The sequence below is a fragment of the Lysinibacillus canaveralius genome (assembly GCF_047301505.1).
In the GTDB taxonomy this organism is placed as follows: Bacteria; Bacillota; Bacilli; order Bacillales_A; family Planococcaceae; genus Lysinibacillus_B.
This window is the reverse complement of sequence record NZ_CP154840.1, coordinates 1362932-1824304: the sequence shown is the minus strand read 5'-3', so window position 1 is coordinate 1824304 and position 461373 is coordinate 1362932. Positions and strand designations below refer to the sequence as shown.

At 40.5% G+C, this 461373-nt stretch carries 470 protein-coding genes, 8 pseudogenes, 3 riboswitches and 1 other annotated feature (2 of these 482 only partly in view); of the genes and pseudogenes, 168 read left to right on the top strand and 310 right to left on the bottom strand.

All coding sequences use genetic code 11. From position 1 onward, the window contains the following. Positions 1-191, top strand: the 3' end of a protein-coding gene (locus AA0Y26_RS09130; RefSeq protein WP_413367137.1) for a Cof-type HAD-IIB family hydrolase. It extends 583 nt beyond the left edge of the window; 191 of the gene's 774 nt are visible here — the last part of the coding sequence; the start codon falls outside the window, past its left edge; its stop codon occupies positions 189-191. Between the two features lie 104 nt (positions 192-295). On the opposite strand, the gene AA0Y26_RS09125 is transcribed toward AA0Y26_RS09130, so the two are convergent. The 4 genes from AA0Y26_RS09125 to AA0Y26_RS09110 form a co-directional block, all read right to left on the bottom strand. Then, positions 296-721: a hypothetical protein gene (locus AA0Y26_RS09125; RefSeq protein ID WP_413367134.1), complete on the bottom strand. Its 426-nt coding sequence runs from the start codon at positions 719-721 to the stop codon at positions 296-298. 178 nt (positions 722-899) lie between these two features. Then, on the bottom strand, positions 900-1697 hold the full coding sequence (locus AA0Y26_RS09120; protein WP_413367131.1) for a CPBP family intramembrane glutamic endopeptidase: 798 nt from the start codon (positions 1695-1697) through the stop codon (positions 900-902). A 38-nt stretch (positions 1698-1735) separates the two neighbouring features. Continuing rightward, on the bottom strand, positions 1736-1963 hold the full coding sequence (locus AA0Y26_RS09115) for a hypothetical protein (protein WP_413367128.1): 228 nt from the start codon (positions 1961-1963) through the stop codon (positions 1736-1738). Between the two features lie 44 nt (positions 1964-2007). After that, on the bottom strand, positions 2008-2499 hold the full coding sequence (locus AA0Y26_RS09110; RefSeq protein WP_413367125.1) for a GNAT family N-acetyltransferase: 492 nt from the start codon (positions 2497-2499) through the stop codon (positions 2008-2010). A 98-nt stretch (positions 2500-2597) separates the two neighbouring features. Here AA0Y26_RS09110 and AA0Y26_RS09105 point away from each other — a divergent pair, with 98 nt between their 5' ends. The 6 genes from AA0Y26_RS09105 to AA0Y26_RS09080 all read left to right on the top strand — a co-directional run bounded on the left by AA0Y26_RS09105 (position 2598) and on the right by AA0Y26_RS09080 (position 6983). After that, positions 2598-3083, top strand: a complete 486-nt coding sequence (locus AA0Y26_RS09105; RefSeq protein WP_413367122.1) for a GNAT family N-acetyltransferase — start codon at positions 2598-2600, stop codon at positions 3081-3083. Between the two features lie 68 nt (positions 3084-3151). After that, complete coding sequence (locus AA0Y26_RS09100; RefSeq protein WP_413367119.1) at positions 3152-3907, top strand: DUF4386 domain-containing protein; 756 nt, start codon at positions 3152-3154, stop codon at positions 3905-3907. Positions 3908-4044: 137 nt separating this feature from the next. After that, a complete protein-coding gene (locus tag AA0Y26_RS09095) occupies positions 4045-4407 on the top strand; it encodes a VOC family protein (RefSeq protein ID WP_413367117.1) in 363 nt (120 codons plus the stop codon). Positions 4408-4460: 53 nt separating this feature from the next. Further along, positions 4461-5237: a class I SAM-dependent methyltransferase gene (locus tag AA0Y26_RS09090; protein ID WP_413367114.1), complete on the top strand. Its 777-nt coding sequence runs from the start codon at positions 4461-4463 to the stop codon at positions 5235-5237. 351 nt (positions 5238-5588) lie between these two features. Beyond that, entirely contained in the window at positions 5589-5849 is a 261-nt protein-coding gene (locus tag AA0Y26_RS09085; protein WP_413367111.1) for a hypothetical protein, read from the top strand. 159 nt (positions 5850-6008) lie between these two features. Further along, positions 6009-6983: a M23 family metallopeptidase gene (locus AA0Y26_RS09080; protein ID WP_413367108.1), complete on the top strand. Its 975-nt coding sequence runs from the start codon at positions 6009-6011 to the stop codon at positions 6981-6983. A gap of 307 nt (positions 6984-7290) precedes the next feature. Here AA0Y26_RS09080 and AA0Y26_RS09075 read toward each other — a convergent pair whose 3' ends face one another. From AA0Y26_RS09075 to AA0Y26_RS09060, 4 genes are all read right to left on the bottom strand, one after another. Beyond that, positions 7291-8454, bottom strand: coding sequence for a GTP-binding protein (locus AA0Y26_RS09075; protein ID WP_413367105.1), 1164 nt, complete (start codon positions 8452-8454; stop codon positions 7291-7293). A 48-nt stretch (positions 8455-8502) separates the two neighbouring features. Further along, a complete protein-coding gene (gene rpmG / locus AA0Y26_RS09070; protein ID WP_413367102.1) occupies positions 8503-8652 on the bottom strand; it encodes a 50S ribosomal protein L33 in 150 nt (49 codons plus the stop codon). Positions 8653-8973: 321 nt separating this feature from the next. Next, the gene (locus tag AA0Y26_RS09065) at positions 8974-9555 is read right to left on the bottom strand and encodes a hypothetical protein (protein WP_413367100.1); all 582 of its coding nucleotides are present in this window, start codon (positions 9553-9555) and stop codon (positions 8974-8976) included. Next, a complete protein-coding gene (locus AA0Y26_RS09060) occupies positions 9548-10330 on the bottom strand; it encodes a hypothetical protein (RefSeq protein WP_413367097.1) in 783 nt (260 codons plus the stop codon). The genes AA0Y26_RS09065 and AA0Y26_RS09060 overlap by 8 nt, the downstream gene beginning before the upstream one ends. A 188-nt stretch (positions 10331-10518) precedes the next feature. Here AA0Y26_RS09060 and AA0Y26_RS09055 point away from each other — a divergent pair, with 188 nt between their 5' ends. After that, the gene (locus tag AA0Y26_RS09055) at positions 10519-10953 is read left to right on the top strand and encodes a YugN family protein (protein ID WP_413367094.1); all 435 of its coding nucleotides are present in this window, start codon (positions 10519-10521) and stop codon (positions 10951-10953) included. A gap of 50 nt (positions 10954-11003) precedes the next feature. On the opposite strand, the gene brnQ is transcribed toward AA0Y26_RS09055, so the two are convergent. The 3 genes from brnQ to AA0Y26_RS09040 form a co-directional block, all read right to left on the bottom strand. After that, positions 11004-12350, bottom strand: coding sequence for a branched-chain amino acid transport system II carrier protein (brnQ, locus tag AA0Y26_RS09050; RefSeq protein WP_413367091.1), 1347 nt, complete (start codon positions 12348-12350; stop codon positions 11004-11006). Between the two features lie 151 nt (positions 12351-12501). Then, positions 12502-12741 (bottom strand) — a binding site (T-box leader). A gap of 217 nt (positions 12742-12958) precedes the next feature. Continuing rightward, positions 12959-13480 carry an N-acetyltransferase family protein gene (locus tag AA0Y26_RS09045; RefSeq protein ID WP_413367088.1) on the bottom strand — a complete coding sequence of 174 codons (522 nt, stop codon included), beginning with the start codon at positions 13478-13480 and terminating at the stop codon, positions 12959-12961. A 129-nt stretch (positions 13481-13609) separates the two neighbouring features. Next, positions 13610-14194 (bottom strand): TIGR00730 family Rossman fold protein, encoded by a 585-nt coding sequence (locus AA0Y26_RS09040; protein WP_413367085.1) that lies wholly within the window; start codon positions 14192-14194, stop codon positions 13610-13612. A gap of 86 nt (positions 14195-14280) precedes the next feature. On the opposite strand from AA0Y26_RS09040, the gene AA0Y26_RS09035 reads away from it, so the two are divergent. Continuing rightward, on the top strand, positions 14281-14607 hold the full coding sequence (locus AA0Y26_RS09035) for a hypothetical protein (RefSeq protein ID WP_413367082.1): 327 nt from the start codon (positions 14281-14283) through the stop codon (positions 14605-14607). Between the two features lie 99 nt (positions 14608-14706). Here the strand turns inward: AA0Y26_RS09035 and AA0Y26_RS09030 are convergent, their stop codons facing one another. After that, complete coding sequence (locus tag AA0Y26_RS09030; RefSeq protein WP_413367079.1) at positions 14707-15948, bottom strand: FtsW/RodA/SpoVE family cell cycle protein; 1242 nt, start codon at positions 15946-15948, stop codon at positions 14707-14709. 274 nt (positions 15949-16222) lie between these two features. On the opposite strand from AA0Y26_RS09030, the gene AA0Y26_RS09025 reads away from it, so the two are divergent. Further along, the gene (locus AA0Y26_RS09025; protein WP_413367076.1) at positions 16223-16399 is read left to right on the top strand and encodes a hypothetical protein; all 177 of its coding nucleotides are present in this window, start codon (positions 16223-16225) and stop codon (positions 16397-16399) included. A 275-nt stretch (positions 16400-16674) separates the two neighbouring features. On the opposite strand, the gene AA0Y26_RS09020 is transcribed toward AA0Y26_RS09025, so the two are convergent. Both AA0Y26_RS09020 and AA0Y26_RS09015 read right to left on the bottom strand, forming a co-directional pair. Continuing rightward, positions 16675-17253 carry a DUF6434 domain-containing protein gene (locus AA0Y26_RS09020; protein ID WP_413367073.1) on the bottom strand — a complete coding sequence of 193 codons (579 nt, stop codon included), beginning with the start codon at positions 17251-17253 and terminating at the stop codon, positions 16675-16677. Positions 17254-17502: 249 nt separating this feature from the next. Then, the gene (locus AA0Y26_RS09015; protein WP_413367070.1) at positions 17503-18078 is read right to left on the bottom strand and encodes a hypothetical protein; all 576 of its coding nucleotides are present in this window, start codon (positions 18076-18078) and stop codon (positions 17503-17505) included. A gap of 191 nt (positions 18079-18269) precedes the next feature. On the opposite strand from AA0Y26_RS09015, the gene AA0Y26_RS09010 reads away from it, so the two are divergent. Beyond that, complete coding sequence (locus AA0Y26_RS09010; protein WP_413367067.1) at positions 18270-18689, top strand: DUF4181 domain-containing protein; 420 nt, start codon at positions 18270-18272, stop codon at positions 18687-18689. A 46-nt stretch (positions 18690-18735) separates the two neighbouring features. On the opposite strand, the gene AA0Y26_RS09005 is transcribed toward AA0Y26_RS09010, so the two are convergent. Further along, positions 18736-19518 (bottom strand): SDR family oxidoreductase, encoded by a 783-nt coding sequence (locus tag AA0Y26_RS09005; protein ID WP_413367064.1) that lies wholly within the window; start codon positions 19516-19518, stop codon positions 18736-18738. A 153-nt stretch (positions 19519-19671) separates the two neighbouring features. Here AA0Y26_RS09005 and AA0Y26_RS09000 point away from each other — a divergent pair, with 153 nt between their 5' ends. Next, positions 19672-20274, top strand: a complete 603-nt coding sequence (locus AA0Y26_RS09000) for a TetR/AcrR family transcriptional regulator (protein WP_413367061.1) — start codon at positions 19672-19674, stop codon at positions 20272-20274. Positions 20275-20981: 707 nt separating this feature from the next. On the opposite strand, the gene AA0Y26_RS08995 is transcribed toward AA0Y26_RS09000, so the two are convergent. Genes AA0Y26_RS08995 through AA0Y26_RS08960 form a run of 8 tightly spaced genes read right to left on the bottom strand, consistent with a single transcriptional unit; the run spans position 20982 to position 32834 of the window. Next, complete coding sequence (locus AA0Y26_RS08995) at positions 20982-23570, bottom strand: VWA domain-containing protein (protein WP_413367058.1); 2589 nt, start codon at positions 23568-23570, stop codon at positions 20982-20984. Continuing rightward, positions 23554-25317: a vWA domain-containing protein gene (locus tag AA0Y26_RS08990; protein WP_413367055.1), complete on the bottom strand. Its 1764-nt coding sequence runs from the start codon at positions 25315-25317 to the stop codon at positions 23554-23556. Before AA0Y26_RS08990 ends, AA0Y26_RS08995 begins: the two co-directional genes overlap by 17 nt. Position 25318: 1 nt before the next feature. After that, a complete protein-coding gene (locus AA0Y26_RS08985) occupies positions 25319-26197 on the bottom strand; it encodes a DUF58 domain-containing protein (protein WP_413367053.1) in 879 nt (292 codons plus the stop codon). After that, positions 26194-27189 carry an AAA family ATPase gene (locus AA0Y26_RS08980; protein ID WP_413367050.1) on the bottom strand — a complete coding sequence of 332 codons (996 nt, stop codon included), beginning with the start codon at positions 27187-27189 and terminating at the stop codon, positions 26194-26196. Before AA0Y26_RS08980 ends, AA0Y26_RS08985 begins: the two co-directional genes overlap by 4 nt. Positions 27190-27199: 10 nt before the next feature. Beyond that, a complete protein-coding gene (locus AA0Y26_RS08975; protein ID WP_413367047.1) occupies positions 27200-28666 on the bottom strand; it encodes a hypothetical protein in 1467 nt (488 codons plus the stop codon). Between the two features lie 15 nt (positions 28667-28681). Continuing rightward, positions 28682-29524, bottom strand: a complete 843-nt coding sequence (locus AA0Y26_RS08970) for an ABC transporter permease (protein ID WP_413367044.1) — start codon at positions 29522-29524, stop codon at positions 28682-28684. Continuing rightward, complete coding sequence (locus tag AA0Y26_RS08965) at positions 29521-30456, bottom strand: ABC transporter ATP-binding protein (protein WP_413367041.1); 936 nt, start codon at positions 30454-30456, stop codon at positions 29521-29523. The genes AA0Y26_RS08970 and AA0Y26_RS08965 overlap by 4 nt, the downstream gene beginning before the upstream one ends. After that, positions 30456-32834, bottom strand: a complete 2379-nt coding sequence (locus AA0Y26_RS08960; RefSeq protein ID WP_413367039.1) for a hypothetical protein — start codon at positions 32832-32834, stop codon at positions 30456-30458. Before AA0Y26_RS08960 ends, AA0Y26_RS08965 begins: the two co-directional genes overlap by 1 nt. A 346-nt stretch (positions 32835-33180) precedes the next feature. Here AA0Y26_RS08960 and AA0Y26_RS08955 point away from each other — a divergent pair, with 346 nt between their 5' ends. Further along, a complete protein-coding gene (locus tag AA0Y26_RS08955) occupies positions 33181-33489 on the top strand; it encodes a DUF6980 family protein (RefSeq protein ID WP_413367037.1) in 309 nt (102 codons plus the stop codon). Between the two features lie 79 nt (positions 33490-33568). Here the strand turns inward: AA0Y26_RS08955 and AA0Y26_RS08950 are convergent. From AA0Y26_RS08950 to AA0Y26_RS08940, 3 genes and pseudogenes are all read right to left on the bottom strand, one after another. Then, a pseudogene (locus AA0Y26_RS08950) lies at positions 33569-34914 on the bottom strand (serine hydrolase domain-containing protein). Between the two features lie 128 nt (positions 34915-35042). Then, the gene (locus AA0Y26_RS08945) at positions 35043-35567 is read right to left on the bottom strand and encodes a hypothetical protein (protein ID WP_413367035.1); all 525 of its coding nucleotides are present in this window, start codon (positions 35565-35567) and stop codon (positions 35043-35045) included. A 5-nt stretch (positions 35568-35572) separates the two neighbouring features. Beyond that, positions 35573-35905 carry a PadR family transcriptional regulator gene (locus AA0Y26_RS08940; protein ID WP_413367033.1) on the bottom strand — a complete coding sequence of 111 codons (333 nt, stop codon included), beginning with the start codon at positions 35903-35905 and terminating at the stop codon, positions 35573-35575. A gap of 206 nt (positions 35906-36111) precedes the next feature. Here AA0Y26_RS08940 and AA0Y26_RS08935 point away from each other — a divergent pair, with 206 nt between their 5' ends. Beyond that, positions 36112-36663 (top strand): AAA family ATPase, encoded by a 552-nt coding sequence (locus AA0Y26_RS08935; protein WP_413367031.1) that lies wholly within the window; start codon positions 36112-36114, stop codon positions 36661-36663. A 233-nt stretch (positions 36664-36896) separates the two neighbouring features. Beyond that, a complete protein-coding gene (locus AA0Y26_RS08930; protein WP_413367029.1) occupies positions 36897-37073 on the top strand; it encodes a hypothetical protein in 177 nt (58 codons plus the stop codon). Between the two features lie 67 nt (positions 37074-37140). Here the strand turns inward: AA0Y26_RS08930 and AA0Y26_RS08925 are convergent, their stop codons facing one another. The 3 genes from AA0Y26_RS08925 to AA0Y26_RS08915 are packed head-to-tail and all read right to left on the bottom strand — an operon-like array spanning position 37141 to position 38214. Then, positions 37141-37455, bottom strand: coding sequence for a hypothetical protein (locus AA0Y26_RS08925; RefSeq protein WP_413367027.1), 315 nt, complete (start codon positions 37453-37455; stop codon positions 37141-37143). A gap of 7 nt (positions 37456-37462) precedes the next feature. Beyond that, a complete protein-coding gene (locus AA0Y26_RS08920) occupies positions 37463-37738 on the bottom strand; it encodes a hypothetical protein (protein WP_413367025.1) in 276 nt (91 codons plus the stop codon). 17 nt (positions 37739-37755) lie between these two features. After that, the gene (locus AA0Y26_RS08915) at positions 37756-38214 is read right to left on the bottom strand and encodes a helix-turn-helix transcriptional regulator (protein ID WP_413368125.1); all 459 of its coding nucleotides are present in this window, start codon (positions 38212-38214) and stop codon (positions 37756-37758) included. Between the two features lie 296 nt (positions 38215-38510). Here AA0Y26_RS08915 and AA0Y26_RS08910 point away from each other — a divergent pair, with 296 nt between their 5' ends. Beyond that, positions 38511-38828 (top strand): hypothetical protein, encoded by a 318-nt coding sequence (locus AA0Y26_RS08910; protein ID WP_413367023.1) that lies wholly within the window; start codon positions 38511-38513, stop codon positions 38826-38828. 242 nt (positions 38829-39070) lie between these two features. On the opposite strand, the gene AA0Y26_RS08905 is transcribed toward AA0Y26_RS08910, so the two are convergent. From AA0Y26_RS08905 to AA0Y26_RS08880, 6 genes are all read right to left on the bottom strand, one after another. Next, a complete protein-coding gene (locus tag AA0Y26_RS08905; RefSeq protein ID WP_413367021.1) occupies positions 39071-39814 on the bottom strand; it encodes an amidohydrolase family protein in 744 nt (247 codons plus the stop codon). 350 nt (positions 39815-40164) lie between these two features. Next, on the bottom strand, positions 40165-40983 hold the full coding sequence (locus AA0Y26_RS08900; RefSeq protein ID WP_413367019.1) for a sensor histidine kinase: 819 nt from the start codon (positions 40981-40983) through the stop codon (positions 40165-40167). Further along, positions 40955-41128, bottom strand: coding sequence for a hypothetical protein (locus tag AA0Y26_RS08895; protein WP_413367017.1), 174 nt, complete (start codon positions 41126-41128; stop codon positions 40955-40957). Before AA0Y26_RS08895 ends, AA0Y26_RS08900 begins: the two co-directional genes overlap by 29 nt. Continuing rightward, positions 41091-41837 (bottom strand): ABC transporter permease, encoded by a 747-nt coding sequence (locus AA0Y26_RS08890; protein WP_413367015.1) that lies wholly within the window; start codon positions 41835-41837, stop codon positions 41091-41093. Before AA0Y26_RS08890 ends, AA0Y26_RS08895 begins: the two co-directional genes overlap by 38 nt. Continuing rightward, positions 41830-42747, bottom strand: coding sequence for an ATP-binding cassette domain-containing protein (locus tag AA0Y26_RS08885; RefSeq protein WP_413367013.1), 918 nt, complete (start codon positions 42745-42747; stop codon positions 41830-41832). The genes AA0Y26_RS08890 and AA0Y26_RS08885 overlap by 8 nt, the downstream gene beginning before the upstream one ends. A gap of 97 nt (positions 42748-42844) precedes the next feature. After that, the gene (locus tag AA0Y26_RS08880; protein WP_413367011.1) at positions 42845-43537 is read right to left on the bottom strand and encodes a response regulator transcription factor; all 693 of its coding nucleotides are present in this window, start codon (positions 43535-43537) and stop codon (positions 42845-42847) included. A gap of 579 nt (positions 43538-44116) precedes the next feature. On the opposite strand from AA0Y26_RS08880, the gene AA0Y26_RS08875 reads away from it, so the two are divergent. The 3 genes and pseudogenes from AA0Y26_RS08875 to AA0Y26_RS08865 form a co-directional block, all read left to right on the top strand. Next, a complete protein-coding gene (locus tag AA0Y26_RS08875; RefSeq protein ID WP_413368123.1) occupies positions 44117-44488 on the top strand; it encodes a VOC family protein in 372 nt (123 codons plus the stop codon). Positions 44489-44808: 320 nt separating this feature from the next. Next, the gene (locus tag AA0Y26_RS08870) at positions 44809-45369 is read left to right on the top strand and encodes a transposase (RefSeq protein ID WP_413362014.1); all 561 of its coding nucleotides are present in this window, start codon (positions 44809-44811) and stop codon (positions 45367-45369) included. After that, a pseudogene (locus tag AA0Y26_RS08865) lies at positions 45330-46196 on the top strand (IS3 family transposase); the annotation flags it as partial. The gene AA0Y26_RS08870 and the pseudogene AA0Y26_RS08865, both read left to right, overlap by 40 nt. Positions 46197-46265: 69 nt before the next feature. On the opposite strand, the gene AA0Y26_RS08860 reads toward AA0Y26_RS08865, so the two are convergent. Together AA0Y26_RS08860 and AA0Y26_RS08855 are read right to left on the bottom strand one after the other, a co-directional pair. Continuing rightward, entirely contained in the window at positions 46266-46709 is a 444-nt protein-coding gene (locus AA0Y26_RS08860) for a GNAT family N-acetyltransferase (protein ID WP_413367009.1), read from the bottom strand. Positions 46710-46897: 188 nt separating this feature from the next. Next, a complete protein-coding gene (locus tag AA0Y26_RS08855) occupies positions 46898-47515 on the bottom strand; it encodes an FMN-binding negative transcriptional regulator (protein WP_413367007.1) in 618 nt (205 codons plus the stop codon). A 146-nt stretch (positions 47516-47661) separates the two neighbouring features. Here AA0Y26_RS08855 and AA0Y26_RS08850 point away from each other — a divergent pair, with 146 nt between their 5' ends. Next, complete coding sequence (locus AA0Y26_RS08850) at positions 47662-49044, top strand: PLP-dependent aminotransferase family protein (protein ID WP_413367005.1); 1383 nt, start codon at positions 47662-47664, stop codon at positions 49042-49044. A gap of 185 nt (positions 49045-49229) precedes the next feature. Here the strand turns inward: AA0Y26_RS08850 and AA0Y26_RS08845 are convergent, their stop codons facing one another. The 5 genes and pseudogenes from AA0Y26_RS08845 to AA0Y26_RS08825 form a co-directional block, all read right to left on the bottom strand. Then, the gene (locus AA0Y26_RS08845) at positions 49230-49955 is read right to left on the bottom strand and encodes a metallophosphoesterase family protein (RefSeq protein ID WP_413367003.1); all 726 of its coding nucleotides are present in this window, start codon (positions 49953-49955) and stop codon (positions 49230-49232) included. A gap of 334 nt (positions 49956-50289) precedes the next feature. Further along, positions 50290-50418: pseudogene (locus AA0Y26_RS08840) on the bottom strand (NUDIX domain-containing protein); the annotation flags it as partial. A gap of 173 nt (positions 50419-50591) precedes the next feature. Next, positions 50592-51038: an NUDIX hydrolase gene (locus AA0Y26_RS08835; RefSeq protein WP_413367001.1), complete on the bottom strand. Its 447-nt coding sequence runs from the start codon at positions 51036-51038 to the stop codon at positions 50592-50594. Positions 51039-51208: 170 nt separating this feature from the next. Further along, the gene (locus AA0Y26_RS08830; RefSeq protein WP_413366999.1) at positions 51209-51709 is read right to left on the bottom strand and encodes a hypothetical protein; all 501 of its coding nucleotides are present in this window, start codon (positions 51707-51709) and stop codon (positions 51209-51211) included. 85 nt (positions 51710-51794) lie between these two features. Then, positions 51795-52295: a hypothetical protein gene (locus AA0Y26_RS08825; protein ID WP_413366997.1), complete on the bottom strand. Its 501-nt coding sequence runs from the start codon at positions 52293-52295 to the stop codon at positions 51795-51797. 573 nt (positions 52296-52868) lie between these two features. On the opposite strand from AA0Y26_RS08825, the gene AA0Y26_RS08820 reads away from it, so the two are divergent. From AA0Y26_RS08820 to AA0Y26_RS08800, 5 genes are read left to right on the top strand one after another with little or no spacing between them, the layout of a single operon-like run. Beyond that, on the top strand, positions 52869-53573 hold the full coding sequence (locus AA0Y26_RS08820) for a lantibiotic protection ABC transporter ATP-binding protein (RefSeq protein WP_413366995.1): 705 nt from the start codon (positions 52869-52871) through the stop codon (positions 53571-53573). A 12-nt stretch (positions 53574-53585) separates the two neighbouring features. Next, the gene (locus tag AA0Y26_RS08815) at positions 53586-54344 is read left to right on the top strand and encodes a lantibiotic immunity ABC transporter MutE/EpiE family permease subunit (protein WP_413366993.1); all 759 of its coding nucleotides are present in this window, start codon (positions 53586-53588) and stop codon (positions 54342-54344) included. Next, complete coding sequence (locus tag AA0Y26_RS08810; RefSeq protein WP_413366991.1) at positions 54344-55096, top strand: lantibiotic immunity ABC transporter MutG family permease subunit; 753 nt, start codon at positions 54344-54346, stop codon at positions 55094-55096. The genes AA0Y26_RS08815 and AA0Y26_RS08810 overlap by 1 nt, the downstream gene beginning before the upstream one ends. Positions 55097-55118: 22 nt before the next feature. Continuing rightward, positions 55119-55787 carry a response regulator transcription factor gene (locus tag AA0Y26_RS08805; RefSeq protein ID WP_413366990.1) on the top strand — a complete coding sequence of 223 codons (669 nt, stop codon included), beginning with the start codon at positions 55119-55121 and terminating at the stop codon, positions 55785-55787. Beyond that, the gene (locus AA0Y26_RS08800) at positions 55778-57136 is read left to right on the top strand and encodes a sensor histidine kinase (RefSeq protein ID WP_413366988.1); all 1359 of its coding nucleotides are present in this window, start codon (positions 55778-55780) and stop codon (positions 57134-57136) included. The genes AA0Y26_RS08805 and AA0Y26_RS08800 overlap by 10 nt, the downstream gene beginning before the upstream one ends. A 139-nt stretch (positions 57137-57275) precedes the next feature. Here the strand turns inward: AA0Y26_RS08800 and AA0Y26_RS08795 are convergent, their stop codons facing one another. From AA0Y26_RS08795 to AA0Y26_RS08770, 6 genes are all read right to left on the bottom strand, one after another. Continuing rightward, a complete protein-coding gene (locus AA0Y26_RS08795; protein ID WP_413366986.1) occupies positions 57276-60260 on the bottom strand; it encodes a DEAD/DEAH box helicase family protein in 2985 nt (994 codons plus the stop codon). Between the two features lie 11 nt (positions 60261-60271). Then, complete coding sequence (locus tag AA0Y26_RS08790) at positions 60272-62206, bottom strand: site-specific DNA-methyltransferase (protein WP_413366984.1); 1935 nt, start codon at positions 62204-62206, stop codon at positions 60272-60274. Between the two features lie 388 nt (positions 62207-62594). Beyond that, complete coding sequence (locus tag AA0Y26_RS08785) at positions 62595-62819, bottom strand: hypothetical protein (protein ID WP_413366982.1); 225 nt, start codon at positions 62817-62819, stop codon at positions 62595-62597. Between the two features lie 242 nt (positions 62820-63061). After that, on the bottom strand, positions 63062-63559 hold the full coding sequence (locus AA0Y26_RS08780; protein ID WP_413366980.1) for an N-acetyltransferase family protein: 498 nt from the start codon (positions 63557-63559) through the stop codon (positions 63062-63064). Between the two features lie 54 nt (positions 63560-63613). Further along, positions 63614-63892 carry a DUF3784 domain-containing protein gene (locus tag AA0Y26_RS08775; RefSeq protein WP_413366978.1) on the bottom strand — a complete coding sequence of 93 codons (279 nt, stop codon included), beginning with the start codon at positions 63890-63892 and terminating at the stop codon, positions 63614-63616. 50 nt (positions 63893-63942) lie between these two features. After that, on the bottom strand, positions 63943-64359 hold the full coding sequence (locus AA0Y26_RS08770; protein ID WP_413366976.1) for an Lrp/AsnC family transcriptional regulator: 417 nt from the start codon (positions 64357-64359) through the stop codon (positions 63943-63945). A gap of 107 nt (positions 64360-64466) precedes the next feature. On the opposite strand from AA0Y26_RS08770, the gene AA0Y26_RS08765 reads away from it, so the two are divergent. Continuing rightward, a complete protein-coding gene (locus AA0Y26_RS08765) occupies positions 64467-64877 on the top strand; it encodes a carboxymuconolactone decarboxylase family protein (RefSeq protein ID WP_413366974.1) in 411 nt (136 codons plus the stop codon). A 61-nt stretch (positions 64878-64938) separates the two neighbouring features. Here AA0Y26_RS08765 and AA0Y26_RS08760 read toward each other — a convergent pair whose 3' ends face one another. Continuing rightward, positions 64939-65487 carry a TetR/AcrR family transcriptional regulator gene (locus AA0Y26_RS08760; protein ID WP_413366972.1) on the bottom strand — a complete coding sequence of 183 codons (549 nt, stop codon included), beginning with the start codon at positions 65485-65487 and terminating at the stop codon, positions 64939-64941. 164 nt (positions 65488-65651) lie between these two features. Between AA0Y26_RS08760 and AA0Y26_RS08755 the strand changes: the two genes are divergently transcribed. Continuing rightward, positions 65652-67094, top strand: coding sequence for an MDR family MFS transporter (locus tag AA0Y26_RS08755; RefSeq protein WP_413366970.1), 1443 nt, complete (start codon positions 65652-65654; stop codon positions 67092-67094). A gap of 94 nt (positions 67095-67188) precedes the next feature. Here AA0Y26_RS08755 and AA0Y26_RS08750 read toward each other — a convergent pair whose 3' ends face one another. Further along, positions 67189-67713 (bottom strand): SMI1/KNR4 family protein, encoded by a 525-nt coding sequence (locus tag AA0Y26_RS08750; RefSeq protein ID WP_413366968.1) that lies wholly within the window; start codon positions 67711-67713, stop codon positions 67189-67191. A gap of 589 nt (positions 67714-68302) precedes the next feature. Between AA0Y26_RS08750 and AA0Y26_RS08745 the strand changes: the two genes are divergently transcribed. Further along, positions 68303-68872 (top strand): protein kinase domain-containing protein, encoded by a 570-nt coding sequence (locus tag AA0Y26_RS08745; RefSeq protein ID WP_413366966.1) that lies wholly within the window; start codon positions 68303-68305, stop codon positions 68870-68872. Positions 68873-69125: 253 nt separating this feature from the next. Here the strand turns inward: AA0Y26_RS08745 and AA0Y26_RS08740 are convergent, their stop codons facing one another. From AA0Y26_RS08740 to AA0Y26_RS08715, 6 genes are all read right to left on the bottom strand, one after another. Beyond that, positions 69126-70148, bottom strand: coding sequence for a serine hydrolase domain-containing protein (locus tag AA0Y26_RS08740; protein ID WP_413368121.1), 1023 nt, complete (start codon positions 70146-70148; stop codon positions 69126-69128). Positions 70149-70186: 38 nt separating this feature from the next. Continuing rightward, a complete protein-coding gene (locus AA0Y26_RS08735) occupies positions 70187-70549 on the bottom strand; it encodes a hypothetical protein (protein ID WP_413366964.1) in 363 nt (120 codons plus the stop codon). 71 nt (positions 70550-70620) lie between these two features. Next, entirely contained in the window at positions 70621-71589 is a 969-nt protein-coding gene (locus AA0Y26_RS08730; protein WP_413366962.1) for a phosphotransferase enzyme family protein, read from the bottom strand. Between the two features lie 86 nt (positions 71590-71675). Next, on the bottom strand, positions 71676-72143 hold the full coding sequence (locus AA0Y26_RS08725; protein WP_413366960.1) for a hypothetical protein: 468 nt from the start codon (positions 72141-72143) through the stop codon (positions 71676-71678). 54 nt (positions 72144-72197) lie between these two features. After that, positions 72198-72545 (bottom strand): hypothetical protein, encoded by a 348-nt coding sequence (locus AA0Y26_RS08720; RefSeq protein WP_413366958.1) that lies wholly within the window; start codon positions 72543-72545, stop codon positions 72198-72200. Then, on the bottom strand, positions 72542-74368 hold the full coding sequence (locus tag AA0Y26_RS08715) for a hypothetical protein (RefSeq protein WP_413366956.1): 1827 nt from the start codon (positions 74366-74368) through the stop codon (positions 72542-72544). The genes AA0Y26_RS08720 and AA0Y26_RS08715 overlap by 4 nt, the downstream gene beginning before the upstream one ends. 408 nt (positions 74369-74776) lie before the next feature. Here AA0Y26_RS08715 and AA0Y26_RS08710 point away from each other — a divergent pair, with 408 nt between their 5' ends. Next, a complete protein-coding gene (locus tag AA0Y26_RS08710; RefSeq protein WP_413366953.1) occupies positions 74777-76186 on the top strand; it encodes a VanZ family protein in 1410 nt (469 codons plus the stop codon). 422 nt (positions 76187-76608) lie between these two features. Here AA0Y26_RS08710 and AA0Y26_RS08705 read toward each other — a convergent pair whose 3' ends face one another. Next, positions 76609-77391: a hypothetical protein gene (locus tag AA0Y26_RS08705; protein WP_413366951.1), complete on the bottom strand. Its 783-nt coding sequence runs from the start codon at positions 77389-77391 to the stop codon at positions 76609-76611. Between the two features lie 275 nt (positions 77392-77666). On the opposite strand from AA0Y26_RS08705, the gene AA0Y26_RS08700 reads away from it, so the two are divergent. Next, a complete protein-coding gene (locus AA0Y26_RS08700) occupies positions 77667-78107 on the top strand; it encodes a PH domain-containing protein (protein ID WP_413366949.1) in 441 nt (146 codons plus the stop codon). A 353-nt stretch (positions 78108-78460) separates the two neighbouring features. On the opposite strand, the gene abc-f (AA0Y26_RS08695) is transcribed toward AA0Y26_RS08700, so the two are convergent. The 4 genes from abc-f (AA0Y26_RS08695) to AA0Y26_RS08680 all read right to left on the bottom strand — a co-directional run bounded on the left by abc-f (AA0Y26_RS08695) (position 78461) and on the right by AA0Y26_RS08680 (position 81739). Beyond that, positions 78461-80077 (bottom strand): ribosomal protection-like ABC-F family protein, encoded by a 1617-nt coding sequence (gene abc-f, locus AA0Y26_RS08695; protein WP_413366947.1) that lies wholly within the window; start codon positions 80075-80077, stop codon positions 78461-78463. 99 nt (positions 80078-80176) lie between these two features. Further along, the gene (locus tag AA0Y26_RS08690; RefSeq protein WP_413366945.1) at positions 80177-80308 is read right to left on the bottom strand and encodes an RAxF-45 family protein; all 132 of its coding nucleotides are present in this window, start codon (positions 80306-80308) and stop codon (positions 80177-80179) included. Between the two features lie 169 nt (positions 80309-80477). Then, positions 80478-80900: an organic hydroperoxide resistance protein gene (locus AA0Y26_RS08685; RefSeq protein ID WP_413366943.1), complete on the bottom strand. Its 423-nt coding sequence runs from the start codon at positions 80898-80900 to the stop codon at positions 80478-80480. A 281-nt stretch (positions 80901-81181) separates the two neighbouring features. Further along, positions 81182-81739, bottom strand: a complete 558-nt coding sequence (locus AA0Y26_RS08680; protein ID WP_413366941.1) for a TetR/AcrR family transcriptional regulator — start codon at positions 81737-81739, stop codon at positions 81182-81184. Positions 81740-81884: 145 nt separating this feature from the next. On the opposite strand from AA0Y26_RS08680, the gene AA0Y26_RS08675 reads away from it, so the two are divergent. After that, positions 81885-82643, top strand: coding sequence for an SDR family oxidoreductase (locus AA0Y26_RS08675; protein ID WP_413366939.1), 759 nt, complete (start codon positions 81885-81887; stop codon positions 82641-82643). Positions 82644-82749: 106 nt separating this feature from the next. Here AA0Y26_RS08675 and AA0Y26_RS08670 read toward each other — a convergent pair whose 3' ends face one another. The 7 genes from AA0Y26_RS08670 to AA0Y26_RS08640 form a co-directional block, all read right to left on the bottom strand. Continuing rightward, positions 82750-83343, bottom strand: a complete 594-nt coding sequence (locus tag AA0Y26_RS08670; RefSeq protein WP_413366937.1) for a DUF2441 domain-containing protein — start codon at positions 83341-83343, stop codon at positions 82750-82752. Between the two features lie 109 nt (positions 83344-83452). Beyond that, positions 83453-84469, bottom strand: coding sequence for an anti sigma factor C-terminal domain-containing protein (locus tag AA0Y26_RS08665; RefSeq protein WP_413366935.1), 1017 nt, complete (start codon positions 84467-84469; stop codon positions 83453-83455). After that, complete coding sequence (locus tag AA0Y26_RS08660) at positions 84459-84962, bottom strand: RNA polymerase sigma factor (protein WP_413366933.1); 504 nt, start codon at positions 84960-84962, stop codon at positions 84459-84461. The genes AA0Y26_RS08665 and AA0Y26_RS08660 overlap by 11 nt, the downstream gene beginning before the upstream one ends. Before the next feature lie 177 nt (positions 84963-85139). Continuing rightward, positions 85140-86111 carry a sugar ABC transporter substrate-binding protein gene (locus AA0Y26_RS08655; protein ID WP_413366931.1) on the bottom strand — a complete coding sequence of 324 codons (972 nt, stop codon included), beginning with the start codon at positions 86109-86111 and terminating at the stop codon, positions 85140-85142. 13 nt (positions 86112-86124) lie between these two features. Continuing rightward, positions 86125-87018 carry an ABC transporter permease gene (locus AA0Y26_RS08650; RefSeq protein ID WP_413368119.1) on the bottom strand — a complete coding sequence of 298 codons (894 nt, stop codon included), beginning with the start codon at positions 87016-87018 and terminating at the stop codon, positions 86125-86127. 129 nt (positions 87019-87147) lie between these two features. Further along, a complete protein-coding gene (locus tag AA0Y26_RS08645; RefSeq protein ID WP_413366929.1) occupies positions 87148-88644 on the bottom strand; it encodes a sugar ABC transporter ATP-binding protein in 1497 nt (498 codons plus the stop codon). A 492-nt stretch (positions 88645-89136) separates the two neighbouring features. Next, positions 89137-89289, bottom strand: coding sequence for a hypothetical protein (locus AA0Y26_RS08640; protein ID WP_413366927.1), 153 nt, complete (start codon positions 89287-89289; stop codon positions 89137-89139). A 468-nt stretch (positions 89290-89757) separates the two neighbouring features. Here AA0Y26_RS08640 and ytaF point away from each other — a divergent pair, with 468 nt between their 5' ends. Together ytaF and AA0Y26_RS08630 are read left to right on the top strand one after the other, a co-directional pair. After that, positions 89758-90384, top strand: coding sequence for a sporulation membrane protein YtaF (gene ytaF, locus AA0Y26_RS08635; RefSeq protein ID WP_413366925.1), 627 nt, complete (start codon positions 89758-89760; stop codon positions 90382-90384). 262 nt (positions 90385-90646) lie between these two features. Next, on the top strand, positions 90647-93244 hold the full coding sequence (locus AA0Y26_RS08630; RefSeq protein ID WP_413366923.1) for a cation-translocating P-type ATPase: 2598 nt from the start codon (positions 90647-90649) through the stop codon (positions 93242-93244). Positions 93245-93706: 462 nt separating this feature from the next. On the opposite strand, the gene AA0Y26_RS08625 is transcribed toward AA0Y26_RS08630, so the two are convergent. From AA0Y26_RS08625 to AA0Y26_RS08560, 14 genes are all read right to left on the bottom strand, one after another. Next, positions 93707-94021, bottom strand: coding sequence for a hypothetical protein (locus AA0Y26_RS08625; protein WP_413366921.1), 315 nt, complete (start codon positions 94019-94021; stop codon positions 93707-93709). Positions 94022-94081: 60 nt separating this feature from the next. Continuing rightward, positions 94082-94723: an SMI1/KNR4 family protein gene (locus tag AA0Y26_RS08620; RefSeq protein ID WP_413366919.1), complete on the bottom strand. Its 642-nt coding sequence runs from the start codon at positions 94721-94723 to the stop codon at positions 94082-94084. A gap of 332 nt (positions 94724-95055) precedes the next feature. Continuing rightward, positions 95056-95496, bottom strand: a complete 441-nt coding sequence (locus tag AA0Y26_RS08615; RefSeq protein ID WP_413366918.1) for a hypothetical protein — start codon at positions 95494-95496, stop codon at positions 95056-95058. A gap of 168 nt (positions 95497-95664) precedes the next feature. Continuing rightward, positions 95665-95916 carry a hypothetical protein gene (locus tag AA0Y26_RS08610; RefSeq protein ID WP_413366916.1) on the bottom strand — a complete coding sequence of 84 codons (252 nt, stop codon included), beginning with the start codon at positions 95914-95916 and terminating at the stop codon, positions 95665-95667. A 144-nt stretch (positions 95917-96060) separates the two neighbouring features. Beyond that, a complete protein-coding gene (locus AA0Y26_RS08605) occupies positions 96061-96267 on the bottom strand; it encodes a hypothetical protein (RefSeq protein WP_413366914.1) in 207 nt (68 codons plus the stop codon). Positions 96268-96940: 673 nt separating this feature from the next. Continuing rightward, a complete protein-coding gene (locus AA0Y26_RS08600; protein WP_413366912.1) occupies positions 96941-97183 on the bottom strand; it encodes a hypothetical protein in 243 nt (80 codons plus the stop codon). 217 nt (positions 97184-97400) lie between these two features. Further along, on the bottom strand, positions 97401-97688 hold the full coding sequence (locus AA0Y26_RS08595; RefSeq protein ID WP_413366910.1) for a hypothetical protein: 288 nt from the start codon (positions 97686-97688) through the stop codon (positions 97401-97403). 7 nt (positions 97689-97695) lie between these two features. Next, positions 97696-98013 (bottom strand): hypothetical protein, encoded by a 318-nt coding sequence (locus tag AA0Y26_RS08590; RefSeq protein WP_413366908.1) that lies wholly within the window; start codon positions 98011-98013, stop codon positions 97696-97698. Positions 98014-98400: 387 nt separating this feature from the next. Then, a complete protein-coding gene (locus AA0Y26_RS08585; protein WP_413366906.1) occupies positions 98401-98571 on the bottom strand; it encodes a hypothetical protein in 171 nt (56 codons plus the stop codon). A 747-nt stretch (positions 98572-99318) separates the two neighbouring features. Continuing rightward, positions 99319-99702 (bottom strand): ribonuclease toxin immunity protein CdiI, encoded by a 384-nt coding sequence (cdiI, locus tag AA0Y26_RS08580; RefSeq protein WP_413366904.1) that lies wholly within the window; start codon positions 99700-99702, stop codon positions 99319-99321. 20 nt (positions 99703-99722) lie between these two features. Next, a complete protein-coding gene (locus AA0Y26_RS08575; protein WP_413366902.1) occupies positions 99723-100385 on the bottom strand; it encodes a CdiA family toxin C-terminal domain-containing protein in 663 nt (220 codons plus the stop codon). Between the two features lie 14 nt (positions 100386-100399). Continuing rightward, positions 100400-100579, bottom strand: a complete 180-nt coding sequence (locus AA0Y26_RS08570) for a hypothetical protein (protein ID WP_413366900.1) — start codon at positions 100577-100579, stop codon at positions 100400-100402. A gap of 207 nt (positions 100580-100786) precedes the next feature. Beyond that, positions 100787-101146, bottom strand: a complete 360-nt coding sequence (locus AA0Y26_RS08565; RefSeq protein ID WP_413366898.1) for a hypothetical protein — start codon at positions 101144-101146, stop codon at positions 100787-100789. Next, positions 101143-102849 (bottom strand): ribonuclease YeeF family protein, encoded by a 1707-nt coding sequence (locus AA0Y26_RS08560; protein WP_413366896.1) that lies wholly within the window; start codon positions 102847-102849, stop codon positions 101143-101145. The genes AA0Y26_RS08565 and AA0Y26_RS08560 overlap by 4 nt, the downstream gene beginning before the upstream one ends. A 416-nt stretch (positions 102850-103265) precedes the next feature. On the opposite strand from AA0Y26_RS08560, the gene AA0Y26_RS08555 reads away from it, so the two are divergent. Beyond that, positions 103266-104525, top strand: coding sequence for a cytochrome P450 (locus tag AA0Y26_RS08555; RefSeq protein WP_413366894.1), 1260 nt, complete (start codon positions 103266-103268; stop codon positions 104523-104525). Between the two features lie 126 nt (positions 104526-104651). Here the strand turns inward: AA0Y26_RS08555 and AA0Y26_RS08550 are convergent, their stop codons facing one another. From AA0Y26_RS08550 to AA0Y26_RS08535, 4 genes are read right to left on the bottom strand one after another with little or no spacing between them, the layout of a single operon-like run. Continuing rightward, entirely contained in the window at positions 104652-105659 is a 1008-nt protein-coding gene (locus tag AA0Y26_RS08550) for a FecCD family ABC transporter permease (RefSeq protein WP_413366891.1), read from the bottom strand. Continuing rightward, entirely contained in the window at positions 105652-106659 is a 1008-nt protein-coding gene (locus tag AA0Y26_RS08545) for a FecCD family ABC transporter permease (protein ID WP_413366889.1), read from the bottom strand. The genes AA0Y26_RS08550 and AA0Y26_RS08545 overlap by 8 nt, the downstream gene beginning before the upstream one ends. 15 nt (positions 106660-106674) lie before the next feature. Then, a complete protein-coding gene (locus AA0Y26_RS08540; RefSeq protein WP_413366887.1) occupies positions 106675-107610 on the bottom strand; it encodes an iron-hydroxamate ABC transporter substrate-binding protein in 936 nt (311 codons plus the stop codon). Then, positions 107549-108406, bottom strand: a complete 858-nt coding sequence (locus AA0Y26_RS08535; protein ID WP_413368117.1) for an ABC transporter ATP-binding protein — start codon at positions 108404-108406, stop codon at positions 107549-107551. Before AA0Y26_RS08535 ends, AA0Y26_RS08540 begins: the two co-directional genes overlap by 62 nt. 100 nt (positions 108407-108506) lie before the next feature. Here AA0Y26_RS08535 and AA0Y26_RS08530 point away from each other — a divergent pair, with 100 nt between their 5' ends. From AA0Y26_RS08530 to AA0Y26_RS08520, 3 genes are all read left to right on the top strand, one after another. Continuing rightward, positions 108507-109541 carry an NAD(P)/FAD-dependent oxidoreductase gene (locus AA0Y26_RS08530; protein WP_413366885.1) on the top strand — a complete coding sequence of 345 codons (1035 nt, stop codon included), beginning with the start codon at positions 108507-108509 and terminating at the stop codon, positions 109539-109541. Positions 109542-109645: 104 nt separating this feature from the next. Further along, a riboswitch (guanidine-I (ykkC/yxkD leader) is annotated at positions 109646-109744 on the top strand. 66 nt (positions 109745-109810) lie between these two features. Then, positions 109811-110152: a DMT family transporter gene (locus AA0Y26_RS08525; RefSeq protein ID WP_413366883.1), complete on the top strand. Its 342-nt coding sequence runs from the start codon at positions 109811-109813 to the stop codon at positions 110150-110152. After that, positions 110152-110466: a DMT family transporter gene (locus AA0Y26_RS08520; RefSeq protein WP_413366882.1), complete on the top strand. Its 315-nt coding sequence runs from the start codon at positions 110152-110154 to the stop codon at positions 110464-110466. The genes AA0Y26_RS08525 and AA0Y26_RS08520 overlap by 1 nt, the downstream gene beginning before the upstream one ends. Positions 110467-110831: 365 nt before the next feature. Here AA0Y26_RS08520 and AA0Y26_RS08515 read toward each other — a convergent pair whose 3' ends face one another. From AA0Y26_RS08515 to AA0Y26_RS08500, 4 genes are all read right to left on the bottom strand, one after another. Then, positions 110832-111335, bottom strand: coding sequence for an AraC family transcriptional regulator (locus AA0Y26_RS08515; RefSeq protein ID WP_413366880.1), 504 nt, complete (start codon positions 111333-111335; stop codon positions 110832-110834). Between the two features lie 175 nt (positions 111336-111510). Continuing rightward, positions 111511-112044 (bottom strand): PadR family transcriptional regulator, encoded by a 534-nt coding sequence (locus tag AA0Y26_RS08510; protein WP_413366879.1) that lies wholly within the window; start codon positions 112042-112044, stop codon positions 111511-111513. Positions 112045-112116: 72 nt separating this feature from the next. Continuing rightward, positions 112117-112872: an ABC transporter permease gene (locus AA0Y26_RS08505; protein ID WP_413366877.1), complete on the bottom strand. Its 756-nt coding sequence runs from the start codon at positions 112870-112872 to the stop codon at positions 112117-112119. Then, positions 112853-113572, bottom strand: a complete 720-nt coding sequence (locus AA0Y26_RS08500) for an ABC transporter ATP-binding protein (RefSeq protein WP_413366876.1) — start codon at positions 113570-113572, stop codon at positions 112853-112855. The genes AA0Y26_RS08505 and AA0Y26_RS08500 overlap by 20 nt, the downstream gene beginning before the upstream one ends. 223 nt (positions 113573-113795) lie before the next feature. Here AA0Y26_RS08500 and AA0Y26_RS08495 point away from each other — a divergent pair, with 223 nt between their 5' ends. Further along, complete coding sequence (locus AA0Y26_RS08495) at positions 113796-114263, top strand: GNAT family N-acetyltransferase (protein ID WP_413366874.1); 468 nt, start codon at positions 113796-113798, stop codon at positions 114261-114263. 82 nt (positions 114264-114345) lie between these two features. Here the strand turns inward: AA0Y26_RS08495 and pdxT are convergent, their stop codons facing one another. Both pdxT and pdxS read right to left on the bottom strand, forming a co-directional pair. Next, entirely contained in the window at positions 114346-114921 is a 576-nt protein-coding gene (gene pdxT / locus AA0Y26_RS08490) for a pyridoxal 5'-phosphate synthase glutaminase subunit PdxT (RefSeq protein WP_413366873.1), read from the bottom strand. Then, a complete protein-coding gene (pdxS, locus tag AA0Y26_RS08485) occupies positions 114921-115808 on the bottom strand; it encodes a pyridoxal 5'-phosphate synthase lyase subunit PdxS (protein WP_413366871.1) in 888 nt (295 codons plus the stop codon). The genes pdxT and pdxS overlap by 1 nt, the downstream gene beginning before the upstream one ends. Before the next feature lie 278 nt (positions 115809-116086). Between pdxS and AA0Y26_RS08480 the strand changes: the two genes are divergently transcribed. Continuing rightward, on the top strand, positions 116087-116503 hold the full coding sequence (locus AA0Y26_RS08480; protein WP_413366870.1) for a VOC family protein: 417 nt from the start codon (positions 116087-116089) through the stop codon (positions 116501-116503). Between the two features lie 42 nt (positions 116504-116545). Here AA0Y26_RS08480 and AA0Y26_RS08475 read toward each other — a convergent pair whose 3' ends face one another. The 3 genes from AA0Y26_RS08475 to AA0Y26_RS08465 form a co-directional block, all read right to left on the bottom strand. Beyond that, positions 116546-117433, bottom strand: a complete 888-nt coding sequence (locus tag AA0Y26_RS08475) for a PhzF family phenazine biosynthesis protein (protein WP_413366868.1) — start codon at positions 117431-117433, stop codon at positions 116546-116548. A gap of 92 nt (positions 117434-117525) precedes the next feature. Then, positions 117526-118038, bottom strand: coding sequence for a GNAT family N-acetyltransferase (locus AA0Y26_RS08470; protein ID WP_413366866.1), 513 nt, complete (start codon positions 118036-118038; stop codon positions 117526-117528). 393 nt (positions 118039-118431) lie between these two features. Continuing rightward, complete coding sequence (locus AA0Y26_RS08465; protein WP_413366864.1) at positions 118432-118659, bottom strand: DUF1540 domain-containing protein; 228 nt, start codon at positions 118657-118659, stop codon at positions 118432-118434. Between the two features lie 588 nt (positions 118660-119247). On the opposite strand from AA0Y26_RS08465, the gene AA0Y26_RS08460 reads away from it, so the two are divergent. Beyond that, on the top strand, positions 119248-120393 hold the full coding sequence (locus AA0Y26_RS08460) for a SpoIIE family protein phosphatase (RefSeq protein ID WP_413366862.1): 1146 nt from the start codon (positions 119248-119250) through the stop codon (positions 120391-120393). 170 nt (positions 120394-120563) lie between these two features. Here the strand turns inward: AA0Y26_RS08460 and AA0Y26_RS08455 are convergent, their stop codons facing one another. From AA0Y26_RS08455 to AA0Y26_RS08445, 3 genes are all read right to left on the bottom strand, one after another. Further along, complete coding sequence (locus AA0Y26_RS08455; protein WP_413366861.1) at positions 120564-121067, bottom strand: hypothetical protein; 504 nt, start codon at positions 121065-121067, stop codon at positions 120564-120566. Positions 121068-121204: 137 nt separating this feature from the next. Continuing rightward, positions 121205-122053, bottom strand: a complete 849-nt coding sequence (locus AA0Y26_RS08450) for a CheR family methyltransferase (protein WP_413366860.1) — start codon at positions 122051-122053, stop codon at positions 121205-121207. Then, positions 122053-124884: a CHASE3 domain-containing protein gene (locus AA0Y26_RS08445; protein ID WP_413366858.1), complete on the bottom strand. Its 2832-nt coding sequence runs from the start codon at positions 124882-124884 to the stop codon at positions 122053-122055. Before AA0Y26_RS08445 ends, AA0Y26_RS08450 begins: the two co-directional genes overlap by 1 nt. A 374-nt stretch (positions 124885-125258) precedes the next feature. On the opposite strand from AA0Y26_RS08445, the gene AA0Y26_RS08440 reads away from it, so the two are divergent. After that, positions 125259-125774: a DUF421 domain-containing protein gene (locus AA0Y26_RS08440; RefSeq protein ID WP_413366856.1), complete on the top strand. Its 516-nt coding sequence runs from the start codon at positions 125259-125261 to the stop codon at positions 125772-125774. 118 nt (positions 125775-125892) lie between these two features. On the opposite strand, the gene AA0Y26_RS08435 is transcribed toward AA0Y26_RS08440, so the two are convergent. The 7 genes from AA0Y26_RS08435 to AA0Y26_RS08405 form a co-directional block, all read right to left on the bottom strand. Beyond that, positions 125893-126321 carry an immunity protein YezG family protein gene (locus tag AA0Y26_RS08435; RefSeq protein ID WP_413366854.1) on the bottom strand — a complete coding sequence of 143 codons (429 nt, stop codon included), beginning with the start codon at positions 126319-126321 and terminating at the stop codon, positions 125893-125895. 65 nt (positions 126322-126386) lie between these two features. Beyond that, positions 126387-126809 carry a hypothetical protein gene (locus AA0Y26_RS08430; protein ID WP_413366853.1) on the bottom strand — a complete coding sequence of 141 codons (423 nt, stop codon included), beginning with the start codon at positions 126807-126809 and terminating at the stop codon, positions 126387-126389. 139 nt (positions 126810-126948) lie between these two features. After that, the gene (locus AA0Y26_RS08425) at positions 126949-127482 is read right to left on the bottom strand and encodes a VUT family protein (RefSeq protein WP_413366851.1); all 534 of its coding nucleotides are present in this window, start codon (positions 127480-127482) and stop codon (positions 126949-126951) included. A 51-nt stretch (positions 127483-127533) separates the two neighbouring features. Continuing rightward, positions 127534-128208: a 7-cyano-7-deazaguanine synthase QueC gene (gene queC / locus AA0Y26_RS08420; protein WP_413366849.1), complete on the bottom strand. Its 675-nt coding sequence runs from the start codon at positions 128206-128208 to the stop codon at positions 127534-127536. A gap of 114 nt (positions 128209-128322) precedes the next feature. Continuing rightward, positions 128323-128823, bottom strand: coding sequence for a preQ(1) synthase (gene queF, locus AA0Y26_RS08415; protein ID WP_413366847.1), 501 nt, complete (start codon positions 128821-128823; stop codon positions 128323-128325). Positions 128824-129097: 274 nt separating this feature from the next. Next, positions 129098-130222: a DUF418 domain-containing protein gene (locus AA0Y26_RS08410; RefSeq protein WP_413366845.1), complete on the bottom strand. Its 1125-nt coding sequence runs from the start codon at positions 130220-130222 to the stop codon at positions 129098-129100. 277 nt (positions 130223-130499) lie between these two features. Continuing rightward, complete coding sequence (locus AA0Y26_RS08405) at positions 130500-132041, bottom strand: diguanylate cyclase (protein ID WP_413366844.1); 1542 nt, start codon at positions 132039-132041, stop codon at positions 130500-130502. 204 nt (positions 132042-132245) lie between these two features. On the opposite strand from AA0Y26_RS08405, the gene AA0Y26_RS08400 reads away from it, so the two are divergent. Beyond that, the gene (locus tag AA0Y26_RS08400) at positions 132246-132500 is read left to right on the top strand and encodes a hypothetical protein (RefSeq protein WP_413368115.1); all 255 of its coding nucleotides are present in this window, start codon (positions 132246-132248) and stop codon (positions 132498-132500) included. A 107-nt stretch (positions 132501-132607) separates the two neighbouring features. Here AA0Y26_RS08400 and AA0Y26_RS08395 read toward each other — a convergent pair whose 3' ends face one another. Further along, positions 132608-133078 carry a hypothetical protein gene (locus AA0Y26_RS08395; protein WP_413366842.1) on the bottom strand — a complete coding sequence of 157 codons (471 nt, stop codon included), beginning with the start codon at positions 133076-133078 and terminating at the stop codon, positions 132608-132610. Positions 133079-133667: 589 nt separating this feature from the next. Between AA0Y26_RS08395 and AA0Y26_RS08390 the strand changes: the two are divergent. Next, a pseudogene (locus AA0Y26_RS08390) lies at positions 133668-134203 on the top strand (transposase); the annotation flags it as partial. A gap of 207 nt (positions 134204-134410) precedes the next feature. Here the strand turns inward: AA0Y26_RS08390 and AA0Y26_RS08385 are convergent. From AA0Y26_RS08385 to AA0Y26_RS08370, 4 genes are all read right to left on the bottom strand, one after another. Next, entirely contained in the window at positions 134411-135913 is a 1503-nt protein-coding gene (locus tag AA0Y26_RS08385) for a malate:quinone oxidoreductase (RefSeq protein WP_413366840.1), read from the bottom strand. Positions 135914-136490: 577 nt separating this feature from the next. Then, complete coding sequence (locus AA0Y26_RS08380; RefSeq protein ID WP_413366838.1) at positions 136491-136760, bottom strand: DUF2564 family protein; 270 nt, start codon at positions 136758-136760, stop codon at positions 136491-136493. A 174-nt stretch (positions 136761-136934) separates the two neighbouring features. Beyond that, a complete protein-coding gene (locus tag AA0Y26_RS08375; RefSeq protein WP_413366836.1) occupies positions 136935-137180 on the bottom strand; it encodes a hypothetical protein in 246 nt (81 codons plus the stop codon). 162 nt (positions 137181-137342) lie between these two features. Next, entirely contained in the window at positions 137343-137888 is a 546-nt protein-coding gene (locus tag AA0Y26_RS08370; protein WP_413366834.1) for a helix-turn-helix domain-containing protein, read from the bottom strand. A 121-nt stretch (positions 137889-138009) separates the two neighbouring features. On the opposite strand from AA0Y26_RS08370, the gene AA0Y26_RS08365 reads away from it, so the two are divergent. Beyond that, complete coding sequence (locus tag AA0Y26_RS08365) at positions 138010-138618, top strand: LysE family translocator (RefSeq protein ID WP_413366832.1); 609 nt, start codon at positions 138010-138012, stop codon at positions 138616-138618. 145 nt (positions 138619-138763) lie between these two features. Here AA0Y26_RS08365 and ahpF read toward each other — a convergent pair whose 3' ends face one another. The 3 genes from ahpF to AA0Y26_RS08350 all read right to left on the bottom strand — a co-directional run bounded on the left by ahpF (position 138764) and on the right by AA0Y26_RS08350 (position 143364). Continuing rightward, the gene (ahpF, locus tag AA0Y26_RS08360; protein WP_413366831.1) at positions 138764-140323 is read right to left on the bottom strand and encodes an alkyl hydroperoxide reductase subunit F; all 1560 of its coding nucleotides are present in this window, start codon (positions 140321-140323) and stop codon (positions 138764-138766) included. Between the two features lie 137 nt (positions 140324-140460). Continuing rightward, positions 140461-141024, bottom strand: a complete 564-nt coding sequence (gene ahpC / locus AA0Y26_RS08355; RefSeq protein WP_413366829.1) for an alkyl hydroperoxide reductase subunit C — start codon at positions 141022-141024, stop codon at positions 140461-140463. Positions 141025-141324: 300 nt separating this feature from the next. Continuing rightward, positions 141325-143364 carry a putative bifunctional diguanylate cyclase/phosphodiesterase gene (locus AA0Y26_RS08350; protein ID WP_413366827.1) on the bottom strand — a complete coding sequence of 680 codons (2040 nt, stop codon included), beginning with the start codon at positions 143362-143364 and terminating at the stop codon, positions 141325-141327. 421 nt (positions 143365-143785) lie between these two features. Here AA0Y26_RS08350 and AA0Y26_RS08345 point away from each other — a divergent pair, with 421 nt between their 5' ends. Next, positions 143786-144358, top strand: coding sequence for a dihydrofolate reductase family protein (locus tag AA0Y26_RS08345; protein ID WP_413366825.1), 573 nt, complete (start codon positions 143786-143788; stop codon positions 144356-144358). Between the two features lie 74 nt (positions 144359-144432). Here the strand turns inward: AA0Y26_RS08345 and AA0Y26_RS08340 are convergent, their stop codons facing one another. From AA0Y26_RS08340 to AA0Y26_RS08315, 6 genes are all read right to left on the bottom strand, one after another. Then, positions 144433-144996, bottom strand: coding sequence for a hypothetical protein (locus AA0Y26_RS08340; RefSeq protein ID WP_413366823.1), 564 nt, complete (start codon positions 144994-144996; stop codon positions 144433-144435). A gap of 140 nt (positions 144997-145136) precedes the next feature. Continuing rightward, positions 145137-145673 (bottom strand): GNAT family N-acetyltransferase, encoded by a 537-nt coding sequence (locus AA0Y26_RS08335; protein ID WP_413366821.1) that lies wholly within the window; start codon positions 145671-145673, stop codon positions 145137-145139. 211 nt (positions 145674-145884) lie between these two features. Further along, entirely contained in the window at positions 145885-148071 is a 2187-nt protein-coding gene (locus tag AA0Y26_RS08330) for an MMPL family transporter (RefSeq protein WP_413366819.1), read from the bottom strand. An 88-nt stretch (positions 148072-148159) separates the two neighbouring features. Then, positions 148160-148780, bottom strand: a complete 621-nt coding sequence (locus AA0Y26_RS08325) for a response regulator (protein WP_413366817.1) — start codon at positions 148778-148780, stop codon at positions 148160-148162. A gap of 10 nt (positions 148781-148790) precedes the next feature. After that, the gene (locus tag AA0Y26_RS08320; RefSeq protein WP_413366815.1) at positions 148791-149963 is read right to left on the bottom strand and encodes a sensor histidine kinase; all 1173 of its coding nucleotides are present in this window, start codon (positions 149961-149963) and stop codon (positions 148791-148793) included. Positions 149964-150070: 107 nt separating this feature from the next. Next, positions 150071-150658: a TetR/AcrR family transcriptional regulator gene (locus tag AA0Y26_RS08315; RefSeq protein ID WP_413366813.1), complete on the bottom strand. Its 588-nt coding sequence runs from the start codon at positions 150656-150658 to the stop codon at positions 150071-150073. A gap of 87 nt (positions 150659-150745) precedes the next feature. Between AA0Y26_RS08315 and AA0Y26_RS08310 the strand changes: the two genes are divergently transcribed. Genes AA0Y26_RS08310 through AA0Y26_RS08300 form a run of 3 tightly spaced genes read left to right on the top strand, consistent with a single transcriptional unit; the run spans position 150746 to position 153382 of the window. Next, positions 150746-151435 (top strand): CoA transferase subunit A, encoded by a 690-nt coding sequence (locus tag AA0Y26_RS08310; protein WP_413366811.1) that lies wholly within the window; start codon positions 150746-150748, stop codon positions 151433-151435. Further along, positions 151374-152066 (top strand): 3-oxoacid CoA-transferase subunit B, encoded by a 693-nt coding sequence (locus AA0Y26_RS08305; protein WP_413366810.1) that lies wholly within the window; start codon positions 151374-151376, stop codon positions 152064-152066. The genes AA0Y26_RS08310 and AA0Y26_RS08305 overlap by 62 nt, the downstream gene beginning before the upstream one ends. Further along, entirely contained in the window at positions 152063-153382 is a 1320-nt protein-coding gene (locus tag AA0Y26_RS08300; protein ID WP_413366809.1) for an MFS transporter, read from the top strand. Before AA0Y26_RS08305 ends, AA0Y26_RS08300 begins: the two co-directional genes overlap by 4 nt. A 77-nt stretch (positions 153383-153459) precedes the next feature. On the opposite strand, the gene AA0Y26_RS08295 is transcribed toward AA0Y26_RS08300, so the two are convergent. The 8 genes from AA0Y26_RS08295 to AA0Y26_RS08260 form a co-directional block, all read right to left on the bottom strand. Continuing rightward, positions 153460-154428: an alpha/beta fold hydrolase gene (locus AA0Y26_RS08295; protein WP_413366807.1), complete on the bottom strand. Its 969-nt coding sequence runs from the start codon at positions 154426-154428 to the stop codon at positions 153460-153462. 239 nt (positions 154429-154667) lie between these two features. After that, a complete protein-coding gene (locus tag AA0Y26_RS08290) occupies positions 154668-155657 on the bottom strand; it encodes a S66 peptidase family protein (RefSeq protein WP_413366806.1) in 990 nt (329 codons plus the stop codon). 523 nt (positions 155658-156180) lie between these two features. Then, positions 156181-156912, bottom strand: coding sequence for a hypothetical protein (locus AA0Y26_RS08285; protein WP_413366805.1), 732 nt, complete (start codon positions 156910-156912; stop codon positions 156181-156183). Positions 156913-157076: 164 nt separating this feature from the next. Beyond that, a complete protein-coding gene (locus AA0Y26_RS08280) occupies positions 157077-158210 on the bottom strand; it encodes a hypothetical protein (protein ID WP_413366803.1) in 1134 nt (377 codons plus the stop codon). Next, positions 158207-159445, bottom strand: a complete 1239-nt coding sequence (locus tag AA0Y26_RS08275; protein WP_413366801.1) for a hypothetical protein — start codon at positions 159443-159445, stop codon at positions 158207-158209. Before AA0Y26_RS08275 ends, AA0Y26_RS08280 begins: the two co-directional genes overlap by 4 nt. 4 nt (positions 159446-159449) lie before the next feature. Further along, the gene (locus tag AA0Y26_RS08270) at positions 159450-160319 is read right to left on the bottom strand and encodes an ABC transporter ATP-binding protein (protein WP_413366798.1); all 870 of its coding nucleotides are present in this window, start codon (positions 160317-160319) and stop codon (positions 159450-159452) included. Further along, entirely contained in the window at positions 160298-161068 is a 771-nt protein-coding gene (locus AA0Y26_RS08265) for a hypothetical protein (RefSeq protein ID WP_413366796.1), read from the bottom strand. The genes AA0Y26_RS08270 and AA0Y26_RS08265 overlap by 22 nt, the downstream gene beginning before the upstream one ends. Continuing rightward, positions 161052-161609, bottom strand: coding sequence for an RNA polymerase sigma factor (locus tag AA0Y26_RS08260; RefSeq protein WP_413366794.1), 558 nt, complete (start codon positions 161607-161609; stop codon positions 161052-161054). Before AA0Y26_RS08260 ends, AA0Y26_RS08265 begins: the two co-directional genes overlap by 17 nt. Positions 161610-162094: 485 nt before the next feature. On the opposite strand from AA0Y26_RS08260, the gene corA reads away from it, so the two are divergent. Further along, positions 162095-163051 (top strand): magnesium/cobalt transporter CorA, encoded by a 957-nt coding sequence (gene corA, locus AA0Y26_RS08255; protein WP_413366792.1) that lies wholly within the window; start codon positions 162095-162097, stop codon positions 163049-163051. A gap of 102 nt (positions 163052-163153) precedes the next feature. Here corA and AA0Y26_RS08250 read toward each other — a convergent pair whose 3' ends face one another. Beyond that, on the bottom strand, positions 163154-163774 hold the full coding sequence (locus AA0Y26_RS08250) for a TetR/AcrR family transcriptional regulator (RefSeq protein ID WP_413366789.1): 621 nt from the start codon (positions 163772-163774) through the stop codon (positions 163154-163156). Between the two features lie 104 nt (positions 163775-163878). Here AA0Y26_RS08250 and AA0Y26_RS08245 point away from each other — a divergent pair, with 104 nt between their 5' ends. The 4 genes from AA0Y26_RS08245 to AA0Y26_RS08230 all read left to right on the top strand — a co-directional run bounded on the left by AA0Y26_RS08245 (position 163879) and on the right by AA0Y26_RS08230 (position 168232). Further along, positions 163879-164418: a hypothetical protein gene (locus tag AA0Y26_RS08245; protein WP_413366788.1), complete on the top strand. Its 540-nt coding sequence runs from the start codon at positions 163879-163881 to the stop codon at positions 164416-164418. A gap of 310 nt (positions 164419-164728) precedes the next feature. After that, the gene (locus tag AA0Y26_RS08240) at positions 164729-165091 is read left to right on the top strand and encodes a hypothetical protein (RefSeq protein ID WP_413366786.1); all 363 of its coding nucleotides are present in this window, start codon (positions 164729-164731) and stop codon (positions 165089-165091) included. A 598-nt stretch (positions 165092-165689) separates the two neighbouring features. Then, positions 165690-167615 carry a threonine--tRNA ligase gene (thrS, locus tag AA0Y26_RS08235; protein WP_413366785.1) on the top strand — a complete coding sequence of 642 codons (1926 nt, stop codon included), beginning with the start codon at positions 165690-165692 and terminating at the stop codon, positions 167613-167615. Between the two features lie 146 nt (positions 167616-167761). Then, positions 167762-168232 (top strand): GNAT family N-acetyltransferase, encoded by a 471-nt coding sequence (locus AA0Y26_RS08230; RefSeq protein WP_413366783.1) that lies wholly within the window; start codon positions 167762-167764, stop codon positions 168230-168232. A 273-nt stretch (positions 168233-168505) separates the two neighbouring features. On the opposite strand, the gene AA0Y26_RS08225 is transcribed toward AA0Y26_RS08230, so the two are convergent. The 3 genes from AA0Y26_RS08225 to AA0Y26_RS08215 form a co-directional block, all read right to left on the bottom strand. Continuing rightward, complete coding sequence (locus AA0Y26_RS08225) at positions 168506-168640, bottom strand: hypothetical protein (RefSeq protein WP_413366781.1); 135 nt, start codon at positions 168638-168640, stop codon at positions 168506-168508. Between the two features lie 150 nt (positions 168641-168790). After that, positions 168791-169819, bottom strand: coding sequence for a spore photoproduct lyase (splB, locus tag AA0Y26_RS08220; protein WP_413366779.1), 1029 nt, complete (start codon positions 169817-169819; stop codon positions 168791-168793). A 473-nt stretch (positions 169820-170292) separates the two neighbouring features. After that, positions 170293-170916 (bottom strand): DUF3298 domain-containing protein, encoded by a 624-nt coding sequence (locus AA0Y26_RS08215; RefSeq protein WP_413366777.1) that lies wholly within the window; start codon positions 170914-170916, stop codon positions 170293-170295. A gap of 132 nt (positions 170917-171048) precedes the next feature. Between AA0Y26_RS08215 and AA0Y26_RS08210 the strand changes: the two genes are divergently transcribed. Continuing rightward, a complete protein-coding gene (locus AA0Y26_RS08210) occupies positions 171049-171531 on the top strand; it encodes a hypothetical protein (RefSeq protein WP_413366776.1) in 483 nt (160 codons plus the stop codon). 163 nt (positions 171532-171694) lie between these two features. After that, the gene (locus AA0Y26_RS08205; protein WP_413366774.1) at positions 171695-172156 is read left to right on the top strand and encodes a PH domain-containing protein; all 462 of its coding nucleotides are present in this window, start codon (positions 171695-171697) and stop codon (positions 172154-172156) included. A 36-nt stretch (positions 172157-172192) separates the two neighbouring features. On the opposite strand, the gene AA0Y26_RS08200 is transcribed toward AA0Y26_RS08205, so the two are convergent. Further along, entirely contained in the window at positions 172193-173125 is a 933-nt protein-coding gene (locus tag AA0Y26_RS08200; protein ID WP_413366772.1) for an aldo/keto reductase, read from the bottom strand. Positions 173126-173393: 268 nt separating this feature from the next. After that, on the bottom strand, positions 173394-173828 hold the full coding sequence (locus AA0Y26_RS08195) for a hypothetical protein (RefSeq protein WP_413366770.1): 435 nt from the start codon (positions 173826-173828) through the stop codon (positions 173394-173396). Positions 173829-174129: 301 nt separating this feature from the next. Between AA0Y26_RS08195 and AA0Y26_RS08190 the strand changes: the two genes are divergently transcribed. Continuing rightward, positions 174130-174828 (top strand): class I SAM-dependent methyltransferase, encoded by a 699-nt coding sequence (locus AA0Y26_RS08190; protein WP_413366768.1) that lies wholly within the window; start codon positions 174130-174132, stop codon positions 174826-174828. Between the two features lie 253 nt (positions 174829-175081). On the opposite strand, the gene AA0Y26_RS08185 is transcribed toward AA0Y26_RS08190, so the two are convergent. The 3 genes from AA0Y26_RS08185 to AA0Y26_RS08175 form a co-directional block, all read right to left on the bottom strand. After that, positions 175082-175270, bottom strand: a complete 189-nt coding sequence (locus AA0Y26_RS08185; protein WP_413366766.1) for a hypothetical protein — start codon at positions 175268-175270, stop codon at positions 175082-175084. Between the two features lie 11 nt (positions 175271-175281). Continuing rightward, positions 175282-176478: a class I SAM-dependent rRNA methyltransferase gene (locus AA0Y26_RS08180; RefSeq protein ID WP_413366764.1), complete on the bottom strand. Its 1197-nt coding sequence runs from the start codon at positions 176476-176478 to the stop codon at positions 175282-175284. A gap of 169 nt (positions 176479-176647) precedes the next feature. Next, positions 176648-177547, bottom strand: a complete 900-nt coding sequence (locus AA0Y26_RS08175; RefSeq protein WP_413366762.1) for a nitrilase-related carbon-nitrogen hydrolase — start codon at positions 177545-177547, stop codon at positions 176648-176650. Between the two features lie 158 nt (positions 177548-177705). Here AA0Y26_RS08175 and AA0Y26_RS08170 point away from each other — a divergent pair, with 158 nt between their 5' ends. Further along, the gene (locus tag AA0Y26_RS08170) at positions 177706-177876 is read left to right on the top strand and encodes a hypothetical protein (RefSeq protein WP_413366760.1); all 171 of its coding nucleotides are present in this window, start codon (positions 177706-177708) and stop codon (positions 177874-177876) included. 38 nt (positions 177877-177914) lie between these two features. Here the strand turns inward: AA0Y26_RS08170 and AA0Y26_RS08165 are convergent, their stop codons facing one another. From AA0Y26_RS08165 to AA0Y26_RS08150, 4 genes are read right to left on the bottom strand one after another with little or no spacing between them, the layout of a single operon-like run. Next, positions 177915-179141, bottom strand: a complete 1227-nt coding sequence (locus tag AA0Y26_RS08165) for a Zn-dependent hydrolase (protein WP_413366758.1) — start codon at positions 179139-179141, stop codon at positions 177915-177917. An 11-nt stretch (positions 179142-179152) separates the two neighbouring features. Beyond that, the gene (locus tag AA0Y26_RS08160) at positions 179153-180643 is read right to left on the bottom strand and encodes a sodium:solute symporter family protein (protein ID WP_413366756.1); all 1491 of its coding nucleotides are present in this window, start codon (positions 180641-180643) and stop codon (positions 179153-179155) included. Beyond that, positions 180640-180843, bottom strand: a complete 204-nt coding sequence (locus AA0Y26_RS08155; protein ID WP_413366754.1) for a DUF3311 domain-containing protein — start codon at positions 180841-180843, stop codon at positions 180640-180642. The genes AA0Y26_RS08160 and AA0Y26_RS08155 overlap by 4 nt, the downstream gene beginning before the upstream one ends. After that, entirely contained in the window at positions 180840-182462 is a 1623-nt protein-coding gene (locus AA0Y26_RS08150; RefSeq protein ID WP_413366752.1) for an amidohydrolase, read from the bottom strand. Before AA0Y26_RS08150 ends, AA0Y26_RS08155 begins: the two co-directional genes overlap by 4 nt. Before the next feature lie 247 nt (positions 182463-182709). Here AA0Y26_RS08150 and AA0Y26_RS08145 point away from each other — a divergent pair, with 247 nt between their 5' ends. From AA0Y26_RS08145 to AA0Y26_RS08125, 5 genes are all read left to right on the top strand, one after another. Beyond that, positions 182710-184290, top strand: coding sequence for a PucR family transcriptional regulator (locus AA0Y26_RS08145; protein ID WP_413366750.1), 1581 nt, complete (start codon positions 182710-182712; stop codon positions 184288-184290). A 295-nt stretch (positions 184291-184585) separates the two neighbouring features. Then, positions 184586-185935 (top strand): aspartate aminotransferase family protein, encoded by a 1350-nt coding sequence (locus AA0Y26_RS08140; protein WP_413366748.1) that lies wholly within the window; start codon positions 184586-184588, stop codon positions 185933-185935. Between the two features lie 12 nt (positions 185936-185947). Continuing rightward, positions 185948-187075 carry an alanine dehydrogenase gene (gene ald / locus AA0Y26_RS08135; protein WP_413366746.1) on the top strand — a complete coding sequence of 376 codons (1128 nt, stop codon included), beginning with the start codon at positions 185948-185950 and terminating at the stop codon, positions 187073-187075. Between the two features lie 21 nt (positions 187076-187096). Further along, a complete protein-coding gene (locus tag AA0Y26_RS08130) occupies positions 187097-188611 on the top strand; it encodes a CoA-acylating methylmalonate-semialdehyde dehydrogenase (RefSeq protein WP_413366744.1) in 1515 nt (504 codons plus the stop codon). 308 nt (positions 188612-188919) lie between these two features. Beyond that, complete coding sequence (locus tag AA0Y26_RS08125) at positions 188920-190260, top strand: VWA domain-containing protein (protein ID WP_413366742.1); 1341 nt, start codon at positions 188920-188922, stop codon at positions 190258-190260. A gap of 220 nt (positions 190261-190480) precedes the next feature. Here AA0Y26_RS08125 and AA0Y26_RS08120 read toward each other — a convergent pair whose 3' ends face one another. From AA0Y26_RS08120 to AA0Y26_RS08045, 16 genes are all read right to left on the bottom strand, one after another. Then, positions 190481-192562, bottom strand: coding sequence for a GAF domain-containing protein (locus tag AA0Y26_RS08120; protein WP_413366740.1), 2082 nt, complete (start codon positions 192560-192562; stop codon positions 190481-190483). Positions 192563-193217: 655 nt separating this feature from the next. Beyond that, positions 193218-193505 carry a YfzA family protein gene (locus AA0Y26_RS08115; RefSeq protein ID WP_413366738.1) on the bottom strand — a complete coding sequence of 96 codons (288 nt, stop codon included), beginning with the start codon at positions 193503-193505 and terminating at the stop codon, positions 193218-193220. Between the two features lie 151 nt (positions 193506-193656). Then, positions 193657-194982, bottom strand: a complete 1326-nt coding sequence (locus AA0Y26_RS08110; RefSeq protein WP_413366736.1) for an amidohydrolase family protein — start codon at positions 194980-194982, stop codon at positions 193657-193659. Positions 194983-195146: 164 nt separating this feature from the next. After that, complete coding sequence (locus tag AA0Y26_RS08105; protein ID WP_413366734.1) at positions 195147-195749, bottom strand: hypothetical protein; 603 nt, start codon at positions 195747-195749, stop codon at positions 195147-195149. Positions 195750-195990: 241 nt separating this feature from the next. Then, complete coding sequence (locus tag AA0Y26_RS08100) at positions 195991-196368, bottom strand: DUF2750 domain-containing protein (protein WP_413366732.1); 378 nt, start codon at positions 196366-196368, stop codon at positions 195991-195993. A 655-nt stretch (positions 196369-197023) separates the two neighbouring features. Then, entirely contained in the window at positions 197024-197233 is a 210-nt protein-coding gene (locus tag AA0Y26_RS08095) for a hypothetical protein (protein WP_413366731.1), read from the bottom strand. A gap of 464 nt (positions 197234-197697) precedes the next feature. Continuing rightward, positions 197698-198327: a YdeI/OmpD-associated family protein gene (locus AA0Y26_RS08090; RefSeq protein ID WP_413366729.1), complete on the bottom strand. Its 630-nt coding sequence runs from the start codon at positions 198325-198327 to the stop codon at positions 197698-197700. Positions 198328-198496: 169 nt separating this feature from the next. Then, on the bottom strand, positions 198497-200281 hold the full coding sequence (thiC, locus tag AA0Y26_RS08085; protein ID WP_413366727.1) for a phosphomethylpyrimidine synthase ThiC: 1785 nt from the start codon (positions 200279-200281) through the stop codon (positions 198497-198499). 234 nt (positions 200282-200515) lie between these two features. Beyond that, a riboswitch (TPP riboswitch) is annotated at positions 200516-200630 on the bottom strand. 104 nt (positions 200631-200734) lie between these two features. After that, on the bottom strand, positions 200735-201286 hold the full coding sequence (locus AA0Y26_RS08080) for a pentapeptide repeat-containing protein (protein ID WP_413366725.1): 552 nt from the start codon (positions 201284-201286) through the stop codon (positions 200735-200737). A gap of 162 nt (positions 201287-201448) precedes the next feature. Next, on the bottom strand, positions 201449-201784 hold the full coding sequence (locus AA0Y26_RS08075; protein ID WP_413366723.1) for a hypothetical protein: 336 nt from the start codon (positions 201782-201784) through the stop codon (positions 201449-201451). Between the two features lie 324 nt (positions 201785-202108). Continuing rightward, on the bottom strand, positions 202109-202537 hold the full coding sequence (locus AA0Y26_RS08070) for a MarR family winged helix-turn-helix transcriptional regulator (protein WP_413366721.1): 429 nt from the start codon (positions 202535-202537) through the stop codon (positions 202109-202111). Positions 202538-202675: 138 nt separating this feature from the next. Continuing rightward, complete coding sequence (locus AA0Y26_RS08065; protein WP_413366719.1) at positions 202676-203302, bottom strand: nitroreductase family protein; 627 nt, start codon at positions 203300-203302, stop codon at positions 202676-202678. A 382-nt stretch (positions 203303-203684) separates the two neighbouring features. Beyond that, on the bottom strand, positions 203685-204473 hold the full coding sequence (locus AA0Y26_RS08060; protein WP_413366717.1) for a YwqG family protein: 789 nt from the start codon (positions 204471-204473) through the stop codon (positions 203685-203687). A gap of 328 nt (positions 204474-204801) precedes the next feature. Then, positions 204802-205299 (bottom strand): DUF3278 domain-containing protein, encoded by a 498-nt coding sequence (locus AA0Y26_RS08055; RefSeq protein ID WP_413366715.1) that lies wholly within the window; start codon positions 205297-205299, stop codon positions 204802-204804. Then, positions 205280-205492, bottom strand: a complete 213-nt coding sequence (locus AA0Y26_RS08050; RefSeq protein WP_413366713.1) for a helix-turn-helix transcriptional regulator — start codon at positions 205490-205492, stop codon at positions 205280-205282. Before AA0Y26_RS08050 ends, AA0Y26_RS08055 begins: the two co-directional genes overlap by 20 nt. A gap of 936 nt (positions 205493-206428) precedes the next feature. After that, the gene (locus tag AA0Y26_RS08045; RefSeq protein ID WP_413366712.1) at positions 206429-206626 is read right to left on the bottom strand and encodes an acetyltransferase; all 198 of its coding nucleotides are present in this window, start codon (positions 206624-206626) and stop codon (positions 206429-206431) included. 635 nt (positions 206627-207261) lie between these two features. Here AA0Y26_RS08045 and proS point away from each other — a divergent pair. Continuing rightward, on the top strand, positions 207262-208698 hold the full coding sequence (gene proS / locus AA0Y26_RS08040) for a proline--tRNA ligase (protein WP_413366710.1): 1437 nt from the start codon (positions 207262-207264) through the stop codon (positions 208696-208698). Between the two features lie 190 nt (positions 208699-208888). Here the strand turns inward: proS and AA0Y26_RS08035 are convergent, their stop codons facing one another. Both AA0Y26_RS08035 and AA0Y26_RS08030 read right to left on the bottom strand, forming a co-directional pair. Further along, positions 208889-209803: a hypothetical protein gene (locus tag AA0Y26_RS08035; RefSeq protein ID WP_413366708.1), complete on the bottom strand. Its 915-nt coding sequence runs from the start codon at positions 209801-209803 to the stop codon at positions 208889-208891. Further along, positions 209796-210299: an RNA polymerase sigma factor gene (locus tag AA0Y26_RS08030; RefSeq protein WP_413366706.1), complete on the bottom strand. Its 504-nt coding sequence runs from the start codon at positions 210297-210299 to the stop codon at positions 209796-209798. Before AA0Y26_RS08030 ends, AA0Y26_RS08035 begins: the two co-directional genes overlap by 8 nt. Before the next feature lie 173 nt (positions 210300-210472). Here AA0Y26_RS08030 and AA0Y26_RS08025 point away from each other — a divergent pair, with 173 nt between their 5' ends. The 4 genes from AA0Y26_RS08025 to AA0Y26_RS08010 all read left to right on the top strand — a co-directional run bounded on the left by AA0Y26_RS08025 (position 210473) and on the right by AA0Y26_RS08010 (position 213514). Continuing rightward, on the top strand, positions 210473-211063 hold the full coding sequence (locus AA0Y26_RS08025) for a hypothetical protein (protein WP_413366704.1): 591 nt from the start codon (positions 210473-210475) through the stop codon (positions 211061-211063). A 242-nt stretch (positions 211064-211305) separates the two neighbouring features. After that, positions 211306-211962: a histidine phosphatase family protein gene (locus AA0Y26_RS08020; RefSeq protein WP_413366703.1), complete on the top strand. Its 657-nt coding sequence runs from the start codon at positions 211306-211308 to the stop codon at positions 211960-211962. Between the two features lie 242 nt (positions 211963-212204). Next, positions 212205-212912 carry an MBL fold metallo-hydrolase gene (locus tag AA0Y26_RS08015; protein ID WP_413366701.1) on the top strand — a complete coding sequence of 236 codons (708 nt, stop codon included), beginning with the start codon at positions 212205-212207 and terminating at the stop codon, positions 212910-212912. 14 nt (positions 212913-212926) lie between these two features. Continuing rightward, positions 212927-213514: a TetR/AcrR family transcriptional regulator gene (locus AA0Y26_RS08010; RefSeq protein WP_413366699.1), complete on the top strand. Its 588-nt coding sequence runs from the start codon at positions 212927-212929 to the stop codon at positions 213512-213514. Positions 213515-213742: 228 nt separating this feature from the next. Here the strand turns inward: AA0Y26_RS08010 and AA0Y26_RS08005 are convergent, their stop codons facing one another. Continuing rightward, a complete protein-coding gene (locus AA0Y26_RS08005) occupies positions 213743-214621 on the bottom strand; it encodes a LysR family transcriptional regulator (protein ID WP_413366697.1) in 879 nt (292 codons plus the stop codon). A gap of 119 nt (positions 214622-214740) precedes the next feature. On the opposite strand from AA0Y26_RS08005, the gene hutG reads away from it, so the two are divergent. Together hutG and gltS are read left to right on the top strand one after the other, a co-directional pair. After that, positions 214741-215664 carry a formimidoylglutamase gene (gene hutG, locus AA0Y26_RS08000; RefSeq protein ID WP_413366695.1) on the top strand — a complete coding sequence of 308 codons (924 nt, stop codon included), beginning with the start codon at positions 214741-214743 and terminating at the stop codon, positions 215662-215664. Positions 215665-215682: 18 nt separating this feature from the next. Beyond that, positions 215683-216867, top strand: coding sequence for a sodium/glutamate symporter (gltS, locus tag AA0Y26_RS07995; RefSeq protein ID WP_413368113.1), 1185 nt, complete (start codon positions 215683-215685; stop codon positions 216865-216867). A gap of 182 nt (positions 216868-217049) precedes the next feature. On the opposite strand, the gene AA0Y26_RS07990 is transcribed toward gltS, so the two are convergent. Beyond that, complete coding sequence (locus tag AA0Y26_RS07990) at positions 217050-217553, bottom strand: hypothetical protein (RefSeq protein WP_413366693.1); 504 nt, start codon at positions 217551-217553, stop codon at positions 217050-217052. A gap of 243 nt (positions 217554-217796) precedes the next feature. Here AA0Y26_RS07990 and AA0Y26_RS07985 point away from each other — a divergent pair, with 243 nt between their 5' ends. Next, positions 217797-218669 (top strand): SDR family oxidoreductase, encoded by an 873-nt coding sequence (locus AA0Y26_RS07985; protein WP_413366691.1) that lies wholly within the window; start codon positions 217797-217799, stop codon positions 218667-218669. 66 nt (positions 218670-218735) lie between these two features. Here AA0Y26_RS07985 and AA0Y26_RS07980 read toward each other — a convergent pair whose 3' ends face one another. After that, positions 218736-219584: an MBL fold metallo-hydrolase gene (locus AA0Y26_RS07980; protein WP_413366689.1), complete on the bottom strand. Its 849-nt coding sequence runs from the start codon at positions 219582-219584 to the stop codon at positions 218736-218738. 243 nt (positions 219585-219827) lie between these two features. On the opposite strand from AA0Y26_RS07980, the gene AA0Y26_RS07975 reads away from it, so the two are divergent. After that, positions 219828-221846, top strand: a complete 2019-nt coding sequence (locus AA0Y26_RS07975; protein WP_413366687.1) for a sigma-70 family RNA polymerase sigma factor — start codon at positions 219828-219830, stop codon at positions 221844-221846. A 78-nt stretch (positions 221847-221924) separates the two neighbouring features. Here the strand turns inward: AA0Y26_RS07975 and AA0Y26_RS07970 are convergent, their stop codons facing one another. The 3 genes from AA0Y26_RS07970 to AA0Y26_RS07960 form a co-directional block, all read right to left on the bottom strand. Continuing rightward, positions 221925-223115: an MFS transporter gene (locus AA0Y26_RS07970; RefSeq protein WP_413366685.1), complete on the bottom strand. Its 1191-nt coding sequence runs from the start codon at positions 223113-223115 to the stop codon at positions 221925-221927. A gap of 190 nt (positions 223116-223305) precedes the next feature. Continuing rightward, a complete protein-coding gene (locus AA0Y26_RS07965; protein WP_413366683.1) occupies positions 223306-223545 on the bottom strand; it encodes a hypothetical protein in 240 nt (79 codons plus the stop codon). A gap of 129 nt (positions 223546-223674) precedes the next feature. Then, positions 223675-223881 carry a hypothetical protein gene (locus AA0Y26_RS07960; protein ID WP_413366681.1) on the bottom strand — a complete coding sequence of 69 codons (207 nt, stop codon included), beginning with the start codon at positions 223879-223881 and terminating at the stop codon, positions 223675-223677. A 367-nt stretch (positions 223882-224248) separates the two neighbouring features. On the opposite strand from AA0Y26_RS07960, the gene AA0Y26_RS07955 reads away from it, so the two are divergent. Together AA0Y26_RS07955 and AA0Y26_RS07950 are read left to right on the top strand one after the other, a co-directional pair. Beyond that, the gene (locus tag AA0Y26_RS07955) at positions 224249-224770 is read left to right on the top strand and encodes a sigma-70 family RNA polymerase sigma factor (RefSeq protein ID WP_413366679.1); all 522 of its coding nucleotides are present in this window, start codon (positions 224249-224251) and stop codon (positions 224768-224770) included. After that, positions 224763-225368 (top strand): hypothetical protein, encoded by a 606-nt coding sequence (locus AA0Y26_RS07950; protein WP_413366677.1) that lies wholly within the window; start codon positions 224763-224765, stop codon positions 225366-225368. The genes AA0Y26_RS07955 and AA0Y26_RS07950 overlap by 8 nt, the downstream gene beginning before the upstream one ends. An 85-nt stretch (positions 225369-225453) precedes the next feature. Here the strand turns inward: AA0Y26_RS07950 and AA0Y26_RS07945 are convergent, their stop codons facing one another. Then, complete coding sequence (locus tag AA0Y26_RS07945) at positions 225454-226863, bottom strand: DHA2 family efflux MFS transporter permease subunit (protein WP_413366675.1); 1410 nt, start codon at positions 226861-226863, stop codon at positions 225454-225456. A gap of 483 nt (positions 226864-227346) precedes the next feature. Between AA0Y26_RS07945 and AA0Y26_RS07940 the strand changes: the two genes are divergently transcribed. Continuing rightward, the gene (locus AA0Y26_RS07940) at positions 227347-229470 is read left to right on the top strand and encodes a methyl-accepting chemotaxis protein (protein ID WP_413366673.1); all 2124 of its coding nucleotides are present in this window, start codon (positions 227347-227349) and stop codon (positions 229468-229470) included. A gap of 155 nt (positions 229471-229625) precedes the next feature. Here AA0Y26_RS07940 and AA0Y26_RS07935 read toward each other — a convergent pair whose 3' ends face one another. Continuing rightward, complete coding sequence (locus tag AA0Y26_RS07935) at positions 229626-229820, bottom strand: DUF6366 family protein (protein ID WP_413366671.1); 195 nt, start codon at positions 229818-229820, stop codon at positions 229626-229628. 615 nt (positions 229821-230435) lie between these two features. On the opposite strand from AA0Y26_RS07935, the gene AA0Y26_RS07930 reads away from it, so the two are divergent. From AA0Y26_RS07930 to AA0Y26_RS07890, 9 genes are all read left to right on the top strand, one after another. Then, on the top strand, positions 230436-230615 hold the full coding sequence (locus AA0Y26_RS07930) for a hypothetical protein (protein WP_413366669.1): 180 nt from the start codon (positions 230436-230438) through the stop codon (positions 230613-230615). Between the two features lie 46 nt (positions 230616-230661). Then, complete coding sequence (locus AA0Y26_RS07925; protein ID WP_413366667.1) at positions 230662-230886, top strand: hypothetical protein; 225 nt, start codon at positions 230662-230664, stop codon at positions 230884-230886. Between the two features lie 15 nt (positions 230887-230901). Continuing rightward, complete coding sequence (locus AA0Y26_RS07920) at positions 230902-231213, top strand: hypothetical protein (RefSeq protein WP_413366665.1); 312 nt, start codon at positions 230902-230904, stop codon at positions 231211-231213. Then, positions 231206-231913, top strand: a complete 708-nt coding sequence (locus tag AA0Y26_RS07915; protein WP_413366663.1) for an aspartate/glutamate racemase family protein — start codon at positions 231206-231208, stop codon at positions 231911-231913. The genes AA0Y26_RS07920 and AA0Y26_RS07915 overlap by 8 nt, the downstream gene beginning before the upstream one ends. Before the next feature lie 95 nt (positions 231914-232008). Continuing rightward, complete coding sequence (locus AA0Y26_RS07910) at positions 232009-234414, top strand: YheC/YheD family protein (protein ID WP_413366661.1); 2406 nt, start codon at positions 232009-232011, stop codon at positions 234412-234414. Between the two features lie 172 nt (positions 234415-234586). Beyond that, on the top strand, positions 234587-235123 hold the full coding sequence (locus AA0Y26_RS07905; RefSeq protein ID WP_413366660.1) for a hypothetical protein: 537 nt from the start codon (positions 234587-234589) through the stop codon (positions 235121-235123). Between the two features lie 299 nt (positions 235124-235422). Next, positions 235423-235908, top strand: a complete 486-nt coding sequence (locus AA0Y26_RS07900; RefSeq protein ID WP_413366658.1) for a PH domain-containing protein — start codon at positions 235423-235425, stop codon at positions 235906-235908. Further along, positions 235908-237350: a PH domain-containing protein gene (locus tag AA0Y26_RS07895; RefSeq protein ID WP_413366656.1), complete on the top strand. Its 1443-nt coding sequence runs from the start codon at positions 235908-235910 to the stop codon at positions 237348-237350. The genes AA0Y26_RS07900 and AA0Y26_RS07895 overlap by 1 nt, the downstream gene beginning before the upstream one ends. A 508-nt stretch (positions 237351-237858) precedes the next feature. After that, entirely contained in the window at positions 237859-238239 is a 381-nt protein-coding gene (locus AA0Y26_RS07890) for an SLAP domain-containing protein (RefSeq protein WP_413366654.1), read from the top strand. A 123-nt stretch (positions 238240-238362) separates the two neighbouring features. Here the strand turns inward: AA0Y26_RS07890 and AA0Y26_RS07885 are convergent, their stop codons facing one another. Further along, positions 238363-238860, bottom strand: coding sequence for an LURP-one-related/scramblase family protein (locus AA0Y26_RS07885; protein WP_413366653.1), 498 nt, complete (start codon positions 238858-238860; stop codon positions 238363-238365). A gap of 382 nt (positions 238861-239242) precedes the next feature. On the opposite strand from AA0Y26_RS07885, the gene AA0Y26_RS07880 reads away from it, so the two are divergent. The 3 genes from AA0Y26_RS07880 (at position 239243) to AA0Y26_RS07870 (ending at position 242381) form a co-directional block, all read left to right on the top strand. Then, positions 239243-239737, top strand: a complete 495-nt coding sequence (locus AA0Y26_RS07880; RefSeq protein WP_413366651.1) for a sigma-70 family RNA polymerase sigma factor — start codon at positions 239243-239245, stop codon at positions 239735-239737. Further along, a complete protein-coding gene (locus tag AA0Y26_RS07875) occupies positions 239721-240755 on the top strand; it encodes a hypothetical protein (RefSeq protein ID WP_413366650.1) in 1035 nt (344 codons plus the stop codon). Before AA0Y26_RS07880 ends, AA0Y26_RS07875 begins: the two co-directional genes overlap by 17 nt. A 327-nt stretch (positions 240756-241082) precedes the next feature. Beyond that, entirely contained in the window at positions 241083-242381 is a 1299-nt protein-coding gene (locus AA0Y26_RS07870; RefSeq protein ID WP_413366649.1) for a methyl-accepting chemotaxis protein, read from the top strand. A 64-nt stretch (positions 242382-242445) separates the two neighbouring features. On the opposite strand, the gene AA0Y26_RS07865 is transcribed toward AA0Y26_RS07870, so the two are convergent. Further along, the gene (locus tag AA0Y26_RS07865; protein WP_413366648.1) at positions 242446-243135 is read right to left on the bottom strand and encodes a peptidylprolyl isomerase; all 690 of its coding nucleotides are present in this window, start codon (positions 243133-243135) and stop codon (positions 242446-242448) included. Positions 243136-243298: 163 nt separating this feature from the next. Here AA0Y26_RS07865 and AA0Y26_RS07860 point away from each other — a divergent pair, with 163 nt between their 5' ends. The 3 genes from AA0Y26_RS07860 (at position 243299) to AA0Y26_RS07850 (ending at position 244871) form a co-directional block, all read left to right on the top strand. Beyond that, positions 243299-243745 carry a staygreen family protein gene (locus tag AA0Y26_RS07860; protein ID WP_413366647.1) on the top strand — a complete coding sequence of 149 codons (447 nt, stop codon included), beginning with the start codon at positions 243299-243301 and terminating at the stop codon, positions 243743-243745. A gap of 157 nt (positions 243746-243902) precedes the next feature. Beyond that, entirely contained in the window at positions 243903-244427 is a 525-nt protein-coding gene (locus AA0Y26_RS07855; protein WP_413366646.1) for an AAA family ATPase, read from the top strand. A gap of 6 nt (positions 244428-244433) precedes the next feature. Continuing rightward, positions 244434-244871, top strand: a complete 438-nt coding sequence (locus AA0Y26_RS07850) for a DUF4279 domain-containing protein (RefSeq protein ID WP_413366644.1) — start codon at positions 244434-244436, stop codon at positions 244869-244871. 112 nt (positions 244872-244983) lie between these two features. Here AA0Y26_RS07850 and AA0Y26_RS07845 read toward each other — a convergent pair whose 3' ends face one another. Both AA0Y26_RS07845 and AA0Y26_RS07840 read right to left on the bottom strand, forming a co-directional pair. Next, positions 244984-245970, bottom strand: coding sequence for a hypothetical protein (locus AA0Y26_RS07845; RefSeq protein WP_413366643.1), 987 nt, complete (start codon positions 245968-245970; stop codon positions 244984-244986). 385 nt (positions 245971-246355) lie between these two features. After that, positions 246356-247342, bottom strand: coding sequence for a YhdH/YhfP family quinone oxidoreductase (locus AA0Y26_RS07840; protein WP_413366641.1), 987 nt, complete (start codon positions 247340-247342; stop codon positions 246356-246358). Positions 247343-247445: 103 nt separating this feature from the next. Here AA0Y26_RS07840 and AA0Y26_RS07835 point away from each other — a divergent pair, with 103 nt between their 5' ends. Next, positions 247446-247868, top strand: a complete 423-nt coding sequence (locus tag AA0Y26_RS07835) for a MarR family winged helix-turn-helix transcriptional regulator (RefSeq protein ID WP_413366639.1) — start codon at positions 247446-247448, stop codon at positions 247866-247868. A 129-nt stretch (positions 247869-247997) separates the two neighbouring features. On the opposite strand, the gene AA0Y26_RS07830 is transcribed toward AA0Y26_RS07835, so the two are convergent. After that, the gene (locus tag AA0Y26_RS07830; protein ID WP_413366637.1) at positions 247998-248216 is read right to left on the bottom strand and encodes a hypothetical protein; all 219 of its coding nucleotides are present in this window, start codon (positions 248214-248216) and stop codon (positions 247998-248000) included. Positions 248217-248321: 105 nt separating this feature from the next. Further along, positions 248322-248474, bottom strand: a complete 153-nt coding sequence (locus AA0Y26_RS07825) for a hypothetical protein (RefSeq protein WP_413366635.1) — start codon at positions 248472-248474, stop codon at positions 248322-248324. Between the two features lie 402 nt (positions 248475-248876). Here AA0Y26_RS07825 and AA0Y26_RS07820 point away from each other — a divergent pair, with 402 nt between their 5' ends. Continuing rightward, positions 248877-249239, top strand: a complete 363-nt coding sequence (locus AA0Y26_RS07820) for a hypothetical protein (RefSeq protein WP_413366631.1) — start codon at positions 248877-248879, stop codon at positions 249237-249239. A gap of 221 nt (positions 249240-249460) precedes the next feature. Here AA0Y26_RS07820 and AA0Y26_RS07815 read toward each other — a convergent pair whose 3' ends face one another. Together AA0Y26_RS07815 and AA0Y26_RS07810 are read right to left on the bottom strand one after the other, a co-directional pair. Next, the gene (locus AA0Y26_RS07815; protein WP_413366628.1) at positions 249461-250858 is read right to left on the bottom strand and encodes an amidase; all 1398 of its coding nucleotides are present in this window, start codon (positions 250856-250858) and stop codon (positions 249461-249463) included. After that, entirely contained in the window at positions 250851-251042 is a 192-nt protein-coding gene (locus AA0Y26_RS07810; RefSeq protein WP_413366626.1) for a hypothetical protein, read from the bottom strand. Before AA0Y26_RS07810 ends, AA0Y26_RS07815 begins: the two co-directional genes overlap by 8 nt. A 678-nt stretch (positions 251043-251720) precedes the next feature. On the opposite strand from AA0Y26_RS07810, the gene AA0Y26_RS07805 reads away from it, so the two are divergent. Beyond that, positions 251721-253184 carry a hypothetical protein gene (locus AA0Y26_RS07805; RefSeq protein WP_413366625.1) on the top strand — a complete coding sequence of 488 codons (1464 nt, stop codon included), beginning with the start codon at positions 251721-251723 and terminating at the stop codon, positions 253182-253184. A 205-nt stretch (positions 253185-253389) separates the two neighbouring features. On the opposite strand, the gene AA0Y26_RS07800 is transcribed toward AA0Y26_RS07805, so the two are convergent. Both AA0Y26_RS07800 and AA0Y26_RS07795 read right to left on the bottom strand, forming a co-directional pair. Beyond that, positions 253390-254448, bottom strand: coding sequence for a hypothetical protein (locus AA0Y26_RS07800; protein WP_413366623.1), 1059 nt, complete (start codon positions 254446-254448; stop codon positions 253390-253392). Beyond that, positions 254441-254950, bottom strand: a complete 510-nt coding sequence (locus AA0Y26_RS07795) for an RNA polymerase sigma factor (RefSeq protein WP_413366621.1) — start codon at positions 254948-254950, stop codon at positions 254441-254443. The genes AA0Y26_RS07800 and AA0Y26_RS07795 overlap by 8 nt, the downstream gene beginning before the upstream one ends. Positions 254951-255145: 195 nt before the next feature. Between AA0Y26_RS07795 and AA0Y26_RS07790 the strand changes: the two genes are divergently transcribed. The 4 genes from AA0Y26_RS07790 to AA0Y26_RS07775 all read left to right on the top strand — a co-directional run bounded on the left by AA0Y26_RS07790 (position 255146) and on the right by AA0Y26_RS07775 (position 258845). Further along, on the top strand, positions 255146-255877 hold the full coding sequence (locus tag AA0Y26_RS07790; protein ID WP_413366619.1) for a TspO/MBR family protein: 732 nt from the start codon (positions 255146-255148) through the stop codon (positions 255875-255877). A gap of 227 nt (positions 255878-256104) precedes the next feature. After that, the gene (locus AA0Y26_RS07785; RefSeq protein WP_413366617.1) at positions 256105-256809 is read left to right on the top strand and encodes a response regulator transcription factor; all 705 of its coding nucleotides are present in this window, start codon (positions 256105-256107) and stop codon (positions 256807-256809) included. Beyond that, positions 256799-258148: a sensor histidine kinase gene (locus AA0Y26_RS07780; protein ID WP_413366615.1), complete on the top strand. Its 1350-nt coding sequence runs from the start codon at positions 256799-256801 to the stop codon at positions 258146-258148. The genes AA0Y26_RS07785 and AA0Y26_RS07780 overlap by 11 nt, the downstream gene beginning before the upstream one ends. Positions 258149-258251: 103 nt before the next feature. After that, a complete protein-coding gene (locus AA0Y26_RS07775) occupies positions 258252-258845 on the top strand; it encodes a DUF5666 domain-containing protein (protein ID WP_413366614.1) in 594 nt (197 codons plus the stop codon). Between the two features lie 119 nt (positions 258846-258964). On the opposite strand, the gene AA0Y26_RS07770 is transcribed toward AA0Y26_RS07775, so the two are convergent. From AA0Y26_RS07770 to AA0Y26_RS07750, 5 genes are all read right to left on the bottom strand, one after another. Beyond that, on the bottom strand, positions 258965-259540 hold the full coding sequence (locus tag AA0Y26_RS07770) for a hypothetical protein (protein ID WP_413366612.1): 576 nt from the start codon (positions 259538-259540) through the stop codon (positions 258965-258967). Between the two features lie 261 nt (positions 259541-259801). Then, a complete protein-coding gene (locus AA0Y26_RS07765; protein ID WP_413366610.1) occupies positions 259802-260377 on the bottom strand; it encodes a hypothetical protein in 576 nt (191 codons plus the stop codon). Further along, positions 260374-260736 carry an RNase A-like domain-containing protein gene (locus AA0Y26_RS07760; RefSeq protein ID WP_413366608.1) on the bottom strand — a complete coding sequence of 121 codons (363 nt, stop codon included), beginning with the start codon at positions 260734-260736 and terminating at the stop codon, positions 260374-260376. The genes AA0Y26_RS07765 and AA0Y26_RS07760 overlap by 4 nt, the downstream gene beginning before the upstream one ends. Positions 260737-261105: 369 nt before the next feature. Next, positions 261106-262272 carry a DUF418 domain-containing protein gene (locus AA0Y26_RS07755; protein WP_413366606.1) on the bottom strand — a complete coding sequence of 389 codons (1167 nt, stop codon included), beginning with the start codon at positions 262270-262272 and terminating at the stop codon, positions 261106-261108. 351 nt (positions 262273-262623) lie between these two features. Beyond that, positions 262624-262785: a hypothetical protein gene (locus AA0Y26_RS07750; RefSeq protein WP_413366604.1), complete on the bottom strand. Its 162-nt coding sequence runs from the start codon at positions 262783-262785 to the stop codon at positions 262624-262626. 350 nt (positions 262786-263135) lie between these two features. Between AA0Y26_RS07750 and AA0Y26_RS07745 the strand changes: the two genes are divergently transcribed. Together AA0Y26_RS07745 and AA0Y26_RS07740 are read left to right on the top strand one after the other, a co-directional pair. Then, positions 263136-263765, top strand: a complete 630-nt coding sequence (locus AA0Y26_RS07745) for a TetR/AcrR family transcriptional regulator (RefSeq protein ID WP_413366602.1) — start codon at positions 263136-263138, stop codon at positions 263763-263765. A 109-nt stretch (positions 263766-263874) separates the two neighbouring features. Further along, positions 263875-264609, top strand: coding sequence for a glucose 1-dehydrogenase (locus AA0Y26_RS07740; protein ID WP_413366600.1), 735 nt, complete (start codon positions 263875-263877; stop codon positions 264607-264609). A gap of 379 nt (positions 264610-264988) precedes the next feature. Here the strand turns inward: AA0Y26_RS07740 and AA0Y26_RS07735 are convergent, their stop codons facing one another. Beyond that, the gene (locus tag AA0Y26_RS07735) at positions 264989-265888 is read right to left on the bottom strand and encodes a LysR family transcriptional regulator (protein WP_413366598.1); all 900 of its coding nucleotides are present in this window, start codon (positions 265886-265888) and stop codon (positions 264989-264991) included. 137 nt (positions 265889-266025) lie between these two features. Here AA0Y26_RS07735 and AA0Y26_RS07730 point away from each other — a divergent pair, with 137 nt between their 5' ends. Next, positions 266026-267114, top strand: coding sequence for an NAD(P)-dependent alcohol dehydrogenase (locus AA0Y26_RS07730; RefSeq protein WP_413366596.1), 1089 nt, complete (start codon positions 266026-266028; stop codon positions 267112-267114). A gap of 248 nt (positions 267115-267362) precedes the next feature. Here the strand turns inward: AA0Y26_RS07730 and AA0Y26_RS07725 are convergent, their stop codons facing one another. From AA0Y26_RS07725 to AA0Y26_RS07710, 4 genes are all read right to left on the bottom strand, one after another. Then, positions 267363-267980 carry a nitrite reductase gene (locus AA0Y26_RS07725; RefSeq protein WP_413366594.1) on the bottom strand — a complete coding sequence of 206 codons (618 nt, stop codon included), beginning with the start codon at positions 267978-267980 and terminating at the stop codon, positions 267363-267365. 201 nt (positions 267981-268181) lie between these two features. Next, entirely contained in the window at positions 268182-270608 is a 2427-nt protein-coding gene (locus AA0Y26_RS07720) for a heavy metal translocating P-type ATPase (RefSeq protein ID WP_413366592.1), read from the bottom strand. A gap of 74 nt (positions 270609-270682) precedes the next feature. Then, on the bottom strand, positions 270683-270889 hold the full coding sequence (gene copZ, locus AA0Y26_RS07715; RefSeq protein WP_413366590.1) for a copper chaperone CopZ: 207 nt from the start codon (positions 270887-270889) through the stop codon (positions 270683-270685). Positions 270890-270948: 59 nt separating this feature from the next. Next, on the bottom strand, positions 270949-271281 hold the full coding sequence (locus AA0Y26_RS07710) for a metal-sensitive transcriptional regulator (protein ID WP_413366589.1): 333 nt from the start codon (positions 271279-271281) through the stop codon (positions 270949-270951). 236 nt (positions 271282-271517) lie between these two features. Here AA0Y26_RS07710 and AA0Y26_RS07705 point away from each other — a divergent pair, with 236 nt between their 5' ends. Both AA0Y26_RS07705 and AA0Y26_RS07700 read left to right on the top strand, forming a co-directional pair. Beyond that, entirely contained in the window at positions 271518-271931 is a 414-nt protein-coding gene (locus AA0Y26_RS07705) for a hypothetical protein (protein ID WP_413366587.1), read from the top strand. Continuing rightward, positions 271918-272580, top strand: a complete 663-nt coding sequence (locus tag AA0Y26_RS07700) for a TVP38/TMEM64 family protein (RefSeq protein WP_413366585.1) — start codon at positions 271918-271920, stop codon at positions 272578-272580. The genes AA0Y26_RS07705 and AA0Y26_RS07700 overlap by 14 nt, the downstream gene beginning before the upstream one ends. 197 nt (positions 272581-272777) lie before the next feature. Here the strand turns inward: AA0Y26_RS07700 and AA0Y26_RS07695 are convergent, their stop codons facing one another. The 4 genes from AA0Y26_RS07695 to AA0Y26_RS07680 all read right to left on the bottom strand — a co-directional run bounded on the left by AA0Y26_RS07695 (position 272778) and on the right by AA0Y26_RS07680 (position 277687). After that, positions 272778-273809: a C45 family autoproteolytic acyltransferase/hydolase gene (locus tag AA0Y26_RS07695; protein ID WP_413366584.1), complete on the bottom strand. Its 1032-nt coding sequence runs from the start codon at positions 273807-273809 to the stop codon at positions 272778-272780. 3 nt (positions 273810-273812) lie between these two features. Then, positions 273813-274589 (bottom strand): MerR family transcriptional regulator, encoded by a 777-nt coding sequence (locus AA0Y26_RS07690; protein WP_413366582.1) that lies wholly within the window; start codon positions 274587-274589, stop codon positions 273813-273815. Between the two features lie 362 nt (positions 274590-274951). Further along, complete coding sequence (locus tag AA0Y26_RS07685) at positions 274952-276145, bottom strand: M20 metallopeptidase family protein (protein ID WP_413366580.1); 1194 nt, start codon at positions 276143-276145, stop codon at positions 274952-274954. 12 nt (positions 276146-276157) lie between these two features. Then, positions 276158-277687 (bottom strand): AbgT family transporter, encoded by a 1530-nt coding sequence (locus AA0Y26_RS07680; RefSeq protein WP_413366578.1) that lies wholly within the window; start codon positions 277685-277687, stop codon positions 276158-276160. 150 nt (positions 277688-277837) lie between these two features. Here AA0Y26_RS07680 and AA0Y26_RS07675 point away from each other — a divergent pair, with 150 nt between their 5' ends. Further along, positions 277838-279127, top strand: coding sequence for a hypothetical protein (locus AA0Y26_RS07675; RefSeq protein WP_413366576.1), 1290 nt, complete (start codon positions 277838-277840; stop codon positions 279125-279127). Between the two features lie 616 nt (positions 279128-279743). Here the strand turns inward: AA0Y26_RS07675 and AA0Y26_RS07670 are convergent. The 14 genes and pseudogenes from AA0Y26_RS07670 to AA0Y26_RS07605 form a co-directional block, all read right to left on the bottom strand. Further along, a complete protein-coding gene (locus tag AA0Y26_RS07670) occupies positions 279744-280031 on the bottom strand; it encodes a hypothetical protein (protein ID WP_413368111.1) in 288 nt (95 codons plus the stop codon). 110 nt (positions 280032-280141) lie between these two features. Beyond that, the gene (locus AA0Y26_RS07665; RefSeq protein ID WP_413366574.1) at positions 280142-280360 is read right to left on the bottom strand and encodes a hypothetical protein; all 219 of its coding nucleotides are present in this window, start codon (positions 280358-280360) and stop codon (positions 280142-280144) included. A 41-nt stretch (positions 280361-280401) separates the two neighbouring features. Further along, entirely contained in the window at positions 280402-281307 is a 906-nt protein-coding gene (locus AA0Y26_RS07660) for an LCP family protein (RefSeq protein WP_413366572.1), read from the bottom strand. Positions 281308-281395: 88 nt separating this feature from the next. Next, complete coding sequence (locus AA0Y26_RS07655; RefSeq protein ID WP_413366570.1) at positions 281396-282031, bottom strand: DUF1232 domain-containing protein; 636 nt, start codon at positions 282029-282031, stop codon at positions 281396-281398. Between the two features lie 473 nt (positions 282032-282504). After that, positions 282505-283536 (bottom strand): sensor histidine kinase, encoded by a 1032-nt coding sequence (locus AA0Y26_RS07650; protein ID WP_413366568.1) that lies wholly within the window; start codon positions 283534-283536, stop codon positions 282505-282507. Further along, positions 283533-284210: a response regulator transcription factor gene (locus AA0Y26_RS07645; protein WP_413366566.1), complete on the bottom strand. Its 678-nt coding sequence runs from the start codon at positions 284208-284210 to the stop codon at positions 283533-283535. Before AA0Y26_RS07645 ends, AA0Y26_RS07650 begins: the two co-directional genes overlap by 4 nt. Before the next feature lie 10 nt (positions 284211-284220). After that, entirely contained in the window at positions 284221-286281 is a 2061-nt protein-coding gene (locus tag AA0Y26_RS07640; protein ID WP_413366565.1) for an FtsX-like permease family protein, read from the bottom strand. Beyond that, positions 286271-287053 (bottom strand): ABC transporter ATP-binding protein, encoded by a 783-nt coding sequence (locus AA0Y26_RS07635; protein ID WP_413366563.1) that lies wholly within the window; start codon positions 287051-287053, stop codon positions 286271-286273. The genes AA0Y26_RS07640 and AA0Y26_RS07635 overlap by 11 nt, the downstream gene beginning before the upstream one ends. A gap of 321 nt (positions 287054-287374) precedes the next feature. Beyond that, the gene (locus AA0Y26_RS07630; RefSeq protein ID WP_413366561.1) at positions 287375-287830 is read right to left on the bottom strand and encodes a GNAT family N-acetyltransferase; all 456 of its coding nucleotides are present in this window, start codon (positions 287828-287830) and stop codon (positions 287375-287377) included. Between the two features lie 208 nt (positions 287831-288038). After that, on the bottom strand, positions 288039-288527 hold the full coding sequence (locus AA0Y26_RS07625) for a methylated-DNA--[protein]-cysteine S-methyltransferase (RefSeq protein ID WP_413366559.1): 489 nt from the start codon (positions 288525-288527) through the stop codon (positions 288039-288041). After that, complete coding sequence (locus AA0Y26_RS07620) at positions 288511-289428, bottom strand: DNA-3-methyladenine glycosylase family protein (RefSeq protein ID WP_413366558.1); 918 nt, start codon at positions 289426-289428, stop codon at positions 288511-288513. Before AA0Y26_RS07620 ends, AA0Y26_RS07625 begins: the two co-directional genes overlap by 17 nt. Then, positions 289415-289954 carry a bifunctional transcriptional activator/DNA repair enzyme AdaA gene (locus AA0Y26_RS07615; RefSeq protein WP_413368109.1) on the bottom strand — a complete coding sequence of 180 codons (540 nt, stop codon included), beginning with the start codon at positions 289952-289954 and terminating at the stop codon, positions 289415-289417. Before AA0Y26_RS07615 ends, AA0Y26_RS07620 begins: the two co-directional genes overlap by 14 nt. A gap of 58 nt (positions 289955-290012) precedes the next feature. Next, positions 290013-290783 (bottom strand): annotated as a pseudogene (locus tag AA0Y26_RS07610) (isocitrate lyase/PEP mutase family protein). Positions 290784-291035: 252 nt separating this feature from the next. Next, positions 291036-291623, bottom strand: a complete 588-nt coding sequence (locus AA0Y26_RS07605; protein ID WP_413366556.1) for an NAD(P)H-dependent oxidoreductase — start codon at positions 291621-291623, stop codon at positions 291036-291038. A 117-nt stretch (positions 291624-291740) separates the two neighbouring features. On the opposite strand from AA0Y26_RS07605, the gene AA0Y26_RS07600 reads away from it, so the two are divergent. Next, a complete protein-coding gene (locus tag AA0Y26_RS07600; protein ID WP_413366554.1) occupies positions 291741-292169 on the top strand; it encodes a MarR family winged helix-turn-helix transcriptional regulator in 429 nt (142 codons plus the stop codon). 99 nt (positions 292170-292268) lie between these two features. Here AA0Y26_RS07600 and AA0Y26_RS07595 read toward each other — a convergent pair whose 3' ends face one another. Together AA0Y26_RS07595 and AA0Y26_RS07590 are read right to left on the bottom strand one after the other, a co-directional pair. Beyond that, a complete protein-coding gene (locus tag AA0Y26_RS07595) occupies positions 292269-293465 on the bottom strand; it encodes an amidohydrolase (protein WP_413368107.1) in 1197 nt (398 codons plus the stop codon). A 191-nt stretch (positions 293466-293656) separates the two neighbouring features. After that, the gene (locus AA0Y26_RS07590) at positions 293657-294028 is read right to left on the bottom strand and encodes a winged helix-turn-helix transcriptional regulator (RefSeq protein WP_413366552.1); all 372 of its coding nucleotides are present in this window, start codon (positions 294026-294028) and stop codon (positions 293657-293659) included. Positions 294029-294229: 201 nt separating this feature from the next. Between AA0Y26_RS07590 and AA0Y26_RS07585 the strand changes: the two genes are divergently transcribed. The 7 genes from AA0Y26_RS07585 (at position 294230) to AA0Y26_RS07555 (ending at position 303478) form a co-directional block, all read left to right on the top strand. After that, entirely contained in the window at positions 294230-295435 is a 1206-nt protein-coding gene (locus AA0Y26_RS07585) for an MFS transporter (protein ID WP_413366550.1), read from the top strand. A 68-nt stretch (positions 295436-295503) separates the two neighbouring features. After that, complete coding sequence (locus AA0Y26_RS07580; protein WP_413366548.1) at positions 295504-296346, top strand: aldo/keto reductase; 843 nt, start codon at positions 295504-295506, stop codon at positions 296344-296346. Positions 296347-296960: 614 nt separating this feature from the next. Beyond that, a complete protein-coding gene (gene abc-f, locus AA0Y26_RS07575) occupies positions 296961-298409 on the top strand; it encodes a ribosomal protection-like ABC-F family protein (RefSeq protein ID WP_413368105.1) in 1449 nt (482 codons plus the stop codon). 352 nt (positions 298410-298761) lie between these two features. Next, a complete protein-coding gene (locus tag AA0Y26_RS07570) occupies positions 298762-299754 on the top strand; it encodes a LacI family DNA-binding transcriptional regulator (protein ID WP_413366546.1) in 993 nt (330 codons plus the stop codon). A 170-nt stretch (positions 299755-299924) separates the two neighbouring features. Then, positions 299925-301211 (top strand): histidinol dehydrogenase, encoded by a 1287-nt coding sequence (gene hisD, locus AA0Y26_RS07565; protein ID WP_413366544.1) that lies wholly within the window; start codon positions 299925-299927, stop codon positions 301209-301211. Positions 301212-301241: 30 nt separating this feature from the next. Then, positions 301242-302561 carry a GntP family permease gene (locus AA0Y26_RS07560; RefSeq protein ID WP_413366542.1) on the top strand — a complete coding sequence of 440 codons (1320 nt, stop codon included), beginning with the start codon at positions 301242-301244 and terminating at the stop codon, positions 302559-302561. A 524-nt stretch (positions 302562-303085) separates the two neighbouring features. Beyond that, the gene (locus AA0Y26_RS07555) at positions 303086-303478 is read left to right on the top strand and encodes a TipAS antibiotic-recognition domain-containing protein (RefSeq protein ID WP_413366540.1); all 393 of its coding nucleotides are present in this window, start codon (positions 303086-303088) and stop codon (positions 303476-303478) included. Positions 303479-303668: 190 nt separating this feature from the next. Here AA0Y26_RS07555 and AA0Y26_RS07550 read toward each other — a convergent pair whose 3' ends face one another. The 5 genes from AA0Y26_RS07550 to AA0Y26_RS07530 all read right to left on the bottom strand — a co-directional run bounded on the left by AA0Y26_RS07550 (position 303669) and on the right by AA0Y26_RS07530 (position 309216). Beyond that, entirely contained in the window at positions 303669-304778 is a 1110-nt protein-coding gene (locus AA0Y26_RS07550; protein WP_413368103.1) for a sensor histidine kinase, read from the bottom strand. Continuing rightward, positions 304756-305448 (bottom strand): response regulator transcription factor, encoded by a 693-nt coding sequence (locus AA0Y26_RS07545; protein ID WP_413366538.1) that lies wholly within the window; start codon positions 305446-305448, stop codon positions 304756-304758. Before AA0Y26_RS07545 ends, AA0Y26_RS07550 begins: the two co-directional genes overlap by 23 nt. A 33-nt stretch (positions 305449-305481) precedes the next feature. Then, the gene (locus AA0Y26_RS07540) at positions 305482-306057 is read right to left on the bottom strand and encodes a VanZ family protein (RefSeq protein WP_413366536.1); all 576 of its coding nucleotides are present in this window, start codon (positions 306055-306057) and stop codon (positions 305482-305484) included. Between the two features lie 335 nt (positions 306058-306392). Continuing rightward, positions 306393-307409, bottom strand: coding sequence for a hypothetical protein (locus AA0Y26_RS07535; protein WP_413366534.1), 1017 nt, complete (start codon positions 307407-307409; stop codon positions 306393-306395). A 412-nt stretch (positions 307410-307821) separates the two neighbouring features. Beyond that, positions 307822-309216, bottom strand: coding sequence for a vWA domain-containing protein (locus tag AA0Y26_RS07530; protein ID WP_413366532.1), 1395 nt, complete (start codon positions 309214-309216; stop codon positions 307822-307824). A 362-nt stretch (positions 309217-309578) separates the two neighbouring features. Between AA0Y26_RS07530 and AA0Y26_RS07525 the strand changes: the two genes are divergently transcribed. The 3 genes from AA0Y26_RS07525 (at position 309579) to AA0Y26_RS07515 (ending at position 311053) form a co-directional block, all read left to right on the top strand. Further along, positions 309579-310001, top strand: a complete 423-nt coding sequence (locus tag AA0Y26_RS07525) for a DUF4279 domain-containing protein (RefSeq protein WP_413366530.1) — start codon at positions 309579-309581, stop codon at positions 309999-310001. 348 nt (positions 310002-310349) lie between these two features. Then, a complete protein-coding gene (locus tag AA0Y26_RS07520; protein ID WP_413366528.1) occupies positions 310350-310556 on the top strand; it encodes a helix-turn-helix transcriptional regulator in 207 nt (68 codons plus the stop codon). Then, complete coding sequence (locus tag AA0Y26_RS07515; RefSeq protein WP_413366526.1) at positions 310556-311053, top strand: hypothetical protein; 498 nt, start codon at positions 310556-310558, stop codon at positions 311051-311053. The genes AA0Y26_RS07520 and AA0Y26_RS07515 overlap by 1 nt, the downstream gene beginning before the upstream one ends. Positions 311054-311369: 316 nt before the next feature. Here the strand turns inward: AA0Y26_RS07515 and AA0Y26_RS07510 are convergent, their stop codons facing one another. Continuing rightward, positions 311370-311561 (bottom strand): hypothetical protein, encoded by a 192-nt coding sequence (locus AA0Y26_RS07510; RefSeq protein ID WP_413366525.1) that lies wholly within the window; start codon positions 311559-311561, stop codon positions 311370-311372. Between the two features lie 317 nt (positions 311562-311878). Then, the gene (locus AA0Y26_RS07505) at positions 311879-313099 is read right to left on the bottom strand and encodes a tetratricopeptide repeat protein (RefSeq protein ID WP_413366523.1); all 1221 of its coding nucleotides are present in this window, start codon (positions 313097-313099) and stop codon (positions 311879-311881) included. 134 nt (positions 313100-313233) lie between these two features. On the opposite strand from AA0Y26_RS07505, the gene AA0Y26_RS07500 reads away from it, so the two are divergent. Beyond that, a complete protein-coding gene (locus AA0Y26_RS07500) occupies positions 313234-314529 on the top strand; it encodes a S8 family peptidase (RefSeq protein WP_413366522.1) in 1296 nt (431 codons plus the stop codon). A 275-nt stretch (positions 314530-314804) separates the two neighbouring features. On the opposite strand, the gene AA0Y26_RS07495 is transcribed toward AA0Y26_RS07500, so the two are convergent. Together AA0Y26_RS07495 and AA0Y26_RS07490 are read right to left on the bottom strand one after the other, a co-directional pair. Continuing rightward, entirely contained in the window at positions 314805-315551 is a 747-nt protein-coding gene (locus AA0Y26_RS07495) for a YwqG family protein (RefSeq protein WP_413366520.1), read from the bottom strand. A gap of 54 nt (positions 315552-315605) precedes the next feature. After that, entirely contained in the window at positions 315606-316652 is a 1047-nt protein-coding gene (locus tag AA0Y26_RS07490; protein ID WP_413366519.1) for an ankyrin repeat domain-containing protein, read from the bottom strand. Between the two features lie 320 nt (positions 316653-316972). Between AA0Y26_RS07490 and AA0Y26_RS07485 the strand changes: the two genes are divergently transcribed. Further along, positions 316973-318301 carry an enhanced serine sensitivity protein SseB gene (locus AA0Y26_RS07485; RefSeq protein WP_413366517.1) on the top strand — a complete coding sequence of 443 codons (1329 nt, stop codon included), beginning with the start codon at positions 316973-316975 and terminating at the stop codon, positions 318299-318301. Between the two features lie 341 nt (positions 318302-318642). On the opposite strand, the gene AA0Y26_RS07480 is transcribed toward AA0Y26_RS07485, so the two are convergent. Then, the gene (locus AA0Y26_RS07480) at positions 318643-318777 is read right to left on the bottom strand and encodes a hypothetical protein (protein ID WP_413366515.1); all 135 of its coding nucleotides are present in this window, start codon (positions 318775-318777) and stop codon (positions 318643-318645) included. 261 nt (positions 318778-319038) lie between these two features. Here AA0Y26_RS07480 and AA0Y26_RS07475 point away from each other — a divergent pair, with 261 nt between their 5' ends. The 4 genes from AA0Y26_RS07475 to AA0Y26_RS07460 all read left to right on the top strand — a co-directional run bounded on the left by AA0Y26_RS07475 (position 319039) and on the right by AA0Y26_RS07460 (position 325406). Beyond that, positions 319039-322818: a S8 family serine peptidase gene (locus tag AA0Y26_RS07475; protein ID WP_413366513.1), complete on the top strand. Its 3780-nt coding sequence runs from the start codon at positions 319039-319041 to the stop codon at positions 322816-322818. A gap of 430 nt (positions 322819-323248) precedes the next feature. Beyond that, positions 323249-324067: a dimethylarginine dimethylaminohydrolase family protein gene (locus tag AA0Y26_RS07470; RefSeq protein WP_413366511.1), complete on the top strand. Its 819-nt coding sequence runs from the start codon at positions 323249-323251 to the stop codon at positions 324065-324067. A gap of 182 nt (positions 324068-324249) precedes the next feature. Beyond that, complete coding sequence (locus tag AA0Y26_RS07465; RefSeq protein ID WP_413366509.1) at positions 324250-324957, top strand: DNA alkylation repair protein; 708 nt, start codon at positions 324250-324252, stop codon at positions 324955-324957. A gap of 14 nt (positions 324958-324971) precedes the next feature. Continuing rightward, a complete protein-coding gene (locus AA0Y26_RS07460) occupies positions 324972-325406 on the top strand; it encodes a DUF1801 domain-containing protein (protein WP_413366507.1) in 435 nt (144 codons plus the stop codon). Positions 325407-325600: 194 nt separating this feature from the next. On the opposite strand, the gene AA0Y26_RS07455 is transcribed toward AA0Y26_RS07460, so the two are convergent. Then, positions 325601-326254, bottom strand: a complete 654-nt coding sequence (locus AA0Y26_RS07455; protein ID WP_413366505.1) for an SIMPL domain-containing protein — start codon at positions 326252-326254, stop codon at positions 325601-325603. A 517-nt stretch (positions 326255-326771) separates the two neighbouring features. On the opposite strand from AA0Y26_RS07455, the gene AA0Y26_RS07450 reads away from it, so the two are divergent. Continuing rightward, positions 326772-327953, top strand: a complete 1182-nt coding sequence (locus AA0Y26_RS07450) for a NupC/NupG family nucleoside CNT transporter (RefSeq protein ID WP_413366503.1) — start codon at positions 326772-326774, stop codon at positions 327951-327953. A gap of 272 nt (positions 327954-328225) precedes the next feature. On the opposite strand, the gene AA0Y26_RS07445 is transcribed toward AA0Y26_RS07450, so the two are convergent. The 10 genes from AA0Y26_RS07445 to AA0Y26_RS07400 form a co-directional block, all read right to left on the bottom strand. Then, on the bottom strand, positions 328226-329167 hold the full coding sequence (locus AA0Y26_RS07445; RefSeq protein WP_413366501.1) for an ATP-grasp domain-containing protein: 942 nt from the start codon (positions 329165-329167) through the stop codon (positions 328226-328228). Positions 329168-329515: 348 nt separating this feature from the next. After that, positions 329516-330268 (bottom strand): class I SAM-dependent methyltransferase, encoded by a 753-nt coding sequence (locus AA0Y26_RS07440; RefSeq protein WP_413366499.1) that lies wholly within the window; start codon positions 330266-330268, stop codon positions 329516-329518. A 318-nt stretch (positions 330269-330586) separates the two neighbouring features. Then, positions 330587-332962 carry a DEAD/DEAH box helicase family protein gene (locus AA0Y26_RS07435; protein WP_413366497.1) on the bottom strand — a complete coding sequence of 792 codons (2376 nt, stop codon included), beginning with the start codon at positions 332960-332962 and terminating at the stop codon, positions 330587-330589. Further along, a complete protein-coding gene (locus tag AA0Y26_RS07430) occupies positions 332963-333289 on the bottom strand; it encodes a phosphoribosyl-ATP pyrophosphohydrolase (protein WP_413366495.1) in 327 nt (108 codons plus the stop codon). Between the two features lie 356 nt (positions 333290-333645). Continuing rightward, positions 333646-334545 (bottom strand): hypothetical protein, encoded by a 900-nt coding sequence (locus AA0Y26_RS07425; protein WP_413366494.1) that lies wholly within the window; start codon positions 334543-334545, stop codon positions 333646-333648. Between the two features lie 339 nt (positions 334546-334884). Continuing rightward, the gene (locus AA0Y26_RS07420) at positions 334885-335589 is read right to left on the bottom strand and encodes a hypothetical protein (protein WP_413366492.1); all 705 of its coding nucleotides are present in this window, start codon (positions 335587-335589) and stop codon (positions 334885-334887) included. A 132-nt stretch (positions 335590-335721) separates the two neighbouring features. Continuing rightward, a complete protein-coding gene (locus AA0Y26_RS07415; RefSeq protein ID WP_413366490.1) occupies positions 335722-336249 on the bottom strand; it encodes an NUDIX domain-containing protein in 528 nt (175 codons plus the stop codon). 34 nt (positions 336250-336283) lie between these two features. After that, positions 336284-336892 carry a Type 1 glutamine amidotransferase-like domain-containing protein gene (locus AA0Y26_RS07410; RefSeq protein WP_413366488.1) on the bottom strand — a complete coding sequence of 203 codons (609 nt, stop codon included), beginning with the start codon at positions 336890-336892 and terminating at the stop codon, positions 336284-336286. A gap of 37 nt (positions 336893-336929) precedes the next feature. Continuing rightward, positions 336930-337796, bottom strand: a complete 867-nt coding sequence (locus AA0Y26_RS07405) for a GNAT family N-acetyltransferase (protein WP_413366486.1) — start codon at positions 337794-337796, stop codon at positions 336930-336932. Between the two features lie 15 nt (positions 337797-337811). Further along, the gene (locus tag AA0Y26_RS07400; protein WP_413366484.1) at positions 337812-338279 is read right to left on the bottom strand and encodes a GNAT family N-acetyltransferase; all 468 of its coding nucleotides are present in this window, start codon (positions 338277-338279) and stop codon (positions 337812-337814) included. A gap of 673 nt (positions 338280-338952) precedes the next feature. Between AA0Y26_RS07400 and AA0Y26_RS07395 the strand changes: the two genes are divergently transcribed. Beyond that, complete coding sequence (locus AA0Y26_RS07395) at positions 338953-339333, top strand: DUF4440 domain-containing protein (RefSeq protein ID WP_413366482.1); 381 nt, start codon at positions 338953-338955, stop codon at positions 339331-339333. A gap of 344 nt (positions 339334-339677) precedes the next feature. On the opposite strand, the gene AA0Y26_RS07390 is transcribed toward AA0Y26_RS07395, so the two are convergent. Both AA0Y26_RS07390 and AA0Y26_RS07385 read right to left on the bottom strand, forming a co-directional pair. After that, entirely contained in the window at positions 339678-340304 is a 627-nt protein-coding gene (locus AA0Y26_RS07390; protein WP_413366480.1) for a hypothetical protein, read from the bottom strand. 291 nt (positions 340305-340595) lie between these two features. Then, a complete protein-coding gene (locus AA0Y26_RS07385; protein ID WP_413366478.1) occupies positions 340596-341411 on the bottom strand; it encodes a lipid II flippase Amj family protein in 816 nt (271 codons plus the stop codon). 577 nt (positions 341412-341988) lie between these two features. Between AA0Y26_RS07385 and AA0Y26_RS07380 the strand changes: the two genes are divergently transcribed. Beyond that, on the top strand, positions 341989-343269 hold the full coding sequence (locus AA0Y26_RS07380) for a murein hydrolase activator EnvC family protein (protein WP_413366476.1): 1281 nt from the start codon (positions 341989-341991) through the stop codon (positions 343267-343269). A 139-nt stretch (positions 343270-343408) separates the two neighbouring features. On the opposite strand, the gene AA0Y26_RS07375 is transcribed toward AA0Y26_RS07380, so the two are convergent. Then, entirely contained in the window at positions 343409-344137 is a 729-nt protein-coding gene (locus AA0Y26_RS07375) for a hypothetical protein (RefSeq protein ID WP_413366474.1), read from the bottom strand. Between the two features lie 129 nt (positions 344138-344266). Then, on the bottom strand, positions 344267-344569 hold the full coding sequence (locus AA0Y26_RS07370; RefSeq protein WP_413366473.1) for a hypothetical protein: 303 nt from the start codon (positions 344567-344569) through the stop codon (positions 344267-344269). A gap of 179 nt (positions 344570-344748) precedes the next feature. Between AA0Y26_RS07370 and AA0Y26_RS07365 the strand changes: the two genes are divergently transcribed. Continuing rightward, positions 344749-346158 carry a LysM peptidoglycan-binding domain-containing protein gene (locus tag AA0Y26_RS07365; RefSeq protein WP_413366472.1) on the top strand — a complete coding sequence of 470 codons (1410 nt, stop codon included), beginning with the start codon at positions 344749-344751 and terminating at the stop codon, positions 346156-346158. Positions 346159-346389: 231 nt separating this feature from the next. On the opposite strand, the gene AA0Y26_RS07360 is transcribed toward AA0Y26_RS07365, so the two are convergent. From AA0Y26_RS07360 to AA0Y26_RS07335, 6 genes and pseudogenes are all read right to left on the bottom strand, one after another. Next, positions 346390-348861 (bottom strand): ABC transporter permease, encoded by a 2472-nt coding sequence (locus AA0Y26_RS07360; protein ID WP_413366470.1) that lies wholly within the window; start codon positions 348859-348861, stop codon positions 346390-346392. Continuing rightward, entirely contained in the window at positions 348854-349588 is a 735-nt protein-coding gene (locus AA0Y26_RS07355; RefSeq protein ID WP_413368101.1) for an ABC transporter ATP-binding protein, read from the bottom strand. Before AA0Y26_RS07355 ends, AA0Y26_RS07360 begins: the two co-directional genes overlap by 8 nt. 52 nt (positions 349589-349640) lie before the next feature. Then, positions 349641-350174, bottom strand: coding sequence for a sigma-70 family RNA polymerase sigma factor (locus AA0Y26_RS07350; protein WP_413366468.1), 534 nt, complete (start codon positions 350172-350174; stop codon positions 349641-349643). A gap of 322 nt (positions 350175-350496) precedes the next feature. Continuing rightward, the gene (locus AA0Y26_RS07345; protein ID WP_413366467.1) at positions 350497-350739 is read right to left on the bottom strand and encodes a hypothetical protein; all 243 of its coding nucleotides are present in this window, start codon (positions 350737-350739) and stop codon (positions 350497-350499) included. 254 nt (positions 350740-350993) lie between these two features. Then, positions 350994-351569 (bottom strand): hypothetical protein, encoded by a 576-nt coding sequence (locus AA0Y26_RS07340; protein WP_413366465.1) that lies wholly within the window; start codon positions 351567-351569, stop codon positions 350994-350996. Between the two features lie 130 nt (positions 351570-351699). Next, positions 351700-351804, bottom strand: a pseudogene (locus AA0Y26_RS07335) (excalibur calcium-binding domain-containing protein); the annotation flags it as partial. A 186-nt stretch (positions 351805-351990) separates the two neighbouring features. On the opposite strand from AA0Y26_RS07335, the gene AA0Y26_RS07330 reads away from it, so the two are divergent. Together AA0Y26_RS07330 and AA0Y26_RS07325 are read left to right on the top strand one after the other, a co-directional pair. Continuing rightward, positions 351991-352320, top strand: a complete 330-nt coding sequence (locus AA0Y26_RS07330) for a four-helix bundle copper-binding protein (RefSeq protein ID WP_413366463.1) — start codon at positions 351991-351993, stop codon at positions 352318-352320. Between the two features lie 185 nt (positions 352321-352505). After that, a complete protein-coding gene (locus AA0Y26_RS07325) occupies positions 352506-354584 on the top strand; it encodes a thioredoxin domain-containing protein (RefSeq protein WP_413366461.1) in 2079 nt (692 codons plus the stop codon). 113 nt (positions 354585-354697) lie between these two features. On the opposite strand, the gene bioB is transcribed toward AA0Y26_RS07325, so the two are convergent. From bioB to bioD, 4 genes are read right to left on the bottom strand one after another with little or no spacing between them, the layout of a single operon-like run. Next, entirely contained in the window at positions 354698-355696 is a 999-nt protein-coding gene (gene bioB, locus AA0Y26_RS07320; RefSeq protein WP_413366459.1) for a biotin synthase BioB, read from the bottom strand. Positions 355697-355703: 7 nt separating this feature from the next. Then, entirely contained in the window at positions 355704-356285 is a 582-nt protein-coding gene (locus tag AA0Y26_RS07315) for a biotin transporter BioY (protein WP_413366456.1), read from the bottom strand. Next, complete coding sequence (gene bioA, locus AA0Y26_RS07310; protein ID WP_413366455.1) at positions 356252-357655, bottom strand: adenosylmethionine--8-amino-7-oxononanoate transaminase; 1404 nt, start codon at positions 357653-357655, stop codon at positions 356252-356254. Before bioA ends, AA0Y26_RS07315 begins: the two co-directional genes overlap by 34 nt. Next, positions 357636-358340, bottom strand: coding sequence for a dethiobiotin synthase (bioD, locus tag AA0Y26_RS07305; protein ID WP_413366453.1), 705 nt, complete (start codon positions 358338-358340; stop codon positions 357636-357638). Before bioD ends, bioA begins: the two co-directional genes overlap by 20 nt. Positions 358341-358728: 388 nt before the next feature. Here bioD and AA0Y26_RS07300 point away from each other — a divergent pair, with 388 nt between their 5' ends. From AA0Y26_RS07300 to uvsE, 6 genes and pseudogenes are all read left to right on the top strand, one after another. Continuing rightward, entirely contained in the window at positions 358729-359580 is an 852-nt protein-coding gene (locus AA0Y26_RS07300; RefSeq protein WP_413366451.1) for an MBL fold metallo-hydrolase, read from the top strand. Positions 359581-359936: 356 nt separating this feature from the next. Then, complete coding sequence (locus AA0Y26_RS07295) at positions 359937-360323, top strand: hypothetical protein (protein WP_413366449.1); 387 nt, start codon at positions 359937-359939, stop codon at positions 360321-360323. A gap of 56 nt (positions 360324-360379) precedes the next feature. Beyond that, positions 360380-360798 (top strand): annotated as a pseudogene (locus tag AA0Y26_RS07290) (NUDIX domain-containing protein). Positions 360799-361090: 292 nt separating this feature from the next. Beyond that, entirely contained in the window at positions 361091-362701 is a 1611-nt protein-coding gene (locus AA0Y26_RS07285) for a glycosyltransferase family 2 protein (RefSeq protein ID WP_413366448.1), read from the top strand. Between the two features lie 42 nt (positions 362702-362743). After that, positions 362744-363871, top strand: coding sequence for a non-hydrolyzing UDP-N-acetylglucosamine 2-epimerase (gene wecB, locus AA0Y26_RS07280; RefSeq protein ID WP_413366446.1), 1128 nt, complete (start codon positions 362744-362746; stop codon positions 363869-363871). 510 nt (positions 363872-364381) lie between these two features. After that, a complete protein-coding gene (gene uvsE, locus AA0Y26_RS07275; protein ID WP_413366443.1) occupies positions 364382-365347 on the top strand; it encodes a UV DNA damage repair endonuclease UvsE in 966 nt (321 codons plus the stop codon). Between the two features lie 249 nt (positions 365348-365596). On the opposite strand, the pseudogene AA0Y26_RS07270 reads toward uvsE, so the two are convergent. The 16 genes and pseudogenes from AA0Y26_RS07270 to AA0Y26_RS07195 form a co-directional block, all read right to left on the bottom strand. Beyond that, positions 365597-365815: pseudogene (locus tag AA0Y26_RS07270) on the bottom strand (penicillin-binding protein); the annotation flags it as partial. Between the two features lie 463 nt (positions 365816-366278). Beyond that, on the bottom strand, positions 366279-367199 hold the full coding sequence (locus AA0Y26_RS07265) for a TIGR03943 family putative permease subunit (RefSeq protein WP_413366441.1): 921 nt from the start codon (positions 367197-367199) through the stop codon (positions 366279-366281). Positions 367200-367211: 12 nt separating this feature from the next. Further along, complete coding sequence (locus AA0Y26_RS07260) at positions 367212-368198, bottom strand: permease (RefSeq protein WP_413366440.1); 987 nt, start codon at positions 368196-368198, stop codon at positions 367212-367214. Between the two features lie 455 nt (positions 368199-368653). Then, a complete protein-coding gene (gene cntE / locus AA0Y26_RS07255; protein ID WP_413366438.1) occupies positions 368654-369844 on the bottom strand; it encodes a staphylopine family metallophore export MFS transporter CntE in 1191 nt (396 codons plus the stop codon). Continuing rightward, entirely contained in the window at positions 369841-370656 is an 816-nt protein-coding gene (locus tag AA0Y26_RS07250; RefSeq protein WP_413366437.1) for an ABC transporter ATP-binding protein, read from the bottom strand. The genes cntE and AA0Y26_RS07250 overlap by 4 nt, the downstream gene beginning before the upstream one ends. Continuing rightward, positions 370653-371513: an ABC transporter ATP-binding protein gene (locus AA0Y26_RS07245; RefSeq protein WP_413366435.1), complete on the bottom strand. Its 861-nt coding sequence runs from the start codon at positions 371511-371513 to the stop codon at positions 370653-370655. The genes AA0Y26_RS07250 and AA0Y26_RS07245 overlap by 4 nt, the downstream gene beginning before the upstream one ends. Before the next feature lie 16 nt (positions 371514-371529). Then, entirely contained in the window at positions 371530-372336 is an 807-nt protein-coding gene (locus AA0Y26_RS07240; RefSeq protein WP_413366433.1) for an ABC transporter permease, read from the bottom strand. Beyond that, a complete protein-coding gene (gene nikB, locus AA0Y26_RS07235) occupies positions 372333-373274 on the bottom strand; it encodes a nickel ABC transporter permease (RefSeq protein ID WP_413366431.1) in 942 nt (313 codons plus the stop codon). The genes AA0Y26_RS07240 and nikB overlap by 4 nt, the downstream gene beginning before the upstream one ends. A gap of 5 nt (positions 373275-373279) precedes the next feature. Continuing rightward, positions 373280-374881, bottom strand: coding sequence for a nickel ABC transporter substrate-binding protein (nikA, locus tag AA0Y26_RS07230; RefSeq protein ID WP_413366429.1), 1602 nt, complete (start codon positions 374879-374881; stop codon positions 373280-373282). A 1017-nt stretch (positions 374882-375898) separates the two neighbouring features. Continuing rightward, positions 375899-376387, bottom strand: coding sequence for a YndM family protein (locus tag AA0Y26_RS07225; protein ID WP_413366427.1), 489 nt, complete (start codon positions 376385-376387; stop codon positions 375899-375901). A 98-nt stretch (positions 376388-376485) separates the two neighbouring features. Continuing rightward, positions 376486-376662, bottom strand: a complete 177-nt coding sequence (locus tag AA0Y26_RS07220) for a hypothetical protein (protein WP_413366425.1) — start codon at positions 376660-376662, stop codon at positions 376486-376488. 69 nt (positions 376663-376731) lie between these two features. Further along, positions 376732-377376 carry an SDR family oxidoreductase gene (locus AA0Y26_RS07215; protein ID WP_413368099.1) on the bottom strand — a complete coding sequence of 215 codons (645 nt, stop codon included), beginning with the start codon at positions 377374-377376 and terminating at the stop codon, positions 376732-376734. Positions 377377-377612: 236 nt separating this feature from the next. Further along, complete coding sequence (locus AA0Y26_RS07210) at positions 377613-378170, bottom strand: cysteine hydrolase family protein (RefSeq protein WP_413366423.1); 558 nt, start codon at positions 378168-378170, stop codon at positions 377613-377615. A gap of 50 nt (positions 378171-378220) precedes the next feature. Then, positions 378221-378784 carry a hypothetical protein gene (locus tag AA0Y26_RS07205; RefSeq protein ID WP_413366422.1) on the bottom strand — a complete coding sequence of 188 codons (564 nt, stop codon included), beginning with the start codon at positions 378782-378784 and terminating at the stop codon, positions 378221-378223. Positions 378785-378802: 18 nt separating this feature from the next. Continuing rightward, the gene (locus tag AA0Y26_RS07200; protein WP_413366420.1) at positions 378803-379834 is read right to left on the bottom strand and encodes a DUF1835 domain-containing protein; all 1032 of its coding nucleotides are present in this window, start codon (positions 379832-379834) and stop codon (positions 378803-378805) included. A 10-nt stretch (positions 379835-379844) separates the two neighbouring features. Beyond that, positions 379845-380453, bottom strand: a complete 609-nt coding sequence (locus AA0Y26_RS07195) for a DJ-1/PfpI family protein (protein ID WP_413366418.1) — start codon at positions 380451-380453, stop codon at positions 379845-379847. Positions 380454-380590: 137 nt separating this feature from the next. On the opposite strand from AA0Y26_RS07195, the gene AA0Y26_RS07190 reads away from it, so the two are divergent. After that, on the top strand, positions 380591-381007 hold the full coding sequence (locus AA0Y26_RS07190; RefSeq protein WP_413366416.1) for an Lrp/AsnC family transcriptional regulator: 417 nt from the start codon (positions 380591-380593) through the stop codon (positions 381005-381007). A gap of 110 nt (positions 381008-381117) precedes the next feature. Here AA0Y26_RS07190 and AA0Y26_RS07185 read toward each other — a convergent pair whose 3' ends face one another. After that, complete coding sequence (locus AA0Y26_RS07185) at positions 381118-381756, bottom strand: NAD(P)-dependent oxidoreductase (RefSeq protein WP_413366415.1); 639 nt, start codon at positions 381754-381756, stop codon at positions 381118-381120. A 245-nt stretch (positions 381757-382001) separates the two neighbouring features. Between AA0Y26_RS07185 and AA0Y26_RS07180 the strand changes: the two genes are divergently transcribed. Next, complete coding sequence (locus AA0Y26_RS07180) at positions 382002-382523, top strand: sigma-70 family RNA polymerase sigma factor (protein ID WP_413366413.1); 522 nt, start codon at positions 382002-382004, stop codon at positions 382521-382523. After that, positions 382495-383610 carry a hypothetical protein gene (locus AA0Y26_RS07175; RefSeq protein ID WP_413366412.1) on the top strand — a complete coding sequence of 372 codons (1116 nt, stop codon included), beginning with the start codon at positions 382495-382497 and terminating at the stop codon, positions 383608-383610. The genes AA0Y26_RS07180 and AA0Y26_RS07175 overlap by 29 nt, the downstream gene beginning before the upstream one ends. Positions 383611-383692: 82 nt before the next feature. Here the strand turns inward: AA0Y26_RS07175 and trxA are convergent, their stop codons facing one another. Then, complete coding sequence (trxA, locus tag AA0Y26_RS07170; RefSeq protein ID WP_413368097.1) at positions 383693-384010, bottom strand: thioredoxin; 318 nt, start codon at positions 384008-384010, stop codon at positions 383693-383695. A gap of 514 nt (positions 384011-384524) precedes the next feature. Between trxA and AA0Y26_RS07165 the strand changes: the two genes are divergently transcribed. Continuing rightward, on the top strand, positions 384525-385160 hold the full coding sequence (locus AA0Y26_RS07165) for a DUF3885 domain-containing protein (RefSeq protein ID WP_413366410.1): 636 nt from the start codon (positions 384525-384527) through the stop codon (positions 385158-385160). 164 nt (positions 385161-385324) lie between these two features. Here AA0Y26_RS07165 and AA0Y26_RS07160 read toward each other — a convergent pair whose 3' ends face one another. From AA0Y26_RS07160 to AA0Y26_RS07145, 4 genes are read right to left on the bottom strand one after another with little or no spacing between them, the layout of a single operon-like run. Then, on the bottom strand, positions 385325-385807 hold the full coding sequence (locus tag AA0Y26_RS07160; protein ID WP_413366408.1) for a hypothetical protein: 483 nt from the start codon (positions 385805-385807) through the stop codon (positions 385325-385327). A gap of 42 nt (positions 385808-385849) precedes the next feature. Beyond that, positions 385850-386590, bottom strand: coding sequence for a hypothetical protein (locus AA0Y26_RS07155; RefSeq protein ID WP_413366406.1), 741 nt, complete (start codon positions 386588-386590; stop codon positions 385850-385852). Next, positions 386578-387096 carry a hypothetical protein gene (locus AA0Y26_RS07150; RefSeq protein WP_413366404.1) on the bottom strand — a complete coding sequence of 173 codons (519 nt, stop codon included), beginning with the start codon at positions 387094-387096 and terminating at the stop codon, positions 386578-386580. Before AA0Y26_RS07150 ends, AA0Y26_RS07155 begins: the two co-directional genes overlap by 13 nt. 16 nt (positions 387097-387112) lie before the next feature. After that, complete coding sequence (locus AA0Y26_RS07145) at positions 387113-387853, bottom strand: hypothetical protein (protein WP_413366402.1); 741 nt, start codon at positions 387851-387853, stop codon at positions 387113-387115. A 192-nt stretch (positions 387854-388045) separates the two neighbouring features. On the opposite strand from AA0Y26_RS07145, the gene AA0Y26_RS07140 reads away from it, so the two are divergent. Continuing rightward, positions 388046-390034: a sensor histidine kinase gene (locus AA0Y26_RS07140; RefSeq protein WP_413366400.1), complete on the top strand. Its 1989-nt coding sequence runs from the start codon at positions 388046-388048 to the stop codon at positions 390032-390034. Beyond that, complete coding sequence (locus AA0Y26_RS07135) at positions 390035-390658, top strand: response regulator (protein ID WP_413366398.1); 624 nt, start codon at positions 390035-390037, stop codon at positions 390656-390658. It begins immediately after the preceding gene. 101 nt (positions 390659-390759) lie between these two features. On the opposite strand, the gene AA0Y26_RS07130 is transcribed toward AA0Y26_RS07135, so the two are convergent. The 3 genes from AA0Y26_RS07130 to AA0Y26_RS07120 all read right to left on the bottom strand — a co-directional run bounded on the left by AA0Y26_RS07130 (position 390760) and on the right by AA0Y26_RS07120 (position 392437). Beyond that, a complete protein-coding gene (locus AA0Y26_RS07130) occupies positions 390760-391569 on the bottom strand; it encodes a helix-turn-helix domain-containing protein (RefSeq protein ID WP_413366397.1) in 810 nt (269 codons plus the stop codon). A 129-nt stretch (positions 391570-391698) separates the two neighbouring features. Then, entirely contained in the window at positions 391699-392217 is a 519-nt protein-coding gene (locus tag AA0Y26_RS07125) for a hypothetical protein (RefSeq protein ID WP_413366395.1), read from the bottom strand. A 67-nt stretch (positions 392218-392284) separates the two neighbouring features. Next, complete coding sequence (locus tag AA0Y26_RS07120) at positions 392285-392437, bottom strand: hypothetical protein (RefSeq protein WP_413366394.1); 153 nt, start codon at positions 392435-392437, stop codon at positions 392285-392287. 344 nt (positions 392438-392781) lie between these two features. On the opposite strand from AA0Y26_RS07120, the gene AA0Y26_RS07115 reads away from it, so the two are divergent. Together AA0Y26_RS07115 and AA0Y26_RS07110 are read left to right on the top strand one after the other, a co-directional pair. Further along, a complete protein-coding gene (locus tag AA0Y26_RS07115) occupies positions 392782-393321 on the top strand; it encodes a DUF402 domain-containing protein (RefSeq protein WP_413366392.1) in 540 nt (179 codons plus the stop codon). A gap of 151 nt (positions 393322-393472) precedes the next feature. Further along, positions 393473-394363 carry a DUF2268 domain-containing protein gene (locus tag AA0Y26_RS07110; protein ID WP_413366390.1) on the top strand — a complete coding sequence of 297 codons (891 nt, stop codon included), beginning with the start codon at positions 393473-393475 and terminating at the stop codon, positions 394361-394363. 45 nt (positions 394364-394408) lie between these two features. Here the strand turns inward: AA0Y26_RS07110 and AA0Y26_RS07105 are convergent, their stop codons facing one another. Continuing rightward, positions 394409-394738: a redox protein gene (locus tag AA0Y26_RS07105; protein WP_413366388.1), complete on the bottom strand. Its 330-nt coding sequence runs from the start codon at positions 394736-394738 to the stop codon at positions 394409-394411. A gap of 270 nt (positions 394739-395008) precedes the next feature. Here AA0Y26_RS07105 and AA0Y26_RS07100 point away from each other — a divergent pair, with 270 nt between their 5' ends. The 5 genes from AA0Y26_RS07100 (at position 395009) to AA0Y26_RS07080 (ending at position 398848) form a co-directional block, all read left to right on the top strand. Beyond that, positions 395009-395737, top strand: coding sequence for a ZIP family metal transporter (locus tag AA0Y26_RS07100; protein ID WP_413366386.1), 729 nt, complete (start codon positions 395009-395011; stop codon positions 395735-395737). Between the two features lie 187 nt (positions 395738-395924). Further along, entirely contained in the window at positions 395925-396245 is a 321-nt protein-coding gene (locus AA0Y26_RS07095; protein ID WP_413366384.1) for an ArsR/SmtB family transcription factor, read from the top strand. A 13-nt stretch (positions 396246-396258) separates the two neighbouring features. Then, positions 396259-397203: a cation diffusion facilitator family transporter gene (locus tag AA0Y26_RS07090; RefSeq protein WP_413366382.1), complete on the top strand. Its 945-nt coding sequence runs from the start codon at positions 396259-396261 to the stop codon at positions 397201-397203. A gap of 554 nt (positions 397204-397757) precedes the next feature. Then, a complete protein-coding gene (locus tag AA0Y26_RS07085) occupies positions 397758-398543 on the top strand; it encodes an SAM-dependent methyltransferase (protein WP_413366380.1) in 786 nt (261 codons plus the stop codon). Positions 398544-398608: 65 nt separating this feature from the next. Then, positions 398609-398848 carry a hypothetical protein gene (locus AA0Y26_RS07080; RefSeq protein ID WP_413366379.1) on the top strand — a complete coding sequence of 80 codons (240 nt, stop codon included), beginning with the start codon at positions 398609-398611 and terminating at the stop codon, positions 398846-398848. A 106-nt stretch (positions 398849-398954) separates the two neighbouring features. Here AA0Y26_RS07080 and hslO read toward each other — a convergent pair whose 3' ends face one another. Both hslO and AA0Y26_RS07070 read right to left on the bottom strand, forming a co-directional pair. Beyond that, entirely contained in the window at positions 398955-399863 is a 909-nt protein-coding gene (gene hslO / locus AA0Y26_RS07075) for an Hsp33 family molecular chaperone HslO (RefSeq protein WP_413366377.1), read from the bottom strand. A 40-nt stretch (positions 399864-399903) separates the two neighbouring features. Beyond that, positions 399904-400335, bottom strand: a complete 432-nt coding sequence (locus tag AA0Y26_RS07070; RefSeq protein WP_413366375.1) for a MarR family winged helix-turn-helix transcriptional regulator — start codon at positions 400333-400335, stop codon at positions 399904-399906. A gap of 395 nt (positions 400336-400730) precedes the next feature. Between AA0Y26_RS07070 and lepB the strand changes: the two genes are divergently transcribed. Beyond that, the gene (gene lepB, locus AA0Y26_RS07065) at positions 400731-401288 is read left to right on the top strand and encodes a signal peptidase I (protein ID WP_413366373.1); all 558 of its coding nucleotides are present in this window, start codon (positions 400731-400733) and stop codon (positions 401286-401288) included. A gap of 261 nt (positions 401289-401549) precedes the next feature. Here the strand turns inward: lepB and AA0Y26_RS07060 are convergent, their stop codons facing one another. The 5 genes from AA0Y26_RS07060 to AA0Y26_RS07040 all read right to left on the bottom strand — a co-directional run bounded on the left by AA0Y26_RS07060 (position 401550) and on the right by AA0Y26_RS07040 (position 406597). Next, entirely contained in the window at positions 401550-402791 is a 1242-nt protein-coding gene (locus tag AA0Y26_RS07060; RefSeq protein ID WP_413366371.1) for a hypothetical protein, read from the bottom strand. A 394-nt stretch (positions 402792-403185) separates the two neighbouring features. Continuing rightward, entirely contained in the window at positions 403186-404106 is a 921-nt protein-coding gene (locus tag AA0Y26_RS07055; protein WP_413366369.1) for a CPBP family intramembrane glutamic endopeptidase, read from the bottom strand. A 210-nt stretch (positions 404107-404316) separates the two neighbouring features. Continuing rightward, entirely contained in the window at positions 404317-405270 is a 954-nt protein-coding gene (locus AA0Y26_RS07050) for a polysaccharide biosynthesis protein (protein ID WP_413366367.1), read from the bottom strand. A 38-nt stretch (positions 405271-405308) separates the two neighbouring features. Beyond that, positions 405309-405935 (bottom strand): DUF1796 family putative cysteine peptidase, encoded by a 627-nt coding sequence (locus AA0Y26_RS07045; RefSeq protein WP_413366365.1) that lies wholly within the window; start codon positions 405933-405935, stop codon positions 405309-405311. 299 nt (positions 405936-406234) lie between these two features. Then, positions 406235-406597, bottom strand: a complete 363-nt coding sequence (locus AA0Y26_RS07040; RefSeq protein ID WP_413366363.1) for a DUF4183 domain-containing protein — start codon at positions 406595-406597, stop codon at positions 406235-406237. 168 nt (positions 406598-406765) lie between these two features. Here AA0Y26_RS07040 and AA0Y26_RS07035 point away from each other — a divergent pair, with 168 nt between their 5' ends. From AA0Y26_RS07035 to AA0Y26_RS07015, 5 genes are all read left to right on the top strand, one after another. Then, positions 406766-407116 (top strand): DUF4183 domain-containing protein, encoded by a 351-nt coding sequence (locus tag AA0Y26_RS07035; RefSeq protein WP_413366362.1) that lies wholly within the window; start codon positions 406766-406768, stop codon positions 407114-407116. 339 nt (positions 407117-407455) lie between these two features. Next, positions 407456-408694 carry a glycosyltransferase family 4 protein gene (locus AA0Y26_RS07030; RefSeq protein ID WP_413366360.1) on the top strand — a complete coding sequence of 413 codons (1239 nt, stop codon included), beginning with the start codon at positions 407456-407458 and terminating at the stop codon, positions 408692-408694. Continuing rightward, on the top strand, positions 408684-409250 hold the full coding sequence (locus AA0Y26_RS07025; protein WP_413366358.1) for a hypothetical protein: 567 nt from the start codon (positions 408684-408686) through the stop codon (positions 409248-409250). The genes AA0Y26_RS07030 and AA0Y26_RS07025 overlap by 11 nt, the downstream gene beginning before the upstream one ends. A gap of 35 nt (positions 409251-409285) precedes the next feature. After that, entirely contained in the window at positions 409286-410194 is a 909-nt protein-coding gene (locus AA0Y26_RS07020) for an NAD-dependent epimerase/dehydratase family protein (RefSeq protein ID WP_413366356.1), read from the top strand. Continuing rightward, the gene (locus tag AA0Y26_RS07015) at positions 410172-411092 is read left to right on the top strand and encodes an NAD-dependent epimerase/dehydratase family protein (RefSeq protein ID WP_413366354.1); all 921 of its coding nucleotides are present in this window, start codon (positions 410172-410174) and stop codon (positions 411090-411092) included. The genes AA0Y26_RS07020 and AA0Y26_RS07015 overlap by 23 nt, the downstream gene beginning before the upstream one ends. A 286-nt stretch (positions 411093-411378) precedes the next feature. Here AA0Y26_RS07015 and AA0Y26_RS07010 read toward each other — a convergent pair whose 3' ends face one another. The 5 genes from AA0Y26_RS07010 to AA0Y26_RS06990 form a co-directional block, all read right to left on the bottom strand. Beyond that, positions 411379-411582, bottom strand: a complete 204-nt coding sequence (locus AA0Y26_RS07010; RefSeq protein WP_413366352.1) for a hypothetical protein — start codon at positions 411580-411582, stop codon at positions 411379-411381. 473 nt (positions 411583-412055) lie between these two features. After that, positions 412056-412799, bottom strand: a complete 744-nt coding sequence (locus AA0Y26_RS07005; RefSeq protein WP_413366350.1) for an HAD-IIB family hydrolase — start codon at positions 412797-412799, stop codon at positions 412056-412058. Positions 412800-413017: 218 nt separating this feature from the next. Further along, a complete protein-coding gene (locus AA0Y26_RS07000) occupies positions 413018-414355 on the bottom strand; it encodes a TrkH family potassium uptake protein (RefSeq protein ID WP_413366348.1) in 1338 nt (445 codons plus the stop codon). Positions 414356-414499: 144 nt separating this feature from the next. Next, positions 414500-414638, bottom strand: a riboswitch (cyclic di-AMP (ydaO/yuaA leader). Positions 414639-414758: 120 nt separating this feature from the next. Next, positions 414759-415868 (bottom strand): DUF4179 domain-containing protein, encoded by a 1110-nt coding sequence (locus tag AA0Y26_RS06995; RefSeq protein ID WP_413366346.1) that lies wholly within the window; start codon positions 415866-415868, stop codon positions 414759-414761. Then, on the bottom strand, positions 415852-416418 hold the full coding sequence (locus tag AA0Y26_RS06990) for a sigma-70 family RNA polymerase sigma factor (RefSeq protein WP_413366344.1): 567 nt from the start codon (positions 416416-416418) through the stop codon (positions 415852-415854). The genes AA0Y26_RS06995 and AA0Y26_RS06990 overlap by 17 nt, the downstream gene beginning before the upstream one ends. Before the next feature lie 370 nt (positions 416419-416788). Between AA0Y26_RS06990 and tsaA the strand changes: the two genes are divergently transcribed. Then, complete coding sequence (gene tsaA / locus AA0Y26_RS06985) at positions 416789-417253, top strand: tRNA (N6-threonylcarbamoyladenosine(37)-N6)-methyltransferase TrmO (protein ID WP_413366343.1); 465 nt, start codon at positions 416789-416791, stop codon at positions 417251-417253. Positions 417254-417360: 107 nt separating this feature from the next. Here the strand turns inward: tsaA and AA0Y26_RS06980 are convergent, their stop codons facing one another. After that, complete coding sequence (locus AA0Y26_RS06980; protein ID WP_413366341.1) at positions 417361-418581, bottom strand: hypothetical protein; 1221 nt, start codon at positions 418579-418581, stop codon at positions 417361-417363. A 531-nt stretch (positions 418582-419112) separates the two neighbouring features. Then, entirely contained in the window at positions 419113-420519 is a 1407-nt protein-coding gene (locus tag AA0Y26_RS06975; protein ID WP_413366340.1) for a GGDEF domain-containing protein, read from the bottom strand. 150 nt (positions 420520-420669) lie between these two features. On the opposite strand from AA0Y26_RS06975, the gene AA0Y26_RS06970 reads away from it, so the two are divergent. Continuing rightward, on the top strand, positions 420670-420810 hold the full coding sequence (locus tag AA0Y26_RS06970; RefSeq protein WP_413366337.1) for a hypothetical protein: 141 nt from the start codon (positions 420670-420672) through the stop codon (positions 420808-420810). A gap of 112 nt (positions 420811-420922) precedes the next feature. Here the strand turns inward: AA0Y26_RS06970 and AA0Y26_RS06965 are convergent, their stop codons facing one another. Further along, complete coding sequence (locus tag AA0Y26_RS06965; protein WP_413366335.1) at positions 420923-421483, bottom strand: GNAT family N-acetyltransferase; 561 nt, start codon at positions 421481-421483, stop codon at positions 420923-420925. 160 nt (positions 421484-421643) lie between these two features. Between AA0Y26_RS06965 and AA0Y26_RS06960 the strand changes: the two genes are divergently transcribed. The 5 genes from AA0Y26_RS06960 to AA0Y26_RS06940 all read left to right on the top strand — a co-directional run bounded on the left by AA0Y26_RS06960 (position 421644) and on the right by AA0Y26_RS06940 (position 425975). Beyond that, the gene (locus AA0Y26_RS06960) at positions 421644-422456 is read left to right on the top strand and encodes an MBL fold metallo-hydrolase (protein ID WP_413366333.1); all 813 of its coding nucleotides are present in this window, start codon (positions 421644-421646) and stop codon (positions 422454-422456) included. A 224-nt stretch (positions 422457-422680) separates the two neighbouring features. Then, positions 422681-423448, top strand: coding sequence for an MBL fold metallo-hydrolase (locus AA0Y26_RS06955; RefSeq protein WP_413366331.1), 768 nt, complete (start codon positions 422681-422683; stop codon positions 423446-423448). A 131-nt stretch (positions 423449-423579) separates the two neighbouring features. Further along, the gene (locus AA0Y26_RS06950) at positions 423580-424545 is read left to right on the top strand and encodes a S66 peptidase family protein (protein WP_413366330.1); all 966 of its coding nucleotides are present in this window, start codon (positions 423580-423582) and stop codon (positions 424543-424545) included. A gap of 177 nt (positions 424546-424722) precedes the next feature. Continuing rightward, positions 424723-425109 (top strand): KGG domain-containing protein, encoded by a 387-nt coding sequence (locus AA0Y26_RS06945; protein ID WP_413366328.1) that lies wholly within the window; start codon positions 424723-424725, stop codon positions 425107-425109. A 296-nt stretch (positions 425110-425405) separates the two neighbouring features. Continuing rightward, on the top strand, positions 425406-425975 hold the full coding sequence (locus AA0Y26_RS06940; RefSeq protein WP_413366326.1) for an integrase: 570 nt from the start codon (positions 425406-425408) through the stop codon (positions 425973-425975). A gap of 704 nt (positions 425976-426679) precedes the next feature. Here the strand turns inward: AA0Y26_RS06940 and AA0Y26_RS06935 are convergent. Beyond that, the gene (locus tag AA0Y26_RS06935; RefSeq protein ID WP_413366324.1) at positions 426680-428074 is read right to left on the bottom strand and encodes a PLP-dependent aminotransferase family protein; all 1395 of its coding nucleotides are present in this window, start codon (positions 428072-428074) and stop codon (positions 426680-426682) included. A gap of 156 nt (positions 428075-428230) precedes the next feature. Between AA0Y26_RS06935 and AA0Y26_RS06930 the strand changes: the two genes are divergently transcribed. Beyond that, the gene (locus AA0Y26_RS06930) at positions 428231-429133 is read left to right on the top strand and encodes a DMT family transporter (protein WP_413366322.1); all 903 of its coding nucleotides are present in this window, start codon (positions 428231-428233) and stop codon (positions 429131-429133) included. Positions 429134-429438: 305 nt separating this feature from the next. On the opposite strand, the gene AA0Y26_RS06925 is transcribed toward AA0Y26_RS06930, so the two are convergent. The 4 genes from AA0Y26_RS06925 to AA0Y26_RS06910 form a co-directional block, all read right to left on the bottom strand. Continuing rightward, positions 429439-430056 carry an ABC-2 transporter permease gene (locus AA0Y26_RS06925; RefSeq protein ID WP_413366320.1) on the bottom strand — a complete coding sequence of 206 codons (618 nt, stop codon included), beginning with the start codon at positions 430054-430056 and terminating at the stop codon, positions 429439-429441. Beyond that, positions 430057-430917, bottom strand: coding sequence for an ABC transporter ATP-binding protein (locus tag AA0Y26_RS06920; RefSeq protein ID WP_413368095.1), 861 nt, complete (start codon positions 430915-430917; stop codon positions 430057-430059). Then, entirely contained in the window at positions 430917-431294 is a 378-nt protein-coding gene (locus AA0Y26_RS06915) for a GntR family transcriptional regulator (RefSeq protein ID WP_413366318.1), read from the bottom strand. The genes AA0Y26_RS06920 and AA0Y26_RS06915 overlap by 1 nt, the downstream gene beginning before the upstream one ends. Positions 431295-431759: 465 nt before the next feature. Further along, entirely contained in the window at positions 431760-432251 is a 492-nt protein-coding gene (locus AA0Y26_RS06910; RefSeq protein WP_413368093.1) for an HPP family protein, read from the bottom strand. A 313-nt stretch (positions 432252-432564) separates the two neighbouring features. Here AA0Y26_RS06910 and AA0Y26_RS06905 point away from each other — a divergent pair, with 313 nt between their 5' ends. Beyond that, positions 432565-433035, top strand: coding sequence for a DinB family protein (locus tag AA0Y26_RS06905; RefSeq protein WP_413366316.1), 471 nt, complete (start codon positions 432565-432567; stop codon positions 433033-433035). 113 nt (positions 433036-433148) lie between these two features. Here the strand turns inward: AA0Y26_RS06905 and AA0Y26_RS06900 are convergent, their stop codons facing one another. Beyond that, on the bottom strand, positions 433149-433406 hold the full coding sequence (locus AA0Y26_RS06900) for a hypothetical protein (RefSeq protein ID WP_413366314.1): 258 nt from the start codon (positions 433404-433406) through the stop codon (positions 433149-433151). Between the two features lie 250 nt (positions 433407-433656). Here AA0Y26_RS06900 and AA0Y26_RS06895 point away from each other — a divergent pair, with 250 nt between their 5' ends. Together AA0Y26_RS06895 and AA0Y26_RS06890 are read left to right on the top strand one after the other, a co-directional pair. Then, positions 433657-434073 (top strand): MarR family winged helix-turn-helix transcriptional regulator, encoded by a 417-nt coding sequence (locus AA0Y26_RS06895; RefSeq protein ID WP_413366312.1) that lies wholly within the window; start codon positions 433657-433659, stop codon positions 434071-434073. Beyond that, positions 434073-435266, top strand: a complete 1194-nt coding sequence (locus AA0Y26_RS06890; protein WP_413366310.1) for an MFS transporter — start codon at positions 434073-434075, stop codon at positions 435264-435266. The genes AA0Y26_RS06895 and AA0Y26_RS06890 overlap by 1 nt, the downstream gene beginning before the upstream one ends. 434 nt (positions 435267-435700) lie before the next feature. Here the strand turns inward: AA0Y26_RS06890 and cydS are convergent, their stop codons facing one another. The 3 genes from cydS to AA0Y26_RS06875 are packed head-to-tail and all read right to left on the bottom strand — an operon-like array spanning position 435701 to position 438188. Then, a complete protein-coding gene (gene cydS / locus AA0Y26_RS06885; RefSeq protein ID WP_413366308.1) occupies positions 435701-435820 on the bottom strand; it encodes a cytochrome bd oxidase small subunit CydS in 120 nt (39 codons plus the stop codon). A gap of 11 nt (positions 435821-435831) precedes the next feature. After that, positions 435832-436857, bottom strand: coding sequence for a cytochrome d ubiquinol oxidase subunit II (locus tag AA0Y26_RS06880; protein ID WP_413366306.1), 1026 nt, complete (start codon positions 436855-436857; stop codon positions 435832-435834). Beyond that, entirely contained in the window at positions 436848-438188 is a 1341-nt protein-coding gene (locus AA0Y26_RS06875) for a cytochrome ubiquinol oxidase subunit I (protein WP_413366304.1), read from the bottom strand. The genes AA0Y26_RS06880 and AA0Y26_RS06875 overlap by 10 nt, the downstream gene beginning before the upstream one ends. A gap of 149 nt (positions 438189-438337) precedes the next feature. Between AA0Y26_RS06875 and cydD the strand changes: the two genes are divergently transcribed. Then, positions 438338-440068: a thiol reductant ABC exporter subunit CydD gene (cydD, locus tag AA0Y26_RS06870; protein ID WP_413366303.1), complete on the top strand. Its 1731-nt coding sequence runs from the start codon at positions 438338-438340 to the stop codon at positions 440066-440068. Next, positions 440037-441701 (top strand): thiol reductant ABC exporter subunit CydC, encoded by a 1665-nt coding sequence (gene cydC / locus AA0Y26_RS06865; protein WP_413366301.1) that lies wholly within the window; start codon positions 440037-440039, stop codon positions 441699-441701. The genes cydD and cydC overlap by 32 nt, the downstream gene beginning before the upstream one ends. Before the next feature lie 287 nt (positions 441702-441988). Here the strand turns inward: cydC and AA0Y26_RS06860 are convergent, their stop codons facing one another. The 5 genes from AA0Y26_RS06860 to AA0Y26_RS06840 form a co-directional block, all read right to left on the bottom strand. After that, entirely contained in the window at positions 441989-442849 is an 861-nt protein-coding gene (locus AA0Y26_RS06860) for a hypothetical protein (RefSeq protein WP_413366299.1), read from the bottom strand. A gap of 69 nt (positions 442850-442918) precedes the next feature. Then, the gene (locus tag AA0Y26_RS06855) at positions 442919-446608 is read right to left on the bottom strand and encodes a multicopper oxidase domain-containing protein (protein WP_413366297.1); all 3690 of its coding nucleotides are present in this window, start codon (positions 446606-446608) and stop codon (positions 442919-442921) included. Next, positions 446601-446915 (bottom strand): hypothetical protein, encoded by a 315-nt coding sequence (locus AA0Y26_RS06850; RefSeq protein WP_413366295.1) that lies wholly within the window; start codon positions 446913-446915, stop codon positions 446601-446603. The genes AA0Y26_RS06855 and AA0Y26_RS06850 overlap by 8 nt, the downstream gene beginning before the upstream one ends. A gap of 25 nt (positions 446916-446940) precedes the next feature. Further along, positions 446941-447243: a hypothetical protein gene (locus tag AA0Y26_RS06845; protein ID WP_413366293.1), complete on the bottom strand. Its 303-nt coding sequence runs from the start codon at positions 447241-447243 to the stop codon at positions 446941-446943. A 271-nt stretch (positions 447244-447514) separates the two neighbouring features. Then, positions 447515-448225 (bottom strand): hypothetical protein, encoded by a 711-nt coding sequence (locus AA0Y26_RS06840; RefSeq protein WP_413366291.1) that lies wholly within the window; start codon positions 448223-448225, stop codon positions 447515-447517. Positions 448226-448298: 73 nt separating this feature from the next. On the opposite strand from AA0Y26_RS06840, the gene AA0Y26_RS06835 reads away from it, so the two are divergent. Further along, positions 448299-448706 carry a hypothetical protein gene (locus tag AA0Y26_RS06835; RefSeq protein ID WP_413366290.1) on the top strand — a complete coding sequence of 136 codons (408 nt, stop codon included), beginning with the start codon at positions 448299-448301 and terminating at the stop codon, positions 448704-448706. Positions 448707-448709: 3 nt separating this feature from the next. Here AA0Y26_RS06835 and AA0Y26_RS06830 read toward each other — a convergent pair whose 3' ends face one another. Beyond that, positions 448710-449951 carry a copper resistance CopC/CopD family protein gene (locus tag AA0Y26_RS06830; protein ID WP_413366288.1) on the bottom strand — a complete coding sequence of 414 codons (1242 nt, stop codon included), beginning with the start codon at positions 449949-449951 and terminating at the stop codon, positions 448710-448712. Positions 449952-450067: 116 nt separating this feature from the next. Next, positions 450068-450268 carry a hypothetical protein gene (locus AA0Y26_RS06825; RefSeq protein WP_413366286.1) on the bottom strand — a complete coding sequence of 67 codons (201 nt, stop codon included), beginning with the start codon at positions 450266-450268 and terminating at the stop codon, positions 450068-450070. Between AA0Y26_RS06825 and AA0Y26_RS06820 the strand changes: the two genes are divergently transcribed. The 3 genes from AA0Y26_RS06820 (at position 450267) to nadR (ending at position 452978) form a co-directional block, all read left to right on the top strand. After that, positions 450267-450503, top strand: a complete 237-nt coding sequence (locus tag AA0Y26_RS06820) for a hypothetical protein (RefSeq protein ID WP_413366284.1) — start codon at positions 450267-450269, stop codon at positions 450501-450503. The two genes, AA0Y26_RS06825 and AA0Y26_RS06820, sit on opposite strands and share 2 nt — an antisense overlap. Before the next feature lie 740 nt (positions 450504-451243). Then, positions 451244-451945 carry a nicotinamide riboside transporter PnuC gene (gene pnuC / locus AA0Y26_RS06815; RefSeq protein ID WP_413366282.1) on the top strand — a complete coding sequence of 234 codons (702 nt, stop codon included), beginning with the start codon at positions 451244-451246 and terminating at the stop codon, positions 451943-451945. Beyond that, on the top strand, positions 451932-452978 hold the full coding sequence (gene nadR / locus AA0Y26_RS06810) for a multifunctional transcriptional regulator/nicotinamide-nucleotide adenylyltransferase/ribosylnicotinamide kinase NadR (RefSeq protein WP_413366280.1): 1047 nt from the start codon (positions 451932-451934) through the stop codon (positions 452976-452978). Before pnuC ends, nadR begins: the two co-directional genes overlap by 14 nt. A 211-nt stretch (positions 452979-453189) precedes the next feature. Here the strand turns inward: nadR and AA0Y26_RS06805 are convergent, their stop codons facing one another. The 5 genes from AA0Y26_RS06805 to AA0Y26_RS06785 form a co-directional block, all read right to left on the bottom strand. After that, the gene (locus tag AA0Y26_RS06805; RefSeq protein ID WP_413366278.1) at positions 453190-453627 is read right to left on the bottom strand and encodes a DUF3997 domain-containing protein; all 438 of its coding nucleotides are present in this window, start codon (positions 453625-453627) and stop codon (positions 453190-453192) included. Between the two features lie 189 nt (positions 453628-453816). After that, entirely contained in the window at positions 453817-454332 is a 516-nt protein-coding gene (locus AA0Y26_RS06800) for a SecY-interacting protein Syd (protein ID WP_413368091.1), read from the bottom strand. 71 nt (positions 454333-454403) lie between these two features. Beyond that, complete coding sequence (locus AA0Y26_RS06795) at positions 454404-454655, bottom strand: hypothetical protein (RefSeq protein WP_413366276.1); 252 nt, start codon at positions 454653-454655, stop codon at positions 454404-454406. 29 nt (positions 454656-454684) lie between these two features. Continuing rightward, the gene (locus AA0Y26_RS06790; RefSeq protein ID WP_413366274.1) at positions 454685-455173 is read right to left on the bottom strand and encodes an SMI1/KNR4 family protein; all 489 of its coding nucleotides are present in this window, start codon (positions 455171-455173) and stop codon (positions 454685-454687) included. A gap of 494 nt (positions 455174-455667) precedes the next feature. Continuing rightward, positions 455668-456630, bottom strand: coding sequence for an alpha/beta hydrolase (locus tag AA0Y26_RS06785; protein WP_413366272.1), 963 nt, complete (start codon positions 456628-456630; stop codon positions 455668-455670). Positions 456631-456880: 250 nt separating this feature from the next. Here AA0Y26_RS06785 and AA0Y26_RS06780 point away from each other — a divergent pair, with 250 nt between their 5' ends. Then, a complete protein-coding gene (locus tag AA0Y26_RS06780; RefSeq protein ID WP_413366270.1) occupies positions 456881-457786 on the top strand; it encodes a glycine betaine ABC transporter substrate-binding protein in 906 nt (301 codons plus the stop codon). A gap of 101 nt (positions 457787-457887) precedes the next feature. Here the strand turns inward: AA0Y26_RS06780 and AA0Y26_RS06775 are convergent, their stop codons facing one another. The 7 genes from AA0Y26_RS06775 to AA0Y26_RS06745 all read right to left on the bottom strand — a co-directional run. Next, positions 457888-458331, bottom strand: a complete 444-nt coding sequence (locus AA0Y26_RS06775) for an SMI1/KNR4 family protein (RefSeq protein WP_413366268.1) — start codon at positions 458329-458331, stop codon at positions 457888-457890. Between the two features lie 71 nt (positions 458332-458402). Beyond that, the gene (locus tag AA0Y26_RS06770; protein WP_413366267.1) at positions 458403-458624 is read right to left on the bottom strand and encodes a hypothetical protein; all 222 of its coding nucleotides are present in this window, start codon (positions 458622-458624) and stop codon (positions 458403-458405) included. Positions 458625-458633: 9 nt separating this feature from the next. Then, on the bottom strand, positions 458634-458867 hold the full coding sequence (locus AA0Y26_RS06765; protein WP_413366265.1) for a hypothetical protein: 234 nt from the start codon (positions 458865-458867) through the stop codon (positions 458634-458636). Positions 458868-458947: 80 nt separating this feature from the next. Continuing rightward, a complete protein-coding gene (locus tag AA0Y26_RS06760) occupies positions 458948-459397 on the bottom strand; it encodes an SMI1/KNR4 family protein (protein ID WP_413366263.1) in 450 nt (149 codons plus the stop codon). Between the two features lie 98 nt (positions 459398-459495). Continuing rightward, positions 459496-459852, bottom strand: coding sequence for an Imm3 family immunity protein (locus AA0Y26_RS06755; protein WP_413368089.1), 357 nt, complete (start codon positions 459850-459852; stop codon positions 459496-459498). Positions 459853-460282: 430 nt separating this feature from the next. Further along, a complete protein-coding gene (locus AA0Y26_RS06750) occupies positions 460283-460789 on the bottom strand; it encodes a DNA polymerase III (protein WP_413366261.1) in 507 nt (168 codons plus the stop codon). A 175-nt stretch (positions 460790-460964) separates the two neighbouring features. Beyond that, positions 460965-461373, bottom strand: the 3' portion of a protein-coding gene (locus AA0Y26_RS06745; protein WP_413366259.1) for a hypothetical protein. The gene runs 17 nt beyond the window's last position; only the last 409 of its 426 coding nucleotides appear in the window; its start codon lies off the right edge, out of view; it ends in the stop codon at positions 460965-460967.

Here is a 461373-nt window from a genome sequence, read left to right as displayed (position 1 = left end):
TCGGCTTTAAGCCGGCTGAAGCAGTTGCCTTTGGTGACGGAGAAAATGATATGGAGCTGCTGGGGCTTGCAGGTTTCGGGGTTGCCATGGGAAATGGCAGTGACAAGCTAAAGCTCATAGCGGATTTCGTGACAACAGAGTGCGACAAAGACGGCATCGAATTTGCCCTAAAGGATTTGCAGTTGATTTAACAGCCGCGGCCGGAAAAATGAAAAGAAGCGTATTCACAATCGAAATACGCTTCCTTTATAATAACCTTCGCCAAGAATATGAGCTTTTCTGCATACTAAACCCGTCATTCCAGTATAACAAGCAGTTCTTCAATTTGAGGGCCGTTTACAAGTTCATACGTATGTCCTTGTATATTCATCAGTCCATCCGAAGAGATTGGGATCGTTAATGTATCTTCTCCATAAGAGATATCCAGTTGATACGCTTCTTCGTAATCCATATTTTTAAAGAATGTCTTCCTTACGTGCCAATCTTCCAGCGCTGCCCTTACTTTTTCCAAGCGTTCATCATGTTGTTTCGCAATGGCTATGCTTTCATTTAAATGGCTGTTCGTTTCCCAGATCGTTACCCGATTCAGCCTTTCATCGAAATGCTCTTCAGTAATGAATGTATCAACAAATTTTCGCTCGCTATATGTTGAATACCCTACAACCCCGATTACGCCAAGAACGATGATCCCGGTGGCCAATACCATTCTTCTAGCCAGCACATAAGAGCTCCCTTCCTATTTGTTTTCATGCAGGAATAGTCTCTTCCTCTTTCTATCCTATTCCAAAGGGAATCCACTTCATGTTTATGTACTGATGAAATTCTTTTGGCTTGCTCAGGCGATAGACTAAAAATGTCTATCACCTGTCCAGACAGATAATAGACATCCTTTGGTATCGTCAGGATAATATCCAGCCGCTAAGTACCATGCCGATATTCAGCACAAAATGGAAAAGGATCGCCGGGTAAATGCTGTTCGTTTTGTAGACGACGATTCCGTAAAACAGGCCGGCTATCGAAAACAGCAGACTGATGGCCACCGGGATACCGATTGCTAAATGCAGCAGGCCAAATCCAACACTTGTTACAATAAGCGCATACGAAACTGACGTTTGCCGAAGCAGGCTTGAAAACAGCGGTCCTCTCCAAATCATTTCCTCGAACACTGCATTGATAAGCGCGAATAAGAAAGCAAATAGGAGCAGCGATTTCACCGCCTCTGCTCCCTGCATGACGATAAAGGGAATGTAGACAGCGATATTCACCAGCAGGCCAATCAGCCAAAAGCGAAAGACCGGAACAGCAGCCCAGGGCAGCTTCACATAAGCATGCCAGTTTGGCTTTGCGTTAAAGAAAGAAATCGGCTGTTTGTGCAGCAGGTGCGTTATGTATAGGCCCAGCACGATGATAAGTAAGGAAAGTCTATTGAAAATAATGCGCCATTCCCGTTGCAGATCAGTCTCTGCCATCCAGGCGTTCAATAACTGGAATAACGTAAAACTAATAAGGAAACCGATAAATAATGCAGTAACAAAACGCGTACCCGGATAGACAGCATATATTCCGCCAAGCAGCAGGATGATGAGCCCCGCCACCAGCCACCATTCAACAGAGCCTGCAATCAAGCCAATGAAAAACAAGCCAGCAAAACCCGTCTGGCCCGCGTCTATCCTACGAATAGCCAACTGTCCCTTCACGGAGAATCATCCCCTTCCCTTCACTCAGATTTCATGACTTACGGCTGCATCATTTGATTAATGAAATAGAAATTCGAAATCGCAGGTATTAGCAAAGCGATAGCAAGACAGATGACAGCAGCTGAACGAGTCTGCTTAATCAGCTTTTCATCGCCATTCTTCAAATGCTGAAAATATAAGAGCGTAAAATAAAAACAGAGAATCCAGAAAATTGGCGTTACAATCCCCAGCCAGCCCATCGCATGAAATTGGCTTGTATAGTGCATTCGATCACCTCCTTCCTACCTTACGTTCTTTCCTGTGAAAGGTTTCAAGATTTTGGCACCTCATCCCTGTTTCGGATCATTATATCGAAATCAGCCGTGCTTGTAGAAAACTCCTCTACTTTCATAAAACCGAGCTTTTCGTAAAGATGAATCGCCCGCTTGTTAAATGCAGCGACCGTCAGCCTGATTGACAGTTCAGGATGCTGCGCCTCTATTTCTTTTAAGATATATGTACAAAAGGTGATTCCTCCACCCTTCCCTGTAAGCGTGGGGTGCATACCGAGCCCCATGTCGATACACCGGTGCTCATATAGTCCGTATTCCCTGCCGATTGGTACTTGTGCAGATGTGCCGGTGCAAAAGAAGCCGATCAGCTCGTTATCATCATGGTCTACCGTATGATAAAAGCCGTTCAACAGCTCTGCCCTGCCTTCTGCTGTATCTTCATTATTATAAAAATCGTATGGCGTTTCATATCGCCAGCTAAGAATTTCAGCAGCTTTCTTTTCAGTCATTTCCGCTATATGAAGCTTCATCTATACTTCTCCTTTCTCATGCTGTATCATACAATTATAACCTAATTTTTCCATTATATGAACCAAGTATAGCTGCTATAGCAAAGGAGGAAGAAAAAATGTTACTGCAAACAACACGCTGCATATTATATAAAATAGAAGAAAATGATTTTGACGGAGTAAACCGTCTATATACAAATGAAGAAGTCCGTAAGTATTTAGGCGGTACGGTTGACCCCGACATCATAAAAGAACATTTCCAGCAAATTGTTACTTCGCCGGCAGCCGGTACGTACTTTGTTGCACGAATGAAAGATACAAATGCGTTTATCGGCCTTCTTTCACTGGATATCCATCATGACAGGATATCTACTGAAATTTCCTATCAGCTGCTGCCTGACTGGTGGGGTAAAGGCTATGCACGGGAATGTGTAGAGGCGGTCATCGACTTTGCGTCTTATGACCTGCAGTTAACCGAGCTTGTAGCTGAAACACAAGCAGCCAACCTTCCGTCATGCAGACTATTAGAGAAGATTGGTTTTCAGGCAGTTGAACGGCTTGTAAGATTTGATGCTGAGCAAATTCTTTATAAACGAAAGCTGTAAAACATACTTCTTTTTATTTCGCATGCACATGAACTCTCCTCACCCCAACGCTGCTCGGTCTATTCCATATGCTATTTTCATACCTATTTATCATCGCTAATCGTTCGCCAGGTAAAGGAGGAATTGTTATCAACCGGATTCCGAATGCTTCGATGGGCTTTTATTCAAAGGTTGCAGGCATGGGCCTTTTGCTGATGGCTGTGCTGGCGGGATGCGCTAATGAGGGGATTCTGAACCGCCTCGTCATTGAGCATAACGCGGCACAAACTGCGGCCAATCTTGTGGAAAACGAAATGCTGCTCCGTATTGGGTTAGTATGCTTTATTATCGTACTTCTACTGGATGTTGTCGTTGCCTGGGCTCTTTATACCTTATTTAAGCCGATCAGCCTGAATCTTTCCTTACTTGCCGCCTGGCTGCGACTCCTCTATACTGCCATATTCGGTGCCTCTCTTTATCACCTTGCTGTGATCGTTGACATGCTGGACGATGAATCTTCAACTGCGGCTGATCAGATTCTTTTATTCACAAACTCCTTTACTAACGGATGGCTAATCAGCCTGATGTTTTTTGCCCTTCACTTATTCATTCTCGGCTATTTGATTATCCGGTCAAGCGGCTATGTACCAAAGCTCATTGGCTACCTTCTCGTACTTGCTGCCATTGCTTATGCTGCAGACAGTCTTGCCTACTTCCTTTTGTGGAACTACATGGATTATGAAAGCACCCTGCTGATCATTGTTACGATTTGCGGCGTACTGGCAGAACTCTCCCTCGCCTTCTGGCTGATCATAAAAGGCGTAAAAATGCAGCCGGTCCGCTGACATCCTTCTCCCTCCTGCCAGAAACATAAACTAAACTTATGTCATTTCATAATTTTTATAAAATTTACTTATACAAAGAATGTAGTATAGTGAAGATAGACATATATTTGGAAAAATTATGAAGGAGGAGAAGAACTATGATCAAAGGGATTCACCATGTGCAAATCACGATTCCAAAAGGGACGGAAGAAAAAGCGAAACATTTTTACTGCGAGGTACTATGCTTTGAAGAAGTCGAAAAACCGGATGCTCTTAAAGGAAGAGGCGGCTTTTGGATAAAAGTCGGGGATCGTGATGTCCATCTTGGTACAGAGGATGGCTTTGACCGCTTGACGACAAAAGCGCATATTGCCTACGAGGTAGAGGAACTCGCCTACTGGAGAACGAAACTGCAAGCAGAAAAAATCGACATTCTTGATTCGGTACCGATTCCAGGTTTTGACCGCTTCGAATTCAGAGATCCGTTCGGCAACCGGGTGGAGATGATTCAGCCGTTGTAAAAGCTAGCTGTTCCTTTGTTTTTCCTATTTATAAAAGATGGGCGGGATGACACATGGCAATAGACTTTCACGACGGCAAAAACCGGAACAGCTATATGACAAGAGAGGTAGACCGTTCCTGGAATGAAACTATTTCAGCGCTTGTTCCATTCGAAAAAATCGAGAAAGCTGCAGACGTAGGATGCGGCGGTGGTATTTATTCAAAGGCCCTCTCCGCTATGGGTGCCCCTTTTGTTATTGGGGTAGACTTCTCGGAAACAATGCTTGATGCAGCTCGCGAAAACTGTAAAAGCTCACCAAGCATTGCCTTTCAATATGGCACAGCCCTCCGTACTGGTCTTGACAATAACGCAGTTGATTTGATACTTGAAAGAGCATTAATCCATCACATTAGCGATTTACAGGCTTGTTTTCAAGAAGCCTATCGAATCCTTAAAAGCGGCGGGTATTTTATCATCCAGGATCGTACACCGGATGATTGTTTACTCGGCGGAGACAACCATCACATAAGAGGCTATTTCTTTGAATGCTTTCCACACTTAATGGAAAAAGAAACGAAACGCAGACACACTAGCGGGCGTGTAATCGAAACGTTACAAGCTGCTGGTTTTAAAGATATTCGGGAGATCAAACTATGGGAAACGCGTAAAGTTTATGACGATAAAGAGGATCTATTACAAGACATGCGGCAAAGAACGGGCAGGAGTATCTTACATGAGTTAGATGAGAAAGAGTTAGAAGTGTTAGTTACCTATATAGACAAGGCCTTTTTATCTGATACCCCTATTAACGAAAAGGACCGTTGGACAATTTGGGCAGCTGTCAAATAGGGCTGAATAGGACTGATGCTCGCTTGCTTATAGCGGAACTCCCCTGGACATAGACATAATCAAACAGGTAGTAATCCCATCATTTATGTTTTTCTAGTAGAGTAACATATTATCGGCACTTTTCGCATAACAAATACTAGCAGTCTATTTATCAGAGATGCTGAAATCTAGTATTGATCACAAATAGCGCTCTCCCCTTTCTATCAAGAGCATATGGTCTCGCTGGCAAAACAACCAAGTAAGTCTTGTAGAGACGAAATGTTTTTTCCGGGGATGATTCTAAGGAGTATTGCTTTATTAGTGTGCTTACTTCACTTTTGATTGCTTCTTTATTTGCAGACGGGAGGTAGTATGTTGAGAAAACGTGCAGGTATGTTATCGATTGTGTTTGTCATCATCAGCTTGATTCCTTTTTTCATTACATTGTTTCCAGATTTCTATTCCGATTATTTATTCCTCATCTCTGTCGTTTCGTATTTTGTCGCAATCATTTTTGCATTAATGGCCTATAACGGTATATGGAAGACGGCTGCTATTGCCCTTCTTGTTATTATCACTGTGGCCCTCATCGGTTTTTATGCTTTTATGGGCATCTTTTGGAATCAACCGTAAACGTATCCCTTTCCTACAATACATGTTAGGAAAGGGTTTTTTTATCTCTACTTCTTTTTTATTTAAATCGGCATTAATTGAAACTTTTTTGAATTCCATCCGTAATTATCAAACAAAGACTGCCTACTAAATAGTGAACCAAGAAGGAGCGATTTGAAGATGCTGCGTGAATCTATTCAACCAAGTGAGTTCGGTGCCCAGTTCCATCAAGGTGAGTTCGAAAAAATTTATAAACAAACAACGAAGGAATTTCAAAACCTTATTACATTTGAACAATTTCAGGAACTAGCCGCCTCTTTTAATGCTGGAGTGGCCCATTACGAACTGGAGCTTTCTACAACCATCGATCATACTGTGCAGTACCTATGGCTGGACCAATCAAATGAAAAAGCAATTCATGTCTCTTTCGATCAAAATGGCATGATCCAGAGTCTCTATCTGAAGCCTTACATAACCTATCCGGCTAGTGATAAACGCTTCACAAAAAATTCATACATTATGCCGATTAAGGGAGACTGGTTTGTCTTTTGGGGCGGAACGAATGAATTGATCAATTACCATTACGCTTATGAAAACCAGCGCTACGCCTATGATCTGGTTCAAGTGAAAGACGGCGCATCCTTCAAGGAAACGCGGCTGCGCAATGAAAATTTCTATGCGTTTAATCAAGAGATTGTTTCCCCGGCTGCCGGAAAAGTTGTAAAGGTCATTGATGGTCTAAAGGATAATACACCTGGTGAGATGGATGCCGAACATCCTGCCGGAAACTATGTGGTCATTGAACATGACCATAAGGAATACAGTATGCTTGCCCACCTGCAAAAGCATTCCATTGAAGTGCGTGAAGGGGAAACCGTAACAGAAGGCCAATGTATCGGACGCTGCGGCAATTCCGGAAATTCGTCAGAACCTCACCTGCATTTTCAGGTGATGGACTCCCCCGATTTCTACAAGGGTACTTCTATTCGCATCCGCTTTAAGGATGGTCTAGAACCTATTCAAGGGGAGACCGTATCTGCATATATTCCTCCGAAAAGTACCGCTGCCGAGAAGGTGGATAAAGTTGATACAGCCCTTACGATCGGCGAGATTCTGCTTTTCATCCCCCGTCTTGTAGGGCAATTTTTTAAATAGCTTCGGGAAATTACCTACAGTGTGGATAAAAGAGCTGCCTGCAAGCGGGCGGCTCTTTTTACATGTTATTAGACAATCCTGTCTTCTTAATAGACACTTTCCACACGTTATTGGACAACCCTGTCTTCTTATAGACACTTTCCACACGTTATTAGACAACCCTGTCATCTTAATAGACACTTTCCACACGTTATTGGACAATCCTGCGAGGATAATAGACAATTCCCGCTCATTATTAGACAATCCCCAGTCAACGAAAGAACGCCTTTCCTTTTCTAGAAAAAGCGCTCTCCCACCAAACAGACCGTTACGCTGTTACCTCGATAAATTTCGGCAATGGATCTGAAAGCTGATCAGCATCTGCCCATTCCTCAACCGTCACAAGACACGCATCCAGCTCTGCAATCACGTCTTCTTTGTCCATATCAATGCCAATAAAGACAATTTCTGAAGCGCGGTCGCCTAACGTGTCGTCCCACTTACCTGCAAGCTCCGCATCGTCAGCTAAAATCTGCTTCTGCTCCTCAGGCGGTAAGGTCGCAACCCACTCACCTGCAGCCGAAAATTGAATGGATACCCCAGCCTGTGATATAAGCCCGGGCATATCCCGTGTTGCCAGCCAGAAGAAGCCCTTTGCCCGTACAATTTCCACCGGCATTTCGGCTAACCAGTCATGCCAGCGCTCGGGATGAAACGGCCGCTTCCGGCGATAAACAAATGACGAAATCCCGTATTCCTCTGTTTCAGGTATGTGCTCGTTCTCAAGCTCACGAATCCAGCCAGCTCCCGTTGAGGCTTCATCAAAATCAAACATGCCGCGGTGTAACAGTTTTGAAAGATCAATATCCCCTTTTACTGCCATATGCTGCTCCGCCTTCGGATTGATGCGCTGTAAAAACGCTGTAAATTGCTGTAAGTATGCTGCATCGACCAGCTCGCTTTTTGTGATGACGAAGATGTTGGCAAATTCCAATTGATCAATTAATAAATCCGAAACATCCCGTACATCAAACTCATCCGCTGTTTGCTGTCGATCCAGCAGCGTCTCCCCGCTTGCATAATCATTCATAAAGCGGTAGGCATCAACAACTGTAATCATCGCATCCAATGTACAGAATTTTGTTAAATCGATACCCGTTTCTTCATCGATATACGTAAATGTTTGGGCGACCGGTATGGGTTCACTAATGCCAGTCGATTCAATGATAATGGCATCGATATCGCCTGCCTTCACCAGCTTCTCCACTTCTTTTAATAAATCCTCACGCAAGGTGCAGCAAATACAGCCATTCGAAAGCTCCACTAATTTTTCCGTGGACCGTGCGACAAGGGCTGCATCGATATTTACCTCACTCATATCATTCACAATGACAGCAATTCTTTCTGTTGCTTTCGAAAGGATACTGTTCAACAACGTTGTTTTGCCGGCGCCTAAATAACCGCTCAGCACTGTTACAGGTATTTTCTTCATTTGCCCTCCAATAAGTAATAATTACGATTTAAAAATACGTAAAATTTTTTACTTCGTTTCCCGATGTAATGTAACACGTTTTAAACGAGGACTATATTTCATCAGTTCTAACCGTTCAGGATTGTTTCGTTTATTTTTCGTCGTAATATAGTTTTTGTCCCCTGTTTCTGTACACGCTAATGTGATGTTGACACGCATATGATCACCTCTTTCTTAAATAGTAATGATTACACTTTGTAAATTTACACTTCCTTTTATACTTTGTCAATACATAAATAATTTCCGGCATGACGACACAAGCTATTTTGAAAAGACTGTTGGACTGACGAAAAAACGCCGGCTTTCACCGGCGCTTAGCAGCTCTTTTTATAGTTAATTGACAATCTTCATAAGTTATTAGACAATTTCTCTGCTTTAATAGACAATTCTCACAAGTTATTAGACAATCTCCACCTGATAATAGACAATTCCCACGAGTTATTAGACAATCTCCACATGATAATAGACAACTCGCGATCATTAATAGACATTTCCATTTGCTTCTTCCTCATCTATTTCACGCAGCCGCTCCTCAACCTCTTTTTTCCACTTCCATTCATTATTCCGTTTAATAACATTGATGAGGAAACAAAACATGAGGACAAGCCCCGTTATTCCTAAGTATGATGTTATGTTTTCTGCTTCATTCGGGATAACATGCATGTTCACGTGCTGCCAAATTTTCCACACTAATAGGTAGCCTAGAAAGACATAGGAGAAGACGCTCTGCTTTTGCCGCTCTAACAACGAATCCGAGATGATAAAAAAAGCGGCATATGCCAAGAATTGTACAAAGGGCAACGTAAAATAGATGAATTCCAGCCATATCGGGTACTCTCTTTCCGGCAGCATAGAGATTTCATTTAACGTAAGCGGCAAGGATAGTATGGATGCTACAATAGCTCCCCATTTCCCCCAAGCTGCGCCCTCTCCCTTCACCCCGGTAAAAGCAGCCGCTATAAACAACCAGCCAATAAAATCCGGCAGCCAATCAAACAGGATATTGATATCTAAAAAGATTAATAAAAGCCCAATAATCCAGCGGCCATGGAACTTATTCAAGATGCTTCCCCACCCTTTCCTTGACCCAGGCTTCTGAAGCTGCTTCGTTCACATTTACGCCGATCACTTCCATAAAGCTTTTTTGATTCGCCGTACCTGTAAACTGAAGGTACGCTTGATCGTAATCATATAAGCCGGGTATTTCTGATAAATGAACTTCCAGGTTAGCCCCCGGTTCTATCATGATGGGCAGTGAAACGGCTTCCCCATCTTTGAAGATTGCATCTATTTTTCCGTGCTTTTCATATAAATTCACTGCTGTCAGCGTAAGGGCATCAAGGACTTCTACACGGACTTTCATTTTCCCGTCCACAGCAGGATCGCTGGAGAGTGAAAAGTACCACTCCTCTTTCGGCATAACTGTCAGTAGATCGGCCTCGTAGCTTTTTGGATCATCCTGAAAATATAGTTTTACCCGCTTGAGTGAGCTAGCCTTTTCCAGCAGCTCATCACGCATTTCATCGTCCCAATAATGCATGCTGTTATAAATGGAGTAGTAGCGGTAGTCCGCATGGCTGTATGCATACTTCAGTGCATCTGCAGAATAAAGAGCACTTACCGGCTCCGAACCATACGATTTACCGTCAATTTCTACCGATTGTAAAACAGCTGGCTGCTGTGTATTCGTTAAAAATGATACATAAATAGCATTATAATCAAAATCCATTACCACATCTAAAATAACCGGCTCCTCTAACCGTTTCGATTCAGCAATGACTTCACTAACAATACAGATGACAGCCACAAATCCTAGTAAAATTCCCCACTTCTTCACAATTCAACCTCCCTGATGCTTTCCTTCTCTGCTCTTCATCCACTCATTATGACATAGGTAAACTACCGGTAAAAGGCGAATATGCCAATTCGTTTCCAATTACCTATATGTATTTTACATAGATTGCGTATGGCTTCCTTTCTTTTAGGAAACACTTTCAATATGAATTCCATCAAGGAGGCAATGAAATGCTACGTATAGACTCAGCATTAAATGGAAGATACGCACAGTATGGTCAGCTGCGCGACAAAATTTGCCAACACGGCTTCTGCATCGGCGGAAACTGGGATTATGACCGTGGGAGCTTTGATACAAAAATATGGTGTGACCGCGAGGAAGGCGAAACCATCTACCTGCGTATGCCATTCGATGTGATGCAAGGCGAATTGGACGGCTATAATACGGTGATCCGTTTCAAGGAACCCTATATCATCAAGCATGTAGTGCATGTCGGACTCGACTATGACGGAAGTTCATTTATCGATGCTACCGGCTTCAGCCAGTTCCAAACACCGATCGACAAGGATGCCCCTATCATCAACAAAAACAAATGGGCACATGTAAGCGAACAGCTTGTGAATGAAAGTGTACTGCCGTTCGTTCAACAGGAAAATATTTATTAAACAATGGAAAAGCCCTCTTCGCATACACGGAAGAGGGCTTGCTTGCTTCTTTATTTACTTATCGTTGACTTCGACGGGATAACCAGCCCAATCACTGTACCGACAAGTGCCGGAACGATCCATCCAAGCCCGATGTCATACAGCGGTAAAAAGCTTTTGTAAAACTCGGCAATCGTATTCAAGAAGCCAAGTTCAAACGCTGGTACACTTTCAATCAACGCATTGTAGCCATCAATGATGCTGACAAAGAACGTAAAGAACATGGCCGCTGCAAATACACTTTGTTTGCTTTTAAACAGTGGTGCAGCAAGGCCGAGTAAAATCAGGATGATTGCCAGCGGATATAGGAACATCAACACTGGAACGGCAAACGTGATGATATTTGACAAGCCTACATTCGCAATCGCAAAGGATACCGCACACAAAATCACAACGAACGCTTTGTAGCTGATTTTCGGGAATACTTCGTGGAAAAACTCCCCGCAGGCTGTAATTAAGCCGATACTTGTTTTTAAGCAGGCAAGTACAATAATGATCGCCAACAAAATCGCGCCGTATGAACCAAAGTAGTGATCGGCTACTGCCGCGAAAATCTGTCCGCCATTCTCAAATGTACCGATTTCCGTAACACTTGAGGCCCCCATATACATGATCAGGCCGTAAATCAGTACCATAAGTGCCATCGCAAAAATACCAGACTTCCAAGTAGCTTTGGCAATCTCCTTTTTATCTGTAATGCCTAATCGCTTGATTGCATTGATGACAATAATCCCGAATGCAAGCGACGCCAGCGCATCCATTGTATTGTAGCCTTCTTTAAAACCTGTCATAAATGCTTCGTTTACATAGGAAAGGCTTGGCTCTACAAAGCTCCCCATCGGAGAGAATACACTAATAAGTATTAAGGCGAATAAAAACAATAAAAATGCCGGTGTTAAATATTTTCCGATGTAGTCCATAATCTTTGCCGGATTTAATGAGAAATAAAATACGACCAGGAAGAAGAGGAAACTAAAGAGCAATAGCCACATTTGAGATTTTGCAGGGTCAATGAATGACTCAAAACCAACCACAAATGGTACGGTTGCTGTACGCGGAATCGCAAAGAACGGTCCGATTGTTAAATAAAGTGCCAGGGCGAATACAACGCCAAACACCGGGTGTACACGGCTTGCCAAATCGCGCAGACCATTACTGCCTGATAAGCCGATTGCCAAAATCCCTAAAAACGGTAAACCGATCGCTGTCACTAAAAATCCGATCAGTGCCCACCAGTAATTCGTTCCGGCAAGCTGCCCCATTTGAATGGGGAATATTAAGTTTCCTGCTCCAAAGAACATACCAAATAGCATTGTTCCGATAATCGCATAAGTTGAAAACGGTATTTTCTTTTCCATAGCTGTCTCTCCTAAGATGTTTTAATAATCGAGTGTCTACAGGAAGTACGACATCCTGTCATGATACGTTTACGTACAAAATATCAAACTAAAAATCTGCTTACTTGAACCCTCCTCTAGCTTCTCATGCATACAAAAAACCCCATCCCTACAAAGGGACGGGGTTAACCGCGAATACCACCCTACTTCTATTGAAAAAACGTTCAATAGCACTCAGCAACGTACAATCATACGTGTTCTTTTAACGGCAGATACCGGATCAGCTTACTAGTTGTTCAGCCAATCTTCTCAGAGAGGATTTTCATGTAATATTTGTACACCGACTTCCACCGACATGCCAGCTCTCTGTAGAACAAAATGGAACACTACTCTTTCTCATCAACGAATTTGTATGCTTTTATTAGAGGTTACTTTAGCAAACAATCAAAAGCTAGTCAATCTAAATTTTTTGAAATATTTAATTGTTCGGTACATTACTGTGTACCTAGAAAAAGGGGGTCATTCTAGAATTTTTTACTTTTCTCTAGTAATTTTAGCGCCGACGAGAAGAAAAGAGCGAAAACACTTCGTGCGTTTGAGAAAAAAATTTAATTTCAAGCCGAAAATTTTCACCCTATTTTTTCATAAATACTGCTGATATCCTTCCATCCATACACAAGCTCTTTTAGCTTTTTCCCACCGATTTCCACCTCTACTGTGTCAATCATCTGACCGCCGAGCGCCTCATAAAAATGCTTTGACTCATTTACCTCCAAGATGCTGACGACCATTGTATTGATACCTAGCGTTTCAATTTCTTTAATCACTGTTTTGACCAGGCGTTTTCCGATTCCCCGGCTTTGATACGCCTCTACTATATATAATGTGCTTAGTTCGCCCCGGAAGTCTTCATATGCCCCGCTTCTTTCCTCGCCGCCCGTAGCAAAGCCGATAATCTGGCCTTCCTCGTTCTCAGCTACAAAGACGCATCCTTCCAGCAGCACGCTTTCCCACAGCCGCTTTCTTTTGTCATACGTCATTTTCTTCAGAAATTCATTGGGGACGATATCCTTATAGGTCGCCCGCCAACTATCCACGTGCACCTTCGCTATGCCGGCAGCATCTGCCATCTTTGCTCTTCGAATAATCATATGATCCCTCCCCTGTCCTCTGTATGCAGAACAGCTTTTCACCTATTATTCTACAAAGGCTATCATATCCCTTCTAAAATGAAAAAGACAGAACCTTCAACGCAGATTCTGTCGCTTTCATCACCTTTATCAAGTTTGGCTTTTCTTCTCGATATAGGTTTTCACCGGCGGCGGATTATAGGACCGGAACTGCTCGATTAATGAAGCCGGGTCTGTATCACTTAAAAAAATCGGCATGTACAAATCATGCAGGAACTGCTGCTCATTCATATGCGTGAAAAAGGAAATAAGCAAATCATAGTAATGATCGACATTCAAAATGCCGCATGGTTTTTGGTGAAGCCCCAGCTGCGCCCACGTGAAAATTTCAAAGAATTCTTCCATCGTCCCAGGACCACCCGGCAGCGCAATAAATCCATCAGCCAGCTCTGCCATTTTTGTTTTCCTCGTATGCATCGAATCGACCACAATCAGCTTTGTCAAATGCGGATGGGAAATCTCCCTTTCCTCCAGCATTTCCGGAATGACACCGATCACCTTGCCGCCTTCTGCCAATACTGTATCCGCTACCACTCCCATGATTCCTACGCTTGACCCTCCGTAAACGAGCGTCAATTTTTGTCTGGCCAATTCCTTCCCTAATCGAACAGCTCCTTCCTTGTAGGACAAACTCGCGCCCATACTAGAGCCACAAAACACCGCCACACTTTTCATTATTTAGCCTCATTTCTTTATTTTGGTTTTATTGTATGATAATTTTATCTTAAATTCGAAATAGTTAGAAAAAGGAGTCTGAACTAATGAACACAAACAAATTCCAGCAACGTTTGAAGCAATTTTATCAAGAAACAGGATACGCAGAAGTCGATAGTTTCGTCTTCCTCGGTTTACTTACAGAGGACACAGGAAAAGTCGCCCGGATCATGAGAGAATTAGAATTCGGCCCTCATCCATTAAAAACGCAAATTACGTCTGACAAAATGAACAAAAAGCTGCTCAGCGAATCAATCGGGAACCTCTTAGGTAACCTTACTCTGATCGCCACCCATTATGACATTGAACTGCAAGATATTTGTGAAGAACATATCGAAAAGCTTGAAAAATTACATAGCATGATGCACAACTGATTCTTATCATTTTGGGTCATGAAATCAGATAAATAAATTTCTCCAAAACAATCACACAAGGAGTACCTTAACCATTTGGTACTCCTTCCCTCATCGCATCTATTCATCGTCGCCATTCCGTGATAGGAAGAAATAATTATCATACGTTTTCCGAAAGGATAGGATGACGCCTAATAAAAGAAAGTTTGATAAGAGCGAGCTTCCGCCGTAACTCAGGAATGGCAAGGTCACACCTGTCACAGGCAGCAGCCCCATCGTCATGCCGATATTCTGAAAGATTTGGAAGGTCAGCAGCCCAATGATACCTGCACCTGTGATATAGGCAAAGCGTGTACGTGCCTTGATCACAATTACTACAAGCCTGTATAAAAGAAGGAAATACAATAAGATAATAATAGAGCCGCCGATAAAGCCTGTTTCCTCGGCAATCGTGGAAAATATAAAATCCGTATGCTTTTCCGGTATATAGACATCATTACTAAGATAGCCTTTCCCCGTTAGTTCCCCAGTGCCAATCGCCGTCATCCCCTGCCTCGTCTGGTACGAGGAAGCTTCATATTCGAAGGGCTGCAGCCACCCGTTAATGCGGGAAACCTGATGACCGGAAAGCCGGCCTAATAGTTCTTCCTGATAAAAATCATGAAACTGAAAATAAACGATGATAATACCGATACCTAGTGTTACAGGGATTGCTGCAACAGTAATGAGGAGCTTTTTATTGATGGATGAAAAGAAAACCATCGGTGCAAGTAATGCGGCATAGAGCAGAATCATCCCGGTATCCGGCTGCTGGTAGACAATTAACATCGGCGGGATGGTGATGATCGCCACTTTACACAGCAAGCGGCAATCTGAAACAAAGGACGGCTCTTCTGTTATCGTATAATGCTTTTCCATCACCTTTGCTATCACAAGTACAAAAGCAAACTTCAGGAATTCTGACGGCTGTATACTACCCAGAAATTTAATCTGGTACCATGCCTTCGCCTCATTTACCGGCCTTGCGATGCTTTCCGGTGCAAAAATGAGCCCAATCAGCAGCAGCACAATGACTGCGTATGCATACCACGAGATCTGCTTTAATTGCTCAAGGTCGAGACTCGCTACAGCGAGCATCATACTAAACCCAAGTATGTAAAAGATAATTTGCTTGATCACAAAGGAACCCGTGTACTGCGGGAAAGCCTCCGTGCTCGAATGGATAAACAGACAGCTGATCAGTGCGAGCAATGCTATGTATAATGCGACCTGCTTATCAATGTATTTTTCTACCCCAACTCTCCCCCTCCTATTCACTCGGCCAGAACAAGAGCCTTTATAGCTTACCTTATGTTCTATCATGAATAAAAACGACTCCAGAGAAAAAATGTTCCTGAAATATACATTTCTTCTCGAAATAGGTTCTCCGGGTAACTTTGAAAAAGTTGAACTGCCCTTTCCTCTCTTTATACGAAAGGGGTTTCGGGTGTATGCAGTAAAAAAAGCGATTGCATGAAAGCCCCTAGTATGGATGGATATCGAGTTATCAAAAGACACTTTCGTTACAATGAAAGGAGAAAAACAATAATTGTGGAATAAAGAATAGAATCGATCAATCTTAGGGAGTTCATAATTGATGAAAATCATACATTCAACGATAGGAATTTTACTCATCGTTTTCGGCTGCGCACTTTTGAGTATCACAGTATTCGATGAAGAGGTTAAAACTGTAGTCTATAAAATATGGGGCGCTTTCATTGTTGTAGCAGGCACATTCTATTTAAAGAAAATAGCAAAGTTCGGAAAACAATAGCAAATGATGTTTATCATCTGTTTGAAAAAAGAAATACATTGATTTTTGTATACACAAGGAAGAACTAAATGCAGATCATGTACCATTCGAAAAAGAAATACAGGAAGCATTAGATCGTCTTATGAAAGGCTAAATGGACTGAATCGTACTGCCCCTTCGCTAAATATCCGATAAAATGCCTCCAATCAGCACCTTGAACGCACAATAAACCAACCTAAGCATTGATCAAACAACGTTTAGGTTGGTTATCCGCATTTAGAATCGACATCTCATGTTTATGATTCTGACGGCTTGTATTTATTGTCCCCCGGCAGGCTTTTTATCGTTTTCCATGCCAATATAGCATCCTCACGGCTCTTCCCTTTATTTTGCGGGTCCGCAAAGTAGTCACGGGTAAACTGATTGTATTCGAACTGAGGAGCGAGCTTGTTCTTTTTATACGACGGGTCCTTCTTCCGCTCCGCTTCTTCATACCAAGCGGTTACGACATCCTGATACGTTTTCCCGACGTTTTCTCTAAAGAACTGCTGAATGTACGTGGAGAAATGAAATTTTGGGATGATGGATGTAAAGAATGCTCTGACCTGCTGGCTGCATCGATGATCCGCTGTAATGACCGTATCCAGGCTCAGCGGTGATTCCAAAGCCGCCTTCTTCGCAGCAGGCTGTTTTCTTCGCTGCGGCTTTTTTCTTTCCCCAGTTGCTAGAAAGTGTTCAATCCGGTCAGCTAACTCGATTTTGGATCCTGTCGCACTCATGTCTTGTTCCCGGCAAAAAGCCTGCAGTTCCTCCTTCAGCCAATAATAATTTTTGAATTCCTCTGTGGAGATTTCTTTTGTTAAATTTGGACGCATACTATTCCTCTTCTTGTTTATATTTGTGATAGACTGTTAGATAAATTCCTATGAAGCCTTACGTTGTAATGTTCGTATCGTAAATTATTTTTACCATTTAAGAGCCATTACTTATTTTCCCATAATTTTCATTATACATCTTTAAGGATAATAAGGGATAAATTAGGTCAATTTTAAAAATGCGTCCAGAAAGGCTGCATAATAAAAACCGCCCTTTTCAATAGAGCGGTAAAGTGACTGCACAGCAGATCATTGACCTAAATAGTCATCATTTTCAATTGCTACATCGGCGACCTTCCATTCATTATCCTCTTCCACTACATCAACTGTCACTTCTGTTGACCATGATGCCTGCTGCTCATCGGATGCTTTTTTATATTGTCCAAACTCCACAGCATAGGAGACTTCAAGCCCGTCCTCCTGTTTCTTCTCTCGCAATTTCTTGACCTCGCCTATCTTATAATCACTTTGATTGTCATAAGCCAGTTGAAACATCGTAGTGAGGACACCGGTATCGATTAGTGTATCGAAGCCGCCGGACGTAAGGTAGCTGCCATACTTGTCCACAGCCATTTTCTCAATCACCTTGCTCGAGAAGGTGACAATCTCTTCCTCGTCATTCGTTTGCAGGACCGCTTCAATTTCCCGGTCAATCTCTTTAAAAAGCTCTTCACTTTCCGCAAAATCAACTGTATAAAGTTCAGCGATAAAATGAACAACAGACTCGTCTTGAAACTCGGCATTCTTCAGGAAAACAAACCATGCGGCTACAGCCACACCAAGCAGTCCAATGCCACCTACCATTACCTTTGTCCACTTCTGCATATTGGTCTCTCCCCTCCGCAAAACTAATGAAAAAACATCAACCCACCGCTACCTCTAGCATATAAATAGATTGATAGAAATATGACCGTCGCTTTCATTGCGACCCCATGTGGAATTGGCAGAAGAAGGACGATATTTTTAAATAGTGTATAATGGTAAAATAGGAAATTGAATTACAGGAAGGAGTCACCATGCAGAATCATACAATACTTATACCTCTTCTTATCCTGGCCCTTCTATTAGTCGCCATCTACGCATTTGAATATGTCATGAAAAAGCTCTTAAAGGTGGAACGGGAAAAGTGGCCATCTTATAACCATGTCAATGACCTGCACCGGAAAATCGATTGGATCATTCGGATTGTCTCTTCCATTTTTGTTTTTATAGCATTCTATTATTTCGGAACTACAGACACGCCTATAGCATTCTGGCCTTTTCAACCACTGACTATTTTTATTCTATTATTATTTATCTCTGAATCGGTACGTGCCTTTATGGAATGGAAATACGCTGAAAATCCACGTACATATTTACTCACGTTATCCACCATGATTTTTGCACTCTCGCTGTTTAGCCTTGTTATTTTGACTGATTTTTTTGGTTTTCTTTAGTATGAAAATCAAAAAACCTCACAGCGTTTGCTGTGAGGCCATTTTTTTAGTATTTATAAGATTGACCGCCATCAATCGGCACTACTACACCGTTGATAAAGTCTGCTTGGTTTGATAATAGGAACGCTACAAGATATCCTACTTCCTCTGGTTTACCGAAGCGTTTCATCGGGTTAGGCTGTACAAATTCCTTACCAACCTCTTCCCAGTTATCTCCGCCAATTTGACGAAGAGAGCCTTCTACCATTGGTGTCATGATAGCACCTGGTGCGATCGCTTTGATTGAAACACCGAATTGGCCGTATTCAATAGCAGAGTTACGAGTAAGACCAACTACACCGTGTTTACTTGCTGCGTAGCCTGATTGGTTACCGACGCCGCGGATACCGCCTACCGATGCTGTATTTACAACTGAACCGAAACCTTGTTCTTTCATTACTTTTAAAACATATTTCATGCCGTAGAATACGCCATTTAAGTTGATGGAAACAACTTTCTGGAATTCGTCAATGCCGAAGTCCTCTGTAAGGTTTTGTTTACCTTCAATACCTGCATTGTTGAAGAAGCCATCAATTTTGCCGAACTTCGCGACAGTTTCATTGACAAAGTTTTGAACAGCCTGCTCGTCCGCCACATTTGCGGTAATCAGTAATGTTTCTGCGTTTGGAGCTGCTTCCATTACTTGCGCTTCTGTTTCTTTCAAGCCTGCTTCACTTAAGTCAACAAGCACTAATTTTGCGCCTTCTTTTGCAATTTGCAATGCTGATGCACGTCCTAAACCTGAGCCTGCACCTGTAATAATAACTACTTTATCTTCAAAACGTGTCATGAGTAATGACCTCCTAATGATAAGTTGATTTGTAACTTTTTGTTCACAAATTAACTATAAGACATATCATTAGGATGACCAATCACTAATATTTTATAATCTGTTTAGATACTCGACACATCTTTTATTTCTGTCGACTTTACAGGAGGATTTATGCCAAAAGCAAGCTCAACTCATGCGGAAAGAACAAAAAAGTTTTTCAAAGATGCGTTCATTTCACTTGTTCATGAAAAAGGTTTCAGTGCTGTTACGGTTAAAGATATTGTAGAAAGAGCGGAATACAACCGCACGACTTTTTATTTGTATTACAAAGATAAATTTGACTTGGTGGATGAGCTTTTTCAGGAAATGTCGGAAAGTATTCAATTCCACAGCATTTCAAAATATAAGCAAAATAACAATGTAGCCGTCTGGGAGCTGAACAAAAATTCCTTTGAGCTGCTGTATTTTATATATGACCAGCGTCATTATTTCAAACTGCTTTGCGTAGCTGATACAATTCCGCACATTCATACACAGCTGCCAAATGCCCTATACCATGTATTGACCAAGCAATTTGAGATTACATATAACTTTACCGATATTAATGACGAAGCCCAAAAACGCTACATGGCGTATGGTACAGCCGGGATTATTATCGACTGGATCCACAGCGACTTTCAGCAGTCCCCGGCAGACGTGACGAATCAGCTTATTCAAATTTTGCACTCCTTCGCGAAAGGTTTTTTAATCTCGGACCCAATCACTAAACCATAAATGGCAACTTTAGATAGCCAATAATAAAAGGAAGCCTTCTTTATCTTGGCTTCCTTTCTTTGTGTAATGATTTTTCATATTTTAACTACAAACGTTTAAACTGCTGTCGATATATTTGCCTAATCAACCAACTTGTCTATATAGCAGCCAGACACCTTGCCTCTACTACCGTTTGGCTATTGTTCATTGTAATAATCCCGCTTTCATTCCTTCCCTCGTTCACGAACATTCCACATTTAACCATATTCAGTATAGCATCGTAACTGAATGGTCATATATAATGAGAAGAGAGGGATAAAATCGGAATTTTCTGATGAATAATTTACACTCACTTTTGGATGCCTGCTCCGTGTTCCTCTCTTTGTATCAGCATTTTAAGTTATTTTGTTATACAAATCCAACAGAAATGAAGGTGTATAAAAATGATTTATTATGAATCTGTCTGTATTTGCTGCAAAAAGAAATTTAAGATTCTAGAAGGTACATTAAAATATCAAAAGTATAAAACCAATATGCAAGGCCGCTTTTCCTGCGAGGACTGTGATCATAAAATCTACATGGACGCCAGAAAATATATGATGGCGAAAATTACTTAAACGTTAACTTTTGCGGAGCATTCTTTTTTAGAGAATGGCTCTGCTTTTTTTGTAAGCAGCGGCAGGACTGATGAGAAAAGAGGCTAGCCAGTGCTGACTACCCTCTTCTCTTTATTTCTTTTTCATTTGTTTTAATACTTTTCCGACGTTTGTTTCCACAGGTTCTGCTTGTATTTCTTTCTTCTTTTGCTTAAAACGTGGAATAATGGTTCCTCCAAAGCGTCGAATGGTGATATCTGCAAAAAATAGGAGCATCGCTATGAATAACAGCCAATGGGCAATGGATTTGCTTTCAAAGCCCTGATGCGTAAATGTCCGAAAAGCTTCTTTCGGATCTTCTAAAACTTTCCCATTTCCAAGTTCAGCTATTTTTTCGAGTAATGCTGTATTTGTTGGTTTCGCGGCATACTCATCACCATAAGGTACGTAAATACCCGATTGGTAAATTTGCTGCTCTTTATTAGCAATACTAAAGAAAATGAGCCCCGGGTCACTATCAACGGTTACACGCACTTTTGCTGCTGATAGCACGTCTATCTCAATAGGGAGGTTTTCTCCCTGTTCATTTATAGCTGCAATATTTAAAAATGCGGCTTCATTAGAGGAATCGGTGATTAGATAGTTTCCATTGCCCTGGGATTGAATGTCATAGGCCACTTCATGATAGCTTGGCAGCATTTCGGCAATAGCTGTCTGCCAAAATGGCCGCCACTCTTGCCAGCGGGCCCAATCACCAGCCCATGCCCCCGCTGAATCGGAGGTAAAGGCAATCGTTGTCCCGAGGCCATATTGCCACTGAGCTAAAATGGGGTCCTCCTTTTCACTTTCAGCAATGACATTTGCCATTCCTTTAGCTGTTGTGCCGATATAAGCATTCATTTGCGGAACGCCTCCTTCAAATAAAGCATTCCAATGATCTGCCTGATAAACGGTCGGGTAAAACGGATTGTCCTCAATATATGTCCGTGAAATCATTGCCGTCTCTCTTGATAAAATAGAAGGAATCATCGTTGCATCCGTTACATCATAAAAACGGCCGCTTCCTAACAGGCTCAGCTCCTCCAATAAAGTACGATCCGCATCACTCCCAATCGCTACTGTAGATAATGTGACATTTTTCTCCAACCCTGCAGCGAGTAAATCTTCGTAGGAGGCATTCGTTGCTGACTGTCCATCTGTTAACAAAATAATATGTTTTCTTTGCAGCGGTAAATCCTGCAAATTTTTATAGGCAAGTTCAAGAGAAGTATAGATTTCTGTACCCCCGTTAGCTGATATAGAAGATACTTTATCGAGTGCGTCTTTTCTATCCTTCAGAACACCCGTCTCAATGACTTCCCATGGAATGCCATCAAAGGCAATCACACCAAGTGTGTCACCATCACGCAATAATTCGATTGAGCGGGCTGCTGCTTCCTTGGCAAGCTCCATCTTGCTGCCCATCATGCTTCCTGAACGGTCGATAACAAGTGCCAATCCGAGTGTAGGCAACTGATGCTTGCCCTGCACTTCCATTTCGACTGGCAGCAACTCTTCAATTGGTGTTTTAAAATAGCCGCCCAGTCCAAAACTATTTTCGCCGCCAACCATCATAAAACCGACACCGAAATGTTTTACCGCCTGCTCAATCACTGTCATTTTCGCTTCCCCTACTAGATGCCCGGGTACATTATCAAAAATGATGGCATTATAAGCCAAATAGCTGGACAAAGAGCTAGGCAGATCGGAAGCTGCTATGGCGTCATAACCTACCGTACTTTCCCCAATGATATCGTCAATAGCAGTGCCTTTTTCATCTCCATACACAATAAGTACCTTTGGTGGTGCCTCTACTGTTGTGACGCTCGTCAGTTTATTATTTTCTAATACGGCATCATTTTCGACTTGAATCATCGCTTCGTATTTTACTAACCCTTGAGACGATCCGCGATGTGAATACGTAAATCGATTTTTGCCCTCTTCTAATGTTACTTCCTCACGATGAATGACGGCATCATTCTCATAAAGTATTAATGAAGCATTCGTTCTGACAGAAGAAGAGACTTCGGTGATTAATTGCTGCGCTTCCCCATCAAAGGCGACTTGCGGAGATGTAAAGCTCTCGATCACCGCATCATGCAAGACAGCCTTTGTTAATGGAACGACATCTACCGTTACATTTGAGTTTGCAAATCTCGAAACTTCTTCTAATACATTTCCCTTCGTTTCTAAACCGTCAGACAACAAAATAACCCGTGTCGCCTTTTGACGATCCGTAATGCCGGAAACCAGCTGCAATGCTTTCCCAATATCTGTTTCATCATTTCCTGTGACAGGACTTAATTCTGGGACGACATCGACCTCACTTGAGAGCAGGGTCTCTGTTTGTATGCTTTCCGCAAAGGAATAAATCCCAACCTCCTGATGATTTTCCTTCCCTGCAAGACCTTCATTTATAAATTGGACTGCTGCATCGTCAGCACCTTGAATAGAGGCTGAACGGTCCATTAAATAGACGATCTGCTCCTTTTCATTAGGCAAAAATATAAAAGGATTTGCTAGAGCAAACACAAGTGCGCCAACAGTTAATACCCGAATGGCGAAAACGGCCAGATAAATTTTGCTCCATTGCTGACGATGACGCCTCCAGATCCAAAAGAAATAGACAAATAGTGGGATAAGAATCAATAAGGCTACCGGATACTCAATTCGTAAATCCACGACGTCGCTGCACCTCCCACTCGGTAACGATTAGTACAATAATTACGAGAATTAAATACGGAACAATGGAATTTTCCCCTTGCTCTTCCGTACCTTTGGTTTCTATTTGACCAATTGTAAAGCTTGTACCTTTTTCAATCTTTCTTTCACTTTGTGCAAGCTGCACAACAAATTGTTTCGTTTCATCACCGGCTACAATTTGGTATTGGCCCGGTTCGGCTGGTGCGCGGAATTGCTTGCCATTTTCAAAGGAAGAAACATACTCCCCGTCCGCTCTGTAAATAGCCCAATCATTTTCTACTAACGGAATAGCCCGTTCCTCCAACGGGGTAAATGTGCCAAGGGGCTGTCCTATTGAACTTAACTCTTGCACAGCACTCCATAGAAATAACGGAAAGGATGGATGCAGCGGCCAATCTGTTGCCTCTAAATCGGTCAGAACAGCTAAATCGCCTTCTGTTGACAGCTGAATCAGTGGTTCATCCCCAACTGTAGCAATTGTTTCAAACCCCTCAAATGGCGGATATAGTTTACTAATATATACGTCGGCTAAACTACTAAAGCTAAATAAGGAGTGCTTCGAATTAGCAGCTGTCGCAGAAACCTCTTTCCCCTCTACATCATTACGGCCAATTAAAAACACAGGCGTTGTTACATCCTCCATCAGCGATACATCATTGGTTACGAGTAATGACTGCTTGGAACTATTTTTCAACGATGTTTCATCAAAGTATGTGACCTCATCATAGACGGAGGCAAAGCCTTTTTGCACAAGCTGATGCATATTGGGATCAAGCAGCACTTCCATGTCATTTTCCCCTATAAGCACCAATGCCTCATTATCTGATGAATAATCATCCGCTACATCAATGGCCGCAAAAACAGTTGGTGTGAAAGGAATGTTTTCATATAATTTCGAAATTTTTTCATTTGGCTCAATCGTCACCTTTTCCGTCATAACTGGTTCCTTGTTTTCGTTCGTCAGCGTTAGTTCAAATGTTTCCTTCTGTTCAGTATCATTTTGCAGCTGGACGAGAGCTGTCACTTGCTGCTCCTCATTGGATGTCGCAGCGAGCTTTGTAATGGCCACATTATTCATCTCTTTCTCTGCACCAAACACATGCCATTCTACTAAACTATTTTCCACAGGCAGCATATTTCGCTCGATGGAATCCGTAAACACATAAATAGACGTTGCCTCATCGCCAATGAATGCCTGGGCTACATTAATCGCATTTGCTATGTGCTCTTCTTCATAGGAAACGGATAAGTTATCCAGTGTTTGTAAAATACGTGAAGGATCCGTTTCCTGACGAAGTAATGTCTGGGGAGAATTCCCTGTCGTAATAAGTGTCACTGGCTTATGATCAAGCTCTTTCGTCAGCTTTTTCATTTCTTCAACATGCTCCGTGAAGAGGGATTTTTCCTTTCCCGCCAACATGGTTGCTGAGGTATCAACAATCCAAATTACTTGAGAACCTGCAATCGTTGTCTTCGCTATAAACGGCTTCATGAGGGCAAAAACAAGGAACAATAACGCGGCAAGCTGTAAAAATAGCAACGCATTCCTTTGCAGCTTCTTTAGATAAGGAGATACCTTTGTTTCCTGCATCGCCTCTTCCCAAAATATCGTAGAAGAAACCATTTGCTGTTTATATTTTTTTCTGAAAAAGTAATAGATAAGAACGATCAATGGCACAATGAGTGTCCATAAAAAACTTAAACTGCCAAATCCCAAAACGTTCACCTCACTGTATCCAATTCGCCTTTCTTAGCTTATGAAAAAATGCATCCTGAAAACCTTCTTCTACTGTAAGCTGCATCGTAGCAATTCCATATTTAGCGCAAAGTAATTCAAATGCTTTTTCATGTCTGTATCTTTTCTCCATATATTTTTCAAGAATGTGAGACGACATCGAAACATTGATTTTTGTATCAGTTTCCATATCCTGAAGCTCCATATCTCCTGAATAGCCAGGATTCTTTTCCTGCTCTGTTGCAATGGAGATGATACGTATATCTTTTGCAAAGCGCGGCAATTTGCTAATGACCATCTCCCATTCCGACATTTGCTCCAGTCCATCCGTAATAATGATAAGCATGGTTTGTCCTTTCGGTAATGCTTGCAGTGCATATTTCGCAAAGGAATCCTTTAAAGCAGGCGCCGGCAATGTTGAAATATGCTGAGTTAATGCCTGCCGATAGATCGCGCCTTTTTTTCGAAATGGGGGCGTTTGCTCTTCAGCTACTATGGAGAATGAAAATCGATCATCATTCTGGAGAACGGTTAGACCGAATGCAAGAGATAGCTGACATGCAAAACGCCATTTTTCAGGATGTGCCATTGATTTTGAAGCATCCAGTAATAGATGAACACGCATCTCCTGCTCATCTAAAAAGCGTTTAATAAAATATTTATCTGTTCGAGCGAAGACATTCCAATCGACTTGCCGTACATCGTCGCCAGGATGATACTCTCTAAAATCACTAAAATCCATCGATGTACCAAAACGCTGCGAACGGTGTGACCCTTTATGTTGACCTCGAATCTTCGAGCGGGACGCCAGCGAAAACCGGCGAAGCTTACTCTGCCAATCATCTTGTAGAAGCAGTGTTGGCTTCGTCATAGTGCAACCCCTTGCTGAACTTTTTGCAAAATAAGGTCAACCATATCATCCGGCAACTTTCCAGCAGCTTCTCCCTCATAATTGAGCAGCATCCGGTGACGAAGCACAGGCTTAGCAACCGCTTTAATATCTGCAATCGATACGTGGAAACGGCCTTGTACGAGTGCCCTCGCTTTCGCTAGCTTGATGATACTTTGTACGCCGCGAGGACCGCTGCCATACTGGACGTATTGTTTAATTTCATCAAATGCATCCTCACCGAAAGGATTTGTAGCTGTAACGATTTGAATAGCATAGCTTAATAAGTCATCTGCAATTAGCACTTCCTTTACCATTTGCTGTGCCATGCAAAGCTCTTCTGTATTCATCACTTTGGCTAAGTTGATCTGCTCAGCACCTGTTGTACGCTTCATAATCTTCAGTAATTCCTGCTTACTAGGATATGGCAGCAGCACTTTACAAAGGAACCGGTCCAGCTGCGCTTCAGGCAGTGGATACGTACCTTCCATTTCAATTGGGTTTTGTGTAGCTAATACAAAAAATGGCTTTTCCATCGGCTTTGTATCACCTAAAATCGTAACCGTTTTCTCCCCCATTGCCTCAAGCAGCGCACTTTGTGTTTTCGGCGTAGCACGGTTAATTTCATCGGCTAATACCATTTGGCTAAAAACGGGTCCTTTTTGAAATGTAAATTGCTGCTTTCCATTTTCAAGGCGCTCAATCATACTTGTCCCTGTAATATCGGCGGGCATTAAATCCGGTGTAAATTGAATTCTTGAAAAGGTTAAATCTAATACACTTGAAATAGTACGAACGAGCATTGTCTTCCCTAGCCCGGGTAAGCCTTCTAATAGTACATGCCCGTCTGCTAAAATTGCATATAGTGTAAATTCTACGGCTTCTTCCTGCCCCACGATAAATTGCTGTATTTCCTGCTTTACAAGATGAAAGCTTTGACTCATTTCTTTATATTGCTGTTCACTAAATGCCATGGAAACCCTCCTAATTAGTAGATTCGATTGATGTAAAGTACGATTGGACCATTTGCTGCAGGTCATTTGGAAGCTGGAGACGATCTGTCGACTCCATATAGCTGTCTTTATAGCTTCCGACAACCTCTTGATATGGTCGTATTTCTCCTTTTGTTGTAGGGACCTGGCCTTTTTCCTCTATAGGCTTTCCTTCCCCGAGCTTGCCGCCGTCTACGGTTGTGCTGCTTGTGCCGCCAAGACGCGAGGGAATCGCTAATAAATTCCGGTGTCCTGCTCCTGTACCGGCACCGCTCCCTTGGCCACCGCCTTGACCTTTTCCAGAACCATTTCCAGAACCAGTTCCATTTCCATTTCCATTGCTCTGGCTGCCTCCTGGTCCATTCCCCGCTCCGCTGCCGGAGCCGCTGCTATTTCCTTGCCCCGTTGCCCCATTATTACCTTGATTCCCTTGACTGCTGCTTCCCGATCCGCTGTTACTTTGATTACTTCCTTGTGAAGCTCCATTATTTTGGCCAGCCTGCGCCTGCCCTGTCTGATTACTGTTTTGGCTAGCTGACGATTGATTTTGACCCGCTGAAGCATTCGATTGTGAATGATTGAGTGCATTCGCAATTGTATTCTGCAGATTCACATCTAACGGTTTCCCTAACTTACTCAGCGAGCTTTGTGCTGAGCTGGCTGATTTAGCAAGCTCCTTATTCATATCCTTGAGCTCAGCTAATCGCTTTGTTTCTGACGCTGTCAGGCTCTCGCCATTAGAGCCAGCTAAGTCTTGCTTTTGCTCCAGTTTTTTTTCTTCAAGCTTTAATTCCTGCTGCTTTTTCACCAATTCCCGTAATGCCTGCTCTGCATTATCCGAATCCTTTAGCTTATTTTTTAATTCTTGAAGTTCCTTTTTCGCTAGTTCGGTAAGCTCCTCTTTTTGAAATTCATCTAGTCTTTCTTCCATGTCCTTTGTAATCGCCCGTTCATCCTCTATCGTTTTAGCCTCTTGCTGTGTTGCAGCAGGGAAAATCAGTAAAATGATTAAGAAAACCGACAAACAAGCTGTAAATGCCATCGTTTTCGGCAAAAATAGTTGTTTTGAACGCTTTTTGAAACGCTGAAAGGCTTGATCCTTTTCATCAAAGGCACGCTTCACTAACGATTGCACTAAAGGATTTTCGCCATTTTCGCTTGTTAATACTGTAACGAGCTCATTATATGGATAATAGGCATCAAGCTTGTGCAGCGCCTCTATTTTTGTTGTTCGATTAACAAATGCTTTTGCAATCATCGCGATAAATGCAATCGTTCCCGCACCTAAGGCTGCATTTGTATAGTAAGGCACCACAAAAAGCCGGGAGACGAAAAGGATAACGCATGCTGAAAGGACTGCATAAAGCAGTCCTCTTTGCATATTTCGAAGCAGCCCCTCGAACGTTAAGCGGAAGCGCACCTTTGCGATTGTCTGCCATAATCGTTTTTTCAGGTCCATTCTAGCGAGCCTCCTTTATCCGCGTTTCATATTCACACGTAATTTTCGTACAGAAAGCCAAAGAGCAATGACAGTAATAGCTAGATAGAAAATTAAGTACGGAATCCATAGCGGTACCTCGATTCCTGCTAAATCATAAAGCTCCCCTGCAATATCCCCTGAAAGAATGGACAGCACTAAAGCTCCTGGATTGATACTTGCCCAAAAATAGGTTAACGGCGAGATCGCACCTGCGCCCATCATAATGGTTTGGTCCACAATAATACCGACGTAGAAGAAAAACGCCGTAAACCCTCCAAGAAATACCATCGATCCATAAGTTGCAATCACTGAGGTAATTGTTCGCTTTGTATATGTCGAGAAAAATATCCCAATACTCCCGATAGCAAGCATAGTAATGAAATAAAAGAAAAAGATGGTGATCAGCTGTACCGGCGAAACACCGCCGAATAAAAATACAATACTGTATATCGGCAGCCCTGCCACTAACAGCAGTCCTAAAAAGGCAATAGATGACATGAGCTTGCCTAAAATAATCTGCCACGAGCTTTGTGTTGTCATCAGGAGCATATTTAACGTTTGCTTTTCACGCTCTGAGCTGATCGCCCCTGCTGTTAATCCAGGTGTTATAAACATAACCAATGCCATTTGCAAAACAGAAAGCATGATAAAAAGGTAATAGCTTTGATTCGGTCTAAAATATCCCGAGCCAGTAAATTGTGTCGTGATCATTAAGAAACCGACAACAAAAATACACATGGCACCTAAATAAAACATGATACCGGTAATACTTTTAAAGAAACGGAAACGGAGCTTTAATTCTTTCATCAGAACGGGGTTATTTAATTTTTGGTTCATGACTGTCCCGCTCCTTTCGTAATGGACATAAAGATATCCTCCAGGTCCTTCTCCTCTTCATTGACACTATAAATAAGGATATCTGCAAGCAGTGCCTGTTTTAGCATTTGTACTTGCTGCTCTTTTGTACCCCGATACAAGAAAGTGATCGTTTCCTTTTCAGGAAAGGCTTCAATTGACGTAATATAAGGGTCTTCCTCAAAGAAGGCTACCGCTTTGTGAAGATCTCCCAATACCTTCACGATAAGCTCCTTATCCGCCTGCAGCTGTGCCTGAATGGCTGCAACATTCCCTTGTGCTATCAGCTTTCCGTTATCGAGCACACCAAGCTCATCACACATTTCAGCAAGCTCCGGCAGAATATGCGAGGAAATTAAAATGGTTTTCCCCATTGACTTTAAATGCTTTAAAATATCGCGCATTTCCGTTCTTGCCCGCGGATCTAATCCAGAAGCAGGTTCATCTAGAATCAGCACCTTTGGGTCATGGATGAGTGCACGAGCCAAGCAAAGCCTTTGCTTCATTCCGCGGGACAATAAGTCTACATAGCTATATCGCTTGTCAGTTAAATTGACCAATTCCAGTAGCTCAGGAATGATCGCAGCGCGCTCAGCAGCGGATAACCCATAGCTCGCCGCGTAAAAGTCTAAATATTCGTCTGCCTTTAATTGATCGTAAACACCGAAAAAGTCTGGCATGTAACCGAGCTGCCGGCGCACTGCTACCGGATTTTCAATTACGCTTATACCATTGACATACGCATTACCGCTTGTCGGTGCCAGCAAGGTAGAGAGGATCGAAAAAGTGGTTGACTTCCCCGCACCATTTGCCCCGACAAAACCAAAAACAACACCCTCTTCAATTTTCAAGTCAAGATGATCCAATGCCGTAAATGCCCCGTACTTTTTGGTTAAACCTTGGATATCAATCATTACTTCGCAACCCCCTTCAATTTGATTGTTGGGAGTTTAATGCTTTCCCCATTATCGATGCCGACTCTTGTAACTTTAAAGACTATCGTTTCATCCTCCAAAATATAGTCTGAAAGGTTAGATGTAAGGACGGCTGGACTATCTTCAACCGCTTCGTACTCTTCTGTTTTTTGATTTAGTATTTCAACGGTTATGAGATTGCTGTCATATGTTGCTTCAAGCTCCTGCAACGTAATTTCGTTTAATTTCATATTAGAGGCAACGCGGTATACTAACCGATGCTCACCTTCTCCAAGCATGGCAAAATTCGGATTGCCTTCATCTATATTGGCATAGCTATTCATATCAATTGGTTCAATTTCTGTTGTAAAGTCATTATTTGTTAACAGTACGTCCCCAGTTAAAATAATATTGGGCGTGAATGGCTGGACAAAGTAAGAAATGGTTGACATACTTGCATTTCCTTTGTATTTTACAGGCACTAATGAGCTGTCAGCCCAAGCGGTAATAATCGGCTGCTTAGTATGAGCAGTCTTATCGATTGCCGTTGTTTGAATCATTTCTAACTGGTTTTCAAATAAATCTCCCGTAATTACCTGACCATTGTAATAACTGCCGTAGCTATTTCTTGCGGAAGCTAGCGTTTGGCGACCAGTATCCTCAGATACATTAAGTGTACCGCCCGCTTCAAGATCTCCCAGGACAATCTTTTCGGTTCCTGTCAGAATCGTCACGTCTTTTAAATCCACCGGTAGTGTATTTATCACCGTGCCCGTTAGTTTCCCTTGCTTAAACTCTACCTGCATGTCCAGCTTCCCTGCTTCAGAAATGGTTGTTTTTCCGATAAATGATTGCACCGACCAATAGTTTAAATCGTTCAACGTCAGTTCATTTCCTGTCGCAGTCTTTTTTATATAAGACGTCTTATGTAAATTCCCTGTTTGATTCACGATTTCATTGGACGCTGAAGCAATGGCACTTGTATTCATATCTGTTTCAAACACAAAATCTCCGCCTTTATTTGTTAAAAGGGCATTTGTATAGGAGCCGATTAATGTACCATCATTTTGAATCTCAAACATAGCCATTTGTTGAATTTGCGGCTTAATAATCCTTTCCTTTGCTCCAAAGATAAAGAATGCAAGTGAACACACGATTGATACAGCCGGAATATAAAGCCACATTTTTTCACGCTGATCAAATCGTTTCAATACGAAGTATAATACCGGGCCAATGATAATGATGTAAATAATGATCAAGGTTATAATCCAGCCGCTTGAAAATTTGAAGGATGGAAAAAGCTCATTATAATATGTCCAGTCGCTTGCATTACCAAAGCTAGGGTTATAAACGGGCGTACTATTTATTGTTTCGAAAGATAGAATAGTAGATAATAGCTTCGCATATCCCGCCATTGACGCCAATGGCTCATCCCCTAAAGAAAAGGCTGTCTGAATAAGCTTTCCTTGACCAATATCAGTAGAGGCTGCCACTATTTTATTCTCAACACTAGAAATAATGGCGCTTCCTTGTTTTAACGATGCGTCTTTCAACTGGATATCTGCTGAAAATACACCGTTAGCCGTTAACTTCTCTAAATTGTCCTTTGTTAAAACATGATGCCCATTCGATAAAACAAGCGGTAATTGATTAGCAAAAATGCCCGCTGCAGCCTCTCCGAGATCATTGTCCCCAACCACTACTTTTCCGCCTTGTTGAACCCAAGAATAGAGAGCCTCCTGCTGTTCTTTCGTTAAATCACTAATGGCTATCTCATCAAATAGTATGACATCAATCATTTCTAATGCTCTTGCTTCTTCAGGCAATACAATTCCTTCTGCCTGATTGACAAAATAGGGCTGCACTTGCATAGCGGCAAACTGGTTGATTTTTTTTACACCAGCTAAACGATCCTCATTATTTGTAACAACATAAAGAAATTTTGCCTCATAATCCAAAACGCTTGGTGTTACATAATGGTCCCCCTTATAGTCAATTTTCTTCCCTTTTTCAATTCCACCTTCGAAAAAGTGAAAAAAATCTTTTCGCGTATTCGAATACATCATATTATCCGAATAGCCCTCTAAGAAGATATCAAAAGTTTTTGTTTCACCCGAAGCGATATCAAGTGGATACACCAATGCTGAGCCGATGTTATAACTTACTTCTGCATCAATGACGAAGTCACCGCTGAAATCATCGCCATGATTTGTAATCGTGACGAATAATGGCGCACCTTTATCTTGTTTAATTTTGTTATTAAGCCCGATTTCAGCCTCTACTTCCAGCCCTGCCTTAGCATAGGCTTCATTCGATTGATAAGTTAAAGCGGCGAGTAAACACACGATAAAAAATAGCAGGCCGTTTCTCTTTTTCAAATCCTCATCTCCTTTCCCTACCACTAATAATACGTAATTTCTATCCAGTAGGTTCTTTCTATATTCTTAAGAATTTCTTAATTTTTTTAAATTTTGGAAGTAAAATTATATTTTCATCTAGCATTTTATCGGTTATAAGCCCCTCTTCTAGCCTCTTTATTTACTTAATTATCCCTTGCATATACTAGGTTTCTAAAGATAAACAAACAGCAAAATATAAAATGAATAGACAGCGTCCAAACAAATCAGCAGAGCCATTCCCAATAGCCCCCCCTGCTTTTTCACCTCATTTCGGTTAGAAAATTAGTTATGCTATAGTAATGATACTGATAAAGAAAGAAGGTAAATGATGAAAACACATTGCTGTGAGACAATGACCAGACAGGTAAATGCTGTATGTAAACAGCATCCGAAACCATTCGACTGTCCTGACCAGATAATTTCCTACAGCCCAAAGTTCGATGAATATGGCTTGATTATCCATGACGGCGGCTCTTCGACTATAGAGATTTCATTCTGCCCATGGTGCGGCATCAAGCTGCCTCCGTCTAAATGTGATTTATGGTTCGACACACTCGAAGCATTAGGCTTTGATGACCCTTTCGAACAGGAAATCCCGCAAGCATTTCAGTCAGATAAATGGTATAGAGAATAGGCTGTCCTTTAATGAATACGATCGGGTAATATCGAAAAGATATACCGCAAGAAGGAAAGCTACTTCCGTTTTAACGAACCTACAACTTTCGATATTTTGTGATCAGCTGCTTTCCTTTTCGATTGGCGGACATATAAATAGCCATCAATCCGTTTAACGCCAATAGTATTGCTATACTAACTGCCAACAGTGCAATATCTGGTGCAAACAGCTTGATTGAATGCCACGGCGAACCTGCGTTATATATAAGTGTCGGCATACTTGCAATAGCTATAATAATCAGCATCGCACCTATAGCCTGCCAGCTTTTCTTTTTTTTGATATTTCTCTTTTTCGTGTTAACAAGCAAATAAACGAAAAGGAATACAAGCAATACTGCTGCCCCTAGCACAACCAGCTGTAAAAGAGGAAAAGGTTTCTCTACAATAATCGGTTCCTGGCCGTTTACCATATCAATAATACCGTCTCTGAGCCCGGTAAGTGAGGACTCTTCCAAGATGTGGTTTTTATTAGTTAAAATCGCCCCTCCCCACCCCTTGTCAGGCAGCAGGAAAAACTCCGAGCGCGAATCTGGTGTCGAACCTGCATGCCATACCATCTTCCCGTTAATATCAGACTCCGTTAACATCAAACCAAAGCCGTAATACCGATCAGCTCTGGACTGAGTTAATGGGGACAGAAATTGCTCCAGGCTTTCCTTCGTTAAAAAGCTATTGTCCTGGTCCCCCATTAGAAATTGAACATAACGGGCCATGTCCTGTGCGCTGGCGGCAATATAGCCATATGGCGCTCCCCCATTATCGTATGGGACGCTGCTTTTCTTTGGATACCGAACCAGGACTGGTATCCAGCAAGATAGCCGTTTTCAGAAGCAGCATTCCGTTCTGCCGCTGCATCTTTCATCTCAAGCTCCGCAAATATATAGTCGTTCATGTACTCGGAAAACGGTTGGTTAGACACCTCTTCGATAATAGTGCCCAAAACCAAATAGTTGGCATCGCTGTATTGGTAGCTTTCTCCCGGTGATGCCGTAAGCCCGATATTTTTTAATTCCCTTACATTCTGTTCAATAGCATGTAAATCCGCCGCACCGCGGTCTGCAAGCTGCAGACCTGTATAAGTACTGATACCACTCGTATGGGACAGCAGCTGTTCGATCGTGATACGGGATGAAGCCTGCTCATCCTTAAGCGTAAACCAGGATACATGATCAACTACCCGGTCTTCCAAGTTCACAACATTATCTTCAATCAGTTTCATAATGGCCAGGGCCGTCAACGATTTGCTGACGGACCCAAGCAAAAACGGCGTATGCGGTGTCACTTGTTCTTCGGACTGCCCCGTTACTCCCCATCCCTTTGTATAGATGTCCCCATTTTCTTTCACAATGGCAATAGATACACCCGGTACCTGATGCTCTTCCATATATGCTTCTACATAGCTGTCAATCATAGCAGTGACTTTCTCCTCAGCGGAGGATTTAGCTGGGGACATAATTCCAGTCAGTAAAAACAGACAAGTGAACATAGCCAAACGTTTAATGCTGCCATTCTTCATTGTATTTTTCTCCTGGTTTTTAAAGGTCTCCCCCAAAACCGCATCACGACAAACGCTGCCAAGCAGGAAATGGATATGCTGACTAGCAGAAGCATTGTATTCCACCAAGGATTCTCTGAGATCTGATATAACAAATGGTAATCGTCAAAGCCGTTTTTGTTGAGCGGATTAAACGAATCCGTCGCCACAAGCGACAATACAAGCTGTGACAGCAAATACGTCCCTATCAATGTACAGAAACCCGCTGCGAAAAGAGCCTTCTTTTTTTCAGGAGATGTACGGATGTTTTTGATTTCAGATGGTAAATCGATATCGCTGATTTCAAGAAAATCGTTAACGAAACCCGCTGCACCGCCTAAACTCTCTACGCCGTCTTCTCCTTGTTCCCTGGACTCCTCCATATGCTCAACAATCTGCTGGCGGATTGTCTTCCTTTCCTCTTCACTGGTTCCATACTGTTCCAGCTCCTCTAATACTTCCGTTAAAAACATTTCTTCCTTCCTGCTCAGTTGACTGCTCATCCAGCCTACTCCCCCTTTACATTACTCCCCAGCAATGATTTAATATCCTCCTGCAGCTCCAGCCACTCTTCAATTTTACGCTGAAGCTGCAACTTTCCCCTTTCATTGATTTCATAATAAATTCTCACTTTACCGCTCTCTGTTATCTCCTGATGTGTATTGACCCACTCATAATCCTTGAGCTTGTTCAATATCGGGTAGATGCTGCCGACCGCTTTCAGCTTTAAATTGTGCTTCTCCAGCTCCTTCATGATTTCATATCCGTAGCTCTTTTCCCGCGTCAAAATTCCTAATACACACATTTCTAAATGACCTTTAATTAAACTTGTTCTATCCATAAAGTAAATTTAACAAAAGTATATACTTCATTCAAGAATATAATTGGAAAAAAATTATAAATAATCAAAAAGTATGAATTCCATTTGAAACTGAGTACAAAATACGCGAGAATAAAAATAAGAAATTGAATTACATATTAGTGATTTCACCACGTATAAAACGAACGGTTGGAAAATTTATAGAACACCTATTAAGGAGAAATCCAATGACAAAACAGAAACGGTTTTGCATTTTAACAATCGGAAAAACACATAGCGGAAAATCAACCTTTGCGCGGAAGCTCGAACAAATATGTTCAAACTGTGTAGTCATCGATCAAGATATCCATGCGGAATTTCTGCAGTCCACTTACCCGAAACTCGTACCTGCAGACGGAGAAAATCTTATTAAATATGCGCTATCCGAAACGATTGTGCAGTATGCCATGCTGCATACCAACCTTCACCTGATTCTGTGTAATGCTAACTTGAGTGATGAAGGCAGAGACGCTCTTATGAAAAGAATTACAAAAGAGGGGTTTGAAGTGATCATTGTGAAGTTTGACATTCCTTACGAGGTATTAAAAGAAAGAGTAAGAACCAGCAACCGGGACGCCACGATTCTTCGCACGATTGACTCATACGAGGACTTATTGGAACGACAAAAGAAACTCATTCTTCCTGAAAATCTTGACCGTCTTCACCAGGAATTTGTCGTGCGTTGTGAGAAAGATGTTGCCGGAGTGATACAGAGCATTAAGCGGCTATTGGAAGGATAGGCTTTTCGAGAAAAATGAACTTTTTTGAAATGTAAAAAAGCCTATTCTGAAGAAACAGGCTGCAGAGTGAAGACAAAGTTATTTTTGACTTTGTCTTCACGTTTTTTTAGATACTTTGATAAAAAGAAAATTTACCCAGCCTGTCTTGAAAACGCTTGCCAGACAAGGCGCGCCGACGAGCGAAGACGCGAATAGAACCTAAGTTCATGCGCGGACGAGCGAAGCAAGCAACGATGGATGAAAGCGTTTGTCAACAGGCTGAAGCCTGTTCTGAAGAAACAGGCTTTCCTTTTGAATGTCTACTCCAACTATTCGGGCAGCTGATATGGATTACTGTAAAAAGCTATTCTCAGCTTATTAAACCCGCATTTTTCATAAAGCGCCGTGTTGCCAGTGATAAAATAGGATAAATGGTAGAGGAATCCTTTAGTTCAGCCATTATTATCTCCAGGAGATGGCATACGATAATCGGAACATTTACTTTACAACACGATTTTCTACATACTCGATGCCATTTTCCACGTAGGACTCTAACACCAGCTGCTTTTTCTTGTTTACATAATAAAAATATGTTCTAGCTTCTCCTTCTATCTTGACGGAAACCATCCAATTTTTATCGCCTGATAAATTTGCGATGAAAGGCTCTGTCTTGTAAGACGTTTCGGGTTTTATATGTACTAAATAATTGGTTACAGAATTTTCTACTGTGATAAATTTAAATTGCACATAGCCGTACCCCAGACCAATTAGCAGCAGCATACCGAGCAGATATTTGCATATTTTCTTCATCATTCCCACTTTACCCCCACCACATCGCCAATACAAAAAAAGACCACATACTTACCATTCCGCCCGCAATGAAAGCGGCGGCTAAAAGGACGCTAAGCTTTTTCCACATACTCATGCCTATCACTAAAAGCAGCAATACATAGCTGCTCACTGTGACAAAGGTCAAATACGCAATCGGCCAGCCGGTATCAAATATGCCTTCCAAATAGTAGGCAAGTGACTGCGCGTAAATGCCGAGCAGACACCCCGTTACAAGCATCGCCCATAACACATATTGCTTTTTCATTCCCCCACCCCCTGCTTTCAACGAATTTTCTGCGCCAGCTCATGGAGGCGTTTCTTTGCTTCCGCTTCATCAAATGAGCTGTACCAGCGATAGTCATCTTCATCGAGGATACGGTAGTGCTGGCTGAACATATTTTGCTGCAGACGGAAGATGCCTTCCGCTTCCACTTCCCGCCACCATATCCGGCCGCCCATCGATTTTTGCTTTGGCAGCGTAATCTCCTCGTGAGCCAGTGTTTCGACGATTTCGATTGGATCCTCCCCGATTGTTGCCTGGAGAATTTCGCTGTGACGAAACAGCGTACATACCGCGATGACGGTTGTCCAGCCTGCAAGGATGCGCTCCTTTTCAATTTCTACTAACGTCTTTTTCGAAATACCGATGATCGTTGCCATTTTTTCCTGCGAATAGCCGCGCTCCACACGGATTAACCGCATCTTTCTAGAAATCAATTGGATGAATGATTCTCGATCCAACATCACCAACTCCTAACTAAATATTTTCATTTAGTGTAATTTTACACTAATGTTTACAGAAAGAAAAGAGAAAATTCCTTCCCCTGTTAATAGGCTGTTTTCGTTTGAAGGAGTAGAACAGTAAGATTGTTCAGTAAAAATCACATAGATTTCTTTACCGAAACCAGCTGTCCTTCATTTCGTCTATTTGTAATAATAAGGGGAAAATAAGTTCATTTGGAACAATCTTGACGATACGACTGGACGTATCGGGCAAGTATAAAAATAAGAAGAAGAAAATGAGAGGGAGATGAGAAATGATTGGTTTGCTTAATCTAGGCAGTCTGGTGCTTGGGCTCATTGCCTGGGTGCTTCCTGTTGTCATACTGATGCGGTCTAAACAGAACGGCCGCAAAAGCTGGATCGCTTTTTCTGTTTTGAGCCTCGGTGCCTGTGCCCTTTCGCTCTGTTTCCAGATTTTCTACAGCTATCATTTGGTAAAGATCGAGGATTGGTCGGCCCTTATGGATACAAACGGGGCTGTCGCTTTCGCAGCAGCAGTTCTGCTTACTGTTACTATTATTTTAAATGCTGTTTCCGCTCTTATTGTTTCCCGCGGAAGAATGGCGAAGTAATGGGTCATGGTTCACTGCTAAAACAAGCAAAGCGTATTTGAGAAAGGTATCTTAAATACGCTTATTCATTGTACATGCAATATAAATTATCTAATTTCCAACCTTTGATCCAACAAGCCACATCACTATATGCTCGATTCCATCTTGTAGTGATTTATTCAGAATAACTCCTCTTACTTTATATCGATTTTTTGAAAACTCTTGTTCAGTTCGTCTATTTTAATGAAATGTTGCTAAGACAATTATTTGAAATACCATTTAAAAGCATTCTTGTATAGGATTTTATCGGTAGCTTGTTCATCAAATAGCTGTTGAATCAATTCAATATCAGCCTGCTCAAAAGGTCTTTTTGCTCTTGTGGATGGTAGATCTGTTCCAAACATAAGGGCATCTGGATTAACATCGTAAATCGACTTTAATGCATGCTCAATATTCAACTCTACACGGCCAAAACCCGTCGCTTTTACGTGCACCCCTTTATCAACTAACTTTAACAGATGAGGCAGCCCTTCTTCAGATAATCCTAGGTGATCAATTGATATTGCCGGCAATTTTTCAATCGTTGATGCAATTTCGGGTAACTCTTTTGCATCGATATAAAGCTCGCTGTGCCAGCCTACTAAATCATGAACTCTTCTTGCAAAGTAGTCTAATTTCGATAAATCTTCCGAGCCGCCTCTTTTAATATTAAATCGTAATGCCTTTACACCATTTTTATTTAAATCTAAGATTTCTTCGTCCGTCACCGTAAAAGGTAATTGTGTTACACCGCAAAATGCTGGACCCATTTGCTTCAGTGCCTTTAATAAATAGGCTTGGTCAAATCCTTGGAATGACCCGGATACAATCGCTCCACCTAAAACATTTACATTTTCAGTCTCGTTTTGATAATCTTCTACCACATAACTTGGCGGCATATATCCCTGGTTTTCGATAATTGGAAAATCAAAATCAATAATATGAAAATGTGCATCAAAGATTCTCATTTCATCTCCTCCTTTTCTTTAACATATCAAACATGGGGCATAAAAAATAATAGTGGTTATTAATAAAAAAAACATAATTTTATCTTATGACATTAAACTTATATTTTTCCTGCAAATTTTTAAAATGTTGCTCAGCAATATGGCCTGTTTGTAGCTTTACAGCTACGTTTGATTAAAAACACCTCGCAAACCCACATCTTACACTAAATTAGAAGACCCCGTTTTGAAACAAGATGGATCAAAACGGGGTCTTTGTTTGTGTTACATTACACAGCTTATTTATGGAAATACCTACTTCTCCAAAAGTATACCTTGTAAAGAGAAGCGGTGTATTCCTGCATATTCCCTGCCTAATCCCATTTTCTAAACGATACTTCAATACGAAATTCATTTTCATGGACATCAGCAACCGCTTTTCCTCCTTGTTTGTGAACAAGTTGCTGAACAATATGTAGCCCTAATCCAAGCTGGGTACCAGTTCGACTAGGTTCCAGCCTGTATGTTCTATTAAAAATCTGTTGAAGTTCCGTAGCATTAACCTTCTCAACATCATTCACTGCCCTTACCCAAATATATTTTTCTTCCTCTACATAGGTAATCCTAAAATAACTTTTTGCATACGTTAAGGCATTCTGAATAATGTTGTTTACAATCCGAACAATTGCTTTATTATCAGCAAGAACAGGGGGAACAGTCCCTTCATCCAAGCTGACCTTTAATTGTTTTTTCTCAAAATCTTCATAGAACATGAGCATTGTGTCCACGACAATTTGATCTAGAAACTGCTTTTCCATGGTCAATTTCTTGTCCGAGGAATCGAGTTGTGAAAGTTCATAGAATAAATCAACAATCATCGTGAGATTATCAATCTTCTTTTGGATAATGGCTAAAAACTCTTTCCTTTCTGCTTCAGATATGGACGGATCTGTTAATAGCTCGGAGAATCCTTTGATGGATGTTAAAGGCGTTCTTAAATCATGGGAAATATTCGTGATTTCTCGCTTCAGCTCCATTTCCCTTACTTCTACAGATTGCTGATTCTGTTTGAATAGTTGAATAAGCTGGTTAATTTTCGAAGCAAATCGAGACAAGTTTTTATTATGCGTATTGGTGCGGACCAATTCATTTGTCCCGAAGTTTTCAATGATTTCCTCCAATTGTTTCGTCATCCTTCTGATATCCCAATGGACCAGCAGAAGCATACAGAGTACAACAATCAGCAGGAAAATCAACACTATCATCAACCAGCTGCTCACGTTCATTCATCCCTTCTCCATCAATCGATGTTTTGACTTCCGAAGCTTTTTGCTCCAATCAGCAAAGCAATCCCGGAAATGATGATGCCTACAATCCAATATTCGAAACCAAATTGGGGTGCTTCATTCACAAAGCTCATTAAGTTTTCATTGAGCAATGTACTTGGTGCATAATGGTATAACTCCTTTAAGCCTGAAATATCTCGGAAGACCCGCAGCAGGTTTCCGGATAATACAAAAATAAATATCAACATAATAATGATGTACCCTTCTCCTACCTTCAGCATTTTCAATGTATGGGTTAGGAAAAATCCACTCAGAACAAGCGGAGCCATATTCACACACACAATTAGAAAATTACTTACGGACTGATTACCACTTGTCAGCAGGTTTTCACCTAAGACCATCATTAAAATGATACCCACAACACAGAATAGTAAAAAGTAACCTAATGTCAAAATCAGCTTAGACCAGAAGATAATGCTTCTAGAAATGCCGAAAGAAACAGATTGCTTAATCAAAGACATATCTTTGCCAGTGAGAGCTGAATTAAAGAGAAATCCTAGTATGACAATCAACAATCCGCCGCTAATTGCATTTGAATAGAAAAATTTACTTGTGGCGTAAGGGAAATTCGGGTCAGACTTTCCAAATAAAATAAGGACGGCAGCAGCAGCGGCAATTAACAAATAACATATCAACGCTGTTACATAAGGTGCTTTTTTACGCAGTAGACGATAGCATTCGCTTTTCATATAATTAATCATTTTTGTCCCCCTCCACTAACCCTAAGAAGTATTCCTCTAGATTCAGTGATTCGATGCGAAACTCCTTCACCATCACTTTATTATCAACTAAGAGGCGATTGATATCACTGCCGCTTTCTACATGATTTTGGATAGTGATGGCTTGATTAGGAAGGACCTTAAACTGAATATCTGCATATGCTCGTTCTAATAGTTGTGCTGCTTTCACTGAATCATCAACAGTCAGCAGAATTTGTTTCCTGCTCTTCTCTTCCAGTGCCTCTATACTTAAATCATCCACGATTACCCCATTTTTGATAAACACAAAACGCGTTGCCAGCAATTTCAATTCCGTTAAAATATGACTAGAAATTAATATAGTTATTTGTTTTTCCTGATTGAGCTTCTTCAACAACTTGCGGATTTCCATAATTCCTTCCACATCCAACCCATTGATAGGCTCATCAAGCACTAAACAGTCGGGGCTGCTTAAAAGACAAAGGGCAATGCCTAATCGCTGCTTCATCCCCATAGAATAATCTCTAAACCGTTTTTTCTTTTCATTTGCCAGCCCGACAATCTCAAGGACTTCGTAAATGCGTTTCTTGTCAACGACGCCGCGTTGAATCTGGAAATATTCCAGATTTCGAGCTGCCGTAAAATCCGGAAAAAATGCAGGTGTTTCAATCATAAAACCCATTCTTTTTTTCGCAAGCTCGATCTCTTTGCCGGATTTGCCAAATAGCTGAATCTCTCCAGATGTCGGCATGATTTGTCCTGAGATAATTTTAAAGAGTGTGGATTTCCCCGCACCGTTTTTTCCAATTATTGCACAAATTTCTCCTTTTTCTAATGAGAAATCAAGCGGTTTAATGACCTCTTGTTCCTTGAATTTTTTCGTCAATTGATACGTTTGTATAATGGTGTCCACCTTTTTTCGACTCCTTCATTAAATTTCTTGATGTTTTCAGTCTAGCTTAGAGGTCTTTAAAATCCTTTAAGCAAAACATAAAGAATTCATAAAGAAATCAAACAAACATGAAACCTACTCCCCAAATAGTCTTTATATATTCTTCAGTTGTGATTTCTGAAATTTTCTTGCGGAGATTGGAGACGTGAACACTGATTGTATTATCATCACCATAATAGGTCCCCGTCCATATACTTTCATAGATTTCCTTTTTCGAAAGCGCACGCTCCGGATTGTTTAGGAAAAATGTTAAAATATCAAACTCGGCATTCGTCAACTGCAGCTCTTTCCCGTTTAAAGTGACAGACCTTTTTTCTATGTTCAATTTAAGCCCTCGCCACCCGATTTTCGTTGGCTGCATCGGCTGAAAACCTGCTTTTCGTAATTGAACTTCTATTCGAGCCATTACTTCTTCATGATGAAACGGTTTGGTTATGTAATCGTCCGCCCCCATTTTCAATAGTTGCACTTTGTTCTCTATATCAACTTTGGCTGAAATTACAATGATCGGAATCATACTCTTTTCTCTAATCTCTTTTATAAGTTCCTCCCCGCTTTTCCCCGGGAGCATCAAATCCAATAAAATTAAATGAAACGAATTATTTTGTAACTGCAGCAAACCTTCTGTACCGGAATAAGCCGTAACCGGTTCCATCTGGGATTTCTCCACAATAACACTTAGTAGTCTACTAATCTCCTGATCGTCTTCAACAATTAAAATTCTTTTACCCTCATACATAACATCACCCATTTTTTGAAATGTAGCATTTTATACTATTATTAATTATATCCTAACTTTTAGGATAATATTGAACTTATAGTATTATATGTATTTATTCTTATTCCTAACAGCACTGCAAAGTTCCTCTTTAGAACAGAAGCTCTAGTAAACTGCGGACAATCGAAACTTTCTCACGTCAAAACAAATATTATCAGCTTTAATTTTCTATACAAATGACGGAACAAAGATTCATGCCATTACGGCTGACGATTCCATTCTTTTTCTTTGTTTTAGGCTTTGCTAAAGAATAATGTGGTTATTTGATTTGCTCGAATGGCTGTTCCATAAAAGATGGATTAAAATTGCCGAGAGCGAGTGGGTTTTAAAGGTGTTAGCGGACATCATTAACCATATCAGAAATCTCACCCGAAGAGATCATCCTAACTGCATGAAAGCAGATGGATTTTGGACTTTTTGAAGTATAGTAAAAAAGGAAAGCAGGAAGTTCAATGTTCCATTAAAGAACAGGTTAATTCAATAATCGGAAGGAAAAAGGGAGATAGAAAAGGAACTATTTCATATACCAGATTAAATAAAGGAGAGAAGGCTATGAGTAAATCATTTATTGAACAAGTACATTACATTAGAATTCCTGTAAAAGATGTAGAACTGTCTGCACAATGGTATAGAGATGTATTAGGACTTCAGTTACTAAATATCACTGAGGAACTTGCAGTTTTAAAAGTAAACGAAGGACCTTTCTTACTGATCTTAGTTCCTACCGAAGATGAAACATTTGCACATTTTACAATTGATAATAAACAAGAATTCAGCATTGGCTTTACAAGTCCGGAATTATCTAAATTTCATCAACACTTACTTGATAATCAAGTTAAGGTCGAGGAGATAAAAGAAGATAATGGTCATGCCTATTTCCACTTTTATGACCCAAATGGTAATAAACTTCAAGTACACTGGTAAGATGATAATAAACAAATTACCTTATTTCATTAATAGGTGCTTTAAGGAACGGGAACGTCCAGATCGGACATTCCCCTATTTTTTTGTCTTGCCTCTACCCATTAAATGGATCACTCGAAGTAACCCAGCAATCCGAATGAATATTGGAGCAAATTTTAAGAATTTTACCTCTCTCGGCTATCATCGCGAAGGGGTTATTTTCTATCCAAATTCATTACCGTTTCTAGCTACACCTTTAAAGAAAAAAGACGCATTTCTTATTAAAGAAGGTACTGCACCCCAAAAGTTAGAGTAAAAAACTAACTTTTGGGGTGATTTTTATGACTAAATATAGCGAAGAATTTAAATTGATGGTGGTTCAAGAATATTTAAGTGGCTCTCTAGGATATCGAGCGATAGCGAAGAAATATGGTATAGATGATTCTCCATTAAGGAGATGGGTACGTGCTTATCAAGCGTTTGGGCGTAACGGATTATCCGTTAAGAAAACGAAGCAGTTTTATTCTGTTCAATTTAAATTAGATGTATTAAACTTTATGAAACGAACAGGTGCTTCCTATCAAGATACTGCGATTCACTTTAACTTGAATGATCCAACTTTAGTTGCCAGTTGGTATCATCGGTTTTCAAAAGAAGGGATAGAGGGCCTGCAAAAAAAATCAAAGGGGCACCCGTCTATGTCTAAGAAACAAAAACCAACAGCGAATAACCAAGAAAAAACCATGTCACGTGAGGAGCAGCTAGAACGTGAAAATGAACTGCTTCGTTTAGAGGTGGCCTATTTAAAAAAGTTGAAGGCTTTTCGAGAGAATCCGAATGCCCTCCTCGAAAAGTACAAGCAGCCATCGCCTTCGAACTTAAACAAGAAGGATTTCGATTAAAAGATGTCTTAAAACAAGTGGGTATTCCAGAAGCAACCTATCATTATCAAATGAAACAAATGAAACAAGCAAATTCGAACGAAAAGTGGGAAACATTGATTTTAGAGACCTTTGAAAAGCATGAAGGCCGATATGGCTACCGTCGTATTCATGCGGAATTAAGAGCGCAGGGGTACATAATTAATCATAAAAAAGTACAACGGATTATGAAAAAGCTAGGATTGAAATGTGTAAAATTTGTCCGTAAATCACGCTATAAATCCTACAAAGGAATGGTTGGGAAAGTCGCTAAAAACCTTTTGAATCGTAGATTCAGCACACCGTATGCCCTTCAAAAATTGGTGACTGATGTAACCGAATTTAAATGTACAAATAATGAGAAATTATATTTAAGCCCGATCATGGACTTATATAACGGTGAGATTATTGGGTTTAGTATGTCAAAACGGCCGAGCCTAGATTTTGTGTTAGAGTCACTTAAACAAGCACTTCCAATCATTCAGAAGCGTGCCGCATATCGGACAACGATTCACTCCGATCAAGGATGGCACTATCAACACAATACGTGGGTGAAAACAGTAAGGCAGAACAAGATTTTCCAAAGCATGTCTCGTAAAGCAACATGCGCAGACAATGCGGCCATGGAGAACTTCTTCAGCATACTAAAACAGGAAATGTATTATGGGGAACAATTAATCTCTTACGCAGCATTACAAAAGAAAATAGAAAAGTATATCAATTATTATAATAACGATCGTATTAAACAAAAACTGGCCGGCATGAGTCCGGTAAATTACCGAATACACGCCAGCCAATTAGCTGCATAATAAAAACTCTAACTTTAAGGGGTCACTACCGAAACGCGGCCGATTGTTGAATAATTATTGAGACAGTCATTAAGCTAAACTTAATTCGTATTGGTAAAACTTCGAATCTTTTTCATACCCATTTCTTTCATATAGCCTTTGAGCAGTATAATTATCTGGTGCTGTACTTAGGCTAATGCTTTTAGCCCCCGTTTCAATAGCGTACGCTTTTACATTTTGTAAGAGCATCTCTGCTATTCCCTGTTTTCTGGCTTCTGCTGCTACATACAAGTCATTCAGTATCCATGCCTTTTTCATAGATATCGAGGAAAACGTAGGATACAGTTGAGTAAAACCTACATACCCATGTTTGTTTTTAACAACGAATATCACAGAATCCTTGTTTTCTAAACGTTCTTTTATATAAGCATTAGCACCTTCTAAATCCGATGTTTGCTGGTAAAACAGACGGTACAAGTTAAATAAATTGGATACCCCTTCTAAATCTTCAATCGCAGCTTGATATATTTCCATTTTAATACCCTCCCGACTAGCTATATTTAATATAGCCGATAAACTTACAGATTTTTACATAAACTTAAAAACCATATTCCAGTCAATGGCCTTTCCATGAAGATGAGCACAATCCTTTTTTGAAGAAACACGCGCGATTATTGAAGTTTATGATGAAAGAAAATTTCCTGTTTAATAAGAAGTGACGTTTATTTGTATTTTTGCATATTTTTCTTCATAAGAGATGCAATTTGGAGATTATGTTGATCAGAAGTGTTTTCTAGATGCTTAATAACTAGTTCTTGACGTTCTACAGAATGGTTTTGACTCAACTTAGCTTTTGCTTCAATTTTTGTTATGTTTACTTTGAATGCTACAATCCCTTTATTCATTCCTTCGATAAATTTTGAGTCGACATCTTTTAAATTGTATGAGCTATCTGCTCTTTCATATTTATTTACCATGTCGTCTAACGAATTGAATACTACGTTTGGATTTTCCACAATCTCCATCTTCCCGTATAGATGGATAGATACATAATTCCAGGTTGGAACTGCTTTGGATGTCTCGTACCAAGACGGTGAAATATAGCAGTGAGGACCTTGAAACACTACAAGGACCTGTTGGTTTTCAATATCCTTCCATTGTTCATTTTGACGTGCAAAATGACCATATAAAACATTCTCAGATTTATTTAGCGTGAGCGGCAGATGGGTAGCGTAAGGTTCTCCATTATGCTGAGAAAATAAAGTCGCAAAACTGTATTTTTCGATAAAATCATAAATTAATTCTTCATCAGTCACTTGAAAATGTTTAGGGATATACAAATGATAACGCCTCCTTAATTGTCTCAATAATTACGTTAATACGGAAAATTTGAAAATAAAGCTCCGCTATCAAATAGTCTACAATGCAATCTGACATCTAAAAAGGTACAATTATAAGAAATAATACATGTCAAAGGTGGCTGTAAATGCATAATACGATTTTTGCTTTTAAAGAAGGTACGCCGAAATATAAACAAATTTACGATCAGTTTAAATTATTTATTGAGAGAGGCGACATTCCAGCGAATGATCCACTCCCTTCTATCCGCCAACTTGCAGATTCCCTTCAAGTAAGCCGTAATACAACACTTAGTGCATATGAGCAGCTTGTAGCAGAGGGCTATATCCGTGGGGAAGGGAGAAAAGGATATTTTGTTAATGAAGTAGAACCGCTTTTGCTTCAAAACACGTCAATCCCTCCTAATCAAAAGAAATCAGCGTCGGACAGCCAAATCATCATTGATTTCCGGCCAGGAGCCGTAGATCAGCCCCATTTTCCCCTGCAAATTTGGAGGAGAATAGCAAATCAAGTTTTGACATTACAGGAGAGTTTTAGATATGGTCATCCTTTCGGGGAAGAATGCTTACGTGAACAGATTGCCGCCTACTTACTTCAATCTCGCGGGCTTAAAGCAGAACCAAGTGCCATTATCATCGGCAGTAGTACGCAGCAAATGTTGATTTATCTTGGACAAATTCTGAAGGAGGGGTTTCCTAGCATTATTGTGGAAAATCCTGGGTATGACGGGGCCAAGGAAGCTTTTCTATTTCATCGTTTCATGCTTGAGACTTTACCAGTTTATGAAACAGGTACTGACTTTTCAACATTAGAACAAATGGTGTCACGCTTAATTTATGTAACCCCCTCCCATCAAAGTCCCATCGGCGTTAGTATGTCAATTCAAGAAAGGCACATGCTTATTCACTGGGCAGACAACATACAAGGCTATATCATCGAAGACGATTATGATAGTGAATTCCGTTATACACAACAGCCATTCCCGGCTCTGGCTTCAATCGATTCAACTAGAGTTATATATCTAGGGAATTTCTCAAAGTCCTTTCTTCCGGGAATCCGGCTAAGCTATATGGTGCTGCCGCAGCCCCTCCTCAATCAGTATAAAAAACAATTTCTTCACTTTGAGAGCACTACTTCCCTTCTTAGCCAGCTTACAATGGCTAAATTTATGGAAGAAGGAGAATGGAACCGTCATATTAAACGAATGCGTCTTGTTTATAAGCGAAAAATGCAGTGCATCGTTTCAGAGTTAAGAAAACAGTTTCAGCAAACTATATCGATTATCGGGGAGCAATCCGGCTTGTACATACTCGCCAAGATCCATCTAAACCGTTCAGAAGAATGGCTGATCGAGCGCGCTTCCCTGCATGGAGTGAAAGTATATCCTACCTCCATCTATTTCATAAAAAATCACTTTGATGAACCAGCTATTAAGCTGGGATTTAGTAATCTGACTTGTGAGGAAATCCAGTTAGGGGTAGAGCTTTTGAAAAAAGCGTGGTCTCAATAAGTAGTTTAGTAGGACCGTGACTATGTACAGGTAGTTACGGTTCCACTTTTCATTGTAATATTAATAAAACTTTTTCCCGCCTATACTTTACTTTTACAAGAAGGGGTCCTCTGCAATCTGGCCCGATTGTTGAAAATGGCTTAGTTAGAATGATATAGTTTTTGCACAAATGCTCCCGGAGAATTTTAAACTCTACCTGTTTGCAGTGCTTTTACCCAATCTATTCTTCCATTTTTTTCACTTTGTTTGATAGCTGCATTTCGACTATAAGGAATAAGTATTTGCTCTATCATCCAGTCATCTTCTTTTTTTGTTACAATTGTATAATTTGCATAAGGAGAACCAGACTCCATTTTGTGATAGATTGGTAATTCATCTTCGTAGGCTGGTAACCCTACACTACCCGGATTAATAACTATTTTATTATTAGGCAAATATACAACTCTAGGTATATGGGTATGTGCACAAAAAATAATGTTCTGCGAAATTCCATTAACCAACTTCAAAATATCTTCTGTCTTCTTAAGCGTAGAGCCATTTGGACTCATTTCCTCTAATAAATACATTTCATCACTAGTGGGCGTACCGTGACAAAAATAAAAGTCTTCAGTTTGCAAAGAAAAGGGCAAATTAGAAATCCATTCTTTATGCTCTTCTTCCAATAAATTTTGAACATATTGTACTGTTGGATTTTTTGGATTGCTATCTAATAAGATTCTATCGCAATTGCCCCTAATATTTCGAATGTTCTCTTTTACTAATAATTTATAAGTTTCTATAGGAAAAAGTGGTCCATAAAAGCTGTCACCTAAATTATATATATCTTTAATGCCGCGATTTTTAATATCTAATAGAACTGCTTGTAATGCATCTATATTGCCATGAATGTCAGAAATAATAGCCGTCCTCACAATAAGAGCCCCCTTTATATCCTATACATCAACTATCTTTCTAAAGTAAGCACTCATTAACTTAAGTTTAAGGTTGGGTATCGCTTCAATTTTTCCCTATACGCTACTGGACCTTCAATCAGAAGAAATTCCCGTATAAAAACATCAAAATTCGAATATTTTTACTCTTAAGAAACACTTTTCCTTTCTCTTGAATAGCTCGCTCTTGAACTTAATGATACTGTTCAGTAGTTCAACAACATTCGTATTTAGGGAACACTGGGCTATTTAACGCTTGTGAAGTTCAAACAACAGCCCCTATAATTTTTGTCCAGTTTAGCGTTGACACTCCAAAGACCTCTCGTCTTCCCGCTTCTTCCGTACTTTCTCCTAATTCCATAAATCCGCCAGGAACGCCCCAAAGGTCGTTTTTTCTTTTTTGTAATAAAAGCTCTCCTTTTTCACTAACGACAGCTACCGCCACTCCAACTCATAGTAAAGGCTGCGTCCCTACAACCTTACGCAAATCTTCAATATAGCCCATATAGTCTCCTCCTTAAATATAGTTTCACACGTAACCGCCACTACTACTAGTCATCCTGCTGCTCTGTCATGTTTATATACAGCACACTGACTATGGATTATCTCAATGAAAACTCAGTCCTTCATATACCCTGTCTTTTTAAGCAGCTTCTCTGTTGTAGCATTCAGCTTTGGCAATGCGTCCAGCGGAAAATAGCCGAGTTCCAGGCTTTCTTCATCACTCTTTAGAGTACCTGATACGTTAGCTGCCTTAAAAATAGCGGTCACATTGTAAATTTCATCACCATGCGGAAATCGATAGTAATACTCCTTGCCGGATGCGATATCGAGCAGCTCCATCTCAAGCGCCACAAGGCCTGTTTCTTCCTGCAGCTCTCTTCCCGCGGTTTCTTCAAAGCTGTCGCCTAGTTCCATCCCACCGCCTGGAATTCCCCAGTCATTTGTATCTGACCGTAATTGAAGTAACAGCTCGTTTTGTTCATTTAGCACAATCACTGCCGATCCGGGCGCAATGATCGGTTTTGTGCCAACTACTTTTCGTAATGATTGAATGTAATTCACCGTATGTATCTCCTTTTGCTTCGTTATTCTAAACTAGTACGTTTCAATAGGATGCTATTTCTCTTGATCTTGAATGAATTGCTCGATCGCCTGTTGAAACTGAACCTTATTTTCAATATAAGGGTAATGGGGGGTTTCCATGATCCGTACAAATCCCCTCTGATACAGCGTTACTCCCCCATCTCAAGCCGCTCTTCTATCCGCTCTTTTACCTTTTCATGTGGATTCGTAAAAGTATCGTACCAGTCAAGATTGGTATCTAATAGCTGCTCTAAATCAGTGACAATGGCATTTATTTTTTGGACATTTGCATTGAACTCCTCCTGTTTTTCCTGTGAAAGGGCTCCGTCATGCTTATAGTCCGATATAAGCATAATCGTATTCGAAAGAAGCGAGTATACTTCCGGCAGCCCTTCATACGACTGAAGTTCTGAATATCTCAATGTAATATAAAGCTTATCCAGGCTGCCATACGTATCCCCCTCCGTGCTCAGCTCAGTCAATTTTTCATAATCCAGACCGCTCAACGCTGTAGCGATGTGCACCATATTAATATGATAGCCTCGTCCGATTTCCTTCTTTAAATCCCGCTGCGCGCCAAAATGATAGGCGTATAACATAATAAGCAAAACAGCTGCGAGCAGTAACTTGCCAATCAATCGTTTGTTCATATAAATGCTCCTTCCCCTAGTGCTTCTATGAGAGATATAGTAGCTTTCATTGTCTTTTTAGAACTACATGGCCGCACGAGCTTTCTTAAAAATTCATGAGCAATCGCTCTTGTACCCGTTTTTGAATTGCTTCGGTTGGCTCCACGAAAGCATAGTACCAGTCAATCTCACTGCCGAGCATGTCCTCTAACTCCATCACAATAAATCTCACTTTCCGTACGTTTGAATCAAACGCTGCCTGCTGTTTGTTTGTGAGTTCTCCGTTGATTTTATATTCCGATAAAAGCTTATTAATATCTTGGAGCAGCGACCTGATTTCCGGCTGTCCTTTGAAGGATTGGACATCTAAATACATCAACATAGAATACAAGTTATTCAGGCTGCCATATTCCGAATTGTCAGCTTCCATCTTTTCTACTATGTCATAATCCAGATTTTTGAACGTGTTAGATACGTTCACCATATTCACAAGATAGCCTCGCCCAATTTCCTTTTTCATCTCCTGCTGTACATTGAAATGATAGGCTTGTAGAGCGATAAAAACTGCTAGTACCCCTAAACCAAGGACAATCAACTGTTTTTTCATAGGCAGACCCATTCTCATAAGCTCTCCTTCTAGAGTAGTTTATTTTCCAAATTTATTCAATTAGAGGAATCTCTAGTCTGGTTTAGTGTATGCATTTATTGGACAAAAAATATAGCCCCTTCTTTTAATTGGCTTTATTTAAAAAAAAAGGCAATCCGTTATTATGAAATATTAATATGTTTTTATTTGATTAATATTTCATACGCCTAGCTAAGTATAGTAAGCTTCGCTATTACATAAAAACTGATATTTTCTTTTGAATAATGTTTTGGACCTAGTTTTTGCTCTTTTAAAATTTGTCTAGCTTCACTAGACGGCTGATTCTCAAAACATTGTCTAAGTACTCTCCAAAAAAGTTACTCATTACTGTGATTTTTCAAGAAAAATACGTGTATAAAATCATGAACATGCTCTTTCTTACAAATAGATTTCTTTGATAAATTACTTACTTGAATCGTTAAGGATAAAGTAGATTTATTTGCATACCTTACTTCCTTTTACATCTAATATTGATAAAATCTTGATTTTTTATTGGTATGCTCTATTCAGAAAAGGAAAGGAGTTAGTTAAAACATGAAGGATGAATATATTTTGCAAATAAAAAATCTTACAAAGACATACCGGAAGTCAGTTGTGCTAGATAATGTTTCTATAAATGTTAGGAAAAATACTATTTATGCACTTTTAGGACCAAATGGTGCCGGAAAATCTACAACATTAAAAATTATAGCTGGTTTGCTTAAGACTACTTCCGGTGAAGTGATCTTTAACGGAAAGCCTTGGAACAGAACTGATCTGATGGATATTGGATCTCTGATTGAACATGCTCCGCTTTATGGTAATTTAACTGCTGAAGAAAATTTAGATGTCATTACTACGATTTTGGGATTATCAAAAGAAAGAATTCAAGAAGTGCTGGAAATTGTAGGTTTAACAAATACAGGAAATAAAAGAGTTATGCATTTTTCAATGGGGATGAAGCAACGCCTAGGTATTGCGCTTGCTATTTTAAATCGCCCCAAGCTGTTAATCCTTGATGAACCAACGAATGGGTTAGATCCTATTGGTATACAAGAACTAAGAAAATTAATTGTCTCTTTTACACAGCAGAACATGACCGTCCTTTTATCAAGTCACTTATTATCCGAAGTACAACATTTAGCTGATGATATCGGCATCATCAGTAATGGCAAAATAGGCTACGAAGGGAAATATAATTCCCATAAAAATTTAGAGGAGCTATTTAGCGAGGTCATAGAAAATATTCAGACTTTGTAGGGGGATAACTAAATGTATTTATACGTAAAATCAGAAATATTGAAAACCAAACGAACTAATATAAGAAAGATTATATTTATTATCCCTCTACTATGTTCACTTCTTGCGCTGGGCTTTAATTCTCTTGGAGGCTTAGATATTTTAAAGCTATCTGCAGAAACAATCGTAAATCATTGGGGAATCATATGGGTGTCGGTTTTTATCGCCATTGCGGGAGGACTTTTAAATAGTCTTGAAAAAAAAGGTACCAGTTTTAAATCAATAGTCGGCCTACCCTTAAACCTGAAGAGAAAGGAACTAAGTAGAGTTTTATTGATTACAGGCTGTATGGCTATCGGTTCATTTTTTTTGATTATTTTACTACTCTTAACAAGTATATTGATTCGGACGACACCTCATTTAATTTCGGTTTCATCTTGTATATTAGCCATCATCTATACTTTTATTGTCACGTTATGGCAGATACCATTTTGTTTGTGGCTTTCGAGGAAAACAAATCTGTTTATCACTTTATTATTTAACACTATGTGTAACTTAAATTTAGGTTCTATCTTTGCTCCTACAGAAGATTGGTGGATGGTTCCATATAGCTGGCATTTGAGAGTGGTCATGCCAATAACAAAGTTACATTCTAATGGTATCCCCTTGCCGCAAAATGATGAACTCCTAAATGATTCGGTGATCCCTATTGCATTGTTCATAAGCCTTCTATTCTTTTTTATACTTACCTCTATAACGATGCAATCTTTCAAGAAACTGGAGGTGAAATAATGCAGCAATTCTATAGATGTATATGGGGAGAATTTAAAAAAAGAAGAAGGAGTTACTTTCCGCTACTACACTTACTTCTCCCTATTCTTTTATCTAGCATATTAGTGCTGTACTTTCTCTCTAGAAATATTCAACTGTACCCAGAAACCAGCTATAGGATTTTTTTCGAAATAATTGGTGTCAGTACACCTGTTGCCATATCTATTATATGTGGGATGGTTGCAGATGCAGAAAATGAAGCAAGCCATTTTTATAATATGCTTGGAGTTTTTCAGAGCAAAATTACTACCTTCTTAAGCCAAATAATCATGATGATATTTTCCTATGGCCTAGCTATCTTCACTACTATCTCAATTTATATATTGGGTTTAAAATTTATAGTTAATGTAGAGGAGGTTAATTTATCGCTTTACTATTTAACAGGGATCATTCATATAGCAGGCTCCATTTTTCAATACTTTTTCTATCATTACATTAGCTATAAGTATGGAATAGAAATTTCTGGTATATTAGGGTTTGGAGGCATGATAATTGCCGCTCTTTCTTTAACTACACTAGGCGATAAAATTTGGGTGTACCTTCCTTGGGCATGGGCTAACCGCTTTAGCGAATATTTAACAGACATTATTTTACCATTTAATACTTATATTCCAATAAACGGGATTTTTTCGTTTATGATCTTAACAATAGGAATCATTATTATTAGTATTATCTGGATTAGTAACTGGGAAGGAAGAAAAACAATAACTTAATACAATGGGAAGGAAATTTCACATGGCAAATATTTTAGCGATTGACGATGATCCAGCAATTTTAAGATTAATAAAAAAAATGTTGGAAATGAAAGATCACAGGGTCACTACTACCCAAACTATAAAAGATTTAACAATAGAGACTATGAATAAGCATGATCTTCTTCTATTAGATGTTATGATGCCTGAAGAAGATGGATTTGAAATTTGTATTAAAATCAGATCTTCAATTCATATTCCTATTATTTTCATGACAGCTAAAAGTGACGAATCATCTATAATTAAAGGATTATCTATCGGCGGGGATGATTATATTACAAAGCCATTTAGTATCCATGAAGTAAATGCCCGAATTGAAGCACATTTGAGAAGAGAAGCTAGACCAAAAAGAAAAACTCGAAGTGTATTTATCGATCATGATATTTTTATTGATTTAGAAGCAAAAAAAGTAATGTTCCAAGATGAGGAAATAACCTTTACAAAAACCCAATATAAAATTTGTGAATTGCTTGCATTACATAAAGGAAAAATCTTTTCCAAAGAAGATATTTATGAATCAGTCTATTCAATAGATAGTGATTCTCAATTTTCAACGATTGTTGAACATATTCGGGTCATACGAAAAAAATTTGCTCAATTTGGCTTAACCCCTATTAATACAGTGTGGGGAGTAGGATATATATGGGAGTAAAAAATACCTTATCCGTTTATTTTGCGAAATGGATAATAAAGATCATCTTGGTTGGTTTGCTTATTCTGCTATTCAATATCATATTTGTGACATGGGGCATCGGCCAACACCTTTTTCTTCCAGCAAACGCCCCTATTAAAAAAGCAGAAGAAATAAAAAATGAAATAGTGAAGACCGATACTATTGATTCCAGCCTTATTCCCTCTGAGTTAGATTTTGCAATTTTTGATAAACAGACAAACACGCTCATTGAAAGTAATATGAGTTCTAAAAATATCCAAAATGTAGAAAAAGCTTTTCTGAACGCTCGCACTACTGATGAACTCACTTCTTTTATAAAATATGAGACTCCATATGAAATGATATTAATCCATTACAATCTGAAAATCCAATTTGCAAATATTGAATTAAGAAGAGTTTTTCCTAATCCCGGAGTCTTGTTAGCCAGCTTCTCTATTTTGGTTTATGTAATCTATTTAATCTGGAATATAAGGAGTTTTTCTCATACGATTATCCAAGAAAATGAAAAACTAATTATAGTAACAAATAAAATTAAAGAAAGAGATTTGAACTTTGAATTTCCAAAAGTTCGGTTTACAGAATATACGAATGTCATGGAGGCAATGGAAAGCCTTTCAGAAGCGCTAGTTGAGTCGATACAAAAAGAAATACAAATTACTAACTCAAAGACGGAACAAATCAATTATTTAATACACGATATAAAAATCCCATTGACTATTATAAAAGGAAATACAGAATTATTAAAGTCTATGATAACAAATGATAATCTTCAGGAAAGCTTTTATGACATCATGAATTCTATTACACAAATTGAGCGATATATTCAGGATGTTATCGATATAAACTTAAATAATAAGCAAGTTGAGTTGATTGTGGAAGAAGTATCTGTTAATGATTTTTTACATACGTTAGCAGTTGGAGTTAAAAGCCTGGGCACTCATGTATTACTTGAAGATTATACAGAAAGAGATACAAACATTCTCATAGATCCCCCTCTATTTATCCGAGCTATAAATAATATCGTTCTAAATGGAATAGAAAGAACACCTGCGCATGAAAGATTGCAGATTAAAGTGACCCAAAGTCGAAATTTGATTCATTTCACCATCACCGATTATGGACCAGGTTTTTCAGAAGAATCTCTAAAAAAAGCAGCTGAGTTGTTCTATACAGAAAATAACGGACGCACGAGTAATAACCATTATGGCTTGGGATTAACCTTTGCTAAGAAGATAATTAATCAACATAATGGAAAAATTACACTCAAGAATACTCCTCAACATTCTGGTGAGGTTCTTGTGGAAATACCTATATATAAACATAAGTAATTTACAGGCTTTATTGTTAACCTCTCTAGGAGGTACTTACCTCGGTTTACTAAGCATGTATGAATTGTAATTATTAAAATCCTTTACTAACCTAAAGAAAGAAGGTATGAAATCTTAATTCATACCCTCTTTCCAACCTCTAATACAAACTTCTCTCACTTGTCGTCTTTTTAAAGACTACGCCTGTATCGAGTGCAGCGAAATGCTTTCTTCCGCATTTGATCTTCGCAAGCTCGGTCGGACGGATGTCTTCAGACGCTGTGCTGCCCTTCGTTTCCACAATGAAATACAGTCGTTCCTGGCCGAATTTTTCAAGCAGAATGGCCCAGTCCGGATTGTACGGTCCGAGCGGTGTTTTCACCTTGAACCAAGAAGGCAGCTTGATGTAGCTTTTCACGTTTTCATCCTGCTCGCATTCCTTCACAAACGCGCGCTCTACCTCGGAGTCCACAATGATGTGCTTAAACGGCGAGCGGTCGCCCTTTACTTCCACTGTATTGTCCTTATAGCTGATGAGCTCTTCTTGAAGAAACAGCTGCTGGTCATAGGCTTCCCCGCTTGGCAGCTTTTCGTATTTGACACCATCGACCATCGCCAGGCGTTTTGCTGCATTCAAAATACGTGCGGTCTGCATCATGTACAGCTGCGGGTTGCGTTTGAAGTCCGTCAGCGTGCCGCTTTCCTTTAGAATCGCGATAATTGTCTTTCGCGTGAGCTTCGTCTCATGCTGTAAATAGCTCACAATGTCAGGTACTTCCCGGTATTCTTGCTTAGACGCTTCAATACTAGTAACTGTTTGTTCTCCCGTATCAATTCCTGATGCGGCCTGTACGAGACTTGCCTTCATGTATTCCAGCTTTGCCAGTCTTACTTCAAGCTCATCGGCCAGTTTTTCAGCGGCACTGTGGATGAACTGTTCTGAATCAAACGATATGGAGTAGTTTGTTTTATATTTAATTTTCTCCCACAGCTCAAGGAACGGACCAGCAAGTGCCTCCTTTTTCACTTTGACAGAGACTCGCTCGTCCCGATTTTTAATATCGACCTTACTGCTGTCAAATTTCCGCTTGATTACTTCCAGTACCTTTTCCTTTACTCGTTCTCCAAGAGAGGTAAAACGTTCAGGCAGTTCAAACGTCCCTTCCTGAAGTGCCTTCGCTAATTTTTCTGTCCCTTTGCTGCGGTTATCGATATAACCGTTCTCGCACATATGGCGGACAAGCTCCGTTGAATGCTCGCGCCCAAGCGGCTTTTTGATGCCCGTGTGCTCTTCGATCTCCAGGATAATCGCACTGAATACCATATCATCAAACATGCCGAACTGAACGCCTTCCTCCTCATACTCGCGCTGCAGCCCTTTGGCGAAATCTTCATAGCTTTCATTTGCCATGACGGTCAGTGTGTTGACCTCAAAGCCCGGTACCCGTTCGCCTTGCTGATTGACGGCAATACGCAGGCCGCGGCCGATTTTCTGCCTTTTCGTTATCGTGTCCTTCGATTCAATGAGCGTGCAGATCTGAAAGACATTCGGGTTGTCCCAGCCTTCCTTCAGTGCCGAGTGGGAGAAGATAAAGCGCAGCTTGTTCGCCCTTTTTACCTGGCCTTTCTCTTCATCATAGAACGTCAGCAAGTCTTCCTTATCCTTCATGATGATTTGATACGTACTTTCATCCGCCTGCGTTTCGCCGCTTGTATTTTTCAATCTTCCCTTACCGTCCTGAGCGAAGTACCCGTCATGTATATCCACAGCAGGAATTGCTCGGTCCCGCAGCGAGCGGTATTTGTCCAGGCTGATCAGCTGTTCGTATTCCTCTTCAAATATGCGGGCGTACTCGCCTTTTAGCGGACTGCCTGCCTCATCATACTGACGGTAGTTTGCTACATTATCAAGGAAAAACAGGCTCAACACCTTGATGCCGAGCGGATTTAGTGTAAGCTCCTTGTTCAGGTGCTCCTCAATCGTTTTGCGGATTTGGGCACGCTTGATCTGCCGGTCGTTTTCCACCGATTCCCGCAGCCTGATGATAGACGGCTCGCCTGATAGCTCGATGTATTCATTGCCGGGCTCCGCGGAGATTTCCTTGACAAAGCCCAGCTTTTCATAGGTGGAAATTCGCTTCGATTTGATATACAAATCGTCGCCCTGCTTAAGCTTGATTTCCTTTTTTGTAATGTCTGTCTTGGACTTTTCGTACATTTCTACGGTTGCCGCAACAGCACTTTTTGTCGCTTTAATCGCCAGCAGCCGTATATATGCCTCGTTGCCGTCCGTATTGTGCCGAATGCCCGCTACCTCGATTTGCTTCACGAGCTTGTTCTCGTAAGCTTCTACCGGTCCTAACTTATAGAGCAGCGGGTAGTCCGTATTTTTATGTGTAGCCGAGTAGCGGAACGTAACAGCGGGATTTAATGCAGCAATCGCTTTTTTTGCATTATCCGTATTGTCCACGCTTTGCGGCTCATCGATGACAACAACCGGATTCGTCTCTGCAATGAGCTCGATGGGTGCAATACCGAACAAGGAGTCCATATCCTTACGGTAGATGATGTTCATATTGTCCTCGTTTTTACTGCTTTTCGAGAACGCCTGGATATTGATGACCATGATCTCAATCGATTCGCTCTGCGCAAAATCGCGGACTTCATTTAACCGCTTGCTGTCGTACATGAAGGAACGATAAATCAAACCGTTCAGCTGCGCTTTAAAGTAGTCCTTTGTTATTTCAAGTGTCTTCATGACACCTTCTTTTATGGCTACAGATGGGACGACAATAACAAACTTCGTGAAGCCGTACGACCGGTTTAATTCAAGAATCGTCTTTAAATAGACGAATGTCTTACCCGTCCCTGTTTCCATTTCAATATTAAACTGCGGAAACAGCTCCGGCAGCTCATCCGATACAGGGATTCCATTATCAATCTGGATTTGCTGGACATTCCGCAGCATGCGGGCACGGTCTTGTTCGACCCGGTTGCCGACTCCTTTTTCACCAAACAGCTTTCCTTGTCTGTCGTCTCCTGCAATCGTAAAGTCCGATTTGCGGATTTGCTGCCCTTCAAATAGTCGGATGACCGATTGAATGGCTTCTGTTTGGTACGTTAATTCATCAAATTGTATTTTCATGCTGCTCACCTCTAAATAGACAGCAGATTATCTTCTGGATAACCCGCATCCTTCAGATATTCATAGCAGTTCAGTTTTTCTGCATCATTGCCGCCAAAGCCTGCATCCTTGAAGATCACAGAACCCATTCCAACCCCTGACTTCTTCTGCGCTTCAACAATCGCGGCTGCAATTTGCCGGTCAATGTGATCATCAAGGCAAATAAACAAACGTCCGTGTGCGACATTGTAGATATTCTTTCCGTCCACCTGGAACACAGCAACTGGACTTGTAAGCTCTATTCCATTCTTCAGCATCATTTCATAGACGATATCAAGCTCGGAGCGTCCCTCGACAAAGACCTCTTCAAACAGTTCTAGCTCGTCTGCAAGGTGATCAAAATCTGTATTCCAGTCACGGATATTCGACTTATCAAGCTTGAGCACCTTAAAGCCGGTATCGAGTTTTTCAGGATTCAGCTGGTCATTCCCTAATAATCCTGCATTTTTCACGCTTTCTATCATTGCTTCCTTTATTTTCTCTCCAGACCGGCGGATCCTCTCTTCGCCGATATCGCAGATCGTACTGTAGCCGTCCGCATTTTCCGCAAGCGGTTCAGGCAGCTGCACAAGAATGAAGCGGCGGTTTTTCCCATCCTCGGCATTTCGCTTCATCACTGCATGTGCTGTTGTGGCAGAGCCGGAAAAGAAGTCAAGGATGATTTCGTTTTCCTCTGTCACGACACGGTCAATTAAGTACTGAATCAGATTGACAGGCTTTGAATAATCAAATATATTCCCCATTCCGATACTATCGAGGAATTTTGAAGCTTGTGTACTCGAGTATTCCTCGATGATTCCAAGCGGCCGCTGTGTGCGGGTGATCAGATTACCGTCATTGTCCATCTTTAAATATTGCTTCGTGTATACTGTCCAGACGTCCTTTGAATCCTTTTGGATAACGATGAAATCATTTTCAACACCCCATTTGAATTTCGCTTCAGACCAGCGCCAGCAAGCCTTTTTGCCATTGTTGTTGTCAGCCGGATAAACACTTGTCCCGTCCGGTGCTTGTATTGGATAATCGAGCGACTGGGAATACTGGATCGAACCCATGCCAAGCTTTTGCAGGTAATACGGCCCCCGTACACTTTCATGCTGATCCTTCAGTTTATAGCGGTCCTCATTGCTGATGGCCACCCCTGTTATATCAAGCTTTTCCACCGATTTCGCGTAGCAGACGATATACTCATGCTTAATACGGAACAGCCGTGAATCGGAGCTGCCGCCTCCCTCTTTGTTTGCCCACACGAGATTTGCAACAAAATTGTGCTGTCCGAAAATCTCGTCACACACTTTGATCAGGTTGCTCTGCTCATGGTCATCGATGCTGATAAAAATAACGCCGTCTTCCTTCAATAAATTACGGGCAAGCTTCAAACGCGGGTAAATCATATTCAGCCAGTCCGAATGGAAGCGTCCATTGCTTTCTGTATTCGTTGTCATGCGGTTGCCTTCCGAATCGACCTGCCCTGTCTGCTCCAGGTAGTTGTCGACCCCTTTAGAAAAATTGTCCTTATAAACGAAATCCTTGCCGGTATTGTACGGCGGATCAATATAAATCATTTTGATTTTGTTGTTATATGATTTTTGAAGAAGCTTGAGGACTTCGAGGTTATCCCCTTCGATATAAAGGTTTTGTGTTGTATCAAAATCCTTGCTCTTCTCTGGAAGCGGCCGCAGTGTTCCCTTTGACGGTTTTTGCGCACCAAGCAAAGCCTCTTTCTTGCCATTCCAGCTGAAGGAATAGCGCTCATTACCCTGTTCGACTGCTTCGCCAAGCAGCGTACGAAGCTGGTCAAAATCAATACGTCCATCTTCCGTTACGACTTCTGGAAACAGCTCGGCCAGCTTTCTGCTATTCGTTTTTGTGAAATCCGTAGATTCTCCGGCCATTTTATGATACATAGTCATTCTCCATTTCTATTGCTGAATTTCATTGACTGATCGGTTTCTTTTTCTATTAACCTACTAGAAAATATCTTTGAGAACGAGCCCCGCTGCACTCGCTTTATGTAAGTGTTTGTCCACTCTTCATTGTAGACAATTTTCGTTGTAAAAACAAAGTGGAATCTCTTCCAGTATAAGTGGGAGAAGCAGTCAGGCCATCTGTTGGGTAGATGGGGGATTTTTTAGTGGGGAGCATAGGAAAGAAGGCGAGCGTAAGACCGGCTAGAGAACAACAAGGGAAGAGGCTGAGGGATTTTATCGTTTGTAAACTCAAAAATAGCTTAACCAGTTCTTACGGAGGTTTTGGCTTTGCTGGCAAGCATATGGTATCACAGCCTCTAACTCGTTAGAAAAAGGAATCCTTCTCTTTTACAGCTACAACAATAATCGCAGCTAATATGAACAAAAAACCGGCGCTTGTCGTCCATTTTGAATCCTTTTCCTTTGGGATTCCTCTAATAACGAGCGAACAAAGCACTGAAATTAACAGGAAAGCAAGCGTGTTAAAATAGCCGGTGAATAGCATCGCAAGCATAATAACAAAGTAAACGGCTCCTACTGTCAGCATCATTTTGCACTACTCCTTCCTATAACCTACACACATCTTGGCGGACCGCCCATCCATCAGCCGGTCCTTTTCGTTTAAGTAAGCATTCACTTCCGAATGCGGTTCATTATATGTAACAAAAAAGGCTTCCCTCAGCAGGCGGAAAATCTTCCCACCATGCTTCAAAGCCTTTGCGAATTTCTTGAAAATTATTCAGCCATTATGAATCTGAGTCGAATAAACCGTTCAAGATTTTCTTCGGTTCCTTATAAAAGTTTCGCCATATAATATTCATCGGCGTAGGCTCCATCAATGAACAGTGAGTGCTTTTTTACTCCTTCCGTCTCATAACCCATCTTTTCATAAAGCTTGTACGCCTGTTCGTTCGTTGAGATCACCGTCAGCTCGACGCGGTGAATCTCCTTTTCCTTCGCCCAGCGATGGGCAAATTCAAACAGTGATTTCCCCACACCTTTCCCGCGGCTTTCGCTATGTACCCCTATCGCAACGCTTACTCTATGGGAAACACGTTTTGGCTTGACTTCTCCCTGCATAATCAGATAGCCGAGGATTTTGTCTTCTTCCACGGCAACAAACAGCTCAGAGTGTTCCTTTCCGTTCATTACATCGATGAACCGCTGGAATTGTTCGGCCGTCATTTCCCGTTCTCCGGGTCCATACATCATGAAATTTGACGCTTCCGCATCCTTCATCACTTCCACGATTTGTGCAGCGTCGTCACTTACTGCAGTCCTTACTTTCATCGTCTCCACTCCCCTTTCGTAGATCGGAGCAGCTACCCTGCAGCTCCTGATACCTTATTCTACCATTTTATAATTCACATATACTAGCAGCCCAAGCAAAATCACTACACTCGCAATAATAAGGTATTCTTCTGGATGTACGCCGACAAGTCCCCCAATAATCAGCATTGCCCCCAGTAAAATTTGCGCTCCTCCGACAAGGTTGGCTAGCTTTTCTTTATCCTTTACGCGCCTTTCATTAAAGCCGGAAAGCAGCCAGGTCATTTTCTTTACGCCGACAAAATAGCCGATTGCTAGAAGAAGCAAACCAATAATCATTAAATTGATCTTCATCAAAATAACCTCCTATACCTTGCTTTAAGTGGATGATACGTTTTCCCTTTTTATGAGAGAGTTACTTCCGAAAAGATAAAATTTGTCTTAGTATGTGCCAGTGGCTGCAGTTCGTCAATCAACTTTTCTGCATCCTCAAACGTTTGAAAATGTGCCTTCAGCAAAAAGCAGGCTTCTCCGGCAATCCGGTAGCAGAAATCAATAGTTGGATAGGTCTGAATCTGCTGTTTAAAATCGGTATACCGGTTGTTTTTAATCGTCGCCTCAATAATGGCTTCAATCGGATAACCCATTTTCTTTACATCAATGTCGATCGTAAATCCTTTGATGATTCCCTGCTCTTCCAGCTGCCGTACCCGCTCCCTGACAGCGGGCGGTGATAGGTGCACCCTTCTGCTGAGCTCACTTATAGAAATTCTACTATCCTTCTTCAACTCTTCTATAATCAGTTCATTTATGGTATCCATTTCAACTGAATTCCTTTCTATTTGGAAAGTTTCACAAGCTTATTTCCTTCAATTCGCTATGTAGGGCTCCTTCCCTCCATTCTATAATCAGTACAGGAGGGATCAACATGACACTTATACCATTGCATGAAAAAGGCGAGACGCCGTTTCAACAATTGCTTGCTTATAATCAAGACATCCAGGCTGCCTGGACTCAGCTTGGCAGCACGCTTGAAAAAGACCAATGGCTGTCCGCCAAGCTAAAAGAGGAAGTTCGCCGAACGCTTGCGCAAAAAAACGGCTGCGAATATTGTAAAGCAAAAGGCAAGCCCAATCCGGCAGACTATGATGAGAAAACAGCTGTTTGTACCGGCTTTGCGGAAGCCTTTCTGGCATCAAAGGGCCAAACTTCCGCAAGCATTACAGCCGTTTTAAAAGACTACCTATCGGATGCTGAAATCAGCGAACTGCTGGCATTCATTTGCTTTACGACTGCCTCGCAATATTTTGGCGCGTTAATGCAGTTGCAGGCACAATAGCCGAAAATAAAAGATGCCGGACTAACGCTATCAGCCGTTAGCCCGGCGAAACTACTTCTCGTTATTCTTTCTTGTAAAGCCGTGCAATCTGCTCTGCAACATATTCAGAACTAAATTGAATACCGTCCTTTACCCACCACATAATAATTCCTAACAGGGATGCTCCGATAATATCCAGCGATACAAGATTTGGCGGCAAGTCTTCTCCCCGCGCGTCTCTTCTAGCTTGAATCGTTTTCTTTAATAAATTCGCAAGGCTCATCTTAAACCCTTTATGCTCAACCAATACTGCAAACAGTTTACGATATTCATAAATATAGTCTAAAAAAGCTACCAGCTGCTCATGTTCATTAGATCGCGGAGTCTTCAAGAGCGGGTCAACTTTTTTTGACAACTCGTCAAATATTTCATGAACAATTTGGCGCAGCAGGTCATTGATATCCTCGTAATGTAAATAAAACGTCGCACGGTTCAGTTCGGCACGGTTTGTGATTTTCTGGACCGTTAATTGTGATACATCCTCATTTTCCGCAAGCAGCGTAAACACCGCCTCCTTCAACATTCGTCTTGAACGGACGGAGCGCGGATCTTCTTTTTTCATGGTAAACAAATACTTCCCTTCTATCGATTAATCCTTTTTTCATCAACAATTTTTTACTATTCGTTGTATAGTCAACAATTTCTCCAAAATTGCGGATAGGATTTTTCCAGCTATATTGCTATTATCTATTTTATCGACATTCCGTCAATAAAACAATATAGAAAGGACTACTTATGGCACAACAACAAAAAGAAATCAAAAAAGGGATTTTACTAACGGTCCTAATCGTCGGATGTTTCCTTTCGACATTAAATCAGACATTACTAAATGTAGCACTCAGTAGTCTAAAAGATGCCTTCCACGTAGAGGCGACAACTGTCCAATGGCTTGCTACAGGCTTTATGCTCGTGAACGGCGTGCTCATTCCGATTACCGCTTATTTGATGAAACGCTTTACAACGCGGCAGCTGTTCATCAGTGCCATGCTGTTTTTACTCGTTGGTTCCATCATCTGTGCTGCTGCCCCTATCTTTGGTGTACTCCTTGCAGGACGCATGATCCAGGCAGCTGGTGCCGGTATTTTGATGCCCCTTATGATGGGGGTTGTACTCGCGGTAATCCCTCAGGAAAAGCGAGGGAGTGCCATGGGCTTCCTTGGCCTCGCCATCATTTTCGCACCGGCTATTGCGCCGACTCTATCCGGTTTTGTCATCGACTACTATTCATGGCGCTGGCTGTTCATCGGGCTATCGGTTCTGTCTCTGCTCGTTATCCTGCTCGCTTTGAAATACTTGGTCAATGTGTCGGAAACGGCAAAGGCAAAACTAGATGTATTCAGTGTCATCTTATCGACAGTCGGATTTGGCCTTATTTTATACGGATTCAGTAACGCAGGAAGTAAAGGATGGGACGACTGGATCGTTATTCTATCTATTGTCATCGGGGTTGCCGTAACAGCCGGTTTCTGTATTCGCCAGGTTAAATCAGACGACCCGCTGCTGAATCTATCGGTCTTTAATCATAAAGTATTTACTCTAACTTCTATCATTAATGTAGCGGTTACGATGATGATGTATGCGGACATGATTTTACTGCCAATCTACCTGCAGGACGGCCGAGGATTTACGGCATTTGACGCCGGGCTTATTTTGCTGCCGGGGGCGGTCATCAACGCCCTGATGTCTCCTGTGACTGGGAAGCTCTATGACCGCTTCGGCGCAAAACCGCTCTTTATTACAGGTCTGCTATTTATCATCCCGTCGATGTGGGCTGTCACAGACTTATCTGAGACAACATCCTTTATGTATGTAACGATCCGGACCATTTTCCTGCGTATCGGCTTGAGCTTTATTACGATGCCGCTGAATACTGCCGGGCTGAATGCCTTACCGAAAGAACTGGGTACTCACGGTTCTGCTGTAAACAATACGATTCGTCAGATTGCCGGTGCAATCGGTACAGCTGTCATCGTAACCATTTATACTGCACAGGCAACTTCCCACGCCGAAACAGTTATGCTAAACAATCCATCTGCCTCAGCTGAGACTGTCTCTTCACTAGCATCCATGCTCGGTTCAGGAGATGCCTATTATTTCATGACGATCCTTGCGATCATTGCGCTGATCCTGACATTGTTTATGCCGAAGAAAAAGCAGGCACTACAACAAGCTAAATAGCATTATAAAAAATCACAGAAAACAGCAAATGTACGCCATTTCCCAAACAGGATGGCGTACATTTGTTTAAGTGTATTATCATCATTACAGCATGCTAATCCTCTTCAGCAAGACACAGTTCTATAAACTCAAACAGGCTCTTTGCCTCCACTGAACGATCTCCCCAATCATGCCAAAAATACAGAATCTGCCCCGCTGTTCCGGATTCAGCGGGATCAGTATCAATACAAACATAATCCCCTCCGCCATTTTCTGCTATCGGAATCCATTTTGAATTCCAAAGCAATGGTTTGACTTCATCTTCATACTCAAGTTCCAACTCATCATCCGGATCAAATTCCTCCTGCAAAAACTTCCAATTTTCTATAATTTCAAACGTAGGAGAAAGGGTTAAATTCCTTACAAATGCGTTACCCCCTGTGTTCCAAACTTGTCCGTTATGTATTCTGTACAGGCTTTTCATTTCTTCTGGCAGTCTCACACCAAGTGTCGATTCCACGAGTTCAAAATCTTTATCCGTAGCACCTTGCTGGAGATTTAACGATTCTTTAAAGTTTTCCTCCACACTCTCCCCTTTTTCAATAATTTGCTGCCATAGCTGCTCTGCTTTGTTTCTCATTCTATTAGATCCCCCCATTGTAATATAACGATAAAGTTATGAATGTTCATTGTCCAGACAAGCTAGACTTTTTATATCTTTCATTGTTAACCTAAAACTAATTCAGACAAGATTAATCCAAAAAATAATTCTATAATGAGAATAAAAGCATATAGCAGCTTCATTTTCATTGTTTGTTCATTGAAAACCATCCCTGAATAACGATACATCCAATAAAATTTATTACAATACAACAACTGCCGCGTATGCTGGAAAATCTCTAAAATTCTGGTTGTAACATCTTTATATACCTTTACAAGAAAAGCTATTAAAGATCATGCTCATAGAACAAGCCATAAAATACTGATTATCAACTATTTGCGACCTTCGAATGTATTACTAAAATTTGATTATCTGCTACCAAAATGTCACATATGATAGTAATAATCACCAGTCAAATGCTGAAAGAGGAATTATTGAATAATATTGTTATAATAATAATTACATAACCGGCTTACCGCCCTTAGCATGAATTGGCGTGATCCATATACTTATTATTCGATATGAGGTGTATTTAGTGAAATACCAAGAATTGGCCGAGAGTGTGATCATGGAGAAAAAAGGAAAGACACCGCAGCTAAAAAGTTATAATAGCACGCTGCAACTGATTGGAACAGGTAGAAGTGCTTTTGTATTTAAGGTGAAGAACGAACAGGTTGCTTTAAAAGTATTCTTTCCTGATAAAGCACATATTGCTGAAGAAGAAGCTGCCATTTACAGAAAGCTGCCACCTAGCAGCTACTATCCTGCCTTACACGAGGCTGGCAAAAACTATATCGTAATAGATTACCTTGACGGACATACACTATTCCAACACTTAGAAAATGGTATATATATTCAAGAAGAAAAAATACATGCAATTAATGAAGCATTGGAAATGGCAAGAAAAGTTGGACTCAACCCTTCCGATATTCACTTAAAAAATATCATTATCACCTCAACTGGAGAAGTGAAGTTAATCGATGTAGCTCGTTTTCGCCAAACGAAAAATGACAGGCAGTGGGATGATTTACAGAAAGCTTATTTTAAAGGCTATGTAAAATCGTATTTTCCGAAAAGGATCCCTCGAGCTCTCTTAAACTGTATCGCGGCAGTTTATAAAACTGGACTGCGTTTTTAAAATGAATTGCGTGCAGAATGCAGCTATTACATTCTGCACTTTTTGCTTACAGCGTTCCTCGTAAGCTCTAAAATACAAGACTGGATATGGAAAGCATTTATTTGTTGTATTCCTTCATACAAGTAAATTAACCTTCATTCAACCATAAGAAATGCCAGGTACCTGACAGAACCCGGTATCTGAATAATGATTATCTGCATAAGCTTTTCTAGTAAAAAAGCTTTCTTTAGCATCCTCTGTTATCTGAAGACTTTTATTTCATTATTTCCCCTTCGATTTCGATCATCACATCAAAGGCGCCCTCTGACTTATTCGAGCATACCACCACTTTACGAGATGAATCCGGATAATAAGCAGAGTGAAAGCTAACGCCCGGGTCATAGCCCATGACATGATATTTTAAGATTGCATTATTCCTTATTTTAATCCATACGCCGTAGCCGTAATGGTCTTCCTCGTCTTCCTCAGCGTGAGGCGTCAGAAGCAGCTTCGTTGTCTCTTCAGTTAATAATGAATAACTCATCAGCGCGTCCCACAACTTCGCCATGTCATGCACTGTAATAAACGCACCGCCATCCGAACCGCCTTTTGCCGGTAAGGAATAGATATTTGTTTTCCATGTACCATCTTCAAAATCAATATAGCCCTGTGCAGTGTTAGCAGGCAGAGCGTCTAATTCGAAATAGCCTGCGCTCGTCATATCCGCTTTTTGAAAAATGTTCTTTACGACGTATTCATCAAATGTGCTTTGACTTGCCTGCTCTACGATTAAGCCAAGCAAAATGTATCCCGCATTGTTATAATGGAATCTTTCACCGACCTTCGATTTCATCGGCAAGTGCTGGAATAATGGCAGGAAATCCTCTAACCGCCGGATTTGATACATCGGCGTTTGGATCCACAGCTCTTCAAAGTCATCCATCGTCTCCTCATCAAAATAATCCGGAATTCCAGCAGTATGTGTCAGCAAATGGTGAATTGTAATCTCTTCATCAAAGTGCTGAAAATCATATTGAAGATAATCCTTTACTTTTGTGTCTAAAGAGATGGTCCCTTTTTCAATAAGCTGAAGGACAGCTATAGCCGTAAAGAGTTTACACCCCGATGCAATTCCAAAGCGGGTCGATGAAGTGTTGGCTAGTTGCTCTGAACGATTGGCGAAACTGTAGCTTTCATTTAATAACAAGCTCCCTTCATGGCCTTCCACTAACACCGCACCTGAAAAGCCGACTTCATGTTGGACCCCTTCTACTACCTCGCGTAAATTCATACCCATCTCCCCCTTGATTTCATCTGAATTTTCTAACGTATAAATCAATATTCATCATACGTCAATAACACTAAGTCATCCTTACAGAGTCCTGACTTTTTCTCGTGCTTGAACTGCGTTAAATTCCCCAGGAAATTACGAACAGTATCCTCCAGCGCTTGTTCTATTGAAATCCCGGAGCCGAAGCCCCCCTCATATCCACCTTCTGGAGTTTTTATTCTGAGGTTTGTGTATCCAGAATAAAAGGGGCTGGTTTGTCCCTCATAAATCTTCACTTTGAAAAGGCCGTAATGGATAATATCGCCCTCAAACAATTCTTCAAAAAAACGCAGGGCCGTAATCTCAAATTCACCGACACATTTTTCGATCGTTTCAACATTTTCGATTCTGATATCTTTCCAGCTCAATAAAACACCTACTTTTCACTAGACCAATAAAATGGCATTCATTGTTGATGGAGGGTTAATCTCTACCGCTTTTACTGCTTGTTAATGAGGACGACTCCGCCGCAATCCTTTAATAGATTTAGCGTTTCTTCCATAAATGCTGTTTTATTGGCACCATCCTCTATCCCTGCGTCCACTCGGTCATAACGGAATGCGCGTATGATTGAAAATAAGGATGGGATCACTTTAATTTCTAAGTCAGTAAACGCCCTTTCTTCTGTATAGCCAGCAATGAACTGCTCAAACCGCTCAGCAGGGTCCAGTTCTCCTTCATACTCTATATGCCAGCTCACATAAACACCGACTGCGATGCATTCATTTACTAGCACCTCATCCCCAGCCAGATTAAAATCGAATATCCCTGCAATGTTGCCTGTATCATCGAAAAGCATATTGTAAGGGCAAAAATCACCTTGAGTCGCTGCCATAGGCAATGCCGGCCAATTCTTTTCTAATTTATCGCGATGCTTCATGTACAATGCTTTAATTTCAGAATGTAGAGGCTCATCGTAAAACGCATTTTCAAAGTCAACAAAGCTCAGCTCATTTTCATCGTAATCGCCAATTCGATCGGTTTTATTTCCGCCAAACATCGACCACGCTGTCGCCTGATGTAGTCGAAGGCTATGTTCCAATGAAAAGCGATGCATTTTCCCCAGGGCTTTTCCTATTACATAAAGCTGTCGATCCGTTACAAACTTAGCTTCTATACCCGTCACTTTCTGTTCCAAAGTGTAAGTCAGGCCGCCCTGCTCGATTGCGTAAGCAGAATGTACCGTTTGTATATACGCAGGAACCGGCAGAATGGCTCTCAATACATTGGCAAATTCGCATATTTCATTTACTTTTTGACAATCGTTCTTTTCACCCTTTACTATATACACATTTCCTCGAGCATCCTTGATTTCCGCTATTTTCTTATCGGCATTCCTGATTGAGAAGAACTCTTTCATATGTATATCCCAATAAGTTTCGACTATCCTTCTTAAAGTCTGTTCCATTTTTCAAATCCCTCCGCTCTATACAACATTCCACATACAAATGAATAACCGGATTGGGCAAATCATCTACTTCAAGGTAGTATAAATTACGGTTCGTTGCGATGTGGCTGAAGCATATAATGATACGTTTCTTTGTCCCGAAAATAGGCCGGGCCGATGTTTAATTGCTCCCTTACCTCATTCAAAAAATAAAGCCATTCTGTATCTCTCTCTTGCTCCGCCTGCACACTTGCCTTCTCTAGATAATTGGCTACAACTTTTTTATCCACACTTTTTAAGTATTCAACCGCCTCAATTGCTCCAGGCCAATTGAGATCTTGAAATAATTGAAATAATTTAGGGAAGGCAGTTTCATTTTGAGGATAGCCGACCTTCTCCATCACTTTAATCGCATTCGGCCAACATTCCTTGGCGTATTTTAGGAAGATGAGGGGCAATTTCTCTCTAGGTACTTCTGCTGCTAATAGTTCAATCGCTTCCTCTTGTTGTTCTTTTGGCAAATGCCAATTTAGACGGTACGCATAATGGATCATCAATTCTTCATCTACCAGCATCGTATTCCACGACCCTCTCTAAGTTCTTTTGTCATTCAACATCTGATTCATCTATTAAATCCCCAAAAGCGTGAAGTATTTTTCTGTCAAAAAGCAGTCCTGCACCCATTCATCTATTTCAGCAATGATTTCCTGAGTCTTACTATCCATTTCACCGCTAAGCCGCTTCACTTCCTGCCAGTATTCTCGACTAACATGAGTCGTTCCATAATAATGAAAATGCGGAACCACCTGCATCAACAGCTCGCTGACATGCAATTCATCAATTATATCTGCATGCAGGTATAGGGAATCGTGCATCCAGAAACACCAGTTATCCTGTTTTCCCTTTTGAAACTCAAAATAGCAGCTGCCCTGCCGCTCATTATTTAAGCAGCAATACTTCATATGCTCACTTTTCATAGCAAACTCTTTGCCAGCTGGCGATTTTCCTTATCCATCGAACGATCGCTGACGTACTTCAGCGCCTCTGCCATTTCCGGCTTATACCACGCTTCTTTCTCCTGCCCGCTAATTGCCGACAAGGCAAAGCCCTGTACATTTACATCTACTGAACGCAAGCATTTTTCAATGAACGCGAGCCCCGTTCCTTCAAGGTCACCTAATGCATCCAGCAGCACAATCACGGTCGCTTTCTCTTCATCTGTTAACTCATCAACTGAGACGAAGCGGTCTGCAAACGCTACTAAAGCTTCGGTTACCTCTTTATCTTCCATCTCAAGTAATGCCAGGTGGTATTCGAGTCTGTTTGGCTCCTTTTTCAGCTTGCTAAACAATACATCTTTAATATCTGCTTTATAAAATTTCGCAATCGCTAATGCCTGGAGCTGGTCCTTCTCTTCTGAATGAAGAATTGCTAAAGCCTCTTGCAGCCATTTTGGATCCGCCGCAATTTCCTGGATCGCTTCACCTGCGATACGTCGTTCATGAGGCTTCCAGGTATTCTCATAGCGCGCCTCCCACGTTTCTTCCTCTTCATCCATATAATCAGCAATACGTGCCAGCATATAAAAGTCCTTCAGCTCTTGGCAATGCGTTTTGGCATGATATGCATAGCGCATGAGTACCTGCCCTGCGTATTCATATTCGTCAATCGGCATGTGTCCGTCCTCTGACAGCAGTCCGTCAATGATTTCAGTCGCACCGATAAATAATTCATTTGATATTCCTGGTTCGTGCAGCGCGACGTCAAGTCTGCCTTTTTCTGCACAGACAACTGAAGAATAGCTGTTCAGAATATCATTTTTCGTACCTTCTGTTAAAAACCAGTAGCGGATTTCCTCCGTTTCAGGCTCCAAAAAGTTAACCGCCTCTATTTTCCCCCAGCCCTTTACTTTCTGTGCCAGCTGCCAAATATAATCGTTTGCATGACGTGTGCCGTTCTTCAGCGCAAATAAAGCGACTCCTGTGAATTCCTCATGTAGGGCAATGGACTGAAGGCGATCCTTATAAGCTTCGCAATTGGTGCAGCCCAAAATGACCATTGCGAACTTCATCACTTCCCGGTGTGCAGCATTCTCAAGCAGCCAAAGTGCTTCCTGCTGAACGCGCTGTTCATCCTTCTCCTGCTGTACAAATAATTCCACTAATTCATGGAAATAGCTGATGACCAGCTCTTCCTGGATCTTTTCGTACGTCGCCTTCCGTGTTTGATTCGTCGGATTCTCCACTTGCTCGATAAAGTATTTAATGAGCTTTTTCGTATAAAAAGGTGTGACGACATCTGCCAGCAGCCGGTCTGACAAACCTGGCGCAAGCTTAGGATGATTTTCGTCAAATAAATATTCCTCATCCGGTAAATCCGTATGTAAAATCCGGCCATGTTCCTGGACTTGCTTTTCAAGGTACGGCAAGATTTTCTCTTTATGTGACCATGGTAAAAACTCTAATGACACAGCTTCCTTCAAAATAACTTGCCTGTCCACCTTCACCGTAATATTCAGCCGGACAAAGCCGCCGATCTTCACGTGTATCTTATGTACGTGCCCATCTGCCTTCTGAAAAGTTCCCGACAATGTAGAGTACGGCATTAAGTGCGACCACAGCGACTGGCGGGTATGCTGGTCAATCACTTGACCATCTACAAGTAATGTTTCCTCCATCATTTTGTTATGAATCTCAATTTTATGCCCCTCAAAATCAATCGCCCAATATTTGTCGACTTCCTTTGCAGCATCATTTTTCACATTACGCATTTCTCGTTTCAATTCTTCCTTTAAACCCATCTCTAAACTCCTTTGATCATGCTAATTTATGTGGTCCTGCCTTTTATTTTTAAAATACCCTTCACTACTGCCCTTATTAAAAAGTGAATAATATAATGAAAATTCTCATTTCAGGATTTCAGTTACTCCTTCTCAACTAAAAATCCAGTAATTATAACATTTCTCATTATTTAGTATACATGATAATGCATGGATGTAGCGGGATAGTTTCTATTTCTAGTGATTAACCATTATATGCTTCAGTGACAGGGTTTCTATTAATGCTAATAGCGACTGCCCGGTGCTGCTGCTCTCCGTCAGTCTCCTGTCTCAGACGTATCTTCAGGAATTCTTAAGATTTATCCCCATTATCTGTTAAGATTTCCCTGTTACACTGAACATAACAAGTTGTTCAGGAGGAACCTTATTATGGATGTCATTTCTATCGTTTCTGGTCTTTTGCCGTATATTAAATATTCGATTGCTTTAATCTTCATTCTACTGGCTGCATACGTTGTTTATCGAAAATTTTTCTACAAAAAATATCCGGTACAACTCTCTACGTTTATAGTCGTTACCTTGCTGATTTGCTGGGCCGTAGTCGTATTAGGCATTACCACCCTCAGCAGACCGGCTTTTTTTACGGGACAGCTGAATTTCAGTCTATTCAGCGGCTATCTAAATGCATGGAATAAATGGTCATTGTCTGAGTTTCAGCTAATCATCTTTAATATGATTATGTTTATGCCGCTCGGCGTACTGCTGCCGCTGCTTCACCGGAAAAACAGATCGTTTTGGCGTGTCTTCTTTCTGTCGTTTATGTTCACGCTGTGCGTCGAAGTTTTCCAATTAGTTTCTGGTAAAGGGATTTTTGAATTGGACGACCTGCTGCATAATACAATCGGAAGCATCGCGGGATACTTCATCGTAATGGCTTTCATCGTGATGATTGAACAGCGTCAAATAAAGCTGGCACCGATTGTAAAGGCCCTTTCCATTCCCCTGTTTTTTATCGCGCTGTTCGGTATTGCGAATACAGTCTATCAAGCACAGGAATTCGGGAATCTGCCTTTCAAGCCTGCCCAAAAGCAAAGCATGGAGCAAATTCAAGTACAGCTGGAAACCGAGCTTTCCGATCAAGAAGCAGAGGCATGTATTTATTACAATGAAGATATAAGAAACAAAAAAGTATTAACACAAATCGCCCAGTCCATCGCCGAGCAATTCGATTTACAGCAGCAGGGCGGAATGCGCAGAGAATCGGAAAACCTTGGCTTTTCATTTCTAGATGAGGAAGGCATCAGCTATTCCCTCATCTACAGCATAACGAAGGGAAGCTGGGACTTGTATACTAATGACCCAAATGATGAACCTCTAACTGCGGATATTAACCAGCAAAAAGAGCTTATAGAGAATTGGCTGGAAAAAGAAGAGTTAATGCCAAATGACGCTGTCTATCAGCAGCAGGATGAACGGACAATTCGCTGGGATTTAGCAGAGGCAGAGAATTTGCAGACTGCCTGTGAAGATTTTTCACAAGGCCTGATCATGGCGACATTTTCCAGCCAGCAGACACCCGATAGCATATTCTATATGATCGATGACAACGAAATGGTGGCAAAAAAGCCCATCATTTCACAACAAGATGCATATGAAGCATTGGTAAATGGTGAATTTAGCCTTTTTAATCCTTTACAAAAAGGCGACACGCTTACGGTAACGGATGTTCGCCTAACGTATGAATACGATACAAAAGGCTATTACCAGCCTGTCTATAAATTTACAGGCTTTGTGAATGATCCGGAATCCACAGTTGAGATCTTGATGGCGGCTAGGTAATGCGTGAAGCGGCAAGCTTCCATATAATATTCTTTTATTCACATCTCCCAAGTTAAATAAGGGCGGAATGCCAGAGATTCCTCTCCGGCAGACCACCCTTACTAATTCAGAAATTACTTAATTCCGCCTGAAAGAAAAAGTGAGATCTGGACAAGATTTCACTTTTTTATTATTTTGAAAGGATGCAGATAAGATTCTACCATCTTGCCGTCAACGTATTTTCACAGCCATTAATTAATGTGAGATTGATTTCATTGGTTGTCCTTTTTATAAATAAAATTAAAGCTGATGAAATTTTCCGTTGAGTAAAATTTCACCAGCTTTTTGAATTTGAACAATTGGTTTTGCTCAAACTTCTTTTACTTTTATTCATATTAACAAACTATGCTTAATCTTTACCCCTATTGCATTTTTATTTGAACTTATTTCTCGAAACAAGCTAAGAGTAAAGGCATATTTGCTATACCAATCGCTGAAACCGCAGTGATACAAACAGCACATACCGGTGGTACAGCTGGACAAGAGGCAACGCAAGTTGTAGCAATCAATCGGGCAATTACTAAATCTACTCCAATAACTACAGAAAGACAAAGAGCGATTTCAGGAATACCGTTAGTTGATATATCTTGTTTATTTTCTTCTAAAACCTCTAGTAAGTAATCTAGCTGCCTTTGAAGTTCATCGTTACTAACGTAATCCAAATCAGTAAATTGTTCTTGTAATAAACTCCCATCCGCGTAAGAAGAGACAATAAACTTATTATCATCACTTCTTGTAATCAACGTCTCTGAATAGGTTACAAGCTTATTATTTGAATCAAAAACTAATGATAGGTTACTTAACAAACTATATTGATCTCCAACGACAGGAATTGTAATAGATGTGTATTTGTTCTTATCATCGTTAATCTCTAAAAGCTTCACATTATCGAAGTCTAGCTTTGCATTTGAATAATTTAAAATCATTTGACCATTTGAAATAGTGTCGTTTGCTAAATCTTTAATGATTTGTGTTTTCCGAGGATTTTCCGTGACATCGACATCTTGATAAGTACTTTCATTAGAAACTTGAGTTTGAGCAGTTGCATTAGGTAAGCTACCAAACAATCCCGAGACTAATAGCGACAGAACGAGCACAATCGAAAATACATTCTTCCGTAAATTCATTAAATCTCCTCTTTTCCTAAAATTATTATTTTTTACCAATATATACCTCCCCTTTTTCTAGGTTAACATGTAAAAGAGAATATTAAAAGGGTATTTAAGAAATTGGTTCAATAGTATGTTTTATCGAATTTAAACGTTTTTACTGCTTAAATTTAAGGTAAATAAGTATTTATTATTACTTTTATAGAAAAGATTACTTTAAAATAAGATAATTTCTTTTGAAATACAATATAATGTAAATAAGGGTAAAAATATATAAAGTTATAACACCCGAAATTAATTTATATACAATACAAGAAAGGCGTGATTAACCAATGGTTTTTCGTTCAAAAGGGGACATTTTTCTTTTAATACTTATATTTTTTGCGGCCTTTACTATGGGTATCATAATGATATTCCCCGTTTATAAGGAAGCATTACCATCCCTTATAACTTCTTCATTGGCTATCTTTATTATTTCTATAACATTTATAGTGTGGTACGGAACTTCTATTAAGTACATTTTCTGTGAAGATTACCTATTAATCAAAGGTGGACCATTCAAAAGTAAAATTCCTTATCAAAACATAACAAAGGTTTCTACAACGACAGATAGATTCACTGGCTATCGAATTTCACCGTCTGATAAGGGACTTGAGTTATCTTTAAAATCATCATTCCTTGGAAGTATTAAGATTTTACCAATGGATAAAACAGAATTCATTACGGAGTTACGGAAACGATGTCCTAATACAAAGATTCAAAAATTTGATTAAATGGTGCAATAATACTTACGGTTGGTACAAAATCAAATGTTGATAATGCAATCAGTCTTGCATTAATGGCCACAAATATAAGAAAAATGGTTACACGATGGTAAAATATCTTCCTAATATTTCCGAAATAATAAAAAAGTGAAATCTCATCCAGATTTCACTTTTTTATTTCCTCTCAAGACCATTTATGTCCCTGCTTCTTTTATTTTATATTCATTTTCTTTTTGCTATTTGCCATTCTAAAAACTCATGACATTATTTAGATTTTTATTGATAAATTCCTCTCTCCTCGTAGGTTCTAAATGCTAAAAACACTTTAAGTATAATTAAATCCGTCCAAGTACCAACCCACACTAATCATCCCGCATCCCCTTCTGTTTTTCATACGCCCAGCTGTACGGCCCATCGTGTACGGTAATGGAGTGATTTTCAATCCATGCTACTTTTGAAAAAATCCTTTGCAAAAAGTAGCGGTCATGACTAATCGCAATGATGGTTCCAGTAAATTTCTCTAGCGTTTCTTCTAACACTTCTCTTGATTCAATATCTAAATGGTTTGTTGGTTCATCCAAAATTAAGACATTACAATTTTGATGCATTAATTGAGCTAGCCGCAGCCTCATTTTCTCCCCGCCGCTTAAATCACCAACACGTTTGAAAACATCGTGGCCATAGAACAGAAACTGCGCCAGGACCTGACGTGCTTCCCCTTCAGCTAACGATAAGTTCTCTCTAAACACATCAATTAATCGAGCTGCAGGATTGGTACTATCAAATTGCTGGGCTAAATAGCCGATCTTGACATTACTGCCTTGCCGAACCTTGCCGGACAGCGGTGTAATTTGCTGGAGCAATATTTTTAACAGCGTTGACTTTCCTGTCCCATTGTTTCCGACAATGGCAAATCGGTCCCGCCAGTAAATCGATAAATTGACATCCATAAATAGAATCTCGTCTGCAAAGCCATGCATCACATCCGTTAATTCAAATACTTCCTTGCCAGCCCGATTATCCACCTGCAGCTGCAAATTCATTACCTTTTCATTTTTAGGCTTTCTTACAAGCTCCATTCGTTCCAGCATTTTTTCCATTACTTTTGCTTTACGATATAAATCAGGGTTTGGCGGAGATGCTTCATTAGCCCATTGACGCAGCCTGCGGATAGATTCCTTTATTTTTTGGATTTTCTTCTGCTGTTCCTGATAAGCTGCAAATTGCTGCTCGACCTTCAACTCCTTATTCCGCAAGTAGGCATCATAGTTACCGATGCTCACCCAGATTTCCCCGTCCTCGATCTCCAATACCTTTTGGGCTGTATTATTTAAAAATTGGCGATCATGGGAGATTATCATGACCGTCCCTTTAAAATAATGGATATAGTTTTCCAGCCATTCAATAGCTGCCAAATCTAGATGATTGGTCGGTTCATCTAATAATAAAATGCTTGGCTGCTGCAAAATAATATGCGCAAGCATTACCTTTGTTTTCTCTCCCCCGCTGAGATCATTAAAGAGACTGCTCAGTAATGGATGGATCCCTAATCCATTTGCAACCGAAGAGATTTTCGAATCGATCTCGTAACCGCCGCGTACGATAAATTGTTCCTGGAGTTCCCCGTATTGATGCAGCAATTTATCTGTTGTCTCTCGAATCATTTGTTCTTCAAGCTCTTGCAGGCGTTTTTGCATTTGGATGAGCTCCGTAAATGCCGCATAAAGGACCTCATACACCGTTTTATCCGGAAAGTCCGGAATTTGATGCAAATACCCGACTTTATCGCCTTTTGCTTTGATGACTCTTCCGTCATCCGGCTGCTCAATCCCAGCAAGCAGTTGAAAGAGCGTCGTTTTACCGCAGCCATTGCGTCCTACTACCGCTACACGCTCCCCTGGAAGCACCTCGATATTCATCTTCGTAAAAATTGGATTACCACCGATTGATTTTGATATATTTTCTGCTTTTAATTGCATTTCCTACGCCTCCTAGCGCAGCTGAAAAAAGCATACAAAAAAGACTACCCATTAACTGAGCAGTCTTTCACAAATTGTAGAAAGAATGAAGTTAATCAGCTACGCGTTCTTTTGAATTTGTCTAAAAAAGGGCATACCTATCCCGTTAGCAGCAAAATCAAAAGTAATGACACGTGCAAAATACATAGCTGTATCCACATTTACACCTGTCGTCATAGCTAAATTCATCATTCTTTCCACCTCCGTTCATTTTAGTTATTTTAATCTTACCATATTTCAATCAATTTACAATAAAAAATGGCAGAAACTACATAAAATGATTGATTTGGTTAGCGGCAGCATCCAAGATCTCTTTCCTGTCCTGGATAACTTGTCACTTATATGGAGGTATTGGCGGCTTCTATACAACTTCCAATGTAACCTCAATATTTCCTCGTGTTGCCTTTGAATAAGGACAAACTTGATGTGCCTTTTCAACAAGCTCCTTCAATTGTTCTTGATCGATGTCTGTTCCTTTCACTTGTAAGACAACTCCGAGCTTAAAGCCTTGGTCTTCCTCGTCCTTCATCAGGCTGACATTGGCTGTCACCTCGGAAGTGAATTTCACACGTGCCTTGCTCGCCGTTAATTGCAGCGCGCTGTCAAAGCAGGCTGCATAGCCGGCTGCAAATAACTGCTCCGGGTTTGTAGCATGTTCTATTTGTTTTGCTCTTGGTGTACCAGGCATAGCCGTATCAAACTGGATGACACCATCGTCTGATTGAACTTTGCCTTCTCGTCCGCCCAAAGCGGTAGCGCTTGCCGTAAATAATTTTTCTGACATAATGAACAGCTCCTTTTGCTATTTTGCAATCCTTATTCTTATACCCATTTCATCAGCTTTTTATCAATTAACCTTCCTGCAAACTACGTGAACGGCAGGCATTTGCACGCTGTCTACCTATTGCAATGAACTACTGATATATCTTCTCTTATGGTAGAAGCCCTCCACTTAGCGTGTGTGGTAAAGCAGAGACCACCTTGACTTCACTAATAGCAGCACCCCCGGCTATTTCATTTTTCTTCAATTTATCAACTGTCTTCTCCCCGCTTTATTTCGCAAGCTCACACTTTTTTAAAGCTATGTTGAACGATGTGAAACAACCGATGATTCATCTCATCGACACTGTCGTTAAAATCATTGCGGTACCATTTAATGATCAAGCCGATAATCGCGTTTGCTGAGTAGGCAGTGAGAAAATCATCGCCCGCTAATCCGTATTTTGTCTGCATATTCAAGCGGCAGACGACATCATAAAACATATAATAATACTTCATTGAAGCATCTTCCGATAAAACGATTTTGTAAAACTCCTCATGTTTTTTCACATGGTGAAAAATTTTAATCATATCTGGGTCCAGATTTTTTTTATGTACAGTAAAGCCCTTTTTGAAAGGTTCAGCGTAGGAATCCTCTAAATCTCGCATAATTTCCCCAAACAGCTCTTCCAGTACGTCACCGATTTCCTGGTAGTGGAAATAAAATGTACCTCTGTTGATTTCAGCTGCCCTGCAGAGCTCCGTCACTTTTATTTGGGAAAGGGGTTTAGTTTTTAACAACAGAAGCAAAGAATTGTATATCGTCTTTTTTGTTTTAATAACGCGTAAATCATTTTTGTTCAAAATGCAGCCTCCTTATTAGACAAAAAATGAAAAAGTGTTAAATATCATACATTGGCGATGTTTTTGTACATTGAATTAAATCACCCATATATTATAATTTTATTGTACAAGTGTCCAACAAATATGAAGCTGGAGGGTAAACTTTATGAAATTACAAGGTAAGGTTGCTATCGTAACTGGAGCTGCATCAGGTATGGGTAAAGCAATTGCAGAGCTTTATGCTCAAGAAGGCGCAAAAGTAGTCGTTTCAGATTACAATTTTGAAGGTGCCAAAACAGTTGCTGAAGGTATTAAGGCAAACGGCGGTGAAGCGATCGCCAACCAAGCAAACGTTGCTGAATTAGCTGACATCGAGCGCATGTTTGAAGAAACAAAAGCTGCTTACGGTAAATTAGACATTTTAGTAAACAACGCTGGTATCATGGACGGCATGGAGCCGGTCGGCGAAATTACTGACGAGAAATGGGACCGCCTATTTGCAGTAAATACAACTGGTGTAATGCGTGCTATGCGTATCGCAACAAACATCTTCCTTGAGCAAGGCCATGGTGTAATCGTCAATAACATCTCTGCTGGCGGTTTACGCGGTGCTCGTGCTGGTGCAGCCTATACAGCTTCGAAACACGCGGTTACTGGCTTAACGAAAAACACGGGTTACATGTATGCTCAATCTGGTATCCGCTGTAACGGAATCGCACCAGGCGGCGTTATGACAAATATTCAAACATCGATGACAAATGTTTCTGAATTCGGTGCAGGACGTCAAGGTACTGGTTTAGGTACCATGCCTCGCGCTGGCGAACCAAAAGAAATCGCACAGCTTGCCCTATTCCTAGCTTCAGACGAATCAAGCTTCATCAACGGGCAAGTAATTGCTGCTGATGCCGGCTGGACTGCATATTAATCAATAAATCGGCTATTTAATGAAAAGCATGATCAACTGCTGATCATGCTTTTTACTGGGTGTTAAAACAGAGCTTCCCCTATAAGAGTCCTGCCAATGCTACTGACTAAACCGTATAATCTTCAATTATCTCTACTACTTCAATTTCCCCATCAACTAAAAGTTCTGGAAGTCCATTTTTCACATTCCCTTGCCAATATTCTCTAGCTTGCTCCATTTTCCGAGCGAATGAGGCGCCATTTTCTTTCGGCAAAAGATTACCATCACCTTCAAATGAATTCCCAATAACTCGAAGCTTAACAATCTGCAAAATATCTCGATTATAAGATTGAAATAATTCCTTCCACTTAAGCAAATCTTCGTACCTCTTTGCCGCATATAAGCATGACATTCTTGAAGGATATTGCGGAAACTCCTGCAGCCTTACCATTTCGACAATTATTTCTCTAATGGCTCTGATTGTCTGCCCCGCATAGTTGTTAACTACATCCGCATTTTCCCTATTTAAATGCATGCCTTCATCTGAGGAGTGCGCTTTTATGATTTGAAAAAAGTCTTCCCCTCTAGAATTCCGTTGCTCCCTTTCGAAAAAGAAGCTATACAACGTGTTTTTTTGATGATTGTCAAAATTAATTATTTGACCTACGCTCATTTTTTTCCTCGTAACGATATGGTAAACATACAGTTCTTTTTCTTCCATGGCACAGCTCCGTTCAATTACGTTTTAATTATTATATTATTCTTCCTAACCATTAAAAGTGTGATTGCTCTAAGTGTTAGTTATTATAGTCAGAAACTAAAATTTGATTTTAGTACTTATCCGTAATGACACCAATCGATGAAGCCTTGATAAATGGGAGATCCTTTAGCTGCGAAAGAGTTTCTACATTTCCCGTTACAACCGCCCCGAAATATTGCAGGTCGTTGCCTGCTAATATTCCATCTTCGCCGCTTAGCGTTTCGTACAATCGTTTATACTCCCCTTGCCAGCGCGTTTTATATTTTTGTCCAGATGAAATGATTCTAATAAATGACAGTGCAGGCTCCTCTGCCTCGTCACCATTCGCATCAAATAGGGAGAAACCATATACAGTATCCTCTGGACGAACCAAATAATCTCCTAAACTAACTATTTCCCCATTCTCATCCATAGTTTCTGCTTGAAAGCTATCGTTTTCCTCATCGACATCATCAACCCACACCCATGAAAGCGTCACATCGTTTGGTATGAGTGACTGCACTTCTTGTAATGTGTGGCCTTGGTCAAAGGAAAGCGCTACTTCCATCATCTTATCCTGCCCAATTTCATCCAGCAGGTCTAAATCATGACGATATGACTCATATGGTAAAAAAGGATAGTAAAAAATCATTTTTCGTTGACCTAATTCGTTATAGGTTGGCTTTTCTGCCTCTCCTTCCGTAAAGGCTTCTCCGATAATTGCAGGATATCCTCCTCCCTTACTTAACACTTCATCGCGAAACAGGCCGTAACCGTATCCCTCTTCCCCTGTATAGACTACTTTTCCTTCAATTATTTTATAAGTAGTATAATAACTTTTTCCGCCTAGGAATCCTGGGTATCTTTCGAGTTTTCCTATAAATTCATTCGGTGCTGAAATTTCATGCATTCCTCGTATCGAATCAGTAACTTTCCCTTCCATTACACCTGTTGCTTTAGGATTGGCTAAAGCAATAAATACGACTATAAAAGTAAGCACAAGCATCGTAATCAATACCGTTTTCCAAGTGGCCCGGCGCTTGGCCTTTTTAATTGTTCTTTCCATTTTCTCTACATTAAAGAGATCGTCCATTTTTTCATTGTCCATGCTGCTTTTCCTCCCAAATCTTTTTAAAGCTGTTCCTTGCACGCTGTAAATACGTTTTCACATTCGTTTCTTTCATATCTAGAATGTCGCTGATTTCTTTATAGGAAAATTCCATATAGTATTTTAGAATAAGCAGCTGCTGGAAGGTTGGCTGAAGTCGCTGCAACGCTTCCGCCATTTCCCTTCCTTCCTCTTTAGATAATAAATTTACCGAAACATCCTCCATTGCAGGCTTTAATTTTTCTAAATCCTCATCCTGCAATCGCACAATCAATTTATTTTTGTTATATAGTGAATAGTAGTGGTGAATCGCCACTTTAAACATCCACGCCCGCATTTTCCTTGGTTCAATTTGTTGCAGACATTCGATTGTTTTTATAATCGTTTCCTGTGTAATATCCTCTGCATCCTCTTTGGCAGCCCCAATTTTCAATAAATATTTGAATACAATTTCTGCATGTGCAAGGAGTAGCTGCTCCCATTCATTTTTCAATCGTTCACCAACTTTTGAATATCCATTTTTCGTATGTAGTGATCACTCACCTATATAACAATTGTAAAACAAAAAAGTATACAACTTTTTACAAATTTTTAGTTAAAAACAAAAATCGCCCAACCGCATATTTCATGCAATTGGACGTTTCCTATTAGGAAATTCTTTTTTTCTCTCTTACTCCGAAATGGATTGCAGGAACTTTAAAAACTCTTGTGCCGAATCTGCTGTTACGATTTCGATGCCTGAATCAATCCGTTCTGGAATTGCCTCTCCGTTAATTGCTTTAAGAGCATTTGAAACACCTTCATAGCCCATATTATATGGACTTTGTGCAATTGTCCCTGTTAAACCGCCATCCAGAATGGACCGCACCGCTTCTTCTGTTCCATCCATCCCAAAAATCTTCACATCTAGTTTTTTCGCCTGCACGGCACGCAGGACACCTATGGCCATATCATCATTTGCTGCGAATACCCCTTTTACATCACCGTTCTTTTCTAGGATGTTTTCCATAACAGACATTGCCTCTGATTTATCAGAGTTAGCCGGCTGCTCTGCGACGATTTTCATACCTGCTTCTTGCAATGCCTCTTTAGCTCCTTCAATACGATCGTCTGTTGCCGGATTTCCCAATGCTCCGGAGATTAGCGCTACTTTATCGCCCTTCTCTAGCAGAGCTGCCAATTCTTTGCCGCCTTCATATCCTGCCGTATAGTTTTCTGTTCCGATAAATGTCACTTTTCCTTTAAAGTTAGTATCTGTATCAATTAGTAACACTGGAATATCACTATCTGAAGCGGTTTCTAATACATTTACAACCGCCTCTGGTTGACTTGGGGATACTAAAAGTGCACTTGGGCGCTGGCTAAGCTGATCTTCCAGCATATTTACTTGTTCTAATAATTGCTTTTCCGATGATGGCCCTACTACTGTTACATGAACACCCAATTCTTCACCAGCTTTTTTAGCACCTGCCTCGACATACTTCCAATATGGACTCGACAATGTTTTCAATACTACTGAAATGGTAGTATCCGAATTGATGCCTGCATCGCTCGCCACACCGCTTGATGTTTCCTCAGAATTGCACGCTGCTAACAACACTGCTGACAATACAGCGAGCAGCAACCAGTTTGCTTTTTTCACTCTCCCCACCCCCTTATGAAGATGCCTTTGATCTGCGCTGACGCAGTACGTCGACAAATACTGCCACGATAATGACGACCCCGATGACCGCCATTTGTAAATCCGCTGATACGTTCAACAGGTTTAAGCCGTTACGTAATACAGCAATAATCAGCACGCCGACTAATGTGCCCCAAACTGTCCCTACACCACCAAAGAAACTTGCGCCTCCGATAATAACGGCTGCAATGGCGTCTAGTTCATAGCCGGACCCCGCCAACGGAAAGGCTGAATTAACACGGCCTACCATCATCAAGCCTGCTAAACCTGCCATTAATCCGCTAAGTGTATAGACGATGATCAGCACTCTATCTACATTGATACCTGAAAGACGGGCTGCTTCCTTATTGCCCCCAATGGCATAAATATAACGACCCGTTTGAGAACGCGTTAAGAAAATATGGAAAATAAAATAAATGACAAGAACTACTACAAAACTGACAGGAATCGGTCCGACATATTCACTCCCAAAATACTGAATCATATACGGGAAACCGGCAATCGGTGCTGCACCGGTAATGATCAATGCCAGCCCCCGTGCGATATTCATTGTCCCTAGCGTGGAAATGAATGGGTGCGGTAAACGTAATTTTGTTAATAACACACCATTTAACAATCCAAATCCAGCACCTACCAGTAAACAAACTAGTATACCGAGAATAGGGTGCATCCCCATTGTGACAGAAACAACACCCATCACCATAATCGAAACGGCGAGGATAGAACCTACAGATAAATCAATTCCTGCCGTTAAGATAGGCAAAAGCATACCTAGTGCTAAAAGGGCGTTAATAGTCGATTGCCGTGCAATATTCATTAAGTTGGTAACGGTTAAAAATTTATCGGATAAAAACGTTAATACAATCATCAAAATAATAAGTGCAAATAATGAACCAAACTTCCCTAATAGATTTTTATAATTCTTTTCCTGTTTATGCTCTTCTACATTTACTTCACCCAATAGTTGCGTAACTTTTTCCATATGATTCTCTCCTTATTAGCCGATAGTTGCTGCTCTCATTACTTGCTCCTGCGTTGCTTGTGCAATCGGTAAATCCGCTGTGATCCTTCCGGTGTTCATCACGATTACACGGTCACACATCCCCAAAATTTCGGGTAAATCAGATGAAATCATGATGACTATTTTCCCTTCTTCCACCAGCTTGTTCATAAGTCGATAAACTTCCACCTTCGCTCCGACATCAATGCCGCGTGTCGGCTCATCAAATATGAAAACCTTCGCATTTGTACAAAGCCATTTTGCAATGACCACTTTCTGCTGATTTCCTCCACTAAAATTCCGGGCATTTAATTCGATATTGTTGGGCCTGATCTGCAGCTCCTTCACATACCGTTTTGCCTGTTCCTTCATTGTGTTTAGATTCAACAGCTTAGTCCGCCCTGCAAACTTTTTCATATTGGCCAAACAAACGTTGATATCCAGCGGTAAATCCAGCAGCAATCCTTCTGACTTTCGATCCTCCGTTATAAAAGCGATACCTGCATCGATTGCCTGACGTGGATTGGTGATTTTCACTTCTTTTCCATCGATGAATATTTTGCCGCCCGCTCGTTTATCTGCTCCAAAAATGGCTCTTGCTAATTCTGTCCGGCCTGCACCAACCAGCCCTGACAACCCAACAATTTCCCCATAATGGACATCCAAATCAATTGGCGCGTGAGATGCTTCGACCTTAAAGCCCTTTAGACTAAAGCCTACATCCCCTCGTTCAAACTGTTTTTTAGGAAATTTTTCTTCTAATGAACGACCGACCATTAACTCAATCCATTCATCAGGTTTAGTTTCGCTCACAGGAAGTGTTTCAACGGAGCAGCCATCCCGCAAAATAGTAATTCGGTCGCCGAGACGCTGAATTTCTTCCAATCTATGAGAAATAAAGATAATTGAAATCCCTTCCGCTCTCAATTGATCTACAATTTTATAAAGCTGTTCCACTTCTCTGCCGCTTAAACAAGAGGTAGGCTCGTCCATAATAATGAGCTTTGCTTCTAGGATAAGCGCCTTCGCTATTTCGACAAGCTGCTGCTGACCTAACCCTAATTGACCTAATGGCATCGTTGCCAGCTTTGGGTTCTGCCCCAACCGAATGAGCAGCTCCTGTGCTTTTTCAATCATTTGTTTACGATTGAGAAAACCCATTTTACTGTTCTTTACTTCTCGGCCTAAAAATATATTTTCATAGACTGTCAATTCTTTAATAACATTCAATTCCTGATAGATGGTAGCAATACCCAGCTCCATCGCTTCGATTGGCGTATGGATTTTTACCGCTTGGCCTTCCCAATGGATAGTGCCTTTATCCATTGAATAAGCGCCTGTTAAAATTTTGATAAGTGTTGATTTACCAGCGCCATTTTCACCAAGCAAAACATGGACCTCTCCCGGTAGAACATTAAAGTTAACACCTTTTAATACATGATTATTTGCAAAACTCTTGTATATTTCTTTTACCTCTAATAATGGTTTCGTCATCCTATCACTCCTTCAGGTGTTTCCATTAATAGACTTTTTTGTTGCAGTATATGTAGCTTTTCATGCGCTCCTCGCCTCACAGGTTATTGCCAATAAAGAGGATGTCTGCTCCAGGTGCACTTGTTACTGAATGAAAATGTGTTACAGATGTAATAATTAAGGTTTCTTGAAGCTGCTATCTTCTAGAACGGAGATAGTTTTCGGGGAATTTGGGAGAATCCTGTTTCCTGCTGCTTCTTGTATGTTTGATGGCGCAAGGCTCGGCAATTGATTGATCTTTCATACATTCACACCTCCTTAAGTCATTTAGCAAGCTACTAACTTATACCCTGTATACCCACCTTTATACTATTTGTTAAACATCGCTTACAAAAATAATTTGGAAGAGGAAGGCACCTCCCGCTTCTCCAATGGGCTGAATAACACTTTTACACAAATATAAAGCCTGCCGAAGATCCTTCTGCGGCAGACTTTCTTTACCTATTTACCAAATTATTTTTCTTCATCCCCAAAGATTTCCGATACCCGCTCTAGAAGATGCGCTATCGAACAAATCGCTGCCTCATAAATGCCTCGCCAGCTTTCATAAGGCAGCCGGTATGTGCATAGACGTCGAGAGACCCTTTCACTACGAAAAATACTCATGATTGTATCTCCCCTCCTTTCCCCGCCAAGCTTTGTGTGTTTTCATCAAGCACAGTTGCCTCGCACGGAACTCCATCCCCCTACATAAGATAAGGAAGTGATGTCACCTGTAAGGAAAAGACCAGCTAGAACCTAAACATAAAGACCTTTTATGTAATGGCCGTCAATAGTACGCCAGCTGTTCATGTAATAAATAAACCCGCCTTTTTGAAGCCCGGAAATACATTATGTAAAAGCCACATTGATATACCAAAACGTGAAAGGGAACGAACACACTGATCCATCCTTACACGCAGCCAGCTCATAAAAGAGGTGTTATTTCACAAAGCGGCTCCCTTTAGCGACGCTTCCTCAACTTCCATATACCTATAATGGTCCTGCACGTCTCAGCTCTCTTTCAAGTACTTAAAAGGACGTGAGCTAGTGAAACATCAATATTGATAGAGGGAGTGAACAAAAATAAGCGATTTGGTTGCTTTATTGATTTTAGGATTTGCAGTGAGTCTTGATAGTTTTACAGTGGGATTAACCTACGGCATGCGAAATGTAACGATTCCTGTCAGATCATTTATCATCATTTCATCCTGTACCTTCGTGGTTTTATTACTCGCGATGCTGCTTGGTTCATTTATCGAGTTATTTATATCGTATGAGGCTGGGGAAAGAATCGGCGGAATCATACTCATCGGGATTGGTATCTGGGTTCTTTATCAATTCATCACTTCCCAAAGGACTGCACGTGAGCCGCAAACAGATTACAAGGTGATCGAATTTGAAATCAAACCTCTCTCCATTATTATTAAAATCTTGAAAAAGCCAATGGAAGCTGACTTTGATAAATCCGGGAAGATTAGCGGGATAGAAGCATTATTCCTAGGGCTTGCCCTATCACTAGACTCTTTCGGTGCAGGTATTGGCGCTGCATTAATTGACTTGCCGCCTATTCTGTTTTCTATCGTTGTGACTATTTCAAGTACAATCTTTGTGATAGCCGGGCTCAACATAGGAAAGATTTTTAGAAGTGTGGCGTGGATGAAAAACCTGACGCTGCTACCGGGGATCGCGTTAATTCTCATCGGTCTTTTCAAAATGTAGTTATCTAGATGAATATTATTTGACTAGAGCGTTGATCTCGTATTAACGCTCTTTTCACATATGCTAACGAGACATCGGCTTCTACAAAAAAGAATAGAAAAGTAGTCTTATAAAAGTATATTTTGAAGATGCTAACCATACATTTGGTTATATTGAATGATCCAATCGGTTAGGTCAGGTTGAAATAATCGGCTATCAAAATCTGCTTGGCACTCCGGTTAAAGGATAGATCATTCATATAGACCGATGGAGGGGTTTTCTAATGAACGCAACACAATACTACCGAGCCTCTGCCCAAGAGGTAATGAAAGAATTGGACGTAACGCCTCAAGGATTAACGGATTATGAAGTTCAATTACGCCACAAAAAGCATGGGTACAACGAATTAAAAGAAGGTAAACAAAAAAATGCGGTGCAGGTCTTTTTAGAGCAGTTCCAGGACTTCTTGGTCATCATTTTAATTGTGGCAGCTGTGATTTCTATCTTTCTTGGAGATGTTGAAAGTTCCGTCGTCATCATCGTAGTCATTGTTTTAAACTCTATTTTAGGCACCGTACAGCATATAAAAGCGGAGAAATCACTCAACAGCCTAAAAGCCATGGCCGCCCCGATCGCAAAGGTGCTGCGGAATGGAGAAACAATTGAGATTCCGTCTAGAGAGGTTATTGTCGGAGATATTCTTATTTTGGAGTCTGGCGATTATATCAGCGCGGATGGCCGTATCATTCAAAGCCATGGATTGCAAATCAATGAAAGCTCACTCACTGGTGAATCACTGGCAATCGATAAAATGGCAAATATTATTAACGAGACAGATGTAGCACTTGGTGATAAAAAGAACATGGTCTTTTCGGGCAGCTTTGTCACTAAGGGACGTGGACAAGTCATCGTTACATCGATCGGTATGGATACGGAAATCGGGAAAATCGCTAGTTTATTAGATAGTGCAAAGGAAAAGAAAACACCGCTTCAAGTAAGCCTCGATAACTTTGGTAAGCGGCTTGCATTTGGGATCATTGTTATTTGCCTTATTATTTTTGGACTGGATATTTTACGCGGCCGTGAGCTAGTCGATTCCTTCATGTTTGCCGTTTCATTAGCCGTTGCAGCCATTCCGGAGGCATTGAGTTCGATCGTGACGATTGTCCTTGCATTAGGCACACAAAACATGGCGAAGGAAAACGCGATTATGCGCAAATTGCCTGCCGTTGAAAGTCTCGGCAGTGTTTCTATCATTTGTTCGGATAAGACGGGCACGCTTACGCAAAACAAAATGACCGTTCGAAAAATTTATGTAAGTGAAGGAATTTTCGGGCACGATCAGCTGCAGATGAAAAATCAGCTTCATAAAAAATTCGTCGATATGGCTTTGTTATGTAACGATTCCATACTCTCTGATGGCAAGCAAATCGGGGACCCAACAGAATTGGCGCTTGTCAATTTAGGCCGCCAATATGAACTGAATGAACAAATCATAAGAGGCCTTCATCAACGTGTCGGTGAAGTACCGTTTGATTCGACTCGTAAATTGATGAGTACAGTTAACCGTATGGGGACGCGCAGTGTACTCATTACAAAAGGTGCTGTTGATGTTCTGCTGCCGCGTATTAGAAGAATGGAAACGTCACGAGGTGCAATGGGCATCACGGACGAGCACCTTGAAAGCATTCGACGAGCTGCTCATAACTTTTCGAGTGAGGGACTGCGGGTACTGGCCATCGCTTATAAAGATGTCTTCTCCCCCCGCATCAGTCCGGAAGATGAAAATAATTATACATTCGTTGGATTAGTGGCAATGATGGACCCGCCGCGTGAGGAATCTGCACAGGCCATTGCGGATTGTATTGATGCAGGCATCAAGCCGGTCATGATTACGGGCGACCATAAAATCACTGCCACGGCGATTGCCAAACAAATCGGTATTTTAAAGGACCCTTCTGAAGCAATGGAAGGCGTGGAGATTGAAAGATTAACAGATGAAGAGCTGCGAAACAAAGTAGAAAAGATCTCCGTATACGCACGCGTATCGCCGGAGCATAAAATCCGTATTGTGAAAGCTTGGCAGGAAAAAGGACATGTCGTAGCCATGACGGGTGACGGTGTAAACGATGCCCCTGCGTTAAAACAGGCAAACATCGGTGTTGCGATGGGTATTACAGGAACGGAAGTCGCAAAAGATGCTTCCTCCATGATTTTAACCGACGATAATTTCCTAACGATTGTCAAAGCCATCTCAAACGGGCGAAGTATTTATGCCAACATTAAAAATGCCATTAAGTTTTTATTATCCGGAAATGCAGGGGCTATTCTAGTCGTGCTGTACGCTACACTGCTCGCACTGCCGGTTCCTTTTGCTCCTGTACACTTACTATTTATCAACTTACTAACAGACAGCTTGCCGGCAATTGCCATTGGACTAGAGCCGCACAATAAAAAGCTGATGAAAGAAAAACCGCGTAATATCCAGGAGCCATTACTTAATAAAAAGTTCGCCACCCAGGTAGGATTAGAGGGTCTGGTGATTGCAGCAGTAACCATTATCGCCTTCCAAGTCGGCTTATCATCCGGTGATCCATTAGTAGGCAGTACGATGGCCTTTGCTACATTATGTTTAGCACGTCTGTTCCACGGCTTCAACTGCCGGGCAGATCAATCCATCTTCAAACTAGGACTGTTCTCAAACATCGCTGTGTGGATTGCCTTTTTACTAGGCTTAACCCTTTTAAACACTGTACTGATCGCAGGCTGGTTTGAGGTAGCAACATTAAATCACATGCAATTATTCTGGGTGTATGGATTAGCAGTGATTCCATTGATCATCATTCAGCTTGAAAGAGTATTCTTTGGGAAAGAAGACTAGAGAGGATTGAATTGAGAGATTACGGGCGTTGACTGTATCGGTCAGCGCTTTTTTTAATGGAATTATTGAATTCCGGCCACGTTCTGAAAAGCCTAGTCACTCAGCACTATCAATACTATTGAACTTATATTACCTAGTGTTGGATTTCTTTGAGAATTTTTATCTTGCTGTTCCTTTGTAAGGAAGTAATTCATTTGCTCGATCTAATATGAAGTGATTCTCTAAAATCATCCTTTTACTTTCCAGGCTTGTATAACTTCTCAAAGGATTAATGCATATTCATTGACTGAGCCTGAGATAAATTGTATATACAGATCATGCGTCTTCTGTAATAATTGAGTCAAGCAGTAATGGAGGTTCGTGCGGAAATTCTTTTTACGAGAAGCCTCCATCTATTAATCAAAACCGCTGTTAAATGGATATATATTTATTTTATATTTTTGAAAACCCTATAGATTACATTTATAAAATCTCTATATAACTCTCTGCTAAATCGATACCCTTTGTCATTTCTAACTCGGGGTATTTTCTGTCTAGTTCCCTTAGTGTGACAATTAGTTTTTTACTTTGTAATTTTTCAGCTATATCTTCAAAAACCTCACTTATATAATATAAATCCTCTTTGTTACAATTCTCTAAGTACCTTATTGCCCTCTCCTCATTTCCCGAAAGAACTTCTGTTATTTCGTTCCAGCTTTTTTGTATTCCATAGTCATCGTTTAGATGCAGTTCTTTTCTTTTGGATAATATAGCTTCCATTTCATTAGCAATATTCATGATTATCCCCCTGAGCTCTATAAAGCTTGGTTTAGAATTCTCCAATAGTATTTCATGTACTTAATTCTCTTCTATTTCAAGCACATCCCCAACCGGTCCCAGCTTTTCAATTAGCTTCTTTGCTTTCCCATATGGATAGCTCTCTATCAATGTATACGGAGGATGTTTGGAAGCCTTCAATAGTTCTCCTGGAGAAATTTCAATCCCTAAAACACTTTTTATCTTCACTAAATCTTTTACACCTTCTCTTGGAGCAGTTACTAACACTACCTTACAACTATCCGGTATATCAACTAGTAAATTATTTTCTGTCATACCTATAAAACCTTCGTTTACCCATTTACTAAAATCTGAGGTGATAATCGCAGCATGGTCGGGATTCATATCCCCGCAATCAACAACTAACACTTCTTTTGTGTTTTGCGAAGCATACATTAAGAATACATTTCCTCCGCCATCATCCCCGACAGCGATCGTACCCGGGGCATATTTATCTACTTCCCATGTTTCATTCCTTTCCAAGATATCTTCTGTCCCATAAATGAAAAGTCCACCGCCAATTGACAGGCCATTCGTATGTCTTAACAAATCCTTGTAAGCATTAGGTAAGTTTACGCCTAACCGGCTTTCCATTTCTTGAATATCCATTTCGCTAGCTGCTTTGTATCTTACTAACCCTGCAATGCTCGATAAATCTACCATTTATAAAGACCCCCTTAACTTTCTAATTCCTTTTATGTATCCTGCATTATTTCCCCAGCAATTTCGGTGCTGCTTAATACGATCTCCTATTGTATTATAAGTAACTCTAACATCCTCCCGACTTTCAATTTCATTTATTATTGATAAAAAATAGCACTTGCTGTCTTTATTAGACAATCAGGTGCTATCTTCACTTTATTATTTTCTATTAAACTTTTGAATCTAAAACCTTGATCACCAAAAATTAAATATGTATTTCCATACGATCTGTATACTTCTCTTTAATTCTTAGTATCTGGAGGCCCATTTTTCCTAACACCTTACTAAAGGCACTAGAAGATTACACCAAAACTAACATTCTCAAAATTTAAGTATGCATTACAAATACCTGAAGTATAATAAGGCTTGATTTTATCAATTTTTCTCTTTGTAATAAACAAACCAAATCCCGATATATCATGACAGGTTTTTTCAAGTAATTGTATCTCTGTGTCTGTATCGTCATTCGCAACGATTACCTCAACATCTTGATTAATTAACTGAATTGCTTGTTCATGTATATTGATCAACTTATCAATTTCTTTATAAATATTTTCGTTGTGAAATTCTACATCAATTATATCAAAGTCCGTTTCAAAATACTTTCGGTCCTCATACTTATAGCTATTCACTTCAATATTTTCAGCATATTCTTTTGTAAATAAATGACGTATGATTGTTATATCTTGTTTCTTTAATTCTTCTACTGAAAGATAAGTATTTACTAATCTCATTACTTACTCACCCCTGTCTCTAATAGAGAGTAAAACTGTAACGGTCCGTAGATATTCAACTTTCCCTTATGCTTTAAATTAGGAAAACACTTGCTGCTTTTAGCTGACAATCAGGTGCTAAATTCGATTTTTCCATCTCTAGTCACTCAAGATATTTATCTGCTATCATTAAGATTCTATAGTTGTTCGATCAACAAAGTTATGATTTTCTCTCATAATCATTCTTGAAAGGCGTCTGCCGGCTCTCTTAAAAAAGAAATCATCTGCAAAATCATTTGATTCTATAGGAGAAATCTGATTAATTACCCCATGTTTTTTATCATATTCAATCCGTCCCATTGTATTCTCATTGGGTCCATAAAAATATACTACCCTATCCTCATCTTCGAAGTCTTTTACCATTACTACAAAAACCGCCACAATTCTTCGCTCCTTGAATTTTTCTCCCTCTAAATATTATTAAGCAGAAACAGTTTCAACTTGAGCATTTCTCCTCTAAGTACTCAATACAAAAACAATTACTTACTCGCCTCTAAGCCATTCTTTATAAGTTTTCTAATTGTATTATTTCCACCAATTAGAAGTAATCTGTTTCAAATTTAATTCAATAAACTCAATCACTTTTTTGTAATCATTTGATGTGAATTCACGAATGGGATTTTCCCAGTCCGAATCCTTTACAATTAACACTAAGTAATTGCCCTCGGGGGGAATGTCAGGATTCCAGCCTAAGTCTAATGTTAATGATGTTTTCTCGTGATGTAATTGCATAAACTATCGGTAAACATAAACCATCGATCATCATCCATATCTAACGTCTGCGGATCTATTTCCCAAAAATTATTATAATGAACATTCCATCCTTCAGTTATTCTTAACGGATGAATACTTACTTCTGGAACATCCAACTTAACATATTTCCTCATACTTATGACCTCTTAATCATTAAATTATTTTAATCTTAATTGTCTTGAGTATTTATTTAGCCGTTCTCCGGCAATAGGATGTCCATCATACACTTTTCTCTAATCCAAATAGTCGGTTTTCCATAAGTTCTTCCTTCGCCGAATGGTTAACGAGTAAGAACAGGCTGACTGCACCTATATATTCTGATTACTTCGTCAGCATGCCCTACTATATTATTACCTAGAAATTTCTCGTTAATTTTTTGCTACTCCTACTAATAACTCCCCAAGATGTCCTCTCTTCAATTACTCATAATTTTCTTCTAGCTCCGGATTAAAGTAAAGCCTCTTACAGAGTATTACCATCTGGTTCTCTTGATTTTTAAATAAATCGTTTTTTTGATGTCTCGCTCAAATACCAGTTTCTTAAACGTAAATTAACATAAAAACCTTGAAAAGCATTTAGCCAATCAAGATTTCCAAATTTACAGTAATTCTCTCTACTTTTTACAACTTTAGTGAAGTTTACTCCTATGAAGTTATTTCTCTAATATATAAGTTTTATAAGGACCATCTTCATCTTCTTTAAATACATATATTCTCTCACATTTAGGACATCGCCATACTTCATATCGTGGTTCTGGTATAGAGAGAGGGTCTACCTTCTCTCCTTGGTTAATAATATCATTCCATTCTTCGTCAGTATAAACCACCGATTCTATATTATTTGGGGACAATGAATTTGTAAGAAGTTCTCCACATTTACAGTTTAATCTCGCCATAATTTCCTACTACGGATGAGTAATTAATCCAACATTTATCCATGTTTCTATTTTTCCAGATATTTTATTATGTGAAGACCCTGCTCAGTAGTTACTCCTGCCTATCTCCCATCAATAATAACTGTTTCTGCACTTTGCTTTAATCCTTTTTGTATCTTTATAACGCCAGTATTTATAATTAGATTTTTTTCGAACTAAAATCATTTCTTAGTAACTACTAATTTTCATCTATTACTTGTATTCCTTTAACTTGAGCACGGTCATTAATCTCTTTGATTAAATTGTTTCTATAAACTGATACTGCTCCGTGTATTTCTCTTTTACCATCTGCATCTATATATTCCGGAAATAAGATAAAATTTGTTTGATCCATTTTTTTTATTATATATTCATTCCCTTCAAATTCCCCACATCTGATATGATAGGAAGTTATAAAAGACATGATATCTTCATATAATTCCTGTGTATTAATTTCTGCCTGCAAAAATCCTTCTAAAACATTCATAATAATCTTACCTTTCTATTTTATTGGATATCTCCGGACTAATGGATGACAACCTTCCCATCATTTCCGTTGAATCAATGTCAGCATAGAAAGGTGTGTTCTGTTCATCAATCCTTTCAATAATTTCAAACGCTGCTAAATCTTTAAAAACATCTTGGCTAATACAGCGGATCAAATCAAGGTTTGATAACTCACATAGACATTTATCTGTAATTTTTAAGTGCCATACAGGAAGTGACACATCAGAATATTGAATTGCATTTTGTATTACACTTTCATATTCTTCATTGGTCAAAAACTCTTTTAATTTCATTTTTCTATTCATTACATCCATTACTCCCATTATTATTTAAGTAGTTACACTCCGCCATTGGGGGCAAACATATCTTCAATTTTTTCATCTTGGCGTTTACCTCATTCACCTTAGTTATGTAAAGTTGTCGAAGTTCATTATCTAAATTAAGATTTTCGATCATTCTTTTCCAACCCCGGTTCAAACCTACTAAACCACGTTATGTTTTAGAAACTTCTTAAGCATGATCATAATAACCTTCACCTTGTTTTGGAACAGGGTACCAACTAAATCGCTATGTGCGACTTCACTTACTCTCTTCGGAACTTTATGCTGCCCAGCCATGTAGCTGCTTCATATATAAGAGGTGTTTACACCCCTTAATTTCTTCGTATAAGCCTTAAAGTACTTATAACTCTTCTACCGTGAAGACTTTATATAATCGTCGTACACTTCTTTTACCTTGTCTGGATGAAAGACATTCTTTACTTGTCCCACCACTTTTTTCCCAATATTAATGGCACCCTTGCTTACCTTAGCTCCTACTCTGACAAGCGCCCCGCTGGGAAAAGTCGCTAATTTTGTCGCCATTGATCGATCGGATTTACACCGAAGACTTCTTCGAGTCCGGCCATAATATTAGGGATACCTAGCTAAAAGAATTCTCTTCCGATTATATACCTTTTAAGATTCCCCCCTTCGTCAGCTTCAGCGCTTTTTCAATGAAATCTTTATTCTCCTTGTATATTGTTATTTGCAAAAAATTAAGCATTTAGTAAGCTAATCACATAACCTTTCTTTTCAAACTACGTACATGAAGATATAGAAGTGTGAAAAAGCACTTGTCGCCTGTTATAGACAATCAAGTGCTTTGAGTTTATAAATTTATTAATATTTGTAAGTTTTACAAGTTATTTTAATATTGACAGTATGACATCCATAAGTGGTCCCTTGTAAGTAAAATGTCATCTCGCCTATTCTCGTTCTTATTGCTTAATTGTTAAAATAGCACTCCTTGATGGTCTAGCCTTCATGACATATTGGTTTTGTAAAGGTGGGAGCTTTATTTAACACCTGCACTGTAAACCACATATTTTCACAGTAAATATGGGTTGTCTTCCTAGTCGTATTGTTTTAATCATAACAGAAAACCTTGAAAGATTGTTAGCCTATCAAGGTGATAGTTAAATATTCAAAAAATAATTTTATTCCTACTCCAAATTTAACATTTAACCCAATTAACCCAATTAATACTTCTTCTCATATATATTAGTGCTTTTGATTAATCTAAAATCCGGTAAATGTATCTTGAAATATCTATTTCTTCTCCATCTTAAATTATGATAAATTTAATATTTCTTTTATTTCTTTTAAGGAAACTTCAACTCTTGTTCGATCTTGAGGTCGTCTTGTTAAATAGTCTTCCCCAGCCTCTGTTAAATATTGAAAAAATACCTTTTCATCTACAATAGCATTTTCCTCAACTTCAGCCATAGGAGGTTGTATACTGAAGTTAACACCAGTTTCACCAAAATATCCCTCTTCTCCTGGCTGATATTCATTTGCAAAAATACAACATACTGGATCCATCCCAAACCCTTTTTTGTTTTTGAAATTATCAATCGCTTCCATAAACTTCCCATCACCTATTATTTTGTAATATAGACGCATCAACCCAACTTTTTCTGAAAATTCTTCAATAATATAAACTTCCACACTCATAACAAACACTCCTTTAACATTTAATCTAGAACTGGGAAGAAATTCGAAATCTCACCTGCATTTTTGTCTTTAAAGCCCATAAACTTCAATTGTTTCCCATTTACATTGACATACCCTTCTACCATATCACTTGGTGACCTATCTCCACCATGAATTGTCCTATTATTACTAATACCTTCTTCCATTGCTTCCCTACCCAACTTTAATATCTGTTCATCAGAAAAAACCTTTGGGTCATATACTGTCTTAGGATTCTTATACTCTTTCCACTGTCCAGTAAAGTTACCTTTTCCACCATTTTCTTTACTCAATCCATCATAAACAGGAAGCTTATATTTTGCCTCATAAATTCCTGAAATATCAGGATGAGATGTTTTAGTAACAGCTTGATTAATATCCTTAACTTGATTACCAAAGTTATCTAAAATAAATTGTTCAAAGTTCTCAAGATTGTGACCACCCTTTATTCCAATATTCGGTTTTGCTTTAAAACCCTCCACTTCGGTTAAATGTGTATCATAACCCTTTTTAAAAGTAACATCTTTTACCGTCCCCTTATCAACGGCCTTCCCAGTACTCTTTACATCATCTACAGCCTTACCTGCATCCCTCGCAGCCCCTGCAACGTCCCCTGCCTTATCCAATAGCTTCGCAGGCTTAAAGAAGGTGAACCCGATCGCCATTGCTTTTTCAACTGCTATTGCTTCTGGGTCCAGTATGGTCCGAATATCCTCCGTAAAGAAATCGAATACATACTTGGCGGCCCCATAGATTTGGCATATAGCGCCAATCTATCCGGTGTACCTGAGCCATTTCCCCCAAGCACCTTCCGCATGCCTTCATAGGTAAGCTTTTCCTTCGAAACTACCTCCTGCATATAAAATGTCATCTCGCCTAATTATCGTACTTCCTTCGCAAGGCAAGTATTAAAACAAAATACCTTGATGGTACAACCATCCTGAGTTCTGAATTTCATCAAAGCCATGAGTTTTTGATTCAAAAGTCATCTTACTTTTAACCATAAAAATCTTAAAGTAAAAAACCTTGAAAGGCATATAGCCAATCAAGGTTTCACAATACTGATTTAACCGTTTTGATGTTCCTTTTTCGCTAAATCCATCGCTACGGCTAATTTAATTTGAAAAACTTTACTTAACCCTCTCTGAAAATCCTTCAGATTGAAAGTTTCAATTATAGGAACTTCCGAATGATCGACTCTACTAATTTCAATTTTAGCAATTCTATCAAGGTCAACTAAAATAGTGAATATGTCTTCGCTTTGGTCAGGTGTCCAATTTAAAATATATGCACTTTTTACTTCTCCAAAAGTAGTTCTTAACACATTCAATATTGCTTCTGCTTTACCATCTTGAGCCGAAACAATGTTCGAACCTTCTAACTCCTTTCTGAAATCCTGTTCCTGTTTGCTTCCGATTAGTTTCATTTTATCACCCCTGGTGTAGTAGTAACTAGATTCCCATACTTATCGGTTAGTACTGTCATAATATTTGTAGGAGAACCACTAAACTTATCAATACCTATGTTTGAGTCTAATGTAACTTCCCTTACATATCTAGCCTGCTTCTCGATTGTCCCATCTGCTAACTTTATATCTGAGTATAAAACTCTTGAAACTGGAGTGTTCACAACTTCTTTACTTTGAAGAACTCCCTTAAGTTCGTCAGGTGTAATTGAGAATTGGGAAGCATTCTTTGAAGGGTTAAAATGCCTATCTAATACATGATTAAAACCTGCTCCTTCTGCTGCACTTCCATTTCTTAAGTTTACTCTAGACTGAACAAGAGGAGGCATTCCTTCAATCTTACCCGTACCCTTATCCACGGCCTTCCCTGCATCCTTCGCAGCCCCTGCAACGTCCCCTGCCTTATCCAATAGCTTCGCAGGCTTAAAGAAGGTGAACCCGATCGCTATTGCTTTTTCAATTGCTGTTGCTTCTGGGTCCAGTATGGTCCGAATATCCTCCGTAAAGAAATCGAATACATACTTGGCAGATGGCCCCATAGATTTGGCATATAGCGCCAATCCATCCGGTGTACCTGAGCCATTCCCCCCAAGCACCTTCCGCATGCCTTCATAGGTAAGCTCTTCCTTCGCCGAATAGGTACCAGGTGAGGACGGGCTGCTAACATCCATGCCTTCTGCCTGCTTGGCCAGTGCAGCATAGATTTCCTCCAGATCTGGATCGCTGCTTTTGCTTACCTGCTGCACCGTTTCACTTGTTTGATTGCCTGGTGATAGGTTCCCTAAGCCGAGCATCACAGGGCCATACGTTGGGTAGGACTTTTGCGCAAATCCGCCAAAGCCGAATCGGATTGGCACCATATTGGATAAGGAAGCCTGCAGCATCAGAGTAAGCTGATTCTGTTCATGCAGCGCATGTGCCACACTGCCGACTGGTGCCTGCTGGGCAGCTATCGCCATGCCCAGGCTGGAGCGGGAAGCCATCGCAGACCAGGTATCAGCTGGGAAATTGACATCTGTCAATCCCGCCTGGAACAGTCCTTCGATGTTTTTCACCCATTCCTTCATCGACTGGATACTTGTTTCGATGGGGAGCAGCTGCGCCGTCTGCGTGCTATCAAATGTATGTAGCGCCTCTACCGTATCATCCCGCTTTGTTTTGGCATCCGCGATACTTTCATGGACAAGTGTATCATCGAGCTTCGGCAGGCCGACAATATCGGCTATCTCGTCCATAATGGCATTCGCTTCGTCTGTCAGCGCTGTCGTGATATCAGCGCTCGCTGTGAGTCCTTCCTCTATCGTTGTTTCGAGAAATTCTTCTACGATATGCCCATCATCCATCGGCTCTAATGACGAAAGCGCCTGTTGTGTCTGCTGGAGAACCGTATTGAATTCTTCTTTAAACGTCAGGAAATACTGAAGAAAAGGAAGATGGCAGGATGTGTAGAAGTCACGGATTGCCTGGCCGCCCTCCCCTTTCAGCGCCTCCTCCATGGCCGTCAGTTCCTCTACTGCCTTCTGGATGGCGGTCATTTCCTTTTCCAGCCGGTTCATTCGGTTGATGTTACGGGTCAATCCATCGTGGAGATGATCGACATCCAATACTTTCATTATATCACCCACTCCAATTTGTCTGGAAGTATTTCCCCAGTCTTCCGACATCGTTTCCTACATACTGCTTTCTCTTTAACACAGGAAAACCTTGAACGGCGTTGGACCATCCAAGGTAAATAATAACCATATTATTACATAATAAGGAACTTCTCTAAAACTGCTTTTCATCCTATTTTCTTTTACATCCATTCCTTCTCTTAGACCTATAAAAAACGGAGTAAATGCATCTATCCAATCATTCTCAAAGCACCCAGTAAGGCCCATCATTATAGAACATTTCTTTACATTGAATCCGCTTATGTATGAATTCTCTTGTTTACCTTATTCCACGGCGGGAATATATTTACCAGCGCCCCAATTATGGGAAATGGCTGGTATTTAAAATTAATTATGTGATTGTGGTGTAAACCTTGCTCATAGACCAATACTAAACAAATAAGAAATGAAAATGGGAGATGATGACCTTGGCAGAAACGAAACCGATACCAAAAGAGGATGGAATGGACCATAGCTTGAATTTACTGCGTGAGGGCTACACGTTTATTTTGAATAGACGGCGCGGCTTTAATTCAGATGTTTTTGAGACACATCTTCTCGGGCAGAAGGCAATCTGTATGGGTGGTGCTGAAGCGGCAGAAGTTTTCTATGATGAAAGCAAGTTTATCCGTTCAGGGGCAGCCCCGCAGCGTGTGGTGAAGACATTATTCGGTCAGGGTGGTGTACAGACACTGGATGATGCGGAACACCGTAATCGTAAACAGATGTTCATGTCTGTGATGTCACCACAGGATATTCAAAGGCTTCGCGACATTACAAAAAAACAATGGGACATGGCACTAACAAAGTGGGAACAGATGGAAAAGGTTGTTCTCTATGAGGAGGCACAGGAAATTACTACCCGCATCGCCTGTGAATGGGCTGGTATACTTGTCGCTGAACAGGATGTGAAAACATTATCTAAGGATTTAACGGCTACGTTCGAATCTGCAGCTGCTGTCGGTCCTTCTCATTGGCAAGGTAAGCATGCGCGGAACCAACTGGAAAAATGGCTGATTGTACTCGTGAATGAAATCCGTGTCGGAAAGCTGAAAGTACCGGAACATACTGTGTTCTATAAATTCTCATGGCATACTGACTTGAATGGTGACTTACTGGATGCTGAAACAGTGGCAGTGGAAATCATTAATATTTTGCGGCCGATTGTGGCAATTTCCGTTTATATTGCCTTTGTCGGGCTGGCCATTCACCACTTCCCTGAAGAGGCAGCAAAGGTAAAATCGAGTGACGATGAAACTGCCCAGCGCTTCATCCAGGAAGTTCGGCGCTATTATCCATTCTTCCCAGCCCTTGTAGCACAGGTGCGAGAGGACTTTGTATGGAATGGCTATGAATTTCCGAAGGATACGTTGACTTTGCTCGATGTTTACGGAACAAATCATGACCCTAAAATCTGGAATGAGCCGGATTTATTTAATCCAGACCGTTTTATTGATTGGAAGGGCAGCCCTTTTGGCTTTATTCCACAAGGCGGCGGAGATTACGATATGGGGCACCGCTGTGCAGGTGAATGGGTAACGATCGAAGTCATGAAAATCAGCCTTGATTATTTGGCAAATCACATGAACTATGACGTACCTGAGCAGGACTTGAGCTTCAGCGTTGTCAGTATGCCAAGTATTCCTAACAGCAAGCTGATTGTGACGAATATAAAACGGAAAATGTAATAATGAATAGCCAGCCAACCGCTCGTACGGTTGGCTTTTTTCTGTTCATAGAACTTGATTTTTGTCTCGTATTTTCTTCCCTAAAAAAGCCCGACCGCCTCAACGGCAGCCGGACTCCTCCATTCCTTATAAAGCTTTTCGCAGTAAGTACACAAAATAAGGTGCACCGATCAGCGCAACAATGACTCCTGCCGGAATCGTCGCCTCACTGTATATGACACGTCCAATTGTATCTGCTGCAACTAAAAGAGTCGCACCAACAAACATGGAAATAGGTAGAAAACGTTGATGCTGAACCCCTGCCATCTGCTTGGCGATGTGCGGCGCAATTAAGCCAATAAAGCTTACACTGCCCACTACCGAGACTGCTGAGGCTGCCAGCGCTACTGCCAGTACTAGTAAGATGGCCCGTTCCCTTTTGAAATGAATGCCAAGCCCTTTTCCAACACTATCCTCAAGCCGCATAATATTCAGCCGCTTCGCCTTCCATAAGCTAATCGGGGCGGCAATCAAAATCCAAGGCAGGAGCGCCCATACGTACGGCCAGTCGGCTCCCCACACATTACCTGAAAGCCAGGCAGCAATGAACTGTACATCTGCCCTTTCTGCTGAGGAAATAAGGATTGTCATGAGTCCCGATAAGGCAAATGCAAAGCCAATCCCAATTAACACAAGCTTTACGGGATTTACGCCTGTATGCCTTTCCGTAGCAAAAAAGTAAATTAATCCTGCGGATAAAATTGCACTCATAAAACCAACAAGCGGCAGCATATACGGTTGACTTGCCAATCCCCCGCCGGCATATATGTAGAAGATCGTAATCCCCACTCCTGCACCCGCATTGATGCCAATAATACCCGGGTCTGCAAGATCGTTTCTAGTTAGTGTCTGCAAGATCGCTCCTGATAATGCCAGCGCAATTCCCGCCATCGCTAAAACTGCCAGCCTTGGCAGCCGTACAGAAAAGATCACAAACTCTTCTTTAAACGTACCATCTCCGATAAGTGTCGGGATGATTCTTGTCATAGAAACCGACGATGCGCCGAGTGAAATGGCTAGTATACAAGTTAGCAGGAACACCGTGCTCCAAATGATCACCCACAGTGGAAAGCGTTTTTTATACTTGTTATACAATGTTTCGTCCTCCCTTCTTCACAAGGAATAGGAAGAAAGGCAGTCCAATGATGGCAATAAGCGATACAACCGGTGTTTCAAATGGTGCATTGATAATACGCCCGATAAAATCGGCGAATATCATAAACGCTCCTCCTAAAAGAATCGCCATCGGAATGATTCGCCGATAATCGGAGCCTACCCAGCGCCGAACGATATGCGGAATAATCAGCCCGACAAACGCCAAGTTTCCGATAAGAGCTACTGCAGCACCTGCAAGCAGCACGACTGTCACAAGCAGAACAGGCTTTAGCCACCTCGTATTCTGCCCCAGTCCAATGGCCACTTCCTCGTTTAAGCTCATTATTGTTACTTGCCGACTAAGTGCCAGCGCAATGAACAGCCCGATCATAATAAATGGTACGATGATCAGGGAACTCCAGGTCGTGCCTACTAACCCACCAGCTGTCCACATCGAAACATCCTTTGCTAGATTAGTAAGGAGTGCAATCCCGTCAGCAATCGCCTGAAGAAATAAGGAAACAGCTGCCCCTGCAAGCACAAGCTTAAAGGGTGACATACCCTGCTTATTCGAAGCTCCTATACTATATACAAAAATCATCGCGATACTTGATCCGATAAAACAGGCTGCCATAATTGTCAGATGGGAGGTAACAGGTAAAAAGGCCAGCGCTGCAGCCAAGCCCATGTTGGCACCTGAAGTAAGTCCCAGCAGACCTGGATCCGCCAAAGGGTTTCTTGTCATTCCCTGCATTACCGCTCCTGCTACAGCAAGTGCACTTCCAACAAAAAAGGCTGCGATCACCCGAGGAAATCGAATTTCACGCAGCACTTCATAATATTCTCCACCAGATTGCCCAATGATCGCTTTGAATACATCTGAAAGTGTTGTCTCTGCCGCTCCCAGCCCAAGAGCCATACAGCTGACCGCCGTCAAGGCAGCGGCTGCAAGCATGATCTTCATTGAAAAAGAAAGCTTTTGATATGAAGCATTGATCATTGTTTTGACTCCTAACTATTGAATGGCAGCGAATGCTTCTTCAAACACTTTTAGCTGATGTTCAAGTGAGGATGCATCATTAAAGTAGAAAGTCTTTGCGTCCACTTGGATCAAATGACCGTTTTGAACAGCGCCGATTTTTTTAAACCACTCTTTCTCAAGGAAGGATGTATCCTGTCCTTCACTCACTAAGCTTAGTAGTAAGTAGTCGCCAACATAATCGCCAAGTACTTCCTGAGAAATCGCATAGTACCCAGGCTCTAGTGCTGCTTCCTCTACCACTTTCGGCATCTTCAAGCCCATTGCCTGATACAATATTTCCGTGCCGCGGCCCCATGCATCGCCGAAGACATACATTTGTTTATCGTAGTTTTCTACAACCGTAATCGTCGCATCTTCTCCGATTTTCTCTTTAATTTTCGTTCCAGCTTCAGCCGCACGTTTCTTGAAGTCCTCTACCCAAGCCTTTGCCTCTTCTTCTTTATTCAGCGCTTTACCGATTTCGATATGCTGCTGTAAATAATCGTACTCACCATAGGTAAATAACACAGTCGGTGCAATTTCAGCCAGCTTATCGCCGTTTTCAATATTATCAAAGCCGATGATTAAGTCCGGCTCCAGTTCAATAATTTTTTCGACATCCTCATTAGATACAACTGCTGCATCTTTTAAAGCCTCTTTGAATTGCGGGTTATCCGCTGCCCATGAATCTACCCCTACGATGTTTACCCCAAGCTGGATGACATCCCCTGTATACGCAGCTAGTACAACAACACGCTTAGGATCTGCCGGCACTTCAATTTCTGTTCCATCTGATTTCGTATAAATCACTGTATCGTTTGATGATTTCTCTTTTGCAGTTCCATCGCTGCCTCCTTTTTCCTCTTCATTACCGCACGCTGCTAACGCAAGCAACATTACTGCTACACATAGCCATAGCCATTTTTTCATGTTTTTGATCTCCTTTTAGTAAATGATATGTAATGCAAATTGGTTTTCCTGTTATTGGATCGTTGCCGATAATAGCGTCAATCTGGAATACCTGCCGCAGGACATCCGTCGTTATCACAGATTCAGCCGGTCCAGCTGCAACGACCTCGCCTTTTGATAAAGCGATCATATGATCCGAAAAACGAACAGCGTGATTTAAATCATGCAGTACCATGACGATTGTCCGCCCTTGCTCCCTGTTTAACGTCTGCAGAAGTTCCAACACTTCCAATTGATGAGCCATATCGAGATAGGTTGTCGGTTCATCCAAAAAGATGATTTCTGTATCCTGAGCAAGCGCCATCGCAATCCAAACACGCTGCCGCTGCCCGCCGGATAAGGCATCTACTATCTGATAACGGAAAGCTGCCGTATTCGTTACATCGAGCGCCCAGTCGATTACCTCCTTGTCTTTCTTAGATAAGGAGCCGAACCCTTTTTGGTATGGGAATCGACCGTACGAGACGAGTTCCTCTACTAATAAACCATTATTCGCATCCTGTGTTTGCGGCAAAATGGCCATTTGTCTCGCCAATTGTTTCGTGTCCAGCGTATGGATCTGTTCCCCATCAAGGAATACTGCCCCCTTCTGGTAAGGAATAATCCGGGTCATCGCTTTTAATAGTGTTGATTTCCCGCATCCATTGGCACCAATGATTGTCGTTATTTGTCCGTCTGGTATATCGATGGACAATTGCTCTATAATCTTCCGCTTATCATAGGCAATTTCAATTTCTTGTACTGACAAACGCAAAATTTTCTCACCTCACTTGATAATGATAATCTTTATCATTTATAATAATCAACATATACATGAACTTTGTCAACACAAATTTAAAACAGATAAGAGGGAGAAAATGAATAGTTATGATGTAATTGTTATTGGCGGCGGGCCTGCGGGGCTATATAGTGCGTTTTACAGCGGTCTGCGGAATATGAAAACGAAACTGATTGAATCCCAGCCTTTTCTCGGCGGAAAATTGAATCTTTACCCAGAAAAGATGATCTGGGATGCCGGTGGACAACCTCCAATTTTATGTCAGGACTTTAAACAACAGATCATCCAGCAGGGTCTAACGTTTGAACCGACTATCCTGTTAAATACAAAAGTGGATTTCATTGACCAGGTCGGTGATATTTTTTGCATTACGACAAACGACGGAGAAGTTCATTTTTCAAAATCTGTTATTATGGCAGTCGGCGGCGGCATCATAACACCGCAAAAGCTTCCGTTAGCAGATGCCGAGAAGTTCGAAGTAACGAATCTGCATTATACAGTGAAAAATTTATCCCGTTTTAAAGATCAGCGGATCTTAATATCAGGCGGCGGTAATTCTGCTATTGACTGGGCTGTTGATTTACTTCCGCTTGCAAAGGAAATGACACTTATCTACCGCGGTGACACAATGAAGGCGCATGAAGCACAGGTAGAAAAACTAAAAAAAGCCGGCGTTCGTTTCTGTTACGAGACAACGATTAGCTCCCTCCATCCAGACGCTGCCAGCAGCCGGATTGAGAAAGTACGATTGTCGAATGAAGAGATTATCGAGGTCGACCATGTTTTAATTCACCATGGATATAATCAAGATGCTTCCCTATCCTTTGCTGGACAATGTTCACCAACACTTGTGCACAATTATTACTACGAGGCTGATACTGCCGGAAAAACGTCAGTACCGGGGATTTTTGCAGCGGGCGATATCGCTTCCTATGACGGAAAGGTCAATCTGATCCTTGGAGCTTTCCAGGATGCTGTCAATGCCGTAAATAGCGCGAAACAATGGATTGATCCACAAAGCGAAAAGCATGCAATGGTGTCGTCTCATAATGATCGCTTTGATGAAAAAAATAAACAAATTATTGCGGGTATGTTAGGTATGGAGAAGGTGTAACGTTTTTTCGGCAAGTTTTATACCGGTCACTTTTTTATAACAAAAGAACCTTCAGCTATTGACTAATGATAAAAATTGTGTATAATACAGGGTAATTGCATAAGTTGAATGTTTTCTAGGGTTCCGCAACAATTCAGTTGGACTGGTCCGAGAGAAAACTCACGGCTTACGCTGTGGCACGGAAGGATAAAAGCCTGGGAGATACTGTTTTTAACAGTGTTCTCTCAGGCTTTTTCTTTTTGCCAAAAACATATAAGGGGTGTTCTCGTATGAATACAAACTGGCTAAAGGTTTTTATCGCTGCATTTTTAGAAATCTTTTGGGTAATCGGATTGGCACATGCATATGATTTTTGGACATGGACTGGAACGATTATTACACTCATCATCAGCAATTATTTAATGATTACTGCCGCACAGGTTCTACCGGCTGGTACCGTTTATGCAGTGTTCGTCGGACTTGGTACAGCAGGAACAGTCTTTGCCGAAATCCTCTTCTTTGAAGAGCCCTTTGACTGGCGGAAAATCCTGCTCATTGGCCTTTTATTAGTTGGGGTCATTGGTTTGAAGATGATTACAGAAAACAAAACAGAACAAGGAGCTGAACAGTAATGGCTTGGATTTCATTAATTATCGCAGGATTATTAGAAGCATTCGGTGTTGCAATGATTAACCAGTTAAGCAGAACACGTAACTGGCAAACCCTCCTTCTGCTGGTCTTAGGGTTTGGTTCAAGCCTTTTTCTGCTGGGCTATTCACTGCGAACGCTGCCTATGGGAACAGCCTATGCCATTTGGACGGGTATTGGTGTTGTAGGCGGAGCGATTATTGGCATGATTGTTTATGAAGAAGGGCGAGATTGGAAGCGGATTGTCTTTATTGCCATGATTTTAAGTGCAACAATTGGGTTAAAACTTATCTCTTAAAAGACTCTTTATGAAAATTATCAGCCAGGGAGTATCAAGCATGTTTGATACTCTCTGATTGACATTTTAATTTGCTATTTACTGCTTTTATAAGGAAATTTTTGTAGAACTTTTACCGATTTTGTTCCCTTTTGTATCTTTTGGTGGACTTGTTTTTATCAGATTCTAAATATTCGTAATATTTTTATTAAAATTAATTTAATTTTAATATTTACAAACTATTCATTATAATACAAAATAGTAGTAAGATAGATAAAAGGTTGTCGTTGTATTCCAAATTCATGTACATACCTATGATTGCATCCTCACCGATGCAATACTCTGAACCGCCGCTCTAGAGAGGTGGTTCTCTTTTTTTATTTTTACTAAATCAGTGAACCTTCTTTTCTTTTAACAGGTACACATAGTTCGCAAAAGTGATTGCTGATCATCTCATTGCTATACCTTTCCATGATTGGTTTATGATCTAACTCATAACCGCTATCTTGTAAGCCCTCAAACACCTTTGCCCATGCTTCTTGAATATCCTCCGCTGTATGTTTTACTTTATAGATGAGGTACTCCCCTCCTATCAACTCTCCTTCACTAACTCCTTCTTCAAGCCGAATATCGTGTGGAATGACAATACAAGCATCATATCTGCAATGTTCAGGCCGAGTTACAGCCGGGTGATCCTGTGGAATTCCAAATATGACAGTGTCGTTCATCAGGTCATTTTCCACTGCCCACTTCTTTATCTGCTCCATCGCCTCTTTGTTTTCAGGACCATAAGGACCTACTTGCCGCACATAGGCAATCCGATAATCAGGAATTTTTTCGATCTTCAATTTACCTGCTCCTTTTCCCTTTATGATGTCTACACTTTTCATGCTAGTTGATTATAAAATGATTTTCCAATACTTTTTTTATAATGAAAGGTCAAATTTTCTCGTAACAGACCATTTGCTTCTATCCCACTGCTTTCACTAGGCTGTGGACAACTTTGCAATTATATCCCATAGAAAAAAGGCAGGTACAGTACCCGCCTTTTTCTACTCACTCATTTCATTCTACCTGTTCATAATGATTCAGCAGTTTGTTGATCAGATTCAATTGCAGTTCATATTGATGCACAACATTTTGCAGCACCATTTCCGTCACGGTGTCTACCTCGATATGCTTCCGTTTTTCTTCCATACCCGCCTGCTGTTTATTGAGCTGTTCTTCTAATAGAACCTGCTGTTGTTTCAGGGAATTGATAATATCATCCGTTTTAGCATATTGTACAAAGCTCAGTCCGGTATAAAGACCGCTGGGTAAGTGGACAGAGGGTTCCTGTAACGATGCTGGGAGCAATTTATCAAATTCTTGTTCTCCCGCCTGTGTAATTTTATAAATGGCCTTTGAGCGATTGCCGGTCTGTTCAATAGAATCAATCTCGACAAGCCCTTCCTTCTCCATCTTTTTCAATGCATGGTATACAGAGCCCGGTAGTATTCCTGCCCACGCATCCGCCTCGCTTTTCACTAATAACTGATGAATTTCATACCCTGACATTGCTTCTGTTTTCAGTAAGCCAAGCACCATTAACCTTGTCATTATCCACCACTCCAACATTTACTATTCAATATTGAATATGATTGTAGCATGAAAGGTGGTTAACCGTACAGATTAGGAAGCAAGCTTCTCTTTTCTGCTACCCTCTTCTGGACTGCTTTCCCATTTAAAGGTTAAAAGTGAGAGAAATAATGTAAGTACTAAATAGACAAACGGTACACCAAAACCGAACAATAGCATGTTGCTCTCACCAAGCATTAACCCGCTCAGTGCCTTAACATAATGCTCAAACGGTAACAGCTTCCCGATTACTGCCACCCAATTCGGTGCACTGTCCAGTCTGTAGAATGCCTCACTCATAAATATCATTGGAATTTGAAGTAAATTAGAAAACATACTAATCTGTGCCTCGTTACGTGCAAAGTTGCTGATGACGAAACCAATACTTGTAAAGCAAAGGGAACCGATGACAAGAAGTACAAACGTTATGAAAGCAACAAGAATTGTTACATCAATACTAAATACTATGATGCCTGTAGCCCATACGGCTATATTTATCAGTACACCAACAAATGTCCGTGCCAGCACCATAATAGAAATAAATGTAAAGAGCGGCACCGGTGTCAGCTTCAATTGCTTATAAACTCCGCTATTTCGCTGTCCATGCACTTGAAAGGCAATGCCTTGCATCCCCCAAAATATTGTACTAATAGCGGTTACTCCTGCTACAATCTGTACCTGCTGATCTTCATGGTTAAAGTAAAACCCTAATCCAATCATTAAACCAATTGGAAACGCTAAAGAATAAAATAATGTTATCCTGTCACGTAAAGATGTAATAAGCATAGATTTAAAGATGATTGAAAACATGCTTTTCCCCTCCCGTTGTCAGCTTCAGATATAGTTCTTCCAGCCTTGAGACCTGATGCATCTTGCAGAGGTCTTCAGGCTTACCTTCTGCTATGATACGCCCATCATCAATCATAACAACACGCGTTGCCAGCTTATCCACTTCATCCATATCATGCGAGGTGAAAACAATTGTCGTCCCATTTAAGTATAATTGTCTTATCAGTTCATGAATCTCCTGGCGTGAGTGAGGATCAAGGGCGGCTGTTGGTTCATCTAAAAATAGCAGTTCCGGATTATGAATGACAGCAATGGCAATAGCTAACTTTTTTTGCTGACCACCCGATAGGTTTACAGCTTCCACATTTTTAGCATCAAATAACCCGCACATCGCAAGGATGTTTTCTACCTGTTTATTCGTCAGAACCTTTTTATAAAAAGCACCGAATAGCTTTACATTTTCAGAAGCTGTCAGTCCAGAAAAAAAAGCAGTTGCCTGGAGCTGCACGCCCATTCTTTCCTTATATCTGTGATGCCAGTAGCTAATCTCTCCTGCGTCTGCCTGTCGGAGTCCAACCAGCATTTCAAGTGTAGTAGACTTTCCCGCACCATTTGGACCGATAACCGCCAGAATTTCTTTCGCTCGTATATCTAAATCAATCGATTTGACGACCTTTTTCTTTTTGTAAGCCTTCTGGATGTCCCTTGCTTGAATAAACAATTCCTTTTCCCCCTTTATCAAAATCAATAGTCAACGTTGACTATTTACCGTTGATCAAATCATATGCAATTAAGTAATAAATGTAAAGGCATTTTTAAAATTTTCCTTTACTTTTTTATTTATTCATTTCTCCTACTCTTTCAAATTGTCCATTTTATTCCTAATCTTTATAATAGATACAAATACAAGAGTTATTTAAATAGAAAACGAAAAGAGGGATTGAATGAATATTCGCTTAGCAACAGCAGAAGATATAGACCAGCTCATTCGCATGCGTTGGGATTTTACACTAGAAGACTATCCTGAAATGGTACAGAACGCCAATGGGTACACGTCATTTGAAAAGGAATGCCGGGAGTTTCTAGTACAGGCGATTGCTGGTGAACGCTGGCATATATGGATTGCCGAAAAGGACGGTCAGGTCGTTTCACATATGTATATCGAGCTGATCGAAAAGGTGCCAAGACCCGGCCGAATCACCTGCCCGTTTGCTTATATGACAAATGTCTACACGATTCCAGAATGGCGGGGAAAGGGCGTTGGCGGTAAGCTGTTGTCACAGATCAATACGTGGGTAAAGGACAATCACTATGAATTTGTCATCGTTTGGCCAAGCGATGAAGGAACGGAATTTTATAAGCGGCATGGCTACACACAATGCCAAGATCCTTTGGAATTTGTTCCTTCTTAAATCCGTTCTGCGGTATTCAGAGGAAAAATTGAAAATGTAAATAAAAATACGTCTAGACAATTTAGTTGTCTAGACGCCATTTTTAATGGATGAGTTGATTACTGCACATCTCTTTGATGAAAAACTTCATCAAGGACAGGTCACCTGTCAGCTCCGGATGGAAGGAGCATGCTAGTAGATGACGGTCCCGTGCACAGACAATATCGCCTTCATGCGTTGCTAATACTTCTACTTCATTTTCCACAGCAGCGATTTTCGGTGCACGGATAAAAACGGCTGGAAAGGAATCACTCACTCCTTGAATGGCAAGCTTTGTCTCAAAGCTGTCCACCTGACGGCCAAATGCGTTGCGGCGGGCTGCAATACGCATCTGCCCGATATGCGCCTCTTCCCCCTCCACTGTTTCAGCAAGCAAAATCAACCCTGCACACGTCCCAAACACCGGCTTATCTTTCGCAAAGCTTTGAAGCGCAGGCAGCATGTGCGCATAGTCAATTAAGCGCCGCATTGCCGTACTTTCTCCACCAGGCAGCAGTAAGCCGTCAATCTCATCGAGCTGTACTGCTTGCTTGACTGCCACCCCATCTGCCCCGCATGCTTCAATTGCTTTAATGTGTTCCGTCACGGCTCCCTGAAGTGCCAATACGCCAATTTTCATTACCAGCCACGCTCCTGCATGCGCTCTTCCTGCGCAAGCTGACGGATTTCAATTCCCTTCATTGGCGTTCCGATTTCCTTTGACACTTCAGCTATTAATGTATAGTCCTGATAGTGCGTTGTCGCCTGCACAATAGAACGTGCAAATTTTTCAGGGTTTTCTGCCTTGAAGATCCCGGATCCTACAAACACACCATCTGCTCCAAGTTCCATCATAAGCGCTGCATCTGCCGGAGTTGCCACACCGCCTGCCGCAAAATTAACAACAGGGAGACGTCCTTCCCGCTTAATTGCTAGTAGTACTTCATAAGGGGCTCCTAAATTCTTTGCCTCGGTCATCAGTTCATCTTCATTCATTGCCACAACCGCCCTTACTTGCGCATTTACTTTACGTAAATGCCGGACAGCTTCCACAATATTTCCTGTACCAGGTTCTCCTTTTGTACGCAGCATCGCAGCACCTTCTCCAATGCGGCGGGCCGCTTCACCGAGGTCTCGGCAGCCGCAGACAAACGGCACCGTATACTGGCTTTTCAGCAAATGGAATTCTTCGTCCGCTGGTGTCAGGACCTCACTTTCATCTATGTAGTCAACGCCCATTGCCTCTAATACGCGTGCCTCAACGATATGGCCGATTCGTGCTTTCGCCATTACCGGTATCGAGACTGCATTCATTACTTCCTCTACAATACGCGGATCTGCCATACGAGCTACCCCGCCGGCAGCTCGAATATCAGAAGGTACGCGTTCTAGTGCCATAACTGCCACTGCTCCTGCAGCTTCTGCAATTTTTGCCTGCTCAGCATTCACCACATCCATGATGACGCCGCCTTTTTGCATTAATGCCATTCCTCTCTTCACTACATCTGACCCTGTTAATATTGACATTTTCAATTCACTCCTTAAGGTTACTATACTGCTCATTATAAATAATTCTGAACTTTTAGAAATAGTCAATTTCCAATAATTTAAAGAGGTCAGATGAAATTTCAGTACATTACCAAGGTAATTTTGTAACAAATATGATTATTAGAAGGAAATTTTTTACCGAAAGAGGAAGTAATTATTATAGGGAATGAATAATTCGGTGAAGAGTACCTGATTTTCTATTCAATCAAAGAGAAATCAAAAAAGCATGCTATTATGCGAAAAACGGAGGTAGCTATATGAATCAAACATTAAAACGAGTAGGAACGCTTTACCTTCCTGTCACTGATGTGGAGCGGTCAACTGAATGGTATGTGCAGAAGCTGGATGCCGATCTTACCCATCAAGATGAGGAAAAAGCCATTTTAAACCTAGCTGATCTAAGTATTTTTCTTGTGAAATCACCAGCAGATGAAAGTGCCAATTTTGTAGATGCAGCTGGACAAGAGCGCTGTTCCATGACATTTGAGGTCGACGGTTACTCTGCTCTCCAGTCGCTGCGTAATGAATTCCTCGAAAAGGAAGTGGAAGTCGGTGAAATTGAAAACCGCGGGCATGCCGGCAGGAACTTTATTTTCAAAGATCCTGATGGCAATAAATTCGACGTTTGGAGCGAGCTTAGCCCGAATTTCAAGAGGAATTTGTTTATTTCATAATAAAAAGAGCGAAGCAATTATCCCATTGCTTCGCTCTCCTTACTATAAATCCACTGTCAAAGCCTTCACATATACAGCCGTCCCGGAAATCGAAATGGCCATCTGCTCATCTCTTTCTTCAATATGGACATACACCTTGCCGTCCTTATCGATCTCATGGCCCTGTTCCATAATTATTGTTGCAGGCAGCGGCAGTTCGGGTTCTACATACTTTTTATAATAAGCGCCCATCACACCAGAGGCAGTTCCGGTAACCGGGTCCTCGATCGTGCCCGAAAACGGTGAAGAGAAATGACGGCTATGCAGCATGCATTCTTCATCTCTTGTTTCAAAACAGATAGGGTGAATCGACATGTGCGGCATTTCCTTGAGTACCTCGGGAAACGCTTTGGTATGAGGAATCATGCTGGAAAAGCTATCGATGCTTTTTACAGGCACAATAAGCGTCCAGATACCGGTACTTCCATAAACGATCGGCAGCTCATCGTGAAGATCCCCTTCCTTTAATCCAATTACTTCAGCAAGCTTTTTCTTACTCCCGGAAAAGGCTTGAAATGCAGGGGCTGTGTGCTGCATGGTGATGACTAGGCTTCCGTTTTCCTCCCGTGTTTGAATTGGCAGCACGCCCGCTTTTGTATCAATCGTAAAGGACTGCTTTATTAACTTCCCTTCTCTGTATAGCGCAAAAATTGTGCCCATCGTTGCATGCCCGCATAAATCATTTTCATGTCCCGGGGTGAAATAGCGGATACCGAAATCTGCCTTGCTCGTCGGTACGACAAACGCAGTCTCGTTAAAACCTACTTTTCTCGCAATCTCCTGCATCTGTTGATCTGTCCATTGTCCGCCGTTTAATACTACACCAGCCGGATTCCCTTTTCCCGGTGTTGTACTAAAGGCATCGATATGTAGTACTGTTGCGTTCGTCATGTTTCCTTCTCCTTTTTATGAGTTACTTTTACAGCTATGTCTCTAGTTACAATTTACATGACTATCATTCTTTTAAACATCTTTTTATTTTCCTAAAGCAGCTTATGATATTGGATTAATGCCGTTTCCGCTCCGTAATAGATGTCTGTGCCGCTGCGGCTGATTTCCTGAAAGCCAAGTTTTTGCAGCATCTTTCTAGAACGGCTGTTCGTCCGGTGGGTTTCTGCCCATATTTTTGTAACCCCTAGCGTTTCTTTCGCATAACTAAACAGCTTTTTAGCTGCAGCGGGTCCTACTCCTTTTCCCCACAGTGCAGTTTCTCCAATAGCAATTCCGAACTCGGCCGTACCATAACGAATATCCGCCAAATCTGCATAGCCAATGAGCCGTCCTTCAAATTCAATTCCTATTCGCAGAAAATGATCCATTCTCCCATTTACACAAGCTGCCCACCATTGATAGAGCTCTTCTTCCTCTCTGCTCAGTTCCCAGCTGTTCGCAAAACAAAATTCCATATCTCGGCTCCACTCGACAACCCGGCTAAAATCCTTTAGACGGAGTGGACGGAGTTGAATCTGCTCGGCAATTTGCTCGCCTACTTCCAAGCTTTTTCCTCCTTTGTATGTGATTTCTGCTTACAAAGAAGCTGACAACCCGTATAAGCTGTCTGTATGCAGCACTCCTATTTTTATATTCGAATACAGCCGCTTTCATCCCGTCTATTGTAAAGTAAGCAAAAATAATATCCACATTATACCCCAAAAATAAAACGCGGAGAAAAGTACGTTCTTTTTTTGGAAAACCCGCTAATTCCCTACCTGTATTGCCAAAAATTACACCGTCCTTCTAAGTACTAATCAAGCATTTTTTTGGTTATCTTTACTATTAGACGAGTTCCTACTCCTTCATTGTAAAAGGGACTAAAAAGAAACCTTTTTAGTCCCCTTCTTTTGAGGAATACGCAGATGGAAAGGTGCTTCTACACAAGCATCCTTTTGTTAGTGGCTGTGATTTTTCTTAGGTTCGAACGTTTGACAGCACGTTTCCCCCGATGTGCTGGCCTTTTCAGTCGCACTGCGAATGTCAAAATCCGCCGCAAACTCCGTGTTATTTCTGCTGCGGGCATTTTCTGTACGGTCTACAAGGATCTTTTCGGCACCGCATAAATTCCCTTTTTCATGAAACAGACAATTCGAGATCGTACAGCTTACTTCTACATTCGGCATAATACTCCTCCTTATGATTTCAATATGAAAAGTACAAAATGACTGCACTTCATTTTCGTACTTCTCATTCTGTAGCTTGTCCAATTTCAATCAATTTTATTTTCCTTTTTATCTTCTCTCCCTTTTATTTTCCATAACCATTGGACTTTTAACTTTTATACATCAAAAGCTTTTGACGAATCGTTTATACATACACAATGCTAAAAAGTCGTTTGTTTCATTGGAATTTCTTTTTTAGTTAAGCAGTGCAGAAATCTTCCTTGTGATTTGAATTAATTTCTTAAAATATACATTCTTTCTCATAATCTCCTATTATTTTTTTGCTTTACAAGCGTAATGAATAGGGTTTCTATTATATTTACTGTATAATGAAATTGATATTTATATTAATTAATGGATAAGCTTTCACTCTATTTTGATAACGAAAGTAAGAGAACAAAACAAGTATTGCTTGTAAGAAACATCAGAGCCTATCAATTATCTTTTAGATTTAAACCATCTATAATGCGCAAATCTATTTAGTATTGCATGGCAACTCATAGTACAGACTTTTTGTAACTATCTAATTGGGATAAGGTGAAGTAAAAAATGACAATTCTTCTTGTGGACGATAATTCAGTAAATTTATTTGTAATCGAAAAAATACTTAACAACGCTGGTTACACTGATTGTGTATCACTCAATTCAGCAATGGAACTATTTGATTATTTGCATCTGGACGATGCAAACGTATCCAGCGGCGCAGTTGACTTAATTCTGCTGGATATTATGATGCCTGAAATTGATGGACTAGAGGCATGTAAGCGTATTAAAGAGGATGATCGGTTCAAGGATATTCCCGTCATTTTTGTAACAGCTCTTGAAGATAAAAGCAAGCTGGCTGAAGCATTAGACATCGGGGGAGCAGACTACATCACAAAGCCTATTAACAAAACAGAGCTGCTGGCGCGTATGCGTGTAGCACTTCGCCTTAAATCAGAGCTGGATTGGCATAAGCAGCATGAAAAGAAAATTCAATATGAGCTGGATTTAGCGACGCATGTACAGCGAAGCTTATTAAGTCCTCCTCTTTCAAAAGAAAATTTACAGATCGAAGTTACATACATGCCTTCTTCCAATCTGGCTGGTGATATGTATTATTGGCATAAAATCAGCGAGCACCGCTATGCCGTCATTTTACTGGATATGATGGGACATGGGATTTCGGCGTCACTAGTTTGTATGTTTATCTCTTCTGTACTGCGTGAAGCGGTCAAACAGCTGGTCGAGCCCGAGCTGGTAATTAAGGAGTTAAACCGCTATATGGCACTCCTGCAGGATGATGGGAAACAGGACATGCCCTACTATTTTACAGCGATCTATCTCGTAATTGATACAGAAAGCAATACAGTAGAATATGTTAATGCCGGCCATCCTGCGGGTTATGCACTTGTTGATAATAAAGAGCTTGTTCCGCTTGAAAAAGGAAGCTGGGCAGTAGGCTTTTTCGATGAAATTAAAGTGACAAAGCAAACGCTAAAATATACAACTGATTTGCAAATCGTTTTATTCACAGACGGCTTGCTAGAAGCGATGGGACCATGCGAAATTGAATCAGAAAAGCGAATTGCTGCTGCTTCCTCTTCCAAATGGACAAATTTCCAGGAAACCGTTAATCAGCTCATCTCTAAAGAAAAGCAGCTGGATCAGCCGGACGATATTTGTATTCTCATGCTGCAGGCACAAGGAAAGTAGGATAAAAGATTTTGTATCCAGTTTTAGTAAAACGCTTTCTTTTCAATGAAAAGAGCGAAATCTTGCTGCGGCAGGCATAAAAGCATAATTACATTTACGTACAGAGAGGTTTTCCAGGGAATATAAATTTCTGGAAAGCCTCTTTTTTCTTTGCTGCAGAACTAACCTACTTATTCAGGAGCTGAAAAAACAAAGTCGAATAGGCTTTCCTGACCTGGGGAGGAAATGATAGAAAATGTATAAAGTCCTTTAGGCATATATCCTTCTTCATATACTGCTGCAAATGTTTTGGACTGACCCGGCGATAAATGTCCATTGTTCCATATTCGTTGGTCAGGCGTTAAAATACGCCATTCAAATGGGGATTCTCCCTTATTCGTAAATCTATACACGACCTCTTCGCCAACTGTTTCCACATAAAATTCATTTTGATATTCTTGTGGTGCTACAGCATCTTTATAGTGGACAAGAAGCGGTTTTTCATTCTCCCAGGAAGAATCACCAATATATCCGCTCTGTGTCGGAAGAATCTCTTTTTGCTCCTGCTTTATTGCCTCCTGCAAAATAAGACCCGTGTTAATCGCAATATCTTCTTTCTTTTCATCTTCAGCCTGGCAGGCAGCCAGTATTGCTGCACACACTGCAGCTATTAGCAGCTTATTTCCGTTACTCATTGTAAGTCCTCCATTAAAAACCCGTTCTTCTCCAAGGAATATTCGATAAACTCGCTTAATTTCCTGTTATATTCGTGATTTTTTCAAGTTACACTATAAAAAAAGACCCTCTGAAGTATCCTTCAGAAGGTCTCATTTTATTTTATTTTTTGATATATTTTTTCACTTCCAACTAATTCATCATAGTTGGAAATCAGCTCCTCGAACCGCAGCGTCTCCTTGTCCCCTAAACACAGGAACCCGTTTAGACTAAGGCTATCGTAAAACAATCGATGCACCTGGTTTTGCAGCGGCGGGGAAAAATAAATCAATACATTGCGGCATAAGACCAGGTGGAACTCATTAAATGACTGGTCTGTTACCAGGTTATGCTGCGCAAAGATAATATTCTTTTTCAAAAACGAGTGGAAATACGCATGCTGGAAATCGGTTTTATAATACTCCGAAAATGCATGGTTTCCACCAGCCAGCATGTAGTTTTTCGTATAGGACTGCATGCGCTGTATCGGAAATACGCCTTGTTTCGCTTTCTCCAGCACTCGTTCGTTCATATCAGTCGCATAAATAACTGCCTTATCGAGAAGTCCCTCCTCCTCCAGGAGAATTGCCATGGAGAACACTTCCTCACCCGTGGCACAGCCTGCATGCCATATACGGATTTCTGGATAATCACGCAGCTTCGGTATAACTTCTGTCCGCAGCGCCCTAAAAAAGCTGGGGTTGCGGAACATTTCGGTTACATTAATCGAGAAGTCATTTAACAGCTGCGTTAAATATCCTTCCTCATGGATGACCTTCTCCTGAAGGCGGGAAATTGTCGCGATATTATTGATTTTCATCCGGTTATATACACGACGGGAGATGGATGCCCGGTTATACTGGCGAAAATCAAATCCTGATAATCGATAAACGGTTTCTAACAGTAAATCTAATTCAAGGTTGGCATGCTGATTGTTCTCCAACCTTTGTTCATCGTACTTGGTCATTACTTAACTCCTTTAGACACGAGCCATACTCTCAGCACTGAGAACAGCTGCTCTAAATTTAATGGTTTACTAATGTAATCAGATGCACCGGCCTCTAATGATTTATCGCGGTCATTCTTCATAGCCTTCGCTGTAAGGGCGATAATCGGTAGATCCGTTAGTTTCATCTCATTACGGATGATTGACATCGTTTCGTAGCCGTCCATATTTGGCATCATAATATCCATTAGCACTACATCGATATTATGATCTTCCTTCATAATATCTAAGCACTCTAACCCATCTTTCGCGACTAATGTCTCCATGCCGCGATTTTCCAGGACACGCTTCAATGCATAGATATTTCGGTTGTCATCATCGACAATTAACACGCGTTTATTTTGGAATACTTCCAGCTCATTTTGAGGAGATAAAGCAGCCAGCTCTTTCTCTTCTTCCTGTTCTTCCACAGGTTGTTCTTCAAAACGGCTGGCTTCCATTGCCTCTAACTCTTCTAATTCTTCGATATCATCGTAATCAGCTGCAGAAGCAGCGCTGATTTCTGCATAGGACAGTTTCATTTGTTCTTCTTCACCAATGCCATTTGGCAGGCTAGGGATGACCAATGTAAATGTACTGCCTTTACCCTCTTCACTTTCAAGTGTAATTTTTGCACCTAATAGTTTTGAGAATTCTCGGCAGATGGAAAGTCCAAGACCTGATCCTCCATATTTCCGGACTGTTGCACCATCAGCTTGCTGGAACGTTTCAAAAATAAGCTGATGTTTATCTTCCGGAATACCGATACCAGTATCGGTTACGGAAACTTCTAACCAATCAGGGCTGATATTTTGCATACATGATGTCACATGCTGATCATGTAATCTATTAATATTCAAGCTGACAGAACCTTGCTCCGTAAACTTAAAGGCATTGGATAATAGATTTTTCAAGATCTGCTGGAATTTCTTCGCATCTGTATAGAAAACTTCCGGGATAGAATCTGCCTGCGTAATATTGAATTCAATATTTTTCCGCTTGGCTACTGGTGAAAACAGCTGATCCATCTGTGTTGGCAGCTCACTCAAATTCACTTCACCAAACAGCACATCAATTTTACCCGCTTCTACCTTTGATAGATCAAGAATATCATTGATCAGTGACAGTAAGTCCTCACCTGATGAATGAATGACTTTGGCGAACTCTGTTTCTTCATCAGATAAATTGTTGCTTCCATTCTCGACAAGCATTTCCGATAAAATAAGGATACTGTTCAGCGGTGTGCGCAATTCATGGGACATATTCGCCAAGAATTCAGATTTGTAGTTCGAGTTTAGTTGTAGCTGTTCAGCTATCTCTTCAAGCTCTTTCTTCGCCTTTTCAAGGTCTCTCGACTTCGTTTCGGCGTCTTTTGTTCTTTCTTCAAGCTGTTTGTTGATGGCAGACAGTGCATCTGTCTGCATTTGCAGTTCCTCGGATTGTGTTTGCAGTTCTTCTGATTGCGTCTGTAATTCTTCTGATTGTACTTGCAGTTCTTCAGTCATTGCACGTGATTCATTCAATAGACGTACAATTTCCATACGGCCTAAAATGCTATTTACTGTTAAACCAAATGAGTCAGCAATTTGTTTTACAAGCTCCAGCTGCTGCTCGTCATATTCCTTCATTGTTGCCAATTCAATGACCGCAATTGTTTCGTCTTCAAAGATGACAGGCAGAATGACAATCTGCTTCGGCGGTGTTTCGCCAAGACCTGTACCGATCATGCGGTAATCCTTAGGCAGTCCTTTGTACGTATACATACGCTTATCAGCAGCAGCTTGTCCAATCAGCCCTTCTCCAAGCTTAAAGTTTTCCCGGCCGATAGAAGTATCCTCGTCAGCAAAAGAAGCCTGCTTCACAAAGCTGACTTTATTATCTACTGTTTCACGTACATAGAATGCCCCATATGACGTATCCGTACGATCTGCCAATTCAGACAAGAATGTTTGCCCCAGCTTCGTAACAGAGGAAACACCTTGATACGTTGTTACGATGTCAGCAAGATTCTTTTGAAGCCATTCTCGTTTTTCCAATGTATCTAGCAAAAAGTTCGTTGCATTTGCTAGATCTCTCACTTCATCCTGCGTATTTACTTTAATTCGTTCCCCGTGGCCTCCGCCAGACAATGCAATTTTGCGGATTGTCTCTGTTACATCACCAATTGTATTCACAATCATCCGGGAAATACCGCTTGAAATTCCAATAGCAATCAATGAAATAATAATCAGCAGTGCAAAAAGACCAAACGTAAGGATTTGGTTTCGGCCATCCAGCGCTGCTGCCCGCTCATCAATGTTTGCCTTCTCAATCGCTAGGAACGATTCAAATTGAGATTGAATCGCTTCCATATCTTTGCGGCCTAAATCTACTTGGAAGAAGGCAGCAAGATCTTCGCTTCTATTTTCTTTTTTCATTTGGATGACTGGATCCCCTGAATTCGCAATCCAGTGGTCGATCGTCACCTTTATATCATCCAATAGCTGTAGCTGCGCAGGGTTCTCGGCTACCAGCTGTCGGAGCTTATCATAGTCCACCTTCCAGTTAACGGAAGCATTATTATAGGGCTCTAAATAGCTCGTCTCCCCCGTGATAACATATCCGCGCTTGTTCGATTCCATATCCTTAATGTTTTTTTCAATATTATTCGTCAACGTTTGCACCTGTGAATCATATTGAATAATTTGATTCCTCGAATTCTGCAGCGAGGTAATTTGTGCATTCAAAAATATGACGGATACAAGTAGGCAAAGAATGATCACGATATAACCTACTGTTATTTTGGATCGTATGCCAAATTTCAATCTATTCATAACTTCTCCTGCCTTTATTTTATCTATTTTCTCGTCACTTTTAATACTATACTAATTATAAAGGAAATGAAACCGAGAATGAGAGAAATGATCTTTAATAATTAGCGAGGTTTATATGAAAATAATACTATTTAAATAAAACCTTCTCAAATCTAAAGGACTATTTTTATTTTTCTGTATTTTCCTTCTATTAAAGAGGTTTGTTTAAGTTGCAACGTTCCGTCATTTTTTTGCCCCTGATAAACATTAACTATTACTTTTACCCGAGTTTTATTTTTATTAAACCTAATCCATTTGGTTTATTTTCCTCAAATGTTTCCTTCCACTTTCTTTTGGGTAGTTGAGGTAGGAAAGCACGACTCGGGAGGTACAAAATGTTCTTCAATAGCTGGCAAACAATCGGTGAAACCATTCTACTTGGTGCCCTCGGCTATGTTGGTGTCGTTGCATCTTTGCGGATATCGGGCAAAAGGACACTGGCACAAATGGATGCCTTTGACCTCGTCGTTACAGTGGCAGTTGGTTCCATCTTAGCAACGATGATTCTCGATTCCACAGTTGTTCTTTTACAAGGTCTTACAGCAGTTGCTGTCCTCGTCGTGCTGCAAGTAATTGCTGCCTGGCTTGCGATGAAATCGTCTCTAATGCAAAGAATCATTAAGGCTGATCCAGAGCTCCTCTACTATAAAGGGCAGTATTTTGATAAAGTCATGAAGAAAAAGCGAATTCTCAAGGAAGAGCTTCTTCACTCTGCACGAACAAACGGTATTAGCTCTCTAGATGAAGTAGAAGCTGCTATATTAGAGCCGAATGGCAGTATTAGCTTTGTGGAGAAAATTGACCGCTCCAAGTATTCTACCCTTTCCGGAATAGAAGGGATGCAAGAATAAAGGAATACACGATAGCGTGTACTCACTTTATATTAGACAGCCATCATCCAATAATATATGAAAAAACTACAGACTATCTTGCGTTTATCTATAGTCTGCTTACTGAATGCATTTACGATTAGATTTCTTGTAATTGAGAGTCTAAATACTCCATTTCCCATCTCGTTTGTTTTTCTGCGCTGCTCATGGATGATAAATCATCATAATCAAACTTTGCTTTCATCTTTCCTTCATGGTTCAGCCGAAACGTTACGGTTGTCCAAATTTCCTGGCCGTTTAAAATAAATTCTTGGTGGAGCCGGAGAAATGCATCATACAATTGATCTTCCAGCGGTTCAAATAGCTGTTCATCCAATTCGAACAAATCCGCCATTTCCAGACTAGATACCGGTGTATTTCTTATATCCGGGAAATAATAGAAAAATAATTCTCGGTAACGCTCCCCCATTTCAGCATATAAAAGGATGTCCCGCCAGCTTTCTGGAATCATTTTCACTAGTATATCTGCCACCTCCTGATAAATTTGCTCCATCCCTTTTGTCACCATCTTGGTCCCTCCTGTTATTTCGATTTATTTTTTACTCCTTTTTTCTTACTTTTTACTTTCACTTGTTATTGCAGTGTGATCGCTTCCCTCTGTTCTTCTCCATCAGCATTCTCCCAAATGATCTGAACCTGGCAGGATACATACTTCTTTGGCGGATCGCCAAAATATAAGTTAGGATAGAAAAACGGGTGCAATGTATGAGCAGTACCATATACATCTTCACCATCAGAGAATTCCGTTACGTCCACGATGACTTCCTCTCCCTCTAAAAATGTAACGTTTTTTACCGTAAGCTCCTCTTTTGATTTTTGTTTGACCGAGAGCATCCAACCGCCCTCTAAACTGCCCGGGCCCTGCTCTTGAAATAATACTTTCCATGTCCCGTCATTAGAGCTGCCCTCCATCGTATGGATGGAATAATCCCAATAGATCAACCCTGCTATAGCGAGGATGAACACGCCTACTAGAACCGAGTAAAATTTCATCATCTCCCTGATTCCCTTCTTTTACTGTATGGCTGTGTAGAATCGTTCCCTCTCTTTTCTGTATACGCGCGCAAAATTCCTTTCATTTTCCCGGGTAAATAAAAAAAGGGCCTATCGCCCGGTGGCAATAGACCTCTCTTTCCTATACTAACGCCTTTTCTTTCATCACATATACCTGATTTAAAATCAGCGCACCGAACATTTGGACGACCGTTTTAACGATTATCTGTCCTAAGATAGCAGTCGGTACTGCTTCCCATGGCAAAATACCAGCACCGATCGGACTTAATCCGATGATAACAAAGACAACGGAATCAAATAACCCTCCAACAATTCCGCTATAAAATACGCGCCACGCCATTGGCAGCTTAAGGCGTGTATAGATTTCTGTATCGGCTGTTTCTGCAATAACGAAAGATAGTGCAGACGCCACCACAATCATTAGTGTATCGCCAAGAGAAAATGATACAAGCGCCGAAAGGACAAGCGCTGTCAAAATAAATAAATAAGTTTTGGAACGGCCGTATTTATTTTGCACTAGGTCACGGAAAATAAATGTCGCTCCAACAAAAAGTGTTCCCATTGGTACGATAAACATGCCAAACTCCAATGGTGCAAAGCGAGCTGTCACAACATTCGCAATGACGATAGATAATAAGTAGAATAATATTCTCATGGTACTGCTCCTTTTTAATAATGACTAATTCGTCAATTTTTCTTTTCGGTATTACATTTGGGCTTGCTGCTCATTCTTTTTCGAGCTTATATACTGCTCAAGTCCTCTTTGACGCAGTTTACATGCTGGACATGTTCCGCAACCATCCGACTTGATTCCATTATAGCAAGTAAGGGTACGCTCGCGTACAAATTCAAGTGCACCAAGACTATCTGCCAGCTCCCACGTTTGGGCCTTGTCTAGCCACATCAGCGGTGTTTCGATGACAAATGTCTTATCCATCGATAAATTCAATGTAACGTTTAGTGACTTAATAAAGATGTCACGGCAGTCCGGATAGCCGCTAAAGTCCGTTTCACATACACCTGTGACAATATATTTGGCACCTACTTGAGCAGCCAGAATCCCGGCAAAAGATAGGAAAACAAGGTTTCGTCCTGGAACGAAGGAAGATGGCAGCTCATCATCCTTGCCATCCGCCACTTCAATTTCATTTCGTGTCAGCGCGCTTGGCGCAAGTTGATTTAGAAGGGACATATCCAGAATATGATGCTTAACGCCAAGTTCCTGCGCTATTTCAGCAGCACATTCAATCTCCAGTCGATGCCGCTGTCCGTAATCAAATGTAACCGCCTCTACTTCCGAAAATCTTTCCTTTGCCCAAAAAAGGCAGGTTGTGCTATCCTGTCCCCCGCTGAATACGACGATTGCTTTTTCCTGTATCAATAAACAAACTCCCTTTCAAAGGAAAAAACGGCATTCTAAGAAAAATGCCGTTTCTTCTTAGTTTTTTTAAAGAGGGGTGCTAAAAACCTCTCGCTTCATTCGAAGCTTATTTAATTAGCGGTTATCAATAGTTTCTGGATTCAGGTCGTGATTCATCAGGCGGTAGTGTGCCATTTCCTCATACTTCGTTCCCGGCCGTCCATAATTGCACCAAGGATCAATCGAAATGCCTCCGCGCGGCGTGAATTTACCCCATACCTCAATGTAGCGCGGGTCCAGCAATTTGATTAAATCATCCATGATAATATTGACACAGTCCTCATGGAAATCCCCGTGGTTGCGGAAGCTGAATAGATACAGCTTCAACGACTTACTCTCGACGATTTTTTTATCCGGAATGTACGAAATGTACATTGTCGCAAAATCCGGCTGTGATGTAATCGGACAAAGGCTCGTAAACTCCGGACAATTGAACTTGACGAAATAATCTCGGTTGGTATGAAGATTATCCACCGACTCCAGTACTTCCGGCGCATAATCAAATGAGTATTTTGTATTTTGATTACCCAGTAATGTTAATTCTTCTAATCCTTCTTGTTGGCTTCTGCCAGACATAAAAAAACCTCCCTGCAAATGTGTCCGAACACGTTTCAGAAGAGGCGCATCTATCAATCTATTAAACATATGATTGAAACAAAAAAGCCACGTCCTATATGGACATGGCGTAAAGTCATGTTTCCATAGTTTTTTATAGAGGGTATCCGCTATGAACCTCTCCCGTTCGCATCCGGGCATTCTATTCTTCAACATAATACAGAATATGCAGCAAAACGTCAATGACAATTTTACAATTAGAGGCTTCCATACAAGTCTGGCCGACATGCTCCTGTTACATGAAAGCTTTCAACATCCGCTGTCTTGCCGCTTCCAATGGCCCAAGCTTGAATGCATTCATCCAACTAGCGGCAAATAAAACCTGAATAAGCGAGATACTAATCCAAATCAAGATGACTCCCAAAGCATCCAGCTTTCCACCGAGCCCTAGTCCCCATCCGTAAAAAATAGCCGAGGCTAGAATATTCTGCGTCACATAACAGCTGAGAGACATCTGGCCAGTCTTTTCAAGGCAACGCCAAATTAGAATGCCTTTACTATTCTCAACTACTCTACCGATGACACCTATATAGCCGAGTGCAAGTATCGGCGCAAACAAATAGCGAACAGGCAGATCGAAAACGCCGCCTGGAATAAAAATAAGCGCATTTAAGGGCAAACCGATCCCTAGCCCCCACTTTAATAATTTTCCGCGCTTTCTTTTACCTTCCTCTCCTTCCGCAAACACACCTGAGCGCATGAGACGTACGCCAAGCAGGAAAAGGAAAATATTCATCGGTATAACGAAAATTGCTTCAGCTCTGAGCGGCAGGAAATTGGCAAGGCGGTATTGTACCTGCTCGATCCAGCTCCCATCCCTATATAAGCCCACTACTTCCTGAAAGCTGCCAAGTGACATATTTGCCCCAAGTAAACCGCCAATCATCACAAGCAGAATGACAGCTGCATGAATTCCCCCTAGTGCTTTCATAGTGCATGATATAACTTTTTCCCCTCGCTTAATGATAAACGCCGCAATAATAGCTGTTACCCCATAGCTCATCAGAATGTCATACTCCATTACGAGGGTAAAATGAAGAAATCCTTCCACAAGCAGAAATACGGCGGTCCACATATAAACCCCCGGCCATGGACGCCCTTTTCTTTGCATCTGCCGGTACTTCAGTTCCATGCCGACCCCGAACATGATTGTCAGGAGGCCAAGCAGCTTCCCATTTACAAGAAATAAGATGATCATCCTCACAAAATCGTCTAGTTCCCACCAGCTGGAAAATTGGCTTGTCGTAATATAGGAAAGGTCTCCTAAATAGGCAAATATCCAAATATTTGTCCCTAACGTCCCCAATATCGCAACTCCCCGCAGAATATCCAATAGGCGAATTCTATCTGTCCTTTCCATCTGCACCATCCTTTTGTAAATCCTCTTTCTTTCCATATTTATTTTAATCTACTTTAGTAGTTTCTAGAAAATACGTAAAAAACCTGCAGTATGACGACCTGTTTAATGGTGCATTGATAGGATTGTTAGATTGAAATTAAAGACTATAAACAATTTAATTGAGGCTCAGAAAATGAGGAGGCTGCGGCTATTCTTTGTCACCAAGAGATACTGCCCTTGCTCTATAGCTATTAAAAAAGCCGCGCTAGTACAATACTAACGCAGCTCTATCCAATCTTTACACTTCAGCGGTGCATACACGGTTACGTCCCGTTTCCTTCGCTTCATATAGGGCCAGATCAGCACGGTGCAGCAATTGGTGCAATGTTTCATCGTTCGCTTCTGCAACCCCGATGCTTAATGTCACCTGTACCACTCCCTCTGCTGTTATGACCGGCTGTGTCTCTACAGCAGCGCGGAGTCGTTCTGCAAGCGCTATTCCGTCTTCACGCGAACCTTTTAATGAACCGACGAATTCCTCCCCGCCATACCTTGCAAAAAGAGCTAACCCAGCTAATTGCAGCTGAATAAGCTTTGCTACATGCACAAGCACTTCATCACCTACATGATGTCCAAATGTATCATTCACCCGCTTAAAATGATCAATATCTATCAAAATGACAGTAAATGGCTCTGATAAGGCCTTTGTTTCATCAAATTGATCATTGCAGTACTCAAAAAAAGCGCGGCGATTATATATTTGTGTAAGCTCATCGTAATGCGCTTGATGCTCTAACTTTCTTTGCAGCTGCTTCAGCTGCGTAATATCGGTGAAAATGATTAGAAGCCCTTTGCTATTACCTGCCCCTTCTATAACAGAAGTCCGTATGTGGTAAATATGCTCTGTTTGATGAATCATGAGCTTGATTTCATTCCCCGACATAGATGTTAACCCTGTAAAAGAAAAGGAAACGCCAGTAAGCTCCTGCCACAGCTGTTCGAAATCACATCCAAGCATTTTTTTATCTAATGCGGGGAGCATGTTTCTAAGAGGCTGATTGAATTCAATCAGCCGGTGTGACTCATCTAATACCACTACCCCATCACTCATGCTATTGAAGATCACATCTTTTGCAACCGGCATAATCGCAAAAAGCCTGGATGAGCGGATAGACCAAAAATACAAAAGAGATGAAAGCCATAAAACCATTGGTACTGGATCGATTCCTGGCGGCGTTAAGCCGACAAGATATAGAAAAGCTGTAAACATAGGTACAAACTGGCCGCATATTAATGAAAACAGCTGTGGACGATACGTTTTCGCCGTATCCTTCCAGCGCGAAATAGCCAATAAAAAGGCCGCAAACATGCAGCCAAAGATGAATATTCCATGGATGGTATACCATGTGCCAATCTCTTGTTGCACAAAGGGAGCTCCCATAGCCGAATCGATTTCGAACACCCGATAATGCAGGTGATGGAAATCATTTGTTGCAACCATCAAAACCGTAATTGCTGGAATTGTGAGAAGCGCAGCAATCATTCGCTTTGTTATGTTAATACCTAAATATGCGATAACGAACAACAGGCCTGCCGGAGGTGCGAAGGCAATGCCAATATATTGAAATACCGTCCAAACCTTAACTTGATCAAGTGTTGTGGATAATAAGCCAAACGCAGCAGCAAAGCAATAAAGTGCGGTGACAAATGAGTTAAATAAGAAGAACCATAAAACAGTCGAATAATGATGACGTTTGCCAAAAGCATGTATGCTTAAAAAGAGATTCATCACACCCGACGTACAAATCAATGCTATATATGCTGTTAATTGTGAACTCACAGTATACTCCCTGCTTACTATTTTATTTAAATGTAGCATAGTAGAAAAAATTTGTGGATAACTATTTGATGACCAGAGCACGAAAAATGAAAAACAATGTCTTTTTCCTTATAAATATAGCTCATCTCTTGCTTCTCTATTCCCTAGTGAAAAGTCCGCATAATGTAGTAATGCAGCTCATATCATCTAGAAGAAAGGATGATGATATTGAAAAACATTTTAGAAAATGCGGAACTGTTACAAAATATTTTTGATATATCAATTGCCGTCATACTGCTCTGCTCTATTTTATCACTTCGGCTATTTAGAAAAGTAAAGCGCGAAAAAAAGCTCTCTCCATTTGACTCAATGATTTATTTACTCATTAGGCTCGCGATTTTTCTATGGTTAGCCAGCTTTCTTCTTATGGAATATGGTACATACTTGCAGAAGTTAACTTCTTTGCGTTGGTTTTCATAATAGACTTTTCTTCTCCGCATCCTTTTACCTGTCTTTTCGTATCATATTCTTATAAAGCCCGAGCTCGATGCGTTTAGTTTCTAAATGGACAATCACTCTTTATATGATCACTTCTCTCCGCCCCGGGGTCCACTTTTCTTTAAATAGAATGAGAAAAAACCCGCTGCACATAAGCAAGCGATGAACGTCCAGACATTGAAAAATAAATGATTGGAAAAAGGGCTTAAATAGCCTAACTCATAGTCAACATACTGCTGCGCTTCATTTCGGAATGAAATAATACGATAAAGAGAAATGCCCACAATGAAAAGAAATACACTGACATAGCCTATTTGCAGTGTTCTTCTTGTAATGGAAATGCGTTCATGGACCATCTCCAGTACAAACATCATCGCAAAGAAGAAATACATTACAATTAATGAAGGAAACACAATGAACATTAACCCAACATTTCCATTTCCTCCGGTATAGTTATTCCCGCCCGGATCAATTGAGGCAGTAGATAAATTCGTTAGGACAAAGCCGCTCACAGTCACCACCCCGGAAATAATAACACTTAGCCAAAACAGTATTCGCATGTACACTCCCCCAGTTGTCTATTTTTACCTATTTTACTAGAGTAAACGAATTATACAAGCAGCAGGTTGCTGTACATAATCTTTCCAAACCTTTATCTTAAACTTGAAAGTCTTGGAAAGAAATAGAAACCTTCAATCCATAAAGGGTTGAAGGTTTCCAGGCTGAAGACAAACTCAAAGAACTTTGAAATTGTCTTCAGTCTTTTTTCTATTTACAATACATAGTAAGAAATCGTCGATTTCCGCTCTAGGCGCTACGCTTACCACGGGCACGGCCTCAGCCTTCTCCCTCGCTGCGCTCAGTCCGGGTGCTTCGGGCCAATAGGATGTTGGTCACAAAGGCGTTGTCACACGATGTGACGGTTTTAGCCTTTGTTCCTTTCGTCGCACATAAATTCGCTGTTCCCGTTGGTGTCTTCGCGCCTGCCACTTCAATCGACTTGTATCAGCTACTGAAAAAGGGCGGTCCTTTTACATTTCCTACTATTCTGAGGTGATGATAATTATGATGACGAAAAACCAAATCAATGAACGCGAACAACTTGAAATACTGACAATTGAACAGTTTGTACCAAAGAACCCTCTGGTCCGTAAACTGGATGCTGCCTATAAAACACCTGCGATTACAACTTCTTGTTAGAGAATCAAATGTTGCCTGTATTGCCGTACCCTCGACCAAAAACGAAGGGAGATTTCTTCCGCAAGCATGCGTATGTTTATGATGAGTACTTCAATGCCTATATCTGTCCGAATACTCAGCTGCTAGAATACACAACGACAACAAAAGAAGGTTATCGCCAATACAAATCTAAACCGGCCATTTGTGCGAACTGTCCTTTCTTATCACAATATACGGAAAGTGAAAATCACACGAAGCTGATTCAGCGACATATATGGGAAGAATACGTTGAGGAGGCGGAACATTTACGTCCTCATGTTGAAATAAAAGAGGTTTATGCGAAACGCAAAGAAACGATTGAGCGTGTCTTTGCTGATGCGAAAGAAAAGCATGTTATGCGTTAGACAACCTTACGGGGGCTTAAAAAATTGTCCATGCAGGCGATGCTTACTTTTGCTGCCATGAATTTAAAAAAGCTTGCCACTTGGACATGGCAAGCTGCCTAATATGAGATGAAAGCGTCTCGTAGAGGCGATTCACAAATAAAACTCAGTTAAAAGTTATATTCAACTATCTGCGAAAATAACAAAACGCCTCGAGAGATGGACTCTCGAGGCATTTTATCTTCAGTCTAAAACCTTCAATCCATAAAGGGTTGAAGGTTTTTATGCTTTATCAGATCCAGCTTTCAAGAAGCCTTCTCTTTTATTTAATTAGCTGCGTACAGACTCTTTTTTATCTAAGCCAAGTGCTTGATCTGCTGCCTTGTTGACTTCTTTTAGTAAATCAGGATTGCTTGCTAAAGAAATACCATAAGAAGGAATCATTTTCTTAATTTTTGGCTCCCAATCTTTCGCTTGGTCCGGGAAGCATTTATTGATTACTTCAAGCATAACTTGAACAGCTGTAGATGCACCTGGAGAAGCACCAAGTAATGCAGCGATAGAACCATCTGTTGCGCTTACTACTTCTGTTCCGAATTGAAGTGTACCTTTACCGCCAGTTTGCGTATCTTTAATAACTTGTACACGTTGACCAGCTATTACGATATCCCAATCTTCACTCTTAGCGTTCGGGATAAACTCGCGTAATTCTTCAATACGCTGCTCTTTTGACAGCATTAATTGTCCGATCAAGTATTTTGTTAATCCCATCTCTTTCACACCTGCTGCTAACAATGTTGTGATGTTATGAGGTTTGATAGATGCGAATAAATCCAGGTTCGAGCCTGTTTTCAGGAACTTCGGCGAGAAGCCTGCAAATGGACCGAATAATAATGATTTTTTATTGTCGATATAGCGTGTGTCAAGGTGAGGAACAGACATTGGCGGAGCGCCAACTTTCGCTTTTCCATATACTTTACCATGGTGCTGTTCGACGATTTCTTGATTTTTACATACTAAGAATAGACCGCTGATTGGGAATCCACCAATGTGTTTTCCTTCTGGAATGCCTGATTGCTGAAGAAGCTCTAAGCTTCCGCCGCCAGCGCCAAGGAATACGAATTTCGCTGTATGGTATTCCATTTTGTTAGAGTCATGATCGTGCACTTTTACTTCCCATAAGCCTTCTTTTGTACGTTTTAAACCTTTAACGCTATGTTTGTAGTCCACTTGGACATCTTGGTTTTGTAGGTGTTGAATTAACATACGTGTTAATGCACCGAAGTTTACATCGGTACCAGCGTCCACTTTTGTTGCTGCAATACGATCGCTTGCTGGACGGTTGTTCATGATAAGCGGAATCCATTTTTTCAATGTCTCTGGATCATCCGAGAATTCCATGTCTTGGAATAATGGATTTTGTTTCATTGCTTCATAGCGGCGTTTTAAGAACTGTACGTTCTCTTCGCCTTGTACCATACTCAAGTGTGGTAGTGGCATGATGAAGTCCTCTGGGTTACTGATTAGCTTTCTGTTGACCAGATAAGACCAGAACTGCTTAGAAACCTGGAACTGTTCGTTAACATTGATTGCTTTTGCAATGTTAACTGTTCCGTCTGCATTTTCTGAAGTATAGTTCAGTTCGCAAAGTGCAGCATGCCCTGTTCCAGCGTTGTTCCATTCGTTTGAACTTTCTTCACCAGCTTTGTCAAGCTTCTCAAATACTTTGATATTCCAGTCTGGTGCTAATTCTTTTAGAAGAGTTCCTAAAGTAGCACTCATGATACCAGCGCCAATTAGAATGACGTCTGTTTTCGTTTCATTATTGCTCATTTTTACCATCCTTATTCCCTAGTATATTTAGAAAGGATGTAGGCGTCCCGCTTAAGTGCCACACCAAGCCAAGGCGCGAACACCTTCCCTGTATCAACTTTACCATCTCATAGTGTATCACAATTAATTTTAGATTGAAATATCTACTATTATATAATAATTTCAATCAACTAGGCGAGACGCCTGAATATGAGGATCCACTACTATTTGAAATATAAAGTAGCCATCTCCTCATGATGTTGGCTTCACCACTTAATAGTGTATCACATTCGTTTTTATATTAAAATAACTTTGCTTTCCCGTTACAGTGCGGTATATAAAGATATTTCGGCCAAAATACATGTCTACTCGACGCTATGTACTCCATAGGAAATAACATTTTCTGGAATGGTTTTTAGAAAAAAACTGTCGTTTCTGTAGAATAATCGACATGAAAGAGTAGCAAGCTAAATAGAAGATATAAATTCGCATCTCTTTCTTTTACTTTTGGAGAATAGCGAAATTGGTAATTTTGATGTTAAAAAATTGTGCCCATACAAAAGCCCGTATGAAAAATCATACGGGAAAAAACGCGTTTTTATTGATTTTCTTTTGTTTCTTCTAGCTGCTGTTTAATTGTATCCAGCATTTCTTTATTTTGCTCTACTGTGTCCATATGCTCCTGATGCTGTTCTGCATTCATCAGCGCATTTTCTGCATGCTCAATGGAATTGAATGCGTGTTCAATCGCAATCTCTTCAGGGTGTGACATCGCCTGCTTCACCGCCCGGTTTGCCTTTTGGACTGAATTGGTTAGCAATGTGCTTGGGTGATCTTTCTTCCAGCTTGTGTCTGAGTGCTTCGCCACTTACCTCTCTCCTTCCTCACATTGTATTTTTCGAATGCTTAGTATTCGAAGGAGGAAGAAAAATATGCGTTATTCCGGCTTGGTGAGTGGTTGCAATTACTGACCTGTATTAGCAGCTCACACGTTTTTTAGAAAGGTGCCTAAAAGGAAGGAAAGGACAGCTGATTCCCTTCTTTAAAATTCAGGAAGCTTTTTTTGAGCTGCCTTTTTTACATACATTTTTTCAGCAATGAAGCTTGCTGCAACCCCGAAGACTATCGGCATAAAGGAATTCGCTGAAAAATAAAATCCTTCAGCACTGCTTTCATATTCATAGCTAAACATCAGCCACGCAATGAAAAATTGCTCACCGACAAAATAGAAGGCACCAGTTACGACGAGAAACGTCAGGAATCCAACGAGAAAACGTTTAAATTTCAAGATAAAACCTCCATGCTTCAGAAATTTTTAAGCGATTATAATATAGGTCCCTTTCCAGCAAGGAACACAGCATTTCTCTATTTATAATTACTATTTCTACAAAAAGGTATAAATACCTCGCTATCGCTCCCTCTATTGCGCGATACTTTACGAAAATACCCCTTAAAACGATGGTGGTGTAACCGAAAATAGGATACTGACGGCTTGCTTGGATGGGTTTTTCCATTGATGCAGTGCTTGTGCTGGAATTTTTACACTGTCCCCTGTTTCCAAGCTATATTCATCACCCAATAACAGTAAATGAACAGGGCCATTTAATACATAGGCAACTTCCTCCCCTTTATGACTCATCGGTGTTTCCGAAGAGGCTTTTCCCGGCGGAAGGTGCATGATAGCAGTGGCTAGCTGGCTTGTAAAGTCAGGCGAGACTAATTCGTACGCAAGGCCATCCACAATCATCTGCTTCCGCGTACCCTCTCTTACAACAAGATTCCTTGTATCGATTTCATCCATTAGAAATGTAAAAACCGGAACATCCAATACTTTTGCTAATGATTTTAACGTTTGAATGGATGGATTGCTATGACCTTTTTCTATTTGACTAAGCATGGACGGCGTAATGGATGCTTGCTTTGCCAATTCGCGTAATGTTAGCCCTGCATTTTTTCGGTATTGCTCTACTTTTATGCCAATGAACGATTGCTCCACAGTACATACTCCTTGTTAATTGAATTTAATTATTTTATTGATATTGAACACATTATTCATTAGTGTTAAATTAAATTTAACATATTAAAGGTGAATTAACAATTTAGGAGGTGCTATGATTGTGATTACCTATATTATCATGACTTTTTTTGTCGTCTTGAGTCCTGGGGTCGATACGGCACTTATAACAAAACGGACGATTGCTGAAGGAAAGAAAGACGGGCTGCAAATGGCATTAGGTATTACAGCGGGTTCCCTTGTCCATACACTTGCTGCGACGCTGGGTATTTCTATGTTAATTTTGCAATCTGCCGTCGCTTTTACTATTTTGAAATGGGTCGGTGCTATTTACCTTATTTATTTAGGCATCCGGTCACTCGCTAAGCGACCACAAACCGATCAATTGAATGAAACAAATCAATTCAATAAAGGAAGCGCCTTTAAAGAAGGACTTTTATCGAATATTTTAAACCCAAAGGTTGCTGTCTTTTTCATCACCTTCCTGCCTCAATTTGTGACAGCAAAGAATACAGCTATGATCGAATTATTTACAATGGGCTGCATTTATGCAATTATCTCGGTGTTATGGTTTGTCTGTTATGTATACTGCTTACATTTCGTACGGGAATGGCTGCTATCTCCAACAGTACAGGGCTATATGGAAAAGGCGACTGGTATCGTGCTTGTTGGCTTTGGCATTAAGCTTTTGTTTACACAACGTGAAGCATAGTACCATCATTCAATTCCTTATATTTCATCCAAGGAGTGAGGGAATTTTTGTACCCTTTCCACGCTCGCTCTCTCCACACTATTGAATTCTGGAAATAGTAAAAGCATTCCCTTGATTCAAGGGAATGCTTCTTATCACCTAATGATTATACGTGCGCAAGCTCTCGAGCCGGCGCTGTGTTGCGGATTAAATAATCAAATGCTCCAAGTGCCGCTGTTGCACCTGAGCCCATTGAGATAACAATTTGTTTGTACACTGTATCTGTGCAGTCTCCTGCTGCAAATACACCAGGCATGCTCGTCGCACCGTGCTTGTCGACAACGATTTCGCCGTGTGCATTTAAATCAATTGTGCCTTGTAAAAACTCTGTGTTCGGCAGAAGACCGATTTGAATGAATACACCTTCTAATTCAATATGGCGCTCTTCACCTGAAACGCGGTCCACATACGTAAGCCCGTTTACTTTATCTGTCCCTGTAATTTCCTGCGTTAACGCGTTTGTCAAAACCGTGACATTCGGCAGGCTGCGAAGACGTTCTTGCAGCACACGGTCAGCTTTCAGCTCGTCTCCACGCTGCAGCAATGTAACATGTTTCACAATACCCGCTAGATCAATCGCTGCTTCAACTCCAGAGTTACCGCCGCCTACGACAGCAACATTTTTGCCTTTAAAAATTGGACCGTCACAGTGTGGGCAGTATGCTACCCCTTTATTTTTGAATTTTTCTTCCCCAGGTACATCTAACTGACGGTAGCGGGCACCTGTTGATAGAATAACCGTTTTTCCTTTTAATACAGCACCATTTTCAAGCTCTACTTCTACAAGCTCTTTACGTGAAATACGTGCTGCACGCTGTGATTTCATTACTTCAATATCATATTCTGCTACATGCCCTTCCAGGCTTGCCACAAACTGCGGACCTTCTGTTGCCTTTGTGCCAATGATGTTTTCGATAGATAGTGTATCGTTTACTTGGCCGCCGAAATGCTCAGCGACGATTCCTGTACGAATCCCCTTACGTGCAGCGTAAATAGCAGCACTTGCACCTGCTGGACCACCGCCTACTACTAGTACATCAAACGGCTCGACATTTGCAAACTCAGAACCATCCGACTTGCTGCCTAACTTTTGTAAAATATCTTCGATTTCCATACGGCCGCCCGCAAAGTTTTCATCGTTTAGGAAAACAGTTGGTACTGCCATAATGTCTTTTGCTTTCACTTCATCCTGGAACGTACCGCCCTCAACCATTGAGTGGGTAATGTTTGGATTTAAAACAGCCATAATATTTAACGCCTGTACGACGTCCGGACAGTTGTGACATGTAAGACTGACGAATGTCTCAAAATGTAACGGCTCTTTAATTGCCTGGATACGCTTGATTACCGTATCATCCACTTTCGGTGCACGGCCGCTCACTTGCAGCAATGCAAGCACTAAAGACGTGAACTCATGCCCTAATGGCAGGCCTGCAAATACTACTCCCGACTTCTCGCCTGCCTTATTAACGCTAAAGCTTGGTGTACGTTTAAGCTGTACATGCTCAACTGTAATTCGTGGAGACATTTTTTCTAATTCTGTTACAAGCTCGATCATGTCTTGGGATGCTTTATCTTCCCCTGCGCTGATCTTTAATACAAGATCCCCTTCAAGCATCGTTAAGTATTGCTGTAGTTGTGCTTTAATTTGTGTATCTAATACCATGTTAGTTGCTGCTATATAACGTTCACGCTATAGCAGACTATTCACCTCGCATTCTCCTTATTAAAAACAGAGCGACAAAAACCAATCAAAGGGATTGTTCTTTGCCGCCTGTATTGCTATATGTTTAGTTCGGAAACTTAGATTTTACCAACTAGGTCTAAGCTTGGAGTTAACGTCTCAGCGCCTTCTTGCCATTTTGCTGGGCAAACTTCGCCTGGATTGTTGCGAACGTATTGAGCTGCTTTGATCTTGTTAACTAATGTAGAAGCGTCACGACCGATGCCGCCAGCATTGATTTCGTAAGCTTGTACAATACCGTCTGGATCGATGATGAATGTACCGCGCTCTGCAAGGCCATCTTCTTCGTTTAATACGTCGAATGCTTTTGAGATTGTGTGAGATGGGTCACCAATCATAATGTATTCGATTTTACCGATTGCTTCTGAAGTATCGTGCCATGCTTTGTGCGTGAAGTGTGTATCTGTAGATACAGAGTATACTTCAACACCTAATTCTTTTAATGTTGCATATTCGTTTTGTAAGTCTTCTAATTCTGTTGGGCAAACAAATGTGAAGTCTGCTGGGTAGAAGCACACTACGCTCCACTGACCTTTGAAGTTTTCTGAAGATACGTCGATGAATTCACCTTTTTGGAATGCTTTTGCTGTGAATGCTTGGATTTCTTTACCGATTAATGCCATGATAATTCCTCCTGATGTTTGTTATTTGTACATTAGTATTCTAATTATGTTAGAATAATTCCAATCAAGATATGAAATTACCATACCGCTATAATATAGTCAACCTACATTACGCAATTCAACCTAAAAACACTATTTTAAGCATAAATTTCGCTTTTTTACTTCTAGACTGAGACATAATAAATAGCCTTTCCTTTCACGTAGTTATTGTTTTTCTCACTTTTATTTCTTCCCTATTTTCTCAATTCCCTGCGTCCGGGTAAAAATGGCTAAGTGCTATTTCTCTTTATTTATTCTCTATTAGCTTTCGATTGTTTTTCTGCTAATCCAAACTTCCAGTTCATTCGCTTCAAGCGGCTTTGAATAATAGTACCCTTGCACAGTCGGCTGCTTTTCCAATGTACGCAGGAAGTCCATTTGGGAATCAGTTTCTACCCCTTCAATGACGACATGTAATTTTAATGAGTAGCCTAATATGATAATTGCCTTTAACAGCTCGGCATCTTTTTCTGAGGCTGGAACCCCATCTACAAATGATTTATCAATCTTAATCGTAGAAATCGGAATTCTTTTTAGGTAAGACAATGAAGATAGACCAGTTCCAAAGTCATCAAGCGCAACAGACAAGCCCTTTTCCCTGAATTTTTCTAATGCCGCAATTGCATTGTCCATATCATGAATGACACTTGTCTCCGTGATTTCTAACTCCAATTGTGCAGGATGAATACCGTATCTTTCTAAATTTTCATTTAAGGTACTCGTTAAACGTGGTGAAGTTAAATAAATACCTGGAATATTAATGGACACTTGCCCGAAAGGTACGTTTGCTGTATTCCACACTGTAATCTGCTCACATACTCGCTCAACAATCCAGTCCGTCACATCATAAATCTTTTGCGATTCCTCTAATACGGGAATAAATACGCCCGGCGAAACCATTCCATATACTGGATGATTCCAGCGAATCAATGCTTCCACCCCTACAAGATCACCGTTTTCAGGATCTACTTTTGGCTGATACACAAGAAATAAATCTCGATTATCCATCGCCTCTTGAATATCAACCATTAGTTGTCTTTCAAAGTTAAATGTATGGATAACCGGGTTGTATTCAATCACTTCGTGGCTATATACAGTTGAAGGTGACTGCAGCACAGCGATTGCATTTGAAAAATGCTCCTGCACCCATGCTGGTTCATCCGACTTTGAAAGAGAACAAACCATATCTACGGTAATGGAATGCTCCCCTAATATAAGCGGGTGCTTTAATACCGCACAAATTTTCTCCAATGATACATACAGCTTTTTTGATTGTTCTTTATTTGTATTTACAATCGTAAAGCGATTTGCCTCAGTCCGGTATAGCTTTACATTCTCAGGAAGCAGCCCTTCGATACTTTCACTAATGCTTTTGACCATTTCATCAGCAACATAATAACCATACGCTACAATATATTTCTCCAGATTATGAAGATGGACAATCGCTACGCTGTATGCCTTGTCTTCTTTCTTTTGATCATCCGTAAATTGTTTCTGGTTTGGCAGCTTCGTTAAGGCATCAAAGTTTCTTAAGCGGAAATCTACATACTTATCTAACTGACTTGTCAAAACTGCCAGCAAAAATAAGCTGACCGTACTGATTGTGACAAAAACAATCACCCAGATGACATCCATTTCATGCTTATCATGTCCTGCTGCGATTTCGCCTATTGTATAAAACTGCATGGCTGCCATACCTGTGTAATGCATGCTCGTAATGGCAATCGCCATCAGGAAGGCTGTCACTACCTTTACAAAGATACGATCCATGAAGTTGTTCATCAGCGAAAAAATATACAGAGATGCAAAGGATGCCACCATTGCGATAATAATGGATAAGATAAATATATCTGGTTTATATACGTACCCTGCTTCCATTTCCATAGCAGCCATTCCTATATAATGCATTAATGAAATACCGATACCCATGAAAATGCCTGCAGCAACAAAGGTATAGATGCCCGTATTTTTCCTGTTTGCAAAATAAAACGCTAAATAGGATGCAATAATTGCTGGAATAATGGAAAGTATCGTAATACTTATTCGATATTCCATATGTATAGGCAGCATAAACGCACTCATTCCGATAAAATGCATTGACCATATGCCAAGCCCCATGGCCAAAGAGGCAAGCACAAGCCAAACATTTTTATGAAAAAACCCATTCTCCCTTATTCGGCGGTTAATAAATAACGCCGTATATGACGCAGCAAATGCTATCAGGAAAGAAAGTACAACAAGCGGTATGGAAAATTCCCCTTCAATAAATTGAATATCCAATGATGTCGGTAGCTTAAACATAATCCTATATCTCCATTTTCTATAATAATTACTCTTCGTATATCGACTATAATAGGACATTTATAACTCATATTGAATAAAGAATAAAAATTTATTTAGCTTCTATTTTAAATATCTGATTATTCTTTTAATAAAGCGCTTTATAGTATACCTGATTTGGAGCTGCCCTTCGATATTTCCATTTAATTTAAACGGCTTCTCAACATTGATGTCTTCTGCAAATAGCTATAGTATTCTAAAAATGTAACGATAATTTCCCCTTTAGACATTTGCTATAATAAGAGTGAGAATTCCAGTAAACTAGGCAAGTAAGCAAAGCGTCATCAAATTCCGACTAGTCATAGTTACCGTGGAAATGTCATCGTGAGTTGCTGGCAAGAAGAGTTGTGAAAAAGAACAGAAAAGACAGGGAGGAAGAACGATGTCAAATACCGTTACCAATAGAAGAGTCGTTTTGGATTTAGCCGTTACGCTGGACGGCTTTATTGAAGGGAACAATGGAGAGGTCGATTGGTGCATCATGGACCCTGAAATGGAGTTTACTCAGTTCCTGGAGCAAATCGATGCTATTTTCTATGGTAGAAAAAGCTATGAATTATGGGGACAATATATGCCGCAGGATGAAGACAGCGAGACGGAAAAAGAAATGTGGCAAATGGTGCATAGTAAAAAGAAATATGTATTTTCCCACACGCAAACAGGCATTGATGAACAAGCAATCTTCATAAATGAAAATCTCCATGAGAAAGTAACTAGATTGAAAAATCAGCCTGGTAAAGACATCTGGTTATATGGCGGTGCAGGTCTCATTACCTCTTTTATCAATTTGGGACTTGTCGATGAATTTAGATTATCCATTCATCCTGTTGTGTTAGGAGAAGGAAAACCGTTGTTTAGTGACCTTACAGAAAGATTGAATTTAAAACTGGTTCGTACAAGAACATTCACTTCCGGTGTTGTGCAGCTGATCTATCATCAGGATGGCAAGGAATGAGCGGAGAGTAAATAATACCTAAAAGGATGATACCCACGAGAGCAGCCGCGTAACTGCCTTACAAAAAGCAAGCTTCACGGATACCATGAAAGCTTGCTGTCGCTATCTAATGGCAGCTTTTTAACTTCTTCATTGATTACGTTGAACCATTCCCTTACAAGAGTTTCTCTTGCTAAGTTCGCATGGGCATCATCATCCCAGACAATATGAGAAAACCAAGCACCCGTTGCCCATTCAAACTGCAGCTCTGCATACGAGATTGCCGGATGATTTGCTTGAGCAAATTTTCTATTTACAGCTGCTGCAACGTTTACCGCTTGTGGCAGCAGCTCTTTTTCGATTTTTTCCTTTATCAGTGCGTCTTCCAGCTGACCCCACAGCACTAGTGATCCGTCAACTTGATAGAAAATATCAAAGGAAGGCTGCTCCCTCATATCCACTAAAACAAAAGCACGTTCTACTGTGTTGTCTGCCGCTTTTACTGTATTGACAATGATGTTTTGGGCAACCTCCACCCAAAAGCCGTTTGCTTCGTCTAGTTCTGATTCTATATATAGTTCCTTATCCAGTTCTGAAATATCTGCTTCCCCTTTATTTACATCTTCTACTTTTTTAAATAAGCGCGTAAAAAATCCCAAGTGTCTCATCCTCCATTTAAAATCAACTGTATTTTCCATTTTACAATTCTACTACTATTACTAAAATCCTTGTTCATTGTTTACCTGTCCATCAGCAGACTGGAAATCATATGTAACAGTTTCTTTAGTGGAATATAACGCTACTTTATAAAAAGCCCCATCTCAATCCTTACTTCCTTATTTTCAATATCATGATTTGAATAGCTGATCGCATCCAAGCCAATCAAGTGAAATCCATGCTTTTTATAAAATTGGATTGCCTGATAATTAGACGTTTGCGTTTCGAGTACAATCGCTCTTGCATTCAGCCGTTTTGCCCGCTTTTTCACAAAACTCATCAACTGACTGCCGATTCCTTTCTGCTGCTCCGATGGATTGATATGAAGGTCATTAACCCTCACCACGTTATTCCACCTTTCATGATTGAAACTGACGATGCCCACTTCTTTTTCATCTATCTGTGCAATATAACACTCGATGTTTTCTAGGTACTCTTCAAAAATCTCTCCTTCTAAATATTTGTGGAACGGCGTATCAAAGTTTTGCAAAGATAAATCGATTCCCCACCCGTTTTCATGCTCTGTCAGGCGGAGATCATAGTATTTATCAGAAGTGTATTCGTAAATAACTTTTTTACCATCAGGGTACTCTTCTTTTGTGATTTTTCTTATTTGCATCTTCAGCTTCCCCCCTGCATTCCATTTATTACTGTCATGATATTATGATAAAACCTATAACGATGCCTTGTTGAAAACACTGCTTATACAAAAATAATATTCTACACCTATCACCAAAACCCTTGTTGATTATTCCGAAGATGCCAGGTGCTGATTTCTTCACAAAAAAGCTGTTTAGACAGGTTCCCCTATCTAAACAGCTTCCAGCTTATTATTTCTTACTAGTTTCTTTTTCTAATTCTTTCATAATGGATTCGCCTTCGATATCGATGTTCGGCAGAATTTTATCGAGCCATTTCGGCATGTACCAGGCTGCCTTCCCCATGAGAAGCATTACAGCCGGCACGATCATCATACGGACAATAAAGGCATCGAACAGGACACCAAACGTTAATGCAAGTCCAATCACTTTTGTCATTGGATCTGGTGCCATCATGAAACCTGTAAATACAGCAATCATAATTAACCCAGCTGCCGTTACTACACCGCCGCTATCGCGGATACCTGCCAGTACAGCTTTACGTGCATTGCCTGAGTGCGCATATTCCTCACGCATACGGCTCACTAGGAAGACTTCATAGTCCATTGCAAGTCCGAATAAAATCCCAACCGTCAAAATCGGCAGGAAGTTTAGCACCGGACTTGATGTTGCAAAGCCAAATACTTCATAAAAGTTACCATCCTGCACGACCCATGTAACAAAGCCCAGTGTTGCGCCAAGTGATAGCACGAAGCCTAACACTGCTTTTAGCGGCACTAAAATCGAACGGAATACGACCATGAAAATAATAAATGCCAGGCCGATGATTAACGCCGCAAACACCGGTAAGGCATCCGACAGCTTTTCAGAAATATCAATGTTCATCGCTGTTGTGCCTGTCACGTTTAATTTCATACCCTCATAATCCGCATCACGAATATCATGCACTAAATCAATTGTTTCTTCTGCATTCGGGCCAATTTTTGGATTCAGTGTAATAACAGCCATGTCACCTGACTCTTTTGGGATAACGTTTGTGATGTAATCGACGTTTTCCATCGTGCTCAAATCCGCTTGCAGTTGCTCCAGCTTGGATAAAACCTCACCATCTTTTTCTGTCGCCTGTGCCACAACGACTAAAGATGCGTGGTAGCCTTCACCATAAGCTTCTTTTAATAAATCATAGGAATCGCGTTGGTCTGTTCCTTCTTCATAAAAGCTGTCGTCAGGTAAACCAAGCTCCATGTGGAAAAATGGAATTGTAATGACACTTAGCAAGATGATACCGACCAGCGCAAAGACGATCGGCATTTTATGTAAGGCATCAGCCCAGCCTTGCATTAATTTACCGGAGAATTTCACACGGTCTGCCATTTTTTCTGCCGTCGTTTTTTTACGATCAATAGGTGGTGTAATTTTATCACCTAATAGATAAAGCACTGCCGGTACAACAAGTACAGCTACGAAAATCGCCAGCAATACTGTCACCGCCGCTGTGTAGCCCATCATAGACAAGAATGGAATTTTAGGAATCGACAACCCGATTAAGGCGATAATGACTGTAACACCTGCGAATACGACTGCTGTTCCGGCTGTTCCGTTCGCAATCGCAATAGATTGAGGAATGGAATACCCCTTCGCGTACTCTTGGCGGAAACGGGAAACGATAAATAATGCATAATCAATCCCTACCGCTAATCCAAGCATCGCTGCCAACGATAAACATACGAACGAAATGGATGTAAAATTCGTTGCCAGCAAAATCCCTAACAAGCCAACAACGAGACCAGTTCCTGCCGTCACAATCGGCATACCTGCTAAAATAAGCGAGCCGAATGTAAAGAACAAAATAATGAATGCAACGGCAACACCCATTACTTCCGTTTTAAAATGCAATTCAATTGGATAAAGCTCTGTTTCTGAAGAGTAAAGCTCCGTTTGGATGCCTTCATCCTTCGTGATATCTAATACTTCCCGTACTTCGTCAATTTGGTCAAACGTTACTTCTTTTGATGGTACGTTATACATGGCCATCGCAAATGCAATCGTTTGATCAGCATTGTAGTTTTGCAGCATATCCGGTGTGTAAACCGCTTCTACATCATCCAATGCCTGTACTTCTTCTACTAATTCAGCAATATGCCCCTGCACTTCCGGGTCAAGCAGCGTCTTCCCTTCAGGTGCTTTAAAGACTACCTGTATTTGTGCTCCTGCTTTCCCTACCTCCGGGAACTCTTCCTCCAGCATTTCGATTGTATTTTGGGCAGGTGTGCCTGGAATCGACATATCATCATCAAAATCGAACCATAAAACAAGTACTGCAACGCCCGCTGCCAACAGTAAAGCAATGGCGGAGAATAACACAGCCTTGGCATGATTCGTTGCCCAAAAACCTAATTTATATAATAGTTTAGCCACGATAGAACCCCTTTCTATTACCGCCCCCTATCTTACTATAATGAATAAATAAAAAAAACGTACATTCAGCATGTACGTTCGGGCAGATTTAAATGTACTTTCTTTCTATCGCAACGGCAATCGCCTGGGCTCTTGATTTCACATTCAGCTTACTGTAGATCGTTGTCAGGTAAGACTTGACAGTACGTTCAGCAATGCTCATCTCCTGGGCAATCTCATTATTCTTCAATCCGCGTGCCAGCGCCTGCAGGACGAGTAATTCCTTTTCTGTAAATAATTTTGGTGTGTGCTTTTCCGCCTGAGCCTTTAGCAGCAGCTGTAACATCTCCGGCTGCAGCAGCGTTTCCCCGCGCAAGGCAGCATCAATTGTTGCAAATAGCTTTTCTCTTCCTGTGTCCTTTAATAAATAACTTGCGACGCCTAATTCCACAGCTTCCAGCAGCAAGTGCTGTTCATTATAGGTCGTTAGGATAATCACAGGAACGCCCTTTTTTAAGCTGTTAAATTTCTTCAAAAAATTGAGACCATCTAAAATCGGCATATTTAAATCTAATAAAATAACATCAGGTGTAATAGTTTCCAGCAAAACAAGCGCTTCCTGTCCATTTTCCGCCTCGCCTATCACCTCATAGCCGTCCTGGGTTTCTAAAATGAGACGGATTCCTTCACGCACAATTAAATGATCATCTACTATCAATATCTTTACCATTTCCTTACCCTCACTCCAGCGGAACTGCTAATGTAATACACGTACCGTTCTCTTTTTCGATTGTTACCTGCCCCTGCATGAGCTGGATACGCTCTTTCATTCCCAAAATACCGTAATGACCTTGCTTTTCTAAATCATGATTGATTTCAATTCCCTTGCCATCATCAGCAATTTGTACAATGAGGAAGCTATTTTGCTCCTTCATCAAAATTGAAATCGTTGTCGCCTCCGCGTGTTTATAAACATTTGTTACCGCTTCCTTTAAAATCGATAAAATATGTTCTTCAACGGCAGCCGTACAAGCGATATTCTCCATCGTTAGTTTGATGGGAATATTATATAAATATTGCAGTTGGGCCATCTCTTCGGTTACACGTTCTGTAAATGACTCATCTGACTTTGCTAGGCGCAAATCATCAATCACCTTCCGCGCATCGGCCAACGATTCCCGTGCCTGTTCTTTTGCCGATAATAAAATAGATTCTACTTTCTCTACATTCCCTTTTTTTAAATGTGCCTCGCTTGCATCCAATTTTAATAGCAGACCAACTAACCGTTGTGCCAATGTATCATGCAAGTCTCTCGCCATTCGCTCCCTTTCATGCTTTAACGTTAATTGCTCGATTTTCTCATTCGCGATTTCCAATTCTTTAATATAGTATTGTAGCTCTATATTTTCCACATCTTTTTGATTAAACAAATACAGCACTAAATTCAGAAAGACAAACAAACTAACAAACAAGGCGATAAACAGCCATAAATATTCCATACCAAAATGGAAATACATGATGGTGATATAAAAGCACATATAGCCGAGCACAAGGAGCGCCAGTTTGATTGCCTCCTGAAAATAGAACATCCCCTGAATGATAAAAACAGCCATCAAGCCGAGTACAATCAGCGCTGAAGCATCCGGCATCAGGATGGCAGTGACCAAAATGATGAATCCCTGCAAATAAAAGTATAAGGATTTTATTTTTAGTAAGATGGTGTCAGAATACCAATGCAGCAATGTATACACAGTAAACAACACAATGCACAGCAGTGTTTGATTTAGCGATATACGAACTGTCGACTGTATAAAAAGCACACCAATCAATACGATAGAGTGCATCATCGTGATGGGTATGCGCGCTAGGTCAATATTATATTGCAGCTTTTGGAAATAATTGAATGCTTTCATTTGGAGAGATCCTCTGTTTTTTAGTAGAAGTATATCATACTTAGTATTTTACAAAGACAGATTGTCTTCATCTTATAAGCTCGAGTCTCTCTACATTTTCTTTCTGCTCAGCGAAATCCATTCAAGAAATGCTCAAGCGGTGCGCTTGCACTGACATGGAGCGGCTGCGGATCGTGCAATGTACACCAGTAGTAGATGATGCCCATTGCAAGCTGAATGAGGGACGCCTTCAGCTCTTCTAAAGACAAGCTCGATTCCTGCTCCTGTAAAATCTCAGCTACCAGTCTTTCAAACAGCATAAACAGCTTCCGGTCTGGCGTCCGGAAATATACGTGCGTTTCCATTTCAAGAGAAGTCGAATAAATAATCGTTAAGAACTCTTGTCCAAATGTATCTTCCAAATAGCGGTACATCTTTTCCATGAATACGCGGAAGCGTTCTTTTGCTGCTGCTTTTGGCAGCTCCTCATATACTTTTTCGTAATATTTATCTGCAATAATAAATTGCTCATTTAAAATATCAGCCTTCGATTTATAATGATGATAGAATGAACCTTTCGATGTCCCGCAAACACTTACAATTTCATCGACTGTCACCTTTTTATACCCCTTCTCCTTAAAAAGCTTCAGGGCCTCGGTCGCTATCAGCGTTCTCTTCTCTTCTCCTCTTTGCTGCTTTTTTTCTGCTTTAACCATTTTATTTCTCCTTTGTGTATTGACTGCCATTTCATTTTAAACTAAAATCAGACTACAGTCTAGTATTGCTATAGGGAGGAGAGGTTAATGAAAGACAAGGTAGTACACAGTGTTTCCGATTTAAAGAGTATCTTTAAGGACAATCAGAAAATTTTAGCTGGCGGCTTTGGGTTATCCGGTTCCCCTTTAACAGTCATTGATACCATTGCACAAACAGATGTGAAGGGGCTGCATGTTGTCAGCAATAACTTGGGGGATCACGGTATTGGTCTCCATAAGTTGTTTATCCAGGGACAGATTGATAAAGCAATCGGTTCCTTCTTCACAATGAACCGGGAAGCAGTCATTGCCTGGTCAGAAGGAAAACTCGATATTGAACTGCTGCCACAAGGTACATTGGCAGAAGCGATTCGCTGCGGAGGCGCCGGAATCGGTGGTTTTTATACGAAAACTGCCGTTGGAACGGAACTGGCAAAAGGCAAGGAAGAGCGTGAAATTGATGGAGAACGCTACATTTTTGAAAAAGCAATAAAAGGAGATGTAGCGATTATCCGGGCGAAAACTGCGGACCGCCTTGGAAACCTCACTTATCATACGACAGCTCGAAACTTTAACCCTATGATGGCAACTGCAGCCGATATTGTCATTGCTGAAGTAGATGAGATTGTAGAGGTTGGTGAACTGGACCCTGAGGTGATCGTCACCCCGCATGTGTATGTCGATTACATTATCCAAACGGCTTATTCAAAGGCAGGTGATCAATATGTCAGGGCTTGATGTACGTGCTAAAATTGCGAAACGAATTGCTGAGGAACTAGAAGACGGGCAGGTTGTCAACCTAGGTGTTGGTATACCTACACTTGTTGCCTCGTTTATGGAGGGAAAGCAAGTATTTTTACAGTCAGAAAACGGTCTTGTTGGTATGGGCCCTCCCCCATCCGAAGAGGAGCTGGACATCGATTTAATTTCAGCTGGAAAAGAGCCGATCACGATTACGGAAAGCGCCTCCTTTTTCAGCAGTGCCGATTCCTTCGCGATGATACGCGGCGGTCATATTGATGTGGCGGTTTTAGGTATTTTGCAGGTGAATATGAAGGGGGAAATTGCTAACTGGGCGGTACCCGGACAGCCGATTCTCGGTGTTGGGGGTGCCATGGATCTTGTAGTTGGCGCCAAAAAGGTCATCGGGGCTGCTATGTTATTTGCAAAAGATGGGCAGGCGAAAATCGTTGAAAAGCTGACGTATCCGACAAGTGGTATAAGACAAATTGATTTATTAGTAACCGAATATGCCGCATTCTCCTTTGACAATGGGGAAGTTGTCGTCAACGAATTGCTCGGTCATTTGACAGTTGAAGATTTACAACAGCTTTTAGGAATCCCACTAAGACAGGAGGTCACTCTATGAATGAACATGCATTAGCCGCTTCTACGACGAAAAAGACAATGGTTCGTATATTGCCGTTTATTTTAGTGCTTTATGTAATCGCTTACTTGGATCGGGTAAATTTAGGCTTTGCCGCACTTGAGATGAATGCAGATTTAGCTCTTACTGCGGAAGTATTTGGACTTCTTTCTGGTATCTTCTTCATCGGCTATTTCTTCTTTGAAATTCCGAGCAATATGATTATGCACAAAGTCGGTGCAAGGATTTGGATCGCCCGTATTATGCTTACTTGGGGAATTATCGTTATTTTAACGGGCTTTGCACAATCCGCTGCGCACCTTTACATTTTACGCTTCCTGTTAGGGGTCGCTGAAGCAGGATTCTTCCCTGGTATCATTTTATATTTAACATACTGGTTCAGAGAGCGTGAACGCGGGAAAGCAACGGCTGTGCTGCTATTGGCTTTACCGGTCGGCGGCTTGATCGGTGCTCCCCTGTCTGCATGGATTATCGATAATATTGCATGGTCAGGAATGGAAGGCTGGCGCTGGATGTTTATATTAGAAGGGATTCCAGCACTTATTCTGGGCGTTGTGACAATTTTCTTCCTTACCGACCGCCCAGCAAAGGCTAAGTGGCTGGCACCTGAAGAAATTGCTTGGCTTGAAGGTGAACTGGAAGGCGAACGCAGAGCCTCCCTGCGCCTCAATAAACCGACTAAACGGGAAATGTTAAAGGGTGCAACCGTGTGGAAACTATCCGCCTTCTACTTTGCCGGCTATACGGGGGTTTACGGTTTATCTTTCTGGGTGCCGACAATTATTAAATCATTGTCAGATACAACAGCAACAAACATGGAAATCGGCTGGATGGCGATGCTTCCATCGTTGATCGGTATTCCAGCTATCATCTTCACAGGGTGGAGTGCCGATAAAACAAGAAAGCATAAACTGCATCTTATTATCTGTTTAGGTGTAGCCATTGTAGGGTTTATCGGCTGCGCACTCGCCACTTCCCTATGGCCGATGGTTGCTATGCTATCGCTGGCGTCTGCAGGGCTGTACGGATTTACTGGCTGTTTCTTTGCCTATTTAACGTTCTTCTTCACCGAATCTACAGCGCCTGTCGGTATTGCACTTGTCAACTCCTTCGCCGCACTTGGCGGATTCGTAGGACCGACAATTTTAGGCTGGTTTACCCTGCAGACAGGTATGTTCGTCTTGGCTGGCCTGTTAGTCATTGGTGTAGTGATTCTCTTTACAATGCAGAAGACGAATATTGAAATGGGTACCGATCAGGAAGTGAGGGTTACACCTTCCGGGAAGCGATTGGCATAATCAAAAAGGAGACCTTGCGTTGTTGGCAGGGTCTTCTTTTCTACTGATAGCTTTAGCCATTCTATTATTTTGCTTTATTAAAATGAATCTGCAAACGACTTGATTTCCTCAGTCATTTTCTTATAGTTCTTCCAGTGCAAGTAATGATGGCCCTTTAACGTCACAAGTCTTTGATTATTCACCGCATTTAACTGCTGCTCATAAAACGACTCCATCGATTTTCCGTCATCTGTTACTTTGTCATCTTCCTTCATAAAAATCAGGACCGGCAATTGTGCGGGAAATGAGAGATCCTTTGTTTTCTCGGCATTTTCTTCAATTTTATTTGCTTCCTCGACGATATTTTTGTTATAGCCTTTCCATGCCGAAATTGCTTTCGTCATCGCTAAATTTCCATGAGAATAAGTACCTTCTTCTGCAAGAGGCAAACTATTCTCAGCATTAACCAGCAGAGCTAATCTAGCCAAGCCTGTTGGTGCTATAAAGCTGAAATACGACGGCATCTTTGGAGCTGCTTCATTAAAATACTCAAGAGCTTGCGGTAATGTAGGATCAATTCCAACAACCGCTTCTATCTCTTCAGGGTACTTATTGGCATAGTACATACTATAGATTCCTGCGAGCGAGTGCGGCATTAGGATATAGGGCCCTTCTATTTGAGCGGTTTGCAGCGCCGTTCTTACCTCTTCCACAATATTTTCCACTGTTCTCTCTCTTTTTGTCAGATCGCTCCAGCCGTATCCGAACGGCTCGACTACAACCACTTGAAAGTCTTTTGCTAATTCATTCATTAAAGGTTCAAAATCAAGAGCAGGTGCTGTTGTTCCTAAACCCGGTAATAGGACAATCGTTTTCTCCCCTTCTCCTTTTGTCGTAACATGAAGTTTTTCGCCTTCTAAATCGATGTATTCTCCGGTGGCGGGATACTTATTTTCTTCATATAGTTTCATCCCTGTATGAAATATGACCCACATCATGCAAAGTACGATGAAGGATAGCACGATGTTACGGATAACCTTCCCAATCCCAATCTTCTTTTTTGCCATTATGCTTCCCCCCTTGTTTATTGAATACCAATTTCCCTAGTTATTACTTGAAATGCTTTAGTAAATATTCCACTTTTTAACTTTATAAAATGAAACGTATGATAACCATCGATTATCCTAACAATCTACAGCCCTACTGTTACAATTTCGTCACTTACCATTACTGAAAACAAAAAAGATGGCAGGAAAAGTTGCGTTCCGTACCATCTTTTTATTATTTTCACCATGTAAGGTGTCTCCTACAGCCATTTTTCCACACATTCTACCTTGCACTGTTTTGTATCGACCCGCACGCGTTTTCCGATAGCCACCGGATGCATCGGATGAGTATGGCATGTGTCAAACCCATTTAAAATCGGAATGTCCCTGCCATCTAGCTGTTCGAGCAAAAGGTCGATTGGCTGCTTGCCGGTCCCTAAATCATCATAGCGCTCATGCTTACCGAGCAGAATAGCAGAAATCTTGTCGAAGATGCCGTGCAGCTTCAGCATCGCAAAATTTTTCTCGACGATTGCTGCATTCTTCATGCAATCCTCAATCAGCAGGATGTCACCTTTTCGGACTTCTGGAAAGTACTCTGTACCGATAAAACCGTACATCGCATTATTATTGCCGCCGATCAGCCGACCTTCTGCCTCTCCATCATTCACAGACGTCCATTCATTCGGATAGAGCGTCTTTTCCGTTTCTTTCTCAAGCCAGTTCACCGGCTCATCCGACCAAACCGGAGACATCGGTATTTCGTATGGCAGAGACTGCTCCCGGCAGAAATACTCCTCAAAGAAATCATATGTAATATCGACAAGCGGCTCCAATTCTCCAAATGACGGAACGAGCGCAGGCCCGTAATAGGTTGTTATGCCCGTCTTGGCATAAAGCGCAAGCAGTACAGCAGTTGCATCCGAGTACCCGACGACAAGCTTTGGATTTGCCTTGAATGCCTCATAGTCAATGTACGGCAGCATACTGTTGGCATTTGTTCCACCGATCATTGACATAATCATTGGTATATCCGGATCTCTGAGCAGTTCATTCAGTTCTTCCGCCCTTTCCTTTGGTGAACCTGAGCGGTAGACGTCCGACTGCCCTGTCAATCTGCCTTCAACAATCTCAAAGCCCTTGCCTTCAAGGAACGCCTTTGCCCGTCTATAACGCTTTTCCGCTGTCACCGATGCGGGTGATGACGGTGAAAAGATACCGATTTTACCGCCTCTTTTTAATTGTTTCATGTAAACACTCCTTTCCAGAAAATTGGACAGTTCCTACCTCTCATTATAAGGAAAATGAAAAAAACCGACACCCATAAATTTATTGCGCCGGCTATCTCTATAGGAACTAGTAAGCCTGTTTCTTCTCTTATATAAATTGAAACGCTAACATTAACCCTAGAGGAATTGTTACCCAGGGGATTAGGCTGCTTAATAGTATGGTAGAAGGGGTAGTACCCTGTCCTTCTTTGGACCTCACCCCCCACATCAATACTGTGCCCAGTGCCCATACCGGTAAGATCAAAAAGAATTGCGGTGTCAAAGAATCAGCGTCACCAATCGCGCCCTCTGCAAAGAACCAGGAAATAAATAATGCAGCAAAACCGCTAGCAATAACATTAGTCTTTACTAAAATTGATTTTATGTTGAGCCCCGCCTTTCACTATTAACCACATCAAGGCCTTCACTCTATTTTTTTATAAAATATTCCACTTTTACGACTATCATGAAAGAAACCATCTTATTATTCCTGACTCACCTTCATTTAATAGATATTTCCGAATTGGTCACACCTGAATTCAATAGTAAATGCTTTTTCGAATGTTAGGCCCATTCCACTCCAAATCCCTTCGATATCAATACTGTACGTGCGTCCGCCGTCAATCAAGGAGGCCTCAGCAGATGTCTGCTCCCAAGTACCATTAGGACTTAACCCTTTTGTTGTAATCCCATCTATACCAGTAAACACCTGCCGATCATGGGTCTCGTTATACTGTGTTGTAAAGTTCGCTGCAATTTCAACGACACGTATTACCCCACTTGTATACATATATGCTTTTTTGGCTATTTTTCCATCCGCCTTCAGAGTTGTTTCTCTGTCTGCTTCAGATAGGGATTGTACCATTTCACGTTCTTTCGCCAAATGCTCATCCACCGCGGACCGAATATCTTTTTCAAAAATCTCAGGGTCCCGCCACGCTTCATCTTCAAATTGCTCCAGCGGGGAAACCTCCATATGAAGCCCTACTTTCTGCTCGTTTAGCCACTCTACGGCATCCACATACCGCTTGTGATAAGCCTCCTTTTGCTGCTGTGTTAATTCTACTGGGGCTGCTTCTGCTTCCGGCATAATAGCGAACTTTTTTCCCTCTTCTGAAACTGCTTCCTTCTGTCCTTCAATGATTGGTATATCTACCACAGCATCCATTTCTTCTGCTGTACAGGCCGTCATTGTAACAGTCCCCAGTAAAACACCTATGTACATAATTTTCTTCAAGCTTAGTCCCCCCACTGTCTCCTGCTCACCAATATTTATCCATACTTTACCATTAACTGAAGAAGAGATGAAATATTTATTTCAATTTTCTAAAAACAATAATCAAAAGGAGCTATCGCATCTTCTGCAATAACTCCTGATATCCTTTTTAAAAATCCTCTTTATTAAGTAATCTCTCGTACCCTTTCATGCCGCAGCAGCCAATAAACAACCACTACTGTCACCCCAATCAACCCGGCATATATACCCGGCGCCACCCACGGCAGATGATACGTCTGGAACAGTCTGCCGAGCGCCGTTGGAATGACCAGCCAGATGAACAGTCCGATTATCACAATCTGTGCTGCCATCTGACTGAGATAATTGCGGCTTAAAGAGGAGCAGGCCATCACCAACAGTCCGAAAACAGCACTAATGAGATACATCCCCATTATGACAAAGATGATATACTGCCTGAACGTAATGTCGTACCAGTAATTAACGTAATCCATATGATACAATTGCATAAAGAAGAATGGAGATGTGCCATTTCCCATATACAGCATCCCGTAAATTACAATTAAAATGGTTGTTACAAAAAGGGTCAGCATCAGCCCCGCCCGCCATTTCGTGACGAAAGTTTTGCGGCCATGTTTCGTGCTGTATTGCAGCGGCACCATTTGATTTGCACGGTCCCTCAGAAATACAGGCGATAGTAAAATTATCAGATTGAATAAAATGATGATGGTGACATTTTCAGCAATCGTCATAAAGTTTTCTGCAACAGAAGAGCTGTAATATTGATAACTCTCGTTTGCAAGTAACTCCTCTATCCGCTCCTTTTCCAGAGGCGATCTATAATGTGGTGACTGGAGGCTTTCTTCCTTGTACTGATAGTTCTCCAAAATACTTTCATAAGACTGTATCCACCACATCAGGTCGAAATCGTCCGTTTCCCAAAAAGCCTGCTCCAGCTTATTGAAAGCTTCATCGTCCCGCTCATATTCCCTGTACTGTTCAACCGTCTCCACCCCGGCAGTTTGACTAAGTGGATGGTCCCTCAAGATGGCTTCGAACTTCTCTACTGTCTGCTCATATTCCCGCCGGACTTCTGCTATCTCTCCATCGTCAATGACTTCTCCGTACCTTTCAACCATATCCAGCTCGATTTCAAACCTTTCACTTGATGGTCGCCCATTTGGAAAATTTTCAAAATAAAAGTCCGCAAGCAGGCTATATAACAGCACATTCATCACAAGTAAAAGCCCGACAATCGGCCATGTAAAGCATTTCTTGATTTCCATCCACCAAAGTCTCATTCGTGTAGGTCCTTTCGTTTAAATCGTTTCATGCTCCGCATTGCCATCACAACTGCTAGTAAGATGAAGATGCTTAACGTCACCAGCTCGTGATACCAGAATCCCGTCATCCCTGAAAGCCCGTTGAACAGCATGTGCGGATTTAAAACGAGCAGCATAAGGTTGAAGTGGCTTATGAGCATTAGCAGCGGTGAAAACGTAAGATAGCTCGGTACGACGAACAAAGCGAGCAGCACGAGCAGCATTGTAATCGATACGATATAGCTGTTCTGCACACCAACTGCCACAGCAAATGTAGCAAATGTAATAACAAGCCATGAAATGAAAATGATGACTACTGCCAGCAATAAATACTGCCATAGCGGCATGTCCCACCAAAACATATAAGGAGCTTGGTACTCCCAGTTAAGCCCACTGCCGATATTGACACCCCAAAGCCCAGTGTAATCATGGAAACTGAAGAATACGGCGAATGTGCCGGCCATCAGTAAAAGTCCAGCCCCTGCTGTTGCCATACCGGCTGCCCATGCCTTTTTCTTCATAATCCCCCTGCCCATTTTGCTTGCAAATATAAGGAGATGCGTACGCTGCTCACGCTCATATGCTGTAAGATAGGCAGTCATGAGTACAGCGAGCAGAATTCCTTCCAGCGCAACCATTTTCACAACAGATCGGAACAAAAAACTATGCATCCGGTACGGGTTCCCTGCAAAAAACCATTCGTTGTAGGATTCGTTTTCCATATACTTTTCGAATCTTTTCTCCAGCTGAGCAAAGTGCCTATCCATCCAGGATGCAGCAATCCCTGATAAGCTGTATGTTTTCTTGATGTCTTCACCGAATGCATCCATATTTACTTTTCCATATCGCTCCTTCAGCTGGCCAGCAAGGTTTGCATACATAGCGTACAAGCTGAGTTCATCGACCTGCCACTGTCCCTCTTCTGATTGTTCGTAATAAAATTCAGACGTCATAGCATCCAAATAGGCGGCTGCCCCCTGCTGTGAGCCGAGCGCCGCAGCTTTTTGTTCGATTTCCTCATGCAGTTCTTCGAGTGTCTCTTCCTCAATTGTCTTTCCGTAGTTCGCTATGATGTCATTCAATATCGCGAGCTCTTTTTCTTCACGTGCTTCCGACCATATGTAAAAGCTATTAAACCCGATGATCACAATTAACAGCACCCATATCACAGGGGACCGCCATAGCTTTTGCAGCTCTAATCCGATATATCTCATCCAATCACCCAACAGTGCTTTCCTGGGCGTATTCAACAAGGAAGACATCTTCCAGTGTCGGCTGTACCGACTGCCAGTGCGGCTTTTGCTCCTCTGCCATAAAGCGGATGAGCATACGACCTGCCTCCTGCTTTTCCGCAAGCACAATATAATTTTTTGCGAAATCCGCTACATCCGCAAAGTCGACTACTGTTTCAAAAATACAGCCTGACATCGTCGCACAAATAGAGGCGACATCTTTTTGGTACAGGAGCTGCTTATTTTTAATCATGATGATTTCATTCGCAATAGACTCTACATCCGAAACAATATGCGTTGATAAAAGAACAATCCGTGTCCGTGCCAAATTCGATAAAATATGACGGAACCGTGCACGTTCCTTCGGGTCCAGCCCTGCTGTCGGTTCATCTAAAATAAGGATTTGCGGATCGGCGAGCAGTGCCTGTGCAATGCCGACACGCTGGATCATACCGCCTGAGAATTTACGCATCTTCTTCTTTTTCACGTCAGATAATGCAACGAGTTCTAGTACCTCGTCGATACGGTCAGCTGCCTGTTCCTTTGGCATTCCTTTAAGTGCTGCCAAATACTGCAAATACTGTACAGGTGTATAGTGCCTATAATAACCGAAATGCTGGGGTAAATAGCCGAGCTTTTCCCTATACTCCTCACCCAGCGTGATAATATCCCGGCCATTGTAGGTGATGGTCCCAGCTGTCGGGGTAATTAATGTGGCGAGCATTTTAATAAGCGTCGACTTCCCCGCTCCATTCGGCGCTAGCAGGCCGTATACGCCGTTTTCAAGCGATAATGAAATATTCCTTAAAGCGATAAAATCGCCATATTGCTTTGTTACATTTTCGATGACAAGCATTCAAATGTACCTCCCTGTTGTTTCGTAAAAAACCGCTGCAGGCCAATTAGAAAAAGACTAATAGCTATGCAGGCAATCATGATATAGAAAGCATTTGGCAGCTGCATAATAACCTGGGTGTAGACTTGCTTGTCCTGGCCGAACAACACAAAATTCCCTGCAATCCATCCGATACAATAGAGAATGGTTTTTAAGAGAGGATCCCTCCCGCGCAGTACATATAGTAAACCTGTGGCAAATAAAAAAAGTCCTGTCAGTGCCACACTAATCATTTTGAAAACATCCATTGCTATAAACTGCGCTGCAATGACTATGCAGCCAGCATGTACAATACTCGCTATGATACTGTAGAACAACATACGGATGGCCAGTATCTGATATACCGTATACTTCATCGTCATTTCCAGCTCCAGTGTCCCTTCAAGCTTCTTCCGGATTGTTGAAAAGCCTGTTAGTGCCAGAAATAAAAATGGGGAAATAAGGAACAGCATGGCCGCCCAGCTATCCGTGATTTCCATTGGCGCCTCGATTGTGTACCACAGTTGTCCTGCCACAACGATTAGCAAGAGACTTGTAAACAGTATCTCTCCTCTTTCAAAGAAGAGCTGCTTTTTCGGAAAAACCCTCCACATCTCTCCGAGCATCTCCCACATCGATTGCTTGCGAGGCAGCCCCTTATCCACAATCATGGCAATCTGTCTGTCGATTTCCGCTTCCGTTGGCAGTTTTGGTTCAAACTTCGTCTTCATAATACGCCTCCATTTCCTTACGCAGGATCCTGATTGCCTTATAATAGTTCGTCTTGACAGTTGATTCCGGCATTTGCAAAAGCTTTGCAATCTCTATGAAGGTCAGTTCTGCGAAAATCTTATAACGAACGATCTGCTGTATACTGCCGCTCTGCTTTTGCAGGGATGTATTGACCGCCTCGTACTGCTCCTTATACTCAAGCTGCAGCATGCTGTCCTCAAGCTCTGCCTGCTCCTCATCCACGGTGTAAACAGTCACCTGTTTCATTTGGTGCTGTTTTGAACGGAGATAATCGATACAATGATTCGCTGCAATCCGGTACAACCAGGTACGAAAAGCAGATTTTTTCTCTTCATAGGAAGCAATAGAGCGCAGCATGCGAATGAAGATTTCCTGCGTCAAGTCAAGCGCCAGCTGCTCATCAAGTGTTTGCTTATAAACAAATATGTATATTTCCTTATAGTATTTTCGTGTCAGCTTGTCCGCACTTTTTTCATCGTGCTTCTGCTGGATTTTCCGTATCCAAAACCGCTCATTCATCTGCCTATCCTCACATCACTTTCTGTGCTTCACTTATATATTCGTAAATAGTAGATTAATAGTTTTACTTTTCGCAAAAAAATTTCCCTTTTCTTTTCAAACTGTGTAAAAACTCCGGGAAGAATTAAAGCGAATCTGCCTGCTGGAGCATTTTACAAATAGCTTAAAAACTCCCTTTCGGCTCCTTATTTATAGAATTTTTGATATGGGGTTATTTATAGCGATTAATGTATATAATGCTTTAAAAATCAGGTTCATTTGGTGGTAAATTGTTAACTTACAGCGTTTCAGCAAATGACAAGAATATAATTCTTATTCTAACCGGTATATCAAACAGGAATTGGAACATCTTACACAGTAATATGTTTTTTATTACATACGCAAGCTATGGCCGGCTTGATAATTTACGGATAAAACAGGTATTTATTTTTATATTTACAGGGCAGCATTTTGAGTGAATTAACTAGTTAGAAGGTGTGAATAAATTGATTAGTTTTATTGGCATAACAAACAATGATCATGTAGAAACGTATATTTCTATAAGTGATATCGATTTTTCTACTTTTAAATGGTTTTGGGTGGATTTTAATCAACCTACTAACGAAGAATCACAACATTTAGTGGATACTTTCCACTTCCATCCTCTCGCTATCGAAGACTGTGTACACAGGCTTCAACGCCCGAAGCTGGATTATTACGATAACCATACCTTTTTTGTTACGCATATTGTGAGGGAGCAAGAGGGTGAAATACTAAAAGAGGAGCTGAATTATTTTATCGGGGACAATTTTATTGTTACATTTCACCTTTCGCAGTCTGATGAAGTGGATGAAGTTTGGAATAGAATATTATTTCAAGAAAACAAGGAACAATGGGATTCCTTTTATGTATTTCACCAAATTTTAGATAAAACAGTCGATAACTACTTTCCAGTCATCTATAAAATCGAAGACAATTTAGACAAAATTGAAGGCAATACCCACCGAAAATCGATGAATCTTTTGATGCATGAACTATTTGCGACAAGAAATATGTTATTAAATCTATTACATACAATCAACCCGATGCGCGATTTACTTTACCGTATGTTGAATTCTCATCACTTAAGCGGAGTCACCGATAGAAAAGAATATTTTTCTGATATTTATGACCATCTCCTCAAACTATCAGACATCATCATGTCTGATAGAGAACTTACAGCGGATATACGAGATAATTATCTCTCGCTGAATTCACATCAAACAAATAATGTAATGAAAGTACTCACGATCATCACTTCTATCTTTGCACCGCTAACATTTATTGTAGGGATCTATGGGATGAATTTTGAGTATATGCCCGAATTAACATGGAGATACGGATATTTTATAACGCTTGGATTGATGGCAATGATAGGGATATCCATGTATGTATGGTTTAAGAAAAAGGGCTGGTTTAACTAGTTTTCTGCTCTTGATCCTTTACAGCACAGTTACCGAGAACACTAAAACGGAAGGTGGTTACGAGATTTTCTCCGTCCACCTTCCGCTGTATACATCCTCTATTTACACCTCTATTTCAGATAGCTTCAACGCCGCTTCATTCTTAAGAATAGAATTTAAGTGGTAAACTAGTGTCCGGATTACCCGGGTACGGTCAAGTCTTTTACTCTCGAACAAGGCATGAACCGCTAGTCCATCTACTACAGCATAAAGCCTTTCAATTTCCATATCCAGGTCTACCCCTTCTTTCAGGAAGCCAAATTCCGATAGTACATGGATGATTTTTTCCATACCGGTTAATAGTGCATTGAACGGAATATTCCTCTCCTCGTTCTTATGTTTCACCGAAGCGACATAAGCAAACCATACTTCCATCTCGAGCATGCTTTGCTGCTCTATCGGCAACGTCTGAAGCAGGACTTTCAATACCTGCTCCTGTATTGGCATATCTTCTTTTAATACTTCACCAATCCGCTGGTTAACATTCTCTGTTACAAGATTCATGGCGTAGACGAGCAGTTCATCCTGGTTTGAAAAGTAGTGTCGCAGGGCACCTAGGGACAGCCCCGCCTCTTTCGCAATATTTCTGACCGTCGCTCCTTCCATCCCTTTCTCCAAGATGACCTGCCATGTCGCCTCCGCTATGGCCTTCTTTCGTTCCGCTACATCTACAATCTTTGGCATATGTTTAGTATAGCAAAATCTTTTTTAAAATACACTTGTATTATTTAAATTGCCATGTTATATTTTTAAAAAATACAACTGTATTAAAAAAGGGAGGATTCTTTATGGGAGGAATTGGATGGCTGATTGTCGGAGCTGAAATCGCCTTTTGGGTGGTCATTCTGCTTGGATTATTCACTAGATATATATTAAAAATGAAGGGGCTGGGGCTATTCTTCTTGGCGCTCACACCAGTCGTTGATCTCGTGCTCCTTATTGCGACGGCAGTCGATTTATATAATGGAGCAACCGCTAGCACTGTTCATGGGATTGCAGCCATTTATCTAGGCGTTTCCATTGCGTTCGGAAAAAGCATGATTGCCTGGGCTGATCGGCAATTTACGTATTACATCTTAAAACAAGGGGAAAAACCACATAAAAAATATGGGTTTGAACATGCCCGCCATGAAATAAAAGGCTCGCTTCAGCACCTGCTCGCCTTCATTATCGGCAGCGCCTTTATCTTCGGGATTCACTTCTTCATCGGGGACCCGGAACGTACAGCAGCCCTGCTGAATCCGCTTCGGATCTGGGCAATTATTGTCGGGATTGATCTGCTTTATTCAGCATCTTACTTTTTATGGCCAAAAAGAGCGAAGGAATAAAATGACCATTCCTTATTCATATCGATAAAAAGATGCAGGCATGTTGGTAGTCAACATCCTAGCATCTTTTATTTCTCTTATGAGCTTCCTTATTCCGCCTATACATACTTACCATAAACATCTTCTAACCAGCCTAGCTTCGAAATACCAGGAAGTTACTTCAGGGGCTGGTCCCCTATATTCATCAAAAAATCCTATATTTTTTCAAAATAATGCTTTGAAGACCTCTTTTCGTTTTATTACTATAGATTTTCGGGTAGTAGCAAGATATAGAGAGAAAATTTACTAGGCAGCACGAAAGGAGTTCATCATGAAAAAAACAGGAAGAAAAAAATGGATCATTATCAGCGCCTTAGCTCTTGTATTAATTATAGTTGGGGTTACGTACTATACATCACTTAGTACCGGCTACGAATCTCTTGAAGATATGAACGGCTTCCCTATACCGAAATCGGCGGAGCTTGAAAAAGAAGAAGACAATGCAAAGCACTATGAATGGGACGGTGCAAGCGCTGCGAATGGCATCTCGAAAGGCTACCAGCTTGTTATTACTAACAGAGGCTGGGAGGAAACTGATCGACAAGGTGAAACAATTACCTATCAGCAAGATGACTTCGTTCTCCAGCTTCAATATGAAGACGACCGTTTCAGCGTTTTTGAAGTGGAAGAATAGAAAGGGCAGCTTACGGGCTGCTCTTTCAGCCTGTTGACAAACTCTTTCATCCAGCGTTGCTTGCCTCGCTCGTCCCCTCATGAACTTAAGTTCTATTCGTGTCTTCGCTCGGCGGCGCGCCTTGTCTGGCAAGCGTTTTCAAGACAGGCTGGGTAAAACATACCTTTATCAAACTAGTTGAAAAAACGTAAAGACAAAGTCAAAAAGTGACTTTGTCTTCACTCTGAAAGGGCAGCTTACGGGCTGCTCTTTTTATCATTTTTTAAGGAAATTAGAAATTCGCCTATTGACATCTTTTGTTTTTCCCTTTAAAGTAAATAACAATTTTAACCATACAGGCAATGACGAGGACACGAATGGATAAGAAAGATTCGCAGAGAGGGAAATCACCGGCTGAAAGTTTCCTAATTCGGACTTATCGATTTACTACCTCTGAGCTTTACCGGGAAACCGGTGACGTGAGCAGGCGTTATCTGCGATCAATGAGCTGCTGATTTGCATCGGCAGGAATTTGGGTGGAACCACGGGTAATCAACACATACTCGTCCCTTAGTGGACGGATATGTGTTTTTTTATTTTAAAGAAAAGGAGAATGATTATGTCAAATCAACAAGTAAAGATTCAATTTCCAGATGGCAAACAGCAAATGTTTGCACAAGGTGTCACACTAACCGATGTTGCAAAAGCAATTAGTTCGAGCCTTGCCAAAAAAGCAGTCGCAGGGAGTGTGAACGGCACCACAGTTGATTTGACGCATCCTATTCCGGCAGATGCCCAAATTGCTATTTATGATGTAAATTCAGCGGAAGGAATAGAAGTCATTCGTCATTCTACTGCACACCTATTGGCACAGGCTGTAAAGAGGCTTTACCCTGCTGCACACTTCGGCGTAGGACCGGTTATAGAAAATGGATTTTATTATGATATAGAATTGGAGCATTCATTTGGCCCCGAAGATTTGCAGAAAATTGAGAAGGAAATGAAAAAGATTGTCAAAGAGAATCTCCCCTTTGTAAGAAAAGAAGTGACAAGAGAAGAAGCGGCACACTTGTTTATGCATGACCCGCTGAAGCTGGAGCTGCTTGAAGCGATTCCTCCAAATGAGCTTGTCACAGTATATGAGCAAGGTGAATTCTATGATTTATGCCGCGGTCCCCATGTTCCGGCAACTGGCAGACTGCAGCATTTCAAGTTAACGAACCTTTCCGGTGCCTACTGGCGTGGAGACAGCAACAATCAAATGCTTCAGCGGATTTACGGTGTCGCTTTTGCGAACATTGAAGACATGCAAGCCTACTTCACATTTTTAGAGGAAGCTGAAAAGCGGAATCACCGCAAACTCGGTAAGGAGCTAGAGCTCTTTATGTTTTCTGAAGAGGCACCAGGCATGCCGTTTTATTTAGCAAATGGGCAAATACTTCGAAACGAGCTGGAATCCTTTTTACGTGAATTGCAGGCCCGCTATGATTATAAGGAGGTGCGGACGCCGCTCATGATGAATCAGCGGCTTTGGGAGCAATCGGGGCATTGGCATCACTATAAAGATAATATGTATTTCTCACAGGTGGATGAGCAGAAATTTGCATTGAAACCGATGAACTGCCCAGGTCATATGCTGATTTATAAAAATGATCATCATTCCTATCGTGATTTGCCGATCCGGATGGCTGAATTCGGCCAGGTCCATCGCCATGAATTCAGCGGAGCACTAAATGGACTATTGCGTGTCAGGTCTTTCTGCCAGGATGACGCTCATATTTTCGTCAGACCAGACCAGATCCAAGAAGAGATTACACTTGCCCTACAGATCATTGATCATGTTTATCGGGTATTCGGCTTCACGTATGAAATTGAGCTATCAACACGCCCCGATGACTTTATGGGAGAGCTGGCACTCTGGAATGAAGCGGAAGCAGCGCTTGAAAATGTACTGAAGAAACTCGGCTACCGCTATAAAGTAAATGCCGGAGACGGTGCCTTTTACGGGCCAAAAATTGATATCCATATTAAGGATGCCATCCAGCGCAGCCATCAATGTGCGACAGTGCAATTGGATTTCCAGCTGCCTGAAAAATTCGATTTAACATACGTAAATGAGCGCAACGAAAAGGTCCGCCCTGTCGTTATCCATCGGGCTGTCTTCGGTTCGATTGACCGTTTCCTCGGAATTTTAATCGAGCATTTCGGCGGTGCCTTCCCATTATGGCTTGCGCCAAAGCAGGTCGAAATCATCGGGGTATCAGCTGTGCATGAAGCCTACGCAGAACAAATTCAAGAGCGGTTACGAGAAGCTGGAATCCGAGCTTCGTTTGACAGCCGACATGAAAAGCTCGGCAAGAAAATTCGGGAAGCTCAGTTAAAAAAGGTTCCGTATATTCTTGTTTTGGGCGATCAAGAACAGGTACACGGTACAGTGACTGTCCGCTCTTACGGCCAAGAGAAATTAGAGACAATGCCTGTGGAAGAATTTACTCGGGCTGTGAAAAAAGAAATGGAAGAGAAGACGCTGCCTATGCATGAGTAAATTCGCTGGTATTTTGTAAAAATCGCCGGTAATCCACCCTTTTTCACCGATACTATAAAGATAGCTTCAAGAGAGCCCCTTATATATCGAATAATTATTTATTAAAATTTATAGTTAATCATTTATAACTATGAAGGGGTGTTCGTATGCAAATGCAACTAACAAAAAATGCAGATTCGGTTCTCTCTATTATGCTACAGGCGTTTGCCGAATATCGAGTCCAAGAAGTGCCTTCAAGCGCCTTGGATGAAACAGTAGAATTGATTACGGAAAAAATGCAAAATGGTGAGCTTGCCCTCATCGGTCATGTCGCTGGACAGGAAGCTGCGATGGTTCGTTTTAAACTCGAGAGCGATTACCTTTACTATTCTCGCCTTTCCGTCATCCCTGGATATCAAGGGAAAGGACTGGCAAAGAAGCTGCTTGCTTTCCCTGAACAATATGCAGTACAGCACAGTATTCCTGAAATCCGCTGCAAAGTACGGATGAATGTCCCAAGAAACATGATGCTATACGAGTCAATCGGTTATTCCATCAGCAAAGAAGAAACGGTTACTAAACCAACAGGTGAAAAGCTGCAGGTTGCCACGATGTTTAAAGTACTCCACTTTGGGTAATAAAAATGACCGCACCAAGCAAATTGGTGCGGTCAGCCTGTTGACAAACGCTTTCATTCATCGTTGCTTGCCTCACTCATCCGCTCATGAACTTAGGTTCTATTTGCGTCTTCGCTCGTCGGCGCGCCTTGTCTGGCAAGCGTTTTCAAGACAGGCTGGGTAAATCTTCATTTGAAAAATCTATCTAAAAAAACGTAAAGACAAAGTCGAAAAACGACTTTGTCTTCACTCTGAACGCACCAGGCATATTGGTGCGGTTTATTATATGTAGATTTATTTTATAATCTTATCTAAATTTGATTGGATTGATTGAGGCAGGCTCTTATAAAACAATCCTTTGTACTTTATATCAAGCAGACCCGCAACAGCGATACCAAGCCCGCCTATTAATAGAATGCACTTCTTCACCCTTTTTCAACTCCTTTCAATTCGCAATCTCTCTTTATTATATTCTATTGCGCGAATTTTTGGGTGTATTGCGTGATTTATTACTTTTTACTTATGATTGGCATACCAATAAAAAACGGATTTCCCGCCGATGCTGGAAATCCAATACTATTACGTAAAATATTCGTACTTTGCATGGGGAAAGAATTCACGCATATATTCCTCGAGGCGCTGCTTCAGCTCCTCTTCCTGATCTTTTTGGTAAATGTATTTGTGGATACCATACTTACCCCATTTTACTCGTCTTGCTGATTCATCCAGCTCCAGCTTTGTCTTTGGATAGTTTTTCAAAATTACCTTTTTGGCCGGCTTTGTAAAACGATGCTGTATGAATTCGAATGTCACATCCGCACGTGCATCTATTGGCAGTTCTGCGTCCAGCCGTTCGAACATATGACGGTAGCCCTCTTCCCATCCATCATAAAGGTAGATTGGTGCCACGATAAATCCAAGCGGATAACCTGCCCGTGCGACTTTTCCAGCAGCCTTAATACGCTCTGCCAGCGGGGATGTCCCTGGTTCGAAGTTTTTGATAACATAGTCTGCGTTAATACTGAATCGAAAGCGTGTATGGCCATTATGCTCTGCATCAAGTAAATGATCGACATGGTGAAACTTGGTGACAAACCGCAGCCTTCCTAGTTCCGTCTTTCCGAAATGTTCGATTGCCCGCTTTAGTGTATGCGTTAGATGATCAAGCCCGACAATGTCCGATGTACATGCTGCCTCAAAGCGTGTAATCTCTGGTGCCCGCTCTGCTATATAGCGGTCGGCAGCCTCCAGGATTTCCTCGACATTCACATATGTACGGACGTACGGTTTACTGCCCATTGTCGTCTGCAAATAGCAATAGTGGCAGTGCCCCATGCATCCCGTTGCAAATGGAATAGCATACTCGGCTGATGGCTTGGACGTATCAAACTTCAATGTCTTTCGAACCCCTACGACTAACGTAGATTTTGCCATCCGGTATTTTTGAAAATCATTATCCCCCGGCAGATCTCTCACTTGATTGTGTGACGTCGTATAGCGTATTTCAATCCCCATCTTCTCAAACTTTTCCTTCAGCTCTCTACCAAGCGGATATTCCAATGCCTGCGGTTCAAAATAAACAAGCTTTGGGACGAATGGTCCATTCATACCGCATACCTCCCTCGTTCCCATTCATTTGATACATCGTTTCAAATTGTGAGACAATTTACTACGCTCCTTAAGCATTAGATTGTCTAAAGATAGAGAAATTATGTTGTATAGTTTTTAAAATTTCTTTTTGTAATATGATGAAAAGGCTGCAACATCCAGAATGATTGCATTCTTAGCTATTTTCTCTCCCTTTATGCGGGAACAAAAAGAGATGATGTACCTAGCCTACTCCCCCCATTATCCTGAGCGGTGAAAAGTTTTTAGGATAAGTACTAGTAAGCGATGGATGGGATAGTTTAAGCAAAACAATAATATGGATTAAAGAAAATACTGTTGCTGCGCATACAACTCCTATTAAACGAACCCCCTGATTTCTAATCTTTCAGCAAACATAAATGGCTCGAGCTTATCGTCACATAAGCCGAGCCTCTGCATGCCTATTTTAACGCTGACAAACCTGAAATGGGCTATCAATTATTCTGTGCCAATCGTCCAAGCGGTCCATTTTCATCGATGATGTCCTGCACCTCATAAACCGAAATGGGGAACATCGGGAAGCCATAGACGTAAGCTGTCAGTTCATATAGCTGAAAATAGATGACAATTGATTTATCTGCCAAATAAAAATCCTGATCAGGCCGGATTGCCGTAAACTCATTGAGAAGTTGTATGTCACGTACTTTTATTTGCTCCTGAATAAGTGCCGACAGCCTTTTTACATAGTCGCTTCCCGGTTTGAACAAATCCTTTAGGGTGCATTTTTCCCCCTTCTTTAAATCAAAAGTTAATGACTTGATAATAGTCATTCCATGTGCAGCGCGGGCATGGTATGTATAATTGCTAAGTGATAGGCTCAGAACATTTCGTTGATTGTTTTTTATTTCATACGTTCCAAGAACTTCTTCCACCAGTACGTCTTCCATTTCACCATCCTGCTGTGCGATCATTGCCTCTATTTCCTTTATAATTGTATGATTTATCATTACTTCAAGCTGCTTGTTCATCATCTGTATTACTTGGGGAATAAAGATTGTCTTTTTTGGACCGCCGCTCATAGCAAATGTTGCGATGCTAACCGGAAATGGTACGGGCATGGTTTCATCCTTCCATCTTTTTTGTAGTATATGCCCAAAAATTAAATACATCTCCTTTATTTTATACGCAGTACCTCTGCGCATTTCTGTGCATAACCCTAGAAGGATAGGAATAAAAATGGAGGGTTGAACATGGTTAATTTCTTTTCTTTTACCGGTAATGTAATAGCGATTGATGATTTTATGGCCGGCAATGGCGAAGGTTGCACTCAACTGATGTCTGTCCAAAATGAAAATGGAGAAATTGTTAATTTTGTCGTGTCGCCTACAACGTATTTCGTTGATCAGGCAATGGTATTAATCGGGGACCGCGTCACCGGCTATTATGATGGCAATGCGCCCGCTATCCTTATTTATCCTCCACAATATCAAGCACTCGTCATAGTAAAAGAGAGCCCCTACCAAAATGTAAAAGTAAGCTATTTCGACAATCAACTCGTAAGCAGTGATGGCGAGCTAAAGCTAAACCTATCACCCTACACGGCTATTATGTTGAGAAATGGGCAGCCATTTACACGATATCCAGCTAACCGGAATCTTATCGTCATTTATGAAGCCAGTACCCGCAGCATTCCTGCCCAGACTACACCTTCCGCCATTATTGTATGGTGCTAAAAAACGATTCCTCAGAGCATCTTTATGCTCTGAGGAATCGCTTTTTATGGAAAGGTTAAGAAGGAATTAGACTCTCTCCTTGCCATATAAACGTTTTATAAAAATAGTGAAACTTCAAACTGTAAAAGACGTATAACTCTAGTAAGGAAAGAGGTGTATTCCATTGTATTTTCCATCAAAAAAGGACATATGGCTGACGGTCATCATTTGGTTATTCGCATTTTTCTTTATTATTCCACCCATCTTCTTCCCACATTTCGGTGTTTGGATGACTCCTGAGTTTTTCGATAAGCAATGGATTAAAATAATTATCTTATCTCCCATTGGCTTATTTTTATTGTGGTTCTGGTTTCAAACGGGCTATACGATTGCGGACAACCTTTTGATCATACGATACGGTCCATTTAAAAAGAGCATACAAATTGATGAAATTCATAGTTTGAGAGAAACGAAAAATCCATTTTCCGCTCCTGCTTTATCCATGGATAAATTAGAACTCTCATTTACAAAGTTCGATATGGTCGCCATTTCTCCAAAAAATAAAAATGAGTTTGTTCAGCAATTATTAAAGCAGAATCCACGTATAAAAATTGACAAGAATTTTCAAACAAGAAAAGAGAATTAGTGAACGTTTTCTCACTAATTCTCTCTAAAACCGATACTATGAAAAAAGACGATTGATCACTTGTATTTCACCTGATGTCAAATGAACATCAAGCGTTTGAAGATTACTCTTCACCTGGTCCGCCCTTTTTGCGCCTGGAATAATCACATCAATACCATCCTGCGCCAAATACCATGCCAGTACAATATGTGCTACCTCTGCATTTTTTGCCGCCGCAATTTGACGGATTTGCTCCACCTTCTCCAAGTTCTTAGCAAACGCTTCTCCCTGGAAATGAGGCATTGAGGCGCGAAGATCATCGAATTGATCATCCTTCTTGTATTTCCCTGTCAATAAGCCCGATGCAAGCGGAAAGTATGGAATGAACGAGATATTGTGCTCCCTTGTATACGGGAAATATATTTGTTCTGCTTCCCGCTCCAGTAAATTATATTGCCCCTGCAAAACATCGACATAGCCGTCTTTGTTCGCTTCCTTTAATTGTTCTGGCGAAAAGTTAGAAACCCCGATCGCCCGGATTTTCCCTGCATCCTTTAGTTCCTTCAGCACACCAACTGCTTCATCCTTTGGGGTATGTTCGTCAGGATAATGCAGATACATCAGATCAATATAGTCAGTCTGCAGTCGCTGCAATGCTTTGTCTACTTCGTCCCGCAAAAACTCTGGTGAGTTGTCCATCGTCATCTTTTGGTCTACATATTTTGGCCCGATTTTTGTGGCAATCGCAACATTTTCCCTGCAGCCCATATCCTTTACCACTTCCCCGATCAACTCTTCAGAACGATAAGGCCCATACATCAATGCGGTATCAATTAACTGAATACCTGATTCAATCGCGGTACGTACAAGTTCTTTCCCCGTCTCTTCATCGAGATTTGGATAGAGATTATGTCCGCCTACAGCATTCGTCCCGAGTCCGATTGGATGTACATATACATCCGACGAGCCTAATTGCACTTTTTTCGTCATACCCATTCCGCCCTTCCAACTTATTGGTGGTGAAACTCCTGTTCTAGCAACGATTGAAGAAATCTTCAACCCTTTCCCTTGGTATTTGGAAAGTTACAGCTATTCTACCAAACTAGCTCAGCTATCTCTAGAATCTGACACATTTAAAAACTTTAATAGTTACCCTGAATTTCCAATCAAATAACCGTGAACCCTTTTCTCCAAAATAGCAAAAAGACTTGCTATATTAGCAAGTCTCCTCATTCATACAATGAATACCAATAATATATTATCTAAATAGCGTCATAATTGACCCTAATTGTCTCAGCATATTTACACCGTTCGTTAACGTTCCCACGTGGCCCATTATCGTATTTAGCTGGCCTGGTAAACCTCCAAGGCCGGAACCTCCAAACTGCTGATTCGGATTATAGGCAGCTGGATCTTGTGCACCAAATTGATTTTGGTTAAAGAAGGACTGCCCTGGATTACCAAACTGGTTTCGGTTTAAGAACGATTGCCCTTGGTTACCAAATTGATTTTGGTAGAAGGAAGGATCTACTTGCCCGCCCATTTGACCAGGGGATAGGAATCGGCTGCCTTGTCTTCTTAATGGAGATGGATAAGGACTGCCCTGTCTACCAAGCGGCCCTGGCGGAACAAAGTTTTGCCTATATCTTGGTGGAATCGGTCCCCTTCCAGGATTTGGCGGATAAAATGCCATTCAATTCACCTCCTTTCTAGATTGAACTTTAATCTAGTATATGTCTTAAGTTTTCCCTACTTTAGACGTTTGAGGAAGTTGAGTATAAATAACATTTTTCTTTCATTTTATTTGCTGCCACTTCCCATCCCTGTACCTTTTCATACTTCCCCGTCTCTAAAATGCCGGAAGCAAATTAGTTTCCTGCTGGTTAATAGAATTTCCGACCTCTTCATCGATTTTGTTCAGTACCCTCTTTATGGAACCATACGCTGTCCGTATCCATATGATACAAATAAAATGAACAAAGAAGGTGGGTTTCATGCAGCAATCCAAATACCTTGATTTCCTGGCTGAATTCGGTGTAGGTGGCGCGCACCCAGGTGGTATTGAACTAACAAAGGAAATTTTCAAAAATGAAAACATCAATAGATCGTCTCGTGTTTTAGATGTAGGGTGTGGAACTGGCCAAACGGCTGCTTACCTCGCCTACACATACGGAGCAAAGGTGACAGGCATGGATATCAATCCCATCATGGTTGATAAAGCCTTAAGCAGAATGCATAGCAACCGTTTACCTGTAAGAGTTTTACACGGGTCAGTAGAGGAAATGCCATTCCCTAACCAATCCTTTGATATTATCATTTGTGAATCAGTGCTTTCTTTTGTGGATAAGCCAAAAGCTCTTAGCGAAATCCATCGCGTGTTGAGAGATGGGGGCAGATTTCTCGGTATAGAGCTGACGGTTAATGACCCGCTAGAGCCAGAGCTAGAGAAAGAGATGAAACAGTTTTATGGTTTTGAATCATTCTGCTCCAAACATGATTGGGTCAATTTATGTAAGGAGGCCGGTTTTGAAAACATTCGTGTGAAGAAAAATAAATCAATTCAATCTCCGCCTGACTTCCAGCATTCCACTGATATCTCTCCAGAATTGTACGAAGTCATGGCAGAGCACTATAACCTGAACCTGCAATATCAGGAGGAACTGGATTATCGGATCTATACATGTACAAAATAGCTCAAACAAAAAGGGATGCAAATTGCCTACTAAGGCTTTTTGCGGCCCTTTTATCAAAATCAATGGTCAGCTATTTTTAATAATCCGAAAAAGCAGGCGAAGTTTCTTAGTTCTTTAAACGGATAATATATTTCTAGAAACCAACTGCTTAAACTGAGACGTTTACGGGACAAGTATTCTATCCGGCTGTCGCCTTTTCGCATTAAAAAACGCCCTGCTTCTAGTCACTCCAAAGCAAGGCGTTATTATTCTATTAGTGACGGCGTTCCAATTCCTGATAATCCTGCATATACGGCCCATTATCAGCGACAGCTGAATGGTACAGCGCCTTAATCGCCAGATTTTTCTCTAGACCCATTTCTGCTTTAATCTTCTTTAGCTCATCATGCAATTCCCGATGCTCATTAATTAATTTCGTCATGACTGTTTTATTATATTTCATCTTATTCCCCCCTAGTCTATTACCTGGATAATGACAACTTTTAAGTAGTTAAATTCAGGGAAGTTATGCGGGACAGTAAAATCCTCCGGCAGCTGATGCTCTTCCAAAATTTTATAACGTCTTTTCGTTTCAGTGAAAGCTTTATCGATGAATGTTTTGAACTTTTTCATATTAAAGCTTGCGTTATTAGTAGACGCGATAATGATTCCGTCGTCATTTGTAATTTTCAGCGCATCCTTCAAAAGCTTTGGATAATCCTTCGCTGTGCTGAATGACATTTTCTTTGTCCGCGCAAAGCTTGGCGGGTCAAGTACAACCACATCAAATCTCAGATCATGGCGCGCAGCATAGCTAAAGTAGTCAAAGACATTCATCACTTTAATATCCTGTGATTCGTAATCAATCCCGTTCACGGCAAACTGTTCGATTGTTTTCGGCAGGCTGCGTTTTGCCAAATCTACACTCGTCGTTCCAGTTGAACCTCCAAGAGCTGCAGCTACAGAAAACGCCCCTGTATAAGAAAAGGTATTGAGCACAGTTTTACCCTCTGCATATTTATCACGCAGTGCTTTTCGGACATTCCGCTGATCCAGGAAAATGCCTGTCATCGCACCGTCATTTAAATCCACTGCAAAGTGCATACCGTTTTCCAATACAATTAGCGGGAATTCGCCCTTTTCGCCTGATACGTAATCATCCTGCTCCACATACTGACCGTTCGTATCAAAGCGCAGCTTCTCATAAACGCCTCGTGTATTCACTACTTCATCCAGCGCTTGATAAATTTCCTCCCGGAATGAGTAAATCCCTTCACTATACCAGCTCACCATATAGAAGCCGTTGAAAAAATCGATTGTCAAACCGCCGATTCCGTCTCCTTCCCCATTAAATACACGGAAGGCTGTTGTATCTTCTGATTCATAAAAGTCCGTACGTTTCTCTGCTGCTGCCTTTAGCTTCTTTGCAAAGAATTTCTTGTCGATCGTCTCTTTTTCTTTGCGAGTCAATATCCAGCCGATTCCCTTATTTTGCGCCCCATAATAACCAGTACCAATATAGCCGCCATTTTTATCGACAAGGTGCAATAAGCTGCCTTCTTCAACTGTCACTTCCGGCATTTCAATCGCGTCCTTTAAAATTAACGGCTTGCCATTTGTCAGATCTTTAATCGCTGCTGGTTTTACTTGTATTTCTACTAACTGTCTCATCTAGTCATCCTTACTATCATGTAATCTATCCATTATGCCACTTTTTTATGAAAAAAGCGAAAAAGAAAGGAGGATTCGCCGGCGGCATGTCTTCCTTTCTTCTTTATATAATATATTTCCCAAATGCTTGCGATATATAATAGCTTCTTATACGTGATAAATAAGCGTATTACCTTTTCGCAAAGCTTTGTGCTAATTGCTTGCTGTATGGTGCATAACGCTTATACAACTCGTCTCTTCGCGTCCGATCCTTAAAGGTCGTAGCAGCGCCGGTTTTTCGGTTTTCATATAATTTGTCCATATTAACCGAAGCGGTAATAACCGCTGTCTGACTGTCAGCTGCTTCGATGACGATCCCATTTTCAGGCCAATCTGTATCGCACGGACTGATAATAGAAGACCGGCCATACCCCGGCGGTAATGGAACAATGCCTTTGCTGAGAGTTGGACAATGCACGACATATACCTGGTTTTCGATTGCGCGTGCCTGTGCACAATGACGTACACGCCAAAAGCCTGCTTCCGTAAATGTATAGGATGGGCAGAAGATGATGTCCGCTCCCTGCAGGGCAAGAATACGTGATACTTCCGGAATTTCCGCTTCATAACAATTGGCGATGCCGATTGTCACAGGGCCGGCCCGAAAGACCTCTAAGACATCTCCCTCTTTCGTGTCCCACTCTGCCTCTGCCGGAAAGATATGTGTCTTTTCATGCCTCCCTATTAATCCAGTTTCGTCAAATAGGGAGGTTACATTCATAATATCCCCGTCTCGTTCCTCTAAATGGCTCCCAGCGATGATGACTTGCTTCCGCTCCTTTGCAATGGTCACAAAGAGATTGTGCACCTCTTCTTGAAATTTGGTAATTCGCTTAAATTCTTTTCTCTCCATTTTATCTGTATCATCGAATACACCAATTAGCCCTAGTGTAAATAACTCAGGGAATAACACATAATCACTGTCTAATGGGACCTGTGCCAGCATTGCTTCTACCTGCTGTGTGAATTCTTTAAATGAACGGCAGTGTTTTACTTCAAACTGGCAAACAGAAATTTTTATTTCCTTCATTTCAACTCCTCCTTCACTCATAGTAAAGACAAAGTTTTTAACTTTGTTTTTACTATTTTCCAGGCAATATATAAAGCAAAGTTTTACCCATCTTGTCTTGAAAACGCTTGCCAGACAAGGCTCGCCGACGAGCGAAGACACGAATAGAACCTAAGTTCATGAGTGAATGGCTCTTTATTTGCGACGAAAGCGAAGCGGCAGGAGCGAATGGCTCTTTATTTGCGACGAAAGCGAAGCGGCAGGAGCGAATGGCTCTTTATTTGCGACGAAAGCGAAGCGGCAGGAGCAGACGAGCGAGGCAAGCAGCGCTGGATGAAAGCGTTTGTTAACAGGGTGTGAGGTATGCGGCATGCATACCTCACACCCTTTATTGTTCCACCGTTTCCCGGCAAAGGTTCAATACAGCATTCAGTAGTACATTTGCACCTTTAGCGCAATCTTCATATGATGTGTATTCGTCCTCCCGGTGGCTGTATCCCTTTTCACTCGGTACAAAAATCATCGCAGATGGTACGAGCGAAGCGATAAACTGTGCATCATGACCCGCCCCGCTGTACATTCTATGTTCTTTATAGTGGAGGTCCTGACTCGCTTTCTCCACAGCTTCCACTACTTTCTTATCAAAGAGTACAGTATCACGGTCCCATAGTCGGTTCGATGTAACAGAACACCCGTGAGCCGTTTCTGGCAGTTGTTCCACAATGTCTGAGACTGCAGCAATAACGTCTGGGTCATGATGACGAGCTTCCAAGGTAAAGACAATATGCGATGGGATCACCGTGTGGATATTCGGATATGCATTCATCCGTCCAATCGTGTAAACAAGCGATTCATCCAGCTGCTGAAGCTTCTCCTGCATTTTCACGATCAAGTTGGCAGCTGTAAACATCGGGTCTTTTCGCATAGTAATTGGTGTAGTCCCTGCATGGTTTGATTCTCCCTGCACAGTGATTTCGTAGCACACCATACCAAGAACACCTTCCACCACGCCGATTTCCAGGTTCTTATGCTCCAGGACTGGCCCTTGTTCGATATGGAGTTCTATATACGCAGCCGCCTCTTTTAAGCGGTTCTCTATTTGGCCTTCAAATCCGCTTTCCTTTAATGCTTCAGCAAATGTAATGCCATTAGGATCTGTTGAAGCAAGCATCTTTTCTTTATCAAATTTTCCGGATAAAACACCTGAAGCCATTAAAGAAGGTTCAAATCTTGCCCCTTCCTCATTTGTGAAATTAACAATGGTAATCGGATAGTCAAGCTGCGTATTCGTTTCTTTTAATGTATAAACTGTCTCGAGTGCAGTCAAAACACCTAGAATACCATCATAGCGTCCACCCTTCACTACCGAATCCATATGTGAGCCGAGAACAATAGGCGGTAAATCTCTTTTTCCTGGCAGAGTCGCATACATGTTTGCCATATCGTCATATGTCACCGTCATGCCTAGCTCTTCGCATAATGCTTGCAGGTATTGCCGTGCTTCAATATCTTCCTGCGATAAAGCAAGCCGCGTTACACCATTATTATCTGTCCTTCCAAATTGGCTAAACCGCTCGATTAATGATTGAAGACGAGCTTGATTACATATTTTCATCAGAAGCCTCCTTAATTTGTCACCGGTTCATTTAATACTTCATTTTCATTTTGTTTTCGGACAATCGAATTAGTTGCCAAGCTAACCGTTACCCCTACGATTATATTAATAATAATCGCAACAAATCCCATATTAATATCATTGATGACGCTTGGAATATTCGGGAAAATGTTCACTAACTTAAAGGATGTAACAGCATTGAACAATACAATGGATACCCCGGTTAAAATCCCTGCCATTGCCCCGTATTTATTCATAAACTTGGTATTGAAGAAGCTAAAGATCATAGCAGGAACCAATTGTGTAATGAGCCCGTAGGACATAATATTTAATATCGCGAGCGCATTTCCTCCTTTTAATGTGAAAAGGTATGCTGCTAGAATGATTAAAATAACAAATACTTTTGACACCGTTAATTGCTGTCTGTCTGTTGAGTTCGGCTTGATCAGCTTGTAAAAGCCTGTCATTAACCCGATGGCACCGGACATGATCATTACTGATACCGGTACAAGCGCTGTTAACAGCCCAGCCCCTCCCACTACGCCGACTACCCATGGATCAAATGTCTGCATCACGAGACGCAGCAGCGATAAATCGCCATCTGCCCCCTGCAATCCAGGAACTTGCAAAATTGCGGCAAAGCCGATGAAAAATGCGAACAAAATAAGAATTGTATAAAGAGGCAATGTCACCGCATTCTTTTTTAATGCCCGCTCGCTCTTGGCAGATAAAATAACGCTGAATGACTGCGGCAGTAAATAGAACCCAAAGGCGTTTAATACAATCGTAGAGATAAACCATGCCAAGCTATACCCTTCAGCTTCCAGTGAAAGCGCTTCGGGTCTTGCTGCTTGTACGGCTTCAAACATCGGCTGGATACCGCCAAAATAATGATACGGAATATAGATTCCTAAAAAGACAATAACGATTAAAATCATAATATCCTTTAATACCGCCGTCCATGCGGAACCATGAATCCCTGAAATGACAACATATACAGTTACAATGACAGCACCGATCGTAGAAGCCATAATTGGTGTAATCGCACCGTAGGAAGCCTCAGATACAATGATCCCCAGCCCCTTTAGCTGAATCACGATATAAGGAATGAGGGCAATCGTACCGATAAAGGCAACTACTACTCCCAGTCCTTTACTTTTATACGATTTCATAAAATATTGAGGCTGTGAAATGATATTATGCTGCTTTGCAAAACGCCAGATTTTCGGGATAATCCAATACGACAGGACGTAAGCTAAACAGATATATGCCGGTACATAATAGGCTGCTGATCCATGTGAATAAGCCCAGCCGCTCCCTCCTAAAAAGGTAAAGGTCGTATATACTTCCCCGGCAATCAGTAAAAATACGAAGAGCGTCCCAAAGCCCTTGTTTCCAACTGCAAATTCATCGACGTTCATCTCTTTTCCACGTGTGGCCCGTATCCCTAAATACAAGGCAATCGCTGCAAATAAGAATATAATAAGAAGCGCTGCATTCATTCCACTTCACTCCCTTCATTTTCAGGATCTAACTTGTACACAACAAATAAAATGAGTGAAGAAAGAAGCATCCATAAGACAATCCAAAAGAGCAGGAATGGCAGACCGAATACATAAGGTTCTGCCCGGTTCGCCCAGGGCAGCAGTACGCACATACCGATAAACGGAATGATTAACAGCAATTGAAAGTATTTTCTCATGCATTCACCTCCGCATGCTGCCTGGAATAAACAATCTCCCCGTCCAAAATGGTCATTTCTACTTCTACATTTAATAAATCTTTCGCTGGACGGTCTAATAAAGAAGTGTTTAAAATAGCTAGGTCTGCTAGTTTCCCTACTTCTATACTCCCCTTAATGTCCTCTTCTTTACTAGCATAGGCTGCATTGATTGTATACATCTTAATTGCGTCATGCAGTGTAACACGCTGTTCCTGACCAAAAGGTGTGCCCCCTTTCGTTACACGTTCCTGAGCCATATACATGCCGACAAAAGGATTGGCTGTTGTAATCGGGGCATCAGAACCTGCTGTTACTACTATTTCTTGTTCTAGCAGCTGTTTAGCTGCATACATATAATTCGTGCGCTTTCCATAATTATGGATGTAACTCTCGCCAAATTCATATGGGAATGACGGATTCAGCACCGGAATTACTTTCAGCTTGCGAACACGTTCCTGCAGGTCGGAGGGACATACCCCTAAATGTTCAACACGGTGGCGGTGGTCCTGCCGAGGATGCTCCGTTTGCAGCCGCTCTATTACATTCAAATACTGTTCAATCGCCTTGTCTCCCTGGGCATGGACAGTTAGCTGATATCCCTTTACATGTGCCGGCAAGAAAATATCGTATAATTCGTCTTCGGTATACTGCAGATAGCCGTAATTTTCTCCATCACTGTCATAAGGTTCGCGCGTCGCGATTGTCGGCCCCGTACTGCTGCCGTCTGTGAACAACTTGGCTGGACCGATTGTAAAGAATTCATTTCCCGTATAAGAAACGACTCCTGATGAAATCATCGTTTTTGTAAAAGATTCACAATCATTCAGGCTGCCGATCATGGCATAGACCCGCAGCTTCAATTGCTTTCCGTTGGAAGCCTGCTGCATGATGCGGAAGCTGTCGGCATCAAATCCACCTGCATCATGGACACTTGTAATGCCATAGGCCAGCAGCTTATCCTGCGCCTTTTCAAGTGCTTTATACAATTCCTCTTCACTATAGGTTACATGCTGATTAAATTGGAGAAAGGCATTTTCAATTAAACGCCCTGTCAGCCGGCCGTTTGCGTCTTTTTCAATTGTTCCGCCATGCGGGCTTGGTGTATGCTCAGTAATTCCCGCCAATTTCATAGCGACTGAATTAATCACCCCAATATGGCCGCATGTTCTCGTAATAATAATCGGATGTTCTTTTGATATGGCATCGAGCTCCTCAAGCGTAGGGTATCGTTGCTCCTCCACTATTACTTCGTTAAAGCCAAATGCACGAATGATTTCTCCCGCTGGAGCTTCTGATACAATTTCTCTTATTCTCTCTAAAAGTTCTGCTACAGAGGAAATAACAGGATCTTTGCAATTTACATGGATCAATGTATTGCCATATAAAAATAGGTGCATATGGGCATCTATTAACCCTGGAAGTACCGTTTTACCATGCAAATCAACTATTTGTGCTTCGCTGTTTACCAGCTTCCGTATTTCTTCAGTCGTTCCCACTGCGCTTATACGGTTTCCTTCTATTAGGCATGCTTCATAGACGTCGCCCTGCGCATTTTGACTAATTACTTCCCCACCAAGGAATGCCAATTGTTTCATCATTTCTCCCTCCCTAACTCTTGAGTGATGCATTTCTATAGTTGAAAATATATCATAACGGTTTAACAACCCGATATAAACAAAATGTAAAAAATATCACTCTTCCATTTTACATTATGTTATATTTTTGCTATGTAAATGCATTTTTTTCTATTTTTCATTACGCTCATTTTTCTAGAAAAATGAGTATTTTATCATATAGTCCAGTTTCATTTGTTCTATTAACTAGAATTGAAGGGATGGGTTCATTATGTCATTTTCATTTACAGTCAAAGAGTTACTCACAAAAAGTCACTTTCCAAAAGCAGCCTTGATTTCGGGGAAATCAGGTCTGAAGCGTCAAATTAAATGGGTACATATTTTGGAAACAACGACAATTGAAGAACTAATCAAAGGAAATGAACTGATCCTAACAACAGGCATACAACTGAAGGAGGAAGCAACGTTTCTGCGCTTTGTACAGCAATTGATTGATAAGCAGGCAGCCGCACTTTGCATCGAGTGCTGTGAAAATATCCAAAGTGTTCCTGGATCTGTACAGCAATTAGCAGAGCAATATAACTTTCCCATCCTTGTATTTCATGAGGTCGTTCCTTTTATAGAAATCACACAATATGTCCATACACATGTGATTAATGAACAATTCAACCAAATTAAGCGGCTGGAGGATTATGCGCAGGAAATAAATAAATTAACCTTAAAGCTAAATCATTATGAACAGATTTTGATGCGCCTCCATCAATTTTTAGACGTCTATGTGGTATTCCATGTGCATGGTCAGCAGCCCCTCTATACGCCCAATCATGGACAAAGTATTTATGAACAGTTATGTAAGCAAAGTAGTAATAAAAACATCGTACCTTCCCTTGCAAAATGTGATGTGACAATTTTAGAAGAAAGCTATGGTGAGGTTTGTATATTTAGTGATACAAGAGAAATCACAGAGTTTGATATACTCGTCCTCGATCGTACAGTCATTGCCCTCTCTCAATATTTATTGCGCAGCCTCTATACAGAGGAAAAGCAAAATATGGAGTATCGCACCTTTCTCGAATCGTGGCTTGATGGGACGGTAGAAGCGCAGCAGCTGACAGCGTTTTTAAACGAACAGCATAATCCAAAGCTATTAAACTGCGACTATTTCGTATTGATTGAAAAAATTCAGAGATCAAAACAAAATGTTGATTTGACCTACTATAAGTTATATTCACGGGGAATTTTTGAAAAAAGCGGCTTTACGATTTTTCTAATCGAATCGCGGCAGCAGCTTGTCTATATAGTCGCTAATCTAATGGACAAGGACCTGAAGCGGCGTATCACAAATTGCATCGATAAATTGCATGCATTCCGAAGAAATAATAATTACAGCCATTTAAAAATAACGACTGGGGTTGGCCAGGTAGTAGACGACCTTCACCTGGTAGCACAAAGCTTCGAGACAGCCAAGGACACATTGCTTATCCGAACGAATGCCCGGCAGCTTTCCTATTTTTACGAAGACATATACATATACCAGCTTGTTTTACAGATGCAAAAAAACCGAGCGATTATGGATATGGCAAAAAATCACTTGAAAGCATTATATGAGCATGATGCCAAGCATAAAGGACAATTGATTCAGACATTGCAAGTTTATTTGCAGTGCAACTGCATGAAGCAAGAAACTGCCGAAAAATTGTTTATCGTCCGGCAAACGCTGTATCACCGGCTTTCAAAAATTGAATCGTTCCTTGGCGCTGATTTTACATTACCTCCTAAACGTTTAGCACTTGAATTGATGCTTCTTGCTACCCAGTATAACTTCTATGACAGCGAGGAAGGGACAGTCTAACAGATTTTTTTGAATCCAAATCATTAGTAGAAAAGGGGCGCCTAACATGGGCTCCTTTTCTTTTTTACATATAAACATCTTTATTGCCATCCCGCCTGCATAATCCTCTATATAGACTTCATACCATTTTCTTGTACACATTGTCATATTTCCATATCTGCTTCATCTTTTTTTGAACCAATATGGCAATATGTGAAACGAACCTCTTTTAACATGTTACAGATTGTAAGATGCTAGACAATCCAAAACATTGCACAATAAAAGAGAAAATAAATCATCCAAAGGAAGTGAAAAGATGAATTTACAGGTTGGTACAAACTTAACGAAAAAAGATGAACAGTTTTTATGGCACGCCATGAAGGCTTATAATCCTGATGCAACGATTATCATTGAAAAGGCAGAAGGTTCGTGGCTGACAGATATCCACGGCAAGCGCTACCTCGATGCTATGTCAGGGCTCTGGTGCGTAAATGTTGGATATGGAAACCAGGAAATTGCAAATGCCGCCTATGAACAATTATTAAAGAACAACTATACGCCTCTTTCGATGAGTCATCCCTCTGCTATTCTTTTAGCAGAAAAAATCAGCGAAATGCTCGGGGATGATTATGTTGTGTTCTTCTCTAACAGCGGATCGGAAGCAAATGAAACAGCGTTTAAAATTGCGCGGCAATACTTCCAGCAAAAAGGCGAAAACAGCCGCTATAAAATCGTCTCCCGCTACCGTGCTTACCATGGTAACACGATGGGTGCTTTGGCAGCCACGGGGCAGGCGGAACGAAAATATAAATATGAACCATTAGCACCCGGCTTCCTTCATGTAAAGGCGCCGGATCAGTACCGGTTCCCAGAAGTAAGTGGTGATAACCCGTTAGAGCTTTCGTCAGTTAAAGTGATTGATGAAGTTATGACGTGGGAGTATTCTGATACGATTGCTGCGATGATTGTTGAACCGATTATTACTGGCGGTGGAGTCATTATGCCGCCGGATGATTACCTGCAAGGTGTTCAGCAAGTTTGCCAAAAGCATGGGGCCCTGCTCATCGTTGACGAAGTAATTTGTGGATTCGGACGGACAGGTAAGGCATTTGGTCATCAGAATTACGGGGTAAAACCGGATATCGTCACGATGGCAAAAGGCCTGACAAGTGCTTATATGCCGCTATCGGCTACTGCTGTGCGCCGTGAAATTTACGAAGCATTCATGAGCAATGGTCAATATGACTTCTTCCGTCATGTCAACACATTCGGCGGTTCACCTGCTGCTTGTGCAGTAGCATTGAAAAACCTGGAGATTATGGAACGTGAGAACCTCTTCAGCCGTTCGGAAGAGATGGGAGCCATTTTACTGAAAGAGCTGGAAAACAAATTGGCCGCTCATCCAAACATCGGCAATATTCGCGGAAAAGGTCTTCTCATCGGTATAGAGCTTGTTGCCGATCGAAGCACAAAGGAGCCCCTTGATGTTACGATCGTGAACAATATTATTGCTCACTGCAAAAATAATGGGCTGATTGTTGGTAAAAATGGAGTGACAGTAGCTGGTTATAATAATGTCCTAACATTGTCCCCTCCTCTTAATATTTCGCTCGAGGAAAAAGATTTGATTGTATCGAAGCTTACAGAAGCAATCGAAGCACAGTAAGGAGATGTTGACATGATTATCGGTATCCCAAAGGAAGTAAAAGTATTTGAGCAGCGTGTTGCCATTACCCCTGCTGGTGTTGTGACACTCGTCAATCACGGGCATCAGGTATTGATTGAAAAGGATGCAGGCCTTGGTTCAGGGTTTTCCAATGAAGACTACGAAGCTGTAGGTGCAAAAATTGTTCCCACAGCAGTCGAAGCATGGGCGGCAGATATGGTAATGAAGGTAAAGGAGCCAATCGCCGAAGAATATGTGTACTTCCGGGAAAATCTCATCCTATTTACTTACCTGCACCTTGCTGCTGAACCTGAATTAACACATGCATTAGCAACAAATAAAGTGGCGAGCTTGGCTTATGAAACTGTCCAGCTGAAGGACAATTCTCTTCCACTGCTAACACCGATGAGTGAAGTAGCTGGCCGAATGGCTACACAAATCGGTGCCCAATTTTTAGCAAATTCCAATGGCGGCAAAGGCATTCTCCTTGCCGGAGTCCCCGGCGTAAAACGTGGACGTGTGACGGTGATTGGCGGCGGAGTTGTCGGGATGAACGCTGCTACCATTGCCATTGGTTTAGGTGCAGAAGTCTCTATTATTGATGTCAATGCTAATAGATTACGTGAATTGAACAATATTTTCGGAAATACGTTAACAACCTTAATGTCTAACCCGTATACGATTAAAGAAGAGGTTGCGAAATCCGACTTAGTAATCGGCGCTGTTCTTATTCCCGGTGCGAAAGCCCCAACGCTTGTAACAGAAGAAATGGTGAAGGAAATGTCTCCAGGTTCGGTCATTATTGACGTAGCGATCGACCAGGGCGGTATTGTAGAGACAGCAGACCGTGTCACTACACACGACAACCCAACCTATACAAAACACGGGGTCATCCACTATGCAGTGGGCAACATGCCTGGCGCAGTAGCAAAAACCTCAACAATCGCACTGACAAATGTGACGCTGCCATATGCTGTTCAAGTCGCTAATCGCGGAATAGAGGCGGCGATCGAGCAAGACGAGGCTCTCGCAAAAGGCTTAAATACCTATAAGGGGCATATCACCTATAAAAATGTAGCCGAGGCACATGGCCTTGCCTTTACGCCTTATGAACATCTCATCAAAACAGCATTTGTTTAATAACGAAGGGAGATTGATTTCATGACAAATAGTACAACTGTAAAAGAGTTAACACATTTTATTGGCGGCCAGCAAACAGCTGGTGCAAGCGGACGTTTCTCTGACGTATACAACCCTGCAACTGGCGAGGTCATTGCCAAGGTTCCATTAGCATCAGTAACAGAAGTAAAAACCGCTGTACAGAAAGCGAGCGAAGCATTTCCCGCATGGAGAGACTTAAGTGTAGCGAAGCGAGCAGAAATTGTATTGAAATTCCGGAATCTTCTTACTGCCAATACGGAAAAAGTAATTGACTTAATTTGTACAGAAAGCGGCAAAACGGTAGAGGATGCAATGGGTGAGATCACACGGGGACTTGAATCAGTAGACTTAGCCATCAGCGCTCCCCATTTAATGAAAGGTGAATATTCCGTCAATGTAGGAGGCGGCATCAATGCTTATTCAGCCAAATATCCGTTAGGTGTAGTCGCTGCTATTGCGCCATTTAACTTCCCTATCATGGTGCCTCTTGCACAAACAAGCATGGCGGTTGCTGTCGGGAATGCCGTTATTTTAAAAGCTTCAGAGCGGGTACCGATGACAGCCCTTTACATTTCCGAGCTTTGGAAAGAAGCAGGATTGCCAGATGGTATTTGGACGGTTGTGAACGGAGATAAAGAGGCAGTAAACGAATTACTGGAAAACCCAGCTGTTGAAGCAATTTCATTTGTCGGTTCGACACCTGTTGCACGCTATATTTATGAAACTAGCGCAAAATACGGCAAGCGAGTTGTCGCGTTAGGCGGCGGTAAAAACAATATGGTTGTGATGCCGGATGCTGACTTGGAGCAAGTAGCCAATGCCTTTATCAGTGCTGGTTATGGGGCGGCATCTCAGCGTTGTATGGCAATTTCGACGTTAATGGCAGTCGGTCAGGATACTGCTGACCGCCTCGTTGATATTTTAAAAGAGAAAATTGAAGCATTAAAAGTTGGTGCCTACCAGGATGGTGCTGACTATGGACCGGTCATTTCCCCACAGGCAAAGCAATCTGTTCTTGCTGCCATTGATCAGGGAGAAGCTGAGGGTGCCACACTCGTTGTAGATGGCCGTGAAAAAGAGATTACAAAAAACAGCAAAGGTTTCTTCCTTGCTCCAACGTTATTTGACCATGTCAAACCAGGTATGGAAATTTATGATCAGGAGGTTTTCGGACCAGTCCGCAATATTGTGAGAGTTGATACGCTGGATGAAGCAATTTCATTAATTAATGAGCATGAGCTTGGCAATGGTGTAACGATCTTCACAAATGATGGATCAGCAGCCCGTAAGTTTACTACCGAAATTGATGTCGGTATGGTCGGTGTCAATGTACCAATTCCTATTCCAGTAGGCTACCATAACTTCGCCGGGTTTAAAGGCTCCCGTTTTGGTGATGGTCAAATGTTCGGACCGGACCAAGCACGATTCTATACAAAATCCAAAATGATCTCGGAACGCTGGATTACACCAAGCGATACATCCGGCCTTTCCTTCGCTTTCCCAAGTAATAAATAGCATTTCCTTATTTCCTCCCAGGCATAGATTTCCTCGTTGCTTGGGAGGGTTTATGTTTTCTGCACAACTGCTCTCTACATAACCTGCTCCAAGAAACATGTTCATTTTTTGGCCGCTAAACATTGCTTATTAAACGATATAAACTTCATTCTTGCATTAGCGATAAATGGTAAAAGCTAACTGTTTTGTTTATGATAAATAAAAGAAAGTTTGCTAATCAAATAGAATAGACACCATTCGTTTTTCATTACAGGCATATCCCTTGATAGGCTGTGAGCAACCCCCAACATAAAGGAGTAGATAGAAGAATGAAACATTTTATTCGCGGTGAAAAAGTGAAATTATCAGACTATACGCCAAACAGTCAGCTGGAGGTATCGGTCCAGATTACATCTGGTTTCGAAATTGATATTACTTGTTTTGGCCTGGATGCTAATAAGCAATTAACCGATGACCGCTATATGATTTTTTATAATCAGCTTGAGTCCCCGCTTGCAGAAATACGTTTGACGTCTTCAAGTAATGGCAGCGGTTCATTTTCGATTGATTTATCGAAACTTCCGTCTTCAATCCAGTATCTTGTGTTTACAGCAACAATTGACGGCAACGGAACAATGGATATGATTGAATCTGGATCCATTACGATTCAGTCAGGCGGCCAGCATCTCCTCATGTATGAATTAAGAGGTGCTGATTTTAAAAACGAAAAGGCAATCATTATTGCAGAAGTGTATTATAAATCGCTCTGGCGGGTCGCTGCTGTTGGGCAAGGTTTTGATGGCGGGCTCGCGGCACTTCTCACGAGCTTCGGTGGTCAGGTTCGGGAGGAACAGAGCCCTGCACCTTCATCACAAAGCACGCCGCCTCCCCCACCACCTACTGATAAAAAGGTATTACTCGAAAAGCGTTTAGAACAAGAAGCACCAAAGCTGCTCGATCTTTCGAAAAAAGCAAAGATTTCCTTAGAAAAGGTCGGTCTGCAGCATCATAATGCAAAGGTTGCTTTATGCTTGGATATTTCAGGTTCCATGTCCCAGCTTTATAGTTCCGGCAAAATTCAGGATTTTGCCGAGCGTATTTTAGCACTCGGCACCCGCTTTGATGATGATGGCTCGATCGACATTTTCCTTTTCGGTCAACGTGCTCATGATGCAGGAGAATTATCAATCAGCAATTTTGATGGCTTTGTCAACCGGCTTATCAGACAATACCCATTGGAAGGAAGCACCTACTATGCAAAAGCGATGGAGCTTATCCGCCAGCACTACTTCGGATCAGCACAGGCCCGGAAACAGCCGTTATCTCAAAACATACCTATTTACGTCATGTTCGTAACCGATGGCGATACATTCGATAAAGCAGAAACAACAAAGCACATTCAAGACTCTTCATACGAACCGCTTTTCTGGCAGTTCATGGCGATTGGTGAATCAAAAAAAGATGCGAAAAAAGGTTTTTTCAAAAGCCTGCTGCAATCAGACTTTACATTCCTAGAACAACTCGACAATTTAACAGGGCGCTATATCGACAATGCAGACTTCTTTAGTGTGAAAGATCCGGCAGCTATTTCGGACGACGAGCTGTATGACCTGCTTATGCAGGAATATCCCGAATGGGTGAAGACAGCGCGGACAAAAGGATTAATCTAATACCTGCTTTTCTATAGGCAAGTAAGCAAAAACCGCACGAATACCGTGAATAGTAATCGTGCGGTTTGTTATTTTGGTAATGAAGATTTTCCTAACAGTCAACGCCTCACTCCTGAATAAAATTACAGGGTGCGTTCATTTTGTTCTTTTGGATAATGATTGTGATTTCCCGTACTGCATCACCTTATTATGAAAATACGATTCCTTAACACTTTCCGATCTAAACCGAAAACTTCACAAAAAATGTAGTACCTTCTTCCCCTGTTTCCACTTCAATTTTGGCGTTATGACGGGCAGCGATGGCGTAGCACACACCCAGTCCCAACCCTGTACCGCTGTCCTTAGTCGTGAAGAAAGGTGTGCCCATTTTTTTCAGCACTTCCGGGGTAATGCCTTTACCTTGATTATGAATTGCTAATACTACACAATCCTTGCCTTCCTTATAAGTCTTGATCGTTAGTACCTCTCCCTCGGTCATCGCGTCCAGACCGTTGCGGGAAAGGTTAATGACTAGTTGTCTTATTTCATTAGCATTTAAAAGCAATAATGGTGTTTGCTGCGTATCTACTTCAACGTTTTTTTCTTGATTAAACGCATCGATCATAATCAAAGGAGCAATATCTTTAATGATTTCGTTCAGGTCCAGTCTCTGTAAACTCGACGTTTTGGTTTTTCCGATCGAAAGAAATTCTGTAATAATTGAATTCGCACGATCTAGCTCTTCAATCATTAACTGGAAATAGCTGGCATATTCGATAAATTCCACTTTCTCTTGCAAGAGCTGCAGGAACCCACGCACAGTTGTCATGGGATTGCGTATTTCGTGGCTGATGCCGGCTGCCATTTGTGCGATTAATTCAAGGCCGGATAACCTTTTTAGTTCCAGTTCATATTTCTTTTTCTCTGTAATATTTTTCAAAAGGCAGCAAATGCCATCTTCATAGGGATATGCCGCTATCTCATACCACAGATCTTCGTAAATAGATTGAATTTCAAAATTTACTGGAATCCTTTCTCTCATGGCCTGATGAAATTTTTGATAAATAGTCGTACCAACTGCCTCAGGATATGTTTCCCACATGTTTTTTCCTAATACATCCTCCGCTGATTTGTTTTTAGGTAAATGATGATGTTTATTAATAAATGTATATTTCCATTCTTTATCTAATGCAATAAAACCGTCCGTAATACTTTCGATGACACTTGTTAACTTTTCGTTCGCTGTGGCTAAGTCTCTTGTACGCTCTTTCACCATATTCTCAAGCCTATCCATATGAAGCAAATTCGAAATGGAAGAAGCTGTTGTATCAGCTATAGATTGTGCCAGTGTCATGTGGGATTCAGAAATTTCATGACCCTTATCTTCTAAATTAGTGACGATTATTACGCCTAACACTTCGCCCAGTGAAACTAATGGCATGATAAGGAGGCTATTAATATTAAACTGCTGACATACTTTATGATCTAACCTTCTATCTATAGATACATCCGGAATAAAAATACCGCTTTTTTTTTCGACTACATGATCAATAACAGGCACGAAAGTTTGGTCAATAGCCTGCCTCTCAAAACGCTCTCCTTCGATACAGCCATTCCCTTTGTTCAGCTTACCGCTTCTCAGTATTTTTTTGTCTCTTGGTTCTAGAAGGTAGCCGATTAAGTTATGATTATCTAATAATTTCCCCAAGTAGAAAAAACACTTATCAAAACTCTCCTGCATAGAGGAGCTCATCGAAAGATCACGGGTAATATCAAGCAGCAGCTGCTTTTCGGCAATCAAGCGTTCCTGCTGTTTTAAAATATTGGCATTTTGAATAGCAACCGCCGCCATATTCACATACGCTTCTACACTTTGGATTTCCAGCTCCGTTAAATTCATAGGAGTCCCATAGTTGAATAAAAAAACTAACCCGAACAGCTCCTGTTCGAATGCGATAGGCAGCGCCAAAATTGATTTCATTTTGAAATCCTCCACCGGTCTTTCATCAGGGCGGTCATCCCGGGAGGTATCATGAATATAAATTGTTTTTCGTGTTTCAATCACTTCTTTTGCCAGCATATCATCGGCTGGATCAATGATTTGCATATCAAGTGTTTGTCCGCTCATCACCTCAGGTTTCCCAACAAACCCTCTATATGTTCCATCACCCTGCGGTAAATAAATACCTACTGCATCACATTGAACAATTTCTTCAGATATTGCGGTTGTAACATGACGTAATACTTCGCGAAGCTCTAGATTTGTATTTATTATTTTTGTTATATTAGCAAGCCGCAAATATCTCGTCTGTTCTTTTTCCATTCTAAAATCCCCAATCATCAACAATCGTAGAATTGACAAAGTTTATAAAACCATTCTTAAAGACACCTGGAAGTTTTCTTTTGATTCGGCTTTGTGCTTTGGCCCACAAAACACGGACCATTCAGTCCTTATCGTATGATGTGACAAAGGCTGACTTCCTCTACAAGAGCACCCTTCCGAATCACATAACACTCCGGAGGTTTTTACTTCTTACTCGCAGCTGGTTACACTTTCACTAAAAAGGAAACTAACCTGCATTCATCTGCCGCATTTAGATCGGAAGAGTTGTACATAAAGAAGTAAAATACCATGATCTACATAAAATTACCAATTCCATACAATATATTCTTGTTCTCGTTTTATTCTATCATTAGTTTACTAAAATGGATGCGGAAATGGATTTTGTTAAAACATACTAGTCACAAACAGCTCATTTTGTGATTCTTTCGCATGTCTGCAGTCTAATTCGCAGCCAAAATTATAGAATAACGAGTTCTTTTAAAAATATTATTTTGATAAATACATACAGCATCAGGAATTACTCATTCCTATTTGCCAAATAAAAAAGCACCCCTCTCCTGCTGAAGGAATGCTTCGTTTAATTCCTAGTACTATTTATTTTTCATCTATAACTGATTGTACACCGAATGCCTCTTTAACGGCTAGCAGCCTGCTTTTTAAAGAATAACTCTCTTATGACACCGAGTAGAGTATATGGAAGTAAGACGATCGCAAAGAAAGCTGAAAACAAGTTGAACAATGGTGTATCATACGGCGCGAACCATTCAATAAAAAGCGCCGTCTCAGATAGCTTGCCGAACAATGTCCCATCCATATCTCGGAATTTCGGTGACCAAGTCGTTTCAAAGAAAATTAGAATCAGTTGCAAGGAAACGAAGGTTATAAGACTACTCACCCAGCCCTTTGAAAAAAATGCTTTCATTTTCCCATTGCCTCCCGATTTTTTACTCAAATACTTTTTAGTATAAACTACTATAAAAATCTACTACTTTTTCAATAGAGAAATTTCTATTCACACCGTATACTATTACTTACCGAAAGAGCGTCACTGCTAGTATTACGATTTGTGACGGTTATAATAACTGATGCTCTTTGAATGTAAGCAATAGCTCCTCGTCAAATTTTTCCTGTTGTTCAGGTGTCATCAGGTGTTGGAAGATTGTTTTATATTGGAGCTTTTCTCCTCCCTTGATAACAAAATCAATTTCTCTTGTATGCTCAATATTTATAAGCGGATTACAGTTTAAAATAACAAGATCGGCTACAGTATTTTCTTTAATACACCCTAAATCATCTCGTTTTAATGCTCTAGCTGCATTGATAGTTGCTGCTCGCAATGCCTCAATCTCTGTAAAGCCGCTTTCGACAAATAGCATAAGCTCCCGGTGTAAAGCCATCCCTGGATAAGTGAAAATCCCTGCCGGTGTGTCTGTCCCTGTTACAACAAGGCCGCCCATTTGATGATAGATATACGCTGTTTTTTTCGTATAAGCATGCTGCAAACCCATATATTTCAGTCCAGCTTGATGACCAAGCATTTGATTCCACTGGTTCATCAAGCCTTCATTTTCCATTATTTTTCGAATTACTGGATGATCAGATTTCCAATAATCATTTAATAAATTGATTTGATCAAAAATAGTCATCGTCGGACAGAGAATTACACCTTTTCCTAACATAGCTGCACATACTTCTCTAATCTTCTCTTCGTCAGGATGCTCCCAATCAATTGCATCCCACACATGCTGCTCAGCTTTCATGGACCATTCGGGGAATATTGCCTGGACAACACCCGAACAATGCTCATTCCATTGAATCCCAATATTAGCTGCATCAATAGCGTTTACTGAAGTGGAATGAAGTAAGTCACAGCTTACCTCTTTGTTATATTTTTTCGCTTCATCAACTACTGCTTCCATCACTTTCTTCTTTAGCCAGCCGTACACCTTTATAAAATCTGCACCCTCTTCAACCTGCCTTCGCACTTCCTGGCGGGCTTCATTCTCATCATCCGTATTAAGGTTATATGGGCTTGTATCGCCCCATAGCCCAGGAGGACCATCAATCATACGATCTGCAGAAATGACACGCGGATGGATAGCTTGTGGATTATCAACCATTAAATTCGCCAACTCAATAACACTACCTGCTGTATTACGGACCGTTGTAATACCCGATGCGGTGAAAAACGGTGAAAAATTGTGCTTAATGTGTACGTGCATATCGAGTAGCCCTGGAATAATCCATTTACCTTCACAGTCCAGCACTTCATATGTATCTAATACGGCAATATTTTCTGCTACTTGCATGATATGTGAACCTATCACTAAAATATCCTTTTTGCTAAAAATACCTGTCTCTATATCGAGTACGTTACCACCTCTTAATAATTTACACATGTTCATCCCCCTTGAGTCATTCGCTGAATTCCAATAGAATTTTAGATATTTTACATTTCAAGTAAATAGATAAAGGGGCCTTTCAAGACTTGTAAACCTTGAAAGGTCTCTTCCCTTTAAGGAACGTTTTCTTTAGCACCAGAAATTTGTAAGCTTCTTTTGTTTTACATACTGAATTCAAATCCCGTTGGTTTTCCGAAAGGTTCCTCAAATTCTTTAAATACTAATGTATATTTGGAACGATCATCAGGTAAGGCAGGCGACACAACATACTTGTAAGACATATGCTCACCGGACCCGGAGCTCCTTGCGAGCCGGCAGTTATAAATTATTTCTGGCGCTTCTACCGAAAGTTCAAAATGCTGATAGTGCCGGTGAAGCACTTTCTCCATTTCAACCGGCTTATTTTCGTCCATATGTAAATGAACGACACTGGCATTTTCAAATTGTTGTACAAATGTGAGCGTATAAAACTTTTCCTTTTTCTCAAACGTCTTTAACAGCGGGATATTTTTTACAAATCCTTCTGGCTCTACCTGTGGTTTATACATTTCTTCATTTAAGAAATTATGAAACAGACTGTTTAAAAAGTCTTCGTAGAAATCAAATTTTTCTGCCCAAGAAGCAATCAGCTGTTTCGTAGGAAAACCAGGATTTTCATCCGACAGGTCCTTTCGCTTTTTGATAAGGGTACATATTTCCTCATCGACCGCTTCAATCCGCTTATCATAGTGGTCTGTAGGTGGTACAAAACGTACGTAACGCATCTGTTTATCCTCCAATATAGTAATGATAAATTCACCTTAGCATAAAATGGTAAATTATATCAAAACAAACACAGCAGTTCATTTTCCTCGTTCGGGGACGCGCCTAGTCTGACAAGCTTTTTCAAGCCAGGCTGGATAAAACTTATCAGAAAAACATAAAGACAAAGCCAATTATCGGCTTTGTCTTTACTCTGAAACGACTGCCAGGGCAGCCGTTTAGTTATATATAGATTTCCTGGCGTTATTGCTTTTCAATAGTACGCAGCATTTCCTTTATTTCCTCGCGGGTCTGAGTAATCGTATCATGGCCATTTGGAAAGATCGCTGCCGCGCCGCCGTCCTTTTCTATCCGGACAAGTAAATCGTCTACAAAGGACGAAAGTGTTATATTGAACGCCTCATATGGCTCATCTATTTTTTCAGCCACCGTTTCCGCGAAGCTTCGGCTTGGCCACACAGGAAGTAAAAATGGATAGTCGGCTTTATCCTCAAACATTAGTAAATCACCAGCTTTGTCCCGTAATAGCCATACATGTTCGTCCACTGTGACCATTCCATAGAAATAAACAAGTCGTTTCTCAGCAGATCGGCTTAAAATAAAACGTTGCATTAATTTCATCTGTAGCAGTCCTTTATGTCAGTATTCTAAAAATTATAGTAAAAAACAGACGAAAACACCATTTTCATTTATATACATGAATTTTTCTCTTTGTGTATTGTACCTCGACTGTTTTAATAAAAGACCCACAGCTTTATACATTTCAAACACGCTCAGTTATTGAATTTATTTTATGGATTTAGCTCTCCATTTTATTTCATTATGCATCTCTTGACCTTTAGATATTCAAGTCACGACTCCTCATCGATATCCGCTTGTTCGATTGAAAAGTATACAGACTTTTATATCTCTACAGCTAATTATCTAATTACATATCACTTACCCTCCTACTTCTACGCTGATTATGACGTAGAATTGATAAGAGGTGTTCCAAATGAAGAAATATCGAAAAAAGAAATCAATGCATTTATCCTTTTTCATCCAAATACGTTAATGCTTTATAAAGAATGGGCGCGAAACGGATTATTTGCAGTACAAAAGAATTGCCGTAACCATAGAATCTATACATAGGGATAGTATGGGAAATTAATAGGAATCCGCATGTTATAAAGTGCGCGTTTTTTCATAAAGTTTCTTTGCTCCATATAAAAAAAACCAGAAAAATCATGTTCATGATTTTTCTGGTTTTCGGCCATTAATGACCAAGCTTATACTGTTAACGCGACGCTTTTGGCGGCTGACACACGTCACATTTACGCTGGTTGTTATTTTTAAATTTTGTAAATGTTTTTTCAAAATTGCTTCCACATGCACATTTAAAAAGCAGCTTTTGGGAAAAACCGTGATATTCTGTCGTTAGCAGTTTGCTATCCGAATTTTTCTCCACAAATTCTATAATTTTACCGATTGTCCATCGTTTATTCATTCTTACACCTCCATGTATTAACGCAAGGCGGAGGCTCTTCTTGGCATCCGTTCAATTATAAGTCAAAACTATAATCACCTTAAGCTCCTCATTATAGCATGTGCTAATGCACAAGTGAACAAACGTAAAGTATCTATTTTTAAAAAAGCGTATAAAAAATATAAATCGATCTATACTAGTACTGATTCCACTTCAAATCCAATGACTTAGGAGGGTTAACCCGATGAGTGCGAATGATCGTTAACTCAAAAGGACAATCAAATACTAATACTGAATGAGCGAAAGCGTGATTTTCTTAAGACCATCTTAAGATACAATGCGGAAGCGAGGCAGTGTGTCATGGATAACAAAATGTAAGTGTAATCAGACCCGGAATACTTATTCCGGGTTTTTCATTTTGCCGATGCTCCTTTTAATCCTTAATGAAACATCCCTTCTTGTAGTAACCATACCAAAGGGCACAATTACTTTTGTGCCTTCCGAAAATGTTCCTTCGTTTTATAACCCTGTGATAATAACTGTGCCATTTCTGCTAAACGCTGCTGCTGTGTTTCTTCTCTCTTCGCACTGAATACATAGCGGGCCCAATCCTTTTGATAACCAGGTGTAAGTGATTCAAATAATGCTAGTCCTTCTTTTTGGTCCGCTAAATATGCTGTAAGCTTCGGGATATCTGCTACATAATCGCCTACTCGTTGGCTTGCCGCTGTACGTTTTGTCTTTTTTGTCTGCTTCTTAAGCGATAAAATCGAATACGTTTCATCTAATGACTGCAAACTTGCAAATTTGATGGGGCTTCCAAAGACATATTTTTCTTCATCCATATCAAATGCCGGGAAAATATCATCTCTGCCAATATAAGAATCAAATTGCTTATTGCCTTTTTTCGGATAAAGGAGGAAAAGATATGCCCCTTCCTGCAGTTGATCCTCTTGAATAATTTGGCGTACAACGCCTGCCATTTCCTCTACCGAATATACAAAGGCTAAAATCCGGTCAAACGGCGCAGTCTTTGTTGAAACTACCGGAAATTCTGCTGGTGCATTAATAACACGGGTCGCTAAATCTCCTGTTAGCTTAAATTTCTTTTCCATCTCCATCATCTCCTGAATAAACCTTATCTGAACAATCCTTTTACTTTCGTAATGAATTTCAAAATAAGTATAAACAAAGCGAGGGGTAGATGATAGAGAGAATACGCAAATAGATTACAAAAACTTATTTTCCATCATTCTCAATACACCATCGAATAAAGTACGATTGCTATTGATACAGTTTCCCGCCAGCCTCTTTGAATTGTTGTGCCTTCTCCTTCAGTCCCTCTTCAATCATTTTCTGAGTTTCTAGTTCGTTTTCTTTTACCTGGTTCCGAATATCGTGGGAGATCCTCATACTGCAAAACTTCGGTCCGCACATCGAACAAAAATGCGCTACCTTCGCCCCTTCAGCAGGCAGCGTCTCATCATGATATTCCATAGCCCGTTCAGGATCTAATGATAAGTTGAACTGGTCGCGCCAGCGGAATTCGAAACGGGCTTTCGATAATGCATCATCTCTTTTTTGTGCACCCGGATGCCCTTTTGCTAAATCTGCGGCATGTGCGGCAATTTTGTAAGTGATGACCCCTTCTCGCACATCATTCCGGTTCGGTAAGCCTAAATGTTCCTTTGGTGTCACATAGCACAGCATCGCCGTCCCGTACCAACCGATCATTGCAGCACCGATTGCCGATGTTATATGGTCATAGCCCGGTGCGATATCCGTTGTAAGAGGGCCTAGTGTGTAGAACGGTGCCTCCTGGCAAATTTCCAATTGCTTATCCATATTTTCTTTTATGAGATGCATCGGCACATGACCCGGTCCTTCAATCATCACTTGTACATCATGTTTCCAGGCAATCTTTGTTAGTTCACCAAGTGTTTCAAGCTCCGCAAACTGTGCTTCATCATTTGCATCATGAATGGAGCCCGGCCGCAAGCCGTCGCCAAGGGAAAACGCCACATCATAAGCTTTCATAATTTCACATATTTCTTCAAAGTGCGTATAAAGGAAGCTTTCTTCGTGGTGAGCTAAGCACCACTGTGCCATAATCGACCCGCCCCGGGATACAATACCTGTTAAACGGTTGGCTGTTAACGGGATATAACGCAGAAGCACTCCCGCATGAATTGTGAAGTAATCCACCCCTTGCTCTGCTTGTTCGATTAATGTATCACGATAAACCTCCCATGTGAGATTTTCTGCTATCCCATTTACTTTTTCAAGCGCTTGATAAATCGGCACGGTACCAACCGGAACAGCAGCGTTTCGAATAATCCATTCCCGTGTTGTGTGAATGTTTTTCCCTGTCGAAAGGTCCATCATTGTATCCGCTCCCCAACGTGTCGCCCAAAGCATTTTTTCAACCTCTTCCTCGATCGTAGAGGACACAGCTGAATTGCCGATGTTCGCATTAATTTTGACATGAAAATTGCGTCCTATAATCATCGGCTCCAGCTCGGGGTGATTAATATTGGAAGGGATAATGGCGCGTCCTCTTGCTACTTCACTTCGAACAAATTCAGGGTCCATATTTTCGCGGATTGCAATGAACTCCATTTCAGGTGTAATGATTCCCCTCTTTGCATAATGCAGCTGTGTGACATTGTTCCCTGCTTTCGCTCTTAATGGTTTACGTTTTAAAGCAGGAAATGCCTTTTCAGTAGCACGCGGGTCATTGTTACTTTTATAGCCGTTGTCTTCAGGCTTGATTTGACGCCCTTCATACGCTTCAACGTCTCCCCGCTCAAGAATCCATTTCTCTCTGAGAGCAGGCAGCCCCTTTGTAAAATCCGCTGAATAGTGAGGGTCGGTATAAGGACCGCTTGTATCATACACACGAACCGGCGGATTCTCCTGTTCTCCTGCTGCTCCAGTGGTCGCACTTAGCTTGATTTCCCGCATCGGCACGTTCAGATCAGCTCTTGAACCTGTTACATATACTTTTTTGCTTGATGGAAAGGATGACATAGCGGCAATGCTTGCTTTGTTAAATGAAGTAGTTGACATAAAAATCTCTCCCTTTAAAAGTATTAGGGGACGAGACCCAGAACAAAGTGGCAAAGGGAAACAAACTATACATGATGCGAATCACCGCAGTTAACTTAAACAGCGTCTATATTTCTACTAACAAAAAGTGTTACTCCTTTTTTACTTTCTGCTCAGTAAGAAGCTGTTACACAATAAAAAAGCTGAATCCATCTATAAAAATGGACCCAGCGTACATGTAATCGTTTGCTAATACATGAAGAACACTAACTTCCCTACGCTGGCATGATCCAGATCAGGTCCAAAGGGTCAAGAAACTTCACAGCGTTTCCCTCTCAGCCCAACTCATTGGACTCCCCTAGTTATTACTATTGAGTTGCAAGTTTAGTATACAGGAAGTGTTATGAAAATAAAAGAATATTTTCTAACTATTTTGTATAATAAGACGTTCCAGCCGCTATATGCCCTGAATGCTTATTCTCGTATTTCGATTCCGAGCATCATGGCAAATAATGCAGCCTGCCCCGGGGCAATTTTGCAGCCTTGTACCTGCTTCAGGTCAACATGCAGCACCTCAAATATCGACTGACTGAAATCAAGTCCCTTTAACGTAGTTTCCTCAAAGCTCGCATCATTCAAATCACACGAATCCCATTGCAGCCCGTTATGCCGTACGTGATAAAAATCCGTTCCCTGCATCGTACAGTGGGAAAATTTCGTTTGGTTAAACGTGGATTCCGCAAAAACAGCATAATTGGCAAAACACTGCGTGAAATTCGTTTCTTGAAAATGCCCTTCGGCAAAGCTTGTTCCTACCAGCTTGCAATTCACGAAGTTTGTACGGTAGAAATAGCCGCCTTCCCACTTGCTGTTCGATAAGTCACAATGTTTGAACAAGACATCCGATACATCAAACTTTGAAAAATCACATGCCTGAAATACACAATGTTCAAAAACAACGTTCGATAGGCTGTATTTTTCAAGCCTCCATTCATCCACTACTTCGTGGCGGATCACACATTCCATTACTTCCTCAGCTTTAAAAGCGTCTGAAATTGTTACTTGCGGATATTCATCATATCGTGTAATACTGAACCTCTCCTAACTTTCTAAAAAACACGCTGTAAAAGTAGTGTTTCATAAAGTATTCACTTCATTCATATATCTTGCAGCAGTTGGGATAGACTGCTAGTTTAGTAATTGGTCCGTCATCCCAAACAAGAATGCACATACAAAAATACTCATAAGGACCCCTATCAGCACAGTAAGAAAGACAGCCAGCTTAAAGTATCCTCCGCTCTGATTGAACTCTTCTGTTTCTCTCATATAAAAATAAAAACTTGGCAGCAGCAATAAAATCCCTACTCCTGTCTGCCATGACCAGGATACGTCCGCTTCCATACTCGCTTCAGTGAATAGAAGCACGAAGATACCGAACAGCATACCGTAGCTATAATATTTCGCAAAATGATAAAAGGTAAATAAACGAGCTCTTTCCCTTTCGATCCGTTCTTTTCGTGACAAAATAATTACTCCTTCTAATGCTTTTCATAGATGTAGAAATCTCTTTCTTCTATTAAAAATATACTATACTAATACTGAAATTTCCCGACTAATTTAATTAAACCGTCAAGCAGGCTGTAAAAACACTTGTTATTTATCTTTCATTTACCTATGCCTATCTGTTCTTGCCTGGATATATCGATAATAAGCGCATGTACCATTTTTATTGTGTAATTCTACATTTCAGCCGCCTTCCCCTTTATACAAAAAACATCTTCCAATCTACTTTTGGCTTACTGCCGTAAGTAAACGTAAAGATGTTTTAAGCGTCTAGAATGCTCCATTTCACAAAGCTTCCGCATTTTTGTTTAATCGGTTTATCAGCCCCGCCAGCTGCCCGATTTCCTCTGGTGTGAATCCCTCATATAGGTCATCCATAAACTGTTCTTTGCCCATATTGCAGCCGTTCAATAGCTGCATTCCTGCCGGTGAAATGGTAACAAGGACTTCCCTATTGTTTTTTTCGTTGCGTTTCCGCATAACCAGCTGTTGTTTCTCAAGGATTTTTAAATGACGCGTAATCGCGGCCTGATCAATCGCCAGCGTCTGCTGCAGGGCTGTTTGTGTCATATAGTCATTTTCCTCTAAAGCATATAAAATCTCATAGCGTGTTAAGCTAATCGCTGTTCTTTTTTCAAATGCATGTGTTACCCGGCGATCGATATTTTTCAACATCAAAAAAACTTGTCTTAACTCGTTTCGACATGCTGACATGCTGACCCTCCTATTAACTATACTCTCTTTAAGCATACGCTATCTCTGACATTTCTAAAAGCTTCATACCTATATATCCCCAAAACGAGAAAAAGCTACCTTGAATTCTTTCTCTCAAGATAGCCCCCTTGTATATGATTAAGAAAAACGAATAACTTGTTCAAATGGCAAGCGTGATGAACCGTATGCTGGTGCTGCTTCTTTTCCGATTGCAATCAGCACGATTGGTAGTTCATTTTTCGGTAAGGCAAATTTTTCAGCGAATTTCACTTTATCAAAACCGCCCATTGGTACTGTGTCGTATCCCATATCTTTTGCTAAAAGCATAATTTGCATCGAAATCAAACCTGCATCAAAATGTACGATATTTTTCAATACCTCTTCAGGTGCATTACCGTATAAATCTAATGAGTTTGTAATCATTAAATCTGCAAGCTCGCGCGGCATATAACCTCTTTCTGCATTTGCATCATAGATCTGCTTCGCATTTTCGTACATTTTCACATCGCCAAGTACGGCAATAATGGCAGATGAAGTTTCCACTTGTTCCTGGTTGTTAGCAATTGCACGCAGCTCTTTCTTTTGATCCTGGTCATCAATGACAAGGAAACGCCACGGCTGCATATTACTTGAAGAAGGAGCTGTTGTCGCCTGCTCAAGTATATGCTGCAGCTGCTCGCGAGAGATTTTCACGCCTTCTTTATATTTACGAACCGATTTACGATCCTCCATAAGTTGTTCTAATGGTGTTTTAGTTTGTGACATATTTATCGTCCTTTACTATAGTTAGATTTTTAACAACATCCCCATTATAGTTGAGGGGTCAATTATTGACAAGTCATTTGTTTGAGAGGTGCACTTAAGCTTCAGCATTCCAATATAGTTTGTGCAAAGTGGATCAAATCAACTACATTTTCGGTAACAAACTAACTTATTTTGAAATACGATTAATTAAAAAAAATATCCTCAAGCAGATTTACGTTTCGTTATCTCCCTTCGCTGATCAGTAATCGTCGTTCTTGAGGGAATAAGCCAAAGTCGTCTGAATCAATACCCTTTAAATTCTTCATTTTTTACATAGCCAGAGTAAAATCAAAAAAAGGGCTGTCCAAGAAAGATTTCTTGGACATACCCTCTTGCTTTAGAATTAGAAACACTGCAATGTAAACTGAACTTTATCGAATTGTTTATTAGCTAATGAGACTTTATCTATGCAGAAATAAATAATGCCGGAATCTCCCCATAGCAATTCTAAATCTTCTTCATCCGAATCGATCTGCAGAAGAAGAACAGCTTCTTCTGGTTGTAGATCAAACACATCAAATACATCATTTTGAATGCTAAATGGATATCCTAACATATAGTGAGCCGGTTCATAATTCCCTTGCTCATCACTTGGCTGGGTAAGTTCCTGTCTCATTTCAGAGTAGTTATCTTCATCTTCATCACTAAATTCCATATCTTCTGGATACTCAGGTAAAGTCATCTGGTTTGCGAAGGCCGCCTTAAAGACAGGTAATGGGAAGTAGTCTTCTGTTTCTTCCGGGTAATCCTTCCTTTTTAATTCTTTTTCATCACCGTCAAAGTATAAAACCTTAAAACATCCTTCATCTTCTCTAAATCCCCATGGCTGCTCTACTACATCATAAAATACATAAAGGATTCCACTGCTTGGAAGATTCTCTTCAACGTCATATGACGTAAGCTCTTTTAAATTGAACTGTCCTAAAAAAGAGAGTGAGCTATTATTGTATGTTGGAAACTCCCAGTCTTCCGGCATATCCGGGAGACCACCGATTTTAGAGGAGCCTAACGGAATTTGCTCTTCCTTCACTTTATTTTTCATCATTTTAATTGATGGCCTTGCTGCATTTAAAATAGCTGCCTCTTTGTGAAGTAACCCGTATTTTTGCAATAGTTTCTGTAAATCTTGCAATTTCTTTACCTCCTGTATTTTTATTCTAATTCTATCAATATTGATACGTTGCACAGGTGAAGAAAGTTTCTTACATTAATGAATAGCTTGCTGCATAAGGAAAGAGCGCAATTCTGCTCCAGAACTGCACTCTTATATGATTTATCAAGTCAAGTATAACCGCCTTTACTTTTTAAGAGCTGCCTACTACTAAAACTACCCTTCCTTACAAACTCGCCGTTATCCTATGTATGACAAAAATGCTGCCCGTGCTGTAAAATAAGCCGGTGGATAAAAGCGTTAATCCATATTTGGAGTTAACACGACTTATGCAAAAACGGCCATTCCATCAAAAATGTTTCTGGAGCTTCGATTTTGAAAACCAATACATCGTCACCCCAAAGAATATTCCGCCAAGACCCCAAATTAAAACATTCCACCATCTGACATCTATTTCACCAGTCGAAAGATATGGTGATACATATTCCATAAAAACTAACATAAACAATCCCCACTGGAAACCAGCCAAAGAGGATGCTTTCTTCAATTGTTTTTTCTTTTCTTCGTATTCTTCAATAGAAGCACAATCTGTTTCATCCAGATGTTTTTTTCTTATTTTAATAACAGTCATAGTTGCGTAAACCATATTAATCAGGAAAAGTGAAGGCGTCGCAAACGATAGTGTGTTATGAATTGTATCCATTATAAGACTGATGAACATTAAAAACATGGATAAATACCATAACAAAATTCCAGAAAAGGCTAACTCCTTATATATTTCATAACGCTGATATTCATCTCGATCGTCTAGTACTCCGATAAAACGATTAAGAATTTGATTCTTCATTAGTATTCTCCTCCCAAAATAAAGTATTAAGGTCTGTATTAAGTTCCTTTGCTAAGGCAATACACAAAGATAAAGAGGGATTGTACTTATCATTTTCAATTAAATTAATGGTTTGTCTTGCTACGCCTACCCTTTTAGCAAGTTCAATCTGAGTAAAGTTGCAATGTTTCCTATACTCTTTGACTCTATTCAAGCCAAACACCCTTTCATTCACCTTATATAAGTACATTATATGTGACATTTCGATTTAATGTCAATTATATATGACATTATTTTTCAATAGTAAGAAGTGCACGTTTATTGTTTCCTCTTAAAATCAATATAAAAAGACCGCCGTATGGGGCGATCTCTTCTTATAAATACGCACTTCTATAAGCTATATTTATTCCCTGCAAAGTCTTTTTGTCATTACGTTTACTCAAAAATCTGACACAGCAATTCCCGCAGTTCACCTATATAGTCAGTGTTAAGGAATGCACCTACTGTCACATATCGGGATATAGCCAAGGAATTGCCGGTGGTATTCCCGCTTCCGGCAATAAATATATATAAACAAAAAATATACATATAAATAGTCCAAAAACTGTAACAAACAACGAAAGTATAGGTTTTTTACATTTAATCAGACTGTATAAGCCGCAAAAGAAGCTCACTATGCCAATAGATAACTCTAATAGAGCAATAGGATAAACAGAATACTTTTCGATAACGAATACTCTGCCAACGTTGAATATCGTAATAAACAAGAGAAAAATAATTTGCAGCCTTAACCCAACCGTAACAGCCAAGTTTTATTCCCCCTAAATTGATACATAAAAAACATATGTAAATTACTCTACTTTTTGTTAAAGCGAAGTCACCTAGTTTCAATTACCTCTCATTTGGTCCAGATGCAAGTCTCTTCAATCTGGCACGTTTACAGAACAAGAGAAATCTATATACTGCCGCATAATTTTTAACCTACTTTTTATTAACACCACGCAACCTCACAATTTACACTAAATAAAAAGAAGCCATTTTGAAAAGATTGATCAAAATGGACTCTTATCCAGCAGGATGAAATTAGGCTTTTATAAAAAGTTTGATCCTTTGCAGTCCTTATTCCAATAAAGCAGCCGCTGCTTTACTATTACTTCTTACTATTTTCAGGATTCTCCACATATAAGCCTAATACATAACCGCAATTAGAGCAGTAATAGGAGGAAATGGGTGACGATAGACTTCTTGGATTATTGTAGGAAAACATTTGAACGACAGCATTTCCCGACCCAATCATTCCCTTCTCGATTTGGCTGTTATTACATTTAGGACATTGTTTTTCTTCCATCTTTCTCTCTCCAATCCACCAAAACTGGCAATATCAGTACCAATTCTTATTCTTCTATACTAATTACGAAATAAAAGGAAATTAGTTTCCTTTTATTATTTAACCATTTCTCTCTATTAGCAAGCAAGACTCTACTTTTATAAGAACGTTCGAATAAGTTCATCAATAATACAGCCTGATGGAGTATCACAACGAACCCACCAGTATATCATTCTGGGATTTCAGTCAATTAGTGTACCTAAACCCTCTATTAAACGTTCAGCATTAAAAAAACTGCAATAGCTTACTAAGGCAGGAAATAAAATCGTAAAAGAAGAATGTTGAATTCCATTTTGCAAATTGATATAGTATTTGGTAAATATGTAATCGATGATGTGATCAAGTAAATAGGAATTGTGAGACAGAAAATATAGCCTAGGCTGAAAGCTATATCACCCCTTCTTATTGAACCCTGCCACGGAGATGTTAGGTAAAAGCTAACCGGGTCGTTTCGTTACAAACGGATCGAGGACTTAATATTTATTATTAATGTCAAACGAAGGTGGTACCACGTCTATGAGCATAAAGACGTCCTTTTTAGGACGCTTTATGCTTTTTTTATTCTTAATTATTTCATTTCTAAGGAGGAAAAAACGATGTCTCAAAAAACAAATGATTTTTCAAAGTGGTATATTGATACGATTCAAAAAGCTGATTTAATGGATTACACGCCAGTTCGCGGTTGTATCGCCTTTAAGCCAGACGGCTATGAATTATGGGAGCATATCCAAACAGAGATGGACAAGCGCTTTAAAGAAACCGGCCACCGCAATGCCTATTTCCCAATGTTAATTCCCGAATCATTCTTTCAAAAGGAAAAGGATCATATTGAAGGCTTCTCACCGGAGCTGCCTTGGGTAACAGAAGCAGCCGGTGAAAAATTAGAGGAACGTTTAGCACTGCGCCCCACTTCCGAAACAATGATCGGACATCTGTATTCAAGCTGGATTAAGAGCTACCGGGACCTGCCTGTTTTAATTAACCAATGGGCGAATGTATTCCGCTGGGAAAAGAAAACTCTTCCATTCATCCGTACTTCAGAATTTTTATGGCAAGAAGGTCATACTGCCCACGTCGATGAAGAAGATGCACGAAAAGAAACGATGCAAATGCTGACGATTTATAAAGAAGTTGTAGAAGGATTGCTTGCCATCCCAGTTTACGACGGCCAAAAGACGCCATCAGAACGCTTTGCCGGTGCTGTAGATACATTCTCCATTGAGGCAATGATGAAAGATGGAAAAGCGGTACAAGCAGGTACTTCCCACTACTTAGGCACAAAATTCGCAGAAGCATTTGATATTAAATATTTAACGAAAGAAAATAAGCATGAATATGTGCATACGACATCTTGGGGAACATCCACACGTTTAATTGGTTCGGTCATCATGGTTCACGGTGATGAACAAGGTCTTGTCCTGCCGCCTAGAATAGCGCCGACGCAAGTAATTTTGATTCCAGTAGGCCCATGGAAAAAGAACCCGGCAATCATCGAGAAATTAGATGAAATTTTTGCCGCTTTAAAAGCAAAAGGAATTCGCGTTCGTCTTGATGATTCTGATCAATCACCGGGCTATAAATTTAATGAATGGGAGCTAAAAGGGGTTCCTGTACGTATTGAGCTTGGCCCTCGTGACTTAGAAAATAACCAGGCTTTACTAAAGGCTCGTGATGAAGAAGAAAAAATCGCCGTACCTTTAGAGTCAATTGTTGAAAGCATTGAAAAAGAGCTTGAAACAATGCAAGCGCGCCTTTTTGAAAAAGCAAAGGCTTTCCGTGCGGAGAATTCCCATACTCATATCGATACGATGGCACAGCTGGAGCAGCATTTAGCAGAATCTGAGGAAAACGGCACAATTCCAGGCTGGATATTAGCAGGCTGGTGTGGGGACGATGCTTGCGAAGAAGATGTAAAAGAAAAAACTAAGTTTACAACACGCAACATTCCGTTTAACCCGCCGACAACAAAGCATACATGCATTCACTGCGGCAAAGAAGCACAACATACGGTTTGGTTTGCGCGTGCATATTAGTTTTGATTAAAGAAATATACAAACAGCAAAACGGCAGCTAACCCGCTGCCGTTCTATTTTTGTTTTCATCCTATAAACTCAATAAATAAGCCTCAATGGTCCACCCGCTAATACCGCTCGCTACAGAACATACGATAATCAACAGACTTAACACCAGTAAAATGTTCTCCAATATAACAAGACACCTATTTTATAGGCATTTTATAAAGGTAAATACTATAGTGAACAAAAATAAAATAGGCACTTCGTAAATAGAGCTTTCAAATCGGCCGTTGTAGTACTCAATTAGCCTCTTGATCAGCAATAGCATAGCCATCATGCTTGCTATAAATAGTCCGTTGGAGGCATGAAAATAATAGAGGCTCAAGCCATTTGCTAACATGTAGACAATATACATGCCAATCCCTGTGAAGAAGTAAGCCCGCCACTTTTGCCCTTCCAATCTTTCTTTCCTTTTAGGGCTAATGTGCAAAACAATCGCAATGTATACTACAATTAAATAAGAAAGTACTATTAATCGCCCTAGACCAGCCAATGATCTTTCCGCGAAATCAGACATCATTATTTCAATGTCCCTTGCTTCCTCAATCGTAAGAGGTAAAGATTGTTTTGTATTCATATCGACCAATAAATATTGAGCGTCATAGGTGAGTACAGCAAGTTGTGCCGCAGATTCCTTAGACATCACTAAAAGCAGCTGCTGTCCTGGCGTTTCAGGCAATTCACTTATAGAGTTATCCAACTCATATAGCCTTGTCACAAATGGCTGGAGCAGGGACAAACCCTCTTCGTCTATTTTATTTTTATCGAAGTAATACCAATTTATCATGCCTGTTAAATCAGCGGTTGAATCGTTTGCTGTGACATATCCTTTTTCAATCGTTAAAGGGCTGGCAGCAGCAGTTTCATTTACATGCTGCGGGCCGTTAAAGAAAGAGGCTATTAGAAAAACAAATAGGATGACAGCAGCTGCAAAAACACCATAATAGCTGCGCTTTTGATATTTTTGACGCCGATTAATTACTGCGTGAATCTTGTTAAAAGAGCTTTGTTTAGCTGCTTGCGTACGTTTCGGTGCCTGTAACTGTGCCAGTTCTTTATCCATATGCTGCTCCTCCTGTCATCTTCTTTTCAAGAGCCTTCATGCCTCGCTCCGTAGTATTTTTTACCTTTGCTTCGTTCCAACCTAAAACTGCCGCCGTTTCTTTAATCGAAAGACCCTCAATTTTTCGTAAAACAATGGCTATTCGATAATCAAATTTCAAGCTTGCAATTGCCTGATAAAGCGCTCTTTTCTCTTCTTCAATGGAAAAAAGCTGCTCTGGTGAAAGGGTTAGAGCGACATCTTCCTCACTTTTGGTAAATGAAATAAATCGGATTTTCCTTTTTCGCTTAAAATGGTCATATGCTATATTTTTAGCAATAGTTCGCAGCCATGTTAATACATTTGAATCCCCGCGATATGTATGCTTTGCTTCATAAGCCCGAATAAATGTCTCCTGCATGAGATCTTCTGCCAACTGTACGTCTAATGTCATAAAATATAAAAATTGATAGATTTGATCACTATGCATTTCGTAATGGTGCTCTAACTGAAACAACCTTTTCACCTCCTAGTTATCAACCTAGACGATTAAATCTCTGCTTTTACTCACCCATTATTAAATAAAACCAATAATACATAAATTTTGAAATACATTTCTTTCTGATTTATTTCCTCTATAGCGGGTACTAATAGAAGGAGCCTTCGAGCAATGCGTTAGGATGTGACTATATGTTTGCACTATCGGACCTGTTGTCGCTCATCATTTCTGCATTTATCATCCTGCCCGTCGTCATCTTCCTGCGGGAGGCAGGCTATCTAATTGTCAGCTGGTTGTTTGGTGTCATCAATCCCAGGCTGACAATTGGCTCCGGCCCACGGGTACGGAAGGTCGGAATGATCGATATCCGGAAATATTACCATGTGTACAGCTGGTTTTCATATGATGGGTTAAAACGGGAAAGTAAATTGGCCTATATTTGTATCTATGCAGGACCAATTCTCACCAATCTCACCCTTGCCATCCTTATCAATTTTCTAATCGCTAATGGATGGATGGAGGAGTACAAAACGTTTTGGGACCGCTTTATTTTTTATGCATTCTATTATGTATTATTCGATATCGTACCGATGAAGACTGTCAACGGGAAGCCAAACAATGGCATGATTATTTATGAAATGATTCGTTACGGAAAGCGAATCGACTATAATAACGAGGCCTTCCTTCCAGCCACCTCTGAAATGGAAGAGGAGTATCAAAAGCAGATGAAGCAGATTGAGGAAATTAAAAAAGAACGGGAAGAGGAAGAAAATAAACACTAAGTCAATTGTGACATATTTGAAAAGAAATAGATTGCCTGGACATGTATAAAATGTGTCCGGGCTTTTCCGGTTATTGAGGTATTATACTGTTCTGAATAGCAGGAGCACTTGTACATGGAAAGCTCATTTTACGAAATCGCTGTTTATCAAGGTTTAACTAATTGAAAGTACCCATTTATAATCCCTGCCATTTGTGTACTAATAATAACATTGTTTATACTATTGTATAAAATTGGATTTTTGTGAATTTCAAAAATCCAAAAAGGGAGTGGAAATTATTGTTAAGACTTTTCGTAACAAGACACGGGGAAACGATATGGAATACGGAAAAAAGGATGCAGGGATGGAATGACTCAGAGTTAACAGAGGCTGGAATAAAAAATGCAATAGCGCTGGGGAACAGATTGAAGGAGATAGATTTTCAGTCTATCTATGCAAGCCCGAGTAAGCGGACAGTCAAGACTGCCTCGTTCATAATAGGCGGCAAAAACCAGCCAATAATAGAAGATGAGAATCTCCGCGAAATCAATTTAGGAGAATGGGAGGGACAAACACACGACTATCTAAAACAAAACTATTCGAAAGAATATCATACATTCTGGAACACCCCCCACCTTTATACTGCTAATACAGGAGAAAGCTTCTCTCAGGTGCAAGAAAGGGTTGCTAATTTTTTAAAGCGGATACATTCGGAGCACGATGATGGAAATATTCTTGTTGTCACGCACACAGTATTCATAAAGGCATTGTTATTGCATTGCAAAAAGCTATCTATTGAGGAGTTATGGACCCCCCCTTTTATACATGATACGAGTTTAACAATTATCGAAGTTAAAAATAGAGAGCTGGAGATCAACCTAGAGGGTGATATAACACATCGAAATATACATGAATCTTAAGGGTGAAGAACGAAGCTGGGGTAAGGATATTTCAAATTGCATGATACATAATACGGTACACTCATTCCCCTGGAAGTCATCAGCACAGCTATTAATTACAGATCAGATCAATGAAAGGGTGGATAGTTCCCTAAAACAAAGCAGCCAATTTATTCCCACAAAAGGTTGACAATTATTCCCTCGGCACATAAACTAATATCAATAGTTAATTAACTAATCATATTAGTTTAAGGAGTTTCCATATGAAAATTACAAAAAGCAACACTCTGTTTCAGCTTTCTTTTATGCCTCGATTATTTCCTGTAAACTGCTATTTGGTTGAAGAAGAACAGGAACTGACGCTGATTGATGCCGCCATGCCTTATAGTGTAAAGGGAATTATCCGTGCCTCGCTGAAAATTGGTAAGCCTATTACAAAGCTCATCCTTACACATGCCCACTCAGATCATGTAGGGGCTTTAGATGCGATAAAAAAGCTATTGCCGGATATTGAGGTAAGCATTTCTACACGTGATGCAATGCTGCTCGCAGGTGATACAACGCTGTTAGAAGGTGAACCCGCATCTCCTATCCGAGGAGGAGTGCCTAAAAACATCTTGACTAAACCGGACAGATTGCTGATGGAAGGTGACTATATCGGTTCATTGGAAGTTATTGCTTCCCCTGGACACACCCCTGGATCGATCGCATTGCTCGATAAGCGTAACGCTGGTTTAATAGTGGGAGACGCTTTTCAAACGCGGGGAAAAGTGGCTGTTTCCGGCTTGGTCGTCCCCTCCTTTCCCTTCCCGGCATTGGCTACTTGGAATAAGGAGAAAGCGATTAACAGTGCAAAAAAATTAGCGGCGCTTCAGCCTGCATTGCTTGCTGCAGGCCATGGAAAAATGATTGTAGAGCCCACTCAGGCCATGATGCAGGCCATTAATGAAGCTGAAAAATTATTAAAGTAGGAAGTGTAATGGATATGTCTCGTCGTGCAAAAATCGATTTGGAAATTATTTTACAAAAATCAACGGAAATGATTGATAAAAATGGACTCGATTATCTGTCCTTTAGCCTGCTAGCAAAGGAATTGGAGATTCGCCCACCTTCCTTATATAACCACGTGAATAGTCTGGATGACCTGAAGCAGCTGTTAGCCATCCAAGGCTTGAAAGGCCTTTATGAATATATGCTGCTTGCTGGCATCGGTAAATCTGGTGATGAAGCGATTCATTCCATCAGCAGAGCCTATGTTGAATTTGTCAGGAAGCACCCAGGGCTCTATATGGCAGCCACTCGGATTCCCCATTCCCTGAATGAGGAATTCGCACATCATCAACAGGCTATCCTGCAGCTTGTTGTACGTGTTCTTGAAATATATGAGTTGAGCGAAGAGATGGCTATTCACATAGTAAGAGGATTACGGAGCATTTTGCACGGCTTTACATCGCTTGAGCAAATGGGAGGGTTCGGCATGCCATTAGACATCGATCAAAGTTTGACCATTTTAATCAACACCTTTGTCGAAGGTATTCATTCCATAAGCAGGAGAGAAAAAATGACTGATTAGAGTGGTTGTCCATTTTAAGAATAAGGCATTTGAAACCGAGAGATCCAATGTGATGCTAATTGATTTATCATTATAATAAAAAAGATTAGATTCTCATAGGAACGTATGAGCATGGTAAATCATTCACCCCTGCTCTTCTGATCACTTATTTATCCCTTTGGCACTACTTAAAAGTTTGTATTGAACTTGAGCAGATTTTCACCGGATATTACCAGCACCCTCCCCCTCTCAATGAACCGCTTTAATAAGCTCAAACAGCTTCAAAATACTTTTAGGGAATGTCCGGTCCTTCATTGTGCTTAAATAGACGTTCCGGTGCAGGAATTGGCTTTGCACGGGGCGTGTCAGGAGCCCCTCTGATAAATGCTGCTCCACATACTGCTGTGGCAGCAGTGCAATTCCCAGCCCCTCTTCTACTAATACTTTAATCATTTCGAATCGCTCTATTTTATATTGAATATTCGGCAATATGTTTTCCTGCTCAAATGCCTTTAGTATTTGAGCACTTGTTTGAAATTCAGGCATGCCGATAATCAGTGATTCTTCTGTAAAGTCTGCCAGCGTGATGATTTCCTTTACCGCAAAGGGGTGATCTTTTTTGATTAACGCAACGTATCGTTCGTTATACAATAATTCACTTTGTATTTCCGAATCGACAATGTACTGGTTTGTAATGACTGCATGTACATGCAAACCGAGCAGTGCTTGCCTGACCGTTTGATTATACAGCGTATCGATCAGCGTTATCTGGTTATATGGATAGTGTTTTTGATAGGCAAGTATGACTTGTGAAAACCAGTAATTGGCTGATTCTATCATACCCAGCCGAATTTCTAACGCCTCCCCTTTTGCCATCTCCTTCAGCTCGGTTTCCATTACCTCAAATTGAGCAATCATTAGCTGAGCACGCTCATAAAATTGCTGCCCTAACTCTGTCAGCTGAAATTGTTTTGTTGTCCGTTCAATTAGCGGTGCCTTGATTTCTTGCTCTAGCGTCTTAATCGCATTGCTTAAAGAGGGCTGTGAAATATGTAAAGCTTTGGCAGCCCTTGAAAAGCTTTTATGCTTCACTGTTTCTGTGAAATAAATCATCTTTCGTAAATCCAATTCTTCACCCCATTTATAGTTTGAAACTATTATAAGATACAAAATCAATATTTGTATGAATAAACAATTAAAAATATAATAAAAATATCAATTTTTCAGTCTATTGGAGGGTGAATACGATGCATAAAGAGATAGATTCAAACGTTTGGCAAGGCCGCATTGACCACGATACAGAGCACACTTATTTCCGTTATCACCAAATCGTCCAAATGGCACCAGCTGCCGCACAACGAACAATCGGTTTAATCGGTTTTGCATGCGATGAAGGTGTACGACGTAACAATGGCCGTGTTGGTGCGAAGGAAGCACCTCTATCGTTACGTAAGCAGCTCTCATCACTGCCTTGGCGTCATCATAACTCTGATACATCACTTATTGATTTTGGCGACGTCATTTGTGAAGGCGAAGAATTGGAGCTTGCCCAAAAGGAGCTTGGAGATAAGGTAGCGGACATTTTGAACCACGGAAAAGCGATTGTGCTAGGCGGCGGGCATGAAACATTATACGGCCAATATTTAGGGGTGCGGAAAACTGCCGGCCCTGATGCCTCAATCGGTTTACTCAATATCGATGCCCATTTTGATATAAGGTCATATGACATTCAGCCTTCATCCGGGACGATGTTCAAGCAGATTTTAGATGAGGATCCGCATGCACATTATTTTGTATGCGGTATTCAGCAATATGGCAATACGACTGCTTTATTCGAAACAGCGGATCAATACGGTGTGCAGTATTTCTTGGATGAACAGCTGGAATCCGCCTTGTTCACGGCAAAATTACAAGACTTTATGGATGCCCATGACGTCCTGCTTGTGACACTTTGTATGGATGTATTAAATGCCGCTGAAGCGCCGGGTGTCAGTGCACCTTCACCATTTGGTTTGTCCGCTGTACAAGTTCGTGACATTTTACGCAAAATGGTCTCTCATAAAAAGACGGTAAGCTTCAGTATTTGCGAGGTGAATCCAGCACTCGATATAGACAATCGAACAGCAAAACTCGGCGCCTGCTTCATCAATGAAGCAATAATGAACATCTAAGACGAAACAACAAGGGGGATTTTTATGGCATTAAACCAAATCACAACATTGTGCCTAGCTGTAACATTATTTTTGATCGGTTCACTTTTAGTAAAAAGAATTGGCTTGTTAAATCGGTTCTGTATTCCAGCGCCAGTCGTTGGCGGCTTGCTGTTTGCGCTGTTAGCAACGGTATTAAAAAGCTTCGATATTGTAGAAATTACACTCGATACTTCCCTGCAATCCCTTTTCATGATTACGTTCTTTACAACAATCGGCCTTGGGGCGAGCTTCAAGCTGGTGAAATTAGGCGGGAAGCTGCTGATTATTTACTGGCTTGCTTGTGGTTTCCTTGCTCTTATGCAAAATGTAATTGGCGTTTCATTAGCGAAAGTAATGGATATCCATCCATTAATCGGCGTTATGGCCGGTGCTGTTTCCATGGAGGGTGGACACGGGGCCGCTGCTGCTTATGGGGAAACAATTGAAGGGCTGGGTGTAGCTTCTGCTGTCACAATCGGGATGGCTGCTGCTACATGCGGATTGGTAGCCGGCGGACTTGTCGGTGGCCCGGTTGTACAGTACTTAATTCGCAAATTCCATTTACAACCTTCCTCTGAGGAAACAGAAGAATATGTTGAAAAAGCTCAGCATCCGATTACGGAAAAATCCTTCATGATGCAGGTTTTCTTGATTACTTTCTGTATGGCTGCTGGTACATATATCGGAGAATGGTTCTCTACATTGACAGGATTTGTGTTACCAGGATATGTAGGTGCGATGTTCACAGCGGTCATTGTCCGCAATATTGTTGACCGTTTCAACCCTGAGTTAATTAATATGAAAGAAATCAACTTGATCGGCGATATTTCCCTTGGTATTTTCTTATCGATGGCGTTAATGAGCATCAAGCTATGGGAAATTGCAGACTTAGCATTGCCATTATTCATTATTATTTTAGCGCAAGTTCTTTTCATCGTATTGTTTGCGGTATTCATTTTGTTCCGCCTGCTCGGCAAAAACTACGATGCAGCGATTATGGTATCCGGTTTCCTAGGCCACGGACTTGGTGCTACTCCAAATGCCATGGCGAATATGTCAGCCGTGGTCTCAAAATTTGGTCCATCGCGCAAGGCATTCCTGATCGTACCAATCGTTGGTGCATTCTTGATCGACGTATTTGGTATGCCGATTATTATTACTACCATTAATATGTTTAAATAAGCGTGACTCACACTTAATGAACGCGTAAGCTCTTGTATTACAGGGGCTTGCGCTTTTTCATCATGTCATGTCCCTCACGTTCCTATTAGCCTCGACTACACTTATCATCTGCTATGCAAAATGAGTATCCGTTCTACGTTATTTAGAAAAGTAAACAAAGAAGCTAAACATTCATTAGCTTTTCAATAGAAATCAATGAAAAATGGGCAGCTGAATTCCGTCCTGATTTGAACTATTGCTTTGATTGGGCTGCCTTCATTTTTTCCCGAACTCAATTCTTTAGGTTGTGTATTTCCTTCAATCCATACCTTTCCTTTTTCAATTTTCTTATCATAATAACCTGCAAAGTATATTTCAAATCCGACCTTCCTTGTATCTTCACCAGGTACTGAAAATATGTTGTCTTTATTGTAGTAATCATATAATTCTTTTTCGCTTAATTCACTTTCAATTTCAATAAATGACGCCACTGTTGGATAACCGCCACTTCCGGAAGGCCCTCCCCCAAATAACACTCCATAGTCAAAATTTTCATCAACTATCTTCGTTTTATCAGGAAGCGGATAGTCAGAAAGTTCATCAGCAAAAGACTTCGCGTATAAGTATCCTTGACCGAATAAAGCATATATCAGTACGCCAATTAAAACGATTGAAATGGAGGCAATCGCTATCTTTTTTGATTTCATTCAAAGTCCCCTCCCTCGGAAAATCTCTCACTATATTTATAATCTATGTAATGGTAATACAGCGCTCTTGTTAGCTGATCTTTACGATTTTCAGGCTTAAATTCTGATGACCTAAAGTTTAGTATCTACCCGGCCCAGCATGGTGCAGTCTCGTTTTAAATTAAGTTGTCAGGGTAAAAGAGCCTATGTACACATCTAAAATAGCTAAGTATAAAACAGTCGTTTAGAAAGGATTGATTGGTCATGACAAAGAAAGAATATCCAGAAAATATCCCGGCCCAACAGCAGGATATCCAGCCAGGTATGGAAATGGAAATGAAGCCGCGCCCTGATTTCACAAAAAATCTAGCGGGAGCAGCACAAAGACTTTCCGGGAAAACAGCTTTGATTACCGGTGGGGACAGCGGTATCGGACGGGCTGTTGCCATCGCGTTTGCAAAAGAAGGAGCCGATGTTGCGATTTCTTACCTCGATGAACATGAAGATGCGGAGGAAACGAAACAGTATGTTGAACGCGAAGGAAGACGCTGTCTGCTTATTGCCGGTGACATTGGAGAGGAAGCCTTTTGTAAAGGGCTTGTAGCTGAAGTCATCGAAGCATTTGGAAAGCTTGATATTCTCGTAAACAATGCCGGCGAGCAGCATACACAGACCTCTTTACAAGACATAACAACAGAACAACTAGAACGAACATTCCGCACAAATATTTTCAGTATGTTCCATGTCACAAAGGCAGCGCTAGACCACTTAAAGACAGGAAGCTCGATTATAAACACAACTTCCATTACGGCCTTCCAAGGAGCGCCGAACTTGATCGATTACTCTGCAACAAAAGGCGCTATCCTGGCATTTACTCGTTCATTAGCCGGCTCCCTTGTAGAACAAGGAATCAGAGTAAATGCTGTAGCGCCAGGTCCGATTTGGACACCGCTGATCCCGGCATCGTTTAGTGCTGAAGAAGTCGCGGGATTCGGTAAAGAAGGAGAATTCCAAACACCGATGAAACGCGCGGGCCATCCTAGCGAGCTTGCACCGGGCTATGTATATCTCGCTTCAGATGATTCATCTTATGTATCCGGTCAGGTACTTCACATCAATGGCGGTACCCCATTTTAACTTTTTTGCAGAAGGCGATAAATCGCCTTCTTTTTATTTTCAAGTAAAAAAGAAGGCCTTCCCCATTTAGTAACCGTTCACAAACTGTTCGATAACGTCCAATTCGTCAGCCGTTAGCTCCCTTTTCAACTGCTCCTGATATTTATTTACAATCTCTTTCTTTTCTCCATTGCAAAGCTCGGTAAGATGAGCAATCGTTCGTAGCGTACGTACTTCCTGCTCAAATTCCTCTTTTGATAAGACGCCTGTATGAGAAAGAATATACGTATCTGCATCAAACGCTTCCAGTTTGTCTAACAGCTGAAGTGTTTCATCAATTTTGTAATGCCACTTCTCTGCATATAACCTGCAATAAATAGCATCGCCAACGAATAATACTTTTTCTTCCTTTACATAAATGACAACGGAATCGGAAGCATGACTCCCCCCTACTTGCTCAAGTATGCAGGTAATACCTCCAAGATCTATTTCCAGTCTTTTTTCGAATACGGCATCAGGCAGTACAATAGAAATATTTCGTTCATCCGGATATTCCTTTTTGATAGCTACTGCACAAAATTCAATTTCTGTTCCTTCCCGGACCCGATCATCAATCGCTTCATCGGACCAGGACAGCGGTTGTAATTTTCGCATTTCTTCTTTTGTTTCTCTTGATGAAATAATCAGCGTATCCTTTAAGGCAGGCAGGCCAAAAATATGATCCCAATGCCAATGTGTTACCGTAACGATAGTTGGATGCGGCACATTGCGTTTTTGTAGTTCTTTCAAAAAATAGCTGGCATGGCTCTCCGAGTTGCCCGCATCGATCATCAATGTTTTTCTATTACCAACCACCATTCCAACTACAGGACGGTCTGTTTCAGCTATCGGTGTACTGTACCAAAAACGTTCACCAATTTGCTTAATTGAATGCATATCCTCCATCTCCTTTGCTGTCATAATTGCCTTGTTAGATTCCAATCTAGCAACAAACGGCTGTAAAATCAACCACTATCAGCTATCCTGTTCGCATGATAGCTGCTTGTTATGAAATTAGTGTAAAACGCTGAAATGTTATAATAAACTTCAGCACTACAATTTTTCTAAAAATATTTGAAAAAGCTGAAACCTTTTAGGTATCCAGCTGCCTCTAACTAATGAGAGGAGTGAAATACATAGATGAAGCATGATCTGAACACGGTGGAAAGGGCTGTAAACGGAGACGCTGAAGCTTTTGAGGAATTGATTGCTACAGAAAAGCAGCGGCTTTTTTACAAGGCACTCTCTTATGTCGGTAATAAGGAAGATGCATTAGATGCTGTTCAGGAGACGCTGTACAAGGCTTTCCTGTCAATTGGCCAGCTGCAGCAACCACCCTATTTTTCTACATGGCTCTTCAAAATATTAATCCGTGAATGTTATCGGCTGCAAAAAAAGAGACATCAGCTTATACCTCTTGATGACGATGAAATGATCACACGGCTGGAGCAATTAAAGGAGGAAAAAAAGGAGGACTACGTAAGCGAGGCCCTTTCAACATTACCTCCTCCGCAGCGGTCGGCTATCGTACTGTTCTATTATTACGGCTTTTCCGTCCGGGAAATCGCGGACATGATGGAGAAGCCTGATGGAACCATCAAAACACATCTGCATAGAGCCAGAAAAACACTGAAGGCACAATTGACTGCTGTCATGAACAAAAACATCAAAATAACGGAGGTTGTTCATTTGGTTAAAGAAGAATTAGAAAAAATTGCTCGATCGCTCGCACAAGTTCCGCAGGATTTCCGTAAAATCATTGAAAATGTTGAAGAGAATGAAACGTATTTTTCCTGGATCGATGAAGAACAGGAAAAAGGAGTTATAGGTGTAAAGCTTGATACAGAGGGGCGGCTTACATACCTGACAATCGATATGCTACAGGAAAATAATGCGACCGAATCCTCTCTAACAGTTGAAGAAAAGCAAGCGATAGCGGAACAATATCTTCTTCAGCACTACCCGGATGCATTGCAGCATTTCACCTATCATCGTGCAAAAGAACTTGAGCACTGTAACTGTACCCGCTTCTATTACGAGCAATTGGTGATGGATATTCCGTTGAGCCATGCGGGAAGTTATATTGATGTGAATGGCGAGGGAGAAGTTATCCTTTTTAATTACAAGGGAGTAAAAACAGCACCGCCTATTCCCGAGCAGCTTATTTCAACGGAAAAGCTGGCAGCGCATGTGCTCGATCAGCTGCAGTTTGAGCTGGTCGTTGATAAAATGCATAAGGAGCTATACGACGTGGAGGAAGACTCGTTACGTCTCGTCTATTTACCGCAGCCATTCTTCATGAAATATAAGGCAGCCGACATGGAGCCTCAGTTAACGCTTGAACAGGAAAAGACGGCACCCGAAATAACAAGGCCGCTTCCCTCTCTTGCTCCAATCGAACGAACGGAACTATCCAGGGAGGAAATCATCGGCATAACGGATACGATGGAAATCATTCGGGAGGTCGAATGGGGAAATGAACTGGGTATTGTCTGGCGGGATCGCAACTGGACGCCAGGTGAAAATGACCTATCATTCGAAGCCTATTTTAAAGAGCATACGGAAGAAACCGTAAAAGCCTTCGTATCAGAAAAAACAGGAAATGTTCTTAGCTTCCTATGGTTTCATAAACGTACCGGCAGCCTGCAGCTTGGGCGAGAAGCATGCTTTGAAAAGGCGCTCTGCTTCCTGCAGCTTGGGCGAGAAGCATGCTTTGAAAAGGCGCTCTGCTTCCTGCAGCAGATGATTCCAGAATTTCTCCCATATGTACAATACATTGTCCCGGCGAATGATGAGGACGAAAAAAACGAAACGAAGGAATTTTTCTCATTCAAATTGCTGCAGGAACAAGGGATACCGATTCAATCGGAGTTGATCAGTGTAGCTGTTAATAACAGCACCGGTCAAATTGACCAATATTCTGGGCCTAGAATTGACATCCAGCAATTAAAAGACCTGCCGCATGGGCCTGTCATTTCTCCGGAACAGGCATTTGTACGATTCAAGGAGCATTTGAATTTTCAATTAGTATGGGATAAAGAATATGATGATGAAGAGGAAATCTATACGTTAGTTTATAAAGCATGCGACCGCTATACAAAAACTGCCATACGGGCGATCGACGCAATCTCCGGTGAGATAATTTGCGATAAAGACTAAGTACTATAATGGACACTTCCAGCGGATAAATAGAGAAACGCCCTGCATCATGCAGCGGCGTTTTTACATAATAAAAAGCTATTTGACTAAGTTCATATACCGGTACCGAACGATACAAGCGGCGACAATCCCGATGACCGCAACAAAGCCATCAAATATAAAAATATGGGCAATATCCCCTCTTTTTGCGATTAATCCTGTCGCAATCGGTAATGCTACTGCTGCAACACTTGAGGCTGTAGCAACAAGGCCGGTAACAGTCCCCTTCTTACGCCAGAACAGCTCTGTCATAATCGTGATAGCCAGCTGTAAAATGCCTGCAGTCGAAAACCCTAACAAAAATGAGCCGACTACCATCAAAGAAGAATCTTTCAATGTCAAAATAAGCATGACGGTAAGAGCGGTCAAAATCGGATAGATAATGAGCACCGTAACAGGCCGAATCAGCCTGTTCAGCACAAATGCCAAGATCAGTACTGATAGTAACGAGCCCATACTATAATAGCTCAATAACTTGACCGAATCGGTAACTGCTAAGCCTATAACCTGTTCCCCATAACTTGGCAGCCAAATTTGTGCAACTGTAAATAATGCGGTAGAGGTAAATCCTATGACGATTAGCGCAATCCCCTCAGCCCAAAAATTAGGTGTTATCTGCTGGCTGTTTGTTTCCAGCCCTCCATCTACCTCAAAGGCCTCAGATACTTCTCCTTGTTTTGGGAAACTGGACCAAATTAATATCAATAGGTTGATAACATAAATAATTGCCAACAAATAAAATGCATAGCCGTAAAACAGCTCATTTTCATTTAAAAATAAAATGATAAATGGTAAAAGGATTGCCCCAATAGCCATAAAAGCTTTCACCATTACATTGGCCGATCCTGCTTTTTTCTTGAACATTTCCACAAGTGCCGGGTAAGACCCTGCATCCATCGCTGCATTTCCAAAACCAGCTAGAATAGCAAAGATGAGTGCTGCATAATAATTCGTTGTAAGCGGTATGCCGATTGCAAAGACAGCCATCGCAATACTAGCAAAAATCAACAGTGGTTTCCGCCCTATTTTATCCGACAAAATGCCGAAGCTGCTGTATGAAAGCAATTTACCAAAGCCAATCGCGGCAATAATGTAGCTGACACCTGTCCGGTCTGTATCCCATTGTTCCGTTAAGTATGCCATATGGGATGATAGAATAATATTAACCATTCCAAGCAGGAAATAGTTGCTGTAAAGTCCTACTGATGCTTGTATGTATGAAGTTCTCATGTCATTCTCCTTCTATCTCAGCGCCTTTACTTTAACACTTTAAATCATTAAAGAATACTATGTCAATATATTTTTAGTGATTTAGAACAACCCGCCTATATATGAAGCACTATCATTCCTTCTTGAGAAATAGAAAAACCGCATCCGTCGTTAGATTTGGCTAACATACGAAATGCAGTTTGGATTACGTTTAAGATTTTGCTGAAAACTGCTGACCAAATTTTTGGGCAATCGCTAATACTTCTGCTGTTTTCTCGGGCTGTAAAATATCTTGCATTTTAGGAACAAACTGCAGCGCGTCTTCCTGTGTAAATGTTCCTTCTTGCTGCTTTTTAAAATTTTCCGCAAGCAATGCCTTTGCTTCCTCTATTTTTTCCGGTTTCACACGCTCTAAAATATAATGATAAAATTTTTCCTGACCTGGATTCATATCATTTCCTCCTTTATTTTTGGTTCATCGGCCTTATTACTTCCCTACCGTCTTCTATCCTAATATAAATGGCATCATCATATGGGAGAAAAGAGTAACGTGGTGCTCGTCGAAATGAAAGATAACCTCTTATTTCAAATCATCTTTTGATATTTTCTCATCTCGAATACCTTTTGCCAAATAGATAATCAGCATGATTGCGCCAGCCCCAGCGATGAGCATACTTATGATGAAGCCTGTCAGCCATAGACCAAATGTCAGCTGCATGTCTGCATACATAAAAATAGCGAGCATTACCGCTCCTATAAACATCATCACAATTCCTGTGTTTTTCAATGGTGAACCTCCTCTTGCTGCCTTGCAAAAATATATCTACTCATCCATCTTACATATTTTTATCAGTTCTCACAAATGTATGCTAATACCTTCTTATCTTTATTAAAAGAGAAAGGCTTATTATACAATCCCTATTATGAGTAAAAGCTTCCACATTTATCTGGAGTTATCGTTGATTCAATAATTGCTGAGACACTCTGTTCATTGATGCACTTTATAAATGGAGTATCCTTTATCGCTACTGATTATTTGAAAGGGACTAAGTTTTTTATTACTATGAATTAATGATAAAATTAAATATGGAAAATTTGAACAATATTTAAGGTTTGTGTCGTCTAATTTATAAGTAAAAAGAGGTGAGACATCATTGAATAATGACCAAATCATAAAATTAGAGTGGGCTATGAATGTTCATGGGGAAAAACTAATCCGCCTAGCTTATACATATGTAAAAGATCAACATATTGCTGAAGATATTATACAACATGTATTTGTAAAGGCTTATGAGAAGCAGCACCAATTTAAAGGCAAATCTTCTTATGAAACGTACCTATATCGAATGACAATCAATCTTTGTAAAGACTACTTAAAACGCTGGTCATTTAAAAAGCTTTTTTATACAGAACATATGCCTGAACGGAATATGTCTACCTCAGCGGAGGAAATGTTTATTCGGTTTGAAGAAGATTTTGAATTAGGGGAGCAAATACTATCTCTGCCTGTTAAATATCGTGAGGTGATTATTTTTTATTTTTACTTTGATTATTCCGTTAGCGAGATGAGCAGCACCCTAAAATTATCAGAGCGTACAATATACACGAGATTGCGTCGTGCAAGGAAACGACTGAAGAAAAATTTAGCCGAGCAGGCAGGTGATCGTATTGACTAGATTGACAAATGAAATGGTACAGCGAGGGATTGATGCACATGTAGCAGCACAGCAATTATTTACATCGAAATTAAAAGAGAGGATTCATGAGCAGGCCTTGCAGCACGAGAAAACATTACAGCGGAAGCCTGCTGTGAAAAGAAGGACTCTACTTCTTTCAGTAACAGTGGGCCTTATGATAGCAGCCGCTGCATTATTTTTTGTTTTGGACCAGCAAGTGCAGGCCCCTATTGTCACAACAACTATCCCATCCCATGAAGCAGCACTTTCTTCCGAGTTGTTTGACCAGGCACTGAATGGCTTTTCTGCATTAGGAAGCAATGATTTCGAGAGGATAAAGGAGCATTTTCATTCGAACGTAAAGATAGATGAAGTAAATAAAACGGTCCAATTTTCAGGAGACGTCGAGCCAGTGCAAACTAATTATTTTTCGGCAGCCAATCATTATTCCCTCGAGATCCAGCCTGCAATTAAACAAGCACTGGACGGTTTGTATGTCATTCTGAGAAATGACAATGACTCATTCGAGATTCATTTTCAACGTGATCTGCTAAATGGAGATGAATATCGTATTTCCTCCATTATTAACGGGAATTAGTCACTGGCTTCCTATAAGCAATGGTTAAATAGAAACTCTTCACCCTTATAGTATAAAAACTCCCGCCTAGGCGAGAGTTTTTTCATTAATGGCTGGGTCTGCTGTTTTTAATGAAGATAGACCCAATCAAACCAACAATGGCTACAACCAATACAACAATGAATGCGTGCTGGATACCATAAGCAAGCATATCCAGCGGCTGCCCGGCGCCGTGCTCTGCTGCATAGCTGTCTTGACCTGCTGTGAACATCGTAATTGCCACTGCTGTACCTGCAGCACCTGCTACTTGTGTTAATGTATTCATTGCTGCTGACCCATCAGCATACAGCTGCGGCGGCAGCTGATTCATTGCGTTTGTTTGGGATGGCATAATTGTCATCGAAACCCCTACAAAGAAAACACATAATGTTCCCACAACCTGCCATACCGGTGTTGTAGAAGAAAGAATCAGCAGCATTAAAATTGAAGCTGCTGTAATCAGCGTAAAACCAATACGAGTGAACACGCGGGCTCCAATTTTATCAAAGTTTGAACCGACAAGCGGCGACATGATAATGTTCAAAATGTTAGCTGGCAGCATTAATAATCCTGCTGCAATTGCTGTATAGGCTAATACACTCTTTAAATACAGAGGAATTAAGATTGCTACAGATAAAATCATGAACAATGTTGCAACCATTAATACTGTACCTAATGCAAACATTGGATATTTGAATACGTGTAAATTGATCATTGGCTCCGGCATCTTGAATTGACGCACGGCGAATAGCACTAACGCTACGATACCAACAACGAGCGGTACCCAAACTAATGGGTCAGAGAATGGACGTTCTGCTAATGTTGCCAGAGCATACACGAAACCGCCGAATCCAATCGTCGATAACAGTAAGGAAACAATATCAATTCTTGGTTTCGTGATAGCAGAAACATTTTCCATTTTAGGTGCACCGACTATTAATAGCAGAACGTACAACCCAATCATGATCCAGAAAATATAGTGCCAGCTTGAAGCGCTGATAATTAAGCCTGCAATGGTTGGTCCCAATGCCGGACCCGCTGTTAATACTAAACCGACAATCCCCATAACTGGACCTCGTTTTTCCATAGGGAAAATCATCAGCACGACGCTAAACATTAATGGAAGGAAGATTCCCGTCCCGATTGCCTGAATTAAACGGCCCACTAGTAATACAGTGAAGTTTGGAGAAATGGCTGCGAGCAATCCCCCAATTAATGAAATTACTAAAGCGCCTACGATTAATTGACGCGTTGTAAACCAACGCACTAAATACGCTGATAAAGGAACTAAAATAGCTAAAACTAATAGATAGCCTGTTGTTAGCCATTGGGCTGTTCCCGGACTTACTGTAAAGTCTGTCATAACGTCTGTCATGGCCATGTTTAAAGCCGTTTCACCAAATAAGCCGATGAATGAACCAAACATTAAGACAGCCGCCATCCATTTTGGACTTTTCACTTGTAAATGTGATTGCATGTGTAACTTCCTATTCTTATTTAAATTTTCGGGATTACTAACAGGAAGAAATATTGCAGAGAAATGAGCATGCTTGCCTTCTTAAGAAAGCTTCTCTACTCCCTTTTTACCAAAAGTTTAAATATCCATATAGCATGTTTGGCATACCACATTAGCCAGTTCGTTCCTATATGAATGCTTATCTGTACAATATCGTTCCTATTATACCGAACGGTCTATTTGCAACTATAACAAATAAATCCTTAAAAATTCAATGTTAATTTTAAGTTCTTTGTTTTACACAGACACATTTTAGACACATTTAAACTACCTATTTTTGTTTGTCTTTATCCTCTCGTCCAATGAATTCCTCCAATACGAGAATATAGCTTATTATCAATAAAATATTATTTAGTCCTAAAAAATTCATATTCAACGATTCCTTTTCTTTAGGCAATTGTATATAATTTATAAGTCTTGTATAGGAAAAAAGAAGGGAAATTGATGATGAAAAGAAAGAACAGTCTAGTTTTTAAGCTCTCGGCCTTAATTATAGGAATTTTCACAGTCTTATTTGTTATCTATGCGCTGATGACAAGTATAACTAGCCATAAGGAAACTATAAAAAATGCAGAAAAATTTGAAGTAACAGATACAGAACGGGTTGCATTAGGGCTAAGTCAACACTTTCGTGAGGTAGATGAATCCTTAACTACAACAAAGCAAATTTTAGAAATGTTATATGCACAAGAGAAACTGCGTGCAACAGAAATTCTCTCCATCTTACAGGCAAATTTAGAAGGCAGTCCTAATGCTATCGGGATGTCTGTCATTTTTGAAAAGGACATGCTGACAATCGATCCCCTTTCTGCAGAGCAGCAGCCACTTATTGATGCGCAAGGGAGATTCACTGTCTATATACAAAAAACAAAGGATGGCTCTGTACTGCAGCCTGCCTCAGGTTATGATACACCTGGAGCAGGAGATTGGTATTTAGTCCCTAAAAACGAAAAGAAGCCTTTATTTAAAGAACCATTTACATATGAAGAAGATGGGAAAGAAAGCATGATGACCACGTTATCCGTCCCCCTTTTAACAAAAGATGGAAACTTTATGGGGGTTCTAATGGCGAGTGTTTCACTAAATTTCTTAACTGAATTAACAAAGGAAATTACACCTGCCGGAGGATATGCTAGTGTAATTTCGAATGACGGAACAGTAATCGCCAATAGTCTGAAAGAAGCTATGAACAGGACGAATATGAAGGATGCGATTGACTGGCAGCCTATAAAAGATGCAATAGACCGCAGTGAAACAGCGTCTACATACGTTGACTCTAAAAGCTTTAATGAGCGGGCTTTCAACTCATTTGCACCCATTCAGCTAGACGGTTTTGAGGAAACATGGGCTATTCAAACCGTTCTGCCCCGCTCGGTAATCATTGAGCCTTTTGTAAAAATCGCTACTACTACAATTTTTTGGGGCATCGCTATTATGGTGTTAATGGGCCTTTCAACAGCCTGGTTTATCTATCGACATATCAAACCGCTTATGAACGTTCAAAAATCCATGGAACGCGCGGCTTCGGGTGATTTATCGGAAAATGTCGATACAACGCGTTTGAAGCAGGATGAAATCGGCTCTGTCGCCACATCGTATAACTATATGCTGAACCAGACTAACGAAGCGCTTGCCGGAGTACTAGAAGCTTCTTCGCGTATGACTAATTCATCGGCACTCGTAAACCATACATTTGAAGAAATTGTTGCTTCCAGCCAGGAAGTTTCAGCGGCAATAGGAGAAATTGCAGTTGGTGCAGCGAAGCAGTCAGAAGATACAGAGCAGACTAGTGAGCAAATCGGCAGGCTTGCAGATCAAATTACCGTTATCTCAAGCCTTTCCGATAATATGGATCATCTATCGCAGCAAAGTATCCAATCGACTCAGAATGGACTGGAGCAGGTTGGCAGACTTCGTGAACAAAATGTGGTTGCCAATCAAATGAATGAGCAAGTTGAACAGCAGATTCATGCCTTGACTGACAAAATTGCCGGAATCAATCAAATCATTACATCTATTCAAGACATTACAGCTCAGACGAACCTGCTTGCATTAAATGCAAGCATTGAAGCAGCCCGCGCTGGTGAACACGGAAAAGGCTTTGCTGTCGTAGCAGAAGAAGTGCGCAAGCTTGCCGAACAATCCAGCAGAGAAACAAGCACAATTCAGCAGACCGTTCAGGAAATATTGATTCAAACAAAAGCAACGATCGAAGTTGTAAATGAGAACACTAAATCCATGAAGACTCAGAATGAATCAGTTGCAAATACAGGGCAAGCTTTTACCCGTAATGCCGAACTAACTGAGGAAATGAACAGGATTATTGGAGAACTATCTGCGAAGCTGGCTGAAATGGTTGCAAATAAAGACCAAGCCATCCTTGCTATTCAAAGTGTTTCAGCAGTTTCAGAACAAACAGCCGCTTCTGCCGAACAGGTAAGTGCATCCTCTGTCGCACAGCAGGATGAATTACAGAAAGCAGCTGAATCTGTTCAACAGTTGACACGCATTTCGGTAGAGCTGAAACAGATTGTCGAACGCTTCAAGCTCGCTGAAAATAAAAAATAATCGCGCCGCCTTTCATACGAGGACCTTGTTCCCCCTATTATAAAGGCGTATATAAACAAACCAGCTGCCAAATCTAAATTGGCAGCTGGTTATTTTAATAGGTGGACTTTTATTTAACATAAAAATAGACGCACTCCTTGTAAGAAATGCGTCCCCTAGTTAAAGACAGCTAAATAGATTGCGACAGCAACTATTATGAGAAGAATAAGTATGCCCGTACCTTTCCAGCCTAAATCCCCAATTAAATCTTGAAGTCCTCCACCGTGGCTGCTTCCTCCAGGGTTCCCTTTTAATTCTTCTTGTCTCATTCTTTCTCTTCTTTCTTCTGGACTTTCTTTATCGTGATTCAATGAATACACCTCTGCTATCATTCTAGTTAATATGCTTTCGCAATTGAACGAAACTTTGGTTTAAACCCTCTTACATTTTAACATAAATATCCAATCCCTCTGATGGTTTTACACTGAATAATTTCTCTTTTCATAAAGAAAAGTACTTTCCTGATTTTCAGAAAAGCCGCCAATTGTTGAAGGTCGTTGGTAAATAAAAGTTCCCCTTTCGTTTTCTAAAAAGAAACTGCCCTGCCAATCTCGTTATGTAACTAAAATTTACCGCCAAAAAAGGTTACCATTTGCATACCATTCACTGGTTACCCATCGAGGTCTTTGAAATTAAACCATTGGTTATTCATAGTACCGTAAATTAGCTTTAGATTGTCTAGCTGCCAGCTTCCAAGCAGCCTCATTTTAAAAGTGGAAATTTCCCTTATAGGGACACTCTAAGCTTTAGAAAATTATGATTTATGAAAGTTCACCTTATATATATTTGTTTCTATAATTTCCGTTATGTATTAGGTGATTAACCGTGGCGGATTGACTGCTGTTTGAATAGATTAACAATAGTAATTACCATAATTACAAAATAATGATTATTGGGCTGTAAAAATATTATTTAGGGGTGAAACAATGGAAAATTTAGATAAAGAAAAGCAGGGAATGAATAATACCCTCGCTATAAAAAATAGTGGGAATTCCGAAAACTGTTTGGACATTTTCACTAAATCTAAATCTGAAGTCGACACTGCTGTAAAAGCAGAAGCCGACCAAGAACAAGAGCAGGATATTGATTTTGAAATGGAAGGCTAAATGAATAGATCACTTTTAAACTAACTTTATAAGGAGGATATTGAAAATGAAACCTAGTTGTGAAAATAAATATTATTTAGAGGAACGCGCTCGGAAATCTTCAAAAAAACCGGATAAAGGGCACTGTGAAAACTTCAATAACTCGGCAGTAATAGAGAATAGCGGAAATTCCAAAAACCATATTAGTTTATACTCAACGGCTAAGTCAAAAGCGGAATCAATTGTGAAAGCAGATGCTGCACAGGATCAAGATCAAAGAATTGACTTTTAAAAGAAGGGCGTATGAATGATGAATAATGAAAAAATGCCTTCTGATTCTTCTAAAGAGAATATGGATAAAAAAACAAAAACAGGTATAGATCATTTAGTCCAATCGAAAGTCTCTAATAGCGGAAATTCGACCGTGAATATAGATATTACGGTTGAAGTGGATGTAAAACCAATTGCCTTTGCGATCATTTACTCTCTTTATGTCACTAATCAACTAACAGAGCAGGAGTTAGATAAGGCGTTAAAAAGGTTAGAATCTTTTACTGGTAATTTAGAGAGTTCGCCTGTAGAGAAAGGTCTATCTCCTAATGGAGAGACAGATGAATAAAACGATTGGTATTCTTGGAGGAATGGGGCCTTTTGCAACGGTAGATTTATTTAATAAAATTTTAGAGAATACTCCTGCTGAAGTAGATCAGGATCATCTTAAAATTATGATTTATAATAACCCAAAGATTCCCCCTAGAGTTCATCCTACTTTTCAATCTGCTAGTCCCCTGCCGGAATTAATTAAGTCAGCTGTCATTTTGCAGGAAGCTGGTGCAGACTTTCTCATTATGCCTTGCCATACTGCCCATATTTGGTATGAAGAAATACAGAAACATCTAACGATCCCTTTTTACAGCATTATTAAAAATACAGTAGTTTCAATAGATCAGCTTTATGGAGGCAAAGAAAACAACAAGCTCCTGCTTTTGGCTACTGAAACAACGATCCAGTCAAAATTGTATCAGCGCGAATTTGAAAACAGCTCCTTCTCCATTACTATCCCAAATTCAGAAGAACAGAAAATTGTAGATAAAGCGATAAAATCGGTTAAAGGCGGGGATTTAAATCCTCGCAGTTTAACTATGGATAAATTAAATCAAATTATAAATCGTTATAAGGATGGCGGTGCTTCATTATTAGTGGGATGCTGTACTGAAATACCGCTTATGTACCCTCTTTTTCAAACAGAGATGGAACTGGTGGATCCAACCCTTCTTTTAGCAAAACTAGCTATAGCAAAGGCGATGGAAGAGGAATAGTTCTTTTAACTGGCTTTTATATAAGAATAGTTAAATAACTAATAGTTCCGTCTCTTTTGATTTTCCATTCATTATTTTTTCGGGAGGTAACATCTATGAATCAACTAAAACCAGACATACCAGCGATAGGTATTACTGGGAGTTCCGGCAAAACCACAACACGGGAAATTCTCTCCTCTATTTTAGAGCAGAAATGGAAAGTGTTAAAAAATACAGGCAATAAAAATTTACCAACTAATACGCAGCAAATTGCAGAAAGCTATGACTCTTCAATTGATGCAATCATTTTGGAGCTTGGAATGGGAAAACCGGGGGCAGGCAAAATACATTGCAGTTATTTACAACCTAACATTTCAATCATTACTAATATTGGAACTGCCCATTATGGGAACCTTGGAAACAGTATTGAATCTACTGCTAAAAATAAATCTGCCTTAATTAAATATATGAAACGGGATGGACTGCTGTTACTCAACGAAGATGACGATAATTCAAAACTATTAGATACAAGTACATTTAAGGGAAAAATTATTACGATTGGGATAAATAAAAAATCTGATTACCGAGCTAGAGATATTAACTATGTTCAAAGAGGAATGAAGTTTAAAGTTCTTTTAGATAATGTAGAAGAGCAGCTTTTTATTCCTACATTTGGAGAACATATGATTTACAATACATTATTTGCGGTGGCTCTTTCTCATCATCTAGGTTTTACTGCAAGTGAGATTCGGGCTGGACTCGAAAACTTTCAAATGCCGATTAAGCGATTGAACATTATTGAATTGCAAGATCAGTCCATTCTTATTGATGATACAGTGAATGCTAATCCTCAATCTGTAACAGCTGCACTCGATGTACAGGAGAAACTTGGAAAAGGAAGAAAACAGATTGTTGTGTTAGGAAGTATGCTTGAGCTGGGTGATTATTCCGATGAAGGTCATATGGAGGTAGGCTCCTACTTAGCTACTAAACAGGTAGATGCTATTTTTACCTATGGTCGGGCGGCGAAGTTTATTAATACAGCTTTGTTAGATGCAGGCTATCCCGCAGAAAAGGTAAAACACTTTAAAGACAGGGATGATCTTCATAGGGAGCTGAAAAAAAGCATTGAAGCAAATAGTGTCATCCTCGTAAAAGGATCTAGCGCCATGAATATGAATAAGACCGTTTCCTATATAAAAGATAGATTTTTTTACTCAATAGAAATAAAAGCCGGTAGTAGTGAAAAAAACATTTATCTTAATAGCCGGACTCTTGAAAGTGTTGATCCCGAAGCAGACGAGATAACTCTCCACTTTGGACAATTAACGAAACGCTTGAAAATAAAAATCGATAATGATTTAAAAACTGGAGAAATAATTATCCCCCAAAACCTAACAAAGCTTATCTCCATTCCACTTTTACCCTACGAATATTATTTTATAAACAACCACTTATACTTGGGACCGGTTATTGGGATGATTGTATACACACGTTATATGAATGATCCCAATCAGCAGTTGCTGCGTTTTGCTGACTATGAAAATATTAAGGGACTAATATTCCTCTTTTTCCCTAAAACAATTGATAAATGGAATAAAACGATCTCAGGATGTTACTACGACCCTGAAAAAAGATCATTCGTAAATGGAGTTTTTCCATTTCCCAATGCTATTTTCAATCGGATTCCTTTACGAAAAGCCAGGTATGATTACCTGAAGAAAGAAATAGGAGATAAAATCTTCAACTACCCTTATGGGAACACAGATAAATTTGAATTTTGGAATTTAATGTATAAACAACCTGTTATAAAAAATTATTTACCTAAAACAAAGAAATTCGATAATGTAAACGGCGTATTGAAGGCACTGGAATATTGTGACTCAGTCTATTTAAAACCTGTCTCTATGGCAGGAGGCAATGGCATATTTCATGTTAAGAAAATGGATGATCATTATAAGTGGACAGATATAGAAGGCAATACAGTTGAAATAAAAACTAAGAAGCTGTTATCTGAAACCCTTCAAAAGCAATTGATACCGAATAAAGAATATATCGTTCAAGAGGAAATCCTTACATTTACTAAAGATCAAAACAAGCTTGATTTCAGGATTTACCTCCAAAAGGATTACTCGAAAAATTGGAGATTATCCGGGCTGGAAACAAAGGTCGGCAAAAAAGACAGCATCATTGCAAACTCGCAGAATAGAGAAAGAATTATCCCGGGAGAACAAGCGCTGCAGGAATTTTATGGACTAACTGAAAAAAAAGCAAAAGCAAAAATAGAAGAAATAGCGAATGTATGCATCCTAGCATTAAAAGTCATGGAGGCAAAAGGATATAAATTAGGGGATGTTTGTTTCGACTTAGTAATGGATAAGAACAAAAAATTCTGGATTTTAGAAGTACAAATTAATTATGCAGCTGAAATAAAAGCATTTAGAGATGAAGGAGAACGCAGAATTCTTCCTTTTATCCTTCCAACACCTTTTGAATATGCAAAAGCACTTTCGGACTTTTAGAAGCTAAATAGGAACACAACAAATAAAATAACTCTATGAATATAAAAGATGGCTAGGCTACGCTGAGTTGGTCAGATAAAATGACGGCTTCTTACAGGGGTTAGGTTATTGTACCATTTGCGCGAGATTTCTTTTCATACAGTACTATATCTAATAAAGAAGGAGCGATTAAATGACTTTTTTTCCAGGCGGATTTCCAGGTGGATCTCCAGGTAGCTTTCCTGGCGGGACACCAGGCGGATTCCCAGGTGGATTTCCAGGTGGATTCCCGGGTGGAACACCAGGCGGATTCCCAGGTGGATCTCCAGGTGGATTCCCAGGTGGAACACCAGGCGGATTCCCGGGTGGATTCCCAGGTGGAGGTTCTGGCGGCTTTCCCGGCCAGCCTAGTAACAGACCCCCTAGTTCCGGCGGTTCAGTAACCCCTCCTCCCCCATCCCAGCAGACAATTAACCAGTTCCAGTATTTAAGCCAGAATCCTCAACAGGCTCAAAGTATGCTGCAACAACCAGGAGGCCAAGGAGGCGTTACGAGATTTGCGGCAGGATGTGACGGCAGATGGACGACTGTACTCCTGAGAAACGGCCAGCTGTTTTTAATGTATGTACTTTCTTCCAGCGTAACAGGTAACACAACAGGGATTATCTGGCCGAATTACACGTTTGGTTCATTCCCTTCCTCAGCTATTGCTGCCTATTCTTGTTGGTAAAACTAACAGGGGCTGCTCCAGGGTTTATAAAAAAATGAGTCTATTGAAATGAGCAATGCCCCTCTTAGTTAAATAGATTTTTACTTAATCTAAATTACATGCTGGCTTTTCCAGCAGTTTCTTCATTCCCTTCAGCATTCGGGTTGCGTCTTGCGGCCCAATGATGCGGGGATTTTTATATAGCAATTCGAAAACGGCCTGCACACCAAAACAAGCATTTTTTTCCAAAAGAACTGAAACTTTTAATGCTTTTACACGTAAGTAAGTTAGATGGAAAACAGCAAGAAAAGGAGCATAGTATGAACGTTACATATTATAAGATTTCTGAAAAAACACCGAAGATCCGTAATCTGCATGAGCTAATCACATCTGTACTAACAATCTTTGTCTTAATAGCTTTGCTTGTTTGTACTCATATTTTTTCTTGGTGGAGCTGGGTTGAATATGTTGTATATGGCTTACTCGTCCTCACAATCTTAGGCGCATTCTGGGCCATATTGATTGAAACGCCGCTATTTTATAAATCATTTCACTACGGCCTAACAGAAGATTACCTATTTATCAAAAGCGGGATATTTACCATCTCAGAAACAGTCGTCCCTATGGCAAAAATTCAGTCAATCGAGCTGAATCAGGGGATGCTGATGCGTAAATTCAACGTCTTTTCGGTTACTGTGACAACGATGAAAGGCCACCATGCGATTCCTTACCTAGATGAAGCGGTCGCAAAGGAAATACGTGAAGAAATCGCAAAGCTGGCTCGCTTAAAGGAGCTGGACGAATAATGACTTTCCGATACCCGAAAATAAAACTAGTATTCGATGTCATATCATTGATTCAAGGCTGGTTCTTCCCTATATTTTTCTTTTATATTTTAAAATTCAATAGTGACGGGACGTTTTGGACCATTCTAAAAGTACTGCTTGGTATTGTTCTAGTAATTGGTCTGTTTAACCGCTTTATGGAGACATTGTTTACACGTATTGAATTCTTACATGAAGGTGCCCGCGTCTATACAGGTGTATTTTCTAAAAAGGAACGCTTCGTGCCTAAGGAAAAATTCGAAAACGTTCAAACTTCTACTTCCATTATTCAAAAGCCCTTTGGCGCGACCCAAGTGACAATCGAAACAGGTGATGCGACTGGTGACATTCAACTTACTTTTGCACCTCAGCGTTTTGTTTCTACGCTGCAATCCTACATATTAGCTGCAGACGACAGACCGAGTGATGAAAGTGAAACTGAGATTCACGAGCAACAGGCAGACAAGCCGGCTCGTACGACATTATTTACACCTTCTACCACAGATTTAATAAAGGCATCCTTAACTTCCTTTAGCTTTTTGGCGATTTTCCCAATCGTCTTCTCATTATGGTCTGACTGGAAGGTTGATGAGTGGCTGCCATTTGAATTATCGGCACTTCCGCTAGCGCTAATCATTGTTCTCATTATTTGTTTTATTATACTTGCAATTGGATTCGGCGTTTTCAAAACGTTTAATGCTTATTATCGTTACGAAATTTCGATGGACGATGAGCGCATTTATGTAAAAAAGGGCTGGCTTTCTTCACACAGCTTTTCTATTCGGAAAGAAAAGGTGCAGGCTGTTATTTATAAGCAAAGCCTTTATCAGCGTTTATTAAAGGTAACGACTATCCGTTTAATTTCTACCGGGGAAATACTTGCCTCTGAAGAACAGCAAATTAATGAATTTTTCCCGTACTTACCGACAGCAGAAGCGAATGAGCTTATCGCACAAATGCTGCCTCACTTTATATCGCAGCAGCCCGAACACCGGATAAGCAAAAACGCGAAAGCACTAATATTTTTGAGACCTCCGATATTCAGCTTGATTGTATTACTCGGTGCTTTTTGGCAGGACATCTTTTTCTACTTGGCTGCCTTTACACTTTTGTATACGTATCTATCGCGCTATTTGCAATATAAGCATTTAGCTTTTGCAATGAATGAACAGCATTTACAAATCACAACAGGCGACTTCACGATAGAAACGATCGTAACGAGACGGCCTAAATTAATAGAAATGGAATTCAAAAGCTCTTCATTACAGCGGCGCTTTAACGTTATGAATATTCGTTTTGCAAATCGTGCCAAGCCGATTCATATCAGTACACTCCAAGATATCGATCAAGCATTCCATCCAGCATTCCTGCAATGGTTTAAAGCGCGTAAAGATGAAGTTCATTCTGAACGAACACCAATCTAGAGAAAAGCCGCAATAGTTGCCTCTATTGAAGGGATGAGAATTACAAAACAGTTCAAATAGAAAAGAGGATTCTACATGGAGAAAAAGATATTTAGTGTTTTCTTTTTAGCTATCCCTATTTCATTAATGATTCTACTAACAGTCATTAAGATAAGTGTGCCAAATACTGATTTTTGGATCGCCTTCGAATCCTACCTTCCAATTATTGTGTTCCACTATATGATAGTTAGCTTTTTTTGGGTAATCAATATGGATAAGATAAAAAAGCTACTTCAAGTAAAACTATCGGCTAAAAAGAGACTTACGAGTGTAACACGTGATTCTTAAATGTAAGGAAAGATAAGCTGGATAACACCCTGATTGACGCTTATTTCTTGTTCTGTCATATACGCAATTAGACAAATAGGCTTTTTACTGCACTAAAACTCCACTAAGCTTATGACGAACTGCTCCTTACCCATCGGTTTACTTTACGTATGATACACTAAAGAAAAAGGAGGTGGCCTCTATGCAGCAGCTGCAATTCGAAGCGGCATGGAAGAAAGCTCTATCTGCACAAGACCGGAACATCATTGAACATATTTTTGACGAAACAAAGGATCACTGCGATTCCCCTGTTGTTTTCTCTCCTATTCGAGAAGCCATCAATCATAAAAAGGACCTATTGGTGACTGTCCTAGTGCACAATTTTACTGACTATCCTCTTACATTTGAAAATACACAGCTAGTTTATTCAAATGAGCAAGAGGTGCTAGCGGAATACAATTTTACACTGCCGGCACTGCAGATTCCTCCACATGTCAGCACGCCTTGGACACTTATTTTTCCAACGGACAGCTATACAGCAGTCTCTTCCCTCTGGAATGGCCACGTGGAAATACGGAAGTAGATCATACTCTTCCTTGCCAAGAAATCATACGCCCCTTATAAATTGACATGAAAACAGGGAATCCATTACTGGTTTCCCTGTTTTTTGGCTCTTATTTAGTATTTTATATTGCACAGTCTTACATTAAGTCGCTGCTCCGGATGAGGCAGCCGCCTGATCTGCCTTCACACAATCGATGGCTACAACGAGTGCAATCATAATCGTCTCCATTTCCTCCTTCATTACCTGCACCTTGTAGCTATCCCCCCATGTGAACCATTCTTTGCTTACCTTCCCTACTACCTCACCATGCTGGTACACCTGAAAGTTCATATCCCACCAATTACCCTGCACCTCAATGCCCGCCGCATCAATCGTATAGCGTGCTTTCAAGAAAGAAAACTCCTTCTTAATCGTTAATACTTCCCTGCCGTTCACTTCTACGAAAAACTTCGGTAAAAAGCTGAACACTTTTTTGGTAATAAGCGCAACTTCATCTCTTGCCGTATTCATAATAGAAAAGGTCTTCGGAATCTGCAGAAAGCTCCCCTCTACGAAATACACGTCCCTCTCCTGCTGATCCTTCACCGTAAATTTGCCGCTTAGGCTGAATACCTTCTGCTTAATATAGAGTTCCTTCATGCTATATTTCTCCTTTCGGTTCATTGTAAAATTTCCGACCTATTAATAGACAGCTTCATCGACTTTCTTCTTGAAACCCATGAGAAAGGTATTTCATCATTTCTATAATTGTAACATCCGGAATACTACTGCTAAACCGGTTCTGTAAATTCTACCCTTTTTCCTTTAAGAGCTGTTAAAAAAGCAGGTGCAAAACTGAAATAAATGCCTGCACTTCTCAAGTAAACAAGGATAACTAAGCCAATTGTAACAAATATACTCTACAGGGATTTTCTACGGTAAAGCCTATTGCTGTATCTTTTTTTATGTTTAAATACAAAATATGGAGATTTTTAAATCCGAACACTCCTGAGCATCGTTTAATAGGCAGAGGAGGATGGTAATGAACTTTGTAGATGCGGTAGAACAATATACAACGTACTTATTAAAAATGAGTTTTTTATATGTAAGGGACAGGCAATTAGCTGAAGATATCGTTCAAGAGGTGTTTGTAAAACTTTATCAAAAATACGGAGAGCAATTGCCGCTGGAAAATCCAAAAGGCTATCTCGTGCAAATGACGGTGAATCGCTGCCGGGACTACTTCCGCAGCTGGCATTACCGGAAAGTGCAGGCAATAGATTTTTTCACTGCCCACGAAAAAGCCGATCATCCTCCTTCAGAAGACCCTGATATTGCTGAGCATGTCATAAAGCTGCCATTGAAATATCGGGAAGTTGTGATTTTGCACTACTTTGATGAACAAGGGACGGCTCAGATTGCTGCCCTCTTGAATATCCCAATTGGGACAGTAAAGACACGACTGCAAAAGGCACGCCGGTTATTAAAGGGTATTCTGCTCGAGGAAGGAGAAGGAAGCTATGGCCAACAAGCTTAATAATTCTTTAGGAGATTGGGAGAAAACTTCGGAACAAGTGAAATCCAGAATTTATGAGGAAACGATTTATAAAGGCCGAAAAAGACCGAAAAAACCGTTTATCAAGCCCTTTTTAACAGCTGCCGCCCTCCTTCTTTTCACAGTCGGCACTATCATATTGACGACTTTGGTAGTGAAGACAGAAGAGACTCAGCTGTCATCCGAACATGAAAGCTTTAGGATGTTTGATGAGCGGACAGTTAAAATTAAGAAATATGAGATGTTTTATCGTGATTGGCGCTTCTTGCCACCGGAAGCTCTTGAATATTACGCATTAAGTGAAACGATTAGCCAATATGCCCTTTTTCATCACATGGCGCGTCATGATTACGAGTGGGATGAAAAGCAGCGCCATACCGTGAGGGAACGTGTAAAAAAAGCACTTCATAATGAAATGAAGGATACCAGCTTAAAGGCGTATTACGAAAAAATGTTTGCCGAACTCCAAATTACTGAAGAGGAGTATATTGATTATTACTTAGTAGTGAATAAGGAAGCGGAAATGCTTGAGAAAGTTTTGTTTAACGAGGGAATTGGCTTGGATGAAACAGCAGCTTACCCATACAAAGACGCAGTAATGGTATATCAACATCTTGCAGGTATTTCAAAAGGTGATATGAACGTACTGGAAAGATGGGGCTCTAGAAGAACCCAGCCAATGGATCCACAGCCTGATGATTTGCCGTTTGATAAAGTCCAGTTATCATTACAGGTGACAACAAATAAGCAAGGGGAATATATTTTTTCAAAAAGCATTAACTTTCCTACGTACCTCGGTTATACGTATAAAACTTTCCTATCCGATATCAAGCGGGATATCGTAAAGGAGGAGCTCACTCGACACTCTCTGAAGCACTATCAGGAGGCATTACGAACATATACAAGCCATGATGCACAAAAAATGAAATGGGCAAAAGAAATAGGTGCCGTACTTGAAATATTAGAGCGGACTATTGAAATGAACTACAAGATTGATTAGCCCAGCGATTTGAAAAAGCCTATGTAAGAACATGTTTCTACATAGGCTTTTTTGTGAGTTTTTCTATTCTTATTACTGAGATTGTTACAGCTCAGGCGCTTATAATAGAGAAGGTCTTTTTTAAAGGAAATGATGGGTGAAATAGTAAGTTTCCTCATGATCGCCTTTTCATTTTCCAGCCTGATAATTATCTATCATGACTATCTTCCCCTAAACCTATCAGCTTTTTATATGCCCTAAGATATAATCCCTATTGAAAAATACCTAATAATACCGATATTAAATTATATTATTTTACTTATCATGATTTATTTAGGGAGAGGTTTTATGAAAATGTTCGCAAAAAAAGAGAAAGCAACATATTTGAAAGATGAGGCAGAGAAACTAAAACCAAAGGTACGGATTGATATTCAGAAAGATCAAAATTTACTAAGTCAGCTATCTCTTATCGACCTTACGTTAGATGATCTTGCAGTTGCAAAAGCATTGCAGCCGCTTATACAAGAGAAGATCGAGAAAATCTATAACCCAATGTATAACAGTTCCTTCGAGGGAGTTCGCCGCGTAGTCGATATGAATCCGATCGGTATTGATTTGTCAGGCAGCCAGCAATATGTTATTAGCTTTTTTGATGGAATTATTGATGATAAGTATGCAGAAAGAAGATATCAACTCAGCAAATATTACTTAATGACTGGTGTTGAGGTACGCTGGTATCTTTGCACTAACCAATCGTTTATAAATAATATTATAGATCTGTTAACAGAAGTGTTTAAAGATGATACAGAAAGTTTGGCGCTTGCTTTAAGAGTTACGACAAAAATCTTTAATTTAGAAATGCAGCTATGCCTTTCAGCTTTGCAAATGCTGCAAAACGAGGCTACAGTTACAAAAGAAATTGAAACAAAACAGCAGGTTAAGGAGTCAATCGGCACCATTACTGAAGAATTGGCTGCCATGTCAGAAGAAGTCGGCGCCTCGGTGGCAGATGTGGTTGTACGTTCTGAAAGTATCATGACATCCCTGGACGAAGGGCTTCAATCATCTATCATTTCAACAGAAACTTCTGTAACAGGAAGATCACAGTTAGATCAAGTAATCGAACAGACCGTTTCTCTAAAGGATAGTGTGACAGAAATCCAAACAAGTATCCGTTCATTAGAAGTCAATTCAAAGGAAATTGGAGACATCGTGGCAGTGATCACGTCGATTGCAGACCAAACGAATCTATTAGCGCTAAATGCTGCCATTGAAGCAGCGAGGGCTGGAGAGCATGGGAAAGGGTTTTCAGTAGTGGCAGCAGAGGTAAGAAAACTTGCTGAGCAGACAAAGAATTCTTCAAGTAATATTACAGAGCTGGTCGTGTCTACAACGAAGCAAATCGAAAATGTCGTCGGGCAAATCGATGATGTCAATGCCAAAACTGTATTAACAAATCAAAATGTGCAGGAGACTGCAGAAAGCTTTGACAAAATTTTAACTGCTAGTATGGCTAGTAAGGAGCAGAACGAACGAAATAACGAAGAAATGAGTAAAGTCGCCGATATCCTGAAGGAAATTGGGGAAGCCGGTTCCAAAGTAGCGAATTTAGCGGATAATTTAAACAGCACCATGCAAGGATATTAAAAAAACAGCCTATTCAAGAAATCTTGAATAGGCTGCTTGCTTCTATAAGTTTGTCTAATGGTCCTTATTTTTGTACGACCGGATCAGGGTAGTCAAAGCCCTTTGTATCCACTTCCACTTTTTTCATCTTCTGTTCCTCTAACGGTTTGTCCGCTCCGTCCCGTTCAACAGCAACAATCGCATCCACTGTTTCCATTCCTTCAATCACTTTTCCGAATGCCGCATAGTCACCGTCAAGATGCGATGCTTCCTCTACCATGATGAAAAATTGCGAGCTCGCTGAATTCGGGTCTTGCGCGCGCGCCATCGAAATGACCCCTCGCTCATGCTTCAGGGTGTTTTCAAAGCCATTTGAAGAAAATTCTCCTGCAATCGTATAGTCCGGTCCGCCTGAACCATTCCCTGCAGGGTCTCCCCCCTGCACCATAAAGTCCGGAATTACCCGGTGGAAAATAAGACCGTCATAAAAGCCCTCTTCCACTAATGAAACAAAATTCGCCACCGTATTCGGCGCTGTGACAGGATCTAGTTCAATCACAATTTTCTCATCGTTCTCCATTGTAATTGTGACAACCGGCTTTTCCTTTACCTCTCCTGCATAATCCACTTGTTTTTCTGTTTGTTTTTCTGTTTGTTTTTCTGCTTCCTTTGCTGTACCCTCATCTTTTGTTGATGTACCGCACCCTGCAAGCACAACAGAAATGACTGCCAGCAGACTTAAGAACAAATAAAATACTTTTGATCGTTTCACCATATTGTTCAACTCCTTTAGTTCATCCCTCTGATTATATAATTGGAAGCCAACTGCCGGCAAATGAATAAGAGGTTTGTTGGTGAGAGGCATAGGCAATCTTTTCAGTCAACGAATGAATAGCCCGCTCTTTACATAATGATAAAAAACGAGAGGAGCTGGTCACTTGAGCAAGTTCCAGCCTGAAAGACTTTCTGTAGAGTATAGAGACGGTATCACTCCAACAACTCCTATCATTCCGCGCTGCTACACACTCACCCACTCTGATACAACCAGCCAATTATTTTTAACAATCGGCGCTCACTATGCATGGGATCAACTCAATTCGATGAGAGATGAAGTACTAGGTACCTGGACACCAAATGGGGATTTTTTGCATGTGTATGTCTATATAGACCAAGGAGAATATCCGGAAAGTACGGCTGCAAAACGCTATGACATATTTAGGCGTGAATTACCGCTTGCCTTAACTGCAATACGCTTCGGTGATAGGTTTTTATTCAATTGTTATCCTTCACTAGATCACGCCTCTATCATCATACATTTTATGTCCGCCTATCCCCAGTTTGCTAAACAGGAAAAGTGGGGAACCTTCCGCACTTTTTCCGCTTAATCGTTTTCTCTAGGTGGTTATGTACTTTACAGGGAAACTTAAAGACGAGCATCAATTATATAATCTTCCCTTCTAATATAGCTGGATAATAGACGTATCCTTATCGATCCACAAATTGTATAATTTAGGAAAGCAAATTTCAAAGGAGCGGTTGTGTTTGTTTTTTCTACAAATGTCAGGGTTCCCCGGTTCGGGGAAATCGACGTTAGCAAAGGAAATTTCGAAGGAATTCAACGCAGTTATCATCGACCATGATATTGTGAAATCCGCCTTGCTTGATTCGATGGCCAAATCCCATCTGGACCTTGCTGCTTCAGGAAAAATCGGCTATGCAATCGACTGGTCATTAGCTGACTTCTATCTGTCGCAAGGCTTTCCTGTTATTTTAGATAGTCCTTGCTTGTACAGTGAAATGATTGAAAAAGGGCTGGCCTTAAGCAAACAATACAAGGTGAAATACAAATATGTAGAATGCATCGCTGAGGATGTGCACGTAGTGAACAAACGATTGAAGGAACGGAACAATATGATCAGCCAAATCACTGCTGTATCGTCGGAGGAAGGATTTTATAAAACCATTGAAAACAGCGCCAAACCAAAAGACACGATGGTTCTGCAGGTTAATACATTGCAGCCGTTAGAAGAATACGTAGGTGAGGTAATTGATTATGTGAAAGGATAAATGAACATGGAGAAAACAAACTTATACGCTTATATTAAATTTAGTGGTAACGATGACTTCCCTTTAGAAGTTGTAACAAATCGTCTGCAAATCCAGCCGACAGAAACACGGAAGTTAGGCGAAAGATCTACGCCCAACCATCCAATTAATAAAAAAGTAAACTTTTATACTTCTTGGACATATAAAATCAAAAAAGAAACGCTCTCTTCTGATGATGTTTTATCTCCCCTATTAGAGGTATTTCAAGAAAAGACGCATATCATTAATGAATTAAAAGCAGAATTGAATTTAGATGTACAGTTGGAGCTGGTCGTCAACATCCATGGAGGTTATACACCTGGGTTATTCATTCACCCTGAGTTCAGTCAATTTGCGGCAGCGATCAATGCTGGTCTAGATATCGATACGTATGTATATCCCTTCTACGAACCGGAGGAAGAATGAGAGACTTTTCTACGACTTTTTCTATCCAATTTAAAAAGCAACACAGGAAGTGATATGCTTCCTGTCTTGCCTTTGGAGTCCAAGTATCGTGCGCCTTCATGGCTCCAGCTATTTAATTTGGCGCGATTTTATCGTGCGGAATTAGCCATATGTCACTCTCATAGCCTATGACCGCATAGTCCTCGCTTATTCCGAAATATGTGACAGCTGTTCCCTCCCCAATAATCGTTTTAATCGAGTTTTCTGCCAGTACAGCTTCCGTTGTTTCCTGCACATACCAAGTACCTTTCGGAGTAGGTTTCGATACGACTTGCACATCCGATGCTTTCACGAATAATGTCTGCAGGTATTTAGTCGTATCCATGTGCGAATAGACATTCACGGCATGATAATCACCGATTTTAAATCCTTGAGACCGAACCAGTGTATGTTTAGGGAACTGCTTTGTAAAGGTATAGCCTAATTCCAGTCTAATTGGTCTTGTCGTACCTGACTTGTAAGGCTGCCAGTAAACCGGTGTGTCCTGCTTTACTTCCATTATATCCCCTTCCACTGTTTCCTTTCCTTTTTCTGCAATGAAAACATCTGTCGGATCAAGGGTTACCTTTACATTTCTATTACCCTCTCGAACTGTTGTTTCCAATTGCCCTGCTTCGTTAAATGTAAAGCCGGCATCATTCAAATAGCTGTAATAGCTGTATACTAAATAGAATTCATTAAATGAAGGCAGCTGCATGACCATGTTCTGGTTAGCCCAGAGATGCGCCGGATCCTTATAGAACTGCGCACGTGTCTCCAGTGGTATAGCCTTAAATTGCGTTAAATTTGTCGCCTGCACCCGGTAGCCTGAACTCATCCAGTAATAGGTCTGATTATTGTACTTTTCAATATTGTACACACGGAAATATTGACCCTTTTTGACAATCAAAGAATCAAATTGGCCATTTGCATTTTTCTTATAAACCTTCACATCTTTGGAAAATGTAATCTTTCCTGTCTGCCCCTTTACAATCTCCGCACCGTCCCAAACGGCCGCATCAGCCTCTGAATGCCATCCAATCAAAAATAAAAGACAACAAGCAGCGAGCCACTTTTTCATCTTCCTTCACTCCTCTTTTTAAGAAACTGAAAAATCAGTAAACAATAATCCTATCATCACTCTAACATATCTGGTAAATAGCAACTATAGCTCAGAAGTAATAATAATCCAGTCAGCGTTCCAATATTTCGAAACGCCAGGAGCACTATTTCGAAGCATCCGAACTGAATATAGCAAAGGTGAAGAGCGAGACCTTGTCTGCGTAAAGCAAACTGTCTGAAACGGAAGTTTTTGATTCATTACCATATAACGTTATCAAAAAGACTGTAGACAATTTCAAATTTCTTTGAGTTTGCCTACAGTCTGGAACCTTATTATTAAAAGTTATTAATTCTTTTTATTTTCTTAAACGGCGTCTTAGCTGAATAAGAAGATCAATGTATCCTTAATATTTTATAATTGTTCTGCCTAGATGCTGGCCATTTTTGACTGCATCAATCGTTTCTGGTAAATCTTGAAGCGCAATTTCTTTGGTAAATGCCGTATCACTGATATTCCACTCATCCGCGATTTTTTGCCAGATCGGTGAACGCTCTCCGATAGGCACATTCACTGAATCAATCCCTAATAAATTTACACCTCTAAGAATAAATGGCAATACATTTGTCGGTAACTGTACGCCGCCTGCATTACCACACATTGACATACTGCCGCCATAGTGAATTTGAGGAATTAAAGCTGCCGCAACATCACCGCCTACAGTATCTAAAACGTAATGATATTTTGCTTTACTTACTAGCTTTTTACTATCCCCTAGGTCAGATGAAAAAATAACTTCCGTTGCACCTAAGGATTTTGCTACTTCTACTTGGTATTCTTTGCGAACTAACGCAGCGATATTTTTGTAGCCGATTTTAGATAAAATTTGCAGAGCAACACTTCCTACACCACCAGTTGAACCAGTAACTAAGATTTGCGGATTGCTTTCAACTGACATGCCGTTTTTCTGTAGTGCCAGTATAGATAAGGCTGCTGTGAAACCTGCAGTTCCAAAAATCATCGCATCTTTTAAAGTAAGACCAGTTGGTAAAGGAACGATCCAGTCAGCAGGAATTCTAGCATATTCAGCAAACCCGCCGGTATGACTTACCCCTGTGCCGAAACCTGTAACAAGCACTTCTTGTCCTTCTGCATACTGCTCGTTAGAAGAACTAACAATCGTACCGCTTAAATCAATCCCCGGGATCATCGGATAGTCTCTAATTACGCCGCCATTTGATTGAACAGCCAGCATATCTTTGAAGTTCACAGAGGAATACGAAACCTTAATTAAAACCTCCCCTTCTGATAGGTCAGAAAGAGACACATCTTCTAGCTTATACGTTACTTCTTCGTTTTCTTTCCTAATAACAATCGCTTTAAATGATTCCATAATACCCCTCCTAATTTCTTATCCAAAATATTTCTGTAACAAAAATATTTGTACAACGAAATTAACATGCTATTATAGTATTGTCAATATGGAGGTGTAAGATTTGAATTTGAATGAATGTATCAATTTTTTATTGAGTGTGTCTCAGCATAAAGTGTATAAATTGTTTAACCGGTATCTGGAGGAATTTGAAATTACTCCAGCTCAATACGGTGTCTTAAATTGTGTATGGACGGAAGGAAAGATTTCACCTAAAAGAATTGGAGAGCTGCTTTATCTAGAAGCGCCCACTGTGTCGGGCATACTCGATAAAATGCAAAAAATGGATTTAATTGATCGAGAAATTGACCCTGCTAATCGCAGAAATGTTTTAGTAACGAGTACAGAAAAAGCAAACGAACTGCGGGATGTCATCCAAGCAGCAAGTATGGAAATGAATAAAAATGTACTTCAAGAACTGAATGATCAAGAAATAGAAGCTTTGAAAAAAGGATTGTCCAAAATAATCGGGACTGAATTATCTTAGTGGGTTTGGTATGGAATTACGTATACATTTTAAATAAATGACAAGAAAAGAGTGGCTCATAGCAAAATAAGTCCCGTTTAATGCAAGCGGGACTTATTTTGTAGAAAAACGTTTTAGCAGAGGCCGTGCCTATGAAACATTAAGGTCAAACACATATGTTATATACCCCTGATCCCACTCTGCAATTACCTCATAAATGTAGTAACCAGCTGCAGCAGGTAGAGGAAGTTTATCATTGGTAAGCTCGACTTTCTGAACCGATTGATCCTCATTCCATTGATTTACCCTAATTGTTGCCGGCTCTTCTCCTACTTCTATTTTTACTGTACTATCTTTCGTGACACCCAAGGTATCAAACGCTTCTGCAGCTTCTTCCGTATAGACTTCATCTACCCTTTTTTGCTCTACTTTCGCTTCTTTCCATTTGATATTCTTATATCAAGACAAAGTAATTCAATATGCAGAAATAAATCGTTTAAAAACCTCCTTTTCCTTAGGTGAAGAAGCAAAACCATGCTTTCGCCCATTCAATTCCCCTTCCGCTGTCACAGCATAGTCTAAAATATCTCTGCATAAAGAAACAAGCTCTACTTTTTTGGATGCCAAAATCTCTAACAACTCCTAATAAGTCCTATCCGCTGTATTCTTTTCTTACTAAGGATGTTCTTCCTCATTTTCTGTTATCTGATCAGGTAGTTGATTGCGAGTTACAATCAATGGTAGAATTTTCTTGTACATACAGCATAAATAACCTCTCTTTTGAGAATAAAAGTCCCTGCAATTTGAATGCTATAGTGGGATTTTTCACTATATCTTTCTACCACCAAAATGCTTAGAAACCATCATCTTAGAACTTAAAGCTAATTTTGGAAAGCGACGTTAATTCTATATGTATCAAGATAAGAAAGAGTAGGTTTTCCGCTGCGTTCATAACCTTACATCTAAATATCTTGTTTTCCATGAATTTTATTGACACTCAAAGCAAGATGATCAAACGGAGGAAATTTGATGAATTTTACTTTTTCTGAAACATACCAGTCCTATGTCAGCGAGGGACCAATACAGTTCCGTATACGAAAACATTTATTTAACGCACAATTTATCGAACAAGCAGAGGTCATCGCCCAATTATATGAACAAAAATTAAATGAGTTGGCAACGTTCTGCCTTGCAGATCCTGGTTTTTCTAAATGTTACCCAGGCCAAACAGTCCAATCCATAATTGAACAACTAGGAAACCCTATTATTTCCATTGACGAAGCTGGTGGAGTGCTAACTTATACGCAGCACACACTAGATATGGAGCATATTATAGATATCGAATTCATTGGAGCATTAGATAGTTTTTTCTCTGTCTTTATTGATGGTTAATACTCCAAACTCAAAACCATCTCTGCTTCTATCTCGGGAAGACTTGTTATGTTTATTCTCTCGCTTGTAAGAATGCCTACATTCACCCTCTAGCCTTTTTTCTTTAACATTGGAAAGATAAAATAATGTTTTCTCTTCATTATTTTTATCATGCGTCTTCAAAAAAGCAAGAAGCCTTTTATCCGAAGGCTTCTTGCTTTTAACACTATGCATTTATCAATTTAACCTGCTTCATCCGTCCCATAGCTCAACGGTTTTGTGCTTTCCCAGGCAGCTCCTACTTGGAATAATTGCTTTTCGGAAAGGTGCTTGCCCATAAACTGCATACCCGCTGGCAGTCCTTTTGAACATAAACCCATCGGTACCGAAAGGCTTGGGATACCTGTTAAGTTGGCTGGCACAGTAAATGGCAGACACCGCGCTGTAACCGCTAAGTTTTGTTCTGCCCAGTTTTCACCGAGTGCCGGAGCTGTGATCGGGATTGTTGGTCCTAGGATAACATCAACCTCTTCAAAGGCTTTTTGGATTGCTTTTACCAATTTCCTGCGGACTTGCTGAGCTTTTAAGTATTGAGTAGCACTTGTCAATGTACCGGCTAACAGAAGGGCGCGCGTATCTTGTGCATAAGCAGCCGATTGCATCTGCAATGTCTCATAATTAAAAGCGGCGGCTTCTGATGATGAAATTGCAAAACCAGCAAAGGTCGACATCGATAATTCCGGGATTTCCAGCTCCTTAATTTCTGCTCCTAAATTTCGAAGCGTGGCGACCGCACTGTGAAAGAGCTTTTCTACCTCTGGCTCTAATCCCTCAAGATAGTACGTTGGAATACCGATTTTAATCCCTTTGATTCCTTTATTTAAATCAGCCGTGTAATCAGGAATCGCCGTATTTAAGCTGGCAGGATCTTTCGGATCGAAACCTGCCATGAAGTTGAGCATTAAAGCCAGATCAGCAGCTGAACGTGCAAGAGGACCTGCGTGATCCAGCGACGATGCTGTTGGGAGAATGCCATACGTACTAATGAGTCCGTAGGTAGGCTTCAATCCATAGACCCCAGACATTGCAGCCGGTATGCGATTGGAACCCCAAGTATCTGTCCCGGTAGTAAGCGCACCCATCCCTGCAGCTAATGCAGCCGCACTCCCCCCGCTTGACCCGCCAGGCATATGGTCAGTATTCCAAGGATTTTTGGTTGTACCGAAAAGCTGGTTTGTACCGGTTGACCCGGCACCAAGCTCATTCATATTCAGTTTTCCTACCATAATACCGCCTGCAGCCAGCAATTTTTCAACGGATGTAGCCGTTTGCTCAGGTATGCTATCTCTAAATAGCTTCGAGCCGCCTGTCGTTCGTATATCCTTTGTTTGGTAGTTGTCCTTGATACCCATTGGAATACCATGCAGCGGTCCTTTATATTGGCCTTGCATAATGGCAGCTTCAGCTTCCTTTGCCTGTTTGAGGGCCGATTCATTCAGCGTTGTAATATACGCATTGATTGTTGAATCCATTTGATCTATGCGATCGAGTACCTGCTTTATCAATTCTACAGGTGATAGCTGCTTTGTCTGTAATAACGTTGATAGTTCAGTAGCAGTTAGAAAGGAGAGATTAGTCATTCGTTAGTACCTCCTTATCCACCACTGTAAGCGGCTTTTCTTTACATAGGTCCCGAAAATTACTCAAAGGGGCTTGTGCCTTGTTCACCATTGCGACAATGCCTTGCGTATAGAGGACATCTGTTTCCGTAACAGGAAACCCCTGTAACTCTAATTCTTTTTTTATATTTTTGGGCTCGAACATAAACCTTCCTCCTTTTCACATCATTCATTCGTAAAAATACACTCTTAGCTAGCAGCTGCACCGCTGTAGATCGATAGCTCTTTCAGCGAATCAGGTTCAGATAGACTCATACAATTTCTTTTGGCCCACTACTTGCATGATTGTTTACAATACGAATTGTGGAGCTAAAAGGGGCAGTTCATACCTCAGTATCCACACTCTTCCTCTTTAAATACTGCTAAAATACATTGATGATCACCTCCTGCATTCATTTGCTCACCCACCCTATACCCTCCTGCAAGTAAATTAGCAGGCAGCGCTCCCAATAATTTATTTTTAACAATTTTAAATAGCGTAATGAAGAAACGTAAAAGCAGATTGGTTTATGGCAGGAGGTGTTCGTTGGATAAGGAAAATGCAGAAAGATACGCAGGTTATATCACTTAAGGATTTATCTATAATTAGATGTTCATAATATTTACATTTTTAGATATTTACTTTGAATTGAGTACTCCATAATAGTGAAATCAAGTAGAAGGAAGTCCCTCGAAATCTACTTTTAAGTGATCAAATTATATAACCAACTCTATGTATTAGTGAAAAACATATATTATTAATAATTATTATTTTGTATTTCACTAGAATTTCAGTAAACTTATATTAGATTTTTCATAAAATATAATAGGAGGAATTTTTTATATGAAAAGAGTCTTACTGGCATTGATCGCTATTTTCATTTTTTCAGTCCAAGAGGATGCTGAAGCAAAGGTAATCTGGGACGGCGGAGAAATAGTGGAAGGCCAAAATGGGAAAATGACGTTCAAAAAGGATGTTAAAGTATATAAACAGCTGCCGAACGGACAGTATGAATCACTAGTCGTAAAGCGCAATACCTATTTCCGCGTGTATAAAATCGAATACTCTTACAATAAAACATATTATTGGATGAGCTCCGGCTACCGCGTGCAGGCAACGGATTTAGTGATCTTTAAAGAAGTTCCTTATGAGGTAAAGGAACAAGTAATGACGGATTACTATTATTATGTCTCGAATCCAAACGGGGCTGAATTCCGTACAAGACGTTCTGACACATTAGGTACGGTTGTCAAAAAAGTAGACACTGGCTATTCTTTCTTCGGTCCTGCTGTGAATAACGGCTATATTACACAATCGTTCTCGGAAATAATCGATTGTTACGAGGAAGAATGCCAGCCTCAGCAAAAGACAACAAATGGCTTTATCAATGCCAAAAATGTTAAACAGGCAGAAAAAACCGCTGCTCCTTATAAAACCGGTTCCTATTTAATGCTGACATCGGATGCGCGTCTGTATGCCAACCCAATCACAAAACAATACCAAAAGGATTATTCATTCAGCTCTACTTACTTTGATAAACAAACAGTAAGTATATTACCGAAGGGAACAGTCGTCCAAACGAGCGGTAAATTGGTTGGAGGATTGCTGCAAGTAGGAGACTCCCCCTATTATTATCAATCTGCCTATATCGATTTAAAGAATGTCGCTCCGTTGCCAAAGCCGACAACGCAATATTTGCAGTATGGTCAAGACCTTTCTGATGCAAATACTGGATGGGGTTATGTCTCGATTGCTGGGTTAGGCACTTCATATGTCCCGCGAAATGAAGCTGTACAAGTATATGCTACTAACGGCATCAAGTCGTTCGTATCATACAAGGGCAAATATGGATTTGTTCCTTCAAAAGCACTTTCCAGTAAAAAAGCAAACGTACCGTCCATTACGGGCGTAATTGCACCGAAAAGTGATTTAACCATCACCTATCATAACCTGCATTTCACGTCATCTATGGACAAGCCAACCGTCTTAACAAGCAACGATGGAAAGTCCTGGATATTGGATGATGGCAACGGATTTGTATATGAAGAAACAGACAGCTATTTCCGCTTTAAACACCAGCATGGTTCAACTTCCTACCCTGGCTATGGCTGGTACACGATTCAAAAGCCAATCCAGGAAGGCGCTAAAATTGAGTCCCACGGTAAGGTGCTGACGATTTTTGATACGTACACAACACCGGCCGGGACATTCAAAAATGTATTTTTAACAGATATGGGCTACTATATCGCACCTGGATACGGGGTTATCCAGTTCTGGGACAGCGCGTATGCAACGGAAATAAATTAACGGTTATAGGGTACATTAGCATTTTCTAATGTGCTTTTTATGTGAACTTGCTGTTACGAAAGAAACGGCTTATCATTCTCACAGTGTCTATCCGGTTTTCCCCTGCTAAAAAACGTAAAGCGGCATCTTCTTACTAGACAAGAAGATGCCGCTTGATTACTATATTGTTTATTTAATAACATAGACAAACTTAAAGCCGGTTGCTTTATTGCATCGGCATAAACGAAACCTGCCAAATGCCATCATCATTTTGTTTCAATTGGAACCCCGCAGGTACTTCTGAACTCTCCTGAGTAAAGGAAATATATCCTTCAGTTTCTGATGTCTGAATAAATTCCCCTTGGGATAATTCATAAAAAAGCTTTTGTACTTCTGCTATAGATGCCTGACCAAAAGGTGAGAAGGCGAGATGTTCCTCCAGACTCCAGGCAACATATCCCTCCTGATCTGTATAAAAGTCGTATTGTAGTTCCTTGTCACCCTCCATCCACGCAAGCAAATAGAGACGGGCAATATTCATTGGATTTAATGAAGCCAATTCACTACTATTTTTCGATTGCCTAAATGCCGAATAGGCAGCCAATTCTTCAGATGATAAATTCAAATCCTTTATAAGCTGATCAAAATCGACCGCTTCTATCTCCAAGTGATTCAATGTATACCAGCTGTAATATTGGACATCCATTTCTCCTGCCGTTTCATACGTAATCTTCAGGCCCATGTTTTTGATTGGCTCAAAATCATCGCCTAATACAAATTCAAAAATAATGCGGTTATCTACGTTTGGTTGGATATTCATTTCGGATAGCTCCCGGTATTCGCCAATGTCCTTACCCGTATAAAGCCCAGTTTTCTTTGAAGAATCCGCCCCGTACACTTGCAGGGCAATGTGGTCTTTTTCATACTGTACAGGATTTCGCGCTCCATCTACAAGTTCTACCGAGTGAATAATTGCTTCTTCTTCACCGTTCCAGAAGAGCTTTGCGACAATGAAATGCGCCTTTCGGCTTTCAAATGGATTAAATCCAAATTCATTTAAAGAAAAGTCTTCTTCCCCTGTGGATGACCGTTCATTTTCAAATGGATGGATAAAAAGAAATAGTAGCAATACAGCTATTATTGATACACCAGCAGCAGCAATATAAGAAAGAAATCTAGTTTTTTTCGTATTTGCAGGCTTTCTTAGCTGTTGCCGCACACCATTTTTTACTTGTTGCTCTGCTTCTTCTAAGTTTTGCAGCTTCTTCATGCGATAGTTATTCATGCATAAGCACCTCCCATACATGCTGATGAAGCTGTTCCTTCAACCTTTTTCTTGCAACTTGTAATCGAGTTTTGACCGTGCTTTCAGGAATATGTAGAATAGTCGCAATTTCTCTAGTCGTTAACTCCTCTAAATAATAATAAACAACGACTTCCCGTAATTTAATTTTCAAATTAAGTATCGATTCATCTAATACTTCTTTTTCCTCTTGTTCAATCAGTTCATCTTTAAGTTGAATCATCGGTTCTTGAGTAAAAGGTCGTTGCATTACTAGTTTCCGGTAATTCCAGCTCCGTAAATAGTCCATACAACGGTTCTTCATCAATTTTGATAAATAAGCTTTTAGATTCCCTTGCTCTCTATAATCGGAATAATACAATTTAATAAATACATCTTGCACTAAATCTTTCGAACAATCGATATCTTTCGTATAGTAATAACCGATCCGAATCAAGTATTGTGTATACTCATCCATTATGTGTTCCAGCTGCTGCTCATCCAAGTAACCCCCTCCTTCTATTCCTATAACGAAGCTGCATATGAAATGGACGGTTTTTCTAAAAGAATTTTTACTTACCCTCCATCGTACCACCACTCCCTCATGAGCTTGTCCTTATTTCTAACGAATTTCTGCCTGTCGAATAAACGTATAGTGAACTGGGTAAAGTCAACTACTACAACAAAGGAGTTGCTTGAAATGAAACACTGGCTTTTCATGCTTATCGCTTATGTCTTTATGGTTACAACCAATGCACTGGCTAACATTTTGCCGATTAATGGCCAGACTACTTCAGAAATTTCCAACCGTCTGGATGTCCCGTTCACACCGGCAGGCTATGTATTTTCGATTTGGAGTCTTATTTATATCCTGCTGGCTATCTGGCTGGTGATAGCTTTCAAAAATCGCAATACAGATAAAGCTGTTCTTAGAAAAATAGGCGCTTTATTTATCTTGAGCTGTTTACTAAACGCTGCATGGCTATTTGCTTTCCACTACGAGCAATTTATTTTGTCAACAATCGTTATTATCGCCCTGCTTATTACATTGATTGCTATTCATCAGTCCTATCCGAAAAGCGAAAACCGCTTCGGCGGCCGGCTTCCTTTCTCGCTCTATCTAGGCTGGATTTCAGTTGCTACGATCGCTAATATCAACTACACATTAAAATTCCATGATGTATCACTTGGTATAGGAGAAATGGAAGGCACAATCGGGCTTGTTGTCATTGCAGGCATATTGGGCATTGCCGGCCGCTACCTTTCCGATGATCCGTTTTATGCGCTCGTATTCGTCTGGGCAATTATCGGCATCGGTGTGGCAAACAACGAAACAGGGCTTGCAACAGCCTCTTATATTATCGCGATTGCTATTTTCATTGCAATCATCGCTATTTCATTCCTGCGTAATAAAAAAACTTCATATGCTTAATACGTCGTTCACCTGCTGAGGGTCGATGTCGGAAATTAACTAGCCAACATTGAAGGGAAGCCTAAAAACTTTTTAGGGCTTCCTTTTTACATTATTCCATAGAAAAGCTGCTGGATAAATGGCCTGCGTTTCGGGCACTCTTACTCTTTTCTTAAGGTTTTCTTATTCATGTATCATGAAAAAGCAGTATAGTTAAAGTAAAGAAAACGAGATGGGAGCTAGAGCTTATGGTAAAAAGGATACTAGTTGTTGAAGATGAGGCTCGCATAGCACGGGTGATTTCTCTTGAATTGAAGCACGAAGGATATACAGTGGAGATCGTTGATAATGGGAAGGATGCTGTAAACCGGGCGAAAGAAGAAAAGTGGGACTTGATCTTGCTTGATGTCATGCTGCCTGAAATGAGCGGGTTTGAAGTACTCAGAAGACTGCGGATGGAGGATGAACAGACGCCTGTTATTCTGTTAACCGCCAGGAATTCCGTTTTCGATAAGGTGAACGGACTTGATCATGGTGCAAATGATTATATTACGAAACCTTTTGAAATGGAGGAGCTCTTGGCAAGAATACGTTCAGCCATCCGAGTAGCAGGAGCAGCTCAGGAGAAGAAAAATGCCAATACAGTAAAAACATTAGAAGATCTTGAGGTGGACGAGGGAGCACGGGTTGTTAAACGTGCAGGCATCGCGATTGAATTAACCCGACGTGAATTTGACCTGCTTGTATTTTTACTAGATCAGTGCAATCAAGTTTTATCGAGAGACCAGCTGCTTAATGAGGTATGGGGGTTTGACTATATTGGGGAAACAAACGTGGTGGATGTATATATCGGCTATCTCCGTAAAAAAATCGACCATGGCTTTTCTCACCCTCTCATTCATACTGTGCGCGGAGTAGGATTCATGATCAAGGGGCAAAAACATGAGCATTAAAGGACGGCTGGCTTTGCTCTTGGTTGGATGGTCCCTTCTTATTTTGCTGATTGCCAGTATCATCATTTATTTTTCCTATGGGAAGGTAACAGAAAACCGCGAAATGGATAATCTTGCTGATATGGGAGAAAGGCTGCTTGAAACGACAGATATAACGGATTTATTTTCGTCAGAAATGCAGCCATTTTATCAATCCTTTATCCCTGATGACGGCATGATTCGTATTTTGGATAAAGAAGGAACGATTGTTTTTCGGGCCGCTGATGAAGATGGATTATTTGATCTCCCTTCCCAGCTTACAGAGGAAAGCACAACTGATATTGTAAAATTGGATGGTGACATGGTTGCCACATTCTCTTCCCCTATTTTTCAAGATGATCAATTCCTGGGCACTCTTGAGCTTTCACGGAACATGGATGATCAGATTGAAGATATTGAAACATTGTTAACCATTCTAATCGGGGTATCAATTTTCTTAATTATACTGGCCGTATTTTTCGGAATATGGACCTCAAAGGTTTTTCTGCGTCCAATTTCAGCCATCGGGACCACTATGAATAATATCCAGAAGGATGGCCGACTTGAGAAAATCCAGCTTCCGAAAAGAAAGCGGGATGAATTATACCAGCTTGCCGAAAATTTTAATCAGATGATTGACACGTTGGAGATCATGTTTCAAAAACAAGAGCAATTTATTTCGAATGCTTCTCATGAGCTAAAAACCCCTTTAACCGTAATAGAAAGCTATGCTTCTATATTAGATCGTTGGGGAAAAGATGACCCTGAGCTTTTAGAAGAAGGAATTGATGTCATTCAAGATGAATCAAAACGACTCCAGCATATGATTGAACAGTTCCTCGATTTGGCGACAATGAATCAGAAGCCTTTCGAACTTGAAACCGTTAATCTAACCGAAATATATCATAATACCGCCAAGCGCCTCCATATAGCAACAAACAGGGCTATTCAATACGAACCTGACGCTGAGCCTGTATTTGTACTTTTTAATAAAGAGAAACTGATTCAAGTAATGATCATTCTTCTAGATAATGCCATTAAATATAGCGAGGAAGAGATACAATTACGTGTATATCAATCGGATCAAGGACCTGCTCTCCAAATAATCGACCATGGAATCGGAATTCCCAAAGAAGAGATAGGTCGGTTGTTTGAACGATTTTACCGGGTAGATAAATCCAGAACTAGAGCAACCGGTGGAAGCGGCCTTGGTCTGACCATTGCAAAATCGCTTATTGAGCAGAGCGGCGGCTCGATAACGATTGATAGTGAGGTGAATATGGGTACGACAGTCACTGTGTTCTTTCAGGCAACTCCATAATAAGAGCTTAGTGTTTTCTTAAGATTTTCTTATTTTCATCAAATGTTCCTCTTAAATTCCTTTGCTATATTTAACTTAATTAAAGGAATGGAGGAATTTGAAAATGAAATCTTTGAAAAAACTATCTATCATTGCCGGGCTTTTAGTAATAGTAGGTGCTGGAGCAGCCTTTGGGTATGAAGAATTTTACGATAAAAAAAGTGGCTATCAGAATTATGTTAGCAGCGCAGATGCAATCGAGTCTGCAGCCGCTTCTACTCCTACTTCCGAATCACAGCCGGCCTCCCCTATCTCGGATGTTGACGGGAAAGTCACAGAAGTAACGGCGGAGAAAATCACAATCGATATACCAATGCAGGGAGAAAAAACATTCACGATTGATAAAAATACGAAAATCGAAGACTTTCTTCAACCTTTAAAGAAAGGCTCTCTCGTTGATATTGATGCGAATGGTGACTCAGCCTTTAAAATTGAAACAGATCGGACAATAGATGCACATGGAACCATCGTTGCAGTCACAGATCAAGACGTAACAATCAATTCCAATGGTACAGAGCAATCGTTCAAAAAGGCAGCGAACTTCCAGATTGATGCAGACGAATACATCGGCGCAATCGAAGGTTTACCTTCTGAAATTTCGCTGAACGAAAACTTTGAAATTGTCGACCTTGAAGTTGAAGATGAGCATGATGATTAAATGCGGCACAATACCCAAGCTTCTCAAAAAATGATTTTGAAGGACTAAAGGCCAAATGAAAGACCACTCCACAAATTTTTGGAGTGGTCTTTTATTAATTTGCGAACTTCATTTGATTTTTAATCAACCCATTCTTTCACAAATTGCAGGAATTCATCTCGATGTTCGGATTCTAAAACATAGAGGCCGGTATTTTTTGATATTTGTAATACTTTTTCAATTTGTGCTGTATTGTTTTGTTTGAAGATGCTCTCGATATAGTCTATATCCTTCAGGAAATGGGCAATAAATGTATCTCCTTCTTCCTGCACTTCCCATACATTAAAGTATGTAACATCCATGTCAGACGTAATATATGTTTCCAGCATATATTGAAATGCTTGGAGAGGAACATAGGCTATTTCCGGATTGTATTCATACTTTTCAATGAATGGTAACATAATGTATACGAATTCTTCTATTAATTCTATGCGATCTAATCGCGTAGAGGCCATTTCTTCTTTCAGCCATTTTTCAATTTGTTCGTGCTGATTTTCTTCCAATAGTTTTTTTATATACAAAAGTTCTTCTTTAAACCGTAAGCGGTCCTCATGGCTACTTTTTCGAGATCTAATATAAACGGCTTCCAGTTCATCCCAAGAGTGCCCAGGTATAAATTCTGCTTCTGCAAAATAATAAATCCTTTCTAATTTCATTCTATTTGTCCTCCTTCTTTAAGATCCGGGGCTGCAAAAATTATAAAAAAGCCTCTTCGTACTGTTCAAATTGTGACTTTTTTAGAATGATGTAGCTATGAGATATATTTTCTACCCGTTCTTTTGTTTCCCAAGAAAGACCATAGCCAATTGGTTTGGCATGTTCAAATTCAATTCGCAGACGTTGACGTGTATGAGGAGATTAATGAAACAACCTGATACCTTGCCAGTGCTATTTAGCGATTTTTGACTATAGGTGTTTTACGATACTCCTTCTTTCAATAATTGAAGGAATTCTGCTCTAGATTCGGACTCTAAAAAGTAGACACCTATACTTTTTGAGACGTTTAATACGTTTTCAATTTCCTCTGTATTGTTTTGTTCGAACATTCTTTCGATATAATCTATATCTTTCAGTAAATGTGTAATATATGTATCGCCTTCTTGCTGTAATTCCCATACATTAAACGCTGTAACATTTGTTTGAGGCGTAATATATGTTTCTAGCATATATGGAAATGCTTGGAGGGGAACATAGCTTATTTCCGGGTTGTATTCATATTTTTCAATGAATGGCAACATATTGTGTACGAATTTTTCTATTAATTCAATACGGTCTAATGACGTAGAGGACATCTCCGCTTCCAACCATTTTTCAATTTGTTCATGTTTACTTTCTTGCAGTAGCTTTTTCACACGCAAAATCTCTTCTTTGAACTGTAAGCGGCTCTTACTGCTTTCATTTCGGAAAGCAATATAAAGGGCTTCCAGGTCATCCCAAGAGTATCCTTGTACAAAGTATGAGTCCGCAAAATAATAAATCCTTTCTAATTTCATTCTATTTGTCCTCCTGCTTTAAGATCCGGTGCTGCAAAAATGATATAAAAACCTTTTTCGTGATGTTCGAATTTTGATTTTTTTAGTATGATGTAGCTGTGTGAAATATTTTCTACCTGTTCTTTCGTTTCCCAAGAAAGACCGTAGCCAATTGGTTTGGCATGTTCAAATTCAATTCGCAGACGTTGACGTGCATTAATGGATTCATCAAATAACCATGCTGAAATTGTATCTGCATGATGTTTGATATTATCATGAATTGCTTGCTCTGCTACCTCTCTAGTAAAAAAACAAGTCGTATCTGTTAATGCTAGTCTCATTTTGCGGGATAATTCTTCATTGGATAATTGATAATACATAATTTGGTAAGTCATTATTAATATACCTTCCGTTCTTTAATTATTTTACAATACTTAATTATAAACGTAATATGTAAATTAAAGTAACTGCTTCATATTTTTATATTATTTTAGCAGCTAGAAGTTTAAGCTATAAAAAACATTGGTACAGAAAGCTATGGACTATACTTAATTTAAAATATATTCATGGTTCTTCGAGTCACTTATATTGACATGAAAAAGGCCTTCAGAATGAATTTTTTCTGAAGGCCTTTTGTTAGGTTCAATCATTCCCTAAAGGACAAGTCACTACTTAAGGAGAAAAGCTATTTGAGCAGCTAATGGCCCCATTACTCTTCACTGTCCACCGCTTCATCTTCCAACTACCCTCTACTCCTTCGCAGTATAACCCGCACTTCCCTGCGCCCGGCCTTTCGCCAAATAAACAAACTTTCGCAGTATCCATTCGACTGGGCCGATTGTAAACCGTTGTACATACAAATTTGCAAATAATAATTGCAATGAATAAATAACAAACGCAATCATAAGACCAAGAGCTACACCTAATTCCCCGAAGAAACCGAAACCGTAGCTGTAAAAAATGGTCGTGCATATAACCGACTGCATTAAATAATTTGTTAGTGATAAGCGTCCAAGATTTACAAAGGCTTTAGATAACTTATTTTCCTTCATGGATATAAAAAGGTACGTAAAGGCTGCAATATAACCTATGGCTAACATATACGTTCCTGCACCATACAGTAACTTTCCAGCAAAATGGTCCCAGTACAATAATGCTTTACATACTAGACCTGCTGGAATAAAGAAAGACAGGCGCTTTAATAAACTGATTTTTTCTTCAATATCCGTAAAGAACCCTACTTTAGCAGCAGCCATTCCCAGCAATACTGTAGGACCGACCATAATAAAGGAGAGAATAACTAAGAATGCAAGTACGAAAGGCAAAGCAATGGCCATGATTAAGGAAGATATGTCATCCGGTATACCGATACGATACTTCACAATTTCTAAATATGTACCGTTCTTGAGAACATCCCCCGCTGCTTTCGTATCCGTAAAAGCCAAAGCCAGAAAATCTGTTTTTACTAATAAAAATGGCATGGTACAAAGTGTTAATACTATGGCCCATATGAGCATTGTTTTCACTTTCCGCTTAACAAATGCCATGAACATGACAAGCCCGGAGCCGTATATTAACAAAATATCGCCGTCCCAAACAAAAATCATATGTAAAATACCTAGCACCATTAAGCCAATGGCGCGTCTCCATAAAGGACCTCTTGCGCTTGATCCGCGATTTTCCAATGAACGTACAAACAAAACAACCCCATACCCAAATAAAAAGCCAAAAATCGGAACAAACGATCCCTCAACAAATATTTTCGTGAAATAATATGCCCCTTGGTCCCACCACGTACTCGGCTGAACTGCCTCTACCGTGATATTGGCATATTGAAAATACAGCATATTGGCTATTAAAATACCAAGTAATGAAAACCCTCTAAGTCCGTCTACTACCTGAATTCTTTTTTTCATTATGTATCTCCCTGCTCTAAAATTATCGGCTTTTCTTATCATTCCGAAACTTCTTTTCCAGAATATTACTACGTTCTAGATATTAGAACTGCCGGTACACCATTTTCACCGCTATGCCGGTATTTTAGTAATTTCCTCCCTTCCCTATCCTCTTTGAATACTAATCGGCCCGCTAATAATTAACCCCGCTCCGTCGTATTATTTTTCAAACAACCTAACATGCCTCCTATAGCATTGCCCGGTATCCAAAGTACAAAAGGATATTTTCAAATAAATACAGAAGGCAATACTCAGAGACCATTCAGCAAGCCTCCCAGTATTGCCCGCTTTAATCCCATCGAAATGCAACGGCTATACCGGATTCAGCTTTTTGTAGAAAATATCATACAGAATCCCTGCCAGACCTATCATTAAAATAATAAATCCATAACTGTTGGCATTCCCCCAAAAAACATGATAAAAGCCTATTCCCGCAGTGCAATAAGCAATTGCCGCCATCAAATTCCTTTTCAAGTGATGCCCTCCTTTCATTCTGAAATCAATTTTAACATTAAATGGAATATATGTAAAAATCGCAATAACATTTCTGCTGATAATGTTGTCACTTTAATTGTATTAAAAATCAAATAAAGTTCTATACAAATCACCTTATTAGTTATCAGTTAAGGGAGTTTTTTGATATGTAATAATAAACACTTTCTATATGAACATGACCTATTCTTTCTTTACCTAACAGCTGTATAAAAGAAAACAGTACGGCAACTTATTATGCTGCTAAACGTGGTTTATCATGTTCAGCATATAAGTCGACATGAAGTAAACATGTTACAATTATCGGATAAATAACATTTGGAGTGACGAAAATGAATAAACGAGAAGAACAAAAACAGCAGCGGCGCCATCATATTATCCAGGCTGCAAAGGATTTATTTTTGGAGCAAGGTGTGCAAAATATTCAAATGCAGGATGTTGCAAATGCAGCCAGTGTTGGGATCGCCACATTATTTCGCTATTTCCCTAAAAAAGAGTATTTAGTGATTGCAGCGACAAATGCAATTACGGATGAAATGGCCGCACATATCGGAAAGATTGTCGAGCAAACGATACCTGCATATGAAAAAATAGAGCAAATTTTGGATTATTATATAGACGGGACAAAAGATCCGCAGCTGCGTCTGGCAAAGTTTTTCGAGTCATTTGATTTATACGAAAAGTTAGCAGAGCAATCGCCTGAGCAATATAGCGAATACTTTCTCACGCGCAGCAGGTTAGCCGGTATTTTATTAACATTGGCCGAGCAGGGCAAGCAGGATCACTCAATAAGACCAGATATTGATTTGGAGGTATTTATCTTGACCATGGTACAGAATTTCAGCATATTCTCCTTCAAATCGAGCTTAGCAATCCATGATACCGATCTCTCGATGCTGCTTTCTGCGGACAAACAGCTCGCCATGATGAAGGATGTATTTTTAGCCTATATCCGAACATGATAAAAAGAACGATTAATTGACATTCACTTCAGAAAGTTGTTTACTAGTAAATATAAAAGGTGATAGTTAACTATCACCTTTAGTGAATCAATATTAGGGGGCTTTTTAAATGAGTCGTTTAGCAGGTAAAGTAGCAATAATTACAGGTGCAGCACAAGGTATGGGTGCAGCACATGCAAAGTTATTCGCAGCGCACGGTGCAAAAGTTGTTCTAACGGATTTAAACGAAGAAAAAGGTCAGGCATTCGCAGCTGAATTGGGCGAAAATGCCCTTTTCGTTAAACAAAATGTAACATCTGAAGAAGATTGGGCAGCAGTTATTGCAAAAGCAGAAGAAGCTTTTGGTCCAGTTAATGTATTAGTAAACAACGCCGGTATTACTATGGCGAAAAATATGCTTGACGTTACTGTAGAAGAATACCGTCGCATTGTAGAAATTAACCAAGTATCTGTATTCTTAGGTATGAAAGCAGTTGCACCTTCTATGATGAAAGCTGGCGGTGGTTCAATTGTCAACATTTCATCAATGAATGGCTTAGTTGCAGGTGCTATCGGTTATACAGATACAAAATTTGCAGTACGTGGTATGACAAAGGCAGCTGCCCTGAACTTAGCACCAATGGGCATTCGCGTAAACTCTGTACATCCAGGCGTTATCGCAACACCAATGGTTGTGCAAGAAGATACAAAAGCAGCTGTAGAAGAATTCTCTAAACACATTCCTTTAAAACGTGTAGCACAACCAGAAGAAGTATCAAATATGGTATTGTTCTTGGCTTCTGATGAATCAAGCTACTCAACAGGTTCAGAATTTGTAATCGACGGTGGTTTAACTGCACAGTAAGAAAAACTCATAACAATGGGTTACTTTATTAAGAAGCTGACTTGAAAACAAAACTGTTAGCTGTTTCCTGTCATGCATGCAGCTAACAGAAATAATAAGGATAACGGCCTGCGACCTCCATTCTAGTGAGCAGCAGGCCGTTTAACTATTTTTGAGGCAGAGGACCGAGCGCTATATTCCTTTTAGAAGTCAAAAAAAAAACAGACAGATATATAAATTCTGCCTGTTTTTATTAATATTTATATTTAACTTTTCCTAATTGAATTCTATACAAAAAGCCTTTAGTGAGTGCCCCGTTACGTTAGTCTATGTATAACCAAGACCCAGGCATTCTGCTCTATCAATTATGTAACAATGGACGGTAAAACTATTCCCCAATTCATTTAGTATTATTTTTATTATTAATGTCGGTAAATGCCTGAATCATATGCTGCCGAAATTGTTTTGATACATAAGAATACTTTTTGCTTTTGAGCCAAGCGAAACCTACCATTTGATAACAGTGACTATTTTTCAAACGTATGATTTTCGTATTCGGCAGCTGCTCTCCCAAAAATGAATACTGTGGATAAAATGTAACCCCTTGTCCTTCATTAACAAGTTGTAAAACAATCGACATTTCCGTTCCTTCAAATACAATATTCGGTGTAAACCCCGCCTGCAAGCAGCATTTTTCAAACATGCTGATAGATTCTAATCCTGATTTATACCCTATAAAACGTTCGTTTTTTGCTTCTAGCAAATCTATTTCATCAAATTCTGCGAGTCTATGATTTTTAGGAACAATCAAATCCAGCCGCTCCTTTAAGATAGGCAGCCATTCAATATCAGGTCCTGTAATGGGTGTATTAGAAACACACAACTCAATTTCTCCGCTGATCAGCCGTTCCTTTGCTATTATATCGGGCAGAATTGATTGCTGAATTCTAATATTCGGTCTACGTTCATAGAAACTTCTAAATATGGGCGGGAGTATGGTGGAGCTCATCACACTAACAGACACACGTTCTTCCTCTATATCTGCCATTTCCAGTACTTCTTCATGTGCATCTTGTAAAATTCTTAACGCTCTTTCGACTTCTTTTGCATAATATCTTCCATAGTTATTCAAGCGGATGTTCTTACCATTGCGGTCGAATAAGGAGACGCCCAATTCATCTTCTAGCTTGGCAATTGTTTTACTTAACGATGACTGGGTAATGTTTAAAGAAAGTGCAGCCTGAGACATATGCTCGGTTCTCGCAACAGCTAGAAAATACTGTAATTGTAATAATTGCATATTATCTCTCCTTATGAATCCAAATGAATATAGATATTCATCTGGATATATTGTAGCGATTTTTACAAACGATTACAATGAGAGCGAAGTTTAAGGAGTTACCTTCTATAAAATAAAAATTCAAGGAGGATTTACATATGAAAATTAAAGCAGCAGTTACCCCTGGACAAGGGCAGGATTTTACTCTTGAAGAAGTGGAATTAGCAACACCAAAAGCAAACGAAGTGTTAGTGAAAATCGTTGCTACAGGTGTTTGTCATACAGACGCAGTTGCACGTGATGCAGCAATCGCACCCCTGCCGGCTGTACTTGGACATGAAGGTGCAGGTATTGTAGAAGAAGTCGGTGAAGGAGTGACACGTTTAGCAAAAGGCGACCATGTTGTATTATCATTCGCACATTGCGGTCATTGTGAAAACTGTTTAACAGGCCACCCAACAGTTTGTGAAACGTTCAATGACTTGAATTTCGGTGGTATGCATGATGATCATACACATCGTTTGTCAAAAGATGGTCAACACCTTTCAACATTCTTCGGCCAATCTTCTTTCGGTACATTTGCCGTTGCTCATGAGCGCAATGTTGTTAAAGTAGATAAAGATGTAGATATAGCATTACTTGGCCCATTAGGCTGCGGCATTCAAACAGGCGCAGGTACTGTTTTAAATAAAATCAAGCCTGAATTCGGCTCCACAATTGCCGTTTACGGGGCAGGAGCAGTTGGATTGAGTGCTATTATGGCCGCAAAAATTGTAGGCTGTAAAACAATTATTGCCATTGATGTACATGATTCACGCCTGGATCTAGCGAAAGAGCTTGGTGCAACTCATGTATTTAACGGTTCAAAAGTTGATGTCGTAAAAGAAATTAAAGAATTAACAAACGGCGGTACAAAGTACGCTGTCGATACAACAGGCGTCCCACCAGTTGTCCGTCAATGTTTACAAGCGTTACGTCCACTAGGCGTTGCTGCGATTGTTGGGGTTACACCGGAAATGAATATTGATGTGCATAATGACATAATGGCTGAAGGAAAAACAATGGTAGGTGTAATCGAAGGCGATTCAGTACCAAATGTCTTTATTCCACAATTAGTTGAGTACTACAAAGCAGGTCAATTCCCATTTGATAAATTAGTAAAATTCTATGACTTCGACCAAATTAACGAAGCATTTTTAGCATCAAAAACTGGCGAAGCAATTAAACCGATTTTACGCATTCAATAACATTTCATAATGCTTGGGTATGTTTGTGAAAAACCTCCATTTTGATTTATTTTTCAAAATGGAGGTTTTGTATTTTTCTAAATTAATGCTGATATTTTTTTACATCTTCAATTTCCGTATTTATTCTTTTGCAGCTTTCTAAACTATTCTATGAAACAAGGTAAGAGAAGTTAAAGCCATTCTTTTATTATCTTCTTATGAACTTGATTGTGATTGCCTAGTTACCGCAACAAAATATAGAATCTATATTAGCTTATTAATTGCTCTTTACCGAACCGCTTTAAGAATTTGTAAAATGGCTCACGTTTTTTACCCATTTGTGAATAGATAGCGATTATTTTTTCTACTGTTTCATACAGTTCCTCTGGTGTCAGGTTCTCTCTGAGCAAAGATCCGACCTCGGCATCTTTTCCTTTTGCCTTTCCCCCAACGTATAAATTGTAATGGCCTCTCATTTTCATCACACCGATATCGCTTAACATGGGCTCACCACAGCCAATCGGGCACCCTGTGTAAGCAACCTTTAATGTAAAGGGTACGGGTTTCCCTGCAACTCGACGATTTAATTCTTTGGCTACAGGCATCCCCTCCTCCTCTTCCCCTTTACAGAAATTACAGGTTCTCAAGCTCTTTACGAAGTTTCCAACGGGATAACATGCTAATCCCACACTTTGAAATTCTTCTATGATTTCTTCTTTTTGGTCTTCCGGAATTTCGATATAGAGTTGTTGGAATGTTGTTAACTCAAGCGTTTCATTCTCATTCATATATTTTGAAAGTGTGATAAGCTGTTTGGCGCTGAGTTTTGCTCCAAAATCTATTCCACCGTTTATGGCAATCTTAATCTTTTTTACATCCTGTTCCATATTCATTCCTCACATTAGCTTTCAATTATATTAACTTTCATACTATACACCCGCATGGGAAGCAGCATCCTAAATATAACGGCCGGCAACCGGCCATTATATAATAGATTTTTTCGGACTTTACTACCCTTTTTATTGAACCCTGAAAGGAACTATTCATTTATTGTTACTGATAGAAGAGAATAATCCCCACTAATTATTTTATTTTTCTAATTTTACCCGTTGTAGACGTAAAGCATTAAGTACAACAGAGACGGAACTAAACGCCATCGCAGCACCTGCTACCCATGGGGCAAGGAATCCTGCTGCAGCGATCGGAATTCCGATGATATTATAGGCAAAGGCCCAAAAAAGATTTTGTTTAATATTACGCATTGTCTTACGGCTCATTAAGATTGCGTCGGCAATACTGTTTAAGTCGCCTCGAATCAGTGTAATATCCGCCGCTTCCATTGCAACGTCTGTACCGGTACCAATCGCCATACCAATATCAGCCGTTGCAAGTGCTGGCGCATCATTAATGCCATCACCGACCATCGCCACTTTTTTGCCTTGTTGCTGTAGTTTTTTGACTTCGTCTGCTTTACCTTCAGGAAGCACTTCTGCAATAACCGCATCAACACCTACCTCTTTACCGATTGCTTGAGCTGTACGTTCATTATCACCTGTCATCATAATGACGTTTATGCCCATTTCCTGTAATCGGCGTACCGCTTCTTTAGAGGTATCTTTAATTGTATCTGCTACGGCAACGAGCCCAGCATATTGTCCATTAATGCCTGCCAGCATCGCTGTTTTACCATTTTTCTCTAATTCCTCCATCACAGGAAGCACGGATGAGATATTAATGCCGTATTGCTGCATCAGTTTCCGTGTACCGATAATTACTCCTTGGCCGGAGATTGTTGCTTGCACACCATAACCCGGAATCGCTTCAAAAAATTGAATGCTTCCAAGTTCAATACCTTTATCTTGAATACCTTGCACGATCGCTTGTGCTAATGGGTGCTCTGATTGTTTTTCTGCAGCACCGATCAGCGATAAAAATGTCTCTTCGTCTTGACCATCTGCCACTAATACATCTGTTAATACAGGTTTACCATGTGTTACAGTACCTGTTTTATCAACAACCACTGTGTTAATACTCTGTGTTTGCTCTAAATGCTCGCCGCCTTTAAACAAAATCCCAAATTCCGCTGCACGACCTGAACCTGCCATAATAGAGGTAGGTGTTGCTAAACCAAGTGCACATGGACAAGCAATAACCAGTACTGCAATCAGCACTTCAAGAGCCGGCGTAAATTCACCCGGCTGCACCCATAGAATCCAGACTAGGAAGGTAACGATAGCAATCCCTACTACGATTGGTACAAAAATACCTGATATTTGGTCCGCCATACGCTGAATTGGCGCTTTTGAACCTTGGGCATCTTCTACAACCTTGATAATCTGGGCTAATGCTGTGTCACGCCCGACTTTTGTTGCTGTCATTTTGATGAAGCCGTTTTTGTTAATTGTGGAGCCGTATAATATATCTCCTGCTTTTTTATCAACCGGTAAACTTTCGCCTGTTAACATAGATTCATCAACAGCAGTTGTTCCTTCTACTACTTCACCATCAACCGGAATTTTTTCACCTGGTTTTACTAGAACCGTGTCGCCGATTACTACCTCTTCCAGCGGTATTTCTTTTTCTGCGCCATCACGAATAACAATGGCCGTTTTTGCTTGAAGGCCCATTAATTTTTTAATTGCTTCCGATGAACGGCCTTTAGCTTTTGCCTCGAATAATTTCCCTAAAAGAATCAGTGTAATGAGTACTGCACTCGTTTCAAAATATAAATGTGGTCCGTGATGTGTTCCAGCTGTAACGATTGCTTGATAAACACTGTAAAAGTACGCTGCTGAAGTACCCATCACTACCAGCACATCCATGTTCGCACTGCCATTTCGAAGTGATTTATAAGCACCTACATAAAACTGCTTCCCGATAATAAACTGCACCGGTGTCGCTAAAACCATTTGAACCCATGGATTCATTAAGAAGTCCGGTACATATAAAAACGATGTAAAGGAAAAATGACCGACCATCGTCCATAATAATGGCAGCGATAAAATCGCGGAAATAACGAATTTACGTTGTTGATCCTTAATATGCTTCTCACGGTGGTCCACCTGCGCTTGATCCTCTTGCTTTTGGTGCGCACCATACCCAAGCTTTTCTACTTTAGCAATTACATCTGCAATCGTTACTTCTGAAGGGTTAAATTCGATTGTTGCTTTTTCAAGCGCTAAATTGACGCTTGCATTTGCAACACCATCCATCCTATTTAATCCTTTTTCTATTCGCGTAGCACACGCTGCACATGTCATGCCCGTAATATCAAATTCTGCTTTTTGTTTCACTACCCCATAGCCAAGCGCTTCTATTTTCTTTTCGAAATCCGTTTCGCTCAGTCTTGTTGGGTCATATTTAATCGTCGACTTTTCAAGGGCTAAATTGACAGATGCCTGCTCGACACCCTCCATTTTATTTAACCCTTTTTCTATTCTTGTTGCACACGCCGCACATGTCATGCCCGTTATTTGAAGACTTGCTTCTTTTATGTTGCCAGCTTCCGTATTCACGATTTTCCCCACCCTTCCTCATACCTGCATAGGGTATATATTAGTGAAAATAAGAGAGTGCTAAAGCAGCACTCTTATTCTACATCATAACCTTGCTCTTCAATCGTTTCTTTAATCTTATCAAGAGATACTTTAGATTCATTAAAGGATACTTCAACCAATGCTTCGTCTAATTTTACGCTTACTTGGTTCACACCTTCTAATTCACCAACACTTCCCTCTATTGCTTTTATACAATGTCCACATGACATTCCTTGTACGTTTAATGTAATATTTTGCATACTTTCTCTCCTTTAATTTAAGTTCCATACAGTATAGGGGTATATTAAAGCTAAAAAAATTACTTTTTCATCAGCTTTTGGATTGTCACCAATAATTCATCTAACACTTCATCATCACCTTCTGAAAGGCGATCCACGACACAGCCTTTTAGATGACCTTCTAAAAGAATCTTTGCCACGCTATTTAAAGCAGATTGTGTTGCGGAAAGCTGCGTGATCACATCATCACAATAAACATCTTTCTCTATCATACCTTTAATTCCTCGAATTTGGCCTTCGATACGATTCAAGCGAGTTGTTAAATCCTTTTTTACGCGTTCTGGATGATGACTTTTTCGGCAAGATGCAGCATCCTCAACATGGCAGACTGCTTCTTTTTCTGGGTTTTCCATCTGTTCAGCCTCCTAACTTAACTTTAGATTACCATACCCCGGTGCAGTATGTAAAGCGATTAATTTTATTTTCTAGATGGATAAGTACTTTATGCAGTTTGATCTGGTTAAGCGTTTTGGAATTGTTCCGAAAATTAACAATTAAATTATATTAAAAAATTCCAGTTTATATCAATTCTACTTTCTTTAATTAATTTCCAAGCATTGCTACAATGGGATAGTTAGGAAGTGAACTTATGATTAACCTTATACGATTTAGCTGCGCAGGCAAAGCTGCTGTGAAATCAAAGGCTTTACTAGAGAGTAAAAACGGTCCTGCACCAAACGGCACATTAAACGAAAAGCTAGGAAAGGAACTGGACTTTACTCGAAAAGGATCAGCTAAATTATTTCAGAAAAACATTAAAGGTAACTTTTTGGAATCCGACGGCGGCTATAAATTGACTGTTACCCCCGAACAAACAGCCGCATCTGATCGGTATGTCCCCATTCCAAAAGATGCTTATTCGGATGACCAATCAAGTGAAATGAATTACATAGACCAAACACTCCTGGGTGCGGGAGTCAAGTTACAGCAGAAAGCAACGATTATTTTGAACAAAAATGCTAATTCCCCCCTTGTAAAAGGTCCTTTTTATGAAGAAACGTAAACTTATTTATCGTGTCATTGGATACATTGCAGTCGTGCTTTGCTTGTTCTTTCTATTAAAAATAAGCGGCTTGACGGTTGCAGACTTAACTCCTGAAACAATCCGCTCTTTGGCACACAATAATATTTTGCTCATTTGCCTGATCATGCTGGTCATCATGATTTTGCAAAACCTATTTACATTCATTCCACTGGTTTTAGTCATTGCGACAAACATTACATTATTCGGCTTTTGGCGGGGTTATTTGTATGGGTGTTTGTGCAGCGTCATTGGCAGCACCCTTATCTTTTTATCGATTCGCCATATTTTTCATGATGCATTTTCGCACGCAACAGCTAATAAATATCAGAAAAAGATCAAGAAAAATGGTTTTCTCTTTGTTTTATCCGGGCGTATTCTTCCATTTATGCCGACCAATTTAATTAATATTGTCTCCGGTTTAAGCACTATTAAAGCTTCACACTTTATACTCGCTACAACAGCAGGCAACATGATTTACGGCTTAGTGCTTGCTTCAGCATCCTTTAGCGTCATTGCCGTAGTAACCCATCATCCTGTTTATTTCCTGTTGATTGTTCTCGTCATCCTGCTGGGAGCATTACTTTATCGCCATAAGAATAGACCGATAGACAAAACGCAAGAAAGCTGAGAAGAAATTCGTTTCTTCTCAGCTTTTTGTTTAGCTCAAAATTTATCATACGGTTCTCCTAGTCATTTCTCTATCTAAAATATTTTACAATTAGAATTGTTTCATACGGATTCTGATACTTACCAATTTTATAGGAAGTACTTTTCCTATGAGAAGGTTACGTATGGTTTTTTCATATCGTGGTATGATGATTTCACTTATCCAGTTTGATTGATCCTGCCTTTTATCAAATGAGGAAGAGTCACTTCCCCCTTGATGTATTCTTTAAAATGAAATACTTGCGGACGAGCATTTCCCCCCACGCCAACCATGATACTTAAATCCTCAGGTGAATAGACTACCGTATGCAGCGTTCCGAAATACTCTTTATAATGCTTAAAAAATAATGGGGAGCTCTCATTATTAAACTGATGATAAGCAGACATAGGTGATAGATTTTCATTTAAAAGGGCTTGAATATAATTCTTTCGTTTTACCGATCCCTGTATGTCTTTTCGATTATTCAGCTTTAATACTTCTGATTCAAAATGATTTGTACATATTAAAGGATTTGTGAAATTGATAATTTGCTGTGGTGGAGATGCTTCTACGATTATATTTTTCCCGCTCTGGTCTGTCATTGAATAATTATAGCAATAGCCGTGTGGAATATTGCTAATGAGGGTAATCGCTTCTTCAATATTTGCACACTGTTCAAGCAGCATCCTAACAATTGTCGTAGCAATAAACCCTTCTTCCCTACGCTCGTTATTAACAAAATGCAGCCCCACCACGAGTCCTTTTTCATTCATCCCATCAAGCCGTCCAATTATCTGCTGGCTAAATCCTACCGCAGCATAACCATTTTGTGGCTTTGTAAATACAAGTCTTGCATCGTACATTTCCGGGCTGAAATCATAATTGCGTATATAATAGCCGCCTGTTGCCAATGTAGTACAGCCCATTTGGGGAAAGAGGACATCATATCCGCTAAAAAGCTTTACAGTTGTGTCGAAGTCCAGGCCTAACCCCTTAGACAAACCTTGCAGCTCCTTATATAAATTTGCTGAAACACTTTTTATAATTTCCTTTGCATTTTCAATATTTGCATTTTCAGCCAATTCGTTTAGCTCTTCCATTTGTTCTACGATTGATGATGACTTTAATTCGTTAGCCTGCTCCATGCCAAATTGATAATAGTCCCCTTTCAACTCGACGATTCTCACCATTAAATCTTCCTGTATATCCATACCTTATATCCCCCTTTGTTCTATTTGAGTGACAGGCATCAATAAGTCAATTTCCGTAAAATCATCCCCTCGATACCATTCCAATACGGGACCAGTTGGAATCCATTGGTGTTCGTTGGCATAGTTGATTAATTTCCGATAACCATTTTGTATGTCAGTTATCGGTTCATTGAATGACAGCGCGATACAAATACAGGAAGCCATATGCTCTATAACAGCTGCTTCCACCAATCCGCCCATTTCTACGGTATCCGGAATGCCAAAGCCGAGTTGAGCTTTCACCACTTCTTTTCCAGACATATATTTTAAATAGCAGCTTTTGATTGGTATATTGAATTTCTCTAGTTCTTTTCCCCTTTTCATAAAGTGATCTGTGAACTTCCCTACTTCAGATTCCGCCGGGAACCAAATAATCGTTTCTGGTGCTCTTTCAATGAGATAAATTTGCTGAACCGTGGAATTACTCTCCAGGTAACGCAAGCTAGTGCTCAGGATATCCATCCTTTGTCTGATCTGCTGAATCCAATTGTCCATTATATTTTTTCTTTTGTTTTCATCTCGTTCTTTTAAATAGAGTTGAATGTCTTTAATAGGTACCTCTGCTACCCGCAAACTGGAGATTAATTTAACCGTTTCGATTTGGTCCTCCGAATAAACACGATAACCACTTGCACTTCTATCCGCTGCATGAAGTAAATGTTTCGATTCATAAAACCGTAATGCACTTTTAGAAACTCCGGTTCTATCGGAAAACTCCTGTATTGTCATGAACTTACTCAAATCCATATCCCCCCTACATTCCATGTTACAGCTTAAAGTAACTTGAAGGTCAAGCATAATTCAAAAAATAAACTCTGTTCGTAAAGATGATTGCGAATGGCTAAATAAAAAAGAGACAGCTGTTTGCTGTCTCAGTTATTAAACGTTGCGTAAGTTTAATATGAAAGATTATACCTTCTCGAAAATGTTATCAAAATAATCAACCAGTCAATCATTGTATCTATGATATAAGGACATCAATTTCTCCACTTCATTAGAAAGCATTAAATAATCTCTTGACTATCAATAAATCTATTTCTAAAACCGTAAACAATTAGTTATATCATAAACTTTAGATGGTAATTTAACTGCAAAAGTTGTTGTTACTTATTATTCGCTAAATAATCTAACGTTGCTTGCCCTAACACATTTGCTGCGATAAGCAATGCCCGCTCATCGATATCAAATTTCGGGTGGTGATGCGGGTAGACTTCCTCCCACGCTGGATTTTTTGCTCCTGTAAAGAAGAATGCTCCTGGAATCTCCTGCAAATAGTAAGCAAAATCCTCGCCTCCCATAATCGGTTCAACGGTTTCAACAGCTTCCACATCTGCGACTTTTTCTGCAGACGCCATAATATGCTCTGTTTCCGCAGCATGATTTATAACCGGTGGATAGCCCCGGACAAATTCGTATTCATAGTCTGCCTTCGTTAAATAACACGTTGCCTTTACTAGCTCTTCAATCTCACGTTCTAATAAACCGCGCTCCTCTTCGTGGAAAGTACGTACAGTTCCTTTCATATACACTTGATCCGCAATAACGTTGAAAGGGTTTATTGCTTCTAAATGTCCAATCGAAACGACTGCCGGACGTAATGGATTAATACGGCGTGCAACGAGCTGTTGTAAATTGGTAATAAACTGGGCCGCCAGAACAACCGAATCCTTCGTATCACTTGGATTTGAACCGTGTCCTCCTTTACCTTTAATGGTGATATAAATCCCGTCTGCTGCAGCCATTAATGGACCTTTGGCAGTTTGTACTTTTCCAAGCTCAGTTGGTGCCCATAAATGCGTGCCGAAAATAACATCCACACCTTCCAAGCAGCCATCCTGAATCATCGCGATCGCTCCCCCTGGCGCAATCTCCTCAGCATGCTGATGAATAAATACAATAGTGCCTGCTAATTCATCTTTCATTCGATTGAATGCTTTCGCTAAAACTAATAGTGAGGCTGTGTGTCCGTCATGCCCGCAAGCATGCATTCGCCCCTTCACTTTCGATTGGAAAGGTAGACCCGTTTCTTCTGTAATGCCTAAAGCATCAAAATCTGCACGCAGCGCTACTGTTTTTCCCGGCTTACCACCTACTAGCTTTGCGACAACACCACTACCGCCAACACCTTCACGCACTTCATGACCCAGCTCTCGATGAAATGCCGCAATTGTTTTTGGCGTATTTACTTCCTCAAATGATAACTCAGGATTTTCATGGAAATAACGACGAAGCTGAATCATCTCTTCTTCGTATTCCTTTAATAGATTAGTTAACTGTTCTTGTTGTAAAACTGTCATTTAGTTCACTCCTTATTTTAAGTAAATATAATCTCCAGGTCCAAGCGGTAAACCGAATAAGAACCAGATCGCAAATAATAAAATCCAGCCGATTGCAAAGAATACCGAAAAAGGTAATAAAGCTGAAATCAGTGTTCCTATACCGATATTTTTATCGTAACGTTTTGCAAATGATAGTAATATAGCAAAATACGGCAGCATCGGCGTAATTGGATTTGTAATAGAGTCCCCTACGCGATACGCCATTTGTGTAACCGCGGGAGAATAGCCTAAATATAGGAACATTGGCACGAAAATCGGTGCAAGTAATGCCCATTTTGCGGAAGCACTTGCGATTAATAAGTTAACGAATGCACAAATGAAAACAAATCCTATCATCATCGGCAAGCCGGTAAAGTTTAATGCCTGTAAAAGTTCAGCTCCTTTAATTGCTAAAATCGAACCAATATTACTCCAGTTGAAAAATGCAATCATTTGTGAAGCAGCAAACGCTAATACAATAAACGGTGCCATATCAGCAATGGATTTAAAAATTTTCTCCGCAACTTCTTTATCATTTTTAACTTCCTTCGCCGCAATACCATATGCAAGACCAGGCAAAAGGAAGAAGAATAACATGATCGGCACAATGCCTGACATAAATGGTGAGTTTAAGAAGCCGCCTGTTTCAGGGTCACGTAAAAGACCATTAGACGGTATGACCGTAATTGCGATGAGAATAACATAAATGAGCGTTACGATACCCGCCCACTTTAAACCGCGCTTTTCTAACGCAGTCACAGACTCTAACTTTTCAATTTTCCCTTCAAATTTACCGAAACGCGGCTCAGTAAACTTTTTCGCCACCCATGTACCGATCCCTACCAATAAAAACGTTGAAACGATTAAAAAATAGTAGTTCATTGTCGCACGACCAGTGTACTCAGGGTCTGCAATATGTGCTGCTGACTCTGTAATTCCCAGTAATAATACATCTAGTGAGCTAATTAATACATTCGCGCTGAAACCTCCAGCTACCGCCGCATATGTAATAATTAAACCAGCCAATGGATTTCGGCCAATACTCATAAAAATCATCGCTGCAATGGGTGGTAATATGATAAATGCTGCATCAGCCGCTAAGTTACCGACTAAGCCTGTGAAAATAATAAATGGCACGATTAGTTTTGAAGGAGCCGACATCACAAGCTTTTTCATCACAGCCGAGATAAGTCCTGTCTGCTCTGCTAAACCAATACCAATCATTGTCACAATTACTAACCCTAACGGAGCGAAGCCTGTAAACGTTGAAACCATCTGTGTTAGGATTAATATCAGTCCCTCTTGGCTTAGCAGATTTTTCACTTGGATCACATCATCTGTACCGGGCTGCACGGCCGAAACACCTAACATCGATAATATCCATGATAAAAGGAGTACTACACCTGCAAGTATGATAAATAGTGTTATAGGGTCTGGCAGCTTATTACCTGCACGCTCAATCCCGTCTAACATTTTATCAATCCAAGATTTCTTTCTCATTGTTTCAGAATGCCTTTGCATAAATCTCATCTCCTTTTATACTTTAGTAGAGTGATATTTTAAAATTTACTGCTATCATTTTAAGACATAAAAAATGCATGTCCTTTATACAACGAAACCATAGTTTCTGATTATTTGCAATATTTATTTAATATTTAAGGAGATAGATATATGTATACAGTTAATGTTTTCACTGCTGAACTTTCCCTTCCGTGGGTACAACGGCTTGAAGAAATGAAGCCTTCTTTGTGCGAATTTCACTATTATGCTTATACAGATTTTGAGGAGTTATATATGCTTTTAGAGGAGCATTTAACTGCAGGAGACGGAGCACTTTTCAGCGGACAAATTCCCTATTTTTTTGCTCAAACACATTTTCAAAAAACAGCTATGCCAATGCTTTATTTCGATATTTCAGAACGTGATTTTTACCGTGCCTTAACCGAGTTGTTTTATGAGAAGAAAATTGCGATGAATCGTATCGCCATTGACTTCTGCTATGAAGAAAATGGCTATCTTGGCATTCATGAATGGTCGATAGGAAAAAAGCCTTACCTTTTTAGTCAAACAATGAACGAGTTTGCAAGTGTCGATATTATCGATAAAGCAGCTGATTGGCATATCCAATTACATAATGAAAATAAGGTAGATTTGAGCTTTACACGCATTGCTGAAATGCGCGATCGATTGGCCAGGTACAATATACCATTTATCGCGCTGTATCCATCACTTTATGCAATGCAATTAACGCTGGATAATCTAGTGAATCAGCTACAGCTTAAACAAAACAAAGTTGTTGTTGTGCACATTTTAATTCCTATAGACAAAGCCAATATCGATGAATTAGAGTATCGGCAGATCGCCTTATATAAAGCAATTCTAGATTTCAAACAGCTGCATCCTAACTCTTTTATCGTACATCGCGAAGCTTCTTCTATTGCAGTGATCACGACGTATAAATATTTTTTGACTACAACAAATAATTGTACACGTTGCCATTTAGTTGATTTTTTAGATGATAAGCTATCGTTTCCTGTCAAAATAGGATGGGGAGTCGGCAACTCTCTATTCGAGAGTCAGGCGTTTGCTAAAAAGGCCGCCACTCTCTGCTCTTCAAAGGAAACACAAGGTTATATTATTGAAAATGGACGAGAAATAGGTCCTTTGTTATACGGAACTTTGTTACAATTCGATAATGAAAAGCAGCAATATTTAAAAAATTTAAGCGCCGCATATGATATCCCTTTATTGCAGCTGCAAAAAATCGAAGCCATGCTGGAGAAACTCACGACTCCTATCGTCAGCGGAGAACTGCTAAGTACACATTTAGGGATTACTGTACGATCTGCCAATCGAATCTTAAAGCATCTTCACGAAAAAAATTTAGCCGATGAATTACCAAGCACCTCTTCCACCAATCGCGGACGTCCGAAAAAATATTATCAAATTAAATTATATTAGTAAGAGGCAGTCTGGAAACTTGCTTTCCAGACTGCCCCTTAGAAATTTGAAAATACTCGACAGAAACTTTATTGCTCACAATCAAAGAGAAGTTATCATTTAAACCACCCTCAACGTAATAAGCTTACTCTAGCTCGCTTTCATGTGTGAAACAAAAAGAACACCTATGGATGTTATTTGATTCTGCCACGCCGCATCGATATCGGAAGCACGTTTTCCAGCAAGGTATCCTACTTCAATTTTCTTTCAAACCATTCATAGAACCAAAAAAGCTTTGCCAATTGTAAAACTCCCGACGAATGACTTTCTTCTCCTTATAGATTTTGCATTCAAATTATATACTTACTTCGAAACTTTACCATTTGGCCGCTTACATAAAATTTCTCCATGCAATTCTTACGGTTTGACTTGAATTGCAGCTCCTGGAAAATAGTCTATGCAATCGTCTGAGTGAAATTTTTGGCTATGTTTATCAACACAAATTGGTTGAAGCCATGGATGACTGAAATCTAAATCAGATGAATGATTTTTTGATCATTCATTTGATGATCTTCTTTTATAATCTATTACTTCCCCTTAACTATATAGTAAAAAAATTACTGAATTGGTTGCATCTCTAAAATCGAGGTTCCAGCAACTGAAATAGCCACCGCTGCCGCAAGGATCTTCCTTTGAATACCGGATAAAAAAGGACGGTGATGCTCCCGACCAAGTAAAGGATCACCATGCCACTATCAGGTTGCTGGTAAACAAATATGGAGGGGATGAGTGTAACCAGCATGACTTTGCAAATTAACAGGATACCCGTCCCACTTGTCCTCTCTTGAATATGTAGGTTATGCAGGTGGGCAATACTGCTTACCACTAGCAGTAAAGCGATTTCAAAAAATTCGGAAGGCTGTATCGAACCTACCAGGGGTAGTGGATACCACCTTTGATGCCCCTAATATGGATGGTGCAATCTCTTGGGGCATCAAAGGAAGAAGAACAATAGCCGTTAACCCCATAAAATGGTCATGCACTCCGTTCAAGCTGTTCGGGATTGAGATAAGCAACCGCAATCAACAGACCAAAACCGATTAGGTAGCTACCTCCCTGCTGGAGGGCAAAATTTTGTTCTCCGTAGTGGCCTGTTCCCTGGCTGCTGTAGATAAAAAGAATACTTAGGATACTGAAAACGCCTATGATGAACAGGACAGATTTATCCAACTTTTTCAAATAAGTATTCTCCATGATAAATTACTCCTGTTTCCCCTCTTTTTTTCCTAATCTTCTCACTCGTTGGGAGTGGCTTCTCCGGTCTCCTGTAGGGATGGATTATCTGCTAAAAATTCTTCGATTGCCTGTTTATTCTCCTCAAAATCAATAGTAAGAGCTAGGCCCACACCTTCATACCACTCGTCAGTATAGGAGCCCTCAACTGGAATAGTCAAACTCTCTACTGTCTGAGGGCGTTGAAAAGCAATACTCTTAACTATATCAAGTAAGTCTCCTCCATCAAGGTTCGTTTGGACATAAGGCTTCACTACCCCAATCATTTTCGGAAGCTTCACAACACTGCTCGCGCTTAGAAGCTCGTCCCTCATAGCGTTGATGACTTGCTGCTGGCGTCTGACGCGGCCAAAATCAGCTTCGGCATCCTTGCGGAAACGGGCATATCCCAATAATTCCTTCCCATTTAGTTTTTGAAGCCCTGGCTCAAGGGAAACGCCAATGTTTGCTGACATTTCCTTCTCAACGTCAATCTCTATGCCATCAGGGGCAAGGACATCGACCATTTTTTCAAACCCAGCAAAATCAATTAGGGCGTAATACTCTATGTCCAGGTCAAAATCCATTTTTAACGTTTCCCTCAACAGTTCCGGTCCGCCAAGAAAGAAGGCTGTATTCATTTTATAATTTTTATATCCAGGTATCTCAGTGTAAATATCCCGCATAATAGAAATAACCTTTGCCGTTCCATCTTTTGGGTTATATTGTGCGACCATGATGGAATCAGTGCGTGACCTTTCTTCGTCAGGCCGTGCATCAACCCCTAACAGCAGAACATTAATCTTATCGAGATTCTTCACCCCGTTGAAATCATACTCCTGTCGACCACCTTCAACTTCTTCTGCCATGCTCACGCCAGATTGAAACTGGTAGACAAAATAACCGGCAGCTACTGCAATTCCTACCATAAAGATAAAGGCTATTTGAAAAAAACTTTTTTTTTTCCGTTTTGTACGTTTTTGTCTCTTTTGTGTGTTCATTTTTTATTCAATCCTCTTATTGATAATTTTTTAGCTGCAACGTATTCATCACCCAGTGAATAACAACAGCATCATCTAAGTACCCTACTGGAAATAGATAGTCCGGGAGACAGTCTACAGCTGAAATGAAATACAGGAGTGCTCCCCCAATCATTGCCAGTTCCATTTTAGTCCCTTTTTTCCATATAAATCGCTCATACATATCCTTTAAATTATGAATGAAGGGGCCAATACTCCCAACCTTTTCTATCTTCTCATCAAACTGAATATGAACGGCCTCAGCCCCCTCTTTTGTCAACGAGAGATTTTGATACCTTTCTAACTCTTGGTTCAAATCTTCAAGACAAAACTCTCTATCTACTAAGTTAGAGGATTTCAGGATCGATTGAATTTGGGCAACCGAATCATTCAGGTCTGAGTGTTTCTGGACAACTGGATAACCTGCTGCCTCATATAATGCAGAAAGGGGAACGTTAAGTTTTTCTGCAAACCGCTGCAGGTGTTCAGGGGTTGCTTTTCGTTTTCCATTGATGATCTTCGAAATGATTGCCAGATCAATACCTGTCAGCTGACTCAATTTCCTCATCGATAATGACTGTTTTTGAAGTAACTCCCTCAATATCGGGCCTATTTCCTTGCTTTTCTCTAGCATATTGTCTATCCTTTCTACTTTTTCTGTTACCCCAATATACAAGTAGTGTTGACAAATTGTCAACACTACTTGTATATTACTAGGGAATATAGATAACAACTAAGTTTAAGGATTCCATGCAGTACAAATATATTCTCTGAAACAAGTCTATTGTCATTAGAGCTATTAATAAATTAAATTACTCCTAAATAATAATCTTCACAGGTGACGCTGAAATGATGAACTGGGGAATACAAAAAACGGCAATGCTACTGCCGTTTTAGAAGGTGAGTAATTTAAACAGTTAATCAATGTAATTACTTCAAAAATATAACGCCGCATCGTTTGTGATACGGTTCACCGTAAACAATACAGTTGTTATTTTTAGTATAATAAATGTAATCCTCACCATCTAAAATGACAGATAAGTATTTCATTCATTCTTCAACCAATGCTTCGATCAGGTAAGACACAAGTCTCCTCCTTATTACTCTTTACCGGCCTTCAACTTTCGGAAATAGAAATTGAATAGTAAATTCCTTCTCGTATTCAGATTCAACTTCAATTTCAATCTGCAATTCATCGCATAATTTCTTTACAAGATACAGCCCTATCCCGGTAGACTGTTTTCTGCTTGGATGATCTCCTGTAAATCCTTTATCAAAAATAAACGGAAGATCAGAATGAAGAACTCCGATTCCATTATCGGTTATCCGTAAAAAATTTCGATTCTTCATGCTATCAAAACCCGTTTTTAGCCAGATAAAACTATCCCTTTTTTCGTCGGCGTATTTAACTGCATTGACAAGTATTTGCGTGAGAATAAACTGGAGCGCCTTTTCATCCGACACGACCGGCACATCTTTCAGCTGGGGTATGACTTTCACTTCTTTTTCATCCAGTAATGACTGAAGCTCCAGCAGTACATCCTCACAGCAAAGGTTGAGCGAGACTCTCTCCAGTTTATAGTCAACATGAGCAGCCTGCAGTCTTGCATAAAATAGTATCCGTTCGACATGATCATTGACCGTAATCCTTGCATGCTCAAGTCGTTGATATACCAACTCCGACATTTCTTCTTTCCGGTTTTGCAAAACAAAGTTGACTAAAGAAATAGGTGTCTTGATCTCATGAACCCAGCTTTCGATAAATTCTTCATAATCGAGCGACTGTAATTTCACCTCGTCCAGCTGGTCATGGAGCGTGCGTAGTTTACTGGCCAAAGCATTGACCTCTTCTTTATGTATTTCACCAATGGATTGTATCAACGCCTCTTCGTGCTCCGGTGAAGGCTCTCTTAAGAATTTATAAAATACTTTGTCTTGCTTCGCCTTTCCTTTCCAGACAAATAACATGCCTGCCGCAATACTTGCAATTGAAAAAACAATCATGGTGCCTACTAAAAGCCAAAATGTTTCGGGATATGCTGCCCACGCCAGAAAAATAAAAAAAGCATTATTGATACAGAGTAGTATTATCCAAATCCTTGACTGCTTTAAGATCGTCAGCCAATCTTTTATCTTCACTGGGAGTCACCACCCACTAATTGATAGCCGACTCCTCTGACTGTTTTGATTCGATTTGACAGACCAACTTCACCAAGCGTTTTACGTAGTCTCGTCATATTTACTTGTAATATATTTTCATCGACATAGTCGCTGCTTCCCCATAACTGGTTAAACAGCTCTTCCTTACTCACTACTGCAGGTGCACGTGTCACTAAAAGCTTCATAATCATTCCTTCATTTTCCGATAATGAAATGGAGCGGCGGCCAGCATACAGCATATTTGTCCTCTCATCCATCTGAAAATCACCAGCATCTAAAAGAACCTGCATATTTGCATAGAGGTGCTGCAGTTTCTGAATTCTGGCAATGAGCCGTTTCGGATGACATGGCTTCGTTAAATAATCATCCGCACCTAATTCCAATGCATGCAGCTCATCACGAAGCTGATTACGGGAAGTCAGCACTAAAATCGGTCCTATTCCTCTAGCCTTCAATGCGCGGCAGATTTGAAACCCAGATAGGTTTGGTAAATTTAAATCCAGTAGTATTAGCAAGGGCGCGGCAGCCATAATATCTTCCACCGGCGTATCAAAAGAAGAGATACTCTCTACAGAGTATCCCTCCTTCTCTACTATATTTTGCAGCTCTTCACGCAGGAACACGTCGTCCTCCACTATGACGATCTTTGCCATGATTTCACTCCTACTCAATCTCTCTAAGTTTCTTTATTTCTTCATCACTCTTGCGCTGAATCATCCATATATAACAAAGCTCAAACACAATAAGCCAAATAAGAATAATGGCTATTACGATGCTGTTTTCTATACTTAAGGCCATCGATGGGAAGGCAGTCAACAATGACCAAATACCAAAAATACTGCTGACTAACGCTACGGAAATTACTAAGCCAAAGTATAGCCAAATTTGTTTCCTTGCTGATGAACAGAGTGATTCAATACTTGCTCCCAGCATTGCTGCAGTATGATATCTATGTCTCGTGCTTCGCTGCTGCATAAGAAAGTTTATGCCCAGCACCGTATTGGCGATAATCAGAAACATTATGCCTAGATAAAATGTTGTATAGCTTCCTGCCACTGTATAAAACAGCTGCCTTCCTATGCTGGAAAGGTAGCTTTCATAGTCTAAGCCAAATGTATTCATCAGCTGTTCCACTTCATACATCGCCTGCATTAAGCCTTTTTCCTCTACAAATTCATTATTTAACGTCATATTCCATAGCCATGGATCCTGAGAAATTCCAATCGCTTTATCATAAACAGCATCAGGTACAATAAGTGCATACGTTAGCGTAATTGCTCTGTCTGCAACGAAGTTATTTGTATTCAGTGTCGACGTTAATTCATACTGTTTTTCACCTATACGTATCGCTGGATTATTGTGTAATGCCCTCTTTAATATATCATACGAGCTTGAATAATCTTCATCAGAATACATGGCAGCTTCATCATCCCGTAATTTAATAGGGGCTTTGCCGATAGACGTTAGCATTGCATTATAACTGGAAAGTGAAATGAAATACGGCTCATCCTGAAAAGATAAGTTCCTTAATAACTTCTCTTTCTCCTCTGAATCTATTTCTTTAGAGATGGCTTCTTCTAACCCAGACCAGGAAAAAGTATATGCAGCTTCTGACACCTCTGAATCAGCCGGTCTAAAACTGCCTATTTTCATTTCGTAAAAGCTATTTACATATGGCTTTATTTTATCCGAGGTTACTGCAGCAGCAATTTCCTCTTCTACACCTTGAAACGTAAAGTCGACCGTTCTGCTGGATGCAGCATTATTGTTTAATGCAGTCGAAGTTCCAAATGCAAAGCAAACCATCGCCATTAAAATCAACAATGATGATATGGCAAGGGAACTCCATTGATGCAGAACATTTTCTTGAAGCTGTCTAGCCGTGAAAACAAATAAACCGGTTGAAGAACTGCTTTTACGTTTTACTGCTATTCCGATTAAACTGCCCAATCCGCGAAACAGGATGAAAGTGCCGCAGATTCCTATAAGCAGGACTAACGCAAATATTCTATAATCAAGACTGCGCAAATATAATACGGCCATTCCATAGGCAACGCATAAGAAAATGGTTCCAACGAGTAATGCTGCGCCAGTAAAGAGGCTGGCAACACTCCATACAGGTGAAAGCACTCGCTGCGATTTTTCCTTTTGTTCATGCAGCAGATCTGCCGGTTCTTTCCTGCTCATTCTTAAGCTGAGAATGAACACAGCCAATACCTGCACGACGATAAAACCAGCTACTGTTAACCCCAGCCCCGTCCAGGAAATACGAAACTCGTGTCCAATAATCCCCATACCAATAAGCCTTGAAGTTGCCAAGTTAATCAGCTCTGTTAGAAATAACGAAATGGGAACACCCATGCAAAGAGCAACTAGACCATTCCACATTGTCTCCCCCATAACCATAACAAACAGCTTGCCTTGCTTCATTCCCATCATTAAATACATGCCAAATTCATGACTGCGCTGTTGCAGCTGGTATCTATTCGCAAAATACACTAAGAAAAATACGAAGAACAGCGAAACGGCATAAAGTATCGGAATCATTAGCAACAGCCTCTCTACCGCATCACTTTCAACTGTTTTGAGGTAGACGATGACATCTTGTTCACCAAGTGACAGGATGACATAAAACGCTACAATCGAAACGACGAGTGAGGCAAAGTAAACTCCGTTTTCCTTCCGAACTTTACGGCTGTTCCGCTTAATAAAATCAAAGAACATGGCTGCTACCTCCGCCCAGCTGCGCCAAAACGGTCAGGATGCGCTCATAAAAAGCAGCTTGCGTTTCTCCGGGTACTTTCTTTCGAAGCTCATGGAAGATCACACCGTCTTGAATGAATAAAATCCTTGAGCAATAGCTTGCTGCATTGGCATCATGCGTAACCATCAAAATCGTGGAGCCCTCCGCCTGATTGCTAGCGTATAATTTATCCATCAAAACCTTTGCATTTTTCGTATCCAGCGCTCCTGTCGGCTCATCTGCTAATACAATACTTGGATTTGATATCAATGCCCTTGCTGCAGCAACTCTCTGCTTCTGCCCTCCTGACAGCTGAGACGGAAATTTATGTAATACACTCTCAATATCAAATTGTATCGTTAACTTTTGAAGCTGCTCCTCCTGCTCTTTAGGATTCACCCCGTGTATGGACAACGGCAGAATGATATTTTCTCTTGCAGTCAAGTTGTCGATCAATTCAAATTCCTGAAATAAGTATCCGATCTTACTTCCTCTATATTTCGCCAGCTGTGACCCTTTAAATGAGGATATATTCTTACCCTCCAATAAGATTTGGCCAGCTGTCGGCTTCAGCATAGTGGCAATGGTATTAAGCAATGTCGTCTTGCCGGATCCACTGGCACCCATGATTCCAAGAAATTCTCCTGGAAGAACATCGAAAGAAACCCCCTGTAATGCAGGAGTTTCACTTTGCCCCTCCCCAAATGTTTTATGTATGTCCTTAACTTGAAGTAGTTTGTCTGATATATTCATAAAGTTCCTCCCGTAAATTCTTTATAGTAATACCATACAATAAAAAAATAGTCATTAACTCTTACAGTTGGTGTAAGGATTGAAGGAAGAGGAGTTGAAGCTATAATTCATTATCGAAACAGGCGTGTTATCGAAATTAAAAAGTACGAAGTCTAAATTAATTAGACTCCGTACTACTATTTTCAAAAAGCTTATTCTTATCTCTTTCAACAGCCGGTTATTCTGTTCTTATGAATTCTTATTGGTGCTCTCCAGCCCCCCGCTCCAGGTGAGAGATCTATTGATGGGAAGGCTCTTCGCAGTTGTGGTTAGTGCAGTACTTTATTCATTTATCGTTTTAACAACAGCCATCTCTTTACCGAATCGGTCACCATAATCAACAAATCCTAAACTTGCATATAAATGATGCGCATTTTGATTCTCTGGATGATAACCAACTATAATTTTATTCGCATTCGGTAACTTTTCAATCTCCGAAATCATTAGTTGAATGGCTGCTTTACCGATTCCTTTACCTTGATAGTGCTGATCCACCATCATTCGATAGACCCAATACCCATCTAATTCTTCTTGTACTGAATTAAACATTAAGAAACCGACTACTTTTTCCTCTAAACAAATCGCATAAGGCTTTAATGTTGGTTCAAACTTTGCTTGAGCGATTGACATGGCATTAGGCTCTAAGAAACTTTGCTGTTCTGCTGTTATTTCAAGCATACAGCACTCATACCAGTTATCTGTATTTACTTCTACTAACTTTACATTTTGGTTTATCATTCATTTTCCCCTCTCCAATTTCGGGAAAACGCTTGGAAATTGTTATTTAGACGTTCTCCCTTTTTGATGCTTCATCGCTTTAAAAGTATTTTTCATAATGAACGCCTCCTGTAGCTATTTACTGTCAACACAAATTGACCTTCCTAATATATCCTTTAAGCCCAACAAAATAAATAATATTCTGAAAAATAAAAGGTTAAAACCATTTTTAAGGCTTCACATGTTTCATCGCCTTTTCATGCTGAAGCAGCCATTCCTTCCTCCATAGCCCCCCTGCATAACCAGTTAATTTACCAGAGGAGCCGATAATGCGGTGGCAAGGAATGACGATACTTAATTTGTTTTTCCCATTTGCACTCCCTACTGCTCTGATGGCCTTTCCGTTTCCAATAGAAGTGGCTATATCCTTATACGAAGCAGTTGCAGCGTAAGGAATCGTTGTTAACGTATCCCATACTGCTTTTTGAAAATTTGTCCCCTCATAGTGATAGGGAAACGTAAATTCTTGGCGTTGACCGTTAAAATATTCATCAAGCTGGTTGCAGCATTCCAGTAAGACGGCAGGGGTTTCTGCTTGTACCAGATTTTTGACCGTATCGCCTTCTGAAAACAGGATGGAACTTACAGCCTCATGATTACCGATTATCTCTACTATACCTATTGGTGATTCATAATCTATCTTATAATTTATTGTCATATAGTGACCTCCAAAGATAAAAGACAGCGTATGCCTGCCACCCTTCCCAATTTACTGCATATCTCTCTATCTCGTTTAATGTCGGCTTCTGCTTCAGGCCTAATAAATGCTTCAGGGCATTATGAAGCCCGACATCCGCAATTGGAAAGGCAGAAGGCTGATGAAGACATTTCATCATCACATAATCTGCCGTCCAGGCGCCAACACCTCTGATTGACATTAATGATTTTCGTATTTGATGTATATCTTGTTGCTGAAGCAATAATTCTTTTGTCAATTTGCTGCTTTCCATATCCTTTGCAATGCCGATGATATATTCTGCCTTTCGTGTAGAAAATTGATGTTTTGTTAAATCCTCTATCTTCAAGGATGCAATTTTATGAACGGAAGGAAATACGAAAAAATTGTCTCCTCCAAAAGTGAGACTTTCACCAAATTGCTCAACAAACCGTTTCTTTAATGTATAGGCAAAGGCTAAATTAATTTGCTGCCCTATAATCGCCCACACCAAAGCTTCGAATAGATCAGGTATACACATAATTCGCAATCCATCGTATTTACGGGCAACTGTCTTTAACACCTCATCCTGTCCCGCCATTTGGTAAAACCCCGATAAATCACACTCCAAATCAAACCATTCCCAAACATACTCTCCTGCCTTTTTACGTTCGAGAACAGATGGAGTCTGTGCAGGAAACTCAATCTTTATGGAATGACCGCTACCTACAACTTTACATAAAATCAAAGAGCTTTTTATTTCCAGCAGTTTATATACAGCTCCGTCTTTTATTTGATGAAGCACTTCCTGATCCGGCCTTTCCAAAAAGATGCGACATTCTTTAAAATCAAATTCTGCCGGGGGATAAAGCTCTATATACGTTTCATGATCAACCCAGTTCATGTTGGCATCCCTTTCTATATTCACTCGGTGAATAGCAGTGCTGGCTTCGAAACACTTTATAAAAGTTGGAAGGACTTTGGAAGCCTGCTTCATAGCAAATTTCGAGGTTCGAGAGTTTTGTGCTTTTTAGAAGATGCGCTGCTTTATCGACTCGTATTTTTTCTAAATAAGTGCGCGGCGTTTCAGAGGTTTCCTGCTTAAATATGCGCTCTAGATAATACGGGCTTAAACCGACTTGGTTCGCTATATCCTGCAGTACTACATTTTGCTTGTAATGATTGACTAGAAATGTCACAACATTTTGGACCAATTCCATATGCGGGGAATGTTCCACCTCGGGCTGGCACCTTTTACAAGGGCGAAAGCCGGCTGCCTCCACTTCGTTGATTTCATAATAAAATGCAACATTCACTTTTTTCGGCTTCCTTGACCTGCAGGAAGGCCGGCAGTAAATTTTCGTTGTTTTGACTGCTGTATAAAATAATCCGTCATATTTCCGGTCGCAAGCGATAATCTTCTCCCACATCTCTTCAAAAGAAAGATTGATATGACTTACCACGCCCCCGCCCTCCTTTCTATATCTTTTACCTCTCATATAAATGGATAGTATCCATACAGGCTAATAATTCATTTGCACTTTTTTCTACATATGCAATTACTTGATCAGATAGGGCATTGCCAAAACTAAATCTTCTCACTCCTAATTCTTTAAGCTTAGTACAATTAGTTAGTCCAGGTAAAGATAATACATTGAGCGGCGCATTTACATGCAGTGCGATTTCTTGTATCTCGTCCTCCTCTTTCAAGCCGGGAACAAAAATTCCGCTGGCACCGCTCTCCACATATGCCTTTGCCCGCTCTATTGTCTCCAGTAAAGGGGTTTTCCGCTGCAAATACGTGTCGGTTCTGGCGTTAATATAAAAATCTTTGTATCCATGTTGATCTAATGCTGTCCTTATTTTCTCTAGAAGGCCGCAGTGCGCCGAAATGTCCCGTAAGCCATTTGATTGCTTTAATGAGTCTTCTATATTGATCCCGGCTGCCCCTGCATCGGCTGTTTTTAATACATGTTCGACGATCACGTGAAAGTCCTCGCTATACCCCGCCTCGATATCGGCTGAAACAGGAATATTCACACTGGCTGCAATGTTCCTAATAATTTCTAAGTGTCGATTAAAATCAATCAATTCTCCGTCCGCACATCCTAGTGAGTTTGCAATTCCCCAACTCGTTGTACCTAGAGCTTTGAAGCCTGCTTTCTTTAACGTTATAGCTGAAAGTACATCCCAAGCATTCCCTAAAAATTATAGCTCATCCGAAATATGCATCTCTTTGAATTCCTGAATTTTGTTCATAATGACTCTCCCTCCTACCTATTGGACTTATTTTAACAACTAGTCCAGCTCAATTTCGTCCTCATTCTTGCGCTTATGGTCCAGTCTTTAAAAAAAGAGCCGCCCTGAAAGTTTTTTTACTTTCCGGACAGCTCCTTCTCATACTTATATACTCATCTCTAAATAAAAGCTTGTTACTATTTCGCTTAGCTGAATGGAAATGGATGGGCAAACAGAATTACTACTCGTTCGCGTTCTGAACCAGGCGCTTTTTTAATCTTTCAGCCTTTTAAAATAGTGATAGACTTTCTCCAGTTTTTTCAGCTGATTTCCCTTTGGACTTTCCATATTTCCGAATTCAAAAATTTTCACTTTCTTGATGCCGACAAAATTGAATAACGCTCGTTTCATGAGAATCTTATGTGCATTGTGTAACCAAAGAAATGGATAGTTGGCCGGTCCCTTCATCGTGGATATACATACGACAGATTTCCCTTTTAAAAGCCCCTCCGGGAAAAGCCCCTTCTTGTCTTTATAAGCAAAATTAGAGGCAAACATTTGATCAATATATCCCATCAGCATAGCGGGCGGCCTTCCCCACCAAATGGGATAGATAAACACAATTTTGTCTGCCCAGGTAAGCTGTTTTCTGTGTTTTTCAAGATGAGGGTCTAAGTGCATGTCACGTCTTCGCTTATGCTCATTAAATACTAAAACAGGATCAAAGTTCTCTTCATATAAATCTAAAACCTGCAAATCTTTTATAATCGCATTCTCATGGCTGCCTGCTATAACTTTTTGTAAAAACGCATAATTTAAGCTTTTATGATTTGGATAGGTGTAAACAATTAATAAATTCATGGCGCACCTCTTATTTATCATTTGATAACTAAATGATACCACCACCACTTTTACTTATCAATTGATAATTGTAAGTTGATAACAATTTTGTTATGTTGACTGTGAGAGGTGAGGAAATTGGACAAACAAACTCTTTTTTATAAACTCGTATCATTTACATCTTCTGTTCATCGTGTCACACATGAATTAACGAAAAATGCAAAATCGGATTCCATTTCGCAAGCCCAATACAATATATTAGAATATATAGCAGTTAGTCAGCCAGTGACGCCGAGCGATATCAGCGATTGCCAGGGGATGGCTATGCCGAACACAAGCCGTGAGCTTCGAAAGTTAAGTGAAAAAAATTTAATCGAAAAAATCAATCATCCTGAAGATCGGCGAAAACAAACGATTCGTCTCTCTAAAGACGGGGAGGCGCTGATGAATGAATCCTTTTCAACGATAGAATCGCGTTTTCTTGAGCGTATTCAACATGCTTCAAAGGCAGATTTAGAGGAAATGGATCAAGCGATCGATATTCTGCAGAAAAAGCTTTTTTATTAAAAATCTAAAAAGGCTTCCTCGGGTTGAACAGTAATTGTCCAGGACCAATTACTGTTCAACCGTGGAAGCTACTCTTTTACAAAATACCATCCGTCCTGCTTATTTTTCCCCATCCAAGCCATAATAGCTGCAGACTACGTATCCTACTGCTTTAGCAGCAACAAGCAAGGCATCTTCATCGATATCAAATTTCGGATGATGGTTGAAATAAGGTGTTTTCACGCCTTTTGGGGTACAGCCAATATAAAAGTAGCAGCCAGGGATTTTTTCTAAATAATACGCAAAATCATCCGAGGGCGACATCATCGGATACTCTGTAACTTCTTTAATATCCCGATCTATGACACGTTCAAGACTGTTCCTTACTAAATCCGTCATTTCCGGATTATTATAAAGCGGCGGGTAATCCGGCGTGAATGTCAGCTCACATTGTACGCCAAACTCCGTCTCCATCCCAGCGGTAATGCGCTGAAGCTCCTTTTCAATAATATCTTTTGTTTCATCAGACATATACCGGATGTCCCCTTCAAGCTCCACGTAATCCCGGATAACATTAAAGGTCCCTTTTCCGTCAAAGGAGCCAATGGTAATGACGCCCATATCAAATGGATTCAGGCGGCGGCTAATTATCGTTTGGACTGCTGTCACAAAGCAGGCCCCTGCAACAATGGCATCATTTGCTTTATGCGGGGAAGAACCATGCCCGCCAACTCCCTGAATCCTAACCTTTAAATAAGACCTACCTGCCATGGAATAACCGCTGTGATACCCTATCACACCAGCAGGGTCCGTCGGCAGTAAATGAATACCGAAAATGTTTTCAACATCATCGAGCATTCCTGATTCTACAATGCTCTTTGCTCCACCAGGTGGTACTTCCTCTGCGTGCTGATGGATAATTTTGATAGTACCTGGAATCTGCTCTTTTAATTGAATGAGGCAATCCGCCAAAACAAGTAAATAAGCTGTATGTCCATCATGTGCACATGCATGCATAACCCCTTCATTTTTGGACTGGAAAGGAAGACCCGTTTCTTCTAAAATGGGCAAAGCATCGAAATCAGCACGAAGCGCTATCGTCTTTCCAGGTTTGCTGCCATTTATCGTTGCGATCATCCCATAGCCATTGCCTACATTCGATGCAATCTCCACATCTTTCCCGCTGTAAAAATCCAAAATAAACTTGGCTGTCTTCTCCTCTTTAAAAGACAGCTCCGGGTTCTCATGTAAATAACGGCGAATTTGAATCATTTCAGCTTTACGGGCTTCTAACATTTCTATTAATTGTTTGATTATCATTACCACTCCCAGCATTTTAATTCTCAATAGCAAGAGGGTTCCTTATATCGAAAATAAGCATACTTGTTAGTTCCTCAACAAGTATGCTCTATTATTTTGTATACATCTCCTGCCGTTTAAAAGGAAAGCCGCTTTTTATCGTATGGCTTGTGCAGCAGAACAGCAAAGAGATAACATTTGCTGATTCATTATCTTAAATGTTCATTTAGCACATTCTCTTCCAGGACATCAACTGTATCACCGTACACCTTTATAATATGATTTTCTCCCCACGTACAAAGCGAATTTAAAATGCCCTGCAGGCTCCATCCATATTCACTTAACTCATATTCCACTTTAGGAGGTACTTGATTATAAACAATTCTATTAATAACCCCGTCTTCCTCTAATTCACGTAACTGTTGCGTTAACATTTTCTGTGTAATATCCGGCATCAGACGTTTCAACTCACTTGTTCGTTTCTTGCCGTGTGTAAGATGACATAGAATAACACATTTCCACTTGCCGCCTATCACTTCCAGCGTCGCTTCTACCGAAATATTATATTTCTTTTTCTTCATATGTTCCTCCTTCTTTATAGGAACTAAAAAGTACCTATATCACTTTTAGGTTCCTACAGCACTTTAAAGTGCGTACTTCTCTATTGATTCTGTATATATCATAATAACATTTATCGATTAAGTTTTGACGTAATTCGTTTTAGTTTACTAAAAACAAAATCGTTCATACATGCCCAAATTATATAGGAGGAGAAAATAGCAATGGGTAAAAAACAAAGTACATTTGCACTGTTAGCATTGGCTATAAGTGCATTTGCGATAGGAACAACAGAATTTATCAGTGTCGGCCTACTACCATTAATAGCGCAAGACTTACAAATCTCTGTAACGACAGCCGGCTTAACTGTTTCCTTATATGCATTAGGCGTTACGTTTGGAGCACCGGTTCTGACAGCCATTACTTCCAGTATGTCACGAAAAACATTATTACTATGGATTATGATCGTCTTTATTATAGGAAATAGTATTGCTGCCGGGGCAACAAGTATCGGGGTCCTGCTGGCGGCTCGTATCATTTCTGCTCTTTCACACGGGATTTTTATGTCTATCGGTTCCACGATCGCAGCAGACTTAGTGCCGGAAAACAGAAGAGCGAGCGCTATTTCCATTATGTTCTCTGGACTAACGGTAGCTACTGTAACAGGTGTACCATTAGGAACATTTATTGGACAGCAGTTTGGCTGGAGAGCGGCGTTTATCATCATTGTTGGTATCGGGGTCATTGCCTTGATTGCAAATAGCATCCTCATTCCATCCGGTTTGCGCAAAGGTACTCGTACAACGTTTCGTGATCAGTACAAATTAGTAACAAACGGCCGATTATTGCTTGTCTTTATGATAACAGCTTTAGGTTACGGGGGAACTTTCGTTGTCTTCACTTACCTGACTCCGATGCTGCAGGACATCACAGGATATTCTGAAGGAGCAGTAGCAATTATTCTGCTTATATATGGCGTGGCAATAGCGATCGGCAATATGGCGGGTGGAAAAATGTCCAATCATAATCCGATTAGGGCCTTAGTTTACATGTTCATTGTACAAGCGGTTATACTATTTATTCTGCTGTTTACAGCACCATTTAAAACAGCAGGATTGATTACCATTTTCTTAATGGGGCTTCTAGCATTCATGAACGTACCCGGTTTACAAGTATATGTAGTCATGCTGGCAGAACGATTCGTCCCTGCCGGGGTAGATGTAGCATCCGCCATCAATATTGCCGCATTTAACGCCGGCATTGCACTCGGGTCTTACTTAGGCGGTCTGATCACAAATTCTATCGGGCTCATTCATACCTCTTGGGTAGGAGCGCTTATGGTACTAACAGCAGCTATACTTGCAAGTTGGAGTGCATACCTCGAAAGAAAAGATCAGAATAAAAATGAATTAAAAGAGATGGTCTCTTAAGGAAGAAATACTGGAATAACTAAGTTAGAATAAACTTGATTCTTATAAAAAATGGAGGATTACTTAGAATGATGAAAAATCTACAAGATACTACTACTTTGCATAATGGTGTAAAAATGCCTTGGTTCGGACTGGGTGTGTTTAAAGTAGAAGAAGGACCAGAGCTGATTAATGCCGTTAAATTTGCCATTAAACACGGCTACCGCAGCATTGATACAGCAGCTATTTATGAAAATGAAGAAGGCGTTGGCCAAGCAATCCATGAGGCGTTAAAAGAAACAAATATTTCACGAGAAGACTTATTTATCACATCAAAAGTGTGGAATTCTGACTTAGGCTACGAATCGACTTTAGCAGCCTACGAAACAAGCCTGAAAAAACTCGGTCTTGATTATTTAGATTTATACCTGATCCATTGGCCGGTAGAGGGTAAATATAAAGAAGCTTGGCGCGCATTAGAAACACTTTATAAAGAAGGAAAAGTAAAAGCTATCGGCGTAAGTAACTTCCAGGTACATCATTTAGAAGACTTACTAAAAGATGCTGAAATTAAACCAATGATCAATCAGGTAGAATACCATCCACGCCTGACTCAGGAAAAAGTAAAAGCCTTCTGCCAACAGCACAATATTCAGATGGAAGCGTGGTCACCTTTAATGCAGGGGCAATTACTGGATAATCCAGTGCTGCAGACAATTGCAGACAATCACGGAAAATCTATCGCACAAGTTATTTTACGATGGGATTTACAAAACGGCGTTGTCACTATTCCAAAATCCACAAAGGAACACCGAATTGTTGAGAACGCAGCTATATTTGATTTCGAATTAACTGCAGAAGAAATCCAGCAAATAAACGAGCTGAACGAAAATCACCGTGTAGGTCCAGACCCTGATAACTTTGACTTTTAAATAAGGCCTGAAACAACCTTGTAAGGCAGAGTAGTTTCTCACATGACATGAATGGACTCCCCCGCTAATTGACATCTCAATCAATTGGCGGGGGATTTTTTATTCTATAATTAAGAAATATTCTACATCACTAAAAGAACGTCTAATACCCCCATTTTCTTTACTATCCTCCCCCTTCGTTTATGTTGTTGCAATCCCTGGGAATTACGGTAGGCATGCTCCACCATTTATAATCTTGAATAAATCTATAGTTGAAATTGTCCCTGAAATTGAGTATGATGACAGTAATTTATGTGAAGGAGGACTGTTTCTATGTATTCTATTCGTTTACGCTAAGCTGGCAATAAAAAAGCAAACCCCTTAAAACGAGGGCTTTTTTGTCATGCTTGTAAATGAAAAATACGATAGAATGTCCTTTTTACCGGGTGTTTTCTATACTTTTTTCGAAGCAGGCAAATATATGTCTGCTTTTTTATTGCGTTTTAGGCTAACTTTTTCACAGGAGGACTAAAACAATGCAGATGCTATTATTCTTTTAATACGAGCGGTCAGTACACAACCCGCTCGTATCGATTCGCTATCGGTACGAAATCAACATTTCGGAGGTAGCAATGATGGAAAACATTAACTTTGAGCTCAAAAATATTCATGTACAATTTTTAGATAAGGACATTCTAACGATCTCCCATTTAACGGTGCATCAATTCGACCGTATTGGGTTTGTAGGTAAAAACGGCGCCGGAAAAAGCACATTATTAAAGCTTATATCCGGAGAACTGCAGCCTCAGCAAGGCAAAATAGCTGTACACACGGATTTTTACTATTTCGAACAAACGAACCTTGCCCGATCCAATCAGGATATAGATATGGCCTTACAGCACAAATTACATGCTGTAGACCCGCACAGCGGCGGTGAACTTACCCGGCAAAAGCTTGCGCAGGCATTCAGCCATTACTATGAGGCACTTTTACTCGATGAACCGACAACCCACCTTGATAAAGACGGGATACACTTCCTCCAGGATCAGCTTCGCTATTATTACGGCTCGCTCCTTTTAATCAGCCATGACCGCATGTTGCTGGATGAAACAGTTACGACAATTTGGGAAGTGGATGATGGAAAAGTTACAGTTTATAGCGGCAATTATTCCGACTATGAAGCACAGAAGGAACTCGAAAAACAGCAGCACCAGGATGCTTATCATAAATACTTGCGTGAAAAAGCGCATTTGGAAAAAGCAGCTGCAGACAAAATGAAAAAAGCTGAAAAAATTACACAAGCCAACAATATGTCAAAGAAGGAAACAAAAGCGAAAGCAAATCGTATGTTCGAAACTAAATCGAAGGGCACAAGCCAGAAAGCCGTTCATCGTGCCGCAAAGGCGATTGAAAAACGGATTGAACAGCTGGAAACTGTTGAGCAGGTAAAGGATTCAATACCGGTTCAATTCTTTCAGGCCAAGGCATTAGAGCTTCATAATAAGTTTCCTATTATGATTCAAAACCTGACGTTAGCTTGCAGTGAAAAAACCCTGCTCGAACAATCTCGGCTGCACATTGGACTGCGTGACAAAATAGCATTGACAGGCCCGAATGGAAGCGGGAAATCTACGCTTTTACAGGCCATTTTCTCCGGCCATGAAAGCATTGAAATGTCCCCAAAAGTAAAAATGGGGTTCTTTTCACAGCTTGCTTATCAAAATTTACCGAATGAAACAGTGTGGCACTTTTTAAAAACGCGCTCAGACTACAGTGATTCATTTATCCGAAGCGTCTTGCACCATATGCAATTTGAACACACAGATTTACAAAAGCACATCAGCGATTTAAGTGGCGGTGAACGTATTCGCCTGCTGTTAAGTGAGCTCTTTTTAGGGCGTTACAATATTCTCCTGCTTGATGAGCCAACCAATTTTTTAGATATGGCTGCACGTGAAGCACTCGCCAGCTTTATTAAGGCGTATGACGGCACTATTTTATTTGTGTCGCACGATGAATATTTTATTCAGCAAGCTGCAACCAGAATGATTGCATTGGAAAGTCAATCTTTAATAGAAAAATAAAGCGACACCTTTCAATACAAAGCCCCTCTAGACGCAGATGATCTACTGCGTTTTGGAGGGGCTTTTTGGAGTCTATCACACAGTCCTTTTTAAAAGATCTGCACGGGGTTTCTAATTTATATACAGACATGAAGAATTACTTCATCCCCTATAGAACAGGTATATCGCTCTAATTATTGCCTGGTTCCATAAGAGATATATTTTATCGGCACAGCGAGCTCTTGTTTTCCGGGATAATTTCCAGGCTGCTGAACTATCTTTTTATTTATCGGAAACAAGCAGTGACTGTCTTTGCTTCACCTAATTATGCTAATATTATTAGAACAAAGATCCTTTAGAATGGAGCATCATTATGGATAATAAAGTTATTTCAGCCTGGGATGTCGCTCGGCTTGCCAATGTATCACAGTCAACTGTTTCACGAGTTTTCACGCCAGGCGCTAGTGTTTCTGAAAAGACTAGAGAACGGGTTTTAAAAGCTGCAGAAGAATTGAATTATCGTCCAAATGCATTAGCTAGAAGCTTAACAAAACAAAAAACAAATATGGTAGGTCTGGCAATGAAGGATATTCAAAACCCCTTCTATCATGAAGTGTTAGGAATGTTTTCACAGAAATTGCGAGCCAAGGGATATAATATATTATTTTTGTATACCGAAAATGAAGAAATCCAACAAGAAGAGTTAAATCATTTCCTGGAATATAACGTGGAAGGAATTATTGTGACAGATGCAGTGATTTCCTCTAATGTTGTTACAAGAATTTATAATAATAATATCCCCATTACTTTGTTTAACCGGTATGACAAAAACATTCCTTGTCATTCAGTTTCCTGCGATAATATTTCCGCAGCAACGGAAATTGCAGCGTATCTTTATAATAGCGGCATGGAAGACATTGTTTTTATAACCGGAAAAAGAAATACATCTACGAATCAAGAACGGCAATACGGATTTACTGAATTTTTTAATTCCCAAGGGATCCAGATTACAACGCTTGAAGGAGATTATACATATGAAAAAGCTTACCACCTCACGAAAAATATGATTGAAAATGGTCATCGTCCGCAAGCTATTTTCGGAGCAAATGATATTACGGCGATCGGAGCGCTCGATGCATTACGAGAAAAGAAAATAGCCGTTCCTGATGAGACCGTTGTGATCGGCTTTGATAATATTAAAATGGCTGCATGGCCTTCTTATATGCTTTCTACCTGGGCCCAGCCTATAGAGGAAATGGTCGATGAAACGATTAATTTACTCATCACTAAAAAAAATAAAGACCCTTTCGAAACCATTAAATTAAAGGGCCGATTTATCCATAGAGAGACTACTATTTTAAAATAACGTTGACATATGAAACCGTTTTCTTGTAACCTTTTATTAAAGCTATTTAACAAATGGCTTTTTTTTATAACTAATTTGCATACGCATGCAATATGAGTTACATTGCAGTGATTTAGAGGTTAATTGAACATACTTTTGCATACGTATGCAACACAAAGGGAGAGGTTATAATGGTGATTTATTTAAAAGAAGGCAAAGTAAAAGAAGATATCCAGAAGGATGATGCAAAAGTTTCAGAAATTGTCCGCTCTACTATCCAAATGGTTGAAGCGGACGGCGATCAGGCGCTTAGAGATCTGTCTGAAAAATTCGATAACTGGAGTCCGGAAAGCTTCCGTTTATCTGAAGAACAAATTAAAGAAATCTGTGATTCCATTCCTGAACAAACTATAAAAGATATTGAATTCGCTCAAAATAACATCCGTAAATTCGCTGAAATCCAGCTTTCTTCGTTAAAGGATGTAGAGGAAGAAACGATGCCAGGAGTTATTCTTGGTCACAAAAATATTCCCGTAAACAGTGTAGGATGTTATATTCCAGGCGGACGTTATCCAATGGTTGCTTCTGCACATATGAGTGTACTAACAGCAAAAGTAGCTGGTGTTAAACGTGTTATTGCATGTACTCCTCCTATTAACGGAGAAATCCCTGCGGCAACTGTCTATGCAATGCATAAGGCTGGGGCTGATGAAATTTATATTTTAGGTGGAATTCAAGCGATGGCTGGTATGGCGATCGGGACAGAAACGATTAAACCGGTTGATATGATCGTTGGACCTGGTAATGCATTTGTTGCTGAAGCGAAACGCCAGCTTTTCGGTCGTGTTGGTATTGATCTATTTGCAGGACCAACAGAAACATTAGTTGTTGCAGATGAAACTAGTGATCCTGAAATGATTGCAACTGACATTTTAGGTCAAGGAGAGCACGGACCGACATCTCCTGGGGCTCTTATTACAACTTCCCGTCACATCGCTGAAGAAACTGTAAAAGAAATCGAACGTCAGCTTGAAATCTTGCCGACAGCTGATATAGCAAGAGTTTCATGGGAAGATTACGGGCAAATTCTCCTGGTAGAAGATGAGGAGGAAGCACTGAAGGAAGCTGACCGTCTGGCATTTGAGCACGTTGAAATTTTAACAAAAAATCCTGACTACTTCCTAGAAAATATGACGAACTACGGCTGCCTGTTTTTAGGGCCGGAAACAAACGTTGCCTACGGAGATAAAGTTATTGGGACGAATCATACTTTACCAACAAAAGGTGCTGCTAGATATACTGGCGGACTTTGGGTAGGCAAATTTATTAAAACTGTTACCTATCAAAAGATTACATCAAAAGAACAGAGTGCTAGAATTGGAGAATATGCTGCACGTCTTTGCCAGCTGGAGAATTTTGCCGGCCACGCGGAGCAAGCATTACTTCGGGTTCGTAAATACGGTAAGGGTAATGAATAATAAAGCCCTTCATATGAGCAGGTGACATATATGATAAGTATGATCGGTTTAATAGGTGGCTTAATATTATTAACTGTTCTCGTTATGAGAGGTATGAACTTACTAGTAGTTGCTCCACTGTCTGCTGTTGTTGTGGCCTTGCTCAATGGTCTGCCATTGTTCCCCCAGCTTGCCGGTGAAGGAGAAATTGATTTCGTTACCAGCTATATGAACGGGTTTTCCGGGTTTATCACTTCCTGGTACCTTATGTTCTTAGCGGGGGCAATTTTCGGAAAGGTTATGGAAGACAGCGGTGCAGCAGACAGTGTTTCCAACTGGATTGTAACGAAAATTGGGATAAAAAATGCCGTCCTTGCAGTTGTACTTGCCTGTGCGGTATTAACTTATGGCGGTGTAAGTCTGTTTGTTGTTGCTTTTGCAGTTTATCCAATGGCGGTAAGTTTATTTAAAGAAGCAAACTTACCAAGAAGATTTATTCCAGCTGCATTAGCTTTCGGTTCGACGACATTTACGATGACTTCAGCTGGATCTCCAGAAATTCAAAACTGGATTCCTATCCCCTACTTAGGGACTAATCCATATGCAGGCTGGGAAGTGAGTTTAATAGTAGCTATTTTTATTCTCGTATTTGGCTATTGGTGGTTAATGAAAATCATCAGAAGAGCTGTTAAAAATGGTGAATATTTCATTGAACGCGAAACAGACAACAAAGAAATCAGAACAAGTTTGCCGCATCCGCTGGTAAGCTTAATACCATTACTCTCTGTTCTGATTGTATCTTTTATTTTCCACGACTCTCTCAGTCAATCCGCGTTAATTTTAGCATTACTTAGTGGAATAATTACGACTTGGTTATTTAACCGAAAATATTTCAGAGACTTCTGGAAAGCGGTTGGAGAAGGAACGACTGGGGCACTGATTGCTATAGGAAATACAGCTGCTGTTGTTGGGTTTGGCGGCGTTGCAAAGGTTACCCCTGCTTTTGAAACAGCAGTTGATTTCATGACAAGCATACCAGGAGATCCTTTAATTGGCGGTGCTGTTGCAGTAATTGTTATTGCTGGTCTAACAGGGTCTTCATCAGGCGGACAAACAATCGCATTACCTATCCTTGGCCCTCATTACTTAGATATGGGCGTTAACGCTGAAGCACTTCATAGAACGGTTTCCCTTTCGTCAGGAACGCTTGATTCCTTACCGCATGGCGGCTATACCGTAACAACGATTCGTGCGATTTCCGGTGAGACGCATAAGAGTGCGTATCCTGCATTCTTCTGTGTGGTTGTTATCGTACCACTTATCGCTGTAATACTGGCCGTTGCCTTATTCTCACTAGGGTTTGGAATTTAATACTTTATAAGATGTGTCAATCAGCTTTTGTCCTGATTGACACCTTTTTATTTGCTGTCTGTTCATCATCTCTTTCCATGACCTTCCTGAACTCGGGCAGTTATGGAAAACTCCTGCTTATATACATGTGACCATCAATTCTATGAACAATCATTAGGCGGATATGTATACAATTTTAATAGCTCCTCCCTTGCACCCCCATGGTTTTAGCTTTCACCACCCCTCTCCCATACATTATTAAAAATCTTGTTTTATTCTATTGACTTTTACGTTACGTAATACTTTACAGTAACAAGTGAAGGGAGCAGCTTAAGACGAAATGAAGAAGGCTGCTGATTCGACGGCAATCACAAAAGCAGTAAATTTCATTTCTTACACACCTCTGCTTTCTTTTATAGAAATATTATCGATAGTCCAATTCGACCGGCAGAAAGTGCTGGAAATACAGCATAAAACGCTTCGGAAAATCTGCCTGAAAGTCTCATCCGGACCATTGAAAAAACCATTCGAAAGGAGAAATGTATATGTCAAATCAAGAGGAATTCCATGGCTTTGACTTTAGCCGCAATCCCTATGAGCAAGAAGCAAGAAATAAATGGGGTGACAAAGCTGTTGATGAAGCAAATGAGAAAGCGAAAAGCATGACTGCTTTTGATCAAGAAAAGTTTAACGAAATGTTTCGCAGCCTTGCCGCAATTCGTCATCTCTCACCCGCTTCAAAAGAAGCCCAGGAAAAAATGAAAGAGTGGTATCAGCTCTTAAACAAAATGGGAACCTATTCCCTTGATGCCTTTAAAGGATTAGGGGAAATGTACGTGGATGACAAGCGCTTCATGAAAAATATCGATGGATTCGGTGATGGCCTAGCGAAATTTATGCGCGATGCCATGGCTGTGTATGCAGATACGCAAAAATAACGTCAAAAGCCTATTAAGGGAAACTTAATAGGCTTTTAGTATGACCCTTCATACAGTTGAGCTGAAAAAATGACTTCTCTGTACTCCCCTTCCTCTGTAATATAGCTAAATGAGTTTTTTATCTTCGTCTGTATCTTTTCACTTTTTTGCGTTGCACACTTCGCCGTACTGTTCTCTCACTACGGTTCCCCTAAACATTTTTGGGGAGCTTTACTATGAAGGCTGTCCTCCCTGCTGAGCTTTCCGCTTCAATTTGACCGCCATGTAATTCTATAATACTTTTCACAATGGCCAAACCTAGACCTGAACCACCAGTTTGATGGGATCGGGACTTTTCAACTCGATAGAACCTTTCAAATATATAGGGCAAGTCAAGGCTGGGAATAGCTTGACCATAATTTATAATTTCCACTTCGATTACTCCATTATATTCTGATATTGTAATATCAATATACTTTCCTTCGTTCCCATATCGGATAGCATTTTGAATCAGGTTTTCAAATACCCTCGCCAGTTTATTTCCATCTCCTATCACAATAGGACTATCCACAGTTGAGGGATGCTGTCTCAACTCCATACCTGCTTCCTTAATTTGAAACTGAAATTGAATGGCTAATTGGTTTAACATTTCATCTATATTTATAGGATTTTCATTAACTAAGAATTCTTTATTTTGACCTAACGTATATTCAAACAAATCATTTATTAATTGGTGAAGATCTTTAGACTTTTGATGAATAACTTGAATATAATACCTCAGCTCCACCTCACTCTTATATTTATCTTCATGAATGAGATCTAAATAGCCAACAATTGACGTGAGCGGTGAGCGCAGGTCATGGGCAACATTTGTAATCAGTTCATTTTTTATTTGTGCGGCGTTTTTTTGATCAATTATTGCCTTCTCCGCCTGCATGATAATTTGATTAACCTTTGCACCTAATTCGCCTATAATCCCATAGCTTTCAATCATTATTTTTTCCTTAAATTGACCTTCAGATATATATTGTATTTCATTAATCATTTTTTTCAGCAAATATTCACCGTACTTCTGTCGCTCATAATAGAAGAAAGGTAATAAATACAGAATTAATAATAGACAAAAGCCTAGTATAAATGGCCCTCGCCCAAAAGAGCCGATCAATTCAACTAAATCTGAAAAACGGGAGGATTCTTTCTCTAAGTAGAGGGCAGCAAAGTACAGTATGCAGGCAGTTATACCCGTTAATATTACTGCTGATAACACGTATACTCCTGATTTCCAGAGAGGGATGAAGTTAAGGACTTTTTTCAATTTTATAACCTACTCCCCAGACAGTTTGAATAATGGTTTCTCCTGGAATAGCTAAATCAATTTTGTCCCGTATATTCTTAATGTGAACCATGACCGTTTTATTTGAACCTATACTTTTTTCCTTCCATACTCTTTCAAATATCTCTTCAGAACTGTATACTGTTCCTTGGCTTTTTGCGAATAAATACAGAATTTCAAATTCAATAGATGTCAGCTTAATTTCCTTCCCGTTTGCAGTAACTTTATGCGATTTTTTATCAATTTCGAATGAATTAATTCGAATGATATCCTTATCGATACCTGCGGGTTTATAATTCGACCTACGTAATAATGCCTTTACTCTGGCCATTAATTCTAATGGATTAAATGGTTTTATCATATAATCGTCTGCGCCTGTCATAAGACCGATAATTTTATCCATATCTTGCACTTTTGCACTGAGCATAAGAATGGGCACTTGATTGTTTACTCTGATCCGCTTACATAATTCCAACCCATCCATATTAGGCATCATGACATCTAGAATAATAAGATCTACAGGAACCTGCCCAATGATATTTAAAGCTTCCAGTCCATCCTCCGCTTGAAAAACATGATACCCCTCGTTTCTCATATATATTTCCGCTAACTTTGCAATTTCTCTATCATCATCAACAATTAGGATGTTATTCCCCAATAGATCCAGCCTCCTTATAGAGAATAGGTAATCTTATGCTCTTTCATAGCTTTTTTCCAGCTTCAGTTTATGAAGAATAGTATTAACGAATGATTTTTTTGACAGCTCTCTTATTAGTAAAAACCCTATTACCGCCCCTAAAGTATTGGCAAGTAAATCGTTAATGTCTGTACTTCTCCCATTGCCAAAGATAATTCTCATCAAGAGTTGTGTAAATTCAAAGGATAAGCTGATATACAGCCCCATAGAAGCTGCCTTTTTAACAGATTGAAACTTGCTGCTCAGTAATGGTAAATACATACCAAGGGGTACTAACATGATTATATTTAATATAAAAGTTGCTGCGTCTATTGTTAGTAGTGGAATAAAGTTAATAGACTTGTACCATGGAGTTAGATTTGCATATTCCCCAATATTAATCTCAATCGGGAAAAATACTAGGTGAATCATACTTAGAAAATAAACTGCAAAAGAGGTTACTAATAAAAATTGACCCCCTCTATACTTTTTGTTTTTAATCATCGTGAAGAACATATAGATTATAAAAATGAGAAATGCAGGTATAAGGATATACCATGAATCTATCGTAAACATTAATGAGTTTTCCATTTATTCATCCTCCTGAAGTTTCTTTTGGTTAAGAACCGTATTCTTATCAAATAAAGTATAGCTTCTATTTTTTAAGTTTTTCTTAAGAAAAGGAAAGTAATTCCTTAATATTAAAAAGCAAAAAAGGCAGAGAGAGCACGATTTACAAAGTAAACGTAAGAATAGCCGGAAGCGGCACGGAAAAACCTTTTCTCCAGTGAGGAGCCGCAGAAGTCAAAAAGCCATGAAATTGAACTGCAGTTCAATTTCATGGCTCTCCTTTTATCATGCTGTCTTTAAGCCTGTTACTCACTCTTGCCTGCATATTGCATAATTTAATTAGTTCAATGCTTCGTTTAATCAATATCAATTATTTGATTGTTTATCATGATCTTTTTAACGTTAGACTTATCTAAAAATACACGGTCCCCGTTTTTGTCTAGACTATATTGCCATTTGAATCCGATATCTGTTGTACTTATTGAGCCCATACTTAGTTCCATGACTTGGTTGTCCTTTGTCACCACTTTGACGATAGGGCCAATTTCAGGTAAGTAACTTGTCTTGCCATCTAGCCGCTCCCCTTCAAGTTCAATCCCAATCGCCGAAACATATAAAGCTTTCAGCCCAACTTCTTCGTTTTGTTGTGTAAGTGTTACATCAATATCGAATTTATTCGAACGATCCTGTGCCGTAAATTTATTTTTAAAGGGCCCGCCTGCAAGTACCTCTCCTGTTTTATCATCCACAACAGCATCGGCTTTCACTGTAACACTTTTGCCTTCTATGCTGCTTACTGTATCCATATCAAACATCGCAATAATCTTGCTTCGATCCTCCGTCAATCGCTGCTCAACCATATAACTTGCCCCATCTTTCAGGTCTAACTCCAGGTTCGACACTGCTGCACCTTCAGGAAATTTAGTTTCATCTTCTTTTTCGAAAGAGACGATGACGAGTGAACTTTTTTCCGCACTTATGCTTTCTACTATTTTCATTTTTATGCCAGATGCTATAACTACTTGATCATGTGTATCTTTTACAAAGTTGTTAGCTATTCCGCCAAAAAACTCATTAAAATAATCGGTATGCTGAGCAGCAGCAACAGTAGTTGAAGTAGCAATTACTAATAACGAAACACCTGTTATTATCCTGTTTTTCATATTCATAAAATTTTTCTTTCCCGACTTATTCTTATCCATTATTTTCTTCCCTTCTGATTTATGAGATTTTCTCAAAACGTCTGTTTTGAATAAGCAATCTTTGCTTATGTCCTGATTATAGCCACTAAATTTAAAGTTTTTCTCAAGGAAAAGAGAAGGTTCTCTTAAATATAAGAACCATTCAATTTCTAAAATAGAAAAAGCGGCCATCCAGCTGGCCGCTTCTTGATTTCGAACATTTTTCTATTCTACTAAAAATAAGATTTTGTACAGTACGTAACCGTTAAAGATTTTACTCCCTTCTTGCCCTCCGCTAAAGCAACTCCTTTAACAGGATGATTAACGCTAGATGAATCCATAAATGAGGAGCTTCTACATATCAGCATTGTCATGCACACTAAAGTGAGCCAGCAGTTAATCATAAGCTTAACGCAGCATGTTAACTCTACGTACTTATGATACGGTTCACTGCTCCATAAGGAAATGCTGGTTATGTATAGGCAAAGTACTTTTCCCCTGTTAGAATGCTCACCATACTGCTTTTACATTGCAGTATGAATTTTTTATAAAGAATTGACAGCTAGGAAAAATCTCGCTAGTTCCCCGTCGGAAAATAAGCTTTTTATTCATTTCTCCATTTCTGGCGCCATTCCTCAACCTTCGCATTAATTTCTTCGTTGGCCTGCTTTCTCTCCGCTTCCTTAGTCTCTTTTATTGCTTTAAAGTGTTCATTCCGTACATCTTGCAGGGATTCAGCCAATTCCAGCACCTGCTTTTTCACATCATCAGTAAGAAGTTCCTCCCCATGCAGGAAATTGACTGCATGTTTAATACGATTCAACTCGGCATCGGAGGCTGTATAAAGCGGGTTATAAATCTCATTCATCCGCTCCATTGCCTTAGTAAATTGCTGAATCGTCACGCCTTGTGTCCAGACGAGCTGGCCGATTGTAGGCTGCCACTTTTTTGTTATTTGGACTTCAAGCTCAGCTGGATCCTCCACTGTCACATATTCCCCACCGCCGGAATCTGCTACTTTTTTCAGCTGCTGCTGACCTTCATTGTCTACATCGAAGCCGATAATATTGACCTTTGCTTTAATACTTTGGCTTTGAAGCTGCTGGGCTGCAGCAACGGGGTCTCCATCACATGTTTCCACACCATCACTCACCATATAAACAAGGTTCAAATATTCATCCGAAGGATAAGCCTGCAGAATTTCTCCTGCTTTATTGATTGCTCCGGCTAATGGGGTCCATCCCCTTGCCTGGAAGGAATTTAATGAGGTAGTGAAGTTTTCGGCTTGATAAGCAGATAGCGGATACACCGATTCCACAGAAGAACAAGATGCTGCTTTATCAGCATCGGCCGATGAGCCTACATGTCCATAGGCAATCAATGCAACGTTTGCATCCTCGGGAATTTGCTCCACAAATTTGGCAATCGCCGTTTTTGCCAGCTCCATTTTTGTCTGACCAGCTATTTCCCCTTTCATGCTGCCGCTTGCATCCATCAGCACCACGACATTCATTTTCTTTTGTTTTGTCGTAACCTCATCCTCACCATCCGGCAACTCCGGCATTACGAATCCATGATCATATGTAACCAACTGGTCATAATAGTTTTGATAATTGCCTGAACCAAGCATATAAACGAGGTAATCATATACCTCCTCACCACTTAGGTTTTCGTGTTCAGTAAAATAATTTTCAAGCTCCTTCTCAGCAATTGGATTAAACGTTTGCTCTAAAAAGTCGCGGTATTGCTGACTGTCCCAGCCTCCAAGCGTTTCCAGCTCCTGGTCCATATGCGCTTCGATTAACACACCGGCTTTTTGGTCTACCATGTCTTCTATAGTTCTAGCGGCCTGCGGAATCTTTTCGACTGCTGTTTCTTCGGCTGCCGTTGTTGTATCAGACTTTGCATCCTCCTTTTGAGTTTGATCATCCCCGCACCCTGCAATTACTGCCAAACACAGCATAGACACTAGAATTGTATTTCTTTTAAAAAGTTTCATCCCTTTCTCCTCCATCTATTAAAATACCTTTAATTTTTCTACGTTTTGAGAAGCAGTTGGTTTCTATGGTTTTAGGCTCATTTATAACGGGCTACGCAGAGTACATATTCCTACAACATAAAACTCCACTGTAACTGTCATCTGTAGGCATCCCCCGGAGAGATAGTGATACTTTGGTTCATTAGTAATAGTTGATGCCTGTATTACTGTCAGAGATGCAATAAAACTAAAAATTGATACTGCTGGAAAAATCATGATGAAAATTTATTTGGTCCATAAATTAACTATCATTCAAACTTATGTAAATCATTTGATATTTTATTATAAGCAGCTTACTTTAGAAATAAAGAGAGGTGTTCAATTTGGAAGAATATTGTACTAAAACAATGGCTTATTTTATTTTATACGGGGATAGCTTTCCATTAGATGAATTCACAAAAGAGATAGGACTAAATCCAACGGAATCATACAGGCAAGGGGAGGAATTTATAAGGGGTAAAAATAAACATATTAGGTATGAAACTGCTTGGAAGCTAGGAACAGATTATATCCTGACTGACCACCCGGAAGCACTCATTAACCAAATCGTAGATTCCTTATTTAACTCTGCAGAAATTATCAACAAATATAAAGAAATGTACAATTTAGAATGTTATATAATGACCGTTATTTACTTTAATAGCTATCAAACCCAAGGGCTTGGCATTAATCACAGGCTGATAGAATTCGCCCATAAAATTGGCGCTAAATATGAATTTGATATTTACAATAATGTTATCGAATAGGCTTTTTAAAGGAGAACCTCTAATACTTCATAGGGGGTTCTTTTCTATTTCACACCTATAAACGCTTTTCCACTTGCTGAGAACAACAATTCCATTCTCCTTCAACACGCTCTCTCGGTTGTTTGTGAATTCTTTTCATTAACACCCTTCGATAACTAACGAATAAGTTCGCCGTCTTTAGCAAGAACCGCAGCTTACTCAAATTAATCCTAAATGAAATTCATTGACAGTCACTCAATAAAGAATGGGCATAGTTACGTAGTTCCTGTACACCTTCCAAATTTGTTAATAATAATTGACATTATGTTAACTATACTTTACAATCAAATTACAGGAAGGAGTTGGAAAATGTTAAGAAATAAGGTAAAGGAATTACGTGCAAGACATGGATTTTCTCAAATTGATTTAGCAGCATTAGCTGGCGTTACAAGACAGACAATTGGTTTCATTGAAAAAGGGGATTTTTCACCGTCTGTTGCCCTAGCCCTGAAGTTAGCAAAGCATTTGCAGGTTACTGTAGATGAATTATTTTGGTTAGAGGAGGATAACATTTGATGTCAACAAAGGATATTCGAATTCAAGAACCGCTATTTAACATTGCGTTTTTGGTCTTATTTATAGGTACTTTTTCTGGAGCCTCTTACTCTTTTAAGTACTTAGATATAGAAATGCAAAATCAAATAGTTTTAGGTTTAGAAAAAATAAATTTCATTCCAATAATACTCTCAGCTATCTGCCTGATTCTTTCTATTATTTTAATCTCAAGCTATATTTTGAAAGTCAAAAAATACAATATCCAAAACCCTTCCAAGAAATTAAAGGCATTTACAGCCTTTACGTTAAACGAATTCAATGACGATGATGAGTTATTTAGTAAAGTGACGAATGAAGCGACTCGTAAGGTGTATGTCTACTACACGTATGCAATTACCATTTTTGCTTTTCTTTTAATTTTTCAATTCTCCTATTATGTATATATTACGATTGTCCTTAGCTTGGGCATCATTCAAAACATTATCTACTACGCCCATATGAAAAAATATTACCATTAATACACACTGAATTTTAAAATACCACTCCAGAGTTATTGGAGTGGTATTTATAGTGAATATCTAGACTTACTTAGTATAAGATTTGCCATAACATGTGAAATTGCTGTTTTTATTCAACCCTTGACTCCATTCATATCTACATAAATATTTACTATATTCTTTAACTCATTTAATGTTTTAAACAATTAACTTTGATCTAACTGAAACTCAAATGCTAATCGATTATCGATACTCGGCAATTCTTGAAAATAGCCTTTTACATCGATTTGCCCAAATAGAATAACGTTCATTACAAAATAGATTGAGTCATCTCTATTTAAAAAAACGACATGCCCCTTAAGTTTTCATAAGCTTCTTTAAGTTGTTGAAACAATCGATAAACTTTTCCAGTCGTAAACCAAAGTTCTGCATTGTTTACACTATACTTTCCACTTTGAATAAACACTTCCCCCTTCACTGCATAGCCGCCATCGAATTCTATTTCATCTGAAAACCCCAAAAAAGCCATTGGACAGCCTTACTAATAGCTGCCCAATAGCTTTTTTTAAAGTTACTTTGAACTAATGCTTCATAAACTTAACACTAACAAATTTTATCAGTGATGTCGGGATTATATCCAACGAGGTTATTTAGTAGAAGCCCTGTCACACTTAGTGCTTGTCAAGCTTCACTTTTTAACTATTCAATGTCGAAATGGTCTAACTGAAAATACGGATGTGAATTATTGTAAAACTGGCGGATGAATTGGAATAGACATAATTATTATTGCAACACTCAGTATTAAGATTGATAATCCAGCATTTTTTTTCATATTCACACTCTCCTTTAGATTTCAATAAATTGCATAGCTTTTTCAAACTTTTTCTCTTGTCGATAATACTCTCCCAATAAATAAGAAAATTGTTGGTGCATTTCTTTTAATTCTTCATTATCTGCTGTAAACGGAATTAACCTCCCTTCTAAAAAATCCATTGCTTTCTCTTTTTCTTCCGCCAGTAAATATAAATAAAAGGTAGCGAATAAATTAAAACTTAATTTTTTCTTATTTTTCGCTTCTTCCTTTAGAACACTGAAGGTTTTTATACTCTTCTCCACTTGTTCTAAGCGAAGTTGTGTAACACCTAAGTTATATAAACAAAGCAGATAATGATCGCAGTTCTTTGACATTAACGAAGCGCTTTTTTCAAAGTAAATTAAGGCATTTTCATACTCCCCCCTCATTTGGTACAAATCCCCCAAATTGTGATATATGGCAGGTAATAGCTGCTGCTGCTGTAATAGTTCTACATTTCTTACGAGATGTTCATAGATTTCGATCGCTTCATGAAACACCTTTCCACGAGAGTAATTGAGTGCCAGGGACATTAATGTATAAACAATTCTTTTAAAATTAAATTGGTCCTTATAGAATTGAAGAGCTTTTTTCCCATAAATAATTGCTTGGCTTGGTTCTTCTAACCGTCCTTTTATTAGAGCAAAATGGTAGTAAAACTCTCCTTCTAGTGAACCTAGTTCTGGATGTATTTGGAGTATTTTAGTTAGTTCTGTAGCTGCTTCTTCATATTTACCTTTTGTTATTAAAACTAATGCATAATAATATGAATGTAAATACCTTTCATGTTGGGAAAGATTTTGCCGGTGGGCATTTAGCCATCTTAATTGATTCTCTGCTAATTTATGCTCGTTAACAAACACATAATAACGCAGTTTATAAAGTTCATATAAATAAATAGATTCCGTAAAACCAATTATTTCTTCGTATTCTTTTAATTTGTCCATTGTCTCTTTTACTTTCTCATCCTCCAAGTAATTGATATGTCTTTGTAAATCATTTAATAACTGCACGATATTTTGTTCGCTATTCTCAACATCGTGGATACTAATGTTTAAACGTTCTAGCAATAGACGGATTGTCTCGCTATTTGCTTCTTTATTATTATTTTCGATTTTACTTAAATGAGGAATCGAGCAAATCCCCATAGCCACTGAATTCTGTGTCATTCCTAGCTTTGTACGATAGTACTTAATTAATGATCCCATTTTCATGCTAGTAACCTCCCTTCTCAAATTACTATTTTTTACATTTATTATACTCAAACTTTTCCCAATAATCAAAAAACTGAAAGTATGGTAGATTCAAATTGTAGTACAAAATCTAATTTGAAAAGGGGTTAGGTCGAATGAAAAAAATGAAAAGTGCGTTGCTTAGTCTTTTGATTGCAGGAGCAGTAATCAATCCGGTGCATGCGACAACCATGAGCAGCGACAGCAGCTCAAGAAACGACGAGAGTCAGGAAAAATTCCGTGTGTATGTTGAGGCAAACAACACATCCGCAAAGTCAACATTAAAAACTCAATATTCTCCTCGTTGGGAATTAACAGAGAACGGATTTTCAACTGATATGACTGAAAAACAATTCGAAGCGCTGCAGAATAATAAAAACTTCACCGTTACAAAGGTTCCTATCGTTACCTTGGACACGATAGACTTAGAAAAAGATAATATGCTAGAAAATGAAATAACGGATTCAACAATTTCTGCGAGAGCCTCTCAACAAATCCCTTGGGGTATTAAAGCAATTTACAACAACAACAATTTAACATCTACATCTGGAGGAAGCGGCATTAATATCGCCGTACTTGATACAGGTGTCAACACTTCTCATGCTGACCTTGTCAATAACGTAGAGCAATGTAAAGACTTTACAGGTGCTACAACACTTATCAACAATAGCTGTACAGATAGAAACGGTCATGGTACACACGTTGCCGGTTCAGCATTAGCTGATGGGGGCAGCGATAAAGGCGGCGTTTACGGTGTTGCTCCAGGTGCAGATCTTTGGGCTTACAAAGTGTTAACAGATAGCGGCTCTGGCTACTCAGATGATATTGCTGCGGCTATTCGACATGCAGCAGATCAAGCAACAGCTACTGGCAGCAAAACAGTTATTAATATGTCTCTAGGTTCTTCGGCGAATAACAGCCTTATTTCAAGTGCTGTCAATTATGCATACAGCAAAGGAGTTCTAGTAGTTGCTGCAGCTGGTAATTCCGGCTATGCGCAAGGAACAATTGGCTATCCGGGAGCATTACCAAATGCCATCGCAGTTGCAGCTTTGGAAAATGTACAGCAAAACGGGACGTACCGTGTAGCTGACTACTCTTCACGCGGCTATGCATCTACAGCTGGAGATTATGTAATCCAGCAAGGAGATATTGAAATCTCAGCTCCTGGTTCAGCAGTTTATTCTACATGGTATAACGGTGGTTATAATACAATCAGCGGCACATCAATGGCTACTCCTCATGTGTCAGGTTTAGCAGCAAAAATTTGGTCTGAAAATCCGTCTTGGTCTCACACGCAGCTACGTTCTAACTTACAAACGAGAGCAAGATCAGTAGATATTAAAGGTGGTTACGGCGCTGCTACAGGCGATGACTACGCTTCAGGATTCGGATTTGCCCGCGTGCAGTAATTGTAAAAAAATTAGGATATACTAAAAATAGTAGTACAAACTATATTCGTTTGTACTACTATTTTTTCATGCTTTTATAATAAATATTAGTATTAACATCTACTTATGATAGAGTATTTTATTCGTCCAGCTTCGTGTAGCATCTTTATTTATTATGCTCGATGGCCTTTCAGAAGAAGCAGACTGTTTTATTCTAAAACAACCTTGTTGTCAATCTTGTGCTGAAATTACAAATACGTCTTAACTGTTCTTTTTTAATGCGATTCATTCCCCTATTAACCTGCATCCGACTTCAGTCTGCTAAAGTCCAAATTTTTCAATCGCTCTAATTCAATAAATATCATTAATTTATCGCCGTCATGCCAGCACCACTCCAGATCATCATCCGAATCAATTGTTACTAATGAGATCCATTCTTCCCCAGGCGTCGGATTATACCCTAATGTATAGTGTGAAGGGTAGCCTAGAAGGTAGTCTGAACTTTTATGTAAAGAGTCACGTATTTCAGTATAAATGTCGCTCTGATCTTCGCTAAAAGGCGAATCCTTTAACTGATATTCGTCATAAGGAATATCTATCGTCGGTGAAAACTCAATCACTACAGCCTTGCTCGTATCTGAATAAGGCGGGAGCTTCGTCTCTAAATTTGTAGTTTCAGGAATGTATATACCATGAATATATCCATCCTCAAATGGCTCTAAATCAGGGTCAGAGTCGTCACCAGGAAGTATATCCGCTGCAAAAAGGCTTAACAGGCCTTTTGCCGGAAGGTCGGCTTCAGTTGGCGGTATTTCTGCAAAATTGATTTGGCCAAGGAATCGGTAAGGCTTCATCTCATATGCAGGCCATTCGCTGCCAGCCGGTAAATCAGGTGCTCCGCCAAAACGGCTGCAGCCCAGTTTTAGTTCAGCTTCTGGATGTTTAAGAATATCAATTGCAGGTCTCAAAACTTGAAGTAGATAGTCTTTATGGTTGCTGATCTCGGACTTTTCAATTGTATCTAGAAAATGGTTCCTATTCATTTTATCTTCCTCCTATGTGAGTTCCTTATCTGTTACATAATTACTGATCCGCAGCTACATCCGCATGGAATAAATAATATCTTTATCCGCAAAAGTTTCTGCTAGCTCCACTGCTGTCTTCCCTTCGTCATCTTGAGCATGGATGTCAGCACCGTTTGTTACTAGCATTTCAACAGCGGCAGTATTTCCGGCTCTAATTGCCCTGTGGAGAGCTGTTTGCTTATACTGATTTCTGCATTCGATATTGGCCCCTCGTTCTAGTAGAAATTTCATTCCGACAACGTTATTATAATCCGCAAAACTATGCAGCGGAGGGAATGGCTTTCTTTCCTGGTTTATGTCAGGTGTCAATTTTAAAACCTCTTCCAGCAGCGCTTCATCTTTACAATGGAGAGCAATCCCGAAGCCTTTCTTTTTTACTTCCTTTTCATAAATATCCGGAAATTCCAAACGAATATAATTTACAATATCGCTTGAGTGTTTAAAAGCAATTTCAAGAGGTGTCTGCGCCATGACACGCTTTCCTACGTTTGCCCCGTTCTCAGCTAATAGTCGAAATCCCTCAACATTATTATGCATGCTACAAAACTGTAACGCAGTGCCGCGATATTTCAGAACCTTATCCAAAGCGGATTTTTTCGCACCGGTAATCAACTTTCTAATTCGGTCCAAGTCATTCATATAACACGCAAAAACCAATGTTTGTTTAATTTTTTCGGCCTTCAGCGATTGCTGCAAAACCTTCTTTCTAGCTTCCTTCATAGGTTCTAGTCCATACCTTTGATAATTCAGTAACTCAAAGACATCGATATCAAAAAGTTCGGGATTCATATCTTTCACTATCCCAGATTCAACTAATATACCGGTATCTACTTTGATACAAAGAATGCCCTGCCCCTTCATTAATACCTCAATTTCGCTTGTATACTTTTCAAATAGTTCAATCGTGATGTCTCCATCGTACGAAGCTGTATTTCCAATAACTGTAAAATATCCACTCGTAAACGAATTTGTAGTCCCTGAAATGAAATAAGTATACGTTTCCTCTCTTACGCTCGACTCATTAATAATCGCCTCTACTAAATTTTCAAGGTTATTCATATATTCATGCCTCCTTACCCTTTCACTCGGAACAGATGCATCCCATTCTTTAATCATAGCATAGCAGAAATGGGATATTCCCCCTAATCTTTCTTGCTCCTGCTGCAGGTTCGGGGCTTACTCATTTAGAAGGAAAGCAAGCGAAAGCACATTGAGGAATACACCCTGAAGGAAAGTTCCCTGCTTTCGTCATCTCTTGCAAGAGGGCTTCCCAGTGGGATACACTGGAATATACAGGAATATATTATTTTACCTTACAGCCTTTCAAATAGGTGATTTATGATAACACATAATGAAGTAGTCGAATGAGGAGGACATATATGAATGACAGAAATACAGATGAGCTCATCGGTAAATTTTTACGGAGTGACAGTCTGGATGGGAATGCCTATGAAGAATTGAATATTCAGGAACTGATCTTTTTGATTCATCAGACAAAACATTTACTAGCCAGCCAACCTCTCCAGCGTGAATGGCTGGATGTTCGAATGAAGGAGTTCTTAATCCGGCTGAAGGAAAAAGTTAAAACAGCCGAGACGCTTTATCTAGCCTTTGATAAGCAGACTAACTATCCGTACGTTGATGTGGAGGGCCGAGTCTGGTTTTTCTCGAAGGAAGAGTATGCGGCGCATGCAGCTGACTACTTCCTGCAGCAGTTCGTGATGCTTACGATGAAAAAAATCAGCGGAGAAGAAGTCATGAGGACATTCGGTCTCCTTCATATATTAGGCCTGCCAGTTATTGTGATCGATAACGGGCAGTACTATATTGAGCTGAAGCGAGATGAGCTATTGCCGCCAATGGATTGGAGCACTACGCCAGAAATCCAAATTCCCGTAACCAATCCAGATCTTCAGCAGGCGATGATTCTTTTTTTCCAAACATTACATGGCAGACAAAACACACCAGGGAAAGAAAAGCTTCTACAAACATTGGAAGACCGCATGCTGGATGAAGTCCTTGGCGCTCGGTACTTAGTACCGATGCAGCTGCTAAAACAGGAGCCCCCTGTTCCTGATGAACAAGGGAAAACTACCTTAAGGCAAGGGGACCGTATTCAATTTGCTGTTCTAGATGGAGAAGAAGATTCCACCTGGCTTCCGGCCTTTACCGACTGGTTTGAGTTCGAGAAAATGTATGATAAAGAGCTGTGGAGCAGCAATGTGGCTACTTACGAGGACCTTTTGGCACTCTCCAGCAGGATGACGGGCATTGTACTCAATCCACGAGGGCTTGGATTTAGGATTGATTCAAAAAATAAAGCCATGATTGAACAATACCGACAAGAACGAAGTGAAGCTGCAAGCAGTACCTTTATGGAGGCAGCGGTACCAGAAAAAATGAATGCCTTGCTGAGCGAGCCCAAGGAATACCCTGTACAAATGATTGAAGCGATACAAGCTTATATGAAAACACAAAAAAACATTAAAAAGGCTTATGTAAGGCAGAAGATACGAGAAAACGAGCAAAACTATCTGCTTATCGTAGATTTTGAGGGACACATAGAGGAAATCTTTAAGGGGATTACCGATGCTGCTATCCCCCATTTAAACGGCATAGCCCTCGAAATCATTGGAATAGACGATTGGACAGAAAAAATGGAAGATATCAAACCCTTCTATAAAAAGAAGCGGTTCGGTTTATTTTAGAGCAGCATCTAATTTCATCCCCTAATTTCTACTAAGCTCATGCCAAAATTCTTCCTGTTCCTGACTTCATGTACTCTATTTGCTGAGAAACCAAATTGATCGTTAGATGATGAAGCCTATCAAACTAATTCTGATACTTCTCAACATAAAAGCCTGCTTCAAAACTGATAGAAAACTGAGATGACGAATGAACTCTTTATGGTTCGTTCGTCATTTTAGTAACCTCAATTACTTATATTACGGTTCCCTTTAGCATATCAACGAGCGTATTTTTAAAATAATCCCCCATTATTAAATTTACAATAAATAACTGATATACTGCTTGTTTACAGATCGCCTTTTCATTTCTTGAACATACTATTAAATTGGTTTTCCCTCCAAAAGCTCCTCCAATAACCCCTCTCTTCTACTGCATCCCCTACCTTTATACCAGCAGCTGCACTATCAACTGCGCCTCCAATTGTACCCTTGATCATTGACTCTATTTCTATTTTTTACTATTCCTCTACTCGATTAATTTAACAAATTAATAGAAGTCATTTTTCGTATGAAAGTTCTACTTTATTAGTAAATTACTAGGAAGATAGATTTAATAAATAGTTGATAACGTAATACTATTTATCAATATTTTTGAATGTTTTGAAATTTCGATATTCGGATTAATTTTCTTATGATAAATTGGTGATATCGCACTAAATTGTAAAGTGCGGGAATTTTAGGTAAAGGGGAAATGAGATTTGAAAAATTTTAAGTTTACGAAGCTCTTTAGCAGTATTCTAGCTTTCGTAATGGTGCTTTCTCTATTGGTTCCATTCTCGAGTGCTGGTGCTGAAGAACTGAAACCATTCAAGCAGAATGGTCAAAGTGAAAGTATACTCCAATTAAAGGCGGCTATTGCTGAACAGCTAAGCTTATCTAAAGATGGTCCAACCCTTCATGAAAGCCTGCAAAATGTGTCAGGCAATCAAGATGTTGCTGTCATCGTTCATTTATCTGAAAAGCCTGTGGCACTAGAGCAAGGAATGAGCCAAGTCAAAGGCCAAAAATTCTCTAATGCCCGTGCAAATGAAGTTCGCTCAAATGTAAAAGCACAGCAAGCAAATGTAAAAAAAGAATTAGCTGCAAAAAAAGTGCAGATGACGCAAGGATACACATTTGATACTGTTCTAAACGGTTTTGCGGCAACTGTCAAAGCTAATGATCTTCCGAAACTGCTTACGATAGAAGGAGTTACATTAATCGAACCCGATGCAACTGTTTACGCATCGGAAGATAATACGATGCAATCATCAGACATTATTAAGCAAGATCAAGTAGAAGCTCAAATGAATACAAGTAATTCTTTTCTTGGCATCGAACAGCTTTGGAACGAAGGAATTGAAGGACAAGGAATAAAAGTAGCAGTATTAGATACTGGTATTGATGCAGATCACCCTGAGTTTGCTGGAATTTATAAAGGCGGAAAAAACTTTATTCCACATTCATCAACTTACACGAAGCCTCGTGCAGATGACGATGCATCGGAAACATCGCCTTCGGAGCGTCCACCCGGGACACCTGAATTTAATGCAAACGGAAGCTCATTCTATACTTCTCACGGTACACATGTTGCCGGCACAATTGCAGCAATCGGAGCTAACGAATTCGGTATTAAAGGAATTGCTCCAAAAGTGGACCTTTATGCTTACCGTGTTCTTGGAGCGTATGGAAGCGGAGCAACATCCGGTATTGTTAAAGCAATTGAAACTGCTGTCATAGAAAAAATGGATATTATCAACCTTTCACTTGGCGGCGGCGCTAACTCTGAAACAGATGCTGGTTCATTCGCCATTAATAATGCAATGATGGCTGGAACAATCGGAGTAATTGCAACTGGAAACTCTGGTCCAAATCGCGGAACAATGGGTACACCTGCAACGGCTCGTTTAGGAATTGCTGTTGGTAACACAACAAACCCTGAAACAATGTACAACGGAGAAGTGAATGTTACAGTCGGCGACTACAACTTAACAAAACAGCTTCCGTTAATGGGTACAACTTTTGGGAAAGATTTAGAAACTCAGCTTCAAGGAGAGTTTGACCTCGTTGCTATTCCTGGAAACGGAGAAGTAAAAGACTTTGAAGGAATTGATGTAAAGGGTAAAGTGGCATTGATTTCTCGCGGCAGTATCGCATTCGTCGATAAAATTGCGAATGCAAAGGCGAATGGAGCAGTTGCAACAATTATTCACAACTTTGCCGGCGGCACAAATGCACCGGACATTTCAGGTACATTCCTTGGTGATTCATTCGATTTTCTGCCAACATTTGATATGTCCCAAACAGACGGGGAAGCAATTCGCGCTGCATTAGCTGGAGGAACTGGAAAAGTAAGCTTTGGTAATTTTGATTCAACAAAGACACTCGGAGATGATGTAAACTCTTCAAGTTCACGTGGACCATCTACACCAAACTTTGATATTAAACCAGATGTAAGTGCACCTGGGACAAACATTATGTCAACGATTCCAATGTATAAAAAAGATTTCCCTGATGCAGATTACGGGGAAGCATATGCTCGTAAAACAGGAACATCTATGGCAACACCGCATATCGCCGGTATTGCTGCATTAGTTAAACAAGCAAATCCTGATTGGAACGCGTTCGATGTAAAAGTGGCGCTTTCTAATACAGCAAAGGTTTTAGATAAAACAAAATATGATGTATTTTCTCAAGGTGCAGGACGTGTCAATGCCTATGCAGCAGCGCATCCGGAAATTCTTGCCTATGCACTTGATACTGCCATTTTAGATGGAACTGGTGCAGTTGCAGAAAACCTGAAAGGTACGATTACGTTCGGCCCGCAATCACTTAAAGACGGAGATATTTCCGTAACGAAACAAGTTTTAGTAAAAGATATCAAAGGGAACGGCGGCAATTATAACGTATCAGTTGACGTGACAAAAACCTTTGGTGATGCTACTGTTACAGTAGATCAGCCAACATTTAATCTAGCTGGTGAGCAAGTTTTAAATATTACACTAACTGCTTCACAAGCTACGGCTCCAAACGGCTCTGAAATACTAGGATATATTTATATCAGCGGTGGAGCTACAGAAATTTCATTGCCATTCGCAGCTGACTTTGGCGGCGCGGCAGTAACTGAACTTCAAGATTTCAAGATTACAGAAACAGACCTATCATTTAACGGAGACGGAGTGAAAGACTCAGCTATACTTTCATTCACATTAACTGGAGATGTAACAACTAACTATATCGAGCTTTGGGATATTATGAATCCTGAAGGTGGAGAATACGGAGATGGCTACATTGGTTACCTACATTCAGGTACGGCACTAGGAAAAGGCTCTTATACGTTGAATATTGGCGGGCAGTACAAACCATGGGGATCAGAACCTGCCACAACGATTCCAGATGGTTTATATACAATTGACTTCACTGGTCTTGCAGCATCTGGAGTAGTTTCGGATTATGTTGGTCCAATTGTAGTAAAAACGACGAAACCAGCAATTACTGGTTCAGTAGCTGAAGGTGCCGCTACAGGACAAGTAACTGATAAGTATATCGACTACAATGAAGAATTATATTTATACGGTTTAGATTACAACCTAAATGATAAGTTAAAAGCTTCCTATATTGCGACGGTAAATGGCGAAGTACAGGCGCCTGTTGCTTTTGAATTAAATCAAGACGGCAGCTTCACATTCCCAGTAACAGCAGAAACTACTGCTGTATCAGTAGTCATTACTGACGCTGCCGGGAATGTTGGCGAAGCAGTGATATATGAAAAAGAAGTAGTAGAACCGGTAGTAACACTTTCTGTAAACCCAGCTGAGCTAGACATGACAGCTGGAGAAACTGCACAGCTTGCGGTAACAGAAACGTCCACGCCAGTTGAAGGTGATGCAACTGAGGAGGACGTAACTTCAAAAGCTACTTATGTTGTTGCGGATGATAACGTTGCAACAGTAGTAAATGGATTAGTAACCGCAGTTGGAGAAGGCACGACTACAATTACGATTTCACACGGTGGTAACGAAGTAACTGTTAATGTTACAGTGAAGGCACCTGTTGTAGAAACACCAGTAGTAACCTTAGAAATTGACCAAGCCCATGTTGAAACTAGAATAGGTAAAGAAGTTAAAGTTACGATTAATGAAGTAACTACTTTTGATGGTAAAACAACAGAAAAAGATGTTACAAAGCTTGCAGCATATGAAGTAGCGGATGATAAAATAGCTACTGTAAAAGAAGGAGCTGTAAAAGGAAAAGGTCAAGGTAAGACGACGATTACAGTAACTTATGGTGAGCATACACTAACATTTGATGTGAGTGTTGTAAAACCAGGCAATGGTAACGGCAATGGCAACGGTAATGGCAACGGTAACGGCAACGGTAACGGCAACGGTAACGGTAACGGTAACGGCAACGGTAACGGTAACGGTAACGGTAACGGTAACGGTAACGGTAACGGTAACGGTAACGGTAACGGTAACGGCAACGGCAACGGCAGGTAATAAAGAAGTTATCAAGTGTAAGACATTATTAATTTGGGTTCAAGTAAAAAGAGAAATTGCATAGCGCAATTTCTCTTTTTTGCGGTTTGATACAAAAATATCCAATCAGGTGTTATCTTCTTAGCACATATTTTATTAAATTCATATAGAGGCATGAAGTTAGCTGGTTTTTAAATGGACTCGTACACATCCCAGAGGCTGTAAACTGATTTTGTTTATTATTCATCTCTTCTACCTTTTTATTTTAAAATGAGGCCCATCTCCCCTATCTAAAAAGGAAGGATAGTTAAAAGATCGTATGGCGCAAAAACAAATCCTGAATGTCTGTTTGTAATAATAATAACCATTTCGGAAAAACTAGTTTAAAAAGCCATGATAGGAGTGCGTGAAAGTGACAGAACGCCCAAACATAAACCTCAAGACTTTTTGCATGAGTGAGTACGATGTATTAAAACGAGTGATTCTTTGCCAGCCTCAATATATGACAATCCGCGACGTAATTAATGAAACACAAAAGCATTTTAAGAATGAAGGCATTCATATTGAACGCGCACTCGAGCAGCACGGTGAATTTGTTAAAACGCTAAAAGAAAATAATGTCGATGTTATTTTATTACCTTATCATAAAAAATATCCTGAACAGGTCTTTACAAGGGATGTTGGTTTTACACTAGGACAAACAATATTTGTTGCTAAAATGGCCACAGACGTTCGCTCAGGGGAAGAAAACATTTTAAAGCAGTGGCTGGAGGATGAAGAAATCTCCTATTATAATTTAATCGAGGAACGAATTGAAGGCGGAGATGTTGTAATTGATCAGAATACGATTTACGTGGGACTCAGCAATCGGACAGAAGAAAAAGCTGTTGAACAATTACAGCGTCTTTTAAATAAATTTGATGTCATTCCTATTCCATTTAAAGAAAAATATTTGCATTTGGATTGTGTATTTAATGTCGTTTCCCCTGAAGTAGCCCTTATTTACCCAAATGCCTTAACACAAAAGCAAATCGATTTTTTTGCTGCACGCTATGATTTAATTGTAGTTTCGGAAGAGGAACAATTTCAATTAGGGACAAATGTATTGTGCATTGGCAACAAGCGGGTATTAAGCCTGCCCGTTAATAAGAATGTAAACAAGCAGCTTCGTGACCGGGGCTTTCAAGTAATTGAAGTTGATATTACAGAAATCATTAAATCGGGCGGCTCTTTCCGCTGCTGCACCCTTCCTATCTTACGAGAAGCATAAAATAGAAAAACGGCTATATAAACAACCCGCAGTTCCTAGAATGGGGTTGTTTATATGGTTAGTACATACAACGTTTTAATTTTAACCCGGAAAATCGATACCTGTGTTTGCCATCCAAACTTTTTCCGTTACAATAATGATGATTCAAATGTTCAAATCAAATCAATTGAGGATGTGTCGATATGCAGTTTGAAGAAGTAATGGAAAAACTAGAAGCGTTAGGGAAAGAGCGTACGAAGAAAATCTATTTATCAAACGGTGCAAGAGAACCTGTATTTGGCGTTGCAACAGGCGCAATGAAACCTATCGCAAAACAAATAAAAATCGATCAGCCTTTAGCAGAACAGCTCTACGCCACAGGAAATTATGATGCGATGTACTTTGCAGGGATTATTGCTGACCCTGTTCATATGACAGAGGATGATTTTAATCGTTGGATCGATGAGGCTTATTTTTACATGTTATCAGATTATGTTGTTGCGGTGACATTAGCAGAATCCCCTATCGGCCAAAATATTGCTGATGAATGGATTGCTAGTAATGAAGAGTTGAAAATGTCGGCTGGCTGGAGCTGCTATTGCTGGATGCTTGGCAATCGCAAGGACGAGGAATTTTCTGTATCTAAATTAACGGGCATGCTGCAAACAGTAAAAGAAAAAATACATGAAGCACCGCCGCGTACAAAGGCTTCTATGAATAACTTTGTAACTACTGTGGGTGTCTCCTTTAAACCGCTGCATGAACAAGCGCTTGAAACAGCCCAAATCATTGGTGCTGTAGAAATAAAGCGTGATCATAAAAAAAGCAGTGTTGTAAATGCCTACGAAAGTATTTTAAAGGAAGTTGAACGTAATCGAATCGGATTTAAACGAAAATATGTACGATGCTAACTGGAGGTGCCGACATGAACTATGAGCATTTAGTAGATGAAAAGAGACGTGAAGCTTTTATAAAACTCGTAGAAACGATAGAACAAAACTTACCAGACGGGTTCGAAAAAGTCGAGGAGAACGGCGGGTTAGGTTATGTCATCCCTCATTCTCTATATGCGAAGGGCTATCATGTTACACCTGAAAAGCCTCTTCCCTTTCTTGCCCTTATTGCACAGAAGCAGCATATTGGACTTTATCATATGGGCATTTACGCTGATGAAGAATTACTAACATGGTTCCAAAACGAATACGCCAAGCAAGTATCTACAAAATTAAACATGGGAAAAAGCTGTATTCGACTAACAAACACGAAGCATATACCATATGAGCTTATCGGTGAGCTGCTGCAAAAGATGACACCCCAGCGATGGATTGAGCTGTATGAAAAACAATTGGTGAAAAAGTAATAAAAACTTCCCCCGAATGGCAGGCACTGATCAAAAGTGGAACTATTCGGGGTTTTCCAGTATAAATCACAAACGGTGAAACTAGTTTCCCGAGAACCTAGCTAGAGAACATTCATAACTGTAGACACATTAATAATACACATATATTTTTCACTAGCTATTGATACGTTAACTAACACTGCTATAATTTAATCCTAAAATTGAAATTTAACTTGAACAGAGGCATTAATGGAAATTGTCCCTTGTTCAATAGGTGTCGCAAATTCCTGATTGCTTAATTGAGCCAACTTATAAGGAACGGGTGTAATATTTTGGCTCTCTTCAACAATCTTGATTGGTATAGGCTGTAAAGGTACACGCATCGTTTCAGCCATGGATTTGGCTTTCGCTATTGCATTGATTAGTGCTAAATTAAGGGCCCTTTGATAATAGGCATCCGAATCTTCTATTTTAAACTGAATAGCTGAAACATGATTTGCCCCATTTTGTATAGCTGTATCAATAACTGTGCCAGCTTGACTAATATCCGTTATTTTAACGGTAATCGCATTTTGCACCTCATATCCCCTAAACACTTGTCTTCCCTCAATATAATCGTAGTTTGGAGAAATGGTATAGGCAGTCGTTTGGATCGCCTCTCGTGGAATATTTAACGCCAAGAGCGATTCAATGACACGGTTCATGATACGGGCATTTTCCTGCTGAGCTAAACTGACATCCTTTCCTTCTGTACGCACTTCTATCTGAATTTGAACATAGTCGGGCTGCGCAATGATTTCTCCATTCCCTGTCACGGTCATTTCACGTGAGATCGGAAATGGCTGACACTGCATTTGTGGATGATACAACAGATTCCGCCTTTCGTATCGGTCTTTTTCATATACTATGCACTTTGTCTACATGGTTGTTCTTATCTATTTTCACTTTTTACCGAATATAATGAGTAGCCAAAATTTCTTCAACATACATTCCCCGTCATAAGAAGCTCATTTGATCGTCTATAATTAAAATCACTTTATTTTTAAGAAAACTTTTTCATCTTACGTCTTTATTTGTTTACCAGCACTTGTTGTACAGTTCACCATATCTCATGTAAGTGCGGCCCTCATTTGTTGAAGTATGCCCTTTGACCAACTCCAACCGTCAATTATCCCTTGCCATCTTATTGGCAGCTCCGTATTATCCCTTGGAACCTTCTGGTGTAAAGTAAAAAACTCTCCAAACTTAAGGAATTAAGTATTTACTTGAAAAAATGATGTCCGGTTCTTTTTTATAAAATATGGGTAAAGTATCTATTGTAAACACCAGTAAACGTTTTACTTTAGAAGCGATGACATATTATTACATTTCATCAGGAGGTTACATGTGCAATACGTTATTTCTATTATAGGTATCCTTATTGTATTGTTTTTAGCATGGCTGGCTAGTTCCAACCGGAAACAGATAAAAATCAGACCAATTATCACGATGATTATCATTCAAATTCTTTTATCATTGTTATTGTTAAATACAGAATTCGGATTAATCATCATCAGGGGAATAGCTGCTGTTTTCAGCACATTGCTTGAATATGCAAGCGAAGGGATTGCCTTCGTGTTTGGCGGTATCGCGAATGAAGGAGAGGCTCCATTCTTTTTAACTGTATTGCTGCCAATTGTATTTATTTCTGCATTAATCGGTATTCTGCAGCATCTGAAAATTCTGCCATTCCTAATGAAGGGTATCGGCGTGTTATTAAGTAAAGTAAACGGTATGGGTAAACTTGAATCATACAATGCCGTTGCTTCACTGATGGTGGGACAGTCGGAAGTTTTCATTACATTAAAAAAACAACTCGGCATGCTTACGAACCAGCGTTTGTACACTTTGTGTGCTTCAGCGATGTCGACTGTATCGATGTCCATCGTCGGGGCTTATATGACGATGCTGGAACCAAAATATATTGTCACAGCTTTAGTTTTAAACTTATTTGGCGGTTTTATTATAGCTTCTATTATTAACCCGTACGAAATTGACCCTAGAGAGGATATATTAGAAATACAGGAGGAAAAAAGGCAATCCTTTTTTGAAATGCTCGGTGAGTATATTCTTGATGGTTTTAAGGTAGCAATTATCGTCGGGGCTATGTTAATTGGGTTCATAGCATTAATGGCAGGATTCAATCATGTGTTTGAGCTATTGTTTAATATCTCATTCCAGACGATCCTAGGTTATCTATTTTCTCCAATTGCTTTTATTATGGGGATTCCTTTCTCAGAAGCGGTTGATGCAGGAGCCATTATGGCGACTAAACTGTTGACTAATGAATTTGTTGCGATGCTGGATTTATCCGAAGGCAATTATGCCTTTAGTGAACGAACAATGGGCATTCTTTCTGTATTCCTCGTTTCCTTCGCCAACTTTTCATCAATTGGTATTATCGTCGGGGCTGTCAAAAGTCTGAATGAGGAAAAGGGAAATGCCGTTGCGCGTTTTGGATTGAAACTGTTATATGGCGCAACACTTGTAAGTATACTTTCATCGATCATCGTCAGCTTCATTTTATAAATACGAGCTGTTTAATCTCTTCATTTTAAAACCACTAAAAAACGTTATTCATCAACGTTCGTTAGTGGTTTTTTCATAGACCTCATTTACGTTTGGTACAACGTAATCCATCTAAATGAGGGGTTTCTATATTTAGATCAGTCGGGAAAAACCATCCATGATTGTCAACAACGGTTTATTTTCCCATTCTCAGTGTTCAGCCTTGCACTGGTTGAACACCTTAGCCGCTTGGCGAAAAATCATTCGACAAGTAACTTGCACCTATTTTTAAATTACTTTAAGTTCTCTAACTCTCTGCCTAATAACTTTGCAAGTTCTAACATACCGAATTTTTGAGCTTCTTCTTCAGCGTCAGAGTTGTAATTTGTATTTGTGTTTACATCATATGTGTAGACAGTGCCTTCACTATCGACGATAAATTCTATACCTGCAACATCAATGCCATTCTCTTTTAAGAATGTTTGGTATTTTTCGATCAGTTCTGTATGAGGATTTTTCACAATTCTAAATTTCATTTGATCCTTTGGTTCTTCTCCAACCGGGCAGAACAGGTCGCCAATTTGACATGCGTCTGCCGGGCATAATTCAAAGCCTTCAGACGTATCGACTCTTACGGAGTAGACATATTCCCCGCCAACGAATTCTACACGCGTAATTGATTGGTCTGGAGAAGTTACATATTCTTGTACGAGTGTAATACCATCCACTGAATCCTCAAATGTCGGTTTATCTAAATGTTCTTGCAGCGCTTCTAAAGAATAGAATAATTGAACGCCCAGCCCTTTACCGGCACGGTTATGTTTAGTGATGAACGGTACGGTATTTAAAGCTTTCGCCGCTTCCATGATTTGTTCTTTTCCAACAGCCGCCACTGTTTTTGGCACACGAATGCCGAACTTTTCTAACTGTGTATATTGTTTTACTTTGCTCAGTTCAAGACGGAGTGCATTTGAGCCATTCAATACCCTTTTACCGTGGAACTCCAGCCAATCTATCACTGCACCTGTCAGCTCTGGTGCAAAACGGTGATTACGTGTATGGGATGATGCACTCATGCGATTGTAGAATACACCTTCTGGCGGTGCCTCATTTAAATTTACAATCCCCTCGTCTAGATGCCAAGTTTCAAAGGGTAAGTTTAATTCTTCTAATCTTTTGACTAAATGGCTTGTCCAATCATCGTTTTCATGGATAACATAAATTTTCTTTGTCATGCTAAACACCCTTCTGCTTATCTTTTTGATTTAACTTTTTTACTACTTTTTTAATAACCGGCCGCGTTCACTAAAGGAAGATACAAGCCCTGTATTCTTGCTGTATCCTCAGCCGATTCTTTTGAAGCAACTGAGGAAATTTCTTCATCAGTATTTATTATAATAATGTATGAATCATTAGTTTGTGAAATTAAATACTTCAATGAAGAAATGTTTCGAGTTGACCAGCTTTCATATAATAGGCTTCCGGAATTTTTGCAGTATCTGTTTCCATATTTACAGGGCTATTTTATTTCCTTGTAGTATGGTTCAGAGTGATAGATTTACATGCGGTTTAAATTTTTATTTCTATGCTAACTTAATGTGATACTTTTTTGCTCTTATAATTAAAAAAGAAGGTCTACGAAATTCTTTATGGAGGCTCGGTAAATTACACACTGCCTCTTTAGTTGGTATTGGCTCAATAATTTTTTCGATTTGTAAACCACTTTCAATAAGCGTATTTAGGATCGTAGACATCGTGCGGTGATACATCATGACATTTTCAACCAACCAACTTTGAGTACGTAAGCCCTCATCTTGATAATTATCTACTGCGAAATGAAGCAAATTACCTTCATGATCGGTGACCCAGTTTTCTTTTCCTTTATTTGCTGTTACAATCGGGTGCTCTAGAGAAAATAGTAAAATTCCTCCTTCGCATAATGCCGCACTTATCTTCTTTATAAGTAATTGGAAATCTGCAATATAGTGAAAAGCTAGTGAACTACTAACAAAATCAATTGAACCATTCGGCACTGCCACATCCTCAAATGCAACCTGCCTAAAAGTTAGACCTTCATGAATATGGCGTTTCTTTGCATTAGCAATCATGTTTGAAGAAATATCAATTCCAGTTACATGTTTTGCACCTTGGTCAATACAATATGCTGCAAAATCTCCCATTCCACAGCCAATATCCAAAACTACTTTATTTTCAAGAGTTGGAATTAGGGTAAAAAAGTTTGGCTGCTCAAGTAAATTATTATAATTATTTTCTCGGGCTCTTATTTCCTGATATTTTCCAAAAAATGTATTGTTATCATATATATTCTGTTTCATTTTTCCCTTCGTTTCACCATAACGTTATGAAGTATTTGCGCAAATTAATTATCACATCAATACAAAGTCAATAATAGACTTATAATTCAGTTTTTGTTAGGATGTAGATAGAGGCATGTCTTCTTTACAAAATTCCCTAAAAATCATCTATTAAAAGGCAGAAATCACACTCGATTTCTGCCTTTATTTTTTCATTATAAAGTAAGTCACATATAAATTAATCAAATACAATAATATAACCAATATTTTATATAAGTTATGGGGATCTTTCTTTTTAGAAATCGCATTTATTTATGATACGGTTCATCTAGCCAGATTCTAAACCTGCTCACTCTTCCGCGCAAAATAACGATGTAGTCTATACTCACAAATCTCTTTCACCCAATTAAACACGACCAGCTGCATATCATTCTCGATATCAACCGCAAAGCCAAACTCTCCATCCTCAAATATCACAAGACCTTTACTGCTTCCGCTCCATTTCGTCATGGGCATCGTCTGGATAAGCTGCATTACCTTTTTATGATCAGGATTAATCTTGTCGATGGCCTGTCTTGAAGGCTTGGATAGATAGTCAGCGAAAATCGGCGCGGCTTTTTCGGCTGTGATAGGCTTGTACCACTTAGCTGCCCCACGCCCCAACATAGCGTACAGCACGACCATTTTGTAGCTTCTTGTCATCGAAGTTTTCTCGATTTCTTGTAGAAGCGGTTTATAAACTTCAAAGATAGCCAGTTCCCTCTCCGACAGCTCCCCTGCTTCTTTTAGCATGCCGATATACGAGCCGAATTCACGGGCGATGTTAATGTCCTGGAAACCGCTCTGTAGATACATTTCCAGATAGGTTGGTCGTCTGCCAAGCTCCATTTTCAAATCAACATACGCATCGATGATCTGCTGCTTGTAATTGCGGTTTTTCTTTGCCATTTCAGCGAGCAGGTCAATAACGCTGATATCGAAATGTAATTGGCACGCTGTTTCAGCAATCTGCTCAGAAGGTGTTAGTTTCTTTCCACCCTTTTCAAGCAGTTCAGGCTTGAAGACAAGCAGCTTCCGATCGGCGTTACGGTAATTTCCAATGAAGTCAATGATGACGCAGTGGCTTTTTCCGTCAGCAACGCGCAGACCACGTCCAATTTGCTGTGTGAAGACGGCAATGGATTCAGTTGGTCGGACAAACAGCAGTGTATCAACTGTTGGGATATCGACCCCTTCGTTGAATAGATCAACCGTAAAGATAATATCAATTTCCCCATCAATTAATTGCTGGCGGATCGTTTTACGCTCAGTCGGTGTACTTCTGCCGGATAGTACGAATGCCTTTACATCTTTTGAAATAAAGAAGGCGCATAGCTGCTCCGCCTGACGGACGGTCGAGCAGAAACCGATTGTTCTCGTCTGCTTCAACCGGTGCCATTCTTCATAGACTTTTTGCATGAACGACTGACGTGTCTGGGCAACCGTCAGCTGCTCCTCATCATAATGCGAGCCTAGCCAGCGGATGCTTGAATAGTCCGTTTCATCCTTAATTCCATAGTAATGGAACGGACTCAGCCAGTTCCGTTTGATGGCATCAATGAAATGGATTTCAATTGCCACGTTACCGTCGCATATGCTGAATACATCTTTATTGTCCAGACGGTCAGGTGTTGCCGTAATGCCGAGCAGGAATTGGGGATTGAAGTAGTCCAGCACCTTCTGATAGCTGTTTGCCACAGCATGGTGAAACTCATCCATGACGATCAAATCAAAATCTGCCGGATTGAACTTCTCCAGATGATACTTCCGGGAAATTGTACTGATAGAGGCAAAAATAAAATCACTGTCCGTATCCTTCTCAAAACGGTTGAAAAAGCCTGCTGTTTTATGCGGATAGACAGTCGCAAACGTCTCCTTTGCCTGCTGCAGGATTTCATCCCGGTGCACCACGAACAGCACACGTTTAAAACGCTCAGCGAAGAAGGCTGCTAAATAGGTTTTTCCAAGACCAGTCGCAAGCACCGCCATCGCCTTATCATAGCCCTGCTCTAGAGTTTCCTTTAATGCAGTTAATGCCAGCTTCTGTGCCGGACGAGGTTCAAGAACCCTCTCTGCTTCCTCTGCTTCTGCCACAATTGCCGGCTCACTCTCTTGCCCGTACATCAAGCCCTGTTCTTCGGAATCGCTCCACTTCTTGGCCATTGGAACTGCCTTGTTTGCCTCTATATAACGTGCTTCATACATCGCAATCGTCTCTGTATTAATAGGAATCGTATTTTTGCCATGGAATAGATCATGAAATTCATCCATTGCCTGCTCGAATGTCTGCATATCAACCGTTTCTAGGTTCCACTCCACCCCTGATGTCAACGCAGAGTTCGAAAGATTGGACGAGCCGACAATAACATGCTGGCTATCTTTTCCTTTGAATAAATAGGCTTTTGGATGAAAAGAACGTCCGTAGGATTGAAACATTCTGATTTGGGCAGTCGGGAGGTTTTCTACAAGCATGCGAAGTGCTTCTGGCTGTGTAATGCTTAAATAATCACCGACGAGAAGCTGGATTTCACCGCCGCGCTCATCGCACTTTTTCAAATCCTCCAGCATCAGCTTGACACCCGACTTCATCACAAAGGCGGTTATCCAGCAAATGTGTACAGCATCCTGGGAAAGCTCCTGGAGTTCTGTGACTAAATTTGCTGTAATGAGCTTCATTCATTTATCCTCAACATCAATCAAATAAAGTCCCTGATCAAAGCCGCCGCGTTTTTCCTTCTTCTTTACGCGTGCTGCCTCCAACTCATCGAAAGACTTACCGTATACCTTCAGGGCAGCATGCAGCAGCTCCAGCACATCAGCCATTTCCTCTAGTGCGCCAGTTTCATCTGTTGTCTCATCAAATTCCTTTACTTCCTCGTACAGCTTTTTCTTGATTTCCGTCAGGTGTTCCCCCGGTGCCAATGTCCGAGCATTGTAGCTTGAACCTCCTGCCTCGATAATTTCGAGAATACGGTCACGGATTAGTTTGTTATATGTAGGCATGAAATCACTCCTTGATGTTAGTAATTCCATTCTACTGGAAGATATTTTATGAAGCTAGAAAAATCAATTTGATTACCAACCGTCCATTTCTTTCTACTCTGTTGCTCATAGGAGGGTGCTGCATTATTGATTTTTTAGGCTGCTAAATTAATTGATACGCTTGGTATAAAAAAGAAGAAAACATCACAGTAAAAATTAGGAGGAATTAAGGTGGGTGCAATTAAATTCCAGGGGAATATACATTTTGATTACATCTTTGTCCGTTAATGAACAAACAATTTTTACTACTTCAAGTAAACTGCCGGTACCATTAGTATATGGAACCGGCATGCTTTCACGTTTTCTATTCTCTTGTGTCAATCATATGGAACCGAGTAATACTCCCCTGTTTGCGGATTGTATTGTATTAATGAATAGAAGTCTTCCACATTGGCATCATTCTCTGATTCAATATCGAGCTTGACGAAATACCAATCGTCCTCGGTCAGCGCCTCAAGCGAAATGGGTATTTTTTCATCCATAATCTTTTTCTTAATAGCGAGTGAGTGCTCAAGCGTCGTTTTATGGTATACGAACGGGCCAAATGGAATGTCCTCGCCATTCTTCAATTGGAAGATGAATGTCCAAACATAATCACTTGTACCACCGCTGCCGCTGCTATATTTAACAGCACTGTTTAAATAGGCTTGTTCCACCTCTGACCATGGAATTTCCTCATATGTATCCTGTAGTGAAATAACGATTCCGTCCTCCCGAATCGCCTTAAAGTCTCCTTCTGACATATACCAGACCCCGGCGATACACAATAGGGAAATGATAGGAATCAAGTAGACAGATTTACGGATATCAAACCATAAAATATAAATACTGAGGAAGGAGATTAGAAAAATGGTAAAAGCAAATGTGACGAGGCCGGCCATTAACTCCGGTATCGCGCGGGAATCCAAATAAATATCTGCCGCATGAGAAACCATTTCATGTTTTAGATCAAAGAAACGGTCATACGACATGAAAATGACCGGTGCGAAAACCGTCACTCCTGTAAGTATACGGAAGCGGGGCCAAAACTCTTTTTTAAAAAATCGACGATCTAATATGTACCAGCCAAGAAAATATGGCAGCACAGCAAGCAGGATATAAAGGAGGACACTCAGCACAAAGTCGTCCTTCCATTCAGAGACGGCAACTGCTGTTATTCCGAGTACCCCACTGGCTATAATCAATCCATAGGAAATGGGTATTGTCAGCCACTTCATCAAACTCCTCCTGTCTGTTTAGAGCTGCTTGTTGTAAGCAGGCGTTAGGATAGCCACTTTCCTATTTTATCAAGTTAGCCTGTTTTACACAGCGCTACAATTCTCCTGCTGCTATTTACCTATCCAATGCTAGTTCAGAATTGCTCATCAAAAACGGCACTTCAATTGGTTCCTCGTGAATGCTGCTTGTTACTTCAAACTAAAAAAACAGGTACTCCACTATTTTGCCACTAGAAAGACCTGCCATGCGATCGGAGGATAACTTTATGTAAAGCATTCAATACGCCGGTTAAAAACAGGCTTCTCTTCAAGTACGCAGCTTTTTCTGCTAGTACTCCATTATTTATTCTTGAAATAAAAAGAATGAACAATTAATGCAATGATGTATTCAGGTTGATCCTCTTTTACGTCGATTACTTGTACAGTGCTGATAATATGGTTGCGCTTCATGGTACCAAGCAGCTCTTCGTCTTGTGTCAGAGATATCGTTGAAGTAATCGTAGACGCTGAAGACAGATAGGAGGTATCCTGAAATGTAAACTCAATCGCTTCCTTCAATTTCGTCATGTTCTTTAGATTAATGCGTGTATGGGCTTCGCCAATTTGTTCTCCATTTTTGGTAATTATCCAACGATCCTGCTGAGTCAGCCACTTTTCTCGATCACAACGCACATCATAAACATCTTGGTCTATTTGAATCTCAAGCGACAGGTACCAGCTGGAACCAAAAATATCCGCAAAAACATACCGCCCCTTTTTGGTAAAGTAGCGTTTTACATACCCTCTCCGTTCCTCTCCTTTAAAGAGCGGCTTTTCATTCAATAAGCTTGTCTGCTTATTGGAAAAAGACCATTCAGGAATATTCTTCGGCTGATAAGAACGTTCTTTTTCGGCGAACTTCTTGCTCATAATATAAATACCAATAGATGCAATGGGAAAGGAAAAAATCAGTGCAAACATGACCGGGTCAAAGGCATCAAATACAAGATAACGAGCAAGCGTTGCGAATAACAATAAAATAAAAATCAAGTTTAGTTGAATCATATAAGTCACCTCACATTATTTACGATTACGCTCTAATGGGGTTTCACTTATTATCCACTTTTTATATTAATAGGTAATAAAGTCCTTTGCAGGTTAGACTTCTATTCACCGTTATTTTTCTTTAGAAAAATCCTACAATGAAGCTTTCTTATTTTTACCGGCTGTCTCTATCGAAAGCGCCTCTCTTACAATATCCACTGCCAATTCATGGTCATTCATTACAAACGGCACTTCACTTGGCTCAACCCAAATGCGGGCAGCTGCTTCATACTCACGAAGAAAAGGCAGGCATTCCGTTACATCGAGGCGGTAGAAGGCCTGATAACCAACGAGGGGATACTTGCCGTTCGGGTTGAATAATGGATTTTCCTCGTGGTTCACCTCAATTGCACCGAGATAATGAAGTGTCCCTTTTACATAGCCTTCCTCATATACCTCCCGGTGAATTGTCTGCTCGGGCTGTTCTCCGTGTTCAATATGCCCGCCAGGAAAGTTAAAGCCCCTGTTCGGGATATGAGTCAGTAAAATGTGTTCGTCCTTTACGCATATTGCATGAACACTTGTAAACGTAGCCGCTTCTGAATAATCCATTTTTGGTATCCATGTCAGCCGTACATCTCCGCTGCCCCACTTGACGTAAATTGATTTCAACTGTGTCATTTCATATCTCCTTCATTTGTTTCTCTTGCGTCGATTACGTCGTCAGCTTGACGAGCAGCTCTTCATTTCGGAAATGCAAAGCTTCATCGTCCGTTAAGGTATAGCTTGGTGAAACCCCATATCTTGCCTGCCATTTATCAAAGAATTCCTTACGTTCACGGTCTTGATAGTGCGGGCAGAAGGTACCTGCGAGCAGACCAAGCCCCTGTACCTCCTCATAGTTTCCATCTTCCTTTTCACAAAGACAACCATCAAACCAGCACATAGCCCCTGCACTGATTCCTGCCAGAACCGCTCCACGTTGGTAAGCATCTTGCAGTAAACGATCATAGCCTGCATCCCGCCATTTTTTCAGCATGAACTGTGTATTTCCGCCACCGACATAAAGTACATCCTGTTCATTCAGGATAGCCTCGATTGAAGGGCTGGCTAACATGTCCTGTGTGATATGGGTCGTCTCGTAAGGAGAAAAGGCCTCATAGAAGCGGTCGATATATCCTTGTGCATCATTGCTCGCTGTCGGGATGAAACAGACTTTTATTGGTCCGCCGCTTTTAACTTGGCTGATAATATATTCGTCAACATAAGCAGGGATGTGCTGTGAAAAACCACCGCCTGCTATAGCAATAATCGTCCTGTCCATTCTGCGTGCCCCCTTTATTTTTATAGCGATATATTATCTACCTTTTTAAATCGTAGCTGTATAGAAAATCTTTTTGTTCAAACCCAGCCTTCTCATATACACGATTTGCCTGGTTATTTTGAGTATCCACACACAGCTGGATGCTCCCGATTCCTTGGAATGCGAACATTTCCGCCAGTATTTCCTTAATTAATATGGTCCCTAGTCCCCGGTTTCTTGCAGCAGGGGAAATGGCAATATACTCAAGCGACGCTTCTTTCATTTCTTGGTCAATTTCAAAATATGCATAACCAAGAAGCCCATCATCATCTGTCTTCACAACACGTAATATACGCTCATTATTTAATCGGCTAATAATTTTCACTGCATCGTAGTATGTCTTAGGAAATGCTGTATCATGGATTTCCCGAAAGGCTCTTTCATCTTCTGGTGCGAAGCGTTTACTTACCCGTTCTTCTACCGGCTGTAAACGGTCCTTTGACATCAAAAGTATTAAATGCTCTCCGGTTTTCCGGGCGCCAAGCTGTTCTACAAAGTGCTGCTGTTCTTTATTTTCTTCATTTATAAAGAAGGAAAATTCCTTTACTTCCGGATAGGATTGAAGGCAAGTATCCCATAGCTGTTTCTGTTCTTCTTTTGTCGCCGACTGATTAAACGGCCCCCATACTTCTGCACTTTCTTCATCTATATCCAGTCCGATGGCAGCTGCTATTCTACCTTCATCTTCTCTTATAACAAAGAAAGCTGCATTCCCATTTTCATCTACAAAATCCTCAATCAATGTCTGCTCGATCTCCAGTGGATTATCTCCACAGAAGCCGATATGAGCGTGCTTTTGCTGATTCATTTCCGAAAGAAAATGCGCCAGCTCCTGAAATGCTGCTCTTTCTATTACTTGTTCCATACTGATACCCCCCTGTTATAAATAGTAGCTCATGATGATCTGCTCGCCTCTTTTGCCCATCATGCGTCTTCCTTCATCGATAAAACCACACTTCTTATACAGTGCCTGCGCTGCTGTATTACGCAGGTTCACCCCAAGGACAATTTCCGTGATATGTGGGAAATGAGCTCTGACAAAGTCCGGCAATAAAATAAGTGACTGTTTTGCGTATCCTTTTCCTTGATGTTTGAAATCTGTAGAAAAGGCCCGAAGCAGAATAGCGGTCGGGTTATCTGAATAGCTCTTCGGCCCTTCATTCTCGTGTAATACAAAGAAGGTAACAAGCTCTTCTTCTTCTATAGCAAGAATACAGTGGCGATCTCGTTCCTCTTTTGCCAGCTTGATACACTCTAGCGGAGTTCCCGTAAATTCGAGCTGGTCTTCTGACAGCTGATACTGCTCGATTAATGGTTGAAAGGATTCTTTGTATGCTAAAAGGTTCATTTATCTTTACCTCGCTGTATGTATTTTTTTGATGTTTAAAATGATTATTTCTCGGGAAATAGTTTTGGATACTTCAATATTTTGATAGATAGCTAAAAATATAAATAGTGACTATTTCGTGGTTTTCAATTTGTTTCACCGACTCTCAATCTCTATACCCCAGCTGGAGTTGCAGAGAGGACAAGAAAGAACCATCCTCTTTCCAAAAGTTTTTTAATATAAAAAACCATCTTTTACTCTCATACAATTTTTTATATAGACATAACAATGAAAGCTAGACTTCATACCTCGATGAAAGGATGTGCGGAACGGCCCTTTTCCTCATTGCTTTTTCAATTTGCAATGGGCAACCATTGAGGGGCTATCTTTTACGAACTCTGACTTGCTCCAGTCACCATACAGGGCAATGAGCTCAAATCCATGTGTCTCTATCAGCTGAAAGAGCTCCTGCGGATATATGTAACGAAGGGAGATGGTGCTTTTTTCTACATGTGCGACTTCACCTTCCTCTACTCTTTCTCATAGAAAGAATATTCTTACTCCTATTCTAACTTGAAGGAAATTGGCAGTACAACCTTTAGTTGGTAAATCCTCTTACCTTTTCTAAGAGAAAAGGTTTTCGAATCACCTTGTTGAATAATAAATAAAGTCTAAATAATAGGGGGCAATTCTTATGGAGCCGACAATTGAAAAAGTACTAGAAGATTATTTCCACAGCTGGAATGAAGGATTTATTCATAAAAACGGGGAAGGCATTCGATGGTTCATGTCTAAAGAGTTCACAGGCTATTGGGGTCATTCAGGTTTAGAAAAGCCACAGGAATATGGATATGATTATGATTTGGATGCCGTACTTATGAACGAAGGAAATGCACATAAGAGCTTCAGCATTTTATCGGTAACAGAGCGAAGGAATGGTGAAGAATTGATTGTACTGGGTAGAGAGACAAATACGATCAACGGACAGGCCTTCCCTGCTCAATGTCTATTCATTTGGCGGAAGGAAGAAACCGGCTGGAAGCTATTGCGGGAATACATTGAATTAGAAAAGTAAATTCCCTCTCATATAAAAAGCAAACATCAAAATAGATGGCTGCTTCAGAGCGAAGACAAAGTCGTTTTATGACTTTGTCTATGTGTCTTTTTAGATACTTTGGTAAAAAGAAGATTTTACCCAGCCTGTCTTGAAAACGCTTGTCAGACAAGGCGCGCCGACGAGCGAAGACGCGAATTGAACCTAAGTTCATGAGCGAATGGCTCTTTATTTGCGACGAAAGCGAAGCGGCAGGAGCAGACGAGCAAGGCAAGCACCGATGAATGAAAGCGTTTGTCAACAGACTGAAGCAGCCATCAAAATAGATGGCTGCTTTTAGTCGCATATTTTATGTCTCATGAAAGCTACACAATGGTTGACTGGAGACTATTATGTGCCCCTTCCGTCATTTCCTCTGGATGCCACATGCTGCCTTTTTGATTAATCATAGATGACATTTCCTGAACGACCTCTTCAAGCATTTGTTCAGTCATGACTTCAATCAGCAATTGCTTTACGATACATTTTGAAGTGGAAACGGATTTCATATATTCAAAGGCCTCAATTGGAGAAAGATCAAATTCTTCCATAATTTTTTTCATAAGCCAGTTGGCAAATTGCTCGATGATGATGATTACCTTTTCGGCTTCAAAACGATTTTCCCAAAAGCCCATGAATACTCTGCGATTTTCCTTTATGAAATGCTCATCTTTCTTACTAACAAAAAAGAAATGAAGATATTGTTCAACCTGACGGGCTGTATATGGATTTTTTCCTTCCGGCGCTATTTCTTCTAAATAGCTCATAAAAGTCTTACCCAACGCCAGTTTATTCTGCTGGCATTTTTCATACAAGGATTGAAGCTTTCTTTCATCTGAAGAAGTAAATCCATAAGACAATAATGCCTCCTGGAAGTGGTTAGATACCGTCGCTTCCTGATTCAGTGAAAGAGTCTCCTGCATTTTCGCCCTTGGTTTAACAATTGAAAACATACTACTATTCCCCCCGTGTTGATTTAAAAAGCAATAGAAAACGGCAACAATTACAACGTTTGAGAGAACATATAGCTACTATTTCCTCTAGCTTGTGAGGTCATAAATCGCAACACAAAAATAAAGGGCATTTATAGCTTCTAGCTTGGAACAAATTTCCCTATTCTATTTCTCTCTGTCTCTACATACTTATATATTTATAAATTCGGAGAAATATTACTTAATTTTAACAATTTTTTAATTTATTAAACATATATCATCTGTTTAGGAAATCAGAAAGATATCAAGGTGTTAGGCGATGATTCCAGAGAACCACGCCACATAGTACGCCCCTGGGACAAAAAGCACCTGAGCTAGTAACGTACCCAACAGCCTTGACATCATCATAATGATAGATGCCTTTTTTAAGGCGGCATAGCTTCCCCTATTATTTACTACATCATCAGCGAGAATTGAAATTTTCGGGTCAATAAAAACAATTAGAAGAATGGTCGCTACACCATTAATCAGACCCGATGCCATGACAGCTGTCGTCTTATGTTCAGGTATGAGAAGTGAGGCATAAATTGCTGATAGAACGCCGATCGTGTAAATAGCTGTAATGACTACATTCGTAATAAATAGCTTTACTGGGATGTCCCTCAGTCCAATTCCTTTTATATACGAGAGGCTTGGCCTGCGGATATGCTTGATTGCCCTTCTTATGTACGGGAGTGTAAATCCCTTGCGCAGCAATGCCGGAACGGAACCTCTTTCTTCTACTAAATGAAGAATAGCCCTCGAAAATATCGCCATAAAAGTAGGTAACAGCAGCATACCGAGTATCGTTCCAATGGACGCGGCTCCAATAATAATGCGGAATTGTCCTTCTACAAAAGCTAACGCTGTTTCTTTTGGAGCAGTGTCTGCGAGACTACCGGTAAAGGGTTGCTGCATCATATTTGCAAGCCGGGATACCATCACCATCACGTTAAAAAGCGCCAGAGCGGAAGCAAGCAGCCTTACGCGCGCTCCTGCCAGCCTCACTGCATAGGCGAGCGTTTCAATAGAATGAATAATGAGAATAAAAAATGCAATGATGATAAGTTTCCCCGTTATAATTTCCAATCAGATTCTTCCTTTCTATTGAGCTTATCTTTCAAAGCTTTTGCATATTTTTATCTCTACACAGCGAGCTGTACTAACCAGTCATTCACAAAAAGACGCGTGCTAGCTGAAATAGTTTCATTTTACTCAAGTGAAGAAAATTAATTTTGACAGTGGAAATAATAGTCCGTGCATTAGAAAAGAAGAATTAAGAGGATTTGTCTAACTTAATGGAGGATTAGGCTGCGCCTCTCAAAAGGCCTGTATCAGTCCTGGAGCGAATACCGGCGTTTTTTCATGAAATACCGGCGATTTCTGAGCAAATATCGGCGGTTTCCGCTCATTTACCGGCGAATTAAATGTTCCGCTCAGAACACGCTCTTTTCAATAAATACGGTACTTCTGCACAGTTTTTTCATATTTATCGTATAAGATGTCAATGGTCGCCCTCATTAGACAGGCTTCCATAAAAGTGGTAGCATATGTTGGGTCGATTTCTATTCGACGGAACTGCCTTCCTCCAAACTGATTTCTCTAAACGAGGACATGGACAACTATAGGCAGTTTACGATTTTTACAGAAAAGAAGGTTTGCAGAAGTGAAGAAAAAAATTATGAGGCCCCTGCAGTACACTGCATTATTTTTGGCATCCTCCCTATTGATTGAATCTACTGGAACAGCTGCAACACTAGATGAATTAAAACAAGAGCAGCAGCAAAATGAATCACAGAAAGGTCGCCTACATACCGAGATCAAGAATAAGGAAACAAAGGTAAACGATATTGAAGCGGCACAAACGAAGGTATATGACCAAATCAAAAAATTAGACGATGAAATTCTCAGCACGAACAAAAAAGTGGAGACTGTCGTCGCCAATATCAATGAGACAAATAAAGAAATTACTTCTTTGACAAATTCAATCCAAATACTAAGTGAAAAAATCGCCGAGCGGGATGAGTTGTTACGAGAGCGTGCACGTGCCATTCAATCCTCAGGTTCTGTCAGCTACTTGGATGTTTTACTAGGTGCCAACAGTTTTGTCGATTTCATCGACCGCTTCTCTGCGGTTAACACACTCATCGATGCAGATAAAGAAATCATGCACGAGCAGCAAGAAGACCAAAAAGCTTTAGAAGAAGATAAAAAGTCGTTAGAATCAAAGCGGAAAGAGTTAGAAGATGATAAAGCATCTCTAGAAAAATTAAAGGCTTCCCTTGCTTCACAAAAAACGCAAAAAAATACGTTGCTGGATGAACTGGAAGCAAAACAAGAGCAGTTACGTTCTGAAAAAGTAAAACTGGAAGAAGAATATTCAGAAGCGCTGCAACTATCCAAGGAATTACAGCAATCTATCCAGGCGGAGCAAAATCGTATTGCGGAGCTTGTGAAAAAACAAGCAGCTAGCTCGGCTGCTTCCGGGTCTGGTTCTTCCTCAGCTTCAAGCAGCGGTGGTGCCCTTCCACAGGTATCCGGCGGGAGCTGGACGAAGCCAACAACAGGACGTCTTACTTCCGGCTATGGCTGGCGGGACTTTGGCGGGTCTGAATACCATTACGGAATCGATATCGCCAACGCATCTGGTACACCTGTAGTAGCTGCTGCGGATGGAATTGTTTCCTATGCTGCACCGCTTAGTACGTACGGAAATGCTGTCATCGTTACCCATTCTGTCGGCGGACAAATCTATACTTCTCTTTATGCACACTTAAGCTCCTACAATGTAAGTGTAGGCACAAAGGTAAGTAAAGGCATGCAAATTGCCAAAATTGGTACTACAGGCCGCTCGACTGGTCCCCACCTGCATTTTGAAATCCACGCTGGTACATGGGTTAATCAGAAGACCGGTAACTTAAATCCGTTAAAATTTATCCCGTTGTAAGACAAAGGCACGGATAGTAATAGCCAATTCTACAACCACTTCAAAAATCCGCTGCGTCGATTCTATTTGACACAGCGGATTTTTTATTATATTACGAGATAGATTTTTGCAGGTAGTGCTATTAATTGCCAACACATCTTTAGGAAGGGTCTATCGATTCCTTCAGCTCTTCAATTTCGTTCTTTTGATCATTTATCATTTCAGTCAGTTCTTCTATCAGCCTGCTCTGCTCATCCAGCTGCCGCAGCAGCTCCTCTTTTTTGAGCTTGTCCTTGATTGCTCCGTGCAGCTTTTTAGCTTGCGTATCCTCTCTTGTTTCCGCTTCGTACAGATTAATACATTCCTTTACTGTGTCTACCCGCAGACTCCTAAAGTAATGAAGCATTTTTTGTACCGCTTCTTGTTCCCAATAATCAGAAGGAATGATGGAGTAGCGGCGCAGTTCATCTGTGGCTTCGCGAATCGGTACTAGCAGCTCCTCGCTATCCTCATCAAATAGCCGGCAATCCTCCTCGTAGTCCTCTCTAATCGCTTCTTGATTAATGAAAAAATCAATTCGCTTTAACACGTATTTAATTGGCTGTGCGACAATATAGCAAATCACTGTCAAAATAGTGAACACAACTAGTTTAGCAAGCATTCCTTCAACCGGCAGGGCAAACCAGAGCGGAAATCCGAATATAACAAGAATAAGAATTAATCGAAAAGGATCAGGCAGTGCATATTCACTTTTATCATAGTATTGATACAGTGAGTCTTCTTTCGGATTCTCCAATTGGAAGTTCTCATACTCTTCCTTTAAAAGATCCAGCTTTTCAATCTCCCGCAGAGTCCATTCTATATTATCGATAATTTCCGCGCGTCCCACGTTTAATCCCCTCTTTCCTTATTACCAATAATATATAGAGATGATAAGAGGGATTATGTATGACTTTATGCAATCAATTGTTAAAAATGAGAAGACCATGAGTAAAGTGAATTCTATTGGAAACACGACTTACTCACGCATTTTTTCTACAATGAACCAACCTGCATCCTTAAGTTCAAAGCTGTCAGAGTTGAACTGATAGGTATAGGCGAAATGAATTTGCGCTTCCGTTTCTTCTATTACTTGGATCTCCATTTCCTCCAAATGATCATTTAGCATTTCGCTTTCTTTTATATCTTTCTCTTCATGATAAAGTGTAATCAAATTTTTCAACTCTCTCCGTATTAGCAGCAAATCTTCATCGGTAGCTTCCCGTTTGCTCCTTGAAGGCTGTGCTAACAGGCTTTTCACATCCGCTTCACATAGTTGCATGACATTTACCTCCCATTATTTAGACCTTAGTTTATAGAAGTGCGTTTTGTATACGATTAAATTTTCCCCCCTTTCCCTTTTAAAATGCCATTCCCTCCTCAAAGTTCTCATTTTCTTTTCTCAATTCGCTATACGAGGCATATGATGCTATAGCAAATACCTTTAAAAGGAGCGGCAAATTGTTAATACATGTTGTAAAAAGCGGGGACACAATATCGGGACTCGCAAACCGGTACAAGGTGAATGTGAATAGCCTGCAGCAAATCAATCAACTGCCGGACCCGAATAAGCTTCTTATCGGCCAGGCTATTCTTGTACCGGTTTATAGTACGTACCATACAGTTAGATCCGGAGAGGCTCTGTGGCAGATCGCCCAGCAATACGGTGTTTCCGTCGATGCGATTCTCTCGGCTAATCAAATCACAAATCCGAACCTTATCTACCCTGGTACAAGGCTGTATATTCCTCCTACCATCCATGTCATTCAGCCAGGGGAAACAATTGGACAGATTGCAGGCAGATACGGTGTGTCGGTTACTGCAATCACACAGGCAAATAATATAACGAATCCGAGCCTTATTTATCCGGGGATCCAGCTGATGATTCCACGAGCGAAACCCGTTATAGAAGTAAATGGCTATACGTATCAGAAAGATGAGGAAGCAGCACAAACGGTCAAATCGCTTGCACCGCAACTTACGTATTTGAGTCCGTTCGCGTATATGGTAAAGGAAGACGGTACACTTGATCCATTTAGTGATGAGTTGATGGTTAAAGCGGCAAAGGAAAATGGCGTTGTCCCGATGATGGTCATTACCAATTTCACTTCGACACAGGCAGGCTCCAACCTGATGCATGTCATTTTCTCTAGCGCAGAAATTCAGGAGAAGCTGTTAACCAATATACTTAACGTGATGGATGCAAAAGGATATAAGGGGCTGAACGTTGATTTTGAAAATGTATTGCCTGAGGATCGAGAGGCGTACAATGCATTTATGCAGCTTGCGGTTGATACACTTCATCCAAAAGGTTATTTTGTCTCGTCAGCGCTTGCGCCAAAAACGAGCGCGACCCAAAGCGGACTGCTTTATACCGCTCATGATTACGAGGCGCATGGAAGGATTGCAGACTTTGTCGTTTTGATGACGTACGAATGGGGCTACCGCGCCGGTCCTCCGCAAGCCATCTCTCCTGTCAATCAAATGAGACGCGTCGTCGAATATGCCCTGTCCGTCATGCCGGCCAATAAAATTTACCTCGGTTTCCAGATCTATGCGAGAGATTGGCAGCTTCCTCATACGCAAGGACAGCAGGCTGAAACATTTAGCCCGCAGGAGGCAGTCCGCCTTGCGACCCAATATAATGCCACGATCCGCTATGATGAAACTGCCCAGTCACCGTACTTCCGTTATGTAGACGAAGATGGTCAGGAGCATGAAGTATGGTTTGAGGATGCCCGCAGTGCTCAAGCTAAATTCAATCTCGTTAAGGAATTCAATCTCCGCGGAGTCAGCTATTGGGCGCTCGGCTATGATTTCCCGCAAAACTGGGTGCTGCTCGATGACAACTTTACCGTTAAAAAAGTTTAGTTAACTGGATAAAAAAAACCGCCCCTTTTTCATTGATAAGGGGCGGCTTTTGCTTCTTAATTTTAGTCACTCGGGACGGAAATAATAGACAACTTTCCTTCGTTAATAGACAACTTTTCAGGATTAATAGACAGATTCCTTTTATTATTAGACAATCTTTCAGAGTTAATAGACAATCTGCTCTTAATAATAGACAATCCGCCAATCCTGCGAAAAATTTTGGGATACTTATTATTCCAACAATTCCCCTGCTAAGTGCCTTCGACTAATTAAGTAGCCTTGTATAAGGAATGTTACCATCACTGCCAGTATAAAACCGATGATGACATATAGCAGCATCTGTACATCAAACAGCAAGCTGCTCTCACTATCGATAAGGGATAACAATTGTGACAGCAAAGCCCCAATGATTACTCCAACTGTGAGTCCATACAAGACAAAGGACAGTACCTGCGTTAAGATCAGCTTCATCAATCCATTCGGGGATAGTCCAACAAGCCGCTGGATAGCATAATCTCCTCTTTTACTATAGATGACATGTAATAGACTTTGTATGACCCCGAGGCATGTCGCTGCAATGAGGATAATTAGTACACCCACAAATAAGCTCCAGCGCTGATAGAACATGCGATTGGACTCCTCTACGCTAGACCGCTCATCCTTGATGAGAAGGGCCGGCCAGCTGCTTTTGAGGAACGACAGCTCATCAAGGGCTGCTTCAATATCCTGTGTTTCCACCATTATTGTCTCAATTACTATTGGCCAGTCCACTTTTGAGGCCATTGACCAATCGGCATACACTTGCTCCCCGGAATACGTATCCGGCAGAATCGCCAGCACCTCTACGGTATCTAAAAGACGATATACATCGGTTTCCTCTCCATATTCGTAAACATCCAATGTTTCCCCGACACTCAATTGATTACGTAAAGCAAAATCCTCCGTTACAAATATACCGTGGGCTGCATCGATATTTACTTGGACAGGAAGCCTTTCCTTCTTCAGTATTTCCTGCAAATCGACTAGTTGAAAGTCTGGAAATGCCTCTTCTCCGCTGTCGTTTATAATCGTTTTCATCGGAAAGTAATTACTCTTGGCATAAACATCCTTCACAGAGGGCAGTGATGTTATTTCCTTCACTGCATCCAATGTTAAGGACTCATCATATAAGTCGTTTTCAATAATAACCGGGGTCTCGAATACATGCCCTAAATATTCCCGTTCATTCTTCTGCACCGTCTTAAACAAGGTGCTGCCGAAAACAAGGATGACCATGAGCCCAATAATACCGAGCACAACCGGCATATTTTTTCGGATCTGCGGCATAAGCTGCTGGCAGGCCAAATATGCTTCCTTTCCAAAAAATGCCCGAATCGGCTGCAGGGAAACCTTTAATAAAACGCTAAATAAGAATGGTATGCAGTAAAGCACCACAAAGCAAATACCTAGCGCTCCCGCTAAAATTTGCAACGCCCCCTTTCCGTCTCCATTCGACGCCAGTCCAATCAAGATAAACAAACAAGCACATACAAAGATAAATCCGATCACTAACAGCTTGCGTTTTGTCCATTGGATTGATAGTTCGACCTTTTCAGCAGCAATTTGGAGCGGCAGCAGCTTCATACTTTTACGAATTTGACCTGCTGAAATTCCGTAAAGCACGGCAAAGATGCCAATCAAGATGCTCATCATCAGCCAGATCGGCATATCCGTCCTTGCTGCCGGGAGCTGAAGTTTATCAATGAGAAACGGCATCCACTCGTGGATGAGCAGGACCGTTAACGCCGTCCCGGTGACTATGCCGGAACCAATCATTATGAGAAGCTGAAATTTGATCACCTTCCCTACCTGACTACCTGTTGCCCCGAGTGAACGCAGCACCATCAGCTGGTCTCTCAGCTTATAAAAGATAAGCTGGAATGTCGATAACAGCAGCATCGCCGTAATGAGCAAGACGAATGCAGATAAAACAATGATGAAGATGGCAAGAGCCTGGAAATTTTTCTTTACTATCTCGTATTCACTTGGAATATCAATTCTTAGAGCACTGCCAATTTCATGAAAAGATTTTGTTAGTGCCGCATAATCTATATTGTCGTTCGTTTGGATGAGGGTGAACAGCGCAGCAATCTCCTGTCCTCCTTCTGGCAGCCATTGTTTCACCTGCTGCCGGGGCAAAATAACAATATTCAGTTCATCGCCGCCGGATAACGGTGTCATTATTTCCTTTATTTTAAAAGGATGCTGCTCAATGATAATCGTATCTCCGATTGCCTTGTCATGCATGGCCGCCAAACGTTTGGAGATAACGGCTTCACCATTCTTCAAGTCTTCCGTAAAATGATAGCGGCTCTTAACGAGATTGTCATTATCCGCCCCAATTGTATAAACATCAGCCTGTCCCTCCACCGATGTCCATGCGAGTACAATAGGTGACACGGCACTGACTTCATCCAGCTGTTCAAATTGATCGAGCATGCCGTCCGTTATCCATTGATTTTGTTCCGGGTTATAACCGACCAGCATATCTGCATCCCCAAAAATGGCTTGCATTTCTTCTTTCATCTGTGTATTAGCGTTCCAAATATAGACGCCCATTGTCATAAGCAGACAGATAGAAATTGCAATAATGCCAATGCTCGTTAGAACTTGCACTGAAGCTGCACGCAGCAGTTTGATCGCGACCGACCGCAAATTAAACATGTCCGGCCCCTCCCGTAATCTCCTTGAATTTACCTAGGATAGCATCCAAATCCTCTGGACCTTTTTCATTCCGGTAGCTGTCCACAATCGCCCCGTCATGGAAGAACAGGACCCGATTTGCAAATGTTGCTACATAAGGATCATGGGTCACAAGTAAAATTGTCTGCCCCTTCCCCTCCTGTAGTGAGACGAGAAGCCGCAGAATATCATCCGTTGTATTCACATCAAGTGCCCCTGTTGGTTCATCCGCCAGCAGAATCGGCGGATTGGTAACAATTGCCCTTGCAATGGCTACCCGCTGCTTCTGCCCTCCTGATAATTCATGAGGGCGATGTTTTCGCCATTTATCAATTTGCAGCTGTTTCATCACCGTACCGACTCTCTGCTTGATTTCCTTACCAGGGACATCATTTAAAATAAGCGGAAGTGCGATGTTATCCTCCACATTCAAATCCTGCAAAAGATGAAAAGACTGAAAGACAAATCCGATATTTTCCTTCCTGAACTTTGAGGCGTTCGGCTCTTTGTGCAGGTCATTTGCCTCTTGTCCAAACAGCAGCATCTTTCCTTCTGATGGGGCATCAACAGCACTGATCATATTCAGGAATGTACTTTTTCCTGAACCGCTTGTCCCCATGATTGCCACCATTTCTCCCTCGTAGATTGTACAATGGATATTTTTCAGTGCAGTGACGGTATGCTCCTTTTGTTTAAACACTTTCGACATGCCCTCTACACGCAAAACCTCCCTTAGCCGCTGCTGCGGAATCGGAATTTTGTCAATGACTGCTTTCAACGGATTTGACCCACTCATCTAGATACGCCCCCTTCAACTGTTGTCGTAATGCATGCAAACCTCTTCGGATATGTGTCTTTACTGTCCCCTCCGGACATTCCAATATAGCCGCAATTTGCTTAACCGAATAATCCTGGTAAAAGCGGAGGATGAGCACCGTTTTATATTTTTCCTCTAGGCCGCACAACGCCTGCCATAAATCGAGTTCCTCCTCGATATTGCTTGAGGATGCTCCCTCCAGTAAATCCAATTCAGCCGGCTCAATCGATTCGATCCGCTTCCTTTTTGCTATGTATGTTTTACTGCAATTAATGACAATCCGTGTCATCCAAGTTGTGAAATAGTACTGCTCTTTTAGCTGCTTCATTGATTCATAGGCCCGTATCATCGACTGCTGCAATATATCAACAGCATCGTCCTCGTTTTGAACATATACATAGGCGATGCGGTACAGCTGTCCCTGCAACGGTTCTATCAGCTGATAGAATGCTTCTTCGTCTCCGTTCTGAGCGAGCAAAACGAGATCTATTTGCTTTGTTTCGATTCGTAACGCCTCCCTCCATCTATTAGACTCACCGAATCATGATTACGATTCAAATTTTTTCTATTTTTTCATTTTACATGGATGAGCAGCTATGAGAAGGTGTTTCACTACTCCTTTTGTAATTGCTGAGTCAATTTTTTAGAAGGAAAATAAAAAAGTGCTGTAATTTACTCAGCACCTTGGACTTGATATAAAAATAATAGAAAAAGCGATAACTTTTCCGCTTTTTTAGTTATTGAAAAACTAAATAAATTCATTCACGCCTTTTTATCCAGGCTGGAAATCCTCACTATCTCTACATTTCCTTACTCTGTTCTCGATACTTTTTTACCTGTTCGAGTGCTGTTGCCTGCCTCCGCCTCGAATAATGTGTCATAAGTGCTGACAATTGATTTGTAATTAATGCGAGATCAGCCTGTGTCGATTCCATCGTCATCGGCGTCGTATCCCATAATAAGCGCAGGATGCTATCTTTGTTTAACTGTTTATTTACCAATACACTCACCCCATTTGTCCAATGTTCCCCTTGGATTATCATACAATTGAAGTTGCAAACTAATGACTGTTCTGCAAATAGAATGTGCAAATATTGAGAATTCATTAGTAGGGTGTTGAAGTAATTATAGAATCAGCATGAACTTGGAAGTACAGACTATTCATATTCGAAAATGAGGACATATTATAAAAGGCGATTTTCCGAAAGGATGTCTCTTTTTCAGCGAATAATACAGCATCCATTCGAAAACAGGGTCCGTCTTCCTGACGCACCCCATTCTCCTTCGATATTTTGCTCTATACTTGAATATTTTTGAAAAACTCCTTCGCCAGGTCCTTTTCAGTCAGATGCAGAAGCTTCATGGCTGTAACAGCCTTGGCCAGAATCATTTCCATTTCTTCGGAGGGAATTAGCTCAACGTTATATTCCTTTTCGAGATAACCCTCGAAGTCCTGCTTTTCAGGACCGATCGATTGGTATTCATTTTCGCTTTCGACAAAGAGCATCTCAACAAACGGTGCAATAAGCGGGTGCTTATCATAAAGTGGATGGGAAATAGGTGCTTCGAGTGAGGAAAATTCCTTCAGCATCAGCTGAACAATCGTTTCCTTTGGGATGATTTGCTTAATCCGCTCTACAAACTTCCCTGACTCCTCCCGCTCAAACTCTTGTGTTATGACGCTCTTTCCAGCTACAGCAAGTACCTCGGCCGTCTGAACATTATCATCAACGGAAAAATGGACAGCATATCTTGACCCTAGTTCACGAAGCATAAACTGGATATCTCCCGCCTGCACGGTCACGAAATAGGCATCAAGCCGACCCATATTCCGAATTTTAATTTCCTGATCTTTCTTGGACACAAAAAACAATGGAACACCTCCTAATCGTCCCCATATTGTCAAACGATATGTGGAGTTCTGGATGAATCTCCTTAGTATATGCGCTCATACAAACAAAAACAGTGCGCCTTTATATGGCCCACTGTTTGGCTTGTATTATTTATCGTTCACATGCCCAATTGTCTTTATCTCTATCCATTTTCAAAGTATAAGCAGGATGAGAGCTAGCAACCCCATTTGGATAGTCCTGACGTAATCCCGTACAGGTTTGATACGTTTTATTCTGCACCTGCTGTTGTTGAGCTTCCCACTTTGCCTGTGCTTCGCGAGCTGTCTTTTCCTATGTCTATTCCATTCAAGTCCGCTCCAAATCATTTTGAATGTTTTATCATACGTTATAGGGGTACCAGTATAGAGACTAACATCCATTCACAACGAGGAGGAATAGAATATGTCACATGAACACCACCAAGGATTAATTCAGGCGTTACACGAATGTATGGCTGCCTGCAATCATTGCTTCGATGCTTGTCTAAAGGAAGACGATCTAAATATGATGGCTGAATGCATTAGATTGGACCGGGAATGTGCAGATATCTGTAACTTTTTAGAAACCGCGTTAGCTCGAAATACTCCATTTGCTGCAGCGCTTGCTTCTGTCTGTGCAACTGTTTGTGAAGCATGCGGCAATGAATGTAAAAAACACGATCATGACCATTGCCAACAATGCGCGGATGCATGTTTTGCATGTGCAGAGGCTTGCAGAAAACTGGCGGCTTAATTTTTTCACCCTTGTAATATTTTTTAATAAGAAGCATGAGGCGAGGGTTCTATATTTTACAAAAGGCAAGACGTCCAATTAATGGGCGTCTTTTCTGTTTTTTTGGGCATATTAAGCATAACTGGCCAGCTTCGGTACGGCCGCTTTAAGGAGACCGGCAATAATCGTAAAGGAAGTGTTTGCAATTGGACAACAAGCCACGGCATGCAAGACCCTCGCAAGAACATAACTGGCTCATTGAAACAAATTCTCCCTATTTGCTGCAGCATGCCCATCAGCCGATCAATTGGTATCCTTGGGGAGATGAGGCATTTGAACGGGCTATGGAGGAGAAGAAGCCGATTTTCCTATCTATCGGCTACGCTACATGCCACTGGTGCCACCAGATGGCAAGAGAGAGCTTTGAGGACCAGGAAATCGCCAATTACTTGAATGAACATTACATCGCTATCAAAGTCGATCGCGAAGAGCGGCCTGATATTGACAATCTGTATATGAATGTCTGTATCATGATGGACGGACACGGTGGATGGCCGCTCTCCATCTTTATGACGCCCGAGCAGGTACCATTTTACGCAGGAACTTATTATCCAAAGAAAACTTCGTTGAAGATGGTTGGTTTCCATGAGCTTATCGTTCACTTGCATAAGCTTTACGAAAAAGACCAGGCCCAAGTCATCTCAGTCGGCGCAGAAATCAAGGAGGCATTAATGCAGCTGCAGGCCCAGCAGGCAGCAGGGACACTTCCCCCCTCTGTCTTTGACATAGCCTTTGAGCAATTGTACAAAACGTATGACAATCTATACGGGGGCTTTGGAAGGGAAACGAAATTTCCGATGCCGCACCAGCTTATGTTTCTTTTGCGCTTTGCAAAATTCAATGATGAGCGCGTAGCTGAAAAGATGGCATTGAATACGCTGCAAAGCCTTTACAACGGCGGCATCTATGACCAGATCGGTTTTGGATTTTCCCGCTACTCGGTAGATGAAACGTATATCGTTCCTCACTTTGAAAAAATGCTGTATGATAATGCTCTTCTTCTTTATACAACAGCAGAGGCGTATCAGGTCTCAAAAGATAGCTTCTATGAGCAGAAAATGCGGGAGCTGCTCACCTACATCCGCCGTGTCATGACATCTCCGGAAGGCGGATTTTATAGTGCCGAAGACGCAGATACGGAGCAGGAGGAAGGCAAGTTTTATACATGGACAAGGGATGAAGTAATGAGTTATCTTGGCGAGGAGCTCGGTGAGATTTACTGCCAAGCCTTGCATATAACAGCCGAAGGCAATTTCGTAGGAAAGAACGTCCCTCACCTTGTTCATACAAACCTGACAGACATAGCAAGGGAAAATGGAATGAATCTCGACTCCCTTCAGCAAAAATTAGAAAAGGCACGTCAAATGCTGTTCGAGGTTCGTGAACAGCGGATGCACCCTAATAAGGATGACAAGATTTTAACGAGCTGGAACGGTTTGATGATTGCTGCCCTTGCGAAGGCAAATGCAGTTCTTCAGGATGAGGGCGTGGAGCTGCTCGCTGTAGGGGCTATGCGCTTTTTAGAGGAGCAGCTTTTCCAATCTGGACGGTTGATGCGCCGCTACCGAAATGGTGAGGTAAAGGAATACGGTATACTCGATGATTATGCAGCTGTGCTTTGGGCTTATACAGAGCTGTATGAAGCAACCTTTTCTCCTGAATGGCTGCAAAAGGCCATACAGCTTGCAGATGCTATGATAGAGCTGTTTTGGGATCACGAGGAAGGCGGCTTTTTCATGACAGGAAGCGATGCTGAAGCACTACTGATACGCCAAAGGGAAATACAAGACGGCGCTATTCCCTCTGGCAGCAGTATCGCCGCCGTTTCGCTTATACGCCTGGCCCGCCTTACAAATAGATCTGATTATGAAGAGAAAGTCATCACACTCTTACAGCTCGGTGCACGGACGATCTATGCCCAGCCTGAAGGTTTCCTCTACTTGCTGATTTCCTATATGCTGCTGATTGAAGGCACAAAGGAAGTAATCATGGTCGGTAAACTATCACCTGAACAAAAACAGCTGCTATCCGTATTGAAAAAGGAATTTCAGCCAAACACCATTTATCTATATTGTGAGGATGCAGAAACATACAAAGAACTTATACCCACCCTTTCGGAATATCAGCCAGCAAAAGAAGGAGCCAATTTTTACATTTGTAAAAACTACGCTTGCCAGCAGCCTGTGCATGATCCAGAAGACATCCAGCAGATGCTGGAAGGATAAGCAAGATAAACCGTACTTTGTTATTAGCGGTTTCACCGCTCCAGTAAGCAGCTTTTCTCTAAACAGAAAGCGCAGTGATCGGCCATGACCAGATCCTGCGCTTTTTCCGGCTATTATGAGCAGAACGCTTCCGTTTGCTTTTCCGTCAGCTCGATTTCAAATCCTAAATCTTCAAGCATCAGATAATCACTGTTGACCTCTTGGCCTTCAGTCGTTAAATAGTCACCTACAAAAATACTGTTGGCTGCATACATACCAAGCGGCTGAAGGGAGCCTAGATTCACCTCGCGCCCGCCAGAAATACGAATTTCCTTTGTCGGGTTTATATAGCGGAATAACGCCAGCACCTTCAAACAATAGCGCGGGTTTAATTCCTTCGTTCCTTCAAGCTTTGTCCCGTCAATCGCATGCAGGAAGTTAACCGGGATGGAGTCAGCATCCAGCTGATGAAGCGCCCGTGCAATCTGTACAACATCCTCTTTTGTTTCCTTCATTCCGATAATGGCTCCTGAGCAAGGGGAAATACCGTGCTTTTTCACAACTTCCACTGTATTGACACGGTCTTCATACGTATGAGAAGTAGTGATATAAGAATGATGGCGTTCTGATGTATTTAAGTTATGATTGTAGCGGTCCACTCCCGCTTCTTTTAATTGCTGTGCCTGTTCTTCCTTTAACAGTCCAAGACATGCACAGACTTTCAAGCCGTACTTTTCCTTGATTTCTTCCACTGCTTCACTGACGACGTTTACATCCTTACGCGTCGGGCCGCGGCCGCTTGCCACGATGCAGTAAGTGCCGATTTTATTTTCAAACGCACGCTTTGCTCCTGCCAAAATCTCATCTTTCGTAATGAACGGATATTTATCAATAGGTGCTGTTGATTTTGAAGACTGGGAACAGTATCCGCAATCTTCCGGACAGTAGCCGCTTTTTGCATTCATAATCATATTCAATTTAACCTTTTTGCCGTAATAATGCTTGCGGATCGCGAAAGCGCCGTCCATGATCTTTAACAACTCATCATCATCACTATTTAAAATTGCCAAAGCTTCTTCATTGCTAATGATTTTTCCCTCAATCACTTCATTTGCCAATTGTAACCAGTTCATTTTCTCTTCACCCTTTTTCATGTAATAGTTTATATGACCGAGCAGTGCGGAAAACATGGTACAGCCGCTCTGCCAGCAGTGCCGTCACGATTGCCAGACAAAAGTCTGCGACAATACTGCTTAAAAATCCGACTAGAAAAATATGTGACCAGCTCGTTTGAATGTCCAGCCAAAAATTCAGCGAGACATAAAGATACGGTACGGCAATCGCGTAAATAATGAGCAGCCCTGCAACATTTGCACCGATAAAGTGCTTTTTCGTCGGTGCCTCGATTCTTTCAAGCATCCAGCCAATGAGAAATGCTGCAGCTGCAAAGCCGATTAAATAGCCAAATGTCGGCTGCAGCACATATGTAATGCCACCACCCTGCGTAAATACAGGCAACCCAACTAAGCCGACGCCTATATACAAAAGCTGACTCAGTATACCGTTGCGGCTGCCAAGCAGGCATCCTGCTAAAAACACAAATACAATCTGCAATGTGAAGGGAACGACTGGCAGCGGTACTTTAATAAAGGCGCCGATTGCTGTCAAAGCAGCAAACATTGCCATCATTACAAGAGAGAGTGTTGTTGATCGCTGCTGCATACCTTTTCCTCCCGTTCTGCAAAAAATGTCTCAATTGTTTGTCTTGTTGTCTCGATCATGAAACGCATCTCTTCCTCTGAAATAACATAGGGCGGCATAAAGTATAAAATATTGCCAAGCGGCCGTATAAGCAGCCCCTTCGCTAGCGCCCTCTGATAGATTTGATAGCCGATGCGCTCTTCACCAGGCAGCGGCTCCTTTGATAAAGGGTCTGCTACAAGCTCAATTGCGCCGACAAGTCCAATCTGCCGATATTCTCCGACATATGGAAGGTGACTGAATGCTTCAATTGCCAGCTTTCTCATGAGATCCCCTTTTTGTTGAACCAGTTCGATATAGTTTTCCTCCTCGAACATCGTTAAGACTTCCAGTGCTACCCGACATGCCAGTGTATTGCCTGTGTAGCTGTGGGAATGTAAGAAGGCTTTCATTGTGCCGTATTCATCATAGAAAGCGTCATAAATTTCATCAGTCGTCAGCACGGCAGAAAGCGGTAAGTACCCCCCTGTCAGCCCTTTGGATAAACACATAAAGTCCGGTGATATACCTGCCTGCTCGCAGGCAAATAAGGTACCCGTGCGTCCAAAACCGACTGCTACTTCATCTGCAATGAGATGTACATCATAGCTTGTACACAGCTCGCGCAGCTTTTTCAGATAAAGCGCAGGATACATTTTCATGCCCGCAGCTGCTTGGATTAAAGGCTCGATAATGACTGCAGTAATTTCCTCGTGGTGAGCCTCCAGTTCCTTTTCTATAAAATGAATGCACTGGGCCTGACAGCTATCGGGTTTATCATGAAACGGACAGCGGAAACAATCTGGTCCCTGCGCCCGCACTGTATCTAGTAAAAGCGGCTGATAGACTTCGTTATAAAGATCCACACCTCCTACCGACAATGCCCCAAGCGTCTCCCCGTGATAGGCATCCGTTAAGGCCAGGAATCGTTTCTTCTGCGTCTTGCCTGTTTGCATATGGTATTGAAAGCTCATTTTTAATGCTACTTCAATCGATGCGGATCCGTTGTCTGCAAAAAATACTTTGTTTAAGCCGGATGGCGTTAAGGCGACCAATTTTTCCGCTACCTTCACGGCGGGTTCATGAGTGAAATTGGCAAAAATCACATGTTCCAATGTAAATGCCTGCTCGCTCAATGCCTGGCTGATCCGTTTATTTGCATGGCCGAATAAGTTCACCCACCAGGATGACACCGCATCTAAATAGCGATTACCGTTTTCGTCATACAGCCATACACCTTCCCCGCTTTTGATAACAATCGGAGGGAACTGTTCATAATCCTTCATTTGCGAGCACGGATGCCACACGTACTGTAAATCTCTTGCTTGTAAGTCAGTTAACGCTTGCTTCATGCTGCAACAGCCTTTCAAATAATGATGTATGTTGAATCGGGTAATCTATTACCTGTTGAATATTCTGAAGCTGCGGGACCACAGCATACGGCAATTTTTGATAGTGTAAAATAGTCTCGATATTATTCACTTCTATAGCTGTCTGTGTGTGTCCATTGAAGACAAGCCCGAGTACCTCTACTCTTCGTGCTGCCAAAGCTTCAAGTGTTAGCAGCGTATGATTGATCGTTCCAAGCTTTGTATGTGCCACTACAACAACCGGCAAACAGCTTTCCACGATTACATCAAGCAATGTACTTTTTCCTTCCGGTTCCATTGGTACCATGATGCCGCCTGCTCCCTCACAAATCACCACATCACATATTTGCTTTAATGTCTGTATATGCTGTATTAAGCGCTCCTGATCGATTTGCTGACCCTCCAGGTGTGCAGCAAAATGAGGAGATGCAGGCTCCTTGAACGAATAACTGTTCAGTACTGCAGTATTTAATTTTTGTAATGAGTATGTTTCATACATTTTTGTATCGTGATAATATGTTCTCCCCTGCTCAGTTACTGCCCCCGTTTGTACGGGCTTGTATGGCAATGTCCGAAAATTATGCTGCTGTAATTGACGCATGAGCAATGTAGTGATACATGTTTTCCCAACATCCGTATCTGTCCCGACTACCCAAAAATGCGGCATTCCTCTCACCTCTTTTTTTGTGTTAACTAAATATAATTTTAAGTTAACACAAAGTTTTTTATTTTGTAAATGATATTTTATATTTCTGAGATTTTTTAACTATGCTGCAGCCGTGTAATCATTACTTGTATCTTCTACTGATTTCCAATTAGCTTAAAGAATCAGGACTTTTTATGTGCCTGCCCCAAGAGTTTTCAATAACTTTTTTACAATGAAAATAAAATGCACGTATAAAAAAGCTCCATAGCTACGTGACCTGGTAAAACGTCTCTTGTAGTAAATAAGTTTCAGAGAATTTTCGTTTTACTTTTGTCGTTTATACAGGAATAACAATATGTTTTATAGCAGAAAATAAAACGATAGTTAGTTATACAAGGGAGGATTATCAATGGAAAAAGATATGCATTACGGAGATGATTATAAATACATTCCTACAACTTCTATAGGTAGCGGCGTCGGAATTGAAGTATTGCCTGATTTATACAGCTTCACTGTCCAAATTGTTAATGTGATATTAGCTGGCAATAAAGACGGCTTTGTTTTAGTGGACGCAGGAATGCCTGGGTCAGCCGATGATATTATTGCGGCCGTAGAAAGCCATTTTGGACCTAATAGCCGCCCGAAGGCAATTATTTTAACGCATGGCCATTTTGATCATGTTGGGGCTATTATTGATTTAGTGAAGCAGTGGGAAATTCCTGTTTATGCGCATGAGGCAGAATTACCTTTCTTAACGGGGAAGATGAGCTATCCGGAACCGGACCCAACTGTTGAAGGCGGTATGGTCGCAAAAATGTCACCAATGTTTCCGAATGAACCTATTAATTTAGGGGACCATGTACAAACTCTTCCTCAGGATGGCAGCATTCCCCACATGCCAGGTTTCCGCTGGATTCACACTCCAGGACATTCACCGGGACATGTATCATTGTTCAGGGATGAAGACAGAGCATTAATTGCAGGGGATGCATTTGTTACTGTCAAACAGGATTCCCTTTATAAAGTGTTAACACAGGAACTGGAAGTAACCGGTCCCCCAAGATACCTTACAACAGACTGGAAAGCAGCAAAGGAATCTGTCATAAAATTGGAAGCACTAAAGCCGACAGTAGCTGTTACGGGACACGGTATGCCGCTATCAGGTGAATTGTTAGCAAACACCCTAGGGAAATTAGTCCGTGAATTCGATACAATTGCCGTTCCGGATTACGGTAAGTATGTCAATAAAGATTTACAGTAAGCGTAGCTAGTATAGTCTTCCCTTTTTGATCGCTCTTCAGTAAAGTCTATACACATAAAAAAGCTGCTTTAAGTATCTCCGGGTTGTCACCGACAGATACATAAAGCAGCTTGTATTTAATTGTAGAACTTCGACGTAACGCCGCCTTAACGGCATTGCCCTTTTAACTACGTGCTTCCATTTTGCCCCCTGTTTCTTCTGTTGAGCTTCGTTAATAAAATGCTACTATCCTTTTCACACTTCATACTTTTACAACAATACCTTCCAACTAATAAGTAATATATGGTAAAATCAATGGAATATTTACTCCCTTTTCGTAGGGGAAATTGGAGGTGTCTGTGTTGCTATACGAGTTCATGTTATCAAATAAAGAGGCATTGCCCTTTCTATTTATTTGCTTTTTAGCTATATTTGCCGGCATTCACTGGCTTTTAGACCGGAAAGTTGATAAATCCATTCCCTATAAATGTCCAAAGCCTATTACATACACTCAAACAGGTCTAGTCCTTCTTTTACTCATCATAGGGTTTTCCTTCATAGATTCGAACCCTACCCTGAGTGGTTTAATTGTCGCCTCCTGCAGTTCCATTATTGCCGGCTTAGCCAGCTTCGTTGAAGGATTGTATGTCGGAGTAAATGTACCGGAATCCAAGAGACAGTGGACTCTTTATTTTGATGCTGCTTTTTCCCTGCTTTTTGGTTTTGCCATTCTTTGGGCAACGGGGAGCTGGCTGAAAGTATAGATAAACCGCTTCCCATAAGCCTTTAACAGATATTTTTATATGGGAGGTGTCGATAGTTGTTTGTTGTAAATGTAGAAGGAGCAATAAGAGGAAATGACAATTGGATTATTATCGAACGAAGTAATAAAGAGAAGCATGCTTGAGGCTTACTTTCACTAGTCGGCGGTAAAATAGAAACAATAGATCGCTCTTCGAATGTTTTAGAAATACATGGAGGCGAGAGATTTTTGAAGAAATCGGAATTCAGATAAAAAGGAAAACGAAATATATCCGTAGTACATCCTTTGTCACAGAGAGCGGCATCAATGTAGTAGACATTGTTTTCCTTTGTGAACATGAGTCCGGAAAAGCATTTGCCAAATGTCCTGATGAAATAGAAAATGTATGTTGACTTACAACAGAAGAAATACTCGGCCATTCCCTCTCCCCGATTTTTTTTTTAAAAAGTATTCAGGCTGCTGAACCTTTCTTTTAAGGCAGCCTGTTTTCAAAAAGGAACCCCTTGTCTTCTACGTATCTTCTTAATCGCACTCCAATCGGCGGCCCTCACTATTTTTCTCCTATATCAGCCTCAATCAAGCAATCGGCTGAATAATAAGCCTTGTTGCATTTCTTCATAAATTCCACTTTTATATTGAGAAAAATAACCAAATAAAAAAGTACTAATATGATTTTTATATAAATAGCCCTTTCAAATCTTCAAAAATTTCATAGATTACTTTATAGACGGTTTCTGTGCCGTTAAGAATCTATGAAAGGAGAACAAAATGTCATTAAAGAAGTTTAAATGGTACAACCGATTATACAGCAGACTTCAACCGAAACAGGTAACCGAAGAAATTGCTAGTACCCGTCTGGATGACGGTCAGCATAATAACAGGGTAGGCGTTGTACTTCCGGTGTATAACCAAGAAAGAAGTTATTTACTGGAATGTATACAATCAATAGAAAACCAAACCTATCGAGACTTCAAATTAGTTATTGTCATCGATGGCGCAAATGACGAGACTGTAAAAGCAGTTTATGAAGTTTCAGGTATTTTAACATGTCCCTATACCATTATTCACCGGACTGAAAATAAAGGGATCGCCTATTCGCTAAATGAAGGCTACGAGCACTTGCTAGATTGTTCCTATTTAACGTGGGTTTCCAGTGATAATAGACAGAAGCCTAATTTTCTCGAAAGATTGGTAGCAACAATGACTAGCGCTCCTTCGAACACCGTGCTTGTTTATTCTATGTATCAACCCATTGATGAACACGGGCAATCACATTCTTTTGGACAGGAATGGTACACAGCATTGTTTAATATGATGAATCGTCCGAAAGAGGAAATCATGTTGGCTTGTTTCGTTGGTGCTTCGTTTCTTTTCACAAGGGAAGCTTTTGAAAAGGCAGGCGGCTATGATTCCAAGTATCCATTAGTTCATGACCATGAGTTTTGGATCAAATTGATGCCGCTTGGTGAATTCAAGTTTATACCTGAATTATTGATGGAGTATCGCTTAAATGGGAAGCATTCTTTAACAACGATTACCCCAAGTGAGGAACTTTATATACAAAGTATGGCTGCAAGTGTCGAGCATAGGAGAAAAAATCTTGATATACCTAAAGTTACAGTTATTATTACAGCCCATAACCATGAAAACTATATAAAGGATTGTATCCAAAGTGTATTAAACCAAACTTATTCCAACTTTCACCTGGTCGTACTCGACATAGGATCAACCGATAGTACATTGGAGAAAATCTACTCGGTGCATGATTTGAGGCTGATTCCTGTGCATTTACACAAACGGCATAAAGCGAAAGCATTAAATATCGGCTTACGTTATGTATTAGGAGAATACGTCCTTGAATTAGATGGAGATGATTGGATCGACCCTAACACATTGGAGATTATGATAAATGAGATGGACAATTTACCTTCCAAGGTGGGAATGGCTTTTGCCAATCGAAAAGTTTGGTTTGAAGAAAATGGGCAGCTAATAGAAGGACCCGAATATAAAGGCATTCCGAGTTCAAATAAGTACGAAGTATTACAGAATTTCCAGACACACGCCCCTCGTATGTATAGACTATCAGCTCTTAAACAATTAAAAGGCTGGGTCACGTCGATAGACGGAGAACCGCTTTTGGCAGATGATTTCCTGATGTTTTTAAGAATTGTCGAACAGTTTGATATCCACTGGATCGACCAGACTCTATACCATCAGCGCCGCCATACCAATAATATAACGCTAATAGATAAAGAAAGATTAAACAGGCAATTTCGTGTCGTTGTAAATGAGACACTAAAACGCTGGGGAAATGAATACGAAGCACATTTCGAGGAAGCTGAAGGGTATATTACAACAATAAATTTAATTCCCCGGTAACGCAAAACAAAAACACTAATAGAGAAAGAGAGGTGTAACCACTTGAAGATTTTGATTGTTTTTGGAACTCGCCCTGAGGGAATAAAACTAGCTCCGTTAATTCAGGCAATAGAAAAATCAAAAGAATTAGAATGTGTATTACTTAACACCGGTCAACATAAAGAGATGTTAGATCAAGTGTTAGCATTGTTTTCTTTGCAGCCTAAGTATGATTTAAAGCTGATGAAACCTAACCAAAAACTAGATGAAATGATATCCGTAATGATAACGAGCATCGGTAAAATACTAGATATAGAAGAACCTGATCTTGTACTGGTGCTGGGTGACACTGCCACAACGTTTGCGGGAGCTTATGCTGCTTTTTTGAAACAGATTCCAATTGGGCATGTGGAAGCAGGACTACGTACATTTCAACTGTATTCTCCTTTCCCAGAAGAAATGCACCGAAAACTTGTCGCAAGCTTAAGCAGCTATCATTTTGCACCAACAGAAACAAACAAAAACAATCTTATAGCAGAAGGCATTGCAAATGAAAGGATAAAAGTTGTTGGAAACACTGTCATCGATGCACTTTTAGATATTACCAACAGAACATTTACTTTCCCTCCACACTTGCAAACGATAATCGATAGAGGAAAACGTATTATCTTGGTTACAACACATCGCCGTGAAAATTTCCATAAACTAAAAGGCATTTATAATGCATTGAAGCAATTGACCGAAGACTTCAACGATATTGAAATCATTTTCCCTGTCCATCCGAACCCCAATGTGAGAAAACAGGTAAATGATTATCTATTAACAGGTAGTAAAAGTGATCGAATCCATATAATGGACCCATTGGATTATGAGAGTTTTTCTCACCTTATGAAACAGTCCTATATGATTATCACAGATTCCGGGGGTATTCAAGAGGAGGCCCCTGCACTTGATATTCCTGTTCTTGTCGCCAGGGAAAGCACGGAACGTCTTGAGGGTGTAAAAGCCGGCACCTTGAAAATAGTAGGCACAAATGAAGCCGAAATTGTAAAAGCAGCCAGAACGTTACTTGAAGATTCTCAGGAATACAAAAAGATGGCTCAAATTCCTAACCCATACGGCGATGGAACTGCTTCCAGACAAATTGCCGACTTTCTAAAAAACCTGCAAGTAAATAAAGGGGTTTTCTAAAGCTTCGCCTGCATGGAGCAAGAAGGTTATTGTGGACTTACTAAAAAAGGAATGGGTGCTTTTGTGTATAGAATAAAGCACCCATTGATTAATAGAAAACCGGACGGAAATTTATGATTTTAAACCTTTTATGCTGCTGTCTGAGGTACTTAATTAAATAAAGCTTAAGAAATAACCTTCTCGCTAGCGAGATGGTTTTCTTCTACTATTCCATCGGCACCTCAATCGGGTCCATCGGCAATTCTTCACGCCCTTTTCCATACATCAGGCTCAGGATTATGGTCGGCTGAAAAATGAGTTTTGTTGCCCCTTCATGAATCGTACCGATTGTCTTTGTCCACTTATACGTAATCCCTGCGCCGCAGGAAATATCGCCTCCGCCGCTTTCGTAAACACTCCCTCAATCATCCGTTATTTCAAATAGAGGAGAAACGTCCGGCGATTTAATTAAACGCATTATTGGATAATAAGTTTGTCTACTACGATACATACTACAGATGAGGTGGGAAAATGACGATTGTACGATTAGGTTATGTTGCGATGAGTATGGAACTAAAAAATGCTTCTCCGTCTCAATCGATGACATTCACTCAATTTCAAAAAATTAAAGATCGTGAAGCGGCCATACGAAAATTAGAGCGAATTGCACTGACAAATTTAGAACATACACTTAGGCTATTAAAACATAATGTCTTTAAAGAAATTCATTTCTATCGCTTAACCTCTCGATTGATTCCTTTAGCTAACCATGAAGCACTACCTGATTGGAATTATATAAAACCATTATCAGAGAAGTTAACTGAAATAGGCGCGTACGCAAGAAAACATAATATACGAATTGATTTCCATCCTGATCATTTTGTCGTCGTTAATTCACCAAGAACAGAAGTAGTCAGAAACTCTTTAAAAACGTTAAAGATGCATTATTTATTGTTAAAGGGAATGAAAATAGATCCGACGCACCGATGTGTTCTACATGTTGGTGGGAACTATAAAGAAACCGAGAAATCTTTGGAGCGATTCGTTGATAATTGGATGGATGTTCCAAGAGCAATTCAAAAGATGGTTATGCTTGAAAATGACGATACTTCTTTTACAGTTGATGATACGTTATATCTATGTGAAAAATTAGAAATACCACTTGTATTTGATTATCATCACCATCTCGCTCATCATTATAATGGAAAATGGGAGGATAAGTGGGACCGAATTGTAGCGACTTGGAAGGATTCACCGTTGCCAATAAAAATGCATATTTCAAGTCCTAAAAGCGAGAGAGAATTCCGTCATCATTCTGATTATGTGGACGTAGACATGTTTTTCAGATATTTAAAAGAAATCAAAGGAACAGTACCGGAAATACATTGTATGATTGAGGCAAAAAAGAAAGATGAAGCGTTATTTCGTTTGATTGAGCAAATAAAACATAGAGAAGATGTAGAAATGATTGATGGATCTTCCTTTTATTTAAAGTGATAATCACTGGCACTGGAGAAATCTCCAGTGTCAGTATAGCCCTTTATTCCATTGACTTTCGCTTTCTAATCAAACAGACAAAATTTGTGTAGTAATTGCTCTATGTAAAAATGTGAGGTATCAGAAACTGAAACCATTAGATTCTTCGGTAAAGGATGATCCCCTGGGCCTTCCCCTTTTTCTAGGAAAGCGCCCGATTGTTGAAGATGATTATTTAAGGTAAAGCAACTGTTACTTCAATAACGCTTCTTAGGATATAAGCGTTCTATATATTTCTCCTATAATCCCTTCCATCTGATGAACACCTAATTCACTATTTGTCATGATGACTGCCTTTTTTTCTAAATAAGGAAACGCCGCCATCATACATTGAAAACCTACTCCCCAACCGAGTGATTGAATTTCTATTTCTTTTTCAGAACCTGCTGGAAACACACCTAGTCCAACCCAGCCTTTTCCTCTTTGCGGTCTATCATGTCTTTTATTACAACGGTTCTGATAATGCTCTAATTACCATTTTTATAACTTAACTAAATGAAAAGTTACTTTTCAATTATGTTTTATTTCCGGCGTTCTGAATTTTATAAATCCCCTGCTTCCATACTCCTAAACTAAAAAAGCGAAGAAAAATCCTTATCTAAATTTTGTTCTGTAGTCTAATTTGCCAGTGCATTTATTCAGTTGCGTTTGAATACTTAAAATTTCACGCTAATTTTAACTAACCTGTATTTGATTTTTGAAAAACACCTCGTTCATCTGCTCTAGTCTATTATTTCAATTAGAGGTCTTCTGCGGTTAACATTTTTACTGTCTATGTAACGGGTATTTGTTTATTCTAAATATTCTTTTGTACTTTGTATTTTTCTGTGATATTAGAGGGCTTTACTTTTTTGATCATGTATAGCGTGGTTTTACTTCTCATCTTCCACTACTATTGCAGCAATGTTATGACAGGGAATACGTAAGGCTCAGCTGGTTCATCTATTACTTTCCAGCTGGTCGCTTTGATAATGGGCATCTCATACCCATCATAGGTCGTAACATCCAGAACGCCCTCCATTTCGAGCCAAGTATCTTCCTCAAACATACTTGCTTCCTCAAACTGCGTTAGAAATCCAAGGACACTTGCATCTGCCAGACAGTGGGTAATCATAAAGCGAGATAATACAAGCTGGTCACTCGTAAAGCCTTCCTCCTTAAAGACAAAGCCGCTCATTTTAATTTTCCTGCCAATATAGTCTTGAGGCGCTTTATTAATGGATCCGTAATAAGAACCGAAAATATCTTCTCTCATTTCAATGGTTTCTGATGCCTGAAGCAACTTCTTTTTGTCATCCAATTCTTCTTCCGACATATAATTGTTGTTTGGTATAGGATTATATTCTTCCGAGTAAATATCTATATTCTCTTTTTCAGTAAGTGATTCAGCATTCTCCGTTAAAGATGGCTTCTCGCTTGGATCCTCATTTCCTTTGCTTATTTGCGCAAACAACCCTTTATTTCCGGCAATCTTTGCATTCAGTGTAGCAGGTTCAAAGGTGAACCCTGTAACCATCGGAAATGCAATAATACTATAGCCGAAAACTTTTCGTAAGCTTAACACCCCATTGCCGTGATGGTCATGCTCACACCCTGACGTGCAAACATGTCCGGCCCGCTTTTTCTTTTGCAGAATCCGAAAGATTTGAATCAGAAAAAGACAGACAAAAATAACCATAGCGATTTTACTGATGTATTCATATTTTGGGTTAACATATTTCAAAATGTCCCCGCTGCTATGAAGCATAATGAAAAACGAGGCAAATATACCTAAAATAATGGTCTTGATAATATGTTGAAAATCAACATACATAATCTGTCCTCCCTATATAAAGGTTGTTAGATGTACAAAGATAAAAACGATAACGGTGATTAAAAACAATAAGAGGAAAACAAATTTTGCCTTGAACACGTTTAATAACATAATCGTGTTTTTTAAATCAATCATTGGACCATAAATTAAAAATGCCAAGATCGATGTCGAAGGGAATAAGTTTCTAAATGACGCGCCGATGAATGCATCCGCCTCCGAGCATAAGGATAAAAAGTAGGCGAGTGCCATCATGATGATCGTTGAATGAAAGATACTGTCTCCAAATAATAAAAGAGATTGTGCGGAAACGAATGTTTGTAGGGCCGCCGCGACAAAGGCCCCAAGAATCAAATACTTACTCATATCAAAAAATTCGTCGATGGAATGATGAAGCATGTTTTTCAGCCGTTGAAACAATGGTTGCTTGGCTGCCGTATCATGAGTATGAAAATGCTCTTTGTGCTTTAACTGATTTGTTTGAAACAGCCAGCTAACGAGTAAAGCGATCGTCAGGGCTGCTAAAAAGCCAACACCCATGCGCAGCAGCGCCATTTTCATATCATTTCCGAATGCCATATAAGTGGAGAGAATAACGATTGGGTTAATCAGCGGGCCAGTTAATAAGAAGCCAACCCCTGCATATAACGGGACGCCCTTCCCTACCAATCTCCGAACAATCGGTACAATACCACATTCACAGGCTGGAAATAAAGAACCGGCTATACAGCTCACCCATACAGCTTTCATTTTACTTTTTGGTATCCATTTACGGATATGCTCTTCCGTTACAAAGATCTGAATAAAACCAGCGATCAGAACGCCAATTAATACAAACGGAATCGCTTCAATGATGATGCTAAGGAAGATGGTGTTCAGCTGTTGAAAAGCTTCCATGCTGAATTGATCCGACATGAAAAGAGGGCCTAGAAATATACAGCAGATAATAAAGAGAAGAAGCATGAACGTTTTTTTAGGGGCTGCCATATGTGTATACTGCATGGGAAATCCTCACTTTCCTAAATTTTAACGATGCTTGTCCACGAAGAAGACTGCAGCATCTATCACTCTTTGCTTTACAAAAGGCGTCCTTCAGCAATTTTAGTTTATGAATGGCCGCTGCCTCTCTGTCATTTTATAAATAAGAGCGATTACGATTTAAAATATGCCCCAAAAAGCTTTCTCATGATAAAGATTTGCAAATGTTTTCTGTTTCCTATTTCACTGAACACGAAGATTAGCTTTCTTCCTTTAGTGAGAATTAGAAAAAACCTGTCCAGGTCAACAACCGTAGACAGATTTTCTTTTACTTTCTCCTGCATTCATCACAACGAGTACTCTCCTGCAGCCTAGTATTATTATGCTAGATTCATTTTGTATGAATAAGATGGCCCCCCGCTAAACTATCTCTTCGAAAACAGCAGCATATTCTTTGCGTCAAAACGACTGCTTTCCTTTTATTTTTCATTCATCATCATCTGCTGTTTTACTGAGCCAGCAGTGTAATTATAGCCAACCGCTGCTAAACCGATGGCAGAGCATACCGCAAACATAATTGGATACGAACCGAACTGTACAACAAACCCCATCAGCATGCCGCCTAAAGAAAAACCTAAATCATAAGATGCTAGGAATAACCCCAGCAATACATGTTTATGCGATTCAGGAATCGCAAATGAGATATAGGTTGTTAAAGTAGGATACAGCATCGCTGTCGCAATACCGTTAAATATAGCGCTAATATAGACAAACGGCCCGATAAACGGGAGCAGTGCCAGCATTGTTGTGCCGATAATTGAACTACTTAATACGAGGGAGATAAAGCCTGGATGCCACTTCCCTTCGGAGGGAATATATTTTCTGAAAATAAATCGGCTCCCTACAACGACGAAAGCCTGCAAAAATAAATAAAACCCTACACTCCCTGTATTTGTCGTAACAAAATAGAGCGGTAAAAATGTAGAGATGGCTCCAAATATGCTCGCACCAATGAGCATCACACCGGCAGCAACGATTAACTCTTTATGCCCGCGTGCTATTTTCAACCCTTCCGCCATATCCTTCAGGGTGAATGATGCATTCTCTATTTTTGTTTTCGGCAAGGATGATTTGACGAATAATAAAAATGGTGCGAATGCCAAGATGGTAATAAAAACAAGCAGCCGCAATTTATCCTCTTGAACCCATAAAAGCATTCCTAATGCAGGGCCATACAATCCCGGCATGACAGTTGATAATGAATACATTGCCATGCCTTGCCCCCGGTCTTCATTGCGCAAAGTTTCCGTAATGCCAATCTGCATGGCCATGGAAAAAAACGCCGTCACGATCCCTTGCAAAATACGTACAGCATAAAGGCTGTCCACCCCTAGCCATACATATAAAAGGAGTGCCGCTGCGTGCCCCAGCAATAAATATTTCATAATGGTAAGCGCACTATATTTGGCTACCAGTTGGCCAGCCCACGGGCGCAGCACCATACAAACAAACATATACATCCCCATCATCAGGCCGATTTCTGCTTCCGGCATCCCGTGGTCGGCTGCCTGCAGTGGAAAGATAACGGTTAAAACAGAATTAGCGGTGAAATAGAAAATCGCCAAGCCATAGATTTGCAGCATACTGAAAGATAACGGCCTTTTCTTCATACTACCTGCTCCTCGTTATGCTCTAAATAGTTATGGATACAATCAATTGTAAGTCGTGAATTTAATAATGCTTTCGTTGCCTCATGCTTTGCGTGCTCCAATTCGCCGACAAGCAGATGCTCTACAATTCTTCCTTTTTGCATAATGGCAATTTCATCCGAAAAGAGACGTGCTGCATGCAGGTCATGGGTGATGAAAAAGTATGTAAGCTTCAGCTCTTGCTGTAATCGCCTAAGCAGCTTTAGAATACTTATTTGTACTAACACATCAAGACTATTTACAGATTCATCCAAAACAATCAATCGAGGTCTTGTTGAAATGGCACGCGCAATTGTAATGCGCTGTAATTGCCCCCCACTGAATTGATGCGGATATTTCACCATATCGTCCTTGGATAACCCTACCATTTCCAATAGTTCACCGACTCTTTCTTCGATTTTCCTAGGAACCAGCTTTCCGTTAACTAGCATAGGCTCCGCGATAATATCCTTGATTTTCATCTTGGGATTCACCGCACTGTGGCAATCCTGAAATACTACCTGCATCGATTGCTGGAGCTTTTTTCGTTTCTTCCCGGTTGCGTTATGCACATTCATTCCATCAAATAAAACTTCACCATTATCAGGCTTTTCAATCCCAAGAAGAATTTTGCCAAGTGTACTTTTTCCGGATCCGCTTTGACCCAGCAATGTAAACGTACTTCCTTCTTTTATTTTAAGCGACACATTATCTACAGCCCTTACAACCGATTGACGCTTCTTGAAAAACCGTGATTGGTGATAGCTTTTCGACACCTGCTGAACAATTATCATCTGCTCGAACCCTCCATTCTCACCCAGTGGCTCTCATCATATAAAACCAATTCGCCTGACACCGTATCTTCATACTTATCGTTGAGCTCATCCAGCGTACTATGTTCATCGCGTGCTGCTACGAGAGTTTTGGTATATGGATGAATGGGGTGTAATAATATGTGCGAGGCCGGTCCGTACTCTACTACCACACCTCTTCTCATTACAATGATTTCCTCAGCTAAGTTTGCAATAACACCTAAATCGTGTGAGACAATCAATATCGACATTTTCGTTCTTGCCTGCAGCTTTTTTAATTCCTTTACGATCTCAAGCTGTGTCATCGTATCAAGCGCTGTTGTTGGCTCATCAGCTAGTAATAGCTTTGGCTCAAGGCTTGCTGAAATGGCAATCATAATACGCTGAAGCATCCCCCCGCTTAATTCATGGGGATATTTCTTTAATACATCCACATCATTAAGCTGGAATAGTGCCAGTTGTTCCTTCGCTATTTTTATGGCCTGCTTTTTTGTCATGCTTGTATGTGCCTGAAGCGTTTCGATGAAATGCCCGCCTATCGTTACCAGCGGGTTAAACATCGACATTGGATTTTGCATAATGAGTGCAATTTCTTTCCCGCGAAGGGAACGCATTTTTTTCTCTTCGAGTGAAAGCAAGCACTCCCCATTAAACTTAATAGTGCCTGCTGCCGTTCGATCTTTACGAAAAAGCTGGAGAATGGTTGAGCATAATACGGATTTTCCGCTGCCGCTTTCCCCAATAATGCCAACAACCTTGCCCTTTGGAACAGTCAGACTCACTTGACGAAGCACTTGTTTACCTTGAATAAGCACTGACAGATTTTGAACCTCTAACATAGTTCTTCACCTCTATTCATGTTGATTTTGGGTCCAGTACGTCCCGCAGCGAGTCACCGAAGGCATTAAAAATCAATACTGTTAATGAAATCATGACACCTGGAATAATCATCAGCTCCGGTTTTGTCATTAAGTACGTTTTACTTTCACTTATCATCATGCCCCACTCAGCTGTCGGCGGTGTTATCCCCAGCCCTAAAAAAGACAGCTCAGAAATCATTAGTATCGTGGAACCTAAACCAATTAGCTTTAAAAGAAGCATTTGCGGAAATACAAACGGCACAATATGACGTAGAATGATTTTCCAAGTCGGAACACCGCATATTTTCGCATACACTACATAATTCGTTTCTTTTAAACTTACAACCATATTCCGTATAACGCGGGCAAAACCAACCCAGACGACCACGACGATGGCAATGACTAAATTTTTCATGCCTGCGCCAAGTGCACCAACAATCACTAGTGCAAAAATAAAATTCGGAATCGCAAGCAATATATCGCAAATACGCATCAACATAAGATCGATCCAGCCGCCGGCATAGCCTGCTGTTAATCCGACTATCATACTAATAGAAAGTGTCGCCGCCAGCACGATAAACGCAACGAATAAAGACACCCTTGCCCCCTCGACTAATCTCGATAACACACAGCGCCCTAAATGATCTGTACCAAGAGGATACTGTGCTGAAAATCCTTGCAGTTTCGCCGCCATATTTGGTACATGCGGATCATTCGGCATGAGCCAAGGACCGAATACCGCCATAAAAAACAAGAGACAAACAAGAAAGGTACTACAATAAAATGCCCATTTTTTTCTCACGACAAATTCTCCTTCAATCGAATTCTCGGATCGATTAATGCGCATAATAAATCCGCTAAAAAGTTTACAATTATAAAGAAAAATCCAATCATCATAATAAAGCCTTGCATCACGTAATAATCACGTGCTGTTATCGCTCCCACAATATAGCGCCCCATACCGGGAATGGAAAATATCATTTCTACAATAGCAGCGCCGCCTATTAATATGCCGAATGTCATCGCAAGAGACGTAACAAACGGTGTTAATGTGGCTTTAAAAATATGTTTACGGATAATAACCGACTCGCTTATCCCCCTTGCCCGGGCAAATGTTACAAAAGGCTGTTTCATTTGCTCAATCATACTTGTACGGATCATACGAATGTAAAATGGTATATTTCCCAAAGCTAGCGTTAATGCCGGTAAAATAATTGTTTGCGGCGTTCCCCACCCCATAAGCGGTAATAGGTCAAGCTTGAATGCGATAACATAAATAAGCACAAACCCCAGCCAAAAGCTTGGCATCGAGGCAACAGAAAAAATCGTCAGCCTTGTTACATGGTCAAAGACAGAATTTCGTTTTATTGCACTTAAGATACCAATTGGAATACAAATAATTAACATGAACAAAAAAGCAACGAGCGCCAATTGAATCGTAACGGTAAAATAAGCCAATAATTCCTCACTTACTGATTTTCCGTTCATAAAGGACGTGCCAAAATCAAATGTCATTATTCCGCCAAGCCATGTGATATATTGTGTAAACAAGGGCTTGTCCAGCCCTTGCTCCTGTCTTGCCTGCTCTAGCATTTCTTCTGTTACCGGGATATGATTTGCCTGATAATAGGCCTCTATCGGATCACCTGGCATGATGCGCATGAGAAAAAATGCAATTAACGTTAAACCAATCATCGCTAGTGCCATACTCAAAAAGCGTTTCATTAAATAGTTCGCCATTATCATCACTTCATCTCATATAAATTAGTTGGTACTTCAAATTGCTGCGGCGAGAATGTCATCGTTTTAAACACATCATTCGCTACAAGGTAATTTTGGCGATACGAAATTGGCATGAAGATTGCCTCTTGCTGGATCGTTTGAATAATGCTCTCATATAAGCTGCTGCGCTCAGCTTCATTTGTAGATCGAATAACACGTGTAATTTCATCTGTAAGCTTTCCACTCGCATCTGTTCCCGATAATGAATAGTTACCGATTTGCTGCTCTCCTAACATTGTCCGTAAATACATATGAGGATCATACGGCGCTCCCCACGTATCATTCATCACAATGTTGTATTCACCTGATTTTGTCCGCGCATAATATACCTGGTTCTCTTCAGCTACTAGCTCCACTTCAACGCCAATTTCTTTCCAGGCGCCCTGTAAATATTCGTAGATTGCCTTATGCACTTGGTCACTTGAATTGTAGGCGATAAGCAGTTCCAGTATTTCGCCATCTTTAGAGCGAATACCTGTTTTCTCATCCATCGCCCAGCCGGCTTCATCTAAAATTTGCTGTGCTTTTTTTAAATCATAATTGTATTTTTCAATTTCAATATCACTGTAGGGGAAGCCCGGTGCAAATAAAGAATGTGCCTCCTGCTCTAATCCGCTCAAAACATGTTCAATAATTGTTTGCCGGTCAAGAGCATGCTGAAGCGCGAGCCGAACCTCTTTATGCTTCGTCACCCCATATGTGGTATTAAGGGATAAAATACGCGTTGATAATGGATCTGAAATTTTCGTTACATACTTATCGTTTTGCTGCAATGTAGTAAATTCACTTGGCATAAGCTGTGCGCTTCCGAAAATCAAGTCAATCTCTCCCTTTTCTAAAGCCATCATGCGCATCTGTGAATCAGCAATATATTTTACTTCTACCTTTTCAATCGAAGGTTTTTCGCCCCAATAATTTTCATTTCGTATGAAGACTGCATGATTTTCATCTGCTTCTTTTAATATCCAGGGGCCTGTACCAATAGGCTCCTTAATACCATCAGCTGTATTACCGCTTTCCGGAAAACCCGCATTGCCTAGCATACGGAGCGGTCGAATCAATGCCAGCTCCTGTAGAAATGGATAGTATGGTTCCTTTAATGAAACTTTCACTGTTAACTCATCCAGTGCTTCTACTTTATCAATAATCGTTACCACTTCTAACCAGCTATGGGCTAAACTATTGCCGATAACTGTTTCAAGGTTGCGCTTTACATTTTCTGCTGTTAACTTCGAACCGTCAGAATATAAAACACCTTCCCGTAAATAAAACGTATATTCCTTTCCATCTTCAGAAACGTCCCACTTCTCAGCTAACCCTGAAGAAATTGTTCCATCAGTCCCGTAAACAACTAATGGGTCATACAGCATTGCCTGTGCAAACATTTCATTCGGTGAATATAAATGTGGATTTGCCTCCCCAATGTCCAGCGGCCAAGACATCGTTAATGTATTTTTATCTGTACCACTGCCTTCTTTACTCTTTGATGACGTTACCTCGCTGCACGCCCCCAACAAAAGTGAAACGCACATTATTACCAAAAATAAATACTCCTTTTTCAGCATAAAAAATCTCCTTTAATTAATAATGTTGAGGGTGAATATCTTGAAAGCTTTAAAATTCTAAACGCTTGCCTTTCACAGCTGTTAAAAAATATGTCTTTTATGACTGCTTACAGCTTCAATAAATATAAACCCTTTTACGCCTGCCTTATTTTATGTTCCTTTTTAAAGCGAAATGATTACGATTTAAAATTTTTAATACTTGCCCCTTCGATGAACGGGCGTTTGTGACATACAAATTTTGCTCCATGGATATGACGTTTTACTCCGGGCACATCCCTGACTGTTAGGTTTTATGGATCGTGCGCAAACAAATTGATTGTTTATAGACTTCCGATTTTCGCAGAAGATTGTGTAACTGTCCGATCATAGTGGAAAACTCACCGTAATCCATTTTGAATTGTTTCACTTATTTTCATATCATTCTTTTTATTTGTTGCAAAATTAGCGTATTTTTTTCCTCTATTTATCCCTCCTTAACCCAAATAAACGTAATGATTACTATTTGCAGTTAAATACCTCGTTATTATAAACAGTTATGATTACTATTTGCAAGCTGTTTTTGTATATTTTTTGAAATCTTCTTTGTTTTCCAGAATAGCTGCTTTACCTAAAGACGAGTTAGCTAGATTGAAAAATAAAGGCGTTATCACCCTTTATGTAACATAAAGATGTCTTTACTTCATTAGGCTGGTGCAAAAGGCGCGGGCTTGATAAACATCAGGCGTTTTTTGATGAGAATTTAGCTAAGTTGAAGTAATTTTTATTGACCATCCGATAAATGGCCAATACAAAAAACAACAGCGTTTGAATTGCCAAGATCATTCATTATTAAAAGCAACAATTTAAATATTTACATTAAAATTGCAAAAAGAGGATAGGTAGAGCTTGTTTTTTGAGCTCTATCTATCCTCTTAATTTCTTTGCATATAGTGTGTAGCATTAGAATTCACTATTTCATTAGGTCCGGCTTACCTCTTGACTTGTTTTTAATAAAGAGAAAATTAGGCAGTCCCTTTTTTATTTCGTAGGACCTTCTGTTTCATTATTGGTAGTATCGTTGTTCTCGTTCTTTTCCTGGCCTTGATCAAAGTCCTGTGAAAACTCAGTTTGTGCAACTCTTGGCTTATAATTATAACCCCTATTCTTCTCTGGCTCCCGGACTGTTTTCATCACATGATTTCTAAAGTATCGATGATAAAACATTTCCCCTACGCCAATAAAAAGAGCTGATAAAAAGGCGGCGGAAAATACCGCTGTGTTTTGGTCAAATAGTATGGCCCCTAATGCCCAGACAACAAAAAAGGCAAGAAGCAAGTCGCCTGCTGCCGCCATTAAGTTCCCAACCCTAGGCAGAATGAATACATCTCCAACAAAGGCAACAATCGTAAGGATCGTTCCTATAAGCAGTATATTTCCAAATGAAACGTCAAAGAATAACCCTAATACAATCCATAACATAACGATTGTCAGAACAAGCTTAACGAAAAATGCTTTTGTGTACTGCATTTTAACTTCCTCCGTTCTTTATTTCTTAAAGTATAGACTTTCCCGTTCTTATACCTTCATACATTTAAGAAATAAAGAGTTACAAAGAGGCAGTACCTTTACGTCCCTAAGTTTCTTTTCTTCTCTTCTTTAACCGTTAAAATTCGAGGTCCCTGTCCATATGTGAGGCGGATCGTTTTTCTCGCTTCTACCGGTGTTCTTGCTGTAATTGACTGCGATTGAATTTCACCATCTATTTCGAATTCAACAAAAAAGCATTTTGCTCCACATCTCATGTTAGTCCAAAACTCCTTTACATCACATACAACCCTTTCAAAATGCGAAAGGGCTGTAAAAATAAACGATTATATATTTTTTACTGCTTCTCTAATTGATGTCTCACCTGACACGAGATCAAATGATTTATTAAAGGTGTTTTCTTCATTTATAGCCGCGAGAATTGTTTTTGCCACATCTTCTCTTGGAATAATGCCTCTTTCAAGGTTTTCCGCTATCGTGACTCTGCCAGTACCGGGCTCATTTAGAAGTCCTCCAGGGCGAATGATTGTGTAGGTTAATTTACTTTGAACTAGGACTCGGTCAGCATAATGTTTAGCAACATAGTAAGGCTTAATTTGTTCATTCCAGTTTTGACGGTTATGTGCCTGTAACGCACTGACCATGATGAATCGTTGTATTCCTGCATTTTCAGCTGCTTCCATTACCTTCACAGCCCCATCAAGATCAATGAGCAATGTTTTATCATATCCTGTTTTCCCGCCTGAACCTGCTGTAAAGACAACTGCATCACTGCCCTTTAGCGCTTCCTCAAGCTCTCCAACCGTTCCTTCAAGATTTCCCATGACTGCTTCCACACCGAAGTCTTCAAACTCCCTTGCCTGCTGTTCTGTTCGAACGAATGCTGTCACACTGTATTCATCACTTTCCTTTAACAGTTTCACCAGGTGCTTGCCAATCTGTCCATTAGCTCCGACTACTAATACTTTCAATGGTATAACCCCTTTCCCTGCATTTCGTTCCATTATTCCATAGACATGCTGTATTTCAAAAAGAATTGCTCTATCTTTCATTAATATGATGGATTAATTTTGAATTTGCTTCTTCCTCCATAGTTACCACTTTATTAGGCTGCGCAATTACAAAGCCGTTTCCTTCAAATCTTAATGGCAAATAAAAAAGGCGGCACCCCTGTAATAGGACGCTGCCTTTTGCTGATATTGAAAAACTACCGGTAATCATCGTGAATAGGCTCAAATAATGGCTCTTCAGAATTTCTTACGACAGAAAAGTTGTCCACGTTGTAATGGCCATGCAGGATTCTATTATGATGTGCAATGATCTGCGCAGCGGATAGTTCCGCAGAGTCAGTCGTTGAATGTCCGTTCTCCACGAGGGTCACATCAAACCCATTAACTGTTGCCGTTCTGACAGCCGTATCGATACAATACTCTGTCTGGCAGCCCATGATGACAAGATGGCTCACTTCAATATCCTGCAAATAACGAAGCAAATCTGTCCCGTAAAAGGCATTGGTCGCCTGTTTGTTGAACATGGGAGCATTGGGAGGAATATTTATTTCCCGGTGAACCTGGAATCCTTCTCCTTCACCGCCTGCAACGTCCTCGTCCCGTACGAAAAGGACCGGTATGTCCCGCTTCCCTGCCTCCTCTACTACGTTGTTAATCGTTTGGATCAGCTTCTTTTTTTCATAGACAGGCTTTTGCTCTTCGTTACCATCTATTAATTCTTGTTGTGCATCAATAATCAGCAGCGCTTGCTTCATTTTTTATCCCCCTTGATTCCCATTAAAGAAAATTTTTTGTATTGCCGATGTTAGCTTATAACTCCCCTTTCGCTTTCATATTTCATGATAACTTGTACGGTAAGAACAATACTGATGCAAGCAGCAACCAGCAATATCATGCGCTCCCCTTCATACAGATCGAACCCAAAATTCATACTAATAATAAACAGAGAAATACAGCTTAAGGAGTTTATGCTAAATACAATACCCCAAATGGCTGCCTTAACTTTCCGATACACCCGATGGCCTGCCAGATACCTTATATAGATGAAGCAGACCAACCCTATTACCAGTATTATAAGTAAGGACTTAGTAGTAGATGAAGTAAGAGGGACTCGTTCCTCCCATGGCATATCTACCAGAAGAAGGTTAACATAATTGAACAAGTTAAAAATCAGGATAAAGAGAAGAACATACAAGAAGAAAACCCACTCGGCTATATAAAATAATGGAAATATCAGCTTTTTAGTCATCTTTTCACCTGCCGTTTTATTTGCATTCTGCACTATTTTTTCAATTACAACATCTGACGGTTCAAATAACAAAAAGTTCCATTTAAGAGTGTTCATAATTAATGGATTTTTTACTCGCATATCCTTATTCAGATCTGTCTAAAGCCATGATTCTTTCAGCTTCACCTCGTAATACCTCATGGCGTGCAGCTCCCCGCGGTATTCAAAGATTCCCTGCTCAATTAAATGGCGGAGCCGGTATTCAATCCATTCGTCTCCCGTATATTGCTCCATATGCCCAATCACTTCACCAATAAGCCGCGGCGCTTTCATGAATTCATGCGTTTTCTGTTTTTTATGCAGCCTTCTCGCACAGTCAATGATGAATGTATCTTCATTGTCTTCACTAGTGGTATGGACCTGTTCATCTTTCCATACACGAAGAAGCCCGTTTGACTGCAGTAGAGTTTCCCCTTCCATACAAAGAGATTCCCGCAGTTTTGGTTTCATCAGGTTGGTTGACAATTGTTTATAGAATAAAAGAAGCTGTTCTGCGTTCAGTTCACCAGAAGATCTCGGATAAAAATCTTCTTCCCGGGCTGGATCGTCAAATAATTCATGATAAGCTTTGAAAGTATTGAATTCTTTTATCTCATTCGCTTTTTCCTTCAATAAATAAAGTACAAAACGCAGCCCCGTCTGTTCGGCAGCATTTTCACATGTCCAGATGACGATCCGCTGATATGGCTGGATATCCTCAAGTTGCTGCAGTGCTTTTTCCATATTTCGCTTATAAATACCTAAATCATCAAATTCATCGCGGAAATGATGTTTCAGCCACTTGAAACGATTGTCCAGCCCTTCTTTTGTATGTAATGCCTTGACTGGGCCAACTGATAAGCAGCCTGGCAGCACAATGATGGCCTCTGTCTTTTCATATGGAGTATCGCGAAATGCCTGCTTTAAGCTGCCTCCCGCCGACTCGCCAAAAACAATATGTACCGTCTGCGGATCGCTGACTTGCTCAGTATAGTTCTCCTTGAGCAAAAATGTTTTTGTATCGTTCATCATTTTCGAAATTTGCTCTATATTTCCTTGCTCGTTCTGCAGCAATAATAGAAACAGCAGACTTTTTGCTTCACGTTCCTCCAGTTTATTGATTGCCTGCTTTAGCTGTTCAATCGTTTCCATCACTTTCCCCCTATTTTACGGGATTCTGCGGGGACATATTAAACCCCATTAAATCCCGCACCTTTTCGGTATTGTCTTTTGATGTCAGCATCTCCAGCAGCAAAAACGCCACGTCCATTGCCGTACCAGGATTTGAAGATGTGATAATATGTTCGTCCACTACAATCCTCTCAGCCTCTGCGTGCACCCCATACTCTGCAAGCTGTGTCATGCGGATGCTTGTCGGATGACTATAGGTCGTCGCTTTACGTCCGTACAAAACCCCGCTATGTGCTAAGGCTAACGAAGCGACGCAGATCGAAGCGATCGGTTTTTTATGCTGATCAAAGTGTCGGATAATCTTTGAGAATGTCTCACTAAATGCTTCTTCATAAAACCCTGCTTCCTCAAATCCACCGGGTACCGCCAGGGCATCGAATTCTTCCAGATTGATATCCTGTACAAGTTTTTCAGGGGCTACATTGAAATTCCATGTTGCCTGCAGCTGTGGGCGGATTCCGGCAGTGACGACCTCCGTCATGCCGTCCCCCTCCAGCTGATTCCATCCGAGCACGTCTGTAAAAACGCTCGCCTCATATGTTTCAAATCCATTTGCCAGTAATAATAAAACTTTTTTCATGTAATCTCCTCCTTACTTTTCACTAGTGTAAGGATTTTTCTTACATTCTTGAATAAGTTAAAAATCGGATTCTATTGAATTTACTTTTATTTTTATGGATAATTCATAGAAAGACTTAATTTAATAAAGGAGACACTATGGATACAATTGATTACGAAATTTTGAAGCAGCTGGAGCGCAATGCAAAATGTACCACAAAAGAAATCGCGTCACATGTCCACCTATCCCCTCCTGCTGTGGCAGAACGAATCAAGAAACTCGAAGAACAGGAAATCATCACCGGCTATTATGCGTCGATTGATTTTAAAAAGCTCGACCGCTCAATCATTGCCCTCGTTCTGTTTAAATCCAGCGACTGCAAAAAGCTCTCGGCGTTCTGCTATAGCCATCCAGACGTATTGGAGTGCTACCGGGTAGCAGGTGAAATCAGCTATATTGTCAAAATCGCCACACAATCCGTCGAAACACTCGAGCAATTCATTGACCAGGCCATGCCATACGGGACCCCCTCGACGAATATTGTACTGTCTGGACAGAAAAATATGATTTTCTGAATTGACTGGACCACTCCGATCCACCGGATACTCATAACGACTGGCATACATTCATCTCGTTGTGCTCGATATTCTATTTCATGTACTCCTTTACGCGCAGCCTTCCAGCATCAATGGGAAATGAACGGCGCTTTCCTTACGTACTGAAGATCATTGATCTGGCTAATGATAAAAGCTGCTATATCCTGATTAGTAATCTTCGTGCCAGGCATATCTACGAGATTTTCCTTTATATGAGCCCTTTTTGTCCCATCGACGATGAAAGGGAGTCTGATGAGAGTCCAGTCAATATGTGTAGTATTGTTTAAAATCTCCCATTCTCGTTTTTTATCTTCCATCATGCTGGAGAGGAAAATCTCAAACAGCTTTGCTCCAATTCGATTCCAAACGCTCTTTTTATCGCCCTCAATTGTTAGCGAACCGCCCGTAACTCCGATATAGCGGCTGATTTTAAGTTCCTTCATGATGTCCAGTATATTGTTCGTCGACTCACTATATATTGGCTTGTCTTTGTAGGGCTGACCAAAAGTGTTAATTACAGTCCTGCAGTCCTTAAGTAAGATACGGATAGCCTCTAGATCCTGTATACTCCCCTCAACGACTTCAATCCTTTTATCCAGCTGCCGCAATTTTTCCGGGTCTCTTACCAGCATTCGTACTTGATATCCTTCTTGTAAAGCCTGAGCTGCTATACGACGCCCGACTTTCCCCGTCCCTCCAATAATGGCCACCTTTTGAGGATTACTCATATATACCTCCAACTAAATGTAATACCTCGTATACGTTCTGGCAGATAAAGGGTTTCAATAATTTATCCCTTTAGTATAGTTTTACCATTATCCTCCTGAAAGCTTTCCCCTACTCCGATTTTTCTAATTTACTTGTTCCAACTTTCCTTTCTCTACTCAAAAAAGAAATTGTCCTATACTATTAATTTTTATGAAAGAAATTTCCTATCTGCTACGTCTATTGTTAATGAGAGGAGGCGGTGAATGTGGATTTTGAAGAAATTGTACATATATACAGTAAGCATATTTATCAGACGGCTTATCTCTATACGAAGAACCGGCAAGCTGCTGAAGATATTACACAAGATGTACTGCTATCGTTTTATAAAAAGCAGGACCAGTTTCGTCGGGAAGCTTCTCTAAAAACGTATCTCACGAAACTGACCTATAACCGGTGCCATGATTATAAGCGGAGCCTAAAAAATAGGACCCATGAATGGCTGGAGAAATTTACGTTTCGAAGCAAACAGTCGGTAGAAAAGCAGGTTACCGATAAGGCAAGAAAACAGGATATTCTGAATGCTGTAATCGCCTTGCCCATCATTTATAGAGAGGTCATCATTCTATATTATTTTAATGAGCTAAAGGGGCGGGAAATTGCAGAAGTTTTGCAGTGCTCGGAAAACACGGTTCATACTCGCCTGAAGCGGGCGAAGGATTTATTAAGCAAGGGTTTAAGTGAATGGGAGGTGACAATTGATGAAGAAGCAACTGGAAGAAGAAATTGAACAGCAGGCTCCTTACCCTCAAGGGCTAGAACAGCGAATTATACAGAAAATGAAAAAACAATATACTTGGAAATACCAGATCATCCTGGCAGGATTTCTTGTCTTGCTTTTATGTGCCGGGGCATTATTTTTAAAGGAAGAACCTATGTTGACAAGTGACGAAAAGAAAGCAGACATTCATGTCGAGGCGGCAATGATTCCAAGTGATGAGGGTCAGGTATATTTGAATGCAGTAACAAAAGTAACGAGGAACGGGAATCGAACGATTACCGAACTACAAATGATTGAAGACCATTACTCAGAGGACGGTACCTATAAGGAATCAAAGCTGACGACTGCTTATAAGGAGCTCTCAGGTGAAGAAGTCATCGATAATGTACAAAAAATCATTATTATAAATGAGCCGTCAACAGTTGTTATAGAAGAAGAACTAGCCGGCAAGGTGGTAAAGAATGCCGAAGAGCTAGTAAAGAAGCAAATCGCCCGCGTTTTTGGCAAGCCTAATGAAAAGAAAGACCTGCGTTATTTGGAGTTTTTCACAGTGAACGAACATGAACCTATTTTTGCGCCTGAAGATATTTTAACGTTGCAGCAAATATTCGGACAGATTGAATGGCATGAAGGAGTCGTAAAAGAAATGGTACATGATTCCGATGCAAAGCTGACACTGTTCATCCGCTACGATGCGAATGAACCGGAGCGGCTGTTAGAGTACAATATCTGGATTGGAAATGGGAAAATTATGCTTAGCGGTGAAGACGGCTATGGCGAACTTACCGGAGAGCATGTAGTAAAGCTGTTAACAGACTACCTGGGGGCTGATACAGGAGAAGATAGTGCTCTCCAAACAGTTACCATCTCTGAAAATATAGGAGCAGCGAATAAGCTGATCGAAACAGCACGCCAAATGCCTGGTATTGTTAATATGACTAATCCTGACATACGTTTTGAACTAGAGGGAAAGCAATACTTTTTATGGTGGAATGGAAATGATTCAGCTTCGCTCATGCACGCCGATGATACACAAACGATCTATACAATTTCTGAAGCAGCCAGACTAAAAGCCATCTTAGAAAAGGCCCAATAAAAAATTTTTTTCGAGAAAGATATTTGTATATCAAAACGTCCCTGAAACAGGCGATATAACTGCCTCGTTTCAGGGACGGTTTTTATTCCCTATTATTCTCAATAAACTCCAGCAGCAGTTCCTTTGGCTGGTAGCCGCCCGACCTCGCCTTCATTTCTCCATTAACAAATAATAATAAGGTTGGTACCGACATAACGCCGTATTCCTGAGCAGTCACCGGATTTTCTTCAGCCTCTATTTTGACAATCTTCACATCGTCCCCGATTTCCTCATCAAGCTCCTCCAGCACAGGGGCGAGCATTTTGCATGGACCGCACCATGTCGCCCAAAAATCAACAAGCACCGTACCTTCCATTATTTCCTGTTCGAATGTTTGATCTGTCGCATCTACAATCGCCATCATCTGTTCCTCCTTTTCACTTAATGATCGTTTGACCAGCAGTTTTACAGCTTCCGCTGCCAAACCTGACACTTCTCTATACTATTCCCTTTTTCGTTTCAGTAAAAAGGTTTTTTCTAAAATATGATTGTATCTGGCCATTTACTCAATATTAGGGAAAGCCTGCGTTTATGTTACACTACACTAATAGATTGCTAAAAACTGTATTTAGGAGAACGAGTGGTGTGGGATAAACCGATTCATCAAATGAATGATGGGCTTATTACTTATCCCGGCATTAACGGGATGTATAGGTGAGGAATATGATTTTTCCCGCCTGCTGTTTCGATTGTCAATCCTGATGATATGACGAAATAGGAAGTATTGGCAGAAGCAGCTATTGATTGGACGTATGATGAAAAATGCAATAAAGAAATGAAGGGTATTTATTCATTAGCAAAAAACTTATGCTAATTTATGTACGCTCAAATACCGGATCATTTAAACTGACAAATAATAGCTATGAGGTGACGAGATGCAATTAAATGAATTTATGCACAAGAACTTCCGCAATTTAGAACTTAAACCACCATTGTTTTATAGTTGGGCTACTGGCATACGTTTTGAGCTTGGGGCTGAGGGAAACTATCCAGACAACCTATATGCACAAGGGTGTTATAAAAGGGCGATTACTTTATTTGAAGCCTTACACTCCCCAACAGATGAAATTTTTGTCGTGATAGATGTCAATGATTTCAGGAAAGGGAAAAACCTTAAACAGCAGTTAAAGAATTTCCCGCCCTATGTAAAAAAATCATTATTGTTTAAATTGGAATACCAAGACCTGCCTTATATTTTCCCCGAAGATGACGAAGAGGGTGTATTTAAAACGCACAGATTTACTTTACAATGCAAAACCTCGGATGTTAAATATGTTCCATTATTAAAAGCGATTTGCAACAAGGAGCTGGGGCGGAGACCGAGGATTTGCCATAGGGTTTACTTCGTTAATATCACTAAAAAAACGATCTTTCACGTTTATGATGACAGGGGATGCGATTTATTGGCAGCTTCCCCCGATACAATTAAATTTATTTATCAAAAATATAATCATTGGATTTTGGATTATGACAGGCCGGCTATTGATCGGGTATTCAATGAAAAAGTATAACGGGAAACGCCCTCTTCCAGCGTTCCCCTTTTTAATGTCTAGAATGAACCCTACAGCTCATAGAATACGGTGCCGATTGTACAATGATTTTTGGATATGGCCTGCCTGACATCATTTTAAGTTTTCTCCACCTTATTTGCATTGTTTAAACGAGAATGACATCATTATTCCCTTTTATTTTCCTTATATATTTCCCTTACCAGCTCGGAGAATATACTAAAATCCTTGAAAGGATCGTTTGTGAAGCATTCTTCTCTATCGTTAAAATGCAATACATCATAATCTCGCTCTATATCGTCAACAGCAATACTGCCATTAAACAGCAAAGGCCTTTCCTCTTCATTTGTTATTTGAACACCTTCACTATTGTAAAAATTGACATGGCGAGCCCCTGAGAACTCTTCAGATGCCCATCCAAAATTACTTGGTGAACTTGTCGGGAAAATATTTTGTCTGCCAAAACGGTAATCAACTACATGGTCTTGGATCGTTAAAGGAGGCGCTCCTTCCACACCATAGAAAACAAATGCACATGCTGTTTCATCCGCTGAAGAATAGTAATTGAGCTCTTTTGCAGCATCCGTTGTGTCTCTCCCTCCACAGGCGCTCAAGAAGCATATAAAAAACAAGATGGATAGTTTTTTCATAAATTTCAATCCTTTTACGGTAAGCCAACTAAAAGCTTCCTTCTAGCTCTTTTTGAATTCCCAATCGATAGCTATACTGCCATTAAAACGGTCTCCCCAAAGAACAATGTAGTATACACCATTCTGCTCGGCCCTATATCCAAAACTGTCCCTGCCCAGCTCCTCCATACCGGCAGGCTGTCCGTTAGCATCTTCAAATGAATGGCCGTAGCCCCCGTCATTGGCAGGTTCGAAGTTAATTGTAAAGTATACAGACTCCCCTTTTTTCAATTCTACCGGGATGCGGTGCTCCCCATGAAAATACCCGAACGTTGCCTCATATCCTTCTTCCGTTCTGTTTTCCTCCCACCTCTGTTTCACTGAAAAATCTATCCAGGCGATAACCAGGAATAAAGCAGGCAGCACAAAGGCAAATACGATACGATAAGACCGCGAATGACGTGCAGCCATTTCACCCATATAAAAGAGGAACGCAAAAACTGCTGAAATGATGCCCGCAATAACAGCAAACACATTTATTCCAAAAACATAGAATAATAGAAAACCTGCAGCCATGTAGCCGATCGGCCGAATACTATGCCTTTTTATACGGAATTTCCAGACAACTCCTTCTACCAGTAGTGCCACAAGCAGGCCATAACCGAAAAACAACAGCCATAAATAACGATTCGACAATGTTTCGCTGACTTCATACCAATCAATCTCTGAAACAACCAATGTCCATATAACCAGCACCGTCATGCCTGTTCCTGCCCCGGCCATTTTGGCGGTCACCTTCTCCACTCGTCTTCCACTCCCTTATCCTCCAAGCCCGTTTTATAGCAGCCTGGTACTCTTTGTAATATGTCCCAGAACAATTCTACTAACAATCTTGCCAATGGTACTGTCACTGGCAGCAAAATAAAGGCATACATAGTCCCTCTAATGAGTATCTCCTTAACATTTGTACCTAAATAGCCGTTTGCCGTGTAGAATCGAAATGATTGGCGAACAATATATTCTCCGTACAACGCGCCCATTGTTCCACAGTAGAGCGGGATAAAAAGTCCAACAGCAGCGCTCAGCAGCCACATATTTTTATTCTCCAGCTGCCCCTTCTTCCAAAAGAAGCTCCCTAGTATCGAAAATGTTAGAACAAATGGGATAGCTGCGGCGTAATAGAGCCACGTCCCGCTCAGCGAAAAAGCAAGACTTCCTGCTAGGGCGGAGGCAAATATAGCAAATACAAAAGGCATAATAAAGGACAGCAGTAAGCCAAAAAAACCTCCGATAATCGTGTACTTTACCATCTTTACCTCTCCTTTTCTACTTCGGATTGAGCCTAGTGTGCCTCCCTCTTTGCCGTTGCAGAAACAGTCCAAGTAATAAGAGAATAATGCCCGCTGCCATTGTGCCAAATGGATAAAGAAGTGGATAAAACAGCGTCGGATAATAATGTAACAAATCGGAATAATATCCCATACCGATCAATGATGTACCGGAGAAACCAATTAATCTAACAGCAAGCAGATTTTCTGAACGGGTATGATACTGAATTTCTTCCTCTGAGAGTTTGCCGTCTTCGGCAATAAAAATAATCTTCCAGCGGTAATCTTCCTGTATGGCATTATCTTCGGACAGTCTTTGGACAATAGCGATCTGTTCCTGGCCGTTCTTTTTGTTCTCCACAAGCAGCACATCGAGCCAGGACCAGTAACGGCTGCTTCTATTGCTGCTGGAAAGCGCAATATCATCAGCAGCTGACACTTCCTTGCCGTTTACAAGGAGCTGAAGTTTGACGATGTCACCGCCACCTTCTTCTGTATCCCACCATGTTTTTGGTGCCTTTTTGCCTGTTGGTTCCTCCTTAATTTCTATAGTAAAATCGTTCACTTCGATTTTTTGAGTGTCAATCGACGATGGAAAACCATGTTCCATATATGTATGGGAAATATCGTAGCGCTTATTTATTGAATTGTTTATATATGTTTCTCTAGCCATCAGAAATAGCGGAACAAACGAAATAACGATACATACTAGTCCAAATACTGTTAAAGGATGCTTCATCTTTTTCTCTCCTCTTATTGTTAGCAACACCTTAACATGGATTATCCCGCAAACACGATTACGCCTTTCCACCGGCCCTCTTGCGGTACGAAGAAATGGATTGTGTATAACCGAAAATGCCAGCTGCTCTCTTTCCCTATCAGAAAAATTTCTTCATAATAGAAAGAAAACAATGTGAAGGGAGCAATAGATATGAGCACTCTTGAACTATTAAAAAAATATTGGTTCAGCCTGTCTCTTTTCACCTATTTAGTATTCGGACTCTACATACTAACAGCGGCCTACACTTTTATACAAGGACAAGGGGCAACCGGCCAGTCCTCCTATTTCTTCTACTTGCATTTCGTACTGCCGAGTGTTTATTTCCTGCTGACGCTCTGTTCGGCCTTCTATCTCGTACGTTTTAAGGGAAATCAGCTCCTGCCGATGCTTATACTATTTTTGCTGACTGTCAGCCTTGCCTATATCAGCTCTGCGGGTGCATCGAGTGGCGATTCGTTCAGCTATCTTCTCTTCAGTACAGCGATGATGCTATGTATCAGCATTTTAGTACATTTCTTGCGGAACTACTTTGATCGGATTGCAGTGAAATGGCCGTATACATCCAGTCTTTTGTTTATGTACAGCTTCCCAATCATCATCTTTTCAGCAAGCTTCATGACAATATTCTGGCCAAGATTTGAGGCGCTGGTAGATTGGATGACGTTATTACTCTTCTCGATTGGGGTTCTTACAATTTTTCGGATTTTGCTTTACGGTTATGCCCAGTCAAAAAAAGTGCAGATCCGGATTCTGATCTTTAGCTGCATTGTACCGTTTTTACCGTATGTATTTTTATATGTCCTGCCCGAGCTGATTATAGAGAAGCCCTTTGTAGCACCAGAAATTGCAGCCATCTTTTTTTTACTTCTGCCTTTCAGCTTTATTTTTACACAGCTCACAGAGCGTTTGTTTGGCCTGCAGTATCATCTGTCGCGTCTGCGCTATTATGGAAGCATCTCTACTGTTTCTGCATTGGTGTTTTGTGGAGGGCTAGCTGTCTTTTTATATGATGTCTTAACCACTCGCCAGTTTTTGCTGCTATTTTTAGCAGCAGTAATCTGTATCTACATCCTGCTTGTTATAAAAGAAAAGCTGGACTTTAGGCAACGCAAGCTCTTGCCAATGACTGATAGCGGAACTGGACAGCATTTATATGAAGTATTAAAAAAAATGGGCTTTGCCCGCAGTGAAGAGGAATTAGTGCGCATTATTGTTGAGGAGATCAAGCGGAAACTGGATTTCCAGGCAGTCACAGTGCGGACAGTCCCCCACGACCAGATTACACTGCGTCCCTTTGAGGTGACAAAACGTGGCGGGTGCTATGAACTTCTATTGCATCGGTATACAACGAAGCAGCTGCTCCTTGTCATAGGTGCGGAAAAGGAAAGCATCCAGCTCCGCAACGAGGAGATGATTTGGCTGGAACTGATGACAATGTATAGCGATGCTTTCTTCAGCAGCTTGAAGCGAATGGAAGAACTGATGGAGGAGGCCTCTAGAGAAATCGGTGACATTCCTTGGGTTAACCGTCTTGTTTGGCAGTTTGTCGAACAAGAGAAGGCAGTCCTTGCCCAAGAATTGCACGATACAGTCCTCCAGGAGCAGCTTTATCTGGCAAGGGAGCTGGACATGCCTGCTGCATTAATTGACGCAGCTAAAGTATCGCATATTCGCGAACAGCTGCTCGATATTTCTTACGAGCTCCGGGAATATTGTGAAATGCTTAATCCACCGCTGCTCGACACTCTTGGACTACAATCCGCTCTAACAAAGTTTTGCGGGAAGGTAAAGCTAAGAGCTGATTTTATCCTGAAGGAGCAGTTCCATATTGAGAAAGTGCAGAACCCTGCCTATGCCCTCATGATTTATCGTATTGTACAGGAACTGCTAAATAATGCGATGAAGCATGCCCATGCCTCCCATGTATTCCTCACTGTCACCGTCCAGTCTCGTCATATTGAGATTCTCTATGAGGATGATGGAGTTGGACTAAATGAGAGTGATTTCACCGCCTCCGATAAGATGGGCATGAAAGGAATGCATGAAAGAGTCCGTGCATTTAACGGAACGATGCAAATTGATGAAGGGCAGAAAAATGGTCTGGGAATCACCATTCATATAGAGAAAGGAAATGAGTAAATGAAACTTTTAATTGTAGACGACCATCCCGTTGTATTAAACGGAACAAAAGCGCTGCTGGATCATCATGAGCACTGGACGATTGAAGCAGAAACAAATCCCCTTTTTGCTATAGATCGGCTGCGGCGTGAAACATATGACTGCTGCTTGCTTGATGTAAATATGCAGCCGATTAACGGCATTCAGCTCGCAGCAGAAATTCGAGAGTTCTCCCCTGATACCCGCCTGATTCTCTATACAGGCTATGAACTTGAAGATTATTATGATCTGCTCATTACAAGCAAAGTGGATGGCTTGCTATCGAAAACTGCTACAAAAGAACAAATTATTCATTCCATTAGCGCCGTACTACGCGGAGATATCCTTGTACCTGCGCAATTCCTTAACTTCATTTCTAGAAAAATAGCAAATACAAAAACTGATGACGGTTATACATTACCTGAAAAAGAAGGGAGAATCCTCCAGCTTGTCGCTCAGGGCTTCACAAACAAAGCCATCGCATCGGAACTTGGTGTATCACAGCGTACAGTAGAAAACTACCTGACAAAGATATTTACGTATTTACAGGTCGAATCCCGCACTGAGGCGGTGAACAAGGCAAAGGATTCCGGGCTGCTCGACTAGAATGAATAAAAGGGAGCGTCCGAAAATTCATGTTTAGCTGAAAAAAATGCTTAGAGGACAATCGTATTTTTAGCCATTTACCTGCAAAAAGGAAATGGCTTTCACTCCCGTTCTGTCAGCCAGTCATAGAACTCCACCTTTCGCCGCGGCTGCTCAGGCACTGTTTCCATTGAGACTCCCATAGGCAGAGTTTTTCGCAGGGCACCCTGTAATACAGCTCGGAGTGTTGTGTTAATCGTCAGCCTGCCTGCATGAATATCCTGAATAATACCGATCAATGCATCGCGCGTCTGTACAAAGGTACGGAAATCAGGCATGGAACTTGCCACAATTGCCTGATATAATCCATCCTTCAGCTCGTCCTTAATAGGCGTCTCCATTAGAAGCTCGTATAATGTCCGTTGGTATTCATTCATGCAGGACATCTTTCTCTCTCTTTCATTTTGCAATCTATTATATATATTATGTAAAGTGCTTGTTTGAGAAAGATTTAAAGAAACAAATGATTGATTTCTTGGCAGCGGCTTGGAAGCATTGCCACTGTCCGTTTCTCTGCCTTTTTCCCGTTCGGACACGTCCGATGGGACAAAAGGAAGAATACGATAAATATTCGCTCCTTTGATACCGTTCAGTTTTTTCGTAGGGACTCTGCCTATTACTCCCAGCTCCTCAAGCTTTGCCGCTGCCCTGTATACTGTTTTGGTACTGATCTGCAAGCTATCCGCAATCGTTATCGCTTTCAGATGGGACACTCCTGGATAGGCAAGTGCATGCGAGGCAATTTTTTTTACAATTGCAACTTCACTCTCTGTGAGCAGCTCCTTGTAACGCAGCAAATGACTTCTTATATGTTCATCCATTTCTTCAACTGACCTGAATATAACGAATTCCTTCAAATAATCAAACACCATGTCCATTCCCCTTTTCATTATCCTCTAGAAATTACTATCGAAAATAATAGGACAATTAGGGACAGCAAAATAAAAAAACATGAGAAATTTTTTCATTCCCCATGTAAGCGCGGCTTTTCATTATTCAATTCAATCCTGCTCCTCTATAAATGTTTGATACAGAACGGCGATCAAGGAGGCCGAGATATCGTCTCTCGCTTCGATACGAATGCGTTTCGCCGTGTTTACCTGAATGCTGTCTACACTTTCAATTTTAGCAATTTTTTCGTCATTTCGCGTCAGCACCCCAGCACCTGTGTAATCCTTTTCAAATTGGAAATCGTCACCCTGCAGGCGGAATGTCTGAACCTTTTCGACAAGCTGCACGTGGTATTGCTCGATCTTGTTCTTTTTCTGGGAATTCATCGATTGAATGGTATAGCCCACTCCCGAAAACGGGCAATCAACCTTAAAAATCGGCCGGTCATCTGGAGAAATCGCCATATAGCAGTATGGCATTCCTACCTTGGACATATGGTGTAACACACTGTTTAATAGACGATGCGGACTTTTCCTAAGTACAAAAGCCGTCTGCCTATCTTCATCATACACTGGTATGCTCGTATGCTGCGTCTCTTGTTCGGGAATCGTATACAAATAGATGTTCACTTGCCTGTCACCTCGCTGCCTTACAAAATATCCACTATAATTTACCTTACCGAATTGCCAACATTTCTTATTCCCTTTTCATCTCCAGCTCAGTTTGGAGAAATTTCAGCCTCTCCAATATCTCTTTATTCTGCTCAAGCAGTTCAGTATTCTGCTTTCGCAGAGTATGTCCATCAAATAACAGCACAATTAAGATAATGCTGCCGAGGATACCTATCATTCCTTTTCCCCCTTTATGTACATCTTCTCATATTAAAGGAATTTTCTAAAAATAATTTCCATTATAACCCGTTCCCGGGTGCCAACTAAATTTCTCTTTAGTAGTTTGTACGGGCGAATTAGGAAAATGTTTCATTTTTTTCTTTTAAAATAATGATTGTAACAGGGTATATTGCTAAATTCCAGTAAAGGAAATTTTCCTTCTTGCCCAATTTCCCGCTTGAACGCTGCAGCACTTGGGTAAAAGAATTTAACGACAGCAGGCTGATAGCAGTCTGCACACTTTTACAAATTATGTATGTCCTATTTTATAATACAATTATTCAAAGAAAGGAGCTTATCGTTATGGTGAATAAACGTTTTATCACAAGAGAAGATTGGTCAAGGGTGCTGGCGCGTGATTTTAATATGGTCTATATAAATGACGGAAATTATGCCGGTCATGTTGCACTATTAAAAATAAAAAAAATAAAAGAACCTTTATGGACGACACATGCGGGTAAGACGTTTTGTATCGCTCACGAAGGCTATTCCTGGCTGCAGCACTTGCCAGATGACGAGCACTTCGGTATCACGACGATATTTGATGAGAAAGGAAATATTGTTCAGTGGTATATCGACATTACTACTCATAACGGAATAGAAGACGGTGTTCCTTATATGGAGGATCTCTACCTGGACCTTATTAAGCTTCCTTCCGGCGAAATCATCAAAAAAGATCTTGATGATATTGAAAACGCACTACAGACAGGTGAAATCACCAAGGAAATGTATGATTTCGGATTTACGGAATTTAATAAAATATATAAGGAACTCCAGAACGGAACGTTTAGATATCTTGATTTCAGTATTCCACATAAAAAGATTTTGGAGAAGGATATGTAAATTCCCCCTTTCGGCTAAATCGCCGAAAGGTTTTTTTGTGAAATATTTATTGTGACAGCGGATGAACCGCCCATATCATAGCTTTCTAAACTTCTTGACCTTCTCGTTACGTCAACACTTACAGTAATCATATAGAAAGAGGGTTGATTTAATGAAGTACAGTCTGGAAAACACAATAGAGCAATATGAAATACTGTTCTCTTTGGAAAATGGAAGGGAGGATTATTTTCGATATGAAATGATGAAGCCTTTCGAAGCAATGTGGCGGTTGATCAATGTACCGCTAAAAGCAAGGGAGCCTAATGGATATGACGTATTAATGGCAACAAACATGCTTGGTTATTTAGGAGTGCAAGAAACGGAGACCGGCTTACAGATGTTAGAGAACTTAAAAGAAATCCATGCCATGCAAACAGCCCAAAGCACACTTGATCATTGTCTAGATTTTATAGCGAAACATTCCTTGATGATTGCTGCTGATGATCTAAAATTCGGACTTTATATTGCGGATTCAGATAAGTTATCTTTGCAAAAAGGCTACTGTGGGTTTGGTGGTATCCCGGGTTTTATCCAGGTAGCCATAAGTCCGAATAGCTACAATATTCCGAGACTCCCAGCGGTTATTGCACATGAATTTCATCATAATATTCGTTTTTCCTATTTTAATTGGGATCATGGAAATGTGACCGTCGGCGACTATTTGGTAATCGAGGGGCTGGCTGAATCCTTTGCACAGGCACTCTTCGGTGAACAGCTCATAGGCCCCTGGGTCACTTCCTTTGATGAAGAGGACTTTGCTTACTCAATCGAAGTGATGAAGGAGGCGATCCATGTGAAGGGATTTGCAGAGGTGAGCAGCTATATGTTTGGCGATATCATCGCAAAGGCTCAAGGCTACGCACCGGTTGGCCTATCACCGTTTGCCGGCTATGCGGTCGGCTATCAAGCTGTCCAAGCCTTTATGAAGCGGGAAGGAATCGGGATTGCGGAGGCCAGTTTAATGGAGAGCTCAGACATATTAGGATCATGCGGACTGTTTTAAAAAGCAAAAGTGAGGACACGTCAAATGTCCTCACGCTTTCCCCTATTAAAACAACCAATCAACCACAATGCCCAGTCCTTTGAACGCAAAATAAACAAACAGGGCGAATAGTATAATCATCACCAGACAGGAGAAAAAGCCAGAAAACATGACCGTCTTCACGTTGGGTCCTTTTCTTTTTCCCCATTCTTTTTTATCATCACTCGTCACAGTATTGATCTGTCCGCAGCTTGGACATTTTTTTATGAACGTGCGGCTTTCTTTCTTTTTTCCGTTCAAAATTGTCAGCTGTGAGGAAAATTCCGCTTCATTGAAATCAATTTTCACCGGTTCTCCACATGTACTGCACGGCACCTCTACTTTTTTCGCTTCCATATCAAACACTCACTTTTCTTTAACAACATATAGTTTTATTTTATTATAGACATCGTTTTATGTACAATGAGCGCCCTTTTGATCTTTTTATAGAGCGAGAAGAAATTGGTCCTCTTACCAGCGATTTTTATGTAAATACCGGCGGCTTAAGCAGATTTACCGGCGAAAAACCTTAGTTTACCGGCGAATCACGCATTAATCATGCTCTCCCTTCCCAAGGCATATCTTAATTGCAAGCAGTCTACTATTAAACAAGTTTAGGAGTTATTTATGGATATTCTTTTTTATGTATTGCTTGCAGCGGCCGCGAATGTAGCTGGCGGGCTGCTCATTTTGATAAAGCGTTCATGGTCGGAGCATGATTCGTATGCACTCATGGCCTTGAGTGCCGGCCTTCTCTTTGCGATTGCCTTAATGGCGATTATGCCGGAAGCGATTGAGCTGCATGAAAGCAGCCCGATCTTTATCATTTTAGGCTTTGGATTGTTTTTTCTTATTCAGCAGTTATTTTCTTCCCATCATCATGGCGTCAAGGGGCAGCGGACAAGGGTCATACTGGCTGGTATGCTGCTTCACACCTTTTTGGACGGAGTATCGATTGTCATGGGGTTTCATATGGACAAGTCTGTCGGGCTTGTTATATTGTTTGCCGTTCTTCTTCATAAAATTCCGGACGGGCTGACGCTATCTTCTATTATTTATACAAAGTCCCGGAACAGACGAAAAGCAGTATACGCTTCTTATTTGCTGGGTTTATCCACAATTGCGGGGGCAGTTGCTACGATGTCCGCTTCAAGGTTTTTCGCAGCAGATCCGATTATTCTGCCCATTGCCCTATCACTTACGGCTGGCATGTTCCTCTATATTGTAACAATCGATTTGTTGCCTGCTGTTATTGCCATTAAAGATAGAAGTATATCCATTTACTTCTTCTATGGTATTTTGCTTTACATCGGACTTCATCAGGCACTTGATCTTCTTCCGTTCCACCTTCATTAATAAATTACGTGAGCATCTTCATTAATTCGGGTATACCATATATAAGGGCCCTATGGAGATGCTATTTTCTTTTTAAAAACCCCTATCTAAATTTTCTTTCACCTTACAGTTGCAAAATCTTCCCAAACAGCATACACTATATATGAACATATACTCATATATTCATATTATGTAACGGAGGGGTTTTATGAACGAACAACCTTGCAACTGCCAAATACATGGGCTGGATGAGGAAACTTTATTCATTACTGCACAAACATTTAAAGCGCTAAGCGATCCGACACGCATTCGCATACTTCATTTTCTCTGCGAACATGAACATTCAGTCAATGATATTGCAGAAGCACTCGATTTAACACAGTCAGCCGTGTCCCATCAGCTCCGTTTTCTAAAAAATTTGCGTCTTGTCAAGTTTCGCCGTGAGGGAACAACCCTTTATTATACATCTGATGACGCGCATGTTATGGGCCTGCTTAAACAGGCAATCGAGCACGCTAAACATACGTAAGGAGTGGGAATAAATGAGTCACCATCATCATGGGCATGATCACTCTCATGTTCATACATCCAATAAAAAAGTGTTATTTGTTTCTTTTTTAATCATTGCTTCCTTTATGATTGTCGAAGTAATCGGGGGTTTGCTGACAAACAGTCTCGCGCTTCTTTCCGATGCAGGTCATATGCTCAGTGATGCACTGTCGCTTGCTATTGCTCTTGTCGCCTTCAAGCTAGCTGAAAAGGCAACTTCACAGGCAAAAACATTCGGCTATAAACGATTTGAAATTCTAGCTGCCCTATTCAACGGGGCAACACTCATTCTAATCGCTCTCTATATTTTTTATGAGGCGATCTACCGCTTCCAGAGCCCTCCGGAAGTTGCATCAATGGGAATGCTAATAATCAGTTTCATTGGGCTTTTAGTAAATATCATCGTTGCTGTGTACATGTTTAAAAGCGGTGATACAGAAGAAAACCTAAATATGCGGGGTGCCTTTTCCCATGTTATTAGTGACATGCTTGGCTCAATTGGCGCAATCATCGCAGCACTCTTAATCATCTTTTTCGGCTGGCAGTGGGCAGACCCTCTGGCAAGTGTCATTGTTGCGCTGCTCGTGCTTCGCAGCGGAATTGGTATTACTCGCTCAGCTGTCCATGTACTAATGGAGGGAGCGCCTGCTTCCGTTGAACTTCAGGCAATTCGAACAGAAGTTGAAAACCTGCCCGAAGTCATCAATCTACATGAAATTCATGTCTGGTCTATTACAAGCGATTATGTAGCAATGAATGCACATGTCGTTGTAGCAGATTCCATGACCATTGCCGAAAGTTCGGCATTACTGGAAAAAATTAAGCACCGACTGCTTCATCAGGGTATTCACCATGTGACGATTCAAATAGAGACGGAAATTGCGTGTGACAGCCACGATCTTCTATGTCAAATGAAACATGAAGAACATCACCATTAATGAGGCAGCATGAAGACAAGTCCGATAAGGGCTTGTCTCAGACTGTTGACAAACGCTTTCATACATCGTTGCTTGCCTCGCTCGTCCACTCATGAACTTAGGTTCTATTCGTGTCTTCACTCGTCGGCGCGCCTCGTCTGGCAAGCGTTTTCAAGACAGGCTGAGTAAAACATACCTTTATAAAACTACTTGAAAAAACGTAAAGACAAAGTCAAAAAGTGACTTTGTCTTCACTCTGAGACAAGTCCGATAAGGGCTTGTCTTTTTAGATTTCTTTTAATAATCGCCTTTTCAAAGCCTTGATTGCCTCTCTTTTTCTTCTGTGGTTAAATAAAAGTAATTATTTGTAAGGAGTCGATGAATTGATGGTAGTTTTTATGAAGTGTAAAAGAGGTACCCATTCATAATTGTAATCCGTAATAAACGAATACATCCTATGGATGGCACCTCTGCCCTATCGAATGAGGAGCTGGCGAACCTGCTGTTGTTGCTGACTTCATTCAAAATAATTGAGAAAAGGAAGCGGGAAAATTATGGACCATCTACTACGATGTATGAAAATAATCGGCGATGACACGATTCAACGCAGACAGCTGCGGCACCGCCTAGAGTTGGTGAAAGCATTTGAAGTGAAGGAAGGTATGAGGGTTCTTGAAATTGGCTGCGGCCAGGGAGATACAACCGTTGCCCTGGCTGATCAAGTAGGAGCCTCTGGATATGTGATGGCAATTGACATTGCGGGTCCTGACTACGGCGCCCCCATCAATTTAGGAGAAGCAGCTGCTGCAATCAAAGCTTCTCCGCTTGGTGAACGGATAACCTTTTCTTTTGAAACGGATTTACTTGATTTACTTGTAGAAGAGCCTTTTGATTTGGCCGTATTATCTCACTCTTCCTGGTATTTCCGGGACCCCGAACAGCTAAAACGCTATTTTTCTTATTGTGCAAAGATCGCAAAGCGTATTTGTATTGCAGAGTGGGATATTCATTTTACGGAGCACACCCAGCTCGCCCATTTTCATGCAATCTCCATTTTAGCGCTTTATAGCCAATTCGTTGAAAATGAGGGAAATATTCAACACGTTTTTAGCAAGGAGCAGCTCATTCATATGATGGAAGCATCTGGTTGGGCACTAACGAAGAGCAGCATAATCGATGCTGCTTATTTACAGGATGGAGGCTGGGAAGTCGATAACGCGTTCTCTGTAGAACAAGATTTTTCAACTGCTCCGCCCAGAATCCAATCGCTTATTCATACTTATTATGATTTACTGCGCTCCTCTCCAACACCAGTTCAAAGCTTGAACAGTACTGTCATAATAGCTGATTTGGCTCAATAAGCAATTTTAACAAGTGCTCGAAAAAGCAATCAATACCCATTTATGAAAGCAGAAGGATGAAGATTATGATAACTTCCACGTTACTAAATCGTCCTGCCAAAGCAGAAATTAAAATGTATGCATCCCGATTACACGGAATTCAAACAATCGGACAAAACAAAATGGGCGTTGAAATTGCGACGTTTTCCAATTTACATGCTTTCTCCACTCAGCACATTCCAGGTCCCTCTTATAACGTAGTAAAAGGAAGCTGGGATAAATCTGCGGCTACGCTGCGGGCTAAAACCAGCCTACCTAAAAAATAGTTGGCAAATAGCCTCTGCCCGACAATAAAACATATAAAAAAGCCCCCGTTCAGACGTGTTAGCGTCTCTAAACGGCGGGCTTTCGCTTTTTCTCTTTGTATATCGATTAGTTATCCAAGCGTCCTTGGCGTTGCTCATGAAGTTCATTGATCAGGCCTTGCAGCTCTTCTTTCGAGAAATCATAAGTTTCCAGGCAGAAATGGCATTGTGTTTCAATTTGACCCATTTCATCGATCATTTCCTGAATTTCCTGTTCACCAAGACCTAAGATGGCTGCACTGTAGCGCTCTTTTGAGCATTGGCATTGGAATGTTACAGGCATTGTGCTTAAAATTTGCACGTTTCCTTGTTCTCCAATAACCGCTTCTAAAATCTCTTCCGGCGTCATGCCTTTTTCAATCATTTTTGATACAGGCTCAATGGATGCCAAATGCTTTTCAAGTGCTTGAATTGTTCCCTCTTCACAGCCCGGCATAATCTGCAGGATGAAACCGCCAGCAGCTAAAATCGTGTTATCCGGATTAACAAGTACACCAAGGCCTACTGATGAAGGTACCTGTTCACTTGTCGCGAAATAATACGTAAAGTCTTCAGCAATTTCCCCCGATACGATTGGCGTCTGGCTGGAGAACATGTCACGAAGTCCAAGATCTTTTACAATTGTCATAAAACCTTCATCGCCGACACCAGCACGAACATCCAATTTTCCTTGTTCGTTTAAGTCAAAGTGGACTTGTCCGTTTTGCACATAGCCACGCACTTCTCCGTTTGCATTTGCGTCAATAACCATAGGACCGATGGGACCGTTCCCCTCGATTTTAATCGTTAATTTATCGTCGCCTTTTAGCATTGCCCCCATCATCACACCAGCTGTCATAGAACGGCCAATTGCCGCTGATACGACCGGCCATGTGTTATGGCGGCGCTGCGCTTCTCCTACTGTCTCTGTTGTACGTGCTGCAAATGCACGAACTTGGCCACCAAAGCCAATTGCTCTAACTAAATAATCACTCATTCGTTTTGTCTCCTTCTTGTTGTAAAGTATTTATGCAAGATCAGTATGGCTCGTCAATATTTTGCTGGATACGTTCCAGCAGCTTTGCCAGCTGCTGAAGCTCCTTTTCATCAAAATTACGAAACATCTGATGAATAAAACTCGCTTTGTCTGATTGGCAGCTGCCGATCCGTTGACGCCCTTCCTGTGTAAGGCGGACAAATGTCTCTCGATTGTCGCAAGGATTTTTCCGTCTCGTCACCATTCCTTCTGCTTCAAGCTGCTTCAGATGACGAGTGATCGCTGCATTGTCAATATTCACCGATTTCTGCAAAGTAGACTGGTTAATTTCCTCGGTCTGTACGAGCTGGTATAAAACTTCAAATCTGGAGAGGCTCATATGTGCTGCTTTCTCAAACTTTGGTCCAAGCTGATTGCCTAACGATTTGAACATTAATAATATTTGCTCCTGCTCTGTTATCGAAACGTCCATTTGTGAACCTCCCTTCGTTTATTCGTCAATGGATACAAATAAAATTGCTGCTTTGTTCACCATTTAATTATTTCTCTATCCGTAAGGGTTCAATATTTGACCCCTCAATAATATAATCAAAATTATCCTATTATACAAGAAAAATGATTCTATATGTCTAAAACGATCCAACGGATTTCCCGTATAACTTTATTCTTTGCAGAAAACGCTAAGAATATGCTGCCCGCCTCTCTTACGAATAGTTAACAGACTTTTTAACTTACCCAGTCTCCCGCCAAACTTTTATGTAAAATTTGTCTGAATGTAATGTTTCCTATGCCTTTTAACCTGTATAATGGTACATAAGAAACCTGTAAATGTATACCATCGTTTTATAATTAGGAAAGGAGATTGTTATGAAAAAAAAGAACGAATTTTTTGAATGGATAAAAGTACTTACTTTAGCTGTTTTAATCGCTGTTGGAATACGCTTCTTCCTTATGACTCCTATTGTTGTAAATGGTGCTTCCATGATGCCTACATTAGAGGATGGGGATAAGCTGATCATTAATAAAATCGGGCCAAAGCTTTCTGACTATGACCGCTTTGATATTATTGTTTTTAAATCGCCGGATGGCCCCAACTATGTAAAGCGTGTCATTGGCGTACCGGGAGATCGCATCGAGTATATTGAAGATGAGCTTTTCATTAACGGTGAAAAATTTGAAGAGCCTTATTTAGATGATTATAAAGCTGCCCTAATCGATTCTGGTACACTGACAGAGGATTTCCGTATGGAAGAGTATTTGGGTGAGACGACCGTACCGGAAGATTCCTATTTTGTACTAGGCGACAACCGCCGTGTAAGCAATGACAGCCGTTATCCAGCAGTAGGATTCATCCCAAAAGATGTAATACTAGGCAAGGCTGAATTAGTCTTCTGGCCGTTTGACAACTTCGGTACCCTGAAGTAAAACCCAGTGTACCATAACAGTCACCAGCTCCTTAATAGCAGATAAGAGTTTTTTCATATTCCTATGGTTGCTTTGTCATTTACTTGTTGGGTTTATGTTGCTTCAGTTTAGAAATAGGCTGCCAGGCAGATGAAAGACAATTATAGGTACATTTTGTTTTTAGACGTTGCTATATCGAATAGTAACTTTTAGTGATACCGCCAGTCTATAATGAACTTAAGAACACAAACCCCAGAGCAGGGATGCTCCGGGGTTGTTTACTTACATATAAAACGTTTCTGAACCCGTCATTTCCTGGTGGTATAACAGCGCCTGCATTTGGTGAGAGCATTCTTTTGGTGTAATTGTATCAGGCTGGTAGCGGCAGCATGCATAATATTTCTGCTCGACAAACGGTGTCAATATCCCCGCCAGCTCCGCCTCTGTCAACTCCGCATACAAATAGAATCCAAATGTGTTGATAAAAGTCGTCCATATAAAATGGTGCTGCTTTCCTATGGTTGAAAGAACAGACTGGAGATCCGAAGTTTTTAACACAAAAAATGTCCCGCATGTTCTGTTAATTTTGCGGAAAAAACTTTCATTTGGCTCATAGTTCGGCAAGGATGCATGGAAATTCGGCATACTAGCCATTTTTAGCTGTATGCTCACCTCCTGCCTCTCTCGAATTTCCTGATAGGATTGCTTATACATTTCATACGCTGGACTATTCAATGCTTCGGCTGCTTGCATCATAAGTTCATAAATTTCATGATAAATATACAGCATTTCTCCAAGCTTTGGATTTTCTCCCAATATGGTTAGAATCTCCTCACATGTAGATATTGCCTTTTCATATTCGCCTTCTTCATACTCTGCTGAAGCAAGCTGTAATTGCAGCTTTAAGCGGATAAAGGGGGGTACATTCAATGTTAGTAATTCCCTTACTTTTGCTTTTGCCTCATTATATTGCTTTAGGCACATTAGCGTACGGCAATAGATTAAATGAGCATCGATATAGGCTAACGGATCATCGTCACGCATTTCTTGTATGTTGGCCAGATTATATTCTAAAAGCTTAAGTATTTGTGAATACGGTGCTTTTTGCTCATGCATAGTAAGTGCTATTCCAGTAATCGCCATACTCAACATACGTGGAAAACGATGCTGAAATGCTAGAGTAGCTGTTTTACGATAATACAAGAGAGCATGATCTAGGTTCTTCGTCATATAAGTATGATATTGACCTGTGAAAAGAGCCAATTTCACACAGTCTTCCGGCCTTCCATTACTCTTAATTTCTTCCTTGTAAAGGGTATAAGCTTCAATAAAACTCTCCTGATCGTGTAAATTCAGATAGATTTCCAGCATCATGAGACAAGCTGTGTAATAGGATTCATCGTTTTGCTGGAGTCTCTGTAAAATATACTCGCATAAATCACGTGCCTCCACATAACGCGATTGCCCCATAATATACTGTAAACAGTCAATCAATTGAGAGTTTGTCAGTGTTTTTACTTCCACTTTCCTCACATCCTTCCCTTAATAATACCTTCTATTATCATACTATATTTATACAAATTAAAATACGATTTGCTTATATGTTTAAAATTTCTTATTACTAAAGAATCAAACACGCTCTTTTTTACTATATCCAAAGGAGTTCGCATTTACATATCATTTGTCACCCCTTTCTCACATTATAAATTCAATAGGGAGAAAAAGGAAATCATTTCATCTCGGAAGAACAATATTTTTTTGCATTCATACGTCTAAGCAGAGACGGTTCCGTAGTAATAAGCATTGCCACTCCTACTAGACGTTTTTCGGCGCTCAAGACTTGTGAGCACCAATGCAAAAAAGCCCCTATTTACCAAAACGTGAATAAGGGCATTGTTATAGTTGCCTGAGGAAGTTTTTACTCTATTTTCCCAGTATCGATTTCTTCAGATGCGTTTTTTATTCCCATACCTTCCACTTGCATTTCCTGTTCCTTTACGATGGTCATCTTTTGCAGCCGCGGCCAGTATTTCTTTAGTAAAATTGCTCCGATAACCAGACATAGTAAAAGCGGGAAGCTCATTGTTATAAGCTCTCCCTTCAGTTGATCTTGTGAAGGTAAATAAGTCATTTCATACGGCACTGCCGGAAAAAGATTCGGCAGTATGGATAGGAAATTGCCTAGACCATGCAGGATGACTGGTATCCAGATATTTTGTGTGCTGGCATAAATATAACAGAACAATATACCGACAAGAAAAGCATGGACTATACTGTTGCCGCCGATATGCAAAACTCCGAAAATCAAGGAAGAATATATTGCTGCTCTCGTTGTTTTTGTGCGAAGAGCAAAACGGCGGAATAATATACCCCGGAAAAAGAATTCCTCCCAGATCGGTGTAAGAATACAAAGGCTGATTACCATTAAGAGAAACTGAAAAGCTGTCGGTGTGCTAATTAGCGTTGCTTCTTCTGTAAGAATAGCTTCTACTAAATGGATAATAGACGGAAACGCTAGTAACAACAGCAGCCCAAAGATGGTAACCGCAATCACTCCGACAGCCTTTAGAAATAGCGTAGCTCCGATATATTTAGCCCACCTGCCCCTTGTCATCGCCTGCTGCATGGGCTGGCCATTGAAAGCAATTTTCCCTTTTCGAATGCTTACATATATGTATAACGCAAGTGAGCTATTTAAAAGCAGCTCTATAATCCGCTGTGCCTGCATACTGTCTGCTTCTTGCAGAAACACCATCGAAACAACCACACTTATAATTGTCATTCCAATAAAAAACAAAACAAATTTCCAAATCGTAAAATTTCTAAAATTCGTATCCATGTCTTTCATACCTCCCCTTCTAAGATGCCAACTGCTGCTCTTTCACACTAACTTCTACAAATTTTTCCATAATCCCTGCTATTTTTAAAATGCTCTCCAATAAACAGCAAAATAGCCCATCAGCAGCATAAGAGCCGATTGATGGGCTTCATTCTGATTCTCGCTTTCATCAAGATAATAAGCATCTTAAAAGGGAAAGCAGGTCCTCCCTTAAATGAATTTTCCTTCTTTTAGCATTTGTTCTATTTCATCTTTCGTAAGGAGCGGCATTTCGCTTTCAAAAAGGAGAGGGTAGGACGAAGTAACTTCCCCATTCGGGAAATGAATTAAGAGGTCTTCATCAAAGATAAATGTCGAAGCTCTTTCGCTTTCAGCTACTAAAACTTCCTCCAGTTTCTCACCTGGCCTTGCACCTATCTCGATAATTTTGATATCATTTTGTTTTGAATGTTTAATCAATACTTCTGCTAGATCAATGATACGGAAAGCATCCATATTCATTATAAATATTTCACCGCCCTGCGATACTTCTCCTACTTTTAGTAGTTGGACAATCGCCTCCTCAGGCGAAATAAAATAACGGACCATGCGCTTATCAGTAATATGAACCTCGCCCAGCTCCTTGATCTGCTTTTTAAATAAAGGCAATACACTGCCGCTGCTGCCTAGTACGTTTCCTCCCCGCACACAAGTAAATTGAGTACCCGATTTTTTTCGGTTTGCATGAATGATTAATTTCTCGCCTAATGCCTTTGTCATGCCATATGTGTTAGCAGGATCTGCTGCCTTATCTGTGGAGACATAAATAACTTTTTTTACGCCGTTCTCAATTGCGGCATCGATTACATTTTGTGTGCCAATAATGTTTGTTTTAATAGATTCTACTGGATTTTCTTCACAGACTGGAACATGCTTCAATGCAGCTAGATGAAAGATATAATCAACACCAGCCGAGGCAGTATTCATTGCTTCCTTATCCCGAATATCTCCAATAAAATATTGAAGTCGGGAATCATCCATTTTTCTTCTCAGTTCTACCTGGCTGTTTTCATTTCTTGAATAAATGATAATTTCTTTGGGGTCTAATGTAAGGAGTTGACGAATTAACTCAATCCCCCAGGAACCGGTCCCCCCTGTCACTAAAATTGATGAATCCTTGTACATTCCTTTTCCTCCTATTATTTCTGCAGTTATATTTTTGATTATCCTAAACTAATCCCTTGTAGTATCTCAGACCAAAGTTCGTTGTTTCCTTCCCATTTGTCTACGCTATTTGGGAAAGCAACCGAATAAACATGCGGAAGCGGCCAGTGTTTCTCTACAATGCCGCTGACGTCTTCATGATTAATAACTAAAATGCTAAAATCATTTTTGACTAAGTCACGCAGGGTTGCCTGCAATTCCATTACATCACCAAGATCGCCCTCGGTTCTAACAAATAATATGCGCCTCGCTGTATTCATCGCATAAAGGAAGCGGCTAATACGCCGATTATACTTCTCCATTACCTCATTATAAGAACCAAGATATGTCATGGAGTTCTTTGTTAATTCGAAATCATGATTAGAGACAAAATCATAATAATCATCCGCTACGCAGAGCATTGTATCGCTCGCCGGTCCAATCGTTCTTAGATGCTCCAATTGCATAAATTGGGCAAATCTATTTTTCAACATGAAGTTGACCTTTGACAATGTTGGCGTAGCAGCCCAATCAAATACACCGGAGTATGGCCGTAATCCATGTTTTTTCAATTGTATGGATGTTAAACATAAATCGCCAAGGCTGAATATTGCATCATAACTTCCCATTAAGTCTTCTCTTCTCATTTTCTCACCCCCTCTCTTTGAGAAGCGATGTCTATCAGACTAACATTAGACATCGCCGCTACTCTCATTTAATGCAGTTTTGGCATAGAGATATGGGGCAGGTATACAATTTTTTTTCTTATTTCTACTTTAGCTGCATATTTATCACGCTATGAAAAAGCCTTTTCAAACCGCTTGTCCTATATTGGAATATTCAAGCTTTCTTATTAGTGACATAAGAGTTTGCAAGAAGTTTTACAAATAAAAAAATGCCCCTCAGGCAATAATAACTGTACCTAATTAGGGGCGTTTCTATATCCTTACATTTGTGGATAAAAGTTAATAATCTCCATAATGACCGGCGTTCCTGCAGGAATTTCTGTCTCTTCTGGGATAGACATTATTAAAGAACCAATCCCCTGCTCTCCGGCTGTATATGCAAAACTGTCGTCCATTTGCAGGACACCATTTACATATATATGGAAATAATGGTTATTTAAATTAAGGACCGGCAAATTCTCTACTACTTCCCCAGCATCATTCAAGAATTCGTTCACGTTAATTTTATAGGTTGAAACACCACTAATCGTTTCTCCTACTTCATGAAACAACCGTGTAACCAATGGCGTGACAGCAATGGCCTGATTATTATTAGGCGCAATTGAAATAATTTTTAACGGCAAAAAATATCCCTCCTAGATTTTATCTTTAACATGATATGTCCTTCTAAAAGGGAGAACCGTGACATTCCAAAAACGAAAGAAATAACAGTTCTTTCTACCTACACTTTACTTTGTAGTTTCACATATTAATAAGAAGAATCGTTTATTAGCAAATTAAGGAGGAGTCCCATGTCATTTAGGTCCGAATCAGATGGCGAATTAGTCCGCCCCTTGCTGCTGCCATTTCCTAAACTTCCCTCCGAGTCCCTTTATATAAAAGGCCCTAAAAAGGTTTCCATTCTAGAATTCTATACTGTCTCAGATGGGAGAAAGAAAGTGTATACACTTGATGACTGCCTGGAGCATACCGGAGATCGTATTATTCGAAATTCATCAGATGTTTCCTTTATGAACCTTTTCATTAATGGCGTACTCCAGCCGAAGGTGAATTACAGGATAGAGGAAGGGAAAATTATCTTGAATACATTAGATGCGCCGCTGAAGGGCTCCCCGATTATTCTCCAAATGATTACGATTTAACCCCTTCATATAACTTCCTAAGGAAACGGCTATGCTAATCTTCCTCTGGTAGTGCTGCTGGATTGGATTGCACAGTAAATCGAGATGAAATATTTTCATCCTCCAGCGCTACCCTATTTTTTCATTCCGATATTTAGTGACAACTTCTTTCCATCTATTAAGAACTGCTGCCTCGCAATGAAACGCCTCCCAATTTCATGAGCGAACTTTTTCTATTAACGAAATAGATTGATTTATTAATACTTCCACTATCATTCTATTTATCTAGTCATACGTCCAAAAGAAGATAGCCTTTCTGCATATTCTTGTTATATGCGAATCTAAAAAGGGAGAAATGATATGAAAATTTTACTTTGCACCTATTGGACAATCCCCCATATAGGCGGTGTATGGGGATACATGCAACAGCTGAAAAAAGGCTTGGAGGAACATGGTCATGAAGTAGATTTAATGGGATGCGGTGAGGAAAATAATATCGTCCATATTGTAGGAACCGATAGAAGAGTGGAGAAACAGGAGATTCTGCCCTTCCTTCAAGCAAAAATGCCTCCTGAACTTTACCCGGATATTTATTCGAATAAGCTGCTTGAATACACAGAATTTCAGCGTTATTTCTTTGAACTGGGCGCCGCTTATTTAGGATTAGAGCAATATGACCTTATTCATACACAGGATGTTATCTCTACTGCCGGTATACGCCGTGTCAACACTACAAATGTTCCGATGCTTGCTACGATTCACGGCTCCGTAGCACAAGAAATGAGCCAACAGCTCCAAACCGTCCATAAAAGCTCAAATTCCTACATTGTAAAATCATACTATGATGAATTGGAAAAAATCGGCGCTACTTCTGCTGACCTCAGCATCGTTGCCAACCAATGGCTAAAAAATGTTTTAACCGAGGATTTTGATGTGCCTGAAAGCCAACTTAGAGTGCTTCATTATGGATTTGACACAGAGAATTTTATCAAACAAAAGCAAAAGAAGGTATTGATTGAACAGCCCCCTAACAAAAAGGTAATTGTCTATACAGGCAGGCTTGTAGAACTGAAGGGTGTTCAATACCTCATTCAAGCGTTAGCTAAATTAAAGGCTGTAAGACAGGATTGGGTTTGCTGGATTGTTGGAGAAGGTGAAATGAAAAAGGAGCTTCAACTATTAAGCAAATCACTCAAACTGGAAAATGATGTTTACTTCCTTGGAAGCCAAGAAAGTATTCCTTCCATCTTGGCAAAATCCCATATCTTTGTCTTGCCATCCTTAATTGAAAATCAGCCACTCTCATTAATTGAAGCTCAGCTCGCAGGAAAGCCTGCCATCGTCACAAATATCGGGGGATTACCTGAAATGGTAGAACACGGTGTGACAGGACTCGTTGTAGAGCCAAGAGATGCCAATGGATTGTTTGAGAGCTTAGACATTCTTTTATCGAACCCTATCTTAACCGAAATGTTAAGGAGAAACGCTAAAATTTGGGGAATGACACATTGGTCATATGAAAATGGCTTCAGAAAACTGTTGGCCGTATATGATGAGGTCATTTCTATGAGAAAGACAGGTGAGAGTAATGTTGAATAAAATTTTCCTTGCTATTAAAACCTGGATTCTTCTTCAACTAACAAATTTGAAAAATTGGTGGTTATCATTATTCAAGGAAAAAGCAGAGCAGGATAATCTGAAACCCGGTGATACTCTCGAGCTCGATTCAGAAAGAGAAGATTTCTTCAATGAAATTGACATTGAGTATCGAGATTTACCGAGTATAGAAAATTATATACAAGAAAATGGGCCGCAGCCATCCGATACAACCGCTGCAGTTTCTACATTAGAAAAAGCATTGCCTGAGATAGAAGCACCTCCTGTAAGTGCAGAACCGGCCATGCCCCAAGTTAGCCACTCCCTAATGGAAAGTGCGCATGCTTTCCTTGAGAAGGAGGAAGCTGTCTTACCTCCTCCTGAACCTGTTATTCCTCTATATGATGGAAAATATGATGATATATTTTCTACAGCAGAAACTGCTATTCCATCCTCAATAGTTAATGAAGAGGTATGGAATGTGATTAAAGAACAGCTTCCTGAGGGCTATTCTATACCTGCACCTACCTCTCTGGCGCATTATAAACGTAAACAATAAAATTGTATGACATCTTGTGAAAAGGAGCTAGTTTAATGAAAGCACTCGTCACAGGGGGAGCCGGCTTTATCGGCTCTCACCTGGTGGATGCCCTCATTGCGAATGGAGCTGAAGTCTTTATTATCGATGACTTCAGCTCAGGTCATCCATCAAACCTTAACACTGCTGCTGCATTGTATCAATTAGACATTTGCGATCCCTATGTAAAACAACTTATCAAAGATATAAAGCCGGATGTCCTCTTTCACTTGGCAGCTCAAGCTGACGTGGGGCACTCTGTCAGAAATCCCGCTGAAGATGCACGTGTCAATATTGATGGCACCATTCATCTACTGGAAGCTTGCGTGGAAGAATCGGTCAAAAATTTTGTTTTCTCCTCTACTTCCGCTGTGTACGGAGACATTGAATGTGGTGTAATCACTGAAGAACAGCCAACATCCCCTTCCAGCTTCTATGGATTTTCTAAACTTGCAGCAGAATGCTATATTAAGTTGTTTCACAAGTTATTTGATCTGCCTTATACCATTTTACGCTATGCAAACGTCTATGGTCCCCGGCAGTCCCCAAAAGGTGATGGAGGGGTCGTCGCTGTCTTTTTGGAACGTTTAAATTCTGGAGAAGCAATCCTTATTCAAGGAGACGGTGAACAAACACGCGATTTTATTTATGTAGAGGATGTGGTAGCAGCAAACCTTGCAGCAGCAGAATACGCAGCAAACACGGCGATGCATGTCAGCACAGGAAAGAGTATCTCGATCAATTCACTAATCGATACGCTAATAGGAATACATGGAACACCAGTTGAAACACAACTCGCTGACCCGAGACCCGGGGACATTAAGCATAGCTGTTTATCAAATGAGCTAGCAAACGACCTCCTAGGCTGGCAGCCCGTTGTTCCATTAGTGGAGGGATTGGAACATGCATACCGATTTAGTAAATGACACGCCGAAAATTCTCATTACGGGGGCAAATGGCTTTACTGGACAGCATGCATGTACCTACTTCGCAGAAACCGGCTACAAAGTATACGCACTCGTCAGAGGAGACAGCTCTCTGTCTCATCCAAACATCCAGCTTGTGCGGGGGGATTTGACCGACCGGGAAGCTTTGCAAAAAGTATGCGCAGCAGCACAGCCCGATTTTGTTCTCCACCTTGCCGGTCAAAATGCTGTTAATACTTCATGGACAAAGCCAATAGAAACATTGGAAGCGAATCTTTTAGGTACTGCTTATTTACTGGATGCGTTACGGACAGAATCTAGCCATAGCAAAGTACTGGTTGTAGGTTCCATCTTGAAATCAGACCCTGCAAATATAAACTCGTTCGTCCATCCTTACGGCTTGAGCAAAACCATGCAAACATTATTTGCACAAGTTTATGCTTCTTTCTTCACACTCGATGTTGTCATCGCGAATCCATCAAATCTCATTGGTCCAGGACATTCTGCCGGGGTCTGTACGATTTTGGCAAAAAGAATCGCCCAGATGGAGGTTGGGTTAGAGGAGCCAAAGCTATCTATTTATAACCTGCTTGCCAAACGAGATTTTCTCGATGTTCGAGATGCTGTTACGGCCTATGATACACTCTTTAAAAAAGGCCAAACACAACAGGAATATAATGTTACATCCGGCAGCCCGATTATGCTAAAAGAAGTGACAGCCATTCTCCAACAGCTTTCTACCGTTGACTTTGACGTGATAAGCGAAATAGAGGAAAAGGAGATTCTTTCGCCCATATTGCCGGATGCCCTAAAAGAATTAGGCTGGTCACGTGCCGTTACGCTGCAGCAGTCTCTCACCGATATCCTTGATTTTCAGCGAAAAAGCTTAAAAGAGTAAAAGAATTTTAGATTTTTAATTCATCCGCCCCGTTACTCTTTGTTTATCTTCATATAATAAATACTAGAAAGAGCATATTACTCTTTCTAGTTTACAAGGGGAGTTTGAATGAGAATAGAAATAATAATTTAATCTCTACTACAAAGTGCCCGCTTCAAGACTTGATAGAAACTGGAGCAGCTACTATTCAAATCAAAACAGAAATCCCATTCTTTAGACATCGGTAATAAGGAAGCCATTGGAAACGAATAACCCTCCGATGCATCCCGGTTCTTATAGTGGCCGATTATCCGATTAATTCTTTTTGATACGGCAGACGCGGCATTTCTGATGACATGTGGGCAGTCTTCATGACCTCCCTTCTAGCTTGGCAGAATTGCTTACCTCCCAGCTTGTACCAAGCGAGAAATGTCAACTTCAGATACGTACAATTGCATACTTTATCAATTGGCTGGCTTTCTACATTAATGTCCGATGTAGTTGGCAACATAGCAGAAAGTATATTGGATCATTTATTGAATTTTAGTAACTCCTTCATTCCTTCTTACTGTAAAACAAATGATGTTAATACTTGTTTCATCACTTATTTTTCAAGGTCGACAATAAAAATACTTTAAGCCATATAAAAATCGTCCAATACCAAACAGGCTATGTATCACTCCCGTGCCTCTTTTGGAGAAACCCTTTTTTTGTCTCTCCCTATCCGAACATTTCAGGCAACTATGATTCTCCAAGATGCACATGAAAATAATAGGCGGCAAAAAGTATAATAAGTTCACACAACCCAACTCATAAAGAATGAATCTCTTGGAAAATAAGAAAAATAGAAACCTAGTTTTCAGCGAATTTCAAGCGGCTGCCCGTATTAAAATAGAGTCTCTTCACTTCCTTTCTAAACCAAAAAAGAGAGGCCTCGACGAACGAAGACCTCTCTTTTCTTTTTTGCTGCCATTTATTACGCGACTACATAACAACCTTTTCCTGAAAACGTAAAGCCAATTTTTTGATTGTACTTCCGACGTTCTCTTGCGTTGTCACTTCATCCGCAAACTGCGAAACTGGATGTTCCCCGACACACACACTATAGCTTGCATATGTAAATAATTCACGGTCATTTTGATCATTTCCAAAGGCTATATAGTCCTTGATACCAAGACGCTCGAGTCCTGCCGCCTTATTAATCGCCGCCGGACTAATATCAATCAGGCGCTCTGCATGATGATGGAAAATGGTTACAGGCAGTGCAGATACCGCCTTACGAATAAATTCATCATCCGTAAACAGCACGGCTTTCGATATTTTTTCCAGCTCGTGAAGCGGTTTATTCTTGGCCAGCTTGAGCGGATCAAGCCCCTCATAAATCGGCTGTTCTTCGCCGCCTGTATAGCTATACTCCCAGTCACTGTCGAATAAATATTTTACTTCATGCTGCAGTGTTAATTCTTTTAAACGTTCCACAGTCTCGGGATCAAAAGTGGTACAAGATGATTTTTCACCATGACGGGTAAAAGCCCCGTTCCCGCCTACCATACGGTAATTATGATATCGATCAGGCAAAATGGGCAGCAAGTCACGAATAGGTCTTGCTGATGCGAAAACAACTTCATGCCCCGCCTCCACACATTCATCCAGTGCCGCACAAATATCCTGTGTTAACGGCTTTCCTTTAAAACAAATTGTCCCATCTAAATCAAATACAAAAATCATAGGTACTCCTTTCAAACAGCCTGTTATTCTTGCTGTCTATCAATGCTTGCAGGCATATTCATTTCCATTATTATCAACTTTTCAATACGTTGTCCAGCTTTCGCTCATGTACAAGTTAGATTTGTGACAAAGTCATAACAAATACGTACTTATGCTCTTTTGCCTTAGCAATAAATAGACGGCTAGTTGCAGCCGTCTATCTTTTCCCCCATTTTCTCTTATCCAATCATTACATTACCTTTTGCATATTGATAGCGCTCTCGGCCTGCTCTCTTTGCAATGGCAAAAGCAATTGTGACAACACCTACACGGCCAGCAAACATTGTAATAATGATCAACCCCCTGCCAATTTCCGATAGTTCAGGTGTCAGCCCCATCGACAAACCAACTGTTCCAAAGGCAGAAGCGGCTTCGAACAAATAAACAATAAAATCATACTTTTTCTCTGTAAGACTTAATAGAAATGTGACGGCTACAACTATTAAGCCGCCGCTCATTGATACAGTCATGGCTTTAAGGATTGTTTCGGTTACGATTCGCCGCTTAAACAAAACGACCTCTTCTTTTCCTTGTAATTGTCTAAGCATCGCGGCTGCGAGAACAGTAAATGTCGATACTTTAATCCCTCCTGCTGTCGAACCGGATCCACCGCCGATAAACATGAGAAAAATAGTTAAAAACAAGGTTGCATGCGTCAAATCCGCCATTGGCAGTGTATTCGCCCCTGCTGTGCGCGGGGTTACACTATGAAAAATAGCGCCGAGAATCTTTTCCTGCAATGTTAGCGTCCCCATCGTCTTTACATTAGAATATTCAAACAAAAAGATAAGAATCGCTCCACCGACAAGTAGAATAGCTGATGTACTTAGTACTACCTTTGCATGGAGAGAGAACTTTCTCATTTGGTAATATTCATATAGTTCATTGATGACGATAAAACCTAAACCTCCTGTCACAATCATTGTACAGACAACTAAAACTACTACCGGATCTCCTACATATTCTGTCAGGCTGCGAAAGCCGCCCATCAGGTCAAACCCGGCATTATTAAAGTTTGAAATCGCATGAAAAAAACCATAATAAACCGCTTTTGCAATAGGCATATCATAAGCAAACCTAGCCGCAAGTACCACTCCTCCAAGGAATTCCATCACAAATGTAAAAATGAAAATGCGCTTTGCGATTTTCACCATTCCTGATGTCGAGCTTGCATTAAACGCTTCTTTCAGTAATAAACGCTCTTTTAGCGAAATCTTCTTCCGCAGCATAATAAATAAAAAGGTCGTAAACGTCATGAAGCCAAGCCCGCCGATTTGGATCATCGCTAGAATACTGAGTTCGCCAAACATCGTAAACGTATCAGCTGTATCTACCACAACAAGTCCTGTTACACATGTTGCCGATGTAGCAGTAAAAAGGGCATCTAAAAAAGGCAGTCCCTTTCCATCCTCCGTTGCAATCGGCAATGACAATAATCCAGTACCGATCAATATAATGACCGCAAAGCCCAGCACTAAGATGGCTGAAGGATTGAGGCGATTTAGTAAAAAGCCCAATGTGATCTCCCCTGTTTTAAATAGAATCAATCAACTATCAATCTCTTTTTTGCAAAATCTAAATAAGTTCAAAAAAGACCGACTTCAACTAACAAGTTTTTTGCATAACAAAAAACCCTTAGTTAAGGCGGTCTTATATAACAGGACCTCCTTCGCTTTAGCCGACGAAGTTAGCTGACGGGTAGGATGGCGAAAGAGTCTATCATCCCTTCTGCTATGCAGAATTAACCCCAAAAGATTGGTTCCTCCGTTCTCATTACATGAGATTGAGCCATATAGATTTTGAATGAATGAATGTATTCTACTCCTCAGCCAGCAGTTTGTAAATATGCTTTTGACCTTCTTTGAAAAACATTTTTTGAAGCTTTCTATAAAAAAAGCAGCAGCCAAAAGGCTGCTGCTCTCATTGAGATAATAGAACCTCTATCGGTCCGATCACATATGGCTCTCCTACTGCTTCCAGGGGCGTAATACTGCCGTTTTCAGCTGCACGAGGAGTGCCTAATTGCAAAACAGACACATACGGCGTCACAATAAGTGATGACGCATCTTTATGAATGGCATTCATCATCAGACGGGTTTGACCCAGGTTATTTAGCTCCCTCTCAACACCAATGTCGTAAGCATTAATTGTCTTGTACTCATTCCCTAAATTGTCTACAACCTTATATTCCACATCAATCCCATGCCAGTCATCGATTGGCGGCTGGAATTGATCGTGTAAAACTTTTTCAGTCATATACAGCGTTGTTGACACAGGTGTTGTTACCATCTTGCTCATATTAACTTCGACTCCTTTTTCCTGCAGCAACAGACCTGCATCCGCCAGTTTTGTTGTTTTGCTTTCCAGCTTCTTTAAATGGAACTGGAAATCCCACTCTCCTTTGTATGCAGTAGAGACATTATTGAAATCCATTACGGTATGACCATCCCAATTAATATGCACTTCTTCAGGCTTATCCCCTTTAATCAGCTGGTAAACGAAGAGTCCCGCATACTCGTGTTCATCTATCTTCTCTGCAAGATAATTTGTCGAGTAGCCGCCGTTTTCATATCTTTTCTTCAGTTCTTCAATTATGAACGGACCATCCAATGAAGGTCTTGTCCCCAGCTCTTTTTCACTCTTCATCGTATAGGCGATTGTAACGTTCTCGCCGTCATACACAGCATCTGTAACGGTAATGCTGATTCCATTGCTTTCCTTTGTCACACCGATATCTGTTGCAAATTCTTCATAGCCTTCAAAGACAACTTTATTTTCATCATTAAAATGCTTGAAGACGCTAGCGAGAAAGGGAATCTTCTCTGCATAAACCGGAAAAGCTATACCAGCTGTAATATTTACCGTAAGAAGGATAGCGGCTGCTGCACCTGCTATTTTAGGAATTTGCTTTCTTTTCCTCCTTTTTAGTATGCGCTGCTTGATTCTGGCCATCTCCATTTCATTGACGTTCATAGGTTCGAGTTCCGTATCTATGTTTAGTTGGTTGAATTGCTTATACACCTTCTTCATTGAATACCCCTCCTGCATACATTTGCTTCAAACTCTTCTTTCCCCGGTACAGCCGGTTATCAACGGCTGCTTTTGTCATCCCGACCGCCTTGCCGATCTCTTCATTTTTCATATTTAAAAAGTATTTCATCACAAATATTTCGCAGTCGGTCTTGTCCAGGCTCTTCATCATTTTCATTAAGTCCTGAGTATCACTCCTTAAGAGAAACTCCTCTTCTGCTGAATGGACAGTAGAGCTGATTTCATCTACATCTGTAACTATTGGACTTCTTGCAAGCTTTCGCTGCTTATCCACCGCCTTGAATTTAGCAATTGTACAAAGCCATTTCCGGAAATCCTCCGTGTCCCCTTCAAATTGCTTTGCATTTTCATAAGCACCAATGAAAACGTCACTCATACATTCTTCTACCATATATGGATCTTTATAAGATTTCAGTGCATTGTAGACAATCGCTTTTACAATCCCTGCATATTCTTCTATTACATATTCAAGCGCTGATTCCTTACCCTTTTTAAAATACTTTATAAAGTTGTCACTTGTAATTTTCATACAATATACTCCTATTTTGGATTTAAAGGCCTCTATACGTAACACATCGTTTGAAAGATAAAATATTCTCATGTTAATTTATCTTCATCTTTTGAGTGCCTCGGGGATACCGTCTATTCCCTTTCAAAAACCAATGTTACTATATATTCCATTTTATCAAATGATAGGTTATTATTTAGAGAGAATATGCTCTATTACTCACCTCTATCAGCAGATATATACGTCAATAGGAAAGACTTCATTACTCAAAAAGGTGGTGTACCTAGAGCTGCAAGATGCGTGATATAAAGTAAAATTACTGATGATAAAATATATACACGATAAATCCAGCACAATTTTCTTCAACCATAAGTGAAAGGAGTTAATAAGTATGACTTATTCAATTAAGCCCGTGGCATTTGTCCGCAATATACGGAAGGCTGTAGAGGATGACCATTGGGGAGCGGTCGTATCTACAATTGAACTAGCAGAGAATCTACAACAAGAAGCACTAGCAGGAATTAGTAAATTCTCTCACTTAGATATCATTTTTTACTTTAACCAAGTATCAGATGAAAAAATTCAATATGAGGCCAGACATCCTCGAAATAATACGGATTATCCTAAAGTCGGCGTTTTTGCACAGCGAGGGAAAAATAGGCCAAACAAGCTTGGTCTGACAACAGTCGAACTAGTAGAAGTACGCGAGCGAATTTTAGTGGTCAAGGGCTTAGATGCCATCGATGGCACGCCCGTCATTGATATAAAGCCAGTAATGGCAGAATTTCTGCCAAGAGGAAAGGTGAAGCAACCTGAATGGTCTACTAAGTTAATGGAAAAATATTGGTCCGAATAAAAGCCTTTATCCCCGAAAACACCATGTATCTTGCTTTCAAAAAAGGACTCTCCCACTGATCGAGGAAGAGTCCTTTACTATGTGATGAATTTTTACTGGCTTGTTTTCTAGAACCGTTCTTTATAATAAAGCTGTGCCTGCAGGAGGTGATAGTAATCCTTACCAGCCAAGCCTGCTTCATTGGTATAGCAAAAGCTATAGTGTTTCGTTTCAGCTAGAGGCAGCAGAAGAGCATCTACCTGCTGTTCGGAAAGCAGCTTCGGAATAAAGATACCTATGCTATTCGTCAAGCACGTCCATATTAATGGATAATGTCTTGTCAGGATAGGTAGAATAGCCGGAAAATCTATATGCTGGATAAGGATAAATGTACCCTCAGTCGATTCGATGGTACGGAAGAAATCCTTCCCTTTCTGATAACTCGGTTCATTTGCATAGCTTTCCGAAGAAACATTTTTATTCAATTGCTTTTTTATCTCCCCTAGCCGTCTATAATGCTCGTATTGCTGCTCATACGCCTTATAAACCGGGAGACTCATCGCTTTGGCTGCGAGCATCATGGTCTTATAAATATTTTCATAACCATCTACATATTCCTTCATCGATGCATCCTGCTCTAGAATAGCAAGCGCTCTTTTACTTGTTTCCAGCGATTTTATAAATTCGCCCGCTGTATATTGGCAATATTGAAGAGCATATAACACGCGCACTCTTGTCTTATTATTCAAATCCTTTTCTAAAAACAGGGCAATTTTTCTTTTTACACTCTCGAACTTACGAAGAATCGTCATAATGCGGAAATACATTAAATGACCTTCCACATAGCCGCTGCTATTTTGATCACCCATTTTTTCAGCAACAATTATGTTAAACTTCAAAAACTGGTAGATTGTCTGAATCGGAACATGCTGCTTTTCTAAAGCAGCTGTCAGATTATTGATGGCCACCACCATATGTAAACGAAAATGATACTGGAAAGCTAAGCTTATGCTTTGCTGATAATGCTGAATGCATTCCTCATAATCATGACCAATATGCAAGTAATAGTGACCCAGCAGAAGGTTTATTTTTGTTTGAACGAGAGGATCTTGATGATTCTTCAGGCTTTTCTCATGAAGGTTGAATAAGTGCTGGAAACTTTCTCCGTCATGTAAAACGATATATATTTCTAAAAGCTGGATACACAGGGCAACACCTAAGTCATCCATGTAAGGATTACCTTCTAACAAGTATTCCCCTAGCTCCTTTGCTTCCTTATAGCGATCCATTTTGATTAAATACTTGATGTTTTTTATTGCCTCATCATCAATCCGGGGTTTAATAGCCATCTTTTATCACCTATATCAGCTTATTTTGTAAGAAACTATTTCCCTCAAAATGAAATCAACAAACTTTATTTACGATGGAGTGACCTGTTTCACTTGTATATATTTGATGAGATGACAAAACTTCCTTCACTTTTTTCTTAATTATATGGAAGGTATCCTCTTCAATAGTAATCTGTATAAAACCCCTTAATTATCGATTAAAGACGGTCTATGAACAGAGAAATTTATTCTTTACTTGTCCTCAAACTCCCAGGAAAAAGAGATGAAGTTCCTTCTATTATGGGTATTGAGCTTGTCATCAATGAAGGCTATACTGCCCGGTAATAGTATGAAAACGGCTCAAGGATAACCTCCTGAACCGTTTAAATTGTTTTACTATACGTCTATTTATGAAAACTGCAGTTTATACAATAAGAAATCCACTGCTGGCAGGCTAGAATTAGCCGTTTTTAAAGTCTCCCTGCCGCTTAGCATTGAAGCCCTGGCTAAAGAGCGAATAAAAAAGCGAAGGTAATCAAATTACTTTCGCTTTCAGTGTATCGCTTCGTGGAACCGAACCTGATTCCGTCCATTTTGTTTTGCATAATAAAGTGCATGATCGGCAGTTTCAAATAACTGGATTAAGGTTGCAGGTGTCTCGTTTGTATAGCCTACCCCTATACTCACTTCAAAATTGATGACATCTCCCGTACCACGGACAATAAAGTCGCTTTCAGCAATCAAGCGACGGAGACGGCTGATTTCTTCTTCTATTTCTTCTTTCGGATACGGCATAAAGATGATAAATTCATCTCCGCCGTAGCGGATCAGTTTCATATCATTTTTAGGCATCCACTTCATTGCTATAGATGAGATAAATTTGATTGCCTGGTCGCCAACTAGATGCCCATACGTATCATTCACTGTCTTAAATTTATCCACATCGAACACCGCTACTGAATAGTGAATAATCTCCCGGTTCTTCTCTAGCTGCTCTTCAAAATAGGCCCGGCTTTTTGCCCCGGACAGGCGGTCATGATGCAGGCGCTCTACAACGCCATTAGTGGAAAATTTCGAGATAATTTCAGAGCGCCTTATCTTTTTCTCCATCGCTATGTGCTCCTGCAATGCTTCGACTAATAGAACCTGGTAAGCAAAGGCCTGCTCGATTTCTCCATGGTCTTTCATTGCATGTACCCAGCGCTCGATATCATTGACAAAGTAGAACTTGTCCTTGATCATGCTATAGGCTTTTTCAAAATAATATTTAGCTTGTTCAATTTTTCCTAGATGGAGAATATAAAGCCCTTTTATGCTCCAATAAGGGAATTCAAGCGAAGGAATCGTCTTATACATGCTATCTTTCTCGAGTTTCAGCAAGTTTTTTTCGATATTGTCAAAGTCCTTCCGTGCATAGTAGATATCGAAAGAATTGATATAGAACATCATGGGAGCAAGGGGGTCATTTTCTTCCACCTGCTCAAGGTATGGTGTAATTCGTTCAATTAGCGCATATCCTTCTCCAATTTTTTTCTCTTCGTTGTATGAATGCAGGAGGTTATTGGCAGCTCTGAAAATATGACGAATGTCGTTAATTTCAATCGCTTCTTCCAATAACTCTTTCAGCTCTGCAATCGGCGACTGGATGCCCATTATGTCCTGGAAGATAGCTTTGATCAGTCGGAAGGAGAGTTGTTCGTTTTTTGCGGCATACTCTTCAACATAAGGTTCTGTTGCCAATATATAATCGAACATTTCCTCATATCTTTGTGAATTTACTAGGATTTTAAGTGAATCGATATTTACTTTTATATAGCTCTCAAAATCCTGCTCTTGAAAAAAGCTTTCCTGCAGCAGCTGCAAGAGCTTTTCTGCTTCTTCATATTCACCATTATTTAGCTTTTTTACCGCAAGCTCATAATATTGCTTTTGCTCCTGTTGGGTAAACATACTTTCCATCTAATCACCTACCTTTCAAATATTTTTCTATATACTTATTACCTAAATATTAACATAAATTAGAAAATTGGAAAGAATTTTTTTAATATGATAACGATTTTTGTTTAAAAAATATTCAGAATATTGTAAAATAGAAGAGGGGTGATGGTTATGCCATATCAAATTTATTTAGAGCAAGTAACAAGTAAGTATCCTTACACGTACGAACCATCTTCAGAAAATGATGATGCCTATCTGCGTGAGGAGCAATGCAACTGTACACTAGACAATTTTGACGATAATGATTTCTAAGAGGCAGGCAAATGAACACGAACGAATCAAGCGGAATGTGAGCGTAAAGGCAGTACCTTCTTTCACATTCCGCCTTTTATCACGCTGTCGCTATCCTTTCTGCCGTAAGCTTTTAAGATCGACTGTCCTCATCTGTAATGGCATACATTTCAACATCTCTATGACTCCCCTTCATAAATAGAGCCTTTCGGAGAGTACCTTCATAGGTCATGCCGCTTTTCTCCATAACACGTGAAGAACCGATATTTTCCGTAACACAACGGGCTTGGACTCGCACAAGACCCAGCTTATGAAAGCCAAATTCAATCACTTTTTTGGCTGCCTCGGTGACAATTCCTTTATTCCAATATTCTTCTGCCAATACATAGCCTATTTCTCCCACTTTATTATGCTGCTGCAACATCACATAATCAATTGTTCCAATGAATTTTCCATTATAAATAATGCCCCAATGGTAAAATGGCTGCATCTTATACGTTTCCACAGCCATTTCAATAAATTCCTTTGTATCCTCAATTGATTCATGTGTATGCCAGAGCACATATTTCGTAACATTTTCATTGGAACCATATGTAAACATATCTTCAGCGTCATCCATCGTGACAGCTCGAAGCGTTAGCCGTTCGGTAGTCAATGTCGGCAGTGTCCATTCCATTGTATATTCCTCCTCCATCTTCTAACCTCCTTATTCAAAGGGTTGATATGTTATATTACACAGTTACCGATAAAATTCCTCGTTTTAACTGGAAAATTTATAGGCTTATAAAATGAATAGGTGTTCATTTCCTTTTTCGCTTGTTATACTAGAAAGAAAGCATTAAGGAGAGATTCGTATGTTAAAGATAGAAAAAAGCAGCGAAATCAAAAGAGAAAACGGTGTTCTAATGTCTAAATGTACAGCCAATGTGCCGGGAAGTCCGATGAGTGTCTACAGCTTTAATGTAGATGGAATTTTGATTGATACAGGCTCCAGCTCTTTACTAGAAGAATTTAAACCGTACTTTAATGAAGCAGATTTTGATGCCATCTATATTACACACTTCCACGAGGATCATATAGGAAATGTCGCTTATCTTCAAAATCAACGGGATGTTCCTGCATTTATCCACTCATCATCGACTTCTTTCACACCAAAGCCATTCCGTATCCCAACCTATCGTCAAATCGTATGGGGAGAATCCGCGCCTTTTTCTTCCACAGCTTTAGATGAGACATTCACTTCGCGAAACCATACATGGGAAGTCATTGAAACACCTGGCCATACAAAGGACCATGTTACCTTTTACAACCGTGACCTTGGTGCAATGTTTACAGGCGACCTATTTGTATCCCCGAAAGTGAAGGTTGTGTTGACTGAAGAAAATATACTGGATACACGAAGGTCCTTACAAAAGATTGAAGCATATGATTTTGAAGATATGTATTGTTGTCATGCGGGATATGTAAAGAACGCTAAAGAATGGATTCGGCTAAAAATCGAATATATTGATGAGTTGGAAGGAAAAGTACTCACTCTTTCCAAGCAAGGTAAAGATATTTATGAGATTACTGCAGAACTTTTTCCGAAGCCTTATCCAATCATCGCGGTTTCTAATACAGAATGGTCACCAGTGCATATGGTACGTACTATTTTAAATCGCGGGTAAATGGCGAGCTCGCCTGCTTTGCCGATTAGGAGGCAGACCCTTACGTCTAGGAATAGACGTATCCCCTTTTACAGTCTTGTACTGTCACCATTCAAATAAAGCGAGGAAGAAATGAAGCAGAACAATATTTCTGTTTTATATTTGGAGACTGCAGGGGTTTTTAATAAAATTTTTAAAAAGTTTATCGTAAAATGGAGCTATCTCTTATAGTAAGGACTGATTCAATGAAATTAATCCCACTCGGTGTAGGCGGCGCATTTACAGAGCGCTTCTACCATAATAACTACGTAGCGGAAATCGGCACAAAGAAACTGTTGATTGATGCTGGTACAACGCTCCGTGAAAGCATGAAAAAAGCCGGATACTCGTATGTCGATATCGATAGCGTCTGGATTTCACATCTCCACTTTGATCATGCAGGCGGTCTGGAGGAGCTTGTGATGCAGCGTTTCTGGCAGTTTAAAGACGGTCAGCATACACCCATTAAAACACCCGTTTTCGTTCATCAGAAGGTCTATTCTCAGCTGCGTAAGCTCCTTTCTGCTGCTCTAGATAACCAAGGGCGCACGGTCGATGACTTTTGCGCATTTACTGTAGTCAATGATCAGGATATCATTCATTTTGAAGGAGTGGAGCTCCAAATTTTCGATACCACAAACAGTCATGCCAAAGGACTTGTCAGCTCTGGCCTTTTCATAAAAGGACCACTGGGCAATGTTCTGTTTCCAAGCGATGTAAAGGATTTGGATAAAGCCAATCTCCTGCGCTTTGTAAATGATGATACACTTGCCATCTTCCAGGATACGAGTTTCACTTTTAACGGTGTACACGCCCAGTTCAAGGATGTACTCGCCTACTATCCGAAGGAAATTCACTCCTCTGTTTATGCCATGCATTACAATGACAATATAGAAGATTATTTGCAGGAGATTGAGCGTGCCGGCATCCAGTATGTGAAGCAGCGGGAACCAATCACTCTTCCATTGAAATAATGAAAGACCGAATGGCAGCAGCAAGTCGCCATTCGTTTTTTTATTTCCTCTAGACAGAGAATAATGAACCTATTATAATGAACAGTCAAAAGGAAAATTTTTCTTATTTTCCGAAAAAAGGAGACATTTCTATGAGAACGCCTCAAAAACTCCAGCCCGGTGATGAAATTCGGATCGTTGCACCAAGTCGCAGCGCTTCTATTCTTTCAAATGCAGGTATCGAATCAGCAAAAGCTCGTTTAGAGAACCTAGGATTTCAGGTGACCTTCGGTAAACATCTCTTTGAAGACGACCTTCAGCACTCTTCTTCTATTGAACATCGTGTAGAGGATATCCATGCAGCCTTTGCAGATCCTCATGTAAAAGCAATCCTGACAGTGATCGGCGGCTTTAACAGCAACGAACTGCTCCCCTATCTCGACTATGATCTAATAAGTAGAAATTCGAAAATTTTCTGCGGATACAGTGATATTACAGCAATCGCTACGGCAATTGCAGCATGCTGTAACTTTGTTACCTATTCTGGACCGCATTTTTCAAGCTTTCAGATGGAAAAGGGACAGGCTTATCAAACAAGTTCCTTCCTTCGTGCATTCACACAAGAAGCTCCCTACCCGCTCATTGCTTCTGCTGAGTGGAGTGATGATGCATGGTATTTAGAGGGGGCAAATCGACATTTTGAGCGTACAGAATGGAAAACTTATAATGAAGGAATAGCTGAAGGAACAATTTGGGGAGGAAATCTCTGCACACTGAATCTCCTGCAAGGAACACCCTATATGCCAGAGCTGATGGATGCTATTCTCTTTGTAGAAGATGATTATATGGTTACACCTGAGCTGTTCGCCCGTGACCTGACTTCCTTGCTGCAAGCCGCACAGTCTGTCAAAGCACTTATCATTGGACGATTTCAGCGGGAATCGAATATGTTTGAGCAGCAATTGCACTTTATTCTTGATAAGCATCCTATTCTAAAAACGATTCCCGTTCTCTATAATGTAGATTTCGGACATACTCAGCCAATCTTCACCTTCCCTATTGGCGGTACAGGAACAATTAATACACAAGAAAAGACAATTTATATTACTAACACATAAGTGAAATATAATTGTAATAATTCCCTGCAAACCCTAGTATTGTCGCGGATTTCTCCCATAAAAATGACATAGCTATGGCAAAAGATTTTGAAGTAGAATGTTTAGCCTGAATCCTCCTGGGAATATAACTTGTAAGCTTAACCCAATAAGCTAATAAAATTCTAGGAGGAATTACAAATGGCTAACAAACGCAATAACAACAACAACGAAAACATGACAGTTCAAGAAGCGGGTCGTAAAGGCGGAGAAGCTACCTCCAATAATCATGGTCGCGAGTTTTATGAAGAGATTGGCCGCAAAGGCGGAGAAGCTACTTCACAAAACCACGACAAAGAATTTTACCAAGAAATCGGCCGTAAAGGCGGAGAGGCTACTTCACAAAACCACGGCGAAGAATTCTATGAAGAAATCGGCCGTAAGGGCGGAGAAGCTAACCAAAATAACAATAACAACAATGGCAACAATGGTGGCAGCAACGGCGGTAAAATGAGCCGTGAAGAAGCTGGCCGCAAAGGCGGAGAAGCAAGCAGCCGCAGCCGATCAAACAACAATAACAAAAACTAAACTAACCAAACACTAAAAATTTACTAATCATTGTATTAAGTATCTAGTCGACAGATTCTAGTTATCCCACTATAATCCAATACTAGTAAACCCACAAAAAAACACGTCACTATAAAAAGAGGTGTTTGTAGTTGTTGATGCAACTACAAACGCTTCTTTTTCTTTGTATGTAGGCATACTTTCTACTCTTCCCTCGAAATCAAAATAGTTGAAAACCAACAAATAATGGTATATATTTAATCAGCTTTCATATATTATTTATTAGTATAATATTTTATTATGATATAGAGGGAGAAATGAGAAACTACATGCAAGACAGCTATAAAGAAAACGACCTTCAACAACTGATTCTTTCCACAATTAAAGCAGCTGGAATGGTAACAGAGCTGAAGAAGGATAACTGCGGTATCAATATGAGCTATAACTTTATCGGTGACTATGTAGGATATGATGAAAAGCGTCTAGTAAAAGCTTGGAAGGAAATGCAGGCTGACATTCCGTTTGAGCAATATGTAAAAGCGCTGACAATGCACGAGCTTGGCCATGCACTGGATCGTGAAGCATTGCAGGCGTCGCTCGACCGAACTCTTGAAATAATCGATATGAAAAACAATCATTCCCCCAAAGAGCTTTATACGAATATCGACCTTCTATCCGTTTTACTTGAAGAACATGAGATGGATATTACATTTGAAGAGACTGCCTGGCACAACGCTAAATATTTAAACGAAACAGCCCGCCTTGTCGATGATTTCACGTTTGAACTCATCAAGAAACATAGCCTGGCTACGTATAAAGATTTATATGCGGAAGATTTATTCTTATATAATAAGCTAGCAGAGGAACGTTCCCTGCAGCCAGTGTAAGTTTTATTTTGTAAAAAGAGAAAATATAAATTGAAAATATCGGAGTATATTGGTGCTGGCACGCCACTATGCTCCTTTTTTGTATATAGGCCGTTATTGCCCCCGCAACAAAAAGCAGAATTTAGAAATGGATATTACGTTCTTTCTCCCCTTTCATACTTACATAACATTTATTGGATAATGACCACTCTCCACTCGTCCATCATATACTAGAAGAAGGTATTTCATTCTTTCCTATGTCAGATGAATGATTATTTTATAAGACGTTTGCTGATGAGGTGCTACCAAGCAGCCAATAAAATGGTGTAGCCAAAATGTTGAATGTCCGTTGAGGTTTTGTATCCAAAGGAGGCAAAATACATGCTAAATAAAGCATTGAAAATGGTATTGCTGACAGGGATCTTACTGAGTGGAGTTGGTCTATTACTGATGGTTTGTAAGTCCGGGATTAGGAATAAGTTTGTCTGAAAGCTGGCTGCGCGAGGTTGGGAGCGTAGAAACAAATTTCTATCACCTTCTGGTCAAACATTATAGTATGACATTTCTAATTATCGGAAGTATTTTTTTATCGGTTGGACTGACAACCACCGTCTTTTGCTTCTATAAATCCCGCCTTCTTTCCATCGAACAGAAGCGTACTTTTTAAATATGTAAAGCGATTAACAGCACCTCTCTTCAATGTAAAAAAGGTCGCCTTTAATCGCTTACATCTTATAGTAATTTTCACTTAATCGTTCTTTTTTAGGTGTAATATGATTTTTTCTGCTGCTTAGTAAGGCAATACAATCAGCGAGTTCTTCTATGCCGGTTTTAATTTGATGCTCATTTACCTGAGAGATACTTAGCCGAAGGAGGTTATCCTTTTTATATTCCGGCAAAAACATTCTCGAGGCATCATCGACTAGTATATTTCTTTCATGTAGCATATGAACAATCTGTTTTGCTGTTATATTTCCAGGCAAGCTGATAGAGAGATAAAAACCTGAAGACGGTTTAGAAAAATGAGTACCAGGAGGCAGCAAACATTCACATGCTTCTTGAAGAACATGCATTTTTTTGTGATATACCTCTTTGATCTTTTTAAGATGGCTGGCAAACATGCCGCTTTTTAAATAAATTTCAAGCGCTCCTTGGGAAAGTGCCGCGCTATTAAAATCAGCACTGAATTTGTATCGTAAAAAGTTAGACACCATAAAAGCCGGAAGAACAATAGTAGCAATCCTGAGTCCAGGCAAGAAGATCTTTGAAAAACTTTTAATATAAATGACTCTTCCAGAAGGAGCAAAGGAAAACAGCGGGTCTGATTTTGTATTTGGGTCAAGATCTCCTAAAAAATCGTCCTCCACGATATAAACATCGTATTTTTCAGCCAGCTCAACAATCTTTTTCTTTTCTCCATTCGTATAGCTATGACCAAGTGGGTTATGAAATCTAGGAATAATGTAGAAAAATTTAATATCATTATTGCGGAAAATATATTCAAGACGCTCCAGGTCAATCCCTTGCATCGATAACTCAATACCAAAAGTGGCAGCCTGCTGCAGCTGGAGAGACTCAATAAATCCAAAATAAGTCGGCTGCTCAACGAGAATATTATGTTTCCCATTTGGAAACGGCATAGAAACTAATAAATTGAGGGCTTGCTGTGAGCCGGAAACTACTACTACCCTTTCAGGCTCAGTAAACACTTGTAAATTTTGCAAATACTTCACGACCTGTACCCTTAATGAGTAAAGGCCCTGCTGGTCGGAGTATGTAAAAAGCGCCTCCTTATATTGTTCAATTGCTTGATTCATACAATGCTGAAACTCCATATAAGGCATGACATTTTTATCGGGACCAGCTGAGAAGAAATCAATCACATGCTTTTCATCCGCTGCATTTGGCAATTCATTCACAACAAAATAACCGCTTTTTGGAACAGAATAAATCAGATGCAGCTTTTCCAATTCTTCGTATGCTTTTATAACCGTATTTTTGCTGCATGAAAAATGCTTGGATAGCTGACGAACCGAAGGAAGCTTACTTCCTGCAACAAGAGATTTCTCTGCCAGCCGCTGCTTAATGTCCTCCATAATCTCCATATATTTTGAAGACATTCATCTATCCCCCTCCAACTGTACTGGTACAAACAGATAAAATCCCGATTTCTTTCATTTTCTGTACTTATTATTATGTTAATTATATCAGGGCTGTTGTTTCAGGAAAGAAAAAACGGTACAGATATAATTCAAAAGAAAAGATAGGTGGATAAGATGCAAAAGGATACCCGGAAGAAGCTCGGGTTATTGTTTGGACTGGTAGGCGTTGTTTGTTTTAGTTTAACGCTTCCTTCTACAAGCGTTGCCGTAAAATATTTTGGTACTACGTTCGTCGGCTTGGGAAGAACGGTTGTTGCTGCTATTCTAGTTACTGTTGTATTAATTGTTCGAAAAGAAAAGCTCCCTACCCGACGGCAATTCAAAAGTCTGCTTGTTGTTGCTGCTGGAGCTGTGTTAGGATTTCCCCTCCTCACCTCGTGGGCAATGGAATCTTTACCCGTTTCGCATGGAGCTGTTGTATTAGCCCTGCTGCCCCTAGCTACAACTGGATTTGCCGTTTTTAGAGCAGGTGAGATTCCTTCATTTACATTCTGGTTTGCAAGTATCACCGGCTCTTTCGCTGTTATTGCTTACGCTTTTCATCTAGGGTTTGGCGGGTTGTATTTTGCTGATTTAGCTTTACTGGCAGCGGTTGTGATCCTTGGGCTTAGTTATGCTGAAGGTGGGAAATTAGCACAGGAATTAGGGAGCTGGCAAGTCATTGCTTGGGCGGTTATTATTGGTGCCCCATTTTTTATTATTCCAGTGGGAATGAACCTGTCAGCAGACATGCTCCATGCCCCTCTTCAAGCTTGGATCAGCTTTTTTTACCTTGCCATTGTTAGCCAATTTCTCGCATATGTTGCATGGTACAGCGGGATGGCGATGGGCGGCATAGCCAGAGTTAGTCAAATCCAATACTTACAGCCATTTTTAATGATTCTATTTGCCGCAGCTTTCCTCGGTGAATCCATCTCCCTATTCACGATTGTAATCGCAGTGATTGTTGTCCTGTCGGTGATACTAGGCAAAAATGCGAGCGTTTCAAGGAGGGCCCCTCTTCCGGAGAAAAACTGATTTCCGGCAAGATCGTTATCGAACAACAACAAGGCTGGGACATAAATAGAAATCTCAAGAAAATTAGCATCAATCTACAATAGGAATTCAATGCTTTCGAAATGGATCGAGGTGCCGGATTGATTCTACGGGAATAGGACGACGCCCGAGACTATGAGCTTACGCCATACCCGCGGAAAGCATATTCCTAATGGAGATCAGTTTCCACCATACCGAAAAAACACTATTTTTCCACCGGAGAAAAATAGTGTTTTAAGATTTTATCCCAGCTTCACTTTAATGAAGAGATCTTTTCCAAGGATATTTTAAAAGACTTTTCTTTCATAAATACGCATTGATAGCAGCCATGATCCTCCGTATAACAATAAAATACTAAGAGCAGCGAATGAATATAGCTGTAGCTCAGGTAAACTGGCCAGCCATTGGAAGGCTTTAGCAAATTGTTCGTTGAAAATCTGCATTACGATTCTGAATGTGAAGATAGCAACAACGAATAAAACCATTGCGCCAATCATTAAATATTGCTGTTTGAATTTATAGAAAAAAGGAAAGATGATGGACAGAAAAGCCATTATAAGACCAAAAGTATGCAATATATCCTTCCATGAAAAAGAGAGTTCCATCCCGTTTATAATAAAACCGCCTCCCATAATTACCCCAATGAATAATCCCGTGAATACAAGAGCACCGAGGTATTTCGAAATGACAATCTGTTTTCTCGTGTATGGCAGGGAGTTCAGCAAAATATTGATATTATCTTTTTCATCATAATAGAAAGCGTTCATAATGAACGAGATGCTTGTAATAAACGCCAACCACCATAAGGGAACCCCATCCTCCCAGAAGCAAAGTATAATAATGCCTAGATAAATAGGTATCTGCCTCTTTTGAATAAGTATATCTTTCCATATCAAATTAACCATTTAAGCGCCCCCTTTTTTCGTATAATACATAATATCTTCCAGTGTCGGCTTTTCCAGCACGACCGATTCCCCAAATAGACTTTCTACACGTTCTTTGTTCACCGTCAATCCTTCAAAGCCTATATTCGACTTCTGCACCGCGACGAATTCCTGCTCCGTATCCGCATCGAGTAAGTCGAGCGGCCCCTTGACGATCGCATAGTCCTCCTGAATTTTATAAAATTCCTTCGTAAACACATGCTCGCCGTCATTTAAAAAGATGATATAATCCGCAATCCGATCAAGATCGGTCGTAATATGAGTTGAAAAGAATATCGTTTTATCCCCGTCCTGCATGAGCTCATGCAAAATATTCAGCAATTCCCGGCGAAATACCGGATCAAGTCCTGAAGTCGGTTCATCCATAATAATGAGCTCCGCCTGATGGGAAAGTGCAATGGCGAGTGATGCCTTCATTTTCATTCCTTTTGAAAAGGTTTTGATTTTTTTATTAAGGGGCAGCTCAAACTGATTTACATATTTCTGAAAGATGATATCATCCCATTGCTGGTAGGCTGGCCGGATAATTTTCTTCATCTCTTTTAGTGTCAGATTTTCGTAAAATATATTCTCATCATAGACAAAGCCGATTCGTTCTTTAATGGCTCTCTCGTTTGTTTCATGCGTGAGACCGAATACCGAAATAGAGCCGCTGTCCTGCTTTAGTAAATTCATAATTAACTTAATTGTTGTGGATTTCCCTGCCCCATTCCCACCGATAAACCCTGTAACAAAACCTTTTTTCACAGAAATGGAAAGATCCTTCACCTGAAACCCTTTAAACGATTTCGTAACGTTCTGTAATTCAATGACATTTTCCATCATTCATCCTCCGAATATAATAATGTAAGCATTTCCTTTAGCTCTGCTAATCCAATGCCCATATCCTTGCTGTTTTCGATTGCTTCCAATAGCTTTTCCTCGATGACCTTCATCTTTCTTTCCTTGATCATCTCTGTATTTTGCTCTGAGACAAATGACCCTTTTCCGACAATGGAATAAATAAATCCGTTTTTCTCCAGTTCTTCATAGGCGCGTTTTGTTGTAATGACACTAATCTGCAAATCCTTTGCCAGCTGTCGCATTGAAGGAAGCGCCTGCCCCTCTTGTAGGTCACCTGTCAAGATCTGCTTTTTGATTTGTGCTGTGATCTGCTCATAGATCGGTTCTTTTGAGCTGTTTGAAATAAGAATTTGCATGCAAAGACCTCTTTTTATATTGTATATATACTTTATATACAATATATACACACTTCTTCTTTTTATCAACCCTTTTTTGGAAAAAATTAAAAAGAAAAAGCAAAGGTCCTTTTGAACCCTTGCTTCTTTATAAAAAGTGTTTTTTCAAATCAACGCTAAATCGGCCTTGGTGTGCAGTCCCTGATATAATGCTGAGCTCCCCGCGCTGTTCTCTCGCATCAAGTGGTACACTTTCCAGCAGCATCTTCACCTGTGGATTACCTCAATCGTAATATCTTCTAATTGTTTTTGGGGTCCTCTTCTCACTCTTTCTCTCACCCTATTCCCTAGCTCCACAGCATGCTGAAATGCCATAAAATCGAAGTGTCTGATGTTTAGACTTGTTTACGAACTCTTTGATATAGTGCCTGCTTTCTGTTGTTATATTCATTTCACCAGCCTACTTCTTTCTTCCTTTATGTATGTTTACCACCAAAACAAAGGATAATGCCGATTCTGCCGAATGTTGTTTACAATAACCGCATATAAGATGATGACGGCCGCCCCAACGATAATCGGAGTAAACAAATAGTTCCAGCCATAACCACCAAGCATAATAATGATTGGATTTGCCCCTCCCGGCGGATGAACGGTCTTTGTTAACATCATGAGGAAAATAGTAAGGGCTACCGCCGCACTGATTGCCAATGGGTTTGGTCCGAATAGTTCATAGAATAAAATACCGATCAGCCCCGATATAACATGTCCACCTAAGATATTCCGCGGCTGGGAGAATGGAGCGTTCCATGCGCCAAAGACAAGCACACAACTTGCTCCGAGTGACGCCATCAGCCACGTGGTCCCCGTCATAACTGTCAATAGCAGCAATGTTCCGATACCGAAAAATCCCCCAACCGCTGCTGTTAAGGCATCCGCTATATTCGTTCGATGGCTGACAGCTAGGTGCTGGCCTCTCATTTTTACGAAATATTCGTGCCACCAGCTGGTCCTAACCTGCTCATGCTGTTCCACCTTTTCCAAACAATCCTCCTCCTTACTGCAGTAATTCGATGTTTATTAGTATAACAATTCTTCATTCGCTGAGGAAGAGCTGAACTGTTGATTTATCTAATTAGCAACTGGAAAATCTTGTTTCCCTTATTGTATTACGTGCTGACTTTCCCTACCCTTTACCTATTCCCAGCTAAACGTAAATAGGAGAATAATTTATTTTACTTGTATAATGGGAATAGCAAATTTTCGGCATGACTGGATAACGGAGGACTTGTATATGAACCCTTACTGCGCGGGCTGCTTGCATCAAATCGAAACAGCTTTACAAAAAACAATAAAACTCATGCAGCAGCTTAAAGAAGAGGAACTCTTATTACGGCTAACACCTGATAAAATGTCAGTTGGAGAACTTTTACAGCATATTGCTACTATCTGCCGGACTGACTATTACATTTCACTTGGATACAGCCAGGAAAAGATGACAAACATGTATGAAAAAATTAAATTAACCTCATTAAAAGAACTGGAAGCAGAAATGAAAACAAGCTTTACTTTCCTTTCAGAAGTATACGGGAAGTATTCAGAAGAAGAGCTCGAACAACCGGTCACTTCCTATTGGGGAACAAGCTATACACGCTTTGAATGGCTAATAGAAATAGCGGCTCACATTTATCATCACCGCGGTCAGCTGCACGCAATACTGACCCATTCCTCTGGCAAGGACTATAACCTTGTACTCTTTGAATAGATGCACTCCCCTCATGTCCAAAAAAGGGCAGTCTTCCTTAGTAATGGAAGACTGCCCGAATAAAGAGAATCTAACTGCATCTACCCCATTGTATGTGCGGGGATTTCCTTTTTCTACACTGCTGCCTTTTTAATACTCGCCAGCTTTAAAATAAGCCATGTAACGATTGTTACTACACTAATAGAAGCAATCGCCGCCCAAACGGAAAATGCCGCGCCGAATGCCAGCTCATTCTGCAGGAACTTCCCATTAGCTTTTGAAAAATCCGGAACATAAAGGAGCGTCTGTATGTATGCCCATCCTAATAAAATAACGGCATACAGAAAATGGAGCACCAGCGATATGAGCAAAGCACGGATCAGTCGTTTCATAAGGAAGACACCCTTTCTGTATTTCATCCTACTACTATATAGACGTATGAATCTATAGGAAAAATTTATTTATTTTAAAATTTATTTGGATTTTTTCCTGACCCATTTGACATATTTTTTGGAAGGTAAACTTGTTCTTGTTATGAGAATCGTTAAAGTATTTACTTGCCAGCCACTATTTTCGTGACAAAATGTTCATAATCTGTTTTAATAGTTAGGTAACCTAACTAATTAAAAGAGGAGCTGTCATATGAAATTATTTTTACAAATTCACCGTTTTCATCGAAACTATATGGCTCATCTAACTACAATACTTGTCCCGTACCGGCTGACGCCGGGCAACTGGTCACTTCTACAGTTTTTGTCTGCGCATGAAACTGTCACAAGCAGCCAGCTCGCTGCCCATTGGGATGTAGAGAAGCCGACAGTATCGAGCAATGTAAAACAAATGCTGGCACTAGATCTGATTGCTGTCGTTCCAGGCGGGGATAAACGCGAGAAAAATCTTGTACTGACAGAAAGCGGAAGTACGTTGTATGAAAAACTCTCAAAAGAAATTCTTGCAATGCAGGAAAACATTCTGCGAGATGTTCCTCCCGTTGTCAGAACACAGATGGAGCAGGCACTGACTATGATGGAAAGCTCCTTGAAGGAGGCGCATTCTTAATGCAGGAAAAAATCTGGACAAAGGATTTTATCATTGTTTCCTTTATTAACTTCATGGCAATTCTGATGTTTTATCTGCTGATGGTAACGATCGCTTCTTTTTCGATTGATACATATGGGGTATCAACAAGTACAGCAGGTCTTGTATCTAGTATTTTCATTATTGGATCACTATTTGGCCGTCTAGGGGCAGGTCGGACTATCGGAAAGCTCGGCCCTTCCAAGATGCTGTGGATTGGTTTGATTGGCTTTTTGATTACTTCTTGTCTGTACTTCATCGAAGCTGGTGTCGGTCTTCTGCTTCTTGTGCGCCTTGCACAAGGGATTGCAGTTGGTATCATTGGAACAGCGACTGGTACAATCGTCGCTTATTTACTCCCTGCCTCCCGAAAAGGAGAAGGAATCGGCTACTTTAGCTTAAGTGCCATTTTGGCGACAGCTGTTGGCCCATTTTTAGGTATCTTTATGATGAAGCTTGAAAATGGCTTCACCATGATTTTTACGATGAATGTTGTATTATCCATACTTATCCTAATTGGCTTCTTCTTTGTGAAGCTCAATTTACCGGTTGCTAAAAAAGCTGACTCACAGCTGGAAGAAACGTCTTTCATTGCTAAATTTATCGAACCAAAGGCAGTACCGATCTCCTTTATTGCCTTGATTGTCGGCTTCGCATACTCAGGAATTATGTCTTTTATCTCCTTCTATGCAGAAGAAATCGATTTAGTTGAAGCGTCCAGCTACTTCTTCTTAATGTATGCTGTCGTTATTATTTTTTCCCGTCCATACACAGGCAAGCTGCTGGATACAAAGGGTGCGAATATCATCGTTTATCCGTGCCTCCTTCTATTTGCTGTCGGCATGCTGCTGTTTAGCCAGGCAAGTGCCGGGTGGATGCTGCTTTTAGCCGCTGCACTCATCGGCTTCGGCTATGGCAACTTCAACTCCATTGCGCAGGCAGTTGCAGTAAAGGTAACGGAACCCCATCGTTTCGGACTCGCCACATCGACTTATTTCATTTTGTATGATTTGGGACTAGGCATCGGGCCGTTTTTACTTGGCTTTGTAGAGCCCTATACAACATACCGGATGATCTTCCTTGCCATGGTACCGGTTATCGTGATTTGTTTACCGCTTTACTATGTACTTCACGGCAAAAAAGAAGCGATGGAAAAGAAAAATGCTGCTGTATAGATATACAAAAAAGGTGTCCGAAGTGATTTCGGACACCTCAGAGTAAAGACAAAGTCCCTTGTTGACTTTGTCTTTACGTTTTTTCAGCTGTTTTTTTAAAGTAAAGTTTTACCCAGCCTGCCTTGAAAACGTTTGCCAGACAAGGCGCGCCGCTGAGCGAAGACGCGAATAGAACCTAAGTTCATGAGCGGACGAGCGAGGCAAGCAACGCTGGATGAAAGCGTTTGTCAACAGGCTGAGGTGTCCGAAATGATTTCGGACACCTTTTGCTGTTCTTATTTGCTCTATGGTATAAGTATTACCGTCCGCTTATAGACCATTTTGTCATGATAATAGACAATCCCAGCCTATTTATAGACAATTGTGTCGTGTTAATAGACAATCCAGCCCTCATTATAGACAGTTTCCTATTATTAATAGACAATCCTGTTTTCTTACTGACTATCGTCCTTCTCATCTTCTATCCATTCTGTTCTCGTGGATACGACAAAGGCGGCGATTACTGAAAGGATAAGAATAATGAATGGTGCCTGAAATATCACAAAATCAGTCATTGAATCACTCCCTATACATGCGTTTCATCTTTTCCGGACACATAATCTTTTGTAAAGAACAGGCGGAATACAAGATACAGCGACGGCAACAACAGCGCGAACCCGAGGATAAAGACAACAATAAGTGAAATGGCCATTGCTTCATTCGTAAAGCTATCATAAATCGTCAAATGCGGATATAACAAATACGGATAGTGCGACGCTCCGTATGCAAAGAACGCAGCAGCGAATTGCACAATAAGCAGGATAACAGCCAATCCGTAGTTCCGCCTTTTTCCGATCAACCAGATAGTAATGACGAACAGGATACCTGAAAGGAGGAACAGCCACCATAAATCCAGGATGTTTTCGTAATGCCAATTGCCGAGCACTTTCAGCTCGATAATAATGCCGAGTGCACTAATAATAAGCGGGGCTGCCCAAATAAGCGCGTACGTTCGCATCAATTCACTCGCTTCTTTATCTTTTGCACGCCATGCATACCATGTCAAAAAGACAGCGGAAATATAGAGTACCGCTATAACACTGAGAACAACAATCGACCAGGACAGCGGACTTTTCAGTAATGCCATCAAATCGAGCTTCGGATTGCCATCTACAATGTTGATAAAGCCGCCTTCTGAGATAGTAAATACGACTGAAAGAGATGCTGGCAGGAATAATCCTGAGATACCGTATGCCATGGCATATCCTTTATGCCCGCTCGCCCTGCTGTACGCCTCAAAAGCGTAATAACTTCCGCGCACTGCAAATAAAACAAGTGCAATCGATGCAGGGACAAGCAATACTGTTCCGTAATAATAGGCGGTTTGGGGGAAGAACCCGACAATGCCTACAAAGAAGAAGACGAAAAATACACTGGTGATTTCCCAAACGGGCGATAAATAACGTTTAATAATTTTAGACAGAATGTGATTTTTCCCCCGAAGCAGACTATAGGCATTAAAGAAGCCTGCCCCATAATCAATGGAAGCGATAATCACATAGCCGAACAGGAAGAGCCATAACACGGAAATTCCAAGTACCTCTAATGCCATGTGCCTCCACCTCCGTGTCTTGATGATAATTCCTTTTCAACCGGGTTGTTTTTAAACATGCGGTGCAGCACAACTGCGCAGCCAACCCCGAGAATCAAATAGACGACAGCGAACATAATGAATAAATATTCCAATCCCGTGGCGGTTGTCGCCCCTTCCTCAGTCCGCATGATACGGTATAGGATCCATGGCTGGCGGCCTTGTTCTGCAAGCCACCAGCCCGCCTCTATGGCAATGACGGCTAGCGGACCTCCCAGGATGATAAGCCACCTGAACGGCTTGGATTCGACCCAGCGCCACTTCCGCCATTTCCCGAATACGTAGACGAGCGATACAAAGATCAGCAGCACCCCGATAAACACCATAATATTGAAATAGTAATGGTTGATGAGTGAGGGTCGTTCATCTTCCGGAAACTCATTTAACCCTGTAACCTCTGCATTGAAATCTCCATACGCAAGGTAGCTTAACATTTTCGGAATGCGGATCGCATATTTAACTTCTTCCTCTCCATCTAGAATACCCAAGAGAATCAGCTCTGCTCCTTCCTCCGTTTCAAAGTGCCACTCTGCAGCAGCTAGTTTCTCTGGTTGATACTCCGCCAAATACTTTGCAGAGAAATCTCCCAAAACAGCGGATGAGATAGAGAAAATCAAGCCTACTTTCATCGTCAAATACAGCGCTTTTTTATGGTATACATGATTCTCTCCACGCAGAAGTTTATAAGCGGCAATCGCTGCAAATATAAAAGCGACCGTCATATAGCTTGTCGCAAGTACGTGTGTAACCTTTGTAGGCATAGCAGGAGTGAATATGGCGATGATGGGGTGAATATCAATCAGTTCGCCATTTTCCATATTGAAGCCCTGCGGTGAGTTCATAAAGGAGTTAACGATCGTGATGAAGAGAGCTGAAGCAGAAGCCCCAATCATCACGGGAATCAGCAGCAGCATATGATGCTTCGGGTTTTTGAACCGGTCCCAAGTATATAGATAAATCCCTAAAAAAATTGCTTCAAAGAAAAAGGCGAATGTTTCCATAAACAGAGGCAGTGCAATGACTTGACCGGCAAGCTCCATAAATTGCGGCCATAAAAGCGACAATTGAAGCCCGATTATCGTTCCTGTTACAACTCCGACAGCGACAGTAATCGTAAAGCCCCTCGCCCACCGTCTCGCCAGCAGCGTATAATGCGAGTCATTTTTCCGATAACCGACGTACTGTGCGATTAAAATAAGAAGCGGTACTCCGACACCAAGTGTTGCAAAGATAATATGAAAGGATAAGGTTAATTCTGTTAGTGCCCGACTCCAGAAGACTGACGTCTCCATTCGTATTCACTCCTAACGTACTTCATTATTTATACAATCTCTCTCTAACATGCCCGAATAGGATGTTACATTAAACCATATTCATTCTAAGAAAAGGGTTAAAAATGCGGATTTATGGAAATGTCATATGTAGAAAGGAGTCGAACCTCATGCAAACACTCCGTATGTGGTCTTTACATAACAAAGGGATGCTTACTTTTATTACCATTTTATCCCTCTTGCAGAGCGGCAGCATCATTGTACAAGCAATCAGTATTGTAAAAACAGTAGATCTCGTGTTTATTCGGGAGGCCGCTTTTTCAGCAGTAGTTCCCTATTTGTGGATGCTTGCTGCGGCTATTATCATTCGGCTTGCCACCCAATTATTCATTGCACGGCTTGGCGGTCAATTAGCTGCTTCCGTTAAATCGAAGGTGCGTGCCGAGTTGCTTCAACATTGGTCAGACCATACTTTTTTACTTCAAGGCTCGCAGCAGACCGGCAGCAATGTCACTCTCTTTACAGAAACGGTTAATGAACTCGAAAGCTATTATCGGGATTATATTCCCCAGGTAATCAAGACCACTGTCATTCCCATTGTTGTCCTAGCTGCTGTATTTTTCACACATCCGACAAGTGCTTTAATTATGGTGATTACCGCACCTTTCATTCCCCTCACCTATATCATCATCGGTATGCAGACAAAGGCAAAATCAGAAGAGCAGCTCGTGGAAATGAACCGCTTTTCCGGGAAGTTTCTAGATCTACTACAGGGCCTGCAAACGCTGCGGCTATTCGGTCAAAGTAAAAAACAGAGAACTGTTTTAGCAGCTAATAATGAAAGTTTTATGAACGCCACATTATCCGTGTTAAAGATAGCATTTGCTTCTACATTGTTTATTGAACTTATAACAACGCTTGGCATCGGACTTGTAGCACTGGAAATCGGCTTTCGAATGATTGTCTTTGAGACGCTTGCCTTTGCACCGGCTTTTCTCGTCCTGACACTTGCACCGGAATTCTACAATGCACTCAAAGAACTCGGTGCGGCATTCCATACAGGGCGCGGCAGCTTAGGCGCTGCTTCCCTGCTGGAGGAAGCGCTGCAAAAAAGGTCTGTACCAGTGCAGTGGGGAGAAAAACAGGTACCGCCAAAACCAAGCTTGTCCTTGCATGACGCAGTCTTCTCCTATAAGAATGGCCCTGTGATCGGTCCATTATCCCTTTCGATTCCGTCCGGGCAGACAATTGCCATGATCGGTCCGACCGGACACGGAAAAACAACAGCACTTTATATGCTTGCTGGTATGGTCGAACTGCAGTCCGGGTCCACTCTTATAGACAGCATTCCTCGAAATGAAATTAGCGAGGAAGCCTGGTATAAAGAGATGACCTATATTGCACAGCATTCCTATCTATTTGCTGGTACACTTCGCGATAATATTTGTATGGGGCAGAACTGTTCCGATGAAAGAGTGATTGCTGCACTTAAAGAAGCGCAGCTCCTGGAATGGTTCCGCTCCCTCCCAGCAGGGCTTGATACGAATATCGGAGAGGCCGGCCGCGGCTTATCCGGCGGAGAAAAGCAGCGTGTTGCCTTGGCTCGCGCCTTCTTAAAAAAACCGTCTGTTGTCTTTTTTGATGAACCAACGGCCGGTCTCGATGTGTTAACGGAAAAGCTGCTGACAGCGGCAATCAAAAAGCTTGGTCAGAATGCCACTGTTGTCATCGTGGCACACCGTTTTGAAAGTATCCTTCATGCTGACTATATTTATATACTGGAGAACGGCTGCTTAACAGCTTCCGGTACTCATTGTGAGCTGACAGATCACCCATTTTATCAATTTATGAAGCAAGGAGGAATGACTGATGCAGACCCTGCTCCATATGATTTGGCGTGAAAAGCGGGATGTCATCTTGTCTATGATTGCAGGATTTCTCAGCGGGCTGACAGCGGTCGCCCTGTTTGCCCAAAGCGGCTTCCTCATTTCCAAGGCAGCGCTTATGCCGCCGTTTTATATCATTCTAATTTTAACGGCATTTTTGAAGCTTTTCGGCGTGGTGAAATCGACAAGTAAATATGCAGAACGTTATATATCACACCGCGTTACCTTTCGTCTATTGAGCGATATTCGTATGCGTTTTTTTACGAAACTTGAACCGCATGCTAATACACTGTTTTCCACTTATCGCAGCGGGGACTTGCTGAAACGTATTACAAGCGATGTGGAGGTACTGCAAAACTTCTTTTTACGCGTCGTCTATCCTCCCTTTGTTGCATTGCTTGTTTTCATTGTAACGGTTCTCTTTACAACATGGTTTTCCGGATGGATAGCACTCGTGCTGCTTCTTGGTTTTCTTTTAACTACCCTTGTCATCCCAGCTGCTCTCATGCATAAAGAAGAAACTCCTGCTAATACAAAGCAAGAGCTGGCATCTGAGCTGACGGAATTTCTCTACGGCTTTCTTGACCTGCAGCTTCATCATCAGGTACAGCACAGACAACAGCTGTTGCATCATATTAGCGCAGTCTATACCGAGGAAATGAGGCAGGAAGAGAATGCCAAGCAGCTTACGCATACATGGAACCAGGCGATTGCACTCATTACGGCCCTTCTCGTTGTCTTGCTCGGTGCCTACTTTGTCTCAGTTGATACAATGGAAGGTTTGTACTTGGCAATGCTCATCCTCATTTCATTGACTGTTTTCGAGGCGGCTATTCCCATGGCGAACGTTCCCGTCTATTTACGCGAGGCGCGTACTGCCACTGCAAGACTTGAGGAAATTACAGAACTGCAGCCAAAAACTCAGGAGAATCTGCACAAGACAGCAGACTATTCAATATCATGCAGCCATGTTTCTTTTCTATATGCAGGGATGAGCCGCCCTGCTTTGGAGGATATCTCCTTTACTATCCGTCCTTATGAAAAGATTGCGATCATCGGTCCGAGCGGCTCCGGTAAATCTACTTTGTTCCAATTATTAATTAAGGGGCTGCAGCCGACAAAAGGAACAATCTCTATTAACGAACAGAACCTAGAGGCAGTGCAGGAGGAATCGCTATGGCAGGAGTTGAGCATTCAACTTCAGCACAACCATTTCTTTTCCGGTACTATTCGTGATAACCTGGAAATCGCAAGACCTGAAGCCGCTGATGCAGAGCTTAACCAAGTACTGGAGAAGGTTCAAATAGACAAATCGCTTGATGACCTTGTATATGAGAAAGGAGACAATCTTTCCGGCGGTGAAAAGCAGCGCCTTGCTTTTGCCCGAGTGCTGCTGCGGAACAGTCCTCTATGGTTGCTTGATGAGCCGTTTACGAGCATCGACGAACGAACAGCTGCAAAACTGCACATGGAACTGCTTGCAGCAGAAGAAAAGACTGTTATTCTGATTACCCACAAGCTGCAGGGCATTGAAGATTTCGACCGTATCCTCGTTATGCAGGATGGCAGGCTGATAGAAAACGGTCCATTTGAGGAGCTGATGAAGCAAAAAGGGCTTTTTTATAAAATGAAACAGCAGCCGAGATAACGGCTGCTCTATTAAATATGATGAATTGTCTATTATCAGAGGGAATTTGTCTATTAACGAGCCGATATTGTCTATTACTCGGGCATAATTGTCTATTAGTAATCAGCTATTGTCTATTAAAGGCTCTAAATTGTCTATTATCCTCATACAATCTATTTCATAAGCAGTACTTGCAGTTGAGTTTTTAAAAAGTGATTTTCTATAATGAAAAAAGGTCTGCCAAATGTTGCCACAAGACAACTTTTTCGGCAGTCCTTCCTTTTGCATCGATCAGCAAGTTACTTGATTTATTTCAAATTCACTATCTCCACGAAACAAACCTCTCTTAAGTCGACCTCTATTTCCTCATTCCTGCATTGAATAAGAATATTTTCTTCCTCCGAACGTATTAAAGTACCAGAAAGTACAGCTTTGTTTATCCTCACCTGTATATCCTTTCCGATAAATTCCTTCAATTTCTTACTAAGCGGGATACCGAAAAACAAATTGACGAAGTCAGGGTTCTTCTTCACATATTCTCCAAAATTGAAAGCTAGTTCACGCCTCGTCTGTCTATCCGCATTTAAAAATTCAGGCTGCCTTTCAGGAACATCACAGGCATCTCTTTTAATGGAAATCAGGTGGCTGTAGAAGATAAAAACAGCGGAGCCGCCAGGATTGATTTGAATAAAGTCTCGGCCTGCTGTTGCTACTTTGCCGAACTTTTCTATTACTTTCACCTGCATGGCTTCTCCAGCTAATTCTTTTTGGTCACCTAATTGATTCATTTCCTGCAGCTGAGCCTGCACAAAATCTTCTTCCTGTTTCCTTGATATACAAGCGATCTCCGCCTTTATGGATATCCCCTTTAGTTCCATGAAGTACAGTTGGAGCTGACGGCGATTCTCGGGATCAGGCTCCGATCCGAGCGAACGGAGTAGATCATTTGCGATATCTATACAAGCCTGTAAACGGTCTAGCTCATCCTTTGGCAGTCGACTATTGGGGGAGGCAAATTTCGGAGTCTTTTTTTGCTTCGGACAATTGAATGGCGAGCCGAATAAATCGACCGGTTTTTGTGGAAGACAATTTGAAAATAAAGAAGAACAATTATCAACTATAGCCTGACAGCTACATGGATGTGTATTGCAGTTCTGGCAAAATTCCATTTAAAACACCTTCATTCTCCCTTTTGTTTATACGTTTATAATCATTCATAGGAACTCTTCTTCTGCCTTTCACCCGTATTTCTGGCGCTTTGCAGCATTCCTGCCCCTGACCGTGGATTTCTTCAATGGCGCCAGGCTTCCTTTTCTTCCATTCAGCACCCGGACGATTCCCCAGAGGCCCAGCTCGATATCCCAGCGAATATTTCCTGACCGGTACATATAGTCTCCCGGTTTATTAAAGAAACCCCCAGCGCCAAAGAACAGCTGCAAATCATTATTGGAGCCGACTGTATTTTGCCCCCGTGCCGAGATGATAGCTGAATCTGCATCATCTTTACTCCGTAAAAATTTGTGTCCGTGGATGATGAATGTGTGGGCTCTCGGCTTATCTGCCGGAAACACAAGCCGCATTGTAACTGGGTCGCCTGAATATGCCAAAAAGAGCGGCGTGCTTGGGTCTCCGAATTTCTTCGAGCTAAAGACTTTGTGAATGTCTTCAAAATTTTTCACCCGATTGCTAAAACGCTCATTCCGGTAATTAAAGCCTCGGGATCCCTGATCTTCGAAGTCCGGCCTTTCTTCATCAGGATCAAGCAAATTCTCAAACAGCGGCTGTGGATCGAGTATCAGCCTATTCTCTTTATCTAGCAGTCGAACACCATCATGCATTAATAAGGCAAATTCTCTGAATTCAGGCAGAAGCGGCGCTGAAATGATTACCTGACTGCCTGTTTCCACATCTTTTCTTGTCCTTTTGTTCAGATACCTTGCGCCCCTCGGCTCTGCTATCAGCATGCCAAATGCCCCGTGATGACGATGATTGCGGATGTCTGCCATATCCCACAGGTTGGCACAGCCAAAGTCCTGGTCGATATACCATAGATACGTAATAGATTCCCCTGGCCCAATTGTTTGATCATAGTTAAATCCAACTGTTGCTCCGTCTGAGTTTCTTACATCATACTGCACTAGCTGCGCATGAAGAGAAATCCTATCAGACGGCGGGAAAAAGGCGTCTACAGGAACTTCCGGATAGCCATGTTTGCCGGTGTGATGATCTATGCCTTTTACTAAATTGGTCAGCGTTACTTCTACATATTCGCCTACATTTGCTCGTAAGATGAGCGGCTCGGGATTCAACTTCCCATCCAAAATCGCTTCTACATCCTTTTTAAGAGCAAAGACGATACCGGCCGGATCATGATCTCCATACTTGTTATAGTCAATTCGCGTGTTAAGTGCTGCGACATCATATTTACGAACCTTTGCCCCAGCAGGTATCTTAGAGCGGCATGGTTCAGCCATTGGCGGCTTTTCACCAGTCCGCTGCGGCAGCGGTTCCTTTCTCAACACCGGTTCTCTTCTATCTGGCAGCGGAATCAGATGGGGCACCTGTTTTTCGAATGAACGGAAAATCCCCCAGTTTCCGAGCCAAATATCATCGACTCCCCCAAAATGATAGAGCATATCGAAGTCCCCTTTTCCTTCCATACTGAACTCCAATGTGAAGGACTCTGCTATAGCGATATGCTGTTGCTGGTCGATACTAGAATCCAGGTCTGGCCGCTCCCTATGCCAGCGCTGCCGGTGGAGATTAAAACTATGCGATTCTTCATGAGACCCTTGGAGCAGCCGCACACGTACAGGATCGCCATTGTAGGCTTCCAGCATCGGCGTCACCGGATCGCCATGGAGCCAGGAGCTGAACGCGTAGGCGGGGTCACAATCTGGTTCCTTCAAGCGGAATTGGATCGGTTCATTTCGATAGTTGATGCCCATTACGCCCGGATCATCAGGGGAACCAGGGAACGGAGGCGGATTTAATGGACAGCCGTCCTTATCGAATAGGAGGGCAAAATCATGAACGAATAGTGTGATCTCACGAAAGTCCGGTATTAGGGGATTGATAATCGTCGCTTTTGTCCCTGAGGCGAGCTCCTTGCCCGTTGCAGAATCCAAAAACTTCGAGCCTCTTGCCTGCACATTAATGCTTGCAAATACACCATGCTGCTGATGCTCATTGGCAAATAGATGATCATGCCAGAAGGTAGCTTTCAGCTCAACATCCGCATACCATTGATATTGAATCGTTTCTCCTGAAAGAATCCCGGAATCATAGTTCCAGCCGACATTCGCCCCGTCCGATACAAGGACATCGAACTTTACGAAGTGGACGTGCATCCCTGCTTCATATGTCCGGTTCACTAATTGAAAGGCATTTCCTCCAATCGTTTCAGGCAGCAAATTTGTATATTTGAACCGGATGGCTTCACCTGCATTAGCACGGATTACAAGCGGCTCGGGCTCTTTTCTGCCCGCCATTACATCCTCTACATCTTCCATTAGTACATACAGCCGGCCTTCTGGATCATGCCACCCTTCCTTGTTGTAGACAATTGGCTTTTGAATCAAGGCGACATGGTACTCTCTTACAGGTGTAACCCCTGGGATAGCAGGATTTGCAAATACAGCACCCGGTACAGCGTTCGGTACGAAATGATTCTTTTCGATTTGGGTTGCCTCTCTCCCCCCGATAATACCAAGCGGGGGACGCGGGGCTTTGAATCCGGGAATACCTGGAATGAAGTTTGGAAAACCCGGCTTTTCAGGTGTTGGTCTAGGAGGGACTGGCCTGTCGGGTAATGGCTTTAATGCCTTAATCTGCACGCCGTTTGGATAGCACATGCTGCCGTCCTGCAAAGTATCGAAGTTTCGTTGAATACCCCACATACCTTCCCCGAAGTGCGGATATAAGTGACAATGGACGATGGCATCTCCCATTGTTCTCTGCAAGCTTCCCGCGCCGTAAAGCGGCGAGACGGTATACTGCACCTGGGGGGAAATTGCTTGAACATCCAACAGTTCGGAATCTACATCTTTCGGTTCGAACAGCCATTGATGCACATGATAATGAAATGAGTGTGTCTCCTGTGTTCCACCATGAACGAGGCGGATTTTAATCGGGTCTCCTACATAAGCCTTCATGATTGGTGTATCAGGATCACCGAACACCCAGGAATCGTGATGCACTTCCTCCCCTTCACAGTCCGGACAGACGACCCCTTCCTGGATAAGCCGCATTCTATTACGCATCGGCTCTGCGCGGTAATTAACAAGATGCGTAGCTTCCGGCTGAAGAGTATGTGGGCTAATCGGCTTTTGCCCCGTTAGATCATCGACTTCCATTTCGTCATGGAAAAACCATCCAAATTCACGGAAAGACGGCAGCAGCGGGTTGTGAATATCCGCAAAAACCCCGCTGTTGATTTTTTTCCCTGTTTCAGGATGGGTCCACCAAGATCCTCTTGGCTCAACAAATAAAGCGCCAAATAACCCATGAACGTTGCTTCCCAGTTCACTGGACAAGGGGTTCCCCAAATCTGAAAAATAGTGGACACCCTCACTCAAAACCTTCCATTTATAAACAATCGTCTCTCCAGGAGCCGCGGTTGTGTCGGGGTTCCGTCCAACGAAGGCACCGTCAGACGTCATCACATCGTATTCCGCATTCTGAATATGCATGCCCGTGTTGAAGGGCAGCTGATTTTCGAAATGGATTTCAATATCATCGCCTTCATTAGCCCGTATGACAAGAGGCTCGACAAGTTCCACAGGTGTAAAGGGATTTAATTCTACTTTCTTTTTAATGATTTTTTCATTTTCTTTTAGAATATACATTCTGCCATTTGGATTGTGGTCCCCGAAACGATTGACCACAATTCGAATCGAAATAGCTACTATATGATACTTTCTAAGCATGATGACCAGCTCGTATATCAGGAATCTCTCTTCCCTCTTTTTCAATATAAAAGACTTCAATATCGTCTATATGAATTCGGAATACTTCACCGTCAAGCTCCGTTACGTTCGTCACTTCAGCCTTTATTACTAAATAATCGCTGACGACTTCTTCAATTGTTCCTATAATTAGAAAAGGGAAGGAAGAAATTAATATTAATGCCCTTTTCTCAATATTATTTTGAAATTCAAGCGAAACTACCGCTTCTCTAATTGCATTAATATCTATACCAATTGAATCTTGTGCTCTAATTGATTCATTTTTCACTTATCTCACCCTTTCTATTACTTGTTTAAATAACAGGAATTTGACGATCCGGATCAAAAGGAGTAAAAACGGCTATATGTTCCATCGGAAAACTTAATGGTGTCGGGAACTTAAAGAATGGTGCATTATGCATTTTGATAATGACCGGATCTAGTGTAATAAAACCGTTCGTCACTTCTGCCACTTCGCCTGTAAAAATTGGTCGAAATGACTGACCCAAAATACTTAATTGTTTGCTTTCTGTTACTAACAATATTGTCCGGCCAATCATTTCCAAAAATAATTCATTCTCCGGAATAATATCGTTTATAAAATCCTCCACCCTCATTCACATCCTCCTACTTGTAAATTACCAGTATTTTATGTAATTTTTTTCAGCGAAAATGATTCATTCCCCCATACATAAAAAAAAGAGCTATCTTCATTGGACAGCTCTCTCCTCAGATGTATTGATTTACCTTTTATTTTTAAGAAATCAGCTTGCACTATAGTCGGCCCGCTTTCCATTGACATGATCTCAGGCTTTTCTGGCCAACACGATATGGATCAGCAAGAAACTGTTGCAAAAACCCGTTTCCCATCAATCGTTATTTGGGTACTCAGCTATTATTCTTTTGATATTTCCATTTTGATATGAATTTTTGAAAAATAGAAATGTACCGTGTCTGCTTCATGTAAGTGACCTGTGAGAGGAGAACAGTTGTCTGTTCTCTTTTCCCTATCGTAAGAGTTCCCTTGTGTACATCCAATAATTTTCCCTTTACTTGCTGATTCGAATCGATTGTTAAATAGGTCCCTCGCCATGATTTTAAATTTGTTTCGAGATACTCTTCAAAGAACTGCTGCCTTAACACTTCCTTCCCTGCCACAGTCTCTCCGAAATTCGTTAATAATTTCCGTCTAAGCTCCTGGTCGATGAAAACATGCTGATGCGTACCCGGAACATCCGGCAGACCGAATGGCGATTTTGCGGAATGGATAGCTGTATAAGGTATCCATATACGGGTAAAGAGTGTTTTTAACATCACAAAATTTCTGCCAATGACATGCACTTTCCCAACCGTATGCAACACTTCTTCCCCGTTGCGTGAATAGACTTCAACCAATTGGTTTTTCTTCGATTTAAAAAACTTCAGCAAAACCATCTGTTGTTTGGATCGGGGGATTTTTTGCCCCAGATTTTGAAGATTCAAGCCATGGATCGTTTCTTGCAGCATCTTCAATTCGTGCAGCGGCAAAGAACTTGCCGGCGAGGTATAGCCTGCTTCTCCTTTCAACTCCGGGTGATTTCTATCATATGTTTCCGTCATGATTTACTTCTTCCCTCCCGTTGGAACCCTTCACATTCAGTTGTACATATAATGGGGAAAGGAGATGGATTGAATGAGCATATTATTGGTAGTGATTTTGTTGAGCTATTTCTTTGTTGGTTCCTTATCCTATTCTTTTTTATATAGATTAAAAGACTTGATCAGCTATCATTTAGGGATGAATATCGCCATGACAGCCAGTACCGTAATGGGAATCGCTGTTGGAACGATACTCGGGTATGCATTCCCTGCCCACTATACTGCTGTTACCATCATTACCACGCTTTTAGCCATTTTAATTGGAGCCCTTTTTGGTGCTTTGGTAGACTATCAAACATTACTTTCCGGGGTTTCCAGCGGTATTATGGGCGGGGTTATGGGACCAATGATTGGCGTCGTAGCAGATTTAGGGCTGATTACGTTTTGTACGATTTTAGTATATGCATCATTTGCACTTCTTTGTTTCTCGATTCGTTCATAGCTGTTAAGACAGCGGACTCACATAAGTTAATATAGAAACGATTACCACGAGTAAGAGCATCAGGAAAAAGTCTGTCTTCACCAGTTTTTCTACTTCTGCAGCTTTATCGTTTTTATATTTCGCCTGGATGATGGCTGCCACTACAAGGACAATGATCACTAGCCCCACTTTCAACAATAAAAAGTAGCCCCAATCTGAAAATAGTGCATCAATGCTCGGAAGGAACATTACCGTTGTAAAAATCCCCGTGATAGACAGAACAATCATAGTGAGGAGCGCAACTTTTGAAAACAGCGGCATGAATTGGCGAACATACATGCCTTGCTTACGCCAAAAGACGACGATAAAGGTTAATCCCGCAGCCCATATCCCCGCTGCCAGTAGATGAATACTATTTGCAGCTACTAAAATACTTACCGGTTCAAACTCAAAGGAATGTCCATTCATACTTTTGCTCACTATAAGGGCAATAAGCCATGAATAATCAAACCACTGATTCTTAAAAAGAAAAACCAATCCAATCAGTGACAGAAAGAGCGAGAAGAGCCATATAGCACCGAACGTTGTATCAAACGGAAAATCCGCCCCGAACGTTAATCCATTCTCATTGAAAACCATTAATTGGGTTAATAGTAGAGACAGTAATCCAACTAGATGAAGCAGCTGGAAGCTAATGCCCCATAACGCGTATTTTTTCAAAATATCACCGTTATATCTTTGCACAACCCTCCACCAAAACACCCACCCTATGATCAGCAAGAGACCTGCATAATAAACTGCCCTCATCATATAGATGAACCATTCCGATAGCTGCGCAGTATTTATTGATAACGATTGTTCTTCGGGTGGCATTGCATCGCCAGTATCATCCTTTTCGATTACTGGAATGGGCACTTCTCCGTTCTGCTTTTCATCCTCCATGAGTGGTGGATCATCTGTCTCAACCTTAAATGAAAAAGAACCTTGGACTGGATGACCATCATTGGAGGAAATTACATAGTATTTTACCGTATAATGGCCACTCTCGAGAGAAGGAAGCTGAACACTGATCGTTTTCTGATCGTCGCTTCTACTCGCACTTTCAACTGCTACTTTCTTTTGTGCTTCACCTGAGACTTGAATAGAAAAATCACTTTCTACCCCGCTGTTGAATGTAATTTTTACTTCTTCAGGAGAATTTTCAAGAAGGCTGCCCGGGGCAGGATATTCCTCTATGACAAACGAGTGTCCCCAAGCTTTTTCCATTCCCAGAATGAAAAAAGCGATTATCATAAAGGAAAAAAATGCTCTTCTGTGAATAGGAATACTCCTTTCCCTAACTTTTACTGTTATCCTATTCAAACTATTGAAGGTCAATTGGTTTAAATACCCTGCATGAGGCGCTTTTCAATAATAATGGCCTGCCAATTAATAAAACTTCCAGCTGTTTTAATAATCATCTTTACCATACATTCCGCAATGACAGTCTCTTTTGTGGTGCTTCCACCACTCGAACTCATCATGACAGCCTTTCTTATGGTGCTTTCGGCAGCGGCAACTCTCATGACATTCTTTTTTATCATGTTTCCACCATTCGATCTCGTCATGGCAGTCTTTCTTATCATGCTTTCGGCAGTGGCAATCGTCATGACATTCTTTTTTGTCGTGTTCCCACCACTCGAACTCGTCATGGCAGTCTTTCTCATCATGCTTTCTACAGCAACCGTCATGATCATGCCGCTTTTTATTTTGCTTTCGGTCACAACGCTTTTTCATGTCATGGTCTGGACTGCAATCCCGAGACAGCCAATCAATTGAAACAATCTTATCCTTCAATACTGTAACGATATGTCCATTTTCATTTTTAATATCTACAAAGTCTATTCCTATATGATCTGTCTTTCCTTTTTTTCTACGCCCATCAATCGTATTCATTTCTAATTCACAGCCTTTGTGTTTCAGCAGCTTGTAATTCAGATTATTTGTTAAACCCGAGAAGTTTACTTGAAAAAAATCTCTGCAATCATAGTGATGACAGCATTTATTTTTTCTGCTGGATTTTTTCTGGAATCGGCCTTGACAGTGACAATTTCTCTTATTTTTATGGGAATGTCTATTGTCCACACTATCTATCCTTTCTATTCTGATATTCTAATTTATGTATTTTTTCTTTCCTGTAAAAGGCTAAAACACAAATACCCAACACCATCTGTCTAGTTTTTTATATGCTTTTAAGATGAGATTCTATTTTTCTTCTAGCTCCTAAAAATAGCGTTGTCTGCTCGATTACATTTCTTTTATTTTTTATAATCCACCAGCTAACATACCGATCAGGAAAGATACCATTCTTTTGATGGCACACCTTTCTATAGTGCTTTAAAAGCTGAACGATCAATTTTCCGGCCTATAACATAAACAATTCCAGTCAGGATCTGCCTTGTTTCCCACTAAAGTAAGATAGGAAATATTTACGATTCATCCCCTTTAAGATTAGTTCCTTGGGTGCTGATGGTTACTGGTTAAAAGTGCTAAAATTGAGCGAAGAAAGGATGGATAGTATGTTTAAAGATTGGACAAAATTTGAAATTTCATGGCTGACGCTTTTTACCTTGATTCAAATCGCATTATTTTTTATATGGGATGACACGCTGATTGGCTTTATCAGCTCAATTTCCGGCATGCTTTGTGTGGTGCTTGTAGCTAAGGGGAAAATCAGCAATTATTATTTCGGCATTATTCAATGTGCCACATATGCGTATATTTCCTATACCTATAATCTATACGGAGAGGCAATGCTGAATGGCCTCTTCTACCTGCCGATTCAATTCATCGGTATTTACATGTGGAATAAGCACAAAACGGACAGCAGTATTCGCGGAGAGGATATTACCGCTAAACGATTAACGAAAAAAGGCTGGATTATTCTGCTGATCCTATCCGTAGCGGCCTCTCTCCTTTATGCTGAACTATTGCATTTAATTGGCAGCCAGCAAGTACGGATTGATTCTGTTGCCGTCGTTCTATCAATTATTGCGCAGATTTTAATGATACAGCGTTATGCAGAGCAGTGGATTATGTGGATTGTGGTGAACGTGCTGATGATTATCCTTTGGCTTGTGACACTGCTTACATCCGGCGGTAATGACTGGGCGGTGCTCGTCATGTGGACAGCGTTCCTTATTAACTCTGTTTACGGCTATATTAACTGGCTGCGTATATCCAAGCAGCAGACTACGGAGGAAGCATATGGGCATGCGTAAAATTGGGATGTATGGCGGAAAATTCATTCCGGTTCATATGGGGCATGTCTATGCCATGATTAAAGCCTCTACAATGGTAGAAGAGCTCCACGTCGTCGTTTCATATGATGAAGAGTATGAAAAGGAACATTACTATCATCATTCACATATTGAGCCGATACCTTACAAGATACGCCTGCGCTGGTGGAAGCAGATTACAAAAAACCTGCCCCATGTCCATGTGCATGCCATCTATGAACCCCAGACTGGTGAATTTTCCGATTGGGAACTTGGAGCGGAAAGAATAAAGGCTGCTGTTGGGAAACCGATTGATACCGTCTTTTCATCCGAGAATGCGTACGGGGAATATTTTGCAAAGCTGTACCCGGATGCAGAGCACATGATGATCGACAGTGCGCGCAGCGTTTATCCTATTTCAGCCACAAAAATCCGCACGGAAGGACCTCTCAAACACTGGGAAATGCTGCCCAAATTTGTGCAGTCCTATTTTGTGAAAAAGATTGTGATCGTCGGAACGGAAAGCTGCGGGAAATCTACACTTGTCAAAAATCTGGCAACCTTGTATAACACCGCACACGTAGAGGAGTGGGGGCGTACGTATTACGAACGCCTCGGTACATATGAGACTCTAGAAAGTGACTTCCCTGAAATTGCTTTCGAACATCAGTACCAGATTAAAGAGCAACTTAAAAAAGCTAATAAGCTGCTCTTTATTGATACAGAAGCGCTCGTCACCCAGTTCTTTTCTATCGCCTATGAGGGGAAAACCCAGCCGGTGCTAAATGAAATCGCCAAGCTCCAGCAGTTCGACCTGTGGCTGTTCCTAGAGCCTGATGTAGACTGGATTGATGACGGAACGCGAGTGTTTGGGGAGGAAAAGGTCCGCCAGACGAATAACGATATTCTAAAATCATTGCTAGAGGAAGCTGGTATTCAGACTATTTCTATTTCTGGCAGCTATCAGGAGCGGCTGGAGAAGGCCATGGAGGAAGTAAACAAACTGCTCGGGGTAAATGGATTGCAGGTTAGTTGAATTCATGCTAAAAGCCATGCCGGTACTAAATGATAGACCGGCATGGCTTATTTATATTATATATGTCATCGTTATGATAGCCGAATAAAAGGAGCATTCCACAGGTGGAAGCTCCCGTTATTTTTAGTAAATAGATCATCCCGCCAATACAGAAACTACAGCTTCTTGTCCTCCCCTTCAAAATGCACGTGGTACACTTTGTAATAATTAGCTATTTTAAATCCTCAATTTCTTTTAATTTTATCCTCTCTGAAATACCCAATTCCTTCTTTTTTTCTGCAAAATTCTCTTCATCAAGGGGACCAAATACCTTTCCGGATTTAATCTCTACTATCCAGAAATGAATATCCTCATTATTAGGTATTTGATAACTATTACTGCTGCTTGGGTCATCCATCAAACCAAGTTGCTTTGCTAGAATATAGTGATGATCCCAAGCTGCTTCAGTAATTTTTGCTGGTATTACATCACTTCCCCAGCTGGAATCACTCGTTTTACGTGCTATCGTGACTTGATGGGCTGATGTCCGTACAATAGAATAACTTTCAGGGAGGTCTAAACTATAATCTGCTAAGCCCGCACAACCTGTTAGCAGGAGGGAGGAATATACCGTTAACACCAAATAATAAAATCTTCGCTTACTAAACAATTGGCCACCTCCATCTAAAAGATCTACGGAGCTTGACGGTAAATATCGGATAAGGTTTCACATTCAAACGTTATGGTACTCCATTAAATGGCACGCTCCTGGAATAAATTAATACCTTTTAATGTTAAACGACTTCATTATGAATTAAATAAATATATTATCAGGAAACAATACCCTCTTCCTAAATTCTCACTTTTTCAGCCTCATATTTTCGATTACATCCTCTATACTTTCGGCAAGATCTTCGAATGTGCCGCGCTCATAGTCTTCTAATCGGATTTTTCCGGAGCTGTTATCCACTACGACCACCAGCCCCTCTCCTTCTATTCCAATAGGTATATTCTCTAAGCTGTTTCCATGAGCTTTTTTATATCCCTTCAGTAACTCTCTGAAAGAATTTATTTCGGTGTTCGGCAGCACAGATTCCAAAGCAATATAATGGTCCTTAAAAAAGCCGTCCAAATCCGCAAACCAGTAGGAGCTGAAATATGCTGCAATGGATGTATGTAAGTGAAATGCAAACTCATCTTCCAGTTTTTTTATATCAGGGAATACAGTCATCTCTACCGGCTTCCATGATCTATATCCTTCCTCATCGGCCATCCCCTCATAAATGAGTAGACCTTGATCGATTTCAGGTGTCTTAAATAGAAAATCCATCCCTTGAGCAGCTGTTTCCTTTCTCATCTGGAAATACTTTTTCATTGCTTCTTTTACAGCCAAATTGATCCCTCCTTATTAATATAACCCCTCTCACGGCTTACAGAGCCATATCCCTATGATTCAAAAGCCATTCTCCTCGGGAATACGCCTCTTTCTCTTATGAGGCATACCGCCAGCTTCACGGCAGCACGGTCAAAGTAAAAGCGGGAAGGCAGCTTTGGATCAGGTATAGCTTCTATTTCCGAAAACTTTCCCGTTCCTTTATCCAGCTGAATTGTTCCCATCCTCTCTTCATCAGGACCAAAACGGTAGAGGACCTTTGCATCATCCTCATACTCCTTCAACAGTAAAACGTAGGATCCCACTGCTGCCCCTCCTTCCCGGCGAATATCTATCACTCATACAGCTTCTTTAGAAAATCTGTAAACGACTCTGCCACATAGAAAACATTTTCTCTCGCCCGCTCTTCTGCCTGCTCTGCTGTCAGCCCTTCTTCATGCATCAGCATTTCCTTTTCCCCGGCATTTTCATGTTCCCAAAAGACGACAATTGGATCATCCTCTCGGTTTTTATAATCAAAGCACAGCAGATTACCTGCAGGATCGAAAGCAATCGGAATCACTTGTGCAGGAAGTGTTTCCTTATAATCATGAAAGACTTCTACTATATATTCACTGTCCTCTTCTTCGTAGCTTAAGAATGTTCCAAAAACCCGTTCCTTCCCCTCTACTTGGAAAAGATGGGGATTTACATGACCGCCGTGATTGACCATGGCACATTGTATATAATCATCAGGGAATCTAACAGCAAGTTTTTTTGCGACTTCCTCTACTGTTTCTCTTGTCACCGGCTCATCCCATATACTCCATTTAACATGTTCCATCCTATACAACTCCTTTCACGTTTCTATATGGTATTACAATTAATAAAAAGTCCTGCTGTTCAAATGCCCTAAAATCATTTGAATTCCGGTCCATCTGTCGCATGAGCGCTCCGAAGGAATTTGCTCTCTTCGTTTCAAAAATTGCACAGATACCTTCTGATGTACTTTTATAAAATTGGTGAAGGCCATTTTTCATAAACTGAAACATGGTGATTTTGAATGCCCTGCCTATCACTCATTAAAAACATATTCCTGACCCCATACCACTTGTTAATTTACCGGGAAAGGAATTTTTTCGGTTGCCTAGCAGTACCCCTGTTATGCCAAACCTTCCAAACGACCGCATTAAATGGTCATTTCCTTTTTCAAATAAAAACCATCCGGTGTCCACATGAATGGATACCGGATGGTCAGCAGTGTTCAGCATCCTCGTCGGGAAAGTTTGCCTTTCTATTACACATCCATTTCCCTAATACAAAATTACTCGGTATATGTTACAGGTACTCACCCATAAACCGGTCCACTGCCTGCCAATACACATCAGGCTTCACTTTTACGGCTTCCCCGTGGCCAGCCCCCTCAATAATAAGCTGTTCCTTCTCGCCGGCTGCCGCATTATAAACATCGTCCAGCATTTCAAACGGCACGAATGTATCTTTATCCCCATGGATAAATAAAATCGGCAGTTCGCTTTTCTTCAGCTGCTCTACAGCAGATGCTTCATATAAATCATAGCCCGCGCGTATTTTCGTGACAGTATTTGCCGCTTGGATAACAGGGAACTCCGGCAAACCAAATAAATCATCCAGCTGGTAAATAAATACGTCACTTACCGATGCATAGCCGCAGTCTTCCACAATCACCTTCACATTGTCAGGAAGCTCTTCACCAGCTGTCATCATGACTGTTGCTCCGCCCATCGAAATACCGAATAACGCGATTTCTGCCTGTGCATCACGCTGAATGACCTCATCAATCCATTCGACCATATCAAGTCGATCATGCCAGCCCATGCCGATATAATCACCCTCACTATTACCGTGCCCGCGTAAATCCACCGCCAGCACATTGTAGCCTTGTTCATAGAAATGGCGTATGTACCGAGTCATCCCTTCTGCACTGCTTGTATATCCGTGCGCTACCATGACCCATTCAGACACTTTGCTTTCCTGCTCATACACATAGCCGGCCAGCTTCAACTTCAGTTCATCATTTGAAGTAATGGAAATCGTTTCCATTTTGTGTTCGACCAGGAACGCTTCATCCGCAGCCGTTGCCTCTGCCTCTAGTTGTTCATCGATTAATAAGCTGTCCTCTAGATGTTCATTCCCCTCTAAAAATTCCTTTTCATCATCCGCGTTTAGCGCAAAGTTATAAAAATAATTCCCTACTGCAAAATAAGCTCCAATAAGCAATACAATAACAATACCTAGTATAATAGTTAACTTCTTTTTCATAGACTACTCCTTATCAAAAAATTTCCATGTCGTATACCATATTACTAAAATATATAAAAATACACTAGCCGCAATAGTTGGTTTAAGTAAAACCGACGTCTGTAGTTAGCAATAGACAGGCGAAAATGCAATTTGACACAAGTAACAACTTGTTGTTACTATTAAGTTGTTACTTTTAATACATAATAAAAATACAACATGAAACTACACACAAGGTAATAGAAATCTAACTTTTTTAGGAGATGAGAATATGATGAAACTCAAAACACTCGGTATTACTTTTGGAATTTCTGCCTCATTATTATTGGGTGCATGCGGAGATGAAGAGAAGGACACAAATTCAGCGGGAGCTGCCGCAACCATCGGAGAACAGGTTGATTATACAATCATCGGGATTGAGCCGGGAGCAGGTTTAACAGGACTTTCACAAGACACATTGGAGCAATATGAAAATCTAGAAGGCTGGACGCTGCAAGAAAGCTCTACAGCAGGGATGCTAGGCTCCCTCGAACAAGCTATCCGCAACGAAGAGCCAATCATCATCACAGGCTGGACGCCCCATTGGAAATTTTCTGCCTATGATTTAAAGATCCTAGAAGATCCAAAGGGAACGTTAGGCGGCGCTGAAAATATTAATACCCTTGTACGAAAAGACTTAGAGAAGGATTTACCTGACGTATATACAGTACTCGATCGTTTCTACTGGGAGCCTGAAGATATGGAACAGGTAATGTTTGATGCGCAGGAGGGGGATTTTGAGGATGCAGCCGCAAAATGGATTGAAGACAATCCGGATAAAGTCAATGAATGGACAGAAGGAATAGCAAAAGCAGATGGTACGGAAGTAGAACTTGTTTCTACACCATGGGACTCAGAGCGTGCTTCCAGCAGTGTGGTGAAAGCCGTATTAGAACAGCTAGGCTATAAAGTGAAAGTCACGCCTGTAGACCCTGCTATTATGTTCCAGGCAATTGCCACAGGTGAAGGCGATGCAACAGTAGCGCCATGGCTGCCAACCACTCACCAGGCGTTCTATGAAAAGCATCAGGAAGATATCGTTGATTTAGGCGAAAACCTGGAAGGCACACAAAACGGCTTTGTCGTACCAGCCTATATGGACATCGATTCGATTGAAGATTTAGAGCCGAAAGAATAGCGTGGAAGATTGTTCATAAGGATAGCGTGCCAGACGCAGTACATTTTTATGTAGTTGGGTCTGGTACGGTCTATCATACGAAAAGGCTTAAAAAGTCTTGATTAAAAATATATATTCAATTCGTTACGAAGTGCTTTTTCTACATACGCTTCAAAACTAGCAGCTATCACTTCCTTACCACCAAAATCAAAGTCAAAAGCAATAATTTCCGGATCGGGAGAATTAAAACCTACTGGATTTCCTGCACCATCTACCCCAATTGCGATAAATTTCTTATAGCCTTCCGGAAGAATGTCTCTAAAGTGGAGAGATTGCTTTACAAATGAGGGAGTAGCTACAAACTCTGCTTCTTTCAACCCTAAAATGATTGCCTCGCCAATCGCTCCTGATCCGTATTTCAATAGAAAAAATCTATAATCCTCTGGCAATCTCACTTGAAGTATTTCTTCAGCTTGTGCAATCTCCTCTAAAGGAACAGGTCCTCCAAATGCCTCAGGACATACGTTAAACTCCTCTTCAATTTTCCGGAATACTTTTTTATTCATTTATTCCTCCGTTTATAATCCTTTATGTATTGGAAATTAAATAACAGCCTCTCTTGTTTACAACTCTATTATTAATCAGGGCAAAGATCGAGTAGATCGAAAAATAATATATGTTCAACCGTTACTTGTGAACCGAAAAATGATACCGGTTGTATAAATGCTAATTCAGGGACTGCTTCATGTAATTCTCTATCACTTAGCGTCGTATACCCCCTAGCAAAAAATACATTTTTAATGAGATCATCAAGCTCTTGCTGTTTGCCTGTATACCGGCTGGATGCCAAATCCATCAAGCACCGGCGTCATTCTATCCGTATCTTTTTGTTTTCTACCTGAAATTCATGTTGAAGATAAAATATAGGGACAAGCCTAGAAATTAATAAAGTGCTGCTGTAGGCAACCTCAAATTGCTCTTTCCTGTACTTTTTAAATTCAAACATAATTTTTGAAGATGGCCATATTTCCCCATTTCTTGTGTCCGTCATATCAATCTGGTTTCCTTTAGTAAAACTTCTAATTTCTAAAGGTATATTCATATTTTCCCGGCACTTTGCTAAATAATGTGCTGTTTCTCCATCTTTATAATACTTTTCAATAATTTAATCGACCAGTTCCTTCACATCGTATCTACCTCCAAATCATATAAACGATGTAAAAAATCATTGATATTCTCTGCTAAAAAATACATATTTTCCTTAGGATCATCCGCTTCTTGCTCATGATTCCAAAAATAAATTTTTTCAGCCAAATTATTTTTTACGCCTAAACAAATTTGATTACCAGCTGAATCATCTGCTATCGGAATGAACCCTATCTCGATTAACTCATCAAAAAAATCAAATTTTTTATCTAGATTATCATACATATTACCAATACCGTAGAATACATTTAGTACACTTTCCCCTTCCTCTGAAGAAACATAAAAAATGTTAGGTTCTGCATATCCACCGTTGCACTCCAGCAAAAATTCTCTATATAAAGCAGGGAATTTAACCTTATGTTTTCTTTCAAATGCTTCTAAATCCTTTAAAGATAGTTTCTCATGGATTTTTTGAATTTTCGTCATTATTCTTCCCCCACATTTAAGTTAAATTATCTTGTGAAATCAAGTAATTCCTCCTTCATTACATTAGTCTTTCTAATAAAAATATCCTTTTTTAATTCCTACTCCGTATAAGGATTATAATCTATCTCAACCTTGCTAAGCCCTTCTAATACTTTCTTTATTCGCATAGTCAAGTCAGCGATTTCTTCTTGTGATAGTTCGTTAGTGCCCCCTGCCTCTTTAAAGATACTTAACCTCTTTGTAATACCTTCAACATATCCAATAAAGACTTTGTCTCTGGATAATAATATTTCTCCTATAGCTGTATCAACAATAAAACTCTCTACTTTTCCAAGGTTTATGTAATCGTTAGCTGTTCTAGCTATTGCATATTCATGTCCTCTGCTTAATTGCAAATATTCCTTATAGTCTTCCTTAATCACTTCAAATAACTCTTTATAGTCCCAGCTTTCCACATTATCACCTACCAATTCTATGAACTATTCAATTCCCTCCATTTTTCTATTTTTATCTATATTTTAAATATCCTCCCCTACTGCACCTCAAAGATGGAGCTGAACTGTTAGAAAAGACGCTAGAATAGCCGTTCGTATAAAAACTTCGTGTATTGGTTTGATTAGGCATAAAAAAGCCTACTCAGGACCACCACTCCTTGCAGACTTTTAAAATATTCCCATTTTATATTCAAGTAGTCGTATGCAGCACTCTGTCTCATCATACTTCACTCTTCTCCAAATGCTCAACCTTCATATACAGTAATGAATAATTCTTCGTCCTCGTCTTTAAACAACCGTACCGCTATCTCCCGGTCAGGGAATCTATCCTTTAGTTCTCTATATAATTACAAAACCTTGAAAAGCGTATAGCCAATCGAGGTCTATAAGACTACTCTTCACATACTTGAATAATTCCCTTGGGCACAGATGTAAAAATCAATACTTCCGGGTTAGGATAAGGATGCTCTCTTAAATACTCTTCCAATGTCACCATACTACCCCAGTATAGTTTAATCCAATGTTCGATATTCTCTCCAGTATCAAAGTTTAGAGCTTCCTCATCAAAGTCTTTCAAATCTTCATAAAACGCTTGATCATAGATGGCAAGGGAAATATCACCATTAAACACGCGAATTTTATCCGTAAATACAGGAAAGCAAAACGATGTGGAAAAACGATTCCTCATATCGACACCTATTGCCTCTTTAAAATCAAGCCAATTAGGTGTATGAGAGGGTCTTAATGTTTCTGTTATGTCAAACTTTACTTTGCCTCCAATACTATATCTATTATTTGATACAGTAGAATGTTTAATGCCATCATTCATGACCTCTTCCATCGAAACATGATATTCATGGTTCTGAGGCAAATATGCATGATACATTACATTACTCAAATATCTCACCTGCTTACTAGTTATTTTCTTGGAATATAAGGAAATTGGGGGCGTCAAGTGTACTGATGCTCAATGAAATTTTTTAAAATATTTAGTAACCTTATTTGGATTTTTTATTGTTAGGATTAGACCAGTTAGAAGAAGCTTTTCTGGACAAAAGGTGTTTTACCACCTCTTATTTGAAGTTCTCTAATCCATGATACGGATTTAGTATGTTTTCCCCTGCTTCATTGATTGCTTCTTCTATTTCTTGGAGTATTGCTCTATCAATGTCTTGTCGTTGATCAATAGAGTCTTTAATTTTTTGAAAACATTTTTTCAAACCTAAGTTAACAACAAGCGACAAAATAATATCTACATCATCATAAGATTCAGTATTCCACAAATCACAGAGAACTCCATCAATTCTATCTCTGATGTCAGTATGCAATAACTCATATGTCATCACTTGCCTGTCCATTAATTGACTAAGTACCTGTAAAAATTCACTTTTATCGATCTTATGTACAGAAAAATCATTTAACACATCTTGAAATAATAAAGCTAGTTCACGTGCAGATAAAAAATCTGGCAATGTTTGATAT

What these genes read in the sequence shown, in the direction of transcription:
- AA0Y26_RS08985 (WP_413367053.1), bottom strand. Translation starts at nt 26,197, where the DNA reads ATGACGAAGCCAACACTGCTTCTACAAGATGATTGGCAGAGTAAGCTT.
- AA0Y26_RS07195 (WP_413366418.1), bottom strand. Translation starts at nt 380,453, where the DNA reads ATGAAAAAAGTTTTATTATTACTGGCAAATGGATTTGAAACATATGAG.
- AA0Y26_RS06945 (WP_413366328.1), top strand. Translation starts at nt 424,723, where the DNA reads ATGGCTAACAAACGCAATAACAACAACAACGAAAACATGACAGTTCAA.
- AA0Y26_RS07120 (WP_413366394.1), bottom strand. Translation starts at nt 392,437, where the DNA reads ATGATAGGTATCCTCGGCAGCATTATCTTAATTGTGCTGTTATTTGAT.
- AA0Y26_RS08980 (WP_413367050.1), bottom strand. Translation starts at nt 27,189, where the DNA reads ATGGCATTTAGTGAACAGCAATATAAAGAAATGAGTCAAAGCTTTCAT.
- AA0Y26_RS06955 (WP_413366331.1), top strand. Translation starts at nt 422,681, where the DNA reads ATGAAATTAATCCCACTCGGTGTAGGCGGCGCATTTACAGAGCGCTTC.
- AA0Y26_RS08175 (WP_413366762.1), bottom strand. Translation starts at nt 177,547, where the DNA reads ATGAAGGAAATAAAAATTTCTGTTTGCCAGTTTGAAGTAAAACACTGC.
- AA0Y26_RS08800 (WP_413366988.1), top strand. Translation starts at nt 55,778, where the DNA reads ATGGGAGTAAAAAATACCTTATCCGTTTATTTTGCGAAATGGATAATA.
- AA0Y26_RS07695 (WP_413366584.1), bottom strand. Translation starts at nt 273,809, where the DNA reads ATGGATATACAGGAAGATTTAATGGTGAGAATCGTCGAGTTGAAAGGG.
- AA0Y26_RS08335 (WP_413366821.1), bottom strand. Translation starts at nt 145,673, where the DNA reads ATGCAAATAAGAAAAATCACAAAAGAAGAGTACCCTGATGGTAAAAAA.
- AA0Y26_RS08810 (WP_413366991.1), top strand. Translation starts at nt 54,344, where the DNA reads ATGCAGCAATTCTATAGATGTATATGGGGAGAATTTAAAAAAAGAAGA.
- AA0Y26_RS07810 (WP_413366626.1), bottom strand. Translation starts at nt 251,042, where the DNA reads ATGTTCGAGCCCAAAAATATAAAAAAAGAATTAGAGTTACAGGGGTTT.
- AA0Y26_RS08150 (WP_413366752.1), bottom strand. Translation starts at nt 182,462, where the DNA reads ATGATGAAACAATTGGCATTCCTTGGTGGGGAAGTAATTAGTCAAAAT.
- AA0Y26_RS07840 (WP_413366641.1), bottom strand. Translation starts at nt 247,342, where the DNA reads ATGGAATCATTTAAAGCGATTGTTATTAGGAAAGAAAACGAAGAAGTA.
- AA0Y26_RS07710 (WP_413366589.1), bottom strand. Translation starts at nt 271,281, where the DNA reads ATGGAAAACCCAGAAAAAGAAGCAGTCTGCCATGTTGAGGATGCTGCA.
- AA0Y26_RS07880 (WP_413366651.1), top strand. Translation starts at nt 239,243, where the DNA reads ATGAACTTTGTAGATGCGGTAGAACAATATACAACGTACTTATTAAAA.
- AA0Y26_RS08090 (WP_413366729.1), bottom strand. Translation starts at nt 198,327, where the DNA reads ATGGAAAAGAAATTTAAGCTAACAGGAGATTTAGCGACCCGTGTTATT.
- AA0Y26_RS07415 (WP_413366490.1), bottom strand. Translation starts at nt 336,249, where the DNA reads ATGACACAGTTGAAATCAATTTACGTCAAGTGGGGCAGCGGAGATGTA.
- AA0Y26_RS08350 (WP_413366827.1), bottom strand. Translation starts at nt 143,364, where the DNA reads ATGTTTAAGCTACCGACATCATTGGATATTCAATTTATTGAAGGGGAA.
- AA0Y26_RS07785 (WP_413366617.1), top strand. Translation starts at nt 256,105, where the DNA reads ATGGTAAAAAGGATACTAGTTGTTGAAGATGAGGCTCGCATAGCACGG.
- AA0Y26_RS08875 (WP_413368123.1), top strand. Translation starts at nt 44,117, where the DNA reads ATGAGTAAATCATTTATTGAACAAGTACATTACATTAGAATTCCTGTA.
- AA0Y26_RS08715 (WP_413366956.1), bottom strand. Translation starts at nt 74,368, where the DNA reads ATGGGTTTAAAGGAAGAATTGAAACGAGAAATGCGTAATGTGAAAAAT.
- AA0Y26_RS06925 (WP_413366320.1), bottom strand. Translation starts at nt 430,056, where the DNA reads ATGGTTAATTTGATATGGAAAGATATACTTATTCAAAAGAGGCAGATA.
- AA0Y26_RS07185 (WP_413366415.1), bottom strand. Translation starts at nt 381,756, where the DNA reads ATGAGTAATCCTCAAAAGGTGGCCATTATTGGAGGGACGGGGAAAGTC.
- hutG (WP_413366695.1), top strand. Translation starts at nt 214,741, where the DNA reads ATGCATAAAGAGATAGATTCAAACGTTTGGCAAGGCCGCATTGACCAC.
- AA0Y26_RS08890 (WP_413367015.1), bottom strand. Translation starts at nt 41,837, where the DNA reads ATGATTAATTATATGAAAAGCGAATGCTATCGTCTACTGCGTAAAAAA.
- AA0Y26_RS07585 (WP_413366550.1), top strand. Translation starts at nt 294,230, where the DNA reads ATGGGTAAAAAACAAAGTACATTTGCACTGTTAGCATTGGCTATAAGT.
- AA0Y26_RS07645 (WP_413366566.1), bottom strand. Translation starts at nt 284,210, where the DNA reads ATGGCAAAGATCGTCATAGTGGAGGACGACGTGTTCCTGCGTGAAGAG.
- AA0Y26_RS08620 (WP_413366919.1), bottom strand. Translation starts at nt 94,723, where the DNA reads ATGGTAGATTTATCGAGCATTGCAGGGTTAGTAAGATACAAAGCAGCT.
- AA0Y26_RS07515 (WP_413366526.1), top strand. Translation starts at nt 310,556, where the DNA reads ATGTCAACAAAGGATATTCGAATTCAAGAACCGCTATTTAACATTGCG.
- AA0Y26_RS07865 (WP_413366648.1), bottom strand. Translation starts at nt 243,135, where the DNA reads ATGGTGAAACGATCAAAAGTATTTTATTTGTTCTTAAGTCTGCTGGCA.
- AA0Y26_RS07115 (WP_413366392.1), top strand. Translation starts at nt 392,782, where the DNA reads ATGGTGAATAAACGTTTTATCACAAGAGAAGATTGGTCAAGGGTGCTG.
- AA0Y26_RS07890 (WP_413366654.1), top strand. Translation starts at nt 237,859, where the DNA reads ATGCAGCAGCTGCAATTCGAAGCGGCATGGAAGAAAGCTCTATCTGCA.
- AA0Y26_RS07200 (WP_413366420.1), bottom strand. Translation starts at nt 379,834, where the DNA reads ATGGAAACGATTGAACAGCTAAAGCAGGCAATCAATAAACTGGAGGAA.
- AA0Y26_RS07495 (WP_413366520.1), bottom strand. Translation starts at nt 315,551, where the DNA reads ATGAATAGGAACCATTTTCTAGATACAATTGAAAAGTCCGAGATCAGC.
- AA0Y26_RS07020 (WP_413366356.1), top strand. Translation starts at nt 409,286, where the DNA reads ATGAAAGCACTCGTCACAGGGGGAGCCGGCTTTATCGGCTCTCACCTG.
- AA0Y26_RS08250 (WP_413366789.1), bottom strand. Translation starts at nt 163,774, where the DNA reads ATGCCAAAGATTGTAGATGTAGCGGAACGAAAGAAGGCCATAGCGGAG.
- AA0Y26_RS07555 (WP_413366540.1), top strand. Translation starts at nt 303,086, where the DNA reads ATGTCAAATCAAGAGGAATTCCATGGCTTTGACTTTAGCCGCAATCCC.
- AA0Y26_RS07390 (WP_413366480.1), bottom strand. Translation starts at nt 340,304, where the DNA reads ATGTTTTCAATTGTTAAACCAAGGGCGAAAATGCAGGAGACTCTTTCA.
- AA0Y26_RS06775 (WP_413366268.1), bottom strand. Translation starts at nt 458,331, where the DNA reads ATGAATAAAAAAGTATTCCGGAAAATTGAAGAGGAGTTTAACGTATGT.
- AA0Y26_RS08080 (WP_413366725.1), bottom strand. Translation starts at nt 201,286, where the DNA reads ATGGAATGTGTGATCCGCCACGAAGTAGTGGATGAATGGAGGCTTGAA.
- AA0Y26_RS08605 (WP_413366914.1), bottom strand. Translation starts at nt 96,267, where the DNA reads ATGCAATTACATCACGAGAAAACATCATTAACATTAGACTTAGGCTGG.
- AA0Y26_RS08710 (WP_413366953.1), top strand. Translation starts at nt 74,777, where the DNA reads ATGGATGTCATTTCTATCGTTTCTGGTCTTTTGCCGTATATTAAATAT.
- AA0Y26_RS07055 (WP_413366369.1), bottom strand. Translation starts at nt 404,106, where the DNA reads ATGGATACGAATTTTAGAAATTTTACGATTTGGAAATTTGTTTTGTTT.
- AA0Y26_RS06940 (WP_413366326.1), top strand. Translation starts at nt 425,406, where the DNA reads ATGAGAAACTACATGCAAGACAGCTATAAAGAAAACGACCTTCAACAA.
- AA0Y26_RS07660 (WP_413366572.1), bottom strand. Translation starts at nt 281,307, where the DNA reads ATGGTAGGAATTGCAGTAGCTGCCGGTTATTTTGTCTACCAGTTTCAA.
- AA0Y26_RS07050 (WP_413366367.1), bottom strand. Translation starts at nt 405,270, where the DNA reads ATGTACAAGGATTCATCAATTTTAGTGACAGGGGGGACCGGTTCCTGG.
- AA0Y26_RS07755 (WP_413366606.1), bottom strand. Translation starts at nt 262,272, where the DNA reads ATGAAAAAAAGAATTCAGGTAGTAGACGGACTTAGAGGGTTTTCATTA.
- AA0Y26_RS07420 (WP_413366492.1), bottom strand. Translation starts at nt 335,589, where the DNA reads ATGATTCAACTAAACTTGATTTTTATTTTATTGTTATTCGCAACGCTT.
- AA0Y26_RS08570 (WP_413366900.1), bottom strand. Translation starts at nt 100,579, where the DNA reads ATGCAGGAGGTAGTTTCGAAGGAAAAGCTTACCTATGAAGGCATGCGG.
- splB (WP_413366779.1), bottom strand. Translation starts at nt 169,819, where the DNA reads ATGAATGGACCATTCGTCCCAAAGCTTGTTTATTTTGAACCGCAGGCA.
- AA0Y26_RS08965 (WP_413367041.1), bottom strand. Translation starts at nt 30,456, where the DNA reads ATGATTGATATCCAAGGTTTAACCAAAAAGTACGGGGCATTTACGGCA.
- AA0Y26_RS07440 (WP_413366499.1), bottom strand. Translation starts at nt 330,268, where the DNA reads ATGAAACAGAATATATATGATAACAATACATTTTTTGGAAAATATCAG.
- AA0Y26_RS07505 (WP_413366523.1), bottom strand. Translation starts at nt 313,099, where the DNA reads ATGAAAATGGGATCATTAATTAAGTACTATCGTACAAAGCTAGGAATG.
- bioB (WP_413366459.1), bottom strand. Translation starts at nt 355,696, where the DNA reads ATGAACTGGTTACAATTGGCAAATGAAGTGATTGAGGGAAAAATCATT.
- AA0Y26_RS08795 (WP_413366986.1), bottom strand. Translation starts at nt 60,260, where the DNA reads ATGAAAATACAATTTGATGAATTAACGTACCAAACAGAAGCCATTCAA.
- AA0Y26_RS08425 (WP_413366851.1), bottom strand. Translation starts at nt 127,482, where the DNA reads ATGAGAATATTATTCTACTTATTATCTATCGTCATTGCGAATGTTGTG.
- AA0Y26_RS07160 (WP_413366408.1), bottom strand. Translation starts at nt 385,807, where the DNA reads ATGAAAAAACTATCCATCTTGTTTTTTATATGCTTCTTGAGCGCCTGT.
- AA0Y26_RS08905 (WP_413367021.1), bottom strand. Translation starts at nt 39,814, where the DNA reads ATGAGAATCTTTGATGCACATTTTCATATTATTGATTTTGATTTTCCA.
- AA0Y26_RS06900 (WP_413366314.1), bottom strand. Translation starts at nt 433,406, where the DNA reads ATGAAACGACTGATCCGTGCTTTGCTCATATCGCTGGTGCTCCATTTT.
- AA0Y26_RS07740 (WP_413366600.1), top strand. Translation starts at nt 263,875, where the DNA reads ATGAGTCGTTTAGCAGGTAAAGTAGCAATAATTACAGGTGCAGCACAA.
- AA0Y26_RS08100 (WP_413366732.1), bottom strand. Translation starts at nt 196,368, where the DNA reads ATGAAATTAATGCAACGTTTTATTTTAAGCCGATCTGCTGAGAAACGA.
- thiC (WP_413366727.1), bottom strand. Translation starts at nt 200,281, where the DNA reads ATGTCAACTACTTCATTTAACAAAGCAAGCATTGCCGCTATGTCATCC.
- AA0Y26_RS08165 (WP_413366758.1), bottom strand. Translation starts at nt 179,141, where the DNA reads ATGAAAATATGTAATCAAGCTCGTCTTCAATCATTAATCGAGCGGTTT.
- nikB (WP_413366431.1), bottom strand. Translation starts at nt 373,274, where the DNA reads ATGGCGAACTATTTAATGAAACGCTTTTTGAGTATGGCACTAGCGATG.
- AA0Y26_RS08170 (WP_413366760.1), top strand. Translation starts at nt 177,706, where the DNA reads ATGAGTGAATGGCTCTTTATTTGCGACGAAAGCGAAGCGGCAGGAGCG.
- AA0Y26_RS07745 (WP_413366602.1), top strand. Translation starts at nt 263,136, where the DNA reads ATGAATAAACGAGAAGAACAAAAACAGCAGCGGCGCCATCATATTATC.
- AA0Y26_RS08510 (WP_413366879.1), bottom strand. Translation starts at nt 112,044, where the DNA reads ATGACAAGGTTAATGGTGCTTGGCTTACTGAAAACAGAAGCAATGTCA.
- AA0Y26_RS08850 (WP_413367005.1), top strand. Translation starts at nt 47,662, where the DNA reads ATGCATAATACGATTTTTGCTTTTAAAGAAGGTACGCCGAAATATAAA.
- AA0Y26_RS08530 (WP_413366885.1), top strand. Translation starts at nt 108,507, where the DNA reads ATGAATAGTTATGATGTAATTGTTATTGGCGGCGGGCCTGCGGGGCTA.
- AA0Y26_RS08290 (WP_413366806.1), bottom strand. Translation starts at nt 155,657, where the DNA reads ATGAAACAATTAAAAAGAGGCGGTAAAATCGGTATCTTTTCACCGTCA.
- AA0Y26_RS08115 (WP_413366738.1), bottom strand. Translation starts at nt 193,505, where the DNA reads ATGAAAGCATTTTTTTCAAAGGGCTGGGTGAGTAGTCTTATAACCTTC.
- pnuC (WP_413366282.1), top strand. Translation starts at nt 451,244, where the DNA reads ATGTTTAAAGATTGGACAAAATTTGAAATTTCATGGCTGACGCTTTTT.
- pdxS (WP_413366871.1), bottom strand. Translation starts at nt 115,808, where the DNA reads ATGTCAATATTAACAGGGTCAGATGTAGTGAAGAGAGGAATGGCATTA.
- AA0Y26_RS08860 (WP_413367009.1), bottom strand. Translation starts at nt 46,709, where the DNA reads ATGGAAATATATCAAGCTGCGATTGAAGATTTAGAAGGGGTATCCAAT.
- AA0Y26_RS08940 (WP_413367033.1), bottom strand. Translation starts at nt 35,905, where the DNA reads ATGGATAGAACAAGTTTAATTAAAGGTCATTTAGAAATGTGTGTATTA.
- AA0Y26_RS07965 (WP_413366683.1), bottom strand. Translation starts at nt 223,545, where the DNA reads ATGAATCCAGGTCAGGAAAAATTTTATCATTATATTTTAGAGCGTGTG.
- AA0Y26_RS06820 (WP_413366284.1), top strand. Translation starts at nt 450,267, where the DNA reads ATGTTTCCACCATTCGATCTCGTCATGGCAGTCTTTCTTATCATGCTT.
- AA0Y26_RS07975 (WP_413366687.1), top strand. Translation starts at nt 219,828, where the DNA reads ATGAAGCATGATCTGAACACGGTGGAAAGGGCTGTAAACGGAGACGCT.
- AA0Y26_RS08430 (WP_413366853.1), bottom strand. Translation starts at nt 126,809, where the DNA reads ATGATGAAATTTTACTCGGTTCTAGTAGGCGTGTTCATCCTCGCTATA.
- ald (WP_413366746.1), top strand. Translation starts at nt 185,948, where the DNA reads ATGATTATCGGTATCCCAAAGGAAGTAAAAGTATTTGAGCAGCGTGTT.
- AA0Y26_RS08295 (WP_413366807.1), bottom strand. Translation starts at nt 154,428, where the DNA reads ATGGCAAAAAAGAAGATTGGGATTGGGAAGGTTATCCGTAACATCGTG.
- AA0Y26_RS09075 (WP_413367105.1), bottom strand. Translation starts at nt 8,454, where the DNA reads ATGAAGAAAATACCTGTAACAGTGCTGAGCGGTTATTTAGGCGCCGGC.
- AA0Y26_RS07295 (WP_413366449.1), top strand. Translation starts at nt 359,937, where the DNA reads ATGTTATCAAATAAAGAGGCATTGCCCTTTCTATTTATTTGCTTTTTA.
- AA0Y26_RS07775 (WP_413366614.1), top strand. Translation starts at nt 258,252, where the DNA reads ATGAAATCTTTGAAAAAACTATCTATCATTGCCGGGCTTTTAGTAATA.
- AA0Y26_RS09040 (WP_413367085.1), bottom strand. Translation starts at nt 14,194, where the DNA reads ATGAAAAGTGTGGCGGTGTTTTGTGGCTCTAGTATGGGCGCGAGTTTG.
- queF (WP_413366847.1), bottom strand. Translation starts at nt 128,823, where the DNA reads ATGTCTGGCAGAAGCCAACAAGAAGGATTAGAAGAATTAACATTACTG.
- ahpC (WP_413366829.1), bottom strand. Translation starts at nt 141,024, where the DNA reads ATGGCATTAATCGGTAAAGAAATCCAAGCATTCACAGCAAAAGCATTC.
- AA0Y26_RS08160 (WP_413366756.1), bottom strand. Translation starts at nt 180,643, where the DNA reads ATGAATGCAGCGCTTCTTATTATATTCTTATTTGCAGCGATTGCCTTG.
- AA0Y26_RS09055 (WP_413367094.1), top strand. Translation starts at nt 10,519, where the DNA reads ATGCTACGTATAGACTCAGCATTAAATGGAAGATACGCACAGTATGGT.
- AA0Y26_RS06920 (WP_413368095.1), bottom strand. Translation starts at nt 430,917, where the DNA reads ATGGAAAATGTCATTGAATTACAGAACGTTACGAAATCGTTTAAAGGG.
- AA0Y26_RS07805 (WP_413366625.1), top strand. Translation starts at nt 251,721, where the DNA reads ATGAAAAGAGTCTTACTGGCATTGATCGCTATTTTCATTTTTTCAGTC.
- AA0Y26_RS06975 (WP_413366340.1), bottom strand. Translation starts at nt 420,519, where the DNA reads ATGGAAAGTATGTTTACCCAACAGGAGCAAAAGCAATATTATGAGCTT.
- AA0Y26_RS07030 (WP_413366360.1), top strand. Translation starts at nt 407,456, where the DNA reads ATGAAAATTTTACTTTGCACCTATTGGACAATCCCCCATATAGGCGGT.
- AA0Y26_RS07470 (WP_413366511.1), top strand. Translation starts at nt 323,249, where the DNA reads ATGAGTGAGTACGATGTATTAAAACGAGTGATTCTTTGCCAGCCTCAA.
- AA0Y26_RS07570 (WP_413366546.1), top strand. Translation starts at nt 298,762, where the DNA reads ATGGATAATAAAGTTATTTCAGCCTGGGATGTCGCTCGGCTTGCCAAT.
- AA0Y26_RS08110 (WP_413366736.1), bottom strand. Translation starts at nt 194,982, where the DNA reads ATGTGTAAATTATTAAGAGGTGGTAACGTACTCGATATAGAGACAGGT.
- uvsE (WP_413366443.1), top strand. Translation starts at nt 364,382, where the DNA reads ATGACGATTGTACGATTAGGTTATGTTGCGATGAGTATGGAACTAAAA.
- AA0Y26_RS07905 (WP_413366660.1), top strand. Translation starts at nt 234,587, where the DNA reads ATGACTTTTTTTCCAGGCGGATTTCCAGGTGGATCTCCAGGTAGCTTT.
- AA0Y26_RS07500 (WP_413366522.1), top strand. Translation starts at nt 313,234, where the DNA reads ATGAAAAAAATGAAAAGTGCGTTGCTTAGTCTTTTGATTGCAGGAGCA.
- AA0Y26_RS09005 (WP_413367064.1), bottom strand. Translation starts at nt 19,518, where the DNA reads ATGACACGTTTTGAAGATAAAGTAGTTATTATTACAGGTGCAGGCTCA.
- AA0Y26_RS06760 (WP_413366263.1), bottom strand. Translation starts at nt 459,397, where the DNA reads ATGACGAAAATTCAAAAAATCCATGAGAAACTATCTTTAAAGGATTTA.
- AA0Y26_RS08035 (WP_413366708.1), bottom strand. Translation starts at nt 209,803, where the DNA reads ATGGATAAAGAACTGGCACAGTTACAGGCACCGAAACGTACGCAAGCA.
- AA0Y26_RS08025 (WP_413366704.1), top strand. Translation starts at nt 210,473, where the DNA reads ATGTTTGCACTATCGGACCTGTTGTCGCTCATCATTTCTGCATTTATC.
- AA0Y26_RS07465 (WP_413366509.1), top strand. Translation starts at nt 324,250, where the DNA reads ATGCAGTTTGAAGAAGTAATGGAAAAACTAGAAGCGTTAGGGAAAGAG.
- AA0Y26_RS08770 (WP_413366976.1), bottom strand. Translation starts at nt 64,359, where the DNA reads ATGGATACCATAAATGAACTGATTATAGAAGAGTTGAAGAAGGATAGT.
- AA0Y26_RS09045 (WP_413367088.1), bottom strand. Translation starts at nt 13,480, where the DNA reads ATGATTATTCGAAGAGCAAAGATGGCAGATGCTGCCGGCATAGCGAAG.
- AA0Y26_RS08790 (WP_413366984.1), bottom strand. Translation starts at nt 62,206, where the DNA reads ATGTATCATAAAATGGCCGGAGAATCTACGGATTTCACAAAAACGAAT.
- AA0Y26_RS08515 (WP_413366880.1), bottom strand. Translation starts at nt 111,335, where the DNA reads ATGAAAAGTGTAGACATCATAAAGGGAAAAGGAGCAGGTAAATTGAAG.
- AA0Y26_RS07285 (WP_413366448.1), top strand. Translation starts at nt 361,091, where the DNA reads ATGTCATTAAAGAAGTTTAAATGGTACAACCGATTATACAGCAGACTT.
- AA0Y26_RS08450 (WP_413366860.1), bottom strand. Translation starts at nt 122,053, where the DNA reads ATGACCAAGTACGATGAACAAAGGTTGGAGAACAATCAGCATGCCAAC.
- AA0Y26_RS08595 (WP_413366910.1), bottom strand. Translation starts at nt 97,688, where the DNA reads ATGAATGTTTTAGAAGGATTTTTGCAGGCAGAAATTAATACACAGGAA.
- AA0Y26_RS06835 (WP_413366290.1), top strand. Translation starts at nt 448,299, where the DNA reads ATGAGCATATTATTGGTAGTGATTTTGTTGAGCTATTTCTTTGTTGGT.
- AA0Y26_RS08640 (WP_413366927.1), bottom strand. Translation starts at nt 89,289, where the DNA reads ATGAGTATTTTTCGTAGTGAAAGGGTCTCTCGACGTCTATGCACATAC.
- AA0Y26_RS07980 (WP_413366689.1), bottom strand. Translation starts at nt 219,584, where the DNA reads ATGCATTCAATTAAGCAAATTGGTGAACGTTTTTGGTACAGTACACCG.
- AA0Y26_RS08975 (WP_413367047.1), bottom strand. Translation starts at nt 28,666, where the DNA reads ATGGACCTGAAAAAACGATTATGGCAGACAATCGCAAAGGTGCGCTTC.
- AA0Y26_RS06930 (WP_413366322.1), top strand. Translation starts at nt 428,231, where the DNA reads ATGCAAAAGGATACCCGGAAGAAGCTCGGGTTATTGTTTGGACTGGTA.
- AA0Y26_RS07850 (WP_413366644.1), top strand. Translation starts at nt 244,434, where the DNA reads ATGGAGAAAACAAACTTATACGCTTATATTAAATTTAGTGGTAACGAT.
- AA0Y26_RS07990 (WP_413366693.1), bottom strand. Translation starts at nt 217,553, where the DNA reads ATGAAATCAAAAAAGATAGCGATTGCCTCCATTTCAATCGTTTTAATT.
- AA0Y26_RS07770 (WP_413366612.1), bottom strand. Translation starts at nt 259,540, where the DNA reads ATGAAATTAGAAAGGATTTATTATTTTGCAGAAGCAGAATTTATACCT.
- AA0Y26_RS08745 (WP_413366966.1), top strand. Translation starts at nt 68,303, where the DNA reads ATGGAGAAAAAAGGAAAGACACCGCAGCTAAAAAGTTATAATAGCACG.
- AA0Y26_RS08065 (WP_413366719.1), bottom strand. Translation starts at nt 203,302, where the DNA reads ATGTCACAAACTAAAACACCATTAGAACAACTTATGGAGGATCGTAAA.
- AA0Y26_RS06990 (WP_413366344.1), bottom strand. Translation starts at nt 416,418, where the DNA reads ATGAAAATTACAAGTGACAACTTTATAAAGTATTTTAAAAAGGGTAAG.
- AA0Y26_RS07005 (WP_413366350.1), bottom strand. Translation starts at nt 412,799, where the DNA reads ATGATTTTTGTATTTGATTTAGATGGGACAATTTGTTTTAAAGGAAAG.
- AA0Y26_RS08145 (WP_413366750.1), top strand. Translation starts at nt 182,710, where the DNA reads ATGTCATTTTCATTTACAGTCAAAGAGTTACTCACAAAAAGTCACTTT.
- AA0Y26_RS06890 (WP_413366310.1), top strand. Translation starts at nt 434,073, where the DNA reads ATGCAGGAAAAAATCTGGACAAAGGATTTTATCATTGTTTCCTTTATT.
- AA0Y26_RS09090 (WP_413367114.1), top strand. Translation starts at nt 4,461, where the DNA reads ATGGCAATAGACTTTCACGACGGCAAAAACCGGAACAGCTATATGACA.
- AA0Y26_RS08180 (WP_413366764.1), bottom strand. Translation starts at nt 176,478, where the DNA reads ATGAGACAGTTAGTAGAAATACAAGTAAAACCAGCAGCGATTAAAGAT.
- AA0Y26_RS06905 (WP_413366316.1), top strand. Translation starts at nt 432,565, where the DNA reads ATGAACCCTTACTGCGCGGGCTGCTTGCATCAAATCGAAACAGCTTTA.
- AA0Y26_RS08560 (WP_413366896.1), bottom strand. Translation starts at nt 102,849, where the DNA reads ATGTCGGAAGACTGGGGAAATACTTCCAGACAAATTGGAGTGGGTGAT.
- AA0Y26_RS06825 (WP_413366286.1), bottom strand. Translation starts at nt 450,268, where the DNA reads ATGATAAAAAAGAATGTCATGAGAGTTGCCGCTGCCGAAAGCACCATA.
- AA0Y26_RS09085 (WP_413367111.1), top strand. Translation starts at nt 5,589, where the DNA reads ATGTTGAGAAAACGTGCAGGTATGTTATCGATTGTGTTTGTCATCATC.
- AA0Y26_RS07685 (WP_413366580.1), bottom strand. Translation starts at nt 276,145, where the DNA reads ATGACAGTTTTACAACAAGAACAGTTAACTAATCTATTAAAGGAATAC.
- AA0Y26_RS07175 (WP_413366412.1), top strand. Translation starts at nt 382,495, where the DNA reads ATGAAGAAGCAACTGGAAGAAGAAATTGAACAGCAGGCTCCTTACCCT.
- AA0Y26_RS07680 (WP_413366578.1), bottom strand. Translation starts at nt 277,687, where the DNA reads ATGCAAAGGCATTCTGAAACAATGAGAAAGAAATCTTGGATTGATAAA.
- AA0Y26_RS07370 (WP_413366473.1), bottom strand. Translation starts at nt 344,569, where the DNA reads ATGCAACTATGTGAAGCGGATGTGAAAAGCCTGTTAGCACAGCCTTCA.
- AA0Y26_RS07405 (WP_413366486.1), bottom strand. Translation starts at nt 337,796, where the DNA reads ATGGAACAAGTAATAGAAAGAGCAGCATTTCAGGAGCTGGCGCATTTT.
- AA0Y26_RS08495 (WP_413366874.1), top strand. Translation starts at nt 113,796, where the DNA reads ATGAATATTCGCTTAGCAACAGCAGAAGATATAGACCAGCTCATTCGC.
- AA0Y26_RS07345 (WP_413366467.1), bottom strand. Translation starts at nt 350,739, where the DNA reads ATGATAATCCAAGGGGAACATTGGACAAATGGGGTGAGTGTATTGGTA.
- AA0Y26_RS07100 (WP_413366386.1), top strand. Translation starts at nt 395,009, where the DNA reads ATGGATATTCTTTTTTATGTATTGCTTGCAGCGGCCGCGAATGTAGCT.
- AA0Y26_RS08520 (WP_413366882.1), top strand. Translation starts at nt 110,152, where the DNA reads ATGGCTTGGATTTCATTAATTATCGCAGGATTATTAGAAGCATTCGGT.
- AA0Y26_RS08805 (WP_413366990.1), top strand. Translation starts at nt 55,119, where the DNA reads ATGGCAAATATTTTAGCGATTGACGATGATCCAGCAATTTTAAGATTA.
- AA0Y26_RS07580 (WP_413366548.1), top strand. Translation starts at nt 295,504, where the DNA reads ATGATGAAAAATCTACAAGATACTACTACTTTGCATAATGGTGTAAAA.
- AA0Y26_RS08200 (WP_413366772.1), bottom strand. Translation starts at nt 173,125, where the DNA reads ATGACGAAAAAAGTGCAATTAGGCTCGTCGGATGTATATGTACATCCA.
- AA0Y26_RS07885 (WP_413366653.1), bottom strand. Translation starts at nt 238,860, where the DNA reads ATGAAGGAACTCTATATTAAGCAGAAGGTATTCAGCCTAAGCGGCAAA.
- AA0Y26_RS08155 (WP_413366754.1), bottom strand. Translation starts at nt 180,843, where the DNA reads ATGAGAAAATACTTTCAATTGCTGTTAATCATTCCGTTTATCGGTATG.
- AA0Y26_RS08650 (WP_413368119.1), bottom strand. Translation starts at nt 87,018, where the DNA reads ATGATTGTATTAACGTTTTTATCCGATAAATTTTTAACCGTTACCAAC.
- AA0Y26_RS07425 (WP_413366494.1), bottom strand. Translation starts at nt 334,545, where the DNA reads ATGAAGTGGCTGACAATACCCATTTCCTATGGATTGATTATAGCCAGT.
- AA0Y26_RS08130 (WP_413366744.1), top strand. Translation starts at nt 187,097, where the DNA reads ATGACAAATAGTACAACTGTAAAAGAGTTAACACATTTTATTGGCGGC.
- AA0Y26_RS08900 (WP_413367019.1), bottom strand. Translation starts at nt 40,983, where the DNA reads ATGACGAAACAATTGGAGGAAATCATTGAAAACTTCGGGACAAATGAA.
- AA0Y26_RS07085 (WP_413366380.1), top strand. Translation starts at nt 397,758, where the DNA reads ATGAAAATAATCGGCGATGACACGATTCAACGCAGACAGCTGCGGCAC.
- AA0Y26_RS08670 (WP_413366937.1), bottom strand. Translation starts at nt 83,343, where the DNA reads ATGGAAGAAAAAGAACTGTATGTTTACCATATCGTTACGAGGAAAAAA.
- cydC (WP_413366301.1), top strand. Translation starts at nt 440,037, where the DNA reads ATGCAGACCCTGCTCCATATGATTTGGCGTGAAAAGCGGGATGTCATC.
- AA0Y26_RS06840 (WP_413366291.1), bottom strand. Translation starts at nt 448,225, where the DNA reads ATGACGGAAACATATGATAGAAATCACCCGGAGTTGAAAGGAGAAGCA.
- AA0Y26_RS08210 (WP_413366776.1), top strand. Translation starts at nt 171,049, where the DNA reads ATGGTTAATTTCTTTTCTTTTACCGGTAATGTAATAGCGATTGATGAT.
- AA0Y26_RS07190 (WP_413366416.1), top strand. Translation starts at nt 380,591, where the DNA reads ATGGATACAATTGATTACGAAATTTTGAAGCAGCTGGAGCGCAATGCA.
- AA0Y26_RS07605 (WP_413366556.1), bottom strand. Translation starts at nt 291,623, where the DNA reads ATGAATTTATTAATTGTTTACACCTATCCAAATCATAAAAGCTTAAAT.
- AA0Y26_RS08240 (WP_413366786.1), top strand. Translation starts at nt 164,729, where the DNA reads ATGAAAAAAACAGGAAGAAAAAAATGGATCATTATCAGCGCCTTAGCT.
- AA0Y26_RS08055 (WP_413366715.1), bottom strand. Translation starts at nt 205,299, where the DNA reads ATGAAGAATCAAATTCTTAATCGTTTTATCGGAGTACTAGACGATCGA.
- AA0Y26_RS08955 (WP_413367037.1), top strand. Translation starts at nt 33,181, where the DNA reads ATGATGAAAACACATTGCTGTGAGACAATGACCAGACAGGTAAATGCT.
- AA0Y26_RS07480 (WP_413366515.1), bottom strand. Translation starts at nt 318,777, where the DNA reads ATGATCAAGGGTACAATTGGAGGCGCAGTTGATAGTGCAGCTGCTGGT.
- AA0Y26_RS07590 (WP_413366552.1), bottom strand. Translation starts at nt 294,028, where the DNA reads ATGAAGAAAAAGAAATATAATATTTCGGTAGAAGCGACGCTGGAAGTG.
- AA0Y26_RS08755 (WP_413366970.1), top strand. Translation starts at nt 65,652, where the DNA reads ATGGCACAACAACAAAAAGAAATCAAAAAAGGGATTTTACTAACGGTC.
- ahpF (WP_413366831.1), bottom strand. Translation starts at nt 140,323, where the DNA reads ATGGTATTAGATACACAAATTAAAGCACAACTACAGCAATACTTAACG.
- AA0Y26_RS09100 (WP_413367119.1), top strand. Translation starts at nt 3,152, where the DNA reads ATGCTATTTTCATACCTATTTATCATCGCTAATCGTTCGCCAGGTAAA.
- AA0Y26_RS07970 (WP_413366685.1), bottom strand. Translation starts at nt 223,115, where the DNA reads ATGAGAACTTCATACATACAAGCATCAGTAGGACTTTACAGCAACTAT.
- AA0Y26_RS07130 (WP_413366397.1), bottom strand. Translation starts at nt 391,569, where the DNA reads ATGGTGTTTGATTATTTGAAGGAATTCGTTATATTCAGGTCAGTTGAA.
- AA0Y26_RS06845 (WP_413366293.1), bottom strand. Translation starts at nt 447,243, where the DNA reads ATGAGGGTGGAGGATTTTATAAACGATATTATTCCGGAGAATGAATTA.
- AA0Y26_RS07790 (WP_413366619.1), top strand. Translation starts at nt 255,146, where the DNA reads ATGAAACACTGGCTTTTCATGCTTATCGCTTATGTCTTTATGGTTACA.
- AA0Y26_RS08625 (WP_413366921.1), bottom strand. Translation starts at nt 94,021, where the DNA reads ATGAATATTGCTAATGAAATGGAAGCTATATTATCCAAAAGAAAAGAA.
- brnQ (WP_413367091.1), bottom strand. Translation starts at nt 12,350, where the DNA reads ATGGAAAAGAAAATACCGTTTTCAACTTATGCGATTATCGGAACAATG.
- AA0Y26_RS07925 (WP_413366667.1), top strand. Translation starts at nt 230,662, where the DNA reads ATGAAACCTAGTTGTGAAAATAAATATTATTTAGAGGAACGCGCTCGG.
- AA0Y26_RS07870 (WP_413366649.1), top strand. Translation starts at nt 241,083, where the DNA reads ATGAAAATGTTCGCAAAAAAAGAGAAAGCAACATATTTGAAAGATGAG.
- AA0Y26_RS07045 (WP_413366365.1), bottom strand. Translation starts at nt 405,935, where the DNA reads ATGAGAAGAGAAGACTTAATGGGAAGTTATGATGCAATATTCAGCCTT.
- abc-f (WP_413366947.1), bottom strand. Translation starts at nt 80,077, where the DNA reads ATGCAATTAAAAGCAGAAAATATATCAAAATCAATCGGTGGTAATCCA.
- AA0Y26_RS08880 (WP_413367011.1), bottom strand. Translation starts at nt 43,537, where the DNA reads ATGGGTGATGTTATGTATGAGGGTAAAAGAATTTTAATTGTTGAAGAC.
- AA0Y26_RS06790 (WP_413366274.1), bottom strand. Translation starts at nt 455,173, where the DNA reads ATGGAACATGTTAAATGGAGTATATGGGATGAGCCGGTGACAAGAGAA.
- AA0Y26_RS07535 (WP_413366534.1), bottom strand. Translation starts at nt 307,409, where the DNA reads ATGGCCGCTTTTTCTATTTTAGAAATTGAATGGTTCTTATATTTAAGA.
- AA0Y26_RS07445 (WP_413366501.1), bottom strand. Translation starts at nt 329,167, where the DNA reads ATGACAAAGAAAATTTATGTTATCCATGAAAACGATGATTGGACAAGC.
- AA0Y26_RS06995 (WP_413366346.1), bottom strand. Translation starts at nt 415,868, where the DNA reads ATGAAGAAGGTGTATAAGCAATTCAACCAACTAAACATAGATACGGAA.
- AA0Y26_RS08325 (WP_413366817.1), bottom strand. Translation starts at nt 148,780, where the DNA reads ATGGTAAAGATATTGATAGTAGATGATCATTTAATTGTGCGTGAAGGA.
- AA0Y26_RS07245 (WP_413366435.1), bottom strand. Translation starts at nt 371,513, where the DNA reads ATGTTAGAGGTTCAAAATCTGTCAGTGCTTATTCAAGGTAAACAAGTG.
- cydS (WP_413366308.1), bottom strand. Translation starts at nt 435,820, where the DNA reads ATGACTGATTTTGTGATATTTCAGGCACCATTCATTATTCTTATCCTT.
- AA0Y26_RS08750 (WP_413366968.1), bottom strand. Translation starts at nt 67,713, where the DNA reads ATGAGAAACAAAGCAGAGCAGCTATGGCAGCAAATTATTGAAAAAGGG.
- copZ (WP_413366590.1), bottom strand. Translation starts at nt 270,889, where the DNA reads ATGCAAAATATTACATTAAACGTACAAGGAATGTCATGTGGACATTGT.
- AA0Y26_RS08505 (WP_413366877.1), bottom strand. Translation starts at nt 112,872, where the DNA reads ATGTTTTCAATCATCTTTAAATCTATGCTTATTACATCTTTACGTGAC.
- AA0Y26_RS07920 (WP_413366665.1), top strand. Translation starts at nt 230,902, where the DNA reads ATGATGAATAATGAAAAAATGCCTTCTGATTCTTCTAAAGAGAATATG.
- AA0Y26_RS07800 (WP_413366623.1), bottom strand. Translation starts at nt 254,448, where the DNA reads ATGAATAACTATCGCATGAAGAAGCTGCAAAACTTAGAAGAAGCAGAG.
- AA0Y26_RS07820 (WP_413366631.1), top strand. Translation starts at nt 248,877, where the DNA reads ATGAATTTTACTTTTTCTGAAACATACCAGTCCTATGTCAGCGAGGGA.
- AA0Y26_RS08190 (WP_413366768.1), top strand. Translation starts at nt 174,130, where the DNA reads ATGCAGCAATCCAAATACCTTGATTTCCTGGCTGAATTCGGTGTAGGT.
- AA0Y26_RS07220 (WP_413366425.1), bottom strand. Translation starts at nt 376,662, where the DNA reads ATGAGATGTGGAGCAAAATGCTTTTTTGTTGAATTCGAAATAGATGGT.
- AA0Y26_RS06915 (WP_413366318.1), bottom strand. Translation starts at nt 431,294, where the DNA reads ATGCAAATTCTTATTTCAAACAGCTCAAAAGAACCGATCTATGAGCAG.
- AA0Y26_RS08765 (WP_413366974.1), top strand. Translation starts at nt 64,467, where the DNA reads ATGACACTTATACCATTGCATGAAAAAGGCGAGACGCCGTTTCAACAA.
- AA0Y26_RS07510 (WP_413366525.1), bottom strand. Translation starts at nt 311,561, where the DNA reads ATGGCTTTTTTGGGGTTTTCAGATGAAATAGAATTCGATGGCGGCTAT.
- AA0Y26_RS08140 (WP_413366748.1), top strand. Translation starts at nt 184,586, where the DNA reads ATGAATTTACAGGTTGGTACAAACTTAACGAAAAAAGATGAACAGTTT.
- AA0Y26_RS06860 (WP_413366299.1), bottom strand. Translation starts at nt 442,849, where the DNA reads ATGGAATTTTGCCAGAACTGCAATACACATCCATGTAGCTGTCAGGCT.
- AA0Y26_RS06980 (WP_413366341.1), bottom strand. Translation starts at nt 418,581, where the DNA reads ATGGCTATTAAACCCCGGATTGATGATGAGGCAATAAAAAACATCAAG.
- AA0Y26_RS07780 (WP_413366615.1), top strand. Translation starts at nt 256,799, where the DNA reads ATGAGCATTAAAGGACGGCTGGCTTTGCTCTTGGTTGGATGGTCCCTT.
- AA0Y26_RS07620 (WP_413366558.1), bottom strand. Translation starts at nt 289,428, where the DNA reads ATGAACTGGGTTGATCATGAAACGTATATAGAGCTTTATCCCCCGGCA.
- nadR (WP_413366280.1), top strand. Translation starts at nt 451,932, where the DNA reads ATGGGCATGCGTAAAATTGGGATGTATGGCGGAAAATTCATTCCGGTT.
- AA0Y26_RS08185 (WP_413366766.1), bottom strand. Translation starts at nt 175,270, where the DNA reads ATGAAATATAATAAAACAGTCATGACGAAATTAATTAATGAGCATCGG.
- AA0Y26_RS08480 (WP_413366870.1), top strand. Translation starts at nt 116,087, where the DNA reads ATGAATCAAACATTAAAACGAGTAGGAACGCTTTACCTTCCTGTCACT.
- AA0Y26_RS08230 (WP_413366783.1), top strand. Translation starts at nt 167,762, where the DNA reads ATGCAAATGCAACTAACAAAAAATGCAGATTCGGTTCTCTCTATTATG.
- AA0Y26_RS08910 (WP_413367023.1), top strand. Translation starts at nt 38,511, where the DNA reads ATGATTGGTTTGCTTAATCTAGGCAGTCTGGTGCTTGGGCTCATTGCC.
- tsaA (WP_413366343.1), top strand. Translation starts at nt 416,789, where the DNA reads ATGACTTATTCAATTAAGCCCGTGGCATTTGTCCGCAATATACGGAAG.
- AA0Y26_RS07010 (WP_413366352.1), bottom strand. Translation starts at nt 411,582, where the DNA reads ATGTTGCCAACTACATCGGACATTAATGTAGAAAGCCAGCCAATTGAT.
- AA0Y26_RS06950 (WP_413366330.1), top strand. Translation starts at nt 423,580, where the DNA reads ATGAGAACGCCTCAAAAACTCCAGCCCGGTGATGAAATTCGGATCGTT.
- AA0Y26_RS07985 (WP_413366691.1), top strand. Translation starts at nt 217,797, where the DNA reads ATGACAAAGAAAGAATATCCAGAAAATATCCCGGCCCAACAGCAGGAT.
- AA0Y26_RS07485 (WP_413366517.1), top strand. Translation starts at nt 316,973, where the DNA reads ATGAATGACAGAAATACAGATGAGCTCATCGGTAAATTTTTACGGAGT.
- AA0Y26_RS07410 (WP_413366488.1), bottom strand. Translation starts at nt 336,892, where the DNA reads ATGGACAGGACGATTATTGCTATAGCAGGCGGTGGTTTTTCACAGCAC.
- AA0Y26_RS07705 (WP_413366587.1), top strand. Translation starts at nt 271,518, where the DNA reads ATGATTAACCTTATACGATTTAGCTGCGCAGGCAAAGCTGCTGTGAAA.
- AA0Y26_RS08015 (WP_413366701.1), top strand. Translation starts at nt 212,205, where the DNA reads ATGAAAATTACAAAAAGCAACACTCTGTTTCAGCTTTCTTTTATGCCT.
- AA0Y26_RS07430 (WP_413366495.1), bottom strand. Translation starts at nt 333,289, where the DNA reads ATGCCTACATATAACAAACTAATCCGTGACCGTATTCTCGAAATTATC.
- AA0Y26_RS08575 (WP_413366902.1), bottom strand. Translation starts at nt 100,385, where the DNA reads ATGGCGATCGGGTTCACCTTCTTTAAGCCTGCGAAGCTATTGGATAAG.
- AA0Y26_RS07090 (WP_413366382.1), top strand. Translation starts at nt 396,259, where the DNA reads ATGAGTCACCATCATCATGGGCATGATCACTCTCATGTTCATACATCC.
- AA0Y26_RS07135 (WP_413366398.1), top strand. Translation starts at nt 390,035, where the DNA reads ATGAAACTTTTAATTGTAGACGACCATCCCGTTGTATTAAACGGAACA.
- AA0Y26_RS08245 (WP_413366788.1), top strand. Translation starts at nt 163,879, where the DNA reads ATGGGAGGAATTGGATGGCTGATTGTCGGAGCTGAAATCGCCTTTTGG.
- proS (WP_413366710.1), top strand. Translation starts at nt 207,262, where the DNA reads ATGTCTCAAAAAACAAATGATTTTTCAAAGTGGTATATTGATACGATT.
- AA0Y26_RS08120 (WP_413366740.1), bottom strand. Translation starts at nt 192,562, where the DNA reads ATGGAAAAAGAACAGACGAGATATTTGCGGCTTGCTAATATAACAAAA.
- AA0Y26_RS07400 (WP_413366484.1), bottom strand. Translation starts at nt 338,279, where the DNA reads ATGAACCTTTTAGCATACAAAGAATCCTTTCAACCATTAATCGAGCAG.
- AA0Y26_RS07105 (WP_413366388.1), bottom strand. Translation starts at nt 394,738, where the DNA reads ATGGAAGCGAAAAAAGTAGAGGTGCCGTGCAGTACATGTGGAGAACCG.
- AA0Y26_RS08700 (WP_413366949.1), top strand. Translation starts at nt 77,667, where the DNA reads ATGGTTTTTCGTTCAAAAGGGGACATTTTTCTTTTAATACTTATATTT.
- AA0Y26_RS08045 (WP_413366712.1), bottom strand. Translation starts at nt 206,626, where the DNA reads ATGGAAGAAAAACAATGTCCTAAATGTAATAACAGCCAAATCGAGAAG.
- AA0Y26_RS07625 (WP_413366559.1), bottom strand. Translation starts at nt 288,527, where the DNA reads ATGACAATAAATTATAAGATAGATTATGAATCACCAATAGGTATAGTA.
- AA0Y26_RS07815 (WP_413366628.1), bottom strand. Translation starts at nt 250,858, where the DNA reads ATGACTAATCTCTCCTTTCTAACTGCTACTGAACTATCAACGTTATTA.
- AA0Y26_RS08585 (WP_413366906.1), bottom strand. Translation starts at nt 98,571, where the DNA reads ATGGCGACAAAATTAGCGACTTTTCCCAGCGGGGCGCTTGTCAGAGTA.
- AA0Y26_RS09020 (WP_413367073.1), bottom strand. Translation starts at nt 17,253, where the DNA reads ATGCGTCCAAATTTAACAAAAGAAATCTCCACAGAGGAATTCAAAAAT.
- AA0Y26_RS07875 (WP_413366650.1), top strand. Translation starts at nt 239,721, where the DNA reads ATGGCCAACAAGCTTAATAATTCTTTAGGAGATTGGGAGAAAACTTCG.
- AA0Y26_RS08310 (WP_413366811.1), top strand. Translation starts at nt 150,746, where the DNA reads ATGAAAGACAAGGTAGTACACAGTGTTTCCGATTTAAAGAGTATCTTT.
- AA0Y26_RS08270 (WP_413366798.1), bottom strand. Translation starts at nt 160,319, where the DNA reads ATGCTTGTCATCGAAAATGTAACAAAGCAATATGGCGATTTTATCGCT.
- AA0Y26_RS08540 (WP_413366887.1), bottom strand. Translation starts at nt 107,610, where the DNA reads ATGAAAAAATGGCTATGGCTATGTGTAGCAGTAATGTTGCTTGCGTTA.
- AA0Y26_RS07260 (WP_413366440.1), bottom strand. Translation starts at nt 368,198, where the DNA reads ATGCAGTATACACATATGGCAGCCCCTAAAAAAACGTTCATGCTTCTT.
- cydD (WP_413366303.1), top strand. Translation starts at nt 438,338, where the DNA reads ATGCAAACACTCCGTATGTGGTCTTTACATAACAAAGGGATGCTTACT.
- AA0Y26_RS06830 (WP_413366288.1), bottom strand. Translation starts at nt 449,951, where the DNA reads ATGGAAAAAGCTTGGGGACACTCGTTTGTCATAGAGGAATATCCTGCC.
- AA0Y26_RS07730 (WP_413366596.1), top strand. Translation starts at nt 266,026, where the DNA reads ATGAAAATTAAAGCAGCAGTTACCCCTGGACAAGGGCAGGATTTTACT.
- AA0Y26_RS08945 (WP_413367035.1), bottom strand. Translation starts at nt 35,567, where the DNA reads ATGAGCAGTCAACTGAGCAGGAAGGAAGAAATGTTTTTAACGGAAGTA.
- AA0Y26_RS08730 (WP_413366962.1), bottom strand. Translation starts at nt 71,589, where the DNA reads ATGGAACAGACTTTAAGAAGGATAGTCGAAACTTATTGGGATATACAT.
- AA0Y26_RS06800 (WP_413368091.1), bottom strand. Translation starts at nt 454,332, where the DNA reads ATGAAAAAGTATTTCCAGATGAGAAAGGAAACAGCTGCTCAAGGGATG.
- AA0Y26_RS08930 (WP_413367029.1), top strand. Translation starts at nt 36,897, where the DNA reads ATGGATGAAAGCGTTTGTCAACAGGCTGAAGCCTGTTCTGAAGAAACA.
- AA0Y26_RS08920 (WP_413367025.1), bottom strand. Translation starts at nt 37,738, where the DNA reads ATGAAAAAGCAATATGTGTTATGGGCGATGCTTGTAACGGGGTGTCTG.
- AA0Y26_RS09035 (WP_413367082.1), top strand. Translation starts at nt 14,281, where the DNA reads ATGAACACAAACAAATTCCAGCAACGTTTGAAGCAATTTTATCAAGAA.
- rpmG (WP_413367102.1), bottom strand. Translation starts at nt 8,652, where the DNA reads ATGCGTGTCAACATCACATTAGCGTGTACAGAAACAGGGGACAAAAAC.
- bioD (WP_413366453.1), bottom strand. Translation starts at nt 358,340, where the DNA reads ATGCCGCATTTTTGGGTAGTCGGGACAGATACGGATGTTGGGAAAACA.
- AA0Y26_RS07395 (WP_413366482.1), top strand. Translation starts at nt 338,953, where the DNA reads ATGGAGCCGACAATTGAAAAAGTACTAGAAGATTATTTCCACAGCTGG.
- AA0Y26_RS08645 (WP_413366929.1), bottom strand. Translation starts at nt 88,644, where the DNA reads ATGACGAAACCATTATTAGAGGTAAAAGAAATATACAAGAGTTTTGCA.
- AA0Y26_RS07035 (WP_413366362.1), top strand. Translation starts at nt 406,766, where the DNA reads ATGTCATTTAGGTCCGAATCAGATGGCGAATTAGTCCGCCCCTTGCTG.
- AA0Y26_RS08410 (WP_413366845.1), bottom strand. Translation starts at nt 130,222, where the DNA reads ATGGAAAGGACAGATAGAATTCGCCTATTGGATATTCTGCGGGGAGTT.
- AA0Y26_RS08720 (WP_413366958.1), bottom strand. Translation starts at nt 72,545, where the DNA reads ATGAAAAGTGAGCATATGAAGTATTGCTGCTTAAATAATGAGCGGCAG.
- AA0Y26_RS07300 (WP_413366451.1), top strand. Translation starts at nt 358,729, where the DNA reads ATGGAAAAAGATATGCATTACGGAGATGATTATAAATACATTCCTACA.
- AA0Y26_RS08565 (WP_413366898.1), bottom strand. Translation starts at nt 101,146, where the DNA reads ATGAAACTAATCGGAAGCAAACAGGAACAGGATTTCAGAAAGGAGTTA.
- AA0Y26_RS07145 (WP_413366402.1), bottom strand. Translation starts at nt 387,853, where the DNA reads ATGAAGCATCCTTTAACAGTATTTGGACTAGTATGTATCGTTATTTCG.
- AA0Y26_RS09025 (WP_413367076.1), top strand. Translation starts at nt 16,223, where the DNA reads ATGAAAATCATACATTCAACGATAGGAATTTTACTCATCGTTTTCGGC.
- AA0Y26_RS06970 (WP_413366337.1), top strand. Translation starts at nt 420,670, where the DNA reads ATGCCATATCAAATTTATTTAGAGCAAGTAACAAGTAAGTATCCTTAC.
- AA0Y26_RS08665 (WP_413366935.1), bottom strand. Translation starts at nt 84,469, where the DNA reads ATGGACAATGAAAAAATGGACGATCTCTTTAATGTAGAGAAAATGGAA.
- AA0Y26_RS08870 (WP_413362014.1), top strand. Translation starts at nt 44,809, where the DNA reads ATGACTAAATATAGCGAAGAATTTAAATTGATGGTGGTTCAAGAATAT.
- AA0Y26_RS08260 (WP_413366794.1), bottom strand. Translation starts at nt 161,609, where the DNA reads ATGAATGAGCGGTTTTGGATACGGAAAATCCAGCAGAAGCACGATGAA.
- AA0Y26_RS07725 (WP_413366594.1), bottom strand. Translation starts at nt 267,980, where the DNA reads ATGGAACAGGATGTAAAAAAGATTAAGATTGCCATAAACGGTGGAATA.
- AA0Y26_RS08215 (WP_413366777.1), bottom strand. Translation starts at nt 170,916, where the DNA reads ATGCCCGTACCATTTCCGGTTAGCATCGCAACATTTGCTATGAGCGGC.
- pdxT (WP_413366873.1), bottom strand. Translation starts at nt 114,921, where the DNA reads ATGAAAATTGGCGTATTGGCACTTCAGGGAGCCGTGACGGAACACATT.
- AA0Y26_RS08315 (WP_413366813.1), bottom strand. Translation starts at nt 150,658, where the DNA reads ATGGTTAAAGCAGAAAAAAAGCAGCAAAGAGGAGAAGAGAAGAGAACG.
- AA0Y26_RS07250 (WP_413366437.1), bottom strand. Translation starts at nt 370,656, where the DNA reads ATGATAATTGTTCAGCAGGTGTCGAAAAGCTATCACCAATCACGGTTT.
- AA0Y26_RS09000 (WP_413367061.1), top strand. Translation starts at nt 19,672, where the DNA reads ATGCCAAAAGCAAGCTCAACTCATGCGGAAAGAACAAAAAAGTTTTTC.
- AA0Y26_RS07900 (WP_413366658.1), top strand. Translation starts at nt 235,423, where the DNA reads ATGAACGTTACATATTATAAGATTTCTGAAAAAACACCGAAGATCCGT.
- AA0Y26_RS08320 (WP_413366815.1), bottom strand. Translation starts at nt 149,963, where the DNA reads ATGAAAGCATTCAATTATTTCCAAAAGCTGCAATATAATATTGACCTA.
- AA0Y26_RS07435 (WP_413366497.1), bottom strand. Translation starts at nt 332,962, where the DNA reads ATGAAGCTCATTACAGCAAATTTAGTCACAGAACTCCAGGAGCTTTCC.
- AA0Y26_RS08935 (WP_413367031.1), top strand. Translation starts at nt 36,112, where the DNA reads ATGACAAAACAGAAACGGTTTTGCATTTTAACAATCGGAAAAACACAT.
- AA0Y26_RS07490 (WP_413366519.1), bottom strand. Translation starts at nt 316,652, where the DNA reads ATGAATAACCTTGAAAATTTAGTAGAGGCGATTATTAATGAGTCGAGC.
- AA0Y26_RS07150 (WP_413366404.1), bottom strand. Translation starts at nt 387,096, where the DNA reads ATGGTAAAGTACACGATTATCGGAGGTTTTTTTGGCTTACTGCTGTCC.
- AA0Y26_RS07915 (WP_413366663.1), top strand. Translation starts at nt 231,206, where the DNA reads ATGAATAAAACGATTGGTATTCTTGGAGGAATGGGGCCTTTTGCAACG.
- AA0Y26_RS06765 (WP_413366265.1), bottom strand. Translation starts at nt 458,867, where the DNA reads ATGAATATACCTTTAGAAATTAGAAGTTTTACTAAAGGAAACCAGATT.
- AA0Y26_RS06935 (WP_413366324.1), bottom strand. Translation starts at nt 428,074, where the DNA reads ATGTCTTCAAAATATATGGAGATTATGGAGGACATTAAGCAGCGGCTG.
- AA0Y26_RS08460 (WP_413366862.1), top strand. Translation starts at nt 119,248, where the DNA reads ATGACAATTCTTCTTGTGGACGATAATTCAGTAAATTTATTTGTAATC.
- AA0Y26_RS09105 (WP_413367122.1), top strand. Translation starts at nt 2,598, where the DNA reads ATGTTACTGCAAACAACACGCTGCATATTATATAAAATAGAAGAAAAT.
- trxA (WP_413368097.1), bottom strand. Translation starts at nt 384,010, where the DNA reads ATGGCGATTGTAGATGCGACAGATCAAACATTCGAACAGGAAATAATG.
- AA0Y26_RS07205 (WP_413366422.1), bottom strand. Translation starts at nt 378,784, where the DNA reads ATGCGAGTAAAAAATCCATTAATTATGAACACTCTTAAATGGAACTTT.
- AA0Y26_RS08600 (WP_413366912.1), bottom strand. Translation starts at nt 97,183, where the DNA reads ATGGCGAGATTAAACTGTAAATGTGGAGAACTTCTTACAAATTCATTG.
- AA0Y26_RS08725 (WP_413366960.1), bottom strand. Translation starts at nt 72,143, where the DNA reads ATGCTGGTAGATGAAGAATTGATGATCCATTATGCGTACCGTCTAAAT.
- AA0Y26_RS07110 (WP_413366390.1), top strand. Translation starts at nt 393,473, where the DNA reads ATGAAGTACAGTCTGGAAAACACAATAGAGCAATATGAAATACTGTTC.
- hslO (WP_413366377.1), bottom strand. Translation starts at nt 399,863, where the DNA reads ATGAGTGATTATTTAGTTAGAGCAATTGGCTTTGGTGGCCAAGTTCGT.
- AA0Y26_RS07070 (WP_413366375.1), bottom strand. Translation starts at nt 400,335, where the DNA reads ATGGACGTTTCGATAACAGAGCAGGAGCAAATATTATTAATGTTCAAA.
- AA0Y26_RS07540 (WP_413366536.1), bottom strand. Translation starts at nt 306,057, where the DNA reads ATGGAAAACTCATTAATGTTTACGATAGATTCATGGTATATCCTTATA.
- AA0Y26_RS08265 (WP_413366796.1), bottom strand. Translation starts at nt 161,068, where the DNA reads ATGAAGACGAAGTTTGAACCAAAACTGCCAACGGAAGCGGAAATCGAC.
- hisD (WP_413366544.1), top strand. Translation starts at nt 299,925, where the DNA reads ATGGTGATTTATTTAAAAGAAGGCAAAGTAAAAGAAGATATCCAGAAG.
- AA0Y26_RS08275 (WP_413366801.1), bottom strand. Translation starts at nt 159,445, where the DNA reads ATGAGATATATCGGATTAGAGCTGCAAAAGCTATGGCGGTCCCCTGTG.
- AA0Y26_RS07845 (WP_413366643.1), bottom strand. Translation starts at nt 245,970, where the DNA reads ATGAAAAAGTGGCTCGCTGCTTGTTGTCTTTTATTTTTGATTGGATGG.
- AA0Y26_RS07360 (WP_413366470.1), bottom strand. Translation starts at nt 348,861, where the DNA reads ATGTTTAATTTGCGGTCGGTCGCGATCAAACTGCTGCGTGCAGCTTCA.
- AA0Y26_RS06910 (WP_413368093.1), bottom strand. Translation starts at nt 432,251, where the DNA reads ATGAGAGGCCAGCACCTAGCTGTCAGCCATCGAACGAATATAGCGGAT.
- AA0Y26_RS08815 (WP_413366993.1), top strand. Translation starts at nt 53,586, where the DNA reads ATGTATTTATACGTAAAATCAGAAATATTGAAAACCAAACGAACTAAT.
- abc-f (WP_413368105.1), top strand. Translation starts at nt 296,961, where the DNA reads ATGGAAAACATTAACTTTGAGCTCAAAAATATTCATGTACAATTTTTA.
- AA0Y26_RS08925 (WP_413367027.1), bottom strand. Translation starts at nt 37,455, where the DNA reads ATGATGAAGAAAATATGCAAATATCTGCTCGGTATGCTGCTGCTAATT.
- AA0Y26_RS07945 (WP_413366675.1), bottom strand. Translation starts at nt 226,863, where the DNA reads ATGCAATCACATTTACAAGTGAAAAGTCCAAAATGGATGGCGGCTGTC.
- AA0Y26_RS08830 (WP_413366999.1), bottom strand. Translation starts at nt 51,709, where the DNA reads ATGAACAAACGATTGATTGGCAAGTTACTGCTCGCAGCTGTTTTGCTT.
- AA0Y26_RS09095 (WP_413367117.1), top strand. Translation starts at nt 4,045, where the DNA reads ATGATCAAAGGGATTCACCATGTGCAAATCACGATTCCAAAAGGGACG.
- AA0Y26_RS08775 (WP_413366978.1), bottom strand. Translation starts at nt 63,892, where the DNA reads ATGAAGATCAATTTAATGATTATTGGTTTGCTTCTTCTAGCAATCGGC.
- AA0Y26_RS08690 (WP_413366945.1), bottom strand. Translation starts at nt 80,308, where the DNA reads ATGATGAATTTAGCTATGACGACAGGTGTAAATGTGGATACAGCTATG.
- AA0Y26_RS06855 (WP_413366297.1), bottom strand. Translation starts at nt 446,608, where the DNA reads ATGCTTAGAAAGTATCATATAGTAGCTATTTCGATTCGAATTGTGGTC.
- AA0Y26_RS09030 (WP_413367079.1), bottom strand. Translation starts at nt 15,948, where the DNA reads ATGATAGAACATAAGGTAAGCTATAAAGGCTCTTGTTCTGGCCGAGTG.
- AA0Y26_RS06960 (WP_413366333.1), top strand. Translation starts at nt 421,644, where the DNA reads ATGTTAAAGATAGAAAAAAGCAGCGAAATCAAAAGAGAAAACGGTGTT.
- AA0Y26_RS08740 (WP_413368121.1), bottom strand. Translation starts at nt 70,148, where the DNA reads ATGGGTATGAATTTACGCGAGGTAGTAGAAGGGGTCCAACATGAAGTC.
- AA0Y26_RS07025 (WP_413366358.1), top strand. Translation starts at nt 408,684, where the DNA reads ATGTTGAATAAAATTTTCCTTGCTATTAAAACCTGGATTCTTCTTCAA.
- AA0Y26_RS08525 (WP_413366883.1), top strand. Translation starts at nt 109,811, where the DNA reads ATGAATACAAACTGGCTAAAGGTTTTTATCGCTGCATTTTTAGAAATC.
- AA0Y26_RS07615 (WP_413368109.1), bottom strand. Translation starts at nt 289,954, where the DNA reads ATGTGGGAGAAGATTATCGCTTGCGACCGGAAATATGACGGATTATTT.
- AA0Y26_RS07015 (WP_413366354.1), top strand. Translation starts at nt 410,172, where the DNA reads ATGCATACCGATTTAGTAAATGACACGCCGAAAATTCTCATTACGGGG.
- AA0Y26_RS07635 (WP_413366563.1), bottom strand. Translation starts at nt 287,053, where the DNA reads ATGAATATATCAGACAAACTACTTCAAGTTAAGGACATACATAAAACA.
- AA0Y26_RS06895 (WP_413366312.1), top strand. Translation starts at nt 433,657, where the DNA reads ATGAAATTATTTTTACAAATTCACCGTTTTCATCGAAACTATATGGCT.
- bioA (WP_413366455.1), bottom strand. Translation starts at nt 357,655, where the DNA reads ATGAAGCAAGCGTTAACTGACTTACAAGCAAGAGATTTACAGTACGTG.
- AA0Y26_RS08195 (WP_413366770.1), bottom strand. Translation starts at nt 173,828, where the DNA reads ATGGCATTTTATCCGCCAAATCCTGGAAGGGGACCGATTCCACCAAGA.
- AA0Y26_RS07630 (WP_413366561.1), bottom strand. Translation starts at nt 287,830, where the DNA reads ATGATAAACCAAAATGTAAAGTTAGTAGAAGTAAATACAGATAACTGG.
- AA0Y26_RS08475 (WP_413366868.1), bottom strand. Translation starts at nt 117,433, where the DNA reads ATGACGAACGCAACAGTACTACATATCGATGCCTTTAGTACAACACCG.
- AA0Y26_RS07895 (WP_413366656.1), top strand. Translation starts at nt 235,908, where the DNA reads ATGACTTTCCGATACCCGAAAATAAAACTAGTATTCGATGTCATATCA.
- AA0Y26_RS07700 (WP_413366585.1), top strand. Translation starts at nt 271,918, where the DNA reads ATGAAGAAACGTAAACTTATTTATCGTGTCATTGGATACATTGCAGTC.
- AA0Y26_RS08465 (WP_413366864.1), bottom strand. Translation starts at nt 118,659, where the DNA reads ATGCCGAATGTAGAAGTAAGCTGTACGATCTCGAATTGTCTGTTTCAT.
- AA0Y26_RS08455 (WP_413366861.1), bottom strand. Translation starts at nt 121,067, where the DNA reads ATGAGTAACGGAAATAAGCTGCTAATAGCTGCAGTGTGTGCAGCAATA.
- AA0Y26_RS08105 (WP_413366734.1), bottom strand. Translation starts at nt 195,749, where the DNA reads ATGCGTTACGTACGTTTTGTACCACCTACAGACCACTATGATAAGCGG.
- AA0Y26_RS09115 (WP_413367128.1), bottom strand. Translation starts at nt 1,963, where the DNA reads ATGCACTATACAAGCCAATTTCATGCGATGGGCTGGCTGGGGATTGTA.
- AA0Y26_RS07265 (WP_413366441.1), bottom strand. Translation starts at nt 367,199, where the DNA reads ATGTATGTTGATTTTCAACATATTATCAAGACCATTATTTTAGGTATA.
- AA0Y26_RS08685 (WP_413366943.1), bottom strand. Translation starts at nt 80,900, where the DNA reads ATGTCAGAAAAATTATTTACGGCAAGCGCTACCGCTTTGGGCGGACGA.
- AA0Y26_RS08385 (WP_413366840.1), bottom strand. Translation starts at nt 135,913, where the DNA reads ATGAGCAATAATGAAACGAAAACAGACGTCATTCTAATTGGCGCTGGT.
- AA0Y26_RS08445 (WP_413366858.1), bottom strand. Translation starts at nt 124,884, where the DNA reads ATGAATAGATTGAAATTTGGCATACGATCCAAAATAACAGTAGGTTAT.
- AA0Y26_RS09010 (WP_413367067.1), top strand. Translation starts at nt 18,270, where the DNA reads ATGCAGAATCATACAATACTTATACCTCTTCTTATCCTGGCCCTTCTA.
- AA0Y26_RS07460 (WP_413366507.1), top strand. Translation starts at nt 324,972, where the DNA reads ATGAACTATGAGCATTTAGTAGATGAAAAGAGACGTGAAGCTTTTATA.
- AA0Y26_RS06875 (WP_413366304.1), bottom strand. Translation starts at nt 438,188, where the DNA reads ATGGAGACGTCAGTCTTCTGGAGTCGGGCACTAACAGAATTAACCTTA.
- AA0Y26_RS07640 (WP_413366565.1), bottom strand. Translation starts at nt 286,281, where the DNA reads ATGTTCTTTGATTTTATTAAGCGGAACAGCCGTAAAGTTCGGAAGGAA.
- AA0Y26_RS09080 (WP_413367108.1), top strand. Translation starts at nt 6,009, where the DNA reads ATGCTGCGTGAATCTATTCAACCAAGTGAGTTCGGTGCCCAGTTCCAT.
- AA0Y26_RS08615 (WP_413366918.1), bottom strand. Translation starts at nt 95,496, where the DNA reads ATGAGATTAGTAAATACTTATCTTTCAGTAGAAGAATTAAAGAAACAA.
- AA0Y26_RS08590 (WP_413366908.1), bottom strand. Translation starts at nt 98,013, where the DNA reads ATGAATAGAAAAATGAAATTAAAAGAGTTTTTGACCAATGAAGAATAT.
- AA0Y26_RS07225 (WP_413366427.1), bottom strand. Translation starts at nt 376,387, where the DNA reads ATGCAGTACACAAAAGCATTTTTCGTTAAGCTTGTTCTGACAATCGTT.
- AA0Y26_RS07095 (WP_413366384.1), top strand. Translation starts at nt 395,925, where the DNA reads ATGAACGAACAACCTTGCAACTGCCAAATACATGGGCTGGATGAGGAA.
- AA0Y26_RS08825 (WP_413366997.1), bottom strand. Translation starts at nt 52,295, where the DNA reads ATGAAAAAACAGTTGATTGTCCTTGGTTTAGGGGTACTAGCAGTTTTT.
- AA0Y26_RS08300 (WP_413366809.1), top strand. Translation starts at nt 152,063, where the DNA reads ATGAATGAACATGCATTAGCCGCTTCTACGACGAAAAAGACAATGGTT.
- AA0Y26_RS07330 (WP_413366463.1), top strand. Translation starts at nt 351,991, where the DNA reads ATGTCACATGAACACCACCAAGGATTAATTCAGGCGTTACACGAATGT.
- AA0Y26_RS08070 (WP_413366721.1), bottom strand. Translation starts at nt 202,537, where the DNA reads ATGTCAGCATGTCGAAACGAGTTAAGACAAGTTTTTTTGATGTTGAAA.
- AA0Y26_RS07930 (WP_413366669.1), top strand. Translation starts at nt 230,436, where the DNA reads ATGGAAAATTTAGATAAAGAAAAGCAGGGAATGAATAATACCCTCGCT.
- AA0Y26_RS08675 (WP_413366939.1), top strand. Translation starts at nt 81,885, where the DNA reads ATGAAATTACAAGGTAAGGTTGCTATCGTAACTGGAGCTGCATCAGGT.
- AA0Y26_RS07665 (WP_413366574.1), bottom strand. Translation starts at nt 280,360, where the DNA reads ATGGAGAATACTTATTTGAAAAAGTTGGATAAATCTGTCCTGTTCATC.
- AA0Y26_RS07165 (WP_413366410.1), top strand. Translation starts at nt 384,525, where the DNA reads ATGCAATTAAATGAATTTATGCACAAGAACTTCCGCAATTTAGAACTT.
- AA0Y26_RS08820 (WP_413366995.1), top strand. Translation starts at nt 52,869, where the DNA reads ATGAAGGATGAATATATTTTGCAAATAAAAAATCTTACAAAGACATAC.
- AA0Y26_RS07735 (WP_413366598.1), bottom strand. Translation starts at nt 265,888, where the DNA reads ATGCAATTATTACAATTACAGTATTTTCTAGCTGTTGCGAGAACCGAG.
- AA0Y26_RS07655 (WP_413366570.1), bottom strand. Translation starts at nt 282,031, where the DNA reads ATGCTAGAGAAAAGCAAGGAAATAGGCCCGATATTGAGGGAGTTACTT.
- cdiI (WP_413366904.1), bottom strand. Translation starts at nt 99,702, where the DNA reads ATGAGTGTGGAAGTTTATATTATTGAAGAATTTTCAGAAAAAGTTGGG.
- AA0Y26_RS07315 (WP_413366456.1), bottom strand. Translation starts at nt 356,285, where the DNA reads ATGCAGCAGCGATCAACAACACTCTCTCTTGTAATGATGGCAATGTTT.
- AA0Y26_RS09110 (WP_413367125.1), bottom strand. Translation starts at nt 2,499, where the DNA reads ATGAAGCTTCATATAGCGGAAATGACTGAAAAGAAAGCTGCTGAAATT.
- AA0Y26_RS08305 (WP_413366810.1), top strand. Translation starts at nt 151,374, where the DNA reads ATGTCGATTACATTATCCAAACGGCTTATTCAAAGGCAGGTGATCAAT.
- AA0Y26_RS07080 (WP_413366379.1), top strand. Translation starts at nt 398,609, where the DNA reads ATGATAACTTCCACGTTACTAAATCGTCCTGCCAAAGCAGAAATTAAA.
- AA0Y26_RS08395 (WP_413366842.1), bottom strand. Translation starts at nt 133,078, where the DNA reads ATGCGAATACTGTTTTGGCTAAGTGTTATTATTTCCGGGGTGGTGACT.
- AA0Y26_RS08780 (WP_413366980.1), bottom strand. Translation starts at nt 63,559, where the DNA reads ATGAAAGTAAGGACTGCAGTAAGTGACGACGCTGCACAAATCGTGGAA.
- AA0Y26_RS08785 (WP_413366982.1), bottom strand. Translation starts at nt 62,819, where the DNA reads ATGATGCTGACAGTAGGAGCCGTTTACTTTGTTATTATGCTTGCGATG.
- AA0Y26_RS08280 (WP_413366803.1), bottom strand. Translation starts at nt 158,210, where the DNA reads ATGAGACTTTGGTGGATGGAAATCAAGAAATGCTTTACATGGCCGATT.
- AA0Y26_RS08095 (WP_413366731.1), bottom strand. Translation starts at nt 197,233, where the DNA reads ATGAATAAACGATGGACAATCGGTAAAATTATAGAATTTGTGGAGAAA.
- AA0Y26_RS07140 (WP_413366400.1), top strand. Translation starts at nt 388,046, where the DNA reads ATGAGCACTCTTGAACTATTAAAAAAATATTGGTTCAGCCTGTCTCTT.
- AA0Y26_RS07940 (WP_413366673.1), top strand. Translation starts at nt 227,347, where the DNA reads ATGATGAAAAGAAAGAACAGTCTAGTTTTTAAGCTCTCGGCCTTAATT.
- nikA (WP_413366429.1), bottom strand. Translation starts at nt 374,881, where the DNA reads ATGCTGAAAAAGGAGTATTTATTTTTGGTAATAATGTGCGTTTCACTT.
- AA0Y26_RS08345 (WP_413366825.1), top strand. Translation starts at nt 143,786, where the DNA reads ATGTCAAATACCGTTACCAATAGAAGAGTCGTTTTGGATTTAGCCGTT.
- AA0Y26_RS06965 (WP_413366335.1), bottom strand. Translation starts at nt 421,483, where the DNA reads ATGGAGGAGGAATATACAATGGAATGGACACTGCCGACATTGACTACC.
- AA0Y26_RS07520 (WP_413366528.1), top strand. Translation starts at nt 310,350, where the DNA reads ATGTTAAGAAATAAGGTAAAGGAATTACGTGCAAGACATGGATTTTCT.
- AA0Y26_RS08010 (WP_413366699.1), top strand. Translation starts at nt 212,927, where the DNA reads ATGTCTCGTCGTGCAAAAATCGATTTGGAAATTATTTTACAAAAATCA.
- AA0Y26_RS07765 (WP_413366610.1), bottom strand. Translation starts at nt 260,377, where the DNA reads ATGAAATTAGAAAGGATTTATTATTTTGCGGACTCATACTTTGTACAA.
- AA0Y26_RS08970 (WP_413367044.1), bottom strand. Translation starts at nt 29,524, where the DNA reads ATGAACCAAAAATTAAATAACCCCGTTCTGATGAAAGAATTAAAGCTC.
- AA0Y26_RS07760 (WP_413366608.1), bottom strand. Translation starts at nt 260,736, where the DNA reads ATGTATTATCAATTATCCAATGAAGAATTATCCCGCAAAATGAGACTA.
- AA0Y26_RS06780 (WP_413366270.1), top strand. Translation starts at nt 456,881, where the DNA reads ATGATGAAACTCAAAACACTCGGTATTACTTTTGGAATTTCTGCCTCA.
- AA0Y26_RS07210 (WP_413366423.1), bottom strand. Translation starts at nt 378,170, where the DNA reads ATGAAGCAAGCGCTGCTGATTATTGATGCACAACAAGAATTAATAGAT.
- AA0Y26_RS07675 (WP_413366576.1), top strand. Translation starts at nt 277,838, where the DNA reads ATGTATACAGTTAATGTTTTCACTGCTGAACTTTCCCTTCCGTGGGTA.
- AA0Y26_RS07355 (WP_413368101.1), bottom strand. Translation starts at nt 349,588, where the DNA reads ATGTCGAAAGTGTTTAAACAAAAGGAGCATACCGTCACTGCACTGAAA.
- AA0Y26_RS07910 (WP_413366661.1), top strand. Translation starts at nt 232,009, where the DNA reads ATGAATCAACTAAAACCAGACATACCAGCGATAGGTATTACTGGGAGT.
- AA0Y26_RS09015 (WP_413367070.1), bottom strand. Translation starts at nt 18,078, where the DNA reads ATGCAGAAGTGGACAAAGGTAATGGTAGGTGGCATTGGACTGCTTGGT.
- AA0Y26_RS08545 (WP_413366889.1), bottom strand. Translation starts at nt 106,659, where the DNA reads ATGATCAATGCTTCATATCAAAAGCTTTCTTTTTCAATGAAGATCATG.
- AA0Y26_RS08440 (WP_413366856.1), top strand. Translation starts at nt 125,259, where the DNA reads ATGTTCTTCAATAGCTGGCAAACAATCGGTGAAACCATTCTACTTGGT.
- cntE (WP_413366438.1), bottom strand. Translation starts at nt 369,844, where the DNA reads ATGAAGAAAAGGCCGTTATCTTTCAGTATGCTGCAAATCTATGGCTTG.
- AA0Y26_RS06785 (WP_413366272.1), bottom strand. Translation starts at nt 456,630, where the DNA reads ATGAAAAAGAAGTTAACTATTATACTAGGTATTGTTATTGTATTGCTT.
- AA0Y26_RS08435 (WP_413366854.1), bottom strand. Translation starts at nt 126,321, where the DNA reads ATGGTGACAAAAGGGATGGAGCAAATTTATCAGGAGGTGGCAGATATA.
- AA0Y26_RS07560 (WP_413366542.1), top strand. Translation starts at nt 301,242, where the DNA reads ATGATAAGTATGATCGGTTTAATAGGTGGCTTAATATTATTAACTGTT.
- AA0Y26_RS07530 (WP_413366532.1), bottom strand. Translation starts at nt 309,216, where the DNA reads ATGAAACTTTTTAAAAGAAATACAATTCTAGTGTCTATGCTGTGTTTG.
- AA0Y26_RS08630 (WP_413366923.1), top strand. Translation starts at nt 90,647, where the DNA reads ATGAACGCAACACAATACTACCGAGCCTCTGCCCAAGAGGTAATGAAA.
- thrS (WP_413366785.1), top strand. Translation starts at nt 165,690, where the DNA reads ATGTCAAATCAACAAGTAAAGATTCAATTTCCAGATGGCAAACAGCAA.
- lepB (WP_413366373.1), top strand. Translation starts at nt 400,731, where the DNA reads ATGAAAAAAAAGAACGAATTTTTTGAATGGATAAAAGTACTTACTTTA.
- AA0Y26_RS06880 (WP_413366306.1), bottom strand. Translation starts at nt 436,857, where the DNA reads ATGGCATTAGAGGTACTTGGAATTTCCGTGTTATGGCTCTTCCTGTTC.
- AA0Y26_RS08125 (WP_413366742.1), top strand. Translation starts at nt 188,920, where the DNA reads ATGAAACATTTTATTCGCGGTGAAAAAGTGAAATTATCAGACTATACG.